The following is a 461373-nucleotide window of genomic DNA, read 5'->3' as shown; positions in this document are numbered from 1 at the left end:
AGATATGTAAGATGTGGACAATTCGCCAATGGACTCAGGTCTAGGTCGGAAAGTGGATTTGAATGAAGGTAGAGGTCTGTCAGAGTCGAACATGACGCGAGCGGACTCAGGTCTATGGTGTCCAATTCGTTGGACGATAATTTCAGGTATTTCAGGTTTGGACACTGCGCCAGCGGGGAGAGATCAATTGTATTCAGTTCGTTTCCCGACAGATCGATCCTCTTCAGGGCCTTGCACGAGGCGAGGGGGCGCAAGTCGATCTCCATCAACTCGTTGTTGCCAAGGTGGAGCAGCGTGAAGTCCGGCTTGTCTGCAAAGATGCTCAGATCAATGCTCTTCAGGCCCGTTCCCCAGAGGTTCACGTGATAGAGGTGAGGGCAATGGGCCAAGGGCGAGAGATCCAGCCCCTTAAAGGGATTTGACATCAGGAGCAGGGTCGAGATCTTTGGGAACTCGGGCAACGCACTCAGGTCGAGGTCTTCCAGTTGGTTGTCGTACAGGGCAATGGTCTCAAGGTTCGGACACGTGGCCAAGGGCGCGAGGTCGATGTGTCGCAGCTTGCACAGGCCTAGGTCAAGATCGTTGAGGCTGGTGCTGGTACCCAGGGGACTCAGGTCGAGCTCCTCAAAGGGATTGCCCCCAAGTGCCAGTCGCTGCAGGTTTGGGCACTGTGCCAGTGGGGTCAGGTCGAGCTCCGTAAACTGATTGGCGTAGAGGTAGAGGCGTTCAAGGCTCTGACAGTGGGCCAGTGGGGTCAGGTCCAAGTGCTTTAACTTGGTCACTGCGATCTTGAGTTCCTTCAGACTCTGGCACTGTGCCAGTGGGGTCAGGTCGAGGCGTGTGAACTTGTTCTCGGACAGGTCGAGCTTTTGCAGGCTCTTGCATTGTGCCAGTGGGGTCAGGTCTACCTCCGTTAACTTGTTCTCGGACAGGTCGAGCCTCATCAGATGCTTACAGTGGGCAAGGGGGGCCAGGTCCACCTCCTTCAGGTGGTTCCCATTCAGAAAAGCGTGGGTCAGGTTCTCTACCGCCACGAGCGGACTCAGGTCCACGGACACCGCTTTCTCTTCGTCCAGTCGCAACTCACTCCCCACAGGCCCATAACCACCGATCATTCCGATCTCGCTGCGCACCCTGACCTCTAACTGTCTGTTCTCGCCCTTCGTCGTCACATACGGCACGTATACAACTTCTTCATCCATCGACCGGCCAACTCCTCTGTCTTTCAGCCAACGATACTTCCTCCCCTTGATACCTGTCGTACATATTTAAACTCCTTCAAGACTTGGACAGACCACCAAGACCACGTATTAGACCAACACAACTGTACTCAGACTCGTCACACCTCTCTCGCCGTGTGAATCGAGCACGTCCTCTTCGGCCTGCCTATGACAGGTTCCGATGTGAAGTTCGGCATGACCGACGGCCAGAAACGGCGGCCGCAGACCAAGACATACATCCCCATCGACGCAGAGTGGCTCTTTGATGCACCCAAAGAATGGATGATCAGGTTCGTCCAGGGCCTCGCCGATGGCGACGGCAGCGTCTCTCTCAAGAACGCACACTGTACGATCACCTCCCTCGCCAACCCGGACTTCATCCAGCGCATTCTTGCCAAGGTGAATCTAAATGCAAAGGTCTACGGTCTTAATGTGACTGTTCGTGGAAATGACCAGATCGTGGCTGCTGAACAACTGCCCTTCTTTTGGGGTACAACCGCGAAACGCGAGAAACTCGCCTTGCTGGTCGAGTGGTTGAAAAAGCCTCCGCCTCCTGAGAAGAAGAGGTACACACGAGAGGAACTCGAAGTCTTATCTGAGGCGATCACTTGGGAGTGGTCGATTGAAACGACCAACAATGCGATCTATGCAGCGACTTGCAAAGAGAATCGGGGTACGGGCTGGTATCGGTCGCCGACCGGCCTCATCCATAAACTGAGGAGGATGCGAGAAGCGCGCATAGAACTCCTGCGAGAGGTCTTAGAAGAGGCGCAGCAGCGACACTGGTCCCAGAAAATGGTCAGTCGAACAGTTCGGGACGTTTCTAAGGAGCGACTGGGGTATATCTGGGAACCGCAAGAGGCGGACATCGAGCGTGAGAAAGGTATCATGAATAAAGAGAGGAATGACGAGGACTAACTGCAATTAAGTCTATGACTGGGGTGACGCCTGCATAGTGCGCCACTCGAGGTGGGCACGAAGCTTCGTCCCTCGGAATCCTCTAAGAAACGGCGGCCAGCCCCCCTTTCGATACCGGGCATCCGCTACCACTCGCACGTATTCGTCAATGCGAATTCTCTCAAGGTGCTTGCACTGAAAGAGTGGGGTAATGTCCACCTCTTCAAACTTGTTAGCATAGAGCTGGAGGTTCCCCAAATTTGGACACATAGCCAACGGTGAGAGGTCGATGCTCCTCAGCTTGTTCCCGATGAGATAGAGGCCCTTTAACTCGTGGCACTGGGCTAATGGGGTCAGGTCAATGTGTTCCAAGGGCGTTCCCCCAATGGCCAGATGCATGAGATGGGGACAGTTCGCCAGTGGACTCAGATTGATGTGGGTAAGCGGATTGGCGAACAGACTCAGCTGTGCTAAATTAGTACACGAGGCGAGCGGACTCAGGTCCACCTCCGTCACCTCGTTCTTTGATAGGTCAAGTTCTTTCAGGGTCGGACACTGCGCCAGCGGCGTGAGGTCGATCTCCGTCAACTCATTCTTTGACAGGGAAAGTTTCTCCAAGGCCTTGCACGAGGCCAGTGGCGTGAGGTCGATCTCCGTCAACTCGTTGGAGTCTAGGAGAAGCCATGAGAGGTCTTGCTTGTCCGCAAAGATGCTCAGGTCGATGCTCTTCAGTCCTGTGTCCTTGAGGTTTACGTAGGAGAGGTGAGGGCAACGGGCCAAGGGCGAGAGGTCCAGCTCTTTAAAGGGATTGAATCCCAAGGGCAAGGAGTCGAGCCGGGGGAACTCGGGGAGGGCACTCAGGTCGAGGGCCTCCAGTTGGTTCTCATACAGGATAACACTCTCGAGGGTCGGACATGTGGCCAGTGGGGCGAGATCGACATGTCGTAGCTTACACATCCCTAGATTAATGACCTGGAGGCTGGTACTGGCACCCAGTGGACTCAGGTCGATCTCCTCAAGGGGATTGTCTATAAGTCGCACTCGATGCAGGTTGGGACATTGTGCCAGTGGCGTCAGGTCTAACTCCTTGAACTGGTTGACGGACAGGTCGAGATACTCAAGGTTCTGGCACTGTGCCAGTGGGGTCAGGTCCAAGTGCTTTAATGTGGTCCCTGCAATCTTGAGTTCCTTCAGACTCCGGCACTGTGCCAGTGGGGTCAGGTCTAACTCCTTGAACTGGTTGACGGACAGGTTGAGCATCTTTAGGGCCGTACATTGCGCCAGTGGCGTCAGGTCCAAGTGCCGTAACTTGTTATCGGACAGGTCGAGTAGCTTCAGGGCCTTGCACGAGGCCAGTGGGGTCAGGTCCACCTCTGTCAGTTTGTTCCCCTCGAGAGAGAACTCGTAGAGGTTCGGACACTGCGCCAGTGGGGTCAGGTCGATCTGTTCCAGCTTGTTTTCTGCAATGTAGACGTGCGTGAGATTCGGAAGGGCCTCCACCGGACTCAGGTCGATGGCCACCATTCCCTCTCTCCAAAGTGAGATCCTGGCCCCTGCTGGAGGAATCCCCCCAATCGGCTCGATCTCCCGGTCCGGATCAAGACCTATACGCCGCGTTTCCCCGTTCTTCAGCACATACTTCACGTACACCAGTCTATCAGTCTTGGCCACCATCAGGTCACCTTCTCTCAGCCAACGATACTTCCTCCCCTTGCTACCTGTCCACCATATTTAAACTCCTTCAAGACTTGGACCAGCCATCATAAGACCAGCGTACTTGAGCAGCCCAACACACTATCAGATGATTCCCCTCTTTTGCGCCCTGTGATCTCTTCGTGGTTCATTGCAATGACAGACGATTCGAACGGTCGATAAGGTCCTTGCGGCCCTCAGCTTACAAGGTCGGACTGGAACGTCATCGGATAGACTGCCTACTCAGCAGTTTCAGAACGTATAGTGCTCACCTGTCCCCACATATAAGTTAAAATAGAACTCACGGATTATTAGTCTGGAGCGACTCTGCCAGCCTTGCAAGGTCTGCCTGTTTCTCCTGCGCCATAAAAAAGAGCGGGAGCTGTGCCGCAAGGATAATAGCACTAGGCCGATCAATGACGACTTTGCCGCCACGGACTGCCGATTGGATACCCAACTTGTCCAAGACTGCACTGATAAGTTCCGGCCCCGCCTGGGTCTTGATCACGACCACACGCTCATCAAAAGAAACCATCCCGCCACCATCGGCCAGTCCTTGGATGAACTTGACCTGCATAGCAGAGGGCATATTCAAGATCCAGTCCGGAGCAGGCGAATTGGTTGCCCGGGGCTGTTCACTACGCGCAGTGGTGTTGTCTGTTTTTTCGGGTCCGCCACGGTCTGTCTCCACCTTAAGACTACACAGTTTAACAGGTGCAGATAATTGTTAAAAACATCACTTAAAGCATAGTGAGAGCAATCCTGACAGAAGCGGGACAAACAATCAACGGCGAGCATTTAATTGGTGCGAACAATATCAATGATGGCCTGACAGAGATATTATCCTTTGGCAAACATCGAATACATCCAACTCGTGATGGTGTTCTTGATTTCGGGAGAATAAGGATACTTTAGATGTGATGCAATCTCCATAGCTAGAGAATGAAATGTGTCCACTATCGCAAAGAGCGCATCTCTTATACCATCTTTACTGTAGGACGCGAAAGTATTCATCAGCCCACGGGAAGCGTTAGGATGCGCCCACTCTTCCAAGAAACGTCCACGAAACCATGTTTCATGATCTTCTCCATAGAGAGTCTTAGCGTGCCATTCGATCATACGACACATCAGCCGTTGCATATAGCAATTTAGACTAGTTATACTCCACCATAATTCCCCACGGAACAGATGTTTTGCCGTATAGACAGCATGATACAGAAAGTCGTTAATGACATTGAAGAATTCTTCTTCTGTTGGCAGGGACGAGGGCAGAAGTGGTGACTCGAAGGTAGAGAGAACAGTGTTCAGCTGATCTGCTATACCATCATTGTCAAGAAGTACACGAAAGCCACGGCGAAACACTCCCACGATCTGATCGGCCATCTCCAGTGCCATCTCACCATTCAGGAGCTGCTGTACTCGCATTCTGAATTTGACCATCGGAATAATAGAGAAGTCCACATCGAGCATATTGTCAAAGAGCACGCGGCGTTCCATTTCAGCTTCCACTGCTGTAGGCTCCAGAAACGTCAGTAATGGCCTTCCAAAAGTACCGAGCCACTCAGAACTTGCAATATAGCGTTGTGGGTCAGTCGTTATGAGCAGAACATCCAAATCGGCCCATTCATCGGCCGGATGATCAATTCGTGCTCTGGAACCAACAATAATGACAGCACGAATATCCGGAATTGCTCTTGCCCAAGTGGCGAGTTTCTTTACCAATTGATTATAGGATTCAGGTGTATCGGTCAAATCAATATGGCCCCTTTGGATTCTAAATAGATAAACTCAGACACTTTAACATATAGGTAGAACAGTTGAATCATTTGCTCGTGCCCTTGCTCATGAGCCGGATTATCCGAGATCCCGTCATGAGAAATGGTCACATCTCTAATATACGATTAAGAGTACAGAAATACAATCAAGAGTACAGAGTTGCAGCAGAACGTCAATATTTCACGATTCCTTTTTAAAGAAGGCCGAAGTAGAGGCCATTGACTACGGTATAGGATCAATTGCAGGAGGCTCTTCTGCACGATTCTATATACAAGCATGAAAATACACTCTTGCGTTCCAGTCTACGGAGATGTCCTTATTGGACGTTGAAAAGATAGAACGGATATAATGAGACCTCAAAGAAGTTCAGATCATGATGAAGGAGTCCACAATGAGTGCAGAAACGTTCTTTCAGCGCGTGATGACAACACTCGATGCCATTGAACATACGTCACCTGATGTGTTAGACTATGTTGAGCTCCGAATTGCTATCGGCAAGCTCCGTGAGGAGAGCGCCCACGAAGACCGTCCTCTCTCACCCGATCAGGACCGCATACTGCGGCAACGAGCGGTTGCTATCCTGAATAACGATAATGGACGGATAGTGCTGGATCTCGCTGCGATCATTGCAAATGGCGGAGCCTCGGCAGCAGAATTCAACATGGACACCTCACTGACTATCGATTACTGGCACACAAGAGCAGACCGCCCGCACCCCTTTGAGATTGTCGCCTCAATACTCGCGGAGGCGGGAGTGTTCGAGGAAGGAGAGACCCCGCTCTACTACGATCGAGGCCGTCTGGGAATACGCTCCAATTCGGCGAGGAAGGGCGCATTGATCATCACCAACCGCCGGCTCATCTCTGTAGGCTTCTTCAGCGGTTTTATGGGTCGCAGCTTTAGGATCTGTTATGACGACTGGGAGAGAAAACCGTGGGTCTCCTCACTGGACTACATCTATCTGGATCGGATCATAGATGTCGCCCCAAGAAAGCGTGAGATACATATCCGATACCATACAAAATATACAATAATTGAAGAAAAGACGATTGGTGCGGGGCTGTACCTCTTCAGATTTAGACCTCCAGACCCAGAAGAGATCATCGAGGAAGATGTGGACATGCACGTCTCACTTGACGATATGAAGGGCTATGAGGCTCCAGCCGACTTTAGTGTTCCACCGGACTACATCCGAAAGCGACAAGAAGAGTTCCTCAAGAGGATCATAGAGGCCCAATCATTGTAAGGCGCACTCTGCAATTTCGGCTCCTGAAAGCCAGCCCAGATCATGGTGAGAAAACTGTGAGAGGAGGGAGTACCAATTTCTCAAATTGGATGAGTGGTCTGCGACTGGAGAAATCAGAAGAGAGGGGAGATCTGCCTATGTCCAATCACGGTCATGCGCTCATAGAGAGAGGTCTCCGGAATCGTGAAAAACGGTGGACGGTCAATCATCTAAGGGCCGCAATAAACGTGTGGGATTATTTTGTATCCCCTGTATGATATCGATTTGGTTGTCTTGTGCAAAGGCACGCGCCTCATCACTTACATTGAGCGCAACCATTAGAACTCTATCAGGTTGAATCTTATAAGATACGCGAATAGTAATTTGTCTAAGATGGTTCCTTGGGGATGCCAAACTCTTTTCTGGGCGGACTGCACAAAGAAACACCATCCTTGTACGTCATACAGGGGGAAGGTTGAATCGATATGGCATGCCCCATAGAGAGATCATGCTCGAAATGCGTGTATCAAGAATTATGTGCTGGATGTCTAGGCGACTCGTGTGTTTACGTTCGGACAGCTAGGGGCGCTGTCGATCGTTCACAGGCAAAATGCCTTTTTTGTAAGTCAAAACGAATTGACAAATCGTGTCCCATTATCAATCGACCACCACCTACGAAGTTCAAAGAGATCGAGCCAAGAATGCTTGACAAGTTCGTCCAAGAGTATCAGTATTTTTTGAACAGAACCAATGAACAACCACCCGAGCCCAAGTGGCCATTATTTATTCCCGAAGTATCGGATATAACTGAGACCTCCGCAAGACTCATCGTTCGACCAGAAGAGGGAGATTGGAATATCGACCGATGGGACTTTGTTGCATGGGATATGACGGGAAACTTATTTGATAAGGCGGAAGGTGCACCATGGACCCGAGAGCCCGGCGTATATAATGAGGATACATGGAGGGACTTCATCAATGGTCAAAAGAACAGAGTCAAGTACATGATTCTCGTGGATCGTCTCCCCGATTATGTAGCAATCCAGACTCCGCCAACCACGGCAATGCTTGCCCACCTTGATCGCTTAGCCTCGTTTTATACATCACTCATGGTTGATGACCAAGATGATGCTCCAAAACTATGGATAATGAGCCACGGTTATCCAAGTTATATTGACTGGCCACCTGCATGGCACTGGAATCTAGGAATTAGAATGCTCTCCAGTCTCGCTGCATACTTGTACTCCCATCGGGAAGATCTCTTTGGGGCAGATGAAGATACGCTCTTTTCAGATGGAAGCGCAAAAATTGGAATTCGTGCAAAAATCCCCTTTGTCGAATGGCAAGAAGAGAAGAGAGTTCTCTGGAGCCCGTTTGAGAATGACGATGATGGCCTTGATGAATTCCACTGGTTTGACTGGCCAGGACTGATACCATTCGTCCCAGGTGCGGATACTCATCAGCTTAAATGGTTCGCCCAAAAATTAACACAGATGGGATTCACGACCGTGGCCCTTGATGCTATGAATACCATTGCTCATGAGGACTTTAGAGGCCTCCCCTTAGCAATCAGAACGGTACTCGATGCGGGCGCGAAACATGTGTTTGTCTATGGACCATGGCCATTGCACGCTCCTCGTAAATACATCCCCACAAAACACGTGACATACATTCCTCATGCGACTCATCTCGACATGGTGAACACACCACCACGATTTTGGCACAAAAAGTCCGCAAAGAAAGAGAAGAGAAGCCGTCTTCCAGACTACAGAACCACACCGCTTTCGCAGGTCGCACATAATCCGACTGTAGAGATCTGTGATTGCCCAGCCTGTAGAGCAGCCATTACTCATGAGACCAGACCTCAAGGGATTTGGAAACTAGGCCATCTACTCCATGCAGCACGAGAATTGATCGAGGAGGCCGAAGGATCAAACGACGACAACTTGGAAAAATCTACAGATACAATTCTGCGCTACCAAGGACCATCGTACACAGTCTTTCGAAGATGTTTGCATTATCCACCAATTGAAAACCGACCAGACCTAGGACGGATCGCGTACAGAATGGTCTTTGATGAGACCTCTTTCAACGTAGTGTTCGATGATGATCTTGTAGTCCCCGCTTACAATATTCACTGGTCATGGTGGGAGAGTGGGAAGATGTGGGCATGGGGATTCCCGACACTGGAGGAGTAGTCCATGTCTGGGGGCAGGGATCTATCAACTATCCATATCCCTTAGAGAAAATAGAAGAGGAACTCTAAATGAGTCCCTCAGATCGTGTACCTGTGCCGATCGATAAATTCCTTCCGCTTCGAACTATTCCATGACGAGAGACTTTGGACGTAACCGGTGATCCTGCTAAACACGTCACACCCGACATAGCCGCAGCGGGGGCACTGGATATTCTCGAGATCGGCGATGGAAGAGAGGGAAGTGCTACGCCAATCGATACCTGCCTGATAGAAGCACTTGGGGCAGGAGAGGATGTCCTTGGTAAAGGCCCAGTAGCTGTTGAGAGTACGGGTAGCGATCATCTTAGTGAGGGCCCATATGGCGTCGGGATCGGGGTTAGCCTCACCGAGATAGATGTGGGTGAGAGCACCGCCGTCAAGGTATGGATGGAACATACCCTCCTTCTTGATCCGTTCACTAAGCGGGATTGCGGCTGCAACGTCAAGGGTCGTAGAGTTAGTATAGTAGACCTCAGTGGGGCCAGAGCCCTTGAGGTACTTTCGGATACCGGGATAGGCCTTCCAGTCCTTTTTGGCAAGACGGCCAGCAGCACTCTCAGCAGGGGTACGTGTGACCCCGAAGTGGAGACCGGTCTCCTTAGCGAATTCCTGTGCCCGTTCTTTGACGTACTTGAGGACACGGATCCCGAACTTGGCACCCTCCCGCTCATGGAGATGAGAGCCAGTCATGATCTCGACCATCTCTTCGAAACCGACAGTCCCAATGAGGAACTCACGAGTGCTCATATCGACGAGCGGATCGCCATTGGGTTTGGGTTGGGTATAGAATGGGACGCTGCCGCTGGCAATGAGCTTGTCCATCAATCGTTTCTTCTCGAGGATGACCTCCTTAGATAGTTGGAGGTATTCATCGAGTTTGGAGAAGAACCGCTCCTCATCAGAACGACCGATCCACGCAGCACGACCAAAGTTCGGGGTGACCATCTGAGAGGCACCAAAGACCATGTTACCAGTCCTGAACTCTTCAAGTTCCTCCTCAGTACTGGCCGTCCACAAGTGGGAGCAGCAACTGCTACAACCAGCCTCAATGGAGGATCTCCAGTTCAAATAATTCTCAAAGTAGGGTGAGCCGAACTTGGCGGTCAGCTCGGCCACAAGCCTCCAGGATTCATCGTATTCAGGTTTCATGAACTCCTTGCGAAGAACGATGTTAGGCTTGGGGAAATTGAAGGCCTTCCCCTTTGCATCACCCTGGATCATGACTTCCATGAAGGCATTAAAGAAGAGGTTCGCCTCATAGTCGAAATCCTCGTAGTTCAGTCCAGACTTGGTAGTTCCACCGGGTAGGACTGCGGGAACGTCCCTCATGATCTTTGGAATCCCGGGAGTCAAATCGATGCTTGAGAAGATGACCTGACCACCTCGTGCAACGTACTGCTGAGTCAGAGTATAGACAAGCTGCTGGGCGGCCTGCTTGATCTCAGCATAGGACTTGCCACGAAGGAACGGAGCAATGAAAGTGTTGAAGTAGAAATAACCCTGCCCACCAGCAAAACTGCTCTGTGCAGCAGCAAGCCAGATAGCAGCATGATTAATGGCCACCTGAAGATGTCGTGCAGGACCTGCCGCAGAGGAGTGAAGGCCACCAAGACCATCAGGAGCAATACCAAGGAGAAAGATCTGGCGCAAGTCCCACGTGGCACAGTAATCGCGCGTAGAGAAATACTCACGGTCCTTGATGTAGATGTCCCCACGAAGATGGGCGTCTGCAAGATGTGGTGGAATCGTGAGGAACGTGTGTTGCTCCATCACCTGATCGTGAACAAGTTTCGAGATGGTCTCGGGATTACGCATGAGATTCGCATTTGAGGTGTGGTGTCCCGGATTGCTGATGATCTGATCAAGGTCATACATTGGAACTCCGACACGTGTGTACCGTATGCGTTCGTGTTCAAACCCAAGTTCTGCAAGGACACTATTGCACATCTCACGGATAAGTGGACCAGAGAGAAACTTGATTCCCGAGGCCACAATTCGATCCATCACGGTTCCAGCGATGAGCTGCGCATTGGCCCTGCTGAGTCCAGCCTCAAGAACAAGGCTGTCAACTATGCGAACTGCACTGAATTTTTCCATTGTACCCCGAGTTGTGCGGACACGGGGAAGGCGTTTCTCTCTCTGGAGAAGCGTGACTCCATCAATAGGGTCGGTGGTTCTGATCTCTGTCATATTCATACCTCAATTGCTGAGCGAATCCCCTCATGTGTAGGGACTTCACCGCTGTACAGGAGTCTTAGAGCACCATCATGTTCCACGATAATAGTCGGCGTGGATGCCACAAACACCTGTTCCTCAAGTAGGCGGAATTCAAAATCAGGATCCATGTTGTTAAGATCCACAATCTCAACCTTGACAGGTGTGTTAGATAGTGCCTCCTGGACTATCATTTTAGCAGCAGGACAATTTGGACAGTTTTCCTGAGTAACAACATATACAGTAGGCACTATCTTTCTCTCCCGGCGGTCTTTTCTCTTCCCTGCCCGACTAACGGGCTTTTGCAATTTGTACTTAGTTGGATAAAAGGATTCGTAAGGACGCGAATCGGTGCATAGTGGAAGAATTCTCCAACAGATTGGCTATTATGATATGTTAACTTGCCGCTCTCTTCATTTTCCGACAAGTGAGAACAATGACCGAAAAGCCAATCATTCAAACATTTTTGCAATGGCAATAGCAACACTCACTAGATGTGTTACCGATTCTTATAATTACCACGAAAATCCTGCTGCCACGAGAGAATTACAAGAGACAACGACCTGTAGAGGTTGAGAGGAAGACCAAAATGCCAGTGTATGTGCGCGCGAAGACACCAGTGGACGGATGGATCAGGATCATTAGAAAGATCATGAACGATGGAATGGTACGAGTCGATGAGCGCGGGATCGAGACAAAGTGGGTAGATAATGCAGTCATACACATTCAGGAACCTCGAAGAGATCGCGTGTCCGAGAAGTACCCGTTTAGTGAAACAGTCCTCAAGGAGAAATATGCCACACAACTCCTCTCACCTGACAAGATGGGGTTTGATTATACCTATGGCGAGCGACTAAATGCATGGGGGCCAGAACAGGTAAATCAGATCGAATATTGCATCACCAAACTCAGAGACTCACCGAACTCTCGCCGTGCAGTTGCCACCACATGGGACCCACGTATCGATACAACTACCGATGAGGTCCCCTGTCTCAATCACTTTGTCTTTATGGTGAGAGAGGAACAACTCGATCTCTCGGTAATGATACGATCAAATGACATGTATGGCGCATGGCTGGCTAATGTATATGGCCTCACAGAACTACTCCATCATGTTGCAATACAGACAGGGATCGATGAGGGAAGGATAACTACGCTCTCAGTAAACGCTCACATCTACGCCCATGACTGGGACAAGGCACGAGAGGTATAAAGACAACCAAAGCCGTGTAATTCAAATAGTATTGTATTCTCAAATCAACAAGAAGTTTCACAAAGAAACCTGATACTGCGGGCGGGTACCCACCGATGACTATCGACAATATAGACAAAGAGATAATATCGATCCTTCTCAAAGATGGAAGGAAGAGTTTGTCCGAGATTGGGAACAAACTTGGAATGTCACACGTTGCCGTCAGTAAACGACTCGACAAGATGATCAATGAGAATATTCTACGTGTGACTGCTGGTGTGAACGCCGAAAAGCTGGACATCAAGATCCTCTTCATGGGCATAGAGACCGAGTCCAGTGAGGTGGCGGATCGCATCCTCAAGAAATATAGAGATTGCCCGCGGTTACTCGTTCTCTCCCCTGTGACTGGAAGATACAATCTATTTGCGGTGATGGTCGTTGAGGACACATGGAGCCTCGAGTCAGTGGTAGGAACGTGCAGTATGCGAACAGAACCGGGTGTCAGAAAATCTGAGAGCTGGTTTGGAAATGCTCCGCTCGTCCCCGAGTTCTTACCAGTCGATCTCGCACCCGCACACAAGAAAGATGACACCACACCATGTGGGCGGAAATGTTACGAGTGCAGCAGATACGAGATGGGCAAGTGTGTGGGGTGCCCACCGACCAAAGAATACAATGGTCTTCTCTGGGCATCACCAAAGACCCAACCGAAGCGCCAGAGAAAGAGCAAGAGTTAACTCTCAATAGGTCATTAGACTTCTTGAGAACAATGAGCGACATATTCATCCACTCAAAGGCCGTCGTTGATGATGGAGCCCAGATCGGAGATGGGACAAAGGTCTGGCACTTTGCCCATGTTCGAGGAAGCGCGAAGATAGGCAAGAACTGCATTATCGGAAAAGATGTCTATATTGATGCAGATGTCGTCATCGGCGATCGTGTAAAGATACAGAATGGGGTCTCCGTATATCACGGAGTGACCATTGAAGATGATGTATTCTGTGGTCCTCACATGACCTTTACAAATGATATGTATCCGCGAGCGTTCTCCGAGACCTGGGAAGTTGCAAAGACCCTTGTCAAGAAGGGTGCCTCAATAGGTGCTCATGCGACCATTGTCTGTGATACCGTGCTTGGGGAATACTGTCTGGTCGGTAGTGGCTCAGTGGTCACAAAAGATGTTCCTGCACATGGTCTCGTTGCCGGCAACCCCGCAAGACTGATCGGATTCGTGTGCAAGTGCGGGCACCCACTTCGTGAGATCGTGACCCAAGACGACGAGGTTGTCATCATGAAGTGCTCTTCCTGTGGAGAAGAAACCAAGATCCCAAAGAGCGACTATGAAAAGGTTGGGTAGTTGTTGTCAAGGCTCTACAAGAAGTTCGTAAATGAGCGAGTTGCGGGGCTAATTGATGAAGCAGAGAGAATTAGAAATTGCACGATTATTGCCCATATTGATCACGGTAAGACCACTCTTGCTGACTCGCTGATTGCGGCCTCAGGCCTCCTCTCGGAGGAGGTGGCGGCCAGAGCAAGACTTCTTGATTATGACCTTATTGAACAAGAACGTGGCATCACGATCAAGGCCTCGAACATCACACTCCTCCATAAATGGAGGGGAAAAGACATAGTAGTTCATCTGATCGACACACCGGGACATATTGACTTCTCCAGTCATGTCACACGAGGCTTACGGCTTACTGATGGCGCACTGATCGTCGTGGATGTGATCGAGGGGATCATGGTACAGACGGAGACCGTCACAAGACAGGCCATGCAGGAGCTTGTCAGGCCAACACTATTTGTCAATAAAGTGGATCGGTTGATCACTGAACGACGACTTGGAACGAAAAAAGTGGCAGACGAGATCACTAAACTGGTCCGCGAGTTTAACACGATGCTGGGCAAATATCTTGATGATGATAGACTGGAAGAATGGGAGGTCTCGTTCAAGAAGGGGTCTCTCGTTATAGGCTCTGCACTTGACAAATGGGGCATCGGACTCGAAACCCTGAAGGCCCACGCTGGTGGAAGTGAGAGTCCATCTGATCTTGCACGAGCATTCGTTTCGATCTTGGAGGACTGTGTAAAGGCGTATGATGAAGAGCAAGAGGAGCTTTTACAGAAGAGATATCCGCTTGCCCCAGTTGTCCTTGATGCACTTGTGACTACAACACCCGACCCAATTCGGGCACAGGGATATAGAGTCCCTCAATTCTGGAGAGGACACGAAAACACACAATTCGTCAAATCCCTCATGACCTGTGATAAGAACGGGCATTGCGTCATCATCATTGCGGATGTCAGACCAGACAGACATGCAGGAACCGTTGCCACCGGACGTGTTCTATCGGGAAGACTTGAGAGAGCTCGGCCACTTCGAAATCTCCGTTCAGAAAATGTAGACAAGACATTGCAGGTGGGAATCACAATGTCCCGAAGTCGTATTGCGCTTCCTGTCGTTCCCTGTGGAAATATTGCCTTTCTCACCGGACTACAAGATGTCGCCATAGGAGACACCTTAGTCGATGCAGAGTCCAAAGAGGGGTGGCCAATGACTGACCTCCAGTATCCCACTGAGGCTGTTGTCACCTATACCATTGAACCCAAGAGGCTAAGTGAACTGTCCTCTATAAAGGAACCAATTATGCAGTTTGTGGCGACAGATCCGGCACTGGAGTTCACAGTCAATCCGGAGACTGGCGAGATGCTTCTATCAGGGGCGGGGGAACTTCATGTTGAGATCGCTATCGAAAAGCTTGCGAGACAGGGGATAGAAGTCCGCCTAGGAGAACCAATGGTGTTATTCAAAGAGCAGATGACACACAATGGTACGGAGATCACAAGTGGAGCGGAGGACACTAGTCAATTCACTGTGCGGGCTGAACTCACTGTTGATAATGCGCCACCCACGAAAGACATTCTTATTGCAGACGCCAGTGCAGGAAACTATCTCATTGACGACTCTAAGACGATCGGTCCACATATTGACGGGTTCGAATGGGTCCGAGAGGCATTTACAACGCTTATGCGTAGTGGACCGGTCGCAGGGGAGAGGATGCGACGAGTCACTCTGAGGATTCTCAAGACGCACCTCTATAGCGAGAAACCAGAAACAACCTGGAGGGATGTGACACAACCGCTCTTGCAGGCTGCGAGAGAGAGTGTCATAAGTGGAGACCCTGTTCTCATGGAGCCATGGATACAGCTTGAGATCACAGCACCGGAAGAACATGTGGGGGTCATCTCATCGATCCTCGCGCGGAGAAAGGGGCATGTGCTTCAGATAGACTCGGAACGGTCCTTATACAAAGTTCAAGCGGAGATACCTGTACGAGAATCTTTTGGACTGGCAAGGGAATTGCGAACAGCAACATCGGGCTGGGCAACGTGGGGTGCAAGACCGGGAGAGTACAGACCAGTGGGGCAGCGCGAATGATGACTATCGCCGCAGATAGTAACGCTGATTCATCTCTGACCCTAGAAACGTGAGAATGCGACGCTCAACAAGAGCAACACGATCCATCATGCGAATCGAACGGGAGATGTTAGAGAAGACTGCATTTAGATATGGATGCGTCTTCACATCTTCGCGCTCGACCATCTGAAGATAGGCGGTCGTGATTTTTACAAGGCCAAGCCAATCTTGAGTCAACATGAAACTGAAAGGCTCTGTAAAGTCGGTTCCAATAAGAATGTCATCATCGGTGACATTAACAGTCATAGCATAGCGCCCTTGGAGAGCACGTGTGAATCGAAACAGAACGATCGAGAGCGTTACTGCCGTTGCTTTAATGAACTCAACTGATTCATCAAATTCACATTCCACGGAGTCTACTGCGCGTAACTCGGTCGCCGCACGATATAATTTCTCGGCGAGCGTCGGATAGTCTTTGTTTGTGTAGAAGGAATGCAATGCGTCAGCCAAGGAAAACTGGCCCTTCCAATATTGCGCTAATATCGGATCGGCGGCAATAACAGCATCGGTCACAGGATTGTGAAGAGCGACAGGAATTCCCGAATTCAACACATCATGATTCATTTTAGATGTGGAGAGAGCAGAGAGAAGATGTGCAACATCATGCAGCTGATGTCCTGATTGAATCGTCTCCTGAGCCACTCTCTGAAGTGTCTCCCAAGATCTTTGGAGATAAGGTACGACCATCTTTGCGCCTACAACAAAGGTCTCGCCATCATGGACCTGCGTCACATCCAACATCTTCATGACTTCTTCGAGAAGACCCAGAAGACGCGAGGGAATTGCCACTTCATGCCTATGGGTCATCCACATGATGTCATAGATTGTTATAGAGGTCTCGACCATTGCCCGTTGATCGGTGAACAAGAGGGGGATGTATTGTAAAAGAGCGTCACGCAATAGAGCTAACGTAGTATCATCAATAGCCTCGTTCGTTCTTAGAAGGGACAGCCCAAGTCCAACCTTACAACTGATAATATCCAGCGAGTTTACCAGATCCTCTTTGAGAAGATCTTCACGCATAGAGAGAGCATTCTTGAGAGCCTTAGTACCTTGATCCCAGAATTCATCGGATTCAGAGGTGAGACAAATCCACCCTATCGTTGCATTGCACCACGCCCTCTCAACACGGCTATCACGATCACGAACATCAGTCTCATTGAGAAGCGAAGATGCCTGATTAAGATAGTCAATTGCACGATGGATACTATCATAGTCGCCCAGCAGACCATATGCGAATCCAATTCCGGCCAGAGTCTTGAAGAGAAGAAGTGATTGATCGAGAGTACGCGGCTCAATGGCCTCTACTACCTCAAGAGCGGACTTGTACCGGGTGATGGCCTCATCGACTCCCTCACGCCAACCAGTGCTGAGAATGTTCGAGGCGATCGTGACATAGGCGGCACCCAATTGTTCGATGGAGAGAAGACTCTTGTCAACAGCATCAGAATAGAGCGCAATAGCACGATCACCAAGGGCTCGTGCAGTCATATAGGGGATCGTGTCGTCACGGGTCTCATTTATGCTCAGTTGCAACATGAGCGCAGCAAGATGCTCATGGTTGTCAGCAGCCGTTGCGGCCTCTATCTGAGGGTTGAGGAGTCTTCGACACTCATCGTACATTCCAAGCTCTGTCAATACGGCTGCCTCATCAAGAGTGAGCTCGAATTCAAAGTCCGAGAGATTCATCTCCCGTGCGATTATCAGAAGCTGATTGAGAAGCGCCTCGGCACACTCGAACATACCTGCATCCAGTAAGAGCGCGGTCAAATAATGGACCTCGTGAACAGCCACTAGTGTTGAGGCCTCATGTTTCCGCGTATAGATCGCATCTAAGGTCAGAAGGGTCTCATCTGAGAGAAAGGGGAGAAGTGGGCGAAGGTTGATTTCAAGAGCAGTACCCATCGATTGCGAGAGCTCGCTCAATATGTCTAGCAAGTTTGGTATTGCTTGGACATCAGGGAGAAGCTCAGCCTCATTACGTCTGAAAGAATTGGTATATCTGGTCTCGAGAAGCATGAGCATCTTTGGGAGATCACGACGCTCATCAAATGAGAGGCGGACTGTCAATTCCGTCAGCTTTGTACTGGCAAGAGAGGGCCTTCGAAGAAGGATCTCTTCAATGGCACGAGCCACCTCATATGCTAGTTCTACTTCCTCGGGATGATCACGTGCGATGCTTTGAAGAGCGGAGAGCCCATCATCTAGGGAAACTGACGCACAGAGAATATCTCTCAAGATACTTTGAATCTGCGATACCAATTCGACCATCCCGCAGTCAAACCCGACAGCCTATTGTTAATAGATGTGATGGTAGTCACACTCATTCGATTACAAACTCCATCCAAGTTCGTGTGGTCTCAGTACCACGCATCCGTTCCATTCGGACATAGTGCTTTGGGATGGGAGGAGCATCCTCGACCTTGAATCGTAGGACCGCATCAGCAAGATACGAGAATGTTGCATAGGTCTTCTCATCATGAACGCCCTCTTCAAGTACATACATAATGCTATGGGAACTCTGAGTCACTCTACCACTGAGTCGCTGGACAGCACGCGGCATAGAAGCCGGGGTGGAATGGAGAATCAACGTTGACAGACTATCGATTACCACTCGCGCCACGACCAAGTTGTCTAAAACTTCAGAGAGGACTATACCTAGCTCGCTAATATCATCGACCTTTGTGAGAGAACGAGCATTGCTTGTCTTTGGTGCACCCATACGTTCAGAGTAACCATCAATGAAGACGAATTGCCCTGCACGCTCGTACTCGTCAATATTCCAACCATGCCGAGCCATATCGTTTCTTATGACACGAGGAGAAACATCTGTCGTCACAAAGACTGCCGGAAACCCCAACTCGAGACCTTCCGCAAGGTATGCCTCTGCATAGGTGGTCTTTCCCGAACCAATTGGCCCAACTAGCATTATTGAAACTTGGGTCAATTGACCAAATTGCACAAGGTCGCCAATCATGGGATGCGCTTTTAATGGATGAGGCGTTTCCGAATCTTGTGTATGCTCGGACATCAATTATTCCTCAGTGGTTTGTTATTGTTTAGGTGCCTGGTGAGATCTCGCCCGGCCAGACTCGAATCCCCTCGTCAGTGATACGCATTGAATGGATTCGCGAACTGTGCTTAGAGCCTCTAAGCTTCAAGACTTCAATCGATCGGGAACGAGAAGTGTCACTAATCTTTTCATTATACAGAACGATCACTCCAGACGCGAGAAAGGCTTCAATATCAAACACTCCGAAACCAGTATCCTGTGCAGGAATCTCACTCGTCAATAAGAGCGTGCAACCCGCACGAGTTATATTCGCGCACATCTTGAAGATTTCTTCACGCAAGATGTCGCGGCTCTTGAACTTGTAAGCCAGAATTGAGATAGTATCGATGACCACCCGTTGAGCATTGATCCGCTTCACATGATGCATGATAATTGCTTCAAGCCCGGACAGGTCAAAACTTGGGTATTCCTCAATGTTTACAGAGGTCGTCCGTGCAGGCGAAAGATCAACAATAGCCAACTTGCCAGACTTCTCCAGCTTCTCAAGGTCCATACCAAAGCGCATCATGTTTCGTTTGATAAGGCGAGGCGGTTCCTCCAGAGTGATGAGTACACCGGGCTCGTCATAGTCGACAACACCACGGTATAGAAACTGTGTTGCCAAGATACTCTTTCCTGTACCAGCCTTTCCGGCCACAAGGATAGTATCACCTTTTGGAAAGCCTCCTTCAATTAGCTCATCAAGACCAGGGACGCCTGTCTTGACTCGTTCAATTTTGTATTGACTCATTTTCAGTTCAACTCCTCATTCCCATTTTGAAGCCTAATATCATCTTGAGTATCGTCTCAGGTTCGGGAATTCCTGTCACGGACATTCCCCCAATAATGATCGTAGGTAGTGCAAACACTCCAAACTCTTCAGCTCTCTCTGGCTCATGGGTTATATTGTATGTCGTGATCTTAAACATCTCAGGACCAAAATCCTCAATTGTTTCGCGTAGTATCTGTTCAGCACGTGAACAAAAGGCACATGTGTCAGACTTGAAGAAGACGATTTCTACAAGATTCGAGTCATTTTCCTCTTCAGACATACTATCTTCCTCGTCCGTCAAGTGCCCATTCTCCTTAGGTTGGGGATTACTCTTTGACCACCGTGTCACTTGAATCTTGTCACTCTATTTTAATAATCGCCGGATCTTAGTCGCTGCCTTTCCTAATGCGCGCGAGTGATAACGCACATTATTTGGCATGATTGCTGCAAGTATAAGTGGCTGACTGCCTGCCGGGGAGATCTTACGGAACACCGCCTTACCAGCAGAACATCTTACTGAGATGTCACGAAGCTCTCCAAGACCAAGTTCTTTTCTCATTCGTTCCGCTGTCGCTGCAATATATCCAGACATTGCAGCAACGACCTCCCGATTGGTGGTCGGATTTGCCGCGGATGCCATCAGCAAGCCGTCGTCTCTGGCAAGTATTGAGGCGGTATATCCGCCCTCCTGATTCATGTCTTCAAGTATTCCTGCAAGGGCTGCATAATCGGGGCGTTTCATTGCAACTTCATCTCTCACTGATGACCATATCTCAGTTTGCGCATTCTCTTATTAAATCATGCGCGCGCATGCCCAAATATCATAAACACTACTTGCGGACAATGGTTTTAAGGCGCATTGTCAGAGGAAAGTGTGAGGTTGTGAAGTACTTGCCGTCAGAGTACCGATTCAAAGTGGTAATGCTGGGAGATGGAGCCGTGGGCAAGACTGCATTAACCATGAGGTTCACAGAGGACTACTTTGAGTCTGATTACAAACGAACCATTGGTAGTGATTTTGCTATCAAAAGAATAGATGTGCCAAGCAGAGATGCAACCGTGACAGTACAGGTCTGGGATCTGGCAGGTCAGCAGCGATTTGAAGTGGTTCGCCAATCATTTTATCGTGGTGCACGAGGCGGACTGCTGGTCTATGATGTCACACGAAGAAGGACCTTCATAAATCTCGACAGGTGGAGGAAAGAGGCGTTCGACAGCCTCAATCGAGAGATCCCGCTCATTGTCGTCGCCAACAAGATAGATCTCAAGGACAGTAGAATAGTATCGGCCGAAGAGGGAGAGGAATATGCACGGAAAATAGACTCGATCTATGTCGAGTCAAGTGCATTAACTGGACATAATGTCGAGGAATCTTTTGTCAAGCTCTGTGAGATAATGATCGATTCGGTGACAACGAAGCCGTAATGATGAGAGGCCTATGCACCACGGGGTTTCCCTTTCAGGAGGCCTAGACCCTTTCGACATTGCCATAGGGCATAGAAAACACGCTTATCTCGAAGGACCTCAGGATCGTATTGTGACTTGAGTGCCTCATACTTTTGAATCAGTTCATCACGACGAGAATGATCCGTGTCTGATTGTATCTCTGCAAGCAACGCATTGAAGGGAGCAAGAATTGAGCCAAGCTCGTTCACTTCCCAACGGACTATAGCACCAGTACCATCAGCCGTTATGAAAGAGTGCGTGTTAGGAAGCCATTCCAGACCATCCACCTCACTGAATGTGGTACTCTCACCCGCACGTGTATAATCGTCCAGTTTCCAGATGAAGAGGTCTTTGTCACTGGAGCCGGATGCAAGATATTTGGAATCGGAGCTAAAGGCCACAGTCCTGACCTCTGCCGAATGACCCATGAGCTTTTTCTGTTTGGCAAGGGACTTTCCCGTCGCGTCCCAGATCACAATACTGAGATCGGACGAGCCCGATGCAAGAAGAGATCCATCAGATGAGAAATGAATTGAGTGCACAGCAGTACGATGTTCCTGAATCCAATCGATCTGTTCACCAGAGTTCGGGTCCCAGACGCCAATCGCTCCATCAACTCCTGCCGAGATAATGCGATTGCCCAAGGGGTCCCACTCGCACCCGACCACATACAGAGAGTGACCCTTGAGATGATGGAGGCTCTGAAGATTATCAACATCCCAGACCATGAGCGTGGTGTCCCCACTACCTGACACGAACTTATCCCCATCAGGTGAGAACGATAGACTAAGAATCGGATAAGAATGACCCTCCAATGTTGCCAGACGCTCACCAGTCTTGATGTCCCAGATCTTGATGAGCCGATCTACACCACCAGTCACTACAATATCGCCACGTGGACTAAAGGCAATAGAAGTGCAGAGGAAATCATCCTGGATCTTCTGAACCTCAGTACCATTTTCTACATCAAAGAAGCGAATGCTTCGATCCTGCATTGCTGCGGCAATCATTCTACCGACTCGATTCATTGCAAAGCGCCGAGTGATCTCTGAACCATGAGAAGCCTGTGGTCGTAGAATCTTTGGTTTTAGAAAGAGGGATAATTCCTCTGATGCCATAATAGTCACTCCTGCAAACTCACTTGATGAGCCAGATTTTTGGCTCTAAAAGTCTTATGAATAGAGACTTTGCGCCGTTCAAGGCCCATGAAAAGACTATGCGAGCCCTCCAGCCTCGAGAATCTTGATTGCAAGCTCAAGAAATGCGGCCTCTACATTCTGGCCAGTCTTTGCAGAGGTCTCAAGAAAGGATGTATGAACCCCCTCGCGTGCCTGAAGGTCTTTAGCGAATTTCTGCCCCTCTGCTGTCGTGACAATACTCTGTTTCATTGCAGGATTGTCTTGGAACTGCTCTCGGAGATCAATCTTGTTACCGATCACAACTATAGGAATCTTCTTGCCAGCATTACCCCAGCACTCGTTTATCCAATTTCGCAGATTCTCGAAAGAAGATCGTTCAACAGTGGAGTACACCGCCAATGCACCCTGAGCGCCTTTGTAAAATGTGGATCGTACATTCTTGAAATGTTCTTGACCTGCCAAGTCCCATATCTGAATGCTGACCTCATGGCCCCCTTCCAGAGACATCTTCTTGACGGCAAAATCCGCGCCAATCGTGATCATGTAGGATGCCCGAAAGTTCTCACCCATATATGATCGCCTCAGGCTCGTCTTGCCAACAGAACCATCGCCCATGAGAACGACCTTGAATAGTGCAGTTACCATATTGTGACCACCAAATGAATTGTCTTAGCGCTCAGCACCATGTCCAATACTTCGATGCAACGAATTGGTCTTGTGAAGTGTGTAGAATGCTCAATATGAAACTTCCGTGTTCAACGCCCAATATGAAACTTCCGTGTCTAAGTAGTTTCGGGGAACAGTCTAGGCGCAGTATATCCATTTGAGAGGGGAAAGACCAATAGAAAAGACCAGATTTCTCTACACTCAAGCTTCATTATTGACCCGTATTGATTGTTGGTGTCTTGAATGGGCCGGACCGTCAGAACCTTTCGTGAAGCGATTGATATAGAGGCACAACGTTGGAGCCACTTCAAACGCACTCTACGCCCAGAGGAACGGGAGATACTAGAACAATTGTTCGATAGCGCACGATCGAGAGGAGATGCAGGAACTATGATGCCCACTCGTACCACAGAGATCGTTCTTGTGTCCGCGATGATAGACCTCCTTCGTTCACTAAAAGATATAGAGTCCCGACTGACTCGACTAGAAAATAGGATGGTGGGGCAGACAGACTGATGCGACTCAGCGGGTGGTTGTTGGACGCAAGCATCGACTGCAACAATGATGATGGTCTCACGCTCTGGATAAAAGAGAATAGAACGACTAGAGGACGTGCCTACAAGAGATTCAATCCCTCGCTATACATGAGCATCGACGATCAAGTGGATCGAACGCTAAAGGACATTGCACGAAGCATAGAAGAACACCCGCTGGTCACGCGAACGGCTATCGAACAAAAATTCGTCAGCGTCTACGACGATGAGCGTACGCAAGTCATTCGCGTCTTTACAACACCATGTGCATTTCGCCGGGTGGCAAGAGACCTTGAGCGCATCCCCCACGCCACAGTATACCATGCAGATATTGATCCAGTCCAGCAGTTTTTCATCGAGGAGGAAGTCTTCCCATTTGAACGAATAGAGGCCGAGCTCGATGAGAGAGAACAGATCATTCAGGTGAGAGGTCTTGATGATCGAGAGGCTGTCGAATATGAGACCCCACTGCTTGACGAGATCCGGTTAGAGGTCGTTATTCGCACAGACCGAATATTCCCACAATTGAACGACCCAGTCCAGAGAGTAGATATTTACCATAACGGAAAACTGATCCGCATTGAGGACAATGATGAGCGGAGCATTCTCCAAGAACTTCAGAAGACCATCGACGAGTTAGATCCGGACATTATAGTCACTGACGGTGGTGACGAGTTCTTGTTCCAGTATCTTACGCGCCGTGCCAAGGTTAATGGTCTTAAGCTCGTCTTTTCCCGAGATGGTTCCCCATTGCAGGTGTTTGAGAGAGAGCCTACCTCATTTTGGCAGTATAATCAGGTCGTATATAGAGCCGGCAATCAGGTCATGTTCAAGGGGAGAATTCACATCGATCGGGCAGAGAGCCTCTACTACTCACCGACGGGACTTGAGGGGATCATCGAGGGCTGCCGTCTTGCATTTGTGTCACCACAGAGGACAGCTCGAATGTCAATTGGAAGCGTGAACGCCGCAGTACAATACTATACAGCATTCAAGATGGGAATCCTGATCCCTCCGATTAAGAAGAATCCCGAGTTTCTCAAGACCGTCAGCGACCTCAGGATTATCGACAGAGGTGGACTGATCTTCCAACCGGCACCGGGCATTTACGAGAATGTTGCAGAGTGCGACTTCTCATCAATGTATCCAACGCTCATGGTCAACCACAACATCAGTCCTGAGACGATCTGTTTCCGTAAATCGTGTGAGTTCAATGAGAGGTTTTGCAGAGAGATCCCGGGATTGCCATTTCGCATCTGCGACAGAAAGAGGGGAATCGTAGCCAAGGCGCTGGAGATCGTCGTGAAGAAACGGAACGGATTCAAGAAGATGATACAAGAGGGGCATGATCCCAGAAAGTATAGACTCATGCAGAACACGCTGAAAGGCGTCTTGGTATCATGCTTTGGGTATCTCGGCTTCAAGAACGCCAGATTTGGAAGAGTCGAAGCCCACACCGCAGTCACAGCCTTCGCCAGAGAGACACTGCTAAGGACTCGTGAGATAGGAGAAGAGATGGGCCTTGAGGCGATTCACGGAATTGTTGATTCGCTCTGGGTAAGATCACCTCGTGGTATAGATTATGAATTAGTCCAAAAATTTTGCAGACGGGTTACTGAGGAGGTGGGAATTGAGATGTCGCTCAAGGGATTTTACAGGTGGCTGGTGATTCCCTCATCCCGCTTGCATCCAACAATTGCGCCACTTAACAGGTACTATGGAGTCTTCCTTAATGGCTCGATAAAGACACGGGGGATCGAGACCCGAAGACGGGACACATGCGCATATGTGAGTGATTGCCAACAGGAGATAATCAAGATACTGGCGCTGGCGGCTGACAAGTCGGAGTTCATCGGATTGATACCAGAGGCACAGGCAGTATGTAAAGAGTATATTCAAAGATTGTATGAGGGAGATGTAGACTATCGAGACCTCATCTTACATGCACGATTAACACGTGATCCTGACGAATACCGTACTACTTCGCGAGCTGCACTTGCCGCCCGTCAACTGAAAAAAGCAGGTAGAGAACTTCACGCTGGACAGAGCGTCCGATACATACTTGTACATTCCGACTCGAAGATTCCGGAACAACGTGTAAGAGCTCTCGAATTGGTGGATCAGAATGTGCACTACGATCATGGTGCATACGCGCTATTGTGCCGCCGTGCTTTCGAGAATCTGATCCCATTTCAATATCTGAATACCATAGTGGAGAGCAGTCAATGGTAATGAGTACGAATCATTCCGTGACCGCATAGGCTTGGAGAGCAATACGAGGTTTGATCTCACGAACAGGGATACCAGTCTCAGCAGAAACCTTAACCAAGTCATCGGCCTCCGGCTTGATATTGATGATTTCACCATTTGGTCCACGCGAGATCTTGACCCGCACCATGTATTCCTTATCGTCCACCTCCAAGCGGCAGACTATGACCTCACGAGATGCTTTTAATCGGCTCCAATTGGTATACCGAACACCCAGTGTTCCTAGATGACGGACCATTATCTCGGCGACTTTCGTAAGATTTTCTTCGGTTGTAATGACCTTGACAACATAACATGGGCGATTCTTTTTACCATAGGCCGGAATCATGACGACATCATAGGCATTGCCCTCTTTCAACAGGGCATCAAAGATCGTACCGATGGCTTCACCATCAACATCGTCCACATTGGCCTCAATAACAATCACATTATCTGTGTCCCAACCTTGCTGCATGACGATAGCCTCTGAGGGGGGGTGTGAGTGTGGTTGCGCAGCTTGTGTATGCGGTGTCTGGGTCTTGATTGGCGTAGATTCTGTGGGGGTCTCTGCGGTAAAAACAGGAGGAATGGTCTGTGGGGTTCCAACAAGAATTCTCATTCTATTTGGGACCTCTCCCAAGTCACGTGATCCGTAACCAACACCGGAGCGGATAACATCGAACCCATCAGTCGAGTCCACAAACTCATTTACTAATGAGACCAAGATTGCCGCACCTGTTGGAGTAAGAACCTCTGTCTTTGCATCTCCAGTGATGAATGGCACTTCATGAGATACAAGAAGCTCAGCAACAGCAGGAACAGGCACTTCCATCTCACCATGCTCGATCTGAATCGTACCGCTTCCAACAGCAACAGGGGTAGAGAGAAAGCGAGTCTTACTCATCAGTCCGGCCTTTTCGAGAAGATATGCAGTTCCTACAATGTCCAGAACTGTATCGACTGAACCGGTTTCATGAAGATGTAATTTTTCAACGGGCATGTCATGAGCCCGTGATTCGGCCTCCATGATCTCCTGAAGGGCCTTCAGTGCAAAAGTGGTAGATTGCTTAGAGAGTTCCAGCTCTTCAGAGACTCCAGTAATGATCTCTCTGAGAGATTCGGGAGAGAGCCTGAGCCCTTGATCATGAGTGATCTTTATTGTCCGGCCATCCTCGACTTTATCGACATGCACGCGGATAGTAGGATCGTAGATGAGCAGGCTTGCTGCAACAGGGACCAAGGCATTATCATCATCGAGTAGATCAATGAGAGCCGAGAGAAACATATCACCTGAGGCGCCAGCGGTCATCACGTCGAGGAGAACCGTTTTCTCATTCATTTGTACATCTCCACAGAAGTATTGCAAATGCGGTTAATGTCCCTTTTTTGTCTTTTCAAATGGTAACAGAGATAGACACAAGAGAGAGAGGAGGAGGCCGTCTTAAATAGCTATTTCTTGTGCGGGCGCCACTGGTCAAAGATCGCCATATATAGACATTCATCAGGACTGATCCACATCTCAGATGAGGAGAAGGACGCATCCACCATTTCTGCGGGAGGATCTTTGATGAGGGCTGCGGGTATTGACTCGCTTGACTCCCCCATGACAGCCGTACACGCAGATGCCAGATTATCAGCAACTGCACGACGTGTCACACGCAATACATTCCCGAAGAGGTCCTTATGCCCTCGTTCATCTACAACTGGTCTGAAACCTGCGACCCCCAGCGCCATTCCAATGGTCCCCAGTCGTAAGGGTTGCGTGCGACTGTCGATGACAATCACACCGATCTTTTTACCAAGACGAGAGTATATCTCTTGACGTAGACGCTCGGCACTTGCTCGTGAGTCTTTGGGGAGAAGAGAGGCATAACCGGGTGGCACGTTAGACTTGTCAACACCTGCATTAGCCATCAGGGTATTGTCTTTGATGGTGAGCATGATATGAGAGACCCCACCAAGGATCTCATCGGCCTCTCGAACGACCAGCTCGGCCACTTCTGGAACAATATCGTATTTCTCTGCAAGTTCTCGGGCCTTGGGGGAAACCTCAACGTCCTCAAGTCGGACGATCTGACCCTCAGTGGTTCCAAGAGGGGTCTCGGCAACACCAAGGATATCACCATCTTCGATCTCGTATCCGGTCTTCGATAGACCTTCAAGAAGAACATCGATAAAATCGTCATCTGGTTGAATGATTCGGGTCTTGATCGGAATGACAAGCATTAGAGTGGCCTCAACAGGACGACAAGGCAATGCTAGTTAAAGACTACGAAGCAGTCAATGCTCATCGGATTGTTGATCTCTTCGTTGCAGTTTCATCCGTGATGCCATGACACAACCCTCCCCACGCCTGCCACCCATCGGATTCCGGGGGGTGCCTAGAGAGTTCATACACCTTGCTGCCACGCCAGCACCCATAGCAAGCCCATCCTCTGCAAAGAGAAGATCGTGAGAGGCCGTCCATAATTCTCCATTGTCGAGATGGAGCGCATTCGCAATGATTCGCGGTTTTGCGCCTGAAGTTATTGCACGCCCGGTGAGACCGAGAGAGGTCTCTGGAAAGATCAGGCCCTCAGACTCCGCAATCGCCACAAGACGCTGAACAATATTGGATTGGACATGGTCAATCACTGAGATAAGCATAGGGAGACCTTCGGTCTCGTATATCTCCTGACCAAGGCGTCGTAGTTGTTCAAGTCCTGAACCGTTCGTTCCAGCATCCACACCGATCAAGGCGACACCGGATTCCGCGGCGGCGCGTGTATTGACTGGGACTGTACCATAACGGGAGACCCCATCCGGAACGTGGGCCACTCGAATTATCTTGTCGAGTACGTCTAACCAATGATCTGCAATATCCAATAGGCGATAGCGTTTTGGGAGTTTGACCTCGATCACACTGCCCATCTTGGCATCTACAAGATCGGTCCCACGAATAATAGCATCGGGGATCGCTCCGCCCAGACCGGCAAAAGAACCGACGGTCTTAGCATAGGGACTTCCATTGTCAGTGATACGTCCTGCAAGAGTCGTTCCAAAATCAAGCGTCATCACAGGATTCCGAAAGTCAATTGTTGTAGACTTTGCAGCACCCTTTAGACCGGCTGTGACAAGCTCGCCCTCCATCTCATTGGCCACTATCTCAGTGTTTGAGGGCGGAAGAGATCCTGCAACGGCACCATCAAAGTAGACCTTCTTTAGCCATGTGTATTGACGAATGCCCGGAGGAAGATTTGCAGGAGAGATCGAGGCCGTCATCTTTCGAGGTGGGATTCCTGCAGCAAGGCAGCCCTCGGCCAAGGCTTTCACCATCTCACCCACATCCTCAGGGTGTGCGAAGCCTGCCGTCACACCTGTAGATCGCACAACAAAATGGATGTCCTCGTTTATGTCTAGATGGACCTTCCCGACAGCAGCAAGAAGAACATCACGCACCAGCTCAGCCACCGATTCGCGGGTCAAGTCGATCCCCACGAGAGTGCTACCAAAGACAGACTCATCATCCCGCGGAGGACGAACGGTCTTGGTCAGACGCACCTCTTTGGCAATCTCAAACATCTCACCTGTCTTAAGATTGGTCGAAACTATGATGCATTTGGTCGTCGTATTCCCCAATTCGACAGAGGCAACCGTATAGAACGGCCCCCGACGAAGAGAGGAGATACTCATGCTCTTGGGTCTCACGATACGGAAGGTCACACTCTTTGTCTCCAGAGATCTACACTAGCCGGCTGAAGGGGTGGTTCTCAGAGGGCTCGATCCCTAATTCAGTATTTGCAAATTCCCCCATGAATACATTGCCCATAGCGACTACTGGAAAGACCAAGTCCGCATTCTTGATTGGTCCATAGAGAACATAGTCTGCACCCATCATGAGAACAAGAAGACTGGAGGAAACATCACAGGTCTTGTACGCAGCCTTGTCTTGTTTCTTATACTCGCGAAGCCAAGGCCATGAGACCGGAGCATTATGAACACCAGACCCAGTAGGAAGCCCATAGGTAGCCTTTGCAACAAAGATGAAACCAATAGACGATCCTGCGCCCGAGCCAATGGCAGTGGTTGCTGTATCAAGAAGTGGCTTGGAGATACCTAGGTCTTCGACAATAGGTAACAGACCACGTTCAAGATCGAGCCCACCCTCATCAAGCACCTTTCGCCTGCCAGCAATTGATGTGTCCTGTGGATTGAATGCCAAGACAATAGCCGAGTCCGGGGTCACTTCTGATAATGCCTCCAGTTCATCAGCAGTGGCTGAGATGTTTAACGAGTTATAGATCACATTGTCTAATAGGCCAATCTCCTCAGAATATCTGAGACCTGCAACCCGCACCTCGGCTGTTGTGGAATCAATGATGATCGGCGCATCGGTGACATCAGCGACAAATTCGAGATACTTGAGAAGCGCCTCAGAACTTGAGGCGACCACCTGAACAATCGTAGGATTACCAGTGATCTCAGCTAGCTCGTCCTGTCTATTTATGAGGCTCTCCGCGGTCTTACGATCAAAGACTCCATGAACGGCATCTTCAACGATCTTATCGCCTTCGTAGAATATCGACCCCGCAAGGACTGTCGGGTTCTCTCCAGGAGATCCCCCAATTCGGACATCACCAATAGTATAGACGACCTGTTCTTTCTCAAACGCAAACATCATTGTACCTCCTTTCCAAGCAAAATAGTCCCAGACTCATCGGACAAGATCTCAATAATCACATGATTCGGAGGCAGAGAGACCACTGCCGAAGTTGCGCCTCCTCCAAGTTCTGAAGTAGCAGGGTCTAGCGCAAGACCATATTCCGGGAGAACAAAGATATCCCCACTTGATATTCGTGGGCCGGAACTCCGCGTATCATGGGTGAACTCGATCCAGAAGGGGTCTTCAAAGAACGGCTCAACATCTTTCTCATGAAGCTGCGAAGCGATCTCTGCAATCCGTGTGGGATCGGATACGTTCATCATGTCGATAAGCTCAACCTGTGACCTGAAACGTTCAACCGCCTCTATTGGAATATTTTCAATATATGGAATAGCCCCCTCAGCCTCGATGATCTTCCGTGTAGATGGATCAACCCCATTCTTGTGAAGACTTCGAAGAGAAGTCCCAGTTCTATGACCGGGAATCTCAGGGCCAGCCAGAATGAAATAGCGAATGTGTGGATTGGATATGACATTGATAAGCACACGTTCAATTCCAATATTCTCGGTCTTGCATGTGCCTATAATTGCGTATTCAGTAGGCACGTCAAACTTTTTCCCCAAGGTGCATATGGCGACTGAATCAGAGGGGTTTCCAATCTCGTAGTCACCGGGAGCGGGAGGCCACTTACGACCATCAGATTCACTCAAGCTATAGCCTCCTATTCTTCTGTTTTCGGTTCGAAGAGTTCGAGCTCTTTACCCAGAGCATGACTTGCCTCAGCAGCTGCAGAGGCCAGAGCATTTCCGATCAGGGCCACTGCCGTGAATACCTCTCTTGTCCGAACCATGGAACCATACATGATCGCATCTGTGGCCAGAATCTGCGCAGCCACAGTCGCCGCCACAATAGAGGCAAGATGAGGGCTCTCGTCATTAAAGCCCTCCTGCTTGAGAAACCTCCATGCGGATGGAGCGTTATGCGGTCCAAGACAGGTAGGCAGACCTAGCTCGGACTTGATCGCAAGAGTTGTACGATACTCAAGACCATACCCTGCGCCCACTGGAAGTGTGGCCGGGTCCACCAACATTCTCTCAATGCCAAGGGCCTCAGCCTCAGACACCATACTCTTGACGGTCTCCATTCGATCTGGCAGTGATGTGGCCCGTGGCGACCAGCCTAGAACTACGGCCGCGTTGATATTGCTCTGACTGAGCAACTCTTTCTCTTGTTCCTTCATTGAGAGATTGATAGAATTATAGATCGCCCGATCCGCAAGGCCTGCTTCATCACAGTACTCGATACCACGGACACGGGCCTTTGCACTTGTGGACTCGAACATGAAGGGGCCTTCGAAATTATCAGCGACCCAAGACAGATGGCGCTCCATGGCAGTGGGGGTTCGACCGTAGGCTTGAATGATCATAGGATGGCCAGTCGTTTCGACCATCAGGTGAGCCATATCGATCCACTCTTGTGCCAAGGCAGTATTGAACCTGCCCTCCTTCATGTCCTCCACAATAGGTTGCCCCTTGAAGAAGAGACCCCCAACCAGAACTGTTGGGTTCTCTCCGGGCTGTCCACCAAGACGAATGCCATCAATATCAACTACCTGCTGTTCCTTCTTGAATATGAACACGCTATCACCTCATCATTCAGGACGCGGGAATAATCCGGCCCGCTCAACGAGATCGGAAACCTTGTCTTCCCAACCCACGGCCATAATGTGGATTCCACTGACCCCATCGATCGTACGTAGCGCCTCGATGGTCTCAAGAGCAATCAGGAGTCCCTCGTTTCTGACGGCCTCCTGTTTTTCATTTCCGGTCAGACCAGTTCCTGCTCGTTCAAGACGGGTAATAATCTCTTCGGGAACCACGATACCGGGAATCCTATTGTTCATGAATCGAGCCATTTTGGGACCTTTTAGAGGGATGACCCCCGCCAAGACATGAACATCAAGACGACGTACTCCGTTCATAAACTCCTCAAAGCGGGAGAGATCATAGATGGCCTGTGTCTGAAAGAACTTCGCGCCAGAGTCGCGTTTCTTCTCAACACGCCAGACCTGAAGTTCCAGCGGGTCAGCATAGGGATTGAAGGTCGCTCCAAGAAAGAATTCCGGAACGCCCTCAAGCTCTTGGCCTGCAAGATCGGTCCCATCCATGAGGCCTCGGGCAATCTGAAGGGCCTGAATCGAATCAAAGTCGAAGACCACCTTTGCATGAGGATGTGTCCCATGTCGAGGGTGATCCCCTGTGATGAAGAGCACGTTTCTGATTCCTAATGCATACGCACCATATAGAGAACTTTGCAAAAGAATGCGATTCCGATCTCGTGCCGAAACTTGCATGACCGGCTCAGCGCCAGACTGAAGCACAAAATGTGAACAGACCATGCTATCCATGGAGGGAATTCCACGAACATTGTCAGTGATGTTAATGGCATCGCAGTGTTTTTTCAATTGATTTATTTTTGTTGTCAAAAGACTGCTGTCAGAACCATGAGGAGGCCCGACTTCAGAAGTTACAACAAATTCGCCATTTTCAAGTAATCTCTGTAATTTAGTGAGTGTTTACACCTCTCTGTCTACATCTGTTGACTACCTTGGCCGATTGATGTTAGCCTATATCTGTTTTGATTCCAACCATGGGCAAATGAGCAAGTCAATTGAAAATCGGCCAAAGAATATAGTTCATACTTCATCAAATACTACAGAATTAACCGATAGAGATGATTCAGTCTGTCATCAGTAGACTCACTTGTTGCAGGTCAGACCATAGTTTCTACATGCTCAATCTTCCGAGGTCGATGAGTCAGACTCCAATCGCGCAGACCCCACATCTTACGAATATTGGATAACTTTCCGAGTGCTTTCAGACGGTCATAGATCAATTGCCAGGCGCAGTCTTGGTCGGGATTGACTGCACACTTTCCGTTCATGGAACCACCACACGGTCCGTTCAGCAACCCCTTTGCACATCGCGTGATCGGACATATACCTCCTGTGAGATGAAGCACACAGTCCCCGCACATGGAGCATCGCTCATAATGGTGGAACCGTTCAGGAGTGGATCCTAAAAACTCCGAATTCGTGGCTGGAAAGGCCTCCTTTGACGGGATCATCTCTGTGACCATTTGCGCTCCAACTCCACAGGCTTGAATAAGGAACACATCAGCATCTTCAAGCATATCCATTTTGTCAGCGATTGTGCGGCGTAGTGCGTGACCGTCACACATTCCACCCTCCACAAAGACGTAACCAAGGACTGTCTTCCCATGTGAGGTCAAAAGATCATCCATGTCTTCGAGTTGAAGATAGCCGCCCACATCACACATCTGGGCACAGCCACTATCACCAAAGAGAACTATCTTCTGGTAACCTTCTAACATCTGAAGGATCTCTTCTACGGGTTTCAGTTCCATCGCAATCATTGAAACGACCACCATGCCGGGCAGAATATGATTGCCTGATAAATCACCACGTACAACGCAATGGTCACTCGAGTCGATGAAGAGAACCAACAGGGAGCGTCTTGAAAAGACGTTGAGCAGCATCCTCTGGTAGATCAGCCTCTATCTTGATAGTGTCTTCCTCGTATTTTTCCGAATACACAAGACCGTTATCATGAATCCACGAGAGAAGCGACATGCTCTCGTCACCATAGGGGAGACTAAGAGAATATCGCGAGAGTTGAGGAAGATGCATCTCAACAGCATCAAGCAGTGCGTCCAAGTTCTCCCCGGTCTTAGCGGAGATCGGAACAACCTCGCCTACAAGTTCCGAGACCGCATCAATGCGAGCGGGCAGCTCTGAATTGTCAATGCGATCGATTTTGTTCAATGCGGCAATCATCGGAATCCCATTGACCCCGATCTCGCGGAATGTATCAAGACAGGTATTGGTCTTGCGAAGGATCTCATCAAGTGAATCAGACCCATCGATAACAACGACGATGACATCGGCTCCACCAATCTCCATGAGGGTGGTATTGAACGCTTTGAGAAGTGACGAGGGAAGGTCGCTGATGAATCCGACCGAGTCGTTGAGGATCACACGCCGATCTAATGCGGTCATTGTCGCAGCCTTAGTGCTCAGTGTGGTGAACAGTTGGTCCGCCACCTCTACTGTGGAACCGGTCAGAGCACGATGGAGTGTACTCTTACCAGCATTGGTATAACCTGCAAGGGCCACTTCCAGAAATCCCTCAGCGGAACGTCGCTTTCTCTTGAGTTCCTGAGCTTGGGATATCTTCTCTAGTTTGGCACGAATATTAGCAATCCTGCGCCTGATCTCCATGACACGAAGGTTGAGTAGATCCTCTCCGGCTCCGATCTGCTCACCGACGGGACGGGCGCCAGTATGTTCTTTTTGAAGACGCATTCGTAACTGATGCCTGATGAATGGAAGTTCATACTGAAGGCGCGCCTCATCAATCTGGAGCTTTGCTTGGAGCGTTCGAGCCTGTCGATCAAAGATCTCTAGAATGATCTGTGTACGGTCACGTACCTCGACATCCCAGGTCTCCATGAGGCGATACATCTGACTGGACTTGAGAAAAGGTGAGAACAACACAACATCTGGCTCGTTAATCTCAAGCCACGTCTTGATTTCTTCAACCTTCCCGGAGGAGATCGCGTACCTTGTAGAGGGATATCCGATGATGTCAAAGGTATCAAGTACTGTATATCCTGCACTCTCTGCTAGGGCCGTGAACTCATCCAACAGATTGGGGTCGAATGATCGGCGAAGTTGTACGAGTAGTGCAGTCTGAGAAGTCATCACCTACTCCAAGATGCATACTATCTTAAGGTGTTCGATATGGAATGGTTGAAATTGTTTAGAGCCGATTTTACGAGCCCTGCGAGGAGTGACCAATGAATAATTTCGAGATACGAGCGAAAGATGGACTCAGCCGCATTGGGATGTTCAAGACAAGACATGGTACTGTGACAACACCATTGCTCATGCCAGTGGTACATCCGGGCAAGTCGGAGATTCGCCCCAGGGAGCTGGTCGAGGAGTTCCAGTTTCAGATGGTCATAACAAACTCGTACATTATCAACCGACAGAAACGATTTCGAAGTGTTGCCGAATCGGAGGGAATTCATACCCTCCTTGATTTTGAAGGCCCCATAATGACCGACTCAGGAACGTTCCAGATGTACTTTCACGACTTACCAGAGGGAGAGATCGACCCCCTTGAGATCGTTCGGTTTCAGAGAGACATTGGATCGGATATCGGAACCATCCTCGATGTGTTCTCATCACCCGATGCTGGACGCGAACAAGTCGAGAGAGATGTGGAGGTTTCATTAGAGCGGGCAAAGATCTCAGTAGCCGAAAAAGGAGAGATGTACCTAGCAGGTACTGTGCAGGGAGGCATCTATCCGGACCTGAGAGAACATTCGTCACAGATTCTCGCCGATCTTGACTTTGACGTTCATCCAATAGGTGGTGTCGTGCCCATGATGGAACAGTACCGCTATGCGGATGTCGTCAGGGCGGCTCTTGCAGCAAAGAGGTATCTTCCACCGGATCGACCAGTCCATCTCTTTGGTTGCGGACATCCGATGTTTCTCGCACTCGCAGCCGCATTGGGTTCCGACTTCTTTGACTCTGCATCGTACGCAAAATTCGCAGAAGATGATAGAATGATGCTGACCACAGGGACAGTACATCTGCATCAGTTGCGGGAGTTGCCATGTGATTGCCCTGTATGCAGTAGTACAACAGCAGACGATCTCAAGCAGATGAAGGCCGCAGAACGCCATAGAGCATTGATGAGGCATAATCTCTATGTGACTGCCGCTGAGATGCGCCGGGTCAGACAGGCGATACTTGATGGCAAGCTCTTGGATCTTGTGGCTGAACGAGCACGAGCCCATCCCAGTCTGTATGAGGCATTTCACACTCTGCTCGACAATGTAGGGTTGCTCGAACAGGCACATCCGGTAGGAGGCAACGCATCGATATTCTATACAGGCCCTGAAACCGTACGCACCGTCCCGTTCTACAGATTTCACATGCGCATGATCAAATCATACCCATACAAAAAGACGAGATCTCTGGTATTAATCCCTCACATAGCAGACAGACCTTTCGCAGAAACCACACCGACCATTGTTGATGCAATCCGAAAAACTTCCTCGGAAAGAGCATTGCTTGCCTTTGTGACCCCATTTGGGATTGTCCCGTGGGAGCTAGAACACATCCACCCGGTCCAGCAGACGATCTTCCCTCAACGAATTGATGCGGATACGATGGCGATTGTAGAACAGAGAGTCGAAGAGTTCATTCACGAGTTGAAGGTAAAGGAAGTCTTCTGGTTCAATCGAACCACACCGACCAATCGGCTCTCCGAGATCGTAAAAAAATCACTTCCAGTCCAGATCTTGGACAGCGCATCAGCCATCATTGAAGAAATTGCCACTGAAGACAAACATGTGGAACTATGGACAAAAAGAAAACTGAGAGCTGTAATGGCATTCCAATGGAATGTCGATTCATCACTTCTTCCTGAGAACATACGTATTGAGGTCTCGAAAGGGACTGGGAAGATTCGCTATGTCAAACGGGGAGAAGAAGTGCTATTCACGATGGTCCCCACTACAGGACTCCTTGCACCCACTGTTGCAGGAGGACTGTTACTTGAGAGAATGAGGCTCCCTACCAGATATCAAGTAAAGATGCACTCCGATGCCGTCGAGTTCATCATAGCGGGCAAGTCTGCACTTGCTAAGTTTGTGATCGAGGCGGATTCAGAATTACGTGCAGGGGAAGAGGTCATTGTGCAGGATCCGGACGGAAACCTCATTGCAGTAGGTCGCGCTGTCTTGAATGGGCAAGAGATGCTGAGATTCCAGAGGGGCGTTGCAGTCAATATTAGACATTCGAAGAAGCTGTAGAGGGGGAGGGCGCCGTGAACAACGGATGCCCTGGAACCTTCCGCAGTGCTTCAACACCACCAGTTGGTAGGACCATGACCTCTGGCCGTGGAGCATACAGGGTTATGGGATCACCAGCCTTTACAGGGGCTGTGGGCCCAAGTAGAGCTTGTGCGTGAATACCTCCAACCTCGAAGTAGACCTCGGTAGCACTACCAACATAAATTGTCCGGGTCACAGTGCCTGCAATCTCATTATCGCGTGGATCTGTACGCTCAAGATGAAGCGACTCTGGTCGCATTGCACACTTTACGGTCTCACCAGTTTCAAAGGGATAACCATCTATCGTAGCCTTTCCGGCGATCATCTGGTCATTCGGGATTTGCACCTGAATATAGTCATCAACAGATTTTACAACACCGTTAATGAACGTACATCGGCCAATAAAGTCGGCGACAAATATTGTCTGAGGATTCTGATAGATCTCACGTGGAGTTCCGAATTGTTGGACATAACCATGATCTATGACCGCCACTTTATCAGAGATACTTAGAGCCTCTTGTTGGTCATGAGTCACATAGACGGTTGTGATTGAGAGTTCTTTCTGAATTCGAATAATCTCCTCACGCATCTCCACACGAAGCTTGGCATCAAGATTTGAGAGTGGCTCATCGAGGAGCAAGACATCAGGCTCTATAACCAGAGCACGCGCAAGAGCAACACGCTGCTGCTGTCCACCAGAGAGCTGATGAATATGGCGCTCACCGAGTCCACCCAAACGGACAAGTTCCAATGCCTCATTAACACGACGAGCAATTGCATCCTTGGTATATTTCATCCCATTGATACGCTTGAGACGAAGACCATAGGCCACATTCTCGTACACGGTCATATGAGGCCAGAGAGCATAGTTCTGAAAACACATTCCCGTATTTCGTTTATGTGGTGGAAGATTGGTCACGTCCCGATCATCAAAGTAGATCCTACCCGAGTCGGGTTGATAGAATCCCGCAATGAGTCGCAGAAGTGTTGTCTTCCCACAGCCCGAGGGACCAAGGAGCGTGGAGAGCTCGCCCTCATGAAGGGTCATGTTCACCTGATCCGTGGCAACGATTTCTCCGAAAGTCTTTCGTAGATTTTCAAGTCTAATCTCTACCATTTTGTCACCTCATATGCCTGTTATGGCCGAAGACCTAGAGCCCAGAATCTTGTTCGTGAGCGTGATAACTATCATCTGTAGCACCATCATTAATACACCAAGACACGCGGCATTAAAGTAGCCGCCGTACTGTCCCGTAGCGTTCAACACCTCATTCGTCCAGAATGTCATAGGGGCTTGATCATGCCCTACGCTGCCTAGAATAAGACTCGTACTCACCTCACTCACCGAATAGACAAATGAGAGCAATGAGCCTGCCAGTACGCTGACCCCAATGAGCGGCAACGTGATCTTAGCAAAGGTCTGATTCTTGCTTGCGCCAAGATTCATGGAGGCCTCTTCCAAGACTACTGGAGTGGACAAGAGACCTGCATACGCAGCCCGTACCGTAAATGGAAACTTCCTCACCGTATAGGACATCGTAATGAGGAAGGCGGGCCCCCCTGGTGGGAAGAATGGCGTGTTGTAAAACAATGTGAAGTATCCAGTTGCAATGACAATCCCTGGCAGCGCAATGGGGGAGGTCACGAGCAAATCGAGCGCCGTTTTTCCAGGTAGATCCCGTCGTGCAATCAAATACGCGGCACTCGTCCCCAATAACACAATGATCACAGTAGCAATTGCACCATATAGCAACGTCAGATTGATCGACTGAGCCACATCCTCATATGCCCACAACACGGAATAATTGTCTAACGTCCATGCTTCGGGTAATATGGCATCTGTAGACCAGTGATGTGCAAATGACAGAATAATGACGCTAATCTGTGGGATCAATGCAAGAAACAGGGAGGGAATCAAGACAGCATAGAGCAGAATTGTAGCAGGAAGGGAGAGTCGGCGGGTCCGGGGATTCCACTGGCCACCCTTAGAGCCTGACTCGTATGAACGAAGAGAGGCGTATTTACGGATGACAAGGAAACCAATGAGTGCAAACACAAGAAGGATCAGTCCAACTGCTGGACCCTTTGGATCAATGCTGCCGGATTGAGTTGCAATGCTCGAGAAGACTTGATAGGCGAGGGTCTTCTGAGCCTGTAGATCATCATAATAGACAATGGGGGTACCAAGGTCCTCGATACTCAGAATAAATGTCAGAATGGCACCAGCCTGTATCCCCGGCATGGCCAGAGGAAGCGTGACACTTCTGAAGAGCTTGAAACCAGTGGCACCGAGATTCTCGGCCTGCTCCTCAAGTGAGGGATCGATGCTCATGAAGGAGGAGTAGGCATTAAGGTAGACCAGTGAGAAGAACGACAGGGACTGGATAAATATGATCGCAGCAAGACCATGAAGTTCTACTCTAAATGGCATCCAATGTAATGTTGTATAAAATAGATTATTGAAAAAGCCACGCGCCCCAAGAAAACGCTTGATGCCAATTGCTCCAATAAATGGGGTGGCTAGAATGGGGAAGATAAGAACGGTACGGACAATAGACTTGCCCGGAAAATCATATCGAGCAATGATAAATGCAAAGAAGACGCCCAAAATGACCGAGAACATTGTGACCACGATGGCCACATAGATCGAGTTGATGACAGCACCATAGTCCCATCCTTGGATGACTAAGAGATCACCTGCAAAGAGGACTGTACGAGTGTCAGTATAGGTTATCCACTCGCCAGTATCAGGATTATACTGCCATGGCCAAAAGTTAGTATCAGTAAAGAGCCGGGTAAAATGTTCCAGTGTAAAGGCGCCAGTTGATGTATCGATAAAGGACGTGTATACCACACTGATCAGTGGGGCAAGCAGAAAAAGAGAGAAGACGCCGAGCACAGCAATCAGCTGAACTGTAGAGAGCATGTCAAGCTCTCGACGCATCTTGCTACCAGCAGCACGGATAGAGTCTGCAGGATGCCTGAAGAACTCCGTGATGCCAGAGGCAGTCTTCTTAATGCCACTTGTTATTGCCCGCCCAAGACGCTTAAAGAGAGATACAATACGCCGTGGAAATCCCAACAGTGCGTATTTGATGTCATCCTGGAGTCGGGCCGGGATAAGTTCAGGTTCACTTTGCTGTGTCTCGGCTGTAGTCATAGCAATTCCTCACTGATTGTTAGAGGATCTATGGCAACAGAGCCTGAATCTGATTATACACATCAATATACTGTGCCTTAGCGGCCGCAGTCCATCGAGATTGTATCTCAGATTTGAAGGTCGCATCATAGATCATATCGTGATTGATAGCAGTTGCATAGGCGATGGTAAAGGCCTCGTCCTGATTTGTCTTCGGATCTTTGACAGTCACAGGTGCGCCCATAAGATTTGCATAGTACTCGAGCTGAGAGGCATTGATATGACCGTCTTTGAATGCATTGACAATGGCACTCCAGCAGGTCACTAGCTCAGTATGAGCGTCTGTAAATACCGACTCAAAGTAGTGTATGAAGGCTGAGTTGATTGATAGGGAGAGTGTATCGTTGAATTCAATTCCAGTTGTCTTGACCGTATTGTTGAAAGTAGCATACATCTTTGCATAGCCCTCAGTACTCTTCGCAAGTGCAGTATCAAAGGTCTCTCGCATCACAGGCATCCTCATGATGTTCGGATTAAGCCAGAGAGCCTGTGCTTCAGGAGTGAGTACCCAATCAACAAATGCCTCAGCCATCGCCTGATGCGGAGTGGTCTTCGCAATTGCAATGGGATCACCATTCACAATGGTCTGGCCTTCTGGCAAGATGTACTCACAATCAGGATTCTTTGTCTGAGTGACGTAACCGTAGAAGTCAATTGACATCGAGATACCAACTTGGCCAGTCTCAGCAGCAGTCTGGGTCTCGACTGAACCGAGGAAGATCTTGGCACTCCCAGCCATCCGAGCAATATTAGCCCAACCTGTCTCCCATCCAAGACCCTGAGTGATGATCTCATAGATCCTTGTATTGGAGGTGGTATCAGGTGCATTGCCCATTGCAATTGTCGGGATTGTGGGCAAAAGGCTCCCATAGGTTGCATTGGCCAGATCAGTCCACTTGTGAGGAACTGGAAGACTGTAATCGTCCAAAAATTGGTGATTAACGGTAAAACCAAAGGAGGAGATTGCCGCAGCAATCCAGACGAGATCACTGTCACCGTTAATCCGTTTCATGTTTGCGCCTGCAAGTGTATCATTGACTCGCGCAGCCGCAGCCGCCATTCTGGTGCTGGTAAGTGGGAGAAGGAGATCATCACGCATGAGTTGATCAAAGAGCGTAGGTCCACCACCCCAACAGACATCGACCTGGTTAGCATTGATCAGGTCGTCCCAAAATTCTCCAGAGGGAGTCTTCCATTTGACATCGGTGATACTGAGATTCTTTGCATAGTCAGATGCTAAGAACGCATTTTCAAAAACACCATGAATCGCAACATCATGACGTGTGAGAATAGTAAGTGTGTTACCCTCTTCTGTTGTTGTCGTGCCAGTGGTAGTGGTGGTACCCGGATTGAGCAGCAGAAATCCGGCAATACCGCTACCAACTATGACCACAATTACAACTACAGCAATGAGTATTGTCTTCGTGTTTCGCGCAGATTCGAATTCACTCATTCCAAACGCCTCTTGCTCTATTTAGGCCGCAGGTCCCATCTGAGGTAGATGGCCTATTATCGTGTCTAACTTATGGAACCAAGCGAGGTAATTAAGGTTATCCAAAATTAGGAAAATTCAGTGCAAGCATTCTGAAAGCGTCACGTCTTCGACAAGAACAGGCGGTATGATTGGCAGGAAGATAATTAACGATAAATACAAATGAAAAGGAGGAGTTTGCGCCTCTCTCGAAAAGGTTTTATCATGCAATAATGACAAATTGTCTTATCCTCTTTCCACATATAAAACCGGAGGACGCAGAAGACATGAACTCTACAATAAAAGCTAGAAGAGTATTTGCCGTCTTGATTATGGCTGCTATGCTCTTACCTCTTTTCGTAGGTCCAACGCCGGTTGCTGCACAGACGAGTGCGAAGAAGATCGTCTTCGACTACTCTCACGGTCAGTACAGTTCCAAGCTCTGGAACACGACCGATCTGCAGTTGGCGAACAACCTCACCGCCTTGGGTTATGAGGTTGTATGGGCTTATGGAGGAATAAATAACACAATCCTTTCAGATGCGGTAGGCTTAGTCCTTGGCTCCATCTATGGAGATACAAATGGCTATCTCGCGTCGGAAGTCACTGCTATCGCTAACTGGTTCAATGCAGGTGGTAAGTTCCTATGGGTCGGCTACGATTCCGACTACAGTGGAGCATATATCAACGACAACATGACCCAGATCCTTGAAGCAGTTGGTTCTCACGTATATGGTGAACCGACATCCATTGAGGATGCATACTCCAATTGTGGTGCTGGCTATCGTCCAGTTGCAAATGGCACGAGCAATGACCCCTTCGTGGCGGACATTGTGGCCGGTACAACAAAGGTCCTCATGCATGGTCCAACCCTCCTATACGGAAGCAACAGCTCAACCCCCGCAGAGAACACCAAGCCTATCGACTTAGAAACAGGCTCGATTGCAAACGTATATCCTCTTCTCTATTATGGTGCTAGTGCAACCATCGCTGACCATGACCTGACCTATCCATACGCTCACGAAGATGGTGACAAGGGCGCATTCGTTGCTGCAACCCTTGAAATCAAGGCGGGCGATAATGGCGATGGCGTCATCATAGTTTCCGGTGCATCACCATATGGCGACTACCAGCCGATGTGCTCATGGGAGTACAAGGACGTCGCTCTTAACGGAGATGTCTTTGTCAAGCAGGCCATCGACTTTGGCATTGATTATGCAATGAATCCCCCAGCACCAGCCCCAGCACCCTTGGACATGACTCTTGTTCTTGGTGCGGTAGGTGTGGTCATTGTTGTGATCATTGTCGTTGCTGTCCTAAAGAAGAAGTAATTTAAAATAGAAGTAGACCAGTGAATGGTCTGCTTCTCTCTTTTCTTTTTATATAACATCACATATTGCATTTGGGTAGTATAATGCATCTTAATTTTACTAGTAAGCCTTATTTTAACTGAATACAGATAACCGAATCGGTGAGTATGACGACTCGCACGACCAATGTGATTGCACTAACACTAATTCTCATGATAATCATACCAATACCTTTGTCATTTGTAAGGCCACAGACATATTCTTCGAGTCCTGAGAAGGATATGTCGACCGTTGCAGACTTCACATCAGCCAAAATATTATTTGATGAGAGCCATGAGGCCAATGGTAGCGCACTATGGGCCCCCGGCAATGCATCAATATTCAGCTGGATGCTCGGAGTCAACGGATATAATTCATCAACCAATTTTGACCAAGCACTTGATTCGGGAATTTTGAACAATTATGACATTCTTGTATTATTCTTCCCCATGAAGGATCTCACTCAGAACGAGATAGACGCAGTTCATACTTTTGTCAATAATGGGGGAGGCCTACTAATCGTGGGTGTGGACACAGGAAACGGCTGGAAATTCACATCAGATCGATTAAACCCCATCGCTCAGACATATGGGATCTCATTCAACAGTGAGCAGCTGAGAGGTTCCACAACTGATCTGGCCACCCACAATATAACCCATGGTGTCTCATCCCTTATGGTCGATGCAGATCAACTGTGGTCGTGCTCATTAACGCTCACAGGTTCAGCTGAACCTATCGCCACTCTGGATAGTAAACCAATTGTGGCTTCTGCCAAAAGTGGTTCTGGACGGGTTGTTGCAGTTGCCACTCCTGCACCATTTCTTATGTATAGAAAAGGAGCATCAGGACATGGACAAGATCATTTTCAGTTCAGTCTCAATGTCATTGACTGGCTAGCGGGAAATAATCCAAGGACAGCTAATGTCCCAGAGATTGCCACAATTATTGTCGGAGATGGGCCTGCCGTCAATGCAAGCGAGTATCAAACGTTTGTTGGACTCTATCACGATCATACCACACACAGTGACGGACACAATACTGTCGAAGAGATGGTAGAGGCCGGATTGAATAAAGGCCTTGATTTTATGGTCTTGACCGACCACTCCTATAACAAGCCTGCACCTATAGGGGGAATGACTGGAGGACTGGCTGCGCGAAAACTGGTTGAGAAATACGGAATCGATATCAAACAGATACCAGGGGCCGAACTCTCTTCGGTGAAACATACGACGGGATTCCCACTCAAGAGCAATATCTTTACACTGGACCAGCAGGAGGCTATCGATGGAATCCATGCCCAAGGAGCGTTTGCCACATTCTGCCATCCAACTATTGATCCAAGCTATGCACCGGTGTATGAGGCGTTTGATACATACGGGTTTGATGCAATAGAGGTCGACAACATGGGCTTTTTCTATGGGGCAGGAGAAGATGGATTGTATAGACGCTACTTAGGCGCCAGTGACGGACATAGTGCTCTCTATGTGGGACAGATGCTTAATGCAGTGTTCGTCCGGAACCCCACCGGGCCTAATGGGCGCATCAATGATTCGGATATTGTCGATGCAGCCCTCAACAAACGAGTTGTGATTCTGGATCGCGATAATAATCTCATCTATGGTCAGAGGGTCTGGGTGGATAGATTCCTCAATCTTACAGCCGAGGCTAAACAAGCCCTAGCAGATGCGAATGCCAAAATAGAGGCACTTGTGTCAAACGGAGCAAAGATAGGCCTCTCCCAGATGTACTTGAATGACGCCCAGATTGCTCTTGATAGCTGGAATCCCGCACGAGCCTTGAAACTTATTTGTAACGCAACGGCTCAGCTGACTCTCGGGATTGATCTGTCAGTAGATATTCCGACAGTGGCTGACCCGAACGAGTCCATTCCCTTCGATATCACCGTCGGTAACAACCATAGTTATCCAATCTCTGTCAACACGAGTGTATATGCTATTAGCTCGTTGACAATCGATAAGGCCAATCTTGTGATCTCTGTACCAGCAGAAGGCACAAGTACGGGGTCACGGGACGCCTCGGTAGACTCGGAGGGCTTTGTCAGTTATTGGCTCAATATTCAGTCATTTAACACAACGGCATACCTAATGCCAGTTCTGCTAAAACGTAGAGCTGCCATTGATAATGTCACATGGTCCATCAAAGAGAGATCTTCAGGATATTCTGCGACCATAATGTGGATGATAGATTCTGCATCCCGGCGGCAGATATACAATGGCTGGATCTATTATGATGATGGAAACGGCGTTACCAAGACCAAAATGGAGAAGAATTTCAACTGGTACGAGTTTACTCTAGGGCCGTATACCGAACCCACTAATGTGACATTCCACATAGAGATGACTGACATCGCAGGAAATACGTTCACATTATCAGAACGTACAATTACAGTTGGTCCAGTGGATACGACTTCACCAACTGGCATTGCCATTCCATTAGACACTACTACTATAGTACTTCTTACCGCAGGAATTGGTATTGTCGTGGTAGTAATTGTCGGCATTGTGATTAAAAAGCGAGAATAATCAATCGCTTCTTGGAGGGGGTATCGGACGGTTTCCTCCTCCAAATCCTCTTTTTTAAACGGCATTAGGCCCAAGAACTACTATACTAGACCAGACGGAGTATAATCGGTTGACAGATGGCCAAAACAGACAGCGAGCGTCCATTTATCGAGCGGTTTGACGATAATTCAATTCTGCCAAAATTGATAAGCAAATTTTCGATATTATTAGGCGATTGATAAAGGTGTGAAGAGATGGTAGACACGATCGATCTGGGAATGGGAGATGAAGAGATAGAACGCGATATATTGAGATCTTTTGGATGGGCAATTGTCGAGTTCGAGGAAACCCTCTATCACAAATACCTCATGATGTCAGCGCCACACTCACTACTATCGCAAGAACAATTCAACAAATTTTTAAAAAATATGCAGGCGAAAGGGTATATTGCACCCCTAAGTCTTTTGGGATCAAAGGCATGGAAGAAGCTGGTAGTCGAGGATGATATCGAAGATACACTAAGACCTAGACGGATCCGTATTGCGACCGAACAGGAGGCAAGACCAACTCCGGCACGTCCAAGAGGATTTGTCGTAAGCGAGTCGCATATCATTGCCAGTGACATCCTTCATACTATCGAGAACAAGCTCTTCCCGGGACAACCTCGAAATCCCCGAATGGAAGAACGCATGAAAAAACATGTTTCGGAGATGAGGCGGGCACTGACACAATCGAGGAACGACTTTTTGGATTATCTGAAGAAACAGGCCCCGACCCTGAAGAAACCAATGGAGCTGATTCTCAGCTCAAAGGGCGAGAATCTTTTGCTTGTGAGCCTTCGCCTGATCGAGTCGGGGGCAATAGAACATTAGTAGGATCTATGGACCAAGAAATTAGACAGATCCAACAGAAAATCTCGATATGTGGAATTGAGTGCTGGTTCAGTGGTCTGCAGAGCATCTTGACCCTCGGCCAATAACTCTTCCATCATTTTGTGAGTGGAATCGAGAGCCCCGGTTTCACGGAATATGTCACGGACCTGATTCACTTCTTCCTCTGTGATGTCAGTCTTCCCAAGAAGAGAGTCAAGGGTCTTCCGTTGTGAGGCATCAGCAAGCCGGTAGGCCTCAATAACAAGAAGGGTCTTCTTGCCCTCACGGATATCACCCTCAGTGGATTTTCCTGTCACTGCTTCATCACCAAAGGAGCCAAGAATATCATCCTGCGCTTGGAAGGCCTGTCCTACGCGAATACCAAATTTAGAGAGAGCATCCTTTTGCGAATCGGTTCCGCGTGCCAGTGTAGCCCCGATCAGTAGTGACTTTTCCATCAAGACTGCGGTCTTTAAACGGGTCATCTCAAGATAGAGCTCAGCAGTCACACTTTCATCGTTGACCATATTCATCTCAAGAAGCACCCCATCAGCAAGCTCTTGGTAGGCCTGTTGATACAGGGAGAGGCAGGGATATCCAAGATTGGGGGGCAACTCGGAGGCACTGATGATCATTCCACCAAAGTTGAGCAGTGAATCGCCACCAAGAACTGCCATGGCCATTCCAAAATCCGCAGCCTTGGTCTCGTCATCAACAGCATGCTTCTTGAACCACTCACGATAGAGGGCGTGAAATGTCGGACCACCTCTACGAATCTCATCGTGATCAATGAGGTCATCGTGTAGCAGAGATCCGTTGTGCAACATTTCCACAGAACAGGACGCGCGATAGAGGTATTTTAGATCGACCTCTTCACGGATAGCCTTGAATGCGGACACGACTAAGATGGGGCGCAGACGCTTCCCACCTCGTATGAGATATTCGCGAAGATTTCCGTAATAGAGTTCATGCACAGGACTAAGCGCGCGTGCACGCTCCATCAGCAGTTGCAAATACTCCTCTAATGCTTTGTTTACCTCAGCAATCTCTTTTTTCATCAGAGCCTTGAATTCTGTCACACTAAGACCTCTTTCACGATATACACCGCAGCCTCTAGGTGCCAGATTATTAGACTTTCGGCCTAGAATATATCTTCTGAGCAGACATTCACTACACAAACGGCTGACGCAAGATGTGCGTGATAATAGTGGTTCTTCAAAAGGTCATAGTGCCATGCAATACAGGAACTCCAGTACCGCTCACTTTCACCTGAGTGATCTCATGCGAGTCGCCCACTACTTCAACGAATATCTTCCCGGGGCGATCCATGAAATGGCCCTGCTCGATCACTATACTTGTGACGGGGATAGTGACATCAAACATCCCGTATTTGATCATGTACGCACCCATACTGCCAGCACCCGAGCCTGTGACAGGATCTTCGTTTATCCCCAAGAACGGTGCAAAGTGACGCACATGTACATCAGAGGTTGGTTCCAGAGTCTCGCGGGTAAACACTTGAATCGAGACCCAATCAGAACCTGCCTGTAACTCGTTAAGACGCTCCCAGTCAGGATGAATACGTTCAAGCGCACGAAGGGTACTGACTGGAACCATGAGCTGGGGGGTCCCGGTGTTCACCGTCTGTACCGGATGTGGGGACATAATATCTGCTAGAGAGAGACCCAGTGCCTCCGCAATCTCCTTCGGATCATAGGTCTCCATGAATTGAGGGGTGGGATGAGTGATCTGCACTTCGTGGAGCATAGAGGATTCATTTTTGACAACTTCAACCTCAAGCACTCCGGCCAGCGTCTCGACCGTAAACATATTCACGTCTTGGACTATATCGATGAGTCCTTCATACGCCAATGCGGAAAACCCCGCTACGGTAAGGTGGCCAGAGAAGGACATCTCACCAGTGGGAGTCATATACTGGAACTTGAAATCGGCCACTTTGGAGTTGTGTATAAAAAGGGTCTGTCCAGTGATGATCTCACGTGCTATCGCTTCAATATCACGGTCACGGAGCTTGTCTGCATCCAAGACCACTACAGCAGGATTTCCGCCGAAGGGCCGATCCGTGTACGCATCCACCTGAACAACTTTGATCTCAGTTCGATGTCTCATCGCAATTCAACTCGCAAGGAGTTTAGTCGTGGCGACTAATTAAGAATACCACTCAGGACAAAGAGGCATGAACAGATTAAGAAACAGATGGAAAGGTGGCGGGAACGTGGGTAATCGTGGTAGGAGGGGGGAGTTTCGTAATTGAGGGCATGTAACGAAAAACTAGCCCACGCACCCGCCATTATGTCATATATTAATAGCTTCAATCCTACTTAAGGATAGCGCAGCTCGTAATATTCCAAAAAAAGACAGCCTTTTTGAAAAATAAACAATTATAGAACCGTTGGTTCTGTGAAAAAAGAGGAGGGGAGTCCCCAATGATTGTTGGGGACCACATCTAGATTCATTCTGCAGTGAAGGGTTTCGTGAGACTATCTTCTTCCACAGGCGATGGTCTGTGACGAGCCCGCCACTCTTCAATAGGAATAGCAAACTTCGCCTCGACCTTGGACCTGTGAATTGTATTCATTGTGCAGAACGGAATGATTCTACCATCTGGGACAGAGTAGTTAATATCACAGTGCTGTACACGTTCAAGATCAAGATTGTAAGGATCTTGGAAGTGCATCATTCCGACCATGATCACTCGTTTCATGAACTTCGCAAGTGAGTCATAGTCCCCACGTGAGAGAAATGCGTTCAAGAGGTCTTTGATGAGACCCTTGCGCTTGATATGTCGGACTCCAGCAGCAAGCTTTGCCTTGGCACGTGTACTTGCACCCTTCTTCTCATCTGCGAAAAGATTAGCGATCTCGATCATGAGATTGAGGAATTTATCGACCTCTATAAGGTTCGTGATCGGTTCATAGGTACCATCCTCGTTGAGCCAGATGAAAGTAGCCATCCCACAAGCAAAGTGTGAGCTGAGTTCGAGCTGTGGAGAACCTTTCATAAGTCCTATCGCCCGTCCGACTGGCATCATCGCAGGCACTGGGTACCAGGCGGTCGATGGAATCGCGCCATTGGTCTGTTCCTCAATCAGATGGATACAGTCAGGAATTGTGATTCGCATCTCTTTGCGCGCAGAATAGTCAATCCGCCCAGTGATACTGACTGGCTGGAAGTTGACAGAGCGAACTACATCAGCATTCTCGATTGCGAACTCGATGATCTTTCCAAGTTGATCGTCATTTACACCACGAACAACTGTTGGGACAAGAACAATAGAATCAAGTCCAGCCTGCCGACAGTTCTCAATTGCTTTCTGCTTGATTGGAAACAGGTTAGAACCTCGTGCGGTAATGTATGGCTCAGGAGTCACACCATCGAACTGCATATAGACTGTAGAGAGGCCAGCCTCTTTGAGTTCCTTAGCATAATCGAGGCTCTTTGCAAGCCGAATGGCATTACTTGCGATCTGAACGTGTCTAAAGCCAATCTCTTTGGCCCAGCGGATGTATTGTGGCAAGTATTTGCTCACCGTAGGCTCACCACCAGCAAATTGCAAAGCGGGAGCAGGAACCGGGAGATTGCTCCGCAGATTCCTCATCATCTCAATTACTTCTTCAGGAGTTGGTTCATAGACCTTTCCTGATTCTGCGGCATGAGCAAAACAGATTGGACAACGCAGATTACAACGGTTTGTAATATCCATCAATGCCAGTGCGGTATGCGACTTGTGCTCGGGGCATTGACCGCAATCATTAGGACAGCCGTTCACTGTCTCGGTACGGGGATTATCAAGTCCAACAGTCTTGTACCAATACTTTTGGGCTCTGCGCCACATGTCGGCATCGCCCCAGTAAACATCAACAAACTCACCATGCTTCTCACAAGTCTTTCGGTACATTACTTTCCCGTCTTCCTCATACACTTCAGCATCAATCACATGTACAACATCATCAATCATGAGACAGTCAGGACATATTGACTGAGTAGTGTAAGGCAACTTATGAGGAGTATGAAGTTCAACGTGATAGCGTGAGATCGGCTTCCCACCCGTAGTATGTGTGACAGGTTCAGCCGGAACGGGATCAAGTTTAATCTCTTTAATTTCCATAGTTTAACACTCCGAAACCATCTATGGTGCCACCACTGAAAAGAGTGGTATTCAGTCGATAGGCACTGCCAATCACATATAACCTTTGTCCGATGTTTCAGAGTATGAAATTAAGACTGCGTCCCATCCATTGTTAAGACAAATAGGCGTTCGAAGCCTCCACGTTCTTCTCTCTTCTTCAGTCGGAGCTGTTCAATCGCTTTAAGGTCAACACCACGTTGCTCCAATATGGCATAGATCACCTCAAGAACATCGGCTATCTCCACAAGATCTCCAGATGATCGAAACTCAACAGCCTCTTCTACCAACTTTTCCCGCAAAAGAGAGTCGGCTTCACTGGACTGGGCAATGCGAACAATTGGCGTATCCCCATTGGATCGAATAATGTCCGGGATGAGATCCCGGACGAGCTTCTCATATGACACGTTGAGCACCAGGGTTATTTGAGAAGAACCTGTGCGACCTCGATCTGAGGGCGCGCCACCTCAATAAACTCGTTGACAGCGGCCCGCACATCATCAGGTATAGAATCGGTCCACGGGTCAGAGGCCCCACGATCGACTCCATCCTTCATATCCTCAAATTTGAGCATGCGGACATTCATCTCTCCATCAATGGACAGTGTTCCAAGCCATTGCCCATCTTTGATCACTTCATAGAGGGGCCAGAACGGCTCCAGTTCTTTTGGTACCACCGCACTCCAATAGAAGCTCATTCCATTAAATTGACCAGGCTGCCCGAGACCTACCGTGTAAGTGTCCATAGTAGCGTTCGCAGCAACAAGACGATAGAGAATACCGATTCGGCAGTTGAGACACTGATTGAACTCCAATCCGTCACCGGAAGGATTGACATAAGAGATACCATTTTTCTCAATATTGTCATCATTACAGAGCGGACAGAGGCTCATACCCCATCGGACCTCAACATAATTTTCGAGGACTTTTTCGAGCAATCGCTGCCGTGCACCCTCATATGCGGTTCGAATGACCTCTACACCCTCAGAGGCCATCTTGGCATGAATTATACGCCACACAGCAAGTAGATCTTGCCATAGGACTTGAAGAACAATATCAAACAACTTGTCCAGAGGTCTCTCTTCCAATGCGCTCATCGAGTTTCACCTATCTCTGAACTAGCACTACATCACAATTAAGTCTTCACCGAACGACGGAATCGGTTAATTAGGTCTAGCCTAATGCTTTTAAGAGAGTGAATATTTCGCATGACCGAGACCAAAGGTGAGACAGGATGGATCACGAAATTCACGAGACCCCACAATAATCAAAATACTCTGTCAGAGAAGATAGTCTCACCAAGTGCCCAAAAGAAGGGGCTAACTAATTATTATCAATTTAGCAAGGAGAGTAAGAGGTTTCTATAATGAGTCCACTGGCAAAGAGGTATCAACCACAGTCTGTCGAACAAGAAGTACTCGACTATTGGAAGAAGAAGGACATCTACACAAAGACCGTTAAGTTCAGAGAGAACGGACCACGATGGAATTTCTTAGAGGGGCCACCCACAACAAATGGGTTCATGCATGTAGGACACGCCCGCGGACGTGCCATGAAAGACGCCCAGATCAGATACATGACCATGCGCGGATTCAATGTATGGCGTCGTGGCGGCTGGGATATGCAAGGGCTACCAGTTGAACTTGAGGTCGAACGCAAGGAAGGCATTGCGGACAAGGGTGAAATCGAGGCAACAATAGGGCTGGACCTCTTTGTGAAGAAATGCAAAAATCTTGTGGACTTTTATCTCGAAAGGTGGGTGAATGACTCCATAAGATTGGGGTTATGGCTCGACTATCCCACGGCATATCAGACTCGAAGAGATGACTATATCGAGCATGTATGGCACTTCCTAAAATTGGCGAATGAGAAGGGCCTATTGAGTCGAGGCTATCGAGTCACACCAACCTGCCCACGGTGTGTCACGGCGCTATCCTCTCATGAGGTCTCTCAAGGATATAAGACCAAAGAAGATCCATCTATCTATGTCAAGTTCAAACTAGTAGATCGTGAAGACGAATACCTTGTCATCTGGACGACAACACCATTTACACTCCTATCTAACGAGATGGTCTCAGTCCATCCAGACTACACCTATGTCGAAGTACAGGTCGGAGATGAGTATTGGTGGTTAGTAGAGGATCTTGTCCAGACGGTGATGACAAAGGCAGGAATTACGGACTACAAAGAGGTCAAGAAACTCAAGGGTACAAAGATGCTTGGTTGGAAGTACGAACATCCCTTCAAGGATGAGGTCCCGTGGCACCAAGAGCATGATGAGAAGTTTATGCATGCAGTAGTCACAGGAAAACATGTCACAATTGAAGATGGTACAGGCCTCGTTCATACTGCCCCAGGTTTTGGTCCTGAAGACTTTGAGATGGGGAAGGAATACGATGTGCCTGTATTATGCCCGGTAACGAATAGAGGTATCTTCACTGAAGAAGTTCCTATGTTCGAGGGCAAATACGTGTTTGATGTCAATGCAGACGTTCCAAAGATGCTTGAAGAGAAGGGACTGTTAGTCCATCAAGAGACGATCGTCCACGAATATCCACACTGTTGGCGCTGCGATACTCCGCTCATCTATCTGGCTGACAAATCACAGTGGTTCCTCAAGATGAAGGGAGTACGTGAACGTCTTGTCGAGAAGAACAAAGATATCGATTGGACCCCAGAATGGGCCGGAAGCGGGCGATTCGGTGACTGGCTTGCCAATGCCGATGACTGGTGCATATCGCGCTCTCGTGTCTGGGGATCACCACTCCCCGTTTGGGTCTGCCCTGATTGTGGTCACGAGATAGTCGTCGGATCACGTGACGAACTGAAGGAGTTGGCCACAGAATTTCCAAAAGACTTTGAGATGCATAGACCATGGGTGGATCGTGTCGTTATCAAGTGTGAGAAATGTGGGGCGGAGATGAAACGAGAACCGTTTGTCTTGGACTGCTGGCTTGATTCGGGAATGGCACACAGTGCCTCTGTAGACTATCTGCGACAGCCTGAACTCTTCAAGGAATTATTCCCATACGATTTCATCACTGAGGCGGTGGACCAGTCCAGAGGATGGTTTTACAGTCTACTCTATACATCTGTAGTCATGCATAACAAGGCGCCATTCAAAGCATGTGTCAGTCAGGGCCACGTCCTTGACGAGGATGGCGGCAAGATGAGCAAGTCCAAAGGAAATGTTGTATGGGCGGAGGATGCCTTCAAAAGTATCGGAGCCGACCCATTCAGAATATATATGCTAAGCCGATCGGCCCCGTGGACAAGAACGAACTATAGTCCAAAAGAGATCGAACTCACAAGAAGGAATCTCGATATCCTCTGGAACGTTGTGATGTTTGCAGACACATACATGTCCCTTGATGATTTCAAGTATGATGAAAAACGAATGCGCAAGAATCTTGCCAAGGCGGACATCGAGGACAGATGGCTATTGTCACGGGTACAGAGTGTTGTTAAGAGATTCCATGAACAGATGGGATCATACCTGTATCATCATGCAAGCCGAGCCCTGCTCGAGTTCATGAACGAGGACTTGAGCAGAATCTATCTTCCGCTTGTCAAAAAACGTGTCTGGCTAGAGAGCGAGAACCCACGTAAGATCATGGCATATGATGTCATGTACTACACTCTACAGACACTCCTACGCTGCCTCAATGTCTTCACACCATTCCTGTGTGAAAAGTTGCATCTTGACTTCCTCGCATCATATCGGGACGATCTTCCAGAGTCGATCAACATGACCGACATGCCGGAGGTCGATAAGAAGCTCCTTGACACAGAACTTGAGGCAACATTCGATGTGCTTGAGGAGTTGCGAAGCGCTGCAAGCAATGCACGCAACAAGAAGGGGGTCAAGCTACGGCATCCTGTGGCAAAGGTCATGTTAGTTCCTGCATCACCAGAGGTAGCTAAACGTGCGGAGAGCCTGAAACATATCCTCCTCAACGACTTAAACACTCGTGCCTTCGAGATAGTCGATAGTGATGTGATGGATGGGTATGCCAGTCTGACAATCAAGCCCAACTTCAAGGCCCTTGGCCCCAGAGTGAAGGGCAAGATGAAGGCACTTGTTGCAGTATTGCAAAAGGCTGACGCAGCAGAACTAAGAACTAAGCTGGAGAAGGGCAAGGCAACAGTTGAGGTCGACGGCGAAACAATAGAGCTTCAGCCCGGAGACCTTGAGTTCGAAGAAACACTCCCTGATCATCTTAGCTCCGCTGAGAGCAGGATAGGCCGTGTCTTTGTAGACGTGACCAGAACAAAAGAACTCGAAGCGGAAGGACTCGTCCGGGATATCACGCGGAGAGTACAGGTCATGCGTAAAGAACTTGACCTGAGTGTTGAACAGAATATCGAGATCACTATCAAGTTCTCCGACCAAGATTCGCTTGAATTGACAGAGATGAACAAAGACTATCTTGCCACAGAAACCCGAGCCAAGAGCGTCAATCTTGTGGGCCCGAAGGCCAGACCAAAGTGGAAGCCCTTCAAATACGTCAAGGAATGGGAGATTGACGACCTCAAGATAAAGGTAGGAATGTCGCCAGTATAGAATAGGTGACCTATCCAAGTAATGTCTTGATCAGTTCGAGGAAAAAGTCGGCAGTCAGCCGAATCGAGCTGATCGAAACCCATTCATTTGGCCCATGCAGGTTGTTGCCATCAGGACCAAAGTCGAAGAGCTGAATCCGCGGATCGGCAAAGTATCTAGAATCTGATGCCCCGAAACCTTCAACGAGGCGAACGGGAATTCCAACCTTTTCGAGAGCCAACTTCGCAGAACGGACAAGATTAGAATCAACATCACAGTCCACATAGCCCACGCCATTGCTGACTGTAATTGACTCCAGCAGATCCCATCCATTGAGAACTGACTTGAATGCCTCACGTATCGAGCCGCCATCATTTGTCATGGCACGGATGTCGCAATACAACTCCCAGACCCCATCCTTCTCGGAGAGCAGATTGGGACAGATGGTCGTTCCTTTGTCTGATGGCCTTGTTGGAAAAGGAACACGGGTGAGTGCCAGAAGAGAGCGCATGAGGTACGTGAGCGTGGCATCATATTCGGTCTCAGCAGCCGATGCGTCAGGATGGACTATATCAAGTTCGACCCAATCGGGAATGACATTGGACTTGACAAAGCTACCACGCAATCCTGCAACAAGTACCTCAGGATGCAGGTCAAGATACTTGGAGGCCGCAAGCATGCAGTGGCGATCCACACCGAGCCGGATGTATGCAGAGTGACGCGACTCCGTTCCAAAGATCTCGGTCTCAAAACGGATGGTCTCAATGGTACCATGAATCCTCTCAAGTTGACGCTTGGCCCTCACAAAGGCGGGAAGGGCGTTTCGTCGCCGATGGATGACCTGCTGATGAATACCATCAGCAATTACCACATAATCAGGAAGGAGATCCCATTCCTCCAACTGCTTACGTAAGAACGCTGCCCCATGGCGGCCACCTACTTCTTCGTCACCGGTGGCGGCGATCATGACCGTACAATCCGGATTCGTGGCGGCCACTTGTTCTGCAAGATGCAACAGGACAACAACATTCCCCTTATCATCACAGGTGCCTCGTCCATAGGCACGATCCCCGTCAAGACGCAGTGTGAACGGATCAGACTGCCAGCCATCACCCGGTGGCACCACATCGAAATGGGCAAGGAAGAGGATCTTGAACTTACCAGTGCCACGCTTTGCAAAGGCGGTATAGACACCCTCAGACTCTAACAGTTGAGTCTTAAACCCAAGAGCATCGAGAACGGAGAGAATGAAAGTGGGGCATTCCTTAGTGGGCCTCTTGTTCTCAGGAAGATTACTCACAGTATCAATGGCAATAAGACGGGTGAGAAGTTCTACTGTATCAAGCGACATCTTGCATCAAACAACTGGTGCCCTACTAAATAAAAAACACTTTGACATGAGCAGAAAAAAGAGAGGAGTTGAGTGACGCCTGAGCGCCACTCCAAATTCCGATTAGTTTCGTTTGTAGATCCAGCGCTGCCAAGAACCAAGATTAGGCATCTCATCAGGCATGCCCTTGCGCTTGCGGATCTCAAGGATCTTCTCTTCCTGAAGGGAGGACGGCAATGGCTCAAAGCCTCTGAATTGGTATCCAAAGAAGCTTCGACCAGCGGTAGCGCTACGGAACTCGTCTGCAATGCCAATCGTCTCAGCAGTGGGGAGGGTTCCCTTCACAGTCACACTGTCACCCTCGGTCTCGATCGTGATGATCTGGCCACGGTGAGCAGTCAGGACTTTGATCACGGCACCCTGAGTGTCAGTAGGTGTCTTGATGTCCACGTTGAGAACTGGCTCATAGAGCGCCGGGCGACCAGTCAGGAAGCCCATGTTGAGTCCAGCACTGGTCATGGTAGCAATCTCATTGTATCCTGTGTGAGCAGGGTCTGTGTGGACAGTTGCATCAGTGATGACTGCCTTGATACCCATTACAGGTTCATGCGCCAATGGACCGGACTCGATAAACTCACGGAATACTGTCTGAACGTAAGAGAAGATACGGTCAAATCTCTGAACACCGCTCATTGCATCAACAAGAATTGACGACTCGTAGATGTCGAGAATCTTTCGTGCCTCTTTTGCGTCCCAACCAGCCTCATCACGCAGAACCTGAGCCCGCTCACGCGAGTTCTGTTCAGCAGTGATCTTCCGTTTGCGGATAAGTTCCACCGTCTTCTCATCAAGAGGTTCGAGATACATCTTGATGCGGTTATGACCATTTGGAGATTTAGTATGGAACTCATCACCACGCTGAGACATCTTCTCACGATAGACGATGATTGGTTCTGAGACCTTAATCTTGACCTGTTCATCAATTCGCTTGGTCAGAATCTCAATCTGAAGTGGGTCTATCCCATCAAGCCGATATTCGCCTGACTCCTTGTCGTGAACAAAACGGGCAGTTGGGTCGGCCATAATCCATTTCGACACGACCTCACCAAGTTTTGCAATATCCTGTGGGTCAATAGGTCGTATACTACGGCTGACCACTGGTTCACTGACATATTCAATGGCCTCAAAGCCGGGCATATCAGAACCAGCCTCAACAAAGGACTCGCCTGAGGGACACATGAATCCAAAGACCGAGAAGAGGTTACCAGCAGGAATCTCGTCCATATCAAGAATGTCTGTAATCTCCTGCACTCCAAGGCGACGTACTCGTGCGTTCTGACGCATATTGACAAGGCGAATCTCTTGACCAGACTTGAGCGTACCAGAGAAGACACGTCCAATGAGTGTTGGGCGCTTGCTCTTGGGGTCAATGTAAATCTTAGTGATCATTCCTAGCAAGGGACCATTGGGATCACAGCTCATCAATGCCTTACCTGCGGGACTATCAAGATCACCATTCCAGATCCGTGGAATCTTGAGTTTCTGTGCCTCTCGAGGATTAGGCAGATGGTAGACAATCATCTCGAGCAATGCATCGTCAAGAGGTAGGTTCTCTCGGAGCCACTTCTCATCGCCCTCAGCGTACTTCTCGAAGACAACAGTTGGCTTGATCCCCTTCTTCTGCAGGGTCTTCATTGTAAAGGCCCAACCAGTCTTTGCACTACCAATAGCAACCGAGCCCTGCTCGAAACTGACTCGCCACTCCTTACCAAGACCTTCTGGAGCGACCTTCTTGATCAGCTCATTGACCTTTGCAATAATGATGTCAATTCGCTCGTACACTTTCTTTGGAGGCAACTTCAATTCGTTGATGAGCCTATCCACCTTGTTAATGAACAGAACCGGACGACAGGCCTCGCCTCCAACAGCCAAGCGGATGTTAGTCTCAGTCTGGGTCATGACCCCTTCAAGGGCGTCAACCAGTAGAATCACACCATCGCTGGCTCGAAGCGCCCGTGAAACCTCACCTGTGAAAGAGAGGTGTCCCGGAGTGTCTGACAGTTGTACGAGATATTCTTCACCATCAATCTCGAAGTTCAGCAGTACAACTGAAGTGAAGATAGTGATACCGCGCTCCTGCTCTTCATCGTCTGAGTCTGTTGCAACTGCCACTCCTGCTGCTGCATCGCTCATCAGTCCTGCGCGCCGAAGCAGATAGTCAGCGGTCGTGCTCTTTCCATGATCGATATGAGCCGCTATTGAGATGACGCGCTTGTGTTCATAATCATCTGATTTAATGAGTTTCCGGATAGAATCGGGGTCTTTGACTTTGACCAATTACTTTCACCTAGATTTATCGTAGCATGTCCCCAAGACACGAGGTATCTAATAGAACTCGGTTGGGGCGCCGATAGACCAATCGGCCGCTCTGTCGGACGACAAGGCTGTTGGCATAAAAGATTATCGTCAGAGGACTTATTTCGTGGCCACAACTACCATTCTACCAGATGTTGCAGTATAAGGCATCCGAGGTAGCTTGTTCTGCCCGTAAAACTCGATATTCTTGAAGCCAGTTTCAGTGAGCATAGTCCGTATCTCGAGAGCAGTATAGAGCCGGATATCATTATTTGATAGAGCATCTTCATTTGCCAAGACGACTCGTCCATCCTCAATATCGATGAATGTTGCAGGTCGCCCACGCAACACACCTGATGGCGCATCAATCACATGAGGCTCGCTAAGCAGATATCCCCCTTCTAATTTAGTCCATGTCTTTTGAAACCGCGGTAGGTTATACGGATTCATCAAATCGATAAGGAGCTTTCCACCATCAACAAGAGACTCATATGCACGCTTGAGAACATGTTGATTCTCTTCATGATTGAAGAAACCAAAGCTGTGACTGAGGATAACTATTCCTTTGAACCGCTGAGTGAATTCTACTTCTCGCATATCACCTGTGAAAAAGTCGATATCTAGACTCTCTTCCTTTGCACGTTTAGAGGCAGCATGAATCAGGCTACTTGCGATATCGAAAGCGGAAACCTTCATCCCCTTCTTTGCAAAAATAATACTCTGATCCCCTGCACCACAGGCAATGTCAAGAATCTCGTCACCGGATTTCAGCCCAAGCGTTTCGATACAGAAGTCAACGATCAGTTCGTCATATTCCTGAATCCCGGGTATTGAACGGCGGTGCTTGACCCGAAAGATCTCGGCCCAGAAATCATCCCAGCCGCGCTCAACGATCTCCATATCTTAGATTCACCAAATGCAATCCACAGCCCTTGAATATGAACATTGTCATGACCAAATTTCATATCAGAAATTATAGAGGATATGATGTGAGAACGCGGGGAAGGGAGATGACCCATATCCTGTTTATCTCCGCCGGGAGGGACGCAGACTCAGCAACAGGAAACTCCATCACGAGTAGCTGATATGGGTCTATCTCTCTTATGAATAGGAATGCATATTTGCCTATAAATCCACCGACTGCAACCTAAAAAGTGAAACCATTCCGAAAATCGAAAAGCAGGTATAATGCTCTAGATGATTTAGTAACGAATCATAAATATCCTTAGATGAAATGTTATAATATAGTGCTTTAATTTCGTCAATAGAGCGATTAGACAGGGATAAGGAAAAGGCGCGAAAAACAGGAGCGTTGGTACGTGTGGTCAGCATGAGAGGATCATGCACCAGTCCAATAAACAATGGAGAATGAATGGTAGCCCCGCCAGGACTCGAACCTGGGTCCAGCGGGCCAGAACCGCTGATGATGGACCGCTACACCACGGGGCTACATGTGATAAGATATTACAGGCAAGAGCGAAGTCGTTCACTTGGATTAATTACCTTTTCGATTGATGAGTATGTACCATGAGCGAACAGTTAAGTGCCAGATTCCACGTTCTGAATATGTGGACATCATGCCTCTTTGGAATGAGCTCACGCATAAGAAATTTCTAATGGCAGCCAGCAAGACAGAGGTCGTCGTCATGGTGACCGGCTCTCTTGAAGCGCACGGAGATCATCTGCCTCTTGGAACAGATACGATGATGCCAGAATATTTGGCCCAGAAGGTGGCTCAGGAGACCAATGCACTTGTTCTGCCAGCACTTCCTATTGGAAATAGTTGGACATTTACGACCTTTGAGGGAACCCTCTCTCTTAAGGCGCACACCATAATTGATCTGTATACGGACATTATGGAGAGCGTCTTCGCTCACGGGTTCAAGTACCTCATTGTTCTCAATGGGCATGGGGGAAATGTCAGTGCAATCCAGTTGGCTGCTCAAAGGGCCACGCAACAAGGAGAGAGAGTGGTCATCCTTGTCAACTGGTGGATTGATCTGGGCAAGGCCGCTCGTGAAGAAGTTCTCGAGACCTACGAAGGCCATGCGGCTGAAGATGAAACCTCAGAAGTGATGTATGTCAGACCAGAGCTTGTTGACATGAGTTCTGTGATGGCAGCTCGTACTGATACCAGATTTCGTATTATCTCAGGTGCGTATCGAGAAGAACTCTATCAATCAGCAATCTGGGGCGACCCGCGTACGGCCACACCCGAGAAAGGAAAGCGCATCGTCGATGAAGCAGTAGAGGAACTCATTGAGTTGATTCATGAGTTGGAGAAGGGAAAACTGCCGCTCAGTCACTAGATACCAACCTTAAAGATGAGCGCATCTCGAAGCACACGCTGAAACATACGGAGAAGATTCTTTCCCTGTGTGGCAATAGTTTCAAAGGTGGGGTATCCTTGAACCTCCAACACTTTAATCATATAGTCGACTGGAAGCGCATTAGGGAGATCTCGCTTATTGAGAGCAACAATGATAGGCATAGTTGATACACGGTCTGTGCCAAGTGCGATCCGTAGCTCCTGAATAGAGGCTATGTTTTCCTGCATAGCTTCAGGACGAGAATCGGCCATAAAGATGACACCATCGGCTCCTCGAAGCACGGTGATGCGATTCTTTGCATGCCTCCGCTGTCCCGCCACTGTAAAGACATCAAAGACTATGTTCTCGCATGCTGTGACAGGAATGAAGTCAAAGAAAGTGGTACGCCCGAGTTCATCAGCAATCTCGACAATCCGACCTTTTGAGAGAGAACGAACATTGGCGAAAAGCCAACGAAGAGCAGTAGTCTTACCTGAGAGAGAAGGACCATAAAACACGATTTTGATATGGATACGCCCGAGCTCATCACGTTTCAATACATGACCGGGAACAATCTCATCAGTACGTTGACGTTCGATTTTAGCCTCTCGAGCAAGGGTTGTTGTGCGTTCGACATCAATGGTAGCAGATGTGGCAGAGGCAACAAAAGTTTCCATAGGTGGAGGTACACGTTCAGAGGAAGACTCTGCGTCAGGAACAGAAGACGTACTGATTGAAGAAGAGGACAATTCTTTAGCACGTGAGCTGGACTCGTCGAGCCGCTCTGGCTCTTTTTTCTTTTTCAGGCGACCAAACAATCCTCGGAGCTTAGGCAATCCTCTCTCCCTATAGACCGAGCACTACACCAGACTTAAACTTTAGGGGGACAGCCTTCTCGTGAAAGTTTATCTTGTTGAGGCGATAGAATCCACACATGCCAGCCGAACTGATCAGTCATGCGTTCATTAGAGAGAATTTCCCAACTCTTTCACAAATGACCTATCTCAATAATGCATCCACAGGAATCCCCCCTGCAAAGACAGTCGAGGCAATGAAGATGTATCTGGAGGGACGGGTCACAGCCACAGGGACCTTTGATGAAACCCTAATGGTATTCAAGAATATCAGAGAGAGCTTGGCAAAGCTCCTAGGAGGATCGATTGAGAACTATGGGACGGTGACAAGCACGTCAGACGGTCTCAATACCGCAGCGCATGCCATTGACTATCCCAAGGAATCAAATATTGTGATAAGCGACCTCGAATTCCCGTCAAACTATATCCCCTGGCAGAATGCTAGTAAATGGTATGATGTGGATCTAAGAGTGGCAAAAGCGACGGATGGTGCCGTACCCACAGAGGCCTATCTGGATCTGATCGATGAGAACACACGGATAGTGTCGGTCAGTCTTGTTCAGTTCGGAACAGGATATCGCTCTGATGTGAAAGCATTAGCTGATGCAGTCCACGAGGTCAATGGGATACTCGTTGTGGATATAATTCAGGCTGCTGGTTGGGCAGACATCGATCTTGTAAAAATGGATGCGGACTTTGCAGCGGCACAGGCTGCCAAGTGGTTGATCGGGCCTATTGGAGCAGGATTCGTCTATGCCAATAAACGGGCACTTGAACTGATGAGACCACGATTTCTAGGATGGTGGGGTGTCAAGAACATAACGGAATATGGCTATGCTGAACGAGAACTCCTCGATGATGCTCAAAAGTTCCAAGTGGGTTCGTTAGCACTGGTGGCCCATGTAGGATTTCTAGAGTCACTAAAGACCTTACTTCAGATTCCACATAAGAAGAGAGAACAAGCGGCACTCTTTCTTGCCCACTATTTACAAGAACGACTTGACGAGATAGGAGTAGAGTACTATCAGTTTGGCCCCGAACATGAGTCACCAATTGTCTCGTGTGTACCTTCAAATGTTGAAGAGATCCAGAAGCGACTTACCGAGAAACAGATTCACTGCTCTGTCAGAAACGGCAGACTGAGAGTGTCGCCGCACTTCTATAACACAACCGAGGATATTGACAGATTGATAGAGGTGCTGAGGGGTTAGCACTGTGTTTGAGAGAATCATAGGTCCAATATATTTCAGGACCAGCATGAGCTTTGATAGCAATATCGTCTTCATCGATACCGAGGAGTTCAAGATACTCGTGGATACTGGTACTGGAAGGAATGCGGACCAAATAGACAGAGAACTTCAGCAGGTTGGCTGTTCCTTCAAAGATATCACCGACATCATCCTGACCCATAGCCACATTGATCATATCGGAGGAGTCCCATCGATACTACAACATGGAGACCCACACATATACCTACACCAAAAAGAAGCCGACATGATCAACTCAGGCGACATGACGCTGACATTAGGTGCCTCATTTGGAGTTGACCTGCCGCCCCTCAAGATCGATATGCCCATGAAGGAAGGGGATGTTCTTGACTTTGGAGAGGTCAAGTTGAAGGTCCTTCATACGCCGGGCCATTCTATTGGGAGTGTGTGCCTCCAAGAAGAAAGACTTGGAGTTCTGCTTACTGGGGACACAATGTTTCCAGGAGGCAGTTTTGGCAGGGTAGACTTTCCAACGGGAAGCATGAAACAATTGGTCGCCTCACTCAAACGAATCTCCGATCTCGACTTTGAGATCGCACTTGCAGGTCATATGCAGGCAATAATTGGTAATGCCAAACAGGCCGCTCAACTCTCATACAGAATGGCTAAGGGAATGATGTACTGAGAACTAGTTGGTGACTGCTAGCACATGAACAAGATCTTCCACAGAGACGAAATCTGATGATAGAGCAGCAGTACCGACCTTCTTGGCCTCAAGTGCCTTGACCAGCGCATAGACTGTTTCGCTCACGGGTAAAGAGATCCCCAATTCACGAGCGATCTCAATTACTGCACCAGTGATATAGTCGATCTCTGTACGTTTACTTGCAAGAATGTCTTGGAGCATTGAGTTGAGATTTGCACCAGTTGCCTTTGCAGTCCCAAGCGTATAGCGAATAGGATCGTCAGTCGTCAGGGTCACACCAAGTGCGTCCACTACGGACATGGTCTCATTGATGAGACTGATCACAAGACCGCGTAACATCTTATTTTGGTAGATCTCCCCATTGGTCAATCCGGTCAGTGCGCCAACGGGATTGATTCCACAATTGACGAGCGTCTTGGTCCACACCACGCCATCCATATTCTCAGAACTTCGCGCATGGAAACCAGCAGCCTTGATAATGGCCACGACTGATTCTACTAATGCACGGTTCTCATCATGATGCGAACCAATCTCGGTGATACCAGTACCAGTGATATGAACATGTCCGGGTTCAACCAATTGCGCACCCATGCAAGTCGTAGCGCGCAGCACCCGTTGTGTACCAAGATCCTGCTCTACCAGTCTTTCGGTACCAAGACCATTTTGCAACACGACGAGCGCAGCACCATTATCGACAAGATGGCGGACCGCCCGCGCGGCTGCAACCGTGTCGTACGACTTGGTTGTGATGAACACGAAATCAGCATGGTCTATATTCGTAGGATCATCAATTGCCTTAGGATGTGCAGTATGATCACCCAGCACACCTGATATGACAAGACCTGAAGAACGAATACGACTCACGTGAGGAGGTCGTCCAACAAGGGTGACATCAATGCCAGAGAGACTGAGTAGGCCACCATAGAGACTACCGATGGCTCCTGCACCCATTATTACCACATGCATAGTTATTGACCTCCTGTTGTAAGAGAGCCCTTCGTCAGAGCCTCAGCGATGGTCAGTGATTGTTCTTGAAGATGAGTGAGAATCAGTGTAATCGCCTCACGTAGATTCTGTGAATTATCAAACGCGGATATCATTGCTGTTAGTTCATCTTTTGTGGAGTCCTTTAGCTCACGAGCGAACTCGACCATTAGTGGGAGTGCGCGCACAATATTATCGACAATAGTAATGTGTGAAAAGAGTGCGGTCCGGCTCATGGGATTCAGGTCAATGGTGACCACTCTCTTACCTATACGACGCAATGCCTCAGTACGATCGCCATCCTCAAGAGGGACAAGTACCAGATCCGCCTTGGCAATCCCGTCAGGATCGACCTTGCGCCGGTTACTACTCAACTCGGGAATAGTGGTGGATGGCCGATCAGCAGTCCCAAGTATCGTATCTGCGCCTGCTTCCCGCAGCGCCGTCAATATAGCATCTTCTCGTTCCTTACGGTAATAGAACAGATTGATCTCCAATGGGGCTCCGGTGAGTTGTGATAGTTCTACAAGCTCCGTGGGCACAAGCGAACAGGCATTCCCGTTTACACTGATGACAGGATGTTCGGCCAGAAGCATCGCCGCAACAGCAGTTCGTGCTGCGATCCGTGCGTTCTCGGTCGTCCTCTCCCCAATGAGATAATCAAAGGCCTCTCCGCGACCATGGGCAAGAAGCCCGGCTGTAGCAACTACATTCTGGTGGAAACCCTCGATCAGTCGGTGTCTGATATCAAGGGATACCTTGCGGGGATGATCGGGGGGAACCTCAATATCGCTAATTTAGACCAAGCCTCCACCATGTTCTGCAATAGATGTCACAAGTATCTCAGAGTCAGCCCAATGCCTTGAGAGAATTTTATGAACACGAACAACATCCGGTTCATCACAAAATGTAAAGACCGAATCCCCAAGCATGACCATACTGGCCTTATCAAAGCCTGCATGCCACAGGTCGTTCAGTGCCGCATGGACCCGTGAGGTCATGAGACCGCTAGCTGTTGCGAACTCTTTTGAGTAGGCAATTAAGGACTCCAGAGAGGGATTGTCTATCAACCGTGAGATGAGTTGATCCCCTGTTGTATTAATGCTCTCGCGTGCGGTAGAGCTAGTCAGGATCTCCTTCGTCTGAATACCAGGACGACCAGCCAGTACTACATGTTCACCGTTGGGCGGAGGCAAATGAATCACCCTACCAACACCGGGAGCACCAGGTCGGCAACGGACTTCTACCCCACCAACAGTCTGGGCGATCACATCACCGAGACCTGTATGGTTTTTCACCTCTGCTCTATGAGCATATTGACCAGCGGTCTCCAGTGACATATTCACATCAAGCAGTCGGCCTAATGCAATAGCGGTGCCCAGCGAACCCGCACCGGATGCGCCAAAACCAACACCGATGGGCAGGTCTGAGATGTGGGTCACACTCACCCGCCAATGTTCATCATAGTCAGCCAACATATCGCGCACCACGGTTTCTGTCACTGGAGCATCAATCACCTGATTGTTGTAGGTAACAACAACATCCGTACTAGTAGCCTCTTCGAGAAGGACTTTAGTGATCGTCCCTGCCTGAATGGAGAACCCAGCACCCAGAGACCCACATCGCAATGGATCCTCGCATTCATCGAAGATCCTGAAAATACCTGTAATATGTCCAGGTACAAAGGCCTGTGCCTCATTCGTGTAGATTCTCAAGGTGCATTCCAAGTAAGTGAAGAGAACTAAGGGTATATAGACTTTAACTATACAACATGAAGATAGTATATACATGTATATAGCGATACCGAATATTAGTCATTGCCGATCGGAACAAGACTGACATACCCTTTCTCACGTGGATCGTTAGTGGGAGGCGCGGGATAGGCCCAACGCGCATCAATGTCACGACCACTGAGATCGTAGACCTTGAAACTTCCTGACGACCAAGTAAGAGGACTGAATCCAAGAAGAAGAGTCTGAGTCCGCCAGCTTGTGACAACCAGATGTCTACTGAGGCCACTTGTAGGAGCGACAAGAAAAGCATTAGATAGTTCCATCAGTAGAGATGTACTGATACGATAGAAGAAGCTGTAGGTCTTTCTGTGCTCTTCAGCACCCTGAGTACGCAGGTCATTAAGGTATCGCAGAACGGTCTCATCATGAAGGCCCGGATCGAGAACATCTGCAAGTTCTTCAACATCAACCGTGACTGCGTTCTCAAAGTAATAGGCAAGTGGAAATTCGGTAATGTGAAAGAGAAGGAACTTTTCCTTCGAGATGGTTTTATAGAGGTGTGAGAAGATAGCCTGCTTGGAGTACAGTTCGTCAGCAGAGATCTTTGTCGGCTCGAAGTTCTTAGCCTCACTCGAGATGACCAGACGAAACATGTCATCGAGCATGTCACCATCATAACCCATGCGGACTACATGGTAAGGGGAGACACGTTCTTCAATATGACCACTGACTGAGAGGAACTCGTCAAAATCCCTTTTGAAAGTATCAAACTCGTTATCGTTATCCAAGACGAATAGTGACTGGACAGGGGTGTTGAGTTCAGAGATTACACTGGCATAGGCTTTGAAGCGTGCTCGCTTCTCAGGTGAATACTGTTCTAGTACCGATTGCCAGTCAACAGGAAGGTTGGCCAAATTTCCACACCCACCATATCCAAGGATCGCGATGCCCTGCGAAGTGAGGACTCCTCCGAAGTAGTCAAGTTCAATGAATTCATTGACTGTTCACGTGGGCATCAATTGCAGTGCATGATGGCAAAACCTCTTCCGCTCATATATGCCTTTCCCAAACTCAAACTCTGCTGAAATAGCGGTCAAAGTCACCAATGAGAGGGCACCATCAATACAGGAGAGAACTATATAGTATAAAGCCACAAATATTCTTTTTTCTGAGCGCGCGGTCTCTTTATCAGGGAATAATGTAGAGAACTGCTGGGATTGCTGATGGAACATACATCCAAGTTGATAATTGGAAGCAAGAGCAAAATCCTTGATGGGAAAAAAATAGCACTGTGCGTCACTGGAAGCGTAGCTGCTGTCGAATCGGTAGCACTTGCACGAGCCCTCATGCGACACGGAGCTGAGGTCTATCCGATCATGAGCAATAGCGCACAGAAAATCATCCATCCGTATGCTCTTGAATGGGCCACAGGGAACCCGGTGGTCACGGAGCTGACCGGACAGATAGAGCATGTGACGCTTGCTGGAAAGCACGCAGACCACGTTGATCTTGTGCTCGTTGCCCCATCCACTGCCAATACGATCGGAAAGGTGGCCAATGGCATTGACGACACACCGGTGACCACGACCCTCTCATCAGCGATCGGTGCAGGGATACCAGTCATCATTGTTCCTGCCATGCACAAATCAATGTACGAACACCCTGCCGTCTTGGACAACCTACAAAAACTCCAACAGCTCAATGTCCGCATAATCAATCCGCGAATGGAGGAGGCAAAGGCCAAGATTCCCGATGTGAATACAATAGTGGATTATGTACTTGCAACATTGGGGCCGAACGATCTTGTGGGAAAACACTTTGTCGTGACAGCAGGTCCTACTCGGGGATGGATTGATCGAGTACGATTCATCACAAACCCTTCATCGGGAAAGATGGGGATTGCAATTACAAAGGAGATTCTACTCAGAGGAGGAACCGTCACCCTCATCTTAGGGCCAACATGCCTCACCCCCCCGACTCTAGCTGAGACAGTACATGTAGAAACCTCCAAGGAGATGCTTGATGCAGTCATAGCCGCACTGGACCGAGTCAGAGTGGATGCATTGATCTCCGCTGCGGCAATTCTTGACTTTACGCCTGCGCAGACAGAAGATCGAAAGAGACCCTCAGGAGAGAAGTACTCGATTGAGCTGGTGCCTACTGAAAAGGTGATAGACGCTGCCAGACATCATCAGAAAGATCTCTTCATTGTCGGATTCAAAGTGGAGTCAGGAGTGACTGATGAGGAGCTTGTAGAGAGAGCCCGGAAAAAGATAGATGCAAAGATCTGCAACCTCGTAATAGGGAATGACGCACAACGATCAGGAGTGGCCTTTGGTACTGACACTAACGAGGTCCTCATCGTGGGAGAGAAGGGGCTCATTGAGAAGATTCCGCTTGCACCAAAGAGTGAGATCGCAAGACGTGTGGTAAATACAATAGTAGAGAGATTGAAAGAGCATCAGCACTAGTCAGATGTCTACAGGATTTCTACTAGAGTCTCTGCCATCCGCTTCATATCAACAAAGATGAGACCAAGCTGTGCTTCAGCCCTTGCTAGGACAAGCAATAGAGCTGTATCACCCACTGCTGTGAGAAGCGTATACCCACGATCACCCTTGACATAGATTTCCTGAAGAGTACCACGATTGAGTTCACTTGTGGCCTTTTCTCCAAGTGATAACATTGCAGCACTAATTGCAGCGACTCGCCCCTCTTCGCTCTCTGGAAGAGCTGAGGCAATCATCAGTCCATCAATTGATACAAGAGCGGCACCCTCAACACCCGGCACGGTGTCAAAGTCCCGGATTGCTGCATTGATTCGTTCGACACGACTCGACATTACTAGAACCCTCTTGGAGTAATGATTAGTCGTTTTGCGATGCTATAAAATCTTGTTGTCATTTAGGGTCTAATCTATAGCTAAATTGCGCATTTCACACTCCAAAATAGTCTTTGAGATCGCGTTCGCGTTCTTTCTTCTCACGTTCTTTCCTTAAACGCTCGGCCTCCTCTTTTGAGATAGGACGGGAAGAGGAAACAAATCCTGAGGTGCGGCGCGGCTTAGGCTTTTTCGGACGCCTGAGTTCGAAGAGGGGCTCACCGAGTTTACGTTTCCTGTATACATACAATCCCACGAAGAGTGCAAAGACTCCACCCACGACACCAATGGCCAACCATGGAGAGGGACGGATATAGACAAACTTTGGAAGAAATGCAGTAAGTGTATCATATCCGGTCTTAGATGCATAAACCTCCAGACAGAAGATACCTTGGTGCTGATTGGTCCAGTCGGATGATATGGCAATGGTGTAGATACCAGATCCTTCCTCATGGATCATGGTCGATACATCAGTATCATTGATCAGGACACGAAGAGTCGCACCAGAGAGCCCATGACCACGACCATCATCGAGATAGAGAGTGATGGTAAAGTGATCGCCACCCCAGATCACATATTCGCTCAGGGTTATCTTTTCAAGTATGATGGATGGTTGGCTACTCCAAGATACTACATTCTCAATAAATGAGTCACGCAATGAGGTGGAAGGATTAATTGTGGTCAATGCCACCTTACCAAATCCAATTGTGGAAGCGATGAGCACGGGATCACCGGAGGGTGACTCGGCTAATACTGTGAAGTTTGCCCAGAATCGTGTGAACATCCCACTGTAAGAAAGCCCGGTTGACAATACATTCGGAACTGATACTAGTGGATGGCCCGGATCAAGAATTGTGACATTTTGACTGGTCGATGTTGAATTATAGGTCACAGACCACGGGAGCCAAGTAATTGAAGAGGTCACCCCCAATGCAACGAGTGTGCCGCCACTCGTGACAAAGGAACTTAATGCGTCACGGTTTTGTGCGAGAAGAGTAGAAAATGAACTAATAGTGCCGGGTTCAATAATGACCGTCCGGCGGAGGCTTATGAACCGGACAAACTCTGAAAAGTTAGCGGCATTGTAAAAATCAAAACTGATCGCATTATGTTCTAATGCTGTGGGAAGATAGTCGGTCGAGCCCAATGCGGCAACATCGGGAAGACCATGGCTGGGAACATGACCATTGATGGACAGTGTGTTGGGATTGAGAGCAGTCACTCGTGGTGTAGAGCCAGGCTCGTAGAGATGGACACCGGGATCACCATAGAGTATGTGTTGGTTCGCATAATCGCGTGGGTCACCACTGGGGAATGGATCAGTATAGTCAGTAGATATTGTTGACAGAGCGTGACTGAGTGCGTACCCAGTATCTGTTCCCTCTGTCAGACTCTTCATCACGAGAAGGGAGAGCATCGCCGCTGGCTGGAAATAGACTGTCCTAGGAGATGCCATGACTGCAACTGCACCATGTTCCATCATCATACTAGGAAGACGTGTCCCCCCTAGAAGACATGCCGTTATGATTACGATTGGCGACCCGATATCTCCGATGGCCGCTTCAAGGTTCTCGGTGCTCTCGATACGATGGTGGGTACTCTCCTCTTCATAGAGAACAGGATTAACAAGATGATCCCCATTAGCATCACGGGCTGTTGAGGTCTCCATACCATAAGGTGCATCAATGTCGCGGAGAGAGAAGAGACCAGCGCCATCAGGTCGATCAGGGGGGTCGGTGGGATACCGGGTAAGACTACCATGGGTACTAAAGGTCCAGAGCGCAACCTGAGATGCTATAGTCGAGAAGACCTCCTGATATCCAATGTGAGTCTCCACATTGAACCCCGCGTCCTCCATCATGCTGGTGGAATTCTCGTACTGATCAACAATATAGTAATCGAAATTATTGTCCACAAATCCAGCATCTTCAGTATAGGCGTACATAGAGACAAGCGCATCATCAGCGGAATCAGCAACACGGAACAGGAATCTATGAAGTGCGGCCCGTGTGACCATTGTCGAGGCCAATGCCGCGGTCTTGGCGGGAATGCGTCCCGGTGCGAAATGGGACTGGATAGATCTATCAAAACTCGGTTTGATCTCATCCACTGAGGCAAGAACCACTACTGATTGCGGCGCGGTTGCATTGTAGGCACCACGATCATCCAAAAAGGTCTCAAAGCTGCTCGCAGTATGTTGCATAGTATAACGGTTGGGGATTCGCTCATCATACCATCCGTTTTCTGTGCGAGTAGTATAACGACTGGTCACGTAGATATCAATCTCGGGACCAATGAGATAAGGAGCCCATGTCGCCTCCGCATATGATGTCAGTTGATTGTTGTCCCCACACAGAGAGAATACAGGCGCCCCATGGACAGCACCGGAATAGGCAGCTGGAGCAAAGAGCTCGTCGCCATTACCATGAGGGACCGTGACGACAACATCATGGCTCTTCGAGAGAGCTTGGATCCACTGGGACACAAGTTTGTAATTGTTGAGGTTATTGACAAAGGAGAACGCATCTAATGCAGAGGTAAGACTTGAAGTATGCAGTGATGCCGGATCAACAAGAAAACTGGTAGTGACACCAAGATGATCGATAGCCCACTGGGTCACTTCAGGAATTGAATCGGGAGTGACATAGAGAAGAGGCGCATTGAGAAGGGAGGCAAGAACTGCTCCATTCGCAGCTGACTCCAAATACGGTGTTACTTCAGGGGAGATCGTGGTAACGTCCCAGACCATCTCCACACCGTTATGCTCAGAGGTCGCATTCATCCAAGACACTATTGCAGTCCACGTACCCTCCATGGGATACGGAACATGCACACTCTCAAAACCCGGATTGGCAATTATACTTCCGGCTGGCGCCCAAGCTCCAAGCCTACCAGTCGGATCAATCAGTGCAACATTGAGATCAGTGGCGCTATTGTCCCAGCTGACATTTAGGGACAGGGACTTGGCATTCGCAGGGACGACGACGGTTTCGGTATGACCTGGATGATAGATGAGTGATCCAGTGACGGTCACGGGTGAGCTAACACTTGCCTCGGGGAAAAGGGTCAGTTTCCATTCTCCGGCATTAGTATTTGGAAGCCAGAACTTGAGGGGGACGGGGCTGCTAACATAGGAAGAGAAACGCTCTTGATAGGTCTGGCTCCGAACTGAATAATCAACAATGTGACCCTGTGGATCTGTGAGGATATGCGTAAAATAGAGTGACGAACTTGGCCAGTCAAAAGACCCCTCGATCCAACCAGTTCCAGCAGGTGGCGTAAAGTTGAGTGTGACTGGATTAGTCGAACTCACAGTCACGGTCTTACTTTCAATTTGCATCGGGTCGTTCTGGAAGGAAAAAGAGGAGCTACCCGTCAAGGACGAAGGAGAAGTTATAGCCAATCTCGAAAGCGCAAATACCGCAATGTCGGAGGACTGCCAGTCTGACACCGCCAGCATTGCTGCAACCTCATCAGGGTCCTTGCTAGGAATATATGGAAAGACCGAAGTGCCCAGAGTCTTACGAAAATCCGCAACACGAGAGGACGGAACATCGCCGATTATGCGCAGCTGTTTGGTCCCACCATCGGGTCCAAGATATTCTGCCCAGTCTTCAAGCAACCACTTTTCGGATTGCGAACCATCACTCAAGATGAGAGGAGAGAGGTACTGAGTACTGCCATCATAGAACACTGCGGAGGGAACTGCGGCCATGTATGAGAACTCGTCGAGATAGGAGGCCGGATCAGAGGCTACTACTGTGACCATTTGAAGAGGGGTCTGATTTGCCGCGGGAATCCCCGAGATCAGTGGTGTCCCCATCGTACTGCGTGAGAGATCATCGTTATTGTGGTAACCAGCAATCATCATTGTCTGAGAGAGAATGACAAATACGAGAAGTATACTAGTGGTCATGGCAATAGAGGGTTTCATTCCGTGGCACTCCTTCCTAGGGGAATAATCCCAATGTCCACCCTATTCAAATAGAGTTTTCCACGATGAAGGTGCCAGCTAGCCAGCCGGCCAATCAGTCAGTCGGCCGCGAAGACCACCGAGTTGTCAATGCAAAAGATCATACATCGGTGATCCCGAGCAAGTCCTCATCAAACTCATCATCATCATCGGTCATGGTCTCTTCTGGCAGGTTGTCAATGATATCATCAACCCGTTTTCTGAGACGCCGACGTGTCGCCTTAGGAATGTCCCAGAGCTTGCTCTCGGCACGTTCTACAACCTCACGGGCAACATCAAGAATTTCAGCACGGACATACTGCTCTGCGGCTTCGACAAAGTATTCGGCCGCCTTCTTTTGATTATTGCCGACTTCAGCAATATCACCTAGAAGAGAATAGATGTCTGCGATCCCTGCGGCATCGTCCAACTCCTGATAAATCTTGAGAGCCTTCTTGAACATCTTTTCAGCATTCACCCAGTCTTCACGTTCGGCATAGGCGTTACCAATGTCAACGATCGTGCTCACAACACCCTGCTGATTGCCAAGAGTCTTGTACGCCCTTTGTGCTTTCTTGAAGAGATCAAGAGCCTCGTCAAATTCTCCTTGCCCAAGCTTAGCAAGTGCAAGTGCATAGAGTGCATCCGCCGAACCCTCATTGTTTGAGGCACTCTTGAAGAGATTCACTGCCTCTTCACAGGTCTTGACTGCCTCATCCCACTTCTCTAGATTGATCTGTGCCAGGCCGATATTATACAATGCATCACCCACGCCAGCTCCGTCCTCAAGCTGTCGATAGAGATCAAGTGATGTTTCAAAGGCATGTAGAGCCTCTTCGTACTCAGCCACTGACATATAGACATTACCAGCAGCATTGAACAACTTAGCTGCCTCAGACAGTTCGCCAGCCTCTTTGGCGGCCGTTGCATGCTCCAACAGTTCTGTGGGATCGAGGTCAACCATTTCATTTTCGGACATAGCACTCACCTCAGTATGGTGCAGAGGCAATGTGGCTGGCTTTTGATTCTTTCTACTTGACCTCATGTACGCCTCATGAGAAGAGTTGGATTCTCCATGAGCGGCTTGACATCATCAAAGACTGTAAATTGTTCATCACCCAGCTGGACTTCCAATAGCTTTCGAAGCTCGAATCGTCGAAGATAGCCAACTGCCTGTGCGCGATCCATGTTGAGATCGTCCATTAACCTCTTGAGACCATCGCGTTTTCCACTATACTCTGCAAATTTGACAAAGACCGAGCTCCATTGCATCATTGCCAAATAGAGCAATGTGCGCAGCATATTATCCACATTATGACCAGTCTCGGCCGAGCATGGGATGACCGGAACGCCTGCCAGAAATCGCATATCCGCCCGCATCTTGTCAACAGCACGAGCCTCGTCAAGATCTTGCTTATTTGCTGCAACAACACATGGCACTCCCGGGAGGAAAAATGCAATCTCTCTAAAGAACAACTTTGCACGGGCATCTGATTCCTTATCTGCCGAGTCAACAACAAAGATGATGCCATCAGCACCCTCGCTCAAAATCTTGCGCATTGTACGAAAACGCAAGAGACCCGGGGTACCAAAAAGGAATACACTCATCCCGTCAACATTGGCAACTCCATGATCCATTGCAATGGTCGTACCGTTCCTCTCAATATTAATGCATGCACCCTCTGTGATATTGTGAATCAACAGACTCTTCCCAGCAGCATAAGGTCCCGTTACAACTATCTTCATTCGCCTGCACCTGCATTGCTGCACTATGTTTAGTTACTCTTGCTAATCCATCCAGTGTTAAATGATTTGCCCTTGTATAGTTCATGAATCATCTTCGCCCCAAAAATTGCGTCGAAAAGAAACTCGTCAACTTCAAATGCAAGAAGTTAAATCGTCAAATAGCGTATATTATAACAAGATATCGTCATAAGGCGAAGTTATGTGGCTGAAATACAGACCTCTGAACAGGAATTTAGACTGTTTCACGATCTTGGCGAAGAAGAAAAAGAAGTGCTTCGTAAATTCATCGATCCAGAGATAGACCTGACTCCATTGAGAGGCATTGACGAACTCATTAACCGGATATACCATCTCCTCAAACAATAGCCTCGTGCCAGCAGACAGAAGAGAATCAGGCAATCAGAGAGAGACCGTCCGCTTGCGGCGGAAATCCTCAACCATCCGGCCAACTGGTTTAAGATAGTTTCACGGGAACTCGGTCTCAATATACTCTACATCATCGGCAAGTCGTGCATGAGGTGATCCAGTAGTAGGAACAACCTCTCCAATAGGCCAACAGGGTAGACCATCTTCGGCCAAGAGATCTACAAACTGACCCACACGGTCCTTTGGCAGAAATACCAGCATACCCCCGGCAGTTTCAGCGCCAAATCCTTCAGACAGGCGATGACCGAAGAAACGCGCCAATTCAAGCGTTCCACGGATGACAGGGACTCGGTGAATGAGAATATCCACTTCGCTGAGCACAGCAACATTTGTTGCATGGCCCAGTAGACCGAATCCTGTGACATCGGTGGCCGCATCGACACCCACCGAACGCATTGCCTCAGCGACCTCTAAGTTACTGTGGGTCATAATTCGAACCGAAACCTCTTGCATCCAGCGAAGTTCGGACTCATCAAAGCGCGCAAGTAACGCATCCCTCTTTTCGTTCTGGAGATCACGATAGGAACGCATTGCTGGTTGAATCCCTAACGGCTTTGTGAGAAGAACGGCGTCACCGGGACGAGCTCCTGATGAATGAATGAGATGACGAGGATGCGTCACACCCAAACATATTCCACCAAGAACGGGACAGGGGTTAGTTATCGTTTGACCGCCAGTGATGCCTACACCAAAGACTTTCATGAAATCGTTCATTCCCTTCAACACACCGACAATGATGTCTTGCGGCATGTCTTTCGGAAAGGCAAGAAAGGCCTGAAGGGACACAATGTTAGTGACGCCCATTGCAAAGAGATCATTGGTGGCATTGCAAGCCACAATCTTACCTTGTATGTAGGGATCGTCATATATCGGTGTGAAGACATCAACATTTTCAACAACGGCCATGTTGTCATTGATGATACGAACCATTGCATCATCCCCGATATCGCCATGGCGCGAGGCATCTGGTGGCAATAGACCCGCAGCCTGAAGAAGGCGTGTGAGATCATCCTGCTTGACCTTGCAGCTTCAGCCGTGTGTTGTGACCATTGCAGTGAGCCTTACATTCGGCACCTGGTAATCTACCTCCCTTTCAGTTGTGAGAGCTCTGACGAGCTCGACGAGGGACGGGTCATAAGCCTTATAGCAATTATGACACTATAGCGCTTGGCTTAATCAGGATGTGAAGCGTGTGGAAATCAAAAAGATTGACGACAACATCTACGAGATCCCCAAGGGTACGCAAGAATGTATGAGGGTCCCAGTCAGAATCTACGCATCAGATGCGCTCATCAAAAAGATGGGACAGGATGCAACATTCCAACAGGGAACGAACGTTGCCTGCCTCCCCGGGATTTACACGCGGAGCATTATTTTACCAGATGGCCATCAAGGATACGGATTTCCAATTGGTGGGGTTGCAGCCACCGATTACGAAGAGGGAGTGATCTCACCAGGTGGTGTGGGATACGATATCAATTGTGGAGTCCGAGTCATGAGGACCAATCTCGATGTCGATGATATCCGCCCGAAGATCCACGAACTCATTGATCAGTTATTCACCGACGTTCCAACCGGAGTTGGTCGGACTGGCAAGATCAATCTGCAAGGCAATCGTGGCGTGGACGAGGTACTCCGATCCGGAGCAAAATGGGCAATAGAGCAAGGCCTGGGTTGGGAGTCGGATCTGGAACACACAGAGGCGGGAGGAAATCTACAATTTGCGGATCCAACAAAGGTCTCGGCTCAGGCAAAGGCGCGCGGGCGTGGCCAGGTCGGCACACTTGGGTCTGGTAACCATTTTCTAGAGATCCAGATGGTAGACGAAATCTATGACGAGAGAGCAGCAAAGGCAATGGGTCTTGACCATGTGGGACAGGTCACAGTAATGATCCATAGCGGCTCGCGAGGATTAGGGCATCAAGTCTGTAGTGATTACATCAAGGTCATGACACAGGCCATGAGAAAGTACAGAGTAGAAGTCCCAGATAGAGAACTATGCAGTACTCCAACCACCTCTCCCGAAGGACAAGATTATCTGGCTGCAATGAGTGCTGCAGCGAACTTTGCGTGGGCCAACAGACAGGCAATGATGCACTGGGCCCGAGAAGTGTTCGGAAAGGTGTATGGCCAATCTCCAGAAGATCTTGATATGCAACTGATTTATGATGTAGCTCACAATATGGGCAAGGTCGAGGAACACACTATAGATGGCAAACGTAGAAAGGTCGTAGTTCATAGAAAAGGAGCCACAAGGGCATTCCCACCCAATCATCCTGAGACCCCGGCCAAGTACAAGCATATTGGACAACCAGTCCTAATTCCGGGAACTATGGGTACCGCCTCATACATCTTGGTGGGCAATGAGAAGTCTATGGAACTCTCCTTTGGTTCAACAGCTCATGGTGCTGGAAGATTCATGAGCCGAAGAAAGGCCAAATCAATCTATCACGGTCGCGAAGTCCAAAGAAAGCTTGCAGGTGAAGGAATTATTGTGAAATCTCCAAAAGCAATCGGTATTGCTGAAGAAGCTCCTGGCGCTTACAAGGACGTTGACGAGGTAGTCAAGGTCTCAGACTCGGTGGGGATCGCAACGAAGGTCGTACGACTACGGCCCATCGGGGTCATCAAGGGATAAAAGAGCAGCATCGAAATCTCGTTGTTGTGATGCGAGATCGGAGATGACAACACCAATACCCAGTAGGATGACACTAAACCATACTATTGTGATTGGCCGAGGAGTCTCCTGCAAAAACACTGCTGCAAGAAGTGTAGCGCCTACAGGCTCACCAAGAACTGCCGATGAGACCACATGTGCAGGTACGATCGTGAGAAGATAGTTATTCACAGAGTGCCCGAGTGCTGTAGGGAATACTGCAAGAGCAATAAAGATCACAATCTCGGTCGGTTCGAGAACAACTATACTGAGTCCTGCAACAAGACATATCATTAATGTACAGAATGCAGCGGTCAGATAGACTATAGATGTGTATACTGTGATCGGGAGACCTATTGCATAGCGCCTGCCACCAATAAAATAAATCGCAAGAAACAGTGCTGAGAGGAGCGCAAGGAGATCACCTTGAAGAGCTCCAAATCCGGACTGCACAAGATCGCTCCATGCAAGGAATATAGCCCCGGAAACAGCAATGATAATCCCGATCCACGAACGCCGCCTGAGAGATTCACCAAGAAGTAGTGTGGAGAGAACACCAGTGAGAATAGGAGAGGTATTAACAAGAACGACACTGGCGGCCACCGTTGTCATAAACAGTGAGGTAAACCATGTTGAGAAGTGAAGTGAGAGAACCACACCAATAAAGATCAGCCACTTCCAGTTATCATGCAACAAGTCAGAAGAATATGTTCTGTGATCTCCACGAGCAAGTCCAATACCGCCCATCACAGCGGCCCCAAGAAGAGTCCGCCAAAAGACGATGACAAGTGGTGGAGAGGTGCTAAATCGGATCAGAATACTGGCACTTGAAACCATAGACACTGACAAGAGCAGTAAGAGAACAACACGTAGATTTACACCAGTACGTAACTGGGTTGAGAGCATTGGGATCATTCCTCAACTTGAAAATAGTAACCGCACTTCACACAGTGGAGGCCTACCTCATCAACCTCTGCAACTTGGGATTCACACTTTTCACATCTCTTTACCAAGAGCGCATCAAGATGCATTCTGGAGAGAATTGCGCGAACCTCATCAAGCGAAGAGTAATCAAATAGTACAGTACCATCGGCACCTTGAACCATATATGAGAGCGTGGAAGCTCGTGAGTCCCGGAAGAGCAGAACTGGGATCATATGCTCAATTGCCAGCATGATCTCCATTCCCACCCCCAATGAGGGATTACTGACCTCAGCCACCAGAAAGTTACTTAGACGAACAGCAGCAACATCACGAGCATAAATCCTCTTAGGGGAATCACGGGGTAGGAATTGCGGGGCAAACACCTCAATACCAACAGATTCCAGTGTTTCCACAACAATCCTATAAAAATCGTCTTTACGTAAATCATCGTGGATGATAGGCCCTGAGAGATATGCCTTTGTCATTACGTCCACTGCCTCTTGAGAGAGTTCCGTCTATTTTTGTGAACCACCCCTATTGAGCAGCGCGGTTATCTCAGGAAGAGTTCCATCATCTGGGACCTCCTCAAGCTTTCCCGAACGCCCAAGTGATAACTGCATCTTCCCCTGCCATTCCTTGGCCCAACCATTTGTGATCTTAATCACTTTTCCAGCCGAGAGATTGTTGGCCTCTCCAAAACCCCAAAGACTTAGGATGGCCGTACCAGTTTCATCACCGACCAAGACTTCTGTCAATTGTGTCTTACGCCCGGAACGTGTGCTCATCATTCGTGGAGGTGCTACAGAGATAATTCTGACAGTCAACTCTTCAACATTCTTACCTATTTCAACATCTGACATTTTCACTTGAAACGCCTCTGAACATCAATTACAGTTCTACGTATCAGTGTTACGAAAAGCACGAACAGCAACCGACTCAATCGCCATCTGAGTCAATTATCCGTTTTATATGTTCAATAGTCTCACTATCGACCTCATCGGGGCTTTCGGCGTCAGCTGTATCATCCTCATCTTCCGAGACCTCACGCAGAATGTCATTTAGCTTGTCATCAAGAGATCCCAGAATCTTGTCCAGATCGGTTGCCTCCTCTTCTTTAATTTCAGGAGACGGAACGTCACTCATTTCACTCTCATCAACTGTTATATCATCGGAGTCTAGAATCTGTAGTATCTCATCAGACACTTGAGTGGCCTCATGTGATTCATCAACAACATCTTCAGCAGCAGCAGTCCTGTCAGAGATGAGCACATCAGCAATTCCTTGGGCCAATTCGTCAGGGGCCGAAGTAGATGGTTCTTCCAATCCGCCAGCATCTTTACTGGGAGAGGACTCAACAGAAGGTTCACTGGCAACGGCAGGGGTTGTAGAATCGGTCACAACCTCAGGTTGCTCTTCCTCGACAGTTGCAGATGCCTCCCCGGGTTCTTCAGAGTCGTCCTCAATGACCTCTTCAACAATTTCGACGATTTCGTAATCTTCGCCGTCCTCTATAATGTGACCGTCTTCATCAACAAGTACTTCTTCAACAATCTCAATGGTCTCATAATCATCAATTTCAATATCTTCGTCATCAACTAAGATAGCATCTTCATCTTCTTCAACTTCATCTGATTCTTCAGCAGCCATGCTTCCAAGATGTTCCATCTTAGATGCTGCACTGGCGGCCTCATTACTGAACCGTAGAAGTTCCGACGCGGGCAGGTCGGGAAGTGCAATTCCGACATATTGCGCAGCAGCGTTCATCAGAATCCGGAGCATCTCATCACGACGCTCTTTGTCGATAGCCACCATCGGATACGTGGGTACTCCGAGGATCTTTTGAACGACCTCGGGCTTCATTGCATTAGGCAAATCTTGCTTATTTGCCAAAGCAAAAACGGGGACCTTCGGAGCGTCACGCCGGATGAGTTTGAGAATATCTTTACTGATCAGTATGTTTCGCAAGGAAGAGTCACAGACCAAGAAGATAACATCAGCACCATGAAAATAGAATTTCCAGAGGTTCCGGAAACGCTCTTGTCCTGCAAAGTCCCAGAGGACCAAGGAGTAATTTCCAAAGCGTATGTTCTCAACGGTTTCAAGGTTAAGTGCAATCGTTGGAACGTACTGAGTTGGCGGTGTATCACCAAGGAGCAGATGGAGTGTGGTTGTCTTTCCCACACCACCTTCACCTACTAAGGCAATCTTCAGACGTGTGATAATGGATGGCTCAATAAGGGAGACATACTCATCTATCGTCTTTTCTAATCCAACTTTCTTAATGCGTTTTTTAAGTGCAGATGCGGCTTTGCTCATGCGCTCAAAAATAGCAGATTCGTCTTCTTGAGCATCAGTAACGAACACAAGAAGATAATCAGGAAGAACGGTCCACCCATGATACTTGTGATCTCCAATGACAAGTGGGATTTCTTGAATCGTCGCATCTGACTTTTTCAGATCGGCCCTTGTTGTAACAAATTCTTCTAGATCCTTCAAATCAACAGTAATTGGCCAATATTGAGTTGTTGCAAGTATCTCATTAGTTGATTCGCGGACTAGAAAGGTATTGTGTATCAAGAGGGCCACCTTAGAAATACTGTCAGAATACTCTTGATTCATCCCCTAATTAATCATTTATGTACGGTATTCTCGAGAAACTGACGAGGTTATTAGAGGACAATAGAAAGAAAATAGATGAGGCTGTTTGATGATACATAACGAGAATATCTCTATAGAGACAGGATATCAAGATATGTATGATGATATGGCAAAGTTGTACAATGCCGTAAGTGGTTGGGATAATCCGGATCATGCCGATTTAGACGGGGAGTTCTTTAGGAATAGTTATCATCACCTTAGACTTGATCTCAAAGAAAATGTGATCACAGCCCGAACTATTGATGGTATGTTGATTGGAATTGCTACATGGCGCCCTGAGAGGTCTAATCCGGAAGAGGCATACATTACCGGAATGGTTCATCCCGAGTTCCGAGAGAGAGGTATAGGCACTAAACTGCTTGGGGAACTTGAACGTCTATCAAGTAAAAACGCAATCAAAATCATGACCTGTAATATCCCATCGTATCAGGAATACAGTATATCATTCATTGCACATAGAGGATTCAAACGCATAAGCGAATGGCTCAAGCTCTCTCACCCCGACCTGAGCAGAATAAAAAGACCTGACACCGTTGAAGGCTTTACTCTGAGAGAGATGAAGAACACAGACGCCAAAATTTGGGCGGATATGCAGAATCTGATATTTCATGGGAATTATCAATATCAGGATGCATCAGAGGCCGACTTTACAACTATAAGAAATAGACCCGATTATGATCCAGAGCTCTTTCTCTTGGGACTTGTAGACGGAAGACCTGCGGCATATTGCCTTGGCCTGGTGTTTGCACCGTCAACAGAAGATCAAAAACGTCGTGTACTAATACAGGGAATAGGAGTACTTCCGGAATACCGTGGCCATGGGTTTGGGAAGACTATCCTTGAAGAAGTACTTTGGCGAGCATACAAAAAAGGAATTGAAATTTCCGAACTTGTGGTAAATGAGTCTGCAATGCCCGCTCGTAAAATGTATGAGTCAATCGGATATGAGGAACACTATGGAAGAATCTGGTACTCCAAAGATCTAAGCAGAGAGGAAGCCTCTCAGTTGTTCAAGAATAAAGAGTAGGTAAGGAAGCGGGGTCCGCTAAAAGCGAACCTTCCGCATCCGCAGGTCACGTGGACCAGCTCTCAGCCAAGACACGCGCAAAACTCAGTATGCGCAAGTATTGCAAGGGGACCAATGCTAGAAACTCAGTGTAGGGACCAAGTTAGATATGCGAGTTTCCGACGGGGAGTTCGCGTATCTTGCCAGTGAGCCCTTGTGAAACTCAACTTAATGAGTCTACGTGTCTTCAGATTACAAAACCCCATATGAACATTACTTGTCCAGTATATTGGCTCAAATAATAGGTATCGCACCTGAACTGGAAGACGATTCAGCAGGAGGTGCGATTTTTCGAGGGGGATATGACCTATCGTGGGAAATTGTCTCTTAAAAGACGAAGATGATGCTCGACCATCTGTCGTGCCCGTGTATCTTCGGGATTCTTCTCCAGATCTGTCACTAGTGTCTGGAGGAAGTACTCGGGGAAGAACAGACGGACTCGAATATCATTGAGCAAGAAGAGCCACTTATCGTATTCACCAGATGGCCCCTTTCTACGCTTCTCAGTAATGACACGATACTTCTTGAGCGTCTGAATGGCCGTACGAAGGTCTTTTGGAGGAATACTGAGTGAAGCCTCAAGTTCGGCCACATTGACGGGCCGACGACGCAACTCGTTAAGAATATCATAACAGTCAGGATCTGCAAGTACCTCTGCAATTGCCACAGTATCATCTGGAGTCTTTTGCCATTCTGTGAGGAACTCTAGGACCTCTGACTTGTATTCGGCTGCCAGTTCTGGGTCAAGCATTGAACTTGCGGCCTCCATCGCCATGAGTGGAGGTGCTCGAAAGATCTCTAGGTCCTTGATCATAAAGACGCAAGTTCGCCCTATCTCATCAACCCATTCAGTCTTGACAATGCCCAGTTCTTCAAATGGCGCAATGACCGAATCAACACTCACACTCGGGAGACCTGTCACCATCTTTAGCCACTCTTCAAGGTCTTCCTTGGAAACGCCACCTCTCCATAATTTTGGAAACACTGCGCGGGTGATCTCATCAGCAAACAGACGGGCCAGACGACTCTCATCTGTCATACCGGCAAGACGAATAATTCGGCGATATGTGTTTTCAAGTTCTTCTTGAATCTCGGAGTCAGTCATCGACACAACTGCACTCGTCAGATGCGACACGACCGACGTAATTGCACCCTCATAGGCTTTAGGATCTTCAGATGTAGAGAGGAGCAAAGACACACAGTATTGTTCCTCTTCGCGAACTACACCAGTATAATAGGAGGCAACATTATACTCTTCACCGCCGATTCTGACACTTAGTGAAGCAAAACCCGCTGTTGCATCACCCATAGCATGAGAAGTGAATATTCGCATAATCTCAGTATTAAGATCTTCTCGATAATAATCGGCGAAATCCGCAGGGACCTTTGCTTTAAGAACAGCGCCGATTTTGGAATCCCAATCAATTAATAGCAAGGCAACAGGCATTGTTTCGGTCTCCAAAATACCATCAAAGGTGGCTAATCTGATAGTTTTCACAACCCCCTTCCGTCACGTGACTAAAAAACCTTGTCACATCTTTCATCGCCTAAAATTGCCCTCTGGAGCGCGTTTGCGTGCTATCTCCTTCAGAATTCGGAAGAGAATTTCTTCCACTACCGTTTCCAATGGGCGAGTGGCATCAATGAGAACAAAGTGACCAATATCTTGTGCAATCATCTCAAGATACGCCTGACGCACTTGTTGCAAACGTTCCTTGATCTCGAATTGCAAATTCCTAGTATCGTGACGGTTCCCCAATCGTTCAAGTCCTACTTCAACAGGAATATCTAAAATAAATACAATATCGGGTTCAGGTGCATGGATCACTTCACGGTTTCGCCGCAATATCTCAGACCAGTGTAACCCCGTACTTGTGCTCTGATAAGCCCCTGAGGCGAAAAAGTATCTATCGAGGAGGATCACCTTTCCTGATCTCAATGCTGGAAGAATCTTATTCTGTACGTGCCATTCTCTGTCTTTGAGAAAGAGGTCAAGCTCCTCTTGCGGGGTCAACTCCCCGCGTGGTGAACGTTCACGGATCTCTTGCCCCCATGGGCTCTCACTTGTCGGTTCTCGCAGTCGCAAGACATCATAGCCACGATTGCGAAGCTGTTCTTCCAAATGCTCGGTAGCAACAGTCTTACCAGCACCATCGATTCCTTCCAAGACAAAGAGAAAACCAGTCCAGTTCTTCCTCTCGTTTTCGCTCACCGGAAAATACGCCTCAGCATGTGGTATGTTCGTCATCTAGGTCCGTGTTTTAGATGTGTCGGCCGCGCAGAACTGAGAGCAAACCTTAAATCTCGAACTTAGTGGGATAGGTTAACCTGTCCTATACGGAGAAGTTGGTTGCTGTGAGTAAGACTATTGCAATCGCGCTGATCATCTCGACGTTTCTATTGGCCACTCCACCTGTGACCAGTGGAACTGAGACAGTTCAGATTGCTACTGGGGTCTCAGTCATACTGGACTTTGGTAATGGCACAGTTCTTACATTCGAAGAGATTACTGCTGACACTGTCTATAACGCTACAAGAGAGGTCACGTCAGTAGAGGCGGACTGGTATGGAGATCTTGTATTCGTCACAAGCATAGCAGGAGTTGCCAACGATCCATCTAGAGGTCTGTGGTGGCAATACTGGGTAGACGGAATTCTTGGCCCGGTCGCTGCCAACAAATACAATCTTGAAAATGGGAACGTTGTCGAATGGCGGCTCTCACCTCAGAATACAACCACAAAGACAACTCCGATGACAGAATCAGAAACAGATTCGTCATTAGTCATAGGAACGACAATGACGGCTGCGCTTGGAATCGGCTTTTTGATAGTCCTTTCCATCAGGAGGAGAACGTTATGAACATCAACTACAGACTTGGATTTGTAATCACGCTATTACTCGCAATGGGAGTCACACAGGTGAACGCCCTCATGTCATTTAATCCCGTGATTCTAAATGGGCATGAGAAACAGACTACAATCTCGTGGAACATCACAGATTGCCCGGACATGCCCTTTGCGTGGGGATGGACAGATGAAGGAAAGTGGTTGGCCGAACCGGGAGATGCAATGACCTTTGCCATCAATCGTACACACACGGATGTTGAAGGGGAATTGCATTTAGGCAACTTTTCCATCTATGCAAATGATACAGACATAGCTAGGGAACTTGTCTTAGGCGTCTGGGGGAAGACCCACTTCTTTCCGGGGCTTGTTATTGAGGTCAATGATACAAGTATTGCAGATCTCAATGCGACCGCATACGCCTCAGCAGCTCATGTAAAGGGAAATTATCTTAATGGGACAATGAAGTCAAGTTACAAGAGCATGACTGTGATTGCTGGAACGTTCCAATGCATTGTCTTTGAATACGAACAGGATCCATCAGCATATGGAGAGCCGCAGAAGACCACTCTGGCGTATGATCTTGATACAGGAATACTAGTGTGGGCAAACACAAGCTACTCTTTTGGAACTCCGTATATTCTGACCGTAGAACTCAGTCAGATAACCACAACAGCTGAGCCACTCAGCCCGTTAGTGGTCGCTGGAGCATCAGCGGGAGCTATTGTGATTCTGCTGATCATTGTCATTGCTGTAAAGAAACGCTAATCGCGAAGGTGCGTAACATGAAGTCCTACAATGCAGGAGAGTCAATTCAACCTAGCAAGAGGGTGTCCCTAATTGCGATCATGACCGCTCTTGCACTTGTAGGCAACTATGCATTGGTCGCAGTTCCAAATGTCGAACTGGGATCAACTATTTTATTTTTCACAGGGTACATCTTCGGATTCCAGATCGCGCTTCCTTGTGTGTTATTGATGGCATTAATATTTGGCTCAATAAATCCATGGGGCGCATTCATTCCTCAGATCTGGTTCTCCCAAGTTATCGGCTGGACATACATTGTCTTTGCGGCACACCTTCTTAGACCAAAGACGGTCGGGGAAGATTCTGTGTCAACACTCACCCTCATGGTCACTGGGGCATTCGTTACATTGATCTTTGACCTGATTACAAACATTGGATTCTCAGTCACGTTCAACATACCCTTTTTGCTAGCAATGATTGGGGGCACTCCATTCATGGTCGTGCACGTCATCTCAAATGGGCTTCTCTTTGGTCTGGTGATTCCAAGACTCGAGCATGGGGTCATTCTTCAGTTTATAGATCAGATCTGGAACCGACAGGGGGTTCTAGAACTTAAGACCGAAGAATAAAAAGCACAGTCGAAGTCACATTAGAGAGAGGTTATCACTGTGGCGACATGGAAAAAAATTATTGAAACACTGGCACAACCAGCAGATGGAAGGGTTCCTCCAGTCTTCAAACCGTACCATGTTGCCGTCGTACTTGTCATGATCGGCCGCCAACAGCCCTTAGGACGCTATGAGATGTGCCAGAACATATCGATAGGCGAGGGGAGTGTACGCACGCTACTGAAACGACTGACCGAGGGAGGTCTTATTACAGCTGAGGGGCGCCGTGGTCAACGTCTGACCAAGAGAGGAAATGAGATATTCGAGGCAATGATCAGAGATATTCCATTGGGACTCTTTCTCGATCTTGGAGACCTCACTGTCTACAAATACGACTATGCCAATCTTGTCAGGGGGAGAGCGTCGAAGGTAAGTGATGGGATTCATCAACGTGATGAGGCCATTATCCAAGGAGGGAGAGGTAAAGCAGGAGCCACCACACTCGTAATGAGAGGAGGCCTCTTGACCATGCCTCCGGATGATTTCAATATTCTATTATCAAACGAAAAGGAGACCCTTCTGATATTAGAGAGCCTTCGGCCAAAAGACAGTGATGTCATTGTCATTGGATCATCTGACGACCAAAATCTTGCCAGAGAGGTCTCCATGGCCGCAGTAATGACTTTGTTTGAAGATGAGTAGAATGCAATCGGATCTCTTTGGGAACATCCCCGAAATCGTGATCGATGTGCACGAATTAAAGGGGAAGCGACAAAACTCGGTTAAGCATCTCATGGCCATGTTGGACAAGGAAAGCATCAAATATGTTGTAGAACAGATCCCAATCGGGGATATTCTTGGTCCAGAGGGGGTGGCAATCGAGAGAAAGACCGTCAGCGATCTCGTCAACACATTAAAGGGAAGCTCGACAGGCGCACCACGCCTGACAAGACAGATTGAAGGTCTCTTGGTCTATGAGCGGCCATACCTGCTCATAGAAAACATCCTCTCAATTCGAAGAGATCCTGTAAAAGGCTGCATTTACGTGCCATTCAAAACAACCCAGACAAAAGGCAGGCCATACGTCGTCACCATGGAAACCGTCAACTACATTCACCCCTCCTCTCTGGATGCACTGATCGAGTCCATAAGAGAACAGGGGATTGAGGTGATTGAAGGCTACAACGCTTTACATTCTGCGGGACTGCTGTTCAACGTTCTGTTCCCAAGGGATGAGAAATCACATCCGAAGGGCAAACGCCTGCCAGTCATCCGTACACGAAAGAGTAGAGATAATTTTTCTGAGGAGCAAGAGTTCTTCATTGCTGGAATCACAGGGATCAATGTGGTCCGTGCAAGAAGCCTACTGAAAAAATTCGGTGGCCCCATAGAAGTTATCACTCGCACTGACGAGTGGACAGAAATCCCCGGCATAGGTCCAAAGACCGTGAGTACTGCACGAAAGATGCTCTATTCCAAGTATGTTGCTCCCGAAACTGAAGAATCAGACTAAAATGACCACCTCGATAGTTTTAAAAGAATGAACTATTCTATGACCAGAGAATACTTTATGATGGTGAAACCTCATGGGTGAGATTCGTGTTGCAATTGCAGGACTTGGGAATTGTGCCTCTGCACTTATCCAAGGAGTGCATTATTATAGAGATGCAAAGACTGACGAAGAAGTCCCAGGTCTGATGCATGTTGATTTTGGTGGATACTTCCCAAAGGACCTGAAATTCGTCGCGGCCTTTGAGGTGAACAAACACAAGATAGGAAAAGATATCGCAGACGCGATATGGATTGAGCCTAACAAGTGTTGGAAATTTGCTCCTGATGTTCCAAAGACCGGAGCTAAGGTTTTGCCAGGACCTATCTCAGACGGCGTAGCACCTCATATGAGAGAGTCGTTCTACACATACGATGAGAGTGAGATTGAACCAGTCGATGTGGCCGAAGAACTCAGGCGCACGAAGGCAGATGTTCTCATCAATTATCTTCCTGTTGGCAGTCGAGAGGGATCCCGGATATATGCACAGGCGGCACTAGATGCGGGTATTGCATTCATCAATGCGATTCCGGAGTTCATTGTCTCCGACCCCACCAGTGAATATGCCCGCGAGTTCGCAAAGAGAGGCATCCCATGTGCAGGGGATGATGTCAAGAGCCAACTGGGTGCAACTATTCTTCACAGAGTCCTTGCCCAACTGTACGATAAACGTGGACTGATCATCGAGAATACATATCAGCTCAATATTGGTGGCAATACAGACTTTGAGAATATGCAGGTGGAAGAGCGGCTCAAGACAAAGAGAGTCAGTAAGACTGAGGCAGTCACCAGTTGCGTAGACTATGAGCTCCCCACCAAAATTGGCCCGAGCGACTATGTACCATTCCTCGGTGACAACAAAGTCTGTTACATCAGTATGCGTGCCAAGGCATTTGGGGATCTCCCATTAGACCTTAGTCTGAAACTCTCAGTCCAAGACTCACCGAATAGCGGTGGAGTAATCATCGATGTTGTCAGAGCCGTCAAGATCGCCCTTGACCGTGGTATTGGCGGAGAACTCTCAAGCATCAGTTCGTACAGCTTCAAACATCCACGCTATCAGATTGATGACTTTGAGGCCAGAAAGAGAGTAGACGAATTTATTGAAGGAAAACGTGAGCGCTAGTCTGCTCGTATGATAAAAAAAGGACCTGCACGGCTAAGTGCAGGTTTCTCTTATTTTTACAATTCGGTAAAGCCTTTGACAGTTGACTCGTCAAGCTTCTGCAAGACTTCAACAAGAAGATCAACGGCAGCCTCAACATCGCTGAGATCAAGTATTGAGTGATGCGAGTGAATATGTCGAGTGGGTATACCAATAAAGAGTGAGGGCGCACCCATTCCGGTGAGATGGATAATTCCCGCATCAGTCCCACCTGCTTTCAAAAAGGCAGGTTGATGACGAATATTCTTGTCCTCTGCAATACTCAGAACAAAGTTTCTTAGACGTGGATTTGGGATCATTGAGCCATCACCGGCCGAGATGGAAACCCCTTTACCCATCTTTTGCACAAGACCCTCTGCGCCAGGAACATCTCCGGAGATATCAACATCCAGTGAGAACCCAACATCAGGCAGAATCTTTTGGGCGGCTGTTCGAGCTCCTCTGAGACCGACCTCTTCTTGGACTGTAGATACAAAGTAGACAGTATTGGGCAACGAGATACCTTGCTCAGAGATCCTTCGGAGAGCCTCTAGAGCTATAAAGACACCAACTCGATCATCAAATGCCTTTGATACAGCCACCGTCACATTACGTTCTACCGTCTCAGACTTTTCGTCCTTCGGGTCCTTCTTCTCTTTTCGGATACGCTCCATAGTCCTGAACGTGGCATAGGGGACGGCTGGATCACCAACACGAATTCCTAGCTCTTTGACCTCCTCTTCCGAGCTGCAACCTATATCGATGTACATCTTGTCCTTGGTGACAACCTTGTTCCGCATCTCTGCTGGAAGGATGTGCGGTGGGGGAGCACCGATCACGCCAATGACTTTTTTATCGCTTTTAGAGGGGCGAATTAGAACCTCCTGTGTCAAAAGTGTTTGATCCCACCAACCACCCAGTTGATGGAAACGAAGGAAACCGTTCTTGTCGATATCGGTTATCACAAAGCCAACCTCATCTGCATGCCCTGCGAGCATTATTTTGGGACCAGCATTGCCCTTGCGGAAGATGACTGAGCCTAGGCGATCATAGGTCACCTCATCAGCAAATTTGGATCCATAGTCACGAACCAGTGTCTGGATCTCATGTTCATGACCACTTGGACCAAAAGCATTACACAGTGTTTCTAAAAACTTTAAATCTAATTTATTATCGGACATATTAATCCCCAATTGCTATGAAGAATTATAGTAGGTGCTGCACCAACATCACCCAATAAGCATACCGAATTATGCTGTTAAGAGCCTCAGGAGGCCATAGTTCAATTACTGATTGCTTCACGAGCCAACAAATGGAATGCCTCTTCGACATTTGTTCCTGTCAGTGCACTTGTTTCAAGATAGCCTTGTAATCCATACTCTTGCACGAACTGTTGACCCATCTCTGTAGTAATGACGCGCTCGGCCTCGAGATCGACCTTGTTTGCAAGAAGAATAATGGGGATTCGAGCCCCTAATGCATTCTCGGTCTCATCGATCCATTTAGAGAGTTCTACAAAAGTGCTCTTTCGTGTGACATCAAAGACAAGCAGAGCTCCTTTCGCACCTTTGTAATAACTGGTACGAATGAAATCAAACCGTTCTTGACCAGCAAGATCCCAGACAAGTAGCTTGACCGTCACATCTTTCCCATTCGAATCTTGCACTGTAACAGTCTTTACTGCAAACTGCGAACCAATGGTGACAATATATTGTTCCGTAAATTTTTGTGTTAGAAAGCGATTGACAAGAGCAGTCTTCCCGCTCCCCCCTGCACCAATCATGACAACCTTGCGCATAAGATCAAATGTTTCAGACACAGTGTCACCTCGTAATGGTTCTGGTATCTAATGTATATCGTGGAGAATAGTCCCTACATAGTTAATGACTAGTCTAGGACTTTGCGGGAATATGGTGTATTAAGCCTTTTTCACATCAAGTCATTCATAAGAGCGGCGCCAATTTGCTGTAAACTTCGAAGATATTATAATAGGCAGGGCGGAAAACCGCATGCCGGGAGATAGTTAAGATGCGACTCATAACCGTAAAAATGAGCGAGCTCTACGTCAATGGAATCGACAAGCTCGTCGAGATGGGACATTACCCTTCACGTAGTGAGGTCATTCGGGTTGCCATTCGTGATCTGTTAATGCGGGAGCTATGGATTGATGGCATTCCACCATTTGCACACAGTGAACAAGAGAGTGGCTAAAACGGAGATTTTAAGAAAACATAGCCACAAGACACATTAAGCAACAGTTGACCCTCAAACATGCCATCACTATTTGGAGGAAACGACATCCTTGAATTTTAGGATTCTCTTCAAGGGATTTAGACTTGCATTTCGAGCAAAAAAGCGAGTTACGGCGTTCATCATCATCTATGCAGTCCTTTTTGTTGCTGTTGGGAAGGGTCTCCAAGAGGCTCTCACAACGAGCGGTGCCGAATGGCCTTGGTTGATGATGGCATTCATTGTGGCCACTGTATATGCGATACTAATCAGTCAGTTTAGAGCGCGCGATATCGCCATTCTAAAATGTGTATCTTGGGGAAACTCGGAGATTCTACTCCTACTAATAGGAGAGGTCATCATAGTGGCTGCTGTTGCATGTATTGTCGTGGTCGAACTCGCCATAGAGATTCTGGGAATAGTTGCCTATATGCAGACGGACTTTGGTGTTCTTACCCAAGTACAACAACTAGTTGTTGTTGAACCTTTGGCAATGGCATGGACATTATTCTACATTATCGTACTACAGCTTCCGGGTCTTGCCTTAGCAAGATGGAGAGCTATGAAGATTCCGCCAATGAAGGCACTTAGGGAGGAGTAAACATGGCAAATCCAATAATCCAGGCTCAAGACGTCAACAAAGAATACGGACGCGGAAAAAAGACCGTTGCCGCCTTGAAAGATGTAGACTTAGAGATCAGACCGGGCGAGTTTGTGGCAGTTGTTGGGCCCTCTGGTTGTGGTAAGTCAACACTTCTTCATGTGCTCTCAGGTCTCGAGGCCCCCACCTCAGGTAGGGTATTACTTGATGGCGTGGATGTGACCCTTATCAGTGAACGTGATATGCCAAAGCTTAGAGCTCAAAAAATCGGGTTCGTCTTTCAGGCATTTTTGCTCATTGAAGACCTCACTGCATACGAGAATGTGGAAGCGGTCCTGTGGCCAAGTAAAGAATTGACCAAGGAAAAACAGGAGGCAATGACCCTCGAAGTTCTTCGAGAGGTCGATATGCTTGAACGCAAAGATCATTTCCCGCGACAGATGAGCGGGGGCGAACAACAACGTGTCGCCATTGCACGCGCTCTTGTGAACAATCCGCCAGTCCTCTTCTGCGATGAACCAACTGGGAATCTAGACTCGAAGACGGGCGACAATATCATGAAGATCATTGCCAAGCTCAACAAAGAGCGCGGAATGACGGTGGTACTTGTCACGCACAACGAGGATCTTGTCAAATTTGCCAAACGCGTTCTGCGAATGAAAGACGGCAGAATCACTTCAGACAAATAGCCACATGGCGATCACTGCAGCTGGGTCAACCAGTCTGCAAAGGAGAAGAACCAACTATGCCAACAGGTGATTGCCAAGCTCGTCAGCAATTGGCTGAAGACATGGCCTCGGAAGGACATAATTCGGAGGCCATGGACCTCTTTATTGATGCGGCTATGTGCTGGAGAAGATGGGAATCTTTTGCAAAGGTCGCAGGATGTCTTGAACGTGCGTATGAACATGGTATGCTGGCTCACAGATACTTCGAGGCTGCAGAGGCCATGAAACAGGCCAGCCTTGCATGGACAAAACAGGGAGAACATGAAAAGTTCGAGATCGACTGCCAAATCGCATCTGAGGCATATATCATGGCAGCAGAGGAGGATCATAATCCGCGCTATTTCGTGGATGGAGCATTTTGCGCCATTCTAGGGGGCGATATCGATATGGCGCGACACTTAATTCACGCAGCCGCTGAGACGACCCGAGGTGAGGCAAAGGAGATGATCAATCTTGCACTCATGCTGAGTGAGTATCAATTTGGAGATGCAGACATGTATATTGAGGCTGCAGTGACTCGGATCATGGACAGGGAGGGCATGAAAGAGGTACATCAGCTGTTCAAGTTGGCATTCCTTGGCTTTGTGAGAACAATACTTGAATCGGAAGTTGCAATATCACTGAGAAGTCTCTCAGATAGTACAGGACTACCTGAAAAGAAGATTGAGAAGCTCATCAAAGAGGGAATTGACGAAGGAATAGTTCCAGGGTCATTTGATCCCGAGACCCAAGAGATCGTTGTGGACCCAGACAGGACAGATATATCCACATTAGCTCGAAGAAAACGACCAATTTTAAGTAGAGACCTCAAAGATCCCGGTGCATGGACCATCGACTCAGAAGATTAATTCGGTAAACTATTTCAAGTGCTATGAGAATAGCATTTTAATGGGAAGAACTGGAATAAAAGGCCAACCTAAAGATAGCGGAAAACGTTTTTAGTACCTTTCTTTCATTCTCAGATATAACAGGTGGTTCTTGATGTCGAATGGTCCTAGATGGATGCAATGCCCCGTCTGTAAAGAAACTATAAGCTGGGAGATACCAAAGGATGCATTGAAAGATGTAGAGAGATTCCCAGCAGCGATTGTAATCAAGCATCACGACCACTATTTGGTTTGTTACGTCGATAGCCATAACCAGCTAGCAGACACGGAGATCGCATCCGTTTTCATTGAGGCGGGGTCGAAATAATCAAACTACATTTTTGGTCGAAGGTCATTATCAAGAGCCCATTCAAGCACCCTTGCAGCCTCTACGCTAGACATGTTCCAAGTCTTTAGTTTTGTGACGAGTTCAGCAATTCCTGTCACCCAATCGACAAGGACCTTACGAATTCTATGCCGAATACTTGAATCAGCCACTTCGTTCTGTAGCGGAAGAAGCTTGTCAACAAGACTCTGTGACAGAATGAGAATGGTCTCAAGACGCGCAAGCCATTCTTCACGGGGCAGGCCATTTAGGGTCTGGGCCACTGCGAGATGATAGTCATATTGGGTGGTATAATATCGTAGGCGCCAACTGAGGATCTCAATAAGCAGAACACGATATGCATTACTAGGGGCGGTCTTCATAAGGAGAGAGATGAACTTCCCAAACATCTCATCAGCAGATTGACTGGCATCGTAGTAGAGTGCCATAGCCTGCTGAAATTCTTGCGAGTAGAGGGACTTGTCAGCCTCATCCGTTGCGTTCTTGAATCGTTCAAGTATTGCCTTTGTGGAGTTTCGTTCGGCCATCTCTGTGACAACTCCCACTTGAATTGACCAATCAGGTCAAAGTGTTGATCGTAACTTCAAGTACAGCGTTCTGCTCTCGTAACCAGTTCACAAACTCATCAATCCTATCTCCATACACATCCTCAAAGAAGCCTTCCCAGAAACAAGCATCATCAATTGGACAGAAACCTGTAGAATGGACCATGCTCATACCGAGGGCTTTCAACTTTTGAAGTACACTTCGCGCAGCATCTGAGAAGTCGCTACTGGAGAAGGATGCATGGATCTGAATGACACGAGGCCCTTTAAGGGGGATCACACGAATGAATTTGCTGGCCGTGCCTATGAGGAGAACTTTGTTTTCGGCGCCGATCCCCAAGACCTGTTCAAGACCCTTGAGGTGGATAGCGCCGTCTTTGATTGTTGAAACCTTGGCTGTTGTAAGGGATTTCAATCTTTACCACCCGTAAAGTTCGTCGAGGATGCAAACACCATTAGGGGTCACAGTATAGGCCCCATCATGACCTAAAATCAATCCGAGAGTTCTAAGGAGCTCTAGCTTAATAGTTATGCAGGTCATACTGAAGGAGGTAAACTGTTTGATCTCATCAATGTCGGCACAACCTTGATCTATCAGAGCTAGTATTTGAAGGCCTATACTACCCACTAGATACTTGATTGTCGTGAGTTCGAACTGTTGTTGTTGTGGGGGGTCAATATGCTTTTTCATCACAATGTAGACCAGTATTTTATGAACTAAAAGCTGTCTACGACGTATGGGACACATAATCAATCTATAGAGGCGGAGGATTCCTTGTCTTGTAGGTGTCGGTGGCATTGGTCCAGTCAATGAACTCCGCTGAGGGGGGCATCTCGCGATAGAGACTCTTTCGGCTCGCTTCCAGATAAGAGGGATCCACTCCACCCATCGTTGCCATGGTCATGAGCTGATGATCCGCTTCAATTGCTGCTTGTTCGATTGGCGATAACCATTCATGCCATGATAATGAGCGGAGAAGATGATGATCAACAACGACTATAGGTATGGACGTGACCAGGCGTCGGAGATTACGGGCTGCATTCCCCATATGCTCTCGAAGCCTATCAAGATAGGTCGGGGGGCCACCAACAATAACAAGATCGGGTTTGAGGGAGAGAATATAATCGGTTGTGGATGTGCTTATCGGCCCCTGAACATCGGGGGCAAAGATGAATCGAAACCCCTGATATGTGACGGTTGTGATGAGCACGAACCCTAACCGCGTCCCCTCTGGGCCATGTGGCACTGGTGACGAATAGACTACCTGGGTGTCATCAAAATCGAACGATCGGCCGTCAGCATAGATGATCTCCTTAGCGACTCCACGAAGGTCTTTTTCAAAATAATAACCTCTCCGCCTCTGAGAGGCATTAATGTGATCACGATAGTCCTTTGCAAGAATTTGCTTGTCGGCAAACATTGCTCTCAGGTCTTCAAGTGAACCGAACGTGTATCGAAAGTCCGTAAACCGGGGTCGTACATGATCATAGTGATAGTGTGATATCGAGAGGATATCAGCAGCTTTGGCCTCAACATGGATTCGATCAAGGGTCTCACGCAATCTTCGATATTCTAAGGGATGAGGCTCCAGACGATATCTACGAGCCAGTGCAGCAGAGGGATCAAAGAGAATTCGAACATTAGGTGTAGAGAGTCGTACACAGAGAGATCTCACACCCATACTCTCTGCGCCAATTGGAGTGATAATGATGTCGCCGATCTTCAACAGGATGTCACCCGGTAATAGTTAAGGTCGTAAACTCCATGTCTATGTACCAGCTCGGCCTCATAAAGTCCACATTTAGCAGGCTGAAGAAAACTATCAAACATGTACCAATCCGAGGGGAGAAAGTGACTCCGTTTTTGACGTATTTCATCAAGTTCAAAGAGCGCGAGATGACCCTCCCTATGTTCTGACCGGAACTCGTCAATTCTTGCGTGCCCGACAAATATCATGAAATGGCGCAGCAGAGAACCGGTCTCATCGATCAGTCGCTCTGAAACAACTCCTCGATACGAGTAATCACGAACCTCAGATGCTCCGGTCTCCTCTTTTACCTCACGTATGGCTGCTGAGGCAATATGTTCACCGGCACCGATCTTTCCTCCAACTAGACTCCAGAGGTTCTCGTATGGTGGATTGTGGCGCTGTAGGAACAGATACTTCCCACGACACTCTAGAATTGTGATTGCAATAGGTAGTATATCTGGCACTCTATCAGACCTCGTACATTGGCCTAGACAACAAGTATGAAGGAGGTATGTGACTTAAATCATCTTAAAGACCAGTATTCATAGCGCGAGATGTGATTGCGGAGTACGACCAAAGAATGAGAGACTTAGATGAAAAAATCCGAACCGCCATTCTTCAAAAGATCAGCCCCACAGAAGAGGAGATAGCGAAGCAACAGAGAGTCATAGAGATATTGCGACAGGCACTCATCAAAGAGGCTGAAAAGACCGGGAGAGATTACAGGTTCATTGAAGCACAGGGATCTACGGGACCAAAGCAGACTCAGCTACGTGGGGCCTCGGATATTGATCTCTTTGTAGGTCTAAGTCCGGATCGTGCCAGTCAGCCAAAGACTGTGAGCGCTGAACGTAATCGGGAATTGTCAGCCTTTTTTGACGACATAGTGGACTCGTGGTTTCGACCCGCTGCAGAGGGTATTGGCGCTAAGGAGGTCATGAAGGCATATTCGCAGCACCCTTATCTCTCCCTCGTAATGAACGGGCTGGATGTCGATATAATCGGCTGCTTTGATTTATCCAAGGAGTATCTTGCAGAACAGGGCCCAATCACAGCGGTTGACCGAACAGTTCACCATACTAAATATGTTGCCAGCCGTCTGACCGACAGACTTCGTGATGACATTCGAATCCTGAAATCATTTGTGCGGGCAAGCCATGCATATGGAGATGCTTGCGCCGTAGGCCAGATGGGCGTCACAGGGTATGCCATTGAATTATTGGTCCTATCTGAGAACGGGATTGACAGAGCAATTGATAGATTACTCCAACTGAAGACCATGCCTGTAGACCCACTCCATCGGTCCGAAGAGGAACTGCGGAAGATCCCGGGGTTTCGTGATGACTATGTTATCATTGTCGATCCGACAGATACACAAAGAAATGTGGCTTCAAGCTTTTCACCTCGCGCGGTTCAGTGGATCGTGAAGAGGCTCTCACACCTGAGGGAGCTTGATAGAGAAGAGAACAGTGACGAGATCATTGATCTCTTTCTCGAGAGCCCGATTCCAACTTCCAAGCTACCTGACTGGTTACAACCGCACTGCATCAGTAGGAGCTTTCGAGTGGATGGGACTGCACACTACACACTATATCGAGACAAACTGTATCGACTGGTCAGGCGTATAGCATCCACTTTGCGACAGGAAACTACTGGAGAAACAAGATTTGGAGATGTCTTGTGGGAGATTTATTTTGAGGGCGAGATCTTCTCGGTGGGGTTCATAGTTGAATATCCATCAATCAATGAGTCCTTCCTGCGACGAGGGCCGCCCACCAGATTGGAACAGGCTGCTGAGAAATTCAAGAACAGCCATCCCGACTTGATCGAGCAAGATGGTCACCTATGGGCAGTCATCACCCGGCGATGGACTAATGCAAGAGAACTGATTGATCATCTTGTGAAGAACATCGAGGCAGAGGGGTTCGAGAGATCATCCGACCCAGGTCCGGTTCCTGCAAGAGTACTCAACACGCTCTACCGCTACATCATGCGTATCGAACAGGATTTCCCTCTCTCCAAGAGGCAAGAGTATAAGGAAGCCCTACGAACTCTTGATTGGTGAGTCCTTTGCCGTGGTCTGATATTGCGCTTGTGACACATCCCGGGTCATCCGAACATGTAATGCCTTTTCCAAAGCCGCACTTGGAGTCTTTTGAAACCCCTCTTAGAGTGCAACTGGCAAGACGACTCCTTAAGGAGCATGGTATACTGAAGCTCGTACAAAAAGAGAATGCACGCTTGGCAGCAATCAGTGACGTACGCCGTGTCCATTCTGAATACCTCATTGATCTGACACAGATAATGTCTGATCTTGGAAGTGGTGAGATCGGCGATGCTGCATATGCAAGCCCGGTCGTATATCGATCCGCACTTCTTGCAGCAGGAGGCGCGATACGAGCCGCAGAGCTAGTCGTCACGAAGAAAACAAGACACGCATTCTCATTAATGAGGCCTCCGGGACACCATGCATCAACATCCACAGCAATGGGCCTATGTTATTTTAACAACCTTGCCATTGCAATCCGGCGATTGCAGAAAAAGCACGAGATAACCAAGGTCTCGATTATTGATTTTGATGACCACTTTGGGAATGGCACCGCGGAGATCTTCTACAGTGACCCGAATGTACAGTACATCTCGATCCATGAGTATGATTATGAGAACTACGGAATGGGGCACTATGCCGAAACTGGTGCTTCAGAGGGGGCCGGAACAAACACCAACATTCCACTGGTGGACAATGCCTCTGACAACACGTATCGCCAAGTCATCGATAGAATCATTGTACCAGCAGTGACAGCATTTCAACCAGAGATCATTGCAGTGTCCGCGGGATTCGATGCGCACTATGCAGATCCAGTGGGCAATATGAATATCGATAGTTCCACCTTCTGGTACTTTGGGGATCGTATCCGCAGACTCGTGGAAGACCTTGGGGCAAGAGGCTCGTTTTGGGTTCTCGAAGGTGGATACAATCTGTTTGTGCTGGGATTGTCAATAGAGGCAAGTCTGAGGGGTCTTGCGGGAGAAGAGATGCCCAGACTTGAGGATCAGATTCCACGTGAGCCGATGAAAGCAATAGAGAACGCTAATGAACAGGTCATAGACCAAGTCCTTGATATCATGGATCAATATTGGTCTAAGTGGTAACAGCTCATCTAGCCACAAGGTTTTAAGGACAGAGGAGAAGGCGCCAGTAAGACACAGTTCTGGTGGACAAAATTGGGTAAAAAACGAAAATCAGGCGGCCGAGCCAAGGGCGGTTCAGGTCGATCCGGAATGGTTCAATGTTCCAAGTGTGGAAGAATGGTACCTGCTGATAAAGCAAAGAAGTACACTCGACGAGTATCAACAGTTGATCCACAACTCGCTCGTGAACTTCGTGCGCAGGGCAGCTATATTCATACGCGTAGGGTCACAGAATACTATTGTATTTCTTGCGCGGTTCACACAGGCAAGGTGCAGATAAGAAGCGCTGCCGATAGGAGAACCAAGCCTCGCCGCTAATTCCAACTTCACGATGTCAGACCAGAAAAAGGTACTGAAGAGCATTCGAACCTCACCTTAGAGGACACGCCAAATGGCACCTACCAGACTGCTACAGTTCATTCAGTTGCTACCAAAAGTTCCGGCGGATGGTGATTTCTTACTCAAGGACCTCCCGGGATCAGGAGGACGAGTCGATCTTCTATGTAGAGATCTCGCGGCATGCTTTGACTGGGGGCCTGAGAGCTGGCCAAAGGACGGTCTGGAACTGCTGGCTGTGATAGCAAACAAGATTGTGCTGATTTTTAGAGATCCAAAAGAGAAACTGCCAGTGGGTGAGCGAGCTTGGGCGGAGGTCATTCAACAATCATTGAGAGGAAACCCTCCATCATACATCACTATTGAAGAGTCCTCAATTGAACAGATTGTGGGAGAGATAATTGATCGCCCGGATTCGAAGATATGGGTCTTGGACGAGGGCGGTGACCCATTATCCGAGAAAAGGCTGTGGGAGTGTCATACTCAGAACAGTTTTATGCTCGGAGACCATGTGGGCTTTGATTCGCGTGCGCAGATGGCCATTAGAAAATTTGATGTACCACGAGTATCCCTCGGAGCGACAAGTTATCTAAGCAGCCACTGCATTGTAAACGTGATCTCAGCATCCGAAAGGGAGTCATAACAAATGCCTGATGAGGCACCGAGCGTGGAAAAGGACAAACCAAAGGCCATTGGGAGACTTGTTGACAAGCTAACAAAGGAGATGCTGTGGATCTATATTCTCAGGCTTCTTCAAGAGCGACCACATTATGGCTATGAACTGAAAGAGCTTGTCAGCAAGAGGTTTGGATTTGCACCAGCCACCGTCAGTGGATATGCGATCATCTATCGACTGATCAAAGATGGCCTGATAGAAGAGCAACACGAGGATGGGTCGCCACGAAAATACTATGGGATCACTGACCGAGGGAGAAGGGCTATGCACGAGGCAAAAATGTTTCTCGTGACCACGATGGAAAAGGTCTTCGACCTCACTGAATAGACGAGCGACTAAGAGCTCGACTATTTGTATGATACCCCTTCGAGGATCGCATCTTTCCGTGCTTTCACAGTCCGGAAATCGATCGGAGCATACCTGTCAGCTTGCTCGATAAAGATACTGGCCACGCTTGAGGCGAGAGCTGTACTATCAGTGATTCGTTCTTCGTGGATAACACCATATGTCAGTCCTGCAACAAATGCGGCACCCGTCCAACATCGCCAAGCATTTTCAATAGGGTATGCAGGTACACTGATGAAGTCGGTCCCATCATAGAGGATGCTCCCGTTACTGCCATCGGTCACTATGCTTGTGGTCGCGCCCCATTCGACGAGCAACTCCGCTGCAATGTGAGGATCGGACGCCCCAACTAGTGCGTCACCTTCTTTGATGTTTATTGAGACTATATCAACAGACTTGAGAAATCGAACAAGATCGCCACGCTCTGGCGAGAGAGGAATCGCTTCATCTTGCCGAAGTCTGAAGAGGCCGGGATCCCAAAGGATTGTACCTGTGCTTGAGGATGCGATCCATTCGGCTAATTCGGGATCGATCTCATCTCCGAATGGTGCGAGAACAATGGCCTTGGCCGTCAGGAATTCCTCTGGAAAATTACGAATCGATATTCGTTCATCAGAGACCGCTATTCTGACAGAAACACCATCTGGGGTAGGAACGCTGACTTCTCTGTAAGCTTGGCTATCAACAAAATAGTGCTCCGGTATAGTATAACGGTCAAGATCTGCGATAAGATGCTCACGCCACATAGGGGGGACATTTCCAGCAAGGACCATATCAAGGACGCCAAGACGCGCTGCAATAGAGGCTGCTACCACACTTGGCCCAAGGACTATTTCTCCGGGAAGATGGCCCTCTTTAATGAGGGATACGGGATTACCAATGACCAGTAGATCATACATCGTGCGTATCTTCCTGTTGTGTACCAAGTATGATTTTGCGGGCGTAGGCAAGTCGTTGAGCAACGGTGATATGAGAGAGTATTGCGACTATGACCACAAGCAGGGTGAGTATGTTTGTGATCTGAAGACCAACAAAAAACTGCCAGACCATCGGAGGCAAGAATGCAAGCATGTCAGCCCATAGATTGGTAGGCCATAATGCAAGGAGAAGGATTCCTGTAAACTGAAGGATCAGTTTCTCCTGTCGTTCAGCAACTCCCACGGTACAGCTCTCCATACCTCCAACAGACTCAGCCTTTGCACGAGTAAAGCTAGCCATGAGCATACCAAACAAGGCAACGAAGCCCCAGAACCATGGAATGAAAGTGTCACCAGCAGTATAGGGCCACCATGGAATAGCGACAGCACCTACAGGTCCTGCCATGAGACCCAACATGAAAAAGAACTCTGCATATCTGTCGAGTGTGTGATCAAGAGTGGCCCCAAACTTTGAGCCGAGATTTGCAGCTCGTGCAACAGCCCCATCAAACATGTCCAGGACAACTGTGAAGACCATTACGGCAAAGCCAACGAGAAGATCGCCGATGTAAAAGAAGTAAGCACTGATGATTGCTACAATAAGCGTGAGCACTGTAATCGCATTTGGCGTAATCCCGGTTCGCGCAAGAGCGCGGCCTATAGGCATCATGACTTTTTGATATTTTTCCCGTAGGCGACCAAGCATAATTATCACATGTCCTGACCTCAGGGGCCGCCTCCGTCGGTCAAGGTGGCTCTAATAAAGGTAGTGAGAGGCCATTGAAGGCCCCTCATGTCTATTCCAACACGCTTGCGATTCGTTTTCGGACCCAGTCCAACCCAAGAAGGTTAAGAAATGGGCCAAGCCGAGGACCGGATTTGCGTGAGATGAGAATTCGATAGAGAACAATAAAGGCACGCTTATCTTTTAGGCCCACGCCCTTAGCGGTCTCGAAGACAATTGTCTGAATCTCCTCGTCGCTCAGTTCGGTTTGTTCAAGTCGCTCAAGCAGACCTTTGAGGAAGTCCTTATCCTTGTCAGTGAGCGTCTGACGAATCTCTGGCGGAACTGTTGGTGGGATAGAAACACGATCACGTGCAGTTCCATATTCTTGCACCCAGTTACGGGCCATTCGAAGGCGACGCTCGATATGATACATGGACTCCTCCGAGACCTCGGACAGAGAGAACTGCTTCTTGAGAGCCGCTACACAGTTTGCAATGACAACATCATGTCCAAGAATCTCATCAAGCTGTGACATGACGACTGCATATTTGAACGGCAATTTAGGAACGTACTCGTCATTAACGGGCTTTGGCTCACACAATGGATACAACAGCTTGGCCAGTTTTTTGGACTCCTCGTTCACATCTTCGAGATCGTAGTATATCCGTTCAAAACGGTCATACTGGTCTACAAAGTCGGGAATCCGATCCGGCTGTATATTGATGGTACGTGAGATGTCGGTCTTGAGCATCAGGAACCTGTACAGTTCTGGCGGCGCAATATCTAACCAGACCTTAGGACTGAACACAATACCTTCAGAGGTGGCCATGTCTCTGCCGCCGATTTGAACCCATTCATATGGGACTTTAACCGGCCCTTCCCATCCGAAGACTCTCCGTGAGACCTCAAGACCAGTATCGTATGAACCACCCTTGACGGCATGATCTTTCCCTGCGGGCTCGCACGTCACATTGAAGATGTGCCATTTGACAGGCCAATCAATACGCCAAGTCAGCTTGATTCGAAGCTCACTCAAAGGACGCTTGTCCTCAAGACCACAGTAGTGACACTTGAATGAGACCTCATCCGTATCAGGGTCATAGGATAGGATTCTATTAGGTTGGATAGATCCCTTTTTCCCTGCTTGCAGACGACCACACTTGGGGCATATTACCGAACCCGGATACCATTGCTTCATTGACTCGACATACTCTGCACGTTGCTCGGGACTAAAGTCGCGTGCGACAAACTCGATCATGATCTCTCGAATGACCTCTGTGTTCCGCAGGCATAATCGGATCTCTTCCACCATCTCGGGCATCTTGTAGATCTCAGAGGTCCAGACTATCTCAGGGTCAAGGCCATATTCGGGGAGCGCACGGATGAGTTCGTTTCCCCAGTGGGCCCCAAAACTCGAACAGCACCCAAACTCATCTGGCACATCGGAATAGGGGACTCCCGCCCAATCATCAAGCGAGAGTGAGATGCCAGGGGGAAAAGACCGTACGGGGTCATAGTCATCAATGATGAACATTGTACGTGCCTTCTTACCCATATCGAGAAGTTTCCGCTTAATGACATCCGAGATGATCAGTTCCCGTAGGAAACCAATGTGTATGCTTCCACTCGGACTCTTACCAGCTGAGAGCAGGTATTCATCAACATCGCGTTCAAGGACTCGGTCCAAGACATCTTGGATCCAGTGTATGGAAATCTCCTCTTCTTGGGGTATTTCAGGCATCTTTACACCTCAAACCTCGAACACAGCCAATATCTTAAGAGGATTACCTTCAGACTTGAAACTCTGAGACTCGGAATTCCATTTTACTGGAAAAGAGGAGATACACAGGGAGGGCTGCAAGGACTGTTACGATTACCAGTGCACCGATCATCAGACCAAATGATACTGGCAGATACAATAGCCCGGGTATTGCTGCTTCTGGAACCAGTGCATACAGACTGAGAAGAATCGCTACAAATATTCCGGGAATGCCAGCAGTGAACCCAGTACTGAGACCCTCAGCAATTATGGTCTTCGCAAGGAAGGAAGGTTTAGCACCTATGGAACGCATGATGACATAGTCGCGGAACCTACTGAACACAGACACCAAGAGATAATTCATCAATGCAACAAACGCACTGAGAAGCGCCATGACAGAGAGAGGCTGGAGCAGATACCAGATCGCGTTGAGGGTTGCAATATTCGAGTCAAGAAGATACTGCTGGGCAAAGACCTGCAGACCATAATTCTGAGCAACCTGTGCGATCTGTGCGATCGTATCATTGGTATAGTAGTCCAGCTGAACAAGGACAAGATTTGGCAGAGATACCTTCCAGAGCGATTTCATGGTCTCAAGGTCCATTAGAGCAACAAGCCCATCATTCGCAATATCAAAAGCAATCCCACGAATATCAAGAGATGCCCCCTGTAATTGAAGAGTCTGCACCAAAGGATCATCATAGGCTGTTGTTGCAAGCATTCCGCCAATCCATGCCTGATTTGTCGCATTAATTGGATCGCCTTCAAAGTACCAGTCCGAGAGCGTATGCGTCCAGTCAATTCCCATGACCAGAGCACTTGCATCACGGTCCTGACCGATCCGTTCCCACTGCTCAAGAGTTGGATTCCATACTATGGCGGGCCCCTCATGAATAGTGGTCTCTTCGATAAGGCGTTCTTCAATATGGCTTATGGCGGGTATTGCCTGAAGGTCGTCAAGAAGATCAGAGGGGATGAGGTTGCTTGCATTAACAAGTGTCTGGTTAGCAAGATGGCCGTTCCCTAAGGTGTATGCAGCCTCATAACTGTTCAAGACTTGAGAGGACCCTATGGCCACAATATTAGTACCCATAGAACGGCTGATGTATGAACTTGTTGTGGTCTGAACGACCCCTCCTCCAATCCAGAGTACAGATGCAAGCGTGATACTCAGAAATAGAGAGAGAAGAGTTCGGCGAGACCCTTTAATCCTGCGTCCAGTCGCCTTTGTAGCAATCTTAAAGGAGAGTCCAAATGAGTCAAGATAGCCAACCTTGCGCACGCGAGTCCCCAAGACGGGATTCAATGTAGTGAGCGGCAACTCATGAACAGCATCATAGATTGGTTTTTGGGCTGCAAAATATCCGACAAAGAGGTAGAGGAATGCCAGAAATGCAACAGGAAGGATGGGAAATACTCCAGCAAATTGAAGATTGGGTATTACAGTGGAGAGCCAGAGCATTCCGGCAAAATAGAGAAGGGTGCCGATACTCGTGCCCAAGACGACACTTGCTAGTAAGAGAATGACCGCTTGTGCCATAAAATGATCATAGACAGTATCGATCATGGTTCCGATGGCCTTCATGAGTCCAATGTCCTTACGACGGCTTACCATCTCAAGAGAGATCATGCTGGAGAAGATAACTACTCCGAGGACCATGACCAGTAACAGGATAGCCCCAATAAAGGTTTCAAAGAAAATACTGAGAGAATGCATGAAGTTTGCTGAAGTGATATAGAACGTCACATCAAGAAGCGTATTGGCGAATAGAAACAAGAACATGGTAAAGGCAACAACAATGGTCATGCCTGTGATCATAATAGCGGTCTTGAAGGGGCGACGCTTCAAGTCGGTAGATGCATAGTCCTGTCGCTCATTCAACCTCACTCAGCACTCCATCAACCATATGAAAACGCCGTACACCATCGAGTTGAATGATCTTATCATCGTGCGTCATTACAATCACGGTCTTTCCCCGACCATTCAGTTCCACAAGATACTTTCTGACAATATCTGCACTTGTGTCGTCAAGATTCGCAGTAGGCTCATCAGCCAAGATCAGTGGAGGATCGTTTGCCATGGCTCGGGCAATCGCAACGCGCTGCTGTTCCCCCGAACTCAACTGCCATGGCAGATGATGTTGCCTATCAGCAAGACTGACCTGTGTTAAGAGATTCAAAGCCTGAGCCTCAATGTCCTTTATCGGCTTGTCCGAAAGTTGCATGGGGAACATTATGTTCTCAAGCGCGGTCAGAGTCGAGATGAGATTGTAGCTCTGAAAGATAAAGCCAGTATATGTCAGACGAAATGTTGCCCTAAATGACTCATCGTAATCATTGATCGGAACATCCATTAAGATTACACGACCAGAGGTAGTATAATCGAGAGCCCCTATCACATTAAGGAGTGTGGTCTTTCCGGCCCCACTGGGACCATCTACGACAACAAACTCGCCAGGAGCAACATCCAGAGAAACTCCATTAAGTGCCTTTACGGTTTGATCCCTAATGGTAAACTCCCGATGGACATCAACAAGACGAACCGCATATGTGACTTCTTCTGATTCATCAACATCATCTTCGGTCAACAGACCAATATCGTAATCCGAGTCATTGACTATATCATCAGGCATGGCAACATTCAACCTTGACCAGGGCCATTCATCACACGGATGAAAACATCTTCGGGTTTCTAAAAAGACTGCTGAAATTAGCAAGATAAGCTTACAGTTACAGTCACTATTGTACTATTGACATCCTAAGATACACCAAGCTCACCTAATGCGGACAGAGCATAGTCGGTGAGAGTAAGAGGTCGTTCGCGTCCAAAGACCGGGATGATCTTTAAAAATCCCGAGTCAATAAGAGCCGTTGCATAGTATGAGATCAGACTCTTGTCAATCGAGAGCATTCGACTCAGGTGCGCCTGTGTGACCCGGCCATTTGCTTTGCACTCATCAATAATTGCATGAATGGTTGGATTCCTGAGAAGAGCAGCAAGCTGCATCACCTGCGGATTCGAAGAGAAATCCGCCATGAAAAAGTGCTTACTATTACCGTTGCGAATGGAAACTACTACACCCGCCTGTTCGAGATTCTTTAGATGATACTGAAGGGCACCCATTGCACAACCAACATTGCGTAAGAGTTCCCGTAGATGAATACCGGGATTCTCCGAGATTTCGTTGACGATACGACACCGAAGTGAAGTCTGCTTTTCAGACCGTTTCTCTACAGCAACCGTCCCCAAGACAAGAGGAATTCCTGATAGAGCCATGGAATGGAATCCAGTAGTACCCCCTTGTACAACAGCCATAGTTCCGATGCCTAGGCTCATGCCAAAGGTTTCTACAGGATTAGAGAGGGAGCCCGAGAAAGAAAGATCCTGAATGATCAATGCATTGTGACCTAATTGGTCCTCGATTGTCAGTACTGCTAGTAACCCGGTCATGGCCAATACAAGAGATACTAGCACGACTGCTCGACGCATTGACATCACCATTATCTTCAGTTGAGCTTAATTAAGGGCTCTGTTGGAGGAATGTCTGTACTATCAGTTTCCACCGCCTTTGGCAGGATAACTGAGTTTCAATTGAAAACGGCATACATCAGCACCAGTGGACATACATTCCTGCTCAACGACTTCAAGGGTTGCGTATTCGATTCTATTGAAATCTGTAAGATACTCGAGAATGGCCTCGATGAAACCCTTGAGAAAATAGCATGATGGCTCTTCGCTCTGTACTCCGGCTGCATAGGGGTTATCGTGAATCTCGAGAATTGCCTCTTCATCTAGCCAGAGCTTGTAAAGCTTCTCGATTTTTACATCACCAAAGGGTATGATCAGTGTTGAGAGAGCAGTCTTGATGAACTCAACAATACCCTTGAAATCACCAGGAGGTTTCTGCTTACCAATCTTAAAGTACTCCTTCTGGGCCTCAAGACCCGCAAGTCTACCTGCACTGTAATAGAGATCCCTCACACGATCCGGGAACATAACAGCAATCCTATTTCCAATCTTTGACCATGTCTTGGCGAAAAATGCACGCATGAGTTCGCGCTCTTTAAGTTTCCCTTGCCACCAAGGGATTATCTCTGGCTCTTTTGTCACGAACGGTTTCCTCCAGTATATGCAATCTGTAAATGCAATCTGCAAGGCGCGTTAAGTGCTTTGCTGTGGTCTATTATTTATGACAGACGAACATTCCATGAACAAGCTGCGCCGCCTGTTGCTTTACAGGTCTCCTCAAAGACTTTGGCCTCGACGCCCTTGTACTCCAGAATTGCCTGAAGTATACCACTGAAGACCTCACAATACCCAAAACCGCGCATTCCTTCAAGATTCACATCCTGACACCATACACACGATGTGTCTGTCACACGAACAGAACCTCTGGCAGATTCCATGTCAATCTCAGAGGGCTTGCGATCAAAAAGGGTCTTGTATACAGTCTCGATAAGCTTGGCCACATCCTCGCGGGTCATGATCGTGTCTTTAGTCTTATCTACTATCTCAGTGGTGAGATAGATTTGCTCAGCCATACTTCTACCAAGATCCCTGAGACGCTCATTAGCCTCTTCGATATTATTGGTTTCTGCAAGGATCTTGTCAACTAGTTGACCATAGATACTCAATAATAGTGGATTCTCTATCCTTGCCATGTCATTGACCTCTCAGTAGGGAATATACAAATCAGATCTTTTTCCCGACCATTTTCATTCCGTATCTGCGATATTTTGCAAGCACTTGAATGACTCTCGGAACGGGAACCTTCACCGTTTCTGCTATATCTTCGGTGGTCCGGGTCCCATCACATAGTTCAACAATCGAACGATGCTCAGAATCGACTTTAGACATATCACCCTCGTACTTGGGACATTTAACGAACCGTCCACCTATGCCAGTCTTAGCCTCACCTTCAAGGGTGTCGGCCAAAGGAAGCTCAAGTATTCGCTTCGATGCTGCCCACTTGAGAAGATCAATAACACGCTCAGTGGGTTGAAACATCGACTCGGCAATTGCACTGACCGTCAGTTTACCATCCACAAGCATCAGAACGTCAAACCCAAAATTGCGATAGGCACGTTTCATCTCAGAGTACAGATCAGAGTCCAGTGAGAGAGCTGTTGAGAAAGCCTCGCCCTTCTTTGGCACGGTTGACAGAGTAACAAGAAAATCGGATGGTGTCAACTCACGAACTGGCTCAGGCTCGGGAACAGGTGCAGTCTCGGTCACGGGTGTTGCTTCAGTGGAGGCGGCCTGCATTCCAATCTCTTCTAGGACTTCAAGATTTGACTCAGAGGCCTCTTCAAACTCCTCGGGAGGAGGCGGTAGTTCAACACCTTCCAACATACGCAAGACGTTCTTAGTTTTTGCAATTGCAAGACCAAGCTGAAGTTCAGGGACATACAACACTGTCAAGATCCAGTTCTCATCGACTGGCGCTAGTACGACTAGACCCATATCTGTGTCAATGGTCATTAACCGCAGATCGCTCTTGTACAAGCCAATGCTCTCTTTAACACGAGGGAATAGGTCATCCGGAAATGAAAAGCTCACAAAAGGCCTACCCTGTTTTGTCATTAGAGAGTAACCTATGACTTGATCATCAAATCTTAGTTTTGATAGTGCTCGTTCTAGGTCGCCACTAGCCATGTTAAATCACCTTACAGTCCCAGAGATATGCTTGGTCTATCATCTACAATTATATGAAACTCAAAGTGTTCTGAAAAGCGTTGTGGTGATATTGTACAGACCATCATATACAACTTTTGATAAGAGAATACTAGCCTCTGCAATAGCATCCGCCTAAACAGACCATACGAACCAATAGGAAATCATAAAGAGCATTGCTAATGCTGCACGAGATAGAAACAACATCATCACTAGGACAAGTGCGACTGATGAAGAATATCACGGGTGCCATTGTGGCCATTATTTTGACGACCATTACGATGCATATGATGGTTCATTTGAGCCTCACACAATATTCTAGTTTACCCGTGTTGATCGCATTTCTGCTTTCGGCGAGTTCCACGCTGATTCAGATCGGGCCGGTTTCCGAGATGATCACATCAGTAGTAGTATACCTTCCAATATGGCTCATTGCAGGACTGGCTCTTGGACCGCTCTCAGAGCCGGGGTGGAATACTGTACGTTCCAGTATCTGGTTAGGCACGATACTGGCAATCGTTGCCACCAGTTCGATATTATTCACCACTCCATCATTCTGGAATCAACCTGATAGAAACCTTCAGTTGCTATTTATCTTCACGACCAGCCTCCTTTTGGCTCAGAGCTCCCTACTCACAGCAATACCAGTTGCAATCGTATTGAAACAGGCACGCACACATGCCGATCCCCCGATTCCAGAAAAGATTGAAACTATATGCAGTTGTGGTGCAGTGTATAGATCAAGACCGCTGATCTGTTCGGCGTGCGGCAAGCCACTAGGCGACCTGTCAGAGATCACGCCTATCGATCACGCATAATGGCCCCGCCGATAAGACCACCTATTGCTGCTGCAATTCCGGGATAGAGTGCACCCTCTAAGACAAACTGAAGGATAAGCATAGATTCTCCGCCAAATAACGCCATAAAATCAACAGTCCCAATGAAGAACACAAGAAGCCAGATGAGAAAGGCGCCAATCACAACGGACAACACAGCAGCAAGAATACCAGGGACAATATCTCGTGCAAGAAGCCCAGCAATAAGCCCACCAACACCCCAGGCCAGAAACATGAGGATGGTGGATCCCTGCGCACCAAAACCTAGTTGCATTCCAAGGAACGGAGGATAGAGGACAGTTCCGACTATAGCGAGCTTGAACTCCAGATCCGGACGGTTGATAAAATCTGCAACGATTGCGGGATTTATGAGGTCCTCATGAATAGAGCCTCCAAACATCAAGATAAGAAAAGTAAAGACAAAAGCAATTAGCAGACCGACGAACGTTCCAAGGACCTGTCCCATGTTGTTACCTCCAATATGCAAAGTTCACATTCGTGTTGTATTAGTACCATTTATACATATGTACCAAATCCGTATTTGAGTTTGGCCTTTCTCCAATGGCAATGCAACAAAGTTGATAATGTGGAGCGAAAATCATTCTTTTAGACGGATGGTCCAAGTGCAGGCCGAATCCCCTAATGCCTTACATGATTCTTGATACGCCTCGGCATTAAAGCCTCTGAGATCCATGACAGCTTGAAAGACGCCGCTAATAAGATTGCAATATTGCAGACCGGGCATATCAGTAATCTCCACGCCCTCGCAGAGAACACAGTGCTCATCTGTGAAGCGTACAACAGTACCATCCTCACTGATGTCAATACGAGTGAACGGCTGACCCGAATTGACTTTGTAGGCCAGTTGCAACGTTGATGAGAACTCAGCGAAGGTTCCAGCATGCTTGCCTATCTTATCCGCATATTCCATGAGGAGATCTTCGCCGACCTTGAAGCCTATGGCCTTCATCTTTTCGTTGATCTCATCCACAGTATCACTCGTCTGAATCAATATGTTCATCAGTTCGCGATACGTTGCCTGAAACAGTGGTTTCGCAACTTTTTCTATTTTTAAAGCCCATGCGAGCTTTCCTTTGACACCCAAGAGTTGTGCCTCCTATTTTTTCAATATTTTATCGGTCTTAACAAATTTGAGAGACTTCCCTTTGTAGGGGAGTGTCGCCTGAAGTGCCTCAAAGTACTTGATCCCAAGAATATCAGCAACCTCGTTAAGCGTGCGTGTGCCATCACATAGTTCGAGGACAGGTCGGTGCTGTTTCTTCACCTTGTCAAGGTCACCATCGAATAGCGGGACCTCGATTATCTTACGTGCCCCAGTCGCCTGTTCCTCGGGGCATTCAACATCCACTATGCGTCGAGATACACACCACCGAACTACGTTGATGATGTCATCCACCGGACGATCTAATGCATCAGATATCTTGTAGACCGTACGTTGTTCGTCAACCATGAGAAGGATGTCCATACCAACCATTGCATATTTTCGTAGTTCTTGATTCAGTTGCGAGTCCATGGTCATGGCACTGGTAAATCGTGGCCCCCGTAAGACAACACAACCATGTTGAACACGAATTGTTTCAAGGGGAATAGTTTCATCAGGGATACTCGGTGGAGTAGGTTCTACTGCAACCTCATCTGCTGGCACCTCAGACGGAGGTTCTTTTGCCTCCGACGGGGATGGCTGAGGGGGTGGAGGGAGATCCACCTGCATCAAAAGACGAATGACATCACTTGTTTTCTGAAGCGCAATTCCAAGAGAAGACTCTGCAAATAACACTGCAAGAATCCAATCAGGATTTATGCGCCCAAGAACAACAACGCCATGCTCGCTCATGACATTCATCATCTTTAACGAGGTGGAGTGAATTTTGAGTACACCTTTGATCTGAGGAATGACCGAATCGGGAATCGAAAAGGAGAGGAAGAGCTGACCATCGTTGGTGATTAATGTATAACCTACGACAGATTCATCGAACTTCAATTTGCTAAGAGCACGATCGATATCCATCTAAGGGGACCTCTCCCATGATTGCCTAATATTTTCCAATACGCAATCGACCTTAAGTAAGTTATTACAGACGATTTACACGAGGAGATGACCGAAGAAACTTCTCGATATCCTGTGGAGAGGGATGTAGAGCTTGGGGGTTTGTCACATAGAGCGCTCCCACCGCATTTGCCAAGATAAGTCGATCCTCGGACGTGACACCTAATAGTAGTCCAAAAACATCTCCAGCATTCCACGCATCACCGGCACCACAAGTGACTACAGGAGTGACCACAAAAGTGGGGACAACCACCTTGTCAGTTGCTTGTATGCTTGCAGCAAACAGAGGCGTATGGAGATCGACCTGAACACTAGTTGACTCCGCGATCACTTGCGCCGAGTCTAACCAGTCCCCTGGTCGGGTACTATAGACAATCTCACCAGTACGACCCTCCACAACATGAGCGATGCGTTGCGCCTCATTTTCATTGACACTAAGGACATCGACTAATTCCTTACGGAGCACAGTACCAACCAGTGAGTTTAGGATCTGAGGCCTACTCGACGGATCGCCAATGTCAAGAAATGTGAGCGCCTCAGAGTTTTGTCGCACCAACGAAAATACATCATGGGCAGTCTTAGCCGGGTCATTATTATGATTTAGACAGAGGAGAGCCACAAGACCTGATTGCCGAATTGCCTCAACATCATCCTCGCTAAGGTCATCAACGGTAAAGTCTGCAACAGACCCACTATCACTGATCATTAGATTGACTCTGCGCCCCTGATACTCGGTCTCAATGGATACAGTTGAGGAGAGGTCTCCAGTAGTATGAACATGAGAGAGGTCTAGAGCTGGATCAACAAGTGTCTGTAAGAGCAAGCGACCTTGCACACTGGTCTTAACGACCAATACTGGATGGGCACCCAACCTCAAGAGTGCAGAGGCGGTATTTACAGAGTTTCCACCCCTCTTGATCATATGACGTGTACCAATCAGATTGCCCCCACCCTGATGGGCGAGTTGCTCAAGCCCTCTGATGAGGTCATCGAACGTACCACCAATAACAAAATGATCCACAAAAAAATCAGGCATGATAACGGGTCGTGGAAGATTGGGAGGGTCTCGGAGGATGGCAAGTAGGTCATGCCAGTCCACGAGAAGGCCTCCCAGAACAACACACAGAAATGCCGGAGATTATGCTGCGGTAGATGTTCCAGGACCACTACCACCAGAGTGGAGATCTTGGAGAATCTTGACATTCTCTGGGTGTACACTCTTCCTGCGAACATCAACGGGATATCCGGCCCGTCGTGCATCTCGTACTGTGAGTCCTGCCTTTTCGAGCTCACCCTTACTGTAACCCCGGCCGGGTCGCCACTTGGCATTCTCAGGCGACTTGACCATAGGAATGTCTACTACGTCAACCATAGATATCACCGGGTTAAAGAATGACTGTATTTTTCTTATTAGATTTTCGAGAGAGCCAAAGTCAATTACGTGTTGCCACCAATGATGAGATTCATAAGTGAATAGAATAGCAACCAATTCAGTGAAGCAAGATGAAAGCTGAAAAGGTCAAGGCTGAGTTTTCCAATCTTGAAACACATATGGGATCATTTAGAGGATCAAGCTTCAAAATGAAGTGCGATGTGACCTATGAAGACTCGTTACTCGTCCTTACAGATGGGAAGAAGATCGTAAGACTTCATGCTAGAAATATTGGAAACGCTGCACTCGAGAAAAAGGCGTTCCGGGTTTCAGCCATGAATTTTGAGATTCAAGAGGGAGAAGAAGAGCCAAGCGTGGTCAGTGGGTCGATCAGAATAGAGGTCGGAAAAGACGCAGAAGACTGGTATCGTACTGTGTGGGGATAGATCACTACGTCACACGTTAGATATTGACAAAAGAGCAGACTTAAAATAGGACTACTGCGGCGATTCTGCGCACCCCTGTGCGGAGTACTGTGCCATGTCTGAGAAGATAAACTATGTCGCATTCCAGTTCAGCGACCTGCTGGGCAGAATGAAGACAATGATTGTTCCCTGTAACCCTGCGGAAACTCTTGAAGAGATCAAGACGGATGCAATTATGAAAAATGGGACCAGTGTGGATGGGAGCTCCATCACAGGTCTCGCTCAGGTTGAAGCATCGGATCTAAGATTACGGCCTGACCCTGATACGCTTGTCGAACTTCCATTCTTCAGTCAACGAGTCGCAGCAGCCATGTGTTTTGTCCAGAAGAGGATTGATGCTGATTCTGAAGAGTATCATGCTCTAGATGGAAGAGGGGTCTTACGGAAGGCCCATCAAAAGCTCATGCCAGAATCGTATTCACTCAGAATCAAGACCGAACCTGAGTTTTACTTTATTACAACAGAAGGCGACACCTTTGACAAGGGGCAATATGCAGACATCTATCCTGATGCAGCAGGCCAGGACACATTACTAGAGATAGGATCAGCCATCCAAAAGATGGGAGTACAACTAAGAGTATTGCACCACGAAGTTGGAGAGGCACAATACGAAATCGAACTCGCTTTTGATGATTGCCGCTCCATAGCTGACAACATTCTTCGCTTCAAGAATATCGCCCGCGATATTGCACAAGAGAACGGTCATGATGTGACATTCATGCCAAAACCATTTGAGGGATTTGCAGGAAATGGGCTTCACTGCCACATCCAGCTCTGGGATGGGAAAAAGAACCTATTCGGTGGTGACGAACCCGGTAAACTTTCGGAGACTGCACTACACTTTCTAGCAGGACTCCTTGAACATGCACCAGCAATCACTGCAATTGCAAACCCAACCATTAACTCATACAAACGCCTTGTGCCGTATCAAGAGGCCCCCGTCTACATATGTTGGGGCTACAGAAACAGAACCGCCCTAATCCGAATCCCACTCTTTTCGGATCCACAAAAGGCTGCAATGGAGTTTCGTTCTCCAGACCCAATGACCAACCCATACCTGCTATTCACAAGTTTCATTGCGGCGGGGATGGATGGCATCAAACGCAAGCTCATGCCTCATGAAGATCTAAAGGGCGATGCCTTCGAGATGTCCATTGATAAACTCAAGGAACTAGAAATCTCCACACTACCAGAAAATCTCTATGATGCCCTTATCGAACTCAATAAGGATGAGGTGATCAAAGAGGCTCTTGGCCCTGCTCTCGTGGATGCGTACATCGACTTAAAATTCGATGAGTGGGATGACTACATAAACAACAAAGTCACCGACTGGGAATGGCAAAAATACTCGGGAGCCTAGTTTTCTGCAAAATAGATCTCAAGACGATCAAATGCCTCGTCCACAGCCTCGGGGGTGAGGGGGCCTATCGAGATCCGGATGTGGCCCTCTCCTGCCGCCCCGAAGACACTTCCGGGAAGGAGAAAGGTCGAGGTCTTTCGTAAGAGATCAATGGCAAGTTCACGGGAATTCGCACAATCACGCACCCGAGGGAAGAGATAGAATGTGCCCGCGGTTCGTGTGACTTCCAACTGGTCGATATCGTCTATGCGTGCATATGCCAGATCTCGGAGAAGAGCAAGACGTTCTAACTCGAAATCCACATACTCTGTCCCATTTCTAAGAACTTCTAATGCAAGCATCTGCCCCGCGGTTGGAGCACAGATAGTGACCGTATCTTGAATCTTCATGTACTCTTTGATGTAGTTGGGGCTACCAACAATGAACCCGACACGCCATCCGGCCATTCCAAGATCTTTTGAGAAACTTCCGAGAGTTATAACATGCTCTTCAGCATCTCGTCGCGAGCGTGGACTATAATGAGTAGCACCATCAAAGATCAACCGCGCATAGGTCTCATCAGAGATGAGCATAATGTCATGTTCTATACATAGGTCTACGACTTCATTGATTAGGTCTTCCTCGTAGACGGCACCTGTGGGATTGTTAGGTGTGATCAATACAATGGCCTTTGTCCGTGTATCGATGGCCTGACGAATACCATCAACATCAATCTGAAAACCGGATCCTACGGCTACGGGTCGCTCTTGACCTCCTGCCATCTGAATCGCCATAATGGAATTGAAGTAGTAAGGATCGGGAACTATCACATTATCACCGGGCTCTACCAGAGTCATGACAATGCCAGCAAATGCTTGGTTCGCACCAGCGGTTATGACAAGCTCATCATGAGGATCAGCATCTATTCCATGAACTCGTCGCATATAGAGCGCCAGTTCCTCACGTAGTTCCAGTATCCCCTGATCTGGGGAGTATCCATGCAAAGAAGGATTCCATACCTGCTCACCAAGGACCTTCAGAGCCTCCTTTGGAGGTATATATCCCGATGTACCTTGGCCCAAGTTGAGAAAGTCTGGTGAAGCAATATAATCTCGTGCGAGCTCCATCAGCTCAACGATGGGAGGGGGCATGATCTTGTGCGTGCGAAATCTCATTAGAATCAATAGTAGTGATGCACACGAAGCCTTACAAACTCACCGTTAATTGACTACGACTCAATGTTAATATCGGACTAAATGCATACCACTGAGATGGGCGTATCAAAATGGAAGAACAAAGTTCCAGTGTCTTAGGATATCCCGAAGCGAAGGTAGTCCAAACAAAAACTATTGATCTCGACAATCCCCTACTTGTGTGCTGCTTCCCCAGTGCAGGTGTTGTCGGGATAATGGCTGCCAATACCATCATTGAGCAATTTGAGATGACCGAGATTGCGCATGTGCGATCGAGGTACATTCCGTCCGCCGCGATTTTTATGGATGGCAGGCTGAGACACCCATTTCGCATCTATGGTCACGAGAAACGTAACCTGATTGTGGTCACGACCGAGTTACCAGTTGCGGAAAACGGAATGTATGCTGTCAGCTCGGCCATTCTTGATTGGGCTGCACAGATAGGTGTGAAGGAAACCGTTATTCTTGATGGCATTCCAGTCCAAGGCCTCCCAAAGGACCGTAAGGTTCTCTATGCGGCTGAGGAGGAGAAGATCGCAGAACTCTCAAAGGACTCGCAACTTGAGATGTTCAAAAAAGGTCTCATAACAGGAATTGCGGGGTCCATTCTCTCAGAGACCTTATGCAGGGATATGGTAGGTTTCGCGCTTCTGACACCAGCAATAGCGGTCATTCCTGATCCAGAGGGCGCCGTGCAACTCCTTGAAGCACTCAACCGGCTATATGCATTCAACATTGATGTCAGTGAACTTGTTGAGAGTGCAGATCAAATCCGCAAGAAGATGGAAGAGATGGCCCAACAGGTACAAGGTATGAAACGCCCGGCCGTAGGACCCTCAACACCAAGCTATGAGGGAATGTACGGATAAAAGAAGGAATCAAGAAACACCACTATAACAAACAGGTAACAGAAAAATCTTCCATGAAATAAAATTCCAAAGAGAGAGCCTGCGTCGGAGGCTAATTGCTTGCTTCCGACACGACTCGTATTTTATTTAATCTATGCAGAAGTCATAGGCTTCCTTGGCACCTTTCGCATTCTTCTCGCCAACCTTGCCAGGCCATTTCTCCATGATCACCTTTTGAACGGTCTCAAGTTTGACCAAGCCAGTAGCCTTAGCAAAGGCACCAAGCATAGTAGTATTAACAACAGGGAGACCAGCAACAAGAAGGCCATGTTTGAGGGCAATCCCAGTTCCATCATAAGTATAGACATGACCACGCTCGAAATGAAATTCGTCAGGGCGTTTGTGAGTATTGATGATGATCTTCCCATCATCTTTGAGACCCTCAGTGACATCAATGAGGTCAACAATTCCTGGGTCTAATACTGCAACAATATCGGGTTCGTAGATCTGGCTCCGGACATTGATTTCCCGGTCTGAGATTCTTGTGAAGGCCTTTACAGGTGCCCCGCGACGTTCTGCACCAAAGTAGGGGAACGCTTGTACACCTTTGTATCCGTCATAATAGGCGGCCTTAGCCAACAGCTCTGCGGAGGTCACTCCGCCTTGTCCACCTCTGCCGTGCCATCGGATTTCAATAACTGGCATTATTAGGACTCCTAGTCAATTGACCAGTTTGGTCAATTGCAACACGCATATCATGATGTAAAACCTTTTCGTTGCGTCTAAGAAAGTGACGGTATATTTAACCAGATCACGTATCTTGTTTCAATGCTGTGACTACACCTTGAGCCGAATTGGCGGCCTGTTGCAATCCCACACCAGATCCAGCAGTATCAGTCCCCACAATATAGAAACCCTTGATAGGAGTTCGGGGGCCAGGACGGTCAAGGTCGGTCTGCCCGGGGATGAGCGCGGCACGAGTAGCATACGAGGTCTGTGGATGCTCCATCTCAATATGATCCAACACGTCACCATGATACTTCTCAAAACCATGGCTCTTCATGATCTCAACATGTTCTTGGAGGCTCTTTCCTTCCAAGGCCATCATGGCAATCGCCACCAATTCTTTTCCTTCAGGAGCGCAAGATGGGTCAAAACTTGAGACTGATACGATCCAGCGATTTGGATTGGGATGGACTATGACACGCGACTTGCGATCGCCAATGACTACCTCATCAAGTCCTAACCAGAGAGTGACACCACGAGTAACACGCATGTGGCTCCATCGCTCAAAGAAGTCATGAACATGAGTGTTATCAGACTGGATGATAGAAGGCATGGACCAGAGAGGAATATTACTGACAACACGATTATGAGCAAGATCAACACCACCAGCGGTGACTCCGACGACATGACCATCTCGCTCAGTAATTTTCTCAACAGGTGTGTTCAAGAGGTAGTCGCCATTGATCTGATCGACCACTTTTTGCACCAATGCCTCCATCCCACCAACAACATACCCTTCATCGTATTCGGAAGAGCCAAAGAGCAGTTTCTTGATGGTTGTGAGTTTAGAGGTCTCTTTGTCGGTGTCTTTGAGTGTTCGGAGCGCTTCATATGCAGAGGCCTCATCAACCCCCACCCCAGCAGCCATATAGATCGCACTCTGCATGACATCAAGCATCGGCTGGTAAAGAGCATTCTTTTGCCGCATGAATTCTAGAAATGTAATATCCTTGTACTTTTTCATCTCTTCAAGCTTCATGGTCTTTATCTTCGCGCCGATCTTGGCCAGCCCAAGACGCCCACGCATACCGGTGAGTGGCCATCGAAGAGTCTGCCCAACACTTGTGGGAATAGTGCCCACACGATCATGAACCCTGAAGAACCATCCATCATGAAGGATAAATTCAGGAGGCTGCGGGAGATAGGTCCGCATAAATTGAGTGAAGGCCCCCCGAGTGACGCGAGTGATGACATGAAGACCATGATCTACGCGATAGCCATCGACCCAGTATCCATACCAGACACCTCCAAGGCGATCACCCTTCTCAATGATGAGAACACGCTTTCCCTCTGCCGAGAGGGCCAGAGAGGTGAGAAGCCCACCAGCGCCACCGCCTGCGACTAGTACGTCATAGTCAGAAGGATCAACTCGATCGATGAAGATTTCGTGCATGGCCACAACCTACCTGACACGCTCTAGTTTGTTCTTAAGCATAGCGACATGGAATAACTGACAGGAGATCATAGTATGTCAACAGGCCGTCCGAGATTTGCGGACTCGTATGCGGCGTCCACAATATTATGAGCAGTGATCGCATCCAAAAAACTTGGGGTCGGTTGCTGATTGTGTTTAATCGCATTTAGAAATGCATAGCTCAATGCTGCATACCTCTCAGTCCCCACCGCGGTCAATGCTTCAAGAGCATCGGCTGAAAGACCCGTGCCATCGAGACCGAGCTGACGAAGAAGCGCATGATTAGCCTTTTCCGCGCTCACCTTGATAGGTGGAGAATCCTGAAGTTGATATTCAAGAAATCGCTGTCCCGACTCTAATCGAATCCCAATGTAGCCCTTCTCGTAGAAGAGCTCGATATAGCGTTCATTAGGTCGCTCAACCCAATGCCAGATCGAGTCAATAGTACTGATCGCTCCATTCTTGTGGTGAAGACTCAGCGAGGCCATGTCTTCGACCTCACGCCCTGCATAGAAACCTACACGAGCATACACATCACTGACCTTACCCAGCAACCAGACCAGCAGATCCACATCATGGATACTATGCTCGATGAGGGTTCCACCACCGGCTATTGATTTGTCCCCACGCCATCGAGAATAATAAATATAATCTACGGGAAATCGTTGATCATCGCGTATGTGAACAAGCATAGGATTGCCAAAATCATGCTGTTTCAGCAGCTCTCGCGCATAGAGCAGATACTGATCATACCGAAGGACTAGATCAACACCCGCATGGACTCCAGCATCCTGAGTCACAGCCAACATATCTCGTGCTTGAGGACAACTATGAGCCAGTGGTTTTTCACAAAAGACGGATTTGCCAGCACGCGCCGCAGCCTTCACAATATCCGGATGGCGATTGGTGGGAGTACAGACATAGACTATATCGACATTATCATCGGTAATAAGATTAGCATAATCGGTATATGTTGTTGGGACCTCAAATAACTCAGCAGCGGATTTCAAAGACTGCTTGTCCGTATCGCAGAGCGCTACAAGATCAACATCAACAAGTCCAGCAGCAATAAGAGAAGAAATCCCGATGAGGTGAGTTCTCCCAATGTTACCAGTCCCTATTAGACCCAAGCCAGTTCGATTTTCGCTTCCGCTCAATTGGGGCTCCCTTGCCTGTGGGTATGTTATCAACGAAATGGTATTTTAGTGTATTGAGCCTAAGAACTTGTTCTGGGAATAATAACAATAATATATTGCTGCTGTCAGAGAATTACAATAGAACATATAATCTGTGAAAATAACACTCTCCTGAAACTCGTGTCAATCTTTTTTCAGTAATCATACCTATCAAAAGAAAACCTATTGACCAAGCAAAATCCCACAAACTCAAAGTATTGATGCTTGTGCGAATATATCAGAATATTAGTTCGCGGTTTATTATTTTTTCTCGTGTAATCAGCCCACATTCAATTGCCATCACAAATCAGTGATAATGACTACAACAATCAATAAACATCAACATTGCATCTGTAACATGCATTTCATCTGCTGTATATACCAATATTTGACTCGTAATTACCAGTATTTGAACTCATGTAATTCAATAATACGCGAAGATTTCCACGTACTAATCATTTATACCTCACACGTGTAGGAAAATAGCAAGTAAAATGATCCATACCACCATCTGCAACAGAAACAGTCCAAGAGGTAGTGGTAATGACCCAACTCGTTGTTGCATGCCATCTGGCTGTTCTAGTTGCTCTTCAAGGTCAGTAAGAATATACCTTGACATCCCATGTCCCATACTGTAGCGTGAGATTATCTGTTCCGATGAAAGACTCCTGATCCGTTTACTAGTGCGAATATACCAATTTTCCATAATAGCAAGACCAGCAGAAAATAACAGACCGACAAGCGATACTAACAACATTACAGAAAATCCATCAGGCCCAGAAACATCCGTGATTCCGATCCTGAGAACAACAACCACAGATGTGATTAGAGCAACAACCAATGGAACAGTCGCAGCTGGAATTCCAATTCGTGATCTCTCAAGAGGAATAAGAGCAGCTCTCGTGATATTTTTACTCTGTTCAGGACCACTCTGTTCGGTCTGGGCCAGCATCAACACGGCGGTACCGCCCCATATAGCGACTTTATTGCGTAGTGCAAGCCACTTTAAGACAACAGCAAATATACACAATTCCAGAAAGACTACCAAGAGACCAAACACGGTCGTAGTTCCACTCGGATCAATAATGGCAAGAACAATGACCCCTACACTGTGCAGGAGCACTAGTTGTGCAATTAGTACCATGTACCAACTATCTACTGGAAGTGCCAACCGAATTTGTTCTTGGTTAGTAGGGGTCATTAGTCTTGCACCTCATAATAGTCTAGGTCAAATATGTATATACGGTAATGATTACAAAGTCTACTATACTTACAGCAAATAGGGCTGCTGATGCCGCAAAAGCTGCTCGAATCCACGGCTGCCCGACTGATGCAGAGCAACCAACAAGAGCTGCAACTCGTCCAGCCGCCAGACCAAGAAGGTATGCGCCACCAGGCAATGCACCGCCTATTATCCGTTGGATTGCCAAACCTGCAAGAACATTTACAAGCGGTGAAACAACCGCAAGAAATGCTGCAAGATTTTGATAGATAGACTGAAGCAGGTAAAATAATGTTGTTGATATAATTGTAATTGCAGCTACAATTGTAACAATCATAAGTGGACTATAATTGAGCTCGGCTACTGCTTGAGGCAATTTTGCTTCAGCATAAAGGAAATAGATTCCTGTAAATAGAACCATTAATCCTGCCTTGACTGCTATCCACCACGCTGGCATAGTGCCAAGAAACTGCGGCAACACAAATCCCGCAATAATATCGGAAAACCGATTTGCCATATCATGTAAAATTGCTTGTGTTGGCTTAAGAAGAAGAACCGCAAACATTCCGCCAAGTGACGCATCAATGGCCCCATTGACTCCGACTGCCTGTGATATCGACACATATTGGTTAATCTTAGCCGAATCACATGCCAATACGATATCTTTCCCTGGAGTCATCCGAGTCCGACTGCTGAACGCTTGCCAACTGAGCATCTGCGAACCTGCTAGAATACCGTCCTCAGAACCATGTGACACCCACACAACTCTTCCAAGCGTCCGATAGATGGTCAGAGCATACTCCAAAGAACCGTATTCCACAACCTGCACAGACGGATCATTTGCCGTAATAGTCCGGACAGCAGTACTCACTGCACTATCGTGGTGCATGACCACCACAACGTCCGAAACCACAGGTGCCGAGAGCGGCATAACCCACAATGGTGACAACACTGCAATCACAAGCAGCGCAGTCCTCAGTTTCAAAAAATCACGTCTATGACGACCGACCGACCGACCTAGATCAACTCGTGTATCATATACACGAATAACTAGCCCCATTTCTCTTATGAGAATTCCTTCCTCTAACAATTGATAGACAAAATACGTATAAACTTTGCTGATTTGCGAGCCAATACTTTAGAAAATTCTTGTTCTTCATGGATATAAGGATAAACAACTGATAATAAATAACAGGTGATAGCGTACCAACGTTTCATAATAGGCACGTAAATGGTCACGTTATATAAAAATAATAGCGCCGGAAAAGATTGGACATAATGAATATCAGCAACGATTATCAATGAGTCATGTTGTAAAATCGAACATCGCAGAGCCGCTGCGAGGAGGTTCATCTACTGACAACACTCCAAGACGTACTCAACCTTGCAAGGAGTCAACTCGAAAAGGGAGATCGTAAGACAGCAGCAAAGCTCTTCGTAAAAGCGGCTGAAACACTAGAAAAACACAAGAGATACGAACGAGCAGCCAAGATCTATGAAGAGGCCGCATTAGTATACAGAGATGCGTACATGGCATCGGAGTGCTTTGACATTCTAGAAAAAGCAATGGTCATGCTGATCAGAGTAGAACAGAATGGTCAGACAAGAAAAGAGATTGTAAGAATTAACGAGCTTGCCGGAACAATTGCTGAAGAAGCGAAGGAATACAAGAAAGCCGCTGAGTACTTCTTTAGAGCGGCCGACTTTGAAAAGGACACAGATAAGAGAAACGTATTGATAGTCAAAGCAGCAGATGCACTTGAGAATGAAGCCGACTCGCGAGAGATGGAAGGCAAATATTCCGAAACGGTTCGGATTTTGAAAAAGGTCGGGCGTCTATACAATTCGACCGACAACCGAGAACTTGGCAAGAGGATTTTGCAGCGAGCAATTCGTATAGCAAAGAAGTGGGCAGATGAGTCAAAGTCCCAACAGAACTTTGAAGAGGCTGCTACAGCTCTTGCTGAAGCTGCTCAAATACTGCAAGAGGAAGGGAACAATGCAGAGGCAACCCGCTTGCTCATGGAAGCTGCAAGTCTATATGAACAGGCAGGGCAATTCGAAAAGGCGGGTAACACATATGATGCGGCTCAGGAAATATACGATAAGGAGCGTTTGACTACTGCGAGAAAGAAGGCAATGATTAAGGCCTCCGAGGCGTATATGCAGATGGAGGGCCCCGCCGAGGTGGTTGCCCCACTACTTGTCAAGGCGGGGAAAATGTTTGTTGATGTCCAAAGTCCGATAAAGGCACGTTGGGCATTCAAGCGGGCTGCTGAACTGTTCGAGAACTTGGCCAGAAAGGCACAGTCGGAGGGAGATATGGATACTGCAAACAGGTATCTTCGATTTCAGGCAATGTGTCTAAAGAACTGGGGCGACAACGATGCTGCAACTGGGGTCTACAGTGAAGTCATAGATCATTATCGGGATCAGGCAACCCTTAGAGAAAAAGAAGGGGAAATAGAGAACCAAGCCATTGCATTAGAGGAGGCATCAGCAGTACTCTATGAAGCAGGTTCAGATGACGAGGCACGAGCACTACTTGAACAGGCAATCGAACTCTATATCCAAATGGCTGAAGATGAGACTGATGCAGATAATATTGACGAGGCGTCACGCCTATACAGTAAAGCCGCAGAGGCTGCACGAAATATGGGAGACATGGAGCGAAGTTCATCATTCCACTGGGTGGCTTGTGAAAAGGCAGTAATAACTGCTGAGAAGTATGAAGAGTCAGGAATCGCAGAACTGGCCACGATTTGGTACAGAACGGCTGGAAAAGAGGCCCTTCTGACAGATGAAGAGGACTTGACGGGGAGAGCGATTGATCTCCTGAGGCACTCACTTACGGGATTCAAAAACATGAACGAGCCAAAGGAAGCATTTGAGGATCTATTCACAATATTCAATGCATTATGGAATCGTACCCCTAATGGGTCTGAGGAGATAGATAAGGTTCTTAGAGAGATGCAAGAAGTTGCATTGACCACAGGCGAGGAATATATGAACGTAATAGTTTCGATACTAAGGCATCTCTATAGATCCGAGACTCTTGAGGCTCAACAGACACTCCAAGATAATGAAAAGATACTTGGTGACAAGACTAAAATCTTACATGACCTAATTGAGGCGCAAAAGAGATACTATCGTGCAGTCGCGGAATAGGTAGAGGCACGTCGTCAATCGTGAGTTGGATCTGACGGCTATATTAGGAGGATGACTGTATCATGGCGGTACATCATGAGAAGATCAAGTTCCAGACAAAAGGTCACTGTGACATGATAGATATCACTGGCCAAGTTGACAGAGTGATCAGTAACAGTGAGATTCGAAATGGTATCTGTACAGTCTTTTGTGTGGGATCGACAGGAGCAGTGACCACCATCGAGTATGAAGGAGGACTCCTCAAGGACTTTCCAGAAGCGATGGAGAGGATTGCACCAAGAGATGCGGTCTATGAACACCACCTTAGATGGGGGGATGGTAATGGACACTCTCATGTGCGAGCATCGGTGGTTGGCCCTAGTCTTACTATACCAATAGAGGAAGGCCGTCTAACTCTGGGGACATGGCAACAGATCGTCTTCGTGGACTTTGATGTGCGACCGCGTAGCAGAGCGATACACGTGACGGTTCTTGGTGAATAGTCACAATTCCTATTCGTGCTTTAGTTCCCAGATCATATCCGGTTCGGCCAAAGGAGAGGCGGAGACATCACGCATCCGAAGTGCCATATAGTGAACTCGCATTGCGCGCCTTAGTTTGAACAGTTGGAACGGCGTATCCCACCCGGGAGAACTGTCTCGATATCCGAACTCGTCAAGTAACTCACGAATGGTGTTAAGTTCCTGACGCACTTGCGCCTTCACATCTTCGATCTCACGATTAATAGTCAGTCCCACTTCTGCCATGTCTAATCACATGACAGTATGAATCTACATAGAACATAACATATGGTATTACCTACGAAATACTGTGGAATATTTCAAGTCCAGTGTCAAAGAGGTCTGCTCTTCAGTGCAGTACGTCGCATCTGCGTTCCACAGATAGGACATAGAAGATCGGGTGGTGCAGTCGACTTGATATGTTTGCAAGAAGGACATCGATACCCCCAAGTGATCTTACGTTTCAGGCGACCAGAGGGATCCACGACCTTGAGATCAAGAGCAAGTGCAGTATTAAGAAGAGCTAGGTCCTTCGAGACCACAATTGCCGGAAGACCATTCTGCTGTCGGGTCAGGGCCAGTGCAAGTAGACTCGTGTCCACCTCAGAGAGAACTCGGCGGTCTCCTGTGATCGCCCCGGCCTTTTTGACCGATACAATTGTTCGTGGATCGTAACTCTCCACCCTCAAGCGACCTGTGGACAAGAGAAAATCAATACGTTGCTTGCTCGGACGATTTCTGACTTCTTGTACGATCTCGTCTGTCGTCACAAATTTCGCATCGGGATTTTTGTCCACCCACTTCGTAAACAAGACCCCGGCATCAACGACAAAGATCGCCCCCATGTATACCACCTAGAGCGTACGTGGCACAAGACGGGTGTTGAGTCGATCAAAGTAATTGTCATAGAGACGAATGAATCGTGTGACTGTGTCAGACTTGCGGAGCCAGACCATACTTCCCGGTTCCACCTCCCAGCGGGTCTGTCCATCAATGACAGCAAGTGCTCCAGCACCAGGTTTAGTCAGTTCCAGTTCAAGCATACTAGAATCGGGGATGACCAGCGACTTCAGTTCGAAGCGAGGCGGACAGACTGGCACAAAGATAAGACCGTGCACATTAGGGGTCAAGATAGACCCGCCAGCGGCCAGTGCATAGGCGGTGGATCCACAGGGCGTAGAGAGCATTGCGCCATCCGCCCGACCGTAGTCAACCTTAGTGCCATCAATATAGACTTGGAAGGTCAACAGTCTTCCGGGTAATCGAGAGGTCACATATACCTCATTCAGAGCATCATCAAAACGGAGATCTCCGACTCCTGAAGAGATATTGACACAGCGTTCAATAATGCAGTTCCCATCTATGACCTGCCTGAGCGCATCCAGCGCATCGGTTGTACTACTCTCTGTGAGAAACCCGACAGTCCCACGATTGATGCAAAAGAGAGGGGTCTCCCGATCACGTAGCAGGCTGAGCGTATGAAGGATCGTGCCGTCGCCACCTATTGTCACTACAAAGTCAACATCAAAGTCTTCAATCAGGGTAGGGATAGCTCCGCGCTGGGCCACATTACAAGAACCGGGATCAACTAACACCTCAAGCCCCGCAGATGTGAGAAAATCTGTGACCTTAGCAGCCACGTGCTCCATATCGACCCGTCCGGGCTTGCAGACAAGTCCGACTCGCCGTCGGTCTGTCAGAATCTTTGGTTTCTCTTCTATCATATGACGGCACACCACTCAAATCAGGTACAGGATTGCATTTTACTCTTGCCACATGACCAGTGACTGAGGACCATAAGGTATATGAGAGAGGCCTCTAGAGCCAATTCACACTTGGTATCAGTTGGTGAAACGTATTGAGTATCCGGAAGACCGAAGCGAAGACCCTAAAACCGGGGAGCTATTTTCTGATTGATGGAGAGCCTTGCCGAGTAGTATCGATTGAGAAGTCGAAGCCGGGCAAGCACGGAGCCGCAAAGGCCAATATTGTTGCAATAGGCTTCTTTGATGGTCGTAAACGTAACACGATCATGCCAGCAGATAGAATGGTCGATGTTCCGGTCATAGACAAGAGAAGTGCGACAATTATTGCCGACATGGGAGAAACCTACCAGCTGATGGATGCTGAAACATACGAGACCTACGAAGTTCCCAAACCAACAGACGATGAGATCGCATCAAAATGCGCCCTCAACGCAGAAGTCGAAGTATGGGACCTAATGGGACGGAAGATCATTACCCGGGTCAAGTCATAATATATTTCGCGCCATGCCCACAACTCTAATCTGTGGGCAATGCTATCATATTGTAGTGCGATTTAGATGAGTGTGGATGTTAGTTGACCGCAGAGGATAGAATAGATGCACGAGATCTTGCAATCATCAAGATTCTTAGGGAGAACGCCCGGACCTCTCTCAGAAAAATAGGAGAACGAGTCAAGCTGGGAGCAAGTTCGGTACGCAAGAGAATCAACAGACTTCACGAGATTGGAGTCATAAAACGTTTCACTATTGAGGTGGACTACCGCAGGATAGGCTATGAAATACATGTCCTCGTCATGATCAGAGCAAAACCAGGTTCATCTGAATCACTCTATCAAACCCTCTCCAGTTACGAGGAGGTCTCGGAAATATTTTGGACTGCTGGGCCTGCAAACTTTGTGTGCATTGTTCGAGTCAAGAATATGACTGAGTTATCCAAGTTTATGTCAGCAAGTATTGAAAGCTTGGATAGTGTTGAAAAAGTAGATACTATTTTCCTCATGCCACGACCCGAAGGCATAGCATCAAAATAATAGAAAAATGGAATAAAGAATGGTGCGGAGGGCGAGATTTGAACTCGCGAACTCCTACAAGACGAGGATCTGAACCTCGCGCCTTTGACCTGGCTTGGCAACCTCCGCTTGATCATCATGCCGTTGGTCGATAGTTGGACTGTTCGTGGCTGTAGGGCCCAGTCCACCTACCATTGATAGTAGGCACATCCGTGAACTATAGGTTCACACCATGATTGGAACAACCTTGGACGACTCCAGACGGATTTATTTAAACTATTACAGTTCACCTATCCAAGATTGGCCACATGCATTGTTGCAGTTTACAACCTTTTAACCATAACGGACAACACCAGTCAAACAGTCTAGACCTTTCATCTTCTTTTTGAGGCAGGACCAATCCCCCATGAGTGTGACTAGTTCTGGACGGTCAAACGCCTCTTCCACAGGGCCATCATAGACAAGCATTCCATTATCCATTATCGCAATAGAATCCGCCCAATTCTCGATAAAGATGCGATTGTGTGTGGTAAACATGACACTGGCACCATCTGCGCGCAGCTGATTTATGATGTCAATCATAGACTCGACCATTGGGAAGTCAAGACCCGTAAATGGTTCATCTAACAGTAACACTTTGGGGCGCATTGCTACAATTCCAGCAAGTGCAACACGTTTGGCCTGCCCATGACTTAGTTTGTTCACAGAGCGCTCGAGAAAATCCTTCATGCCGACAACATCAAGAGCCCATTCGACACGATGCCGGATCTCCTCTTCGCTCAGTCCCAAATTTTTCGGGCCAAATGCCACATCTTCCCATACGGTTGGGGCAAAGAGCTGATCAGAGGGATTCTGAAAGAGAAAACCAACTTGTTGTCTGATTACCCACAGGTTCTCCTGCACTACGGGAGTTCCAAGAACACGAATCTTTCCGGAGGTGGGTCTCAATAGACCCAAGATAAGCCGAAATAAGGTGGTCTTTCCAGAACCGTTGAGCCCTACGAGAACCTTCTGCTCTCCGTTCATTAATGAGAGAGAGATATCGCGAAGGGCAAACTTCGGATACCTGAAATTTACTTTCTCTAATTCTATAGCGGGCTCCATGATAGTATCACTCCTAAGATTTGAAACAGAAGACATTGTACTGTAAAGATGATGAGGGCAAGTATTGAAAGAAGGAGAAGATCAGCACGGCGAAATCCGTGAGCTCTATGATCGACGGAGGCACCAAAACCACGCAGGGCCATAGCCTCATAGACAGCTATACTCCGGTCAAAGGCCCGGTCTATAGTAGAACCAACTAAATAGCCAAGCGACGTGATTTTTTCTCTCCGAGAGGCACAGTGATAACCACGCAAGATCTGAGCCTCCTGCATCCGAAACCTCTCCTCCAAAAAGAGGGGGATATACCGTAACATCACCATTAGTGAACCGATCAAGACCGAGGGCACATGCAGTGTTCGAAGAGCATCAGTAAAGTCGGCCAGCGTCATATGCGAGAGAGTCACTAGAAAGAGCAGCAGAAGCCCCATCATCCTGAGCCCAAGCAGAAGCCCCATGGTGATCCCCTCAGCATAGATGTTGAGAGAACCAAAGGGAGTCACAAGTGTAGTGACTACAGTAGAACCATACAGAAAGGGCTCGAGAAAGATCCAAAATAGAATGACAAACTCAAAGCGAGCTGCAAGAGATAGCACCACTCTCCAACGAGTCCTCACAAGAGAACCGCCGATGAATATGAAGAGAAGTAGTGTTGCAACAATAGTGGGGGAGCCTTGGACAGATATGAGCGCACCAGTGACTACCGCCGCCACAAGCATTGCAGCAGGCGAAAAGACCGATGCTTGTATTTGTCCCTCGGCAAACGGGAGGAGAAACTTACTCATCTGTCCAAGCTCCATTACATTTCAGTAGACTCAATTCATAGTGATGGTTTCGGTAGGCATTATGCGCTCTGGCGAGAGAGGACCTTGAAGCACAACATACCGATAACCAATACAATCACGACGCCGATGATTCCGGTTATAGCCTCTATGATTGGGCCCTCTCCCAAAAAGGTCCAGATCCCCTCGAAGCCACCCGAGGGCTCGGGCGCGCCAGCAAAGACGAACAGTGCCCATTCAAAGCCATCGGGATTGCTTGAAGCAAGACCAGCTAGAATCACCACAGCAAGAATCACAATCACAACGACTACAACAGGAAGTACAAATTTAGTGAGTTCATCTTTCTCCATTCTTAGACCTCCTATTCCGCAGGCTTTGCCCATGGTGCCTCAGTCACACTTGCCATCTCCGAGACCTCGCTTCCGGTCAAAAATGAGATGACCTGTGGATGCGCCTTCACAAAGTACAGCAGTATGACAAAGGTCAGAATCGCCTCACCAATCCCGATCAGTGCATGAATGCCAGTGATTGCGACCAGACCGGCCACTCCGAAGCCGGGTACTGTCTGCAATTCAAGACCAAGAATCATCGCTGCAACAACGACCGTGATGTAGGATGCGACCGATGCACCAATGAGAACCGCATTCTTCTCGCTCATCTTCTTTTTGAGAGCCTTGAACAATACTATCGCTAGGAACCAGCCAAAGAAACTGGAAAAGACGCCCATATTGAACAGATTGATGCCGTAGGTCAGCATTCCGCCATCACCGTATAATGCCTGCACAAAGAGCACAAGGGCAATGACCAAGATACCCGCCCAAGGCCCGAGCATCACCGCAATCAGTGTTGTCCCAACGAGATGCCCACTCGAGGGGGGCACTGGAAAGTTGACATACTGTGCTGCGAAGATCACAGCCGCTAAGACCCCAAGGTAGGGTACTGTCCGCTCGTCGAATTTTTTGTTCAGCTGCCGAACGGATATGACAATCATACTACCGCTCACAATCCACATCAGGATCTGCAGCCATAATGGAAATACGCCATCAGGTACATGCAAAGTTAGTTACTCCAAGTGTTCGTCAAGTCGGGCCAAACCAAAGCTACTTAAGAGTGTTACTTATTGTAAATTTGTGCTACGATTACAACACGGTTGTGTCACTAGTAACCTACCGCGAGAGAAAATGCAATGACCGAACAAGAGAGTAAAGACCTGAAGAGATTTGGAGTCTCCATCCCGGAAGATCTTTTGGAACGTTTTGACGAGATTGTACGTGCTCGTGGATATGTTGGGCGATCCGAGGCGATCAGAGATGCTATGAGAGTGTTCATTAATCAGTGCGAGTGGGAGTCCAAACAAGAGGGACATCTTGCGACACTGAACATAGTGTACAATCACCAGCCCAGACTGATGGCCGAGCTGATCCGGGTCCAGCATAGCTCAAAGGCACATGTGATCTCGACCGTTCATGTCCACCTGACACATAGTCATTGCTTTGAAGCACTCACTATTCGTGGAGATAGAAAGGACATCGAAGACCTCGCAAATAAAATTGAGGGGCTCACAGGTATAGAGTATGCACGGCTATTTACATTCTCACTGCCGGATGATGATCACGAGATTGATCACCATCACTATTAAGCAGCAAGTGAGAACATGTAGAATACAGCGGATTACTAAGATCACATAATTGCGAATTATGAGGGCTTGCAGAATCAAAGCGCCATGAAAATCTTAGTAGCGGAAAATTATTAAAGCCATCAACAATGTGCCACAATCAGCAATGGCCCGAGTGGGGTAGTGGCTGGTCCACATCGGAAGATGAAGGACCCACTTGAACCTTGGAGACTGTGGATCTCTAGCGGCGGGTTCGATTCCCGCCTCGGGCCCCATCTCTTCTCTATTTCTGATCAGACAGGCAGCAGTACTTGACTATAGAGAGAACGAGCCATCAAGATCCGCTCCATGCCACAATGATTTAAACTGTTAGTAGTTCGTACTGCGCTCGAAGGTAACTACGGAGTCGAGTCGATGCTTGAAGAACATGGCACGAGCAGAGATGAGGTCCTGAGAAGACTGGACCAATTGTTAGAGGCGGATTCCACCTATAGCAGCGGACATCCTGTTGCTTCAATGTCCACAATTCCACATAGCCTTGGGACCGAGGTCTTTGCGAGGACACTTGAAAAAAATGCTGGACGCCTGCACACATTTCAAGGATCAGCACACGTCGAGAGAGAAGTCCTAGAGATGATTGGGGATCTGCTCAATCTGGAGTCTCAAGCATTCGGCACGACCACATCTGGAGGGACTGAATCAAATATCCTTGCCATACTGGCCTATCGAGAGAGAGCCAAGAAAAAAACCAAGACCCCGGAGATAATAGCACCAAAGACAGCTCATTCGTCAGTAGATAAGGCGGGATGGTTACTTGGCGTGAAGGTCAAGAGAACACGGGTCGACAAGGAGTTCAAGGCGATTCCGAGAGCGATTGAGAAAAAGATCAACGAGAATACTATTGGAATCGTTCTGACGGCTGGAACGACCTACTTGGGCCAAATTGACCCGATTGAACAAGTGGCAGAGATAGCAAGGGATCACAAGATACCGTTGCATATTGATGCGGCATTTGGCGGGTTCGTCATCCCATTTCTGAATGAGATTGGCCGTGGCAAGTTTCGATTCGCATTTGAGGTCAATGGAGTCACAAGTGTCAGTGTGGATCCACACAAGATGGGCCTTGCCCCGATCCCAGCAGGAACAATTCTCTTTCGTGACAAGAAGTATGTCAAGGTCATCACGAATACTGTGCCATATCTTAGGGGCGCAAGTTCGACACAGATATCCATTCTGGGAACTAGACCCGCAGCATCAATTCTTGCAACATGGGCCGTCATGAGACATCTTGGCCGAGAGGGATATCGAGAGATAGTACGAGGCTGCATGGAGCAGACAGATCATATCATGGAGCGAGTGAGGCACAATCCAATGCTACAAGCGGCAATTGAGCCAATCATGAACATAGTGGGGATTGAGAGCAGAGAGGTGCCTGTGAGTACGATCATTGACTTGATGGAAAAGAGAGGCTGGCGAATGGCCGCCTCACCATTACCTCCCACAATGAGAATTGTAGTCATGCCACATGTCACACGTGGCTCGATTAATGCATTCTTCAACGACCTAGATGACGTCTCTACGACCATTCCGCCATGAACTCACTTCTTGGGGCGTTTCAGTGAATCGACCTCATCCTCAAGTTCTTCTACACGTTTCCAAAGATCCATCAATGCTGCGACGAGCACAGACACCAAATACCCGTACCGAACGGCATAACCCCCAGAGGTAGGGCGAACAAGGAGGCCCAGTTCCTCCAGTCGTCGAGCAGCATTGGTAATTGATTGCTTGGAGAGGGTCTCCTCGCCTGGAAGAGCTTCAATCATGTCACGGATCTCTTTTGGTGCCGCGACAGGACCTACAATGTTTTCTAAGAGCGCATGAAGAACAATAGTCCCAGTTCTCATTCTCGGGCTGGCTAATTTCGAGAATGCTACATCCATATCAGGTCGCATGAGAGGTCAACCGAACCGAGTACACGTAATTCAAATGAAAAACCTTTGTACTCGTCCTCTTGTTTCGAAGAACACCGTCGCCACGACACCATCAAAATTACACGTGTACTAGATGCGCAGTGTAGCTGCACAACCGTAACCACAATAAGGAAGTGAAAGTCCAACACGGTGTGAAATGCAGTGAACTCGGACTTTGATAGAGTGATCTTTGTGCCAGTCATCCATACCGATGCGGAGAGCGTTCAGAGGGTCAGAAACACCATTCGAGAGCACAGACCAGATGTTGTGGCTGTTGAACTTGACAGACAACGCTATGAACTCATGCTCAATCCACCAGAGGAACAGGCAAGTGTAGAGGCAATTCCAACAGGGGACATGGTTCAGAACCTGATGCAACAATTTGCGCTTCTCGAAAAGAACTTGGGGGATATGGTTGGTTCCGATGCCGGCGCAGAGATGATGGCCGCTATCGAGGAGGGAAAGGCAATAGGAGCAAAGACGGCTCTCATCGATCGACCAATTCAGGTCACCATGCAGGCACTCATGCAAGTCCCACTTGATGAACTATACCGAATGGCGGGAATGATTCCTGAACTGACCGATGACGAGGAAGGAGAGGATGCTACCGAGATCATGGAGTCCCTCAAAGAAGAAGAAGGGGTCTCTGAGATCATGAGCCAGTTCCGTAAAGAGTTCCCAAATATCAGTAGAGCGCTGATTGACGAGCGGGATGAGTATATTGCACGCGCTCTCAAGACTATCTTAGGAGATGTGGATGGCAAGATTGTTGCCGTCTTGGGCGCTGGTCACATTGAGGGAGTCAAGAAACGTCTTCGGACGTTACTTCAGCAAGAGTCAGCAAGTTAGAGGTCTAGTGCTTTCACCAAGTCATCTATTCCGTCACCAGTCTTTCCACTCACTTTCACAACTGGAATCTTGGCATCAACTTCACGAATATCACGAACAAGTGCATCAACATCGAACTCAAGTGCCTCAGCAAGATCTACCTTATTGATGACGACCATGTCAGACCGTTTAATCGTCAAGGGATGCTTACGAATCATGTAGGGGCCTTCGGTAATGCTCACCACCACTATCTTCTTGTCAACACCAAGCGGATATCCGGCAGGGCAAATCAGATTTCCAACATTTTCGATGAACACCAGACTATACTTTGAGAGATCGACTTCTTTTAGTGCAACTCGCACCATACGCGCATCGAGATGACACGCCGTTCCCGTATTGATCTGTACAGTGTCTACACCATGAGAGGCCACACGATCAGCATCAATTGTCGTTGCAAGGTCGCCAGCCACCATGAGAATATTATATTTCGAAGAGAGCCGTTCACAGAGTGCCTCAATTAACTGTGTCTTTCCAGTTCCGACAGATCCCATGATGTCGATAGCTTTGATACCATGTTCCTTGAAGATGGACGCATTGATAGATGCGGCCTCTTCATTCGCACCAAATAGGTCTTTTCTCACATCAATCGTTATTGCCTTGTCGGTCAAAATAGAATGGCCTCCGATTTCGGAGAGCTAACATTTCGCTTTCAAGCTTTGGGGTGAGGGCATCAGTGCGAAAACATCAGTCCTGAGGCCACTTACTCAAAAGAAAACTTCGTGTTGCCTCGTACCAATCATCCAATTGCTTTAGTATGCGTTCCTTGACCTCTTCGGTCGAGACCGCTCTGTACACGTAATAGTAACCGCCACGCGGGAAAGTTCGCGCCTCTCGTACCACAAGACCCTTGTCATGCAGTTTGCTCAAGACACGCTGCACTGTGGTTCTATCACGATGAACAAGTGTGCGGATCTCCTCCACAGTCTTTTCACCAGTGAGAAGGGCAAAATAAGTATCAACTTCTGTTGTCTTGAGTCCACACGCACAGCAGAGAAAGTCGGATGGACTCTCGAAACCACGTGAAAAGATTCCATCCAAAGGATCATAAGTTGTCATTTTCAGCCGCGTATGTGTAAGTGATTAACACCTATAAGAGTTGTGCAATGGAATCGCACACTCGATATTACAGCCTTTGAAAAGAGGATATGTCCTACAACACATGGGTGCAATACACATGGTATTTCGACCATCAGAACATGATCCACGAACTCACGATAGTTCAGAAAAAGACCTTCTATTTTCACGAGAAGACAACAGAAGGGAGCATGAGTGGATACAAGAATTTGAGAGGGACTTCTCAAAAGCACCAACAATGACTCTCTCCTCGGACCGAATAGGACCATTAGGAACCCGTCATGAAGACCCACCTCATGAGAGAGAGACCAAGGCTGGTCCATGGATCGCACCCGAGCGTGGTGCCACGCACCTGAGACCAATTAATCTCGCACCCCTTAAAGGAGTACTCGAGTCCGACCCAATGCGATCAAAGATCCTACGTGTTCTTATAGAAGATGGTGGCTGGGTCACCACAACGGATCTGCTCAAGGTGGCCAGACAGGTACGACCAATCATGGGCGCTGTGACAATTGGCACAATCTTAAGCGGACTGAATGAACTAGTGTCGGCCAGACTAATCCTAAGTCGAAGCTCACTTGGTTCTGGAATAGATTGGGCTGAGTGGCGTATTAATCCGGATTGGCTTGATCCCACAAGACACCTTCTGCAGATGTTAACACGTGCACGCATAAGGGAGGCCCAACGTTCCGAGTCGAGTTGATTTACTCATTATTGAGTAGTATCAGACCAATGAGTAGAGTTATAAGGGCGTTCAGCAGGCAACGCCTCATGCAAGACCAGAGTTATGATCAAGACCAAATTGAGAGAGAAGAAGAACTAGAGCTTCAAGAAGTATCTAAAGAGAGCGAGTATACCAAGAAGTTTGCAATAGTGGCGGTATTTGCAGCTTTGTCCATTGCGATTGCACCTGTGGCGACATTTCTTCCACGCCTGAACTGGGGGATCGCACTCTTCGACCCAGTCTCTTTAGTATGGATAGCAGCATTTCTAGTTGGAGGCCCGTATGTGGGAATCGCCACTGCACTCGTGGGTACTGTAGGATTAGGGTTTACGGATCCGACTGGTGTGGGACCGCTATTCAAACTATTAGCGACATTACCACTGATCATTATTCCCTCAATCTACACTCAACTGAAACTGAAGGGAGCGTTTCAGAAGGGACACCTTCTCTCTAAGACATCCGTGTACATTTCGTTGATGGTGGTTGCGTACATTATTAGAATCGTGATCATGATACCCACGAACCTTGTACTAGTACCACTGTTCTTTCACGTGAACGATGCCACATGGATAATCAACTATACCATCCTACTAAACACGGTCCAACATCTATGGGATGTACTGGTCCCGTTCATCATTGTCCATAAGACTCCATTGTTCAAAGACTTTAGACTCTGGTAAAAATCGATGAGAGAACTCTTCACTCACAATTGAGTTAAATACACAAGAGGCACACATTGCATACCATAACTGCAAGGAGTATTTCCCATGGTACGGCGTTGTGCCTTTTGTGGCAGCCCAGTTCCTGCTGATGCTACTGTTTGTCCAGTCTGCAAAGAGACCATTGCAGAGGAACGGTTGGAACGACTACTTCCAATGCTCAAGCGACCTGAGGCACCAGATGTACGCATGATGGGGCCACTTGAACGGTTATGGGGCGTGATCAGAAGACCAGCTCCAACCTATAGGGATATAGGACATAAACCAGACGCCGCGGGACCACTAATTATCATAATTCTCAATGCATTGATCATTACTGGATACTATCTCTCAATTGCATCCAAGATGTACGTTCCAGTCAATGTCAATGGCACGATAGTTGACACGAGTGTATTATCAACATCGGATAGTATGCCATTTTATGCAGGGGCGTTGGCCTCGATCGTGACGAACATACTCCTGGGGATGGTGTTTTTGATCCTCGGAACGGGATTTGCACATCTCGCCTTCAAGATCACTGGTGGTACTGGAGGCAAGATGAAGACCCTATCTATAGTAGGGTATAGTATATTCCCAGTGGTACTCTTTAGATTGGCGGCACTTGTTGTACTTCTGGCAATACCAGGATCGTTTAACGTGAGCAATCCAGGAACTTGGGCAGCCATAGTAATGGCAATACATAGTTCAGGATTCTGGATTATGTTAGATTATGCAACAGCAGCGTCCTTTGCATGGGTCGGATTCCTCCTTATATTTGGTATTAGAGAGGCGCACGATACTTCGACCGAATGGGCATTTCTTGTCTCACTTGCGTGTATGATTGTGCTGATGTGGACATTTTGGCAGGTGCATTGACGCCCCACATCCGTGACGACAAGAGGCGTTCTCTGGTAGCAATCACAATCAACGATTACTTGTATATTGTACCTCTGTGTCCAATCCTTAGAATCACAATCGTATCGTGATCAATATCAAAAATGACACGATATTCCCCAATTCTGAATCTTTACATTCCAAGTTTCGGGTGAATTAGTTTTCTGGTATAAAACAGAGGCTCTTGTGCATAATCTTTGATTGCGGCAGCAATCCGTCTTCTTGTTGCAATATCCAACTTCTTCAAGTCTTTGAGTGCCCTACGAGTGAGAAGAATCTTATACATCAAAGGCTTCCTCGAATGATTTCACTCGCCCCTCCCGATAATCCTGTCTTGCCTCTTCAACTGATTGGAGATACGTGTCACTCGAAAGACCAGAGAGATCTTCTAATGTGTCCCTGAAAACGTCTGAGATAAGGGTGCGTAGCTCCTCTACTGTAAGATCCTTGACCTTTGTGAGCAAGCTAAATGCCTCCTCTCTATCTCTCATCGTTTCAAGAAAAACTTTGCCTTCATCGATGCTCAATCTGATGCTTCTTATGACAACACGGTAATCACTTGATACTAGCGTTTATTTAATATAAATAAACCTCTTTTTTGAAGCCCATGCACTATTGCTAGTGGTCGAGTGCCCGCCACACCTGCACCATTAAGTGGGATTCTCAATGAAACATTGATTGTAAGTGGGGCGATCTTGGTCAGTAGGTTCATAGTCAGCCCACTAGCGGCGGTGGACAATAGATACCTCACCATCATGGTTAAGGTCATTCGTGAGATGTGGTCGGGAGTATGTAAGATCCTATCCCCAGTGTCCATACATGCCCAAGTGTTCTGTGGCAGTTGGCAACTCTATATCTCTAGAAGATGAGTCCATAGAGTGGAATTATTACGAATGCAATAAGACCCACAAGTGCCCCCACCTTATCCAGAGTGCTACCGATGAGTAATGCCTTCTTATTGGATGGATCCTTGAGCGGGGCAAACGCAGCACCTAAGACCACTGCCATTCCAAGAACGAGAAGAGGCCAGAGATTCCAGCTCGCAAAACCCAGATACCAGATGAGAAAGTAGCAGACGACTCCGATAAGATTGAACACAAATGACACTGCGGCTGCTGCCTTATACCCGTAGACACGCGCAATCGTGCGGACATTACGCAGTGCGTCACCCTCGACATCCTCTGCGCCCTTGATAGTTTCACGTGCCTGAAGGATCATAAAAGCAGTGATGAAGAATAACCATGAGGGGAGAGGGATGAAATAGAAATTGATTAGTTCACCATAGACAAAAGAACCGTAGATAACACCAAACGCAAAAGAGAACGCAACAAGAAAGTTCCCGGCGAGTCCAAGTTCTTTGACCTTTGAGGCATAGGCATACCCGACAATAAGAAACACCATAACAACAAGAGATCCATAGATTCCATTTAGAGCCGCAAAGATCACGCCCAGTGCGCTCAGAAAGACTACATATGCCCAAGCCTGACGAATACTCATCCGTCCACTCGGAAGTGCTCGGTGAGGCCGGTTAATCTTGTCAATCTCGATGTCGAAAATATCATTGACAATATTTCCACCCCCGGCCACAAAGAAGTAGGTGATATAACCAAAGAGAAAGTTTAGCCAATAGTCATGGATCGTACCTATTGGATTCATGCGGTAGGCAATCGCAATGCCTGCAATGACGGTGAGACCACCAATAATACAATTCTGGGGTCTCAATATGGATATGAACGCCTTTGGGTCAGTCCGTCGTTGTGTCGGTGGTTGTTCTTCAGACACTATCATCGCCTCATTATACCTCGGACGGATACGTCATTAAAGACTTCCGACAATCAGAGACCAACCTAAAGTATTATTCAGGAGAGAGTCCCAGATAGACGAACGTGAGAAACCATGACCTTTGAAGATATGGACAGGGAAACTCTCCTCAAACTCATAGATGCCTATGCTAAAGCCTGGCAGGCAATGGACGGCGCTTACTTTCTCTCACTTGAGAAAAAGTATGGCATGGATGTAGCAATGGAAATGGATCGTGAGGCATGGAGGATTTTTTCTCCCATCGAGGCCAAACGGATCATGCGTGAGTTCAACATCCCTGAAGGCGGTGGTCTCAAGGCACTGGAAAAGGCATTGGGATACAGAGTCTATGCTGCACTCAACACACAGTCTACCGAGTGGGATGGTGAGAACAAGCTCATATTCACGATGAACTCGTGCCGGGTTCAGGTGGCACGAAAGAGAAAGGGCCTTCCGGACTTCCCATGCAAATCGGTAGGGATCATTGAGTATACCGAGTTTGCCAAGACTATTGACCCACGGATAAAGACGCGATGTCGATTCTGCCCACCTGATGAACACCCCGATGACGCATATTGCTCATGGGAGTTTACTTTGGAGGAATGATACTGGGCGCTGTCAGATTTGGACCAGCTGGATACCCAGCCGAAGCAAAGGGGAAGATCGAGCATGTCTTCTCGATTTTAAAGGAACTTGGCCTCAATGTGCTCGAGTATGCAGCCGTTAGAGGACTTCGTATGAGTGAGGAGCGTTCTCAACAGATCCGTGAGCATTCCGAGAGAGCGGGGGTGATGATGACCATGCACGGAGCATATTACATCAGCCTAGCCTCAAAAAACCCTGAGACGCGAGAGAAGTCCAAGCTGCGTTTGATCAATGGATTGCACTGGGCTCCTAAGATGGGTGTGAAGAGAATTGTATTTCACCCGGGAGGCTATGGCGGTCTCAGTAAAGAGGATGCCTTTAAAGTCGTGAGAGATGCACTTCAGGAAGTCTGGGCAAAGAGCGATCGGAGTCCGAAAGAAGTCGTGTTGGCTCCGGAGATCGCAGGGAAACTGAGCATGTTTGGGTCTCAGGAGGAGATCATTGGGTTATGCCAACAGGTTGAGGGGTGTATCCCGACCATAGATTGGGCGCATCTATATGCACGGACACAGGGGGGCATAAATGACCGCGATAGCTTCCTTGAAGTACTCAACAGATTCGAAGAGGGTCTTGGAGACCTCTTTACCAAGAATATGCATTTTCATATCAGTGGAATCACATATACCGAAGCTGGAGAAAAGGCCCATCGACCATTAGGGGAAGAATGGGGTCCTGACATCCTGCCACTACTTGAGATCGTTCAAGAAGTTGGATACAAGCCCACGTTTATATCCGAAACTCCTGAGCCAGTAAAAGGGGCGCTCTATGCAAAGTTCCTGTTCGAGGGACTGGAGAACAGAGAAGAATGACAGAATACATGTTTGTCCTAGGAAAGAATTGGGTTCTCTCCATTGCGGAACTCATAGTCTGCCTTGAGAATCGTGGTCTTGACGTAAAGATTGTGGATCACTCTAGGACAGTTGTTGTTGCAGACATCGATCAGGAGTTGGACAACGAGTCTATTGCAGAGATACAGACCGCTCTTGGTGGGGCATACAAGATCGGGCGCACCATCATGGTCCTTAATCGAGAACTTGTCCAACATGCATATCCCAGAAGGGGGTCTTACAAGAAAAGAGATCGGGACCTATTCCTCAAATGTCCATGGCTGAACATAGTCTGGCCAAAGCCAAGAGCCAAACGAATCTCATTTGGAGTCAGCGCGTACCCCCTGTCGAATAGGGATACGATAGACCTGACCAGATTGATCAAGAACCTCAGTGAGGCAATGAAACATCGCCTGCTTGAGGCCGGAGCCCGAAAGGCAGCATACTATCTCTATGCTGAACCGGATAGACGAGATCCAGATAGACCGACCACTGCATTATGGCCACAGACGATTGCAAAACATAACCTGTTACATCCACCTAATGCGGAGATTCTCATCGGTGTGATGGACTCCAAGGTCTATATCGGCCACACCCTAACGGTCTATGATTCACAGCTACAACAATACAGGGACGAGGCCAGACCATATGTCACAAATGAGATCAGTACAAGCCCGAAGATCTGCAGGACACTTCTGAATTTTGCAGGAGTGAAGGAAGGTGATGTCGTGCTTGATCCCTTCTGTGGGACCGGAACGCTTCTCATGGAGGCCGCACTCCAAGGGATACGAGTCCGAGGAGTAGACATAGATCCAGATACAGTGCAAGGTGCCCGAACTAATCTCCGATGGTTGGGTCACGAACTGGATGAGCGTATCGACTTTGAGATCGCTCGTGGTGACGCACGTCAAGTCCATGAGATATTCACAGAGACCGTAGATGGTATTGCAACAGAACCACATCTAGGCCCAGTCTACCTTGGCAAACCAGATCTTCAATCTGCAAGAGCAACCATGAAAGAGTTGACTGAGTTGTACAATGACGCTCTCAAAAGCATGGTGAAAATACTCAGAGCTGACGGAAGAATCGCAATGACTCTGCCAGTGATCAATTCCACGGACGGATCGATTCGAATGGATACCCGCCCACTCCTGAAAGGAACAGGCCTTGTGATCTACAGGTTTTTCCCAAAAGATGTCATTCGACCTGTCTTGAATAAGAGTAAAGACTTAGCCTTACGGCCCGGACGCGAACGAATTCCAGAGAGAAAGCGGGGCCAGGTCGTTCAGCGAGACATTATTGTTGTGGGCCGCGGCTAAGACTAAAAGAGATACCGTATGACATCATCAAGGATCGCATAGGTCTGAAGGCGTCGTAGATCCCCTTTGACGTAAGGCATCACATGGTTGAGAAGGACAGAATGGTATTTTCGTTTATCGATAGTAGTGCGAACACAGTTGGCGACGGTCTTGAAGAGCTCCTCTAAGGCCTCTCGTAATGTCTTGTAGGGAATGTCATGATTGATTATGTCAATATCGAGAACCTCAATTCCTGCACCGTCAATAGGGACTGTTGCAAGAAAGGGGTATTTTTCGATTAATGGTTCTATCTCTTTCTTGAGCGTCTTTACAAGTTGCTTTCGTGTCTTACTGTCAATATCCATACGCATTAGATTGCGAAAGATGTGATTATGTACCTCAAGACAGTCCATAGACTTTCCAGTGAGTAGGCTATCATCAGTGACCTCATACTGTGCAACGAGCTCATCAAGGAATTTTCCAAATGCCGCAAAGGTCTGCGGATGTCCATGCCATTTCTGTAGGACCTGCCCGAGATCTTCACCTTCTGGAATCATTCGTTTCATGAATTCCTCAAGTGCGTAATCAAGGAGAAAACGCATGTGACCGATCCGTGCAGCCTTGCTGACGATCATCACGAACAACAGATGCTCGTTTCCGACCCACACATAACGGGAGCTCTCTGTATCAATAGTCTTGAGCGCTTCATTGGACGCACGGTCTATGAACGTGTGAGTGGCCGAGAGAAATGGTGCAATGAGATCCATATCCACATCCGTCTCTTCGTAGGCTCGGGCCACAAGGTTTCGGCCAGTATCGCGTTCAATCACCCATATACCCAGAATCGATCGACGATTGGTCAATGCCTAGATTGCTCCTCTATGTTGATTATCTATTCGATATAAGATAAGCTCTATGTGTATGCACTGAACGATAGTCATTCCGATTATTCTATGCTCAAGACTGCTTCGGCTAAGGCAGTTACTTGAGAATGGCCCCCTCTGACCTCGACAACTACTGTGAGATCACGCATGACCAATTTGATGAACAAAATGGGCCCAGTTGATGCCTCTTCTATCTCAATATGAATACGTTCGAACGTCATATCAATACAATACGGCCCCTGTGGATCGTGAACCTCAAGTGATAACGAGTCCTGTTGCAACCGAACACGACATTCCCCAAGAGAAGTCCACGCATCATCACGGAACAAGCGACACTGTACTAAAACATCGGCGAGCAGCACTTCTTCAACCGCACCTAAAATTTTGAAATAGAGCCGGGGACAGGGAATGAACCCTGTCCTCGAAGTTTGTTGTTGCCTTCGACTTCACATCGTGGAGATCCCCAGACGATCAACCATCTCCTTGTACCGATTTCTGACAGTGACCTCAGTCACTCTTGCGGTACGAGCGATTTCAAGCTGAGTTCGCCGAGAGCCTGTCAAGATGCTCGCCACATAAATGGCAGCAGCAGCCATGCCCTTGGGATCTTTTCCAATCGTGAGCCGTTCTGCTCGTGCTTTTTCAAGGATGTCAATTGCTTTCTTCTTGGTCTCACCAGGAAGATTCAGTTCAGTTCCAAACCGATGGACAAACTCGATGGGATTGCTGTGTGGAATCTTGAGATTGAGATATCTCAAAATCAGGCGTACACATAGGCTGAGCTCTTTTCGAGTGATATGAATTTGCTCAACAATCTCCTCAAGAGGTCGTGGGACCTGATGTACGCGGCATGCAAGGTACAGTGAGGCAGCAACCATACCAAGAATTGTGCGCCCCCTAGTCAATCGCTTTCGGAGTGCCTTTCTGTATATCACAGCAGAGGTCTCTCGAATTGAATAGGGAATGCTGAGTTGTGAACTAATTCTGTGAAGCTCCGTCATCGCAACTGCAAGGTTGCGTTTATCAGAGGAGTGAACCTTTGTACGTATCTGCCACTTTCGTAGGCGGTGAATCTGTGCGCGTCGTGTTGATGAGAGCTTTCGCCCTGCTGCATCCACGTTTTGCCGACCAATTATTGTCGTGAGCCCCTGATCGAATTTACTCCAATCAGCGGGACCTCCTACACGCTGGCGAGCGTTTTGTTCGTCAGCGGTAAAGGCCCTCCATTCAGGCCCCATATCAATAGAATGGTCAGAAAGAACGAGTCCACAATTTGCACAAATGACCTCCCCACGGGTGGAATCGATATACACGTCAGTTGAGGAACACGCAGAACAGACGTATTTTGGTGTGCCAAGGCCACTCTCCCTGTGAGTCCGGGTCTTTTCTTGTCTGCTGGCCAGTCCAATCATCTCCCTTCAGGCCCTCTCTGTGAGGGACCTGCGGTCAGAGTCGTCAATGAACCAATGCTTGAGTATCCCCCATGGCGTGTGGGAGAGCACTCGGCGACGCGGACGGAAGGGATTATTCTCTATTTAGAGAACAATTAACATCTACAAGCAACAAACATATATAATGGTTTGCACGGTTTCTCAAATTCTTCATTGATTAAAAATAACACTATAAGTATATACATCGCTTAGTCGGATGCGCGCGACGCGATATGAGAGAGGAGAACTATCGCGGGATTTATGAGTCAATAGAGGGGGGTCTCATTGAAACAGGTGAATGAATGCAATGGAGAACCCATGGATTTACTGTGAAGATCTGGCTGTAAATATGATATCAGAAGTCGCTAATGTTGATACTGAGACGGTCAAACAGTTCATCGAGATCCCACCAGACCCACAGCTTGGCGATGTGGCGACAACGATCTCATTTCAACTAGCAAAGCAACTCAGAAAGAGCCCGGCAATAATTGCCAATGATCTCGTGCAGCAACTGAGAGAACAAATACAGAAGTATCCACTCATTCGCACTGTTGAAGCAAAGGGGCCATACATCAATATCTTCTTTGAACCGGGCGAGATGGCCAAGATAGTACTAGACACAGTCCGAGAGAGAAAAGAGAGCTATGGGCGAACCGGTGAAAATGCTGGAAGACGCGCAATGATAGAATTTCCAGCGGTCAATCCATCAAAACCGTGGCATATAGGTCATGCACGGAATGCAATCCTTGGAGATACACTGTCAAATGTACTTGAGGCCACGGGCTATGATGTCATCAGGATAGACTACATCAATGATCTGGGACTCCAAATCGCTCAACTGATTTGGAAGCTTATGCAAGATTCGGAGGAGCCCAAGAAAGGAGAGAAATATGATCATTTTTTGGGTCGTCTCTATGTTGATGTTCAGAAGGCGTTTGAAGACGAGAATGTTGAGAGACAGGTCAGAGAGATCGGCCAGCAATTAGAAGACCCCAACTCGGAAGCATTCAAACTCGGAACCAAAATGGTCACAGAATGTGTCAAGTCACAGAACAAGACCGCATATGAGTTGGAGATCTACCATCATTACCAAATCTGGGAGAGTTCAATTGCTCACAGTGGATTATTAGAGAGAGCACGTAAGATGATGCTTCAGTGCGACAGCATCTTCAAGATGAAAGAGGGGGAGAAGGCAGGCTGCATCGTAGCAAAGCTTGACGACCTTGATGAGTTCAAAGGTATGAAGGATCCGTATAAGGTGCTCTTCAGGTCAGATGGTACTCGAACGTATACAGGTGCAGATGTCGCATTTCAGATGTGGAAGCACAGGATCATAGAAGACCCATTTCATTATACGGAGTTTGAAACCCAACCTAATGGAGAGGTCGTCTATAGGTCATCCCTTAAAGGGAAGAAACACGATCTCGGAAAGATCGATGATGTGTTCAATGTGATCGCTGCTGCTCAGGCACACCCTCAACGGCTGATCTACAATATTCTCGACCTTCTTGGATACAAAAAGGCCAGCAAGAACTCTCATCATGTGGCATATGAATTCGTAGGCCTTGAGGAAGCCGGCTTTTCTGGACGGAAAGGCACATGGATTGGCTACACGACTGACGATGTACTGGATAGGGCCCGTGAACTGGCCACTGAAGAGGTCAAGAAACGCAATCCGGATGCAGATGACGAGTTTGTCGAGAAAGTTGCTACCCAAGTCGCAGTTGGAGCACTGCGATACTTCATGCTTAATGCCTCACCAGATAGAAAGATCACGTTTCGGTGGTCAGAGGCTCTCGACTTTGATGGCGATGCAGGACCATATCTACAATACTCTCATGCACGTGCCCAGAGGATCTTAGAAAAAGCAGGAGTTGACAATGGTAATCCGAATCTTGCCATCCTTACCGCACCTCAGGAGTATGCACTCATCAAGGCCATCGGTAGATTTCCGAATGAGGTTCTTGAGATTGTAAGAGGGCTTAATAGACAACCGCGTGGAACCACATTCAGTTCGAACAGGTTGACGACCTATGGCTTCGAGCTTGGTACGCTGTTCAGCAAGTTCTATGACAACTGCCCCGTATTGAAGGCGGATGGCGATCTACGGGCAGCCCGACTTGAACTTGTTCGAGCCTTCAAGCAGACTATGGCCAATTGCCTCAGGCTCTTAGGCATTCCAGTCGTTAACCGGATGTGATGGTAGCAGACTCGATGACAATGGATGGCGTGATCACGCGGGATGTACGTCGCACATCGCTGCCAATTAGCATCACACGCTTGAGAAGGTCGCGCATATTGATACCAATTAGTGTGTTCTTTACAGGGTATTGAATCGCACCATTCTCGAAGTAGAACCCTTCCATCACCATAGCACTCAAATCACCAGTGGTCATGTTGGGCCGGTCCCCAGTATTGCGACAGATAATACCACGACCGACTTCGGCAATGAGATCATCAAGAGTGCCTCGTCCGGGTTGGACTATGAAATTGGTTGTGCCAATATTCGGAATACCAGAATAGGAGGCACGTACTGCGTTAGCAGTGTTCTCCACACCATCCTTCTGTGCCGTGTAAGAGTTGTGAAGCAGATTCTTGAGAACACCCGCCTCTAAGACGGGAGTCTTCCGCGAGGGAACACCCTCTGCATCGAAGGGACGAGACCCTGTACTGCCCTCCAAGAGCGCGTCATCGATGATCGTCAAATCGGGGGAGGCAATACTGTCACCTATCGCATCACTGATGTACGATCGTCCAAACTGAACCTCCTCTGCATTTACAGCTCCGGCAAAACCACTACCGATAATCGTAGAAACCGCAGTCGGTAAGAGGATGACAGGAAGCGTCCCGCTCTCGACCGTCTTTGCTCCAAGAAGAGAGAGGGTCATCTCTGCTGCTGTTGACCCAACCTTTTCTGGATGAAGGTCCTTCAATGCACAAGATAACTCATAATCATAACTTGAGGTCTGCTCACCATCCACTTTGATAGTGGGTATGGAATAGATCACTCCGGTAGTCCCTTGGCTCAAGGCATCAACACCAAGAGTGTTTGCAATGGCCACGACCCCAGAAACAACCTCTAGTTCAGCCTCAATCGCATGTTGTTTGCCATCTAGTTTGGCCTGGGTGGACTCAAGCAGAGTCGAAACAATCTCAGCAGCCACATCAGGACCAACTTCTGCCATTTCTTTGTCATATAGCCCCTTGATTGTAGGATAGGAGCCTGTGACACTTGGTAGGCTCACAAAGTCGGGATCGGGAACTGATACCTTTGCAAGAGAGATGGCATCACGGACGGCTGCGACTATATCATCATGATCGATGGTGGTCACATAGGCGAATCCCACACGCCCATCTACAACACAGCGGATCCCACAACCTGCATCCCGCATCTCCGATGCGCTCTTGATCGAGTTGTTTTCCACATCAATCGAGAAAGACCGGGAGATCCCAACATAGGCCTCGGCCTGTTGAGCACCAAGTTCCTCTGCTTTTTTGACTGCGAACTCTGCGGCATTCTGTGCATCCTGCTTCATCTTACATACCTCCTACTGGGATCTCACGGACCCGTGCATGTGGCCCACCGCTCATATCTGGAACGTACTGTCCATTCTTACCACAGGTTCCAGCATCCAATTCAAAGTCTTTGCCCACAGCATCGACCTTTGAGAGAACTTCAAGAATCTGACCCGCCAACGAAACATCACGAACCATCTGACCAATCTCTCCATTTTCAATCAAGAAACCATGTGATGCCTGAAACATGAACTGCCCCTTAGCAGGATCAGTATATCCATAATTGAATTTGCACAGGAGGATTCCGTGCTTTGTGTCTTCAAACATTTCTTCAACACCCCAATCACCTCGCTCCATGAAAGTATTGCTCATCCGGGGGATTGGAAAGTGCGAAAAGGTCTGCGATCGGGCTGCACCATTAGGCTCCATTCCAAGTCGTGAGGCGGTCTCAAGACTGTGAAGAATCTCAGTCAGAACTCCATTTTTGACAAGGTGTCGCTTTCGTGTTCTCGTGCCTTCCCAATCGTACTCGAAAGATCCTCGAAGACCGGGTAGTGTGGGATCGTCGCTGATATTAAGAAAATCAGGGCCCACCGACTTTCCGATCAACTCTTCGAGAACAGTGGTATGGGCAGGCCAATTATCAGCCTCGCAAGCATGACCAAATGCCTCGTGAACCATGACGCCATTGAGAACCGGATCCATGATCACATCATAGACGCCACCCTTAGCCGCAACTGATGCAAGTAGGTCAATTGCATGCTTGGCGGCAGAGGCCCCAATATTCTGCGCGTCATCCTTCTCCATCATCTCAAAACCCCCTCGCACACCAACTGACTTGAAAGCACGTTGTCTATTGCCGCCCTCTTTTGCTGTGGGAATTGAAATTATTCGCGGGAGAGCATTTTCCATGTAGACCGAGGTCCCAAGAGAATTGACAATGTAGAGTTCGGTCCATACATCACCATAGACCGTTCGTGTATTGGATATGCGGGCATCAAACGCTCTAGCCTGTGAGTCAATCTGTTTCACAAAGGCCATCTTTTCTTCCATGGATACATCATGAAAGGGACGTTTAACATCAAGGTGCACCTTAGCAGTAAAGGAGGGCCCATCAATCTCGAATTTTTCCATCACCTTGCTCTTGGTGGCCAAGGCAAGCCGTGCCACGGATTCACCAGTGGCCCGCATTCCAGCAGGAGAGAGATCAGTAGTCTGGGCGAAAGCCCACGCACCATCAATAAAGGCGCGAATTCCAGCGCCTTTTAATCGCGCAGCTGTAGTTCGACGAGTTACACCATCACTCATCTCAATTGTGGTCATGATCGTGTTTTCGACTCGAACATCAGCAAAGGATGCCCCAGCATTCAATGCTGCTTCAATGGCCATTTGTGCGAGATCTTCCATGAAAATCGCCTGACAGACAAAAAAAATGAGCCTATAACTACTTTGAGGTCTGGTGCAGAAACCGAGTAACTAACACCCATGTAATACATGGGTCTTTCTTAGCAAATGACAGAGGTATAATTGGAGCCTAGTCCGGAGGCGGACAGTTGAACGTGGAAAATCAACCATCCCCCAACTCTTGTGAATCATGCCACAGTGGCAATGCAACGCATCTATGTGAGGACTGCGGGGCAGTATTATGTTCAGACTGTCTAGATCATCGGACGACTGAGTACTACTTCTGTAGCGACTGCCATCATAAATTGGGGCCAGTCACACCAGGGCAACCTCGACCTGAGAAATGCCCAGAGTGCGGGTCTGAAAATTTGAGTATCGGAAAGCGGACAGTGGACATCTGCCCAAAGTGCCGCTCGACACGATTGATCCCTATTGAAGAGAAACGGAGAGAGCTTGCACAAGAGCTGAGACACACAATCATGATGCTGCAATATGGGCACTCCAAGCTGCGCGAGTTTGTCAGGAACCTTACTGATGCACGTCAGACACTGGTCTCGTTGCGAATGGCCAAGTTTCTCCATTACAAGTGGCTTGAAGAACAGATCGAGGCCATCCAAGACGAGTTGCCAGCTCTGAAGAACAGGATTGTGAAACAGGCCGAGATCGTCGCCCGCCAGATGGCTGCTGAAACCAAGGGTCTCATGGACTATCCGTCATGGACGGCACAGGAGTTTCCGTTCATCACTGGTGTCACAAATCGAATGACAGAATTGGGAACTCAATACAGGCGTCATGTTGATGACACACTCGAAGAAGTCAACAAGAAACTACGAGATCTTCGCAAGCACATTGAGGGTCTCGACTACTATAAGCGCCAGTTCGCAGGGTTCGGGGAACTTGTTGAACTTGATGTCGGAGAACTTCCAGTCTGTGCCTTCCCGGAGATTCGGGTGACGGGTAGTGATTTTCTCAAGCATGATAAGGCCTCAGGAACTCTGTACGTGACAAATCGACGACTCATCTTTATTGCTACAACAGGGACTTTCAGGAAAAAGACCGAGGTAATCTTCCAATTCCCATTACTGTATCTCAACGGGTTTGAGGAGGATGGCCGATTCCGAAAACGTCTGGTCCTCAAGTTCAAACAGGGCGTTCTAAAGATCTCATGTAGTGAACAGACACAGAGAGTCCTTCCGGATTATATCGAGATTGCAAGGAAGTTCGACAGGTATATTCAGACCGATATGCAGAGAGTACGAAAGATCCAGGCCTGCGATGTGAACGCAAGTGACGCCCGTCTTAGAATCGACGAACTTGTATATCAACTGCTGTCGAACAACCACTACTCAACACCACAACCTGAACTCCGTTCGCCTCCAAGAAGGTACTCATCTGATTGGTCACGCCCCCAAACAGATCACCAGTATAGTCCAAGTATGTCCCCCCGTTATGATAGTTTTAGGGACGAACTGGAGGACATTATCGGAAGGGCAAACACATGGCGCTATGGGCCAGCTACTGCACCACAGGATGCAGAGGCCATACACATGAACCAGACCATTAGGGATATTGAGAACGATATTCGTGAGACCGTTCAACTGCTCCGGACGGGTATGATCGTACCCAGCGACTTTGTGCGTAGGTATAGAAGCCTCATGCGCGAACAATACAAGATCCGTCGGCTACATAATCACTATGAGGACAGGAGAAGATCCTTCAGGTGGTAGACGGTTATTTTCCGAGTTCCTCTTCAAGAGCGCGAATCTCGTCCTCCAATTTATCGCTCTCACTGATGACCACATGTGTTGGCGAAACCGCCGTAGCAACACCAGCCTCGGCATCAATCTCTGCCATGGCTGCTGTAAGATCTTCAGAACTGACACGACTATCGCTTGTTACTTCAAAGGCCTCACCGACAATTCCGCTCTCGATCTCAAACTCTTCCAACCTGCGTGAGATCTCGTCTAGATGATCTATCACCTTGGGGGTCTCAGTCGCATCACCCAGCATCTTCATAATCTCTGCGACCTGACCTACTGCCATACTGACCTTTGCAGTCGTCTGAGCCCGTTGAACATGAGAGATAATACGAAGGATACGCAACCGCGTCTTGTCAAGGACTAGAGTGGAGCGACGCAACCGAACCATTTCAGTGGCATACATCTGATACGCCTCACGGTTGCTGGTCTTGCGCGCCTTGACCGCACGTGCCTTAGCATCACGGGCTTCTTTCTCCATCTTATTACGCTCACGTTCTAGCTGACGAACAAGTATCCTGAGCCGGCTGAGCATCTCAGACACGTCGGGCTTTTTTCGCCCCCATGTGAAGGCCTTTCTTATGGAACCCAAAGAATCTCACCAAAACACTCTTTTCATAAATAACTCAGTGTCTCATCGTTTAAATCTTCGTAGCTCTCGGTCTGAGTGAAGACCACTTAGACTAGAAAGAGTGAAGTTCATTACTGTTTCCTGTTGAGAGTAAGTGATCACGATGGCAGATAGATTGGATAAAGGGGTCAAGGCACTTCTTGATAAAGCAATTGACCTTGATAAGAGGGGAATGACAAAAGAGGCCTGTCAGTATTATCTGAAGGCCAGTAAAGTTCTCATCAAAATGTCTAATGCAGCAGCATTACCATCATTACGAGACCTATATTTCAAACGCGCCCAAGAGTGCGTAGATAGGGTTCGCCATCTATCGGGCATCGAAAAGAGAGATAGTCCCTCAATTGGACTTGTCAGACCCACCCCTATCGAACCCGAGAGCGAAACTGAAGCGGATGCTGATAAGGGAACACCCAGTGCGGAGACCATAGAGGTTGATGAGGAGACCAAGAAGCTTCAAGAGATGATGTCTGACACTATTGTGACAGAAGTCCCCGATGTGCGTATGGATGATGTGGCAGGACTTGAAGATGCCAAACAAGCAATTCAAGATGCGATCATTGCACCAATGAAGCATCCGGAACTGTTCAAGGGGCGAGTGCGACAGCCCTGGAGAGGGATATTGTTCTATGGCCCCGCAGGGTGCGGTAAGACATTGATCGCGCGTGCAGTTGCATCTGAAATCAAGGCAACCTTCTTCAACGTGTCTGCTGCAAACATCGTCAGCAAGTGGCTAGGCGAGTCAGAGAGGCTCGTCCATACATTGTTTGAATTGGCCCGGAAAAATCAGCCTGCGATTGTGTTCATTGATGAGATCGATTCCATTGGTGGCGCCAGATCAGGTGATGATGTGGGTGGCGAGCGTAGAATGAAGACTCAATTACTCACCGAACTCCAAGGCCTTGCCAGTAGTCCGGATGAACGGATTACTGTAATTGGCGCCACAAACCTTCCTTGGGAGATCGACTTTGCTCTACGTTCTCGCTTTGAGAAACGGATACATGTACCTCTCCCGGACAAGATCGCACGGAAGAGCATTTTTGAGATCCACATGACAGATATTGAAATTGGTGCAAACGTCGATTACGATGAGCTTGCGGATCTCACAGCAGGATACAGTGGCCGCGATATCAGTATCGTATGTCGAGAGGCCTCAATGGAACCAATCCGTGATCTCCAAAGAAGTGGAAGACTTGATGATGATAAGGAGATCTTGGATGTAAGACCAGTCGAGCGCGGAGACTTTCTACGAGCCATCAGTAACACACGACCAGCAACATCTCCTGAGAACGTCAGAAAATACATCGAATGGGCGGAGGCGACCTAAGTCGTGAGCGTTCGAGAACGCAAACGTGAAGCCGAATCAAAGAAGACCAAAAAGCAGAGCTCTGAGACCTCACCTAAGAGAATCACTCCAACAGTCGTATCTCGACCACCGATCGACACGGAACCAGATACCATGTTAGAGGAGCTAGAGGCAACTGTAACTAGCACGCAATCAGCAACTACAACAACAGCAGATCCCATTGCACCCGCAATCCATGAGACCGAGATGAGACCTCAGATACCATTCCCATCATGGGGCGGACCTGAAGAGAGCGAATGGATGTATCAGATACCACCAAGAGAAGATGACGCTGAGATGTGGACCGAAGAGTGGGCGGACTATCTTCTCACATGGGCCGAAGCGACAAGCACCCATGTGTTCTCAGTGGCAACGTTCATCAAGGAGACCCCGTTCAAATTTCTACTCAATAAGACTGAGGCATTCAAGCGCATTGCGAGCCTACTTGTGGACAAAGACATGGCCAAGTGGGTGGACAAGAAACGAAAACAACTCCGGGTCTACTGGCGACCACTTGAGGACTGGGTGGACATAATCTACGAATGGGCACTGTCAACAGGAAATGTACGAATCGATGTTAAGTCCCTAATCATTCAAGAGAGCCATCAATCTTTTGCAACACTGCCCGAGAAGGATCTGTATAAAATAATGGAGATGCTGATCGAGAGGGGCATGGCCAAGTGGGTGGATAAAAAGAAGGGCGCCATTGTCATATCGATCTGATGACCAATGCTGAATCATTCTTTGGTCTCAGTACTACTTCGAAGCCCGGGAAAGTAATACCGGCCACCAGTACTAAACTTCATGTCAACAACAGCCATTCCTGCCTCGACAAGGCTGGAGAGAACGCGGCGCGCATGATCCTCGGACCACTTGAGGGCCATCATCACTTCTTCAAGTGTGACATAGCCCTTGCTGGCGGCAAGATTGATGACATCGGCCTGATCGCGTCGTAGTTCAAGAGGGCGAAGCTCTACAATCTTCACTCCACCTTTGAGTGTTCGGATACCAGGGATTAGCCCGGCACGAGATACACGGTTGACAGCCTCGATCACATCATTGTAACTGACAGATTTAAGCTCTGGCAGACGGCGGACGACCTCAATAATGAGTTCTGCAAGACCCATGAGACCCTTGTTAGAATTAGCCGTTGCCACATCAAGCACGGCCAGTCCAATATAGTCATAGTATTCGTCCTCGGTCAGACCTTGGAGATTCCGAGTCTGGAGAGGAGTTATACCGATCATCCGAGCTGCCTCAGGAAACTCATCAATGATTCGCTCTTCTGCAAGGAAACCGTTGACATCAATACCCATTCGTTTCATTTCATCCATGTGTTGCTGAACATCTTGGAGGAGAGTCTGAGATTCCTGCTGGAAGGATCTGATGTTAATCGCGCCCAGATCGTAAAGACGCTTGAGCTGGTCTAAAGTGGCAATTGATGCGAAAAGCTCTGATTGGTAAACATCACTCATTTCGAAAATCCCTCGGGTCTAGGGTCAACTGCGATGTAAATATTCCCCCGATTATCTCTTTAAGAGCAAGTGTTACGTAGATGGGAACAGGATCACAGACATTGCTCGACCTGCGAGAGGCGTGCCATCCCAGATACAAAGTTCCTATGGTGTAATTCTATCACGGTCTCGTGGAAGAAGTGCTGCCTCACGTATATTCTCCAGACCGAGGACCTGCATGGTCAGACGTTCCACACCCAATCCAAGTCCTCCATGAGGAGGCGCTCCATACTTGAATGGATCAAGATAGAATGTGAAGTGGTCCGGATTGAAGCCTTTTGCCTTGAATCGTTCTACAAGGAGGTCATAGAGATGAATACGTTGGCCACCAGTGGTGATCTCCATACCCTTGTATGTGAGATCAAAGCTCTCGGTCATCCCCTCATCTGTAAGGCTTGGCATAGTATAGGCTGGACGCAACTCAAGAGGATAATGCGTGATGAATACAAGGTCGGTCCCATATTTCTCAGGGAAGATCTCGCCAAGCAGCCGTTCACTCTCAGGATCAAGATCATCATTGATTGAGAGCTCTTTACCCTCTGAGTTCAGCAGGTCAATGGCCTCGACATACTTGATTCTGGGGAAGGGAACTGAGGGTATCTTAAAATCAACTCCAAGGAGCTCAAGTTCACGGAAACGAGTCTCTGAGGTCTTCTTGAATGCATAGTGAAGCATCTGCTCCTCCATCGCCATGACTTCCTCAACATCACTGATCCATGCCATCTCAAAGTCAAAGGAGGTATACTCGTTGATGTGTCGCCGCGTGTTGTGTTTCTCTGCACGAAATACGGGGGCGATCTCGAAGACCCGACCAAACCCGGCAAGGAGCATCAATTGTTTGTAAAATTGCGGGCTCTGTGCAAGAAACGCCTTGCGGTCAAAGTAGGCAATCTCGAAGAGGTTTGCACCACCCTCAGTAGCCTCGGCAACAATCTTGGGAGTATGAATCTCCACAAAGTCATTTGTCTCAAGAAATTCACGAGAGAAGCGAATGAGAGAATGTTGTATGCGAAAGATTGCATTCACGGTGGGCTTGCGAAGGTCTAGAATACGGTTATTCAGTCGTGTATCCAGCTCAATCGAAACCTTCCCCTCGACCACATCAATAGGAAGAGGCTCAGCAGTGTTGAGTATCTTGATCTTTGTGGGGAGTATTTCAACTCCAGCCTTTGCCTGCTTGGACTCAACGACATTCCCGGTCACAGCAACAACGGTCTCGGGGTGGAGGCGCCCTGATGCCTCAAACACATCTTCTGTCACTTTCTTTTGAGGAATCACAACTTGGATGATACCACCCTCATCTCGGAGGATCAGGAACTTGATCTTCCCCTTATCGCGGAGAATATGGACCCAGCCCATTAGCGTCACTTCTTGGCCTGCAAGGTGTGGGGTGATATCACTAGAGAGGTGTGTCCGCTTAGTTCCATCAATAGGCTCGACGCCTGCTCGTGCATAGTAATCCATTGGTCAATGCCTCAATTGAGCGTTGAGAAGTTGCAAGTCATTGTCATTATGAGGCTTTTGGCGCGGCTGAAAAACAGCATATCCACTACTAAGGTCGTCTGTGGCAAGAACACCACTTCTTGCCTCTGCCGTGACTCGCGTCAGGCAAGATCAATCTGTTGCATCTGGTTAGAAGGGGGCATCAAGCAGCTCATAGACTACCATCCGCGAGTCCTCATCATGAACATCGTCTCGGATAAGACCGAGATCCTTTAACCGACTAAGGCCGTAATTGACGGTTCGAGGCGGCAGAAAGGTCTCGTCAATCAGTTCCTGACGTGACATCTTTCGTCGCGCCTTAAGCAAAACATAGAGAAACTTTGCGGATGGAGGCAGAGCTAAGAATGAGCGTCTGGCAAACATGATTCCCCCAGTGTATTGTCGCCATGATCCATTCGTACCTCCGTTTTTGTGATGAGAGAACAGATAATTTTGGATTGATAAGCATATTGTTGCGCACCTGTTATTTTTGGAACGCAACGGAATTTTTCGAGGAAAATAGTATAAATAGAACGGAACACAACTTTCCTAAAGGTCATCTTCATCAATGAAAATGACTGTTGGAGTGATAGAAATGGCATCCGACACCACAAAAGTCGCTAACATTCTCATATTGTTAGGTGGAATTTTCTGCCTACTCTACGGGATATTAACCATTATTGGCGCCCCATTTGCATTGCTTCCTGGTCTCAACATAGGAGGCGCATTGGGAGGTCTAATAATTGGAATTATCCAGATCATCTTGGCCCTTGTCACTTTGGCAACAAGTGGAGTTGTCAAGATTCCTGCACTTAAGTTGGAAAAGAATTGGGTAATCATCCTCATTTTGGGGATTATTATGTACGTATTTGCAGCAGGTCTACCAGGAATTCTGGTAATCATCGGTGCAATTCTGCTCCTTTTATAAAATAAAAGCCAATTGCCCCCACCACCATAATGGGGGGGCAACTTTTCATTTTTTCGTGGCAAAACAGATCTAATTGGATACGGCCTTGATCGCACGATCCAATCGATCTATGGCATCATCAATCTGCTCATTTGTGATCACATAGCTCGGGGTGAATCGGATAGCATTTTGGCCAGCACCGAGAATCCAAAGATGCTCCTTGGCAACAAGATGCTTGATGATCTGATCACGCAGTTTTGGAGCCTTTGCCTTGCTCTTCTTGTCCTTGACGATCTCAAGACCGACCATGAGGCCCAAACCGCGAGCATCACCCACAATCTCGTGTTTCTCGACCAGTTCTTTTAGCCTCTTCAGCAAGTATGCACCATGCTCTGCATTCTTCTTGAGAAAGTCCTTGTCCTCGATCTGCTTCAGAATCCAAAGGGCCAGAAGAGACATCTTGGGCTCGGCAGAGAAGGTTTCAGAGTGACGTGAGGGGCCTGTGAACATAGGAGCAGGACCTATTGAGGCGCCAAGTGGATAGCCACCCCCTAGTGCCTTAGCCATGGACACATAATCGGGGACAACGCCATGATGTTCCATTGCACACCACTTGCCTGTCCGGCCCATTCCGGCCTGTACTTCGTCAGACATGAAGTAACCACCGAACTCTTTGGTGACCTTGTAGATACCCTGAACTGCCTTGGATGGAGGAACTATGATTCCACCCTCACCACAGATCGGTTCCATCACTGTAGCCGCAATATCGTTCCCTTCCACTTCAAGTGCGTAACGAAGAGCCTCAACACACTCAAGATTACAGCTCTCTTCATCTTGACCGTAGGGACAGCGATAGCAGTAAGGATAGAACACACGAACCACATCAACGCCTTGTGGGTAGCCAGTCTTGTGTTTGGAATTAGAAGCGGTCAGTGATAGAGCATATCCGGTACGCCCGTGAAAGGCCGGACGAAATGCCACGAACCGATGTTTGCCAGACAGATCTATTGCTGATTTCATACAGCCCTCGACTGCGCGACCACCAGAGGTTGTGAACACAACCCTCTTTTTATGGTCGCCGGGGATGATAGATGCGATCTTCTCGGCAAGTAGTGTCTGTGGAATTGCATCAAAGTCCATACCAGGAAGTTCCCGAATCACATCATTGATCTTATTCTCAAACTCCAGAAGCGGTTTGTAGCGGATGCCCAGAGCCCTCACCGCGACACCGCCAGTCATGTCGAGATATTCCGTGCCCTCAACATCATAGATCGTTAGACCCTCACCACGGGTGTGATCCAAGCAACCATACACATCCCGATCCTGGGTTGTCAAAGCCAGCGATTTTGCTGCACGCTTCTTCCAGTAGTCATTAGTCATTGTCTTGGGAGTGACATCGTCAAAACCAAGATCTTTGAATATGTCCAAATGTCTGTCGTCCATCGAGGTGACCATCCAGATAGGCAATCAATCTCAAGACCGCCACCACCAAGCCCCCATTATCTAATTATCGATGCAGGCCACTTCTATATCAAACACATCCGAGAAGATAGATGCAGACTCGATGTGGCATACTGAAGCAGAACCAGTAACAATGAATAGTGCTAACACAACTCGCCGAAAGGATAATGAGAAAAAGTAATGGCCGACAACACAGTGGTATGCGGCCATCGAAGAGATGTATTAACTTTTCATGATTATCAAAAGACCTGCTATGAGAAACATCAGCCCAGCAAGCATTCCGATGTTCATCAGCCATGAGAGAATATCAAAACTGAGACCCCGACCAACAATAAAGATGGAAACGAGTCCGAAAATGGCAAGAAGCAATCCACTTCGCTGTACTTTCCAATAGATGAATCCACATGCATCAAGGGCCAATATTGCCATGAGAATTAGGGCAATGCCAAATACCACATTGATGACAGAGGCAAAATCGCCTCCGATGGCACCATTGATTCCGCCAATGATCATCTGGAGAGCAAAGAGAAAAAGAATGATCGAGCCAAGAACTGTGTATCCCTGCGCTGCGCCTTCAGCCTTGCAACCCATTAGTATCTCATCCTAGTAAGGGGAGGTTCCACCTTACCAAGTCACAGAGTACTATACACCCATCTTATAGCTTTTGGCTCATAGAGCGAAATACGAACGTAATACACGATATTGTATTGTGAGAACAGCAGAGAAAGGTACAGTAGCTAATTAGTAGAGGTGGCAATAACGCGATACGAGAGCTATGGTCGTAGAGAGAACGAGCGGCCCGTTCGACTTGAAAAGACTGAAGGTGTTGTGGTCATTGAGGGTCGGGCATATCCGGCAAAGGAAGTTGTCGCTGCCCTGGCCCAGAGCGGTTATGCAGAGATAAGAACCGAAGGAGATGCTCTCGTCCTAGGAAGAAAGAGGATCACACCGATCTTCAAATCACGTCAAGAACGTGCTCTTGCGTCATTATGCCATGGGAGTCTAGCATATTGCTGCCCACTATCCAAGAGGTGTCCTGAGCGAGATAGAGCACTCGAAGTCTTGGGTCTGACTCCTGAAGACTATGAACGAATGAAGATGCGAGCACATCACGATTTCCTTGAGATGGCAAAGGGGATTCCACATTCAAGGGATACCTGGGGTCTCGAAGAGATTCCTCGACGCGCCGCAAACCGCCCTGCAATTGATACGGGTTATGGCAGTGACGATTATCGAATGGACTTTGATAGACTTGAGGAGAGTCTCCGACAATCGGATAGAAGACATAGGAGTTCTACACGATCGGGATGGGGCGGCACCAAATCGGAAACACCATTGGGCGGAACAATATTATCAGGCGGGAAACCCTCGACAGCAGATCATCCGCAAATCCCTTCGGCCAGAAACAGCACTGTAATGACAGAGATTACTGGAGGAGCAACGGGAGCAAGCAACAGATCAGCAGGAATTTGTACATTACCCCCCAGTGAGAATGTAGAGGGACTTGGCTCACTCTTTCGCCAAGGAGAACTATCACCCTTTATTGATGAACCTAAGACGAAAGAAAAAGGTGAGCGCCGCGGATTCTGTTTCTCATGTGGACGCACAATCAGTCTTGATACAAGACGATGCCCCTACTGCGGTGCAATTCAGTAGAGGCATCACTAGTACTACATGGAACCAAGAGCGCTCTCGCGTCGAGCCGCATAGTCGTCCGGGAAGTGGAAACTGAACGAGATCCGATCGATCTCTGCATCCTTGGCAATTCTGCGCAGCTCGTCCACACGGTCAGGAACGTTCATCCCCCATCTATAGAGGGTCACATTACCTCCACGTCGCTTGAACTCCTTGACGAAATAGAGGGCCTCAAGAAGATCCTCATAATCTTTTGAGCCGGGGCTTGGAAGTATCGGGGTCCATGGATAGAGGTTAATGAGAATGTTGCCGGTGATGTCAAAGATCTTTGAGTAGTCAAGACCAGTCTCGGCCCGTGCACCATCGGTCAATCCTTTTTGCGGATCGACAGGAAACTCGATCGTGAGCTTGAGCGGTGTCTCACGTTCGAGCATGTCATCGGTCTCACGAGCTGCTGCCTTCAATTGTGTAATGCCTTGGCTCACTTTCTCAACTCGCCAGTTATGCCAAGCCTCATGATGCTCGGGGTTCTCGGTTAGAAATGCATAGGTCAGACGATGTGGCTCCTGCCCGACCATTGGGGCAAACTCGTTCTTGCATCGTTCGCAAAAACAGAAGCCATCTTGAATAAACCCTGCACCAAAGACTATAATCTCATCAATATTGTGGCTCCCCAACTCTTTGACGATCTCGGCACCATATTGCCAGAACTCTTCACGATTGGGGCAGACCTGATATTGCACAGCCTGACCCTTCGCATTAATGGTCTGATATTTTGGGTCCTTAGCGAACCATTTGTCAGTGTAAAAGTCCATTGCCACAGCAGATTTGATCTTCAACTTACCAAGGAGCGTGATCCACTCCTCGAACATTTCATTATGTTCACTCTCTACAGGAGCCGTTCGACTCGCATAGGTGGCATATCCACTGGCACGTTTTGCCACAATACCGACATCGTGCATATACGAACCGTATACGGAAACGAATTCCCGTGCTGAAGGCCCAATATCTTCAGGTGTCAGGATGAGAAGCGGCTCTTTACCAAAGAACTCTCGGAAATCGATCTTGGCCATTTTTAACAACCCCGTCGTAAGCGGACAAGCAACTGCAAGCCGTTTTGTGCAATAGGCGTGATGTATGCTATAAGACTTTCTTGCCGAGACTAACTTGCAATCAGATGAATTGATCAAGTGTCGTGAAGCCAAGAAGCTCGTCAAAGTCGATCCCAACAGCATCAAGGACCTGACCAAAGACCGACCGGAGTGTATCCACATACTTGTCCGTGTCGATCCAATATGCCTTGCCCCTTGCCATCTGAACTGGGAGAACACCAGCCTCGTCCTTTGTCTTGATATATTCGATCAACTGCCCAGACTGAATGTCGTATCCTGCGTCCCTGAGCATCTTGGCTGCACGAACATGTTGCGGCATAGTTGAGCCATAATTCTCAATGGGTTTCGTCATCTGCACGCGGAACGCAAGGTCCTCGGGGGAGTATGGTTCGGTCTTGCCTTCGAGCCGATCCAACACATGATTGACAATCTCTCGAATCTCCTCCTTTGCCGCCTCGAACCCCTCAACATTATCCACTTTGCTTAGGACATCAAGCATCTTACGGAAAGCCTCCTGCACAAAGTCAGGAGTGTTTCGCTTTTTGCCACTGAGACCTTTCACCTCAACATGCCCGGACTTGTATACACCTATGTAGTTCTTCTTTCTGTCAGATAAGGCAACATACTTGAATGTCTTTTCCACCTCAAGATCAATCCCAAGTACTTCCTGAGACCAGCGGACAAGTTCTTCCTGTTGCTCCTTTGATGGATTATCAAGAAACACGGAGTCAGTGTCCCCGTAAAGCACCCGCACGCCCATGGACTCGGCTTTCTTCTTGGTCTGGAGGATAGCATGGCGACCAAATGCGGTGACGCTCTCCGCAGCTGGCATGCAGAATAATTCGAAATGTTGGGCACCGGTCACACCATAGGACGCATTGACGAACACCTTCAGAGCCTTCTCAACAACCGTGTACCAACCGCGTGTTCGTTCATCAAGGGACTTGTCCTTACTCAACCGCTTGAACCATCGAACCCGCGTATCCCGGAAAAAGCCAATGGTCTGGCTGATCATCCCACGATGCTTTTTGCACACCCAATGTTCGGTCTCGGGAACACGGTTATCCGTTGCAAGACGACATTCCTCATGGGGACAATCAACGGTCTCATAGCTGATGTTGTGTTGCTTCATGATGGTGGGATACAGACTTGCAAAGTCAAGGACACAGGTATTGAAATGAACTCCGGGAACAGGCTCGATAACGATCGCCCCTTTGAACCGCTTATCTTTGATCATAGCAGTTGTCTGAGCTGCATCCCCTTTTGCAGTAGCAATATCGATTTGACGCGGGATCAATGCCTTACGAGAACGGTGTTCCTGTCGAAAGAGTGATTGGATCCAAGAAGAGATACCTTGCCGTGTGACATCCTCCATGCTCAATCGGGAGATACGCATCAAGAGCACCATCAGGCGCAAGAGGAGGTTATCATTGAAGGTCGTGATTTGAAGGGTGATATTTGCGTCAAGCCAACAATAGTGTGCTAACTCAAAATAGGGCAGATCGGCAATCTCAGTACTACGTTCTAGTTTTCCGAAACCGAGGAGCCCCTGTGCAATTGAATCGAGATTGGTCCGTTCATACGCACCAGATAGTGCGTATAGTCGGATAGACGCATTCTTGAGGAATTTGTAGAGGTCTACATGCACACCAGTCTGTAGAAGGGCAACATCCCGACCTAGATAGATCGGACACTGGCGCTTGAGATCAATTCCAAGTTTGCTAGAGCGATGATAGAGATAATTAAAATCAAAGGCGTCACCCACAAAGGTCAGAACGATTGGATACTCTTCGATCTTCTTGAAGGCATCAAGAAGCATCTGTTTCTCATCATCATAGAAAATCAGGCGTAATTGCTTTGGATAATCAGGACCCCTCGTGCCCTCAGGGTGACCCTTTCGCTTTAGGACCAGACAGACATTGTACCCCTCATTATCAGAGAGTCCTATTGCAGTAACAGGGTACGGTGCAGTATTGGCATCAGGGACACGATTGGCCATAGGAGAATAGACTTCAATGTCCAAAGCTATTCGTTTGATGTCTGGGACTTCTGTAAAGAACATTGGAGCATAGAGGTCAACGATTCGTTCCAGTTCAGGATCATCACCCAGAGTCTCACGAAACTTCTCAAGGACCGATTCATTTAGATCAGGAGGGCAAGGGAGTAAGGCGCCATTCTCTATTCGATACATCATTCCGGGAACTATGTTGCTATCGTAAGTGTAACAGTTCCTATAGCGAATATTTGCCTCCCACGCGTGATTGACCGTCACTGTAGGGGCACTAGGGTCTCCGCTCCGTTCTCGCATGGTCAAGAGCTCTCGTATCGAGTCCCGAGTACCACCGATCGCAAGTGGGTTGTTTGCAATGACCTTGGTCATGGTCACAGGTCGATCATGAAGAAGGTCTTGGAGCTGGACGGTCTCGGTCCTGACAAAACCGCGATTCTGTTTCACCTTGTACTCTGCGGCCTGAGGCGGGAGGTCCGTATAACAATAGGGTTGATGGTTGGTGTTGTCAAACCAGAATACGGTGTCCTCGGTATCAGGACGGTAGAGTCGCACCATGGCCTTGTTCTTTTGGCCATTGTAATCAATAGATAGTACAAAGGAGGGAGGAAGATTTTGTGGGGTGACACGCTTAGAGACCCAGTAATCGGATTGCGGTGCAATCTCTTCGTTCTCAATAGAAGACTCAGATGGCGTCTCAGACTCGACATCCTCTTCGTCTTCATCCGCAGGTTCATCGTTATTTATGATGACAACAGTAGATGTTGGTTCAACGGGATCGGAACCAAAATCTGGGGGAGGATCATTGGTCTCTTGAACCTGCTGTTCGCTCTGCATGGGTGGCTCCTCAGACGAGCCAAAGAAATCATCAAGACTTGCCTGCCCTTGATCCGGATTATCATTTTTCTTTGCCATGCGACTCGACTTCTTCTTTGCGATTCAGCTTGATAAGCACTTCCCACAATGAAGCATTGATTAACCATGAACGCAATTGAGGACATATGACCGATAGCAGTATTACAAAGACGGGGCGCACAATTGTTGCGCGACTGATGCCGGGCGAGGATATTCTCAAGAGCCTAGAGAGACTTGTGCTTGAACATAATATCAGAGGCGGCCAGCTTCAGCTTATTGGTGCTGTGGCACGGGCTCATCTGGGTTATTTTGATAGGGAGAAGAATCAGTACGTTGATTTCACTGTCGAGGAGGATCTCGAGGTCGTATCATGCATGGGAAATATCTCACGCCTTGCAGAGGGGACACCAGTTGTTCATGCGCATATGGTCGTTGCAGATAGAACAGGGCGAACATACGGAGGCCATCTCTTGAAGGGAACCGAGGTGTCGGTCACTATTGAGATCGTCATAAACGAGTTTCAGGACGAGATCCGAAGGGCGTTAGACAAGACCTCAGGACTTAACCTCATCAAGCTATAGTCGTCGAGCACCATACCAATGGAAAGCTCTATGACTCTCCAATCAGGCGGGCGAGACGATCCAAGTCTTCACGAGAGGCCATCTCCTCTCGATAGTTCTTTGGAAATTGAAAACGGAACTCATCATCTTGGTTCCTAGGAATGATGTGCATATGAAGATGAGGAACTTCTTGACCCGCCCCGGTACCGTTAGCGATAACGTTTAGGACTCCATCGGGTTTGAAGGCCGCATTCACTTTCTGAGTCAGTTCCGCCAGCCTCCGGCCAAGATGAGCCACGACCTCCGGATCCACATCGAACATGTTGGTGTAGTGCTTCTTGGGGATTAAGAGGCAATGCCCAGTCTTCACAGGAAAGACATCCATAAAGGCCATACACACATCGTCTTCAAAGATTACAGAAGCGGGAATCTCACCCCGTACAATCTTGCAAAAGATACAATCCTCTGGTTCGCTCATGAGTCAAGAAATAGTACTGCTCGAAGATAAATAGTTGGCTCTGCTCACAACGTCGTCGGAAGTCTCATTAGAGCAGGAACATATTGAAAACAACGTCAAAAGCAGGTGAACCATGATGAGCGGCAGGACAAGACGCATCTTTTTTGATCAGACTCAGAATGAACGTGGCAGGCTGGATTCAACGTATGCACAGCTGGCAGATCTCTTGAAAGAGAACGGTTTCAGACCGGAAACGTACAAGGAGTACATGATTCTACCACGAAAATTGAAAGAGGCAGATGCGATCGTATTTGGCTGCCCTAATAGCTCAAAATTACGGCCCTCGGAGATTGATACGATCAAGAAGTATGTTAAGAATGGAGGAGGACTCATGCTTCTCGCCCTATCAGGAGGGGACCGAGGTCTCATGAACAACATGAGCCAGATATCCAAAGACTTTGGTATTGCCTTCGAGAACACTGCCGTCAAGGACACACGAAATAATGCGGGTGTCCCCACAATGCCGATAATCAGGGACCTTGCAAGTCACCCGATTACAGAGGGAGTATCAGAACTTCTCATCCCTGCATCATGCACGCTAAGAACATCAGGGGATGTCACGGTCATTGCAAAGACATCAGATGTTGCAGATCCAGCAGGTCAGCCAATAGTGGCTATTGCAGAATATGGGAGGGGCCGAATCATATGCGTGGGGAGCTATGAGATATTCCGTAGTGGAGGAATGAAGAATGAGGGTAACAAGCAATTTGCCATGAACGCCTTCAGATGGCTCTGTGGGGCGGAAGCAACAGTCAGACCAAGTGAAGTGGCCAAGACACCGGGGAAGACTATCACATCACCAGCTCCATCCACATTCGACCAAACATTCGTGAAAGACATGGAGAACACCATTAAGAGGCTCATCGATATGGTCTTTGACCTGCAGAAGGATATGGAGACCCTCTCAAAGAGCGTCGCCCACATCGATGAGAACATAGAGAGCTTGAGAGACCAGTTCCAGACCTTTGCTGAAAAGACCCAAGAGCAGCTTGGGCTGGTCATTCCCACAAGACAGTTCAAGAGCCCTGAAGAGAACAAGATCGACTCAATCAAATCAGACATTCGCTCGCTTAACAAGGAGCTGGACTCGGTCAAACAACTACGCGATCACATTGAACAGAAGCACTCGTCAGGAGCAATGCCACGTGAAACCTATGAGGAACAGACTGCGAAACTTGATGAGCGAATCAAGAGCTTGGAGAAACATATCAAGAAGAAACAGAAGGAGCTGGACAAGCTTCAGGCCGCAACTACGGAGTAGAAGTACTGCGCAATCGAGGAATCCGCGTATAGACAACTCTAGTGAGTCTAGTCCAAATCATGGCAATATGCCTGTGCAATAAGTAGGCAGCAAACATACCACATAGAATTAGGATGTAGAGATTTCTAGGGGCGAAGAGGATCACAAGTGACCAGAGTAAGGGAACGACTATCATTAGCAGGCTCACACGAACAGGACCGGTCTGAATGGAACACATTCGGGATAGCGAGAGAATTGAGAGGAAGGGAATAATTGCGACGAGATAATATTTGTAGATGCCACGTGGTGACCAGATATGGATCCATAACAGCAGGAGGAACATCAGATAGAACAGTCGCCTCCAGTATTCCCTTAAGTTACAATCATCCTTGACCTCAATGAGCATCAGTACAAGGAAAATGCCCATACCAATTATCATAGCAAGCGCTGAGTACGTAATAAAATCAATAAATGCACGCAACCACATAGGCGCATTAAAGACGATAAAGGGAATGACCATAGTCACAGGAAGTGTAAATTCAGAGGGGACCGTCAGATCTTCGAGCTTGGTAATTCCCGGTCTGACAAAAATATAGTAGAGATAATTTGATGGTTCAAGAATGTAGGGCATTGAGAGGACTAGTGCATAGACAATAATGATGGCAACAATGCGGAGGAAACCCTTCCCATCTATTGCATCACCAGGGGGTCGCTCACCATCCGGTAAATCGGCAGATGCAGGGTCGGGAGCGCGTTTGAGCAACACTACAAGCAAGGGGAGACCGAAGAACATCGCAATTTGTTTGAAAAAGACAGCAGTGACAATGGCAAAAGCGCCTCCGATACGATGGTTCCTCATTAATAAATAAAACCCGAGCATTGAAAAAAATACGAAGGGCGCGGGATTGAGCCATTGGTATGCGGTATAATACAGCACCATAGGATTGAAGAGATAGCCGAGAGCTGCGATGACGCCTACAAGGGGTTGATCAGACAGGTAGCGGGCCATACCATATATCGGTATTGCTGTCAGATAGCCGAAGATAGTCAGAAGCAAGCCAATGCCATATGGTTGGATAGGGAGCAGACGCCCGATGACACACAGATAAAGATACAATGGTGGGAAAAAATAAGGGGTTTGATAGGTCTCGCTTCCAAAAGTCACCTGATTGAACTGGTCCGTATAGGGAGCTAATCCACGCAGAAACTGATCAGCCCAGTCAACATAGTAATAATCATAGTCCACCCAACCCTCAAAATTGAAGTTCACAGTATAGCCAAAAATAGGAAGCGCCCCTGAACCGTTCCATACCCCTCTGAACGGAGCAGTTCCTGCAAAGCTCATCGCGGCACGCCAGAAGACCAACCCCCAGATCAGAGCGCCTCCGATCATTATCATGATGAACAAGAAGTGCTCACGACCAATATGGATAAGCCGCTCTCTAATATCGGTCGGAGAAATCATCAACACTCCTCCTGAACATCACTCCATGGAGAGAATCTTGAGATACGAGAGATGACCTCGGAGAGCCTCGTACTGTGGATGGTAATACGGTCTCGCAGAGCCTGAGATACCCACCGAAGAGGCGATGTGAGAACAACCCAGAAGCCACCAATGAAATCAGCAATAGCATACCCGATCATGATGAGGATGACCCCAACAAGATAGACGTTCCTATTAGGTATGACAATGAGCAGGCTCAGCGCAAGAGGCAGAAGGAGCATGATAGGGGAAAAGTCCACATGATCATCTTTGCTTGTGACCATTCGTCCCGAAGAAAAGATCGAGAAGAATGGGGCGAAGAGGGTGAAATAATACTTGTACACTCCACGCGGGCCTGTAAGGTGCACCCATAACATCATCATCATGGTGAGAAAGAGTAGACGACGGAAATAATGGGTACTGCTACTTTTGTGATTGGGTCCGATGACCATCATCCCAACAAAGAAGACTACGCCCAGTGTTATCAAAAAGTATGATGTGACAAGAAAATCAAGGAACTCAGCCAGTTCGGGAAGACCAGCCACTACGGGAAGCACTTGTATTCGCATTGTCCCACCATAGGGAGGAGGCTTGGTAAAAGATTCTAGTGGGAATGCCCCGCCAGCCAACCCCATGAACTTCAACATATCGGGCTGGGTCAGAAGAAAGGGGAGAAGGATGGGGCCTGCATAACATAGAACAAGGATCACACTCAGGACAAACTGGAATAGACGATGGACGATAACTTTTCTTTTGTCAGGCTCATCGGAATCAGGGGTTCGGTCAAAGGGTGCATATGGCCCCAAGAGTAAGTAAATCACCAAGGGAAGTCCTAGAAACCATGCCATCTGCTTAAACAACGCGGCTGTGACAATGAGGAGCGTGCCAATATGACGATGACCACGCACTATGAAAAAGAACCCTGCAAAGAAGAAAAAGATGAAAGGGGAGGTATTGAGCCATATGAAGTCAATATGATAGAGAACATTAGGACTCAACAGGTATGTGAGCGCAGCTGCTTCTCCAATATGTTTGTTGTGAGATAAGGTCTTGGCGATACCATAGGTGGGAAACACGGTCAGATATCCGAAGATCGCAAGGAGCAGACCAATCCCCCAATAACCATCAAGATTCAAGGCGATCCCAGCCGCGTAAAGGATGGCATAGAGTGGAGGGAAGATGTACAGACCATTTGAGTTGGTGATCCCATCTAGTTCGATCTGTCCAAACTCTTCGGTGTAGGGCATGACCCCCCTGAGAAAGTTATTGCCCCAATGAACATAAAAAAATGAATAATCAGAATAACCCTCGAACTGATACGTGATCGTAAAGCCCCAGAATTGATAATCGCCCGTACCCAACCATGCGCATCGGCCATTCCATGCCGAAGAGTCAAGATAGTCTGTAAGAGCCGCTTGGAATACACTGGCCCAGATATACAGACCTACAGTCAAGATTATGAGAAAGATCCCATACTCTCGAATGAAGTGTAGTATGCCTCGTCCAAGGCGGCGGAGAAACATGACCCCACCCTAATAGTGGAGGCACTTATACCTAACGACTAATTCATCATTACTAGTCACTGGCACGCCGGAGCGTTGCAGTACTTGCCTTACCGCTCTTTTCAACATCAATGACAGAGACATCATCCCACTCTGAGACATCCGTATGTGTGATGAGAAATATCTGGTCGAAGCCTCGATCATTTGTGAGATTGCGAACCACTGATGCACGACGCTCTTTGTCAAGTCCGGCAAGAGGCTCATCAAGAAGAACACTTCTGACACGAGGTGAGATGGCGGGGCTATCTTTCAGTGGGCGAATACTGCTCATGGTCCGACTGATACCGAGCCGTAATGCAAGGCTCACAGCCGTGCGGTCACCAAAGCTGAGTTGCTCCTTGCTCTTGATGAGATTGTCACGGATATCTTTGATCTTGAGGGCCAATCCCGAACCGGACCGACCTCGGGCCTTGGTAGGAACCAGATCTATCTGAGTGTATTGCCCATTTGTGAATTCTGTGATGTATCGGTCCGTTGCGGTCTGGATGATACCAACCAGGCGCTTCTGGAAGACCCAGTCTGCAACAAAACCCTTGATGAGATTACGACGAATATATTGAGCGTGAGCATGGAGGTCATTGAGGGAATCCATCTCCGCACGCAACTGGGTCATGGCCACGATCTTGCGTTCGAGTTCCTCGACCTTTTGCTGCTGCTCTTTCATATCCTCAGTTATCCGCTCGAGCCGCTCCTCAATGGACTCAATCTTGGTCTTATAGGTGGCCGATAGCCTCTTGAACTCCGAGGCCGAAGCGACACTGTGTTTCTTGAGAAGATCACTGATGTCCTCAACACCTAACTGTTTGTACAGGTCGCGAATCTCATCTTTCAGGTGATCATGCGTTTCTCGTATCGGTTCGATCTGGCCATCACGGCTCTTCGCACGCTCAAGTGCTTCAATAGCCGAACGAAGAGAGGTGATACGTTTACGTTTGGTCTTAATCTCCTCACGTAGTTCTCTCGATTTGGTTTCGTAATCTTTGACCTGCTTCTTGCCATCTTCAATTGTTCCGCGGTATCCAGAGAGAATCTGGTCGCGTTCATCGATCGTAAGTGGCTTGGAGCAAGTGGGACAACGAAGAGAGTCGCCCGAGCCATCCGAAACCGTACTGAGCAGCTTGATCTTTTGTTCAAGGTCACGGTTAATGCCCTTAATGGCTCCGGCCTCAGTATTGAGGCGGTCAACCTCATCCTCAGCCGCAGCGATCTCTTTTTCGAGAGAGTCAACTTGCTTTACAAGAACTCTATGGCGTTCGTCGATTAGCTCTGCATCATCGACCGGAAGACCCGCCGTCTTCAGATCATTTTGCTTTTCAGATCGTGCACGTTTCAGTCTATCAGCGACTCGCTCCAGCTCACGGATGGCAGCATCGATCTTATCGACAAGTTTCAAGTCAGGCAGGCCAGCTAATTGTTTCTTCAGTCTGCCCAACTCTTTTGCCTTGTCTTTCTTTTCCTGTTTCAGCCCCTCTGTTCGCGTGATCGCCTCATCCTTCTGAGTCTGAAGAATCTCCGGCCGAGTGAAGTCAGCCTCGAGGGCCTTGACTCTACTCACCAAGTCTGACTCCAGATGCTCCAGTTGCTTCTCCGTGTCTTGCAAAATCTCGATATTGTAGACGTTGATCAATAGTTCACGAAGCTCGGAGGGCGGAGCCACAGCAATGCGTGCTACTTCACCCTGCCTGACAAGAAGCGTGTTAAGTGCCTGATCGAGTTCGAGATGAAGTATCTCATTGATCTGGCTCTCAACAGTTCGAGTCTTATCAGCTATCCTCTGCCAGCCCTTATCGCTATACCTGTAGAGTACCACTTTGGTCTTGTCAGCATGATCGTAGGAGCGGTCAATCTTGTATCTGACACCTGCAATCTCAAATACTACTTGAACTCGACAAAACGTGGATGTGGAGTTGACAAGATCTTCATTGGTCAATGTGACTGCCGATGACCCCCAGATTGCCCAGAGAATCGCCTCAAAGATAGAGGATTTTCCTGTCGAGTTCGGGCCACGTATTAGAATGAGACCTTCGGGTAACTCGCCGTCCTCGGGCAGGACGAGATCCTTGAAAGGCTTGAAGTTTTGAATCTCAATACGGATAATCTTCATACCTCTTCCTCCTCCAGAGTGTCAAGGGATAATTTTTCGCCCGTCCGCGACACCGCGATTCTAAGAGCTCGCACAGCAAGGCGAGTCAATTGGTCAACATCGTACTTTTCATCAATAGGAATCGTCTCGAGATACTTTTTGAAATCGGTCTCAGGATCCTCGATAAGATATTCTGATTCAATCGCAATGTGCGCCTGTTCATCCCATTCTGCACCAGTAAGCCGAAAGCTCCAGACAAACTGAGCAATATTGTATCCGGATCCCTCACGCAAGACCTCCGACCGTAGAGCCTCTAGCTCCATGGTCAGTTCTAATGTTCTGATACTGGGCGCATCACCAGTGAGAATTAAGCGGACCCGGGCGGCGGTCTCATCGTTCCACTCGCTCATAAGATCATGAGAAGTGAGCCAGTCACGGACTCTATTGACGGCAGTGCTTGGTGTATCTTTGGACGATAGCTCCACCTGCTCATTAAAGACAGGGCGCTTGAAGTCTAACAGTTGAGGGGTGACAACAGGGTCCACGCCATGCTCGATCTCTACTAACAAAAATCCCTTCTTCAGATTAGACTCATCAAATCGCCATCGCTCTGGAGACCCTGCATACCATGCGTTCTTAGCCAGTTTACCCATTCGATGATCGTGACCGAGTGCGATATAGTCGTAGGGATGAGAGAGTATCCCGTGATACAGACTTCTGTCCAGTTCCATTCCATGTGCAACCGCGATTGAGGGTCGAGCAGAGTCAGGCTGTTGATGATCAGTAATCCACTCTTCAAACTGGGGGAGATAATCAGCAGACTCCAACACCGCCCGATCGATGTAGGGAAAACAAAAGACATCAAACTCATCAAAGGAGAACTTGAGGGGAGTACCCTCACGAAGAGCACGTTTCATGTCAACTAGAGTTGCAACCTTAAGACCGGGGACCGAGATTCGTAGGAGATCAAGAAGACTGACATCACGGTTGCGATAGACTCCGTGGTTGCCATCTATGACAAGAACAGGAATTCCTGTTCGAGATATGAAGTCATTCAGGACAGTAATGGCGGTCTCTTGGGCCACGACCGGAGGCTGTGAGTGATTTCGATCAGTGGGGGTATCATACAAATCGCCTGAGTGAATGACCAGATCGACAGGAGGGTCTAGAGCGGCGATCTTGTCGAACAGTTCTCTGAATCGCTCATAGAAATCATTCTCAAGAAGACGAATTCGGTTCTCCACACCCCAGATGTTATGCCGTACACCCTCACGCGGGCTAGAACCCAGATGTGTGTCGGAGATATGAGCAATTCGTATGGTCATTGTTTGAGTTCCACCTCAGGAATTAATACAGGAATCATATGTTATGAACTTCTTTCTTACGTGCATTCTTTTTCTTATAGTGATGCATATCGCGTTCAAAGATGTCATCGAAGAGGGGGATTCGGACAGGGAGAGGCATATCCCTGTAAGAGGCCGTGATCATTGCCTCACCTCGTGACATGACCCTAAACTCCTGCTCAAAGCCACTGATGTTGACACTCGCATTATCTATGCTGGATTGAATCTCACGCTCATTCCCTAATCTGAGATTGATCTGCGTATTTGTCTGTGAGAGAATGACATTATCGAGAACACTGACCTGCTGGCTCACTACAAGAAGACCAATACCGAACTTTCGGCCTTGGCGAGAGATATCTTTGAAGACAGATCGACCCTTCATCAGCTCCGGATTTAATATTGAAGGAGCCTCCTCGACCGTTATGAGGATGGCGGGCAATTCACGTGGCGACTTGACCGGAGTGGTACCTTGTGTACCTCCATGGCCATAGAACCCGTGTGCCTTCTGCTTGATCTTTGAATAGAATGGATGGGGCAGTCTCGCCTGTGCCTGTGTATCAAGATTACCAAGTGTTCCGCTACTCTTCAGGGCTCTACGCATATCCGAGAGCGTACGGGTCACAATCGTGGTCAGTAAGAACTGCTCCATATCGCTCATGAGACTCGTGTTCACAACAAGGACACGACCAGTCTCCATCGCGGTATAGATATCAGGAAGAATAGAGACCCCCTTGTCAATGAATATCGATGAACGCTCTAAGAATCTGAGCCGTCGTTGAACTGCATGAAGGGTACCTGCGGGTGCAGGACTCATAGACTCGTCCATTGCAAGAATATCCGAGACCCACGTCTCGTGACTGGTTGAATAGACGGTGTCGATGAGTGCAGACATCTGTGGAGAGAAGTCCATGATAGAATAAAGATCACGGGGCTGGATTTCGGTCCAGAGGATGCGGATCTCTTTCGTGTATCGCTTTATCTCGCGGGGTGTTGCATTCTTGTGAGTTGTGAGATAATAACAGTCACCGATCACTCGTTTCCGTGTGTCATCATCCATGGCATCCACGATACTTTGAATCCCGTATGTGTCAACACCCTTTGCAAACTCATCATGTGGATCGATACAGAACGCTGAGACCGTCGTGCCCTCACTAGAACCCCGCTGAACAGCCATATTGTTGTCCATAAGCGATTTTATCAGCACCATCATGAGGTTACTCTTACCCGAGCCAGTCGCCCCGAAAATGGCAACATGCATGGGAAGAAACTCAGAGGGTATGTGGACAGGCACATCAAGAGCCTCCTCACCTACTTGAAGGTCCCCGATATAGATCTCGCCAGTAATCTGATCGCCAAGAATCTCTGACACGAATGCATCCACCTTACCAGGTTCTGCACGATAGACCTCCGCAAGATGAGCGGGTAGACGACGTGGAGCCTTGAACACCCATTTTTTCGCCTTAAAATCATAGTCCGCATAGCCCAGCATTCGGCCACCCACTGAGAGAAGCATATTATGTTCGATGTCCGAGAGATATGCATCCTGCTCAACAACAAGGGTACCAGCAATGCCATCCATCCGATCGATATTCCGGATATAGTTCTGAAGCTCTAGAACCCTGAAGAGAAAGATGCTCTCATGATTATCCCGTGATGAATAGATGAGGAAGACCTCACCAATACTCACATCACGGTTATCACACATGATCTCAAGAGCGGTCTGATTACCAGAACTCACTCGTCCAAATAACTTACCGAGTTTGGTCTTGTCAATATTACTCATTTCACAACTCTCCTTATACATTGTAATCAGAACGTTGACTGGTCGAATCGCGTCCCTTGAAGCCCACCTCTGGAAGGGTAGTTCGTGCAATATCACGGGCAATTTTAAGATCCTTATAGGTAAGAACACATTTCTCATGAGCAAGTGCGAGAGGAACAGGATATCCATACCAGCGAGCATCGCGCGAGATAAACTCAAGGTCACGGAAGAGAGCCTGTTCGTTCTCCCGAAGCTTGACAGAATCTTCGTCATAGATATGCTCTTCCCACCATACAATATCAAAGTCGATTCTAGATGGCCGATTGTCCTGCGAGAAACTGAACAGATAGGGAATAGCCAACTTCGGGGGGATATAGGTCCGATCTTCATAGATTCGTAAACGGGAACCGCTCTTGCCACCAGCCGGAAGCCGGCAGAACCATTTCTTGTAACCGCCAAAGGTCTCTTTGGCGAGCTCCGCAATTTGGTGGGCAAATGGAACGGTATGCTCTTTGCTAATTGCACAAATAATGGTCCCCTGTTCACGCGCAGTCTTGCAGAGTTCACGAAGAATGAAGCCGCTTGGCATAGAAGGATAGCCACGAGAATAATGAATGAATGTGGATAGAGCCCCATCGATGAGTAGGTATCGTGGTGTCAGATCGCTTCCCAAAAGTCGTCGCGCAGCAGAATACTCGAAGACTTTTCGTAACTCGTCATGGATCGCGTCGTTGGTCAAAGATTGACCTCGTGTAATTAACGAGTCCATGGACGAGAGATCCTTAACATAGGGCCTATAGTCTGTGTCTTTGAGATCTTCAAGGGACGAAACAACTCTACCCAATTGGTCCTCAAAGAATGGAAGAACAATCTTGTGTATGTCCTTGACAGGATAGATTTTTCCTAGTGACTCAGCCATCTTCTTACGTGCATCGTCTCGCTCCCCCGTGTGCCAATGCATATCGATAACAGGCTGTCGCGTCTCATATATTTTTATTAATTCGACCGAGTCTACTGAGTGAAGAAGACGCCCATCGGCTGTACCAGTATTCAAAACAATTGTCGCACTTGTGAGCAGGTGCACCTTAGCATCATCAAATCTCATGAAGAGGGAGCTCCCCGAACCATCGATGCCCGCTACAAGAAAATCATCAAATCGCGCATCTTTGCTATAGGTATCAATTGCGGCAAGGAGATCACGCTTGATGCGTTCCGCGTCCTGCCTGAAAGATTTGGTCTCCTCCCTTTTTTGGTGGTTCCTTATGTCCTTAAAGACATACTTGACCAGATTACGGAATTCTTTCTCCAGAATACGCTCAATCATAGACCTGCCCTCGATGATTATAGGACGCTACCTCTTATTATCTGAGGGCATTTAAAAACTCGACACTCGTGCTTATCGAGTAGTCAATTCCTATACAGTTTGGCGCCAGAAGATTTTCATATATTATACGGTTCTATTTTAATAGATAATACAGAGAGTATAATTATATAAAAGGAGAAAAGCGCCGTTGCTATTCACGCCCAATTATCTTATTAAGTCATCAAGTCCTCATTGAGAGTAAGCAAGTATTCTGGCTCAGAGGGAACCAAGCCCGGATAAAGGGATGTGATTCATTGCTGAAGATCACGTACTTTGGACATACAACATTCCTGCTAGAAGCAGGAGAAAACACGGTCCTGTTGAATCCAGGAATATGGGATGGCACGCCAGTTGTGCCTGATGATATTAATGTCAGGCTCATCATAGCGACACACCATCTTGATGATGCACTTGGAAATGCAACTGCAATTGCAGAGCAGTCCAAGGCATGGATTCTTGGAAATGAGATCACCATCGAGAAGGTCAAATCACAGGGAGGCAAGCCGTGGCTCTTGCATGTTCTGAAATCCGATACACCATATGAGATTCCAGGATTTAAGGTGACAGCGCACCCACTCAAACGTGCGATTCCAGACACAGGGGAGAAGATCGAGAACCTCGGTCTATACATAGAGATGGGGAAGATGCGCGTCGCATATCTCGGTGATGCGATGGTGCGGGGACCTTTCGGTCAATTTGAGACCGACATCTTAATCGCGCCAGTCAGCGGAGAGGGCGTATTTCCTGTGAAAGATGCTGTGAGCCTCTGCATCGATGCAAAGCCCAAAGTCGGGATTGCAATGCGATGGACCTCAGAGGAGCAGACAGCCAAGTTCTCAAAGTACGTTGATCAGTTTGCACGAGAGTGCACACCAGTCGTGATGAAACCCAATCAGACATTGTCGGCTGAATGGTCTGCGGGATATGAGTTTCGATTCACACTCTCTTGAACCCAGGCATGATCCAGCAAGCCAGAAGTCACCCGGGAGGGTGAAGATCACAGGTAGGTGAGGCCAGTTGAGCGAGGAAAAAAGAGTCGTAATAGACCTTGAAGAGTCTGAAAAGACACAGATCGGTGAACTGAGCGAGACCCTGTCAGCAAGCTGCACAGGAGTCCTCAGTGTCAACAATGTGTCGGAACGAAGCAGAATCTGGAATGTGAGGGTCCTGTTAGGAGAATCTCGTGATGGAACAAACATTTCGGAAGATACCCTAAACGCCGGAGAGATCGAGGCTGGCGGAAAATGGGAATACGATTACACCATGGACATCGAAGCACCACTTCTCACTGTCAAAGAGATCTTCGACACGTGCGGAGATATTGCCACTGAGGAGCCGCACTGGGCGTATGCACATGGCAAGACAAATCCGGTAAAGATCACAATCACTCTCAAGAACGAGACCGATGGACAGATCGACGAGATAGTCCTAAACAAGACGATTCCCCCAGAAGTGAACGATGTCACCTTTGAGTCAGTGGGGGTCGGGAATGCAGAATATGATGATGGCACACGTCAGGTGGTCTGGAAAGACTTCATCATCTATCCACATGAAGAGGCAACTCTGGTGATCAAGGGTACCACCAATATGGAAGACACCGAGATTGTCAACGGTGGAGAGATAGTCGTGACGTACAGAGCACAGGATCAACAGAGGTCATCACTCGATCCTGATATGACTGCTCTGACAGAGTTCCTTACTGGAGTGGACACCGCAGAAACTTCACCGAACCATTGGGAGTGCACCTTGGAGTGCAGTAATGAGAGCGATCTTGTTGTACGCATTGACAAGGCGGAGGTGTACCTTGCTCCAGAAGACGGCGGTGAGAAGATCAAGAAGATAGATGAGGCACCCGCAATCGAACTCAAGCCGGGTGAGGAATGGAGTGCTAAATTTGAGATCGATAGTAAGAGCCCGCCAAAGGTAACGCAAGAAGTCATCTACACACCCGTACGAACAGTCACCAAACGAGTATTGGGAACTGTAGAGAAGGTGCCACAGAGCATTCCGGTCTACAAGATCACATACACAAAGGAGTTTGATCCTCCAGAAGTGAGCAGCTTTGACAAGACCCCGGTCGAAGTCAACATAGAGGTCAAGAATGCAGGTACTGCCCGACTCAATGAGATCACTGTAGTCGATCATCTACCTGATGATGTAATGCCACCAAAGGCGGAACACATCTCTGTCTGGATTGCAGGACAAGAGTATACTGGCGAGTACGAGTTCGTGATAGATCCGGATGATCAAAATCCCGAGACCACTCATACCCTCACGTTCAAGTTCAAGGACTTGAAGGACTCTGTTGGTGAACTCGAGCCCGGTCAGAGCATCAAGATCAATTATGCAATCATGGCATGGAAAAGCAGACCGGAGAAAGAGTATCCGAGCCCAATTCACTGTGAGGCCAACATCTATCCTGCGGGAACCATCACGGATGTGGAGAGCCCAGAGGATGGCCACAAAATCGGTATTGTCTACAAGAAACGACGCCTCACTGCAAAGAAGGCAATTAATCGCGGGAGTAATCCTGGTGAGTATGTGGTCATGCTAGCCGTGGAGAACCGTGGTGAGGTCACAGTCGAGAACGTCGTCGTCTCAGACTGGATTCCACAGGGATTTGAGTTTGTATCGTGTGATCCTGCCGATGATGCACCTCGACTGGATACAGTAGATGACGGGACCAACATGGTCTGGGTATGGCCACGAATGAATCCCGAAGACAAAAAGAAGCTCAATGTGACCGTCAGAGGCGAGGGCGAATACGAACGCCGTGAACCAGAGGTCACATCTGACTAGGGCACGCCTACAAATTCATCCTCCCAAGGAGAAGGGGAATCTTCCCCTTCTCTATCGCCCCACACCTAATTCTTGCTCACATCTCACGTTCAAGTTCGGATATTTCTTTTCTAGTAGCCTCAAGCTCGGCATCGATTGCCTCCAGAGGCACATACTCAGGATCGTCTTCTGAGGGGTGAGTGTCGAGATTGAACCAGACCTTGAATCCCTTAAGCGCAATATGAAGTGCATTAGCGATTTCAATAATAGCACCGCCAAGATCCTTCTCAGTCATATCGCTCTGTTGATGCTCGTACACGAAATCATAGGCACCTCGAACCGGGGTGAATCCTAGTTCCAGTAATTTCTGAATGACTTTTGCCGGAGAGGCCCCTTCACTATAAAACCATATACTGACACGTGTGATGTACTTCATCATAGACCACCATCAATAGATGATGACCCCACTGCCAGTTCCCGTTTAAGAGTTTCCTAGTATAGAGCTGTGTGCAAAGGCAATAAGCAAGATTGTAAGAGGTCAGATCACTTCAACGATGTGTGAAAGTCGCAGAGTGAACCAATCAATAAATGATGCGCACACACAGATATGAAAGATGTTTCACCAAGCAATACAATCTTGCGTCTATTTAGGCCGTCGTTTACGAAGTCGCTCTCGCCGTTGTATCTTTTTCTGGCGGTCAGTCCATCCAAGGTATATTAGTGGAAGAGCGATAACACTAAGAACAGCAATACCGGGAGCCATTGTGCGTATGATTCCAACGAAATCAATGTTAATCGCAGGTAACACGAAGGGTGATCCTTGCGTTGTTGTAGTACCAAAATGTTCCTTGATGTAGTTGATATACCACTGATTGACAGAATACTTGGCATACAGTTCTATAGAATACATTTCATCCAGTCGTTGAAGAGAATTAAGTAGATCTAGAGTGTGTACTGCCGCACGAGCCCACTCGAAACGTTCATCATCATAATTAGCACCAGGATACGGTAAAAATTCTCCGCGCATACTCGATTGACAGGAGAGAATCCATGTTATTGCCTTCTCGATATCAATTCTGTCTTCGGTTCCGAGTAGGGTAAGAGACCAGATTATTCGTTCAGTGTCAACGGGTGTTCCACCAGGAACACAACCTGTAGCATTATCCCAACTGGCAAGCAAAAAATTGGTGGTGTCATTTATCCGAAATAGATCGGTCCTGCCTAGGGCCTTTAGTGAGAGCAACCCTAATGGAACATAATTGTAACTACTATCATATTCAGTGGCAGGGGCATATGCAAAGCCCCCATCTGTTTTGTAACAACGTTCAACATAATCTAGAGCAGCAGTTGTATCGATTAGGTCTAAACGTCCAAGACGAGCAAGAGTATCAAGTGCAAAGCAAGTATAAAGTAAATTGGGTTCTGGTTTTGGACTAATTGTAAACGCATCAACGATAAAGCCACCACTTGAGCCCTGTAGACTGGCAACATACTGTGCAATGATATTAGTATCGAGGCTTATATTCAACAGGGGGTATATCTTAATTGCATCATTACACGCGAACACACTAGAAGAATCCACTGTTGAGTCTAGGACGAGTCCATAATAGGGATTGGTCTTGTTACGTACAACTAGAGCATTCAAGAGCTTGATACATCCGGACCAATTGAAATTAGTAGTTGCATTAAGAGTATGCAGTGTTTCAAAGAAGGGGACAAATTCACCCAAGCCTGGATAGGTCCCTAATCGAGGATCAGGAGGGGTTGCTCTCAAGTAACTATGAAAGTACCCGAGATCACTATACCAGTCATCACTGTACGTATCATAGAGCGCAAATGTATAATTAATAATTGCCTCTCTGCGTGTCAGTGCATATGATGTGGGGCTGAATGGTGTTCGTAAGGACACCTGAACCTGACTAAAAGATAAAGGGCGAGGCATTATAATTATTATTAACAAAACCAAGAGGATTGCATGTGAAGTAAAAGATTGAGAACGTTTCATACCGATCATCACCATATCATAAAAAAACAGGAGGGGGAACCCCTCCTAACATACTGTCACAACAGGTCTCGAACTGCTACCGCCACCGCCACCAGTACCATACGTCCAGCTGAGCCCGGGAACTGCAACACCGTCATCCAACATTACCCAGCCTTTGAGAGCATCTCGAAGACCTGCCAATGCTGTTTCCCAAAGCAACACATTGCTAAATTCAGCCACTAGACCAGCAATAAATACACTACCAACACCACTTGCACCAAGACCAATAATGAGTGCAGCAACTGTACCTATGCTTGTTCCAGTTAGGATAGGCAGAGCAGCTAGACAGGCATTGAGCACATCCCGAACATGTTGATAGGAGCGACCCGCAGAGATTCCACCTGTAGTGGCATATGCAATATGATATTTCCAGAATTTTTGACTAAGGATAGTAGCTGCTAGAATATCAACAGGTCCCTTGAAGCCCAAGATAGTATAGACATTCGTCTTATCAAAAATGGCTTGGGCCAGTCTGTTATTTATTGCACCATTGCTTGACGATCCCATACTATAGCATGCACTTAGATACAGTAATTGGCAACGACCATTAATCGTGCCCCATTTTTTAATCTCTTGGACAGAGAAATCTTGATCTCCATGCATTCTCACCGCAGGATACTTTATTATGGTTGTTTCCCCATTAGGTAATGTTTCGATTTTTGAATCGATGTACCCATGTGAAGCCACATGCACGCGTTCTTTTGAATTCAAGTACGATTTGAGTGTTGCTAGGGTCGCATAGCTCCCTTTAGCGACACTAATCGTCAATGGAGTTTCCCCATATTGTTGGAGATTCCGATCATTCTGCTCATCAAAGACACCCTTGACAGAGTTCATTTCCTTGTAAAGATCTCCAGACGAATCATAGCTCATTAATCCCAAGGGATGTTTACTGACCGATAGCGTACGAAAAGCCGCAACACGGGCATTATCCATTATTCTCTGTTGTGTCGTTGCTGCTTCAACAAAAACAAAGGTTGAAACCAAGAACGACAAGACAACAAGAGGAATTGCAACATAAATCGAAAATACTTTGGTTCTCGATTGAGATGTTAACATTTTTTTTTCCCCTTTCCCCCATATGTGTGCTTATGAATTAAGCACAATTCAACTACCGATTGAATTGTATATAAATTTGCTGAGAGAATAGGAGCTGTGTGAAAAGTCCACTCGGATAGATCGTTTATGTCAGCATAGGTTCTGAAGAGTCTTGGATTCGGACACAAAATATTGTTCATACGTTTCATAATCACTATAATACTGACTTTTCACACAGAGCCGAGAGAATAATTATTTATCACTATGCGAAATATTTGAGCTAACACCAAATTGTATGTATGTATCTTTCCGAAATTTGAGGATATAATCAAGTTTCAACATGCCGTGCCAGTCCATTTCGAGCAATCGACAACAGGATGAGTGCATTGAGGATCAAAGATGCAACAAATATGAGTTGAGGGCTTCCGAGCGCGAACAACACACCACCGATGAAAGGACCAATTGATGCAAGTGCCATGACAAAGAACCAGAAGATTGCCAAGAACTTAGAGGTCCCATCACGTGGAAGACTCTTGCGGATCATTGTCATTAATAGAAGCCACCAGAGACCATCGTTCACATACTTCAAGACAATGCCTATGAATACAGTTGTAAATACCGATCCTAGACCCGGAAAGATGGATTCCGCCCCGGTAATGATTGATTGTGGTGCCCAAGTTGGAAGGAATGGGGCGATGAGAATGAGTGTCGTAGAGATAGGCATGAGGCTATATACCATTAAGGACGCTCGTTTGAGACCACGTGTATCAGCAAGGCGTCCCACTTTGAGTAGTAGTGGAACCGAGATCAGCAGAGTGGCAATCAAAATAGTTCCGATTCCAGGGATAGAAATTCCCAGATACTCATTTGCATAGAGCAGGGCTCCGAATTTGAACAGACCATCATTAATTGCATCCAAGATCACAATGATGATAGCACCAGGAAGTGTTGTGATGAGGAGGCGAAAGGCCTTCCAGTTCTCGTGGATGAAATCACGCGAGATACTAACTGTTCGTGTTCGCTGTTGAGGCGGACTCGGTGTGAGCCAATATGCACGAACTATTGTGCTTGCAAGTAGACATAGACCACCCACAAGCATAAGTATGCGATAGCCCGCTCCAAAACCGCTTGTCGCTACGAGCACGTTGAAGGCCAAGAGCATAGCAACTCCAGTGACCCTGCCTGCTTTAAACAGAGAGAGAGCAAGCCCACTATGTTCCCGAGGCACATTATCCATGATATAGGCGGATGAACCACTCTTCACCAAGTTCATAGATGAATAGATGAGCAGCGCCAGGACAATGATGGCGGGATGGATGAACAGTGCTGAAAGGAGAAAGAACATAGAAGCAAACAACATGGCAATGGTTGCAAGTAGTTTACGATCTGCCACATCTCCAATGTATCCGCCAACTATCCTTGAAGAGGCGGCTATAATCATATTGATTCCGCTTAGCGCGCCAATGACCACAAAACTCCAACCAAGGTCTCGAAGGTACAGATTATAGAAGAGCATCAATGAGTCGAATGCATAAAATATCCAAGTTGTGATGAGAAATAGAGTATAACTATGCCAAGAGAAGATCACCGAGAGAGCCTCACGGGTTGATGGTCGTGTCTTCTCGGGGGTCTGTACCATCTGTTCTTCAGTCTGAGTAACGGTCAAGAAATTACCTTCAATTGAAACCTGTACGGAGTTGGATTCCGCCATATTCCAACTATGTCTCAGAGTATTTATTCCCGTAATTAATTGGATTCGAGCATCCAGAATTATTATCGGTCGTGGACGATGAGGGCGAGATCTTCGTGGGCAAGTGCGTGCTCCCACTCAGCACGACAATCACAGGTGATTCCTTCCAAGTCCCTACTATCCTGTGTCAGAGAGAACTTGCGGATTGCCGAAACAAGTGCCTTATCGCATTTGCCACAATTATGCGTTCCACGCTGTTTTCCAGCAGCCACAGGATCACAGAGGATGATGACATTTGCAGGAATCGCTCTGCGCGCTTGATGCAAGACCTGTACAACGGTCCAAAGCCATGGAGGACGATACTGCCCATTTTTCCAGAGACGCTCTACAAGAGTATACCGCTGAATATCAATGGGATTGACCGAGATCGTTGTGACCCCAAGGCGAGCAGCAGTACTCATTGTGTCAAGTGCATCAAACAAAGCATCGCGCTCGGTGAGAAATGGAGCTTTGACGAGAACATAGGCGCGTGTGCCGATACCATAGCGTCGGGCAATCATCACACTGCGCTCAAAATCATCAAGTGTGAACCCTTTATTGATACACATCAGTCGGACTGTGTCATTGCTGCTCTCTAGACCAATTCCGATCTCGACATCTCGATCCCCGAGAATCTCGTGTATCTCCGACATCACCTCTTCGGTCACATACTCTGGTCGAGATTCAAGGACGACTTGAGTCACACGATCATCTGCGGCAAGAAGCAAGAGAATCTTCTGGCGAGCCTCGGGATGAACCTCGGCCGGATCGAGAAAACTTCCGCTGGTATAGATCTTCACAGAGAGAGGAGCAGTGGCGTCTGCTACTTTCGTCATAGCGGTCTCGAACTGAGTCATCAGGTCCTCTGTGGAAACATGCTCGCTCGTACCATCAAGAAGATAGGAACACATAGTGCAACCACCAAGAGGACTGCGTGCATATGAGCAACCAATTGTGGAGAGGACAATAGAGATGGCAGTACCTGTATCATAACCGATGCGGGCTGTAGTGACCCATGATGCTGCGGGACGTTTTGGGTCGCGCTTGCGTCTTTGATCAATTGAGGTACCACGAGACCTCAGAGAGAACCGTTGAATATGAGCAGCAAAATCGGTGAGTTCTTCCTTCAATGCATCACTTCCTCCTATGTCGGATTGAGACCGCCCGGCCATTAGTAAAATCGCACATCTCACGACCTGACATCTCACTTCGCCCCACACCAACGACCTCATCACTCTGATTCAAAACGATGACCTCATCACCGGGGCGTATCTGCAAGTCAGCGTCTGTCACAGCCACTGCAAAGAGAGAACCTCCTTTGAGGACCTCTCCATCAAAGCGAACCCAGTAGTTCCCGTGTTCTGCAAGTCGGCGTCCACCCTCAAGAGTGAGTGACAACAGTCCGCTCTCTGCAATAAAAGAGGCAAGCTGTTCGCCATGGTCTCGACAAATGACTGTTCGATAGAGCTTGCCGGTCACACGTGAACCCTTGGGAACAAGAATATCTCCAGCACCAGCCCCGAACTGAAAATCAGCAGTTGCACGCAGAGTCTCCTCCAGCAACTGTGGGCGCCCACCCTTCAGATCAAGGGTTTCGCGCATGTCACCAAGGGTATCTGCAAGAGCGGCTAGGGCCTCTCGGGAGGTTGCAGATCCCTCTTGAACTGTGTAGATAATGGTCTGCGCAATCTGGTCTTGAGCTGCCTGAACAACCTCGGCATAGCCGCCAGTCATATGTGCGACAACCACAGCATCTGTGGGAAACTTCTTCATATGTGCTATAAGCGCCTCAGCAGCAATATGAATCTCTTCCGCATCCCAGACACCAGTCACTGGAATGTCATAGTTTGCCACGGGATAGACACGCTCAAGCTCACGAGGAATGACTCCAAGAGGAGAGGTGATGATGGTCTCTGCGATCGTGCGTCGAGCAGGACCAAGACTGTTCTCAATTATCTCAATGAACTTTCTGTGCGAACGCGAATCCGAGTACGGTTTCCGTGCCGAACAGGGCAATAATAACACGAGACGTTTGTTTGGAGGTGGCGTGTACCGCTCGACAAGTCGATTTCGCCAGCGTTTGATGGCTGGCGCATTGTAGGACTCGGGACCGATCAATGGAACGCCCTCAGAACCAGTAGTTGGTGTGAACTCTTCAACAAAATCAAAGTTTGATGCGTCTATACGTCTGAGAAAAGCAGTCATTGCAGGGGAGGTATGAGTGAGCGATTCTATTAACCATCTCAATTTACCGTGCTCGCTGGCCTGAATCGCCTCTGAGAGAACTGTACGATAGACTTCAAGATTATGTGCCATCAGAACCGAATAGAGAGGAATCTCAGGAGAAGCATTGCGACAGGCATAGCAACTACAGTAGCGCGCCTCATCCAAAGAAGAGGTAATTGCTTCAGAACCCATGCGCCAGAGCCGTTGATGAGCAAGAGCTGCAGCCTCGGCGTAACTCACATCAAGCATATCAAATCCAAGATAGTACAGAACAGGAATGAGAGAGGGTTCAATCCGTCCAGTTGCTATGGTCAACCAATTGCGAGGGAGCTGACTCCGGAGCAACACGGCTTGAAGATCACGTGGCCCAAGAGAACCATCCAAATGAAAGACGGCTGCATGGATACCGAATTCTTGACTGGCCGTGATGACTTCCTGAAGATCGTTTGAGGTGGTGGATGACGGCACATGAATTGCGAAATGTTCCCCATCGATCCCCCACTCACGGATACGTGCTAACTGAGCCTTGAGAACGAGATGCGCAGCTTCGGCATCCAGACCATCAATTCCGGTTAATGTTGGAGCGATGATCAGGGCCGTATTACTGGAGAGCACTGGTGAAGGGGTCTCGATCAGAGATGGAATAACGAGTATAAAGGGATCAGTAGGAGGTATCTCGTCACGGGTCAGAGTCACATAATGGATATTGACAGGGGGCATTGTGGGGGCGGCAACAAACAGGGGAGTGGACAGGGAGAGCCCATCTCGTTTCCAAATACATTGTCGAGCGGGACCATCATGCCCACGCTTAATCATCAGGGTTCCCATTAAAGTCATCTCCAATTATACAAGTGGCTCGTACCCAACGTGATCATTGGGTTCAATATTGGTCTTTACACCTTTCAAGATCTGCTGGATACTATCCAGTGCGCCGAGTTTGAAGAGTGGCTGATTATTATTACCACATTGATACGAGTAGGTACAGAGCGGACACCCGTCAACGGTCTTGCATTCGCACTTAGACAAGATAGTTTCGGCACGGGCAAATGCCTCAGGAAGACGTGAGTAGAGAAGCCGTGATGCCCCATTGCCACCCGGACTCCCATCATAGACAAAGATCACACCCGAATCGCCCATTGAGACGCCTCCTATCTCGCGCGTGCCACCGCCAGTCAACATATCGCTTGACTCGATGAGCACATGTTCAAGGGCATGAAATGCGCCACCATATAGTTCTGTGATACCCATCACGGGACCTTCGAGTTCGTTCTTACCGCCATTAAGGTATCTTGAGACGGCCGAGTCCGGGCGGGGGGCTCGAAATACGAGACCACGAGTCTTGTATTTGTATACGAGCAGCCCCCCATGCAGATCCTCCTTTGACACAACCTCACCAGTTCCAGTCTTCTTCTTCACATACCCGGTCACGGTCTGAACCATTTCAAGTGTGCAATATAGGACTTTCATGCCAAGAACCTGACGAGTCTCATGAACCTCGATAATACGGGGCATAGTGAAGTAGAGTGGTTTTGTATAGTAAAGATTGTCAGATTGTGGAACGACCCGCGCGCGACCAAGACCTTGACGGTACCTGAACTCGACAGAGAGATAGCTCTTGCCACCGTGAAGATAGATCGCCCCGGGATGAAGCTCCTGTGCAGCCATGGGCATACTGCGAGAGCCTAACATCTTACGTTCCCAGAATATTTCGACAGTGTCGCCAATACCTCGAATGCTATAGCCTCGCCATTTTTTACGAGCCTCATTCGCATCGACAATCCGGACATTACCGGTCTCACCAATTGAGATGATCCCGTCTTCCTCTAGGGTCTCAAAGATTTTGTGCTGTCGGGGGAACATTGAGGTGTTGAGCTTGCCCGTCATGGCTGCTGCAATAAGCTGGTAATATCCCACAACTTCATTCTCAGGTTCCATGTATGCTGCATCGATATCGGTGAAATACTTGTCAGGTTTGTAGCGATAGAAGGACGAGATGGGATCTTTCTCACGAAGCGCCAACACGGCTACACTCTCTTGGCCCTTCCGGCCAGCCCGACCGACTCGCTGGGTGAGCCGTGTGATTGACACAATCATACTCACCACACAATCAAGGTCGCCTATGTCAATTCCAAGCTCTAGGGTCGGAGTAGATACTATCACCGGAAGGTCACCGGAGCGAAAGGCATTCTCTACATTTGTTCGATACTTTCGTGAGAGACCTGCACGGTGGACCATCGACTTGATTCCTTGCTGTTGGAGAAGCACATTAAGTAGCTCCGCCTCGGTGTGAGTGTTCCCAAAGACTAGTGTCTTGAAACCTCCACGGAGCAGAACCCTGACAATGTCCGTAATCATACTGTACTTGCTTCGGTTACCGGGATAATACATCATAAAATGAACTGGTCCACGTCGTGCCTTATCCGACTCTATTAGATGCACATCACTATCAAAGAGCAGGTCTGCAAACTCTTTTGGATTAGACACTGTAGCAGACGCACCAATTTTTTGAAGCGATCCGGTCTCCATTTCGAGCCTCTTGAGAATGTAGTAGACATTGCTTCCCATTGAACCAGTGTATAGATGAATCTCATCGAGAACAACTATCTTTACGGTCCTGAGTAAGGGAACCAACCTTGATCGATTCCATCCAAGATGATAATGCAAGACATCGGGATTGGTCAGAAGAATATCAGGGGGACGTTCATAGAGGCGCTGGCGTTGAGCTTGAGTCACGTCACCATCAAAAATTCCAACCGTGAGATTGGCACTAGTGCACAGAGCATTGATCTTCTCAAACTGATCCCTCGCAAGTGCCTTTGTGGGATAGATAAGGAGAGCACGAACCCCTGGATTCATGAATGACTCGTGAATTGTCTTTACTAAGGTGGTCATAATGGGGAGAATGAATGCCTCAGTCTTCCCCTGGCCAGTAGGCGCAGCTATTACAACATCAGTCCCAGCAAGGATCTTGTTGAATGCTTCTTCTTGGAATTTGTAAAGACGCACAATACCCTTGGATTTGAGAGCCTCACGAAGTCGTGGAGAAACCTGAAGTTCATCAAGAGCGGCGCCATAATCCGCATCTGTTGCGGGAAGGTATTTGTAACGAACAAGATAGTCACGTCCAGCTTTGACAAGAGCCTTCACAGCCGCAGGAAGAGAACTATAGTCACCACCACCATCCTCGACCTTTTGCTTGATGTCGCTGACGGCTTCCACTCGCATGAAGGGTCTTGTCTTTTTCTTTCGGCTTCGCTTTGAAGTGGATGAGTGCTGACTTCCTGTAGAACTTGGAGGGAGACCGCTCAACTTACCGGAAGTAATTGTCTCTGTAAAGGCATCATACACATCAAAAAGGGTCAACGAACGACCTTGTAAGGTCACTTCCACATTACAATTGTGGCAACAAGCGGTCCAGATATCACCTTCTTTATAGATGTCAAGCTTTGAACCGCATTTAGCACAGTGTAGCACAGGCATTGAAAGCCACCAAGTCCATGAGCACTAGCTCCGGTATCGCGCAACTTATCAAGGTTTACTACGGGGAAGGATTCCCGTTGAGGACGGAAACCTGCAGTTTTCTTCTGAATAACGTGCCGAAGTCTGCCCTCGAAAAGGTTACATATCGTAAGCCTTTTTAACGGTTGTGCGCGAGTCCTACACAACCGCCTGTTCAATGTGACGGGAGATGAAAACAATGGTTGAAGAAATCAGTGCTGACGAACTGGATAAAATAGTTTCAGAGAACAAGGTAGTATTTGTAGACTGCCACGCCGTATGGTGTCATCCATGTAAGATACTTACCCCAATCCTTGAGGGACTTCATGAGAAGTATTCCGATCAGGGTCTTAAGGTTGTTAAGCTAGATGTTGACCATAATCGAGAATTCAGCGCTATGAACCAAATCACTGGAGTACCGAGTGTGCTTGTATACAGTGGGGGCAAGCGTGTGGTCTTTGACGATGGTAGCGGCAGAAAGATGGACAAGCTCGTTGGAGTAATGCCCGAAGAGATTTACACTCAAATCATCGAGAGCCTACTGGCCGATGAGGCTGCATAATAACAAACACGGCCCGTGGGAGCCAATCCCACACATTCTCTTTTTCAATACATTTATGCGTAATGAACACTCCAAGCTGATAGGAGATGCGTAGTTATGACTATGGATGTTAATCCTGAGGTACTCGATGAAATCACTAAGACAACAAAGATCGTCTTTGTTGATACTTGGGCTGAATGGTGTGCACCGTGTCGGGCCCTTGCACCAATCCTTGAAGAGCTTGATCAAAAATACGCAGATAACAAAGATGTCACCTTTCTAAAATTGAATGTTGACAATCATCGAAGTTTTGCAGTGAAGAATAACATCAATGCAATCCCATGTGTACTTGTCTTTTATAATGGACGACCAGCATCTTTCAAAATGCCAAACCCCATGATGGACGAGAAAGATGAGACCGATAGGATCATTGGTCTACGTCCAGCCGAGGTCTATGAGGAAGTGGTCGAACAACTCCTACAAAAGGAGTAGTCTATTAATCACATGACGATTTATTAGCCGACCATGCAGATGGTAAGGGGAGGAGTGGTAAAATGCCAATACTGCCTTTCGGTGACGTTATTCCCAAAATCGATAAGACTGCTTACATAAGTTCACAGGCCACAATCATTGGAAATGTAGAGATAGGCCCAAAGGCAAATGTCTGGCCGGGTGCGGTAATCAGAGGTGATGAAGCATCGGTCAGAATTGGTGAGAGCTCGTGTATTCAAGACAGTGTGGTCATTCACGCTCATTCGAGCGACAATCCAACAATCATTGGCAACATGACCGTCATAGGCACCGCATCGGTCATTCATGGTGCATATCTTGGAGATTCTGTTGTCATTGGTGATGGATGTGTCATATATGATGGGGCGACTCTTGGAGAAGGCGTCATGCTTGCACCCGGTTCTATCATCCCCGCAAACGTTGTTGTACCCCCACGCAGTCTGAATTCAGGGGCGCCCGCCTCACAGATTCGAGACCTCACACGTGAAGAAGTAGAGATCCATACTGATCGAGCCGAAACCATTGCAAAGGTATTCCAAAAACTACGAAGATGGCAAATCATGCCATAAAATCTAGAGGGTCTCACGGGAGAGAGTGGTCAGGTTCTCGATTCCCTCATCGGTCACAAAGATCACATCAGCCATCTTTACAACACCCACACTATGTGTAAAACATACTGGACGCAACGATAAGACGAGGCCTTCTCGCACGCCGCTTGTGCTAGATGGATCAATAAAGGGTGGCTCGTGAAGATCAAGACCTATTGAATTGCCTAGAGGTAGTAAGACATCGCATAGTGATCCTTGTGCCTTTATGGAGGCAAGAGATTGTGTCGCAATCTTGCCAAGATCGGATCCCGGTACTATGTTCTGCTCCAAGTGGTCAAGAAGAGTAGAGGCCATTGTGAACAACCCGCGCTGTGAACTGGTGGGAGTACCCAACAGTATTGTTCGAGCGATCTCTGCAAAATAACCTGAGAAGCTCACTGTAATGTCAATGACCACAGTACTCTCATTTGCCAATCGCCCAATTCCGGGTTTTGCAAATGGATGCCTACCATGCTCACCAGCCAAGACTGCTGCACGAATACCTCTTAGTTGGCCCCCAGCCCCGCGCATTGCGGACTCGATCTCAAGTGATATCTCAATCTCGGTTTTACCAACATCTACAATCTCAAGGGCTGTACGAATACCAATCTCTGCAACCTTGGCCGCATGTCGAATTGCTTCTAGTTCGGCTGCATCCTTGATCTGACGAAGACGCCAAAGCATCTGAGAAAAATCTGTAAAAGCTGCCTCGGGGAGAAGCGATTTGAGACCCTCGAATTCACGTATTGAGAGCCAGTTTTGCTCGAGGCCAATGTTACTAGAAGCAAGACCAAGTTCGCTGACTGCTGCTACAATCTCAGGCCAGAAGTCAGAACCTTGTGGGAAATTCCAGTCATTGAATTCGTGGCATGTGTAAGTTCGGATCTTGGCCATAATCGGGTCATGATTCAATGCAGTAGACTGTGACTCTGCAAGAATAAGAACAGGCATTTCATCAAGAGGTACAACACAGGCCAAAGGAATCTCATCGCTCAGCCGGTCATACCCTGTGAGATATTGAACATTTGAGGGACGGGTGATGATAAGGCCATCTAAGCCTTCGTGCTGCATGGCCCTATGAATTCGATCGAGTCGTTGAGATGTGAACTGCATATTGTGCAACTCAAGGGAATAGTTGTCGGATATAAGATGCTAAAGCAACAAAGTATCGTTTTTTACAACGCATTTAAGCATCTCGAAGTGTCACTACTATCTAGGACCTTTCAAAAAGTGCATTAGAAATGGCTGCAAAAGGTTACTTTCACTCTATACTACACAATCACATGACATTCATTACATTATCAAAATACCTCGGTGAGCGATTGCAGACAGTTAATCGTCCTGTAAACTGAGATTTGCCTAGGTATGCTCAGAAACCTCTAAGAAAACACTTCAAGCGAAGTGATACGTATGTCCCACTCTAACAATGATTGCTTTTCAGGTCAGTCCGTCTTTTGAGAGAGATAGATAATTCCAGCAAATATGCCAAATATTCCCGCTAAAAGTGACGGACTAACAAGCGCTATTGCTTCAGCATCGCCCAGGTCATATGAAAGAAAATCGGCATAGAGATATGCAATGACGAGAATTAATATACCGATCACGCATCCACATTGAGGCGCAGAGTCAGTAAATTGGCCCGTACGTTCTGAAACTACCACATGATCCCCACCAATATCATATTCACCAAGGTACCTATAGACCGGCAGTTTCACTCCAGTTGCCGCACATTTAGCACCATAAAACATGATGAGCGAAAATAGGGCCGCAATAAAAGTACTGACCACATCCTCATATACTGCCAAAATCACAGCTGTCTGGATCAACAGCATAAGGCCTGAGAATACAAAGAAGTAAGCACTTAATTTTGAACCAGCCATTCCTATACTCCCTGCACGTTTATTTTGTGGCGAAAGGAAGAATATCCTGATCGGCAAGGAGAAGAAACGCAGTTCGAAGATATCATGGAAATTAGAGAAAGTAGTGGCAGGCACTTTAATGACTATTGCAAGATTCATGAAAAGACAAGACGCCTCAATCTCTTGCAAGTCAGCAATTTTCTCCTTTATCATATTTCTTTATAAATATTTATGTTTATCAATTTTATATTATATGATTCAAAACTTGATTTCAAAACTACCTATAATCATAATACGAAAATAATATAATTTACCTCGCACTACTACAAGCCACTGACCAATGTTTGGTGCAATTCGGTCCCTTGGCAGTCATATTCAAAATGCATCTAGTAGAAATCTTAGTATATAATGTGGGCACATTATCAGTGGTAAAATAAGAATATTAGTTACCGAATCTTCTCTGGCAAAAGTCCTAGCCTTATTAGGAGATTTGACGACACGACTAGAGAAACCATAGGTAGTGCTCCAATAATCGATATAATTAGTTAGTCAGTCGGTCAAGATGCGCGAACTTTCAAATCGGGCACGACTTTCGATGCGTCTAATAATTGGCTCGGCTCTAGACCATGATCAATTGGCCAAACAACAACACAGACGTCAGAGGAGGACTGTAGAAATGAGAATAAGAGAAGTAGTGGCGGGACCGCCCAGATTTGAACTGGGGAAAACCAACTCCGCAGGCTGGCGCCTTATCCAAGCTAGACTACGGCCCCGTTTTTCGTTTGTTAACATTTGGCTTATAGACTCTTCGCTATAGAACAGCTTGAGCCTGTGCCACACATGAGAAAAGTACGAAAAACAGCCATACTATTCGGGGGGATACGCAAATCATAGTGTCAGCCTGTCAACGAGGAATAAAGGCGAAAGATGATTGTATCTACGGCGCATCAGAAACTGGTTCAACTATGGCGCGCCCATCCTGTTTTGTGATTCGCAAAACATAATCTGTTGTCTGAATAATGAAACTCTCACCATCATCAAGGCTATCTAGAACCTTACGCCCAAGAGGACCGTTTAGATACTGAGTGAAACGTTGAACCAATACATCCGAGGAAGATATGTCCTTTAAGAGACTCAATGTTCATAACCTCGGTATTAATTCGGGTCCAACCATTATAAACTCCACAAAAGTAAGTGGCGGGACCGCCCGGATTTGAACCGGGGATACCCAGCTCCGGAGGCTGGTGCCTTATCCAAGCTAGACTACGATCCCACCTCTTCTGCCCTCAGAGTTTCTTTAAAGATTTGCTCTTTGTCTGTCAATCAGTACAAGAAGCTGGAACACAAAAACGACGACTATTCAATTCCGAAGCATTTCTTGATTTATCAGCCACCAAGCACCACGTTTTCCACGGGTCAAGCCCTTCTCAAGAGTGAGGATAGGAACACCAAGAAATTCCTCTGCTCGCTTATTGAGGCCATCAATTCGATCAAGAACTGTCCGACGCTTGCTTACGCTTCCAAGAAGTGCCTCTGCAAGCTCAGGGGTGGTAGCACCCTCATGTTGTACAAAATACCGGAGCAATCGTCGATCGAGATCATCGCGACATACCTTATGAAGTGCGACATCATTTAGAAACTGCAAGAGAGTCTCAGGTGAGTGAAGATTCTCAAGTTGTTCAACTCGTGCTTTTAGGCGCTCCAGTTCTGCCGCAAGATCCATGACAATAGGGGGGAGCTCACGATCAAGACGCCAGAGAATTGCATCACGGATGAATCTTTGACGGCCGCCACGACCTACCAATGCGTCTATTCGTTCAATAACATTGGTTTCCAGAGTGACCCTGATGGATTGTATGCTATCCTTCTTGGCAGACAGTTTACATCGCTCCTCAATATCAAGTAGACATATGACAACAAGAGTGCTGCCACTTAGAAAAGCATTCCTAAGTCCCAATAAGAGATTCCAGTGATGAGATCCAATCACATCATTACAGTCAAGAGTCAATATCGATATGTTCATCACAAGGAAGGAGATCAGTGAGATGATAAGAGAGAGAATGTGCTGATGAGCGTCACAGTTATAACGACATAGGCTTGTGCGATTGTGACCGTATCACGGAGTTGAACATCTTGAATAAGGAAAAGGCCCTCAAACGAGAATTGACGCGGTTACGAAAGCGACAGAATGCATCCGCCATCGACTTCAGAAGGATGCGAAGGCTCCGCAAGGCTAGGGCACAATTTTGGCTTTTACAGAAGAGAAAAGGAGTATCCACCGCTCCAGAAAAAGAGGTCTCCAAGAAGGAGAAGAAAAAGAAGAAAGTCAAGGAGCCAGAACTCGAAGAGATCACAGAACCAGAACTTGAACGCATTGACGAGAGTGAGATTGACGAGTTATATTCACTTGACGACGAAGATGTGGTAGAAGAAGAGGAGCCAGAGGCCGACAAAGAATAGACGCTCTTAGTTGGCATCTATGATTTATCCATGGAAAGACTTACCTAATAGAGGATACTCCGTTAGGGATAGGAACAGAGGTAGAAAGAGGTGCCAATGATGACCACACTAAGAGAACTGATCAAATATCTCAGGGGAATCGCACCACGAGAATATACTGTTGGAGGGTTTGAGAACCGGGTGGAGATAGGGCCCCAGACCGAAACAGAACAGGGCAAGACCACCATCAAACGCATTCTTGTAGCGACCTATCCCTCATCAAAAGTCGTGACCAAGGCATCACAGGATAAGGCCAATCTGCTCATCACACATAGACCACTCTTTCAATGGGCAGTGGACCGTATTGGAGGCAATGACCTACTTCGATTAAGGATCCTTGCGAAAAATTACATCTCCACATACATCATGGGCAGCTCGTGGATTGCCGCCAAGAATGGTCTATCGGACGCACTCGTAGAAACCCTTGGATTAAGAGATCAGGGAGAATTCTATGTAAGTGGGGACTATACTACGAGAGTCCCACTTGGTAGAATATGCAAGACCAACGAGAAGATGATACATTCCAAGTTCGCTAACTATATCGTTGGAAAACTGGCACAGGATCGATTGATATTCACGGGTGATCTCGATGCAGTTGTAGAGGACGTTCTCGTCACACCAGGCACACTATTGGACATGCCAGAGATTCTCGAAGCGAAACGCAATGATATCTTCACCATTGTGACAGGGGAACTCACTCCGGACATCAGAATTTTGGCGCATGAGGAGGGCATCAATGTGTTTGAGGTAGGAGCCTTTGTGACCGAAGAGCCAGGGATGCGAAGACTGAGAAATTATCTTGCCCTTGAATACCCTGAACTCAAGATAGAGTTTGTACCAACCGAACCCGTGACTAAGATCCTCAAACATTATGGTGAGTCCCTGTCCTAGGCAGTAGGAGGCTTTCGGATCAGGACCACATTCTTGTTTCGAGGAACACCAACATGCTTTGCAACCGTATCGCATTTTGTTCGCATCACGTGGACAACAGGACAGGTTGGATCGAACTCTGTCAGGGACTCGTAATTACCCATTCCCTTTGCCACGATGAGCTGCGCAGAGAAGAAGGCATCTAGAAACTCCTTTGAGTTGCGTTCCGGATTCACGCCGATTGCGGGCGCACCAGTATCACGGACCTCATCAGCATAATTTGCAAGACCGACCTCTTCAGCATCGTCCATTGTTGCATCATTAAGTACAGGTCCACCCTTCACATAGGCGATAACTCGGGGGCCAAGCCGGCGAATCTCGGAGATCAGTACGATATCCAGAACGATCTCGCCAGCATTATCCATCAGATAGAGAACTTCATCAGCATTCCGACATAACTCTCGAAATTCATCGACCTGATCGATTGCAAGATCGTGTTCCACCCGATCAAGAATGCCACGAAGCTCATCCAGACCAAAATGACGACCGGAAACATCGAACTCAATTGCGTTAGCGGCTGCTGCAATCAATGCGGCACGGCGAAAGCGAGCGGCATCATCACCGGACTCTTCTACTATACGGAGAAGATCAGGAAGGAGCTCCAGAGCAATACGATTGGACTGACGCTTTAGATCCGCATAGGGATCTTTTCCGGTCATGCGTTGGACAAGAAGATCACGATCTGTGCCGATATGACTTGGAACCGAGTCCGCTGTGAGATTATCTGCAAGGAACCGAGTCATTGCAGTTATCACATCCATTTGAAGCTCGGGATCATCAGTAGCAAGTTTGACCTGATTGACTGCTCGTTGAAGCAGACAGTGCGCACACTCGATTGAGACCTTCATAGATATCGCCGTGCCAATGCGAATTCTTTCTAATAAAAAAGCACTTGAACGGGCACTCACTCACTAATGACGGATCGGCTCAGCAAGAGCCTTGAGAACGTCAACAGGTTTGTCCGACTTTGCCACTGCCGAGGCAAGAAGAACACCCTGAGCTCCAAGGCCTAGTGCGGACTTGACATCATCTCCGGAGGAAATACCTGCACCACAGAGGATCGCCACATCCTTGTTCACCTTTCGTATCTGTTCAACAGTACCAGAGATGATCTCGGGCTGTGCCTGTGACACGGAGATCCCTGTTCCAATCAGTTCGGGAGGTTCCACTGCTACAGCAGAGGGCTGTAATGATGCAGCCGCAACACTGACCAGAGGATTATTTGTACAGACAATAGTATAGAGCCCAAGATCCTCAGCCTTTCGTATTGCAGCCTCGATGTCTGCAAGCTGCATACGATGTTCGGAGTGATTCAGGAGTGTCCCGGAGCAACCAGCCTCAATGAGGGTTTCCCCAAGTACATGCCCCGTGTATCGACCGGGCTCACCCGGATCCATGTGCTGTGCAAAGACAGGAATATCTACAGCGCTACTCACACGATAGAGATCAGGGGTCTGTGGTGCCACAACAATCGATACACCATACTCTTTTGCAACGGTCTCGCAATGCCGTGCTAGTGTGACAGCCCTCTCACCAGTGGCTTGAGGGTACGTCTTGAAGTTTATAGCTATGACGGGAAGCTCAATCTTGACCATCATTTTCGCCTCAGAATAGTTGCTCCGCTAAGCAACCTGTAGGGTCGCTGGCAACTGTGCCAGCCTATTAAGCTTGCTGTAGTGAGAAACGTTACTTTATCGAACAGCACCCACTAACAGCTTGAGAACAGGAACACGAGCATATCCACGACGATTCAGATCTGAAATGGACTTGCGAAGCTCAATCTTGACATATTTGCCGGGCTCCGAATTACGATAGTACTGCATGTATATTCGCGAGAACTCTTCGAATGTCGGGGCATTAAGCAACTCGCTTACCACATCATCAGATACGCGGATAAAAACATCCTCATCGGGAACTGCGCCAGTCCCATATTCAAGTGGGCCATTAGAGGCCTTCTTGATCCATGTACGTTCGCCACTAGCCATGAGCTCGATTGAGAACTCATCTGGTCCCTCGATTGTGGACGCAATGGGGGACTCCTCAAGTAGATATTTCAGCCGACGCGGGAGAGAATCGTGATAAGGAATCGTTTCGGCTCGACGGACTCGTTCTACAGCAGGTTCTCCTGATTCCTCTGCGGGAGCCTCAGCGTCTTCCATAGCCTCCGCGGGAGCCTCGATTTCTTCTGTGGCCTCAGTAGGTGGTTCCTCTGTCATCTCAGCTTCAGTCGACTCTGCTGTTTCTTCTTCTTTTTCTTCGTCACTCTTTTTGCGTCCAAATAATCTGCGCATGACCATTAGTATTCAGCTCCTCGTTGGAGTATAGCATTGGTTCATAGGGTACTTTCCACAAATATGGTAGTGCCCCACAGGTCATAAACAGGTGCACATGTAAAAAAAGGTAATTGGATTGTATCTACTCCGAGGCCGCCTCGCCTGACTGGACGATCTTCTCTAATTGCATAAGCAGAGGGGAACCGTTTTTCTTGTGTTTTCCCCAAAGCTCGTCCACAAGAAGGTCTCGAATAGCAATGCGAATGACCTCAGACCTATTAGGATACATTGCCTGTTGAATCAGTTTATCCATGCCATCAATATAAGACTCAGGTAAACAAATTGTGACAACCTTCATTCTAACCGAGAGAATATGAAACAAAGTAACTAATGAATCAGTGTCATTCCCAGATGACAATGGGCGTATTACTCACTCGTAGTCATACTTAACTTGCCTCGTACAGAGAAACTCACGTGCAGCCTCCTGCTGCCAGAGGTGACAATACTAATGGGAAAAGGAAAATCAAAGACTGGAAAGGTTCGTGCCAGTCATATCCTTGTCGAGAAGCATAGCCAAGCGCTTGAGGTCATTCGCAAGATCGCAGAGGGCGCGGATTTCAAAGAGATGGCACGTCAGTATAGTTCGTGTCCGTCAAAGAAGAAAGGTGGCGACCTTGGGTGGTTCACACGGGGCCAGATGGTACCTGAGTTTGAGAGAGCAGTATATGCACTCAATGTTGGCCAGATGACTAACGAGCCTGTAAAGACCAAGTTCGGATATCATGTCATCAAACGAACTGGCTAGTTCTGCTTTTTGAAAAATAGAGAAGAGAAGCGGGATCATTCCCGCTTCATCGACTATTCTGCCGAGTCTGAATTATCAGCACTCTTTCCAGTTGGTACGATCTCCTTTTCGGAGAAGCGGGTCTCTAATTTCTTGAGAACACCAGGAAGTGTTGTGTACTCCATTGATTCCTCATCAAGCCTGTGAGGCATGAAGGGACCGTGCCTGCGCAGGTAGTCTGCTGCTTCCATTGCTCTCTTACGGGATATGTCAAAAGCAACATCTTCGAACATATCAACGGGACCAAGCAATGTACCATTACTGACTTGGAATCCTAGAGCAATAACACGTGGGGGACCATCAAATCGAGTACAACGAGAGTCCTTCAGACCAACTGGCATCAGTGGCCCAATGTGGGATCCACGCATCCAACCAGCAACAAGATGAGGTAGAGTAAATGCCTCTAAGACCTCACCCATTGCAGGCAGGCCTGAATGAGCACGTACGATTGCAACAGGATCGTCCTTACCAATGTATTTGCCTGCGACCTGATAGAGCTTGTCGGTACTCACCGACGCCGCAACAAGTCCATCACGCCTGTAGATTTTCTTGATAGTGTATCTACCAGTACTACCCATCAGAGCGAGCAGATCATACATCTCTTCGGGACAGTCCAATGACACATAATGTGGGGTTGCTTTCTTAATGTCCTGAATGACAAAGGTAAATCCCTGATGCAAGTTCGGGTCGATGACAAGCCCTGCAGTGTTAAAGGGGTCTGCAAAGACCTTGAACAACGGGTAGTTGTATGCACCGGGTTCTGTCTTGTCAGCCATGAAGACAACAAAGGGTTCTGATTTTCGTTCCTCAATCGTCATCTCAGCAGAGCCGGGGCCCATCCCTCTAACATTTCCACTAAAGGTGTCTGAGAGAATATCCTGTCCTGCTGCATAGATCTTTTTCTCGCGACCTAGCTTTGCGCCCTCGTTGAAAATATCCCATGCAAGCGTGTGAACCTCTTCATTATTCTCACCCTTATGATGAGTCATGATGAGTTCAAGATCATCACCCGCATTGGCAACATGAAAGTCTTTTATGATGCCTTTTTGCACGCCCTCCTTGAGCCGCTTGCGAGCAAGCTCCATCAAGAAGTCTGGCACAATGACATGGCCCGCCAACGAACCGATGTCCGCCTTGATGACGCTAATTGTGGTTTCAACCATTTTTAACGTACTCCTGATTATCGATAATCATGTGAATGTAGGATTTCATCCTCACCGTGATTCCGACGGGGCCAACGTTCCTTTTAGCCATGTCGGAGTGACCATCACGTGAAGGCCCATGTCTGGCAGGTATTCTACATACATATAACAGTTTGGAATGAATCAAATTTGGGCCGTTTAGATTCAGTTTGTAAGTAGTTACAGTAGACTGGCTACATGTGGGAGATCACATACCGCTCTTGCTGCCAAGAATCACTGCCAAATTTGAACCATAGAAGACACATCTATATTCGATACGAAAGGAACAAATCAAGTTACAACATAGAATGTGATTGGTGACAAACAATGAACGATGGCAAGATCTCAGCAACGCGCCCCGAAACAGAAGACAGGAAACAATACCACCTTGAAGTCAAGGTAGGTGAGGTGGCACAGACGGTCCTGCTCCCAGGTGATCCGAAGCGCGTGAGAAAGATAAGTTCGTATTGGGATGACTGGCAAGAGGTGGCGGAGCATCGCCAATTTGTCACTCATACCGGAAAATATAGAGGAGCCGAGATATCCGCATGTTCAACAGGAATTGGGGGTCCCGGAACTGCAATCGTTGTGGAAGAGCTTGCCAATGTTGGTGCCCGTAACTTTATCCGGGTGGGATCAACTGCCACTCTCAAGGAAGATATTGATCTGGGTGACATGATAATCTCTACAGCGGCTGTAAGGTTAGAGGGGACAAGTCACCAGTATGTCAGACCGGAATATCCAGCCTCGGCATCCTACGAGATCGTCCTTGCGCTTATTGAGGCGGCCGAGTCCCTTGGTTTTACATATCATCTGGGGATATCGGCATCTACAGACTCCTTCTACCTTGGTCAATCTCGGCCCGGATTTGGAGGATACACTCAGAGCATGAGCGAGACCCTCATCAGAGATCTCACCAAGGCAAATGTTGTAAATTTCGAGATGGAGGCTGCGACCCTCTTTACACTTGGGAACATATACGGTCTCAGAACCGGAGCTGTCTGTGCAGTCTATGCTAACAGAGTACGGGACGAGTTTGCAGTACGTGGAGAGGATGATGTCATCAAGTGCGGTAACGAGGCCGTCAAGATCCTCTCAGAAATGGACGAGGAACGTACAAGGTCACACAAGCAGTACTGGCACCGCGGACTCACCTGATCAACATCATTTGCCAATATAGTAGTACTCGCCAGACGCTTTCTGTTGCGAATCCAGCTGAGAACCCTCTTTATTGACACGCGGTCGTCCGCTCTGAGGGTCTCGACGGAATGTCACACCCATGTCTTTCAGGAACGTGTTCATCCCGCGTCGAAGCGTCATGACTGAGGAGGCGATACCCTTCTTGCCGGGTGTCCCACTGAAGACGACCATACTGTCAGAGAGATAGTCGGCCATCAGGATGGAGTGCTCGACCACAAATGCAGTCTTTTGACCGCCTTGGATTATTCTTCGAATGGCTCGCGAGGCTGCAAGACGTTGTTCAATGTCAAGAAATGCAGAGGGCTCGTCGAATAGATATATGTCTGCCTCTTGGGCAAGACACGCTGCAATTGCGGCACGTTGCATCTCCCCACCGCTCAGGTCTGTGATCGTATGATCCATCAGTTTCTCGAGGCCCAGTCTTCGAATAACAGTGGTCTTGAAGTCAGCAGTATCAATAGTGCTGCTGCCCTGTTCACGCAGGTACATCCGCAGAGTGCCCGGATATTCCTGCTCGATATATTGTGGCTTGTATGCGACCTTAAGTTCCAGACCACCGACAGTCTTGGCGGGAACCTCACCCTCATCAGGTTCGATGACTCCAGCAAGCATCTTGACGAACGTGGTCTTGCCGATTCCGTTAGGGCCGAGGATTCCAACAATCTGGCCACGCTTGACACGGCCACCCTTGACCGTGAGCTCGAAGTCTTCAAACCGTTTGACCATAGTCCCATATTCGAGAAGGGTCTCCGAGCCGGCAAAGGTCTCATCTTCGGTGGTCATTCCCTTGAAGGATATGGAAGTGTCACGGAATCTCATGTTCTCGTCAGGAATGAACCCGTCAAGGAATATATTGATACCAACACGAGTACTGTGAGGGTTGGATACAATACCATAGACCCCAGGTTCACCATAGAACATACAGACCAGATCGGACACATAATCAAGAATGGAGAGGTCGTGCTCGACCACAATAACGGTCTTGCCGAGGTCAGAGAGCTGACGGATGGCACGTGCGACGCGAAGTCGCTCACGGACATCAAGATATGCAGTGGGCTCGTCAAAGAAATAGAAATCACCCTCGCGCACTATTGCAGCAGTAATGGCCACTCGCTGAAGTTCGCCACCACTCAGAAACTTGATGGGGCGATCCCAGATCTCACTCAGGTTCATGTCGTCTTTGAGTTCCTTTAATCGACCTGAGGAATCGGCTGCCTCTAAAAGTTCGCTAATGGGTTTGTCAGCAATGCTCTTGATCTTGGGCAGGTCCGTAATTGACTGTGGTTTGTGCACTGCTATGAGAGCACCATTCTGTATCTTCTCGAAAAAGGGTTGAAGTTCAGAGCCACGATACTCGACTATGATTTCGGCCCAGTCAGGAGGATCTTCAACACGCCCAAGATTTGGCATCAGTTCGCCTGCAAGAATGCGTATAGCAGTGGTCTTGCCAACACCGTTTGGACCGATGAGACCTAACACTTGACCCTCTTTCGGGGTTGGGAGACGGAAGAGCTGGAAACCATTTACACCGTATCGATGGCTTGTATCAGACTCGAGTTTCTCCGGCAGATTGACAATGCTGATGACATGATACGGACATTTTCGTACACATATACCCTCACCTGAACAGAGCTCTTCTACAATGACGGGAGGCTTGTCAGGCCCTTCAGGAAAGATCACGGTCTCGTCACCAGTCCGTACTCGAGGACAGAATCGTTGACACTCGTGTGTACAATCCTTCGGGCGACAGCGTTGTCTGTCAATGACTGCAATTCGCATAAGGTCTCACCTGCCGAGATTGAGATGAGACCCGGCTTACGCTTTATAGCACTTTGGCTTGGGAATGAAAATAGGCCTCGTAATTGCCTCTTAGTTCGATAAACACTCAGGCGGTGACTACTTGGAAAACCTTTTGAGCAGAACAACGGTGGTCCTTATAGATGAACTATGAAGAACCTTATTGACCGCCTCTTGGAAAATGTCGGTACTGGCCAGTTACGGAAGGGAGCACTCACTCAGCCCAGTGACCTCATGACTGCGGTCAGAAAAATTCACGAGCGCACTTTTTACAAACTCACAGGAAAGAGACCTCTGCCCTCATCAATTGATATACGAACCTCAACAGTACCTGATAGTGAGACCTTCAACAATCTATCACCACTGCGAAGACTTGTACGAAGAGGACTATAGCCGCCTCTGCCTCGACGCACTTGACTTCAGTCAAGGCTGATGATCTCTTAACTGCTGTACATACACCAACTCGGGCCGATCAAATCTGGTCCTATGACTATACTAATGTGCAAGTATGTTCTCAGTTTGATAGGAGCAGGTCGTGTTGAGCCCATTCGTATGTAACCATGATGGCAGTTGCGAAGAGGCGCGTCTATGCTGTCTTGAGACAGAGATGACACTCACACGCAAGGACGCGGAACGAATTGATGCATTAGGATATTCACGTGAGGACTACATGGTCAGAACAAAGGACGGTTTTTGCGAACTGAGAAATATAGACGGCCATTGTTACTTCTATGATCCTGCGACCAAACTGTGCAAGATCTATGATGCTCGTCCTGAGGGGTGCCGATACTATCCTGTTGTATACCATATAAGAAAACGGAAATGTGTTGTTGATCAAGACTGTCCGTCCAGGGAGACCATGACCCGTGACGAGGTCAGGAAAATATGTAATAAGGTCAGGCGACTCGTTGAAACACTCATCAGGGAGGCCAGATTTGGTGAGAGACCGTGCTGATCTGCATACCCACTCACATTTTTCCGATGGCATCAACTCACCAACAGAGATAGTGAAGTTGGCCACAGAACGGGGACTTGCAGGAATTGCACTCACCGACCACGACACACTGCGGGGATTAACAGAATTTCTTCAATGTGATGCACCACCAACTCTGCGTAGAGTGCCCGGTATTGAGATCAGTACCGAGTCGGAGGGAGGTGAGGCGCACCTACTTGGATACTTTGTGACACCTGATGACCATGCAATTGCAGAAGAGTTGGAACGCTTTAGAAAGAGAAGAAGAAACAGATTTCTAAAAATGGTGAAACGCCTTGATGAATTAGGAATCACTATTGATCCCGTGCGTGTGAAACAGATCATGGACACAATCCAAGTCCCAGGGCGACCACATCTTGCACGATTGCTTGTAGAAGAGGGAGTTGTGAAAGATACCGACGAGGCATTTGAGATCTACCTGGCAGAGGGAAGACCTGCATATGTCTGGCGCCAACTAATAGAATTACATGACGGGATTCGCCTTCTTCGTTCAGTCGGAGCTGTCCCAGTTCTTGCCCACCCGCTCACTATTAAGATAGCAGACCTGCATGCCTTTCTCAGCGATCTGAAACAGACAGGGCTTGCGGGTATCGAGGTGGAATACCATTATTCAACTACCAGGTCGCAAATAGACACGAATGTGATCAGAGAGACTGCAAAGGGACTGGGTCTCATCATGACAGGAGGAAGTGACTATCATGGAGATCAGTCGCATTCCCCGCTTGGAGCAGTCACCGTATCAAGTGATGTCATAGATCAATTACAGAGGGAGGCCAAAGATTCATAGGAGGAAGAACCACGACTGATAGATTCATTGTCGATGCAATGCTTGGCCGGCTCACTCCATGGTTGCGCTTAACTGGCAATGACACTCTGTATTCTGTCGAGTATGATGATGACACCCTACTGGAACTCGCAGAAAAGGAGGACCGGGCGCTACTCACCTCGGATGCGGAATTATATCAGCGCGCACAAGATCGAGGAATCAGGTCGATGCTCGTCCGTGGTGATGTTGACACAGAGGTGGCCACCGTGTTTCGTACGTTCAAGATACCACCACTGATTGATCCGAACCAGTCACGATGCTCTAAATGTAATGGAGAACTGCGACACATCATCGGTTCAGAAAAGACACAGATCAAGGGACTGGTTCACGAACAGACCTACGAGTACTATGACGAGTTCTGGTTGTGTACTAATTGCCACAGCGTCTTCTTTCAGGGCGGCCACTGGCAAAATATGCTTGATTATATGAAACGTATTGCAGAGATGATCAGCTCATCTGAAGTGAGTGAGGAATAGCATTCAGTCGCTGTCAATCTCCCGGACGGAGATGTCAAACTCGAAGGGGATACAATCCTTCATTGTTCGATAGAGGTGACAATATTCTGTCATCAACTCGGCACATCGCTTGCCAACATCCAGTTCATCTTGCCCCACAACGATCTCACCCTTCACCTTGATTCCTGCGATCATGTACCCCTGACCGTCAAATTTCACATCAGTTGTCCCTTCCAGATGCAGTGAGATGAGTTCCATCTCGAACCTTCGTTGAAAATCAAGAAATGTGTCATTTAGACAGCCAAGCACAGCAGTTGTAAAGGTCTCATCAGGACAGAGACCGTCACCATTACCACCATAGGTCTTTGGGGTATCAAGTTTGAGCTTGTGCCCATCACCTGTTGTTGCTAAGGCACCAGTTGCCCCATCCCAGTCGGTCTGCGAGCGATACTGTTGAAATTCTGGATATTTCGTCTTTAACCGCATTTTTGTTCACGAATGGTGGCGAGTAGAGTACAATTAAGAACTTGTGGTGAGGCTATGCCTTCAGGAAGTAATTTAAACGGAATGAAGAGGAAACACCGCGAGTGAGGCCATTGACTCGAAGAATGAAGGCTGCCCTGTATTATGGAATAGGTGATGTCAGATACGAGGAGACCGATGTTCCAGAGATCGGACCCGGAGAGCTTCTCATTAAAGTGGGTACTGCACTCACGTGCGGCACCGACATCAAGACGTACAAGAGAGGCCATCCTCTACTGATCAAACAGACACCAGCCCCTTTTGGTCACGAGTATGCCGGAATAGTTGAGGAAGTGGGGGCGGGAGTGGATAGATTTGAACCGGGGATGCGAGTGGTCGCTACAAACTCTGCACCCTGTGGACACTGTTTCTATTGCAAACGGGGACGCCCTAACCTCTGCCCCAGTCTCAAGAACAATCTGGTCAACGGTGCATTCGCAGAGTATATTCGAGTCCCAGCCCCAGTAGTTGAATGGAATACCCATCCGATCCCGGACTCGCTCTCGTTCAGAGATGCAGCCCTCACAGAACCTCTTGCCTGTGTAGTTCATGGTATTCAAGAAGCGGGAATCGAACTGGGGGACACGGTCGGCATAATTGGTGCGGGGCCCATCGGACAGATGATGATCATGCTGGCCAAGAAGGCCGGAGCCTCAACAGTCATTGTCTCAGATCTCGCAGAGCTGAGAAGAGAGATGGCATCCCGTGCTGGAGCTGATGTAGTCATTGATCCTATGAAAGAAGACCCAGTGCAACGTGTAAAGGATGAGACGATGGGGTATGGAGCGGATGTGGTAATCGAAGCAGTCGGACTCCCCGCCACATGGGAACAGGCAGTTCAGATGACACGTGACGCAGGTACTACTGTTCTCTTTGGAGGCGCAGCATCAGGTACAAAGTTTGAGGTGGATACTGTCAGGTTTCATTACGGCCAGCTCACTCTCAAGGGCGTATTTCATCTCACTCCAAAGCATGTAGAACAGGCGTTAAAACTGATCATTGCAGGTGACATCGATCCGGATATATTGATATCGCACGAGATGCCTCTGTCGAAGATCAATCAGGCTCTTGAGATGATGGCGAAGGGCGAGAGCATGAAGATCGCCATCAAGCCATGAGATGGATGCTGTTGTCATGGATGAGATGCGGCGACGTAGAAAATTACGAATGCATGAGAACGAGATCGCGCTCTTGGATCTCTTCGCCCATCTTGATAAGAAATATCCCGACCTGCTCATCGTTGTCGAGGGGCATCGTGACGAGATGTTTCTAAGAAATGCAGGAGTAGAGGCGGACATCATTCGAATTCACTCAGGAAAGCGAATTGCAGATGTTGTGAAACAGATTGTTGACGAGGCTCATAACGGAAAAGAGACACTAATTCTAACGGATTTCGATGAGGAGGGAGTAGCACTTGCGTATCGCATTGAAAGGCTTCTTGAAAAGGAGCATATTATCACTCTGAGACGGCTAAGAAACCATATTGGCGCACTGATGGGAAATCTTCGATGTATTGAGGAGATGGTCTCAATATTAAAAAAGGAAGAGTGGCGAGAGCGGGAGTAAAAGAACTCCGCCACGCGCTTTAGATGGTTGAGCCACAATTGGGACAGATATAGCTCCCCGGTGGGATCTCATGACCACAGACACGACAGGTACGTACCTGCTTTGTTCTAAGTGTGTCAACAATCTCGCCAGTCTGAGGCTCAAGTATGAATCGTCCGTCTTCAAAGCTTATCCGAAACTCTGTCGGATTGCCGGCCATCTCTAGAAGGTCGATAGGCATGGGTAATCGATAGTTGTTATCGAGTTTTACAACACGGGTACGACCAAGTGTGTCGAGATCGATTCCCGTCTGGTGAAAGCCGGAGATGATACCATCGCGGATCTCAATAGTGACATCAGCCTTTGAGGCGACCTGCTGACTATGAGTCACGATGAAGAACGAAGTGCCAAGTGTCTCATTAAGTTCTTGGAAAAGATCAAGGATTCGTTCTGCGGTCTCAGGATCCAGATCTCCTGTCGGTTCGTCACAGAGAACGAGACCCTTACTCTCAGTATCAATGAGGTTGACAAGGGCACTGGCAATAGCTACACGTGATCGCTCACCACCGCTCAGGGTCGTGGCCTTGTTTCGCTTGCGTTCCTCAAGACCGACCAGTTTGATGAGACGATCAACCCGCTCCTTTCGGACATGACGCGGAACACCCGCAATTCGTGCAGCAAGCTCGACGTTTTGCCACGCATTGAGATGCGGGAGCAAGTTGTTGACCTGAAAGACAAAACCAATGAAGTTGCGTCGTGCCTCAGTCAATACGCGCTCAGAGAGTTTTGTGATATCTGTCTGTAGATTAGCCCAGTACACCTTTCCGACCGTGGCCTTTGTGATACCACCAATGATGTTGGTCAGCGTGGTCTTGCCAGAGCCGCTTGGCCCGACAACACACATGATCTTACCCTCAAGAATTTGGAGGGACACACCACTCAATGCAACAACTTCTAGCTCTGAGGTCTTGTAGATCTTGTACACGTTATCAACACTGATAACTACATCATCAGGGAAGTCACTATAGAAGTCGATTTGATCAGCAGTTGTCATCGGACCCACAAACACCTCCGATTGGTTCGAATTGATAAGGTTATTGAGCTGCGCATCAATACATTGAACCTCCCTTACAGATTCCTCAATGCAGTTGCTGGATTGACATTTCCTGCTCGACGAGCTGGAATGTAGCAACTTCCAATCATCACTACGCTCTCCAAGAGAATCAGTACGGTCATCATCAATATGGGCAGGGAGAGAACTTCAGAGAGGATCGGTGCGAACGGCGAGATCCCGAAAGTGAGAATACTCATAGCATATCCGAAGAAGAGCCCAAGAATGACACTGATTGCAATAGAAGCAATGACAGTCCCAGCAAACTCACCAAATACCATTGAAACCACCTGACGCTTTGTCCCTCCTAGAGCCCTGAATATGGCATATTCCATTTTACGCTCCATCACTGCAGACCCTAGAAAGAGCGCAATGGCTGAGAGACCCATAGCGGCACAGAGTAGAAATGCAATAAGCGCGAGTCCGTCGATTCCTGACATGAAGAGATAGATCGCATATGATTCTGTGGCGAGATCGAAAGTGGCTGGCGCATACACATCCATCTCACCCAAATTCTCGATCGCGGATACAGTTTTGGTCATGTTGGCGTAACTGACCGTGCTGGCCAAGAACAATCGGGCATTTGTCAAATGTACTTGATTATACAATAGATCGAGATTGACAAGAGCAAAGCCTTCACCGACTATCTGGAACCCTAGCAGACTGCCGAATGAGGTTCCCGACATATCTGCTGTTGATGCCATTCCAAAGCCCGGTGCACTTTGCATAATACCAACGACCTCAAGGTCGATGGGCATATAATAGGTCTCAGTGGCAATAGAAACAGTGAGCAAGTCACCAACCGTCTTGTTCCAGAGCTGAGCATAATAATCACTGATAACAATCCCGTTTGGAGTGGCTGCAAGTGCAGCAAGGACCGTCTGGGGATCGCCACTCACAAAGCTCTCAGGTACAAAGTTCCCAACTTGAGCATATTCCAGAGGGTTAACACCTTCCACAAAGAACTTGTTTGAGCCCACTGTGGCCCATGATTCAATGACTGGTGTCACATGATAGATACCGGGCTGATGCAAGATGCTCTGATTAAACGCGACAGGGAAATTATCACACTCCACTCGCACATCTGCACCAATAGAATATTGGATCTCATTATCAAGTGTGGCTGCGAAACTGGTTGACTGAATGAGCATCATAGTAGTTGTTGTGAGCGTCAGGGTCAGAATTACCAAGAGGGGAATGAATTGACCCTTGCGTTTACGCAGACTGCGACTGAGATAGAGTGCCTTCTCACCAAAGAGAAAGTTCGTGCTTCCGGATATCCGCGCGGTGATATGCCGCATTGCACGGGAACCAAGATACGAGGCTGCAAAGAGGATCAGAGTCGCAACAATAATCTCACCAATTGCGACAGGCCCGACTGGCGCAAGAAGCATTGGTAAAGCTAGCAAGAGGGAGAGCAATGCGGTCAGGCCAATCACATTCTTCATGAAGCTCGATTCTTCAGTCTCTTCGTCAGGGAGATTAATGGTTGGCTGACCAACCTCGGATACATCAATCCTCCGAGCGACATGAAGAATATACGAAGCTGGAAGATACATTGAGATAAACCCGGCAATGATAAGTGCCACAGGAGAGAAGGTAAGGGAATCAACATACTTTCCATACAGGACTGGATCGAACTGGAACAACCCCGTAGAAGAGCCAATCAATGGGGCCATGATGTAGGTGAGGACAATGGCCAGGATGAAACCAAAGACTGCTAGAATGATAGACTCCCACATGAACGTTGAAAAGACCTGATTAAATGAGGCGCCCTTCGACCTAAGGGCACTGATCTCTCCTCTTCGTCGAGAGACCGAGGTCTCAGAGGTGAAGACTGTGAGCATCAGGCTCATGATAAGCACGGGGAGCGCAATAACTGTGAGGACCTGGCTCTGAAGATATGTCGCAACTGCAGCATCCAGCTTCCAGATCTCTGAGAGACCTTCGATGTTGATATTCGGATAGGTCTCTTCCATCTGTTCTTTCACGGACTCTAGGTTTTCACCGATACGGTCCGCTCCTGCTGCAAGAAGAGCTGTTGAAGAACCCTTGACAAATGCGACTGGATCAAAAAAGCCTCGGTTCAGTACCTCATCCATCAGACCTGCAATATCAGATTGCAACATCATTATCGAATCATCAATACCAAGGACTGGCTCCTGATACAGACTCATGGGATCCCAATTCTTTCGGGACATCGAAGGGAAGGCCTTGGCCACAAGCGAGCGCCGAGTGTTCGGTGTATAGATACCAGCGATGATGTAGTTATAATAATTGACAGCCCCGAGCTGATCAGGGCTGGCCGGATCATCCCCACGATCACCATAGCGTAGCAGATCAAAATCTATTGAATCGCCAATCTTGAGCGTGATATTATGAACTTGATATGTGTAATTCACGAATTGCTGTGAGACTAGTACCTGATGCCGCGCGAGAGTTGTAGAACCAGCGAAATCAAGATAGTGTGTCCAATTTGCTATCACTTCATTGGTCACAAGCAGTATTCGCATATCTTTGATATGATCACGATAATTTAGACCAAGACGACTATAGGAGGTCCACTTGGGTATGGACCCGCCCTGTAGAATCCCGATAGTCGAGGGGACTACTTGGATGCCACTGATAAACGCATTTGCCTCCAAAAAGGTCACGGCGGAGGCCATTCGAGAAGAGGCATAATTCTGACCGGATATCGGGGTCATGGTGAGTTGATACGGAGAATTCGCAAAATAGTCCGTTACAACAATAGAGGTCCCCGTATTCGTCCATACGAATACAGTAGTGGGAAGAGCAATCCCAATAGCTAGTACCAGCGCAATGCCTGCATTTCGGACAGGATAGTTTCGAAGAGAGCCCAATGCATAAGAGATGGCCCAGAAGGGGTTACCCTTGAGCGTCGTGTGTCCTTGTGTATCAGCCATTTTTCTCCCTCACAAGTTTCTAAGTACAATTGCAGGATCTGTCTTTGATGCCTCACGTGCAGGAATGTAGGAACCGATGACCATTAGGATCAGCTCAAAGCCAATCACGAGCGTCAGAAAACCAATAGGAAAGACCATGACGGGAGCCAGTAGTCTCGCGAATGGGCTCATGGCAAATACGATCACACTCATGACAAAACCGAAGATTGCACCTAGTACCAGACTCAATGTCAATGAGGCAAGTACTATGCCAGTGAACTCGGACAAGACAGTGCGAATGACCTGACCTTTCGAAGCACCTACGGCTCGAAGAATTGCATAGTCACGTTTACGTTCTCGTACGATGGAACCTAGGAAGAGTGTAAGTGAAAAGACACTCAAAAGCATCGACATCGCAAATCCAATCGAGAAGAGACCTTCCACAGTACTGAGAAACAAAGCAGTGGCAAAGGACTGATGCGATAAATCGAATTTCTCAGGAGTAGTTGCTGAAACCCCTGGAAGATCATTAAGAGCACGCAAGAGCAGGTCTTGATCCGTGATACACACAAGATCGGCTAAGAAGAGCCGTGCAGTGGTTATGCCAGTCTGCTCAGAGATATAATTGATATTCGTGATCGCAAAACCTGCGAGCTTGGCCTGAAAACCGAATGCCGCACCAACCCGCGAGGAGGGAATGTCTTCGGCAGAAGCATAGCCAAAACCTGGTGCACTGTGAACAATACCCACAATCTTGAAGGTCACATCTGACCCAGCAAGCCGACCGCTCACAAAGAGGGTGATACTGTCACCGACTGTCTTATTCCAACGGTCTGCATGGTATTGACTGAGAAGTATACCATTAGGTGTAGTAACAAGACGCGCAAGAACTTCAGTGGGATCATCACCATTGAAGCTGCTCGTATCGAAATGGCCTATTTTTGCATATTCCGTAGGATCCACAGCCTCAATTGAGATACGTTCCGTACCTATTGACCCATGAGTCTGAATAACAGCCATTGCGTCATTGACACCGGGATATGATTCAATGGTCTCATTGAATGTAAGAGGCATAGAAGTTGAACTGACACGCAGGTCAGCGCCAACAGCATAACTGATCTCCTGCTGAAGATCAACTCGATATGTTTCAGCTTGAACAGAGAAGGCCACGGTTGATGAGAGAGTGAGGGCGAGAATGACCATCAGTGGTACAATTCGACCCTTGCGCATTCGAAGATTACCCGCTGCGATCTGCCCCTTCTCACCAAGAATGAATGAGATCTTTGCGGTTAGCCGCGCAAAGGCCCGACGAAAGACATGAGATGCGTTATGGGCAAGGAAGAACCATGCGGCGGTTCCAAGGCCCAACTCCAAGGTCAATAGCATAGGATCTGCTGGGAGAAAGATTGCAGAGCCCACGACCATTGATAAAAGAACGATAGAGATGCCCAATGTGAATCCGCGTGCCTCACCCTGATCACTGACAGGCTCAGCAGACTCTACCATGAGCATACCGATTTCTGCACGAGTTGCCTTTCGGGCAGAGTTTATGATGAAGAGAAGGGGTGGGACGATACAAAAGAGGATCGAATAGATGATTGCTTCGGGCTTGATCACCGTATGAGCCAAATAGAAATTGTAAGTGTCCCAGTTGAATTTCAGAAACGATACCGCTGAAGGAATGAGAGCCGAAAAGACAATGCTGAGAAGAATCCCGAGAATGACACTCACAATGGCCATCACGATGGCCTCAGTAATGAAGATCGCATAGATTTGTGATGAACTGGCACCCTTCGAACGTAGTGCTGAGACTTCCCCGGTCCGGGCGGACATGAAGGTGTCAGCAGCAAATACGGACAAGAATAGAGCAAGAATGAACAGAGGCATGTTCAATGAGATCAAAGGCATGGTATTGACATAGGTATCAACAATGCCTTGTAGATACAGAATCTCGTAGAGCCCCTTGACCTCCACAGCATATTCCTGCTCTAAGCGAGATTTGAGTGTGAGAAGATGATCCGCCATTTGATCAGGACCAGCAGACACAAGACCCGTAGCAGAACCACGGACAAAGACCTGCTTGTCAAAGAATCCATTATCGGTTATTGTAGAGAGATCCACCGAGTCGGAGCGGATCATGATACTGTCCCGTATACCGAGAACTGGCGTGTCATAAGTGACATAATCATAATTCGAACGCATGAGCGAGGGGAATCCTTCCTCTTCCAGTGACCCGTATCCCTTGATTTCATAAATTCCTGCGATCGTGAGGTCTTTTACACTAATACGTCCCAAGTCCCCAATCGCGCCTACTTGCGCAGTCGGAGCCTTGGTGAGGAGCTCAACATCAAATGTCGAATTAAGGGTCAAGACCATTCCAAATACGTCATGGACATAATCGATAAACTGTACAGAAACGAGAGCCTCACCGGGTTGAAGAGTAAATCGACCCTCCACATTAAAGTCCCTCTCAGCTATGTCAAGGAACTCATTATTCACAAAGATCACTTGGCAATCCTTCATGCCCGCACTGTAGATAGGTTCGTCCAACCCATAGAGCGTATCGTCAGGCAGTTCTGAACCATATACAAGCCCGATTGTAGAGTTGAGACTATAGGTAGAATCAATGTAACTGCTCTGTTGGAGATACTGTTCCGCCTGTGTCAAGGCCGCGGAATCAACATTCGGCCCCTCCACTAGCATCTGAAAAGCGTTCTGATCAAAATAATTACTGACACTCACCTGGATACCAGTGTCACCCCAGATAAGAACCGAGCCTACAAGAGAAACACCGAGGCTCAATGTGATTGCCAGACTCAACGATCTAAATGGGAACGATTTCATTGAGGTAAAGGCGTATGATAATGCATACAGCCTATTGCCACGTGCCAGTTTAGGTTTCGCGCGGGCCAAGGTCTCACCCCTCTGTAGTTGCGCCCTCTTCAATATCAACGCCACTTGATTTGAAAAAGTGGCTTACAAGTTCTTCTACAAGTTTTCCATCGCGTAATAGGAGAATCTTATCGGCCATACGAGCGACCTCGGGGTCATGCGTGACAACAATGACTGCACGATTATGTTCTTTGGCCAAGTCGCGCATGAGCTTGATAATCTCCCCACCAGTCTTGTGATCCAGATCCCCGGTCGGTTCATCACATAGGAGTATGACTGGGTCATTAGCCAGAGCACGAGCAAGAGCAACCCTCGAACGCATTCCGCCAGACAACTCATGAGGCATATGATGGGCCCTATTATCAACCCCAACTGCTGCAAGGAGTTCCATCGCACGAGTATAGCGAGTCTTTTCTCTGACCTCATTGAGAAGCATTGGCACCATCACATTCTCCAAGGCAGAAAAGACTGGAAGTAGATGCTGATCCTGAAAGAGAATGCCAATCTTGTCACGGCGCATGGCCGACATCTGTTCATCATCAAGTGCCGATATATCGATTCCATCCACGAATATCTGCCCACCTGTTGGCCTGTCAAGACCACCAATTAGGTTCAGAAGTGTCGTCTTTCCGGAACCTGAGGCACCAACGATGGCAATGAACTCACCCTTTCGTACTTTGAGATCCGTACCTCTGAGAACGTGAATGACCCGAGAACCATCTTGAAACTCTCGACGTACATCACGACATTCAACGGCAATGTCAGTATCTGTATCTTCCAAGGGCTGTCTCTCCTGTCCGTTCAACCGAGGCTTACCGATTTTTAAGGTTCCTACTGGAGCAACACTCACACTACAATCAATAGAGACGACAAGAAATGACACAATCCAGAGTATTTTCAGTTGCCGGATTTTCAAATACAGGAAAGACAACACTAGTATCATTGCTTGTTCGGGAACTAAGAGAAAGAGGATACTCGATCATGACCGTCAAGCATACAAAACACCGTGTCGCACCTCCTGAAGGAAGTGATACCCGAAGACACTTGGATGCTGGTGCGGATTCCTCCGTCTTGCTTGGCGAGAAGGTCACCACCGTCACTTGGAAGCGACCTCTGTCACTTGACGAACTATTACGTACCATGTCCTATGATCTTGTGATAGTCGAGGGAATGAAGACATCAAATCTGCCAAAGATTTGGTGTTTGGACAGAGAAGAAAAAGGGCCTCCTGAAAATGTGGAGAACATAGTGGCCACATTCACTATTTTTGACAAGGCAATGTATCACGACGAGAGACTACCAGTGTACACATCGAACGATCATGTGATCCTTGCGGATCTTGTCATACGTGAGGCTATAGAAGCGAATAACATCGACAAATCATGGCGTACTTCAAAAGCTTAATCAAGTGCTCACAGTGGTGCAGGGTACATGAAGCGAGGACGAGTCGCCCTGATATTCGTGGCGTTTTACATGATTGCTTTTGCAATGTCAACCCCTCTACTCAATAGTGAAGACTCGACAGGACCTCGCAATCTGAGGCCAGCGCCAAACTATCTCATTCCCAGTGCAACTATTGATGTAAATTCGCAGTGTACCAGCATATTTGATGCGGTCAGTGTCACAAATATTCAGAACATAGTAAAGACACTCTCACAGAACTATCCGAATCGGCTTTGGTACAATCTGGACAAGAGACCCACAGATGCATTACAGGGGGCGTGGGAATACATTGATGGGCAGATGCGTTCCGCGACCAATGGAAAGGTCTCATTCGAACACTGGAGCGATGACAAGACCTTAGTGGGGCGGCTTGAAGGATCAGCCACTAATATCGCACCGATTCTTGTAGTAGGAACAATCGCATCTCGTTATAGCCCCGGAGCCAACGGATACGGTGCCTCAGCAGCAGCAGTGATTGAGACTGCGCGAATTATCTCGCAATATAATCTGACCAACCCGGTCATATTCGTTCTTACTAACACAATTACAGGAGCCTATGGCACTGGTAGTACTGGAAATGCAGGATTTCGGAGCGTTCTGAATCAGCTCATTGAAAATGGCCAAGTCCCGGCCGCCATCTTCTGGTATTCGTACCTGTTATACAGAATGCCCGATCTAACAACTAAAGAACATATTACTATGATCTCGACGTACAATACGAGCTTCTATAGTACGCAGGACTTTGTTGCAGATATTGCACTTCGTGCTTCAGTTTTCTCGGGTCGTAAATGGCTGGCCAAGAGCATCGGAGCCACGGGTGACTGGATGCGAACAGGCAGCTATGATGGCGTACAGCAGGGAATTCCCAGCTATGTGATTGAACAACTCTATGCATATCCCACCCCATCAATGGAATACGATGTGTGGAATCATCCAAATTATGACTATGACCAAGCCGCCGAAGCCATAGGAGTTGTGTCATCACTTGTCTGGTTGATGGGCAATGTCGGAAAAGGCTCTGAACTCTCGTTCTCAGGGGGAATATCCCTCCCGAAGGGATATACCAAGAACAGAACAATGCCATTGAGTGGCCTTACGACTGTGACTGTTGACATCCAGTGGACCGGGAACACAACCGTAAAAGGATATATCACATCCCCAGATGGTAAGATTCTGACAGTTAGTCAATCTTCAACCAATACGCTCACATTATCATACTCGATCAAGACGAGAGGGTTCTACCGATTCTTTACAGAGAACCTCGGGGACAATGTGGCAGTCATCAGCTACTCGTTTCATCAGTCCCAAGACTTCGATGGGGACTCACTTGACGATTTAACAGAGTATAGTTTTCATTCGGATGCCATCGCACCGGACACGGACGCAGATGGACTTCCGGATCGTGATGAATACACGTTAGGAACGGATCCCAGAAATGTGGACACTGATGGGGACGGAGCAATTGATGGTATAGAGGTACAGATAGGAAGCGATCCTAGATTAGTCGATTCTGATGGCGACACATTAACGGATGGATATGAGATCGAGCATGGACTGGACCCCACCCGAGCTGATACTGACCGTGACGGCTTGGATGACAACGTGGAGATAGATATGGGACTTAACCCATTAAATCCCGACTCGGATGGTGATGGACTGATAGATTCGCTCGAGATTGAAGCGGGAACTCTACCAGACGATCCAGACACCGATAATGACGGGTTGAGTGACCTCTTTGAGGTTCTCAATGGCCTTAATCCACTTGTGAATGATACTGATCATGATGGTCTAACTGATAAATTCGAGGTCGATAATGGCCTCTTACCCTTCAGCAATGATACAGATTCAGACTTTATCCCAGACGCGATAGACTGGAACCCAAAAGTTCACTGGATATATGACTCCCCAATAATTGGGTTGGGGATTACGCTCTTAGTTGTGGGAATCTGGTTAGCACGAAAGAGAAAGGCGTACTTGGCAATGGAAGTTGAAGAATAGGAGGGTATCTGATGAACAAAGTCCAATCAAAACTGTCAACAATAGCACACACAATCGCAAAGACAAGACGCATCACATTAGCACTGATAGTACTCGCCTATATCGTAATGACTCCGATCATGTCAGGAAATGCAACAATCCCTACGTCACAGGACATCAGGGCCAACTTGGACAGCCACAATACCCTCTCCGATGATTCGACCATGAATATCACTGACATATGGCAGCAGGTATGGGATTCGATTTCGGAGGACACTATTCATGATCTGACAGAGAACCTCTCTGTCGGGTTTCCCCAGAGAATCTGGCATGCCTCTAATAATACTCCCACACCAAATTTGGTTGGCGCGTGGAATTGGGCCAATAATACATTGAAGAGCTTGACCGCAGGACAACTTCAGTTCCAGCAGACGACCGAGTATAAGGTTCTCTATGCTGTCAAAGAAGGAATTGGAACGGCTCCAAGAGAGGCCATTGTTCTGTCGGGGATCATCGATAGCGAAAATTGCCCCGGCGCAAATGATGTGGGAGTGAGTGTAGCAGCAGTTCTTGAGAGCGCTCGTGTACTTCGGAACTTCTCTCTATACTGCGATGTGTATTTTGTTCTAACAAATCAAGGTCGAGGACAAGTTGATTATGATTACAGTGCAGGCGCATTTATAGATGACCTCATCAACAATGGTGTGAAGATCATTGCCAACATAGCCTATGATCGCCTCTTATTCTATAGATCAGGATATCCGGGTGGCCACAACATCCACTTACGATCGCTCCTTGATACAGACATTTACCAGATGAATAATTGGATTCCAGATCTCATGATCTCCTTCTCGGACAATTATGGCACAGGAAGAATCCAAAAGGTCCCAGATACTGGATATTCAGGACACTCGATAGTCTATCAGATGTGGCAAAGAAATATTCCTGCTGTGTTTACTACTCAAGGATACTACTATGATCCAGCGAGCGGCGGCACTAACGATAAGATATCATACATGTACTATGACTTTTCACAACCAAAGGAGGCGGTTGGTGGCGCTCTTGGAGCGGTGGTGTTCATAGGTGGAATCGGGGGAGGCAGGACCATTTTACAATCCACCCAGAACAATCTTGATCCCTCACAGAGCATTGGAGCCGATATGGTGATCTCCATTAATGCGTTCATCAACGTCACCATCACATGGCAAAATCACACGACCATTCAAGCATCGATCATAGACCGTGATACAAGCGAGATCGTCTATCAACGAACTGAAAATGACAACTTGATGTATCTCAAGTATCTGTCAACAAAACAGGGACGCTATGAGGTAATCGTCACAAACATGGGGATTAATGGCACCCAGATGTCAATGAACGTGACCTATCTGAATGATGGTGACGGCGATGGATACTCGGATGATTTCGAGGTGGCAAATGGGCTAAACCCATATCTTCGTGACACCGACCAAGATGGATTAGATGATAACATTGAACTCGAAATAGGTAGTGACCCACTAGTTAATGACTCCGATCACGATGGTGCATCAGATTACGATGAGTACATCTGGGGGTCTAGCAGAACACTACAGGATACTGATGGGGACAATATCACTGATGGTATGGAGGCCAAGTTGGGAACCTCACCCATCATGGTCGATACGGATCAAGACGGCATAAGCGACTACGAAGAGATCTATGTATACCATTCCAACCCTCTCTCAAAGGACTCTGACTCAGACGGCCTTGATGATGCATTTGAGATTACCTCGGGACTCAATCCACTCTCGAAAGACACCGATGGTGACTCGCTCACGGATCTGTTTGAGATAATCAATCATCTCAACCCGTTGTCAAATGATACAGACAATGATGGGTGGACAGATGCGTACGAGGTGCATCACTGTATGATCCCAACAGTGGCAGACAGCGATGGTGACATGATACCTGACGCATGGGACTGGGATCCACAACAACATTGGATCAATGTGTTTGCGCCAGTGTCAGTCATTAGTACGGTCACTCTGCTCGGTATCTATGCATGGCTAAAACGTAGAAAATATGCAAGAATCTCCGAAGATTGAAAACATAGCGGAATATCTTATTATAGCCTCTTGCCAATCTCAGTCGCAGAATGAGAGAGATTACTGTCAAGGAATTTAACCTAAAGGACACACTTGAATGTGGGCAGACATTCTGTTGGAACAAACACGACAACGGCTATATTAATGCTGATGTGGGTCAGATCGCCTATCTCGAACAACAGGGGAATACACTGTTATACGACACTTCCGAGTCGGATGTGGACATAGTTCGAATGTTGCGTCTGAATGATCCAATTGACCAGATTCAGACTTCAATCGATAAGGATGAGTTCATGCATGCAAGTATCCAATTTGCACTGGGTCTACGCATCGTTGCGGATCCGTTCTTTCCTTGCCTGATCACGTTTCTATGCTCGATACAAAAGAACATTCCAGCCATTCAGACCGTCATTCAGAAGATTCGAAAACGGTGGGGGCCCTCCTACGAGTTTAGAGGGCATGTCTACTATGGTATGCCAGAGCCTGAAACCATTGCAAAAGTGCCATCAAGCGAATTAAGAGAAGTGGGACTCGGCTGGCGCGCAGACTTCATCAATCGTGCGGCACAGGCCATTGTCAAAGGGGAGATCGATGAGGCGTATCTAAGGCGCACATCCTATGAGGAGGCACATGCAACTCTGAAGAGTCTCCATGGTGTGGGAGATAAGGTGGCTGATTGCGTCAGTCTTTTCTCATTGGGCCACCTTGAAGCATTTCCCATCGACACTTGGATCGAGCGTGTCATTCAATCTAAGTACAACTTCTTCACAGACACTGGCAACTCCTACGCTAAAAAATCAAGAGCTGCACGAGAATACTTTGGGAGATATGCAGGCTACGCGCAAGAATACCTGTACTACTATTCTCGAAACAATCAGCAGTGGAACACGACTCGATCTTAGAAGTTCTGCTTCTTCGAGCGTTTCTTTCCGTACCAATTCCGACTGGTTATCTTATGAGCAAGTTCCCATGCACGGGTCTCATAGAATTGCAAGGGATGAAGCACATATTCACAGAGTGGATCAAAGACCGAACCAAGGTAGACCGGGCAGAGTCCATTACCCTGTAACTTTCTACATCCTGGAGCGGTATATCCATCACGGGTAGAGGATGCACCTCTCCGAGCTCCAGCTATATGTTCGACCTGATAACGTGCAAGATCCTGAACAAAATCGGGAGCGGCCTTGAAAACACCCATGACCTCTGATGTGCTCATCCCAATGTTGAGAAGAAAGGCTGCAAGTGCGAATCGTGCCTCATGTGGAAGATTCTTTCCAGCCATTGCATCTGCATACATCTGCGCAATGCAGGGAGGAAACGCATTAGTCGAGGAGGCAGTGATCTTCAACGGCTCGGTCATTCGTACCTTTGTTCCCAACTCGCTCTCAATTCTCTGTACTGCTTCTGTGAGCCGTGCTGGAAGAAGGTCGGGGATCTCAATATGAGAATCAAGGATGAGTTGTTTGAATTTGCCTGAGATGAGTCGATCAAGTTCGGAGCGTCGTACAGGAACCCAGCCATTACCAAGTGGGCGGTTGACGAGTTTCCAAGAGGCCTGATGAAACTCAGGAGCCACTTCTAGAAAGTTCTCGAATCTGATCTTCAATTCATAGAGATTAAGCGGCTTGGGTAACCGTGTACGCTCACTCAGAGTACCAGCCGATTGTACATCCCATCCGAGTGAGGTCGTACTCAGATGAATAATAAATGAAGAGTCCTCACGGGAGAGGTAACGATTGACTGCCTTTGATTCTGCCTCTGCCTGATATTCCTTCAGCCGCGGGTTCCCAATCTTTTCTACGATCAGCCGAGCAGTATTGTAGATAAGAAAGTCACGGGGATCATGGGAGTCCACAATCTTGATCGCGTCCTGCTCAAGTGCTGTTAGCACACGGGCCTCAGCTGATGATACAATATACTCGTTCGCAGGGTGGTCTAACAGACTGATGAGAGCACGTATGTCGCGGGCTTGACGTTGTGCCGCCTGCCGTGCTTCTATAGAGAAGGGATATCGTAAGTAGTGATATTCTGAGATCAATCAACGACCTCCGTTCATAGGGCAAGTATTCTGCCTAATATGTTGGACTATAATCATCCACACCACGATTGTAGAACTTTTTACCACACGAAACACACTTGAATACCTCAACTCCATGAGCAATGGCCCAACGATCATATAGACGGACAACATGTGTACTGTTGCACTTGGGGCAATGTACCGTATCCTCGTTGAATGCCCATGGTGAACGATTTCTGTCGCTCGTGAATATCACCTCAATGTTCTACGTCACGCTTCAACACATGAGACTCATCAGATCACATGTGACGATTATTCTCTAGGCCTGTAGACTCTAGTATTCTAATAATATCATCAATGCTATATCGGCACATATGAGCATACCTACGTTATGTATCGACCATGGCGTTCCCATCGCTGGTGCTGACAACCGTTCCCAAGAGAATCGTTCTAAGTGATATGAGTTCAAATGCAACGGACAAAGATAGTGATTTGAGGAACTCTCGCGCCCGGCCTATCATCTCGTCACGGCGTCCATCTTTCAGCCAACCGAAATACATTGACGCCAAACACAGCCAACGAAACAGTCCCATACCACATCCGTAGTCAATGACACGCCCTACCGAGCCCGGCTCACGAGTTCCTCATACATTTTCCAGAACGCCTTCTCACAATACAGGTTATAGAGAACAGCCTGCTCCGAAACAAGAGATCAATCAGTCCAACAAGCGACACGATGCAGATCATCAATCACATTCAATGGCGGCCTAGAATCAGATCCGCTCGTAACAAGAGGTGGAGAAACTCACCAAGGCTCTGCCGGAGAATCTCCGGGTCACTGTAGAGCTGACGTAGTTGAGCGCGTCTGTCCTCAAGAGAAGGATTGTTCTTCTCATTTATCAGCTTGTACGCAGCATTAGGCCGTTCAACCCAGCGACAGAGTTCGGCAAATTCGGCATTGAGGAATAAGACAACGGGAGTCTTACGTTTCCCATTTACTTTGAACAGCTGATGGAACCGGGCATTCTTGTCACTGTCAAGTATACGTAGATGTACCTTTGAACCAATTGAGGCAATACGTGCAAGCACTGGAAAGTTGCCTGCTGTATCGTTACAACGATCGGTTCCAATGACCAGTATATGGACGTCGTTCTGAATGCTTTGAATAAGCTCGCTCTCCTCATCACTAATCATAAGATCGTTGAAGCGAGCCTTCATGAGCTCGACATTCTCACGTGCGCTCTCAAGGAACTTCTCATAGGGTATTGCTTGGTCCCACTCGGCATTATATAACATAGTTCCACCACTTTAGAAGCTAAGAACTCTTTGGGATACTTGATTTAAGACAATAAAAGCATATCTCGAAGAGCCATTTTTGATAGTTTCAAGTAAGATCGCATAAAATTCACCATTACGCTGACTAAGTCACTTATATCAACAGAACACGTCTGACAAGTATGACCGAAGTAACGAGTGTCGCATGCTGTGGTCTAATATGCACAGATTGCCTCGCTTACAAAGCTACAAAGACGGATGATGACGACCTGCGAGAAGAATTGGCCAAGAAGTGGTCAACAAAAGAACTTGTACTATCACCTCAAGACATTGATTGCGACGGCTGCAGGGGAGGCATGGGAAATCTTATGAAGTACTGTCAGACCTGTGAAGTAAGAAACTGTGCTATTGGGCGCGGTGTCGATAACTGTGCACAGTGCGAGGATTACATCTGCGACAAACTTGAACAAGTGTTCGGTTTTGTCGGAGAAGAGGCCAAGGCGCGACTGGAAAAGATTAGAGCTACGTTATAGAAGACATGAGTAGTTTCGGCCACCTGTTGTGCTTATCAGAGCATACAACATAGCGAATATCAGGCAGATTGCAATGAAGCGCTCTGGTATTGCGGACCTAAGACTTCATCCCGGAAAAGCACCACACTGGCTTGTTAAACGAATGATCCCTATGGCCAGTGCAATCTGCGAGTTCATTGCTGACGAGTTTGGGCCAAAGGAGATACTGCGCCGACTGGCGGATCCCGTCTACTTTCAGGCGCTATCAAATGTACTTGGCTATGATTGGGACAGCTCGGGATCCACTACTGTTACTTGCGGGATCCTGAAGACGGTCCTTGATTTCGAGACGCATGGAGTAGTGGCTGCTGGGGGAAAAGGAATCGCCTCACGTAAGACACCTGAACAGTTACGGGCTCTCGAAGATTATGGACTGGATGGCAATCACCTCGTCGAGATTAGCAGAATGACTGCCAAAATCGATAACGCAGCAATTCAGGACGGCTATCATCTCTATCAACATGTCTTCTTTGTGGACACACAGGAGAACTGGACAGTGGTCCAGCAGGGAATGAATAGCATCAGTGGTGATGCACGAAGGTATCACTGGAGTTCAGATAAGGTAACAAGCTTCGTAGAAGAACCACACTCGGGCATGGTATCCGGTGAAATCACAGACTCTGCTCTTGACATGACCGCAGAATCGTCGGAGGACTGTAGAAAGGTCTCGATCGATCTTGTAAAAGAAGAACCACTAAGAATTCGTAGAATGTTTGAGAGCATCAAGCCGTATGGTCAGACCACACTTCTTCATTGGATAGAAGAATCTTCCGAGATCAAACAACTTCCAGCCTACAAGGTGTTACCAAAGAGAATGGACTGGAATGCTGTCAGGAGAGCGTACGAGCGCCAACCAACAGACTATGAAGAACTTGTCGGAATTCAAGGTATTGGCCCCGCAACAATTCGTGGCCTCTCACTGATATCAGAGATGATCTATGGTACACCGCCATCATGGGCAGATCCCGTCAGAATGACCTTTGCATTTGGAGGAAAAGATGGTGTGCCGTTCCCAGTTCCAAGAAAAGAATATGATGAGGCAATCGAGTTCATGGAACAGGCACTCCAAGATGCGAAACTTGGTCGACGTGATAGAGTTGTTGCGCTGAAGCGACTCCGTAAGTTCGCTCCACCAATCATCCATGACACGTGATCAGAGGTGCACTATTTTTTCTTCTTCTGCTTTTTACGACGCAACTCGAACCGGTCGCTAAAAGTCCGGGTCATTTTTTCTTTTTCCCGCCTCTTACGATCCGCCCGTTTGATCTTCCCACAGCTTATCCTGACAGCACGGGCGATTGGGGCAATCCGCTCCACTTCGTCTTTGCGGCCCTTTTGTTTGAATAAGCGAATGGCGTGCTCCCAAGCATCATATGCCTCACAAAATCTTCCAATCTCTACACAGGTGGTTGCATACGCATCCCAGACCTCAGGCCAGTTCTTTTCAAGCTTGACCAGCCGCATCCATGTCTTTCGTGCCTTATCATATTCTTTGAGACCCATGAACGAGAGGGCGAGATTCATCAATGCAAGCTTGTAGCGGGAATTGAGATCGACCGCCCGGCGAAAATGAATGACTGCTTCTTTGAGGTCACCGGACTTGTAAGCGACTGTACCAAGAGCATTCTCGATGGAAGCATCCTCTGGCTTCAGTTTTGCAGCTCGCTTTAATGCTTTTGCGGCAGGACGGTATCGCTCTGCACGAAGATTAATCTCTCCAAGTACTCGCCAAGTCTCAGGGTCATCAGGAGCCAATTCCGTTGCGCGCTTTGCTGATGCAAGTGCGTCATTCCATCGTTCCAATAGAGAGAGAGCTATTGCACGGCGGACAAGGGCTGGAACAAAATCTGGCTTGATCTCAAGAGAATGATCATAATCCGAGATGCTCTCTTTAGCCCGCCCCAGCTCGACCAGAGCATCACCCATTCGAAGATAGAGATGCTCATCATCATCGACGGACTTTGCGATCTCCTGTAAACACTCCAGCTCTTCAACAGGTCGCCCTAGAGTCTTTAGAGTTGCAGCCTTGAACTGTAAAACCCGAACATTTCCCGGGGTGATCTCAAGGGCCTTGTTGAAAGCATGAAGGGCATCTTTTGCCTTATGTGGGCCAAGCGACAACAGGACGATGCCACGGTTGAGATGTGCAGGTGCCAGATGTGGATCCAGACGAATTGCGCGGTCAAGGCTTCGAAGTGCCTCACCATATGATTCCATCTGGGCAAGAACCACACCCTTCGCGTTCCAAGCCTCCGCATCATCGGGATTGTCTTTGAGATGTGCTTCAATCGAGCGAAGTGTTTCATCGGATGATGTCATCAGAACCAGTCTTGTCTCAAAGGGTGACCTAAAAAGGCTTGAGATAACCGGAGGTTCGTATCATTGACAATATGAAACAATAGTACCGAACTCTATGATCTCACGCCTCCAAAATAGTCATCATGCACAGCTTGGATAGCGGTCTTCATGTCTTCACTTCGTACAATGAAGTAGTAAGCCACCTCAGAAGCCCCAGCTGCAAACATCTCAACATTGACTCCCTTTCGAGCGACCGCTGAGAATACCCGTGCTGCAAGTCCATGCGTGGTGAGAAGACCCTCCCCAACAACCGCGATCAGTGCCACATCATCTCGAATCTCGATCCTCTCAATGACACCCCCAACCTGATCACTCAGAACCTCCTGACTCCGCATAATGTCTTTGGTGTCAATAAGGAGGTTGATACAGGTCTGTGCCGTTATCACGGAATAGATGTTGATATTGACATTAGCAAGAGCTCGACCAATATCACCGATAATACCAGGCTGATGACCCACACCGACACCATGGATACGGAGAACTGAGAGGTTACTGCTACAGGTCACACTCTTGACGATATCATCTCGCGGATCGCAATCCGATTGAATTATTGTGACAGGCCCTGATGGGGAATATACATTCTTTACAATGATGGGAATATCTGTACCTATGAGTGGTTCAACTGTCCGAGGATGCAGTAGTCGAGCCCCAAAATAGGACAACTCGGCAGCCTCACGATACGAGAGAAACTCGATACTGCGGGCATCGGGAATCAACTGGGGATCAGCAGTCATAAAGCCATTCACATCCTTCCATATCTCCACCGTATCAGCATCAAGAACCTGTGCGATCACAGCTGCACTATAGTCTGAGCCATTTCTACCAAAAGAAGAGATTCGCCCATCATGACTACGCCCAAAGAAACCAGTGACAACTGGTATAACTCCTTCTCGCAATAACGGGACCACACTGTGCTGAAGGTTCTCTTTTACCGCGATCAAGTCGGCTGTAGCATTATAACACGAATCATCTGTGATAATCCCAATCTCATCAGACTCAAGTGACCTTGCTGGCACATCTCGAAGGTTAAGAGCAGCGGTCAACAGGATTGCTGAGAATCGCTCACCCTGCGAGAGAACCAGTAGATGCACAACATCACTCAACTCACCAGTATAGGAGATCCCATAGAGAAGTCGCTCAAGACGACCAAGGCGTACTTCGAGAAGATCTATGGTCTCGTCACAGAGCCTCTTATCCTCAAGTATCTGCCGCGCAATCCCGACATGTATGTTACGCATTGTCGTCACAGTATCCTGAATACTAGTCTCATCTTGAAGGGCCAGACGCGCCGCCTCTTCGAGCATATTCGTGACACCAAATACTGCGGAGACGACCACAGCAGGCACACCTTCTTTTAGAGCAGTAGTAATGATCTCCGAGACCCGCACGAACGAGTCAGCATCACATAGACAACCACCACCAAACTTCATTACTCTCATGAGACCACCTCTTTCTTTGGAAGATACCCACGCGCAACCGTATACTCTGCATTTAGCACAGAGGCCCCAGCAGCACCCCGAATGGTGTTATGCACAAGAAGGAAGAAGCTCAGGAGTCCATCCTTCTCGCGGATACGCCCTATCTTTACGCTCATTCCGTGATCTTGCGCAGTGAGTGAGAGGTCTCGAACTGGTTGTGGGCGGTCCGGTCCGTCTAATACAACGACTGGCTGCTGTGGAGCAGTGGGCAGGTCTAGTCTTTGCGGAGGTCCCGAGAATGAGGCAAATGCCTGCTGAACGCGATCGACTGTCACGGGATCATCGAGCGCAACAACTACACTCTCGAGATGCCCATTCATTACAGGTACCCTTGCACAGGAAGCATTGATACGAAAGTCAGCATAGCGTATGTGGTCATCCTGTAATTCGCCGAGTATCTTTCGTGACTCGGTCTCGATCTTAAGTTCCTCCTTCGGAATATATGGGATCACATTACCAAGGATGTCCATAGAGGCCACTCCGGACCGACCAGCCCCTGAGAGAGCCTGATAGGTAGTCACAATGACACTGCGAATACCAAATTGCTGTAGTGGTCGCAGACCAAAGACCAGTCCAGACGTTGAACAGTTGGAATTTGTGACTATGAATCCTGCATCACCATATTGTTGATACTTGATAAGCTCCAAGTGTTCGGGATTGATCTCGGGAATCAGAATGGGAACAGTATCTCTCATCCTGTGATATCCTGCATTGGTAAAGACCGGAAGACCTGAACTTGCAAGCTCGTGCTCGACAGGCCCGGCCACCTCACTCGGAAGCGCACTAAAGACCAGATCGACACCCGCATCTGCTATCAGATCCGGATCGGTCTCAATTACCTGAAGGTGCCGAACAGACTCGGAGAGATCGCTTGCCATTAACCAATCCACGATAGAACCATACTCGTTCCCGGATGAATGCGAAGAGGCGGTCAGCAGTGCAACTTCAAAGAGAGGATGTTCTTGGAGGATTCGAACAAACTGCTGCCCAACAAGCCCGGTGGCACCAAGTATGCAGACCCTAAGCCGACTCAATAACAACACCCTCCTACTTTTGCTATAAGATTTTCATCGACCTGAACACTCACCAGACGAGGCAGCGACCCGCCAATGCCAATCAGTTCCCCGATGACGACCATCGCACCTCTCACTCCTTTGATCAATACCTGTCGAATCTTGGACTCAACATGACCACCATCTCTCGTCGTCACAACATTTCCAAGAGCAGTGGCAGCGGCATCAGCAAGAAATACATCATCGGCAAATACAGTAGATGCATCGGTCCCACCAAAACTCAGAGATGGCCCAACTGTAGCTGAAGAGGTACAGAGGCCAAGTAGTCTGTGAGTGACATCTATGTGCAGACCCAGATTGCGAACACCTCTTCGACCAGTATAGATACCTGCAACAATTGGATGATCAAGGAACATTGCAATGTCCCCACCATTGTCGAAGACAACATGGGACGCCCCCTTTTCAACAAGGGCCTCAATCACAGTCTGAGCGATCGCTCCTGCAACAGTAGCCATTGGGCCTACACCAACTTCTCGGGACGCCTCGGCCATTCGCTTCACAATCACAGGTGCATCCTCTTCGATCTCTAAGGGTTCCAAGCTGCTCCAGAACCACGGATGGTCACGAATATACTGACGGATCTCAAGACGAGCCCGCCGCACTATTGCCTCAGCAGGAACAAAATACTGCGCTTCTGCTGTCATGAGAGCAATGGTCTCTCCAATCTGAATTAATCGACGTTTCACGAAACATCACCTCACTCCCTCAGAGATATTGCCCCATGAGGGCATATGTCACGGCACGTCCCGCATTCCACACAACGGAAGGGATCGTCCGTGATGCGCCACTCATCGTCTCTTTGGAATACTCCGGCGGGACAGTACATCACACATAGTCCACAATGGACACACCGACTCTCATCACGGAATACATACTGCCCCTCAGGAACAACATGCGGCGTACGGGGATATGCCGAAACGGTTGGTTCCCTCTGTGGCATCATCCTCATGGTCCCAGTCGCCGCAAGACGCTCAACAGGTGAGGTCAGAGTAAACTCCCCCTTGCGTATTTGTGACTTGAGCAGATCAGCAACCCGTTGCGCCATCATGAAGCTGGACATCGGCGCGGTCTTGACCTCACGCCCATCGAGCTCGATACGCCCTGATTTGAGTTCGGCATAACTCACTTGTTTTAGAGATGGGCGATCTTCTGAGGGAACGCTGTAGTCATAGACACCGGTGATGATATCAGAATCGGAAACGCCTGTACTCTTTACAATGTCCTCATTGAGAATGGGTATCGGGACACCCACTCCAACATAGAGGGACACACCATACTTTGTCAGAGTCACACCACGAACGTACTCCGGTGACATCTGCTTCAGATCGCCTCGGACCATCAATGTGCTGAAGCCATTGTCAGGATTGTGTTGTGTTCCACTCCCGATGATGTAGCCCTGGGCCCCACCTAGAAATATCCGTGTCCCAATCCCTATTGTCCGAAACTGAGGGTCATTAATGAGCGGGGAGAGCTCTCCGGCCCCTGAAAAAGTGGCATTCTCAAAATGTGGTAGCAACTTCCCCATGTAGGTATACAATGTGCGATCAGAGGAATTTGTCGCAACACTATAACGCTCGTATGCGTTTCGTGGATTTAGCATGACCGCCTGATTGAGATCGTCTATAGTGATCTCGGTCGAGATCTCCCGTCGAGGATAGCAGTCGGTCCCATAGGCCTCTGCACGCAAATGAATGGGGCGACCCCGAATCAAGTCCTCAATGACATGTCCACCACCATAAGCCATGCCAAGAGTCTCGGAGAGCTGCCCTGCACCAAGATATGCATCCACTGCGGCAACAGCAGTATATGCCTCTACATCATTCAACCATACCCTAGACATCTTGATCGGAGGCTCAGAATGCCCAAAGTTCAACCACACTCCTGATGAACACATGGCCCCAAAAGTACCAGTCGTGACAACATCGACCTCTCGAACCGCTTCGGCAGGACTCTTTTCTTTGAGCAAGGCGGCCATTTCGGATGCGGTGATAACACTCACACTTCCATCCTCTATCCGCTCATTGATCTCATCTACTGTCTTCTCGTACTTGGTCATTCTTTTACCTCCCTTACCGTTCTTAGAGTCGTCTATGCTGGCCCAGAGAAGTTTAATAAAAAACTAAGAAGAGAGCCAACCATGCCACCGAATCTTCCATGAAGTGAGAGAAGTGAACTCATCGTCGCGTGGTGTACTCCCATGAACCTCAGATCTCTCCCGTCGGTGAGGCCGACTGGCTCGTTCCTCTCCCTATGGACATCTATGGAATCTTCGACTCATTGGTTGGCAAGATGGTGCCGCCAATCAGGGGGTTATAAAATTTCGCAACTCAGTAACGACATAAGAGCGCGTTAGACTTATCGGAAGAGATTTCGTTGTGAGCCATGGACAATAAGGCCACTACAGCGGTGATACGATCATGAGACCACCTCTCGACGAACCAGTCAGAATACAATGCGGAAACGACGAATACCAATTTCAAGTGGGAGATAGATTCTACCTCCAGTATCATCGTCATGGCTCGGTGGGAGAGGATGCTGAGATCATCGTAGAGAATGACGGTATCATTTCTGTCGAAAAGAAGGAGTCCGAATATCTACATCCTGAGAGAATGAAACCAGGAATGACTGGCGGTGACGCCGAACATGTCAGATGGTTCTTCAGGGCGGCTTCACCCGGAACAACTAAGATCATTGTACGCAAGCTCTTCCGTTTTGAGATCGAGGACGAGTGCTCGATGAAAATAGTCATTGTATGACCAATCCAGAATCTGCCGATTGAAACGATGATCACAATCATGTCGGTTCACAATCCACTCGGTCTCAAGACCGGACGCTCCAATAAAATCGCAGGCACCAGAGTGATATAGTGTGCCTTCGGAATATCTATATGCAGGCGTCATTCCAAATCGCCCATCCTAGCATGGACATTCACATGCGCGAGGTAGTCAAAATGCACTTTGAAGAGTCTGAAGATGAGCGAATGTTTCGCGATGCTGTTCGTGAATTCGCACAGAAATATGTCGCTCCGGCTTGGCAAGATTATGATAAAAACCATGAGATCCCCAGAGATCTCATTAAGAAAATGGCAGAGATGAACCTCTGGGCACCTACTGTCTCTGAGGAGTACGGCGGCGCGGGCATCTCTATGACCATGGCCTGTATCGCTGCTGAGGAACTGGCACGGGCAGACCTCTCTATCGCTCTCCCCGTCATGTACCTCGTCGAGGCATCATGGGCTTTCATCTTTGACCGCTATGGCACTCATGAGGCAAAGTCAGAGATCCTCCCACGGGTCACCAGCGGCGACCTCTTCTTCGGTATCGCCACCACTGAACCCACCGGCGGCTCCGATCTCGTCAACTCCACCAAGACCATCATCAAACCCAAGGGCGATAACTTCGTCGTTAATGGTGAGAAAGTCTATATCTCTGGTGTTAGAGAGTCCGAAAAGTACGGCGGCGTCTACTTCACCATCGGTAAGGAAGATCCTAAAGGCGATCATAAGTCCTTCACCGCTTTCATCACTCCCCTCAATATGGGCGACGGCCTTCACCCAAGTATCACCACCACCCTCTTCGAGGACATGGGGCGGATGGGCGTTTCAACCGGCGGCTTTAATATCGAAGATATGGAGATTCCAAAGCATTATATCATCGGAGAGCGCGGAAGAGGCTTTATCATGGCGATGCAGGGCTTTTCGAGCGCTCGCGTACTCATTGGAGCCACGTGCTTGGGCGCAGCCGAGGGCGCGTTTAGCATAGGCGTTGATTACGTGAAGCAACGTAAGCAATTTGGTCGCCCTCTAGCAGCCTTTGAAGGGATCATGTTCGAAGGAGTTGACTCGTGGATGGCACTTGAGGCGGACAAGCTCTTAGTATACAAGGCCGCACGGCTGATGGACAGGTATTACATGGAGGGCGACAAGACGGTCACCCCGCTTGACATCGCCAAGTACACAGCACTTGCAAAATACAAGGCCCCACACGATGCCCTTGACATTATCACCCGAGCAATGACCTGGCACGGAGCCTTCGGGTACACCAAGGAGTGCCCACTTGAGGCATCATATAGAGGCGTCCGATCCTACACGGTCGGCGCTGAAGGTGGAGCCCACATTCAAAAAATCGTCATGGGCAGGGAAATTTTTGGGCGAGAATATCTCCCCTACCGCCAGAAGGGCCAGTTCGATTAATTTGTTAATGAAGAGAGGACGAACGCCTCTCTTCCCCGCTTCTTTTTATTAAAAACGAGCTGGTCTTCGCGGGAGAGCAAGGCAACACCGTGAGGCAAACAGACCAGATCACAGAATTGTTTCGCCAGTTAAGGGGAACATACTCATTGCAGGGAAAGGACTTGCCCTCATATATTGCAGATCTATTTCTTCACTCCACAATTGTTACTTCGTATAGAATGGACAGGAAAGTATCGCACAAGTTGAGGGGGAAATGCGCCTCCGATCTCACAGAGGTGCATTTTCGTAGGCATTTTTCCCGCATACGGGGCATTTCCGAGGCGGGGCCTCACCTATAGTGACTTTGAAGAGACACCCGTTTGATGCACACTCGACCCAGTAGAATTCGTCGGAGAGCGGCGCCTCAAATTCTGCGAAGAAATCGGTCACTGTATCCATAAGTTTGAAGCCGTCCTTCTTGAGCTGCTCAAAATAGGCCTTTTGCACTCTGAGCGCATGGAGAACATCATCAATACTATGGATCTCATAATACTCGTCACTGCCGCGAATAATATCCGTCATATACTTGAAGTTGAACCGTAGAGGCCTACAGACCAAACAGGGACACTCATCGCGGTTCAGCCCGCTATTGGAACACGTCTCCTTACTCATTTTGACTCTCACTCCTGCATTGTTGACAAAAATCAGGTTGCTGCGTCCCAATGGGCAATTCTAAGATATTCCCACAGTTTTTACATCGGCCCCAATAGAACCCCTCGCGCTTTATTGGACGAAGTTCAAGGTAGTCAATTGAATCGCCATCCTGAGCCGTAAAGCCCAGTTCCTTCAACCTGATGAAGTAGTCGATCTCCGACTGGATCAAATCAATTATGTCATCGATTGTCTTACAGCCCGCTTCAAGCCCGATAAACTTGAATCTGTGAATAATAGGATTGCAATCCAAGCACCCACATTCAAAAACAGGCAATCCCGTATTAGGGCAACTCGGTTCAAACATTATCCGGCACCACAATAAATAGTGTATAACTTCAGTATTTAGGTTAAACGAATTTGTACGATAGAGTCCCCTCAATCAGTGGCGAGCTGTCAAAAGTTTCGCTTTTCGTCGCATCTAGAACTGTGTAAAAAGCTCGTAGTTGGAAATTAGGCTAGAGAGAGCGGACAGCAAAAAGTTTTGGAGCCGGACACAACATAGTGCAATAGATCGTATGCTTGTTTGCTCAATGAATTATAACAGATCCCATAATGAGATCTTAGAGATGCACTAAACACACATGGCATATTCTACACTTCTGAGAATATGCGGTCTCAGCTCCGGCTTCAATGCCTCCTCAAGTACGAGATCCACTTTGTAACCGAATAGATCCTCGAGGAAAAACTTGAGTTCCATATAATTGTCAAAAGACTTCATTCCCTTTTCAAATTGCACGAGGACATCTATGTCACTTCGTTCCTGCTGCTCGCCCCGGACATATGATCCAAAAACACCGATCTTTCGTACACCAAATTTTCTGATAGGATCCATATTCGTTTCAATCATTTTCAGGATGGCCGCCTTGGTCAACATTCTGGGATTCTCCCGTCATTCAATGATGAGCGTTTTACGTAACATTTCGGATGGAGGATTGTTCTGTAAGATCCTACACTCAATGATCTCTATAATATGACGGGTTTTTATATAATTTCGCCAGCGACGCGCACAGCCGATCATTCCGATACCTGCAGGTAAAACGTTTCATGTTGTTAAGTATCAGCAGATTAACGTCCATAAAGACAAGAACCCATAGAATAGGAAGATGCAGATAGACTTTCTATGAAAGGCAAACGGATTAGCATTCAGTACAAGCCCAATAATATATATCCATACATACATATGTATGAATGACTGAAAATGGCGCGCAATATAGCTGTGTCGGAAGATGTATACCGGGAACTAAGGGCACTCAAACGGGAAGGAGAAAGTTTCAGCGATGTACTTCGTCGGCTATTACGTAGACGGAGCAGATTGACAGATTTGGCAGGTTCAATGATGCTCTCTTCAGACGAGTGGGCAAAAATGAGAGAGATAAAAGAAAAACAGACCGAACTTGATGAGGCTAGGACGAAACATCTATTGGAAGAAATGAGTGAGGTATAGTACGTGCCGTTTTTTGATACCAATTTCATTATAGATCTAACAAGAGGGGATCAAGGAGCAATCCGTATTGCAAAAGATGTCGATTTGAGGGATGAAATCAAAGTAATATCAGTAGTGTCAGTTCACGAATATCTCAGGGGGATTTACTACAAATTTTCAGAGTCAAGGAAACTTGATGATAAGTTAAAAAGGGCACTCTCAACTCTTGGATATTTTGATCAGGTGCCAATTAGTGTTGAGATAGCAAGACGTGCAGCAGAAATTGATGCAATTCTAATAAAGAAAGGAAGAATAATACCACTTGCTGATGTGTACATTGGAACCAGTGCGCTACACTATGGACTTCCATTAGTCACGCGTGACAGGCACTTTGACCAATTCCCGAGCCTTCAACTCATAACTTACTGATTTGTCAATCCCTTGCAGGAGAATACATTCGGTCAACTCTCTCCACCGCAGGTGTGCGATCACATGGACCGGACCGCCCTAAAAATGCGATATAATAGGAGATCAAAACCGTATTGGGACTGCTGTTGACTCGCTGGATAATACACGCGGATATGGACGCATTCTTTGCCTCTGTAGAACAATATCGAAACCATCCCGAACTGATCGGGCGTCCAGTCTGCGTAGGCCATGATCCCAAGAACGGATATGGGAGAGGCGTCGTGCGTGCAGCATCATACGAGGCGCGGGCCAAGGGAATTCGTTCGGGAATGCCAGTGTCACAGGCATATCGTCTCTGCCCAGAGGCTGTGTTCGTGCAAGGTTCCTTTGAAGACTATGTGATCGCATCTGGCGAGTTCATGGAGGTACTACGTGAGTTTGCGGATGGGGACCGAGTCAGAAGAGCGAGCATCGATGAGGCATACATCGAGGTGACGGAGAGAGTTGATCGGTACGACAATGTGGAGTCTCTTGCAAGAGAACTCCAAAATGCAATAGATAGACGAACAGGACTGCCTTGTTCGATCGGGGCGGCTCCCAACATGTCTGTTGCCAAAGTGGCGACTGGTATGCACAAGCCCCGCGGCATCACCGTGGTCGGACCGAATCCTCACGACATCGAGAAATTCTTAGAGCCGCTCCCAGTTCGTGCCATCAATGGAGTAGGACCAAAAACAGCAGAGCGACTTGCATCATATGGCATCGAGACCCTAGGACAGATCCAGCGTATGTCTATCAACGAGCTTTGGCCGATCATGGGCCGATCAAGTCATTGGTTACTCTCAAGAGCCAGAGGCATAGATGAGCGGCCTCTCATAGATAACGGCCCAAGAGTACGAAAATCCATCTCGAAAGATAGAACGTTCATGGAAGATATTGATCCTGATGACGTGCCCTACCTGTACGATGCACTCTCCCAGATGTGTAGAAGAATTGGGGAGAAGCTCACGAAAAAGAGCCTTCGGTTTCGAACTGTGACCGTGAAGATCCGGTATAGCGATTATACCACAGTACAGCGAAGCAAGAGCATCCCTGTGGAGTCTGATGATTCAACAACGATTGAAAAGATTGCTAAGAGCATCTTTGACAGGGACCGTGATTCTAAGAAGCCTATTCGATTACTGGGGATCAAGGTCTCGGGGCTTCGTGAGGCCTCAGAACAGACATGCCTTGCTGAGTTCCTATGAGCGTCCATCATCTATGCAGTTTAACAGCGGAATTAATAGTACTGCAATAAGACCGTGTCTAGTGCTGCTGCTAGGTAGACTTCGGATGTTGTACTCGGGAATATAAAATAAAAACAATGTGAGAGAATCACAATGCATGAGTTTACCTCTCACATGAACACGAATGCCTCCGATACTATGGAATTCCATAAGGATCCCCTTAAGGGAGGCATTGTAAGGTACAGTCAGTTCATGAACTAACGTTGCTTTTCGTGCTCGTACGTTTCCCAGCTCTTCGCTGCTGACTCGTGACCTCGTGACCTGAGTTCGGACAGAGTGTGTCCACGAATTGCAGAACTCTTGAGCTGATTTTCCTTACGCGACTCGAATGAACTGGCAATCTCTTTTGCAACATCGTAGGGAGCACCAGCCTTCACAGAACTTACAACGATCTTTTCGGGCATGAATGCCTCCAAGCTACCGTTTCTCTTCTTTACCTGCATTTTTATTCACCATTTAGCTGAACAAAAAAGTATTAACGCGAAAGCACATAAACGTTCGTTAATGACGTAAAAGCTCGAAATGTGAAGGGAATGTGTATATGTATGAGAGATATACTGCAAAATGATTTATCATAAAACATGCAACTATTGTATATTGCGTCCATCATCACAATCCATGTCGTATCTGAGGAGGCTGGTGATTATCGATGAACCGAATTGTGAAGATATGTGTCTACTTGCTGATCACTCTGTTTGGAATCGTTGAACTCATCTATGGAGGCCTTGGCGCAGCCATATATGGACTTGGAGGAATCATTCCTGAATCAGGACTCCCTGTAATAGTCCCACTTATCGTCGGAACAGTTCTCACACTCTTTGGCCTGTTCATGTTGGTCAATACAATTAGACTGAGCACTATGCAGCGCAAGGTCGTGGAGGTTGCCTCTGCATACAAGGAGATCACTATTGAAGAGATGGCACGCCAGTCAGGCTTGACCATTCCCAATGCCAGATCGGCCCTTCAACGAGCTATTGCCGATGGTGAATTGAGAGGCCGTATCGAGGGAAACACCTTCATCCGTGAGAAGGAGGGACCGAAGGAGGTCGTCAAGATTGAACGCGAAGTCATGGTCACAAGGAAGGCGCCAGAAAAGTGCTATACTTGTGGTGCTGCGCTCAATCCACAGGATGTAGAGTGGGTGGGGCCGGATCAGATCAGATGTCCTCATTGTGGCGCCATCATGAATGTCACTACTGAACGCGTATAGATGAAGTGTTGGCAAAGACGCCGATGTCGCACATCTCAAGTAGACGCGAACCTCATCCAATATTGAGCTGATAGGTCAGTTAGTCCCATATAGGCAAAACTTATTGTCAGCCGACTGACCATGCCTATAGAAGACCATATTTTTCCTTCAGCGACTGCATCGGCTGCTCAATCATCCAGTGTTTATCAGAACGCCAACGCTTTCGATCCGCATCGAAGTTATCAGGGTAGAACCAATACAATCGACTATGGTTTCGAACCGTGTCCATCGTAAACACCTGAAGTTCCGGAAGGAATTTCCATAAGGTATAGAAGAGCTTGTGCTCGTGAGAGGGAGGCATTCGCCCCCACAAGAGAACACCATGTTCCTCCAGTAAATCAATCGAGATGGGGAAGGGGGGTGCGGTCTCAAGAGAAAAGGCATTGAACAATTTATTGCGAATGGAATCTTCCGCATGAGGGCAAAAGAACATCTTTGTAGAAGTGACATCAAAACGAGAACGGTCAATTTGTGCCCTAACGGACTCGATATAATTCTGAGTCAATGCTATTACTTTCCTACTGACGGAACTCTGGGACAGAGAGAGTTTCTTTTGAAGATGTGTCTGGTTTACGTTTGCATTGGCCGTTAGTTCTTGAAGGATCCTAAGATCCACAGGGGTGAGGAGGGGGATCTCAGACGCCGTGAAAGATGATAGTTCTTCTCTGTCCGATACTGTGGAAATATCATGTGACCATTCTGTCCAGTCATAGTCCCAAGTCATGGTCATGGAATCAAAGAGCTCAAGATTTGTCTTTGTCGAGGTACGGAAACTCGTACCTCTTCGAGCATCTACAATCTCGCACATATCCAGTTTACATAGGCCTTCAAGAAATCTTTGAAGATTATCGCGTCCATCTGGAGGGATGTCAAACTGGGCAAAGAGACCAGTGTAGGGACCATAGGTTCGAGACCTATAGTGGGTATAGGGGTGCACATCACATGCTACTTCCAAGACCTCGATACTGCGTTCTGTTTTGGCTCGTAACAAGACAATATACCGTTCGAGTCCGAGCTTGTCAGGGTTGAACACTGCCACAGGATCTGAGAGAACCTGTGCGTCCCTCAGTTGCTGGAGATGCCGGTTTGCGGTAATCCAACTGACTCCTGTCTTCTTGGCCAACTCCTGAATTGATATCGTTGGATTAAGTTCGATGATCTGTAAGAGCTTCAAATCGATTTGCGAGAGTGATATACTCAGTCCACCTCCTTGATAGGCCACTTACGTAGGCATTTTACACTTTGCCATGTTAATGGCAATAAATTCACTATGCCTCGACTTCAAGTGCTCCACAGGGATCAGCATCTCCGGAGCCACCAGGAGGATCAAAGACATATTGAACCTGACCACTCGCAACTCCACCAGTGTACAGAATGACGTCCACTGAGAATGTGTAATTACCAGACTCGGTGGCATGATCATAGAAATACATCGTGCAATGCAGATCTGAGAGGCGGGTGTTAATCGTGTATCCATACAGATAGGAAGTACCTGAAGGCAATGTCAGAGAAGGATAGATATCAAAGTTGTAACGCTGCGCGCCATCAAGATGAATGTCGAAGTATGCGATAACATCGTCTTCATAGCCGTCGTCATCAGCATCCGTATAAAATGCATCAAGTACATGAACTGTCACAGTAGCCTGATCATTACTACTCTGAATCGTCACTCTACCTGCCGATGCAGGAACGACCATCTGTAGTCCCCCGATCATAAAGGCCATCAAAAGGAGTGCCCAAAAGATGGTACGTCTTATCATAAGTATCACTACTCACAGTGCAGCATGATATATAAATTGTTCGAGCTGAAATTATAGAGTTTACCCAATAAAAGGACCGCAGACAGCAAGCTGCCTGCGACGTTTTAGATGTATATTAGACTGTGTATGAATCCGTGGTTTCCGTATTAAGAGAAGAATCATAGGTGTAATTGCTCTTTGTGACATCAATAACAGTGACTGTATGAGTCCCGGATTCAACATCAGTCTGAGAGAAAGCAGCAACACCATTACTATCGGTCGTTGCAACAAGACTGACAACGGTACCATCGGGATGAGTCCAATCAATTGAAACCTCGGCACCTGACACCACATCACCATTGGTGTCGACAATAGTAACGTAGCATGTAAGGTCAGTGCGTGGATAGCGGCCATGAATGTTTGTTTCATCCCAGCTGATGCCTTGAACGTACATTACAGCAGAGGATTCATCATCCGAGGAAACACCAGCAGCTGTTGATGCTTGGTAGATAATCTTGCCAATCGAAGTTGCGCCAAGCTGCATCACTTCAACGTTCCAGAGATAAAGCTGGTCGGTTGTTCCCTCAACAGTTATGCCATGATGCACAGTGCAAATCTTGTTGTCAAAACTATAGACAATCTCTTCAAGGAATTCTTGATAATGATCGCCAACATTTTGACCTTCGTAACCACTGGTCCGACCAGTACGATCAGCACCCATATTAGAATATTGGGCGCACCACAGAGTTTCATCATGTGCACTATTGTTGATCAATGAAACAGCAATGTCAGGTCGTATGGCATCGAATTCGTATTCATAGGCCTCCCATGCACGTGTCGTTGCCTTCTCATGACAACTGTGATAACTCATCCGGTAGTTGTAGTTTCCAACTCTACCACTATACTCCTCATGTTCTTTGCCAGAATCAGAGGCGTCATCGTCAGTATGCATCGGATTGAGAACATCTGCAAGATAGTGAGTCAGCATCCCCATAGCCTTACGAGCATTTGATGTATAATCAGAACTAGAGGGCATACCGATATCGACCCACAGTGTCAAGTTGCCAACGACCCAGTCATAGCAAGTCTGTACAGCATCTGGAGCACCCCTATCAGGAGAACCTCCGCGATAACCGTAATCTCCGAAGTCATAGTTATGATTTGTCCAATCTTGGAGAACCATGTCAGGCACTTCAGTATAGTAGAGGTACTCAGACATGTCCTCCTCAATCCAGCTCACAAGTCCCGGAAAGTTCTCCTTAACATAGATCATCCCATACTTGGCAAACTGATCATGCGTCCCATAGTCCGGGTCATCTTCGTTAGTACTCTTGCCGCCATTACTCCAAGCCTGTGCATCAAGAATGTGCAACTGTAACAGGAGGAGAGTGGCAACAACCACAATCAGAATCGCTCTTCGTTTCATCACAATTCCGTCTCGCCAATATATTTGGGTAAAGTCTATAGTTTCCTACTGATAAGTTTATAGTTCACCCAACATTTATTAGGGGCGGCGCAAACCAAGGGTCAACCCGTCAAGAACGATGGGACTCGTACCACATGCAGGTGAGAAAAAATTTGAAAACTAAAGCCTTGGCTGGCATGATGCTACTGTTCTTTGCGATAGCATCTCTCCCAGTAGCCACTTTCACAGTGACCACTGTGTCTGACGGCTTCACACTCTATGGTCCGCCCAGCTGGTTAGGTGGAGGCGGAGACGATACAACATATCCATGGCAGGATGACGATCCCGAGACCCCATGGGGAATCGAGAGAGTCTTCAATGGAAACTACGACGGCGATCAAGTGACCACTTCGGTCCAAGTTGCAATCTTGGACACTGGCATTGATCTTGACCACCCAGACCTTGCTCCCAACATTGCATGGACCGTAGATGCAACAGGTGGTAACAGCGTCGATGACAAGAATGGCCATGGCACACATGTCGCAGGCACTATTGGTGCAATCCGTGACAACAACGGTGTTGTTGGAATGTATGCGAATGTGCAGATCTACGCCATCAAGGTCCTCGGAAACGGAGGCCGTGGTGACTGGACCGACCTTGCCACTGGAATCATGTATGCATGTCAGGGCCCTGACGGTGTTGAGGGAACGGCAGATGACGCAGATGTCATCAGCATGAGCCTTGGTGGCTCATCAGCTCCAGAAGAGGTGCATGATGCGATCATTCATGCTTATGATCTGGGAATTGTAATTGTTGCAGCCGCCGGGAATGAGGGCGACGGAGATCCGTCAACTGAGGAGATCTCTTACCCCGCAGCCTATGCTGAAGTCATTGCAGTTGGTGCAACTGACAAAGACGATTCAATAGCCTCCTTCTCTAACACTGGTTCGTACCTTGAGGTTGCTGCCCCAGGTGTCGATATCTATTCCACCTACAAGAATGGTGGGTATGACACCCTGTCAGGCACTTCCATGGCCTGCCCACATGTAGCAGGGCTGGTGGCACTTATCATTGCAATTAATGGAAAGATGCCAGTCGGTACTTTTGACGACACTGACACCAGCACCATCCGCGGCTACTTGCATAGCACAGCACTGGATCTTGGCCCATCCGGGTGGGACCCCGCCTACGGATACGGTCTGATTCAACGCTAAAAATAAACACCCACTCAGGATGGAAGAGGTCGCGTTCGGCCTCTTTCATCCAACCTGCTTTTTTGTGACACAATGTATTTCAGTGAGAAAATATAACACGAACTGGGTAGTAAAATGGAAAGTGTAAAACAGTACCTCTGGTTTCTCTTTGGTATACTGGCCATTCTTATCATTGTAGGAGTGACCCTCCTGTACATGCCCATTGCAGCGATCTCACAACAGCTTCACGAACCGATCACACTGGCAACTTCTCTTGATCTGAGCATACCACTCGTCCCATCTGCGATCATCATCTATTGGTATGTGTTCTATGCATTCATCTTTTTCAGCTGGCTCTATTTGTCCTTTGCACAGAGAGAATACCGAAATGCTTTGGTCACTGCCTTTGTCGTCATCAGCTTTGTCGCATACGCTATCTATCTACTCATGCCAGTACAGGGACCAGAGCGAGCCGTCACGGGGACTGACTTTTTCTCAACACAGATCCAACTGCTATACAATACAGATACGCATGTGAACTGTTTCCCAAGTCTACACGGATCATACTCACTACTATCGGCATACGGGCTTTGGAGAGCAAAGAAAGAGTATGGGTATATTGCATGGCCAACCGCTATTGCCGTTCAGGTCTCGACCCTCTTCGTACGACAACACTGGATCGCCGACCAGTTGGCTGCTGCACTCATTACGCTGGTCATCGCGTATTTGATCTTTGACAAGCTCAAGTACACTAGAGTGGAAAGAAACACTACAGAGGTTCCTGACATCAAACCTTGGAAGATTGTGCTTCTGCTGGCCATTGCAATCATGTTCATGATACTCTACGTCTACACATTTGCTCTGTGACAGCCGAAAAGGTTTCGGTTCAAACACAAGCTAGCCTGATAGAGCGGCACTACTTCCGGAGGCAAATTGCCATACGATTATAAGGTTGACAGGAAGCAGAATTTTCGGGATGAGCATTGACAAAAGAGAAGATCGTAAAGATCCGAGATATAAGACCTGGAGAACCCTGTACCATTCGGGGATGGGTCTACAGAAAGAGAATTCAGAAAAAGGCATCATTCATTGTGATCCGTGATGAGACCGGAATCATTCAGTGTGTGCATCATCCCAATCAGAATCCACAGGTCGAGATTCCCGAGAATCTCGGCGTTGAGGCATCAGTTATAGTCACTGGTGTTGCAAGGGAGGACTCCCGAGCGCCCGGTGGGATAGAACTTGAGATCACAGGATTCGAACTTGTTGGTCCATCACATATGTTCCCAATTACTAAAGACCAGTCAATTGAGATGCTTCTTGATCTACGGCATCTGTGGCTTCGAAGCAGGAAGCAGACGCAGGCCATGCAGATCAAGGCTGAGGCCGTACGAGCTGCACGAGAATGGTTCTTCAAGAACAAATTCACCGAAACGTTCCCACCCATCTTGGTAGGTGGTGCCTGTGAGGGTGGCTCGACACTCTTCAAGCTCAAGTATTTTGACAAGCAGGCATATCTCAGCCAGAGCGCGCAGCTCTATCTCGAGGCGCTCATATTTTCGTTAGGCAATGTGTATTCGATCACTCCATCGTTTCGGGCGGAAAAATCACGGACAGTACGACATCTCACAGAGTACTGGCATATCGAGGCGGAATGCCCATACATGGGGCTTGATGAGATTTTGCAGGTACAGGAGCAGCTCTTCTCGCACATCTGTAAGACCGTTGCCAAGAAACAACCGGAGGCTCTTGAGGCACTTGGTCGGGACCCGAAGTTTCTGGCAAGCATCAAGGCACCATTCAAGAAGATCACGTATGAAGAGGCAGTTGACATCGTCCATAATTATGATATCAAGATGGAGATGGGTACCGACTTTGGAACAGAGGCAGAAAAAGCACTCTCATTGCATTTTGACAAACCGTTCTTTATCTACCGGTATCCAGAAAAGATCAAACCGTTCTACGTGAAGCGAGACCCCGATTATCCGGGCTATGTACTCTCGGCAGACCTTGTGGCTCCTGAAGGATATGGAGAGATGACCACCGGGGGGGCGCGAGAGGAGAACCTTGAGAGCATTGTCGAACGGATCAAGAATGAAGGCTTCAATCCTGATGACTATGGATGGTATCTTGACCTGCGTCGGTATGGCTCCGTCCCCCATGCAGGATTCGGTCTTGGCACTGAACGCTTGATCTGGTGGATGCTAAAACTCGAACATATCAGAGATGCTTGTGCGTTCCCACGTGTGCTTAATCGGGTCACACCATAGGCACGACTCACTTACTTTGACGATGTGATCTCATCAGGTAGGCAATCGATCAGTCGCCTGATGAGGTTGCTAAAACTCTCGCCAGGCTTTTTCATCTTCATTAGTTGATCGTAAATGTCGTCAGCCACAACAATTTGTTTCGCCATCTGTATCACAGTTTAACATTCAGTCATCACGTATCAACATTGCTAGAGATATAACTGAGATATAGAATGAACAAACAACACCTTCAATTTGCAAGTTATAGGCGACCATAGATTGGGAAACCAATCAAAACTTGAAACCTCGTTTCAAAATTGTTGATTTTAGAAAAGCATACAAGTCTAAATTGACATACTGCTACTAGTGGCTGGTGACTGTAGATGCCGACGACCAGATTCGATATACAAGATGACCTTGAAGAAGTACAAGCACGGCTTTATCGCGCTACCGGAACTATGCTAACAAGGAAAGAGATCAAGGCGATAATTTCCAAAATTGGATCAGAGCAATATGACTTGATATATCAAGCGATTAAATCGAGAGAGAAACCTCTTGATGATGTGATTGTGGAGAAGGTTCTGTCTTTATCTGAAGACCTAGGTCGGGGTAGCGATGACCTCTCCGAAAGAATCGATGAAATAACATATGGATAACTTCGAGATGACCAAACATATGTATGCAAATCGCTATAGATTATATTTTAGATGGAATATTATAACCCGACGGTATTGTGAAGCCTACAGTCACTCGCGACCGCACATAATCACTTCATCTAAATACATATCTTCAAAGATCAACCATGAGAAGATATGGAGATTTGGCCGGTTCTAAGTGTTCTTGGAATGTTCCTATCAATTCCAATCCTCTTCAAGTCGTATGAACACGAGAACCTGAGAGCAAGATTCGGTCAGGAGAGAGGCGATCAGTTAGCCGAGAGATTGGGACTGATCTCAGGTTATCTCTATTTTGGATTTTGGATCATGCAATGGTTGGTCCCACAGGAGCCGTTCAATCTAGGAATAGTACAGGGAATCATATTGGTTCTACCATTATGTGGACTTGTCACGCTCTCAATTCCAATAGATCATCTCATCATTGGTGTATTGTGTATTGCCCCCGGAGCTTGGTTAGGCATAGTAGGAGTACGTCGAGTCACGCTTCGTGTTGCCGAACGCCATCGACCAGAGAAGATTGTGTCTAATGGAATCTACGCACATGTGAGGCATCCACAGTATCTAAGGGGAATACTTTCTCATCTGGGAATGACCTTTTTTCTCTCGGCGCTCGGATCTCTTCTTCTCACACCGATAGTGATCATCATCAATTATATCATTGCCAGAAAAGAAGAGATAGAACTTGTTCGGGAATTTGGAGAAGAGTATGAGGAGTATAGACGACAGGTACCGATGTTTTTACCTAGATTATAGTGTTAAATAAAAAGAAATAAGGGCCGTCCATGAGGACGACCTGCGTATACTATTTTCGTCTGGTAACTATGATTCCCACAATAACAAGGACCCCGACAATTATTGCGGATAGCAACAAAGGCTGATTTGTCAGCAGATCAGTCAATGGATTCATTGATGTCGCTCCAGTGGATGTTGTGGTTGTTCCTCCAGTCGTAGTAGCAGTAGTCGTTGTGGTTGTGGTATAGCCGTCCGGAGTCCAACCAGCAAGCATCGCGACCATCCACCAGAAAGCCTTTCCCTTTTGTTCGCAGCTTGAATAGGTGGTATGGGCATCCTCACTCCCATGAAAATCAGGATGCTCTATCGGTATTGTATATGTGACGTCATCCACCGTATATTCATAGGTGGCCTGTTCACCATTACTCCAAGAGTCCAAGTCTGCAAAATCAAAGAGGACTTTATTATGTGACTTGCAATAGTTACGGATCTGCTCATTTCGTAAGTAACGATTGTAACCCTCCGCACTTCCAGTCTGAGCATTTCCAGTCATATAAATGAAAGTCACTCCTGGATGAGTGGACTCGAAAGAACTCATAGTATCGAGATACTCTTGGACCTGCTCTTCAGAGTATGAGTTGAGTTGAGTACACCAAGACCACATTGAAAAATTCAGGGCTGGATGATTATTCAATGTATTATGGGTCATTGTCTGACCAGACTCGCCTTGCCAATACAGATCGGGAGTGATGTAGGTATGGCCATCATTGCCATCATACATACAAAGAGCACCCTCCTCTGTAGGAAGCGAATTGCTTTCAAGAGCAAACGAGAATGTCGCATTAGCAGACTCAATCCGTTCAAGGCCAACAGTGATTTGACCACCATGACTAGTATGTGCATAGTGAAACTTGACATGAGCCTGTGCGGCATCAATATACTGACCCGGAATGCGATTAATGTCAATATTATTGTGATTTATGATCAGACCACCGACCCAAGCCCTTGTAGTGATACTATGCTCGATAGCTGGCACGGCATGACCAAATTGAACACTGCCCAACAGTATTAACAAAAGAGACATAATTAGTATAGTTTTGGCGGCGACGCGTTTCATAATAACGTGACTCCAAAGTTGATAGCAATCGCAATAAAAGAGAACTCATTAACTTTTCCGGTTCCGTTTCACCACTCATTCAAGCCTTTAGAAATGATACGAACATAAACTTCTTTTGCGAACACCGAGTCCGAAGAACAATAAATGGCCGCCGTTCATAATAGTGAATCCCGACCTAGGAGATATGACATATGTCACAGAGAGTGACAGGCCAACTGACAAAAAGGCAACTTCAAGAACTCAGAAGATTAGAACTTGTAAAACATGAATTAGATAAACTTCGCAAGAAAGGGATTGATGCGGACATACCAATATGCCCGGTTTGCAAGAGCCCACGACTTGTTCTAATCACCTCATACTATGATCTCGGATACCTTGGTTCGTTACAACCAGCATACTATTGCATCGACTGTGGCTGGTATGGACGAACTCTCACCATAATGACAAATCGTCCTGAGAATGATGCGATTCTTGAGGACATGAAAGAGGCCTTTGGAGATGACACGGCGATGGTGGATGCCACTGCTACATGCGATGTCGAAGAAACGGATGCTGAAAGTAAGCGAAACCGTTTCACTAACTATACATACTGATCAGGACACCTCAACACGATGTAGTTCGAATACGACAGGATTATTCGCATCGGGACAAGCGTGTGTGACACTACATTGATCATCAAGCCAGGGAAATCGTGCATTGAACATCATGGCAAAAGCCTTGGGAAGAAGCGAATAGAGCGCGCTTATGCACACCTTGCCGTCAATACCAGACTCGGTGATGGTAAATTCGTCCCCCACTCTGTAGCCCATTGCACAGGTACCATTTTGGCTAATGATTTTACATCGGATGGTTCATGATTTATCACGTATACACTCTGTGGATGTCATGGTATCGTTATGTCTACCAGTGATAAAAAATATCACGTACCATCGGGAGGTCGTCGAACATCAGTAGATGGGGTGGGATCGTTGAGACATGCACTATCGGATGCAAGCGAATCACTCACTTGTAGACCGCCGTCGATGTCGGCTGGAAATTCACCAGCTCGCCGTAATCCTTCGCTAGCCGCAATAGGACCAATGATTTGTAGAAGCATCGTAGTGATGATCACTACATTCAAGATGAGCAACCCGGCCTGAGCTGCACCAACAGCCCCAAATTTTTCTTCAACGATAAGGGAGAGCCCAACAGCAACGCCAGCCTGCGACATAAGGCAAAAGCCCAGAAATCTGGACGTGAGCAGGGGAGTCTTTGTAATGCGGGCTCCAGTATAGGCACCTACGTATTTTGCCAGTGAGCGGCCTCCCACGTAGAGAAGGGCAATGACAATGACCGTGATGTTAAGGGCCTGTGACAAGTTTATGGATGCACCTACAATTACGAAAAAGAGCATAACTACTGGGGACATAATGACTTTGAGTGTATGACAGACGGGCTCCTTTTTCGAATCAACATAGTTCCCAACGATAAATCCAAAGACCATGCATGCAAGGATAGCGCTCAAGTGTAACCATGTCATAAGTCCCACAAGGAGTATGATCAACCCAAGTTCGAACTCGAGGAGCTTGCTTCTATTCGGCTCGCGATTGATAAAATAGACCATGCCAGCACCAAAGAGACCCCCAACAACACCGGAGAGCCCAAGATCAAGAAGTGTTACGAATAGCGCCTCACCTATAGTCGAGGTACCAGCATAGGCGATGGCCGCGAATGAGATGGAGATATTTGCCAATAAAATAGCAATGACATCATCCAGTGCCAGAACAAACATCAGGGTCTCAGTCAGATTCCCCTTTGCATTGCGTTCCCAGATGACCATAACCGTGGAGGCGGGATCTGTTGCACTGGCCAAGGCACCAAAGACGATTGCAACAATAATATTATTTAAAACAAGATTGGTAAGGAAAGCCACGACAACAAATGTGAGAATTGATTCAAAAATGAGAATGGTCCCCATCTGACGAAGCCGACCTCGAAAGACATCTTTTCTGATCTCGAGCCCAATATTATACCCAATGAGTCCAAGAGCGAGATCCACTATTGGAAACATGGCCCCACGGATTTCATCATTCAAAATACCAAGACCACCAAGAAGGAGACCTGCAAGCATAAAACCGAGGATTTGAGGGACTCCTGCACGCTTCATGGCAATAGCACCTGCGAAGGCCAGTACTATCCCTAGACCGATTATCAACAGTGGCTCTGATGAGGTTGGCTCAAAGATGGGGATCTGCATTCGAATACCACCAGATTTTGTATTGATATGCGATTGAAGAAACATCTCGCTTTTGAACGTGTTGATTAGATTATCTACTTGCTAAGGAAAGGTACAAGATAAGGCGCTATACGAAGAAATATTTTGAACTACAACAAGAATCGAAGGATATATCTAGTAGAAGATTGATTGCCGAATGTAGTCTATTCTTAAACCAACAATAGATCAGACACAGCTGCAGGCTGAGAAAAACAAATTACGAGATCGAATCAACTCCCACATTTATCGACTTGAGAGGAGCTAGGCACTTCAATCGAATCTTCAATACAGATTATTGGAAATTCACCAGCTCGCCGTAATCCCTCACTAGCAGCAATAGGTCCGATTATCTGTAAAATCATGGTTGTCATGATTACAACATTCAAAATCAACAGACCTGCCTCTGCCGCCCCTCCAGCCCCAAAACTATTTTCAACTACAAGTGAGAGTCCCACAGCAATTCCCGCCTGCGACATAAGACAATAGCCAAGATATTTGGAGGTAAGTTCGGGTGCTTTTGTGAGCCGAGCTCCCGTATAAGCACCAACATATTTTGCGATTGAACGACCACCAACATAGAGGAATGCAAGAACTAGGACTGTGATATTGAATGCCTGACTGAAATTAATTGAACCACCAACAATCACAAAGAATAGCATAACGACTGGGGACATGACTATCTTTAAGGTATAACAGATAGGCTCTTTCTGTTTGTTCACGTAGTTCCCAACTACAAAACCAAAGACCATACAGGCAAGTATTGCGCTCAGATGCAGCCAAATCATACAACCGATTAGAAGAATGATTAGACCCAGTTCGAACTCGAGCAGATCACGACGCTCACGCTCTCGATCAATTGAGAATACAAGTACTGCTCCAAAGACAGCACCAAAGATACTGGATACACCAAGATTGAGGAGGGTAGAAAGAATAGCCTCAATGAAGGTCGTTGCCCCTGAATATGTGAGTGCAACAAAAGAGATCGATATGTTGGCAAGTAGAATTGCCACAACATCATCCAGTGCCAGAACGAACATCAGGGTCTCAGTCAGATTCCCCTTTGTATTCTTCTCCCAGATGACCATGACCGTGGAGGCGGGATCTGTTGCACTGGCCAAGGCACCAAAGACGATTGCGATGAGAATATTATGCAGAACCAGATTGGTAAGAAACGAGACCACCACAAACGTGAGAATTGACTCGAAGATGAGAATAGTCCCCATCTGACGTGTCTTGCCGCTGAACACATCCTTTCTGATTTCGAGTCCAATATTGTAGCCAATAAGGCCTAGCGCAAGATCCACAACTGGAAACATGGCCTCACGAACTTCGTCATTTAGAATACCGAAACTACCAAGAAAGAGACCTGCAAGCATAAAACCAAGGATTTGGGGCACACCTGCACGCTTCATTACTATGGCTCCGACAAAAGCCAGAACAATTCCGAGTCCGATGATCAAAAGAGGCTCTGATGAAGAAGGCTCAAAGATGGGGATCTGCATGTATCAGTAAACCACCATTTGCGTCAGTTTGCGTGCATATGATTATAATTCAAAACGGACATTTGAATGTGGTGTTTTGTGGGCCACCAATCTAGAGAAGTCCTAGCGTGCACAACTGTTGCAGAGATCACAGAGAAAACAAAAACCACAGTGAGGACGGACCGCTTTGCAGACCGAACGCCCATGCCGAACCAGATTGTGGTTAAAAGAGAAGATGCAACTTGGAGGGAGTAGTTCCTCAAGAAGCGCATGAGCCTTCAGGAGCGAGGTCTTCGGAGGAATAAGACCTAACCGCGTTGAGATACGATAAACGTGTGTATCAACTGGAAGCGCAGGCCGATGGAATGAGAAGAGAAGAACGATCGCTGCCGTCTTTGGGCCAACACCGTGAAGCGAGGTCAACCAAGCCTTTGCTTCATCAAGAGGCATCTCTTCAAGAAGTGATAGATCAAGACTACCAACACGTTGCCGGATCTCATCGAGAGCAGCAACAATTCTGTGGGCCTTGACATTAAAGGATCCTGATGAACGGATCGCCTCGGCAATAGCCCGCTCCCCAGCATCCAACATCTGCTCCCAAGTGGCGAATCTCTGTTTCAGGCTATGAAATGCCCGATCGGCATTTACATCGGTTGTGTTTTGGCTTAATATCGTGAGGACAAGCTCATCAATTGGAGGCAATCGTCGTGACGAGATGGCCGTACCATAGTGCGCTTCAAGACGCTCACAGACTTTCGAGGCCAGCTGTTTGGCATCTATTTTATCGCGCATGATATGACATGATCCACAGGCACAATAAATGTCACGGGAAGAGGCACCATATCACTGCCACAGTAGAAACATTATTTGCAGGGCGAAGATAAGTTTGTACGACCAACCATGAAAGTATTAATTGTTTTTGAGAGCACCACTGGTCGTACAAAGGCAATGGCCGAGGCCATCTGCAAGGGAGTACAAGAGGCAGGGGGCGAATGTGAAATGATTCGGGCCAGAGAGTTCACAACAGTAGATAGAGTATGTGCTTTTGCTTTAGGAACTTCCACTCGTATGAAACGACCATTACCGAAGACAAGACAGATCCTTGCAGAGCTGGAACCGCTCAATGGACTACCTGTGACTGCATTTGGATCATATGGCTGGAGTGGTGAGGCTCCAGAGATCGTAGCAACCAAGTTGCGTGAGCTGGGTGGCAAATTTGTGGGGGAACGGCCACTTAGAGTCAAAGAACATCCACGCGAGAATGATATCGAGTCATGCATAAAATTGGGAGAGGAACTCGCAAGCCAATGCAAATGAGACCTAAAAGACCAGATGGAGTGAGAGAAAAACGATGGGCTATATTCAACGATTGACATCATATCCATTAAGACATAGGCGCCTTTTTGTCGGATTTCTTACGGCCGCAGGAATAGGGACTATTTTCAATGTGATGACTCCAAAGGTGCTCTCGGCAATTATTGATGATGTCATACCTACTGGCAACTTCACTCTGCTAGTCGCCTATGCCGGGCTCTATTTGGGCCTCTTGGCATTCTTCATGATATTTGACATTCTTGGCAGGTATGGTGCGGTCCTATCTGCGCAACAGGCCATCTATGAGCTAAGAAAAGATCTCTACGAGTCCTTGATGGACAAGGACCTGACCTTTTTCGACATGAATGAGAGTGGCCAACTGATCGCTCGTGTGACGACCGATGTGACGACCATGAGGGAGTTTTTGGTCTGGGGATACCGTGTCATCTTCATTGGAATTGCAACATTAATCGGGACGTACGTCATGATGTGGTCGATCAGCCCAACTCTGACGGTCTACATGTTCGGGGCACTCCCGATAATTGCTTTATTCGGAGTGGCCTTTGCAAAACATGTACGACCAGTCTTCTATCGATCACGAGAGAAATACGGGGAACTGAGTTCCGTCTTGGCTGAAAATATTGTAGGGATCAAGGTAGTCAAATCATATTCTGCAAGTAAACGGGAGAGCCAGAGAGTCGAACACCATAATGAGGAGTTTCGACGAATCGTAACCAGAGCATACAGATTGGCCGCGCTCTACCAACCTCTCCTGCCTGCACTCTTGGGAGTTGTCACGGGTGCACTCATCTACTTTGGTGGAAATGCCGTCATTAAGGGTACGCTCACGGACGGAGAGTTCGTGGCCTTCGTGGCGTTGATTGGCATGCTCATCCTACCAGCCAGATTCCTAAGCTGGGGGATTGGGATGTATCAGAGAGCATCGGCAGCAGGAGAGAGAACATTCTTCATTCTGGATCATAAAGACATGATAGTTGACGCACCAGACGCAATCGAGACCGATAACATCGAGGGGACCGTAGAGTTTGATGAGGTCTCATTTGGATATAATGAGGACAAGGCGATTCTGAACAATGTGTCATTTAAAGTGCAAGCGGGTCAGGTAGTAGCTTTGCTTGGAGGTACAGGTTCAGGAAAGAGTAGTCTTGTCAATCTTATTCCAAGGCTGTATGATGTTACTGGTGGACGTGTCCTCGTAGATGGCATAGATGTTCGATCATACAAAATCAGAGACCTTCGTAAGAACATCGCAATGGTTCATCAAGAGCCATTCCTCTTCTCGACCACGGTGAGAGAGAATATTGCATTTGCGAAACCGGAGGCCTCAGATGAGGAGGTAGAGCAAGCAGCACGAGCTGCGATGATTCATGACTTCATTACTACGCTCCCAGAGGGATATGATTCGATCGTGGGGGAACGGGGTGTATCTCTGAGTGGAGGCCAGCGACAGAGAATAGCAATTGCAAGGGCGATTCTTGCGGACCCCCGCATCTTGATTCTTGATGACTCAACAAGTTCAGTTGATGCCAAGACCGAGTTGATGATCCAACAAGCACTCGAAAACCTCATTCATAATAGAACTACATTCATTATCACCCACAGAATGAGCACAATACGAAATGCGGATCTCATTGTAGTCATGGAACGGGGAAAAGTTGTAGAGATCGGCTCACATGAGGAACTGATCGCTCTTGGAGGCATTTACGCAGACATCCACAATACTCTCTCGAGTATGGAACTGACAGCGAAGCAAGACATAGAGCAACAGGAGAGAGCAGCATGAGTAAATCATTAGACAGACAGGATGATCCAGATGCACGTACTTATGATTACACCGATAGTCAACTGATGGGGCGAATGGTAAAGTACTTGCTCGTCTATCGAGCAGCATTTGCGGCTGTGGCCATTCTTGTCATCCTTAACATTGCAGTAAGCATTGTGGCCCCATTTGTCTTAAGGCACGCAATCGATGTAGACTTTCTAAGCGGTGATCTTTACGCACTGGCCCAGACTGCATTGTTCTATATGGTTCTACAAATCATCATGTGGCTGACTGGCTATGGCATGAACTATGTTATGGCAGGGATGGGACAAAGAGCGATCTTCAACATCCGGCAAGACCTCTACAGGCGCCTTCAGATAATGTCCCAAGACTTCTATGACAAGTCCGCCAGCGGTCGTGTCATCAGCCGATTGACAAACGATATTGATAGAATGGCCGAACTACTGAATGGAGGCCTCATCAGTACTTTCGCGCAGATATTCATTGTAGTTGCAATTAGCATCGTAATCTTTACAGTTGATGCTCAACTCGCAGTGATCACACTGACCGTGATTCCAATTCTACTTGCATCTACGGTATACTTCAGAAAGCGACTCAAGGAAGCATATCGTCAGACGAGAAAGACAATCTCTGCTGTCACCTCCAATCTGGCGGAGAGTATCTCTGGAGCCAAAGTCACCAAGAGCTTCACCAGAGAGTCCGAGAACATTGCTCAGTTTGATGAGGTAATCACCATTGACTATCATGCCAATGTTGAGGCGGGAAAGGCTCAAGCCACCTTCTTTCCGGTAATCCGGTTCATCAGTGGAATCGGAATCTTCCTCATCCTCTTAGCAGGCGGAGCAAGACTGATGGATGGCACTCTGACCCTTGGTACCTTAGTGCTATTCATACGCTTTACGGAGCAGTTCTTCAGACCCATTCTTGTCATCGCCAACTTCTACACCAATGTACAGAGCGCCTTTGCAGGAGCTGAACGTGTATTCAATGTGATTGATACACAACCAAGTGTAATAGATGCTCCTGATGCAATTGAACTGAGAAACGTAAAGGGACATATTCGATTCCGTGACGTGACGTTTGGATATCGTCCCGACACACCGATTTTGGAGAACTTCAACCTCGAGATTCAGCCGGGCGAAACCATCGCACTTGTTGGTGACACAGGGGCGGGGAAGACGACCGTGGTCAGCCTGCTGAATAGGTTCTATGATGTGCAGAGGGGCTCGATAGAGATTGATGGAATTGATATCAGATCTGTGAAACAAGAGTCGCTCCACTCTACTATTGGGCTTGTCCTGCAAGAGCCATTTCTCTTCATGGGAACTGTCAGAGACAACATTAGATATGGCAGGCCCGAGGCAACTGACGAGGAGGTCTTGAGTGCTATCAAGGCGATTGGGGCGTTGCCAATCATTGAGGGTCTCCACGATGGCCTTGATACTCAAGTAGGTGAACGCGGTGGACGACTCTCAGAGGGGGAACGACAATTGATCAGTTTTGCCCGCGCCCTACTTGCGGATCCGCGAATCCTTGTATTGGACGAGGCAACAAGCTCAGTGGATGTGTATACGGAATATGCCATTCAGAAAGGCATGCAATCATTGCTCAAGGGGCGAACATCAATCGTTATTGCACACAGATTATCAACCATTGTTAGGGCTGACAGGATTCTTGTGCTTGAAGCGGGAAAAATAGTAGAAGAGGGGACACATGCCGAGCTGATGACCAGCGGCGGCAAGTATCACTCACTCTATAGTCTTCAACTACAACCAAGATCAGTTCAGACAACCCAGTCTGGATCCCAGTCATGAGTTGCACGATGCCAGTCGAATCGGGGAGTATACCTTGGAGGCATATGTGGAGGACAACAGTCCGAAACAGAGTCGTCCCAATCGTCCCAGGGCTCAGGAACACCAACATCGATGATGTGCTCATGATGCGGGTGGTCATGCCGAGATCGTAAGAGACCAAAGACGCGCCCACGTTTCCCATACACGCGGAGCCGATTCTTTCGCACTTCAATGAGTGTGTCATCACTGACAACATAGGTGCGATCACGATAGACAAGAACAAGTTTGTCATTGCTCACAACAAGAACCAGACTCGAATTGGTCAGAGTATGGCCAATGAGGACTCTACCATGGCCTGAGGGAATCCCTGCCTTCTTGAGCTTTGCATCTTTCAGAATATCTCCTGCTTTTTCAAGAAAGTTCGCTGCACTCTCAAATCCATTTGTGCGGAGATCATCGTCACTCGCCTCACGAGATGCCTCCTCAATGTCAAGGTCTCCGAGAAGAAGCTGACAGCCTTCAAGATCATCAGTGACAGATTCACCTACAGCTCCAGCGGCGGTCTCAGCAATGGCATCAACTGCAAAATGAGCAGCCCCAGCAAAGATAATTCCGACGACCTCATCGGCCCTGAGAACTCGTGTCCAGAGAGAGCCGGGTTGTAACTCCACAACTGCCTTCTCCGTTGATATTGGTTGACATGAGCGAGTGGTCACCATAATGGACTTGTCAATTTGGAGATTCATTTACCAGACATCCTCCTCATCAGATTCGGGTGATAGTTCAAATTCATCGTCCTCGCTAAGATCTTCATCAGGCATATCCTCATCCTCAACAGGCGCATCGCCATCTACGATCTCTTCTTCGTCTTCAGATAATATGGCGCTCAGTTCATGTTCGACCTGACTGGTCAACCACTGAGCTAAACGGTATGCCAACCGTCCAGATACCGTAATATAGTACGTTCCTCGAACCGCTCCCTTGACCACATATCCCGCCTCGATAAGAGGAGAGAGATGATGTGTTAATGAGCTCCCGGTCTTTCCAATATAGGACTCGATATCATTGAACGTCTTCGCACCGTCCTTGAGATAATCAAGGATCCGAAGACGCTCCACATTTCCCAAGGGGCTAAGAATGCGTGCTATCCGATCAGGAGGAATGGACTCCACTTTTTTTAGTCGCTTAGCCCTACTCTTGATTCGACTCTTGGATATTTCTCGTCGCATGGAGGGACCACGAATACGAAGATCAATCGGTTTAATGCTGGACATTGCTACACGGATTTGCTCTCCAAGACCACTCATCATATCTTCGAGACTCTCTGCTAAGGACTCGAGATCTATTATTGTAGGCTGGCGACCATGCGGATGATGCTCACGGCCTCGTGGTAATCGTGGGAGAGAGGGCCTAGGAGGGTATCGCTCATGGGGGGGTCGTGGAGAAGGGCCATGGCGAGGACCCTCAGGCGGTGGTCGTGGTGCACTATCGCGTCGCTTACGCACAGACTCCGCACGGATCTTACGCAATTCTTCTTTCTCTCTACGAATCTCATCAAGTTCTTCACGTAATGCCTCTTTGAGTTCACGAATCTCTGCTAGTTCGTGCTTCAATGCATCTTTATCATCATTCATTTTTGTACCTCATGTATGATTATAAATGTACATTTCTACAGTTTCTTATAAATCTTCGGTATTTGTACAGTTTAAAGCGCGAACTAATTACAAAGAGGAACAAAAGAAAAAGAGAAGATGACCTGCCAACAGATTGGGCAGGTCAGTAGAAACTAAAACTATCGTTCAGCCTTGAGCTTCTTAATCTCTTCAATGATCGCAGGCACGACCTCGAACAGGTCACCCACAATACCAAAGTCTGCAATCTCGAAGATGGGGGCCTCTGGATCCTTGTTCACCGCAACAATAATGTCCGAACTGGACATCCCAGCCAGATGCTGTATTGCTCCAGAGATTCCTAAGGCAAAGTAGAGCTTTGGAGAAATGGTACGACCAGATTGACCGACCTGTTGGGAGGGAGGAAGCCAACCAGCATCTACTATAGGGCGAGAACCTCCAACGGCAGCATCAAGAAGCTGAGCCAGTTGTCGTGGCAGATCAAGGTTGGATGGGTCCTTAATACCACGTCCACTACAGACTACAATGTCCGCCTCTTCAACAGGTTTCATACCCTCAACGACCTCACGAACCGAATCGAGTACTTTCGTACGAACCTGAAGAGGACTGACTTTGATATCGACCTTTTCAATCTCACCGGTACGAGAGGGATCGGGGTCTGTTGGCTTGAAGACATTAGGCCGGACTGTTGCCATCTGCGGGCGAGTATATGGACAGAGAATCTCGGCCATGATGTTACCACCGAAGGCGGGGCGTGTCTGGACAAGCTGACGCTCTTCATCAATATCAAGACCAGTACAGTCAGCGGTCAGGCCAAGATGTAACCGAGCAGAGACACGAGGCGCAAGGTCACGACCATTGTTAGTCGCACCAAACAACACGACGGCGGGTTTGCGTGGTGCAATAAGAGAGGTCATTGCGATTGTATAAGCATCAGTTGAATAGTGCTCAAAGATCTTGTCATCAACCACAAGGACCTTGTCAGCACCCTGATGAATGAGACCCTCGGCCAGTCCTTCGATCTCATGGCCGATCAGAACCGCAACAAGATGTTCACCCAGTTTGTCAGCCAGTACTCGCCCTTGGCTGATCAACTCACGGGCCACACTGCGAAGACGCCCCTCATGGGTCTCGCAGAAGACCCAGACATCCTTGTACTCTGCAAGGGCCTCTTTGTCAACAGTCTTGCGTTCAATAGTTATGGCATCGACCGGACAGACCTCCTCACAAGAGCCACAGAGAACACATTTGTCAAGATCGAACTTGACCTTGTTGCCATCTTTCTCAATAGCACCAAAATTACAGACCTTAATACAGAGCATGCAGCCAGTGCATGTATCACGATCGTATAGAAGCCCCATTTTTAGATCGCCCCCTTCTGTGCAAGGAATTCAACCAGCTTCTTGGCTGCTTCCTGTGGACTCACGTCTTCAAGTTTCACTCCACTCTTACGTTTGGGTGGTGGGAATATACTACGGACAGTGGTAGGAGAGCCTTTGAGACCAATAGCATCTTCAGGTACTCCCAAAGTTGCTGCATCAACAACCTCGAAGGGCTTCTTCTTGGCCTTCATCAGGCCCATGATATTTGGTAGTCGCGGCTCGTTTAGGCCCTTGGTCGCAGTGATGAGAACGGGCAGCTTTGCTTTCACAACGTCATATCCTTCATCGGTCTCACGATGGGCAATCACGAACTTCTCATCCTCAGTGACTTCGAGATGGCGCACATAACAGATTTGAGGGAGCCCAAGAAGCTCAGCAATCTCGGGGCCGACCTGTGCAGTATCACCATCAATCGCCTGCTTCCCGCAGATGACAAGATCGTATTCCATCTTCTTGATCTGTGCTGCCAATGTGTATGCAGTGGCCCAGGTGTCAGCCCCTGCAAAGGCACGGTCCGTAAGATGGATTGCCTTGTCACCACCCATGGCAAGGGCCTTGTAGAGGGCATCCTTGGCCTGAGGGGGACCCATTGTAATAATTGTCACTTCGCCGCCAAATTTTTCCTTAAGCTGGATGGCTGCCTCGACAGCATACTCGTCAAACGGATTGAGTATACTGGGCACACCATCCCGAATCAGTGTTCCAGTCTCGGGGTCGACTTTGACCTCAGCGACCTCCGGCACTTGCTTCACGGGCACAATGATTTTCATAGGACTCACTTCCAGGGAAGGGATATCAACGAAGATTCGAATCCCTGCACCGTATTAATAAGCACTATGGAAATAGCCTGTTGTGAGAAGAACTTACATCTCGTAATCTCAATAGCGAAAGATTAAACCGTCAATAATGCAAACACTACACAACGCTTTTATTCAGGCGAGAATGGTAATTGAATCAGATACCATCAAAACTGAAGGCAGTTGATTTTCATGGGCAAAGAGAAACTTATTGGTGCGCTTCTGTTCATCGCAGCGCTGCTAGCAGCCATTTACTACACGTGGGGTCTGGTTCTCCTCCAGCTCCCGTTCACAAAGGATGGTCTTGTTGCATGGGTTAATGCGACATTTCCGCAGGGTACACCCCTTAATCAAATCTTCAATCCAGATCCAATGTTTTTAATCATCCTTCCAGTCTGGGCTGCAGCGGTTCTCATCTGTATTATTGCAATGTGGATTGGCTGGACAATGCTGACCACACCAGCACCAGAACCACTTGAAGACTTTGACTTCGACGAGGAAGCAGTTGAAGACAAGGAAGAAGAGAAGAAGGAAGAGTAATCTTTTCCGGACTCGATTCTGGACAACAGGGAGAATGGAGAGAAGGGGGTTCCTTTTCTCCATCACTTCATTATCTTATTTTTTACCGTATTATTGTTGGGATTACTCTAGGTGTTGTATCGCCTGTTTGATGAGTTCGACTCCTTTCTGACAGAGTGAAGTAGCAGTTGACTCGTCCTGTGCCTCAGCGAAACATCGCCATAGTGGTTCAGTCCCAGAGGGACGCATGAGAACCCAGCCTTCCTTGAAGATGAGCTTGACTCCATCAAGCGTGATGCGCTCCTGATCCTTGGTCAAAGAGAGAAGCTCTCCAAGAATTACGTCTTTCTTGTCTGGGGGAACAGGGACTTTTTCTTTTACACTATAATAGACAGGAAGCTCCCTCACAAGTTGGGAGAGACCCTTGTTCTCAGTGGCCATGATCTCAACAATTTGGGCTGCGGTCATTGCACCGTCACGTACTGCCTGATGGGGGGGATAAAAGACTCCTCCGTTCTCTTCACCACCAAGAGCTGCTCCGATTTCGACCACTCGATGTGAGACAACTACGCTTCCGACCATTGTCCAGTCAAGTTTGGCACCAGCATTCTTTGCAACGTCTTCGATCAGACGACCACTGCTGACGGGAGTCACAAGAACTGAACCGGGGGTCCGGGCCAATATACGTGAGGCAATAATTGCAAAGGATTGGTCGCCCCACAGAATCTGACCGTCTTCGTCTACAAAGGTAGCGCGATCAGCATCACCATCATGAGCGATTCCAAGGTCGGCACCAATAGATCGCACAGTTTCGCTGAGCCTCACCAAATTAGTAGGGGTCGGTTCTGGAAGACGCCCAGGAAAGGCACCATCAAGCTGGCAATTGAGAGAGATGACCTTACAACCAAGTTCTCGAAGAAGAAGAGGTGTGACAAGTGAGCCGACACTATTTGCACCATCTATCACAACACGCAGATTCCGTTTCTTGATCGCATCAACATTGACATGGGTCTTTATCGCATCAATATACTGTCTAATTGCACCGTCTTCATAGGAAACCGTACCAACCTCATTCCAGTTGGCAAGCCTGAATTGCTTTGAGAAGTAGGTCTCTTCAATCTGCGCCTCAACCTCACGGGTCACCTCTATACCATCGGCACCCATTACTTTTACACCATTAAATTCAGGGGGATTATGTGAGGCTGTGATCATAACACCTGAGACACAGTTCAAACGGGGGACCATAAATTGCAAGCAGGGGGTAGGTGCCAGCCCAATATCTACAACGGAACAACCTGTGGAGAGAAGGCCTGCTACCATAGCGTCACGATACATCTCACCACCCAATCGAACGTCCCGTGCCAATGCGACCTTTCCGAGGCCAAGCACCGTTCCTACAGCACGACCAAGTTGTACAACCATGTCGAGCGTGAGACCGTCATTGATAGTGCCTCGGACACCATTTGTGCCAAATAACTTGCCCATATTCGTTTCACCTGTCTTAGTGTGAAAGGGTGCAGAAGCCTATTCACTTAAGAGTATGGCCGATGCTGCACAGAAACGACTGACAATGCCTCTATTCCGAAGACAAAGTAAAGAATACAAGCTGGCCGCGGGCCTACTTCTTGAAGGCAATGCCAAGGATGCCATACCACTCCTTCGAGAGGTCTTGAAGAAAGACCCAGACAACAGTAATGCAATGGTCACACTTGCCGTTGCGTTGCTGGAGATTCAAGAGAACCCGGTCATCACTAGCCCAGAAACCGAAGAGGCATTCCAACTGCTTGATCGAGCCGCTCAAATAGCTCCCAAAGATCCTGTCCCACTATTCAATAGAGGGGTCTGCTATAGGAAGCTGGGGATGCGTGAGGAGGCCCTAGATAGTTTTCATGCGGCACTTGAGATTCGAAAACGACTACCCCTTGCGCTATTGCACATTGCAGAGATCAATTATGAACTTGAGAACTGGGATACCGCAATCGAATATGCACGTCTGGCAGTGATTCGAGACCCTGCACTCTCACGGACCATGCCTTGGGTACGTGATGCTCTCGAAAAGGCAGGCAAGCTTGAGAAAAAGGGAACAGACATTCAAAAACCAAAATCACGTGCACGCGATTGGTAAAGGCCATGTCGTTAACCTTAAATTGGGACCGCTTTGCTCTTGGAGTGTTACGAATTGGTCATGACCAACTCCGTATAACATCTCAGGTGATTACATGTCCACAAAGAGAGAGCCCATGTATAGAGGCTACACACTCAATGAACTTGTCAAGATGAATATGGACTCCTTGATCGAGCTGCTTCCGTCACACAGACGACGTACTCTCAAGAGAGGCCTGCCACCAAGACACAAGAAACTCCTTATGAAACTCCGTGCAGCGCGCAAGGCCCAACGCAAAGGTAAGGATGTGGTCGTGAAAACCCACTGCCGAGACATGGTCATTCTCCCTGAGATGGTAGACCTCACCATTGCGGTTCATAATGGAAAAGACTTTGTCCGCGTCAAGATTCTGCCTCAGATGATCGGACATGTTCTTGGGGAAATGAGCAGCCCAATGAAACCAGTAAGACACGGTAACCCGGGTATCGGTGCAACCAAGTCTTCACAATATGTACCACTGAAATGATCAAGGGGATACCTCCCCTTTATCCTATTTTATCATTATCATTATTTGCACAATAGTGAAGAGTATCGAATCACGTAGAACAGGTTCAGACTGCCAGTTTTCGAATTGCCAGCAGATCTTCAAGGAAGAGCAGTCCAAATATTAGATCACCAGTCACTATGAGCACAAGAAGCAGTGAGGCTTGGCTCAAAAGGAAATAAGAGACCCCGATAACAAACACCCAGACCTTCTCGAAAATTGAGATCTGTATAAGGCCATGATTCTTTTTCATATCACAACTGATCAGATAGAAGCCGATACCAAAGGCAAAGACAAGTCCCATGAACTCATCAAACCAGAGCAGCGTGGGGGGAATAGTATCCCCTGCAAGGGAGAAGTAATGGATATCAATTCGTGGTAGGATCAAGAACGTGACTGCCAGTATCCAATTCCAAATTGCAGCAATAAGATACATAGACCGATGATATTGATCGCGGTTCATAGAGAATACCCAACAAACATCAGTACTGAACAACAATAATAATGATTTGTAAAAGATAGAAAATATTGGACGGAGCATTTTGAAACTCCCGTCCGAAAATAGATTCAATCAATGTTAGCAAGAATGAAACATGCAAGATATTATGAGATCTTAGACACTTCTTCTGCTGTAAAGATCCTATCTTTTTGAAGCAGAGTGCCCACAACTCGGACACGATCACCAACATTCAAGTCGTCCCAGTGAGTATGGGCACTGATCTTTACCTTGAGCCTATGATGATTATCGGTCTCAACTCCAATGAAACCATATTTCAGATCACCAAGCACGGCAATATCACGAGAAGTTATTGTTCCAACAAGTGATTCAGACATTATATTCACCAGTACGTTAGCTTATTCGAAGAGTGTATAAACAAAACTATTCGGTAGCTTTTATGAAAACTAAAAAGAATCAGAAACAATAATCTTCAATCCAAATATGCAGGACTCTATTCAAAAGAGGAAACTGAACAGATCTATCATCAAAGTGCAATCTGTTTATTCTTGGCGGTCTCGAGGTTGGCCTTTGCAATCTCGAAATCTGGATCCAATTCGAGTGCTCGATGGTAGAGTTCAATTGCCCGTTTAATCTCGCCTTTTTCACGATAAATAACACCAAGATTATTCCACCCGCGCGGATCTTCTGGGACAAGAGCAGTGTATTCTTCGATCATAGGAATGGCTGCCTGCCAACGTTCGATCATCCAGAGACTTGTAGCACATCTGAATAGAATCCGGGGTTGCTCCCACTTTACTGCCAGACTGGAACGATAGAAGGTGAGTGCACCCTCATAATTTTCCCGCTCGTAACAGAGATCCCCAACCGTATTCATGGCATAGACGCTCTCGGAATGAATCTCCAGAGCCATATTTAGACTGATGATTGCCGCATCGAGCTGATCTTTTCGGGCCTGGCAGATTCCGCGAAGCTCCCAAGCCTCATACTGCTCTTCGTCCAAATCAAGAATCTTCTTGGTGACTGAGAGAACAGTAGTACAGTCGCTGAGTCGGAAGGCTGCTTTCGCAAGCACAAGCATAGTATCTGAATCATCACCACCAAGATCTGCATATTTCTTCAGTGCCTTTCGTGCTGCGCGGTATTGCTCCTGCGAGAACTCAAAGATACCTAGACGTTGCCAGAGTTGTGCATCATGCGGATCAAGTTCTACAGCCTTCTCAAAACACGAACGTGCCTCGTCGGGGGATCCGTTGTCTTGGAGAAGCGAACCTAGAAGATGCCAAGCCTCAGCAAAAGTAGGGGCGATCTTAACAGCAGTACGGAGAGAGTCAATTGCGGCATGAGGCTCATTAAACTCAAGATAATGCATCGCCTTGTTGTAATATGATTGTGCATCTAACAATGTTGTTGACTCATTCAATGCGGTGACCTCAGAAGCGGGAGATATATGAAAGCGAAGTTCTCTTTAAAGAAGATGTGGAAGGTTTCCGCTTTTGAATCCTACTTGTGTGAACAGATAAACTGTCAGAGTTATAGGAGGAGGCATGTCGTAATACGAGATTGCCCATCCATCCGAACATGTCTTATTAACAGGTCGTAATATAACCTATTGAACATATGGTTGTAAAACTTGATGAAAAGGGACCGTGCCTTTTTTGGACGTGACATTAAAAATACAAGACAGTGATACATTCGAACAGAAATGCGCGTTATGCAGCTGTGTTGCGGTCTACTTTACCAAGACATGTGCGTTTTGCGATCTGGCATATGACATGGTTGCAGAGATGTTCCGGAAATATGGAGTTCCCGAAGCAGTAATTTCTAAAATCGATGTAGAACAAGGTTGCTCATGTGGCTGTGCGAACCATGTACAAGGTGCACCTACTATTCGAATCTGCAACGAGACTCTTGTTGGAATTCCCGACGAGGATCTGCTACATGATGCAGTACTCCGAATTTTGATGAAAGAGTGTTTTCGAGGCTAACGAGTAGTCTATACATCAAGATGAATGGTTTCCCAGCGAACACGCCCTGCTTCAACAGCATCTTTAATTTTCTTCTCAGTTCGGCTTAGTCGCGCTGCGCCAGTCTTCACATCCGCAAGGACTACTGTAATCGGTTCATCAGTATGGCCTTCTTTGACGCGGGTATAACCATCAAAAATCACGTAGTCAATTGGAGCCCCTAGAAAACGGGCATCAGCAGGATCATACTTGAAAATGTCATGGAGCAATGGTACAATCTGTTCTGCAATCTTTCCCTTGATAACTCTCCTACTACGGTCAGCAACATCACGCCGGAGCTTGCCTTCTTGTTCAGCCCAGAGCTGCCTGAACTCGGCCTCAACAACAGAGATTCTATGCCTGAGATGCGCGTTCATTGCAAAGTAGACAATGAATGCAACAAGAAGACCAATTCCGAGACCAATTAGAAGATCTTCGAATGCCATACCAATCTATTGGTATTAAGGGATTTAAGCACGGGTATCACACAAAAAAGAAGAGGGGAGAGAATCCCCTCATTTGACATAAAATGGTGTACCCAGATTGTCCAGCATTATTGGACAGCTGTCCGGCTGTTCAGCTATGACAAATGGTCTTGCATACCAGAAGGCATCTTGCAGATTGTCGTATGGGCCATTCAAAAGTCCTTGATCACCAAAGTAGTAGAAGAACAGTGTATTCTCTAGAGTGCTGTAGTCCCAACCATACTGATCGGCTTCTGCAGCTGCGATATAGAGAGATCCACTCTGGGTCTCATATGACTGATCAAACATACCTCCACTGTGACAACTACAATAGACAGCTGCAAAGTGTGTGGACTCAAGCTCTGAAAACCTACTGGCCATGTACGAGTCTGTCACTGCAACGAGATCATAGGACACTATACATTCATCATAACCATCCGATTCGATGTCAGTGTCCCAAGTCCCATCTTCAACACGGGAGCCATGTCCTGAGAAGAAGAATACCACATCAGAGTTCGCATCCTCATTGGTGATGAGCCAATCGAGCAATAATACAATATTATCTGCGGTTCCAGCATCATTGAGAGCAATGGCATAATTGTAACCGTAGCCTTCAAGAATCTGGGCCATCTCTAATGCATCTTTATCAGGATCCCAAAGGTCGTTCGTTGATCCTTCATAATCAGAGATTCCAATGATAACCGCCCATCTGTTGGCAGTGCCTGTGTGATATACAATCTCGGTGGGGGTGGTTGTCGGAGGACCACCACCGCCACCACCATAACCTCCCCTCATGATTATCCGATTGTCAACTGCTGTTGCAAGCGATGGCATTAGGAGAGCAAAGGTGATGCCCAACAAGATTACGGCCGATATTGTCCGTTTCATATTCTCTCACTCCAGTCGGAAACGATTTCCGATATATACGAGAATTTTAAACTGACTTAAAAATGTATATGAAAAGTTAGAATCAAGTACACTTATATAGCGCGTGAAAAAAGTAGCATATGGTGAGACCGCTGAATAGAGCCAAGAGTATGGTCATACTGGGGGTCCTGATGGTCATCACACTCCTCCCTCTCGTAAATGCAGCACCAACACGAGTTTTGACCAGTGAATCGCAATCCGTGTATATCTCTAATGCATACTATGACGATCTTGATGGGGACACGTATTTTGACGACATTAAGATCCTTGTTGAATTTGCATTTACCGATAGTGAGCCCACAAGAATCGACATTAGTCTCTGGGTGACATTACCATCTGGTACAACATACTCATTCAGAGTGAGCGTGCATAAACCGCCTTCATCCTCAACACTTCAAATTGATTGTATTGATATGGCATACGAGTGCGGCTGGTATCAGATTCAGATGCTTGCATCAATAGTGAACAGAAGCGGTGGGAAAGTCCTCATTTCGGACATATTCTCGTTCGATCCACCAACAGGTGGAGGTCCGGGCCTGCCAACTATAAGTGCATACTTTTGAATAAGAGGGCTGTGCACAAGTGAATCAAGAGATGCTTGAGCTTCTATTCAAACTTCAAGAGATGCCGATGGCCCCCGCCAAGAAGATAGCCGAGGAGATAGGAAAGTCAACACCCACAGTGATAACATGGCTTGCCAAGCTTGCTGAGGATCGCGTCTATTTAGGAGTCAAGCCATATCTTAGAGCACATAGATTGGGGCTGGAACTATATGATTATCTTCTCGAGATCAAGTCCTACAAGGATCTCATCAAGATCGAGAAGTTCTGTGAGGAACACCCATACACCGCATATCGATCACGGGTATTCGGTGGAGAACATAGAGGGATGCTTGTACAGTTTAGACAACCTCCTGAAACGCTCATTCATCTTGAGAGTGCCTTTGAGAGAATGAGAGAGAAAGGCATTGTGCAATCCGTAAGGGAACTCCCAACTCTACAGGAGATTTATGGCTCAATACACACACGACCTCAACTTGGAGCATGGGATCCTGAACGGATGACTTGGAACTTTGACTGGGAACGCTGGTGGTCTCAAGAACCTCAGAGAGAGCAAGATCGATCTGCTACTCGGCCTAAGAAGAATGAGGTGGCCACAGAGCATTTTGAGATCGATCATCTCGATGCAAAGATCCTTCAAGAACTGACTGATAATGCTCGCCAAAAAAATATCGACATCATCAAGAAGATCGGACTCAACCCGAGAGAGGGCAGTATCCAACAGAAGATATCGAAACGGATTCTTCGGTTACAGGAGGTCATTGACTCATTCCGGGTATTCATCAACTGGACACATTTTGATGTCTATAATACACCAATGCTCATCGTGAAGGCCGAACGCACAAAGACCGAGCGGCTGATAGCCAAACTACAGGAGGGAACATTCCCATTCTCATCAAGCATCCGACAAATCCCGGATGGTTTTGTGTGGTATGCGCGTCTCCCCTCTGCGCACTTTTCTGAATTGCTGTCATTCATCTGGCAACTCGCAAAGGACTATGAGCTGTTGATCATAGACTACAAGCACTCTCAGACGTACGGTCTATGGGCTGAGACATTTGATGCACAAACTGGCGATTGGAAGACTGACGAGAAATTCTGCCTTGAACAACCGCTGAAGAGTATTGGGCTCTGATCACACATCTGATGCGTTCATATCAAGATTAATCTCTACAGGATTGCAACCTTTGGCACTGATAGTCCGGGTAATTTAAATGAATAATAAGGTCCTGCTTTGTGTTGCAATCTTTCTCGTAATATCCACAGTAAGTCCATTGCAGTCTGTACCAGACAGAGGCAACAGGTCATACCAGCTCGCACAGACAGGAGAGGAGATCGTTGCATTCTCACACAACGTCTTGCTCTCAACAGACGATACACGATATGCACACCATGTCGAGGTGACAATGGCACTCGGAAACCCCGATGAGATATACATAGGTTGGAAAAATTCAGAAACACATAATGGAGGAGGCGCCTCAGTAAGCTGGGTCAGAAGCGCGGATAGTGGTAGAACATGGAGCAAACCTGTGGATATGAGGGATTTTGGAAGCGAGAACACACGACAATCAGACCCATGGATGGTATGGCGTGATGGAGTCATATATTATGCATACTTGGAATATGGGACCTACTCGAGTTTTTCACAGATAACGTTGGCAAAGAGCGAAGATAATGGTACAACATGGGATCTTGCCTGCGCATCATATGGAGCATATTTTGCGGATAAGGAAACTATGGCAATCTCAAAGAATGGAACAATCTATATTGCATATGATGACGTTGATATGTCCAACAACGGAAATGTCACAGTCAAGCTCTCCAAATCAACAAATGACGGGGGATGTTCTTTGATGTTGCAAATATCTCCGACTCTGCAGAGGCTGGCCACGTCGGGCCGTACTTGGCAATCGACAACGATGGAGTTGTGTATGTGGCATGGACATATTTCGTGGGTTGCGGACAGTGAGTATGGAAACATTCTGTTCGATCGCAGTCAGGATGGCGGAGCCAGCTTTGGGAATGATACTATTGTAAATACTGATGGTAAATACGCACGGTTTAGAAACGTCGATAACCATCCCAGTAGAGTGACCTTGCCAGTACTACGGTTTGACGAGCATGGCAGACTCTATCTACTCTGGGCCGACACGTATCCCGACACAGAAACATTTGACGTATATCTTCGATATTCTGACGATAAGGGCATGACGTGGAGCGATAGAATCAGAGTCAACGATAGGACCAGTGGAGATCAATGGAACCCCGAGTTAGCAATTGACAAGACCGGAAACTTGCATATTGCATACTATAGTCAAGAGGGGGCATACTATCGCCCAGTCTATAGAAGAGTATCATTTACAGGAACCAATAGAACTACGCCTCAATTCGGAGCGGAGATTCCGATAGCCAGCGAACACACTTCAAATGTATTTTCAAGGCCGGGAGAATATTTGGGCATCCAAGTCGACGATAGTAATCGTGTACATGTCGCCTGGGCAGATGGGCGAAATAACGAGATGGACGTGTTCTATGCGTATGGCATGACCACCGTATCAAACACCACATCAGTGACAACTACAACTACTACCACAAACACTACAACAGTTCCCACAGAGAATCCAGACTCCACATGGTTGGCGGTACTTGTAATCACAACCTCCATTGTCATTGTCATTGCCATAGTCATCTATCTCAGACATAGGAGATAGTTGGATACTGAATCTCTTGTGATCAATGGGGATCTATAGGAGTGACCTGCAACACCATTCCGTCTCGACTGACCACACGCACTCGTGAACCAGCAGGTATCTCAATATCCTTAGAACGTGCGTGCCAGATCTCAGCACCGAGACGGATATGCCCCTCAGAAGGAGTGATCGTAGAGATCGCCTCACCAATCATTTCAGTGACATCATAGTTTCGTGGCTCGTCATTAAGGGCTGTATAGAGAAGGCGATACTTGACTGCAATTAGGATGATGAAACCCACTACCAGAATTAGAGCAAGTGGAACAAAGTAGATTGGAAGAAGCCAATAGATAATAGCTAGAGCAATAACTAAGATTACGAAATCGTCCAAATTGATTACAACGAACTTTAGTCCTGGTGATAGTTTGGCCATTTCGAAATTCACCTAGTAGATGATAAAAGAATAACGTGAACAGTGAAAAGCTTTTGTAAACGAGAACGACCAGTTGCACCAGTCGCGCAGTTAATATCGTTGGTCAAAGTCGAAATCTGGGGCCAAACTGTGAAGACAGAGACTATCCAATTCATGGCGGGTGCAGCGGTTCTATCGGCGTTCACATACATTCCCATCCTTGCGCGGGATCATCTTGGTGTGGATGAATTCTATGTCACACTTCTTGTCGGCACGTATGCAGCAGCGTCGTTCATCTCAAGTTACATCTTTGGCCGTGCGGGGGATATCTATGGTAGACGGATAGTTCTCAGATTAGGTCTCCTTCTCTCTGGAGCCACATTCGGGCTGTTATGGTTTGCAACAAACCCGGTCTTGCTCTTTATCATCAGAATATCAAATGGCTTCTCGGTCGGCATATATCCCGGAGCACTGGCTGCATATGCTCACGACTCTAAGATGAAGATGGGGCACTTTGCCACGTTTGGAAGCATGGGCTGGGGAATTGGAACCATAATCGCAGGTGTTGCAGCAGGTTTCAATATTCACTATGCCTTTGCGATCTCGAGTCTCTTTTTCATGCTGGCGTTTGGCAGTGCGTTGACGCTACCTAAAGTTCACCGAGTCAAAGTTCCCGTGCCATTATTTCCGGTCGAAACATTCAAACGAAATGCGGCAATCTATGCTGCGGTCTTCATAAGACACAGCAGCGCTTTTGCAATATGGACACTGTGGCCGCTCTTTCTTGCAGACTTGGGAGGGGATCTTATAATGATCGGCATTGTACAAGCGGCGAACTCTGTGTCCCAAGTAGTATTCATGGCAACAGTCACAGATCGTATGGCCTGCAAGAAGCTGGTCACTCTTGGTCTCATTGGGAGCGCAGTCACATTCTTCTGGTTCACATTGGCCAGAAATATATTCGAAATAATTCCCTCACAAATCCTGCTTGGAGCATCATGGGCATTCCTCTATGTTGGTGCTCTCAAATACGTGACCGAGCGAAATATTGAGAAGTCAACCGCCTCCGGTCTGCTCTCATCAGTTCTATCAATAGCAGGTGTCTTTGGCCCCATCTATGCAACAGTGTTGTATGCGCTCTGGCCGGATTACCATCCGATCATGTATTTTGCAGTCATAATGTCATTCCTTGCACTTGTGCTATTTCGTGTGGCAAGTCGTGGCAAAGAAACAGTATCGGTCCCCAATAATATAGATGAGACCCCTACTATGTCTTAAGCCGGGCTTGGACAAGCCAGAAGGTCAGTTCATTATCATCGTGCCCTGAAACAGTAGGAGCGACCTCGATTATATCAAACCGTGGAGCAAATAGTTCGAGTATCTCCTGTTTTGTGAACGCATAAGGTTGAGTGACAGGAGGGGGGTCACGCGGGCCACGGATGATCCCAACATATATTCCGCCTTCGTGAAGAAGTAAGGCAACCCGATCTATGTAGCGGGAGCGCATCAGAGGGGGAAGTGTCTGCAGAAATGAGCGCTCAAAGACAATATCGAATTTGCCGGTGAGAGAATTGAGACCGTATATGACCTCAGCCTGAATGACATTTAGCGAGAGGCCCAGATCCCGAGCCCGTCTTCGTAGTGCTTCTACAGCTGAAGGGGAGATGTCAGAGGTTGTGACATCATATCCTTTCGAGGCGAGATAGAGCGCATTATCACCACGACCCGGGCCCGGCTCGAACACGGATCCAAGAGGTAATTTCTTTTGTTCGACAAGATCTACAAGCGCTGGATGTGGCTGGCCAATATCCCAAGGAGCGATCCCACGGAGATAGCTGGTTTCGTTTGCTAATTGACTGACACACAGATAATGTGCGAATCCTTTGGTCCCAATTATATCAAGGGCCCAACCAAGAATAGGAATACCTGGATCATGGTCGGTAAATGGCTTCCCACATATCACGCATGTCGGGTTGTCGTTAACCATAAGCATCCGCAGCATAGGGACTTGTTTATACCTTATCAGTAAATACGGGAATACACTCCTCAATAGACCCCTCAAGTCGAAGTGAGGCAATAGCAGACTCGTATGCCCTAAAGACATCAGTCTTTGTGATGAATCCTAACATCTTGTGTGGATTGCTGGGGTCGAGTACTACTGCATGGCCTTCCAGTTGTTTCATCATCGCATGAAGTACCTCATCCATAGTAGTGTCAAGATTAACAGTGAGAAACTTCTGCATCATAAGGTTACGTACTTTGAGAGGATTGCCTTCCGAATCATATCGTTTCTCCAAGTCCTCTGCAATAACGGTGCCAACAAGATTACCATCTGAATCCACAACTGGGAACTTGGTGTGATGCGTCTTATTCAATACGCGAAGAGCATCATCAGCGGTCATATCCGGGGAGAGAACCACAGGCTCACGAGTCATGATCTGCTTCACAGTAATACTGCGAAGAGCATCGATATAGAGGCCACGTTTGAGGTTGATACCACGCATCCGGAGTTTTTCGGTATAGATACTCTCAGGCATGATTGTAACAGCAAGCATATAGGAGCTAGCGACTGCAATCATCAGGGGGAGAATGAGATTATAATCACCAGTCATCTCCATGGTCATGACGATACAAGTAACTGGAACATGAGCTGCACCTGCAAACATGGCTGCCATCCCAACCAAGGCATAAGCCATGGGATGCAGAGCAATATCGGGAGCGATCATATTAAAGATAATACCAAAAGCACCGCCGATTCCTGCACCCATGAACAGGGTGGGTGCGAAGACACCGCCTGAACCACCTGAACCAATGGAAAAGGCTGTGGCGAACATCTTGAGAAATCCAAAGGTGATTAGTGCCAAGAATGGAACTGATCCTATTAATGCGGCATTAATGAATGCGTAACCACTCCCCATCACTGCTGGAACATACGCAGAGTTAGTGGTAAAGATGCCAGAATACTTGAAATTCCATTCTAAGACAACAACCCATGCACCCAAGAGACCAATCCCCAGACCACCAAGGGCGGGCTTGAAATAATCAGATGTTCTAAGATGGGTAAAGAATTCCTCAAAGACATAGAGGATCTTGACCCAGACCTTGCTGATCACCCCGAACATCAGGCCCATAATGAAATAGAAGATTAATTCTGAGTAGCTAGTCAGTGTTAGAGAGGGAGCACTGAGCGAAGAGGCGTCAGGACCAAAGAACCCATTCACAATGGCAACACCAATGACAGATGCAAGAATGACAGGAATTACGGAAACGCCTGACAACTCACCAACGAGGACTTCGAGACCAAATAGGGCACCACCAAGAGGTGCTGTGAAGATTGAGGCAATACCTGATGCGAGTCCACAGACCACTAACGTTCGAGTATCACGGCGACCAAGTTTGAACAGTTGGGCAAGACTTGATCCAGTACCTGAACCTATCTGAGCAATCGGGCCTTCACGCCCACAGGACCCACCTGAGCCAATAGTAAAAGCAGAGGCAATGGTCTTAATGATGGGAACACGCGGACGTATTTTGCCGCCTTCTAGAACATAGGATTCCATTACTTCAGGAACCCCATGGCCACTGGCCTCGGGGGCGAACCTAGTTGTGAGAAATCCACTAAATAGAGAGCCAATTACCGGAACGATAATCCAGCCTATTATGCCGATATAATCAGGAATAATGGAAAAGGCAACAGAGAGCCAGTACACGGCAAGCCGAAATACTACAGCCACGGCTCCAGAAACTGCACCAGTAAGAGCTGCTAGCGCATTTAGTACAAGATTCTGCTCGGAACGAATGCTTTTGATTTTGAGTCTTAGTGAATCAACTCGGTCGCGTGTCATTTTGGATAACGCCGTTATCACCATCGGAGGCTTCCGCTTCTTAAGTATAGTGCAATGGAAAAATATTATAAATAGTAAGAAACGCTAATAAAAAAAGAATAGACTGGGACCGTAGTCCCAGCTCAAGAGAATCACACTTGGGTTTCAACAATTGCCTCATGATGAGCCTCGCCAGTTCGAACTCCAACCATGAGTAGTAGAGCAATCACAAAGAAGCTAATGGATACCGGAAACAGATACGCGATGGAGGTCAGATCAAAGAGGATTCCGGAGATCAATGGCCCACAAATCGCAGCCGACATACTTGCCAAATAGTAGAGTCCAGTACCAGCACCAAGACGCTCTTGGCCAAGCATCTGCCAGACCATGACGATGGAGTTCACATTAACCATTGCCCAACCGATACCTGCAACAGCAAGCACCAGAATGATAGTGATATAGTCGGTAACAAACCAGAGAGCCGTCAGTGATCCAATCATAATGACAAGACCCGCAACAATAGTGTTCTTTCGCCCCACCCTCACCGCAATAGCACCCGCAGGCACTGCAAAGACGACAAAGGAGATCGCAATCCCATTCAGTAGAAATGAGGCATCAGCAGTCAAAAAGCCAAGGACCTCGTTTCCATATTTGGTGAACCAAGTCTCTATAGCATTGTATCCAAAGAACCACATCAGAATGGCTCCGAGAAGCGCAATGGCGGACTTGTCCTCTGCAAAAGAAACCTGCTTGATTGCCTCCATGATGCCAATCTCACCAGATTTGGAATCAGGAGGGGGGATCTCTGGTTCTTTGACTGCAACGAAGAGTACAATCAGAGAAACAACCATGATAATGCTGGTCGTCAAGAAGGTCAATACTGGACCTGACTGTTGTGCAGTAACACCAAGGAATGCACCAATCACCGGATCGTGTATCTTGTAGATTCGAGAGGCCACCAAGAAGGCAAAGATAGCACCAATGCCGCCCATTAGATTGATCACACCATTCGCTTTGGTCCGATGTTCCGAGGGAACAAGATCAGGCATAAGTGCCACGACTGGTGCGCGATAGAATGCCATGGCAATGTTGAAGATCGTGATCATTGCAAACATAAGCCAGAAGCTTCCCAAGGCCCAACCATAAGATATGAGCGTAAAGAAGGCTGCGGCGACAGGAATCCCCGCCATGATATAGGGCATTCGCCGCCCCCAACGAGTTCTCGTCTTGTCAGAATGGGCTCCAATCCAAGGTTGCATAAACAATGCGAAGATATTATCCAGAACCATAATTGCGCCAATAATGGTATTCTGTAAATCGCCCACAATAAAAGTAGGGAGAAAGTCGGCCGGCAGATAGCTGTTGTAAACACTCCAGCTCACACCAGTGGTGAAAAATCCAAGACCGATCGCAAAGACGTAGAGCCAATTCATCCGTGAGGGGACGTACTGCTCAGTTTCAGTTTTAGGTTCAGATGCATTTGCACCTGTATCATCATCAGAAGCATATTCATCAGATGCCATAAATGGTCAGCTCCATTTGATATATGGAATATGATGTTACAAACCACCTTAAGAGCATGATGAATTTTGAACATTACAAAGGAAAAATTGGCAATACAATACCTAGTTAATAGTCGATTGTGGACTTGTTTGAACGATAAAACACGACAAAGGTGGAACTACAGGAGAAAGAAATGTCACCTGAAGTTCAGGTGACCTCCCATGCCAATACCTCAGCAATAGAAAGGGAGGGGGAGTTCCCACGATCGTTGCCATCATAAGAGGCACGCTCGAAATATCCCCCTCGCTCAGGTAAATCCCACATATAGTATCACCGACGGAAATAGGTGTGTGCTATTGCTTGCGCTGAGATCACCATCTTAGGAGTGTTGTTGTATTTTGGTTTATTATTTCGACTATTCATAATTATCACCTTCTAAATGAATACAGGCAAGAGAATGCCTTTGCCTGGACAATCTCTGGGGATTCATAGTTGCGACGAGGCCGATTATGACGACTGCTATGTCGAATCATCGAGACCACCTCACCATCCGATCAATACTATTAAATTCGTCAAATGGCTCAATTGGTAGTTCTTTTCGATCATGTCTAAGAGTAAGAATCTCGCGCACCATGTTAATCACCAGATGGTTTGTATATCAAACTATAACTTCTACCATAGTTGTTAATCAAATCCATATAAAGGTTTGTTTGACACACTATTTTTGGTCGATGGGGTTGTTTCATATACTATAAACGTATTTTTATATGGGGGGAGGGGTATGAAACAGTGACTATGACCGCCTCAATAACGAACCAACCTGAAGATATTGACAGGTTGACAGACACATTAAGAGAGATAGAACTGACTGCTGAGGGACGCACGCCCCAGAAGGAATTGGTCTTTGTGACCAATGAAGAGATAATTCAGACCTTGGAAGACCCAGTACGTCTTGCAATCCTCAAGACCATGAAAAAAGGCGTACAGGACATCATCACCACTCGTATGAGAGATGATGAAACTGGTGATCTCATTATACGGCAACGTGAGGTCAAACGGCATGCGCTCTCAGTAATAGAAATCGTGAAATTATCTGCAATGGATGATGAACTTGAGGCCGTCACAAAGAATCAGGTATATCATCATCTACCGAGATTGATTGAGGCAGGACTGATCATCAAATATGGAACGGTGACAACGGGAAAACGAACGACGGACTATTATCGAAGAACTGCAAAGGGATTCGTCATAGCAACAACACCAAGACTCACAGGTGCACGTCTCTTAAAGGGGCGAGTCAAGCAAGCAATAGACCGGTTGAACGATGTCTTCGGATATAATTTTTCAGAGGATGAAAAAAAGAGATTATCCGAGCTTGTAGTCAAAGCATGGACAATTGAATCAGCGGGCAGGGAAACAATTGCCAAAATGATCAAGGGAGATGTTGTAGATAGTGATGTCCTTGACCTCTACGAATTCTTGCTCAATGTCCACGCAACAGGCATAGACAAATGGATTGAAACCCAAAAACAGATTCGGGCCATTTTGTTTCCTGAGAAATAGAGTGAATAGTATTCCGACATCTTGTGGTTTGGCCAATTGAAACCGAGTAATCATTATCAGGAACTCGATTATATGGCGCAGACATTTGTGGCGGTCTCTATAACGCCATCAAGCGATTTCAATTTATCCACAACGAAACGACTCATCTCATCGTTATCCTTGAACTCGGCCTTTACGATCATATCATACGCCCCAAAGATGATATGAACTTGTTTTGTCTCTGCAAAAGACTTGACCTTTTCAAGAACACCCCTTGTAGAGTCCGTGCGAACCTTGAGCATGATAAAAGCAACAACGGCCATAGTAGATCCCTCATAATATAATTGGGCTCTCCGACTATCTAAATCTACTGCCATTTTGATTTATTGAGAATCATTGATAAGTTACAGAGAATCATGTTGACCTACAGACGGCCAACATTGAATCATCACATATGAAAAAAAGGCAGTCTATACACTATCACGAAGGTCAAAAGCGGTCTTAGCAAGATCAATCTGCGCAAGTTCTGGATCCGCATCGGGAGTTGCCCATGCCACTAGCCAAGTCCCGGCTGTTACAAGGCTCATGAGGAGATGGCCTTTTTTCTTGTCGGCTGTGGCTACAAAGGAGGTCTCATCCAAGTATACACGATGATACTCGACCTTATTCACTCTGATTTTTTCGGGTGCGGTCTTCAGAACAGATGAGAGAGATTCTGCTTCATCTACAAGATCCCAGTTCGAGGTCTGCCATGCAACTGTGGATCCTTTGATAACAGCAAATGCCTGAATCTTCGGATTAGCAGTATACAAGGCGTTCCAGGCTTGACCGATTGGATCTTCCATTAGCATCCCTCAAAAATAAAATATCGAGGCCGGATAGGGGTAGAAAATCATATGGCCCCTCATCCTGCCCCATATGTATAGATGTGTTTAGATTTTGCCCTTGAGCTTCTTTGCCGCGCGGTCAACGTCCACATAGATTTGATCAGGACGCGCACTTGGGTCCGCCCATGCAACAACGAACTTGTCACCCTCAATCTTAGCCAGAACAAGTGTACCGTTTCCAGCCACACTGCGAGCCACAAGACTTTCAGGTGTCACTCGAATTGTGCTGTACTTCACTTGATTCTGTACCACAGATGTGGCGCCCTTCACGACTGCAGAACCAAGTCCTGGTGCATCAGCAGTTAGATCCCAGTTACTACTTTGCCAGAGAACCTGACCTGACGTGGTAATAACGCCAAAGGCCTGGATCAGTTGTCCAGAGTCATTATATGCTTGTGTATATGCGTCCATTACTGGATCAGACATTGAAATTCACCCCGTTGGAATTACTCGTTAAATCCTTACTATGTATTCAGAACGTTACCCGATTTAAGTAAATCTCAGTGGGCCTCTCGCCAATCTGAATTTACAGATTAAGGCACACTAAAATGGGTAGGGTCACATGAAAAAGGCATGGAAAAAACCGCCATCTGGGAAAAACAGTCCCGCATATTCATACGTGTTCTTGTGAGACCCAACTCCAGGTCAAAACGATTTATTGAAGAGATCACAGATACTCACATCAGTATCAATCTTCGAGGGCCTGCCAGAGAAGGGAAGGCCAATACGGAACTCGTGAAAAGACTTGCAAAGATCATAGGAATATCAACGTCGCACATCATGATTGTCACGGGACACAAGTCAAGAGAAAAGATACTTGCGATCGAGGGACCATCAGTCCAAGAGATCATTGAAACGTTGAGATTGTAATAAGAACGAGGCCAGATTTGTGCCAAACCTATAAAAGATGGGCCGCTCCAGCACTCTTTCGCACGTTCGGATGAACAAGCTATCTCTCGCCGAAGCCACACACCGTTGACATCACCCGGAGACCGCCCCCTTGCTTAAAGACCGTAGATCAACTCGAACAACATTGGCAGGTCTATTTGGTGCGGGGTTGTTCTATGTCTTTGTGGTCATGTGTGAGGGCCGCTGGTACGATCCAAGTGTTATCTCAGCAGGGATAATAGAGGGCACTCTTCTAATCGCATCTCTGAGACACGAACGGGTGACAAAGAGAGATTTGGGAGTGAGTGGCCTATTCATCATACTATTTCTTGGAACAAGTCTTGGTGTGGGCGTCTTTACTGAAATGACCATAATGGGTATCAGCGGAATCATAATCTATCTTGGTGCATTGGTAGAACCCAAGTTCCCATTAACAAAGAGAGCAATAGTCACAGGGATTGGTGTGGGTATTGTGATGACATTTTTGGGCATCTATCTTGCTCTCAAATTGGGAATGGTGTACTTTGTGGGAGCCGAGATGCTCGGAGCATTAGTTCTGGGTGCTAAGGGGGAATACACCAAGGAAGAGAACACAATAGTCGTAGCAATAGCGAATGGGGCATCTATGATATCTATTGGCGTACTCATTACATTTCCGGCAATAGAGATTTTCGCACCAGATGTGGCGGCAAGTCTAATCACGTATCCATTTATCGTCTTTGTGACTGGAACAAGTGCGATCTTTGGACTATTGCTACTTGCACCCTTTAGAGAACAGTTTGAGAGAGAACCGTGGCCACAAGTTAAACCTCAAGCCGAGTGCATAATATCAATGGGGCTTGACAAGGATGCCAAGAAGGATGTAGCAGAAGGAGTGTTGATATCAGCAGCATGGGTCGGTGCGGCAAAAGTAGCCGAGGCGTCAACTGGAGAATCACTCTCAACATTCCCGTACATGATTAAGTCGACTATCCCATCTGCTGCCGCAATCCCAAATTGGATAGGGATGAGCAATTCACCGCTTATCGCCGCAATTGGATACTTTGTGGGATGGAAACGAACGCTCACGCTTATTTTAGGGAGCCTTATGACACTGATGATCTGGATCTTTTTGGAGGGCGCTCAACCAATCTCGTATAGTGCACATCTTCACAGACCCGAGATACTCTATCTTGCGTTAGGAATCTTTGCAACAGTCATCGCAGGAGATTTTGCAACCAGTAGAAAAGATGATTCGCTGACCTACGATCGGTTTGAACAGATGTTCATCGAACGCACTAAAAACCAACAACAGGATTTGTCGCTCATAATAGATTGGCCTCATAAGGTTTCAGAAGAACCACGATTATTGCGTGTCAAGGAGGAACTCTTCTCATTACAGACGTTTAAGGAGGACTTCCGACAACTTATAGAGAATCCGCGAGAGTTCCTGCGAGCCAGAAATGGTCAAGTCCCAGTATGGGTTGCCCTCGTATCAATAATCCTGTTCATGATCATTGGTACAGTAGTCTTTTTCGTACTACGACCATTTGCCGGATTGGAGATTCACTGGCTTCTGTTCATACTGGGATCGCCATTAGCATTGGTTTCGGCATATTTCACAGCACGGGCAATCAGCGAAACGGGAATGCTTGCTGGATACATTTCAGATATTATAGCGATTCCAGCAATATTATTCTTCAGAACCACATTCCAAGCTGTCACTACGTTCATGTCCATGTTGGGAGCACTTCAGGATGCTGCCGTCGCGTTACTTGTACATCTGAAACTCGGAAAACTCACAGGGGTTCGAGGAAGAGATATCTTCAAAGCCGTATTTTTAGGAATGATGCTGGGAACGTTCGTTGGCTCGTTAATGACATATATGGTCTATTCCACATATCATTTTGGTACTGCCGAGTTCCCTGCACCAGCAGCCCAGCTTTTTGGATTTCTTGTGCTAAGTCTTCAGGGGCTTGGGCATCTCATGTTACCAGGCATGGACAGCCCCATCTTTCAGGGAGTGCATCCGATTATTCAGTTCGTGTACCTGCTATCGTTTGGAGTGATCGGGTATCTAGTTGGTCGGGAAGTTCACAAACGTGGGTCAAGTCCCATCAGTCTGGTCGTGGGCCTGCTGATACCCCCTGCAACATCAGTAACCATGCTCATCGGCGCATTTATTGACTACCAACAAAAGAAGAAATCCGGGGAAACAATAGATATGTATCCCGATCGAATCGAGAGCGCAGAGATGCAACAGGATAGGACAAGTCGAATTCTTAGCGGGATTGTTGCAGGTGAGGCAATAGTGACGGTTGTCTGGGTAATCTGGAACGTAATCATGCTACTGCTATGATAAAGACGCTACCTCTTCACCTAACAGTTGTAGAAAACGAGGAAAGTCTTCTCGTTTCATACTACCTCCACAAGCAGCTGGATGACCACCACCTTGAGCATCATTGAGGAGGGGGAGAATTTTGTTCAGAGCACGATTCAGATTGATTGTCGAATTTCGACGCCTGATAGACATATCGATCTCGTCATCAGATGAGCGAGCACTGATCCCTATTGGTGAGCCTGTTGCATAGGCTGCGAATTTTGCGCTTTTCCCACGATAACCGTGGACAGGCATATCAAGGACATAACCGACAGGCCCCATCTTGCGTGCATGCGTCTGTACATATCTAAATACCTCATGCTCTACACGCGTTGCCTTCATAGCAAGCGTCACGATGTTGTTCATAGCACTTGGTTCAATTCCCAACGTGAGCTCCCAAGTGAGATCTTTTGACTCCCTGCGATAATCAATTTCTTGAAGAGCTTGAACAAGTAGTGCCGCCTCAAGATAGAGCGTTCGTTTATCAAAGTCTTCGAAATGTTCCCTTGTAAAAGGAGTGTCATCACAGTAGTCGGCAACTGCGCCATATAGAGCTAGCCTGAGAGCATGCTCTGGTAGTCTGTCCTTAAACTTTCGATACATCAGTTCAGCAGCACAGGGACCAATCTGATGGAACAGATCTACTCGTTTCGCCAGCTTTCGCTTGTATTTTGCTTCCATAGGATGATGGTCGGTCCAATGAATCACAGTGTCATCAGGAAACCGTGACAATGCTCTAAGAATGTCATCAAAATGAGCGGTGTTCAGAGCAATATCACTGATAGAAACTACATCGGGCCGATCTTTAGCGACCCGATAGAGATCTGTATGAATCTGAGAGGGCTTTGTGAAATAGAGATAGGACCCCGGGAAAGCCAACAGACCAATGGCACCGGAGGTGATTCCATCAACATCACCATGTGTGAGAACAAAAGACTTCATTCATCTCACTTCCGAGTTCATGACTTGTAGATTTCATCTAATGCGCGATCCCATTCATCTTCTTCGGCATCCGGCTTTCGTTTGCGTTTTCTCCAACGTTTGAATCGCTCGCGTCGAGCACGTTCAAGTTCTCGCATCTTACGCTCCAATTCCTTTCTGCGTTTCCGGAGACTTCGTTTTTCCTCACGGCTCAATTTGGGCTCGTCTTCCAACCTTTCTTGTGACAACCAAGTTATCATGGCCGCTGCAAAGGCAAAGGTGAGCAATACTGGCACTAGAAAGAGCACAACAATCTCAGGTTGCTGTAGCTCTACACTGTTACGAATTCCGGGAGGGAGATTAAGGAGATTCATGAGAAATGCAGGATTTAGAAGGAAAAAGGACACTGCCACCACACTGAGAAACCGGATGACAGACCCAATGATTGTAGAACTGATCACATAAGCTGAAGAGGGAGTAGCAGCTTTGGCGGTGAGCTCGTCACGAGCAGAGGAATCTGTTGCAAGTAATTCATCTACATAGATATTCAGACGCCGTACATCACTAATCGCATCTAGATTTTCAAGCGCCTTGTGACTACCGATGATTTTTCGTTCGATGACCTCACGTAAGAATGAAAATGCAGTTGCGCCAGTTGTTCGACTCATTGTTGAAGAGGACGTTCGCTCCCCACGCTCTATAGCGTCTTGGCGGCGGGTGGCTGACCGCAAAGCTAACAGTTGCTTCTTCAATGTTTCTTCCCGGTCTTCAACGGGTTTCCCTACGGAGTAGCTGTAAATCATTTGGTAACTGAATTCGAGATATGCAAATGACACGATTGCCAAGATCTGCATACCGGACGCGAGAAAGGTGAGAAAATCACCAGAGGGAGGGGAGCCACCATAAATGGGCAAATCTCGAAAGGCGGCCACAATAAGAATTGCTTGAATGGAGAGAAAGGCACCTCCAACGAACTTGTGTTCCATTCGAAATAGAGATTGCAAAAACATCGCAATACCAATTCCTGCAAAGAGAAAATACAGAAATGTAAAGGTGTCATCCCATAACTGAAAAGCTAAATCAAAGATCTGTGTCGAAAACACTTGAAATACTTGATAGACATCAGTAAGAGGACCATGGGAACCGTATGGTTGGAGATACCAGAAGTGGAGTGCCATTGAGTTATAGAGACCTACAACCAAGCTATTGGCCATATGCCCTCCCAGTACTATACTGGCTATACCATTCACCACGATAATGGTCACAAAGAACAATATGAGGGAGAGAACACGAAAGACGGTCACAATGAAAGTGTAGGGAGAGGCCCAGTCCCAATAACCCGATAACTGGTTATAGACAATCCAGCACATATAGACAAAAGTTGTGGTGGATAGAATACGCAGAATCCATGTGACTATCTTCAATGTAGTGCAACCCCCCTTTGCTTTGCCAAATTGTACTGCTTAATGATCACAGGCAGGAAGTCTTCTGGGCCGACATTTACAACATCAATACCAAAACGTGATAGGGCTCGTGCGATCTTACTACGACGCTCCCAGAGCTCCTCCTGAACAGCCTCAGCAAGAACACGTTCTACTGGACCAAACTGCCCTACAGGCGCCTCGAACCAAGGACCAAACGGGCTGATAATTTGGGCCTTATGCCCGTTTGCAATAACCCGTTTCATTGCAGTCAGCAGTGGCCCCGGGCTCTCCTCCAAATCGGTGAGAAAAATGAATAGAGTACGCTTTGTGAGCTGTCGGGTGACATACTCCACTGCCTCTGGAAAATTACTCCAGCCTATTGGTTCAGCAAGGGCCAATGATTCCAATACTTCAAACATATGGTTAGGCTTTAGACTTGGCGGGACAAATGTATGCACTTTATCGGAGAATACACAGGTTCCAACAAGATCTTTTCGTTCAATTCCCATATAGGAGAGAAGAACAGCAGCACGAATTGCATATTCTAATTTGGTGTTTTCAGGATAGCCATTACCCATACTACCTGACGTATCAATCATACACACGATCTGAATATTCTTCTCCATCTCGAACTGTTTAACAATCATCTTACCACGACGAGCACTTGCCTTCCAATCAATGAGCCGAAAAGCATCTCCAGGAACATAATCACGGAACCCTGCAAAGTCCGTGCCCATACCAACTGTCTTTGTTCTGTGAGCTCCAAACATGAGACCAAGCTGCCTCTGCTTGCCAAGTGACTCCATTCTGCGTACATCTTTCCAAGTAGGATATACGAGAATCTCAGTACGTGCCTTTAGAGTTCGTTTGTAGTAGTGTAGACCCAGACGATCGCGCATAATGACCTCTGTAGGGCCAATATAGTATCGACCACGCATTCGCGCTTGCAAGATATAGGAGAAGGTAATACTACTTCCAGGTTCGATTCGCGATGCTATAAAGTTCTCACCAATGGCCAATATCCAAGTCTCGGGATATTGATCCCAGATTTCAATGAAGTCGAAATGCCTGTGAGATACATTCTTGATTGTGACACGGACCCGTAGAAAATCACCAGAAAAGACCTTTCCCTTGTCTATCTGGCGCTCCACTTCAATCCCCGAGAGGTTTGCAGTAAGTGCAAAAAGAGGTAATGTAACAACGAGACCGACCAATAGATATACCCCTATCATAGTGAGATAGAAGTTCATGTAGGCGAATCCACTTGTCAGTAAAAGAACGCCACCGAACAGAACCACAAAGCCTCTCTTAGTAATCACAGCATATCGTCTCCAGTGAACAGTATGTGACCGATAGAGTCTATCGGGGACAGTCGATTTCACCTAGTATCTTGGACACGACACGTTCTACAGTCATTCCCTCGAGCTCAGCCTCGGGTTTAAGTAATAACCGATGGTTGAGAGTCTGAATTGCGAGCTTTCGTACATCCTCGGGAATGACGTAATCACGCCCTTGCATGGCTGCACGTGCCTTTGATGCACTCATAAGTACGAGGGAGGCCCGAGGGGAACCACCAAGAAGAATTTGAGGGTCATTTCGGGTGCGAACAATGAGGTCTCGAATGTAAGTGATGATGTCATCATCGATGTATACCTTTTTACAGGTGTTTTGCATCCGAACAATGGTTTCCGGATCCGCTAGAACCCGCAGGTCAGTTGCCTCACCAATATGTTTACGTCTGATGACTTCTGCCTCCTCACTCTTAGTAGGATAATCAAGAATCAGACGGAACATGAACCGATCAAGCTGTGCCTCAGGCAGGGGGTAGGTGCCTTCTTGCTCCACAGGGTTTTGAGTGGCAATGATCAGAAACGGTTCAGGTAACTTTCGTGTCACACCCTCAATTGAGACCTGACGTTCTTCCATCACCTCGAGCAGTGCACTCTGAGATTTAGGGGGACATCTGTTGATCTCATCTGCAAGCACCAGATTGGCAAATACTGGACCTTTCCTGAACCAGAATTCGCCACTGCGCTGATTGAAAACATTACTACCAAGAATGTCCGCAGGGAGTGTGTCCACGGTGAGTTGTATACGTTTGAACTGGCATCCCAAAATGGACGCAAAAGTCCGAGCCATGTACGTCTTTGCAAGACCCGGAACACCTTCAAGCACAACATGACCATTGGACAACATTGCAATCAGACAGTCCCGTAGGATGTCCGTCTTGCCAACGATCACTCGTTGGACCTCACGGATGATCTCGGTTGTCAAACTGTGGACCTCATCAATGCTTAATGCATCGACAGAACCACCGCCCATTGTGTCAGTCTCGTCTAAAGTCATATCTATTACCTCACTTTTTTGTAGCGATAAGTTTGTTCTGTATATTGCGCATGAAGAAGAACAAATCCATCATCTCATTCTCATGAATTTTCATGGCGGGATTTGCTGCTATCTTCTCGATACGCGTTATCGTCTTAAAGAAATCATTTCGTTTCAATTTCGGATCTTTTGCTTTGAGAAGATCCCATACTTTTTGTGAATCATACTCGGCCCATAGATACTTTCGTTTCATATCGCGCCGCAATTTACGATATAACATCTTAATTACACGGGCATAATTGCCCTCAGTCCTGTAATAGGCCATACGCTCACTGAAATATGTCTGCCCCCGACGCAAGAACACCTCTGAAACCGCTTTTACCTCGGGTTTCTTCATATCTGGCAGGTATTTCTTTATTCCCACAACCGTAACAAAAGGATAAAGGAATGATACAAATGGGAGCGTCGACAGCCAGATAACTCGACTAAGATATAATCCAAAGAAGAATTCGGGTGCGTACCATGGCACTGCAAGTAGATTTTCGCAGAAAACAATTGTCTGATTCTGCTCTCCATGAGTAGCCCAATTAATCACATTATGAGCAAATTGACGATTATCACCACGATTAATCATATCATTTGTAAAGATACTTGGGTCACTTATCGCAACAATGCGACCCCCACGCGAACCATCACCAACCAGCCCTCCAAGATCTAGAGCCCCAACCACTGGCAGGGAACCATTCCATTCACCATCATCAGGATACGGATTGGGGTCGGTAATATTTCGATCGCACCATGATCGTTCGGAGGTCCATGCTATACCTGCCAGACCCAATGCCGAACGCGGATTGATTGCAGTGGCCCAATTTAGATGCAGACTGGAAACACCAACGGTCAAGGCACCACCATCAAGTCCGGGACGAAAATCGGTGATGATAGGAAGCTTCGGGCTCTTGTCGTACGAGTTCAGATCGAGAAGAACACCACCGGTATAAGAGAGAATACCATGAACTGGAACGGGAGCATGCTCGGTGACCTGACCGGAAATCAAAGTATTAAGCAATGCAAAGGAGGCATTCGCAGTCCCAAAATCATCGGCTATCACAACGCTGCCGCCATTCATTAAATGATCAAAGATGACAAATATTGCATCAATAGAGAAGTCACGAACGGGACCCGTGATGACAAGAACAGCATTGCCCTCATATCGTGTGACAACACTCATCGACGATTGAATGGCAACAGGTGTATAGCCCATAGATTCTATGTCTTCTCTGAACGTACTCAATCCATTCCAGCCCTGATTATAGATGCTGAAGTCCTGAGGATAGACATCGGGAACATTCGACACATTTGAAACGAACAGCATCCCGACTGGAATCCAAGAAAGGGCGAATAAAACAATCCAGAGAGCCTTCTTCGGATTCATCATAGTTCCTTACACTCCAATCGGATCAGTCGGTTGTTCCAACATCTAAACGCGGATAGAGATCGGTAAAGATACGGACTGCTTCTTCATACTGACCTCGTGTGATCTCATGCTGTGAGAACCGTGCCTCTTCATAGATATTCACAAACTGATCAATAGCAGTAGCATCAAGAGGCAATGACTTGAGTACCCGGTCAAGATATTCACGAGCCGTTTCAGAATTGAGACGCTCTGTGCCCGTTTTCAATCCACACATCTGCTCAAAGGTACGATATGCAAGAGTCACTGCAGCATCATACTTTCCGGCATCTGCAAGCTTCTTGATGTTGCGAAGCTTACTTGGAATGTCCACACCACCCACTCGTTTAGAGGGATGGAAGAAACCTCTGACGAAGTAAAGATACAGCAGAACCGCGATAACTGCACCTGCCAGAGCAGTAATTGGAATTAACAAATCACCTAGTTGCATATTACCACCTGTATTAGCTTGAACTTGGATCGTAAATCTTGAAACTGAAATAGGATTCGTTTCAGTTGGAACTTCAATAGAAACCTCATAGATACCCACAACCGTTCGAGGAGCTATCACTACTGAGAAAGAACCATCATCACCTGTTGTTGCTGTGTAAGTGGTCCCATTTACAGCTATCGTGAGCCTACGTCCAACAATAGGAATTGCATTTGGCGAGTCGTCAGTGAGTTGTCCACTAATGACGAGTTGTGATCCCGCCACCTGAACTGTTTCAACAGAGGATGTGAAGACCACTTGAGTGAAGATATGAATAGGTACCTCCCCTTCAGCAGTTGAGCCATCAATATATGAAGACTCGATACCATCGAATTCCGCACTCACAACATAATAGCCACTTGCTGAAATGGATGACGGAACTTGAAACTCAATAACCACCCATGCGCCAGAATCAATATTCTCAGTTGAGAGAAGGGAATTATTGAGATAGACGCGCACTACCCCAGCAATTAAATTGCCATCGGAATCTGTGAGCCGAATACTGACGCTGAAATTCTCACCAGTTGTGACCGTATATGTATGATCTACGTAGACAGACAATATACTCTGTAATTTCACCGTCACATCCCATGTGCCCACAGCCCCACTCAACTCGTAGTAGAAATTGGTCACGTTCACGCTGAATGTATGCGGGCCAAGAGGAAGATCACTCGGAACCGAATAGGTGAGTACAAAGGCCCCTTGACTAAGTGTAGTTGTAGTCACACTAGTGGGAGCACCATCGACTAATAGGACAAGCGGTACATCTTGGACTGGCCCATGTGTATTAGTCACAGTCCCGTTCACAATTAGTTGATCACCACGATAGACGACGGTCACTCTTTGCGGATTAAGCGTGATCGTGACAAGATTGTAAATCTCGATAGAATCACTGGCTTCTGCGGACTCAAAAGAGGCATCAGGACGCACAAATTGAATTGTAAAGGTTATGACCCCAACTGAGTTATCCCAAGGAACTGTAAATGTGAAATCATAATCACCATCGGTATCTGTGGCCACAGAGTCAACTTGGCTCCCGGACCAGAGGAGGGCTATTGTATATCCCACCATGGCCGAACCAGTACCGTTCCCCCAGTGCAGCGAGCCACCCAGATTGATTGTGTCACCCACATACGCTGAGTCATCAAAATACGTGAGAGTCAAATTAACAGGGATTGGCAGAATCTCAATAGTCACTGTTTCCGAATCACTGCCGACAATATACGAGCTTGAGGGAGTACAAGATGCCCAAACGGTCGTAAAGCCAGTAGTTGTTGAAGCATCAATAGTGAAAATATACTCGAAGGACCCATCAGGTTGTGTAAGGACCTGACTAATAAAGAGCGGACTCAAGCCATCACTCAGATGATCCCAATAGAGGCTCACAGCTGCACCACTGTACGGTGAACCATTGCTCAGATAGAGCGTTCCAGAGATATTGAGATGATCACTCAGGTAGGCGGGATTATTCGGATTCACAAACAACGTCCATACGAGTGTGATTGCACTAATATTAAGGGTAATCGAGTCTGTTGAGTCAGCGATCCAGTTATCAGGAGAATAAAACGCCACCGAGAGTGTGTGTAGACCGGGGGATGTACTTTCTGGAATCATCCACGAGATCGAGAAAGAGCCATCAGTAAGTGTGACTGTTGAATCAACAGGAGTTCCATCAAAGAGAAGGGTGATAGTGGCGGATGGTAGGGGGACATCTGGTGCTGGCTCGGTATAATAGAGCCCGCCACTGAGATCTACCCAGTCTGTGACATAGTAATCTGTTCTCCCACCAGTAGTATTGTATCCAATAATGGCTGTGACCCATTGTTCCAAAGTTATAGCAATGTGAGCTGATGAATTGGCGTTGTACAGACGGGAACCTGAAAATTCACCATAACTAGTGATACCAGTCCATACTGTATGCTCCTGGAAACCAGTAAAAACAAAATTCATCCAACCAGTACTGTTTGTGGTCTCTGAATGTAATGTATAAAGAGAACCATTGTTCCATCGAATGAGGATTGTTTCTCCTTGTATATCAGTACCATTGTCGAAGTAGAGATGGACTGAGAAAAAGATTGATTCGTTCAGTTTTGCGGTAGTAGGACTTGCAGTGAAATCAATATTGACATCATATCGCATTGCAGTCACAGTGAATGGGCTACTCTCTGCATCGGCAGTCAGTGGATCAGTGCTAGAGTAGTTTGCCTTGAAAGTGTAATCACCTGCGCCCTGACTGAGTGTAAATGTGTACACATATTGATAATCGCCATTAGAGTCGGTCTGTGACTGGCCCAAGTAGGTCCAAGTACTTCCTTCAAGAAGATAGATGCGCACCCATTTCCCAGTCAACTCAGGCGATCCGCCCTGATGCGCTAGATTCCCTGTCAACACGACCGAATTATCAAGATATACTGCCGCAGGACCAGTAAGTGATAGTTGAAGTGGATAGAGAATCAGATCCACATCAACCCCAGGAGAAGAGGATGCATCATCCCAGAGCTGTTGAGTGCTTGTATACGTTGCCCAGATCGTGATTGTGGTCGTACTGTCTTTAGTTGGAGAACAGTTGTAATAGAAATTATAATAACCCGTAGAGTTTGTCACATAACCAGAATATGTCAGGAGAGTTCCGTTACTCAATTGCATATGTATCGTAATTGACTCACCTACTATTGCAGTACCATTGTGCTGAAATGTCAATCGACCCGAGACCCATATGGTCTCATTGAGATGGTATGATGTTGAATTAGTCTGGGTTGTGAGTGAGAGCCTATACAGAATTATTGTTGCAGTCCTATTTGCAGAGATAGCATCAGTCCATAATGGATCAGTACTGGTATACTGAGCCCAGATGTAGATCGCTCCAAGAGCATCATCAAGCGTCAAATTATATTGGAATGAATAAGCGCCAGTCGCATCGGTGTATTTTGTGAAGTTCATAAGTTTGGTTGCATTCCTATAATATATCGTGACCATTGCCCCACCAAGCGGATTGCCATTATGCTGAAAGGTCAATGTCCCCGAAACAGTAATGGATTCGTCTTGATGATATTCCGCGGCATCAAGAGTAGCAGTCAAATCGACTTGGAACAATTGCACAGTAAGCGTGCCAAGAGTAGCTGAAGCATCAGAGTGCAATCGAGTCCATGATGTGAAGGATACGCTCACATCAACAGTACCAACATCATCTTTGGATGGAGAGAAGTTGTAATAGAAATCGTAGCGTCCTTGACTATCTGTCAGTAGTGTGTAATAATACGTATCGGTGGCATTTGTCCATGATAAGACCACTTGCCGACCGACGATAGGACTGCCATTCTCAAAAGTAAGAGATCCCCAGATATGAGCGGTCTCATTAAGGTGGTATACGGTAGAATTAGAGGTGATATTCAGATGGGTGGTATAGTTTGTAATAGTCAGTAATCGAATATCGGAAACATCATCCGCAAAGGCAGCCCAAGGTGATACAAACTCGGCCCAGCAACTGATGGTTCCAAACTCGTGATTAAGAGGAATTGTATATGAGTACGTGTAGATACCAGTGGCCGCACTTGTTAAGACCACTGATAGATTATAGGTACTTGTACTATTTTGCCACCAAATAGTGACGGGAGCATTTCCGAGAAGTGATCCTTGATCCGGCACAGACACGGTTCCCGAGAATGTTACTAATTCAGCAGGATGCGCGGGAGACGGGGAAACGGAAATCGTCACATCGGTAGCCCACTTCTCCACGGTGATTGAGAGAGTGGGAGAGGTGGCACCCTCATAGGAGGGAGAACTGGATACATACTCTGACCAATAATCAACTGATCCAAAATAAGCATCTGTGACCGTATAATTAAACTCGTAATAGCCGTTGGCATCAGTAGTCGCTGTGCCGATTTTAACAGCACCACTTCCGGTGTCCCAATAGATATCAACATCCTGCCCAACCAGACCAGACCCATTAAGCTGATCAGTGAGATACCCGAATATTGTAATCTTTTCATAAGGATGGACTACATCAGGATCTTTTGGAGTAGAATCGATAGTCAGTGAAGCTGCCTTAAGTTGGACTTCCACATCGACCGTATTGCTCCAGTTTCCTGCAATACCTGTATAGGAGGAAGTCCAGTTTGCCTGAGCTGGAAAAGTTCCCAGAGGCTGTGCAACAGGAATGATATAATCATAGCTAAAGCCACCAGTGCTGTTTGTGGTCACATCTGTTATCCATGTACTGTCGAAGAAGATCCCAATGGTCTCGCCTACCAGAATGGTCCCATTTCGTAGCTCGCAAATACCGTCATAATGCAGGGTACCCCCACGAGCCACTGGAGAAGGCGTCGCTGTGAGCGTAAGCGCAATGTTACCTTGTAAGTCGACAGTCGAATTATCAGCGGATCGGGCGGGTAATAAGATAGGAATGCCCTGAGAATTGTACTCACCAAGATATTCCGACCATACCTCATGTGTTCCAACAGTCATTCGAACATGATCTGAGGGGTCTAGAGGAATGTCCAGTTCATACGAACCATCCGATTGAATGGTCGCATTACCCATGAAGTAGTCGTCCCACATGATACGAATCTGGTCATTATTTAGGGTCGTGCCATCTACAGGATCACCACCCACGGTCATGACCCCATGAACGTGCAAGATGTCATCCCAATAGGCAACATAGTCGTCTAGACCTAGGCTAAGATCCACATCATATGTTTCACTGAGAGTAAATTGTGGGGAGGAGGGGCCATTCGGAGAATAAGGATTAGGTTGTGCCACAACGTACACGTATGTAAAGTTCTCAACCTGTTCTGTGGGGCCCTGAAAGATAGCAGAGATATTATGGAGACCAGGTGTCGCATCGTCAGGATAGGCATATGTCAGATTTGCCAAGGGTAGGAAAGTACCCTGCTCAATGATGGCGGTCCCCATCAAGTGATTGTCGGTGTTATCGCGGAAAGTGATCTGCTGCCCTGAAACTGGGACACCACCAGATAATAACAGGGCACTGATCACAAAATCATCACCAGTGACCACCCAGCCCTGAGGAGTGTTTGCCCAAGTATATAGCTTGAGTTCACCCGGCGTGTTCATGGGAATCTCGGTCCCGGAGCCAGAGGGCAGTGGTAGTGGCAATATCTGTACCCATTCACCAGTTGTGCTGGATGTTGGAATATAGACCTCCGCCCAGAAGGTCATATGCAGGACCTTTAGGGCCCTATAGCCACCAAGATCATCACCAACTGCAAATCCTGCAACATACCTAGCAGGAATACCAAGATGTCTCATGAACACACAATACGAGCTGGCAAAATCCATCGGCAGTCCACCACCACGTTCGAGGAACCAATCGGTCGTTTCTCGACCTTCCTCGGGGCGGATATTATATTCAGAGGCATTCATTATCAGTTTGAACTTGGTCTGGAAATAGGTTGCCACTGTTGTTGCTGTCTGAAATGCGGTCGCTGAAGAGTCTTCAAATTGTGAGATGTTATCGATTACGCGCTGTGTAAAGTCAATACCATCCAGAGTGGAGGGCCCATACATGGCCCAGATGTCTGGGGGTGAGCTATCACCACGTAGAGAGTTATCTGCTATTGACGAGAGATCCTGACTTCTGAACGTGAGATCATATGCGACTAAAACATGCTCCCCAGTGGGGGCTGAGAGAAGTGGACGGAACTGTACAACGCCAAGCGCGTCAAGAGATAGATCGTAATTCAACAGACGGGAGGGAGTATCAACTTGAAAATGGCCATCCTCGATCTGGCCAGTCACAAAAGAGTCTTGGATAATGAGCGCATCTGGAAATAATGTGGGCAGTCGAACCGCTCCAACATTTGGGCCCGCTGTAACATTCAGGTAGACGGTGTAAATCGTATTGCCTAGTGCCTCAGCCTCTGAGCGGGTTATCAGGTTTAGAGTCACATTACTCATTGCCGCATCAGTCTTCTGCCAAGATGAACCTGTATATTCGTCGTAAGCATCATAACGCCACAACTGAACCGGCTCTGTGGGTGACTCGATAAACATAACGTCATTAAGATGCTCTAGAAGATCATCGGGTAATGTCTGATTGAGAGGGAGTTGATTATAGTCCATGTTATCAAACCAATTAGTAGACGAACCGCCCCAGTTGATGTTGTAGGGCCATGGAACTACATCGCTGTACCGCTCATGGGGGATCTCAGTCCTAACGTTCCCCGTCTGAATCTGAAAGAAGACGACCGTACCCCACATAAGCATCGCAATAACAGCAACTGTACCAAGAATTGTAGTCAAACCCATCTTACGCCTTGGAGTTATTGTGGCGGCTGTCATATTAGGTTCACACTCGTCTACGTAAATAGCAGGCTATTAGGTGCGGCCGAGTAAGTACCTTCTTCACTTGTGTTAAAAGGATTAAAGCGTTTCCCGTAGGGAATCTATCGAAAAAGCGAAAATCGAATAATTATGGTCAAAATTACATGAGTGGATAGGTGATCTCATTGACACAGATGACTGAGAGCGAAAAGTTACTTGATGCATATGTCAGAGGCATTTTTGCGGGATACAAAAAGGGGGCACATACCTACGATCATACGTTACGAGTCTACATGATGTCACTACAGATCGGAAATGAACTTGATGCCAATCTACGTGTATTAGGAGCGGCTGCACTTCTACATGACATCGGCCGCGTGAGAGAAACTGAGACTGGAATATCGCACTCGATCCTCTCAGGTCAGATGGCACGTCCTGCACTCCGACAGGCAGGATATTCAGAAGAGGAGATCACCCAGATAATTGAAGCAATCCGGACTCACAGGTTCAGTGAGGGACTCACCCCAACCACTCTTGAGGGTCACATCCTCAGCGATGCCGACAAACTTGATGCAATGGGAGCAGTAGGAGTCTACAGAGCGATTGCTCAATCAGTGAGAGATGGAAGGGATATGGAAGGATTTCTTCACCATGCCGATGAAAAACTATTGAAATTAGCAAATCTGATTCACACCCAACCTGCTAAACGAATGGCACACCAGCGACATCAGATTCTACAGTCGTTCGTCGAACAGCTGAGAGAAGAGATCTCTCTGGAGGAAGGTCTTACTTCTCAATGATAAGCTCCAAGTACGACTTGCGAATCATCGTAACAGGATCGAGATGCAACATACGTGCAATCTCGAAGAGATGATCACGAACAGCGGGGATAGCATCTTTGGAAGCCGTAATTGACTCTAATTCGACAAAGGTTCCTAGGCCCTCGACTACATCAACACAGACCTCGACATCGTTCATGTGATAGATAGTCCGTGTCTTTCGAACAACAGCCACATCACGAAAACCAAGGTGCTCGATGATAGCAATGAGTCCGTTCTTATCAGAGATTATAGAATTGATCTCAACTCGTGTCTTAGAGAGAGGGTCTAGCTTTGGCCCCTTATAGGTCAGTTCAATGCGAGCGATCCCTTCACCTTGCAGAGCAGAAGGAGGCTCGGTTCGTACATGACGAAGGCGAAGTGCCTCATCGGTCTCGGCAAAATCACGACAGGGATGGTTAAAATAGTGATCCTCGTGATGTTCGATCCGTTCTGGCTGAAGCCCCAAGTTGGTCAGCATTGTGGTAATATTGTGGGTATGCACGGGAATCTTAATTTCAACCTCAAAGGAGTCGTTCATGGCCATCAGTAAGGCAATAGTACCCCTCTTTGAATATTAGTAATTGTGTGTGATTCCAAAAGCCACATATCCTATCTTGCGGTGATAATGTTTCCCCGAGGTATAAACTTGCCAGTATACAGTAAGATACAGTGTTCCCGATGCGGTAAGACATACGATTCCCACAGGGTTCCAGCCAATGATGCATGTGGAGGAAGAATAGAATTTTACCTTGATATCGAAGCGCTAAAGGAAAGGGTGACACGCAAGAGTCTCGACAGTCAAAAGGTGGGGCTCAGGAGATACATTGAGTTCTTACCACTCGAGGATGCTACCACGATCACAACCCTTGGAGAGGGAGGAACACCGTTACTACAAAGCAATAGATTGGCCGAAACCCTGGGTTTGCAGAGTCTATATCTCAAAAATGAGACCGTCAATCCAACAGGATCGTTTAAGGACAGACCGATCAGTGTAGGAGTAAACAGAGCGTTTGCGGACGGATCCCATACTGTTGTCTCTGCCTCCTCGGGAAACGCGGCTTCCGCAATGGCCGCCTATGCTGCAAGGATGGGATTGAGAGCAGTAGTACTGGTACCCGAAGACATACCACGCGGAAAACTAACACATATACAAGCTCTTGGGGCACTTGTGTTTAGAGTTAGAGCAATTGAAACCGGAATAGATCCAACGACTCAGTTGCTATGGAAACTAAACGAATTGGAGGGGTGGACGCCAGTTCCATCATTTGGACCATTCAATGGATTTCAATTTGAAGGGACAAAGACCTTGGGATATGAGATAGTAGAACAACTTGAGTGGGACGTGCCGGACTGGATCCTGTTCCCAACGGGTAGCGGTGGACTGATGGCCGGAACCATGAAGGGATTGCTGGAACTCTACGAGATAGGCCTCATTGATAGACTACCACGACCAGTAATTGTCCAGCCTAAAGGATGCGCTCCAATTGTGCGAGCGTACACTCAGTCATCTGACAAGATCAAACCATGGGGAGAACCTCATACAAGTTGTGGAGGTCTCGCAGACCCGATACCGTGGGACGGAGATGCAGCTTTGAAATATCTCTATCAGGCCAACGGTACAGCGATCGCGGTCTCAGATGAGGACACTACGAAATGGCTGCTCAGACTGGCAAAGACAGAGGGGATTTTTGCGGAACCTAGTGGGGCCGCAGGATTAGCGGGACTTGAGATCCTCGTAAAACAGGGAGTTATTGACAGACAGGATACTGTGGTCGTTCCTATCACAGGAAGCGGATTTAAGGATCTTGAGTTTGCAAGAAGTCAACTTCCGGAAACACCCGTTATCAACCCAACTATAGACGATCTCAAATTGGATCTGACAACTGGAGGCAACTCAACTGATTGAAGAACAATTACGAAAATTCATGAATGAGGCAATTGCAGAGGCGAAACGTGGACTTGAGGAGGGAGGAATCCCAATTGGTGCAGTATTGGTCATTGATAACAAAATAGTAGGGAGAGGCCACAACCAACGGGTTCAAAGGGGCAGTGCAATTCTACACGCTGAGATGGATTGCCTTGAGAATGCCGGACGCCTTACTGCTGAACAATACAAGAAGGCAACCCTGTTTTCAACACTGTCACCATGTGACATGTGTAGTGGAGCTGTCCTGCTATACGGAATCCCGCATGTGGTCGTTGGAGAAGATACGAACTTTCAAGGTCAAACAGAGTATCTTCGAAAAAGAGGTGTGAAAGTGACGATCCTTCAAGATCCCACATGCATCGAGATGATGAGCAAATTCATCAAAGAAAATCCTTCGTTGTGGAACGAGGACATTGGTGAGTGAACAGGAATGGGCAAGAAACAGGTACGCGAGCATGCAAAAATTCTCGCAAAGAAATACGGGTATCTTCCATACATGATCGAGAGATACATTACACTTTGGGGAGAAGAGGAGACACTTCAGTTCTTGGATGCATGTGAACGTCCAGTACGTACAGCCATTCGTATCAACACATTGAAAGCAGATATCAAAGATGTAGTTGAACGCCTTGAGGAAAAAGGTGTCAGATTAGAACAGATCCCATGGATTCCGGAGGGGTTCTGGGCGGATTTTGGGGAGATGTCCCCAGGTGCACTGACTGAACACATGTTGGGCGAATACTACATCCAGGGGACACCATCTATGACTGCCACGCGGGTCTTGGATCCGCAACCGGACGAGATCATCATGGATCTTGCAGCGGCACCCGGAGGAAAAACAACACACATTGCCCAGCTCCAACAGAACAGGGGAATCATTATAGCTATCGAACAGGACAGATTAAGAATAGGAAGTCTAGAGAGCAATATTTACAGATGCGGTGTGACCAACGCAATTGTTCTTCGTGGTGATGCTCGGAAAATAAAACCGATTGGAATCACACCAGATAGAATCTTACTTGATGCACCATGCTCAGGAGAGGGTCTCATTCCATTAGATCATTCAAGAAAGACCAGCAAGACAATGCCGGATATCCGATTCTGTGCAACTGTTGAGGACGAACTTCTGCATACAGCTGTTGATGCCTTAGCACCAGGGGGAACAATGGTCTATGCGACTTGCTCTATTGCCCCTGAAGAGAATGAATACATCGTTGACGGGATCCTTCACCGCCACCCAGAAATGAAGATAGTGCCAATCGATCTCGAATTCGGCAGTCCGGGAATCACCAGTCCCTACGGAATCCAAATGAACAAATCACTGGCATTAGCTCGTAGATTTCTGCCACACTTGCATGGCACAGAGGGCTTTTTCATCTGCAAGATGACCAAGGAGGCATAGCGATGATTCCGGAGTTAGTCGAGCCAATCATTTGGACAGAGATAAAGACCCAGATTGATGATGACTTTGGAAAGGGAGTCACTCAGAAGATTCTGGGGGACATGGTTCCAGTCATGCTGAAACGTGGAGAGACTCGGTCATTCTATCTCATACCGGGAGAGTGGCTACGCTCAATAAATATGGAATTTGAAGGTTTTACAGTATCATCACTAGGCATATGGATGGGAGATATGTCAGATGGTCGATTTAGACTGAGTATAGCAATCCTTGAGGACATTGCAAGATACACTAACAGAGTCCTAGTGGTCTCAAAACGCGGTGCCGAATCTTTCACCTATGGTCGTAGCATCCTACGAGAGTCAGTTGTGTCAATATCGCCAGGATTGAAACGGCGTCAGCGGGTCATCGTAAGAGACACACAGGGAAACTGTATTGGTCTAGGCGCACTCTCCGTTGACGCTGCACGAATCGATCGATTGGGACCTGAGAAACTCGTTGCCAAGAATCTTGTAGATATTGGGTGGTATATTCGCAGACTTGGCTAGACGAACATATCTGTTGAACGATCATCAGACTCAATTGACTTGCGCATCTTCTCCAGACGCTCAATCTCCTTGCTCTCTTCAAGCAACTGATCAACGCTGGCATCTAGACCATATACACTGTTTATCTTTTGCAACATGGTTGCAGCAGAACGTGGATCAGGACGGCCGCGTGTGGCATAAGTCAAAAGTCCAAGACCGGGATAATCACGCATCTCCAGCTCTGCAAGCAGAAGAGCTAATGGCCCTGCAACGAATAGACCTTCCTCAAGAAGAGGGATAGACCACTTGTCCAAACGATCTTTGTATGCTGTTGTCGGAACACAGCGCATGTCCTCATCATCCTCCTTAAAGCTGGCATCCAGACCACCAAGCAGGAGAATCTCTTCAAACTTGTTTTCAACAATCCATCGGGCAATACGATCAATAAATTGCCACTGTTCGGACTGATGTGGTTGAAACCGTGGCACGAGAAAGATGAAGTTCTCGTATGAATACAGTTCAAAGGGGAGAACCAGTTTTTCATTCTCCATTGATACAAACAGAGGAAGCATATCTGTCTTGATGAAACCGACTCTACGGGCGTCTAATGCACGTGTGAGATGTGCAGTGCTCAGAAACCCGACCTCACCAAGTCCATGAAAACCACAGATAAAGGTCGAACCCGGAGGAATCTTAAAACCGTCTTTCAGAATAATCTCAAATCCTGAGTCTTTAGTTGCTACGAAAGCCATTTCGCTCAGACCTCTATATCGACGAGCTTGACCAGTATTCTAAGAACTCGCCAATATTATCGGAAACTAAATCCCTTTTGTACTTGTATATGCGTCTACGTAATAATCACTTGATTGGAAAAACACAAACAACTCACACCAGGGCATTGTATAATTGGTACAAAAGACTATTAGGCGTTAAGCTAACCATAGTTAGCTTGGAGATAGGAATGAGCACGCTAGCGGAACTCGAATACGAACAGGTATCCCCACGCCTTCTAGAGATTCTTCGCAGACAGGGATATACAGCTCTGACAGAGTTTCAAAAGAGTGCATTGGAGGGTGGCTTGTTCCGCGGGAAGAGCCAATTGCTTGTGACTTATGATTATGACGAGGCCTATGATATCGCCGAGTTTGCAGTACTCAACACACTGGCCATGGATATCAGAGCTCGGGGGATTATCCTCTGTCCCAACCCACATCTTGTTGAAAAACGGTTACGTGCCGTGAAACCTATATGTCATAAATTAGGAATTGAAACAACATTAATCGCACGACGGAAGACAGCAACTCGTGCAGAGTGGGAGAGAGGACGACTCATCATTGCATCGTTCAAATCATTCACTATAGCATTACGCAGCCATCCCGAAATTCTAGAGGGAGTCCAGAGCGTTCTTGTAGAACGACTTGATCTAATAGGAGACCCTTGGATTGGGGCACGTCTTGAGAATGCTCTTGTGACCATGAAGATTCATTCTCCAAATCCTCAATTCATTGCAATTCTCCCACAAGTGGCTGATCTGGATGATTTGAGCAGGTGGCTCGATGCAGAGATAGTAGAGGATAGAATATCTAGAGTCAGACGCATATTTAGTGTGAAAGCCTTTGAGAGTATTAACGAGTCCATTATAGATCTTACAGAGTTTGCTCAGTATAAACAGGGCCAGATAATGATTCTTTGCTCAAACATCAACACATGTGAGAGAATAGCACTCCAACTCGCAGGCCTGAGCGAAGAACCAGGACCAAGCTTAGATCTGAGAATCATGCCAGAAAAACAAGATGATCTTCGAAGTATTGCACACATCATCAGTCAAACATTCCCAGAAAGCAACCTCACAGAAAAATTAACGAGTACCTTACAAAGAGGGATAGGCTTTCTCCATGAAGGGGTTCCAAGGTCTCAGAGAAGAGAGATCTCGCTTGCTTGGGAGGAGGAGAGAATTCCTGTTCTGATCATGCCCATAAGATTTGCAATTGCGAGCGGCCTCAGAGCATCATTGGTCTTCGTGATAGGAGTCTTCATGCAGAACCTAGGCAGCGATCTATCTGATGATGAAGAACTGACTATGCTCACAGAATGGCAACTCTCAGAGGTCTTGTACTCGGCAGGACGGAGCGGTGCAGATACAGAAGGTTTTGGAATTGTGGTCGTAGATAACGAGTCCGAACGCCAAAGAGTGTTAGGGAAATTCTTTGTGAGAGGTGAGGAGGGGATCTTGCCTCAACTGGGAGAAGTCGATAGCTCGATGGACGACCCTGAGAATGCACAGGATCTCATTCTGAGCCAGATGTGCCAAGGTGAGGAACCTGCTGACTCCCCCTTTGCCATACTTGGCCATACCTATTGGGCTGAGAGCAACCGAGTCACAAATATTCAACAACAGACGGAGGCAGGAGGAGAAGTGCGTGCTGAAACCCTTATTACTCTCAGAGCTACCAACTCCACTATCAAGCGTGCAAAAGCGATTCCTGATTCTTCGGTCAAGCTCGTTTCGGTCACACCCACAAAGATCGAGGGGTTAGTCCATAGTGGTACGCGTGAGCTATGGCATTATGTTGCACTAAAGGCAGATGAAGGAGTTTCCTGTTCTTGCGAGTCATGGAAGTATCAGGGAATAAGTAAGCATAGACTTTGTAAACATCTGGTGAAGTTTGCAACATTTGCACTCCGCGAAGAGGAGACCAAGCCCTATGCAGCATCGGTAATTCAACAGGCTCTACGAGGGCTGGGACTTCTTGACGAACTTGAACGGGCAGGCCTCATAAGAAGAGAACGTGGAACGACCCGTTGTACTAGACTTGGAAGAGATGTGGTGATGTTAGGAGTCCCTGTTGCTGATGCAAAACGAGTACTGAACGCAATTAGGAAGCAGAGAAGCGGTCTCAAGAAGATACTCAGCGACATTGCAGCAGCACGTACAGGGATACCTCAGGAGATCATCGAGCACGTGATAGAGCATCTCCCAGCCGAGGATTTTGCAGACCTCATCACTAGGGACGACCTGCCCGGCCTAGTTGAGAATGTGATTGAGGAGGTCCAATACATCAATACAATTCTACTTCGTTTAATGAGCAAGGAGGCAAGGCAAGGTCTCAGTCGAGAGGCTCTATCACTCCACAACAATTTGATGAAATTATTAGAGTCACACAATATGTGAGTGGCTTCTCAATCTTTTTTAGGGAGTGTCAAGTGCGGGGCGCATGAAGACCCCACAGGCCATAGGTGGATCACAATGAAACTATTTGAACATGAAGCGAAGGATGTGTTTCGCGCCTTCAAGATGCCGACCCCACCTGGCGGGGTTGCCAAGACTCCTGAAGAAGCAAAAGAACGCGCTAAGGAGATTGGCAAACCAGTCGTTGTCAAGGCACAGGTGCTCTCGGGAAAGAGAGGAAAGGCAGGAGGAGTCAAGTTTGCAGTTACTCCTGATGAGGCTGCAGAAGTCGCTAAACAGATCCTTGCAATGAGGATCAATGACCTGCCAGTTGAGGCAGTTCTTGTAGAAGAGAAACTCGATATCGCACAGGAGATCTATGCAGGAATCACTATTGATCGCAATGAACGCAAGTATGTTGTGATTGGTAGTGCAGCAGGTGGCATGTCCATTGAAGAGCTAGCTGAGACCCAACCGGAGAAGATCATCAAGAGACATGTAGAGCCACATCTCGGATTTCAGAGCTATGAGGCCCGTGAAATGGCGATTGCGATGGGCTTCAAGGGAAAACAGATCTCCAAGCTTGCAGGATTCTTTGTCAAGCTCTGGAATATTGTAGAGGCGTATGACGTGGAGCTGACCGAAATCAACCCACTTATCCTGACAAAAGATGGGCGATTCTTAGCGGCTGACGCACGACTCAATATCGATGATAATGCCTTATACAGACACAAGGACTTGATTGAGAAATTAAAGAGGGCGCCCGTGGAACAGAATGAACGCGAGCGTCGTGCCACAGAAGAGGGAATGGCGTATGTTGAACTTGATGGCGACATCGCGTGCATCTGTAACGGTGCAGGACTGACTATGGCAACTCTTGATGCAGTATCACTACATGGTGGTAAGGCAAGCACATTTCTGGACCTTGGCGGTGGTGCCGACGCCGAACGTGTATCTCAGGGAATTGAGATCGCTCTGATGTATCCCAAGGTCAAGGCCATCCTGATCAACATCATGGGTGGAATCACTCGGTGCGATGAGGTCGCAAAAGGGATTGTGACTGCCCGTAAGGAAAAGGGAATCAATGTACCGATGGTCATCAGAATGGTCGGAACGAATGAGGAAGAGGGCCAGAAGATTCTCAATGACGCAGGAATTCCATTCCTCAGTACAATGGAGGAGGCTGCCTCAAAGGTGGTCGAACTCGTGAAGGAGGTCTCATAGATGGCGGTACTTGTAGACAAAGACACTCGTATAATAGTCCAAGGAATTACTGGATCACAGGGAACATTTCACTCCGCGGCCATGCTTGAGTATGGCACCAAGATTGTTGCGGGAGTCACTCCGGGAAAGGGTGGTGCTGAGGTCAATGGACTTCCCGTCTATGATAGCGTTAGAGAGGCGAAGGAAGCTCATGATGCGACCGCCTCAGTTATCTTTGTACCAGCCCCATTTGCTGGAGATGCAGCACTAGAGGCCATCGCGGCTGATCTCAACCCTGTTGTGATCATCACAGAACATGTACCCGTAAAAGATGAAATCCAGGTCATCCATGCAGCAGCAAGGAAAGGCATCACCATAATCGGCCCCAATACACCAGGAATCATCACCCCAAGCGCAAAACAGAAACTGGGCATCATGCCAGGTCATGTCTTTGCGGATGGCCCTGCCGCACTCATGTCACGAAGCGGTACTCTCACCTATGAGATCGCCGCCGGAATGACGAATGCAGGCATCGGCATAACAACAGCCATCGGCCTCGGTGGAGACCCTTGTGTAGGACTCACCACGGTTGAAGCGGTTCAGATCTTCGAGAAAGACCCACACACCAAGGCAATGGTCTTGGTAGGTGAGATTGGTGGCGATGCTGAAGAACGTGCAGCAGCCTACATCAAGGAACATGTGGACATTCCTGTCGTCGGTTTCATTGCGGGCAGGACCGCACCACCAGGTAAGAGAATGGGACATGCGGGAGCCATCATCAGTGGAAGCTCAGGTACCGCTGCTGCCAAGATAAAGGCGCTCAATGATGCAGGCGTCCGTGTTGCTGACAGACCTAGCGACATCCCACGACTGCTCAAGGAGATGTTATAGTATCTAATAGGTCTCGGCCGGGCGTGTCGCAACGATAGTTTTTTAACACGACCCGGCTGGGATTCCAGAGCGGATTCAATGAACACGCATTCCCGCTGTATCTTAAAGAGGTCAATAATATGCCAGTTGCGGATATCGAGAAAAGAAGACTCGCACAGCACTATTTGCTCTACAAGTCAGTATGCCGATACTGCGGTGCCACAAATCCGCTTAAAGCAAAGAAATGCAGAAAATGCAAGACAAAAGACCTCAGGCCAAAGAGACGTTCAAAGAAGTGATCGATATATTCACGTTTTAAAGCGTCTATATCTAGTCGTACGAGCGTGTGTGTGTTTCGTTTCATAATTTGTTAATTAATAGTCATATATTATATTTTACAACTGATGGACGGGACTTTTTGATTTTTTGCAAAAACTTATGAATACAACCGCCCATGAATAAGACAGGTGCATTATGAGGCGTAAAATCATTTTGCCGTAATGACAGAGAAACAGTAAATCGCTGTTTAATGACGTGTAGATCATCTAACAACAATGCACTCTAAACGGACAACAAGATTACGCCTCAAGCAACCTATACACAATACAACAAGAGGACGGTGCTAATTAATTAAATGCCATTTGAAGATGCTGAATCAAGCAGTGCCAAAACCACAATTGGAGTTGGATTGATTGGTAGCATTATTACAATTTCTATGAACATTGTCAATCCGCTCGTTATGATTGCATTAATGGCCAATGGCCCACCACAGGATTTCATGACGAGCTTGGCAATAATAACAATATTATTTGCGATAGTAGCGACTATTACCAATATTTTACTGGGTATTGGTTTCTATGGACTCTCACAAAGGTATCAACAAATACTATTCGCAATTGGGGGGATCATACTCGCATTTAGCGTACTAGTAGTTCTTTTCACTTCAATGATGATCCCACTCGTGGGATATGGCATATTGATAATTAATGATGTAGTGGGGATCATAGTAGCGCTGATCTTGTTTGTTCCGCTCATGTACATCAGAGAGAGAAGCGCATCGTCAAATGCCACTCTGCTCGCTGCCATAGGATTTCTACTTTCTATCGTCGGGTATATATCCCACTGGTTTGTTGGCGGGCCAGAAGGGATGATAAGCCCAATGTTCGTTATTACAGCGCCAATCGCCTTATTTTCTCAAGTCACCATATTGCTGTTCTTTTATACAGAGTGGAGAAAACTACCAAGCGGAGCATCGGATTTGCCTGACACATGGTAGACCATACCAGAAACGGAAAAGTACAATAGAGCCGAGTGGGGAGTGTCAGCAGACAATCTCCACTTGTGCTCTCGCACCAGTGGAATGGCCAAGATAAAAATGTACATTCAACGATATCTTTATCTTTGTGGCCATTTCCAACGCCTTTGAATGGGCCGGTGATCTAGTTGGCTATGATGCCGCCTTCACACGGCGGAAATCGAGAGTTCAAACAGTTCAGGACTGAACCTTGCTGGAGCAAGTCTCTCCCGGCCCACCATCATCCCCATAAATAATCAAAATAGGGGCCAAATCAATGCCGAAACAGATCTACGATACCGAAAAGTTCCTCGAGATGTCTGAGGATGCAGTGGAATGCCGCGTGAAGAGAGGCAGTGATAAGGTCAAACTAAAGCTTCGAACGAAGCGCTATCTCTACACGCTGATAGTTGACCCACAAGAGGCAGAAACGATCCTTCAACGCATCAAGTGCCAAGTTGTTGAGGCCCGACCTACAAAGGAAGAGGCTTAGACCTCAAAGGACTCATCAACTTCAGGCACCACTGCTTTTCGCCCATGTTCTTGGAGTTTCTCAGCAAGAACATCACACGATTCTGATTCCCCGTGTACAATATAGAAGAGGGGATCACCAGGAATTTTGAGAAGATGACTCAACAACCCCTCTGAGTCAGAATGACTACTGAGATGGTGATAGAACACATCAGCCTCGACCTTGAAGGTTCTCTTTCCAACCGTCACCTTATGATGCGCAAGAAGCTCGGCACCAGGGGTCCCAGGTATCTGAAAGCTTACCAAGACAATTGAGTTTCGAGGATTGTCATGGACCATCTTGAAGTAGAGGTGAGATGCACCACCCTTCAACATTCCCGCAGGTGAGATAATGATACCACCATTACGTACAGCGCGAACCCTATCGCGGTGTTCTTGAATAACTTGAACTCGCTGAACAGCCCGCTCAAAAGTATGAGGGGACATTATGTATTCGGGGTGACGGGTCAAAATGTCATTGACCTTTCGTGCCATGCCGTCCACATAGACTGGATATTTCTTTGTCAAGCCGTATCGCTCAAGAATGCACATGATCTCTTGGCTTCGGCCGACTGCAAATGCGGGAATCAACACTGTCCCATCGCGTTCCATGGTCAGCTCAATCGTATGGACAAGATCTTGCTCAATCTTCTCACGAGGCGGATTAATTCTGCGAGCGTAGGTGCTCTCCGTGATAACAACATCATGTTTTGGAAGATTATTTCGAGCACCAGGATTCAGCTGTGACTCGATTGCATTAAAGTCACCAGTAAATAATATACGCTTGCCATCGACCCGTAACGACACCATTGCACTGCCAGGGATATGGCCTGCATTGAATAGAGTCATCTCGAAAGAGCGACCTAAGGGAACCGTTTCCTCGTATCTCGTTGCCTCGCACTGTTTTCGAACCAGACTAATGTCGGTCCGCGCAAAGGGCATTCGGCCATGTGATATATTGTACATATCACGAATCAAAAGGACAGAGAGATCTCGAGTTGCGGGCGTACAAAAGAGCGAGAGATCAGGGTCCTCAGTCAAAATTCGGGGGATACCACCAGAGTGATCCAAATGGGCATGAGTAAGAGCAATGCCCTGAAGACCTTCAGTAGATATCATTCGTGGGAAAGAGGGAGGATCTTGAAACTTGGTCCCATAATCAACTAAGAAACTCTCATTTTCGTGTTCAACTAAGAAGCCGGACCGGCCAATCTCGCGGCAAGATCCTAAGAAGGTCAATTGTGTCATTCGGTCAACATCCAATGTTCGCAGGTCGAGGGAATAAGAAAAGCTTTGTGAAAGGAACACATAATGAGGTAATAGTGATACATTCATTCCAAAAATCAAGCATAGAGGTATTCAAAAGCGAAATCAATATATGATGCGCAAACCAATGAAATATCCACATCACTAGGGAGAGAGAACTGGTGACGGAGGAGAAACTTGGGAGCCATGCCGAAGGCTCTAACGCTGAGTCGACCATCCTAGTCGGTTCTAAAAATGTCATGTCGTATGTCTTGGCATGCAAGACATTGTTCGATAAAGGTGCTCAAGAGGTCGTTATTCGAGCACGTGGACGCCTCATCAGTCGTGCGGTCGACGTCGCTGAGATTACAAGGAACAGATTCATGCCAGATCTCATCGTAAAAGACATTACAATTGGAACAACAACTGTGCAGACCGACAAGGGGAGCGAACTCAACGTTTCAACTATCGACATAGTGCTCGCCAGACAGTAAAATCAGTGATAACAGAACTTTCATATGTCCCTCGCTACAGGGAGCCTGTCAGTGGACACTCATTGAAACGAGGGTTACTGTATGAAGTTACCCGTGTGTATTATTGATTTGGAGTCAGATTTCCTTTGCCCGAGCTGTCAAGATAAGCTTGATCGCGGGCGAATTGATCAGTTTGATATAGAGTTCTCTAAATGGATTCTGGAACGGGCAAAAGAATATCTCGACCTTGATAAGTTGAACCTGCTACGTGCCATTCGTATTGAAAATCGTCTTATACTTGTGGTAAAGAAGAGCCGTGATATTCTTCTTGCAAATACCGAGTTAATGGAGGAAATGAAGGAAAAATTCGGAGAGGTCTTGATTCTTGAGGGACCTGCCAAATTACGAACTATTGTACGGAAACTCATCGCACCTGCTATTGAAGTCGGTATAAACAGCCTCTATCTTCCAGATGGATTTAGAGAGAGCATTGTAATGCTGAGAAGCGAGGATAGGGGGCGCATTCCATATTCGAAAGAAGAACTTCGAGAAATTGTTTCGGCCGTAACCGGAGAGAGTGTTATTTTCGAATACCAAGACGAACGCGAGGAAAAGAAACGTGAAGATGTTCCAGACGTTCTTGAAGATCGACTAAGGGGACTATCAAAACGTCGATAAAATGAGAACTCTCAACCGCACCTATATGCGATTGATAGGATGGTTCTTCATTATTTCTCTCATGACGACTGTGGCATAAGATCCTTTACGCAGAGAGAAGCTTGCAACAAGATCGTTCTCCACACAGTCCAAAGACAAGTCAAGAGGACGAATAGAGATGAGATGCAGTCCACCAGCAGAGTCCAACGCCCGACTCCGAGGATTCCGGAAATCCATGAGTGAGATATTTTCTTCTTTGAGAAGGTCAAGTAATAGATCAGTCTGCCATGAGGGAGGTATTTTCGTCGAGTAGCCCGGAACTGGTGCAGCAAGACCGTAATGGCCAGCACTTACTTCCTTACGGTATTCATCGATAGTTCGCTCGGTGACAAAAATCCAAGAGTCCCGACCAGTGTGAGGCGAATCAAGCTGGATTAGAAAGTCACCCACTTCAGGTACTGTTATCGGTTCACCTTTAGCTGCACGTCTGCTTATCAAACGGTTAAACAAGTAGGATTGATAGGCATGAACGAATAGAGTCTGCACACGTACAGGAATTTGCGCAAAGGCCTTTTTGTAATCATGGGGGGTCTTGATCAACTGACGCAGAACAACACGCTCGTAACGCAAATCTTCTGGGAATTGAGAGATGATCTCATCGGTCGGAATCAATTCTTCGGCCAATCGAACACGAGCCTCGGTAAGAGGCGCAGGATCATATTCACTACGTGTCGTCAAGATTATTCGAACTGCATTCTCAAAATCATCTTTGAGCAACGCTTTACCCACGAGATGTGTGTAGGGGCGAATTACACCAAATCGCTGGACACCAAAATAATTCAACAGAGGAGTGGCACCAATTTTCTGCATCAGATCATGTGCAAGTTCACAATCAACATCAGCATCTCGCAAACGAATAGTGAAGCGATTGCCCCAGAGATCGCCGATTTGAACTGAACGCCGCGTGTATTGAGGGTCACGAATATTGATTCTTGCAAGCCTTAGATCAAGCAGCCTCTCAATTGATTGAGAAGGCACAGACATCGCCTGAACTGTGATAGCACGTTTATCTTTGAGACCTGCATAGGACACATATTTGTGAGGGATTCGTAGCTCAGCAGCGAGAATTGTTGCAACATCCATTGTAGAGAGGCCAATCTTCTGAACGACAAAGGTCGCAAATCTCAATCGCTTCCCACTTGGCGGAGAGAGCGATTCTTCGGAAGACTGACGCTGCCAAGGTTGTACGTGAAGCACTTCTCTCTCAGGCGTGATCTCTTCAACAATAAAGTCTTCATAACGCTGCTTAATCCGCCCACCAATACCATCAAAATCGGTGGAATAGTACTCTATTCCAAACTGCTGTTCAAGCGGATGTGCTTCTCGCATAATCAGACCTCATAAGAGTTTGAGACTGCCTGTCACCTTGTCGATCAACTCTCCCTGTGCAGGACCTATGCCGATGACAGTCATGGTCCCAGGAGATAGTTCTGTCAATCCGGCATCCCGAATGAGAGCATGGGGTATTCGATGAACGACTGCAAGCCTCCTGAGCTCCAGCAGTTCCTCCTCAGATCCCACCTTGACTGCGACCTTTTTCTGGCCCTCCCGTAGCCAAGCACGCCACACATCCTGATGCGTGACACGTGTGCGTTCAGCAGCACTGACTGCACCATGGGCCACCTGCACAGCGATCTTGCCTTTACTCATCCCAAGATCGGTACGAACTGCTATGACTTGCTTGTATCGGAACTGAGGGCCGCTCATCAATTGTTCACATCCGTAGTATCTGTCAGACCAGCTAATGCCAGAGATAATAAGGTATACCATTTGTCATCAAGATGGGAACCACCTTGAGTCCGGACATTGCGATAATCGGTGCAGGCCCAGCAGGGCTTCTTGCAGCACGAGAAGCTGCACTTCAGGGGGTTGATGTTCTGGTATTAGAGGAACATGAAGAGGTGGGAGTTCCTGATCATTGCGCAGGGCTATTGAGTGTCACAGGTCTTGCATCATTGGGATTGAAACCGCCAAGCCATGTGATACAGAATCATGTCAGGGGAGCTGTGATTTACGCCCCTTCAGGTCACTCGATTCATATCGAGAGAGGAAAACGAGAGGCACTTGTTATCGATAGACGGGCGTTTGATCGATGGTTGGCAGAGAGAGCGATCAATTCGGGTGTTGAGGTTCGAACAGGAGTCAGGGTCACAGAGGTAATCCATAAGCAATATGTTGAGGGAGTCCGGATAGGCAAGGATCGAACCGATCTAAAAGCATCAGTAGTAATAGACGGTGAAGGTAGCCGATGTGTCATATCAAAGAGTGTTGGATTACCGGGAGTCCCACGGAAAAGCATGAGACCTGCTTACCAGTTTGAGGTAAGAGGAACAAATATTCATGAAGACCTCGTAGAGATGTTTTATGGCAATCAGATTGCACCAGGATTTTTTGCATGGATCATCCCCTTAGGGGAGGGGCGGGCGAGAGTCGGGCTTGCAGCACGGGATAGATCAAAAATACGGCTTCAGGCGGCGATGAAACATCATCCAATTATTAGAGAACGGCTTCAAGATGCCACAATTGAACGGGGATTTGGAGGAATCGTACTTGTCGGATTGCCTGTCAAACGAACATACACAACAGGTCTCATGGTTGTTGGTGACGCCGCAGGAATGGTGAAAGCAACAACGGGAGGAGGTGTGATAATAGGAGGGGCAATCGCACAGATCGCAGGGGTGGTTGGAGCAGAGGCTCTCAAGAGAGAAGATGTGTCGCAACAGATGCTCGAAAAGTATGAGCGCGCATGGCAGGCACGTTATTCACGGGACCTCAAGGCAATGTATCTGACTCAACAAGTCATAGGGGCTCTCAGCGATAAGGGGCTTGATCTATTAATCAGTAATGCTGCTGAATTAGGACTGCTTGATACGGTCAAGAGAGCGGGAGACATGGATATGCAGGGAGAAGTCATCCTAAAACTGCTAAGAAGGCCTGCAACGGCCCTTGCGGGTCTCAATGTCATCCGTCATCTCAATCTTATTCACCTGTGAACATGTTTTTAGGCGGTGGGCAAATCGAATCTTTGAGGCCCGCTTATGTCTTCAGACCAATCACACAATGTTGTTGAGACCGCCAGAAAGATAATTGAAGATGGGCCAGTATGCGATCGCTGCCTTGGCCGCCAATTCGGATGGCTTAGTACCAGTAGCTCAAACTTGGAACGAGGAAGATCAATCAAACTTCTGCTCTCAATGCAGGCGGATTATGACATCAAATCTGGAAACGTGGACCAAGGAAAGAGTCTGATAGCCCTCCTAGCAAGTAATGGGATGTTTGAACCTGCGGAAAAGCTTGCTGAAAAGAATGCAATTACGTTCGACCATAAAACGGAGTGTCGGCTTTGCTCAATAGACGGTACAAGTGTCTTTGAGAGAATTCCAAATATAGTTGAGCGCGCAATAGAAAAGATTCGGGATATTGAGTACAATAACATTCTGATAGGATGCAAGGTGGATCCAAGGCTTGTAGATGTGGAAGATGAATTACGAGCCAAGTTCAATATTCTATATGGAGAGTCACTCAAATCCGACTTTAATCGAGAACTTGGAAAACAAATACTTGCACGCATAGGAAAAGATGTCGAGTTTAAGCGCCCAGATCTGGTGATCGGGTACAATATGGCCAAAGATAGTATTTGGCTTCAGATCAGCCCAATTTTCATCTACGGGAGATATCGCAAACTAAAGAGAGGAATACCACAGAGCAGATGGGACTGCAAGGCATGCCACGGCAAAGGTTGTGAACTCTGTGGATGGACAGGACGAAAATATCCGGACTCTATTTCTGAGTACATAGGCATCCCCATGAAAGAAGCAGCAAAGGGCACCAAGTTCAAACTCCATGCAGCGGGGCGAGAAGACATCGATGTGCTTATGCTGGGAGAAGGCAGGCCGTTTGTTGTAGAGGTCTCAGAACCGAAGATCCGCACGTTGGATCTTGATGCCTTAGCACGCGAGGTAAACGAACGCGCAGAGGGAAAGGTAGAGATCCATTTACTCAAGATGACAAGAAGAGAAGTGAGTCAGCTTCTCCAAGAACGTGCATCTCAGAATGTAAAAGAGTATGAGGCATTGATCAGAACAGATGAACCAGTTGACGAGAACACACTCCGACAGCTAGAAGAAAAGTTCAGAGATATCACAATTGAACAACGCACCCCTACAAGAGTAGCTCATCGACGTGCCGATAAAATCCGTATCAAACGCATATACGAGGTACGATTAGAAAAAATCGATGAGACGACGATCAAGGGGAACTTTCGAGTACAAGGAGGAACGTATGTCAAGGAACTGGTATCGGGTGATGAGGGCCGGACACGCCCATCTATTACAGAACTATTAGGCTCAAAAGCCGTATGTATAGAACTTAATGTCACGGCCATCTACGAGGTAGAACCAGACCATAATCCTTAAGTGGCCACCCAAGTGGTCATGCTGGAACTCGTCTATGTCATAGTATAGACAATTGACGGCTCACAGACAACATAGAGATGAACTGCCATGGTCAAAAAGAGTCATGGATACCGCGCAAGAACACGAAGTTTGATGTCCAAAAAGGTTCGGAAACGTGGCATCAGCCCATTGAGCACGGTCCTACGAGACTATGAAGTTGGCCAGCGTGTCGATATTGTTATTGATCCAGCATTCCACAAGGGCATGCCACACAAGAGATACCATGGCCGAACTGGGGTTGTCGTGGGCAAGAGAGGTAGAGGCATTGTTATCAATGTCACTCTGGGTAAAGCAGTCAAAGAACTGATTATCAGACCAGAACACCTTCGTCCAAGTAGGGGCTGAGGGATTCAAATGCCAAAAGAGATCGTTAGTCAAGAGGAGATACCCCTCCCTCAAGTGAAGAAGATACTCAGTAAGCGATCAAAAGAGGGAGACCTGTCATTTCAACAGTCAATAACATTGGAACACGCAGCTGCTTTTTCGAAGATGGCGCCAGCAGTAGCAGCAAAGCTCGTCACTCGACTGATGACCAAGTTTGAGTTGAACCGGGGCATTGCTGTGCAGATCGTAAATATCGCGCCAACTACCGAAGAAGAGCTTAAGGTCATTCTTGGATCACAGGCGAGCAAATTCTCAGATGAAAAGATCATCGAGATCATTGATATGGTCATGAAGGCCCGCTCTTGATGTAGTGACTGCCTGATTCAATGCGAGTGGTGATGCGCCACCCGATTAGTTTTTATCACGAGTATGTGATGTTCTACTTAATGTGGTCTAGAAGAAAGTGGAGAATGACAGGATGGATGGAACTCAACGACGCATGCACGAGAGTCACGCATATATCCTCGCAGTCATTCCGCCGAAGGTATATTTGAGAGATACAAGGCCACGTGGGATTACAGTCGCTCAAGCTGTAGGTGAGTCGTATTTTACACTCCTAGAGGTCGTACCAAATCGAGGAGCCAATCTGAGACCTCACGAACGAGTATCACTTGACAGATCAGCACGGAACAGGATTGAACGTGTGAGCCGTAGACTAAGATATGAAGATCTTACTCCAGAAAGCACTGCTGAATTGCCGTTAGTAGTTGAGATGATAGTCACCAAACATGAGAGCAAGTTCGTTCAATTCTTTAACGAGGCCCCACCGATAACAACCCGTAAACACTCACTTCAATTATTGCCAGGCATTGGCCAAACGCTGATGTGGGCTTTACTCGAGGAGAGGAAAAAGGAACCATTCAGGAATTTTGAGGACATCTCTGATCGCACCAAACTTCAAAATCCCAAGAAGGTAGTCACTGCAAGAATCATTCAGGAACTGCAGGGCGATGTTAAACGATGGCTGTTTGTGAGACCACCCCCTCAAGAAGAGGAACGAATTGAAAGAACCAGATATAGGTGATGACTCTGTCGTGGCATGATACCACACGCATGCTAGAGTCCTATGGTTTCATACCCAAGAAAAGGAGAGGACAGACCTTCCTTGTGGATTCACGTGTTGCAAAAAGCATTGTCGAGGCTGCAAAGGTCACAAACAAAGATCACGTTCTTGAGATTGGAGGTGGCGTGGGAGCCCTCACAGAATGGTTGGCGCCCAGAGCGGGTCGGCTAACAGTCATTGAGATAGAGCCAGTACTTGTACAAATTCTCCGAAAGCGTTTTGGTGACCATGAGAATGTTGAGATCATCAAAGGGGATGCACTTACAGTACCACTCCCCAGCGTGAACAAGGTTGTTGCAAATCTCCCGTACAGCATATCTTCGGAGATCACGTTTAGGTTGATTCGCGAAGTGGAGTTTGAGTATGCCATTCTGATGTTTCAGAAAGAGTTCGCAGACCGATTATTTGCAGTCCTAGGAACGCAGACCTACTCGCGCCTCTCAATCGATGTCCAATACAAGATGGTCGTAGAAAAGCTCTTGGAGGTTCCTGCCAGCAGATTCTATCCAAGGCCAGCGGTGGACTCGATTGTAGTAAGAATGAAACGAAGAACCGAGGGGCCTTTTGCAAAGGATGAACAAGTATTCTACTGGATGGTTCATGGAATCTATGCGTATCCAAATAAAATCCTTAGAAAGGCATTACGTATCTGGTTCAAAAACATGGGAGCGGAGAAACCTCTTGTAGAAACGCTCATCAAAACATGTGGAGATGTAGTTGATGGCTCCGAACGTCTTCGGGCGCTATCAATGGAGGTGCTTGTGCATCTTGCCGATTGCATTCTAGAACTTGTGGAGAAGAAACAATTACCAGATCCACGAGATGATGACAAATGAAACAGGTTGTGACAAAGATCACGGCGCCTGAGGGGGTCTATCCACCATCAGAAGACACCTTTCTATTAGCGGATGCCATAGATTTAACTTCAGATGATTCTTTTTTGGAAGTCGGATGCGGAAGTGGATATATTGCAATTAATGCGTCAATGATCACACACAATGCGATTGCAATTGATGTGCTTCTAGATGCTGCACGCACCACCAAGAAAAATGCACAGGCGAACGGAATTGATCATCTCACGATTCTTCAGAGCCACCTCTTGTCTGGACTTGGTACGAGTGCCAAATTTTCAGTCATAGCATTTAATCCACCATACCTTCCACAAGATGAAGAACGATCCGATTTGGACGGGGCCTTGATTGGTGGCGATACTGGTGTCGAGATAACTGAGGAGTTTATTTGCCAAGCTGTTCCGCATCTTGCAGAGGACGGGTCGCTGTATATAGTGGTTTCAACCTTATCTCACGTCGATCGTATTGAGATGCTTATGCGTGCAATGGGCTTAGAGGTGTCAGTCATTAAGACACAGAGGTTGTTTTACGAAGAGGTTCGAGTCATAAAGGGGACCAAGGGGCACAAGGAAACGGTTTTATGATAGCTCGAATGAGGAGCGAGAGACTGGAGCCGATAAGGTGTATCGCTAATGTCTGAAAAAGAGGAAAAAAGAGAGACCACGCCCAAAAAGAAGACCACAAAGAAGACTGAAACAAAAGTCAAGAAAGGAAGTCTAGTCTATGTGGATTATGTGGGCAGAGTAAAAGAAGACAATGAGATATTTGACCTGACGATTGAAGAGGTCGCAAAGAAAGAGGGGGTCTACAATGAACGAGGCAGATACGAACCCATGCTCGTGGCGGTAGGTCATAATTGGCTCCTTGAGGCGATTGAAGAAGAACTCGAGGGTATGAAGGTGGGAGAGAGCAAGCATATTGAAGTCCCACCAGAGAGAGCGGCTGGTCCGCGAGATCCCAGTAAGATCAAACTATTTCCAAAGACCAAGATATTGAAGATGGGAATCCGACCAATAAAAGGCGAACGCGTCAAGATAGGAAATGATGAGGGAGTCATCACGCTAGTCACAGGAAGGAAGGTCAGAGTTGACTTTAACAGTCGTCTTGCTGGAAAGACTCTCGTCTTTGACATCACGGTCAAAGGAATAGTGAGCGATACAAAAGAGAAGATCATGGCCATAGTCAAGCGGCGCATTCCAGGAATCCCCGATGAGATGTTCAATGTTTCTAAATCAAAGGGCATTGTCACGGTTGAGATGCCCGAATTGACTCGATATATAGAAGGGGTACAGTATGCTGAGATTGGCATTGCGTCGGACATCATTAAGATAATGGACGATGTAAACGAGGTCAAACTTGTGGTGGTCTACAAACGGAAAGAAGAAACACCACCAGCACCAACCGAGTAGACAATGAAAAATCGATAATTCATTCCCTATGAAAAACCTTTTAATATCGAGGCCGTGAGATGTCATTGTCACTAGTTCTCCTAGACACTGCTAAATTCCTAGGGAGTTACTCAACATGGAACGTAACATGCAGCCCCCTGCTGAATTGAAGACTGGAACGACCACAGTAGGTATGATTGCCAAAGACTGTGTAGTTCTCGCCAGCGATCAGAGAGCAACCATGGGATACCTAATCGCAAACAAATCGGCTCAGAAGATCTACAAAATCACCAACAGTATTGGGGCCACGATTGCCGGCTCAGTTGCTGATGCACAGGCAATCATGGAACTTCTACGGGCTGAGTCAAAGTTGTACGAGATCCAGCGTGGACGACCCATGAGGGTAAAGGCTCTAACTCGGCTCTTGGCGAACATCATGTTCCAAGCAAGGGGAGGATATATGTTGCAGTGTCTTGTAGGAGGATTTGATGATGCAGGTCCGCAGGTGTTCTATACCGACTTTATTGGGTCGGTCTTGCCGGACAAATTTACAGCCACTGGATCGGGATCGCCTGTTGCACTTGGTGTTCTTGAAGCTGGATACAAAGATAACTTGACTAAAAACAAAGCAATCGAGCTTGCAGTGAGAGCAATAGCTTCGGCCATTGAACGTGATGCTGCTACTGGTAACTCAATCCTTGTCAGTGTGATTGACAAGGACGGCTATCAAGCAATCGACAAGGACACAATAATGAAGATCTGGAAGAGTCAATAGAGATCCAGATACCTTCGTCCCCCAGCAATGGCGAGAGATTCCGAGACCACGGGATATGAAACCATTGATAGAATAAGAGGGGCTTGCTCCCTTCGAATGAGAGAAGTGACTCCAGATGAATTCGAATTCTGAAAATGAATATGAGGATATTAGAGAAGTGGTGATGAAAGCACTTCCAAGGTCGGCTGCAATTAGCTCCGTGGAGTACGAGGGACCGGAAATCGCAATTTATTCCAAGGCCCCCAAGATTCTTCTCGATGATGGTGATGCAATTAAGGCCCTAGCAAGAAAGATGAGAAAGCGGCTTGTTGTCAGATCTGCTCCAGAGGTAAGACTTCCATTTGAGGAAACTGAAAAGACCGTTCGCGAACTGGTCCCACCCGATGCGGAAATCACATCAATTGATTTTGATACGTCACGTGGCGAGGTAATTATAGAAGCACAAAAACCGGGGTTAGTCATTGGAAGGAGTGGCGCCACTCTAAGAGAGATCACCCGACAGACGTTCTGGAGACCTAATGTACAACGGACCCCACCTATTGAGAGCAAGCTTATCAAACAGATCAGATACATCATTCAGAGCGAGGCTGAAACCCGAAACAAAGTGTTCAGAGAGATTGGAAAACGCATTCACAGACAGCCCATCCTCAATAATGGATGGATTCGCCTGACGGCATTAGGAGGCTTTCGAGAGGTCGGCCGCGAGGCGATGTTCCTTCAGACCTCCGACAGCAATATTCTCATCGACTGTGGAGTCAATGTAGGAGCCCCAAGCAGAGCATTTCCACGATTGGATATGCCTGAGTTCAATATTGATGAACTCGATGCGGTCATTGTAAGTCACGCACATCTTGATCATTCAGGGATGGTCCCATTCCTCTTCAAGTATGGATACCGTGGCCCAGTATACATGACACATCCAACACTCCACCTCTCAACACTTCTTCAATTGGACTACCTAGATGTTGCTGAGCGAGAGGGCAAGCTTCGACCGTACAGAGATCGAGATGTCAAAGAGGCAATCTTACACACCATTCCCCTTGGATACGGTGAGGTCACAGATATTGCACCTGATGTACGATTGACCCTACATAATGCAGGTCATATTCTTGGGTCTGCAATAATTCATCTGCATATTGGTGATGGACAGTATAATCTCGCATATACAGGCGACTTCAAATTTGGCAGAACTCGACTCCTTGAGCCAGCCACCTTCACATTCCCCCGGCTGGAAACTCTCATTATCGAGAGCACCTATGGGCATCCTACTGACAAGATGCCACCAAGACAAGAGGTCGAGAAAAAGTTTGCAACAATAATCAAGAAAGTCATCGAGCGTGGAGGAAAAGTCCTCATTCCTGTACTGGCTGTCGGACGTGCTCAAGAGATCATGCTGGTCATAGAAGATCTCGTTTCCAAGAAACGCATTCCAAAAGTCCCTGTATTCATTGAGGGAATGATCGCACAGGCCACGGCCATCCATACCACCCACCCCGAAGCATTAAGCAAGAAAATCAGAGAGATGATCTTCCATCAAGGAATCAACCCATTCTTGAATGAGATATTCGTGCAGGTTGACAACCCCGAACAACGCGAAGAGATAGTCAATGGTGAACCCTGTATAATCATGGCCACCTCAGGCATGCTTGCAGGAGGACCAAGTGTCGAGTACTTCAAACTATTAGCAACGAATGAGAAAAACGCACTCATCTTTGTCAGCTATCAGGGTGAAGGGACTTTAGGCCGACGGATTCAGAAGGGATGGAAAGAGGTCCAAATGTACAATCGGGAAGGAAAAATGACGGTCATTCCTGTGCATATGCAGATAGAGACCGTTGAGGGATTCTCAGGCCACTCCGATAGAAAACAGATCCTCAACTACGTCAAACGAGTCAGCCCTGTACCTGAACGCATTCTGACATGCCATGGTGAGGCATCCAAGTGTCTGAATCTTGCCTCTACGATCCATAAAGCGCTCAATGTTGATACAAAGGCGCTGATGGTCACAGAAACTATCAAGTTGAGATAACATCAGAAGCGCACGAATGAGGGTGTGACGATTAGACACTTCTCATTGACCATGGCAATGTCAGCGTTGTATCCTCGTGTTTCACCACGGATTCGCTCAATTATCCGTTTCAGTTCGAGATACGATTGCTCTTGCCCATTATTCAGCTGCGTGATGTCAAGCAAGACAATGTTCCCATTACGAATCTCATTGACCACAAAGGGAACATCCTCAAGGGATTGTAACGATTTTGAGCGGATAAAGATCTGATCAAGTTCGGCAAGACGCCGGGTCTCACGCACAGGATCAGACTGTGGTAATTGCAAGGCGGGAGAGAAGACACCTAATGATGCATGTGGGGATATAGGTGGTGTCTGTATTTCGCGTGGACTCTCATCATCCGTCTTTCGCTTGAATAACCGCACTTTCATCTACCTCGTAGTACGAATAAATCGGTCTCATGAAAAGAAAAGAGCGAGTAATACAGACTCCCAGTGGAATCACCTATAAGTGACAAAAGCTCGGTATTTACGAGTGGCCTTCAAGATGACCAAGCCGGGAAGTGTAGATAATCTAAGGGCACGTCTGAAAGCCCTAAGCAACCGTTATGCAGTAGATATTCTAAAAGCACTCAGTCCACAAGAGGGCGATATAGTTCCAACGCTTGGATGGGAGGGAATAGTTGATAGAGTCTTGGAAAACCAGGGATTTCCAAAACCAACGACCATCATCGAGGGGGAACGTACTCAGGAACAGCAACAGTATGAAACCCGAAAAAAGCAAATCTCTACTGGAGGAACACTTTACGAGAGCATGGAAAAACTCGTCAACACGGGTTTTGTAAAAGCAATGGGCGAGAAGGGAAAGAAACGAAGAAAGTACATGATCACACATGATGGCAGACTTGCTCTTGCGGCCGCCGAGCTGATTCTCGGTCCTACTCCAAAAGATACAGAGATGGGGCGAGCGGCAAAAATCCTTCTTAGATACAAAAACTTTGTACGACTGCTTCCCGCACAAGCCAAATTCCTCAACGAAGTGAAAGATGTTGAAGGTAATTTGATATTACAAATGCCTCCGGGATCTGGCAAGACCTTCATTGGAATGATGATAATTCTCACTCGTCTCCAGAAGGGCACCAAGTGTTTGTACCTGACACCATTAATTTCGATTAGTAGGCAATTTATCACAGAGTACAAGGATCTGCTTCAACAACTTGGATACTCAGTAGTAAGATACGACGCACATTCTGATGCGTCGGATGAGATGCTAGAAGAAGCTGATCTCATCGTTGGAATCTATGAATCAGTCCTGACTGCATCCATCAGAAGAGAGAACTGGTTAAAGAAAATCGGATTGACTGTTGTTGATGAACTTACAGAACTTGGAGGCGCTACTAGCAAACCGACCTCACGTAAGTTAGGAGACGATAGGAGCTGCAGGTTGGATCTACTCATTACATGGTTGAAGAATCGCTCACAGATAATAACCCTCTCCTCAAGGTTTGGGGACACGGACACTGTTGCAAAGTGGTTGAAAGCAGAGGTCTTTCGCCCTAGTGTACGACTCGTCCCTGATGAGTATGTTGTTGTCCCAGATGGGGAAAACGTCCGAATCACAAGTGCTGATGGAACCCATCACTTTCTGAGCTCAAAAAAGAGCAGGCTTGACGCAATTCATGAATATATGGGGGACTACTCCAGAAAGGCATTACTAGTCGTAGTTGGAAGTAGAGAGAATGCAGAACATTATGCAAGACGGATTGCAGAGTCATATCCACGACCCATTGACGAAAAAGTCATTGATCGAATAATTGGGTCTGGCGAACAGTTGCCTGCTGCCTCACGACTAAGACAACTACTCAAACAGGGTGTAGCATTTCATCATGCAGGACTAAAGACCGATTTGAGGGGGCGACTGGAACACGAACTCAAATTGGGTAACGTCCACTGTGTTGTTTCAACTACTGGGATTGCATCTGGCACCAGTTTTCCATTTGATGCGGTAGCAATAATGTTTGGACGCGGATTACAGGCTTTTGTGAATAGGGCACGGTATCTTCAGATCGCCGGGCGCATCGGTGAATATTATCTTGCAGAACATGGAGGACAGGTGTTTATTGCACTTCCAAAAGAGTCCTCTGATGACGGAGATGTAAGTGAGATCGCCCAAGAACTATTGCACAATCCCCTAGAACCATTGTGTCCCGGCCCTGTCGACCCATATCTGATGTGCTCGGTCCTTACTAAAGAGATTATCACCCATCGAAGAATAGATCAAGAAAAAGTCACTAGCCAACTTCACCAGCTTATTCAGAAGACACTTAGAGGAACTGTTAATCAAGACTATAAAGACAGTGCTCGCGAGCAGGTTGCACGTATTTACAAGTGGATGTGTTCTTCAGGAATCCTAACCTCTGATAATGCGGGGGTCTATGTCAGTAAGGACGCCAAAAATGCAATCCTCGGTGGAATGAACCCATTAGACTACATCTCAATACGAGACCTACTACTAGACGACTCACTACCTGATGAAGACGATCTTGTGGAGATTCTATTGAAGTTTAGACTAGTTCAGTCGAGCCGTCCCCGGACCGTCATACCTACAAAAATCGAGATGGACGTGGCCAATTTAGAGGATCTTAATGACTGGTATCGTGAACAGGTACCCAAGAGGCTCACTGTCAAGAGAGAGGTCATTCGAGGATGGATTAACGAGAAACCTATCAAAGATTTGATCGAGCAGGCTATAGAAAGGGGGATTGAAGGCAACGATAGAGCAAGGCGGTGGATCGGTCTAGATGAAGGGGACATGACCACAATGGTAGACTGGGCGGCGGATATTTCAACAAATATTGCAGACTATCTCAAAAGGGGAGGCAGGAAAAAACGCGCCAAATTATTTCAGATATTTAGTAAACGACTTCGTTATGGTCTCAAAGAGGATGCGGCGACGACGAATCTCATGACTCTAGAAATCCCAACTAGTAAGGGAAGATCCCGACACTTTTCCCGCACAGAGATTAGAACATTAATTGATAATGGATACACATCCATAGAGGCCATAGTCAAAAAGGACATTGATTCATCCAAACGCAAACCTGCGAGAAAACGGTTTGCTGAGAACTCTGGCCTTGATCAAGAGTATGCAATAGAAGTATACAAGGCGGCTTTGCAATATATTCGGTCTCAAGCTATTAAGGAATCATAACGAAGAAGATCACTTTGTAAATTCCCAGATGTTATCTCCGATATGATGCTTGGAATAGATGACCTTCCCACCTGATACTGCACGCATCTCATCTGAGCTCATCACAGCAATACCAAGTGCCAGGGGCTTTCCATGGCGTTCATCTACAACTGCAACAACAGAACCCTGCTGTATACCATCAGATACAGCTGTGACACCGGGGCGCATCACATCCGCGCCATTGACAACGTATTTCACTGCACCCATATCCACTGTGACCTCAGGAAGTGTGATGTAACCTTCTAGGACAGCCCTTAGAGACGGAAACATCGTACCCTCGATCTCAAAAAAGAGAATTTCGCCATTAAGCAAAAAAATCGTGGAGCCATCTTCAAGTGTACCAGCCTCTATACGTGCGTCATCAGGCAAATGCACTGGGGCACCTATCAACTGCTCTATTTTTTTGATCTCTGCTTTCTGCTGCTTTCTCTTCAGAAGATGTCGGTTCTTGATACGTTCAATCTTTGGCATTGCAAAATTGCTTAAGAGATGTTCCTTTTGAAACCTCCGAACTAGCATATCGACATCTTCAAAGAAGGAAACAATAAGATTCCTCATCGTCATCTTTTTAAGCCCTCCAAAGAGGGTAGCGCGCGCATCGTGTGAGCGTATCTCACGATCACTTCTAATGATGGTGACCCTTGTGAATACTAGTAGACCTATGGAAATATTGCAGAAATCTGTCGGCTCACAAATACTTGTTGAAATCAAGGGTCGAAGAAAACTCAGAGGCCGATTACGTGGATACGACCAACATCTGAACCTCATCATCGAGGACGCAGATGAGATCACTCGTGATTCGGAGAACGGAACCGAGTCTGTCGCCCAAGTCAACACGGTCATAGTGAGAGGCGATAATGTAGTACTCGTATCGCCACCGCCAAAGAGCACCGCACAGGAGTAGAACTATAATGGGAAAAGGCACCCCCTCAAAAGGAAAGAAGAATAATCCACACCATATCAGATGCAGGAGATGCGGTAGAAGAGCATACCATGTACGCCAGAAAAAATGTGCGGCCTGTGGCTATGGTGCCTCCAGTCGACTTAGATCTTACAAGTGGGCTCATAAGAAGGTCAATGGCGTTAGAGTACGGTAATTTTTTACCAAAAATCAAAGTGGTTTCGGCGTGGAAAAGCCCAGACGCATTATTACTACAGGAATAAGTGGGGAACATATCGAGAAATTAGGCGTGGAACTAGCAAAAGGAGCCTTATTGCAAGCCTGTTGAAAAATATGATAGCCACATACTGTTTACAGTTTATAGTGTAAAAATTCGCAGTTTTGACCAATAGATATAAAAAGCAGTTGGTCATTCCTGCAATAACAGTCTGATCGCTTCAGACTGGTTCGCGTGGTGTATTCTAGATGAGAAAAACGAAATTCTTGTCGGTACTCTTTCTATTTGCATTAGTTGCAGTGGCACTGCCCATTGTTGGGACAGTAAATGCATTTGCAACTAGCAGCAACGTGGGAGAGTTAGCACAAGTCACTGGACCCACAGGTGGGGAACAGGCATTTGATCTCCAGCCGTTCACTACCGAGTCCTATGTTCTTGAGTCGGCACATAACTATGCCAATAACTACGATAACACATGGACTATAACAAAGACTGGTGCGACTCAAATTCGAGTTCACTTCACTAGAATAGATGTGGAATACGGATATGACTACGTCTATGTCTATGATGCTAACAATGCACAGCTACACAAACTCACAGGCTCGTACTCTTCAGGTGGTTGGACCCAATGGAGCACTGGAAGCAGCATCAAGGTGCGCCTTGTTACAGACTACTCTGTCACACGATGGGGCTTTGCCATCGATCAGATTGAGTATGAGGGCGGTGGCGGAGGTGGCGGTGGCGGCGACCATGTACTTCAGAGTGGTGTCGCAGCTACAAGCTCTTTGTCTGCAACTGGAGCTACTGAAACTTGGACCATCCAAGTTGACGCTAATGCTAACAACATGCACACCGTTCTGACCTGTGGAAACGCAGACTTCGATGTCTATGGCAAGCTTGGTGCAGCACCTACAACTAGCACATACGATTGGCGTGGCTATACTTATGGCGGCGAGGACGTAAACTTTGCCAACCCTGGTGCAGGAACATGGTATATCATGGTCCGGTCATACAGCGGTTCTGGATCATACTCATTGACTGTCACCATCTCCTATAACGGCGGTGGCGGAGGTGGCGGAGATGCTGAGAAGATCGCAGTGTTCTTCTGGGCTTCCGATGCCGGAACACAGCAAGTAATCAATGAGTACAAGAGTGTTCTACAAAACGAGGGGTACACCAAGTTCTTCGAATTCAAGGACACTACTAATTTCAGAAACGACTTCAACCAAGTTGCAAACTACGAGGACGCTAATGACATAGTGTTCTTCTATCTCTTCGGCCATGGTAGTAATGACGGCTATCACTCAAGCACCGCATTTGCGCCTCAGAGCAGCGTCGTTAGATCCGACGAGTTTCGATCAATGCTGGATACTCTGGACAGCACCAAGGTAGGTCTTCTCATTTCATCCTGTCACTCTGGTGATTGGGCGGATGACATGAGAGGCAGCCATTATCTGGCAATCTCGTCTTCTGATGAAACCCACAACTCTTGGGCGGTCACGACCATTCCAGGTGAGGAGAGGTTTGCTAACTACTTCTGGAACTATGTCAGCCAAGGCTATGATGCAGCAACAGCATACCAAAAAGCAGCGGCTGATCTACCACAGTCTGGAAGCTATGTCCAGAATCCGAAGATCTGCAATGAATGTTCCTACAACTTTTTCGCATAAGTGACTCGAGCTCTAGACACGGCCCATAATCTTAGTTTCATGGTCTGTGTCGCTTCTCTTTTTTTACTGCAAGAATACTTATGAAAACCGAATCCATGCCGTAATTCTTTTAACCATGCCACCAGTATACCGAATCGCAAACAAATGGGCCGGTAGATCAGCCCGGTACATGGTGATAATCTCATCTCATCTGTGAGATTGATGAGAAACGCTTTTGCATACCATGCGGGAAAGATCGCCTCCTTGGCATGGAGGAGGTCGCGAGTTCAAATCTCGCCCGGTCCACCATTAATTACTTCCCAGAGTCAGAGTTAGGATCTGACACCTGCGTTCTACCAGAAATTTAACAGTCAGAACTAGTGTAATTCCAATCAATATGCAGATACCAACTTTTGAACCACCTCAACAGACAGTGAGCCTAGAGGAACTACGGGGCGACCGTCTAATCCTTGATGTAGGAGCTGGGGGCGAAGGGATTGTCGCCCGACTTGGGAGGAGCCGAGTCTGTGCTGTAGATATTCGGATGGATGAGATTCGGGAGGCGCGAATCCATGATCCACCATCTCAATGGCTTGTTGCTGATGGGAGAGATCTTTGTTTTGCCGATAATACCTTTGACATGGTGACATTCTGGTTCTCGTTAGGATATTTTAGGACTGCTGAGAATAAGACACGAGCAATTAGAGAGGCATATAGAGTGCTTCAGAATGGGGGTATTCTGTCCATCAAGGCGGCTCAGATCACTTGTGAAGAAGAGAGGTTCATTTTCCGTGTATTGTATACCTTTCCTGATGGAACACTCTCAAGCGTAGGATATGGTGTAAGAGGGAATCAAGAACAGACCATGAAAAGCATGAGAGAATTGATTGAGGACACAGGATTCGAATGCAAAAGTTGTAAGGATCATGGCCACTGGTTTGAGATCATCGCAGTAAAATAGTATGTTGTCTAATGATTCCAAAACCTTAAAGAGCAGACCGAGTTTTGAGCAGCCAACCAAAGGCCAGGATGATTGACATGAGCCTAGCAGTATGGTGGCGACGCGGTAGTAAACCCGGACTTGTAATCATATTCATCGGTATCGCAGGATTGGTACAGATCCCAATCCTATGGCATGCACAGACATACGTCAAGGTCCTTAGTGCAGAGCTTCAACTCGTTGTCGCATTGGGAGCCATGGCAGTGCTCGCAGGAGCGTATGTCCTAATGGCTGAAGCCATGTATCGTTGGGCAAATATCATGTCTAAGAGAAAGGTACGCAGACGCCAAAGGGCGCAATCCAACTGGCAGACCAAGCTCTCGACCTTTGCACGGAAAACACAAGATATGCCTGCATTTGTTGGGGTGGCACTACTCACAGCAGTGTTTCTCATGTTCTACTTTATCCCGTTTGGAATTGCAGACATCACACAACAACCATCATGGTTGGCTACTCTCGCATTCCTCGACTCACTCTATATCTATCCTATTGCAGTGAACATAGCCGCAGCACTCACAGCAATTATTGCAAGCTATGTCAACTACAAGATCAGATAACATAACACAGATGAGAGTAAAGTTCCACTATATTTATATCTCAATCCAAATCGGTGATGGCTACTGACACATTAACTCAGCCGCGGTAGATCAGCCCGGGATACCGGAGCATTTGCTCTGCGACGGGAGAGATCGCTCGACTGAAGATCGAGTTGTCGTGCGTTCAAATCGCACCCGCGGCACCACACTCTGATGGATATTTTGTTTTTGAAACGCCAAGTCCATAAGACCATTTGATACCATGATTAAATCTACTACAAATTCACAACACTGCTTCGTCAGAAAGACCATCGGACGAGTCTGTTTCCCACAGCCGTGAAGCATTCTTCATTATAAATATAAAATCGGTAACTGAAAAAGCGAATCCAAAGAAGAGCGCCACTAGAGTAAATGGAGAACCAATAATTCCAAGCAAAGACGCAAATAACGCAGGATTCAGACTAAAAATATACAATAATATAACAAAACCGAATGGATTTCCAATCCGTTTACGATGTAGGAAATAATTGTACAAGACAAAGACAAGTCCAAAGTCAACAGGGATCAACAAGAGCAAAATCCATGAGAGATTTGTGCTTATGGGAATATCAGAAAATAGACGCGACATGAGATATAAAAGAATAAATAGATAAAATAGAAGGATAATTCCAAAAATCCGGATTTTCTTTAGAGGCACAGCATGACTCATTATGTGGAACTCCCAATTCTGGGAGAAAATAAGACAATAAATACATATCTCTTGAAATCTGCGATTATTTTAAAGAATAATAAAGGGAGGAAAATACTCCTCCGATCAATCTACAATGAGTCATGCCACCATAATCCACGCCCCTCACGAAAATACCATGACACCTTCAAGATATCAACAATAGTTTGCCAGATGTGCACCATGACAACGATCACAATGGCGCTGGTCCACACACCAAATGCCAGTTGTTGTGACCATGGATTCTCAGTAAAGACCGCAGCCAAGTCGATTACAATCCAATGCCCATTTTCAAAGCCGTAGACACATGCCACAGGGAAGACGTTGACAAGAAGAATTGCAACAATCACACAGGAAATGTTTGCAAGCATCTCAAGAATCAGTATCACATTATTCTCACCAAAGCGATAATAGAAAATGTCCACAAAAGCTGAAAACAATGAAACACCAGCAATTATCAGGAAAAAGGGAAGGAAATCCTCAGAAAAAAGGACAGAAACGAACGGAAGCAATAGAATTATCGGAACGCTAAATCCCATGATAGCATCAATGATAACTTCCTTGCGTGGCTTTTTCCGCAATGCATCTGCACCAATACCAATAAACCGTTCAAAAAACGTGCGTTCTGCTACTGAACGGCGCAAATCAATAACATCTAGACGCTCAACTATAATGAGAGACAATCCAAAACCGATGATGATGATAAGCGAGACCAAGAGAGATCCACTAAAGAACATAGTTACTTCAGGGAATGCGTATGAGGCAATTGTCCATCCTGCTGCAATGGCGAAACCGATACCTGCAAACATGACCGATAGAACTACAAACGGACGGACATACTCCACAGGAATAGGACCGATCTTCTCACCAGATCCTGCGTACTCGCTCGCTACTGCTTTGGGATCCCCCATATGCTCTACGGATAATAGCGCCGATCCTTCAGTCACAGAACCATCCCCCAGCCGTTCTGCCTCTTGGATCAAATGCGTTCTGAGTTCTACAATATATGATTCATCAACCATTGGTAGATACGACCTGACTCGATCAAGATAATCATCGATTGCCTTCATTGCTCTGTTGTTATTCATGTTGACACCTCCTCAATGACGGCTGCCATCCCCTCGGACATCTCAGACCAAATTCGACACATTTCACTTAAAGCAGCACGGCCATCATCCGTTAGTGTATAGTATTTCTTAGGTTTGGCCGGATCATCGTAGTCCCATTCTGCATTCAAAAGATCTCTTTTCTCCATGCGTCGCAATAATGGATACACCGTCCCCTGCTCAAGCGCAAGAAAAGGTGCCTTTTCGCCAAGACTCTTCACAAGCTCATAGCCATACGCTCTGCTACGAGCCAATAGTGCCATTATTGCCAAGGTGACAGCTCCTCGCTTAATCTCCTTAGTCCATCGCACAATCTCATCCTGTACGTGTTTCGACATTGTTAACAGACCTTGCTATGCGTTATTCTGTAGTATATAATGCATTATACTGTATATCATACAGTAGTATGTGATATATAAGGTTTGCGGCCACCAGAGATATTTATGGCATTGGAACGATTCTCAATGAGGCAATCTGCATGAAGAAAGACCAGATCACAGTCAAGGTCAAATTGATACACCCCGATGCAAAGGTGCCGACAAGAGCGAGAGCAGGGGATGTTGCCTTTGATCTCTATTCGTCAGTTGAATATACACTGCAGCCAGGAGAGCGATTTGCAGTTCCAACAGGAATCAGTATTGAGATTCCTGAGGGGTATGAGGGAGAAGTCCGACCCAGAAGTGGCCTTGCAATCAAGCATGGCATAACTGTTCTCAACTCACCAGGAACTATTGACAGTGGCTATCGTGGAGAGGTCAAGTCGATCTTGATCAATCTTGGGACTGATCCGTTCGTCATCGAGAAAGGCATGAGGATCAGTCAGCTTGCCATTAGACCCGTTCCGAATGTTCAGATGGTAGAGACAGATACCCTCTCTGAAACTGAGAGAGGCGAAAGAGGATTTGGAAGTACAGGAATGTAAAGTCACCAAGGATCACTGACAAGGTGCAAAGCAAATGGATCCATCATCTCAGCAAAAGGTGGACGAACAAAAATGTGAATCTTCTCACCACTCTTAAGAACAGGTGGAAAGTTCATGTATCGTATGATCGATAACAGTGTCCTCACTGCCTCAAAGGACCAACCAGTAATATCAATCTCGGAGATACCGGTGTCTAAAGCAGCACGGATAGTCTTTCCAAAGAGAAATTCATCATAGTCTTGCACTATTGGAGCAAGTCGATACATCTCATCTACGGGAGATTCGTCCACATTTACATCCCCAAATACGTTTACTAGTTCCCTTTAGATGCCCCTATTAAAGGTCATCGGAAAAATTGCATACTCACGTTGTAATCGCGACCAATAATGTTTACAAGTAGTAAACTTTTTAATCCTGCAACAGGTTTCAGACCTTGGCGAGCCGCTACTGGCTGCCAATCCATTGGGCCGGTGGTCTAGCCCGGCTATGATCCCGCATTGACAGTGCGGGGATCGCTGGTTCAAAAGCATCGAACTCTGGTTCATGCTGAACAAATCCGGCCCGGCCCACCATTTTTGAAACATTCTATAATGCCAGAGAATTGATTTTTTCACTCAATAGAACATACCACTACGCAGAGGATACTTCTTTTGAAAGAGATCCCGAGCTGATTCTGACAGTTGGTGTGTGATGGATGCGATAGTAGAATCAAGAGTTACAAGATCAGGACGAGTAAAGACAGGACCACTTAGAATGTGATCAATATTCTTACTCTCGACTTCGGAGGGATGGAGCGGCTCCCGCTTTAGAATATCACGTGCCTGTTCCATTGCCAGTGAGTCACCATGAAGTGCCTTGACCAGATTACCAAGATCTGTATTAGATAGGCCACGCAGCCCAAAATCCGGTGCGGATCTGAGATGGGAGATACTCTCAGGGGGAGTACGTAGCTCCATGCCGACTCCCGTGAATTCAGTGGGATTTAGATCAATAAGGCGTAATTGAAATGTAGAATGTGGTCCGAGGACAAGCAGATCTCCAGTCGGTGTATTGAGAACATGCCAGCCTCTTGGCTCCTGAGAATATTGTTTCATAATGCGCTCAATGATTTCTTCGGCCGGTTCTATTTCATTCGCCTTGGTCATGTGATAGTGAAGAACGTAAATCCAGATTAGCCTATTGGTGAGTCACGTGGGCATGAACGTGCTTGTACTACTGCATACGTGTGCTTAGCGCCAAATTCATGGTCGAACCGACAATACTTCACCAAGCGGAGCATCAGTCTCGACTGTGCCTCGAACAATGGGGGTCTCTGACTCAAGACCACTAATCAACTGGGATAGTAAAAGATCAATCTCAGTAGTCTGCTCCTCCCAACCACGAGATGGATCGTAGAGGTCATTGTAGTCGAGCGTATACTTGAATGTAAGAGGTATCCCGCGGATAGGAACACCCACAGCCACCAGCGTCACCCGCCGTAGACGCTTATGATCGTCAATAAACGGCCCACGGAAATACTCCGGTGCATAGGTAACGAGCGCTGCTGCTCTGGCATATCTTCTGAAGTCTTCAATACTCTCAAGACTTACAGGAGGAATGTAAACACTTGTTTCCGGTTTCACGTTTCTCACCAATTCACTGTCTTTCTTTGCTACCCTCCCACCCCTTCGTTTCCAATGGAACACGGAGAGGATTTGGGGCGCCGCAAGGCATTCCTGCCCGCGCACATACAGTATATACTAAACTACATATAAACATATTGGTTCTTTTATTCATTTCGAGTTATATTTGATAAAAGTAAGCTAATTGGAACACGTGTTCTAAATACAAATGGCGCGAAATGAAAAGAGAGATAGGAAGATATTGATCAAAAAAAAGAGTGACACAAGGAGAGTTCTAGAAGGTCTCACATACGTTACGAATACGCACGATTTGCTCAGCCTTTACATGAGCAAAATAGTGAAACAATCTACTGATGACTTCGGAACGGGCACGGGCTGCAATAGACAGGAAGAATGTATAGGCCTTGAGCTCCTGATCCAGAGCTTTGTTACAGACGAACAGACGAGGGTCGGTCTCAGCACGAGCAAGATCGAAAGGAGTAGGATCTGGTGTTTCTTCACCAGAGAGATGGCCTGCGAGTTCAACGGCCTCGACAATACCGCGAGCCATCATATCCTCAATCTTGCTGGCTAATTCCTCCTCTGACTCGGCAAGCAGGGTCAGAAGGGCTTTCACGGTGGTTGTCTGAGCGACCTTTGACGCATCAGTATAGAACTTGTAGTGATTAAGTGTAGTTGCAAGGGCCAATCTAAGCATATGTTGGACTGGACTAACATCCTCTCTCATAGTTGAGAGTAGTACATCCATCAGTCAAATGACTTTCGCTGATGTATTCGTATCAGCAATTAAGATATTTACAAATAATGTCGTACTCGCGGTCATTCATCAGGTCCTTTAGAAGTGGCAGCCCCTCATCAACGAATTTTATGACCGAATGAAGATGCAGACCAGCCTCACGCGCTTTGGCGTCTGCACCCTGCTGACGATCGATGAGTACCGCAATATCGTCGCATTGTACATTACTCAGCCCTCGTGCCTTTACCTCAGCCAGTACCTGTGCACGTGCAACCAGTTTACTCTCAAGACCTGTCACAAGATCGTCAACAAGACAGAGGACATCACCATCCTCGAGAATACCCTCAACAAGGGAGTGCTGACCATATTCTTTTAGAGCCTGAGTAAGGTCGTCCTCAGTCCGTACTCCTGTTAATTTACGAGTGTGAACGGCTGGAAGGCCGGACTCCAGAGAAATGGCGGTAGCAATTGGTATCCCAGCAAAAGCAATGCCGACTAATTTGTTGACATTTGGGATCTCCTCACGAATCAGTGTAGTCATAGCTTGAGCAACCTTTCGCAGCGTTTCGGGAAACGAACTGATGAGGCGTAGTTGAATATAGAACGGACTCCATTTGCCGGAGTGTAGTGTCCAACCATCAGGTCGATCTCGTACGGAGGTAAGAAGCATACGACCATAATAGATGTCACGAATGATATCTTGCTTGAGGGAGGTCCTGATAGACATGAGTAATAGCCTCATTGAGAGGCAATAATTTGAAACACAAGAAGATTGCTATGAACAGCCGCAGTCATAAGGAATCGAACTAATAGAGAACAACATGGTCGAAGAGTCAATCTACTGGCTTCTTGAATCAGCAGGACCGATCATCAGATTCAGGACTATCGTAGACCTGCTTCAATCGCAGGACGTAGGACAGGTTGCCTATGCACTTGATCAGTTACACAGCTCACCTATTGTAAAGACCTGGCTAAATCGTCTAGAACAAGGATTCAAAACAAGTGTGATCTGGTCACAGCAACCAACATCTTTCGGCAATGTCATGGGGAAGTTGGTTCAGATAGGTATGAGAGCCGGACTGCAGCCATTCGATTCGCTGTGTCTTCCAGCACGTGCATGGCTGACTGATGCAATTGAGCGTGACGAGAGAATTCGTGTGACCAAGTCAATGATGGTGGTTGTCAATCATCTCTCACTGGCGGGATATGCCCAGACACGCTACGTGGACAAGATTCTGAGGTATAGACTGAACCTGCTCTATGATCGGAGACCAGGTAAGGTAGATGACAGTTCATTAGCGCTCTCCGCGACATGGTTGGATATTGTGGGAATATTTCATTCCCAACCGATATTGAGTGAACCAGAATGGAGATCCAAGGCAGAGGCCATACTGGAGGACGTTATCAGCGGGCAGACCAGACTCCTGTTGCCAGTACCAGAGATACAGCCACAGACACTCGTCTTGATAGAAACACTTGCAAGATCGCATGTGATCAGAGAGAGTAAATGGTTCAAGACCTTGCTGGATAATGTAGAGAAGTACAGGACTGAGTACGGTCGCTATAGATTCCCCGAGCCCGCCTTGCCAGAAAAGCAAGAGGGCATGTGGATTGACGGAGCATACATGGCATTTGATGATCGTTCACATGAACCGAATGCACTTGAATACGAGTCGACTTTCCGAGCTCTACAAATAAAACAGATCATTAGGAACGCTCCTTAGTAGTGCCTCTAAAGAGAAGTCGCAGAGGTGCATGGCGCTCTATTACGAAGAGAACGAGCGGCAGTGTGAGAGTAGTTGCAAGGAGCAGACGAATCGGCCAGACCGCAATGGCACTAACATCACCATCACCAAGAGCGAGCCCCACAAGAAACACTACTAGAGGGGAGAGATAGAAGACCAATGGATGAAGTTCGTAGACAACTTGGGAATGCTTTCCAAAGAGCGTCATCAACCGATCCAAACAACCACTGTAATATGTGATAATCTGTGAGAGAGAAATGCACATGATTGATCCAAGAAGACCAGCTATCATGTATAGCCAAATGCTGATACCAGTATTATCTACCGCCAAATCAGTGAAACCGTTAATTGTTGAGATGACTAAGAATGTAGGAACACTCAACAAGATGACGATCACGTTCCTTCTGGGGGAAAAGATAACATCCAAACGATCCTTACGGACAAGGCGTATCTCATTGCCTAGGAACATATAGGCGGCAGCGATAAGAATGGCATTTAGATGCCATGGAACAAGAGCCGATCCAAATAGGGACTTGATCCACCAGGCAAGAAGAGAAAGAAGAATAAGCCATAGAAGTCGAACGGGCCGGGCAATTCTCGCAGAGAGCTTATCGAGTACCGCAAAGACCACCAATCCAAAGAAGAGGACGGGGAGAAACCATAGATGTGAAGAGGACATTGGCGGACCGCTCCCATAGAGAAACCAGAAGACAAGTTGTGAGGGAGTGAGGTAGGTCTCAATATATGGTGCCATGGGAATAAACAGAATAATGACTAATGCGTAGAGCAACACGTAGGGGATGAGCAGCTGCCGTCCTCGTACTACAAATAAACGACGCAATTGCTCCCGATATTTTTCATTATGGTACGTGAAACCAGTCACGACAAAGAAGAGTTGTATGGCAAATGCACTAAGATGCGTAGTAATCACGTTCACCATAGGAATCATGGAATGGACAATCATTACTGCGATTATCCCGAGACCTTTCGTGCCATCAATCCAACGAAAACGTGATACAGATTCTACGTTCATTATCCTGTTAGCCTCTTTGCGTATCGCGTCACTTCGGCAAACTTTTTAACGATACTCGTAGCGCTCATTCCGTAGAACTGCGTTCATTATGGTCTTGGACCATATCAACAATGTTCACAATTGCAAGCGCCCGTTGTCTAGGGGCTATGATGGATCCCTGCCAATACCTTAGGAACTTCTTAAGGTCAGCAGAACGGATCCGGCCCGGGTTCGAGACCCTGCATGAATACCATGCAGAGCGATACTCCCGGCGGGCGCACCACTTATTCTCACAAACAATGACTGATTCATCAGACCTGAACTTGAATGACATAATAAAGATTGCAAAAGAGCGGAACCACTATGTCTTGAAAACGGAGAGGGCTGGTGATCAAGACGAGGCGGACTCGACCCACGCAAATTTACGCTGTAGGATTCGGGAATACACTTTACGCCAATCATAATCGACACGTTGGCACCACGAGTAAACGACTTTTGGATGAATATATGACTTGAGAGAAGTTCCAAGATTCCAAGTGCGACTTGATTTAGCAAGCGCCAAATCGGTCTCTATTTTTTGCTTGGCCAGTTTTGCTTTTTGTAGACGGGTCTTAGCACGTTCAACAGCCTGCTGTGCACGAGCGATACGTTCAGCAGAGGCTGCATGAAAATCCTTCAGTGCTTTGCGCTTTGATTCCAGTGAGGCCTTACTATTTTCATACCGTTGGCGTGCCTTGGCCAGTGACTTCACAGCCGCATCATACCGTTCTTTGGCACGAACCACACGTTCTTGGGCATCTGAAAGACGTTCCTTCTTAGATCGAGAAGCCTTACGAGAACTCTCACGTATCTGACGGCGCTGCTCACGTGCTCGGTCCCATGCGAGCTTGGCATTGTCACGTTTTTGGCGCCATGTTTCGACAGAGGACTTGTATTTTTCTACAAGACCCTTCTGCTTCTCGATTGCGGCTTTACGTGAATCTAGAGAAAATCGCTCTTTCTTTCTGCGGGCGGTGAGCTTCTTCTTAGCCTCAGCAACCCCTTGTTCGGCCTTCTTGATCTTAGCAGCCGCTTTACTGATTCGTTCCTTATACCGGGCCTCAGTCTTGGGCCAGCCTTTCGGTGCCTGTTTGGTGTGGTTCATGACCCTTGCGACTTCTAGGTTTGCCCTCTTCACCGCAGCCTTCTTGAGAAAGTCAGGATCGGGTTTTTTAACTCGACTCTGGGCAAGATGTTCCTTCATAGTTGATGTTGCATGAAAAGTTCGGAAGACCTTGGCAGTAAGTCCAGGTACAACCTGACTGAGAAATTTGTTTACATGAGAACTACCGATTTTGGAGAAGATCTGGGCAACCTTTTTCGGGTCAGCCTTGCTTGAACCACCACCTCGGCCCCGAAAGGAGTTTAGCCGCTCCTGAGCATTAGTATACAACTCCTGAAAGACCTGTAGTACTTCAGGAGGCATCTCTAACTCTTTGTGCCACGGAACACTATCCTTCCCTAAGAAATCAAACACAACAGAGTTTCTCTTTATAGTGAGATGCTCCACACGAAGAGTGGTTGCTCCAACAGTGTCGGCCTCGTCGGAGTCCTTTTCGTCACCGACACGCATGCACAGTCTATCTATGAGATAGCAGGCTGCGGCAATCTCCCGAGTACGGGGATTATCAGATTGAAGGCCATCCATAATGTGCTGCCGGATGATGTCAATCTGTTTACCGAGCTTGAGGGCCTTATTGAACTTCTGAGATTCTCGTGCCTGCTTGATAGGAGTACTGTCATGCAGCCAGATGTATTTGGTCTTCCCGGTTAACTTGTCAGTCCATTTGGCAATCCACATGCAGTCAGATGCCCAGATGATCTCCTTCCAATTTCCAGGGGGAACATCTGCATCAGGTGACAAATTCAGCGTGATGCCCTCAGCACGTGCACCTTGCTTCCAGCGGCCTCGGAGTGGATGCGTACCACGTCCCATGAAGATACCCGAGGGTTCAGTCATGTAGGTGGCCAATTCCATTCGTTCACCATCAACAATCGCATAGCCATATTGTTCTTTGAGCCGTTCACGCTCGGCTTTTCGACTCTCTCGTGCTGCCTTCTTCTCTTCTTTAGTCATGGCCTCTTTTGCTGCACGCTCAGCCTCAACGACTTCAATGACCGAAGAGAAATCAACTTCATCAACACTAAGAGGTGGATCAATGTTTAGTGCGGCGCTAAAGTCAATCATGAAGTTCTTAGCAAAGACCGGATCTTCTACATATGGCGTGCCTAATTTTTTGACCCAAGCAACTGCCATTTCTTCTTGTAGCTGGTCCAAAACAATCTTTTGACCACGGGCGACAATCTCCAGACCACGCGGAGAAGGTGGTTGAACAACAAGAATGCCATTATGCTTGAGTGACTTCATGGTTTTCCCGCCGGGATGTGAATCATATGGTACTACTGGATGCCATTGCACATCTTAAAACACGCAAAAAGTGCAAGAACAAAAGCATTGTGTTCATGCCATTATAAGTGGTGATGCCAAAGCTTTCGGATGACTGATAAGAAACAAGAAGTGGTGCGGCCGTCGGGAAACTCGCTCCGCACAGAATTTATGCGGAGAATCGAACCCGAGCCACAGGCTTGGAAGGCCTGCATCCTAACCCCTAGACAACGGCCGCTATAGGACGCATCCAATTTTAGAATCGGATCTCCTATGGAAGAGGTAGGCAAGAGATGCTCTCGATGCTGTAGATTTAAGCATATTGATAGTTGTGCGATTTCCCATACCGCGCCTCAATGTCACACTATGTGAAACGAGAGGATCCCAGTTTCAATCGATAAGAATAGAGCCATAATATCTCTGAACAGACATGCCAGGTCATCATGGTTTCAGAATCAAGGGACACAGCCTTATCGAACAAAGTGGCGATTGAAGGATCGACATCACCATGAGGAAAGGCACCTACTCCGAAGATAACAGGTAGTGACGGGTCTATTGGAAAGTGATCAACAAGATCGTGTAAGGTTGTGGGAGTACCATTCTCGGATGCAAGAAAGACCTGAGCATCAGTATGTTCCGCCTTGAGGGAGGTAAGTAATTCAGGAAGCGTAAGATCGATTATACGAAGCAATGGCTCGCCAGTAGGCGGAACTCTGCCAACAGTGAGGAGCTGTTCGAGAAGGCCAATAAAACGATCATAATGACGGGGAAGACGCACATCAGGCCGAATCTCAATGATACGACCGTCCTGAAGATGTAAATGGATGGTGAGAAGTCCGGCCTTACAGAGGGGGGTCTCAAGAAGGCCCATAAGAGTCAGGAAAGCAATATCGGGTCGGCCCCTTCGCTCCTGATCCGGCAGGTGGACCATTGCCTGCCCATGGCGACTCTGATCAAGAAGAACCGTATTGGGCCGTTTCTTTCGACGAGAACAATATTGTTGAATTGGTTTTAGTGACCGGATTTCAGCGGGGATCACTTCAATAGCAGAGTCTAGAAGAATCATATGGAGCATGGTAAGTCCCTTCTATAATTATGTAAACAGTATTAAGACTTTGACCACTGAGCACATTGAACAGAAACTGAGGAACGAATGGATGCCAGCAAGGAGAAAACCAAAAATCAATACTAAGAAGCTTGCTCGCGAAAGAGTAGATATTCTTTGGAAGCTGGCACAGGCAAAAGCAAAAGAGAATCCGGAATTGGCACGCCAACAAGTGGCAACAGCACGACGCATCTCTAGAAAAGTGAGAAAGAGCCTTCCAAGAGAGATCGGAAGGCGTGTATGTAGAAGATGTGGAACTGTCTTGATTCCGGGGCACAATTGCCGAGTACGTGTGAGACATAATCGAGCAACACATGTTACTGTCACCTGCCTCACATGTGGTGCAATTCGGAGATTTCCGGTCAGAAGACAACGTTAATCAAGCAATTGTTCAAGATTGCATGACAGCCATGACAGACAAGCGGAAGCCCGACACAGAAAAAATTGGCAGTACTTGGCAAGAGAGCGCAATGATGCAGATCGGTAAGGCGGGTCTCACTGACGGAATCGTCAAAGAGGCAAAGCGTCTTCTCAAGAAGCACAGATACATCAAGGTTCGCGCCCTCCGTACTTCAACGGACGAGCACTATAAACGAACTCTGTTTGAAGAACTCTGCCAACGTACTGGAGCTGAACTCGCGGGAGTACGAGGCAACACAGCAGTGATCTACAGGTTACGATAAGATAAAAACAGGTCTCAACGATAATCTTTTATGCGGACTCTAGGTTGCGAGTCCAGCCTTCTGAGGTGGGCTGCCTGCCCAGTTAATGTGCGGTGCCCTCGCTCAATAAAAATGGTGACTGACAAATGCCCACGATCTATGATATACCGGCCAACATTCTCATTCGCCGACTCGCTCAGGAGCTGAAGACCCGTAAGGAGATTCAACCGCCTGAATGGGCCTCTTATGTGAAGACAGGTGCTCATAAAGAGAGAGCGCCAGATGATACCGAGTGGTGGTACACCAGAAGTGCCAGCATTCTTAGAAAGATCTACTTGAGAGGACCGATTGGTACACAGAGGTTACGCGTTGAATACGGTGGCCGAAAGAGACGAGGTACTAAACCAAACAGGTTTCAAAAAGGCAGTGGCGCAATTGTCAGGAATATTCTGCAACAACTAGAACGAGCAGGATTCGTAAAGCGTAGAGGCAATAAGGGTCGAGAACTTACAGATATCGGCAGGTCGTTTATGGACAAGCTGGCATCAATGATCAAACAAGAACTCGAGAAGGCTATTCCGGAATTAAGTAGGTACTGATCCACAAAGTGGTGAACAAAGTGAGTGAAGATGAGCTTGAGGCCATTCGTCAGCGAAAGATTGCGGCTCTTAAAGAGCAAGCACTTCACCAGCAGGCGGCTGAGCAGAGAGCTGCTGAGATAGATGCACAAAAAGAGGCAATACTCAGACAAATTCTCACTCCAGAGGCACGAGCTCGTCTGACAAACGTCAGAATGGTGAAACCACAATTTGCCGAACAGATCGAACTCCAGCTTATCCAGCTGGCTAGTGCAGGCAGACTCAGAGAAAAAGTCACAGACGAACAATTAAAGAAACTCTTGCAACAGATTGCAGGAAAAGAACGTGAACCAAAAATCACATTCAGATGAACGTGTTAGCTGCACGAGGTGAAGATATGGCAAGAAATAAGCCGTTGGCGAAAAAATTGAGGCTGGCCAAGGCCCTAAAGAGTAACAACAGCGTTCCCACATGGGTTGTCATGAAATCAGGTGGGAAACTGAGAAGAACACCCGCGCAGCGGAACTGGCGCGAGACAAAACTGAAGCGGTAGCCTGGTGAAAAGAAATGACTCCCGAAGAATCAACAGAAACGGAAGAGCTGGAAGAACTCCCTGAGACAGAGGAGATAGAGGCTGAAGAGTCGCCCACAGAAGAGAAGAAGACTGAGGCCACTAAAGCTCCCGCAGAAGCGCCAGAGGAAGAGGAAGAAGAGGAAGAGATCGTCGAAGAACGGATCTATACTGTTCCACTGCGCAAGGCATACTGGACCGGAAGCAGACTCCGTAGAGCAAAACGAGCTGTACGGATTCTCAAAGAGTTTGTCGAGCGACACATGAAGCCGGAGGAACTCAACATCCATCCAGATGTCAATGAGAGAATTTGGTCTCGCGGGATTCAGAAACCGCCTCGCCGTATTCGCATCAGGGTGACCAAGAATACAGATAACCTCGTGCGAGTATATCTAGCGGAGGGATAGCCTACGCCAATCGCCCGTACGGACTTCGAGGGCGATTCGAATGTTGGCGCTTTTGCGATCGCCACTGACCGATTCGTGTTCGTCTCCCCAAACATGTCTGAGAAGTCATTAGGGATAATCAGAGACACGTTTCTAGACCTCCCACTGATACAATCTACTGTGGCAACATTAGATGCCGTCGGAATAATGGCATGCGCCAACTCTCACGGAATTATTCTCCCGTATACAGTATCTGATGAGGAACTGGCCACACTCAAGAGGGAGGCTGAGAATATTATAGTCGACTGGATTGACAGCAAGATGACTGCGCTTGGCAATATTGTTTTGGCAAATGACAATGGCGCAATTTGCCATCCAGATTTCGACAAGGCTGCACAACGCAAAATAGCGGATGTGCTAGATGTAGAAGTTGTGCCAGGAACCGTGGCCAGACTGCCTATTGTGGGATCGAACACGATAGCAACGGCCAATGGGGCGGTGGCACATCCATTGACAACTACAGAAGAACTGGAACTTGTAACAGAGCTGTTAAAAGTGGATGTAGAGATGGGGACTGTGAACAGAGGCAGTCCGTACATCCATCTGGGAATTGTGGCCAATAGTGAAGGGATGATTGCGGGCTCTGAGACCACAGGTGTTGAGCTAGCAAACATCTCACAGGCCTTAGGATTCGTCTAAAGAGGTGAATAGTATGAGTGCAAAAGTGTGGCGCGTATCTGGCGAGTATTTCAAACTAAAGAGAAAATTCGCGTTCAGTAAAGAACTGGTATCTATGAACAAAGAACGAGCAAGAGAGAGAGTTCTCTCAGAGCTTGGTAGCCAACACAGAGTCAAGCGAAGAGATATCAGGATCAAAGATATCAAAGAGATCAAACCTGAAGAAGCGCACAGTTTAGAATTGCGAAGATTACTTGGAGTGGAGAGCACCCAATAATGACAGAAGAGCAGCAGAGGGCTTTTCAACAACTCTCGGCGGAGCAACAATTTGTCACTTCGAATATCGACCTTATCCGTCAACAGATGGATATCACACGAGCATACTTGCATGATATGCAGATGGGACTAAGAACGTTAGATGAACTCAAGAGCCATCAGGCCGACGAGGAAGTCCTCATGAGCATAGGTGGAGGAATGCTTGTTACAGCAAAGCTTGTTAAACCGGGGAAGGTCATAAGGGATGCAGGAAGCGGTGTCAAGATCGAGGCGACCATAGACCAAGCAATAGAACGATCAAAAGAACTGATTGCGACCCTTGAGAGCCAGTATCAGAATCTTGAGAGAGAACTGGAGAAGCTCACTGCACACGCAACTAATCTGGACACTCAACTTAGAGACTTGCTCGCGAAAGTTCAGCCCAGGAAGTGATTTCGTGTTCGACAAGATGCGAACTGCACTTGATTCTGCAATCACAAAGGCCACGACTAAAGAGCTTAATGAGAAGAATCTCGCCGATGCCGTCTGGGAGCTGCAGATGGTATTGATACAAAATGATGTGGCTGTGGAAGTGGCTGAACGCATCTGCAATCTCACAAAACAGAGGATACTGGGAACCAGAACGGGGCGTTTCGAGAATCTAGTCAAACTCTTCAAGAACGCAATTTATGAGGCAATTCTTGAGGTACTCACTCCTGAGAGACCGGTCGATATTCTTGAGTTTGTCCAGCAGAAGAAAGCACAGGGCGAACCGGCCATTCTTATGTTTGTGGGGGTCAATGGTACAGGAAAGACAACAACCCTTGCAAAGATGACGTATCTGCTCAAAAATAATGGATTCTCGGTCGTGATAGCAGCAGCTGATACATACCGTGCAGGAAGCATCGAACAGATCGAGACCCATGCCCAGAGGTTAGGGGTCAGAGTGATAAAACAAGACTATGGAGCAGATGCGGCTGCTGTGGCATATGATGCAGTGGCTCATGCCAGAGCAAAAAGAATCAATGTAGTACTCATTGATACTGCTGGAAGAATGCAGAACAACAAGAACCTCTTGGCCGAGATGGCAAAGATAGCAAGAGTGACAGAACCGGATTTGAAGATCTTTGTAGGCGATGCGCTGGCCGGAAATGATGTTCTGTCTCAAGTCCAAGAATTTCATAAAGCCATTCAGATCGACGGGGCAATTTTGACAAAGGTTGATGCTGACCCATCAGGAGGCGCTGCCCTATCAATCGCCTTTGTGACCGGCAGCCCAATTGTGTATGTAGGAATTGGCCAAGAATATCCGGATCTTAGACCATTCGATTCTGAGTGGTTTGCCCAGCGATTGGTTGGTGGAATGTGATTCACTGGTCCCATGGTCAATTTTATTACAAGGCTCACAGGTGCAAAGCAACAAGCCTTCACATGGAGAGGTAATGAAATTGAGCCTTAAAGGAAGAAACTTCATAGATTTATCCCATTTTGAGAGATACGAGCTGCGTAGAATTCTGAATACAGGTCATGATCTCAAACGCAAACAGATGCGTGGTGAGCCTCATGAAATACTTCGAGGAAAGAGCCTCGCTATGATCTTCATGAAGTCATCCACCCGGACAAGAGTATCGTTTGAGGTGGGAATGACACAACTTGGTGGTCATGCATTGTATTTACAACCAAGTGGAACACAGCTCGGACGTGGTGAGACCGTTGGCGATACTGCACAGGTCTTGAGCAGATATTGTGATGCAATCATGGCTCGCGTCTATGGTCATGACGATATTGTCGAACTTGCCAAACACGCCACCGTTCCTGTTATCAATGGCCTATCAGACTTTTTGCACCCCTGTCAGATCATGGCCGACATGATGACAATCGAGGAACATAAAGGTCATCTTGAAGGCTTAAAGATTGCATATGTTGGCGACTCTAACAACGTCAGCAATTCAATCATGCAGGGCTGCACCATCATGGGAATGGATGTGACAATCGGATCACCCAAGGGATATACACCATCAGAAGATATAATGAAACGCGCAACTGAATTAAGTGAGAAATACGATACAACCCTAGAGGTCGTCACTGATCCCTTTGAGGCTGTAAAGAATGCAGATGTGATCTACACTGACACGTTCTTCAGCATGGGACAAGAACGCTCAGAGGCAAAGGAAGCAGCACTGATGCCATTCCAAGTCAATCAAGCACTTGTCGATGCAGCAAAACGGGATGTTATCGTCATGCACTGTCTTCCGGCCCATAGAAACGAAGAAATAACCGATGAGGTCATGGATGGGCCCCATAGTGTTGTATTCGATGAGGCGGAAAACCGACTTCATGCACAAAAGGCCATTTTGGCATTATTAATGTGAGAGGAAAAATATGTCTGTGGAGGTCTACTCAATCGGCAAAATCAATATCGACGTATGCTTAAGAGTAGACCAACTTCCCAGACAAGAGGGCCATTGGACGACCAATGAGGGATGTATTTCCGCAGGGGGGTCTGCTGCGAATTTCGCTTCACAGATGGCGCGGTTGGGAGTAAAGACAGGTCTCATTAGTTGTGTGGGAAATGATATCCACGGACAAAATATGCTCCGGGATTTCTCCAAGGTGGGAGTTGATACAAGCAACATTCTTGTTCTTGAGAACCAGCCAACGGGAGTTTTTGTCACGATCTCGGATAGAACGGGAAAACAGATGGTGATAGCACAACCGGGGGCGAATCGATTCGTTGAGAAACATATCCTCGATGAAACAATTTTGGGCAAGGCTACAGTGATACATATGACAAGTGGGTTCCCAATGATGGCCAAACAGGCTGCTGAAATCACGACTAGGAATGGAATCATCTTTTCATATGATCCAGGTCACAATGCAGAAAATATGAGATTCGGAGAGATCTTACCCCATACGGATCTTCTGTTTGTAAACGAGAGGGAGCTCAAGACCTATCTAGGTCTCGAACCAAAAGAAGCGCAACTTAGAGCGTTTGCAAAGACGTTTCCAGGCATTCTCATTGTCAAATTGGGAGAGAAAGGTGCAATTGCGACCGATGGCTTTGAATACTGTAAATCACAGGCGTTTCCAGTAAACGTGGTTGACACAATTGGAGCGGGAGACTCTTTTGCCGCAGGTTTCATAACAGCATGGTCGCGGTCAGAAAGAATAGAACAGGCACTTCATATGGCCAATAGTGTTGCAGCACTCACGATTCAGAAACGTGGAGCACAAAATGGCCAACCGACCCTTGATGAAGCCGCATCACTTCTGGCCAAGCATAATGTGTCAATTAACTTGATACTCAGAACGTTTAGACCAAAGAAACATAGGCGCAAGTGAGTAGGACCACATAATACGTGGGTAGTATTCCATTTTTTGTTAATACAATACAGTAGTGAGAATGATACTAGAAGGTGTAAATAATGCATCCACTCCTAGAAGAGGTTCTAAGCAGTCCGTCAGGTGGAAGAAAAGACATTCATACCAGTAGACTATCCCGTCGCGGAAGCAAAAGGGAAACTACTGATGAAGAGTTGGCAGATCTACTTCATTCAGTTACTGCAAGAATCCTTGTAGTTGGCGTAGGAGGCGCTGGAAATAATGCCATCACAAGACTGATGGAAGTGGGCGTTGAAGGCGCAGAAACCCTTGCTGCAAATACCGATGCACAGGATCTCTATTATTGCAATGCTCATCACAAGTTACTTCTAGGACGAGAGAGATGTGGCGGTTTAGGAGCTGGGAATAACCCCGATGTGGGGCAGGCTGCCGCCTTGGAGACCTATGATATGATAAAGGAGTCCGTTCAGGCGGATCTTGTATTCATAACTGCGGGAATGGGAGGAGGTACTGGAACTGGTGCCGCCCCATTAATAGCAAAGGCCGCAAAAGAGAATGGAGCTCTCACAGTAGCGATTGTCTGTCTTCCCTTTGAAGTTGAAGGGAGCACACGAAAGAAAAACGCAACTCGTGGACTTAGTGATCTCATGGAACATGTTGACACACTCATTGCGATCCCTAATGAAAAACTTCTAGAGATTGCACCGGATCTTGCCCTTTCTGAGGCATTCATGGTCGCTGATGAGGTATTGGTACGTGCGGTCAAAGGAATTGCCGAATTGATCTCGCGACCAGGGCTGGTGAATCTTGATTTTGCAGATGTCAGAACTACAATGCGAAATGGTGGAGTTTCGATAATTGCACTGGGTGAGGGACAGGGCGAGGACAGAGCTGAAGAGGCTGTATACAATGCACTTCAGAACCCGCTCATCGACGTATCTATTGAGAATGCACGTAATATTCTCATAAACGTCAGTGGCAGTGCAGACCTTCAGCTTGCTGAGGCCAAGAGGGTTGTAGAGCTTGTCACAGAACAGGTCAATCCTAATGCAGAAGTGATCTACGGTGCATTGATAGTCCCAGATCTCGAGGACAGATTACGAGTGACCATCATTGCGTCAGGAGTGAACTCACCATATATCTTCGATTCCGGATCGGAGCCAGTACGACCTCTGGCCGATGACTTTGAGGACGACCTGGGTCTTGCGAAAATCTGATCTGATAGCCATTTGACCACGCAGGAAGCATTAAAAGCCAACCACGGAAGAATTCATACAGGCCTGTAGTTAGTTGACCAAGCCGCAGGCAGGAATGAGCAGCTATGGGAATCAGCCAGTTCGTGAATGATAGTAGAAGAATCCTCAAGTTGGCAACAAAGCCCTCCAAAAAAGAGATGTGGATGAACACAAAGGTCAGCATTCTGGCAATGTTTCTTGTAGGAATGCTTAGTTACCTCATCCAAGTTCTCATGACCATTATCACAGGCAATTGGGTTGGCACATAATTCTCAATGGCATCATTGAGTTTAATTAAACGAGGCACTCAAAATGGCTCCTAAAACAAGTATATTTGCAGTTCGAACTACAATTGGACAAGAGAGAAGCGTGACTGATTTGATCACCACAGCAGTGGTCGGAGAGCCTGATATTTGGGAGTGCCCATGGTGCAAGGAACAATTCACTTCAGAAGTGCTCACGAAAGAACATATGAAAAAATGTCCGAAAAAGAAAAAGTCTGGTGAGCCAAAGCTTGTTTCTCGCAACCTCTTAATCGGACGTGTAAAAGCGATTCTCGTACCTGAAACCCTCCGAGGGTATGTATTCATCGAGACCGAAGAGTATCGTGATGTGGAGATTGCCATCTCAGGAGTACCCCATGTACGCGGTAGAGTTGGTGGCAAAGTCTCCCTAGATGAGATTGACAAATATCTCATACCTAAACCAGCAGCAGAAGGAATAGCTGTCACCGATATCGTGGAGATCATCTCAGGTCCATTCAAAGGTGAACGCGCCAAGGTCACACGAGTGGATTCCGCAAAAGAAGAACTCATTGTGGAACTTATTGATAGCCCTCATACAATCCCAATGCGAATCCATGCGGATTTCGTCAAATTGGTTGAAAAAACAGTACATGAAAGGAAAGAGGAGCCTTCTGGCGAGGGTGCAACAGAGGAAGAGGAAATAGAAGACGAAGACTCATTCTGGGCACGCAAGGATTAGACAAGAATTATTCAAATCTACTAATCATTTCCGTCACTCCGCAATCCTTAAAACAAGACTCCCAGTGGGCTGCTCAAGTCCCTTAATTTGACATAGACGCAGAGACGTTGTGTCAGGGGTGCAGAAAGATGATAGAGTATGCAGTAGATATTGCTGGACTTGATACTACTTCTGTCCTGCGAGTCGACAACATTGGTAGCGTTGCGTACGTACCAAGGGAACTGCATCAGGAGTCGTGATTGTTTTGGGTGACAAAATAACCGTAGAAGCTCTAGTTGAAGGTGGCAAGGCCTCTGGAGGCCCACCGATTGGCCCTGCACTGGGCCCAACAGGAGTGAACATATTTCAGGTCGTCACTAAGATCAATGAGGTGACCCAGCCCTATACCGGACTGAAAGTACCAGTCAAAATAATTGTAGACCAAGAAACAAAGTCATTCGAGGTCGAAGTCGGTGTTCCACCGACAAGCGCACTCATCCTAAAAGAGGTGGGAGCTGCAAAGGGGTCAGGGACACCAAATACGGATTACGTTGGTAATTTGACGATCGACCAGCTAAAGAATGTAGCAAAAGCCAAGGAGTCAGAGCTGTCAGCGCTCGATATGAAGAGCGCAGTAATGATCATCTCAGGAACTTGCGTTTCGATGGGAGTCACTATTGAGGGGAAACCCGCAAAGGAGTTCCAAACAGAGGTTCGTCAGGGCACATGGGATGAACAGCTCGCAGAGCCACTGAGGGAGGAATGAAGCAATGTCGTTCAATATTGACAAGATTGAAGCCGCAGTGGCAGAGGCTAGGGCAAAAGGAAAGGAACGAGGTATTAAGTTTGAACAGAGCTTTGACCTTGCAGTCAACTTCAGAAAGAGAGAAGTAGACGTATCCAAACCCGAGAACCGGCTCAACCAAGAAGTGATTCTCCCTCATGCACTCTATCCACCAGCAAAGGTCTGTGCATTTGGAGATGGAGAATTCGCAGAAAAGGCAAAGGCTGCTGGAGCCGAAAAGGTGGTCTCGAAAGAAGAAATTCCCAAATTGGCCGAGGAAAAGAAAACGCGCAAGGCATTAGCAAAGGCATATGATTTCTTCATTGCCTCTATCGATTCAATGCCACTCGTTGGTAGATACCTTGGGCAGGTACTTGGTTCAAGGGGCAAGATGCCAAAGCCATTCCCACCTCAAGCCAATCTGGAGCCCATCGTGAATCAATATCATCGCACTGTCCGAGTTCGAATGCGGAACACCCCGACCTTCCATGTGAAGGTGGGTCATGAGCGTATGTCAGATCGTGAAATCGCAGAGAATGTGACTGCAATCCTCGGATTTGTTGATGGAAAGGGACAGCTGGACAAGATTGGGAATCTTGTAATCAAGACGACCATGGGGCCATCGGTCAAGGTGACCTCGTGGAGGTGATTCTAATGGCAATCCAAGAACGCCATGTACCACAATGGAAGATAGCGGAGGTCCAGAATCTCGTTGATTCTATCAAGAAGAGTAAGATGATAGGTCTCGTCAACGTAGAGGGAGTTGGTGCCAAACAGCTTGACAATATCAGAAAGAGCTTGCGAGGCAGCGCGACCATACGAATGGCAAGAAACACTCTGATGATCAGAGCACTCAAAGCGGCCAAAGTCAAGGGTCTCGATGAACTTGTGAATCATGTAAGAGGACCTGTCGCCTTTATCTTCAGTGACCAAGATCCTTTCATTTTAGGCAAATTCCTTAGTGAGAACAAGACTTCGGCCCCAGCAAAGGGAGGCCAAGTGTCGCCAAAGGACATTATCATTCCTGCGATGAACACGGGTGTCGCACCTGGTCCGTTCATCAGCGAATTGGCGGCATTGAAGATCCCATCACGGGTCAAGGGTGGAGTGATCCATGTTACTGAGGAAACTGTTGCCGTCAAGGCGGGAGATGTCATCTCCAATGCGATGGCACAGATGCTTGCAAGACTTGGAATAGAACCAATGGAACTCCAACTGAAACTGGTAGCGGCTTACACGGACGGTTCTGTACTTACAGGTGAGAGCCTTGATGTTGACTTGGAGAAATTATTCCAACAGGTCATCATGGGACACCAGTATGCGATCAATTTGTCCATTAACAGTGGATACCCGACTACTGAGACCATCCCACTGATCATCGCCAAGGCAGACATGGAGGCAAGAACCCTTGCTCTCAATATTGACTTCTTTGAACCGGACCTATTGGCCCAGTTCCTAAGCAAGGCAAATGCAGAGGCACTTGCTCTCTCATCCGTGCTGGCTGAAAAGAATCCAGACGCAATACCCTCTGAAGTCCTGAGTCAGGTTCAGGCACAAGCGGCCAGTGCTGTTGCAGCATCCACAAGTGAGTCCGCAACAGAAGAAAAAGAACCTGAAAAGGAAGAAGAGGATGAAGACGATGCTGTAGCAGGCCTCGGTGGCCTGTTCGGATAATCAAAAAGAGGTAACAAAAATGGAATATGTATATTCGGCCCTTCTGCTCCACAAGGCAGGTAAGGAGATTGACGAAAAGAACATGGAGGCCGTTCTCACCGCAGCAGGCGTTAAGGCGGACAAGGGTAGGATCAAAGCCCTACTCGCTGCCCTCGAGGGCGTTGATATTGATGAAGCCCTAAAGAGCGCAGTGGCTATGCCTATGGCAGCCGCTCCTGCTGCTGGTGCAGGCGCCACCGAGGCAGCTCCTGGAGCCTCTGAGGAAAAGAAGGAAGAAGAAGAAGAAGAAAAGGAAGAAGAGTTCACAGCTGGGCTTGGTAGTCTGTTTGGATAAACGAGCTGGGCGAACTTCTTCAAAAGCTCCTATGTGTTCAGAGCGAGTGGGCTGAACCCTGCTCGCTCCTCAACATTATTTTTTCTCATTTCGACTGCTACACACTCGTTAATGCAAATATAATTCGGAGATATATGCCACGCGGAAAACTTTATGTCTGCACAGCTTGGCACTAGAGTCAAGGGCCCGTTGCCTAGTCTGGACCCGGGAAAGAAACACTTGCCTGGGAGAAGAATAGGGCGCTAGCCTTCTATGGATTCATGCTATGTATGAGTTCGTTGACAGTTAGAGGTCGCCGGTTCAAATCCGGCCGGGCCCGCCACTTAATTTTCGAAGATCATCGTACGAGAGAGCCAATCAGGCAATGGATAATCGAGCCGTGACTCTACATCTGCAACATCACGCAATTGCCCACCGGCCTTTATTCGAGCAGCGCGCTTGGCGCCGATACCAGGGATACATCGCCATTGCGAGAGACTTGCCGTATTAGTTTTGAAGGGAAACGGAAGCACTGTGACAGACCGGGGGCCATGATCTACAACGAATACATCGGTCATAGTATAACTGGTTCCATCGGAGGGCATATGACAGAGTAGTGGATAGGAAGCAAGTGGCCTAAGCAATAATGCATTACCATCTTGTTGTTCCACAAATGCGGAGTGAATAATGGTTCCATGTGGCGCAACTCGGCGAAGCATTTCGAGATCGATTTTTTCTCGTATCTCAGACTTGTGTCGAAAGAATTGGTGGCGTTTCAGGCGGGTTCGATGGTGTGTTCCAAGGCGAGTGCCACCAAATCCAATCACCTGACGGATGTTGATCCGTCGCACCAGTAAATCCTCTTCAAGTAGAGTCTCAAGAAAAGTCATATTGTATTCCAGGGTCCGTGCGCTCTCACCGGGGAGACCGTAAAGAAGGTTAATGCCGGGGAGAAGATGAGGCAACTCCCAAGGAGGGGCGCTTCGTCCCACCTCATTAATGACTTTAACAGCAGTAATAGCCTCCTCCATATTGACTTTCAAGTTATTCCGTCGAATGACCTCTGGATCCAGTGATTCGATACCAAAGGCTGCAACATCACCGGTTGTATGATATTTGATTATGCTTTTTGCAACCTGACGACTCTCATCAGGATGGTGAGCGATGGTACCAGGATTTACGTTGTCAATATGCAAGACACGTAAATCAGGTGCAACCTTGCGAATCTTTGAGAACAACTCTTCAATCTGTGCAGGTACAGGGGTGGGAAACTCTTCCTCACCGATCTCCGAGGAGCCGAAAGTAAAGAGATCAGCCTGTCGCCCAACACGAAATGCCCGGACCCCAAGATCATATAGAATTTCGATTTCATGTACAATGTCATTGATACTACGCATCTGAGGCAATCCATAAGCTGGTTCCACACAGAAAGAACAACCACCAGTTACGAACCGTGGGCACCCACGATAGGTTTCGATCTCGCAGAGGATGTAGCCACGTTCTATCCCGGGATATTGTCTTACAATCTCGGCACCGCGTTGAATGTAGGGTTCAATCTCACTTGGATCAGTGCGTCTGAAACCCAAATCAACAGAAGAAAAATCATCGGACTGAATCGCTTGGGCGATGACCAGTTCAGAGTCGCCGTGCACAATATAGTCAAATGGTGGTGACAATACATCGGATGTGAGGGAGACCTTGCCACCCTCGCGACCAACTCCAAAACGGCCCCATGGACCAACTAACACCTTAGGAATAGACGATAGACGCGGCTCTGAAAAGAGCTCTTTGGCCTCTCGAACTGAGATAGGTGTGCCTCCGATGTATTTACCGGGAACTATCATTCCCGCAATGAGAAGTACAGCATCGGCAGTGGCCCAGATTCGCCATGCTCTCTCGAAGCTCTCGCGGACTTGATCGATGGTCTGGTAGACAATCTCAGCCTGTGGTGCATGGCTCCAAATAGCACCAGCAATATACCGGGGATAGATGCTCACATATGGGGGCACTCCCAGACATGTGGGCTCGTCCACATAGCCATCTACCAAGACAATACGCTTCAGTCATTTCCACTCCATGAAACTATCATAACCAGTAGCAGGAATCGGAACTGGACCATCGGGACTTTGCCAAGTGACACCTGTACCCTCAACAACACGGCCTATGGCACGTAAGCCAAAAACCCCACTCTTGGCGATCTCCTGTGCCGTAGACCACTTGTCTTGTGGAATTGTTAGAACAAGAGCAAACTCCTCCCCGCCTGTTAAAACCAATGATAGGAGATCCAGGCCATGCTTCTTCGCAAACTGGCTGACACCACCAGCTATTGGAAGCTTGTCAAGCTCGAAAGCAACACCGCTTAGCTCGGCCATCGTGTTTAGTGTGATGCCAAGACCATCACTACTATCCATGGATGAGGTCACCGCATGCGCACGAACAAGATTTTGAACAAGGGTGTAATCGATAACAGGTTTGAAGGCCGCAATTGTGGCACGCTGCGCAAGAGATCCGTCCACGTTAATTCCTTTAAGCAGCATCTGAAAGGCCACAGCGGTCAGTCCAAAAAGACCACTAACGGCAATGACATCCCCAACTTGTGCACCGCCACGCGCCACGATCTCGTCGGGGTGGGCGACACCCATGCCCACTCCAGTCAATACAACATCCATTGCGGTTCCAGTGTCCCCTCCAATGAAGGCAATCGAATTTTTGATACAATATTGTGAAAAGCCTCTGATAATCTCTTGTGCCAATTGTTGATCATACTCAGGGGGGACCGAAAGGGAAAGCATCATAGCCGTTGGGGTCACACCCTTAGCAACTATATCGCTCATGGTCATGACAGCCAGTTTTCGTCCCATCTGTGCATCCGTCATTCCAGGTAGCCGATCTGTGGAGGCCACGAAAGTATCAACATTGATCACTACATGTCGATGTTCATCAATAGGGAAGTCAGATGCATCATCATTCCATGGCAATCGAGAGCCAGGCAACCTGCTGACTAGCCCGGAGATCATCCGCAAGAATTGTCGTTCACCAAACTCGTTAGTCTTCATTGCACTTCAGCATTGCATTGTGTAGGACCATCATAAAGTTTTATAACTCACCCCAAGCCACTTACGCCGAAAGAGAGCCTCGGTGGCCTAGTGGTTAAGGCGTCTGCCTCGTAAGCAGAAAACCGCGGGTTCGAATCCTTTGTGGATTACACATCAGGCGAAATTCCCGCCCGGGGCTCCAACTCATTCTATTCGTACTGTAAATTCATCTCGTAGGTTGTGCAGACTTGCATAACATTAAGTACAGAATTTACCATGAAATTAAAGACATGAGGTGAAAGAAATGAAAAAACGTAAGAAAAAAGACAAGAAAGGCGCACGCACGAAACCACTCCCCCCTTTTGAGTGGTTTGCAGCAGCAACCAGATAATACGGCCATAGGCCAAAGCGGAACGATGGTAGTATTACGTCTACCATCAGAATCCGCAATACTTGTTTTACAGCCAAATACAAACCAAGATCACCAGATTGAAAGAGGAGCATATTCTATGCTGCTTGAAGTAATGACTTACCACTGACGCAGATCTGAGAGGAACAAGTCCGAAAAGATAAAAAGCCTAACGTGAGCGACTAATACACGGCGCCGGAACAATGCGGAGGTTGCCAAGCCAGGTCAAAGGCGCCAGGTTGAGGGCCTGGTTCAGTAGTGATTCGCGAGTTCAAATCTCGCCCTCCGCACCATTTGGACCTTCTTCTGCAATGAGCATCTTGGCTTCGGGCAATCATATTTCTACAGGATAAACTCCCATCTGAATGAAAAGGCAATGTATAATTACCAATATGTGTGAGCTAGGTCGTGTACTCACAGGTGGATACAGAGCATGACCTTGAAAATAGGAATCGTTGGAACCGGTAATATGGGTCGGATTCATGCACGCGTTTTAAACAATCAACGTTCGCTTGCAGCCGTCGCCGATTTAGATGCCGTTCGAGCTAGGGCCATTGCAGACATTTACGGAGTCCGAGCCTTTGATAATATAGAGTCCATGCTTGATGAGATGAACCTTGATGGGATTATCATATCCACTCCAACATCAACTCATGCATCAATCGCAAAGATGATCGCTGAAAAGTATGATGTGAAAGGAATCCTTATCGAAAAACCTCTGGCCAGCACGTACAAAGATGCAAAACATGTAGCTGAATTACTAAAGAGAAAAAACATCAAAGCAATTGTATCGCACTCTGAAATCTATAACCCCGTTGTTGACAGAGCACTTTCATTAATTCATGATGGCGCTGTAGGCGATATCAGAACGGTCATTCATGATCGAAGGGGTTTTGTTCCACCTAAACGAATTCCATCATTAGGAGACATCTTTGAAGACATCGGGGTCCACGATTTTGACATTATGGCAAGGGTCAGCAGTGGATCTGCTACACTCTATGCTCAGTGTATCACCGAACAAGGGGTCTACAATTCAGCCACTGTCATTGTTAAATTTAAGAGCGGAAAGGCACATGTGTTCCATCTCTCACGACAATATGTTGGACGAAAACGATCGATGGACGTTTCAGGTACAAAAGGAACACTCTCAATTGATCTCTTTGGACAGATAATCAAGGTGCAAGATTTGGACAAAGCACCATCAGCAGATAGTCGGACCATTAACTTGCCCGAGCGAGGCGCAACAATCAAGGTCTACGGCGAACCAGTCGGAGAGGTCATCAGCGATTTTATCAAAATAATAGAAACAGATAGCCAACCACGTGTTAGTTTAGACGACGGTGTTGCTGCCCTAAAGGTCGTTGAGGCCGCAAGAGAGAGTGCAAAGTTGGGACGAATCGTTGATGTGGAAATTCAAGCGCGAGGCTGAGGGCGCCCAAGAAGATGCGTTCGCTCAGCCCCAATGATCTCCACAGGTAGATGTATACCCACCTCAACGTCTTCGGATATTATTACTGGAACGTAGGAGTCAGTACGAGCAAGAACGCCACCACGCGAAGCGTGATCGGTTGTCAGGACCAATCCAGACCACCCGAGCCATGCTTGATGGTTCTGTAAGACCAGATCGTGAACCAAGAGGGAGAGTCGGCGACTGCGTTGTTTCTTGAGAGAGGTATCTACTTTATTCTTGGCCTTCGAGGCGCTTGTCCCGGGACGATCTCCATACTTGGATATATTGACAATCTGGGGGTGGGTCTGCCTAATGACCTCAATAGTTGCCTCAAAATCAGCATCGGTTTCGCCAGGAAAACCAACAATGATATCTGTTGCAATAGAGGCCTCTGGAAATCTCTTGCGAATAGTCTCGACCACCATAATCCATTCTTCAACAGTATATCTACGGCGCATGGAACGTAGTATGCTGTTACTACCAGATTGAACAGGAATGTGAAAGAACTTGAAGAAGTGGTTTGAGCTCATGATATCAAGTAATTGCGATAATGAATCAAGTATCAAGTTGGGATTAAACATACCCAGTCTGAAACGATGCTCCCCTGGAATTGTATCAAGCCGTGCCAAGAGATTCACAAGGGTCTCACCAGAATCATGACCAAAGGCACCCGCATCCTGCGCAGTAAGCCGAATCTCACGATAACCATTATGCACCGAGCGAAGAGCGACCTGAAAAATCTCGTCAATAGAATAACTACGTACAACACTCCGCGCCAAACGAACCGCACAATAAGCGCAGTTTCCAAGACAGCCCTCACAGATGGGGATGGTACAGATTACACTGTTGGGAGGACCCTCAAAATACTGTAATTTAGAGGACATATCAGACGTGAGATGCAAGATCCCACGCTGCCCTTCAAGGACTTGCAATACTATTGGCCCGAGGGAATCAATAGATTGTGGCCCAAGGATAGCAGCAAAATTGGGAATTGCTGCCTTAACTCGTGATAATGATATCTTTGGAAGACAGCCTGTCACAATGACAGGAACACCACATTTGGACAATTCACTTAGCCGAAAGATGATTCTGTCTTCGGTAGGTTCTTTGACACCACACGTATTGACGATGGCAACATCAGCCTCCTCAAGACAATCCACCCGTTCTGCACCCATTTGATGAAGACGACCAACCATCATGTCCGAGTCTGCAGCATTAAGTGCACATCCATAGGTTTCAAGATAAAATCTCACAGTAAGAGTCACCTACCGCCCTGTACATGAGGCAGTATTGAAACCTCATCGCCATCGTGCACTATAATATTCATTCCGCCAAGTGTATTCACATCGTGCTTGTTCAGCATGATAATAAAATTACCACTCACATGAGACCCATTCATCAGTAAATCACGAAGTGGCGGCCCGAACTTATCAATGACATGCATAATCACATCATGAACAGTGGCACCAGCGTTTACATCAATAAGGATCTCACTAGACTCGCAGACCCTACGTACTGGGCCAAAACATTTGAATAGAATTTGCAAGACGTGGACCTCCGCTACAATTTATCTTCCTGCATCCGCAGTACCAGTTCTTCTACAAGGGCCTCAACCGTTTCGATGATAGCATCTATGTCTGATTGCGTTGCATCATTGATGTGTATCCCAACGGTAGTAATGACCGACACGCCTAATTTTCGGGCCAGCTGCTCTGCGACTCGACCAGAGAGGACGTAATCCTTGTGTCCCGGCTGTGACACGGTGCTCACACTTACAGTATCGGTTATACGAAATGGACTTTTCGAAACAGAGGCTACTGAGACCGAACCGACATGGGGGACATCACCGCCATAAATAGTCACAAGTAAATCGCTGCCAATCCATCGTGACTCGATATTGATGAGATGTGGTCCCGCCCGTCGTTCGAGTTTCATAAAGGAATACCTCAGTTCGATCCAATCGGTCAGTCAGTGCCCTGATCTTTTTCGTTATACATTCTCCATGACAGTGTCAGTGTACTTGGATGTGCGGCCTTGTATTCGTCCAACAGAGGCAAGGCTGTGCGTGTCGGCGCATGTGTGACAATGTCTGGTGATGTATGAGCCTCATCAGACACCTGTTTCATTGCGGCTATGAACAGATCAAGCTCGCGTTTTGATTCGGACTCGGTAGGCTCAATCATGAGAGCCTCATCTACAATCAAAGGGAAGTAGACAGTTGGAGCATGTATACCAAGATCAAGAAGACGCTTTGCAACGTTCATAGCAGTGACTCCAGTGTCCTCTTTGAGGCCCGAGGCCGAGATCACGCACTCATGCATTCGGGGATCATCTTGGGAATAGGGCAATGAGAAGCCCGGAATCTGTTTGACATGATGCGCAACATAATTGGCATGCAAGACAGCAAGCTCGGAGGATCGTCTGAGACCAGTGGCCCCAAGTGCATAGATGTATGCATATGCACGAACAAGCACCCCAAAGTTCCCATAGAATCCATGCACTTTACCAATGGAGCGGGGACGATCATAATCGAGATCAAAAGAACCATCATCTACACGAACAATCCGCGGAATTGGGAGAAAATCTTCTAGTTCGCTCTTGACACCGACAGGCCCCGCACCGGGACCTCCACCGCCATGTGGGGTCGAAAAGGTCTTGTGAAGATTCACATGGACAACATCAAAGCCCATATCACCGGGACGAACGATTCCCATGATAGCATTCAGATTAGCCCCATCATAATAGACCAGACCTCCTGCATCATGGACAATACCAGTCACTTCCTCAATGTTCTTTTCAAAGACGCCAATGGTGTTTGGATTGGTGAGCATCAATCCTGCAGTCTTTGGGCCTGCTGCCTCTTTGAGCGCATCAAGATCAACGAGACCTTCATCATTAGAGGGGATCACAACAACTCGATAGCCAGCCATTGTTGCAGAGGCGGGATTAGTACCATGTGCTGCATCAGGAATGAGCATCTCATTGCGTGTATCCCATTCTTTGGTCACCTGACGATGATACTCGCGCATAAGCATGACCCCAGTGAATTCGCCATGGGCGCCGGCTGAGGGCTGAAGGGTCACAGCATCCATCCCAGTGATCTCTGCGATCCAACGCTCAAGTTCCCACATTAATTCAAGTGCACCTTGAGCAGTCTTAGGATCTTGATGCGGGTGAAGCCATGCAAATTCCGGCATCTCGGCAACCACTTCGTCGATCAGTGGGTTGTATTTCATTGTGCAGCTGCCCAGTGGATAAGTACCAACTGTAACTGCATAATTCATCTGTGAGAGCCGTGTAAAATGACGCACAATCTGCTGTTCAGGAACATCAGGAAGATTGGGAGGAGCCTTACGATGGAGAGCTGACGGAATTATAGAATCAAGATCTCCAACTGACTCTTTTATTTTCAAGTCAACGGGGGGAATCGTGTGGCCCACTGTTCCAGGGAGGGCCAGCTCGAAAATTAGAGGCTCGGCCCATCGTGCTTGATGAAACTTGCCCATTTATGCGACACCTCCAGTAATGACCGCCTCGACAGCGGCAATCATTTTGCCGATTGTTGCGCGATCATGAAGTTCGGTCACTGAGAACAACATGCTCTCCCCAAAGTCGGGAAAGTCTTTTGATAGGCACTTGCCACCATGAATACCCTGTGCCAGTAGGCCTTCATGGACCTCTTGTGCCGTGATGCCCTCGAATTGAACTACAAAGTTTTTCCAGATAGGACCACCAATTGCGGGAGAGGTCACACCTTGGATTTTGCCAAGTTCTTTTGCAGCATAGTTGGATTTGAACGCAATTGACTCAGCAATGGCGCGTATTCCGGTAGCACCTATAGTAGAGAGATAGATCGCCGCGCGGACCGCCATTAATGCCTGATTTGAGCAAATGTTACTCGTTGCCCGCTCTCGGCGAATGTGCTGCTCACGTGCACTTAGCGTGAGAACAAAGCCACGTTCATGAGGCTCTTCAATGGTAGTAGTTAGTCCAACAAGCCGACCCGGCATCTGATAAATCAATTTTCGGTCATTTCTACACGCAAAGACACCCAATAATGGTCCTCCGTAAGACATCGGGTTCCCAAGTGATTGCCCCTCGGCTATTGCAATATCGGCATTATAATCACCAGGCGGACGCATGATACCTAATGATAGAACATCGACCCCAGCCACAAGAAGTGCATCATTATCATGTACAATGGAGGAGATTTCATCAAGTTGGGTTTCGAAGAATCCAAGAGGGCTTGGCGACTCCACATATACACCCGCAACTGTAGAATCTAGCTTGGACTTCAAGTCCTCAACAGACATGAGACCTGTATGAGAATCATAATCAATCACATCTATTTTGATTCCAGCAGGGGAAGTATATGTTTCAAGAACCTGCTTATAGGTGGGATTGATAGTACCAGGAACAAGAAACCTGTTCCGGCGTCGTTTGACACGTATCACCATACGTGCCGCCTCCCCTAATGAGGTTGAGAGATCGTAGAGACTGCTATTGACCACATCCATTTGAAGAACTTCGGCCATGAGGCTTTGATACTCGAACAGGGTCTGCAACATACCTTGACTAATCTCTGGTTGATAACTTGTGTATGCTGTTACAAACTCCGAACGCCCTCCCAGCGAGGATACCGTGGCGGGGATATAATGAGGAGCAACACTTCCACCAAGAAAAGAAGGCGTATCAAGCAAAGTTGAGTTATTTTTTGCCAGCTTTTGCAGACGGGCCAACACCTCATGTTCACTATGTGGTGTAGGCAGATTCAAGTCTCGATTCAACCGGAACTGTTTGGGTATATTGGTAAACAGATCTTCAAGAGATTTAAGGCCCATTGACCGTAGCATTTCATCTTCGTTCTCCGGGGTTGTCGGAAGGTAGGGATGTCTTAACGTCATGACCAACATCACCAGCCATTATTGGCGATATAGAGGTAAACAGGCTGTCTCAGATAGCCTTTCGCTTATGCACAACCTGCGTATCCAGAGCCACTAAGAATCATTTTTAAATCCAACAGGAATAGCAACGAATACCTCTCGGAGACAAGAAAGAATGAAGAAATGGCTCATGGAGATTATTGCATGTCCTGACCCCGACTGCAAGAGCAGCCTGCAGTTGGAGATCTTCGATTCACATACCGAGGAGATTGATGGAAAAGAACAGGAAGAGATCGATGAAGCGCTCATCACGTGTCCCAAGTGTGGACGATGGTATCCGGTCATTGACGGGATTGCATGCATGTTGCCTGACAATCTTCGGATGACCAGAAAGCAGCATACTGAAGAAACACACTTTCTCGAGCGTTGGAAAAATCGAATTCCGAAGGGAATATTAGAGAAAGGTAAGCCTTTTGGCCTTGCTGAACCTCAATAGATGAAATATAGCCCCGTGGTGTAGTGGTCCAGCATAGCGGGTTTTGGCCTCGCTGACCCAGGTTCGAATCCTGGCGGGGCTACCACTCTTTTTGCAGATGTGAGCGTGGTATGCAGCAGAAGATACCTGCTGGAAATCTTACTCAGAGGTGCGCTCTTTGATGCTGGGGATTTCAGCATCTTCGGCAATATGCGTTCTAAATAGACGCTTGACTTGGGAGAGAACCAGACGTTCACCATTTACAAGTACATCAACTGCAACATGATCTTTCAGGCCAGTAGTAGATATTTTCTTCTGCAACACTGCTTGGACTTGGAAGACTCCAGCCGGATTATCCATTGCAACAGTGATTCTTAGAGGAATATCATCACCCGGTTCCAAAACCACATCATTAATTGCAAGGGCGCTAACTGAGTGAATATCCACTTTCCCCTTCTGATAAGGGATAATCGTCCGACCTTTGGTCATATCGCAGCCATCACCTAATTTGGTCATGCCAGCTTCAAAGGTCAAGCACATTGTATCATCATCATGCGCATAGATACCATGGAGTGCAAAGGACAGTATATCCGTGGCCTTACCAGGATTGTCATAGAGATCAGCCAGTTTTGATTCAAGAATGGGTCGTGCAAGTTGAACTGCTGCTTGAGGGTGCTCTTTACGATGGATGACCATACCAATGTCATGGAGGTATGTTGAGGCAAGAACAACCATTCGCGAATCGTCAATATCACCAATCCCCTCGGCAACAACATTGGGGATAAACGATTTCTCAAGAATTTCAAATGCCTTCAGCGCATTCCATGTTGCCACCTCTGCATGGATAGGACCATGATCAGTATAGCCGAGTCGTGAAACCGCCATTCTATTAGCAGTGCGGAGATATGATTGGACTCGTGGTGAGTTCTTTAGATATTGATACATCTCCATAGCCTTTGTTCCTGGCTGCAATAGATCCAGAACCTGTATTTTCGACCTGTCAAAAACAATTTTGGTGTTCATCATATTTCACCAACAAGAGACATAAACGAGGTGAAGAATAGGAGATAAGCATTATGGAATAAACCAATAAAAAGAGAAGTGAGCGGAGGAGATCCTCCGCAGTAGTCAAAGAATTATTGATACTAAATTTCGCCAGCTTCTTCTTGAAGGCTCAGAAGAATACGGTCTATCGCGGTCACTGACTGCTTGACGGTCTTGAGATACTCTTGACGTGTTTTCTCAAATGCGCCACGACTGATCTTCTGTTTCTTCTTTCGAATGAGCAATTGACGGAGCCCGGCTTTTGCACCTTCCATCCGTTCCTCTTGGAGCTCGAGCTGGCCTACGACATCACGATATCGGGATCCATATGTGATGAGCTGCCCCTTTAGAGTAGCAAGCTTTGTGTCAAGCTCTGCAAGCTGCGATTTAATGTCACGTTCGCGTTTCATGAACTCGCGCTTGGAAACTTTGCCTCTTTTACGTGAGGACTCAAGTTTGTCAAGATCGAGGTTCAACGCAGTCTTCTTGGAGTACAATTTCGCGAATTCGCTCAGCAGCTCTGGTGGTGCGCCACTCTGATACACTGTGGAACCGGTTTCTGCAGAAATACCTTCTTCACCCTCTGCAACCATCTTGACCTTTCTAATTGAAACATATGCAGCTGCAACAAGGCCGAGAATTAGAGCAATTGCTAATGGGCGGGCCATGATTGCAGGAGTCAATTGATAGAGGAGAGTAAGTTGGGGTGTGTTTTCCTGCGTCGTATTATATACCGTGTATCTCAAGGTCGCATCAAAGACTCCATAGAGAAGCCTATACCCATCAGAGGGGCGAAGAGGATTGACTCCAATAGGCACAACTACATCAATTGTATGGCACGTGACTAAAATCTCATCTGTGGTCGCCATTGGGATGGTAAGGAGTTCGCCGTCACCAGTCTGCGTCTGATACTCAGGGAGATATAGGTTAAAGTCCACACTGAATGTATACTTGTAACCTGGCCAGAACCCGCGATCGCCAAATCTATCGCCTTTGAGATTTATTCGTTGATTAAGGGTTTCATTCCAGTCATGCTCTTGAGGCATCGACCCCGCGAGAATTCCAACATCATCATAGATTTTGATGTTAGTCGCATATGCAGGGAATTTGAAACTAATGTCGAGTTCCTTAGAGGGGCCTATATTTTCAATGTGAATTGTTTCCTTATAGTGCAACCAGCCCCACGGATCAACTGTGACTTGTGTAGTTCGAGTGGCTACAAGCAATGGTGTGACTGAACTCAAGACAATATCGAAAGTATCTATGGTCATAGGCGCAATATTGTAGTATACACCCTCTGGATTGACACCACTGTGCAGGGAATCACCGCTGCGAAGCGCCATGGAAACAGCAAGTCTCTTGATGATATATGGAAGAACAGGGGCCTTAAGGAATTTGAATTTGTAGAGGTTATTATCAAAGTCGGTAATTATGTGCAAGGAGTGGAGGTACATAGTGACAGTAAACTCGTATCTGTCACCGGGTTCTACAGGAGTGGAGAGAATGACCCGCCAATGTAACATTCCATTATTCGCGGGAAGTTCTACAATTTCCAGTGGGTTCTCTGATGAATCAGACGCCTCTACGGAGAGGAAATTAGATGTGTATTCACAGGGGAGATAAAACTCAATTGCAGATATTGGTACTGCATTAGAGTTGTCAATGACGAATGCATCTGTAATCTTGGTAGTATGATACATCAATGTGGCAATTGTTCGACTGACTGAAACCGATGCACCCATTATTGGGATATAGGGGATAGTCACTGTAATGTTAAACGAAACCACAGTCGTCGAATTGGATCCGTCAGTCGCATTGAACCATATAACATGCTGAGAACCAGACTCGTATTCGGAAACATCAAGCGTGTATTCCCAAAAATCAGTCTTAAAATTATAATGAAGACTGGTCCAACTCTCATTATCAAGCCGAAATCCGGCCTTGCGAACAATAGTATCATCGCTAGCATTTAGTTGTAGAGTCACAAGCCACTCAAGTGTACCATTTTCCTTTGGTGTGACGGGATCAATTATCGGGGCGGTATCAGGAGTAAATCCAACAAGCAATGGATGTGCCCAATCTGTGTGACTGTTTGGTAGAGTAGTTAAATCATCAGTAGCCCCAACTAAAATCACAAAGGGATAACGAAGGGTCGTTGAGTTCAAAAGTGGAATGTCATCGGAATCGGTACTATTCAGTCGAATAAAGTATTCAATCTGTGTGATAGTACCTGTGTCACTGGCATTTGCTGCAATAATTCTGCTCTGGTTTCCATCAGTAGCATGATCAAGCGTCTTGATGCCGTGTGCATCGGCATAAACAATCTGACTGCTATCAGCAGGATTGTCAGAACTGGGGCCGATCTGCTCCACTGTGACCACAAACTCGAGATCTTCACCATACATGTGGCTACCTTCGGGATAACCGAATTCGGCAGGAATGATGAAGTGTTTTGTCTCGCCCACACGCATTCCTAATAGTGCGTCCTTGTACATATCAAGCAATGATTCCTTGTAGAGAGGAGTGTCAGAAGTGCCATCGGGAGCATAACCTTCCTCAAGTTGTGTACCATTACGTGCATAAAGAGTATAGTGCACCCGTATAACTGAGGTATTAACTACTCGGGGGTAGGTTTCATGTGGGGTCCCAGGGGCACAGCCAAGAACAACATCTGCATTGGTGATACCCTCAACGGTATAGTTCTCACCAGGATGCTTCCATGCGAGGCCAACCCAGCCAGATGTCTGTGCTTCAAGTCCCACAAAGAGAACCGAAGAATTATGCTCCATAAATACGGTGACCCCAGTTGTAGAATCTGTAAAGTTGTAAGCATATTCGGTGGGATCGATAATACCATCCGCATAGCCATAGTGCGTGTCCACATACGGAATAGACACATTGACGTCTGATGCTGCAAGTGATCTCGAAGGCTCTCTAATTGCCGTTGTCGCCGTTGATAGCATACCATTTGGGTCTGATGATACAGACGCCATCATAAGGCCATTGACAACGAACATAGTCAATAATGCAAGAGTCATAATTCGTCTACGCAGATGGTTCAACATGTATCACCCTGATGCAATACGTTGGTTTCTCTAAAGTAGAGTATGGATTGTACTGCAAACGCTGCGCCCCAGCATTCAGGGCAGTTAAAATAGTTTCGGAGGATTAAGGGCTGTACTGGTCAGGCGTCGCTCCGAAACTATAAAATGACACGACGTTATCCGAGTGGCCCGGAGTGAGCCAAGATTGTTGTTGATCATTGCAACAGGGATCATTGCATTCATTATTGTATTATTGACAATGCCGAACACCATTAAAATGCTCAAGGAAAAGGGGATCACTGGCACCGATGTCCATAAGATAGAGAAGCCGGAAGTCGCAAAAGGCGCGGGATTTGTGGTGCTCTTCGCAATCGTCACATCGTTACTAATCATAATCGGAGCAACAACACTTGGAAATGGAAGCGTTAATCCGGGGTTACTGGCCGCACTAGTGTCCATTCTGATGGCTGGACTTATCGGTCAGCTTGATGACGACTTTGACTTTAGAAATAGAACAAAGATCATCTTACCACTAATTGCATCTATCCCAATGGCGGCAATGCAAGTGGGAACCTCAACAATGAGCATTCCGTTCATAGGTACGATTAATCTGGGGATTATTTACCCCTTAGTTGTGATTCCACTCCTGATGACATTCATCATTGATTCTACAAACATGTATGGTGGTATGAATGGTCTTGAATCAGGACTGGCGGCAATCAATTCATCTGCGATAATTCTCTTTGTGCTGTTCTCACCATTTTTCTCGCATGAGAGTATGTCATCGACCAATTTCGATGCAGGAATCATTGCAGGAGCACTACTTGGTGCCACTCTGGCATTTTTAATATTCAACAAGTTCCCTGCAAGAGTACTTCCCGGTGATGTGGGGAGATTACCGATTGGAGCAACAATTGCGGCCGCGTTGATACTTGGAAACATGGACAGAATGGCAATCATTCTCTATTTCCCATTCGGGATCAACTTTATCCTGTTCATCATCTACAAATTATACGTTAAGAGAACAGGCATCGAATATCAAAAATTTGCAACCCCTCGTGAGGATGGAACGCTATCGGTAGTGGGGCCGTTCACCATGTATTGGGTCTTACCGCATTTCATGCGAATTGATGAGAAACGAAATGTTCGTCTACTGTGGTTAATTCAGGCAATAGTTGCGTATGGCGCCGTGGCTGTATTGTTGATAGGCATACCACTTGGCATAGGCTGGATCTAATGTAACTTCGCAGGCAAATATTGATCCACTACAAAATCAATCCCATGCCTGCTAAAGGCCTGTTGCTCGGCCTTTTGACGAAGTTGGCGAAAGGCACGAATTTGCGCCTGACATTCATCATCGGAATATCGAGGGTCGCGTGCCAGCTCATCTAAACGACGAAGATCAGCATCGTTCATAGGTTCGGTCGGAAGACCATACTTTGTGATATCAGAGGGTGTGACACCAATCCATTGAGCGTCAGGTACAGTCAATCCTTCAACATGAGCTGCATTAGCACTGCCGGAGATTATCACCCGGGCAATATGCATCCCCCAAGGATCACCATCAGTAAATATGAAAACAGGCAATTTGAGAGAGTCGTGAAGACGCCGCATTAATCGCCGGGTAGAGCGGGGTGCCTGTCCACCCAAATGTACAAGTATGGCGTGAAACTTCTTCCATGCATTGGTCTCAATCAAACGTGAGAACATACCCCCCGATTCGACTGCAAGTATTATTCTTGCATCAGTATGAATGGGATCGGCTGTCACCAATGCCGGACCTATAGGAAGACCATCAGGACTAATTGTCAGATCAATCTCTCGACCCTGATAACCTGCAACGGTATAACGCATGATCACAGGACCATAGATAGAAGAATGCTCCTCAGGAAAGATACCGAAGTCTTCACGAGCCAGACCAACTACACATTCTAAATCAGCAACTATTCGATCCGATTCCGCTTGGTCTTTGAAGGATATTCCAAATGCCTCACTTGAATAGTAAAGGTCACGAAGAGAACTTGTGCGCCCGGACTTGAGAAGTTTCTTTGCATATGAGGCAACCCATAGAAGCTGCGTAAAGCTTCGTATGTGGCGGAGATTACTCGAGTCTCGTACAGATGTAGCTGGGCCTAGAACAAATTGATTCTTCTCTGTATCAAAAACAATGTTCGAGGTACCTCTATCAGGCAGTTCAATCTTGGGAAAAGTGTCCTGTTGAATCTTTGAGATTATATTGACCCCAAGGCTTCGGAGGCGTTCAATTGCAGTATCACGTTCACTCATCGTCATTCACCTCGAAGAGGGATCGAACCAATGGATCAATGGAGGGAGGGGTGCATTCTGCAAGTTCGGCACCAAAACGCACAACCAATTGAAACATTCGTTCAAACTCGCGCCGTTTCCGCAGGTCGCGAGAGGCCAACCTATGTTTACGAGAATGACGACCCATCTTACGTCCAAGCTCTCGGAAGAGTGCCAGCGTCGCCACCTCTATCTCGGGAATATGCGCGATCGATTGTTTACCAGCTGCTCGATACGGTATTCGCGTCGAACACAAGTGAATAAACAAAATTGGAGGCCCAAGATCAAAGATTCCATAACGATTCCAAGAGACCTGCTTCAGAACCTTGGTGAGAAGATCGTCCCCTGCATCGTATAACAGCGGAACACGATTAGCAAAACGAACCAGATCAGGAACATCATTGGCACTACGATGAGTGGAGGCAATAATGAGCGCCCCTTCGATAATGAAGGGATTTCCAGACCATTCCAAAGGCCCCTTTGTAGAGTAAACGATCTGTTGCGGAGTAACAAGACCATTAAGCGCAGCAATAAAATGATCCTTACCAATGGGGCTGAGACAGGCACTATCGGGCCGAGTAAAACCATCAAAGTTCCGTAGGGTGCTGCTAAGGGTGACCAATTCGTCTCGTGTTAGTGAATGAGCTAATCGTCTTGGATCCAGACCTATGAAACGCAAAATTCGTCCAGCAGTACGAATACCCACCTGTTGGAATGAGCGTATTAGGAACTCGTTCAAAGTTAGATCACTACTTCTCATGACCAGACGCTTCAAGAATTCCACATCAGCAGCACGAGGGTGAGGCAGTACAGAAGAGGGGGGCCGAGGAAGTTTATTGACCCATGGGCCCACAGTCAATGGAGGATCGTCTTCGATCTGTAAGACCAATTTTGCATGGGGCGATCCTATAGATGTAAGTTTGATGTAGTCAATAATGCGTTCTTTGGAGCGGCGCAAATCGGCCTTTAGATCAATTGAAACAGTCGTCCCAGAGGTGGGCCTATCAAGGGCGATAGACTCGTCCACAACTGGTCGATTCGACTCGATATCAATGAACACCTTGAAAGAGCGACCGCCGGATAGACCCTGCTGTGTATGAATGCGAGTTGGCCTGTTAGTAGTCATTTGCCCATAGAGGACTGCCATTGTCACACCGAGCCCAAAGGTGCCGCGACGCTGTCTAATGTCATATTTACTCCCGTAGAGAACTCGACCAAAGGATTCCGGCACATTTGCAGCAGGGATTCCAATGCCGTTATCTGAAACCATCACTCTGTAAATACCAATATCAATGCGCGAGATTGTGATGTGCACCAGTGGAGCAACGGATATCTCTTCACAGGCATCAAGACTGTTTTCTACTAGTTCGCGTACTGTAGAAAAGAGCGCCTGAGTGGGATTTCCGAATCCCGCCATCTGACGATTTCTGTAGAAGAACTCTGCGGGAGAGATGCTGCTAAATTTGTCCGAGTCCCGGTGTGCCATTGCAGACCAAATATCCTAATTGTATAGAAGTATTAGAGTCGGCGTATTATTGAACATCAGAGTCCCAAAGCTCTAGACGCATCCTATTGATCTCACGGCGCATTCGCTCAAGATAACGATAGACGGCATTATGAGGGGCGCCATCTATCAACATTTGAACAGCACGTTGAGCATAGTCAAGCCCAGGGTCAGAACCTATGAGAGAAACGGTACGACCATAGATGGAGATCTTAGTATCAGTAATTTCCTCAATGACACGGCGAGTACGCCCATGCTCCCCAATAATACGACCCGCAACCCGACGAATTTGCGAAGGGGATGTACCAACAAGCTCTCGTAAAGAGATGACAAGCAACCGTGCGTCCTCATCTATGAGAGATAAAGCATTGTGAGGGCTAAAACCGCGACCAATAGCACGTACGATATCGCGAGCCTTCCAGATCAGAATGGGGTCCTCAGGATCGGGAGACCCAGTGATAGAGACCACACCCTCCGCAGTAATTTCTAGTTGGACATTAGTCAGTTTTTCAATCCGCTTTTTGACACGTCCATTATGACCAATAATCACGCCGACCCGATCAACAGGCACACGCACAATCTCTTGCATTGACATCATTATTCACCTGAGAGAATGTAATCAAATATCGTCCGGGGATCCTCTGTTTCAACACCAAGCTTCTGGAAGTAGGCCGTAATGTTTTGAATATCACGATATAGATACAAACGGGCCTTATCATGCTCCATCAAGACCGATTGTGATACATCAATAAAGATAGGCTCGCCCAACCACAGTATGTTATAGGCACTCAAATCCGCATGCACTAAGTTCGCCTTACGAACACCCATCTCAATCATATCGATAATCTTGTTGAATACTTCAGAAGGATCAGAGAGCCGTACATCCTTTAGCAGAGGGGCCGGAAGGCCAGTCTCAAGGTCGCCTATGAATTCCATCACGACAATATTACGTGCTATATCGATCGGGCGCGGGACGCGTATCCCTGCTTCGTGGTAACGCAATAAATTCTTGAACTCTTTCAGGGCCCACAGTGGTATAAGAGACCGTGATTTTCGCTTGACATGCTGGAATCGCGGATCGCTCAAAATATATTCCAGCATATAGTCAGACTCGGCGGTTGTGACTCTGTAGATCTTCACTGCAACAGGAGCACCATCAGAATCTATGCCATAGTAGACATTTGCCTCTTTTCCGGTGCTTATTGCACCATGAAGCGCAGAGAGCACACCACGATTGAGTAGCTTGTAGAGAGTCTTAAGGGTGGCTGTATCAATTACACCCTCGACTACTTTGAACTCGTCTGAATCATGCCGACGCTTTAGCTTGCGCCGTTCAAATTCGGATTCGATTCGCTTTCGTTTTGTCTCTACTCGCTTCATGAAATAGCACCTTCACTATCACAGAAATTCGTCTGCACGAATTAATAGATGTGTATTTAGAAAAAGGCTCTGATGTTCAAAACGTCTTGAGAACACCATGGCGTTGAAGCCAATCGACCTCATTGTTACGGTATCGCCATACTACATCGCATTTTTCATCCGTCTGGAAGTCCCATGGAACAATGAGAACTAGGTCACCAATACGCAACCAGATTCGTTTCTTGAACTTCCCGATGATTCGTCCAATTCTAATCTCACCATCTTCGCAGCGGACACGGACCCTATCATGTCCTAGCATCTGAATAATAAAAGCGAACATCTCGCCATCATCACGATTAGGAGTACGTACTCGAACTGGTGCATCTGGATTGGGTGTGGGTCTTCTACCTCGTGCCAAAATAATCCTCCGTGTAAATTAAGTCTAAATTAAAGGCCTATAGAGAAGAACTCTCGGCACAACCATTTAAGCGTATTGAAAGGTAAAATCATTCGTCTATGAATTCTTGTGGTGGTAAGAAAAATAGTTTCCCTTCATATGGAAATGCCCGTACTGTGTCACCCACTTGCACAGATGAGAGAGATTCAGTCGCCTCAACTTCAATGGTCTCGAATGTGACCGAGTCCATCAGGTGATAAGGCTGATTGTAGCCTTTTGCGATAACACTGAATTCACGAAAATCGCTCGCAGAGCCCAGATATTGAATAGTCCGCCATTTGGCACTACGTGGACCCACCGTAAATCTAGACTGCTCGACCAGATCAAAACAGCTCACCCCACCCTTACCAAGAGAGAGAATCCAACAGGGATGGTCTGAAACGCTAATGAAGTCACCCTGATGATACCGTGGCAATCGTAAGAGAATGGTCACACGGTATTTTCGTTTGCCACCGCGGTCTTGAGTGACAAGCTTGTAATTCTCTTTACGCTCCGCAAGAAATAGTGACTCAAGTTCATCAGCAATTTTACGAGAGAGATGCTCCGAACCTATTTGGAAGTCGATTCCATATTTGGTACGGGAGGTTCCTGTGACGAAAGCCTTGACATCCTTGCCATATTCCGCAATTGTTCGTTGCGTGACGATTTCAACAATCTGATCGACTTCTTCATCCGTCATGGAACGTCCATCTGCACGTATCTGTAAGATTGATTCGTAGTATCCCCCACTCATCATACCACAAGTGTCACAGGTGGCATAGTGAAGCCGTATCTCTAGAGGTAATCGTTCGGTATGAACAGGCAAATCCGGGTGGGATCTGCCAGTGGCCTCAATCTCCGTTATGAGAACCCGGTCCAGACGATTAAGTACTGTGAGACCGACCTCAATATGTGGATTACTTAGATGTACTTCCCGCGATAGAAGAACATCGATTTGCCGATCAAGCATATCGTCAGCATTAGATGGCCGGGGAACAAGTGAATGCCACCCACCAGCAACCTTTACTGCACCACACCGGCGACAGATCAACAATGTGAGCGGAGTATCAACTGCCATAAGGGGATGTGCCTTTGCATAGCAGTCAGCACAGAGACCATCGATAACAGCCTCTGCACCGCAAACGTAGCACGGTGCGGTCATCACAATCGGCAGCCCTGAGAAGGCTTTACTTAAAACAACTTGCAAATGTGACAAGAAATCGCACAACAGAATCTATTTGTGTAGGCAAACATGGAATAACTTATGCCTCGTGGAAAACGCTGGAGACGAGTCTCCCAAGAACCTTCTGTCCAGGTCTTCAAGCCAGCAGGAATCCCTGCAAATGTCTTGGAAGAGATACTGATCACCGTTGACGAGTTCGAGGCAATACGGTTAGCGGATTATGAAGGTATGAGTCAACGCGATGCCAGTACAGTGATGAATGTGAGCCAACCAACCTTTAACAGAATTCTTTCTTCGGCACGAGGCAAGATCGCGCGGGGACTTGTTCAGGGTTGTGTTCTTCGTATCGAGGGAGGAAAGTACCTTCTTTCTGATGGCAGCGGGATGCTTGTCTGCCAAGACTGCGGAGCGGTCATTGATCCTAATGCAGAAAATACTCACACATGTCCAAATTGTGGATCCAAGCGGATACGTTGGCTACGTTGGGACGATGACAAGGAAGAACAAAAAGACACTAAATGATGCGGTTACAGACGCACCCATTGAGCATGAGGATGACCATCTATATAGATGACTGCATTTTTGTGGACGATTCCTGCATCTATTGCTGCTTGCACTGTGACTTTGCCAATCATGTTAACAATAGTGGCACGATTGATATGAGTCATGCACGTGGACACATCCACCAAGTCGCCACCATAGAATTCCTCACTGACTGTAAATTTGATGCTGCCCTGGGTCAGGGTCTTACCTAACAGGTCCTCATCACAGATCGCAACAACATAGTGTTCTATGGTCTCACGGACGCGCATATACACAGAGGTCATGTTGTTCACGCAACTATATTGGACGAATAGATGTTCGAGCCCCACAGGCGGAACAATTCAGATAGTATACATTACTATGCTTGACAATTGCTGTGTCAGGTCTACCACAGACTGGGCAGATGACATATGCCTCAATGTAGCGATTAAGTACCTCATTGACGATCTCTGCCGGAAATTTTCCGTTGAATACGGCCGTACTGCCCTCGAAAGTGCCTGCTGTTGCAAGTTGACCAGCCACAAACTTCAGGACTTCTTTACCAGGTCGATTGAGAATGTTGACGATCTCCTGGAAATTTTGCCAAATACTTCTATTGCCCTGAACCATGATCTGCACCTTGGGAACTTGAAAGCGTTCCCCAGATCTCTTGAATGCATCCTCTGGCACTTGGGACCTTGCACGTTCAAGCAGCTTCTCGTATTCGTCCATACAAATCTTCCACCATAGTTTGCTATTGAAGCTTCTGTTCTAACACCTAAAGACACCGATTGGATCCTCAATAATAGAGCCGTCCTCTAAAAGGTCAAGAAGACGATGGGTAAGCTCTTTCTTCTGAAATCCTTTTTCGACAAAATAGGACAACACCTCTTCGCTAGAAACAGGGGCATCCTTTGATTTAATAAATTGAAGAATCTGTTGTCTTAAAGGAGCAGTAGAAGAGATCTTCTCAGAAGTGGGCGGTGGTGCGGGTGTATCTGGCTCGGCTGAGGGGGTCGCCACAACAAGACCGCTATCAGATGACATGTCACCTGTTTCACTACCGGATGACTCGATTCCAGGAACACCGCTCCGCTGAAGTAGTGTCCGCAATCGTTCAAGTTTATGCAGAGTTAGTATATTTGAGTCATCTACGGATCGAATAATCTCAGGAGCGATATATCGTTCACCTTCATACTCGCGGATCTTTCCGATGATCAACACAAAACTGCCCTGCGCAATTGAGCTGAGGGCCTGAGCATCACCACCCCAACCCTTTGATCTAATCGTACCTGAACCATCATCAAGTGTTATACTTGAAAACCCTTCAGACGAGTATTGCCCAACAACAAATCCAATCAGGGCAACTCGGCGCATCTCCACACCATAAGGAGATATCACTCGTGGGCCGTCTTCTTTATCAAAAGTTCCATTGATAATATCGGAGACCTCACAACGAATGGCAGTCATTCTTTTTTTCATCGGGCGAAACACCAGCTCATAACAACTACGTGAGTAGTCTCAAGACTGATTCCATGCTCAGGCTATAAAGACTCTTCTAATAAGCAGAAACTACGATACGGTAACCATAATGATTCGTAAAGAATCTACTCGAAGAAATCGGTCAGAGAACTCTGCTTTGAAGATTCTGCCAACTCCTCTAGACGCGCACCAAGTCTGTCGAGGGCTGCTGTAATTCGGCTCTCGCTGAAATCGTGTTCAGTACAAAGAATCGCCCGAATATCATCAGGAGAGGGGTCATGCCATTCTAGATGAGGGAGTTCTATAGACGGGGGATTGAGGAATATCTCACGAATCTCTTCAAGTGGAAAGTCCATCGCAATACCCTTCTCTTTCTGTATTGTTTCAAGATTACCGTATTGTTTGATTAGTTTGAGAGCAGTCTTTGGACCGATTCCTGGCACTTTATTATTATAATCGGTCCCAATAAGAATGGCAATATCAATCAGTTGTTCTCGCGTGATACCCAATAAACGTAGATTGATTGAGAGATCGATAAGTTCGGGATAGATTATCTTGTAGGACTTGGAACGTGATCGTTTTCGCCTGCCAGATACGGAGAGATTACGGATCATTCGAGGGCAATTATAGAGTAGTGAATCATTATCTTGACTTGCACTCGCCCATACAAGATCTTTACGCGTCATCTCTGCTGCTAATGCCTCTCCCTCGGAGGGGGCCTGAATAACAGGAATGCCCATGGCGGTGAGAAGACTCTTACTCTCGTCAATCATATCGGAGGTCAATCGTGAACTTTTACGAGCCGCTTTTTGTGCGTCTTCTAAACGGCCCTCTTCTAGAGCACGTTCCCATTCCTCCTGGGCGGCAACTCGAATGCTTCGTCTACGATCTTGTTCAGCGGACTTGAGTTTGGGAGATTTGCCATCAAAGACATAGACTAGACGGATACCATTCTCTATCAAATTCAGATTTCGATAGAACAGTCCACTAAGGTGACTTGTGACACGTCCTTTTCGATCTTGGAGGGGGGTGCCATCAGGCTGGCGAATTGTGGAGAGAAACTGGTACAGTGTATTGAACGCATCCACGGCAATAGCCTTCCCACTCAAGTCTTGAAGAGAGATTACTTCCGCCTTGATTATATCGCCAAGTTTGGTTCCCACGGTATCAGCTCCCGGCAGGTATAGAATGAACAAGTCCTATATCAATTGAGTGCCGCATTATTCGGTCACCTTCGGTAGGCTTATAAGATTCTCACCTCAGGGAGGCAAAGAACCAGTCAGAAAAAGGACTATCTGGTGAATTCCTTGTCGTCGATGAAAGCAATCCGATGCACCTCTTGTCATAGGTCAATATCACCTCAAGAGGATAGTGTAAAATTTGAATGTCCCAACTGTGGTGCATTCACCATCCGTAGATGTGAAACATGCAGAAGATTTTCTGTCAAATATGTATGCCCCAACTGTGGTTTTGAAGGACCTTAGAACGTGGAGTGAAAACTAATGGCCAGAGTAGTCATGACGTTGAAAATTATGCCTGAAGACGTAGATGTAAATCTAGAAGACCTACGTGAGAGAATCAAGGAGAGCATTCCTGAGGGAACTGATGTTCGCGCAACAGAAATTGTGCCAATTGCTTTTGGCCTCAAGGCTTTAAGAATGAATGTTGCCCGAGAGGAATCGATGGGTGGCCCAGACGACATCGAAAAGGCAATTATGGCCCTTGAGGGTGTCGCACAAGTAGAGGTCGAAATGGTCTCACGAATGTAAAAGTAGTCGAAAATTCAGTCCAATCATTACTCTGGAGAAATACAATATTCTCCGATAAGGGTCTGAAACCTTGAGATTGGCGCGAAATGAATAAGACTATAATTAATTTGACAATAGAGATAAACTCATTAACTGACCTTTCGAGAGGCACATAGAACAAAAGGTATGCCTGAACTACAGTCATTCCTGTTTCTGACGGGCCAAGATATACTTGGAGGATGCACAAACAATGGTCGAAATTGAATTAAAAGTTGCAGAGGCCGAACACAGAGATATTGGCCGATTTATAATTAGAATCGATGCAAAATCCATGGAAAAACTGGGAATTCGCACAGGCGATATTGTTGAGATCAAAGGGAAAAAAACAACAGCCGCAATTGCATGGCCCGCATACCAAGGGGACAAGGGCAGAGAGATCATTCGTATGGATGGTCGCATCCGAAGGAATGCAGGAGTCAGCCTCGGGGACAAGGTAGTAGTGTCACGTGCCAATGAGGAAACTGCACGAAGCGTCACACTTGCACCAACGTCGGTCCCAATTCGACCAGAACCCAGATTTGAGGAGTTTGTAAAGCGCAAGCTTCTGAACTGCCCAGTAACTACTGGGGACATCGTATACATTCCAATATTAGGCAGAGCAATCCAATTCAAAGTCACAGAGGTCAAACCTGCTGGAACGGTTGTAGTGCACAATGTTACAATCTTAGCCATCTCCGAGAAACCGACAGGGGAAATTAATGGAACCTCGCAGGTCACTTACGAGGAGATCGGAGGACTCTCGGAACCAATTCAGAGAATACGCGAGATGGTAGAACTCCCAATGCGCCATCCGGAGATCTTCAAGCGTCTTGGAATAGACCCTCCACGAGGACTCATTCTACATGGCCCACCTGGTACAGGAAAGACATTACTTGCAAAGGCTGTAGCAAGCGAATCAGAGGCCAATTTCATTCACATTAACGGCCCCGAGATCATGTCCAAGTTCTATGGAGAGTCCGAGCAAAAACTCCGGAAGATTTTCGAGGATGCGGAGGAGAATGCACCAAGTATCATATTCATTGACGAACTCGATGCCATTGCACCAAAACGTGAAGATGTGCAAGGTGAGGTAGAACGTCGTGTTGTTGCTCAACTCTTGGCTACAATGGATGGTCTCAAGTCAAGAGGCCAGGTCGTCGTGATAGGAGCAACTAACAGGGTCAATGCACTTGATCCGGCATTACGAAGGCCCGGAAGATTTGATAGAGAGATAGAGATTGGCGTTCCTGACGAGATGGGTCGGCTTGAGATATTGCAGATACACTCACGAGAGATGCCACTGACTTCTGAGGGCGAATTGACAGTTGACTTGACACGCTTGGCCAAGGTCACACATGGCTTTGTGGGTGCAGATTTGCAGGCGTTATGCCGTGAAGCGGCCATGAAGGCACTGCGAAGATATCTTCCAGAGATAGACCTGGATCAAGATGAGATACCTCAAGTGGTATTAGATAAACTCGAGGTCAACGCCTCAGATTTTGAGAACGCCCTACGCGAGATTCAGCCATCAGCGGTTCGCGAGGTCTTTATTGAGGTACCGAATGTGCACTGGTCAGACATTGGCGGTCTTCAAGAGGCTAAACAGGAACTTGTTGAGGTCGTTGAATGGCCACTAAAGAAACCAGAGGCATTCCGCAGGATAGGGATCACACCCCCAAAGGGTGTGCTAATATTCGGACCTCCTGGATGTGGAAAGACACTCCTTGCAAGGGCGGTTGCTACTGAGAGCGAGGCCAACTTCATCAGTGTAAAGGGCCCCGAACTTCTCTCAAAATGGGTCGGAGAGAGCGAGAAGGCGATTCGAGAAATCTTCAGAAAAGCGCGAACTGCCGCACCAGCAGTAATATTCTTTGACGAACTCGATGCGATTGCGCCCAAACGCGGAGGGCGAGATGGGGATGGCCATGTCACTGAGAGGGTCATCAGTCAACTGCTCACTGAGATGGATGGCTTAGAATCGATGAAGGATATCCTAGTCATTGCTGCAACAAATAGACCCGATCTAATTGATGTTGCCCTACTACGTACAGGTCGTTTTGACAGGTTCGTCTATGTCAAGGCACCAGATCCTGAAGGCCGGAGAGAGATATTCCAGATTTATCTCAAGAACATGCCACTGGATGATGACGTGGACGTAGATAGATTAGTTGCCGAAACCGAATTATTTGTTGGAGGCGACATTGAGGCATTATGCCGTGAGGCGGGAATGCGTGCCCTCAGAGAAGACATGAACATAGACAAAGTATCATGGCGTCATTTCGAGGCGGCGCTCAAAGCGATTCATTCATCGGTATCACCTCAGGATCTCGAACACTATGAACGATTGAATGTAGAACTACGCAAGACGACAATTGTAGCAACTACAGATCAATCCAGTTACTACTCGTAAAGGAGGAATATTTGTTGAGTACATGGAATGCAATGCCTCTCAAGAATGTGATTATGACTGTCTTACAAAAGAGGCACGGTGTCATTTTAGATGATGAACTTGAGAGAGCTCTAAAGAAGATCGTGGGGCGACAACCAGCACCATCAGAATTGAACACCGCACTTATGCAATTAGAGATCAATGGCTTGATACATGTCAGCCAGATAACAAAGACCAAACGAAGAATTGAAACTATCACAGAGGCCCACGAGTTTCTGGCCGTAGATGAAGACTAAGTTGAAGGTCGACAGGATGGCGGGGAAGAAAGTACTTGCTGCCGGAAAGTTCGACATACTGCATCTGGGACATATTGCATACTTGGAACAGGCACGGGAACTTGCAGGAGCCGATGGGGAATTAGTAGTAGTCATCGCAAGAGACGATACAATTGTACGAGAACGTGGAGCACCTCCTGTCTTCCCACAAGAACAACGAAGAAGACTCGTTGAATCTCTGAAGACCGTTACACGGGCGGTCATTGGATACGAAACCCAAGATAGAGCTCGTATTGTGGAAGTGCTACAGCCGGACGTAATTGCACTTGGATATGATCAGGAAACTGATGTTGAGAGACTTCAACAACAACTCGATAAGAGAGGGCTTGCTGTCAAAATTGTTCGACTCGAAAAGCGTGATGCGGATGGACTCTCTTCATCCACACGCATCCGCAAACGAATTATTGAGTATTACAAGGCAAATGGCACCACAAGATGATCAGATGATCAATTCACCTCGCGCCTCCGCCTCGAGATACATCTGAGCTTTTCGCTCCCGCCGTTCAAACTCTTTCTTCCAGATGAAATAAGAAACACCAGTCACTACCACCATAAGGGTCAGGCCCAAGAGCGTATACCATCCTGATGTGAAGTGTGTCATAAAATCAACAAGGGGGCCGCTAATGAAATAGGGCCAATTACAGGTCACTCCAAACCAATAGACCAGACCCACGATAGTAATCTCTTTGAGATATCCAATAGCCTGTTCATCATCGTCAAATAGAAAGATGAGGGATCCTAGCCAGAAGAGGTACCAAGGCATGACCCAGCGAAATACAAAGAGAATGCCTGGAAGAAGATAAAGATAGAGCGGTTTTAGAAGGAGAATCTTATCCTTAATTGTTGCAGTCAGAAACTCTGTCTTCTTAGGCAAGTAAAGTGGAAGGGTATGCAACATAAAAGCGATGTATATCATAATGGGAATAAATCCAGGGGGCCAGAAATATGTCTGAAGGGGATCAGTCCCAAGGATAGGACTTGCTAGACCTAATCCCGGATACATAGGATTGACTATGTAACTGCTGTAGTCTGAAGTGTTTAGAAAATGTTTGATAAGAGAGTCGAAGTTTGCACCCAATAATGTGAAGGGGATAATTGTGAGAAGCAATGACGCAAAGAACCACACAGCAGCTACAGGAGCCTCGATAAGCATTAGTGGAAAGACGATAGCAGGGTAAATCTTCGTCTGAACCGCAAGACCTAATGCAAACATAGACTTACCGCGTTGCCCTTCTTGGCGGAGGACTAATGCCATTAATAGAAGCGTGTCGACTATAGGTTCTAATTTTCCACCTCCGGCAGACATAATCAGACCATAGACGAAATAGCCACCAAAAAACATTCGCGCCCATTGAACTTTGTATATCTTGTCACCAAGAAGAATTGCAATCAATACAAGATTGAGATTGAATGTCAATACCAGTAGAAAGTTCAGCCACAGAGGTTGAAGACCGTTAACCCCTGGAAACAACCATACTGCTATTGCGAAGAAGATAAGACCAAAGACTGGATACTCGTATTTAATATTCCCAAGATAAGAGGGGAGGGTATGCTGTCCATCGTTGAAGCCCCACTCTGGAGGGAGTGATTCTACAAGCTCCTGATCAGTCATGTCATAGACTTTGAACCCATAAATCCAGAAGGCCTCACCATACATCTCGTTTCTATTACGGTCACGCTCAATAACAAACATATTTGCTATCGGAATTGCAACCATAGAGATAACCAGACTCAGAACAAGGTAGCGACGCATCTCATAAATCTTAAACGAGATTGCACTTAGCATATAGCAAGACCACCTTTCGACGTAGGAGCGTTCTAGAGAGAACGCCCATTGGGGAGTAATTAAGGTTTTGTCAAAACTGAGAAGCCTAGCTCAAATATGTAGGACATGGCCAGAGATCACATTCAAGACAATTGATACATAGAGAAGGATTTACGGCGATCTTACCATCATCTGCAATGTATAATGCATTTTGCTTACATTGCGGAATACAAGAGCCACAGGCTTGACAAAATAGAGCACGCCGCATAGCTCGCTCGAACGGGGATCTATAACGCTCAACTGTCTTCTCATCAGGTCCACGTATTACCACCGATCCTGAACTGAAGAGAGTAATACTTACTGGGCCGGATTCAACGCGTAAAGCCCCAAGTTCCTCTGACGATTTTACGGAACCAAAGATTGGCAATAACTGCTTGACTCGATCAAAATCGACTCCGGAAGTGAATTGCCCCTCCAGACTATAACCAGACGCGACACAGGGAGAAACCCCTTTTACGATATCAAGCCGGAATTCTTGAGAACTGGTCGCGCGATCGCTCTTCAGAGCAAGCCCAAGACCTTTAGCAAGTTCCTGCTGTCCTTTAGGGAGATGCTTCCATCGCCAAAAACCAAGATCCGCCCATTCTTGGGGGAACCCATATCGGTCTGCCCATTTTAGAAGAGTTGTCCGCCAACGGGAATATAGCTCAGGATGTGTTGTCTTAAGTTGCTCAAGTTCTGCAAGAGGAGATGAAGGACACAGATAGCAACCCATGCGATGATAGCCTTTTGTATACAGAGGATTAAATGTGGTCTTTTCTCGAAAGATATACAACCATACCTCAAGGGCATTCCATCGTTGAATAGGATTTGCAGATATCTGACCAGGTACCCAAGGGTTGGATGTGACACGCGGTTCGATTGAGCGTTGAAATGATTCCAATCGACGCTGCCCCATGAAGGAGAGAGTAGCACCGCCCATTTTCTCTGCAATTGCTGTTGCAGCAGGACCAAGTTTCAGTACCTTACAACACCATCTGAAATCACGAGCTGGTGGGCCGAATACTTCCACCGACTCCCAGAACTGGTCCCCTGCACGTTCGCCGATGATGTCGGCCCCATGCTCTTTTGCGAATTCATGAACATGAGCTACAGTCTCAGGCAATTCGAGACCCGTATCCATGAAGAAGAGAGGCGGACTGTGACCGAGAGCCTTCTCAACAAGAAGATACGTCACAAGAGAGTCCTTCCCACCGCTAAATCCAACTACAACAGGAAGCTTGCGGTCGTATGTGATCTTCTTGATGAACTGGATGGCCTCCTGCTCAATCGCCAGAATATCCTGTTCGTTCGCCCGTACAACATCGTCCCAGCTAGCAGTCTGTGCATTGATATGTGACCCTTCAGAGTCGTCAAACTCCCGTATCTTAACGGCAAACCCACGATGCTCAAGAGCCATAGCCTCACCGCTCATGCGTGCCATCCCCACTCCAATGACTCTGCCCATAGAGTCGAGAAGCATGACATCGTCACCGACCTCAATCTCGGAGTCGCACCCAACTATTCCGGGCACCATAAGATTTGCGCCACCCTTGAGATAGGGTATCGCATCATCCGAACATGAGACCCACTTTCTCCGGCTGAACTTTGAGATCCTGCGACCTCCCTCCAACGAGAGAACAAACTTGTAACGCCTATCAGGGATCTCAAAACGAAGGCGACCAAGAATATATCCATCGACTATGACTTCATACATTGCATCCAAAGATGAGACCTTGTTCAGTACGATGGGCTTGTCAGAAGGGAATACAGAGGAACCAACACCTTCTCCAAACTGATCGTCAACCGTATCAATGACGCGACGGAGATGACCCTCCATTGCGGGGAAAGGATCCCCCGGAGGAGAGATCGACACCCGGCGAGGTAATTCTCCACAGACACTACATGGGGTGTTCTCAAAACGAGGCGCATTACAATGATCACACCAGTACAGACGAATCTTAGTCAGATAAGGTGCATGGCCTCTTCGGAATTTTCGTCTCTTCTTGCGTGTCAGTAAAAGCAACCCCAGTATCGATTGTATTATTCGTGGAAACCAGCCAAGATTTGGATACCTTTACTTGCACCAATCCTTGTTGCTCCTGCACTGATCATTGCAAGTGCATCCTCAAAGGTGCGAATTCCACCAGCTGCCTTGATACCAAGACGCCCACCCACGGTCTCATGCATAATTTTGACATCATCTACAGACGCACCACGTGGACCAAACCCTGTTGATGTCTTTACGAAGTGAGCACCTGCATCTTCACAGATCTTGCAGGCTTGTACAATCTCATCGGTAGTGAGATACCCGGTCTCAAGAATGACCTTAACGGTATGACCAGATGCACCTTCTACTACCGCAGCAATGTCAGATCGTACTGCTTCAAAATCACCCGACTTGAAGGCACCAATATTCAGCACCATATCGATCTCAGCGGCACCATTCTTGACTGCTGCACGGGTCTCACAGACCTTAGCATCAGTTATCATGGCACCTAAGGGGAAACCAATAACACTGCACACCTTAACCTCTGTACCTTTTAGGGCCTCGGCTGCAATGGCAACATTATGGCTATTAACACAGACAGCTCCAAATTTGTGTGCCACAGCCTCGGAACAAAGACTACGAATTCGCTCTTCAGTAGCATCGGGTTTGAGTTCCGTATGATCAATCATTTGTGCCAATTTGGTAACAGTTAGCTCCATTCGTGATGCACCAATGCACCGAACATGAGAGCACTATTAACCGCTTCGAAAGCGACGCGAATCATGGGCCCCCAAGATAACTGCGAATATCATCGAGCACTTCCTTTTGAAGACGAATAACATCGTGCACTTCGATCTCTTCCGCATCTTTGACTTCAGAATTGAGCTGAATCACAGTGCCAACGGTCTCCACTTTTGAAAAGTCTACGGGAAATTCGACCTCAGCGCCCTTGACTATAAGTTCTGATCGAGTTGGATGCAGACCAATTCGAATGCTACGGACAATTCCTATTCGACGGGCTCGGCTGTCAAGGACCTCTTTACCCAGAAGTCTTCCGGGCATACTCAGTTCATACAGTTCAGCCTCGATGCTGGGTAACGCCTCTTTAGTTGTCATTGTCACTTGCTCCTGATATTGAATTCCACATCCAACTTTTTACCCTGAGTATTACGTGATACCTATACAAACAGTAATGTTCTGCCAGCGATAAAGCCAAGCGAATACATGAAATCTGGTAGATGAAATAGGAACGTCAACCAACTATATGGTGAACTTGTATAGAAATCATAAAGAACACATCTGAGGCGTGGTCAAGTGACTAAAGTGTCATACATCAAACAAGCTCTGATCAAAAAACAGGCCATTGAATTCAGAAAGTATCAGGTAAATATAGCAAAGACCGCCGCGCAAAAAGACACTCTAGTCATTCTGAGCACAGGGTTAGGCAAGACGGTAATAGCAGCACTAGTTGCCGCATATAGAATTGACAAGTACCCTGACAGTAAGATTCTGTTTTTGGCGCCATCAAGACCCTTAGTGGATCAACAAGCACGGTTTATGAGACGTGTACTTGATATTCCCGAAGAGAAGATCGTCTGCCTGACCGGTCAGGACAGCCCCTCAGATCGATGTGATATCTGGAAACAAAGCACGGTCATTGCAATGACCCCACAGGCACTTCAAAATGATCTCATTCAGGGAAGGTATGACCTGCATGATGTATCACTCATAGTATTCGACGAGGCACATAGGGGAGTTGGGAACTATGCCTATACGTTTGTTGCAGAGATGTATGAAAAACATGGTCAACACAGACGCGCTCTGGGGCTGACTGCATCACCAGGACACGATGCGGAACAGGTAAAGACGGTATGTGAAAACCTTAGGCTTGACAATATTGAGATCCGTGACACCAATAGTCCAGATGTGCGGGAATATATCGTATCTATCGACAGCGATGTCAGATACATCACCTTACCATCAGAGATAGAGGTGCTACGGGACATTCTTTACGATCTACTCAACGTCTACATAGCCCCACTGAAAAACTATGGATACTCGCTCTCTAACCCGCGAAGATTGAGTAAGAGAGAGATACTTGACCTGCAAGGTTCGATTCGCAGAGAGATTGGAACATTTACCAAACCACCTAAACATCTATTCATAATGATCAGAAATCTCACTGCTGCTCTAAGAGTCAATGGGCTTCTCGAGTTTGTCGGCACTCAAGGACTTGCCCCAACATTGCGGTATATTCAGGGTATGTACGAGGAGATCAGGAACAAACGGAGTTCAAAAGGTGTAAAGGATCTGATCACTCGTTCCGAGTTTAAGCAGTTTGAGAACCTACTTCAGGCACTGATTGCAAAGGGGCATAGACACCCCAAGGCGGACATGATTCTCGAAATTGTGAGCGAGCAATTATCTGTAGATAAAGACTCCAGGATACTGGTCTTCACGAGGTTTCGTGACACTGCAATTGAGATCGCAGATATTTTGGGGCAACTGGACGAGGCCCGTGTCAGCAGGTTTGTCGGACAGAGTTCCCGAAGTTTAGATAAGGGCTTTAGTCAAAAACAACAAGTCCAGGTTCTCGAGGGCTTTAGGAACAACGAGTTCAATGTTCTTGTGGCAACTCAAGTCGGAGAAGAGGGCCTCGATATCCCCGAGTGCAATCTTGTCGTTTTTTATGACTGTGTTCCATCAATCGTACCATATATTCAAAGACGCGGAAGAACAGGGCGTCACGCTCCGGGACGTGTCATCATTTTTGTGGCGAGGGGGACTCATGACGAGTTTTACCATTGGAGTGTAATTAGTAAATTAAAACGAATGGCATCAACTTTGAGGGAGGTGGAAGACACCATGGACGAGACTCAAACAAATCTTGAGGATTTTGTGGAGGAGGAAGAAGAGAAAGAAGAGACTACCGAGACCAAAGCTACTAGACACACTTCACCACGAGCCTCTTCCGAGGGGCGTGTGCGATTGATTGTGGACTCGCGTGAGCTGCCTACAGGGGTGGCACGAGAACTTGCACGACTAGATATAGAGATCTCAGGAGAGACCCTTGAGATTGGAGATTATGTTGCCTCAGAGGATGTTGCAATAGAGAGAAAGGAGGCCAATGATTTCATCCAATCGTTAATTGATGGTCGCCTCTTTACCCAGCTGAGTGCATTACGTGCGGCATATAGAAGACCAGTCCTGATCATTGAGGGGGAGCAGATCATTGGGCTGCGAGCAGTGAATCCGGCCGCAATATATGGTGCATTAGCGTCAATAGCGATTCGCCTGCAGATCCCAATTTTATGGTCTAGGAACTTTGAGGAGACTGCACAATTGCTATACCGAATAGCAGTGATTGAACAGCGAGAGGAGAAAAAGACTCTCAGGACAAGGTCTGGGGAGAGAAAGGCAAGTGATGCACAGACACTAGAATATATTCTGTCAGGATTTCCAGGGGTGGACACGGTAATATCACGTGCACTACTTGAGGAGTTTGGAACCCTCGAACAGATCTTTAACACGGATGAAAAAGAGTTGAAGAGAGTGAGAGGCGTAGGGCCAAAGATTGCAAGTGCCATTAAACGTCTATTACGAACGAAATATCCCACTCATCAAAATTGATAGGTCAATAAACCTCTGGATTCTTCCCGGCCCCCTTTCGGTACGCCTCTCGAATCTGGTCTGTAACCCTTCTACTAATAGCCCAATAGCGTTCATAGTCTTCATTGTGTAAATGTATCACACTCAGAAGGCGCCTGAGGGCGATATACACCTCTGGATCAAGGATTGGAACACTGCGCAGAGTGCTTTCAGCATGACGCCGACCCTTTCGCCAGAGCTTGTCCCATTCAACATATTGTTCGGTCAGCTCTTTGAGCCGAGGTTCTTCTGGAATCGCAAAGCCAAGCTGCTTCATGACTGAAACAATATTGTAGGCCATTGCAATATCCGCTGCTCTTCGTTCAGGAATGCCTGTAAGATGTTCGGTTGCAATAAAGATACTCTCAGCCGTTGCGCGCCACAGCTTCTGCATTATGTGTGTATCACCATTACCAGCAGGCTCGTAACCGTCCTGTCTGATAAGACCAGCACGCTCAAGTTCCTTGAGATGATAGCGTACGGTCTGCGGTTTGATCTCCTTATCAGGATCCTTACGTGAGAGAAACTCTACTATCTCAGATGTAGACATGCGTCTTGCCTTTAGAGCATGAAGGATACGTCGTCTGTTTTCATCGGCTAATGCCTTGAATGCAGAGATTGCTTCCTCGCCTGTTAAGATCTTGAGAGAGTCCATCCCACTATCACCCGTCATGCAGGACGCGCCATCAGTTATCTTCCCATGAAGGTGTAGCACATCAGATGTTTTGTCAGTTTCTGAGTGGGAAGAGTGACGGTGGCGTCGTTCAACGGTTTCCATTTGCCTTCCTCATGCAGGGATGTAAATGTACTGCCGCATATCCTGAAGACAGGGTACTCGTTTGATCAGTTTCTTTTTCAACAGTTTTCTAAGTGCGTATCTAACAGTCCGTGGAGCAAATGACACCTTATCCAAGAGTTGTTTGGGGGTGACACCGTCTTTTCCACTACTTCGCAGAATATCAAGTACAATCATCTGACTCTTGGTTAGTTTCATGTCCTTAAGTTCTTCCTTAAGTTCTGCATCGGTCATCATTTTTATCGAATCTCCATTATCTAATTAGGTCATAGATTGATTAAGTATGCATCAATGTTACGACACAAGTCACTATAATACCCAAGTAGTATATTAATGTATCGCAGGCTTGATAATTGTATCGCGGTCTGCCACCGCGATATATTAGCCCGTGGTGTTTGGCGCGCTTGCCAAGAGCCCTGAACGCCATCAAATCTATATTCACGGCGTCAGATGAAATCAGGAGCAAAAATGAAGGCCGCAATACTCGCTGCTGGCTATTCTACAAGAATGGCACCATTGTCAGCAAACATGCCAAAACACCTCCTCCCGGTGGCAGGTCAACCACTAATCTTTCATACCCTCCGAGCGCTACGTGAAGCAGGTATCGAAGAAACTCTGATCATCACAGGATACAGAGAGGAGGATCTTAGAAGGGGAATTAACGAGCATGACTGGACCCCCATGAAAATAGAGTACATTACGCAGACAGAACGTAAGGGGACCGCTCATGCTGCTGCTCTTGCAAAGGAATTTGCAGGGAATGATGAAATTCTTCTAATGAATGGGGATGTAATGATGGGTGCTGGCGAATTCACGAATCTCATCGCCTGTCACTCCAAGAGCGGATTACACATGACTATGGCGGTAATATACAAAGAGGACCCAACTTCATACGGGGTTGTTGTGGCAGATCAAAAAAGCAAGGCCACTGACCTCGTTGAGAAACCGCCAAAGGAGAGCATCCCAAGTAATCTAGTTAATGCGGGAATATACATTGCTGGACCAAAACTCTGGGAGGCCATTGCAAAGACGGGGCTTTCATCTCGTGGGGAGTATGAGATCACCGACTCCATTAAGATGCTCATCAACCAAGGGCAGGTCAATGTATACAAGATACAGACTTGGTGGATTGATGTAGGACGACCGTGGGATCTACTGACTGCAAACGAACAGATTCTAAAAGATGCAGTACGCCGGATAGAGGGGACAGTCGAAGAAGGAGCGACTATCAAAGGGAACGTTATTGTCGATCCAAGTGCAATCATTAGAAGTGGGGCATATATTATGGGACCTGCATTCATTGGTCCCGAGTGTGTGGTGGGACCAAACTGCTTCATTAGACCATATACATATCTCGAACGCAAGGTCAAGGTCGGTAATGCTGTAGAGATCAAAAATTCAATCATTATGCAGGGAACAAATGTGGGCCATCTCTCGTATGTCGGAGATAGTATAATTGGTAGACACTCCAATTTCGGGGCGGGGACGATCACAGCCAATCTACGTCATGATAACAAGTCAGTAAAGGTAACAGTCAAGGGGAAACGTATGGATTCCGGTAGACGAAAGATGGGGGCAATAATCGGGGATGATGTCAAGACGGGAATTGGTACGTCAATAGGTCCCGGTGTGGTCATTCATCAGGGAGCCAGAACAGGAATCGGCGTGATCGTTGATAGGGATATCCCAGCCCATACACTGGTCATAGCCGAACAACCAAAACAGAGTATCAGTCTGAAGTCATAAAGAGGGACAGATTTCTTGCAAGAAGAATTTCAAGAACACAATGCGTACCTCAAGGACTCTAGGAACGTCGATGTACTCTTCGGAATGTGTTATCCTTCAACATATCGAGCGGGGATGACGGGTCTTGCAACGCACCTTTTTTATTCAGCACTGAATTTGAGATCGGATACGTCATGTGAGAGATACTTTAGGTATGACACAAGATCGCCCGTCCATTCAGTCGAGTCCGGTCGCCCACTTCGATCAAACCACATTATTGGGTTCACACTTACTTACGAGAACGACATTTTGCATCTTGTCCAGATGTTAGAGATGGGAGAGATTCCAATCTGGAATACAGCTCGAACTGAAAAAGACCCGATAGTGATCGTAGGAGGACCCGCAATAAGCGGAAATCCGGAACCCTATAGGGACTTTGTTGACGCATTTGCAATTGGAGAGGGGGACTTTGTAATTCATGGAATCATTGAGGCTGCAAAAAGCTCTAATACTCGCAGAGAGACAATTTCGCGGTTAGCCACAATACCCTCTGTTTATGTACCAACAATAGAGCAGGGAATCATTAAGAGAAGCATAATTAGGGACATTGATGATCTATTCCATCCCACACAACAAGTGGTGCCCATAGTCCCAGATGGGGATAGACGCGAGCCAGTTTTTGGAAAGGCGTTATTAGTTGAGGTCACACGAGGCTGTAAACACTCATGCAAATTTTGTCTGATTGGACATATCTCACGTCCTGGAAGAACAAGATCGCTGGAAAGCGTGAAGAATATCATTATCGAAGGAATCCAGAAGACACCAGTACGAAAGGTCGCACTCATTGGATCCTCAGTAGGAGACATGGATGAGTTAGAAGACCTCATGGCATGGATGGAAAAAAAAGAACTAGAGTTTTCTGTACCATCTCTGAGGGCAGATAGAATCACCAAGAACACCTTGAAGCTATTAGCAAAGGTGGGGCAACGTACACTGACATTTGCCCCCGAGACCGGATCAGAAGAGCTGAGGCGATCTCTCGGGAAGGGCCTTAGTGATGAGCATATTGAGAGAGCCGCAGCAATGGCAACTGAGGCAGGTATGCGAGCAATCAAATTATACTTCATCGTGGGACTACCCGGTGAAACGGAAGAGGATGTAAAGAGTATTGGGACAATGGTCCGACGTATCTCTGACATATCAGGACTCAAAGTCACCGTAAGCGCCAACCCATTTATTCCAAAGGCGCATACAAGATTCGAGCGAGAACCACAACTGCCCATTTCAGAGATTCGGCGGAGGCTAAGGATCGTCGAAAAGGACTTGCGTAACATCCCTCACTCCACGATAGAGTCATTAGACCCAAGATTTGCAAGAATACAGGCCGCATTATCATTGGGCGACCGATCTCTCTCAAAGGTCATATGGAAAGCCGCACAATATGGAGGGCTTGGTGGGTGGAGGCGTGGAGAAAAGGAAACAGGGATTGAATTCTTCAATCTGGCCAACAATGGGGAGAGACTTCAAGACACACTACCTTGGTCATTTATAAGATAAGGACTTGAGTGGCCAACAGGAGATATATTATAAGGCATAATTTGGAAGAAACTAGTAAGAACGACCCGTGACTATTGAGAGTACGCGGTCAGCCGGTGGTCCTCATGGAAAGAAAGGACTTCGAGAAAGCATTTCCCGCACTCAGTGATGAGATGGCGACTGGCGAAACAAAGACGTATAGAATTGCCGGAGTTCGTCAAGAAATGAACGAGTCAAGGTCTCCTGGAGAGAAAGAAACATACCTACCAGATGTGGTCGACTACATACGCCGTTGTGATACTGTTTCTCAGGCTGTTGAGATTATTGAGTACTTGCTTAAACGAGGGGAGCTTACCAAGTCCCAAGCATCGTCTATCAAGAGACAACTCAAATCAGAAGGCCTTAGAAGCTTCGGCGCCAAAAAGGAACGTGACTACTATCTTCATCACGGCATTGGAGAATGATTACGAATATACAATGAATAGCCGCCAGTCACATCATTAGAGGTTCCAAGAAACTTCATAGTGAATTGCTTATGCCACTCTGTAGAGTTCAGGGAGAAGTGTATCTGTATACTCCCTGATCCCGAGCCCAAGAGATTGTAGATGGATCACACCGTTTGAGTTCTCGTTCGGGAAACTCGCTTAGTAGTGCCCAACCAAGGTCAAGGGTCTCCTCGAAGGACCTATCCTCATGCTCACCTTGATTAATGAATTTATGTTCAAAGCGGTTAGCAAAGTTGAGATATTTTTGATCGCGTTCTGTGAGAGCCTCTGAACCAACCACTGCAACAAGATCTCGCAGGTCGCGCCCCTCAGAATAGGCATAGTACAGCTGGGCCTGGACTTCTTTGTGATCGAATCGAGTCATATCCTTACCAATACCTTCCTTCATCAACCGGCTGAGGGAAGGACCGGGATCGATGGGGGGGTAAATACCCGCGCGATGCAGACTACGACTGAGGATAATCTGCCCCTCAGTAATGTATCCTGATAGATCGGGAATTGGATGAGTCATGTCATCTTGAGGCATGGAGAGAATTGGCATCTGAGTGATAGTACCCTTACGTCCATGTATTCGTCCTGCTCGTTCATATATCATACTTAGATCGGTATAGAGATAACCGGGATAACCACGACGACCGGGAACCTCGGACCTGGCCGCACTGATCTCACGCAGAGCTTCAGCATAGTTGGTCATGTCGGACAGAAGAACAAGTACGTGCATATCGGACTCATAGGCAAGGTATTCAGCAGCTGTTAGTGCTGCACGAGGTGTGATGATACGCTCAATAGCAGGATCATCAGCCAGATTTAGAAATAGAGCGGTATGTTCCAGCGCACCTGTTTCTTCAAATGATTTGATGAAATACTGAGCCTCTGTTGCCGTGATGCCCATAGCCGCAAAGACTATTGCAAAGTCGGACTCTTCTCCGGGGATCTTGGCCTGACGAACAATCTGTGCTGCAATTCTATTATGAGGCAGACCAGAACCAGAAAAGATTGGTAGCTTTTGGCCTCGTACCAAAGTGTTTAGACCATCAATCACTGAGAGACCTGTTTGAATGGGTTGGCGCGGATATTGTCGCGCGTAGGGATTAATAGGAGAACCATAGATATCCCAGTGGTCCTCAGCAGTAAGAGGAGGACCATCATCCAGCGGATCACCAGAGCCATCAAGAACTCTTCCAAGAATTTCGGTAGATACTGGAAGCTTCAGGGTCTCACCAGTAAAACGTACTGCCGTAAAAGTTGTGTCAAGACCACTAGTTCCCTCAAAGACCTGAATTACAGCCTTCCCACGCCCAGTCTCAAGAACCGTGCCTGTAAGGAGTTTACCCGAGGGAGTACGGATTCTGACCACTTCATTATATGCGACATTATGTGTGTTTTCCACTACGAGGAGCGGGCCACTTACATCGGAAACTGTTCGATAAGTGATTGATGTTTCCTTGCTCATATCGAGTCCGCCTACGGCAGGGTTCGGCCGCAGGAGTGGGTCGGGCATTTCAGTTTTAAGAATTCCCCTATGAGCCAAAATGATTGGCGAAGAGAAGACCTATAGAAATGGTTGAGTATACATGAAGACACAAACACATAGAAGAATGATACCTCGCACGATAAGTGAAGTACCACGTTCAGTCATTTCGGATGAGGGCTGAGTGAAACGCATAATCGCACCACCAAGTATACAGATTGCTCCAACCAGATCTGCAAAGGCCAGTAACAAGAACATGAGGTCGCCATCGTTCATCCCGATCAAGTCCATCAGCATGACATCTCCATCAGCCAAAATGGCAGCTGCCATAGGAGATCCTGTGGCAAGACTTGCAAATACGGGACCAACAAAAAACGCAATGATTCCGAAGCTGACTAGAACCTTTGCCATCGAGTCATGAAGAGTCGTTGCATATACAATGAAACCAAGTACAATGAAGATAAAATACAGGCGAACAATGAATATGTACAAGACATGAAGAGCCGCACCCATACTATCAAGAAGCCCTTGAAGTGGTCCAGCACTAATAGGATTCGTCACCTGTTGTAGGAGAAGTTGTAGTACTTGATTACCGGATAACCCCATCTCTATTCATAAGGTATGTATTGAGAGGAGGATTTAATGACCACTCAATTCCAACTCCGCCTTGATAATCTGAAGGTCTTGACGTATGATATCGGCAGTCTTTGGAAAACGTAATGCCGCTGCTGGATGGTAGGTCATAAAGAATTTCTGCTCTTCTGTCTCATAGAAGCGTCCATGCGCCTCAGAGAGCCGCCACGGACCAATAACAGCAGAGATTGCCACGCCCCCAACAAGCATAACAATCGCAGGACGAATCGCCTCGATCTGGCGAAAGAGATAGGGGATACATGATGCAATCTCGCCTTGTCGAGGAGTACGATTTTTCGGTGGCCTGCATTTCATGACTGAAGTGATAAAAATCTCATCACGAGAAATCCCAATTTCTGAGAGAAGTGTGGTCAAGAGCTCCCCGGATCGGCCAACAAAAGGTCTACCAGTTTCGTCTTCACGTGCTCCAGGAGCCTCGCCGACTATCATCAGGCGAGCAGTAGGGGATCCTTCTCCAGGCACTGTATGAAGACGAGTCTCGTGCAGTGGACAGTTGGTGCACTGCGCAATTTCGGAGCGAATGGCATCTAGCTGTGAGATCACCATAATTATCAACTGAGAGTCATAGCCGCTTGTAATAAACTCAGAGGCCTACTCAGACATTCAAGGAATTATTCCATAGCATGAGAAACAACGCCAGCCGCTGCCAGTTCTTCTGAGAGAGCTTGAAACTCATGCTCCATTTTCTCCTCGATGGCATCCATTGTCGAGTCATAGCTATCCCATGGTGCAATCTTCATCCGTGCAATATTATCCAAGACGCTAAATTCAAGGATACGCCGCACACTGGCACCTACATCAACTATTTCAGACATCTTGCGTGCGAAGTTGATAATAATTCGAAGCATTCGGTATGTCTTCCCAATAGGACAATAGGTATCGATCTCGTGTAAGGCGCTCTGGGTGAGGAAGTCTTCCTTGATGATTCGTGCTGCCTCCAAGGTTGCCCGTTCTGATTCGGGTAGGGCGTCAGGCCCAACCAACTGGACGATCTCTCTAAGTTCTTGATCCTTCTGTAGAATTGCCATTGCGGCCTTTACCAATTCAGGCCAGTCGGGCCCAAGATGCTCTTTATGCCACTCTTCAAGTGTACTATGATAGAGTGAATAACTTGTCAGTGTATTAATTGCGGGGAAGAATCGTCTAGCGGCCAAATCTTTGTCTAATGCCCAAAAGACCTTGACAATACGTAAAGTTGCCTGAGTAACTGGCTCCGAAAAGTCACCACCGGGAGGCGATACCGCTCCACAGATGGTGATTGACCCAAATCGTTTGTCAGACCCTAGTGTTTCCATACGCCCCCCGCGTTCATAGAATTGAGCAAGGCGTGAACCAAGATAAGCCGGATAACCCTCCTCCGAAGGTAACTGTCCAAGACGACCTGAGATCTCTCGCAAGGCCTCAGCCCATCTAGATGTAGAATCGGCCATCAGTGCCACATCATAACCCTGATCCCTGAAATATTCAGCAATGGTCACTGCAACATAGATAGAGGCCTCTCGTGCTGCAACAGGCATATTCGAGGTGTTTGCGATAAGAACGGTACGTTCCATTAGTGGACGTCCAGTCCGTGGATCTTTCAGGTGCGGCCACTCTTCAAGTGCCTCGGTCATCTCATTGCCTCGTTCGCCGCAGCCCACATATACAACAACCTGAGCATCAGCCCATTTAGCAAATTGATGGAGGGTAACAGTTTTCCCAGTCCCGAATCCTCCAGGAATCGCACCAGTGCCCCCTTTTGCCTGAGGCATGAACGTATCAATAACTCGTTGCCCGGTGATAAGAGGAGTGTCCATGGGTGCTCGTGTTTTGTAGGTTCTGCCTATACGAACTGGGGTCTTCTGCAGCATAATGACATCATAAATGTCACCACGAGCATCCTTGACCTTACAGATTGTATCGACAATAGTATATTCCCCCTCGGGGACTATTTCAACTATCTCCCCTTCAACATTGTGAGGGATTAAAATCTTGGAAGTGATAATACCAGTTTCGGGAACCTCACCGATGATGTCACCAGGTAAGACCGTGTCGCCCTCTTTTTTGGTGGGTTTAAACAGCCATTTCTTTTCTTTATCAAGACCCTCAACTGTAAGACCACGAGTGATAAAATCTCCAGACAACTCTTTTAGTTCTGGAAGTGGTCGCTGAATGCCATCATAAATGGACCCGAGTAGGCCAGGACCAAGCTCAACAGAGAGAGGGCTGCCAGTAGCAATAACGGGCTCACCCGGGGCAACTCCGGAGGTTTCCTCGTATACTTGAACTGTAAACTCGTCTTCCGAAACTTCGATGACTTCTCCGATGAGTTTCTCGTCACCGACTCGGACAACTTCATACATTTGCACACCCGGAATCCCACTACATCGGACTACAGGCCCGGCAATACTCTCAATCCGTCCAATATGTTCGGTCATGTGTTCATCCACCAATGATGGTCTATTAGATATTAATTTCAATTCCAACTGCGCGACGGACAAGTTCTTTGAGAATGGTCTCATAAGCACCAGTAGATCCGCTTCGATCAGGAATAAGAATGATGACAGGAATTGGTGCCTCAGAGAAATCGAGAATGGTATCTTCAATGGTCTTTGCCAGCGGTTCGGTGATAAGAATAAGACCCATTGAGGGATCACTGAAATAAGACTGAAGGGCTTGTCTGGTCTCTGAGGGATTTTGAGGCACTGTACTCTCAGTCACCCCAGCCATTCTAAAGCCAATAACCGTGTCCCGGTCACCAATTACCGCGATTTTGTCACTTACCATTGGGAGAGTCCACACAGCAGTTGTAGTCTGGCTCTTGCTCAGGTGCTTGACTAAAAAGCATTTGGAATTGGTCTAAATGCATGAGCATCTCATCGTTCAATGAATTGACGTATGATCTCAACTTCGTCTATCATAGTCCAGCAATACAAGCACTTGAGTTTCATAGGTTTGCGAGAGACCACTTGATACTTTGGCAGAATAGGCTCACGTTCCTTATTTGTGATGCACCGGGGATTAGGACATGTCACAATATTGGTCAATTGATCAGGAAGCTCAACACGACGTTTGTCAATGACCTGTGAGTCACGAATCTTGTTGATCGTTGCATCAGGAGCAACAAGTGCAATACGTGCCACTTCAGAGTCTTCGAGAAAGCGGTCTTCAATCTTAACAATGTCCTTACTGCCAATCCGTGAACTAGAAATGTTCATGGCGAGAGTGACGACACTGCCCTCTTTTCCGGTTATGCCAAGGATCTTGAGAACCTCAAGGGCATGTCCCGCCCGAATATGATCGATGACCGTGCCATTATGGATTTTGACAATCCGAATATTTCCAATCTTGTCATCAGTCAAGCTACAGCACCACAATCATGTAAAGTCAATGAGCCTATTATATGAACCAAATTTGCTCTGCTGCTGGCGGCCCCATAGTCCAATTTATCACTTCCGCAATAACTCATAAGGGAGCTGTGTGAAAAGTCCACAGACATAGATCGTTCAAGTCAGAATGGATCCCGAAACGTTTTGGATTCGATCGCAAAATGGTGTTCATACATCTCATGATCACTATTTCACTGACTTTTCACACAGAGCCACTCATAAGAGAAGGTTGATATGTGTAACATGACGATTCTGCTACAAGACATGGTGAAGAACATTGGTCCTTGAAGGTCTGGGAAAAGCGCTAAATTCTGCGCTCAAGAAATTGTTTGGTGCAAGTGTTATTGATGAGGATCTTGTAAAAGAGCTCGTACGCGATATTCAGCGCGCTCTACTCCAAGCAGATGTTGATGTCAATCTCGTAATGGCAATTACTAAGCGGGTTCAAGAACAAGCCCTTGCAGAGAATCTTCCGCGAGGGATTTCCAGAAGGGAACATATCATCCGTGTGGTATGGGATTCACTAGCATATTTTTTGGGAGAGAAACCAGTCCCATTGACCATTCACCCGGGCAAGCCCAATGTCATTATGTTAGTAGGAATTCAAGGTTCGGGTAAAACAACATCCATTGGAAAGCTTGCAAGATATTATCAGAAGAGAGGTATCAAGACGGGAGTAATCTGTGCGGACAACTTTCGCCCAGGGGCGTATAATCAGCTCAAGCAGCTCGCCGAAAAATCGAACATACCGTTCTATGGTGATGAGAAGGAGAAAAACGCAGTCAAACTTGCTAAACGCGGCGTTTCAGAGATGAAAAAGAAGGGTATCGAACTGATCTTAGTAGATACCTCTGGACGCCATAGAGAGGAAACAGGTCTCATCAAAGAGATGCGGGATATTGCAAAGGCAATCAAGCCTCAAGAGATTATTCTGGTAATCGATGGTACACTCGGGCAACAGGCAGGCTCACAGGCAGCAGCGTTCAAGAAAGCCACCAATGTTGGATCAATAATAGTGACCAAACTTGATGGCGGGGCAAAAGGTGGCGGTGCCCTATCCGCAGTAGCAGCAACGGGAGCGCCGATCAAATTCATCGGCGTAGGTGAAGGAATGGACGCTTTTGAGCCATTCAATCCCACGAAATTTGCAGGCCGCTTGCTGGGTATGTCCGACATCAAGGGTCTCATTGAAAAGGTGAAAGAGGCCCAGATAGAATTTGACGAGGACGCAGCAAAGCGACTCATGAAGGGGCAATTTACTCTGACAGATATGATGGCGCAGCTACGACAACTGAAAAAGATGGGGCCAATGGGAAAAGTCATGGAGATGTTAGGGCTCAAATATAAACTTCCGGAAGACGTTGCCCAGCTTCAAGAAGAGAACTTACGCAAGTTCGAAATCATAATGAATTCCATGACCAAGGAAGAATTGGATAACCCAAAAATCCTGAAAGCGTCGAGACTCAGACGCATAGCAAAAGGATCCGGCACTACTACACAGGATGTCCGTGAACTTCTCAAACAGTATGAACAGATGAAGAAGATGATGAAGTCCTTTGGGAAACAGAGGAGAGGCAGGAGAGGTGGAGGATTTCCAGCAGTCCCAGGCCTTCCAGGAATGTAAGCCAATATGATTCATTGATGATGTTGATGTGGATCACATGGGAATAACTAGAAAATTTGTTGTGACGCTTCGGGAGATCACCATCACACGGCAGTCTGTAAAAAATGGAACAAATCCACCTCAGGTCGTAAGTATTTGCAGGAGCATCAATGTGGCTCTTTTCCTTTCAGGGAATCTAAGACACGACGCAGAGATAGACATTGTATCCGGAACGGCAGACGACCTGAACGTGATAGCCTTTCGCGGGGACAAGATTCGTAGAGTATCTCCCGACGAACGCTCAATCTCATTCTTCTTGTTAAAAGCGATCACGATTCTCGATGAGTTGCAGGTTGGAGAACAACGAATCATGGATAATGGGATCGTAGTCAAGAAGACGAATTTAGATGTGCTGGCTGACAGATGGAGAAAAGAAACCCTACACATTGCATACCCACGGGACCAGACCACACCTATAATGCTCAGAAACGCCGAAGGCATTTTTCTGTATGATATTGACGAAGTACTAGATATAGAACGTTGGCCTGATGCAAAGAGGCTTTATAGATACCATAATCCTGAACGGTTTATCATTGAAGTAAATCGAGTTTCCGATCTGATAGTATGTCACTGAGGAAACCTTGATAATAATAGCAGTCTAGAATAACTTAATGCGGCCCCGAGTGTGAATGCTCTTGCCAACAAACGTAACTCCTGAGTTTGACAAGCAGCGACAGATATACGAGGATACAGAAGACCTCGAACAGAGGATAGTAGAACTTCAGAAACTTTTGGCGCTTGCTCCTAATCATAAGGGAGCCGAACGTATGATTGGCGATTACCGAAAGAAGCTCGCCAAACTTCGTGCCGAATTGGAGAAGAGAAGGGAACAGGAGAGAGCTCGTAAGAGTAGCAGCTCGGATGAGGGAGTGGTCCGCAAAGAAGGGGCTGGACAGGTCTGCCTAATCGGTGTGACCAACTCTGGAAAATCGACCATCATCGATACTGTCACAAATGCGGATGTCACCATTGGGGATTACCCGTTCACCACACCAGTCCCGACTCCAGCCATGCTCACATACGAGGACATCAATATTCAGCTCGTAGAACTGCCAGGCCTATTTGAGGGGAGTTATGACTCAGGTATAGGACGACAATCTCTTGCAGTTGCACGAAATACTGATCTTATAGCAATCATAATCGATCTCTCCCAAGATATTGAATTTCAGATGAAGACAATATTAGGAGAATTGGACAGAGCAAGAATTCGATTGAATAGGGAGAAGAGTGCGGTCCGTGTTGAAAGAACAGGATTGGGAGGCCTGATGATTTATGGAGTTCAAAATTTTGAGGGCACACGTGAAGAAGTCATAGAATTCCTTCAGCGACGTAAGATTACTAATATTATCGTCCGATTTCAGAAACCAGCTACGTTCCAACAACTCATCGACGCGCTGGATGCAAGTGTTGCATTTGTTCGCGCCATGGTAATTGCTACAAAGGGAGATGTGCCCGGATCAAAAGAGCGGTTTGAGGAATTAAAGAGTAAATATGGAGATAGATTTGACATCATTCCGATCAGTGCATTAAAGGGCGAGAATATCGATGAGATGAAGCATTCGCTCTTCAAACATTTAGATATTCTACGAATCTACACGAAAATCCCGGGTCGAAAGGCGGAGAAGAAACCAATAGTCCTTCCCGAAGGCGCAATTGTAGAAGATGCAGCCGCAAAGGTTCATCGTGAGCTTTTCATAAAACGATTCAGAGCCGCTGTCATCTACCGCGAAACAGATAAAATAAAACGCCGACAAGTAGGTCTCAACTACCCATTACGGGATGGGGATGTTCTCCAACTGATGCATTCATAGAGGCGAAAGATGTGCCAAGGGGAATTCCTAGGCTTGTTGTTGTACTAGTAGAGCCCGAGAGCCCCGGGAATGTTGGATTCGTGGCACGTGTTCTTGCAAATTTTGGGGTGTCCGAATTACGAATAGTAGGTCCGGATGTTCGTGATGAAGATTATGCGATCATGTTCGCCGTTCATGCAAAGACTATTCTTGAGTCTTCAGAGATTCACACATCATTGGAATCCGCCATCAAGGATACAGATAGTGCGTGGGCTGCAACAGCTCGATATGGTGGTTATAATAGTGTGTCAAGGGCACTTGTGCCTCTACCTGAACTTCCGAATCCGACCTTGTATGGAAGGGTTGCTCTTGTCTTTGGGCGCGAAAGTGCAGGTCTCACTAATGAGGAGATTGCTCAGTGTGACCTATCATTCACAATCCCTGTGTCTGAACAATATAGTAGTATGAATCTCAGTCACGCTGTGGCAGTCACATTGTATAGTCTTTTTGAGAGATACAATGTTGCAGATAGCAGTACTCCTCGCCCAATACAGGTTCCATCAACTAAAGAGGAACGAGAGCAAGTATGCAAGTTCTTTGATGAGATAGTTGATGAACTCCCTCTGAAAGACTTTCGAAGACCGATTGCAAAACAGGTCTTCCGCAATATAATGGGAAGAGCGTATATGACGGGTAGAGAGGTCGCTACAATGACAGGCACCACCCGTAAAATACGCAACTGTATCAAAGGCTGCGCAGGAAAGTATCAGGCAACACCATAACCAAGACGACGCCTAAGCTCGGGGTCTATCTTGTCGAAGACGATCTTGCAGGGTGTTGGGAATTTGGGTGCAGCCTTCTTTAGCGCCTCGCGTGCAGCTCCAATGTGCTCCCTATTGACACGGATCGTGATAAGAGGCTGGCCAGGCCGGACTCGTGCGGCTGAACCAATGACCTTTCCCCATGCCTTACGCATACCATCTTGAACACGGTCTGCACCAGCACCGGAAATCATCTTGTTTTCTCGAAGGTAGTGATATGGCTTGACACGGATCCGTAGATGGTAATTCTTTCGTGTCACTTTCTTGGTCATATGACGGTTAGAAGCAATACGCGCCGCTTCTAGAGCCTGATGCCTAATCTGACATCTCTCGAGACCAATCAAAGACAGTTCGATTTCGAAATCACCACGTGTGTTCCCCATATCAAAGCTAACAATTCGACTGGCAGGCTGCCTGTGAATATACTTTTTACGAACGAATGGAGGTCTGTCACAGAATCGATAACAGTGTCCTGGTCGTTTTCCCATTTTTATTCACCATTCTCTAGATTGGTCTCAGTCCAAGAGCGGCTGAATTCAGGGTCATGCTTTGGGCTTCTAATAAAAGCATTATGGCGTGGCTATCAAGTTGGTGATGCACGCATCTGAAGGGCACCTAACACAAGCAATGGGAAAATAATAGTCACATCACCAATCACTGTAGCGAACTTTGCCTCCTCCTGCATTTTTTGCCACGAAACCCCTTCAACAAGAGGAGCTCCACTAAGACTGCCGCCCTCTGGTCGATCAAGAGTGATCTGTACTGCATAATCCAGACCACCACGTAGAATCGTACTGCCCATGGTGAAATGCTTTGTGAGACCTCCACCTAGCATAATAGCACCAGTCTTTTTCGCCTCGTTCACAATACCTGATAATATCCTAAGGTCCTTGACAAAATCAAGGGTGACATTAGTGACCGTGCTGTAAGTGAACAGATGGAATCCCAACATTGAATCCATGAGGCCAGGAGAGAAGATGGGAACCCCATGATGCGCGGCCTGATAGATGAACGATTCATGATCATCTAATGTGGCTCCGAGTCTCTGAAGAAATTCACTTGGACCGAGTTGCGTTCGATCTTGTACCGCTAGACCATCAAGAAAGTCGTAGATCTTTTTCTCAAAGACCTCAAAGTCCTCTTCTCGTGTAAAGATATCGGCTATTCGTCCCATTCCCTGATGTCTGAGCGTCTGATCACTTGTCCCGGGTGGAAGCTGATAGTGTCTGCCGCCGTAGGCCTCCAGTAGGTCGTGCACAATATTCGCACCACTTGTCACAATGACATCAATAAGTTCCTTCTCCACAAGTTGACTGACTATTTTTCTGATTCCCCCAGGCACAAGTGGACCCGACATGGATAGATAGGTCATGCAAGTAGGATCGTCAAACATCCGAGAAACTATTGTCGCCGCACGTCCAAGTCGTCCTGCACCGAGCACACCAACATCACTCATAGCACGTAGAAGGTCAGATAGATCGTTCACTTTCGCAGGATCAATATGTTCCACTCGATGCAAGAGTATCACCAAAATAGGCCAAGAACGTAGTGTGATAAACGATTCTATAATGGAGAATAAGAGAAGGTGCGCGAGCCCAGGTCGTTTCCGGGAGGGCATGACCGTGTCCCGCGCTAGCTAGAATAGAACACGTATGATGGAATGATAACACTAATCGATTCAGTATTCCTATGCATGGGTGTTGTTTTGAGAGAACTATTAGCATATGGAGGGATCACCGAAAGTAATTAAGCCGGAGTGAGCACAAGATGAATAAAGACAACAGCATCTGAAAACACATGCAAGTTGGAATGGATTTCACCAGTTCAATCGTAATAGCCGTTGCATTTGGAGCTCAAGTCATTTGGACATTTATAATCAGACGTGGTCAAGCCGCATATGTAAGGGACCTCTACCATTTTAGGTATCCGTCAACAAAATTTTCACGTTATTACCATTGGAGAATGTCTTCGCAGATTGTGACAATTGTAGAGGCCCTACTAGTGAATGGAATATCACTGGGAGCAGTCATATACTTCGGGATTTTGACTCTTGGTTTCTATGCGTTCCGCGAGATTTCATGGCTAATCTTGGTGATGGTGGGATTTTCAATAATAACCTTAGTTCAAATCATTCAGAGATCACGTAAAATGTATCGTATTGAGAAAACAACCATTCAAAACATAGAACAATCCGCGGATAAAATTGCAGAAGCAAGATCAATTGTGGAACGATACATAAGAGCCGGAGAATTCACCAAAGTCAGTGTCTGGTTAGCACTATTTCGAGTGGCACAGGTTCAGAATAGTGTAGGATGGGCCATTCGAGATGTGCTTCTTGAAAAACGGGACACGTTTCATACCACTGATAAAGCCGGAGAAGGCCCCATAGGCACATCAGATAATCAGACAGGCCCATCAATTGAGTAGAGTATCATCAATTACGTTCATGTAGCAAGTCTTAAATGGAGTCTCGAAGGCGTGAACGAGAACTCAAACTGCGAGGAATCCCGAATGTCCACAAGCGATGTGATAAAAGGACGACGAGGCGTAGTTTCAAGCTACCGTAGAGGAAAACATCTGATACACACAAACCAAGTCATATTGGTCATCGATGGAATTGAAACTCGAAAACAGGCTGCTACACTCATTGGTCGTAAGGTCAAATGGGTATCTGAAACAGGTCGGGAGTTCCTTGGTAAGGTATTAGGCCTTCATGGAAATAGTGGCGCAGTACGTGCTAAATTCCGCACCAATCTTCCGGGTCAAGCCATTGGCACTCCAGTGGTCATTGAATAGATCAACTTCGAGCCTCAGTGTCAACTTTTATCAACAATAATTCTTAGAGTTATATGGCTCCGATGATGCGAATGGCTATCCGAGGGTGTACTCGCCCAACGACGATTCATAGTTAAACTGAGGGGCCAACTTATTAAGGTCCCACTAGGAACGTGACCTCGGTGCTCAACTGGTTCTTCTATTACGTGGTATATCTAGCAGCAGGTGTGACTCTCAAACTTGGAGATGATCTACTTGATGAGTTGAATAGACCAAGATTGGCATGGATCCCACTCTTACTTGCAGGGGTTTCTTTCGGGATTTTAATGACGCAGACTGAATGGGACCTCGTGCTAATGACGGCAATCATTTTAGCTGTAATAGCATCAGGGAAAGTAAATAGGCCTCAATTTTTCATCGGGTTCGTCATGATTGGAGGGATCTTATGGTATGTGGGAATCCCACAGATCACTAACTGGTTCGTGTGGGTCACGATCCTTGTGACGCTGATGGTTGGTGCAGCTCTAGATGAATGGGGAAATGACAGAACCGAACGATTCTCGAAAGGCATGATGAATACGTTCTTTGAGTACAGATTTACCCTCAAATTGTCAGCACTTGTACTGGGAATGTTCTGGCGCGAATTCATTCCCACAGCGATTGGACTCTGGCTGTTCGATATAGGATATGAGTTGACAAGAAAGGCGGTCACATTTGTTCTCGAACATGACGATAGGCAAGACTACAACACACATCAAGAAAGGCTGGATTCAGATCGTGGTGCTTAGCCTCTTGGACGCCCTGTTCACTGATGTAGGCAATGCCATTGACTCCTGCGCGTACAGCATAGAGATCCGTGTCGATTTTATGTTGCCCAAGAGGACGTGCACAACCAAGAAGCAACGGAATATCAGGAAGGCCCAAACGGGCCGCAAGAAGAACGCGTCCTATTGATTCGGGCGAAGGCGGTGGCAAATTCTCCATGGGGGTATGCCGAAGAGGGCTTAATGCGATAATCACTACAGCTTCAGGAGAGAATTCCGAGACCATCTGAAGAGCCTCAATCTCACCTCGGACTTGACCATAATAGAGCCCGACCATTATGTGAGGAACTATAGGAACCCCAGATTCTTTCAGGAGAGATAGCGAGACCCTCATCTTATGTGGGCCATCTTCAATATGATATATTTCTCGTGACACAACCTCATCTCCGATCACATCCAACATTGCTGCATCAACTTCGGCCTGCGCCAGCATCTCCGCAGTTTCTTGTCTCACAAGACCAGTATGTACTACCACCTCTAATCCGAGCTTCTGCTTTGCATATTTTATTGCCTCACCAAAACGTAATAGAGGAACATGCCCGGCTGCGTCAGAACCACCACTAATCAGAACTCCGTCCCCACCAGCCGCCTTTGCACGTTCGAGCCGCCGTATCATTTGCTCAGGACTTGTGGTAGATTCCATTCCCACAAGAAGCCGACTCTTACAATGCTCACACATGAGAGAACAAGAGGTACCGGTCACGCTTAGAGAGATGAAGTTTTCAGTATTGCTTTGCTTATGTGAGGGAATATTGTGAGGATAGGAGGTTGGGCCGTAACAGTAAAAATTGCGACCAAAGTTATGCTTGCGGACGCTGAACCCCTTCCGCAAGAATTCGTCCAATTCGGTTGCTGGAATTTCAAGTAGATGCATCCCATCTGAGAGAATGTCAAATGTCAATGTACGACCTCACATAGCGGGGAGGGGTTCATCATATTATAATTATGATGTTGCCACATGAGAAGCTACATAACGGGGTAAAGTCCGATGAACTCAGTCGCATGCATACAACCTGAAGGTGATACGTTGCCAACTGAACCGAGCCAAAAAGAAATTGATGTGTTCTTCAACGCAAGAAGCATTGCGATTTATGGCGCATCTGCTACACAAAATAGTGTAGGGCAGGCAATACTTCAGAATTTTATCAAACCACAATACACAGGAAAAGTCTTTGCTGTCAACCCAAAATATTCTCAGGTACTTGGTGTTCCCTGTTATCCATCACTTCAAGATATTCCTGACGAGGTGGATATGGTTGTTGTCGCAGTTCCTGCAAGAATAACACCAAGAGTCTTTGAAGATATTGCAGCCAAGGGCGTAAAAGCTGCCATTGTCATTTCAGGAGGCTTTTCCGAAACTGGGCCACGTGGCGCCGAACTTGAAGACTTGATTGTCGATATAGGACAGAAAAATGGAATTCGTATCATCGGACCAAATTGTGTCGGAGTGATAGACACCCACAGCAATATCGACACATTCTTTCTTCCGGAATATAGATGTGGACGCCCAAAGGCCAGCAATGTTGCAAACATTTCGCTCGTGTCTCAATCGGGAGCCTTTGCAGCAGCAATCTCTGACTGGACATCAGAACTCGGTATGGGAATTAGTAAGATAATCAGTCTCGGCAACAAATGCGACGTTGACGATGATGATCTGCTGCGGTATCTCGCAAATGATGAATCTACACAAGTCATATGTTTCTATACAGAGGGCTACGATCCTGGCAAGGGCCGTGTATTCTTTAATACTGCCAAAGAGGTCACACCGCATAAGCCCGTTATTGTCGTCAAGTCGGGACGCGGAAAACGAGCAAAGGAGGCGGCCAGCTCACACACCGGATCTCTTGCGGGCTCGGATCAGGTAGTTGATGCCGCATATAGACAAGCCGGAGTCATCAGAGCAGATAACTTTGAACATATGTTTGATATGGCAAAAGCCCTAGCAATGCAACCCCCAGCAAAGGGAGATCGAGTCCTAGTTGTGACTAATGGTGGGGGACTTGGAGTTATGACAACTGACGCGCTCGAGTCGGTTGAATTGGCCATACCACATCCTTCACAGGAGCTAAAGGAAACGCTCAAGACACGATTGCCCGGTTATTGTGCTATTGGCAACCCGGTAGATGTTGTGGGTGACTCTGATGCCAGTCGTTATGATATTGTCTTTGATGAAGCGCTAAAGAGCGGTGAGTACGATATTGTCCTTGTTGGAATGCTCCTGCAGACACCAACATTAGGCATGGACATCACCAATGTCATAGCAAACTATCAGCGTCAATCAAACATTCCATTCATCACCGTGGCAATGGGCGGAGCATTTACAACCAAAGCGGGTGAGATCATGGAACTGATGGGAGTTCCCACCTATGCTACAGGAGAGAAGGCAGCAGTAGCTGCGAAGGCGCTTGCCCGATATGGAGAAATAAAATACGGGAGTAAATTCACAAAGACAATTGCTGACAAGCCATAAATAGGATTGATGTTTCTGAACGAAGTGAGAGAGGCCTGAAAAGATGAAAGTTGCAAAGAAGATATTCGAAACGGCTCGGAATGAAGGTCGAACGTTTGTGTTAGAGAATGAGGCCAAGGATATCATGAAGGAATATGGAATTCCAATCCCACCTTATGATACTGCGACTACTGCAGACGAGGCCGTAGAAAAAGCAAAGAAGATAGGGTTCCCAGTCGTGCTGAAGATCCTGTCTAAAGACATCCTTCACAAGTCTGATGCAGGCGGAGTCAAGATTAATCTTAAAGACGAGCAATCTATAAGAGAGGCTTTTAACGAGATAATGGAAAATGCAAGAAAATACGGTGCGAGAGAGAATATCGAGGTGGACTTGAGCAGAGGTGTGTTCATCTCAAACTTTGCAGAAATGGGTACAGAGATTATTGTTGGTGTGACACGAGACCCACAATTTGGGCATGCATTAATGTTCGGTCTTGGTGGAATCTTTGTTGAGGTTCTCAAGGATGTCACCTTTAGACTCATTCCGCTCACCGAGAATGATGCCAGAGAAATGATAGGCGAGATCAAGGCTGCAAAGATCCTTGAGGGTGTACGTGGGCAACCACCACGCGATGTGGATGCGCTTGTTGACGTCATCATGGGCGTTTCGAAGATGATTGATGAGAATCCTGAGATTCGTGAGTTGGACTGTAACCCGACGTTTGTATACGAAAAAGGGAAGGGTGCCCTTGTGGTGGATGCACGTATCCTAATTGACGAGTAGATAGAGATCAGGCACGTTGCGACAAGAGACGGCCGAGTAGTACTAGGCCTTTCTTCAAGTCGTGATCATCAAGCTCATCATCCGTATTAGAAGCCGCTAATGAGAGGAATAGCAACAGAGAGGTTAGACGCGGTACTAATTTAGAGTAGGCAAGAAGGAAATCCTTCTTTTGAGCGTCGGCAATGAGGGTTTCAATCCGTTGCATTATGAGGTCAAGACGCTCAATAAAATCTTGATGAGAGGGGAGACGCTCTAGCAATGCAGTGACATACTTGTTATCGTGAAAGAAGCTTGGTGCAACATTAACTGGTGCAAGAAGATCCAAAGACCGAAGAATCATAATGGCATACTCTTGAGCCTCCACTCGATCGATCTTGTCTAGAGCCGCACGGAGCTGCACCAAAAAACGTAGGGAGTTGGTAAGGATCAACCTATAGGAGTTTGCGCATCGCCCACGTACAACTGGAGTGTGCTCGAATTCTAAAAGCGCTGCGGGAGACGACTCCAACTGCTTTTCAAAACCGGGCGAGAGTACAACTGATGCAATCCGTCCTAAGAGAGGATTACGAGCTATTCTACGAACAGCCTCGAGCGCACGGAAGTCGATTGGCGGAGTATAGAAGAGAACGATTCGTAGAATGTCGTATGCGATTTCAAAATCGGATTCAGTCGTTGTTGTCTGTCCTTGGTTCTTACAGGAGCTTGCACATAATAGGACCCAGCTTGAGGTCATTGCATCTCGAAGAATGGTACGCTCTTCAGCTCCGCCGACTTCGTGTTCGGAAAGAAAAGAATCAAATCGCTCAGTCGCCGAATTAATACGGCCCAATGTGGCACCGCCCAGTCGAATCTGTGCTAAAGACTTGATGAAGTCACGCGGATCTCGTGATGCAGGTCTAATGATGAATCCCGGTTGGTCACGTGTCATCTGCCACCATTTGTTGGTAGATGTAAAATAATCTAGTAGATCAATAGCTGCGGGTAAATCCGAGATCTCAACGTCTCGACGCCCTTCCAAAAATGCAATCAATCTACACATCAATGCCAAGAAACGTGACAAGTGCATGGACATGTTCTGCCCGGCAAAATGAAAATCGGAGAATTTACTGGCCGTCCTAGTTATCTGTTTAACCACATCTTTAGGTAGACGCACATTCGCCAGACCCTTATAGACATCAAGTGGTGTTCGTGCCAAGTCGTACAATCTCCCAATTAGTAGACAATCATCTTACAGGGAATTAACCGCCAGATTGAGCCCTCAATTTGAACTTAAAAACCAAAGTGTCACATGAGAAGAGGACTATGAACCAAAACGACGTGATCGCCGTTCATATGATCGTAAAGCGCGCCAAATATCTATTCGTCGCACAGCTGGCCAGTAAATCTGAGCAAAATAGAGCTCAGAATATGCGGATTGCCATAGAAGGAATCCGGAGAGACGCTCCTCACCAGAGGTACGAATGATAAGATCGGGATCGGGGAGACCGTGTGTATAGAGATGCTTTTCGATAAGGGTCTCATTGATATCAGAGGGATTTACTTCCCCTGTACGAGCCTTTTCAGCGATAGCACGTACAGCATCAACAAGTTCGGTTCGCCCAGAATATCCAATTGCCACGTTAAGGATATGATCATTGTAGTGTGCCGTTGCCTCTTCTGCCAATCGAATCGCATCACGAACCTCAGCCGGAAGTAGATCAACACGGCCTATAGCCTGCACCTTGACACGGTGCTTGTGCACATCGGGATTTTCAATCACATCTGCAAACTTGTCTTTTGCGATGGCCATGATCTCTGAAACTTCATCTCGACTGCGTTGAAAATTCTCCATTGAAAATGCATAGAGTGTACAGACTTTCACTCCAGCCTCCCAGAGAATTCGGAGGACTTCCATGACCTTTTGCGCACCTAGCCGATGTCCATACCAAGGTACATCAAGACCGTGCTCACGGGCATATCTCCGATTCCCATCAAGGATAATTCCCACATGACGTGGCGCTCGCTCTTTGTTCAATTGCCTATAGAGAACATATTCGTATAGACGATACATGGGGCCCGTGATATTCAAATTTGCCACACCCAGTGAGGCCTATCTACCATTTTACCTATTAGACTTTGGTCATGGCAAACGAGAGAGGCCAGATTAGATCATTGATGCAACCTTTTCAGCAGCACGCTTCATGTCAAGGAACACTAGACCAATTTTTGCAGAGGCAGTTGTAGAAACGGTAAGACATGCATTCAGCCCAGCCTGTACGACCAGTACCCAACCATCTACACCCTTTACGTTAACCTGTTCTAATTCGCCTTTCCCGAGTTCGACTGATGCCTTTTCACCAAGAGTCAACATAGCAGCGGTTATTGCGGCGAGCTTTGCCTCATCAACGTCAGCGGGCAGTGCAGACACAATAGGAAGACCTTCCACACTCACAATTGCTGCCGCTTCAATCTCAGGTATGTTACCCTGTAATTCGTTTAACACGCTTTCAAGTGTTTCTCCACGAGTTTCACTCATAATGCTCACCCAATTGCTACTTGTACAGTCGCTTCAAGATTACCTCTCTTGCTATAGCTTGGAATGCTCTCTTAACTCCTACGCCTTGAACTGCAATTGTTTCGTAGATAGGAACATTACCGCCAAGCCCTAATAAATCCAACATTTCATCACGTGACATCCTATTAGGTAGATCACGTTTGTTAAGCATGACAACAATCGGTATTTCTCGACCTAATGCATCTCCAAGAAACATCTTCAATTCTTCAAAGCTCTCAACATTTTCTTCTCGTTGATCGGGTGAAGAATCGGCCACGAACAGAATACCATCCGCGCCCTGCAAAACCACTTTTCGTTGATGACGATGACGCTTCTGACCAGCCACTGTAAAGACATCAAAAAGAACTCGACCACCAGCGCTCATAGGAACATAGTCAAAGAACAGTGTCCGATTGGTTTCGTCCTCAATTGCAGTGAACTCACCTTTTTGAAGACCTTCCACTTTACCATAGAGCCATCGCAATGCTGTAGTCTTTCCACCCAGACTTGGCCCGTAAAAGACCAACTTAAGATGGATACGACCCTTATCGTCTTTTCTCACGCTAACACCTCATTGGAACATCTTGGCCAAAATCGCATTGTTTTGGCAATTTACTCTGGTCAGTTCTTGAAGCAGACCCATCTCGTGGCCTCACACATGTAGATGCGCCAGTCATCACATGCTCAACACAAGTCTATGCTATAAGACTTGAGTCTCACATGTTGACTCTGTTAGAAGGGTAGTCTCATAAAAGCCTTTGTCCGTTGTCCAAAGTCCCATCATAATACACGATGAACATCTAGAACTGTATGATCGAGTGCGTACTCTCACACACGCTCCAGCTCAGCAAGTGCAGACTTGAGATCCTCTTCATCCAATTCCTTGTCCTTTGAAGGCGCCATTGGTTCTACTGCCAGGAACTTGTCTAATTCCTCGGCTATCTGTGAACCCTGTTTCTTCATGACAAGCCGGATCAGACCTATGTTAACTTGAGCCTCTGATACGACGCATAAAACACCCTTGCCGCAAGCAGAAGCAAAAATCTTACCCTCTGAGAATTCAGAGGTGACAATCTCAAGATCACCGATTTGTAGATTCTTTCCTTGTTCCTCGCTTGCACAGAATACTGCACTTGCAATTGCGCCAATGCTATCCACATCAACTGCAAAGTATGCAAGACGCGATACATGTGCAATTGTAAGACCCGTCTTATCGACGAGAATCACACGTCGAATGCCTCGATCTTGTCTGATGATATCGGTGAGGATCTTGTCGAAAACCTTAGGATCGCTCATGAAACATACCCCTTCAAGTTGTACTCTTGAGGACTACTAAGATTAGGCCCTCTTTCACGTCAGGTGCGATATTGATTTGACCCTTAGTGGTGTCAAGAGTTAGGAATGACAACGACCCCTCTCGAAGTTCGCGTACTGCCTCTAGGGCCTTTCCAACGAGAGAGGTGACAATAGCAGCAACTATCTCAGTAGTCTCGGGATCAAGGTCGCTACTCAAGGGAAGTCCTTCCATATTAGTAACAACAATACCACGTACTCCCTCTTGTGATTTGAGCCGTGATAAAATCGTTTGAAGCTTCTCTTGGCTTACCAATCGTTGATCCCCTGCTATAGTTTATGTCAGTATTTTCTCCCCCACGCAGGGCTATTTTAGACTTGTGGCAATGTCCACAATAAAAGGTACATATTTTGCGCATTTTGAGCTCTACGGGGAAGGAGAGATCTATTTGGATTTGCTCTTCTTCTTACTTTTCTTGAAGAGCTCCTTAGAAGTACGCCGTTTCTGTTTATATCGCGCAGTGAATGCAGCATCTGCAACACGGGCTTGAGCCGCAGGAGGTGCCATTTCCAGTTCTTCCTCGATTTTACCCATCTCCGCTTCTTCTTCGGAGAGAACCAAGTCAACTTCTTCCAGATCTCGACGAACTGCCTCGGGTGCAGATTTGGCGCGCTTTTTCAGTGCCGCTCGAAATGTCGTAATGATATCTCGGCCCTCTTTGCTTGAACCATCAAAAGATGCCTCTCCTGCTTTTTGGGTTACAAAAGTGGCACTGACAGTAGGATCCATTTCCGATATCAACTCAGACTCGTCATGCGCTACTGGTAAAGTTGTTGTCATTGCCCTAACACGCCTTGCTCCATCAGCATCAGTATATTCGACCTGTACTTGGATAGGAACCTCATCGGCCTCAAGCGTCCCTTCAGGGGCGACCTCAATACAGATCTCGTGATCACTGCTAACAGACCCAATCTTTGTGGCTTGCTTCTTTTTCAAGAGGTCAGAGGCTACGCGCGAGAGACCAGAGGCATCGCGGATGGTCACACCAGAGGGAGTAATTATTCTGATTTCTACATCATGACCAAGTAGTTCGGTACCAGCTAATTCGGACATACTCAAATCTAGCTCATTCGGAGTGACATAATACATCTGCCCATTAGTTGTATCTGGGAGAATTCCAAGTGTCTTCATCTCAAGCCCAGATGATGAAGCGATTCCAACAACATCCACAGTCGTACCAACTTCGAAAAACTGCTTAGCTATACTCAAGTAAAACTCCTTTGGAGGGATTGCTTGGAATCCTTCAAATGAGCCGATGCCAAGATTTGCCAATCCATCAGTCAATAAGACGATACGACTTACATGGTGATGTTTGGCTATAACGTATGCAAAGACCATAGCAGGGCCAAGAGCTGTGATACCTCGTGCAGAGAGCGATTTGATATATCTCTTGATAGAGGGAGCATTGGGTCCAACAGCCATGAGTTTGATGGCATCCACAAGTTGCTCTGCATTCGAAACTATTGTGTTAAAATTAAAGAAAGAATCGGACGGAAGTTCAAGTATAGTGCCACTGCCGATATTACGATATCTGACTGAAGACTCGAACTCGATCAGGCCAAACACGGTATCTGGAGAGTTGGCAACCAGACTATCTACTGATGATGTAAGACTACGCTTAACGGCGGCAAGCGAAGCCCCACTCATAGAACCGGACAGATCGAGAACGGCCAAGAAAGAATTTCCTGTGTATGGATGAACTGATGTGTCAGTGGACGTATCCGGTGGAGAACTAAGAACAATATCTGCATCATCTCCCGCAAGAAGAACTTCGCCCTCAATAATATTCAAAGTCCCACAGAAGGGGCAGATGAAATGCTTCCCAGTTGCCTCATCATCTATGATCTGAGAGGGGTCTGTCAGATATGCATTACATTTGAAACATGCAATAGGTTTCCCAACAATAGTTGAAGCGCCACGTTCTAAGTCACGAAACTCAACTCGAAGAACGTAGGGAATGTCTTTTGCCATTGATGAGGACTTGGGAAATCTCTTTGATGACGGTTTAAAAAGCGGCATGCGTAATCAGAGGGTATTTTCAGCCAACACTATTAAATGAATCGTGCAGAAGACAAAATAGAGAATCACTACACATAGAGTATTATCGTGTCATAACGGTAAACGGTGACATATATATAACAGGATAGTCGTTTGAATAATAACATCGTTTATTGCGGAAGCCCGGAGGACTGGCGAAATGGTTGATAAAGCAAAAATTGAAAATATTGTGGCCGAAGTAATGGCGGCAAACGCAGATATTCAGGGAATCGTCGTATGTGATGCAAAAGGGAAGGTAATTTTTGGACATACTGTGACTGAAGATGTGAATCAGACGGAAGTGGCAAAGCTTGCAGTCAAGATCGCCGGAAACTCCGCACAGCTCGTTTCAGGTCTAGAACAAGGAGGACTCAAGGAGGTCACAATCGCTTCAGAAAAAGGCCTAGTTGTGATTCTTGGGGATGTAGAAATGGTTCTTGCAGGCATTGCAGGAGAAACTGCAAGAGAAGCTATGGGTCTTATCAGAATAGCTCTGAGAAGAGCATTGCTTAATATGGTAGGCGACTAGGTATATGTGAGAGAGACCTTTTTCTACAGTACCGCGTCATTCACAAAATGTGATATGTCAATATTGTCTGTATATTACATTGGTATTACCAAGTGTATTTAGTGGGCAGTATCACCCACATATAGACGCAAACATAGAACAAGTGAAACATCGATTTCGGGCGGGACCGTGACGTGGTATACATAGACAAACTCGTCTGTAAAGGATTCAAATCATTCGGGCGAGATACTGTTACTATCAAGCTCGATCCTGGATTTACATGCATAGTCGGTCCCAATGGCTCAGGCAAATCAAATGTCATCGATGCACTACTCTTTGTATTGGGGCAGCTTAGTGCAAAGACCCTCCGAGCCAGTGTCTTTTCAGACCTGCTCTATTCTCCGCCTAAACCAGGAATGCCTCCGAAGGCAAAATCGGCAGTCGTTCAACTCCACTTCAACAACAAAGATAGAAAATTGGCTGTTGATGCGGATAAGGTAGTCATTGAGAGAGAACTTGATGAAACAGGCAAGTCAGTCTGTCGAGTAAATGGACGGGTCGTGACAAGATCGGCAGTCCTAGATCTACTTGGGAGTATTGGGGTGGATCCTAACGGCTACAACCTTGTATTACAAGGCGAGATCGCCCAGATGGTCAAAGTCAGTCCAAATGATAGACGCAAACTAATCGAGGAGATCGCAGGAATCTCAGCATACGATGAACAGAAAGAACGAGCCCTGAAGAAACTCTCAGAGAGCGAGGCTAATCTCTCCAAAGTAGATACTCAACTCCAAGAGAGACGACGGCATCTAGAGAAGCTTGAAGAAGAAAGAGAAGATGCAATGCGATATACAAACATCCAAAATCAGATGAAGACCATCAAAATCGACATCATTGCATGGAAGATAATCAAATCACAGAATCGAATTGAAACGATTAGTGAGACCCTGACCGAACGTGCTGAAGAAGCCGAGAGATTAAGACGTGAACTTGACGAACTCGAAGAGAAGAGCAAGGATGTTGAGGAGGAGATAGAGTCAATCGACCAAGAGATTGATCGTATTACTGGTGGCGACTCTAGTAGAATCTCCGAACAATTAGGGGTGGTCTCTGCAGCGGTAGGCCATGTGCAAAGTGATCTCGAACGTGCGAGAGAGGATCACGAAGCGAAGATTCGAGAATTGGATGAACTCGTTGAAGCGCAGAAGTCGGTAAAAGACCAAATCAAGAGGAACAATGAGTCCATCCAAGAACATACTGCTCGTTTAGAAGAGACAGAGACAGAATTACAAAAGGTAGAACAACAGATTACAATGCTTCAGGAGAGCCTAGACAAAGAACAAGACAATTACTATGAACTGCAGAGAAGATTGCAGACCCTCAACAGTGAGATGATCTCTCTTGATGAGAGCGTTTCGGAGATACGTTCCTCAATTAAGAGTGATGAGAGAGAACTCGGAATCGCCTATGAAGAAATGAGCGATGCCGAAGAGAGTCTCGTGAAGACAAGGGAGCAACTCGAAAAACTCAGAATAGATGTTCCCAGAGAACGAGAGAAGTTACAGCAGAATAGAGAACTTGAGGCATCCAAACGCCTGGAGGTTGAGGATATAGACAGGCAATTGTCAACTTTACAAGAAGAGATCAGCGAGTCTGAGGGAATCGTCAGGGCAACAAGAGATGAACTCATCAAGATGCAAGCCAGACGAGACGCCCTAAAGGAGGCTGAAGAGGCATTTCTCCGACGAAAGAGGGCGGTGGCGAGAGTCCTTAAAATGAGGGACACAGGAGAGGTCGAGGGCATCTATGGAACTGTTGCGGAACTTGGTACAATCGACCCTGAATATGCTGTAGCACTTGAGATTGCTGGCGGTAATCGACTTACTCATATTGTTGTTGAGGACGAAGATGTCGCTACTCGCTGTATTGAGATACTGAAACGCGACCATGCAGGACGAGCGACATTCATACCACTAAATCGGATCAAGACGAGATCACCTGGACACATCCCTGATGATGAGAGAGTTATAGGCTATGCAATGGATCTTGTAACATTCAATCCAAAAGTTCAGGCCGCTTTCGAATTTGTATTTTCTAATACTATCGTGACTGAAGACTTTAGCACCGCCAAGAAAATGGGCTTTAAGGGATGGCGTGCGGTGTCTCTTGAAGGCGACCTTGTTGAGAGATCCGGACTGATTAGTGGAGGGCATTACCAACGAGGATCGGCGGGCCTCTCTCTAAAAATTGAAGACAAGAGCCCCGAGATAAGAGAAAAGCTACAAGGGCTTGAGGAGATTCTCGAGAGCCTGATCGCAAAACGCCAAGAACTTCTAAAATCCAAAAAACAGTTGGAACGAGAGATCCAAGATTTATCAAAGGTAAACTACCGATCAGGAATTCAGCTCGAGAATCACGAAGAAACCCTGAAAAACTTGGAGATGAAAGAGAAGCAACTCCAAAGAAAGGTTGAGTCTGCAACGATCCAGATTAAGGCACTTGAGAGCCAGATCACGGATCTACGCAAGAGAGATGAGGAGTTTACCGAAAAGAGAGAGAGAATTCGTGCTGAGAGAGATGAGTGCAATGAGCAATTAGCCACATCTAAAGCATCTCAGATTTCGCAAGATATTCGCAACCTTACTGGCGTAGCAGAACATCTAAAGAAAAAGAGGGATGATATTCAAAAAGAGATTTCTGCTCTGAGAGTCGCCTTAGATGAGAGACTAAAGCCAAAGGCCGATGAGATTGAACTACGTATCCAAGCACTCTCAGCAGTTATCCCCAGTCTTGAGGCGGAGGTCAGACAGCTAGAAACACATCTTGCCAGTAAGGAACAAGAGGCCGAAGTTCTCCGTGAACGGAGAGAGAAAATAGAGGAAACTGTGAAAGATCACCGTGTCCGCCAGATACATTTGAAGGAGGAGGCACGCAATATACGATTCCGTCACGAGGAGATCCGAGATGCCCAGACTTCAAATGAAAAGGCAGTATATAGACTACAGTCAGAACAGTCAAGATTACAGAACGAGATCATAGCATCGCTTGCTGAATTAAAACAGATGGCCGATGCTGATGATGAACTTGCCAAACGCGACAAGATGAGAGAATTGACATACAAAGAGATAGAAGACCTCGAAGAAAAACTCAGAGCGTTAAACCGTGAATTAGAGGCAATGGGTCCTGTCAACCTGAAAGCACTTACAGACTATGACGCGGAAAAAGAACGATATGAAGAAATTGTTGAAAAGAAGACAAAACTGGAGGAGGAACATAAAGAGATACTCAAGTTCATGGAAGAACTTGAGAGAGAGAAGACTCAGAAGTTCCTTCAGGTCTATAATGAGATAGCAGATAATTTCTCAAAGGTCTTCGCCAAACTCTCCCCGGGTGGAGAGGCAAGCCTGATGTTGGAAAACCCCGAGCATCCACTTATGGGGGGAATCACCGTACGATCAAAACCACGTGGGAAGGACATCGTCTCCCTTGATGCAATGAGTGGTGGGGAGAAGACCTTAACAGGGCTGGCCCTCATCTTTGCAATTCAATTACACAGCCCTGCTAGCTTCTATGTCTTTGATGAGATTGATGCGGCACTTGATGATGTAAATGCTCATAATGTTGCTCTACTTATTTCTGAAATGTCAAAGTCATCGCAGTTCATTGTTGTGTCACTTCGAGATGTCACCGTGAGAAAGGCGGATCGCTTGGTGGGTGTGACAAATCAAGACGGGATCTCACGGATTGTTGCTGTAGATTTAGAGGAGGTGGCGGGGGCTGCATGAACGATGACGAACAGCATCCATTCTGGATAGAACCACCGTATATTCTCCTCACTGATGTGCTTCAGCTCGATAAGATCGAACCATGGAATGTTGATGTGGGTAAACTAGTATCAGGATTCCTTCAAGAGATGCGGCAGATGGGCGATATCGATTTCCGGATTTCGGGCAACGCGCTCTATTCGGCCTCAGTCATATTCATGAAAAAGACTCGTGACTTGGTTGAGCTGGGGATTTTACCACCAGATGAGGACGACGACGAGGAAGAAGACTTCGAGATACCGCTCATACGACCCCCGTTCCGACTTGCTAACAGACGTGTTACACTTCAAGAACTTCTTGTTGCAATGGACAAAGTCTTGACTAAAGGAGTGAGACGACGACCAGTTCCTGTGAAACGACGCACAAGGTCATCGGTAGATCCAGTATCATTCAAGATGGACGCCACTAGGGCTGATGTTGAAGAAACAATTACTGAGGTGTACCAGGATCTCACGGACATCCTGAAGATTGGACAGGTCGTAAAATTCACAGACATTCTTGTTGAACCGTCACGCCGTGAGGTCGTCAGAATTCTATTTGCTCTACTGCATCTCTTCGCCAGAGCTTATGTGGATCTCTGGATGGATGATGATAACGTGATTTGGATAAAACTACTTGAACCTCCGCAAGACGATGAGGAAGAGGAAACGACAGTAGAAGTTACCACAAGTGGGTGATGCAAGTGGAGGAGGACATGCTAACGTTAGAAGCCGCCCTATACGTGGCCGGGAGACCATTGACAATTGAGGAACTTGCCGAGATTATAGGCAAGGCGGTCTCAACAACTCAGAAGCTTCTGAAGGATCTTGAGTTTGAATATCATAAGAGGGAGGGCGCATTAGAGGTTGTAGAACTTCCAAGAAGTCGATACGTTCTCCAGTTAAGACCCGAACTGACACCGCGTGTGGGCAAATTGATTCCGGGAGGATTGCTCTCCTTTGCAACACTCCAGACATTGGTATTCATCGCACTAAAACAACCAATTCTCCAATCAGAACTCGTGACACAGAGAGGCACTCACGTGTACGAACATGTCAAAGAACTCTCTGAGAAAAAGTTCATCGAGTCCACACCGGAGGGGCGTTCAAAATTACTTCGCACTACAACACTATTCGCAGACTATTTTGGCCTCGATCATGATACAATCCGATTAAAGGCGCAACTGAAACACAAGGTGAAACAAATTCTACAACAGCAGAAAGAAGCTGAAGAGAGAAGCCAAAGCCAATACTAGCAGACTCGTGGTACAGGTTCACCAAGGGGGACCTGCACAAGCTTTCGACCCCCAACAGCCGTACGTAATACTACACGGGGATCACCGGATGTGACCGTACCAATTACAGTTGCATCATGCGTAGACTTGTGTTGCTGCAAAGCCTCAATGATATCATCGGTCATGGTAGAGTCAACGACCATGACAACGCGTCCCTCACTGCTCATATGTAGAGGATTCAGGCCAAGAATTTCGCAGAGCGATTGAACTGCGGGTCGAAGAGGGATTTGTGACTCAACAAGTTCAAACTCGACCTGCGACTTTGAGGCAATCTCATTCAACGCAACTGCTGTACCGCCACGTGTCGGATCCTTCATCGCGTGAACTCCTCCAACATCGAGAGCTGAACGAATTGGCTCCCATAAAGGTGCAACATCACTTGTAAGAGAGGTCTCAAACTTTAGACCTTCCCGGTGAGCCAATAATGTGACTCCATGATCACCAATAGGACCCGTAACAATGATGTCGTCACCGGGCTGTGCACCCGAATCGGTTATGGGCTTGTCAAGATATACACGGCCAATACCTGTAGTAGACATCACTAGACCATCAATAGTCCCACGAGGCATCACCTTGGTATCACCTGCAATCATGGCAACTCCAAGAGGCTCGATGACACTATTGAGAGAATGAAGAATGGTCTGTAGATCTTCGATCTCAAAGCCCTCCTCTACAATCACAGTATTAGTCATCGCAATCGGTTGAGCGCCCATTGCCGCCAAGTCATTTATCGTACCACAGGCTGTAAGTTTGCCGATGTCACCACCGGGGAAAAAGAGAGGCTGCACAGTATGTGCATCAGTACATACTATGAATCTGCCATCAGGGTCAAGACTCGCACCATCATCCATCGCCTCAAGACCTACAGGACCAGTCTTTGTAAGTCCAAAAGAGGGAATGATAATCTCCTCAATCAAGCGCTGCATAATCTTACCGCCTGCGCCATGAGCGGTCTCAATCCGGGCCATGGAAATTCACCTTGATAGATGAGATGCATCTCCATGGACTATTTGAACGAGTCGTTTGTGGAAGCAAATCACAAAACGGTCGCTAAGCAACATTTAAAACGACTCTGCCAAGAGCCACAGTGACCCAATCCAATCAAGAGGTAGTCAAATATGGGTGTCTGGCACAGAAAATCAAAACGTGTGTTTACCGGAGCGCGACTTAAAAAATTCAGAAGCAAGAGAAAGTACGAAATGGGAAGAACTCCTACAGAAACACTCATTGGAAAATACAAGCTCCTCCGGATAGACAGCAAGGGTGCTAAAAAGAAGACGCCAGCCCTCAGAATCAAATATGTCAATGTCACAGATCTGAAAAAGAATCAGGCGTTTCGGGCAGAGGTCTTGGATGTGGAAAAGAATCCCGCAAATATGGACTATCAACGACGGAAGGTCATCACACGAGGCACAATCATCAAGACATCAAAGGGTCGAGCCCGTGTAACGAGTAGACCAGGTCAAGATGGCGTACTTAACGCCGTGCTCATCTAATTTTGCCTATAGATTGCCGTACTCAGTCAGAGTCGGCAATTTCGGCCTCTATATCTGTAATAACGAACTCTTTACCTCCAGTAATCTCTGTGGCTGCACTTCCACACTTTGGACATTTCATTGGAGCAAAGATTGCAATCTCTGGTGGAAGCGTGGGATCGGGTTGAGTCTCGCCCTCAAAACCGCACTCACTGCATCTGAGACGCCCCCGAATCGTATGGAGTTTCAGTTCAGCACCTTCGAGAATAGTATTCTTAGAGGCGATCTCGAAATTAAATATTAACTGTTCGAACACAAGAAACGTGAACTCTCCAACATCAACGTTTACCCGCATTACTCGTGTAGCATTATGTTCTTCTGCTGCTTGCAGAGCTGTTTCAACAATCGACATCGCTGCGGAGAATTCATGCATAGTAAACTCGCTCCAATAAAAGACGATGAAATTGTAGTTATGATGATTTTGATGAGAACATAAAGGAATCATGTAAAAATCATGAGACCAAGATTACGGTCCATAAGTTAAGAAAAAGAGGGGGAAACGGCCTTGAGATCAAGGCCGTGCTCCAAAAACCAGCTACGACTCGGAGTCACCTTTTCGGTAGGACTCGGCCAAGAGATCAGGCAGATAGCGGGTCTCAATATCGGTCTCCTTCAGAGCATCTTTGATCTGTATCGTACAGAAGGGACACTCAGTAGTGACCATGTCTGCTCCTGTAGCCTCGATGTATTTCCTCTTGGAATCGGCAACTTTCATGGAGAGATCACGGTATCCGGCACGAAGGCCACCACCAGCGCCGCAGCACCGATTTTTGTAGGGGTCATCAATGTACTCTACACCGGGTATCATCTGCAATAGCTCTAGTGGCTGCTCGATAACACCCTGGCCCCGGCCAAGGTGACATGGTTCGTGGTACGTGATTTTGAGATCGATTTTGCCTTTGGGTTTGACAATATTGTCAAGACCAATTACATCAACAAGATACTCTGCAAGATCATAGACCTTGAATTTAGGAGCCTCACCGCGATCGTCATAGATCATTGGGGGATGGTCTTCACGGAGTGTCTTTCCGCAACCAGCACATGCCACAACAACCGTATCAAGATTGTATTTCTCCATAGTGTCTTCGAAGATCTTTGTGACTCTTCGGGCCGCGTCAAGTGCAACATCAAGAGCACCAGTACGAAATGCTGGACTGGCACAGCACCACTGTTCCTTAGGAACGATCACATCAACCCCGTTACGGTTCAGAACCTCAATCAGTGAACGTCCTGTCTCCTGCATTCGAAAGTCGATCAGGCAACCAGTAAAGAACGCAACACGACCACGTGGATTCTCTACAAGAAATTCCTCACTCTCAATGCTCTTCAGTAATGGCACGCTCTTTTCGGCAACTGAACGCCCTGTTTTCTTAATCGCATCAACAAAACCCTGCTGCCCCGAAGAAAGCTCGTATCCTGCTTCGACCGCCTTTGCTCTGAGAAGCTCTACTGCAAGACTTGGAATCTTAATCTGCTTTGGACAGATATCCTCACACATCTTACAGGTAGTACAGTAATACACAGATTCCTCGAGGGCCATAGTGACACGATCTTCTACGTCACGCGGGTCCAACTCAAGTCGTGCGAGCTGCCGGATGATCATGGGGCCTGCGTAGTCCCAAGTCTCCTGTACAATAGGACAATTAGAGAGACACGCGCTACACTCTATACACTTGCGAAGCTCACGTAGTATCTCAATGTCAGGTTGATGTATTATTTCGGGTCGTTCCGCGGGTTTATCGCGTTCCACATAAGGTCGAATACGTTTTAATCGGTCTAGTGTGCGGGTCATGTCAGTTACAAGATCCTTAATGACAGGCATCTTCTCCATGGGTTGAAGCACAAGAACCTCATCTGGATTGACCTTAGTTCGACAGGCAAGTCGAGCGGTCAGATTTACTCGAACTGCACATGCACCACATTGCCCACCTCGGCATTCCCAACGGAAGGCAAGGCTCGAGTCATATTTGTCTTGAATGTAAAGGAGAGTATCAAGAACAGTCATACCAGGCTCGTACTCGACCTCGAATTCTTGAAAATACGGTGCGTCATCAATATCAGGGTTATATCGCTCAATACGAGCCGTGAATGTTTTCTTTGCCATGTAACATCATCTCCATCTACGGTGGGGGTATTCGCGTTATCACCAAGTCCTGCTTTCTTAGTTCCATTTCCCCGTTCTTCCCCTTTCTGATGACAATATTGTAATTACCATCATCATTAGGGTCAGCATCCGTACGAAAGTGCGCACCACGGCTCCCTTTGCGTATGAAAGCGGCTTCGGCCACCATACGTGCAGTAATCACCATATGTGCAAATTCAATTGCTTGATGCCAGCCGGGATTGAATCTACGAATCGGTATATCAACCTTGATTTTGGGGACAACTTCTTTCTCAATGCGCCGAAGCTCTTTGACAGCGTACTCGATGTCTTTATCATTTCTGAATATCTGGACACGTTTCCACATCAAGGATTTGAGTTCTTCACGAGCGACGGAGGGAGGAATACCATCCTTTCGCTCAAGCATTCCCTGAAGACGTTCGAACTCGCGGTTGACCTCATCCCTGTCAAAACCAGGCAGTTCATGTTCTAATGCATATTTGGCTGCATTTCCACCAGCAAGTGCTCCAAACACTTGAGTGTCAGCAAGAGCATTTCCACCAAGACGGTTTCCGCCATGAACCCCGCCAGTGCACTCACCCGCTGCGAACAGACCAGGAATGGTTGATTGAGCGTTAGTATCTATTTTCACCCCACCCATAAAGTGATGCGCAGTAGGTGAAACTTGCATTGGTTCCTCGCGGATATCAACTCCAGCATCACCAAATTGTTCAATCATGCTCTCAAGTCGAAATTCGATGATTGAACGGGGGAGATGGGCGATACTGAGATAGACACCACCATCAGGAGTACCACGACCTTCAACAACCTCGGTCATGATTGAACGAGCCACTTGATCACGACCCGCCAGCTCCATCACTTGTGGATAGTACTTGTTCATGAAGCGTTCACCACGATTGTTCAGGAGGATACCTCCCTCACCACGTACCGCCTCAGTCACAAGTCGGCCTCTTGCAGACTCGGGTTTCACCATTCCAGTGGGATGGAACTGAACCATTTCCATATCAATGAGATCGCAGCCCGCCTCATAGGCCATGGCATACCCATCACCAACATCAAGCTGAGCATTACTAGTGACTTCGTATATTCGGCCAGCACCGCCAGTTGCCATGACGACGGATTTCGCTCTAAAGACAAGGTAGTCACCATGTTTCATGTCGATGGCCGTGACACCCGCAATACGGCCATCATGAACGAGGAAGCGTGTGGCAAAGACCTCATCATAGACGCGAACAGAACTGCTACGAATAGCCTCGACCAATGTGACCATAATTTCAGATCCTGTTCTGTCAGAAGCGTAGGCTGTACGACGATAGGTCTGTTTACCGAATGGGCGCTGGGCAATCTTTCCTTCGGGGGTCCGATCAAAGACTGCTCCCATTTCTTCAAGGTCGTATACACGTGTCGGTGCATCAGTCACAAGAATCTCAACAAGTTCTTGATTATTGAGATAGTTGCCACCCACGATTGTGTCCTTGAAGTGAACATCAGGGTTGTCATCGGGATCCACATTCCCAATAGCAACATTATATCCACCCTCGGCCATAGACGTATGAGCCTTGCCGAGGAGCTCTTTACTAATTACTATAACGTCAGTATTATGCTTTGCCGCCTCGATTGCAGCACGGCAGCCAGCACCGCCCGCACCAACAACGAGGACGTCGCAGACGATGGTCTTGTAATCCAACTGCAGTCCTCCGATTGAATATGTTCCTCAATCGTTGCCACCCGCAACTTCATCGGGTTTAAAGTTGTTACTGTTCAGGGAATTAGCACAACCGTAATTGAAATGCGGGCCTAAACAGACGTTCATCATCAAATTCGCCAATTGGCGCCAAACCAACCACGAATTGTATTCGTCGCGTCAATCAATATATTGAAATCCTGTTAGAATACTAACATGAACAAAACCACCACCGAGGGGTTAGGTCTGAAGATCGGGGACATCTTGCTCGGATTTGCCATTATTATATTAATACTGGTGTTGCTAGTTGGTATCTCAATTCAGGCACCAACTGCATTAGGATCCTAAAAGAAGAGGCACTGGCAGGTTCCACACCTGCCAGACCACAATTGGAGTGAGTAGTGACAATTAGGAGTGTATGCCAATCTTAGCATATACTTCATCTTTCTTGGCTGCAACCTTCTTGTCCATCTCGTCATGTAGACTATTCCCGTGAGAGTCCATAGTCACAAGTAGAGGCCCGAACTCTTCAGCAGTAATTACCCAGAGCGCCTCAGGCATCCCGAGATCTTGCCACTCATATGCACGTACTTCTTTGAGACCTTTAGCTGCAAGTGCACCACATCCGCCAGTAAAGCTACAGTAGACAGCCCCAACTTCCTTGAGGGCTGCAAGGGTCTTTGGCCCCATGCCACCTTTACCAATGATAATGCGTGCCTTATACTTCCTAAGAAACTCGTCCTCAAAGAGTTCCATACGAATGCTTGTGGTAGGACCAGCAGAAACGATCTCCCACTTGCCATTCTTTTGCCATGCAACAGGCCCAACATGATAGACAACACTACCCTCAAAATCGACAGGCGGTTGTTTACCTTCGTCAAAGAGTTCTAAGGCCCGTTGATGAGCCTCATCACGAGCGGTATATACATGCTCTCCGGAAACATAGACGATATCGCCAACTTTGAGTTTGCGAGCATCCTCTTCGGAGATAGGGGTCGTGAAATGATACTCCGCCATTTTACTCATCCTCCAGTGGGTGTGTCAAATATTGCACATCTAGATCCTTCGAGATGATGGCTGTACTGCGTCGTGCCGCCCAGCATTGTACCGCCACTCCAACAGGCAGACTAGCTGGATGCCTCATGGCATAATCGACCTTTACGGCCAACACTGTTGTGTCCCCACCAAGTCCCATCGGACCGATTCCTGCCGCGTTGATTGCCTCCTTAATCTCCCTCTCAATCTCTGCCACTTCCGGCTCAGGGTGATGATCATCCAGTGGGCGCATCAACTGCTGCTTTGCAATCTTGATAGCAATATCAGCCCCGCCTCCGATACCAACCCCAATTATGTTGGGAGCACACGCCTTACCCATGTAACTCAATGCATTATCAACGACCATCTTCTTAACGCCAGTCAATCCGACACCGGGCTTTAGCATTCCCACAATAGAAGCATTCTCACTGCCACCACCCTTTGGGAAGGCTGTGATCTCAAGAGAGTCACCTGGCACAATATCCCAGTTGATCCAGGGTATTTTTTTACCGACGTTATTGCCAGAGTTCCCTCCGACAATGGGATTCACAGCATTGGGCCTAAGGGGGATTTCTGCTGTTGCCTTGACTACAGCCTTGGTCAGAGCATCACGAATCTCACCCAAATAGGGGAAATTTTCACCGGCCGTCACATAAAAAATCATGATTCCAGTGTCCTGACACATCGGGATACCACTACGGGCGATCTCGATGTTCTTTAGAATGGCCTCGAACTGTGTCTTGGCGGTTGCATTTGTTTCACGTTCGTATGCTTCACGTAGGGCCTTCTCTACATCTGAAGGCAAAACAGTCGACGATTTACGAAGCAAACGAACTGTAGTGTCCTGTATGACTTGAGCAGGGTCTTTCATCATGATTAGCCTCTGCAAACATTAGCGGGGCACATCACCCCGCTCACAGTAAAGACACCAACAAGAGAGCTTAATCTGTCTTGCTGTTTGACTCCAAACATGAAGATGACTATAAGGTAGCAGGCGAATAGAAATAGTAGAACTATCCGTGAATACTAAGCGAGGCCATATAATTTGCCGATCGAGATGTCGCTGCCACATATACTGTCATTTTTGACCGTCGTCATTGCTCTTATTCCATTTAGTATTCTTGACCTAAGATACAGGCGTGTGTCAAACAGATATACCATGGCCAGTATAGTGGTCGGTTGTATGCTCATTACCTTGACGGGACAAATTTTCATAGAACTGTGGATTCATCTCTTTGCAATCGTTCTAATGTTGTGGTTTGTCCTAGTGCTATATAGAATAGGATCTTTAGGAGGAGCTGATGTCAAGATCCTACTATTCGTAAGCATCACCAGTCCGGGGCTCGTATTTGTGGTATGGGACGACTTCATAATAGAAGGATTAGTGGGAACAGGAATGATGGTCGTTCTGATACTGATTCTCGCATCAACATATTCCCGGACAAAGAGATCAACACAACATGATCGGACGCCATTAGTTCCATTTATGCTCATAGCATATCTTTGCATCCAGATGCTATCACTACTGCTCTAGAGACCCTATCAATTGATCGGAGAAGTAGTTTGCCTTTTCGGTTTCAGACTGGTCATTTTTCAACTGCGCCTACATGAAATCCATCGGCCTCTATGAAAAACTGGTGCCAGTTCATCGAATGCGACGAATATTGCAACTTCCATACTAGAAGACTTCTATGAAATGAACCACGGGTTTCATTAATACGAAACAGAATAAGGCCCTGCGGAACAAATTGCCCCTCAGGAATACGATTCGTAGGATCAGACATTCCCGACTCGGAGAGGAGAAGAGATGTCAGACCCAGTTCATTCAATAATGCACTTAGTCGAAAGACTTCAGTTCTGACTTCAAGTGGATCAGTAAAACGCAGGCCAAGACCATACAAGCTATCGATGACCAAACGTTTGGCGTTGATCTCTTTTGTTGTGATATAGATCTCTTCGGCCAAATTTGCCATATCAAAACCTCGCCGAAGAGCATGACTTTCAGAGGTGGGTAATCCCGCCTTGTTTGACGCGGCGTCAATTATCACAAGTCCCTTGCTCGCTTCAGCCAATTCGATATCCCATCCGAAACTTACAGCTGCGCGTCGAATATCAGCAGGACGAGTCTCGAGAGTCACCAGAATTCCGGGCTCTTCAAATTGAATGGCTCCAGCATAGAGATATTGGAGACCAAAAATGGACTTTCCAGAACCATGAGGCCCAACTATCATAGTCACACTGCCGGGAACTAAACCACCATCAACGAGATTATCGAATCCAGGAATGCCCGTTCTGACTCGACTCATTGGTCATCACCACCCAATATCTCTCCACCAGTCAATTCCCCACCCTTGGTGATAGTATGAATAAGAGTCGTTCCAACATTCGAAACATCAGGACGTTTACGTAACTCCTCGACCTGCTGCTGTAAAGATGAATCGTCCTCTGCCAACATAAGAGCATAGATTGTCATGGGCTCTTCACTTATCGCGACCCAACAAAAGTCAGAGCGCATACCAAGTTCTTCCGCAAAGCTTTGCGTACGTTCCAGACTGATCTCAGGCAGTATGTGACCTCCAATCTGAATTTTCAGAAGAGCTGAAACGGTGAAACCAAGCGCAGGTGGATTCACAAGAGCACTAAACCTTGTGATTACTCCGGCCTTGAGAAGTCGACGAGTACGAAAATGCACTGTTGTATCAGGTTGATCAAGTTCTTTTGCAATCTTAGTAAATGGAAGACGAGCGTCACGCTGTAAAATACGGATTATTTTTTTATCGAGCTCATCCATATCAGGGACATCCTTGTCGAGAAAGTAGTATGCAGCCTGAGTATTCGAAACCTATTAAGAGTTGCGTGATTCGCAACGGTTGCACGAGCGAGGTTGTGATGTTCACAATGCTCTCAGAGGCCTTACAATGGTAGTGGAGTGTATATTGAGAGTGGTGCAACAAAGCCATAGATGAGGGTCCAGAGTAGCAACCACAAGAGAAGGTATGAGAATATCCCATCCTTGATCAGATTTGTACGGCCTCCAAGATCAGCAGGATCGATTTCTAGAAGATAGACAATAACATAGAGTGATAGTACATACACCAGAAAACCGAACATCACACCACGAATGCCAGCAAATGCAGTACCATAGAGACCACAGACAATCGAGCTGATTAACGCAAAGAACATCTTGACATAGAATGACTGATCTTTTGGCTTATCTTGCCATCTCTTGAATAGCGTCTTGAAGAAGCTCTTAAGTGGCCCCATATTTCTTCACCAGTGAACAGTTCATTATGGTCGTCAATCGCTTACGTTATAAAAGACTCGGTCATCAAAAAAGTGACAATGAAAGATACGATGAGCAATATCGACATCCGAATGATTCTTCCCGAGATCAAAGAGACGGCACAGGGTGCGTTTATCAAGAATGTATACCAGTATGGTCCAGTATTTGTGCTCAAAATATACAAGCCGGGAGGCGGCACCACCCAATTATTAATCGAACCAGGACGGAGAATTCATCTAACCGAATACCGAAGGGCTGCTCCACGGAATCCGCCAAAGTTCATTTCTGTGTTGAGAAAATACCTTCGTGAGAAAAAGATTGTAAAAATCAAGCAGCATGATCTTGACAGGATCATCACTCTTGAGATAGAAGATGGCGACGATAGGTACAAGGTCGTCACAGAACTTTTTGGCGCCGGAAATATTCTACTTTTAGACACTGAAGATAGAATATTTGTTGCCCAGCGTTACAAAAAAATGAGAGATCGAGATATAGTCCCAAAGGCAATCTATCAGTTTCCGCCGCCACGAGGCGTGGATATCTTTGACATCGATGCAGATAAACTACCTGAGATTATTGCGGATTCGCATTCAAATGTTGTCAGGACGCTCGCCAGCAGGCTCAATCTAGATGCACTCAGTTGTGAAGAGATCTGTGCTCTTGCAGAGGTTGCACCCACAGCAAAAGTGTCTGAACTTGATTCTAGTTCATTTGTGGATCTTGTTGAAGGCGTTAGAAAATTCAGCACACGTCTTCAAGGAGGAGTTGAGAAACCACGTATCGTATTTGAAGAAGAGTCAGAAGATGAGGAACCCGATAATCTTGCATTTGTCCCATTTGATTTTGAGATGTTCAAAGACTACCCTGCACAGATATATGAAACATTTAGCCAGACCATTGACGAATATTATGGGGTGAGTGAGGCCGAACTAGAGCCGGATGAAAAGGAGGATTTGTTGGCCAAAGAACGGAGAAAACTTCTCAGAATCATAGAAAAACAACAGGAAGGAATTTCGTCCCTTGAACGGAAAGCTGAGGAGTCAAGAATAATTGGCGAGACCATCTATGCCAATTTTCAGATAGTTCAGGAGGTTTTACAGACCATTACACAAGCCAGAACCAGCGGACTGTCATGGGACGAGATCATCTCACGAATTGAAGAGGGGAAAAAATCAGGTAATACAACTGCACAGATTATCAAAAAGATAATTCCATCTCAAGCTCAAATAGTAGTGGATTTGCGCGGAGTTGAGGTAAGATTAGATATACGACTTAGTGCTCAAGATAATGGCTCAAGACTGTATGAATTAGCAAAGAAAGCAGAGAAGAAAGTCAAGGGCGCCATGAAACAAATCGAGAAGACTAAAGCGAAGCTGGAGAAGCTTGATTCCGTCGAGATCAAACAGACTATCACAAGGCCAGTTAAACGAAGAAAGAGAAAATGGTTTGAGAAGTTCAGATGGTTCCGTTCTTCAGAGGGGTTTTTGATCTTGGGAGGGCGTGATGCAAAGACCAACGAACAGCTGGCAAAACGTCACCTAGGCCCAAATGACATCTTTCTGCATGCGGCATTACACGGCGCCCCCTACACAGTCATCAAGGTTCCAGAAGAACCACCTGGAGAACAGACCATAAAAGAGGCAGCTCAATTTGCGGTGACGTACTCACGTGCATGGCAAGATGGCCTCTCAGCAGGTGATGCGTATTGGGTCAATCCCGAACAAGTCAGCTTTACACCACCATCAGGAGAATATCTTCCGACTGGTGCAGTCATGATCTATGGCACAAAGAACTATGTCAAGTCTGTGCCTGTTGAACTAGCGGTAGGGATCATTATTGAAGAGGGGGAGACAATGCCAATGGCGGGCCCGCCTTCAGCAATATCAGCCCATACTGATTATTTAGTACAGGTGGCCCCGGGAAACATCAAGAAGGGGAAGCTTGTAAAAGAAATCATCACCGCTCTGGTCAGAAAAGCCCCTGAAACAGTACGACCGAATATCTTGGAAATACCACAAGAGGATATGATGCGTGTGCTCCCGTCAGGAGATGGAAAAATCATCAGTCATGAATAGAAGTGCGCCTCTTTATGACAACTCGACAAGGTTTTTAATCACACAACGGAGTTTTAATATTAGGGGAAACCCCTTCAATGTCTTGGGGCCCCATGCAATCTCTAATCGATAGAGGTCTATATGATGTCGAATCCTTCTCACAATATGTCTGTCAGGGACATAATGGCTGTAAATGTAATCACCATTACACCGGATGCCACTGCACTAGATGCCGCAAAAGTGATGGCAAAGATGGATATCGGGTCGGTCATAATCGTCGATAAACAACGTGCTGTAGGAATTATCACCGAAGCAGACATTGTAAGACGTGTGATTGCAAAGGAAGCAGACCCAAAAACAACCCAAGCCAGAGAGATCATGTCGTCCCCATTGATACATGTCACTCCAGACACAGCATTAACAGATACAATGAGAGTAATGGCAAGAAGTGGCATACGACGGGTTATTGTTCTCAAAAACGACTCACTCGCAGGAATAATCACATCAAGAGATATTTTGAAATGGTCCCCTGAACTAATCGATGTTCTTTCCGAATCACTTCGATTGAAAGGCGAACCCACACCAAGACCACTCTCAGAGGAAGAAGAAGATGAGCTTGTGGCATATGGGGGAATTTGTGATATCTGTGGTGAATACTCCACAGATCTAGTCTTGGAGAATGGTAAATATGTCTGCGAGGCCTGCCGCCAGTAGAGCGGACAAGAAGTAGAGAAAATACAGTTAACAACCAATAGGAGGTACCAAGTTGAAAGTCAGTCAGATTATGGTAGAACCAGTTACAATAGATAAAGACCAACGTCTATCTTATGCAATGGAATTACTGGACAGAAAACGTGTTGATAGATTAATAGTGACCGAGAATGACGAAGTAAGAGGAATTTTGACCTATGCGGATATTGCAGATCGCCTCGGGGTCAGTAAAGTAGTAGCGGTTTCCATCGGAAGATTACATGTTTCATCTGCTATGTCAGATATGGTGATCACAGTCACCCCTGACGACGAGGTCGATGAAGTTGCCAATTTAATGGTCGAGAGAGGAATGAGCGGCTGCCCTGTAGTAGATGATGAGAAGGGCCTAGTAGGAGTAGTGACTAAAAGAGAATTACTCCCACTCATGACCAAGTTTAAGGACATTGGAGTAAAAGACTTGATGACCTCAGAGAATATTCTCATTGTCAACCCCGTAGAACGCCTCATTAAAGCAAGATCAGATTTATTGACATCAGGATTTTCAGGCATGCCAGTTGTGGATGGGCAACGAGTGCTAGGTCTTCTTACTGAGAAGATGATTGCTACAGCGATGGCCAAGTTCAGTGTCGAGGTGCCGGATAAGCATCGGGCCAACCAGATACGACAACTGAGAGTAGTAGATGCCATGTTGCAACAACCACCACTTATTCCAGCTGATGCCACAATTGCTGATGCTGCTCAAATAATGCTTGACACAACCGTCAATACAGTCCCAGTGGTTGAAGAAGGAAACAAGCTGGTCGGAATCATCAGTACAACGGACATCGCAAAGTTTGTTGCCAACAAGTTTAGATTGCCAAACAATGAATGAGGAGGAAGAGAATACTCCTCTTCATACTCTTGGCCGTGATTCGAATTGGGTGTTGATCTTTTATTAAAAAATGGATTAGTGATTCAGCAGGGAACACCTGTCATCCGATCCGTAGGAATTACTGGCAGAAAAATACAGGGAATCTATCAGAGCGGTCTAGAACCAACGGCACAAGAGAGTATAGACTGTAAGGGCCAATACATATTGCCAGGCATGATAGACATTCATGTTCATATGAGGGATCTAAATCAGACCGCCAAGGAGGACTACGAGAGCGGGTCTCGTGCTGCAGCTGCAGGAGGAGTCACCACAGTCGTGGATATGCCGAACTCAAGACCACCAGTACTAGACAGAGATGTGCTGCAAGAAAAGATCGAACGAGCAAGAAGCATGAACATAGTCAACATAGGATTTTATGCAGGAGTTCCGGAAGACGCCACATCATTCGATTCGGAAATGGTCTCAGATATTTTGGGTGTTAAGGTCTATCCTCACGCGCCGCTCACGAACACCATATATAATTCAAGCCGAATCAAAGAGTGCTTGGAGATATCTCACAGATTTAGTATCCCATTATTAGTGCACCCCGACGTACCAAACGACTCGACAGAACCTAAGACAATAGAGGAGTTTATGAAACTACATAATTGCACCAAGGAGGCTCTTGCGGTTCAACGCGTTGTAGATGCCATTCACCAGGTCGGGGGAACACTTCATGTATGCCACATAAGCTGTGCCACAGCAGCGGAGATTGTGAGCAAGGAGAAAACACAGATTCCCATAACAGGAGAGGTCACTCCACATCATCTCTTTCTCAACAAGGAGATGTTTGATTTTTCTGACGGAACTGCAAAGATGCTTCCACCTCTCAGAGACCCAACGAATACAAAGAGGCTATGGACCTTTTTACTTCAAGACAATGGAATAGATACGATTGGCTCGGATCATGCACCACATACAATGAGTGAGAAAAAAGAGGCATTTTTGAAAGCATCTTCAGGAATACCGGGACTTGAGACCTCGGTACCCTTGCTACTTACAGCAGTCTTTGAAGGAAAATTACCTTGGGAAACGTATCTGAGAGCATGCTGCCAGCGACCCACAGAGATAGTTGGAATACAGGGGAAAGGCCAACTGAAACCGGGATTTGACGCAGATATTGTTGTTGTCGCGCAAGAAGAATACAAGATAGAGGGAAGTAGATTCTTCTCAAAGGCAAAGGTCACTCCGTTTGAGGGTACCCTTGTGAGAGCACGACCAGTCATAACGATTACAGAGGGGACTATTGTCTATAGAGATGGAGATATCTCCGTAGACCCGGGAACGGTGGGTACTGTTCCAGTACGAAACCATTAACTCGTTTGAGGTCAATAATTGAGTGAGGTTGACTAGGTCATGGGATTCGTATATTCAGATAAAGACGGAATTTTGCTTGTAAAGCTGGCAAGAAGAACTGTTGATGCTTTTGTCACCAAACAGATCAAGGTAGAGATTCCTGCCGATATGCCATCTCATTTGATGAAAATGTCGGGAGTCTTTGTGACCCTTAATATTTTAGTCAACAATCATGTGGATTTGAGAGGCTGCATAGGAAGACCATATCCGACACAACCGCTTGCGGAGGCCACAAGGGATTCCGCCATTGATGCTGCCGTCCACGACCCAAGATTTAGCCCAGTAAGACCAAATGAGCTTGATTCTATTGTTGTGGAATTGAGTGTATTAACCCCACCTGAGAAGCTGAACTATGAACGACCAGAGGAACTCTTGGAACTGGTAGAGATTGGGAGAGATGGTCTCATTGTATCAAAAGGGCTATGGCGTGGGCTATTACTACCTCAGGTCCCTGTAGAATGGGGATGGGACACCAAGGAATTCTTAGAGCATACCTGCAATAAAGCCGGACTGCCAGCGAATGCGTGGAAGGATCCAGACACAGAGTTTATGGCATTTCAGGCGGAGATATTTGGTGAGACCGAACCACATGGAGAGGTCATCAGAAATCCAACACATCAACGAGTAGTATAATTTGGAGAGGAAAAAGATGCTACCACCAGAAGCAATCGACGCACTCAAAGCATACATCAGTGAGGATGTACGATCAGGGGACATTACCACCTCAGTATTAGGACCACTTAATGCTGAAGCAATTGCGACTATTTTTGTGGGATCGCAGACTATTCTTGCAGGTGTGGAAGAGGCCATTGCTATAGCAAAATTGTATGGCCTCACATATGAACAGCTACTATTTGAGGGGAATTGGGTTTCTCCGGGAGAGGCCGTACTTCGTATCACTGGACCTGCAAGAACGCTTCTGGTGATAGAACGAGTCATTCTCAACATAATGATGCGTATGAGCGGCATTGCAACCAAGACCTACAAGATGTTGGCCACTGCACATCGTGCCAATCCAAAAGTCAGAGTTGCAGCCACAAGAAAGACCACGCCGGGCTTCAGATTCTTTGAGAAACGAGCCGTGCAAGTGGGAGGCGGAGATCGCCACCGTTATGCACTCGATGACATGGTTCTCATCAAGAACAATCATATCGCGGCGGTCGGAAGTGTAGCGCAGGCGGTCCGTGCTGCAAAGGAACAGGTCTCGTTCTCAAAGAAAGTTTCTTGCGAAGTAAGATCGCTCGAAGAGGCAATTGAGGCAATCGAGGCGGGAGCTGACATCATACTTCTTGACAACTTCACACCAGAAGAGTTGGCAGAAGTTGTTCAGAGCCTTATTGAAAAGGGACTACGTAACAAGGTCATTCTTGAAGCCTCGGGGGGAATTGATGAAGACAATATCCTCCAATATGCTCAGAGTGGAGTTGACGTGATCTCCTCGGGAGCTCTGACCCACTCTTACGAGTCATCGGATTTTAAGATGCGACTGTCTTTAATATAATTAAACACGAGAATGAGTTGTGGTGCCCCGGCCGGGATTTGAACCCGGGTCATAGGATCGAAAGTCCTAGATGCTGGGCCGGACTACACTACCGGGGCTGTCAAAGTATGTTCTTCAATAGAGAACCACTTGAAAGGCACAAATGTGACGGGTTATTAACATTGCGCAGGGGGCCATGTTTAGAGAACAAGTTCAAGAGCCTCATCGTGGTCCTCCTTCGTATCAGTAGATTGTGAAGAACGGAGGGATTGGTGGGCATTGCTAACAGAACAACCTTCAGCTATTGCTTGAAGAAGAAACGAACGAAGATCACTCCGGTCAGGGAGTCCATTCAGTTCATGATTCTTGTAGACAAGAGTGGGAATCATCACAATGCCAAACACTTCAGCAAAATTAGTATAATAATCAATATTAATCTCACAGACAACTGGTGGATGCAAAAATCTCTTGGATTCCTCTTCGATCATGACCTTGACTGTATTACACCATGTACAGTGGTCCGAGGTGAATAGTAGTATCAGAGGGCATTGCTCCGTATCAGTTTTTACTTAGTCGTGGCGCCTCAATTTAAAGACCAATAATGTAAATACCAAATCATACTGAAATCTACCAAATGTATCACAAAAGTAACGCAGTCTTCGCAAGGTTAATATCACACTCACAATCAGTAAGGCACGAGCGAGCAAGTATCTTACAGTCTACTGTACGATTCACAGGGCCCGTAGCTCAGCTTGGTAGAGCGGCAGGCTCATAACCTGTTTGCCTTGCCATTATGGCGGGCAGGGAAACGGCCAGGGGTTCAAGTCCCCTCGGGCCCACTCTTTCTCAAAAGTCGAATCAGAAAGGTCTTATGCGTGAGGTCGAACTCGGAGGGAAGGCGAGTGTCTTGCAGATTCTGAGCGAAACAATAACTCTGGGGCTCTGGGCCAGTCTATTAGCAGGTAGCGCCACGGGCTTAGGAACAATCCCGGTCTTGTTTAATCGCGATTTTTCAAGAAAGGATCTTGATGTCATGCTCGGATTTGCAGGAGGTGTCATGCTTGCCGCTTCGGCATTCAGCCTTCTTGTACCAGCACTATCACATCCACTCGGTGGCGTCTGGGTAGTGGCCATTGGTTTCATCTGCGGCGGACTCTTTGTCCATCTTATAGACAGATACGTCCCTCATGAACATCTAATGAAAGGCCCGGAGGGCCCAAGTTCTACAATGTCAAGAACATGGCTACTGGTAATAGCCATCACCATCCATAATTTTCCGGAGGGCCTTGCGGTCGGTGTTGCATTTGGATCTGAGACCATTGGAACAGGTATGGCAATTGCTATTGCGATTGGTTTGCAAAACATTCCAGAGGGACTGGCAGTAGCGGCTCCTCTCGTCAGACAAGGCTACTCACGAAAAAAAGCAGCAGGAATAGGACTACTAACGGGACTGGTCGAACCGATAGGTGGAGCCGTTGGTGTTTCAGTGGTCACAATCGCTCAATTCCTTCTTCCCTATGGTCTGGCATTTGCAGCAGGCGCAATGATCTTTGTTGTCAGTGACGAGATGATTCCAGAGAGCCATAGTGGTGGCTTTGAGCGATATGCGACTATGGGTCTTATGATCGGTTTTTTGGTCATGATGATTTTAGACAACCTTTTCGGTTAGAGCCAACCACGTCAAAAGAAGTCTAGCGCAGCGCAACGTTAATATTGCATTCAAAAAACACACCTGATGGGCCGCCGTGGCTCAGTCGGTAGAGCGACAGCCTGTTAAGTTGTAATGCATTGCTTTACGCGATGCATGGCGACTGGTCGGAGGTTCGAGATGTGCGATAACTTCGATTGCACACGAAGACCCTCCCGGCGGCGCCATTTTATTCTTATTCTGCCTTGATTATTTCAAGTATATGTACAGACCGATAAGGCTGAAAAGGCGATAATACACAAAATGCTTCATGTCGCCGTACGATCATGAAAAGATTCCGATATCCGTCTGGTGTCCACTGATCCCACTAGACGAGTACGATCGTTTGAAGCAATATGAGAGGCATCTTGGAAGGATCAGCCAAGCGTACGATGACTGGTTGGCGTCTATGAGAGGCAAACCCTTCATTGGTACCGATTTAGGAGTCCTTCTTGACAGAATACGAATGTTGATGATCAATATTGGAGTAGCATGCGCTGATGATAGGCAGCTTGCAGAGACCTTTCAGTCAATTTTATCGAGCCGTCTCCGAAAAACGGCTCTCAAAATAGTTAAGACCCTCCCTGATGATAAAAGCAACCCACATATTAAACGCATACTCAAAAGATTCTTCGAAGAACTACGATTTACACGAGATATATCCCCATACGAAGAAATGGAGAAGGCTGTACAAGCGGATATGATGACTAACAAGGGGTCTAATCCAATATCAGGGATTCTCAGCAAGATACTTGCATTATTTCAGTCGCAACATAAAGAGAGTCAACCTCTCTCAGGGGAAGAACTTATTGAAAAGGCGCTAGTAGATAGTTCGAATGTGATGAAACGAATCTACATCAAGCTACTCAGTCCTGACCCTTGGGGGAACAATCTGCATTCATAAAGCATCAGCGATTCACACGAATCATTTTATCGCCCAGCCTCTGAAAAGACAATGTTGTTTCTTTAACGACATGCCAATCAGTGATGTATAGGGTCACATCAATCTGTGTTCCAGAAACCTCAAGCTCGATAAAGCTGGCGGCTTTCCGACCGCCCCGTCCACCAGTTGCGCCGGTAATAGTCCCAGGATTGATGAAGAGCCTATCGCGATGTAGATCGATAGAGGGAACATGTGTGTGGCCATGTACTGCCACATCAACATCAATGTTGAGAAGTATCTCCCATAACTGATCGAGGTTCCCACGTGGACGTAGTTGCGTCCCATGCAGAAGCAGAAAGTTTAGGTCCTCGATACGCACCTCATGATGAAATTCGTAATGAGAGCCAAAATCCATATTCCCCTGAACTATGTAACACTGTGGAAGAGGAGGCATAATTTCGCGCATCTCGGACTCTTCAACAAGGTCTCCTGTGACAAGAGCAAGATCGTAGGTGGTCGCGGCTATCCGACGAGCGAACGTATCAGGTATAGAATCCCTGCGAGTTGGGACATGAAGGTCTCCAAACACCAAGATCCGCTGCATTCTCATTCACCAATCACTTTCGCATAGTGGACAGGTTTTCAAGAATTTTCAGATAGACCTCTTTCTTTGGCCCTTTAGCAAGCTTGGACAACCGCTCAACAATTAGCTCGGGTGTGCTTCGAGCCAAATATCCAAACCTTGGAGTACGATCAACTATTAGTTCCAAATCCTCATTGAGACCCCTTGCCTCAATTCCATCGATGCGAACTGGAACTTTTGTGACTTCGGCAATTTCACGTGCAAGATGACTGCATATGACCGTGACACTGCGTTCGTCCTTATGAAGCATCTCCAGTAGGCCAGCAATTACATTTGCTGCACTTCCAGGCTCCGTGATGGCCTCGATTTCATCAAAGAGTGCAAGTTTAGATTTAGCAGAAACCGCAATATCGGCAAATTGACGCAGTGTTGTCTCAAAGGCACCAGCACTCACCATACCTCGACTCTTGTAGAAAAAGTAAATCTCTTCAAAAGGTCGCAAGTACGCCTTCTGAGCAGGAACTGGAAAACCAGCCTGGGCCAATGTCACTATTTGAGCAATCGTCTGAATTGTAGTAGTCTTACCACCACTATTTGCGCCTGAGAGGATTGCACAGTTCTCATTGTTGGTCCCATCGGGTTTGAAAGGTGTAGCACCTATACAATAATTGATGGGCTGCACCTGACCATGTTTCCCTTTGAGCATACTATGAACAAGAAAGACATTCCGAGCTCCAACAATCCCTATGCCAGAATAATCCAGCGAGATGTCCGGCGTATGCAGATCGTATGCCTGAGCAAAAAGACCAACAGTCAGAAAGAGATCAAACTCAAGAAGGGTCTGAACAGCTTGAGAAACTGTATTTTTCAAAGCATCAAGTTCGCGAGCCGTCTTTTTCATCAGACGAAACTGTTTCTCAGCAAACATACGACGAAGACGATCTTCGAGGGCGTTAATTTGCGTGGGAATCATCTTCACAGGGAGAGCAATCTCTTCACTGATGATACCTGTGGCCCAATCCGCCTCCCGCAGAGTCAATCCGAGCATCTTGACCAGCTTATCCTCGGCCTCTTGGACTGTGGTGGAGAAGGTCTCAACGATTTCTGCTGGGAGCATGTTACGTAATGCATCGCTCTCGGATCCATCAATATCAGCGGACTGAAGGATTGTGATAATTTGCTGGCCACCAAGTTTTACCTCGCTCTTTGCAATACGAGCCGTGATCTCATTATTTAGCCACGACTCTACCTCTGCAACAGCAGTTGGAAAGATCTTGACGGCTGCCCGTAGTCGATCAATCTCGGAGTCGATACCTGCCGCAATATTACCCGATTCGTCGAGGTTCTTCAAGGCCTCGCTCACACGAGTTAGATGTTCGAGATCAATCTTCTCAACGAACTTGCTAACAGAACCATTTAGGGGGAGCGATTGGAAGACCTCCGCAAGCTTGCAAGCAGCATCGATAACACGATAGTTACGAGAATAGAAACCAACTGTTCTCTCAGGAAGTATATCATCAATGCTCCAATCCTTCCCAAGTATCTCTACATTGTCAAACATTTCAAGCGATTCGTCATAGACCCCTAGAGGGGATATGTACAGGACCAAGTCAAATCCCTTAGCATAATCAACCCCACTCTCGCCTTCGGAGAGAACATATACAGGGCACCAACGATCCACTCCACTCGAAATAAGCTTGTCAAAGACCTTTTCGTCGTTAGTGATAATGACTCGGCCGTCTATTCGGCGAGGCTGTGCTTTTCTATAGAGTCCTCGAACGTGAGAGAGATGCTTTCGCAGTGCAGCTCGTTGATCCTCAGTCAAGTTTCGCGCCATTTCGGCAGCGTCTGCAAAATAGCGCTGCCTCTCAAGAATCACATCAAGCTTCTCCGGAGGAAGTGGAAAGTATAGCACCAGCTTGTCCCGGGTATAGCTGGTATTGGCATATTCTCGCATTATGTCGAGAACTGACTCGTATATCTTGCGAGCATCTTGGCTTCGAAGAAGCATATTCGCACTGGCACCAAATTGGGCCTCAAAGGCGCCCTTGACAATATTCACAGCCTGTTTGTTTCCAAGACCGGGTACTGCTGAAACAAGGTCTACTCGTGAGTCCAAGATCACCTTGAGCGCAACCGCCTCGTTACCGAAGTGATCAATGAGCGCTTTTCGTACCTTATCACCAACACCCGGAATGTCAGAGAGACATGTTATGCTCAATCCAAGGTTCCCCTTTCATCTCAGTGGTCTCTCCTCACAGACGAAACCCTAAAAACGTTGACTCTTGGTCACACCGAGCTAAAAGTCGGTTAGTAGCCACGGCGCAAATCAACAATATTCTCAGGAGTCTCTCCATGAATAAACCGCAAGACATTCTTTGCCACGAAGACTATCTGATCATTGACGATAGACTCCGAGTATGCAGCTCTATGCGGGGAGATGATCACATTATTGAGTTCATGGAAAGGAAAGCGAGACGGCCAACAACGGTTGTCATCACGGCTCTGTGGATAGATCCACCAGACATCAAGAGCAGCACCTGCAATCTGTTTCTCTTTCAATGCAGTAAACAAAGCCTCTTCGTTGACAATCTCTCCACGGGACACATTGACTAATAATGCAGTGGGCTTCATCCATGAGAGAAACTCCGCACTGACAAGGCCCCTACTCTCATTAGTGAGGGGCAACGTCAGAATAATGAAATCCGCCTCTCGAACAAGTGGCTCTATTTCAATGAACTTGACAACATCAGACGCGATCCCAGGAAATTTAGTAGTACCGCTTCGGGTCGCGGCTATGATCTTAACATCAAATGCTTGAAGGCGCCGAGCGACCTGCATCCCAATGTTGCCAAGACCTATAATCAGACACTTTTTGCCGCGTATCTCAATATTTGGTCTCGGGCCGCCATATCGATAAGTCCAATCGCCGGTACGAAAGGTCCGATCATTTACAACAATATTCTTCGCAAGTGCAAAAAGTAACGTGATCGTATATTCAGCAACCTCTTCTGCATTCAGGTGCGCATTACAGACAATGATATCTCCTCGTTGTAGTACTGCATCACGGTCTATCTTGTCTACACCAGCTCCAAAGGTCTGAATCATCCGAAGACCATGTGCCTTTAGGATGTATTCGCGGGGAACACTCCCCGAGAGTATAGCCACTGCATCGGGATGCTTGAGCAAGGATTCTACATCTCGATCTGTCTGTACTGCGATTGCTTCATCACCTAATATCTCTTGTATTGCATCAACTACATCAGACTTGTAAGGAACAAGGACTTTCGGCCGCATGAGTCTCACCAAGATACTACTCGATATTTAACCAACAGTCCGGAAAAGAAGTTGTGGTCGGGGCGACTGTTCGCCGCCCCTCTCTGAAACTAGTAGGATCTTGCAACGTAGACAATATTCTGAGCCTTTTTCCCACAGACAACACAGACGCCTTCGGGGGTCTCCTCAACATCAATACGAGTACCACGGACATCGCCACCTGTCTGCGCCTTCAATTCATCCGCACAGCCGAGTCCCTCCATCTCTGTTGTGCAGAAGGGGACACGTGCGATCTTCCCTCGATCCATAGCGTCTCGAATCTCGCCGATACTGTTTGCATCAACAACAAGCCCCTCAAACTTGGCCTCGGCCTGTTCACGCAAGGTCTTGTCGATATCAGCCCCAAGATCTTTGATGCTTGTCACTATCGAGTCAAGTGAAACATTCTGCTTCTTCAATGTGTCACGCCTGAACAGAACTACTGTCTTCTTGCTCACTTCACGCCCACCAATCTCCACTCGAATGGGAACACCCTTCATCTCCCAGAAGTTAAACTTCCAACCCGGAGTTGCATCTGTAGCATCAAAATGTACACGTAGCCCGGCATCACGAAGCGTCTGTTCCACATTCTTGCAGTACTCAAGGACTACCTGCTCATTATCGCCCTTGAAGATGGGGACAATAACGACTTGATAGGGCGCAAGGGCGAAGGGCAACCTGAGACCCTTGTCATCACCATGAACCGATATTAGGGCACCATATATTCGTGAGACCGCAGGCCCATAACAGGTCTGGTAAGCATACACCATCTCGTTATTCTCATCGACGTATTTGATGTCAAAGGCCTTTGCAAAATGATCCCCGAGATCATGAGTGGACGGAAGCTGGATGACCTTCCCATCAGGCATTAGAGTATCAGCCGCATAGGTATTCACACCACCAGGAAACTTGTCCCACTGTGTCCGCTGAAATACCATGACAGGAATCCCAAACTTGTCGGTCACCACTTCCTTTGTGGTCTCAAGATCTTCTTTGACCTGAGCCAATCCGTCTTCGTGCGTAGCAAAGACATTATGGCTCTCAATCCAGAGAAACTCACGCCCTCTCAAGAAGGGGCGGGTGCTCTTCACTTCAGATCTGAAGACCGAGCATCGTTGATATCGCTTCAGTGGCAAATCACGCCAACTTCGAACCCAGAGTGAGTACATTGGATAGATTGCGGTCTCACTTGTGGGTCTCAATGCCAATTTTTCTTCGAGTTCTTCACCAGAACCGATTTCACTGATCCAGAATACTTGGGGAGTAAACCCTTCAACATGTTCGGCCTCTTTTGTCAAGTTGCTCTCAGGAATGACTGTAGGAAACAACATTGGGAGGTGACCCTTTCGCTGGAGAGCCTCTTCATAGAGATCGAACATGATGTTCATGGTCATCACACTCCAAGGGAGAAAAGGAGTGAAGCCCTTGACTCCGTATCGGATGTCCGCCAGTTCAGCCACTTTACAGATTTCTCCGAACCACTCGGGAAAATTCTGTTCCTTGCTAATGTCAAAGATGGCCTTCTTGCTGTCTTTCTGTTTATCACTGGTCATTCTAGTTAAAACCTCCAAAACAATTAGTAGACGGTGAACTGGCTAGGACCCTCGCTAGAAGTCTACTCGTAAAATGGAACGCATTCACCTAGCATAAGCATTCACCACACGTTTTTTCAGGAGTTGCTTATTTAAATCCTACCGTAGCGTTAGGAAACTAAACACCGCCATCTGCGGACAGATACGGGCTCAGCGTTTGAGTGTGACCTTGCCAATAGCCCGCATCCTCTCATCCAAGCCATAGCGCTTTATCAATTCAACTACTCCCGGAGGAACCAGAGGCTGCCATTCGCCACCTTCTCGAATAAGATCACGCACATGTTTGCCCGAGTGGGTGTCACGACTCAATAGGTGGGTCTCACCCACTTCAAAACCAGCATCGATGAAAAGCTTGCGCACAAGAGGATTATGGGTATAGGCCTTCTCAAAATAGGGAACAAAACTTTTGAGATGTGCAACCCAGAGTGGGTGGATGTGGATATCCGGAACGGGTACTATATCAATTCGATCGAGAGGAAGACCCTCATCGAGTAATGCCCTCTTGATGAGCATGATCCGTTCACCACCACTAAATGGATTATCAGGTGTGTGTGAGTATTGAGCACTCCCAACTGCAATCACAAGTTCTTCACCTGAATCTATAATCTGCTTGATTGTAGAGAGATGGCCATTGTGAATTGGCTGAAATCGACCAACAAATACTGCACGCATTTCTGCTCGATATGTATACAGCGAGAATGCTTGATAAGGCTTCTCAAATATCGTTAAGCAACGGGATTATCTTGACTGAAGATAATAAGAACCTCAGTCAAGAAGCAGTGCTCGGCGGTAGTCTACTATGATTGAGATTGATGGCTCATATGGAGAAGGCGGCGGCCAGATTTTACGCACAGCGGTATCGTTGTCAGCATTTACTCTTAAAACAGTCAGAATCTATAATATTCGATCAGGCCGCCCGAAACCGGGCCTCAAACGGCAACATATAGCGGGAATCGAACTTACCGGACATCTTGTCAATGCGGAAATATCCGGCCTTCACGAAGGAAGCACCGAGGTCATATTTCAGCCACGTGAACGAAGGGGTGGACTATTCAAATACGACATAAGAACAGCCGGGGCCATCTCGTTAGTGCTTCAAGCGGTCCTTCCTGCGGCAATTTTGGCCCCTGATAAGATCACTCTTCAAATTAAGGGAGGGACTGATGTGTCATGGAGCCCGCCAATCGATTATATGAGAGAGGTGTTTATCCCGGCAATCACTCGCCTAGGAGCACAGGTGACGATCAAACAACTTAGACGAGGGCATTATCCAAGAGGCGGAGGGGAAGTCACCTGTGAAGTGAATCCTGTAGACAGGATAACGCCATTCAAAGAGAATACCTTTGGAGAGATAGAATATGTAAGGGGCATCTCTCATTGCGTAAGACTTCCCGCACATGTTGCAGAACGACAGGCCAAAGCAGCTGAGAGCACTCTTAGAGCAAGAGGGTTTGAGCCGATCAAAATTGAAGTTGAGCATTATCCCAAAGAGAATGATCCTCACCGTGGACCTGGAAGTGGTATTGTCCTGTGGGCCGAATCAGATAGAGGAAATCGGATAGGCGCGGATGCTCTTGGTACGCGAGGAAAGAGTGCAGAATCAGTTGGGAAAGAGGCGGCAAACAATCTATCACAACAGATTAAGACAGGTATGCCAGTGGACGCACATCTAGCAGACATGCTAGTACCATATTTGGCACTGGCACCAGGAGAGAGCAAAATTGGTGTGACCGAGATAACATCGCATCTTGAAACTAATATTTGGGTCACCGAGAGGTTCTTGAGAATAAAGACACGCCTTACAAGGAACAATGATGGCTCAGGCACTCTTGTCATTAGTAATCAGGCATCAGGGAGTATCCGATGAAACAGAGGCCACCGGTTCTTCGCCTTCTTCGGAGTCATCAAAGTCGATCTCATCCAGAGCCAAGTGGATCAGATTCTCAACACCCTTTCCGTCTAATGCAATGACCTCTACTGCATCGGGAACTTTCACACGGGCCTCATCCAGCCGTTCTGGTGGCGTGATATCCACTTTGTTGAAGACTGGAAAGAGCGGATTAAGCGGGAACATCCGCTGAACTTCATGATACAGATTGATCTGCTCATCCATACTCCAACCACAGGCCTCAGAGGGGTCAAACATGAAGATAATAACATGAGCAAGATACTTGAGAGCTGCAATGGCTGCGCGTTCGATATCATTACGCTCACTCATCGGGCGATCAAGAATACCAGGCGTATCTACTACCTGAACACGTTTGTCGCCCACAAAGAGGTGACCCACAATCACATTCTTGGTTGTAAATGGATAATATGCAATCTCCGGTTCGGCGGTGGAAACCGCTCGCACAAAGGTGGATTTCCCAACATTTGGAAAACCAGCGCAGACAATTGTGGGGGTATTAGGGCTAATTCCAGGCAATTTGGAGAGAGTCATCTTGGCCTCTATAATTGTATCAAAGTTCTTGGCCGTCGCGCGTAAGAGTGATGCAATACGGCCCTTGGCTGCACTTCGAGACCGCTTGATCTGGCGGTAGTCTTCAGATAGTTTCATTGCCTCAATGTGATTATTCGTGATACTGTCAATTGGCCCGATACAATTATAGACTGCACCCAATGCCTGCTTCAGCTTGTCGATACCAATAAGGAGCCGAGTAAGTTCAAAGTAGAACGGATGAACATGATCAAGAGATGGAAATTCCTCCACTGCCTCTTTAATCTTAATCTTGACTTGGCGAGTAAATTCTTGTAGCCGTGCAATCTCTCGAATACGGACCCGCTCAAGTTTAGGGATCATGCGCGAGCTCTTCATGCTCAACCGTTTCGAACGTGAGTGGGCATATTCAATAATTTCCTCTGCCCGCATTATTGTCGGTAGATTTGCAAATGGATTGAGCCAGCGCATTTTTTACCAAGCCTCATTTGAATAATACGATTATGAGCCATCTTGTAGTGCTATGTAAAGTTTTTAAAAAGGACGGAATGACCTTATTCTGAGAACCTTATTAAAATGGAGGCCGAACTCATGTCATTTCCTACAGGAGCAACAGTTGTCGGAATCAAATGTAAAGATGGAGCAATAGTCGCTACAGACTCACTCATCAGTTGGGGAACATTCATTCTCAGCGAAGAAGGAGTAAAGGCCTTCAAACTCACGGATCGAATTGTTCTTGCCTCCGCAGGATTGTCGTCGGACTATCAGATGCTTGTCAATAGACTCCGAGCACAGATCAAATTGTATGAACTTCATGAAAAGAAACCGATCAGTGTAAAGACGCTCTCAAAGATGGTTGCTAATACATTGTATGCTCAAAGAATGGCACCACTCTACGTTCAGACTGTGATTGTGGGCGTAGATGAACAGGGGTCAGGCCTATACACACTTGATATGGGAGGATCATTGATTCCAGACAATTATACTGCGACAGGAACCGGAGTTCAGACTGCTTATGGTGTATTAGAGAGAGAGTACAAAGAGGGTCTCACTGTTGCTGCAGCTGAAAAGATTGCGATAGCAGCAGTACAGGCAGGAATCGCCAGAGATGCACAGTCCGGTGGAAAGATCCACCTTATGATCGTCACAGCTGATGGTGTCACCGAAAAGACGATCAATTAGATGAAAGCGAGTGCGTGAAGTGGAAGTCAGAACATTACTCTTCAGATTCCACCAGCAGTCTCGATACAGCATAGCGGCTCTCACAGGTGCAATCGAAATAGATCAAAGGCTCGAGGAATTAGAAATCCATGCCCCTCTTGAACTCTCTGATACATTAATTGCAGACTCACTTGAGAAGGGAGATGTAATAATTGCACACTCGGTGATGAGTACTCAGCTTAAACGAGTTATAGATGAGTGCAAACATATTCGAGATATCTTTGGAAAGAGAGTTCTTCTCGTAGCTGGTGGGCCACACGCAAGTGCAAGACCAAGAGAACTTCTGAAAATAGGATTTGACTATGTAGTAATTGGTGAGGGAGAGAGAACATTCCCCGAGCTGCTCTACCGTCTTATGAATGGAAAAGACCCATCAGGAATAGACGGGCTGGTCACCGAAACAACGACCAACATTCCCAGTCCAAGTGAGAGAGAGAGGATTATTCTTGACGAATTCCCACCTTTTGCACTGAAACACAACCTTCTAGGACCTATAGAGGTCACAAGAGGCTGCCCATTTAGATGCAAATTTTGCAGTACGCCATTTCTCTCAGGAGGAATAGTACGCCATCGATCTATAGAGAACATCGTGCATTGGTTAAACCGTGCGGTGAACGAGAGAGGCTTCAAACGTACATGGTTTCTCTCACCAAATGCTCTGAGTTATGGTGGGAGGGGTGGAAGAGCAGAACCTGAGAGACTGGAAAAATTACTTCAGAGAACGACAGCAATAGAGGGCCTTGAAGAAGTATTTTTTGGGGCATTTCCGTCAGAGGTCAGACCCGAGTTTGTCAGTAACAATATACTTCGTATGATGAGAGAATACGTTGCAAATCACACACTTCAGATTGGAATTCAATCTGGGAGCGACCGAGTTTTAGAGATCAGTAACCGGCATCATTCTGTTGAAGATGGCCTTAATGCTGCAAACATAGCACTTGCCAATGGATTTACACCGCATGTTGACATGATCTTTGGACTTCCCGGAGAAACAATTGCTGATAGACAGGCCAGCCTGAAGCTCTGTTATCAGCTGATAGATATGGGGGCAAAAATCCATGCGCATGTCTTCATGCCGCTTCCCGGAAGCGTTTTTGAAAATGAGAAACCAGGCATTCTTGATCAGGAAACCAGACGGCAATTAGGTGATTTAGCAAGACGCCATTTATTGACAGGATCGTGGAGTCACCAAGAACTACTTGGAAAAGAACTTGCAAGTAAAGAGGACATGTCTAAACGCTGATAAGACGCAACACAATGGACTAAATGAGGTAACCTTGACACGCACAATGCCGATTAAACTCAGAAGCAAGCTCGAGCGACAGGGCTATCATTTGTTAGGGGAGAGAGGCGCATTCAAGGCATGCCAATGGCAACACAAGAGCTTGCTTGAGGGCAAAGTATGCTACAAACAACGGTTCTATGGCATAGAGTCACATCGATGCCTCCAGATGACCCCTGTAGTCGATAAGTGTACGCAGCAATGTAGATTTTGCTGGCGTGTCACTCCGGCAGACATTGGGATTAGATGGGACCAGCTAACTGTCACCAGAGAGGAGGTCATGGAACCAGCAGATCTACTTGATGCAACATTAATGGCCAATCTAAGGTCGCTTGGGGGATACAATCCACAGATACGACCAGAGGTATCAAAACAAAAGTATGATGAGGCCCGTGATCCAAAACATGTAGCAATATCACTGGCAGGTGAACCAACCCTCTACCCCATGCTAAGTGAGTTCATCGAGGAAATACACAGCAGAGGGATGACATCATTTCTTGTGACGAATGGCACCCAACCACAGGTCTTGAAAGATTTGACACCACCAACACAGTTGTACATAACACTTGCAGCTCCAACAGAGGACATCTATCGAAGACTTTGTCATCCTATGCGAAAGGGGCAATGGCAACAGCTCATGCAATCGGAGGAATTGCTCAGGTCACTGTCATGTAGAACCGCAAACCGCCTCACAATGGTTCAGGGATATAATATGCATCATGCACGGGAATATGCCAAGATCATTCTCACAGGTGAACCCGATTTTATTGAGGTAAAAGGGTATATGCATATAGGCTCCTCAAGAAGGCGTCTTAGTCAAGAGAATGCACCGTCTCATAGAGAGGTAAGAGGATTCGCTGAAAAAATAGCAGCACTCACAGGCTACTATATTAAAGACGAACAGATTGAGAGCCGAGTAGTATTATTGTCGCGAAGCAAACATGTAGAGATGATAAAATAAAACAGGCGATTAGAATGGGACTGGGTGAAATATTAGAAGAAGTACGTAAAGAGATAGAAACAGATGATGCGATCAGAGAGGCTGTTCTTCCAAGGGCCCGAGAGGCTGTAAGGAAATGCGGATCCTCTATCAAGGAGTCTCATCGAGGGAATTTCGAACGTGCGGAACAATTACTAAAAGAGGCACATTCGATTATCAGTGAGGCAATTACTCAACTTGAAGGAAGCGACTATCTTTCTAAATCAAGGGTCTTTGATACTGCGTATCAGGAACTTGCAGAGGCTGCAAACGTTCTCTCATTGCTTCGCGATGGCAAATTTACTGAGCCTCAAATCTATGCAATTCCTTCACGGTCATATCTGACAGGATTGGCGGATACAATTGGGGAATTGCGACGGGCGATTCTGAATCGTATTCGTTCTGACGATCTTGATAGTGCTGAAAATTTGCTCACGTACATGGAAGATATCTTTGATGAACTACATGGTTTTGACTTTCCTAATGCATTAATCCCAGACCTGCGTAGGAAGTGTGATGTTGGCAGAGGATTAATTGAGAGGACAAGAGGGGATCTGACAATGGCACTACACCAGACAAAGCTTGCTAAACAACTTCAACGATTCGATGAGAGACTGACGGAGTGAATATGATGGTTTCACCTGAGATGTGGTTCACATTATTTGCAATAGCAAGAAAAGGAGCCCTTCATAGAAGTAAGATAATGACCACTCGTGAGCTGGGAGAGATCTTAGGGGTCAGTCAACAAACCGCTTCCAGAAGAATTTCCGATTGTGTAAACTCTGGTTATATAAGCAGGATTCACGCGGCCAATGGAATGATCCTGCGCCTCACAGAACTTGGTCGAAAAGAACTCAAAAGTGTATACGATGATCTTGAGACAGCATTCACCTTGCATACTGAAGATTTGGTAATCATCGAGGGAATTGTGACAACAGGAATTGGTGAGGGGGCATATTATGTGGATATCTACGCCGAGAGATTCGAAGAGGCTCTGGGCTTCAAACCATATCCCGGAACTCTAAATGTAAAGGTCATTGATGACGAGTCCCGAAAGGCCGTTAATGCAATGCGTAGAAGCCCACCACTGGTAGTCACAGGATTTCAATTTGAGGGGAGAACCTTTGGGGATGTCACCTGTTACAGAGTTAAAGTAAATGATCAGGTCGATGCCGCCGTAGTTGTAGCTCAGAGAACTCATCACACACCAGACATTCTTGAGATAATTGCCCCGGTCAATCTACGTGAAGACTATGGTCTGTCAGATGGCTCTGAAGTGACCTTGACTGTAATTCCACTTCATCGCGCATAAACACAATCGACAAAACTCTGGAATATGCGGTGTCAACAACAAATACCGAAACAGTTCCAATCGCGGAAAATAGATGATTTATGCTGAGTGACAATAGTACTCAAAGATAGTCTCCAAACTTGCCAGTCAGTGGTACAAAGGCAACACCACCCCAACGATGGCGATGTATATTTGAGTCCAAATCTTTCTCAAGAATCATGAGTTCTTGATAGAAACCCGGAAACCCCTCAGGGATAAGCATGATACCACCCGGTGTAAGCTGTTCAATTAATGGTGGTGGAGTCTTTGGCGCTGCCGCAGTCACAAGGATTCTATCAAAGGGCGACTCTGCAGGTAGGCCGAGTCCACCATCACCATGAAGCAATGTGACACGATCAAGATATCCTGCGCGCTCAAGGTTGCTTCGAGCAAAATCGACGAGCGATTCAACAATCTCAAGTGTATAGACATGACCAGGTGCCTGAGAACCTGTAGGCGCAATGATTTCCGCACATAATGCTGCGTGATAACCAGAACCAGCACCCACCTCAAGAATACGATGACCTTCAGCCAATTTCAGCTGTTCACACATGATTGCACACATGTGAGGGGCTGAAATCGTCTGCCCATTCAATATCGGAAGGGGTGTATCACGATATGCGGAACGCCGAAGATCAGGGCGCACAAACTCTTCACGTGGAACCATCCGAAACGCACGTTCTACAGAAGAACTCCGAATATATCCCATGCTTTTGAGATGGTGGATCAGCCGTTCCTTTTCTTCGTCAAGTGCGTGGTCGTTCATGCGTATCATTGAAGCAATTGGAGGAGGATTGATAAAAGCGTTGAGTGCCACGTTAAGGACATGGAACAAATAGAATTCCAAGCCAGAGGCCATAGGAATATTCGGGGGACTCATAAGACAACAATTGAGATCACACGAGAAACCTCACTAACACCACAAGGCGACTGCATCATAGGAGTTGGAGCCACACTTGCACTAAGGGATATACCTAGAACAATCACAACTATTGCAAGCGAACCCAGCACAATCATTAGACTCGAGCTTGATGTCAACGGACTGAAAGAAACTATAGAAGGGCAAGGTGGTAAGGGACTAGTTTATACCAATCCAATTTGCATGGTAGCACGCAAAAGTAGCTATGTATGTGGGAGAACTCTGATGATCAATGCGGATCGAGCGGCAATTGATCTCGATAGAGAATTTATCGAGACTCTAAGAGACCCAAATATCATCATTCAGTGTAAGATCATATTTACTCAATAATGATGTCAATGACCATCTGATATTCGTACGGGGCACTATCACGCACTCGCCGTATAGCAGGAACATCCCGTATCTCTCGACCCGACCTGGAAACAAGGCCCTCTATTTTTTCACGAATGGTCCGTTCGGGGTCTTCCCCCCCAATAAAATCGTAATAGTGTATCACACCGCCCGATTTTACTGCGCGACATGCTGCTGAAACAAAATTAGCCGCTCCAGAAGGGTGGTTCATGATCACACGGTCTACATTGTAGTGGAGATTTTCTTGAACATATTCCATTGCATCCCCGACTACAGGTTCGATGGTCCCAACGAGCTGGTTGAGGGCCATACTCTTACGTAGTAGAGCAATAGCGTCAGGGTTGATATCGACTGCAATCACATGAGCGGGTTTAATACGCGCAATATGTAGAGCAAACGGACCAACTCCTGTGAACATATCTAGGACGGTCTCATTGTCTTTGACCTGTGTTGCAATACGGTGATGTTCCTCTAGTAACCGAGGACTAAAGTATGCGCGGGCCAAATCAACGACTATCCGACAACCATATTCTGTATGGATCGTATGAGTCTTGGGCTCCCCTGAGAGAACATCATACTCGCGTGTGCGTATCAGACCTGTAATGGCCCCACGCTTTGCTAGAACGGTTGCGAAGTTAGGATGGACTTGATGAAATGCACGACCAATCTCAGATTTGAATGAGTCAAGTTCCTCGGGGATTTCCAATACTGCAATGTCACCAATCAGATCATAGGCTCGTGGAATAAGTTCGATTTGTTCGGGAGCAAGAATACCATCTAATGCTTCAGCTAAAGTCCTAGGACCTGAATGAATAGGAGCAAACTCACAAAGACCAGTTTCCACCTCGATTTCAAGAAGTGCTTGTAATTCCTCAGCGGCGACCTCATGACTAAGAGGGAGAAAGAGTAATCCATTCTCATTTCGAATCTTGAAATCCACATCAAGCAGTCCTGCTGCAAGAAGCCGTTTTCGAACCTTTTCGCCAAGCGGAATTGGGATACATACATAGGGTCTCGTGAATGACATCAATACGAGAGAGTAGTGGGATACTCTATGACTGTTGCGATTCGGTATATACTATGTCAAGTGTAAAAATTCCTGGCCAACTCCGTTTTTGGTACCAATCATAAGTTGATACTCACAGAGATCAAGATCGTCTGTTTTGGAGATTTGTTGAAGACTCCCGGTGATACTGACCTGATCACCTGTACGAACCACCCCCCGAAATGCCCCATTATAGATCATTACACGTGTCACACGACGCCCATTGATCTCGGGAACTGGCTCAGACTCGCCAGATATGATTGATGGGAGAAACAGGCCAAACGTGTTATCGTCCACCTGCATTCGTGTAGTTATGGGATGAGAAACGACTGTACGGTAAGATTCAGAACCATACGGAATAGGGGTCTCATCTGGTCGCAGGATTGGCATAGGTGTGATTCGAAAACGGTCGTAGCAGATGGTTCGGCGTCGTTGAAACATACGACTGATATCGGATACCTCAAGTGAGGGAATTCGTTCATGCAATCGCTCGGAGGAGAGAGCCCAGTCAGAAGCAGTGCATAACCGAAAATCAGGATGATCTGTAAGTGTTTCAAATTCGTTTTGAAGACGCCATGCATTTCGCAGGCCATACACGTTGATGTTCACATCTGACAATCTGGGCGAGTGCGCACGCCAAGATATACTTCCGGTTACTCCAAGATCGGCAATGTCTATTCCAAGATGATCATGTATTGCCTCAGCCACTAACTTGACAGTCCCTTCCAATGAGTCCGAGGGGCCATACTCCATAATCTCCCGTAACCGGTCTTCTGGTGAGAAATAGTACGCAATCTCATTCATTGGAACCTCAGGAAGCACAGTCCCGAGATGTGGATCATGCACCAGATAATGCTCAGGAAGCTCGGCAATTCCGGTCAATACAGATGCCACACCACCAGTGAATACACGCCGATATCGTTGGCCACCTGACACCCAGTTCCCGTTTGGATCTGGCACGTATTTCAGATAAGATATAACTCGTTGAAATGGCTGAATATGTCCAACTGTAACAAAGATTCTCTTCATGTTGTCCTGAAAGACATCACGATCCCGAAGACGCGCCGGTAACCTTTCCAAGTCCAACGTTGGTACTCCTTTTAAGTCTCAAAATGAACATCAGGAAGAAAAGAACATAGTCATAATCAGTCATTCGTCTGCCAATAGGAACACAGATACTCTACGGTTCATCAACACAGACACAGGGGGACTTTCCACATCGAGAACAGACATTGTTGTATTTAGACAGTAGAGCAGAACCAAGGTCAATGTCAAGCAAATTGGCAAGTGAACAGAGCCACGCAAAGACATCAGCAGCCTCACCGACAAGTTCGGTCCGAGAGGCCTTAGACATGATAGCATCGCTCAGCTCGGCCAGCTCTTGAAAGGTACGAAGGATCGTGCGGTCAATCCCACGCGCCTTATCACGCTCAAAGTAGATTCGCCTCATCATATCCTGAGCGTCTTTGATCTCCATAAATTAGCCTCCATGGGAGTAGGGGGCAAAGTCAAATGCCCCCTATCAAAATCATAGAAATCTGAGATGCTTGTAAGCGGGGGTCTCAGTGTCATAGGCGTAGTGAACATGCTGATAGTCCTTCCGGAATTCAGCAACATCCGCAGCGACCTTTTTCACATCTTCCTCTTTCATGACAACCCTGGTCATGAACTCAGCAATTGTATCCATCTCAGACTCGTTCATTCCAAGACGGGTCATCTCACTAACACCAAGGCGAATCCCACCAGGTGCAAGATAATTACGACCTCTCTTCTTGTCCCAAGGAAGCAGATTCCTGTTGATGATAATGTTGGCTTTTTCGAGCTCTTCTTCAACTCTGCGCCCATCTTTCATGGGGGACTCGGAAACATCAACAAGGATCTGGTGCGAGCGAGTGAATCCCTTATCGGCTGCAATGACATGCCAACCACGTTCATGCAATGCCTGGCCTAGTGCTCGGGCATTCTTGAGAATCTGTTCGGTATAATCTTCACCGAACTCTATCATCTCTGCAAGTGCAACAGCCAGACCTGCCACATTGTGAAGGTGATGGTTACTCAAGAGACCGGGGAAGGCGGCCTTCTTAATTGCAGGCGCGAACTCCTCTTTTGAGAGGACAATACCATGTTGTGGGCCGGGCATGGTCTTGTGCGTGCTTGCAGTCATGACCTCTGCGCCCTCTCTCAAAGGATCCTGAAACTTGTTAGCAGCAATGAGTCCTGAAACATGGGCTGAATCATAGCCAATATGCATTCCGTATTCGTCGGCGATCTCACGGAACTCTTTTACCGGATGGGGGAATAGAAATACACTGCCACCGAAGAGCAGAAACTTTACTTCTTTCCCATCATCGAACAGAGAACGAATCTTCTTGATACTTGCATCAATATCGATGTTGAAGGTCTCCTCATCAAACACGTAGTTCTGAACCTTGTGACCTCGGACTGCTCCTGCGGTCCCTCCAAGATTCCCTCGTGCGTGAGAGATATGACCACCATGAGCAATGGACAGTGCCATCATTCGATCAGTGGGTTTCATGAAAGCAGTGTACATGATCAAGTTGGCAACAACACCCGATACAGGTCGTACATCTGCAAACTCAGCCCTGAAGAGCTTCTTCGCAAGGTCCATGGTGATGAACTCTACCTCATCAATGTACGTGCACCCTGCATAGACACGTTCACCAGGCCAGCCTTCTGCATACCGATCACGAAAATCAGAGACAATGGCAGATCGGACGGCGGGAGATGAGATGTTCTCAGATGCAATGAGATTGATCGTCTTTTGCATCCATTCATCATGTTGCTCAAGAAGCCCAAACACTTTATCATACAATTCTTTATGGTCGCTCACATTTGACACTCCCAGTTACTGGGCTATCGACACGACCTCCGCTATGTCCATCTTCGTTATATGAGTTATGTCATCACTGCATCAGTCGATGGAGAGTTGCAAACAGACCATGGACTGGAAAATATCATACGACAGCGAACAAATAGGACATGCCACATTGCTACAGCAAACAGCATTCTATCGTTCAAATGCTGCACTCTTGCGGTACTACAAAGATAGATGCACCGAATGAATTATCCCTTCTGAACCTCGACCTTCTTCAGTCGCAGGCCTTTGCCCTGAATTGTGTAACCGCATTCTTTACACTTGTACTTCAGTACCGTCTTCTTTGTGGTCTTTGCAAATCGTTTCTGGATAGGCTTCGGGAATGATCCGTATCCACGAGTCTTACGTGCCATCCGTCGTGCACCCTGAGCCATTGAGCGGTCCTTTCCCTTCTTGTATACACTTACCGTGTGAACGGTATATCCCCTGCACTTCGGACAGTATTTGTTGACCGTACTGCTCATCTTCATTGTTATTCACCACTTAGGGGCGCTCTCTCCGACTTGTTTCGCCTTATAATCCTTCGGGATTAGCTCATCATCCGGAAGCCTGTCGGCATCCCCTGTGAGAGATAAATCAACATGGGGGAAATCCCTGACACAAGTCATCTGGGCCTCATTGATGGCGATATGTTCTTTGAACACACATCATTAGCAGATGAATCGCAGCATTCGTCTTAAGACATATGTTACGGTTGTGTTCCTAAAACGGATACAATGTGAGAGTCATACAGATTATATCAGTACTCGCACTACACGAACAGTGTGTCGCTTCAGAGAATGGCAATTAGTGCTCTCTTATTGATCATTGTGTTGAACAGCTTCAGTTCATATGCTGCTGCTTGCACGATATTTTCGGCCTCAAACGGGGAAACAACACTTGTTGCAAATAATGAAGACTGGAGCCACACTAACTTTAGCATCCTTTTTTATCCAAAGAACAGCCAAGGTCACGGCTATGCTGCGTTTACGCACTCTGAGCATTTTGAAGACATCCGTACAGGAATGAATGATCAAGGTGTGTTCATAGGTAGTACGTTGGTTCCCCCCTCCAACGTGACGCCAGATCCAGATATACCGTATCTGAATCGGGATTTGTTTAGGTATGTTCTCCGAACTTGCGCCTCTGTCAACGATTCGATTGATCTGTTCATGCAATACAATATCGCGGACGTGTGGGAGTGGCAAATCCTTGTGGCTGATAGGTTTGGTGAGTCCGTCGTGATCGTCGCTGGGCCGGATAAAACTATACAATATATCCGGAAAAATGCAACATACCAACTAATCACAAACGGAAATATCGCCTATCCTGAACTCGGACAGAGCAGTTCCTCTGTACAGAGATATCATCAGGCAAAGGTGCTGTTGGAACAGATAGGATCCAACATCACTATTGCTAACGCGCGGGATGTACTGGATGCTGCCCGGTCGGTCTATACTGCGTTCTCTTGCGTTTACGATCTTGTGAATCGTGACCTCTATGTCTACTTCAACCACAATTTCTCAAAAGAAGTAGTGCTCCATCTTGATAATGAACTTAAGAAAGGTTGGCATTCATTCGTCTTGCGTGATCTTTTCCGCTCAACTACTACCACAAACCTCACTGAAACCTTATCACTCACTGTTACAGAAACTTCAACATAGCAGGCGGGCTCGGCATCAATCATTCTACCAATGATTGTGGCATTCTCTATCCTTCTCTTCGCCCTCGTCGGTCTCCTTACCATCTTCCGCAAATCTCAGAAATCCCAATCGTAATCTTAGACCACCATTGTGGGACGAGCGTTTCACCTATGTTATGGTTTCATAGATAAAATATGACCCCATACGGTCGCTGCAACCAAAATCGCCGCGAATACGACCACAATCGTCGGACTGACCTTTATCCCGGGTGTTTCATCTTCGAAGAATCTAACCAGCCCGGCGCCACCACTTGGAAGGCGTCCCGAATCACCAGATTTACCCTTTCTTTTTTTAGCAGTCTTAGGCAACGATTTTCATCTCCAAATTACAGGAAGTATCTGACGAAGCATACGACAAATACAAACCGAAGTCTACTATTAACAGTTAAAATCCTTTCTAAATTCATGGCTATGTCCCACTCGCGCAAGCAGGAAAGAGTAAGGATCAAAGAACGATGATAGATTCATAGAGAGGCAGGGAGTCGGCAGTGTGGATCATGAACGTTGGCAGTCGGGGCAAATGCCTCTGATCTCAAAAGTCTGAGAGGTTATTTTGAAACCGGTCTTAGACTCAATATCAGAGGCCAGCGTAGAAAGAGGAGGGGCCTCAAAATCTTCGATTTTGCCACAGCGTTCGCATATGAGATTGATATGAGGGCGAGTCTCGGGATCATAGTGGGTAGTTCCATCGCCATCAACAAACTCAGAGGCGAGGCCAATCTCTTCGAACAGATGGAGAGTCTTATAGACTGTAGCAAGACTGATAGAAGGATCGGATTGGATGGCATAGGAGTGAACATCAGCAACGGTGGGATGAGAGCGGGACTTCCACATGGCCTCATAGATGATAATTCTCTGGGGGGTGGCGCGTTTACCAGTCTTTCTGATGCGGTCGGCGATTTCATGTCTTGACGATATCATGGCAGTGTCACATAATCATAAGGCTAAATAAAACTATTCTTAGTTACAATTGAAGAGTAATAGATAACAATACTTAAATAAGAATGATTATTCATTATGTTAACTCCCTCTAGAAAGAGATCCGACAGGGAGATCAGAAACAAGGTGAGAAATATGGAAACGCAAGAGATGGAAAAGCGGATGCTTCTAATTGGTGAAAAAGTACCTGATTTTGAAACAAACACTACACATGGTCACATCAAATTTTCAGAGTGGGCTAAGGGCAGCTGGGTGATTTTATTCTCCCATCCGGCAGACTTCACACCTGTATGCACGACCGAATTTATGGCCTTCGCAGATATTTTTGACGAGTTGAAAAAGCGTAATGTGAAATTGATAGGCCTCAGTATCGACAGCATTTATTCACACATTGCATGGACACGAGCGATCAAGGAGAAGCTTGGAAAAGAGATACCATTCCCGATCATTGAAGATCTGAGCATGAACGTTGCCAAAAAGTATGGCATGATACATCCGGCACAGAGTTCCACAGCGGCAGTGCGTGCGGTCTTCTTCATCGATCCGGAATTCAAGCTTCGAGCACTCATCTACTATCCGCTCAGCAACGGCCGGAACATGGCGGAGATACTTCGGGCCATTGATGCATTCCAGACCTCAGACAAGCATGGCGTGGCGACCCCTGCCAATTGGCAACCGGGCGATGATGTGATCGTACCACCTCCGGGCACGGTCGATGAGGCCAAGAAACGTCTTGAAGAGGGCTATGATTGCGCAGACTGGTTCTTCTGTAAGAAGAAGATCTAGACGCGAAGAAGATCAATACTGACAAGCAACAGACTGAACTAAGTATAGTGTGGGCGATTATTTGTATCCCATACTATTACGTCTATTTTTATTATAATTCGGGATGTAAAGAGGATATACCATAGTTTTACTCAGTAGAGTTTCAGCTCTACGGCAGTAAAAAATGGCGGGCTCGGCGGGATTTGAACCCGCGACCAGACCTCTGTCCGTCGAAGTGAGCGGACATACAAGTTAAGAGCCTGTCGCTGTAGGTGACCTTCGCACAAGGCGAGATGTCTATACCTGGCTTAGCCACGAGCCCATTTGAACACAATCAGGAAGTGACCGAATGACTCAGCCTCAGAGTTGCAATATAATGATTTTGGTGTTGCGCAAAAAAAGAATGATCGTATCTACAACACGAATCGCACAAATCACTCGAATTGAATAAGATATACGGGCATACCGTCTGCAATACAGGAAACTCGAAATAAAATGAATACAGCAATATATTCACCTTCAGTTAAGAGAGCTGTAGAGATAGAGTTATAATACAACACCAATCTGAGAGAGAAAGACCCACCGGTGGGCCTCTTTCTCTTTGTAGAGGCATGACTGACGAGTATAATAACAGCGGTGATAGTGTTGACCAAAAAGGAAATAGTAGAACAGCCTAACTCTCGATTTCTCAAGGTGAAGTGTCTGGACTGCGAGAATGAACAGATCATCTTCGGCCACGCATCGACTGTAGTAAAATGCCTTAAGTGTGGGAAAGTCCTAGCACGACCCGCAGGCGGTAAGGCACAGCTCGAACCTACAGCACGAATAATCGAAGAGCTGTTGTGATCGCAACTGACGACGACTTAAGTGATGGAGATAAACCAAGATGGTCCGGAAACGTGCAGAATGGCCTCAGCCAGACGAATACGTCGTGGCTGTAGCAACAAAGGTGGCGCCTTATGGAGCATATGTCACCCTTCCAGAGTATGGGGACAAAGAGGGCTTCATTCACATCTCGGAGATAAGCAGCACGTGGGTAAGGAACATCAGGAATCATATTCACGAGGGTGCAAGAGTCATTGCCAAGGTATTACAGGTAGATGCCCAAAAACGACACATTGATTGTTCGTTGCGAAGAGTCTCAACAGAAGCAAAGAGAAAGAAGAACAACGAATGGAAAAGATCACAGAAGGCAGAAAAACTACTCGAGTTTATCGCCAAAGACAACAATATGTCTTTAGAAGAGGCGTACGAAAAGGTCGGGTGGCCACTAGAAGATACCTTTGGCGAACTCTATAGGGGTCTGGAAAAAGCAGCTGATGGAGGCATGGAAGCCCTAGCAGATGTGGATATTCCAAAAGACCTCAAAGAACAGCTCGTCGAGCTGGCAAAAGCCCGGATTGAAATTCCCTCAGT

At 47.2% G+C, this 461373-nt stretch carries 466 protein-coding genes, 19 tRNA genes and 1 pseudogene (2 of these 486 running past the window's edge); 220 read left to right on the top strand and 266 right to left on the bottom strand.

What is annotated here, in order from left to right:
• Positions 1–1202: the 5' portion of a leucine-rich repeat protein gene (locus K9W43_02735; GenBank protein ID MCF2136131.1), read on the bottom strand. Its footprint begins 358 nt before the window's first position; 1202 of the gene's 1560 nt are visible here — the first part of the coding sequence; it begins with the start codon at positions 1200–1202; its stop codon lies off the left edge, out of view.
• A gap of 213 nt (positions 1203–1415) precedes the next feature.
• Between K9W43_02735 and K9W43_02730 the strand changes: the two genes are divergently transcribed.
• The gene (locus K9W43_02730) at positions 1416–2138 is read left to right on the top strand and encodes an LAGLIDADG family homing endonuclease (GenBank protein MCF2136130.1); all 723 of its coding nucleotides are present in this window, start codon (positions 1416–1418) and stop codon (positions 2136–2138) included.
• 12 nt (positions 2139–2150) lie between these two features.
• Here K9W43_02730 and K9W43_02725 read toward each other — a convergent pair whose 3' ends face one another.
• The 3 genes from K9W43_02725 to K9W43_02715 all read right to left on the bottom strand — a co-directional run bounded on the left by K9W43_02725 (position 2151) and on the right by K9W43_02715 (position 5531).
• Entirely contained in the window at positions 2151–3791 is a 1641-nt protein-coding gene (locus K9W43_02725) for a leucine-rich repeat protein (protein MCF2136129.1), read from the bottom strand.
• A gap of 319 nt (positions 3792–4110) precedes the next feature.
• Positions 4111–4500 carry a hypothetical protein gene (locus K9W43_02720; GenBank protein MCF2136128.1) on the bottom strand — a complete coding sequence of 130 codons (390 nt, stop codon included), beginning with the start codon at positions 4498–4500 and terminating at the stop codon, positions 4111–4113.
• A 149-nt stretch (positions 4501–4649) separates the two neighbouring features.
• The gene (locus tag K9W43_02715) at positions 4650–5531 is read right to left on the bottom strand and encodes an aminoglycoside 6-adenylyltransferase (protein ID MCF2136127.1); all 882 of its coding nucleotides are present in this window, start codon (positions 5529–5531) and stop codon (positions 4650–4652) included.
• A 445-nt stretch (positions 5532–5976) separates the two neighbouring features.
• On the opposite strand from K9W43_02715, the gene K9W43_02710 reads away from it, so the two are divergent.
• Entirely contained in the window at positions 5977–6831 is an 855-nt protein-coding gene (locus K9W43_02710; GenBank protein ID MCF2136126.1) for a hypothetical protein, read from the top strand.
• Positions 6832–7511: 680 nt separating this feature from the next.
• Positions 7512–9008, top strand: coding sequence for a hypothetical protein (locus K9W43_02705; protein MCF2136125.1), 1497 nt, complete (start codon positions 7512–7514; stop codon positions 9006–9008).
• Positions 9009–9085: 77 nt separating this feature from the next.
• Here K9W43_02705 and nrdD read toward each other — a convergent pair whose 3' ends face one another.
• Both nrdD and K9W43_02695 read right to left on the bottom strand, forming a co-directional pair.
• Positions 9086–11236 (bottom strand): anaerobic ribonucleoside-triphosphate reductase, encoded by a 2151-nt coding sequence (gene nrdD / locus K9W43_02700; GenBank protein MCF2136124.1) that lies wholly within the window; start codon positions 11234–11236, stop codon positions 9086–9088.
• Positions 11237–11238: 2 nt separating this feature from the next.
• Positions 11239–11511 carry a thioredoxin family protein gene (locus tag K9W43_02695; GenBank protein MCF2136123.1) on the bottom strand — a complete coding sequence of 91 codons (273 nt, stop codon included), beginning with the start codon at positions 11509–11511 and terminating at the stop codon, positions 11239–11241.
• Between the two features lie 338 nt (positions 11512–11849).
• Here K9W43_02695 and K9W43_02690 point away from each other — a divergent pair, with 338 nt between their 5' ends.
• The 4 genes from K9W43_02690 (at position 11850) to K9W43_02675 (ending at position 15891) form a co-directional block, all read left to right on the top strand.
• Positions 11850–12473 (top strand): thymidylate synthase, encoded by a 624-nt coding sequence (locus tag K9W43_02690; GenBank protein ID MCF2136122.1) that lies wholly within the window; start codon positions 11850–11852, stop codon positions 12471–12473.
• 95 nt (positions 12474–12568) lie between these two features.
• Positions 12569–13189 carry an Lrp/AsnC family transcriptional regulator gene (locus K9W43_02685; protein MCF2136121.1) on the top strand — a complete coding sequence of 207 codons (621 nt, stop codon included), beginning with the start codon at positions 12569–12571 and terminating at the stop codon, positions 13187–13189.
• A 32-nt stretch (positions 13190–13221) separates the two neighbouring features.
• Positions 13222–13809, top strand: a complete 588-nt coding sequence (locus tag K9W43_02680; protein MCF2136120.1) for an N-acetyltransferase — start codon at positions 13222–13224, stop codon at positions 13807–13809.
• A gap of 3 nt (positions 13810–13812) precedes the next feature.
• Positions 13813–15891 (top strand): GTP-binding protein, encoded by a 2079-nt coding sequence (locus K9W43_02675; GenBank protein MCF2136119.1) that lies wholly within the window; start codon positions 13813–13815, stop codon positions 15889–15891.
• Between the two features lie 3 nt (positions 15892–15894).
• On the opposite strand, the gene K9W43_02670 is transcribed toward K9W43_02675, so the two are convergent.
• The 5 genes from K9W43_02670 to K9W43_02650 form a co-directional block, all read right to left on the bottom strand.
• Complete coding sequence (locus tag K9W43_02670; GenBank protein MCF2136118.1) at positions 15895–18192, bottom strand: hypothetical protein; 2298 nt, start codon at positions 18190–18192, stop codon at positions 15895–15897.
• A 61-nt stretch (positions 18193–18253) separates the two neighbouring features.
• Positions 18254–18961: a hypothetical protein gene (locus K9W43_02665; protein MCF2136117.1), complete on the bottom strand. Its 708-nt coding sequence runs from the start codon at positions 18959–18961 to the stop codon at positions 18254–18256.
• Positions 18962–18989: 28 nt separating this feature from the next.
• The gene (locus K9W43_02660) at positions 18990–19733 is read right to left on the bottom strand and encodes an AAA family ATPase (protein ID MCF2136116.1); all 744 of its coding nucleotides are present in this window, start codon (positions 19731–19733) and stop codon (positions 18990–18992) included.
• 7 nt (positions 19734–19740) lie between these two features.
• Positions 19741–20055 (bottom strand): thioredoxin family protein, encoded by a 315-nt coding sequence (locus tag K9W43_02655; protein ID MCF2136115.1) that lies wholly within the window; start codon positions 20053–20055, stop codon positions 19741–19743.
• A gap of 63 nt (positions 20056–20118) precedes the next feature.
• Positions 20119–20514 carry a roadblock/LC7 domain-containing protein gene (locus tag K9W43_02650; GenBank protein MCF2136114.1) on the bottom strand — a complete coding sequence of 132 codons (396 nt, stop codon included), beginning with the start codon at positions 20512–20514 and terminating at the stop codon, positions 20119–20121.
• 131 nt (positions 20515–20645) lie between these two features.
• Here K9W43_02650 and K9W43_02645 point away from each other — a divergent pair, with 131 nt between their 5' ends.
• Positions 20646–21179, top strand: coding sequence for a GTP-binding protein (locus K9W43_02645; GenBank protein MCF2136113.1), 534 nt, complete (start codon positions 20646–20648; stop codon positions 21177–21179).
• Between the two features lie 11 nt (positions 21180–21190).
• Here the strand turns inward: K9W43_02645 and K9W43_02640 are convergent, their stop codons facing one another.
• Both K9W43_02640 and K9W43_02635 read right to left on the bottom strand, forming a co-directional pair.
• A complete protein-coding gene (locus K9W43_02640; protein MCF2136112.1) occupies positions 21191–22318 on the bottom strand; it encodes a WD40 repeat domain-containing protein in 1128 nt (375 codons plus the stop codon).
• A gap of 96 nt (positions 22319–22414) precedes the next feature.
• Complete coding sequence (locus tag K9W43_02635) at positions 22415–22984, bottom strand: GTP-binding protein (GenBank protein ID MCF2136111.1); 570 nt, start codon at positions 22982–22984, stop codon at positions 22415–22417.
• A 264-nt stretch (positions 22985–23248) separates the two neighbouring features.
• On the opposite strand from K9W43_02635, the gene K9W43_02630 reads away from it, so the two are divergent.
• Entirely contained in the window at positions 23249–23521 is a 273-nt protein-coding gene (locus K9W43_02630; protein ID MCF2136110.1) for a DUF3086 domain-containing protein, read from the top strand.
• Positions 23522–23541: 20 nt separating this feature from the next.
• On the top strand, positions 23542–25770 hold the full coding sequence (locus tag K9W43_02625) for a hypothetical protein (GenBank protein MCF2136109.1): 2229 nt from the start codon (positions 23542–23544) through the stop codon (positions 25768–25770).
• A 10-nt stretch (positions 25771–25780) separates the two neighbouring features.
• Here the strand turns inward: K9W43_02625 and larC are convergent, their stop codons facing one another.
• The 9 genes and pseudogenes from larC to hflX all read right to left on the bottom strand — a co-directional run bounded on the left by larC (position 25781) and on the right by hflX (position 35210).
• Entirely contained in the window at positions 25781–27124 is a 1344-nt protein-coding gene (larC, locus tag K9W43_02620) for a nickel pincer cofactor biosynthesis protein LarC (protein ID MCF2136108.1), read from the bottom strand.
• 110 nt (positions 27125–27234) lie between these two features.
• Positions 27235–28011 (bottom strand): coenzyme F420-0:L-glutamate ligase, encoded by a 777-nt coding sequence (gene cofE, locus K9W43_02615; GenBank protein ID MCF2136107.1) that lies wholly within the window; start codon positions 28009–28011, stop codon positions 27235–27237.
• Between the two features lie 54 nt (positions 28012–28065).
• The gene (locus tag K9W43_02610; protein ID MCF2136106.1) at positions 28066–29487 is read right to left on the bottom strand and encodes a methanogenesis marker 14 protein; all 1422 of its coding nucleotides are present in this window, start codon (positions 29485–29487) and stop codon (positions 28066–28068) included.
• 19 nt (positions 29488–29506) lie between these two features.
• Entirely contained in the window at positions 29507–30445 is a 939-nt protein-coding gene (gene mtrH / locus K9W43_02605) for a tetrahydromethanopterin S-methyltransferase subunit H (GenBank protein MCF2136105.1), read from the bottom strand.
• Complete coding sequence (locus K9W43_02600) at positions 30442–31137, bottom strand: tetrahydromethanopterin S-methyltransferase subunit A (protein ID MCF2136104.1); 696 nt, start codon at positions 31135–31137, stop codon at positions 30442–30444. Before K9W43_02600 ends, mtrH begins: the two co-directional genes overlap by 4 nt.
• Positions 31138–31148: 11 nt before the next feature.
• Positions 31149–32066 (bottom strand): hypothetical protein, encoded by a 918-nt coding sequence (locus K9W43_02595; GenBank protein MCF2136103.1) that lies wholly within the window; start codon positions 32064–32066, stop codon positions 31149–31151.
• A gap of 12 nt (positions 32067–32078) precedes the next feature.
• Positions 32079–32993, bottom strand: a pseudogene (locus K9W43_02590) (methylenetetrahydrofolate reductase).
• A 206-nt stretch (positions 32994–33199) separates the two neighbouring features.
• The gene (locus tag K9W43_02585; protein ID MCF2136102.1) at positions 33200–33862 is read right to left on the bottom strand and encodes a methylenetetrahydrofolate reductase C-terminal domain-containing protein; all 663 of its coding nucleotides are present in this window, start codon (positions 33860–33862) and stop codon (positions 33200–33202) included.
• A 64-nt stretch (positions 33863–33926) separates the two neighbouring features.
• Positions 33927–35210 carry a GTPase HflX gene (hflX, locus tag K9W43_02580; GenBank protein MCF2136101.1) on the bottom strand — a complete coding sequence of 428 codons (1284 nt, stop codon included), beginning with the start codon at positions 35208–35210 and terminating at the stop codon, positions 33927–33929.
• Between the two features lie 95 nt (positions 35211–35305).
• Between hflX and tgtA the strand changes: the two genes are divergently transcribed.
• Positions 35306–37336: a tRNA guanosine(15) transglycosylase TgtA gene (gene tgtA, locus K9W43_02575; protein MCF2136100.1), complete on the top strand. Its 2031-nt coding sequence runs from the start codon at positions 35306–35308 to the stop codon at positions 37334–37336.
• On the opposite strand, the gene K9W43_02570 is transcribed toward tgtA, so the two are convergent.
• The 3 genes from K9W43_02570 to K9W43_02560 are packed head-to-tail and all read right to left on the bottom strand — an operon-like array spanning position 37314 to position 42009.
• On the bottom strand, positions 37314–38474 hold the full coding sequence (locus K9W43_02570) for an ABC transporter ATP-binding protein (protein ID MCF2136099.1): 1161 nt from the start codon (positions 38472–38474) through the stop codon (positions 37314–37316). The two genes, tgtA and K9W43_02570, sit on opposite strands and share 23 nt — an antisense overlap.
• A gap of 9 nt (positions 38475–38483) precedes the next feature.
• On the bottom strand, positions 38484–40517 hold the full coding sequence (locus K9W43_02565) for an iron ABC transporter permease (protein ID MCF2136098.1): 2034 nt from the start codon (positions 40515–40517) through the stop codon (positions 38484–38486).
• Positions 40518–40545: 28 nt separating this feature from the next.
• Positions 40546–42009: an ABC transporter substrate-binding protein gene (locus K9W43_02560; protein MCF2136097.1), complete on the bottom strand. Its 1464-nt coding sequence runs from the start codon at positions 42007–42009 to the stop codon at positions 40546–40548.
• Between the two features lie 305 nt (positions 42010–42314).
• Between K9W43_02560 and K9W43_02555 the strand changes: the two genes are divergently transcribed.
• The 3 genes from K9W43_02555 (at position 42315) to K9W43_02545 (ending at position 46770) form a co-directional block, all read left to right on the top strand.
• Positions 42315–43358, top strand: coding sequence for a hypothetical protein (locus tag K9W43_02555; protein MCF2136096.1), 1044 nt, complete (start codon positions 42315–42317; stop codon positions 43356–43358).
• 260 nt (positions 43359–43618) lie between these two features.
• Positions 43619–45919 carry a hypothetical protein gene (locus K9W43_02550; GenBank protein MCF2136095.1) on the top strand — a complete coding sequence of 767 codons (2301 nt, stop codon included), beginning with the start codon at positions 43619–43621 and terminating at the stop codon, positions 45917–45919.
• A gap of 233 nt (positions 45920–46152) precedes the next feature.
• Positions 46153–46770, top strand: coding sequence for a hypothetical protein (locus K9W43_02545; protein MCF2136094.1), 618 nt, complete (start codon positions 46153–46155; stop codon positions 46768–46770).
• Here the strand turns inward: K9W43_02545 and K9W43_02540 are convergent.
• From K9W43_02540 to K9W43_02520, 5 genes are all read right to left on the bottom strand, one after another.
• Positions 46767–47849 (bottom strand): polyprenyl synthetase family protein, encoded by a 1083-nt coding sequence (locus K9W43_02540; GenBank protein ID MCF2136093.1) that lies wholly within the window; start codon positions 47847–47849, stop codon positions 46767–46769. The genes K9W43_02545 and K9W43_02540 overlap by 4 nt on opposite strands.
• Positions 47850–47985: 136 nt before the next feature.
• Complete coding sequence (locus tag K9W43_02535) at positions 47986–48900, bottom strand: PhzF family phenazine biosynthesis protein (protein MCF2136092.1); 915 nt, start codon at positions 48898–48900, stop codon at positions 47986–47988.
• A gap of 343 nt (positions 48901–49243) precedes the next feature.
• The gene (locus tag K9W43_02530; GenBank protein MCF2136091.1) at positions 49244–50899 is read right to left on the bottom strand and encodes a radical SAM protein; all 1656 of its coding nucleotides are present in this window, start codon (positions 50897–50899) and stop codon (positions 49244–49246) included.
• A gap of 110 nt (positions 50900–51009) precedes the next feature.
• Complete coding sequence (locus K9W43_02525; GenBank protein ID MCF2136090.1) at positions 51010–51324, bottom strand: nucleoside triphosphate pyrophosphohydrolase; 315 nt, start codon at positions 51322–51324, stop codon at positions 51010–51012.
• Between the two features lie 14 nt (positions 51325–51338).
• Complete coding sequence (locus tag K9W43_02520) at positions 51339–52013, bottom strand: hypothetical protein (protein ID MCF2136089.1); 675 nt, start codon at positions 52011–52013, stop codon at positions 51339–51341.
• Positions 52014–52282: 269 nt separating this feature from the next.
• Here K9W43_02520 and ileS point away from each other — a divergent pair, with 269 nt between their 5' ends.
• Positions 52283–55480 carry an isoleucine--tRNA ligase gene (gene ileS, locus K9W43_02515; GenBank protein MCF2136088.1) on the top strand — a complete coding sequence of 1066 codons (3198 nt, stop codon included), beginning with the start codon at positions 52283–52285 and terminating at the stop codon, positions 55478–55480.
• Between the two features lie 10 nt (positions 55481–55490).
• Here ileS and K9W43_02510 read toward each other — a convergent pair whose 3' ends face one another.
• From K9W43_02510 to K9W43_02495, 4 genes are all read right to left on the bottom strand, one after another.
• Positions 55491–56810: a M20/M25/M40 family metallo-hydrolase gene (locus K9W43_02510; GenBank protein ID MCF2136087.1), complete on the bottom strand. Its 1320-nt coding sequence runs from the start codon at positions 56808–56810 to the stop codon at positions 55491–55493.
• A gap of 102 nt (positions 56811–56912) precedes the next feature.
• Positions 56913–59126, bottom strand: coding sequence for a GTP-binding protein (locus tag K9W43_02505; GenBank protein MCF2136086.1), 2214 nt, complete (start codon positions 59124–59126; stop codon positions 56913–56915).
• Between the two features lie 138 nt (positions 59127–59264).
• A complete protein-coding gene (locus K9W43_02500; protein MCF2136085.1) occupies positions 59265–60044 on the bottom strand; it encodes a class I SAM-dependent methyltransferase in 780 nt (259 codons plus the stop codon).
• 473 nt (positions 60045–60517) lie between these two features.
• Positions 60518–60593 (bottom strand) — tRNA-Gln (locus tag K9W43_02495).
• A 128-nt stretch (positions 60594–60721) separates the two neighbouring features.
• Here K9W43_02495 and K9W43_02490 point away from each other — a divergent pair.
• Complete coding sequence (locus K9W43_02490) at positions 60722–61453, top strand: creatininase family protein (protein ID MCF2136084.1); 732 nt, start codon at positions 60722–60724, stop codon at positions 61451–61453.
• Here K9W43_02490 and K9W43_02485 read toward each other — a convergent pair.
• A complete protein-coding gene (locus tag K9W43_02485) occupies positions 61450–62289 on the bottom strand; it encodes a GTPase domain-containing protein (protein ID MCF2136083.1) in 840 nt (279 codons plus the stop codon). The two genes, K9W43_02490 and K9W43_02485, sit on opposite strands and share 4 nt — an antisense overlap.
• Positions 62290–62387: 98 nt before the next feature.
• Between K9W43_02485 and K9W43_02480 the strand changes: the two genes are divergently transcribed.
• Together K9W43_02480 and K9W43_02475 are read left to right on the top strand one after the other, a co-directional pair.
• A complete protein-coding gene (locus K9W43_02480; protein MCF2136082.1) occupies positions 62388–63518 on the top strand; it encodes an aminotransferase class V-fold PLP-dependent enzyme in 1131 nt (376 codons plus the stop codon).
• A 4-nt stretch (positions 63519–63522) separates the two neighbouring features.
• Positions 63523–64200 (top strand): MBL fold metallo-hydrolase, encoded by a 678-nt coding sequence (locus K9W43_02475; protein MCF2136081.1) that lies wholly within the window; start codon positions 63523–63525, stop codon positions 64198–64200.
• Positions 64201–64203: 3 nt separating this feature from the next.
• Here K9W43_02475 and K9W43_02470 read toward each other — a convergent pair whose 3' ends face one another.
• From K9W43_02470 to K9W43_02455, 4 genes are all read right to left on the bottom strand, one after another.
• Positions 64204–65187 carry a 2-dehydropantoate 2-reductase gene (locus K9W43_02470; GenBank protein ID MCF2136080.1) on the bottom strand — a complete coding sequence of 328 codons (984 nt, stop codon included), beginning with the start codon at positions 65185–65187 and terminating at the stop codon, positions 64204–64206.
• 2 nt (positions 65188–65189) lie between these two features.
• Positions 65190–65993, bottom strand: a complete 804-nt coding sequence (locus K9W43_02465) for a phosphopantothenate/pantothenate synthetase (protein MCF2136079.1) — start codon at positions 65991–65993, stop codon at positions 65190–65192.
• Between the two features lie 9 nt (positions 65994–66002).
• The gene (locus K9W43_02460) at positions 66003–66920 is read right to left on the bottom strand and encodes a hypothetical protein (GenBank protein MCF2136078.1); all 918 of its coding nucleotides are present in this window, start codon (positions 66918–66920) and stop codon (positions 66003–66005) included.
• A 95-nt stretch (positions 66921–67015) separates the two neighbouring features.
• On the bottom strand, positions 67016–67852 hold the full coding sequence (locus K9W43_02455; GenBank protein MCF2136077.1) for a hypothetical protein: 837 nt from the start codon (positions 67850–67852) through the stop codon (positions 67016–67018).
• A gap of 309 nt (positions 67853–68161) precedes the next feature.
• On the opposite strand from K9W43_02455, the gene coaBC reads away from it, so the two are divergent.
• Positions 68162–69409 (top strand): bifunctional phosphopantothenoylcysteine decarboxylase/phosphopantothenate--cysteine ligase CoaBC, encoded by a 1248-nt coding sequence (gene coaBC / locus K9W43_02450; protein ID MCF2136076.1) that lies wholly within the window; start codon positions 68162–68164, stop codon positions 69407–69409.
• Between the two features lie 8 nt (positions 69410–69417).
• Here the strand turns inward: coaBC and K9W43_02445 are convergent, their stop codons facing one another.
• The 4 genes from K9W43_02445 to K9W43_02430 all read right to left on the bottom strand — a co-directional run bounded on the left by K9W43_02445 (position 69418) and on the right by K9W43_02430 (position 75517).
• Positions 69418–69780: a roadblock/LC7 domain-containing protein gene (locus K9W43_02445; GenBank protein MCF2136075.1), complete on the bottom strand. Its 363-nt coding sequence runs from the start codon at positions 69778–69780 to the stop codon at positions 69418–69420.
• A gap of 94 nt (positions 69781–69874) precedes the next feature.
• On the bottom strand, positions 69875–73753 hold the full coding sequence (locus tag K9W43_02440) for a C25 family cysteine peptidase (protein ID MCF2136074.1): 3879 nt from the start codon (positions 73751–73753) through the stop codon (positions 69875–69877).
• Between the two features lie 139 nt (positions 73754–73892).
• Positions 73893–74750 (bottom strand): tetratricopeptide repeat protein, encoded by an 858-nt coding sequence (locus K9W43_02435; GenBank protein ID MCF2136073.1) that lies wholly within the window; start codon positions 74748–74750, stop codon positions 73893–73895.
• Positions 74751–74812: 62 nt separating this feature from the next.
• Complete coding sequence (locus K9W43_02430; protein MCF2136072.1) at positions 74813–75517, bottom strand: GTP-binding protein; 705 nt, start codon at positions 75515–75517, stop codon at positions 74813–74815.
• 201 nt (positions 75518–75718) lie between these two features.
• Here K9W43_02430 and K9W43_02425 point away from each other — a divergent pair, with 201 nt between their 5' ends.
• The gene (locus K9W43_02425) at positions 75719–75883 is read left to right on the top strand and encodes a hypothetical protein (GenBank protein MCF2136071.1); all 165 of its coding nucleotides are present in this window, start codon (positions 75719–75721) and stop codon (positions 75881–75883) included.
• Positions 75884–75982: 99 nt separating this feature from the next.
• Here the strand turns inward: K9W43_02425 and selD are convergent, their stop codons facing one another.
• Complete coding sequence (gene selD / locus K9W43_02420) at positions 75983–76918, bottom strand: selenide, water dikinase SelD (GenBank protein ID MCF2136070.1); 936 nt, start codon at positions 76916–76918, stop codon at positions 75983–75985.
• Positions 76919–77195: 277 nt separating this feature from the next.
• Here selD and K9W43_02415 point away from each other — a divergent pair, with 277 nt between their 5' ends.
• The gene (locus K9W43_02415) at positions 77196–78581 is read left to right on the top strand and encodes an RtcB family protein (protein MCF2136069.1); all 1386 of its coding nucleotides are present in this window, start codon (positions 77196–77198) and stop codon (positions 78579–78581) included.
• On the opposite strand, the gene K9W43_02410 is transcribed toward K9W43_02415, so the two are convergent.
• From K9W43_02410 to K9W43_02395, 4 genes are all read right to left on the bottom strand, one after another.
• Positions 78552–79505, bottom strand: coding sequence for a DMT family transporter (locus tag K9W43_02410; protein MCF2136068.1), 954 nt, complete (start codon positions 79503–79505; stop codon positions 78552–78554). The two genes, K9W43_02415 and K9W43_02410, sit on opposite strands and share 30 nt — an antisense overlap.
• A 5-nt stretch (positions 79506–79510) precedes the next feature.
• Positions 79511–80008, bottom strand: coding sequence for a nucleoside 2-deoxyribosyltransferase (locus K9W43_02405; GenBank protein ID MCF2136067.1), 498 nt, complete (start codon positions 80006–80008; stop codon positions 79511–79513).
• A 30-nt stretch (positions 80009–80038) separates the two neighbouring features.
• A complete protein-coding gene (locus K9W43_02400) occupies positions 80039–80383 on the bottom strand; it encodes a hypothetical protein (protein MCF2136066.1) in 345 nt (114 codons plus the stop codon).
• 76 nt (positions 80384–80459) lie between these two features.
• The gene (locus K9W43_02395; GenBank protein ID MCF2136065.1) at positions 80460–82100 is read right to left on the bottom strand and encodes a GTP-binding protein; all 1641 of its coding nucleotides are present in this window, start codon (positions 82098–82100) and stop codon (positions 80460–80462) included.
• 130 nt (positions 82101–82230) lie between these two features.
• Between K9W43_02395 and K9W43_02390 the strand changes: the two genes are divergently transcribed.
• Positions 82231–83208 carry a GNAT family N-acetyltransferase gene (locus tag K9W43_02390; GenBank protein ID MCF2136064.1) on the top strand — a complete coding sequence of 326 codons (978 nt, stop codon included), beginning with the start codon at positions 82231–82233 and terminating at the stop codon, positions 83206–83208.
• Between the two features lie 346 nt (positions 83209–83554).
• On the opposite strand, the gene K9W43_02385 is transcribed toward K9W43_02390, so the two are convergent.
• Together K9W43_02385 and tmk are read right to left on the bottom strand one after the other, a co-directional pair.
• On the bottom strand, positions 83555–84745 hold the full coding sequence (locus tag K9W43_02385; protein ID MCF2136063.1) for a hypothetical protein: 1191 nt from the start codon (positions 84743–84745) through the stop codon (positions 83555–83557).
• A 42-nt stretch (positions 84746–84787) separates the two neighbouring features.
• Positions 84788–85459, bottom strand: a complete 672-nt coding sequence (gene tmk, locus K9W43_02380) for a dTMP kinase (GenBank protein MCF2136062.1) — start codon at positions 85457–85459, stop codon at positions 84788–84790.
• A 143-nt stretch (positions 85460–85602) separates the two neighbouring features.
• Between tmk and K9W43_02375 the strand changes: the two genes are divergently transcribed.
• From K9W43_02375 to K9W43_02350, 6 genes are all read left to right on the top strand, one after another.
• Positions 85603–86106: a DUF4430 domain-containing protein gene (locus tag K9W43_02375; protein ID MCF2136061.1), complete on the top strand. Its 504-nt coding sequence runs from the start codon at positions 85603–85605 to the stop codon at positions 86104–86106.
• Positions 86103–86858, top strand: a complete 756-nt coding sequence (locus K9W43_02370; protein MCF2136060.1) for a hypothetical protein — start codon at positions 86103–86105, stop codon at positions 86856–86858. Before K9W43_02375 ends, K9W43_02370 begins: the two co-directional genes overlap by 4 nt.
• A 17-nt stretch (positions 86859–86875) precedes the next feature.
• Positions 86876–87466, top strand: a complete 591-nt coding sequence (locus K9W43_02365; protein ID MCF2136059.1) for a hypothetical protein — start codon at positions 86876–86878, stop codon at positions 87464–87466.
• Positions 87467–87505: 39 nt separating this feature from the next.
• Positions 87506–88147 (top strand): hypothetical protein, encoded by a 642-nt coding sequence (locus K9W43_02360; protein ID MCF2136058.1) that lies wholly within the window; start codon positions 87506–87508, stop codon positions 88145–88147.
• A complete protein-coding gene (locus tag K9W43_02355; protein MCF2136057.1) occupies positions 88140–88958 on the top strand; it encodes a hypothetical protein in 819 nt (272 codons plus the stop codon). Before K9W43_02360 ends, K9W43_02355 begins: the two co-directional genes overlap by 8 nt.
• 73 nt (positions 88959–89031) lie before the next feature.
• Complete coding sequence (locus K9W43_02350) at positions 89032–90120, top strand: inositol-3-phosphate synthase (protein MCF2136056.1); 1089 nt, start codon at positions 89032–89034, stop codon at positions 90118–90120.
• Positions 90121–90176: 56 nt separating this feature from the next.
• On the opposite strand, the gene K9W43_02345 is transcribed toward K9W43_02350, so the two are convergent.
• Positions 90177–91319: a M42 family metallopeptidase gene (locus K9W43_02345; GenBank protein MCF2136055.1), complete on the bottom strand. Its 1143-nt coding sequence runs from the start codon at positions 91317–91319 to the stop codon at positions 90177–90179.
• Between the two features lie 101 nt (positions 91320–91420).
• Entirely contained in the window at positions 91421–91957 is a 537-nt protein-coding gene (locus K9W43_02340) for a GTP-binding protein (GenBank protein MCF2136054.1), read from the bottom strand.
• Between the two features lie 209 nt (positions 91958–92166).
• Here K9W43_02340 and K9W43_02335 point away from each other — a divergent pair, with 209 nt between their 5' ends.
• The 5 genes from K9W43_02335 (at position 92167) to K9W43_02315 (ending at position 94890) form a co-directional block, all read left to right on the top strand.
• The gene (locus K9W43_02335; GenBank protein ID MCF2136053.1) at positions 92167–92349 is read left to right on the top strand and encodes a ribbon-helix-helix domain-containing protein; all 183 of its coding nucleotides are present in this window, start codon (positions 92167–92169) and stop codon (positions 92347–92349) included.
• 91 nt (positions 92350–92440) lie between these two features.
• Positions 92441–92968 carry a hypothetical protein gene (locus tag K9W43_02330; GenBank protein ID MCF2136052.1) on the top strand — a complete coding sequence of 176 codons (528 nt, stop codon included), beginning with the start codon at positions 92441–92443 and terminating at the stop codon, positions 92966–92968.
• Between the two features lie 2 nt (positions 92969–92970).
• Positions 92971–93657: an ABC transporter ATP-binding protein gene (locus tag K9W43_02325; protein MCF2136051.1), complete on the top strand. Its 687-nt coding sequence runs from the start codon at positions 92971–92973 to the stop codon at positions 93655–93657.
• 56 nt (positions 93658–93713) lie between these two features.
• Positions 93714–94544, top strand: a complete 831-nt coding sequence (locus K9W43_02320; protein ID MCF2136050.1) for a hypothetical protein — start codon at positions 93714–93716, stop codon at positions 94542–94544.
• 133 nt (positions 94545–94677) lie between these two features.
• Positions 94678–94890 (top strand): hypothetical protein, encoded by a 213-nt coding sequence (locus K9W43_02315; protein MCF2136049.1) that lies wholly within the window; start codon positions 94678–94680, stop codon positions 94888–94890.
• A 5-nt stretch (positions 94891–94895) separates the two neighbouring features.
• On the opposite strand, the gene K9W43_02310 is transcribed toward K9W43_02315, so the two are convergent.
• From K9W43_02310 to K9W43_02290, 5 genes are all read right to left on the bottom strand, one after another.
• The gene (locus K9W43_02310) at positions 94896–95435 is read right to left on the bottom strand and encodes a hypothetical protein (GenBank protein ID MCF2136048.1); all 540 of its coding nucleotides are present in this window, start codon (positions 95433–95435) and stop codon (positions 94896–94898) included.
• A 31-nt stretch (positions 95436–95466) separates the two neighbouring features.
• Entirely contained in the window at positions 95467–95868 is a 402-nt protein-coding gene (locus K9W43_02305) for a hypothetical protein (GenBank protein MCF2136047.1), read from the bottom strand.
• A 3-nt stretch (positions 95869–95871) separates the two neighbouring features.
• Complete coding sequence (locus tag K9W43_02300; protein MCF2136046.1) at positions 95872–96147, bottom strand: hypothetical protein; 276 nt, start codon at positions 96145–96147, stop codon at positions 95872–95874.
• A 61-nt stretch (positions 96148–96208) separates the two neighbouring features.
• On the bottom strand, positions 96209–97180 hold the full coding sequence (locus tag K9W43_02295; protein ID MCF2136045.1) for a hypothetical protein: 972 nt from the start codon (positions 97178–97180) through the stop codon (positions 96209–96211).
• Positions 97177–97668: an NUDIX domain-containing protein gene (locus K9W43_02290; protein ID MCF2136044.1), complete on the bottom strand. Its 492-nt coding sequence runs from the start codon at positions 97666–97668 to the stop codon at positions 97177–97179. Before K9W43_02290 ends, K9W43_02295 begins: the two co-directional genes overlap by 4 nt.
• A 116-nt stretch (positions 97669–97784) precedes the next feature.
• Here K9W43_02290 and K9W43_02285 point away from each other — a divergent pair, with 116 nt between their 5' ends.
• From K9W43_02285 to K9W43_02265, 5 genes are all read left to right on the top strand, one after another.
• Positions 97785–99269: a hypothetical protein gene (locus K9W43_02285; GenBank protein ID MCF2136043.1), complete on the top strand. Its 1485-nt coding sequence runs from the start codon at positions 97785–97787 to the stop codon at positions 99267–99269.
• A gap of 5 nt (positions 99270–99274) precedes the next feature.
• Complete coding sequence (locus tag K9W43_02280; GenBank protein ID MCF2136042.1) at positions 99275–100357, top strand: histone deacetylase family protein; 1083 nt, start codon at positions 99275–99277, stop codon at positions 100355–100357.
• A 72-nt stretch (positions 100358–100429) separates the two neighbouring features.
• Entirely contained in the window at positions 100430–100714 is a 285-nt protein-coding gene (locus tag K9W43_02275; protein ID MCF2136041.1) for a 30S ribosomal protein S26e, read from the top strand.
• A gap of 73 nt (positions 100715–100787) precedes the next feature.
• On the top strand, positions 100788–101375 hold the full coding sequence (locus tag K9W43_02270; GenBank protein MCF2136040.1) for a hypothetical protein: 588 nt from the start codon (positions 100788–100790) through the stop codon (positions 101373–101375).
• 3 nt (positions 101376–101378) lie between these two features.
• Entirely contained in the window at positions 101379–101735 is a 357-nt protein-coding gene (locus K9W43_02265; protein ID MCF2136039.1) for a PadR family transcriptional regulator, read from the top strand.
• Positions 101736–101755: 20 nt separating this feature from the next.
• Here the strand turns inward: K9W43_02265 and K9W43_02260 are convergent, their stop codons facing one another.
• From K9W43_02260 to K9W43_02220, 9 genes are all read right to left on the bottom strand, one after another.
• The gene (locus tag K9W43_02260) at positions 101756–102652 is read right to left on the bottom strand and encodes a PfkB family carbohydrate kinase (protein MCF2136038.1); all 897 of its coding nucleotides are present in this window, start codon (positions 102650–102652) and stop codon (positions 101756–101758) included.
• Positions 102645–103340: a CDP-alcohol phosphatidyltransferase family protein gene (locus K9W43_02255; protein ID MCF2136037.1), complete on the bottom strand. Its 696-nt coding sequence runs from the start codon at positions 103338–103340 to the stop codon at positions 102645–102647. The genes K9W43_02260 and K9W43_02255 overlap by 8 nt, the downstream gene beginning before the upstream one ends.
• 127 nt (positions 103341–103467) lie before the next feature.
• Entirely contained in the window at positions 103468–105138 is a 1671-nt protein-coding gene (gene lysS / locus K9W43_02250) for a lysine--tRNA ligase (protein MCF2136036.1), read from the bottom strand.
• A gap of 49 nt (positions 105139–105187) precedes the next feature.
• Complete coding sequence (locus tag K9W43_02245; GenBank protein ID MCF2136035.1) at positions 105188–107038, bottom strand: ABC transporter permease; 1851 nt, start codon at positions 107036–107038, stop codon at positions 105188–105190.
• Positions 107031–107789, bottom strand: coding sequence for an ABC transporter ATP-binding protein (locus tag K9W43_02240; protein MCF2136034.1), 759 nt, complete (start codon positions 107787–107789; stop codon positions 107031–107033). The genes K9W43_02245 and K9W43_02240 overlap by 8 nt, the downstream gene beginning before the upstream one ends.
• Positions 107790–107914: 125 nt before the next feature.
• Entirely contained in the window at positions 107915–108652 is a 738-nt protein-coding gene (locus K9W43_02235) for a winged helix-turn-helix transcriptional regulator (protein ID MCF2136033.1), read from the bottom strand.
• Positions 108653–108709: 57 nt separating this feature from the next.
• Complete coding sequence (locus K9W43_02230; GenBank protein ID MCF2136032.1) at positions 108710–109267, bottom strand: 4-vinyl reductase; 558 nt, start codon at positions 109265–109267, stop codon at positions 108710–108712.
• A gap of 77 nt (positions 109268–109344) precedes the next feature.
• Positions 109345–109818 (bottom strand): hypothetical protein, encoded by a 474-nt coding sequence (locus tag K9W43_02225; protein MCF2136031.1) that lies wholly within the window; start codon positions 109816–109818, stop codon positions 109345–109347.
• Between the two features lie 31 nt (positions 109819–109849).
• Positions 109850–110812, bottom strand: coding sequence for a hypothetical protein (locus tag K9W43_02220; GenBank protein ID MCF2136030.1), 963 nt, complete (start codon positions 110810–110812; stop codon positions 109850–109852).
• 200 nt (positions 110813–111012) lie between these two features.
• On the opposite strand from K9W43_02220, the gene K9W43_02215 reads away from it, so the two are divergent.
• Positions 111013–111648 carry a hypothetical protein gene (locus tag K9W43_02215; protein MCF2136029.1) on the top strand — a complete coding sequence of 212 codons (636 nt, stop codon included), beginning with the start codon at positions 111013–111015 and terminating at the stop codon, positions 111646–111648.
• On the opposite strand, the gene K9W43_02210 is transcribed toward K9W43_02215, so the two are convergent.
• The 5 genes from K9W43_02210 to K9W43_02190 all read right to left on the bottom strand — a co-directional run bounded on the left by K9W43_02210 (position 111632) and on the right by K9W43_02190 (position 115115).
• Entirely contained in the window at positions 111632–112132 is a 501-nt protein-coding gene (locus K9W43_02210) for a hypothetical protein (protein MCF2136028.1), read from the bottom strand. The genes K9W43_02215 and K9W43_02210 overlap by 17 nt on opposite strands.
• A gap of 132 nt (positions 112133–112264) precedes the next feature.
• Entirely contained in the window at positions 112265–112771 is a 507-nt protein-coding gene (locus tag K9W43_02205) for a hypothetical protein (protein ID MCF2136027.1), read from the bottom strand.
• A gap of 12 nt (positions 112772–112783) precedes the next feature.
• Positions 112784–113695: a hypothetical protein gene (locus K9W43_02200; GenBank protein MCF2136026.1), complete on the bottom strand. Its 912-nt coding sequence runs from the start codon at positions 113693–113695 to the stop codon at positions 112784–112786.
• 64 nt (positions 113696–113759) lie between these two features.
• A complete protein-coding gene (locus K9W43_02195) occupies positions 113760–114833 on the bottom strand; it encodes a carbohydrate kinase family protein (GenBank protein ID MCF2136025.1) in 1074 nt (357 codons plus the stop codon).
• Between the two features lie 39 nt (positions 114834–114872).
• On the bottom strand, positions 114873–115115 hold the full coding sequence (locus K9W43_02190) for a ribosomal protein L13e (protein ID MCF2136024.1): 243 nt from the start codon (positions 115113–115115) through the stop codon (positions 114873–114875).
• A gap of 122 nt (positions 115116–115237) precedes the next feature.
• Between K9W43_02190 and K9W43_02185 the strand changes: the two genes are divergently transcribed.
• Positions 115238–115552: a hypothetical protein gene (locus tag K9W43_02185; protein MCF2136023.1), complete on the top strand. Its 315-nt coding sequence runs from the start codon at positions 115238–115240 to the stop codon at positions 115550–115552.
• Positions 115553–115646: 94 nt separating this feature from the next.
• On the top strand, positions 115647–116951 hold the full coding sequence (locus tag K9W43_02180) for a glutamine synthetase family protein (GenBank protein MCF2136022.1): 1305 nt from the start codon (positions 115647–115649) through the stop codon (positions 116949–116951).
• On the opposite strand, the gene K9W43_02175 is transcribed toward K9W43_02180, so the two are convergent.
• On the bottom strand, positions 116948–118105 hold the full coding sequence (locus tag K9W43_02175; GenBank protein MCF2136021.1) for a pyridoxal phosphate-dependent aminotransferase: 1158 nt from the start codon (positions 118103–118105) through the stop codon (positions 116948–116950). The two genes, K9W43_02180 and K9W43_02175, sit on opposite strands and share 4 nt — an antisense overlap.
• A 110-nt stretch (positions 118106–118215) precedes the next feature.
• Here K9W43_02175 and K9W43_02170 point away from each other — a divergent pair, with 110 nt between their 5' ends.
• Entirely contained in the window at positions 118216–118992 is a 777-nt protein-coding gene (locus K9W43_02170; GenBank protein ID MCF2136020.1) for a PAC2 family protein, read from the top strand.
• A gap of 126 nt (positions 118993–119118) precedes the next feature.
• On the opposite strand, the gene K9W43_02165 is transcribed toward K9W43_02170, so the two are convergent.
• The 5 genes from K9W43_02165 to K9W43_02145 all read right to left on the bottom strand — a co-directional run bounded on the left by K9W43_02165 (position 119119) and on the right by K9W43_02145 (position 124628).
• The gene (locus K9W43_02165; protein MCF2136019.1) at positions 119119–119676 is read right to left on the bottom strand and encodes a pyruvate ferredoxin oxidoreductase subunit gamma; all 558 of its coding nucleotides are present in this window, start codon (positions 119674–119676) and stop codon (positions 119119–119121) included.
• Positions 119677–119782: 106 nt separating this feature from the next.
• Complete coding sequence (locus K9W43_02160; GenBank protein ID MCF2136018.1) at positions 119783–121150, bottom strand: FAD-dependent oxidoreductase; 1368 nt, start codon at positions 121148–121150, stop codon at positions 119783–119785.
• A gap of 68 nt (positions 121151–121218) precedes the next feature.
• Positions 121219–122328 (bottom strand): Gfo/Idh/MocA family oxidoreductase, encoded by a 1110-nt coding sequence (locus K9W43_02155; protein MCF2136017.1) that lies wholly within the window; start codon positions 122326–122328, stop codon positions 121219–121221.
• Between the two features lie 484 nt (positions 122329–122812).
• Positions 122813–123547, bottom strand: coding sequence for a hypothetical protein (locus K9W43_02150; protein MCF2136016.1), 735 nt, complete (start codon positions 123545–123547; stop codon positions 122813–122815).
• Between the two features lie 22 nt (positions 123548–123569).
• Positions 123570–124628 carry a hypothetical protein gene (locus tag K9W43_02145; GenBank protein ID MCF2136015.1) on the bottom strand — a complete coding sequence of 353 codons (1059 nt, stop codon included), beginning with the start codon at positions 124626–124628 and terminating at the stop codon, positions 123570–123572.
• 296 nt (positions 124629–124924) lie between these two features.
• On the opposite strand from K9W43_02145, the gene K9W43_02140 reads away from it, so the two are divergent.
• Both K9W43_02140 and K9W43_02135 read left to right on the top strand, forming a co-directional pair.
• Positions 124925–126736 carry a hypothetical protein gene (locus K9W43_02140; GenBank protein MCF2136014.1) on the top strand — a complete coding sequence of 604 codons (1812 nt, stop codon included), beginning with the start codon at positions 124925–124927 and terminating at the stop codon, positions 126734–126736.
• Between the two features lie 62 nt (positions 126737–126798).
• Positions 126799–127218 carry a secondary thiamine-phosphate synthase enzyme YjbQ gene (locus tag K9W43_02135; protein MCF2136013.1) on the top strand — a complete coding sequence of 140 codons (420 nt, stop codon included), beginning with the start codon at positions 126799–126801 and terminating at the stop codon, positions 127216–127218.
• Between the two features lie 9 nt (positions 127219–127227).
• Here the strand turns inward: K9W43_02135 and K9W43_02130 are convergent, their stop codons facing one another.
• The 3 genes from K9W43_02130 to K9W43_02120 form a co-directional block, all read right to left on the bottom strand.
• Positions 127228–127482: a hypothetical protein gene (locus K9W43_02130; GenBank protein ID MCF2136012.1), complete on the bottom strand. Its 255-nt coding sequence runs from the start codon at positions 127480–127482 to the stop codon at positions 127228–127230.
• A gap of 86 nt (positions 127483–127568) precedes the next feature.
• Complete coding sequence (locus K9W43_02125; protein ID MCF2136011.1) at positions 127569–128081, bottom strand: hypothetical protein; 513 nt, start codon at positions 128079–128081, stop codon at positions 127569–127571.
• Between the two features lie 9 nt (positions 128082–128090).
• Complete coding sequence (locus K9W43_02120) at positions 128091–128960, bottom strand: NAD(+)/NADH kinase (protein ID MCF2136010.1); 870 nt, start codon at positions 128958–128960, stop codon at positions 128091–128093.
• A gap of 134 nt (positions 128961–129094) precedes the next feature.
• Between K9W43_02120 and K9W43_02115 the strand changes: the two genes are divergently transcribed.
• Both K9W43_02115 and K9W43_02110 read left to right on the top strand, forming a co-directional pair.
• Positions 129095–129493 (top strand): translation initiation factor IF-5A, encoded by a 399-nt coding sequence (locus K9W43_02115; protein ID MCF2136009.1) that lies wholly within the window; start codon positions 129095–129097, stop codon positions 129491–129493.
• 83 nt (positions 129494–129576) lie between these two features.
• Positions 129577–130032 (top strand): Lrp/AsnC family transcriptional regulator, encoded by a 456-nt coding sequence (locus K9W43_02110; GenBank protein MCF2136008.1) that lies wholly within the window; start codon positions 129577–129579, stop codon positions 130030–130032.
• A 20-nt stretch (positions 130033–130052) separates the two neighbouring features.
• Here the strand turns inward: K9W43_02110 and K9W43_02105 are convergent.
• The 5 genes from K9W43_02105 to K9W43_02085 all read right to left on the bottom strand — a co-directional run bounded on the left by K9W43_02105 (position 130053) and on the right by K9W43_02085 (position 132951).
• A tRNA-Leu gene (locus K9W43_02105) sits at positions 130053–130140 on the bottom strand.
• A gap of 204 nt (positions 130141–130344) precedes the next feature.
• Positions 130345–131115, bottom strand: coding sequence for an energy-coupling factor ABC transporter ATP-binding protein (locus K9W43_02100; GenBank protein MCF2136007.1), 771 nt, complete (start codon positions 131113–131115; stop codon positions 130345–130347).
• Positions 131100–131897 carry an energy-coupling factor transporter transmembrane protein EcfT gene (locus K9W43_02095; protein MCF2136006.1) on the bottom strand — a complete coding sequence of 266 codons (798 nt, stop codon included), beginning with the start codon at positions 131895–131897 and terminating at the stop codon, positions 131100–131102. The genes K9W43_02100 and K9W43_02095 overlap by 16 nt, the downstream gene beginning before the upstream one ends.
• A gap of 59 nt (positions 131898–131956) precedes the next feature.
• The gene (locus tag K9W43_02090) at positions 131957–132244 is read right to left on the bottom strand and encodes a hypothetical protein (protein MCF2136005.1); all 288 of its coding nucleotides are present in this window, start codon (positions 132242–132244) and stop codon (positions 131957–131959) included.
• 11 nt (positions 132245–132255) lie between these two features.
• Positions 132256–132951, bottom strand: coding sequence for an energy-coupling factor ABC transporter permease (locus tag K9W43_02085; GenBank protein ID MCF2136004.1), 696 nt, complete (start codon positions 132949–132951; stop codon positions 132256–132258).
• Between the two features lie 129 nt (positions 132952–133080).
• Here K9W43_02085 and nikR point away from each other — a divergent pair, with 129 nt between their 5' ends.
• From nikR to mfnA, 3 genes are all read left to right on the top strand, one after another.
• Positions 133081–133533, top strand: coding sequence for a nickel-responsive transcriptional regulator NikR (gene nikR, locus K9W43_02080; protein ID MCF2136003.1), 453 nt, complete (start codon positions 133081–133083; stop codon positions 133531–133533).
• 145 nt (positions 133534–133678) lie between these two features.
• Positions 133679–133784 (top strand) — tRNA-His (locus K9W43_02075).
• Positions 133785–133923: 139 nt separating this feature from the next.
• Positions 133924–135105, top strand: coding sequence for a tyrosine decarboxylase MfnA (mfnA, locus tag K9W43_02070; protein ID MCF2136002.1), 1182 nt, complete (start codon positions 133924–133926; stop codon positions 135103–135105).
• A 2-nt stretch (positions 135106–135107) separates the two neighbouring features.
• On the opposite strand, the gene K9W43_02065 is transcribed toward mfnA, so the two are convergent.
• Complete coding sequence (locus K9W43_02065) at positions 135108–135461, bottom strand: MarR family transcriptional regulator (GenBank protein MCF2136001.1); 354 nt, start codon at positions 135459–135461, stop codon at positions 135108–135110.
• Between the two features lie 180 nt (positions 135462–135641).
• On the opposite strand from K9W43_02065, the gene K9W43_02060 reads away from it, so the two are divergent.
• Positions 135642–136328 (top strand): TraB domain-containing protein, encoded by a 687-nt coding sequence (locus tag K9W43_02060; protein ID MCF2136000.1) that lies wholly within the window; start codon positions 135642–135644, stop codon positions 136326–136328.
• Here K9W43_02060 and hypB read toward each other — a convergent pair.
• Together hypB and K9W43_02050 are read right to left on the bottom strand one after the other, a co-directional pair.
• Positions 136325–136975: a hydrogenase nickel incorporation protein HypB gene (gene hypB / locus K9W43_02055; protein ID MCF2135999.1), complete on the bottom strand. Its 651-nt coding sequence runs from the start codon at positions 136973–136975 to the stop codon at positions 136325–136327. The genes K9W43_02060 and hypB overlap by 4 nt on opposite strands.
• A 76-nt stretch (positions 136976–137051) precedes the next feature.
• On the bottom strand, positions 137052–137423 hold the full coding sequence (locus K9W43_02050; GenBank protein MCF2135998.1) for a hypothetical protein: 372 nt from the start codon (positions 137421–137423) through the stop codon (positions 137052–137054).
• 118 nt (positions 137424–137541) lie between these two features.
• Here K9W43_02050 and K9W43_02045 point away from each other — a divergent pair, with 118 nt between their 5' ends.
• The 3 genes from K9W43_02045 (at position 137542) to K9W43_02035 (ending at position 139739) form a co-directional block, all read left to right on the top strand.
• Positions 137542–138144 carry a hypothetical protein gene (locus K9W43_02045; GenBank protein MCF2135997.1) on the top strand — a complete coding sequence of 201 codons (603 nt, stop codon included), beginning with the start codon at positions 137542–137544 and terminating at the stop codon, positions 138142–138144.
• Between the two features lie 29 nt (positions 138145–138173).
• Complete coding sequence (locus tag K9W43_02040) at positions 138174–138845, top strand: hypothetical protein (GenBank protein ID MCF2135996.1); 672 nt, start codon at positions 138174–138176, stop codon at positions 138843–138845.
• Between the two features lie 87 nt (positions 138846–138932).
• Complete coding sequence (locus K9W43_02035; GenBank protein ID MCF2135995.1) at positions 138933–139739, top strand: YIP1 family protein; 807 nt, start codon at positions 138933–138935, stop codon at positions 139737–139739.
• Between the two features lie 55 nt (positions 139740–139794).
• Here the strand turns inward: K9W43_02035 and K9W43_02030 are convergent, their stop codons facing one another.
• From K9W43_02030 to K9W43_02020, 3 genes are read right to left on the bottom strand one after another with little or no spacing between them, the layout of a single operon-like run.
• Positions 139795–139881 (bottom strand): type II toxin-antitoxin system RelE/ParE family toxin, encoded by an 87-nt coding sequence (locus K9W43_02030; protein MCF2135994.1) that lies wholly within the window; start codon positions 139879–139881, stop codon positions 139795–139797.
• Between the two features lie 9 nt (positions 139882–139890).
• Entirely contained in the window at positions 139891–140043 is a 153-nt protein-coding gene (locus K9W43_02025) for a hypothetical protein (GenBank protein ID MCF2135993.1), read from the bottom strand.
• The gene (locus K9W43_02020; GenBank protein MCF2135992.1) at positions 140036–140284 is read right to left on the bottom strand and encodes a hypothetical protein; all 249 of its coding nucleotides are present in this window, start codon (positions 140282–140284) and stop codon (positions 140036–140038) included. Before K9W43_02020 ends, K9W43_02025 begins: the two co-directional genes overlap by 8 nt.
• 102 nt (positions 140285–140386) lie before the next feature.
• Here K9W43_02020 and K9W43_02015 point away from each other — a divergent pair, with 102 nt between their 5' ends.
• Complete coding sequence (locus K9W43_02015) at positions 140387–140626, top strand: hypothetical protein (protein MCF2135991.1); 240 nt, start codon at positions 140387–140389, stop codon at positions 140624–140626.
• On the opposite strand, the gene K9W43_02010 is transcribed toward K9W43_02015, so the two are convergent.
• Positions 140616–141539 (bottom strand): geranylgeranylglycerol-phosphate geranylgeranyltransferase, encoded by a 924-nt coding sequence (locus K9W43_02010; protein MCF2135990.1) that lies wholly within the window; start codon positions 141537–141539, stop codon positions 140616–140618. The two genes, K9W43_02015 and K9W43_02010, sit on opposite strands and share 11 nt — an antisense overlap.
• Before the next feature lie 114 nt (positions 141540–141653).
• Between K9W43_02010 and K9W43_02005 the strand changes: the two genes are divergently transcribed.
• Genes K9W43_02005 through K9W43_01995 form a run of 3 tightly spaced genes read left to right on the top strand, consistent with a single transcriptional unit; the run spans position 141654 to position 144348 of the window.
• Positions 141654–142163, top strand: a complete 510-nt coding sequence (locus K9W43_02005; GenBank protein MCF2135989.1) for a DUF6125 family protein — start codon at positions 141654–141656, stop codon at positions 142161–142163.
• Entirely contained in the window at positions 142139–143011 is an 873-nt protein-coding gene (locus K9W43_02000; protein MCF2135988.1) for a TIM barrel protein, read from the top strand. The genes K9W43_02005 and K9W43_02000 overlap by 25 nt, the downstream gene beginning before the upstream one ends.
• Positions 143008–144348 carry a methyltransferase domain-containing protein gene (locus tag K9W43_01995; protein ID MCF2135987.1) on the top strand — a complete coding sequence of 447 codons (1341 nt, stop codon included), beginning with the start codon at positions 143008–143010 and terminating at the stop codon, positions 144346–144348. The genes K9W43_02000 and K9W43_01995 overlap by 4 nt, the downstream gene beginning before the upstream one ends.
• A 2-nt stretch (positions 144349–144350) precedes the next feature.
• On the opposite strand, the gene K9W43_01990 is transcribed toward K9W43_01995, so the two are convergent.
• The 3 genes from K9W43_01990 to K9W43_01980 all read right to left on the bottom strand — a co-directional run bounded on the left by K9W43_01990 (position 144351) and on the right by K9W43_01980 (position 146623).
• Entirely contained in the window at positions 144351–145190 is an 840-nt protein-coding gene (locus K9W43_01990; GenBank protein MCF2135986.1) for a hypothetical protein, read from the bottom strand.
• Between the two features lie 83 nt (positions 145191–145273).
• Positions 145274–145573 carry a hypothetical protein gene (locus tag K9W43_01985; protein ID MCF2135985.1) on the bottom strand — a complete coding sequence of 100 codons (300 nt, stop codon included), beginning with the start codon at positions 145571–145573 and terminating at the stop codon, positions 145274–145276.
• Positions 145574–145657: 84 nt separating this feature from the next.
• Positions 145658–146623 (bottom strand): transcription initiation factor IIB, encoded by a 966-nt coding sequence (locus tag K9W43_01980; GenBank protein ID MCF2135984.1) that lies wholly within the window; start codon positions 146621–146623, stop codon positions 145658–145660.
• Positions 146624–146948: 325 nt separating this feature from the next.
• Between K9W43_01980 and K9W43_01975 the strand changes: the two genes are divergently transcribed.
• A complete protein-coding gene (locus K9W43_01975) occupies positions 146949–148841 on the top strand; it encodes an arginine--tRNA ligase (protein MCF2135983.1) in 1893 nt (630 codons plus the stop codon).
• Here the strand turns inward: K9W43_01975 and K9W43_01970 are convergent.
• Positions 148828–150177, bottom strand: coding sequence for a TldD/PmbA family protein (locus K9W43_01970; GenBank protein ID MCF2135982.1), 1350 nt, complete (start codon positions 150175–150177; stop codon positions 148828–148830). The two genes, K9W43_01975 and K9W43_01970, sit on opposite strands and share 14 nt — an antisense overlap.
• A 1-nt stretch (position 150178) precedes the next feature.
• Entirely contained in the window at positions 150179–151564 is a 1386-nt protein-coding gene (locus K9W43_01965) for a TldD/PmbA family protein (GenBank protein ID MCF2135981.1), read from the bottom strand.
• A 365-nt stretch (positions 151565–151929) separates the two neighbouring features.
• Here K9W43_01965 and K9W43_01960 point away from each other — a divergent pair, with 365 nt between their 5' ends.
• Positions 151930–153288 carry a hypothetical protein gene (locus K9W43_01960; protein MCF2135980.1) on the top strand — a complete coding sequence of 453 codons (1359 nt, stop codon included), beginning with the start codon at positions 151930–151932 and terminating at the stop codon, positions 153286–153288.
• 4 nt (positions 153289–153292) lie between these two features.
• Here K9W43_01960 and K9W43_01955 read toward each other — a convergent pair whose 3' ends face one another.
• A complete protein-coding gene (locus K9W43_01955; GenBank protein MCF2135979.1) occupies positions 153293–153910 on the bottom strand; it encodes an SNF7 family protein in 618 nt (205 codons plus the stop codon).
• A 142-nt stretch (positions 153911–154052) separates the two neighbouring features.
• On the opposite strand from K9W43_01955, the gene K9W43_01950 reads away from it, so the two are divergent.
• Both K9W43_01950 and K9W43_01945 read left to right on the top strand, forming a co-directional pair.
• Positions 154053–155273 (top strand): AAA family ATPase, encoded by a 1221-nt coding sequence (locus K9W43_01950; GenBank protein MCF2135978.1) that lies wholly within the window; start codon positions 154053–154055, stop codon positions 155271–155273.
• Between the two features lie 3 nt (positions 155274–155276).
• Positions 155277–156014 (top strand): vacuolar protein-sorting-associated protein 25, encoded by a 738-nt coding sequence (locus K9W43_01945; GenBank protein MCF2135977.1) that lies wholly within the window; start codon positions 155277–155279, stop codon positions 156012–156014.
• Between the two features lie 14 nt (positions 156015–156028).
• Here K9W43_01945 and K9W43_01940 read toward each other — a convergent pair whose 3' ends face one another.
• The 3 genes from K9W43_01940 to K9W43_01930 form a co-directional block, all read right to left on the bottom strand.
• A complete protein-coding gene (locus tag K9W43_01940) occupies positions 156029–156766 on the bottom strand; it encodes an EAP30/Vps36 family vacuolar-sorting protein (protein ID MCF2135976.1) in 738 nt (245 codons plus the stop codon).
• 144 nt (positions 156767–156910) lie between these two features.
• Positions 156911–158269 (bottom strand): aspartate--tRNA(Asn) ligase, encoded by a 1359-nt coding sequence (aspS, locus tag K9W43_01935; GenBank protein MCF2135975.1) that lies wholly within the window; start codon positions 158267–158269, stop codon positions 156911–156913.
• Positions 158270–158437: 168 nt separating this feature from the next.
• Entirely contained in the window at positions 158438–158671 is a 234-nt protein-coding gene (locus K9W43_01930; GenBank protein MCF2135974.1) for a MarR family transcriptional regulator, read from the bottom strand.
• Between the two features lie 211 nt (positions 158672–158882).
• Here K9W43_01930 and K9W43_01925 point away from each other — a divergent pair, with 211 nt between their 5' ends.
• The gene (locus tag K9W43_01925) at positions 158883–159215 is read left to right on the top strand and encodes a hypothetical protein (GenBank protein ID MCF2135973.1); all 333 of its coding nucleotides are present in this window, start codon (positions 158883–158885) and stop codon (positions 159213–159215) included.
• Between the two features lie 69 nt (positions 159216–159284).
• Here the strand turns inward: K9W43_01925 and K9W43_01920 are convergent, their stop codons facing one another.
• Together K9W43_01920 and K9W43_01915 are read right to left on the bottom strand one after the other, a co-directional pair.
• The gene (locus K9W43_01920; GenBank protein MCF2135972.1) at positions 159285–160637 is read right to left on the bottom strand and encodes an aspartate aminotransferase family protein; all 1353 of its coding nucleotides are present in this window, start codon (positions 160635–160637) and stop codon (positions 159285–159287) included.
• A gap of 240 nt (positions 160638–160877) precedes the next feature.
• Entirely contained in the window at positions 160878–161246 is a 369-nt protein-coding gene (locus tag K9W43_01915; protein MCF2135971.1) for a hypothetical protein, read from the bottom strand.
• A gap of 159 nt (positions 161247–161405) precedes the next feature.
• Between K9W43_01915 and K9W43_01910 the strand changes: the two genes are divergently transcribed.
• Positions 161406–162311 carry a hypothetical protein gene (locus K9W43_01910; GenBank protein ID MCF2135970.1) on the top strand — a complete coding sequence of 302 codons (906 nt, stop codon included), beginning with the start codon at positions 161406–161408 and terminating at the stop codon, positions 162309–162311.
• 14 nt (positions 162312–162325) lie between these two features.
• On the opposite strand, the gene K9W43_01905 is transcribed toward K9W43_01910, so the two are convergent.
• Together K9W43_01905 and K9W43_01900 are read right to left on the bottom strand one after the other, a co-directional pair.
• Positions 162326–163363 (bottom strand): hypothetical protein, encoded by a 1038-nt coding sequence (locus tag K9W43_01905; protein MCF2135969.1) that lies wholly within the window; start codon positions 163361–163363, stop codon positions 162326–162328.
• 100 nt (positions 163364–163463) lie between these two features.
• Positions 163464–166325: a DNA-directed DNA polymerase I gene (locus K9W43_01900; protein ID MCF2135968.1), complete on the bottom strand. Its 2862-nt coding sequence runs from the start codon at positions 166323–166325 to the stop codon at positions 163464–163466.
• Between the two features lie 86 nt (positions 166326–166411).
• Here K9W43_01900 and K9W43_01895 point away from each other — a divergent pair, with 86 nt between their 5' ends.
• Positions 166412–166846, top strand: coding sequence for a DNA-binding protein (locus tag K9W43_01895; GenBank protein ID MCF2135967.1), 435 nt, complete (start codon positions 166412–166414; stop codon positions 166844–166846).
• Between the two features lie 28 nt (positions 166847–166874).
• Here K9W43_01895 and K9W43_01890 read toward each other — a convergent pair whose 3' ends face one another.
• Positions 166875–167303, bottom strand: a complete 429-nt coding sequence (locus tag K9W43_01890) for an HIT family protein (protein MCF2135966.1) — start codon at positions 167301–167303, stop codon at positions 166875–166877.
• A 112-nt stretch (positions 167304–167415) separates the two neighbouring features.
• Here K9W43_01890 and K9W43_01885 point away from each other — a divergent pair, with 112 nt between their 5' ends.
• Positions 167416–168603, top strand: a complete 1188-nt coding sequence (locus K9W43_01885; protein ID MCF2135965.1) for a hypothetical protein — start codon at positions 167416–167418, stop codon at positions 168601–168603.
• Here K9W43_01885 and K9W43_01880 read toward each other — a convergent pair.
• The 6 genes from K9W43_01880 to K9W43_01855 are packed head-to-tail and all read right to left on the bottom strand — an operon-like array spanning position 168593 to position 178139.
• A complete protein-coding gene (locus K9W43_01880) occupies positions 168593–170047 on the bottom strand; it encodes a hypothetical protein (protein MCF2135964.1) in 1455 nt (484 codons plus the stop codon). The genes K9W43_01885 and K9W43_01880 overlap by 11 nt on opposite strands.
• Positions 170047–171588, bottom strand: a complete 1542-nt coding sequence (locus K9W43_01875; protein ID MCF2135963.1) for a hypothetical protein — start codon at positions 171586–171588, stop codon at positions 170047–170049. Before K9W43_01875 ends, K9W43_01880 begins: the two co-directional genes overlap by 1 nt.
• 52 nt (positions 171589–171640) lie before the next feature.
• On the bottom strand, positions 171641–173731 hold the full coding sequence (locus tag K9W43_01870) for an AAA family ATPase (protein MCF2135962.1): 2091 nt from the start codon (positions 173729–173731) through the stop codon (positions 171641–171643).
• Entirely contained in the window at positions 173728–175035 is a 1308-nt protein-coding gene (locus K9W43_01865; GenBank protein MCF2135961.1) for a metallophosphoesterase, read from the bottom strand. Before K9W43_01865 ends, K9W43_01870 begins: the two co-directional genes overlap by 4 nt.
• A 34-nt stretch (positions 175036–175069) precedes the next feature.
• Positions 175070–176836, bottom strand: a complete 1767-nt coding sequence (locus tag K9W43_01860) for an ATP-binding protein (protein MCF2135960.1) — start codon at positions 176834–176836, stop codon at positions 175070–175072.
• A 13-nt stretch (positions 176837–176849) separates the two neighbouring features.
• On the bottom strand, positions 176850–178139 hold the full coding sequence (locus tag K9W43_01855) for a hypothetical protein (protein ID MCF2135959.1): 1290 nt from the start codon (positions 178137–178139) through the stop codon (positions 176850–176852).
• 293 nt (positions 178140–178432) lie between these two features.
• Here K9W43_01855 and K9W43_01850 point away from each other — a divergent pair, with 293 nt between their 5' ends.
• Complete coding sequence (locus tag K9W43_01850; GenBank protein ID MCF2135958.1) at positions 178433–179128, top strand: MBL fold metallo-hydrolase; 696 nt, start codon at positions 178433–178435, stop codon at positions 179126–179128.
• A 67-nt stretch (positions 179129–179195) separates the two neighbouring features.
• Positions 179196–180977, top strand: a complete 1782-nt coding sequence (locus tag K9W43_01845) for a DUF11 domain-containing protein (protein ID MCF2135957.1) — start codon at positions 179196–179198, stop codon at positions 180975–180977.
• A gap of 76 nt (positions 180978–181053) precedes the next feature.
• On the opposite strand, the gene K9W43_01840 is transcribed toward K9W43_01845, so the two are convergent.
• The 7 genes from K9W43_01840 to K9W43_01810 form a co-directional block, all read right to left on the bottom strand.
• Positions 181054–181395 (bottom strand): hypothetical protein, encoded by a 342-nt coding sequence (locus K9W43_01840; GenBank protein MCF2135956.1) that lies wholly within the window; start codon positions 181393–181395, stop codon positions 181054–181056.
• A 204-nt stretch (positions 181396–181599) separates the two neighbouring features.
• Positions 181600–182865, bottom strand: coding sequence for a hypothetical protein (locus K9W43_01835; GenBank protein ID MCF2135955.1), 1266 nt, complete (start codon positions 182863–182865; stop codon positions 181600–181602).
• A gap of 141 nt (positions 182866–183006) precedes the next feature.
• Positions 183007–184059 carry a hypothetical protein gene (locus K9W43_01830; GenBank protein MCF2135954.1) on the bottom strand — a complete coding sequence of 351 codons (1053 nt, stop codon included), beginning with the start codon at positions 184057–184059 and terminating at the stop codon, positions 183007–183009.
• Between the two features lie 307 nt (positions 184060–184366).
• A complete protein-coding gene (locus K9W43_01825) occupies positions 184367–185704 on the bottom strand; it encodes an MFS transporter (GenBank protein MCF2135953.1) in 1338 nt (445 codons plus the stop codon).
• 107 nt (positions 185705–185811) lie between these two features.
• Positions 185812–186897, bottom strand: a complete 1086-nt coding sequence (locus K9W43_01820) for an archaeosine biosynthesis radical SAM protein RaSEA (GenBank protein ID MCF2135952.1) — start codon at positions 186895–186897, stop codon at positions 185812–185814.
• 4 nt (positions 186898–186901) lie between these two features.
• Positions 186902–188821, bottom strand: a complete 1920-nt coding sequence (locus K9W43_01815) for a DUF5591 domain-containing protein (GenBank protein MCF2135951.1) — start codon at positions 188819–188821, stop codon at positions 186902–186904.
• Positions 188822–188836: 15 nt separating this feature from the next.
• Positions 188837–191473, bottom strand: a complete 2637-nt coding sequence (locus K9W43_01810; protein MCF2135950.1) for a DEAD/DEAH box helicase — start codon at positions 191471–191473, stop codon at positions 188837–188839.
• Between the two features lie 217 nt (positions 191474–191690).
• Between K9W43_01810 and K9W43_01805 the strand changes: the two genes are divergently transcribed.
• The 3 genes from K9W43_01805 to K9W43_01795 all read left to right on the top strand — a co-directional run bounded on the left by K9W43_01805 (position 191691) and on the right by K9W43_01795 (position 193111).
• The gene (locus tag K9W43_01805; protein MCF2135949.1) at positions 191691–192053 is read left to right on the top strand and encodes a thioredoxin family protein; all 363 of its coding nucleotides are present in this window, start codon (positions 191691–191693) and stop codon (positions 192051–192053) included.
• A 96-nt stretch (positions 192054–192149) separates the two neighbouring features.
• Positions 192150–192524 (top strand): thioredoxin family protein, encoded by a 375-nt coding sequence (locus tag K9W43_01800; GenBank protein ID MCF2135948.1) that lies wholly within the window; start codon positions 192150–192152, stop codon positions 192522–192524.
• Between the two features lie 62 nt (positions 192525–192586).
• Complete coding sequence (locus K9W43_01795) at positions 192587–193111, top strand: gamma carbonic anhydrase family protein (GenBank protein ID MCF2135947.1); 525 nt, start codon at positions 192587–192589, stop codon at positions 193109–193111.
• Positions 193112–193114: 3 nt separating this feature from the next.
• Here the strand turns inward: K9W43_01795 and K9W43_01790 are convergent, their stop codons facing one another.
• From K9W43_01790 to K9W43_01765, 6 genes are all read right to left on the bottom strand, one after another.
• Positions 193115–194242 (bottom strand): Xaa-Pro peptidase family protein, encoded by a 1128-nt coding sequence (locus tag K9W43_01790; protein ID MCF2135946.1) that lies wholly within the window; start codon positions 194240–194242, stop codon positions 193115–193117.
• 329 nt (positions 194243–194571) lie between these two features.
• Positions 194572–195177, bottom strand: coding sequence for a hypothetical protein (locus K9W43_01785; protein MCF2135945.1), 606 nt, complete (start codon positions 195175–195177; stop codon positions 194572–194574).
• A gap of 506 nt (positions 195178–195683) precedes the next feature.
• Positions 195684–195761: transfer RNA gene (locus K9W43_01780), tRNA-Arg, on the bottom strand.
• Between the two features lie 164 nt (positions 195762–195925).
• The gene (locus K9W43_01775; GenBank protein MCF2135944.1) at positions 195926–196126 is read right to left on the bottom strand and encodes a hypothetical protein; all 201 of its coding nucleotides are present in this window, start codon (positions 196124–196126) and stop codon (positions 195926–195928) included.
• Between the two features lie 57 nt (positions 196127–196183).
• Positions 196184–196261: transfer RNA gene (locus tag K9W43_01770), tRNA-Arg, on the bottom strand.
• 87 nt (positions 196262–196348) lie between these two features.
• Positions 196349–196996: a hypothetical protein gene (locus K9W43_01765; GenBank protein MCF2135943.1), complete on the bottom strand. Its 648-nt coding sequence runs from the start codon at positions 196994–196996 to the stop codon at positions 196349–196351.
• A 125-nt stretch (positions 196997–197121) separates the two neighbouring features.
• Between K9W43_01765 and K9W43_01760 the strand changes: the two genes are divergently transcribed.
• Positions 197122–197448 carry a hypothetical protein gene (locus tag K9W43_01760; protein MCF2135942.1) on the top strand — a complete coding sequence of 109 codons (327 nt, stop codon included), beginning with the start codon at positions 197122–197124 and terminating at the stop codon, positions 197446–197448.
• Between the two features lie 96 nt (positions 197449–197544).
• Positions 197545–198378: a Nif3-like dinuclear metal center hexameric protein gene (locus K9W43_01755; protein ID MCF2135941.1), complete on the top strand. Its 834-nt coding sequence runs from the start codon at positions 197545–197547 to the stop codon at positions 198376–198378.
• Here the strand turns inward: K9W43_01755 and K9W43_01750 are convergent.
• The 4 genes from K9W43_01750 to K9W43_01735 form a co-directional block, all read right to left on the bottom strand.
• Entirely contained in the window at positions 198375–199265 is an 891-nt protein-coding gene (locus K9W43_01750) for an ARMT1-like domain-containing protein (protein MCF2135940.1), read from the bottom strand. The two genes, K9W43_01755 and K9W43_01750, sit on opposite strands and share 4 nt — an antisense overlap.
• A gap of 63 nt (positions 199266–199328) precedes the next feature.
• Positions 199329–200012 carry a triose-phosphate isomerase gene (gene tpiA / locus K9W43_01745; GenBank protein MCF2135939.1) on the bottom strand — a complete coding sequence of 228 codons (684 nt, stop codon included), beginning with the start codon at positions 200010–200012 and terminating at the stop codon, positions 199329–199331.
• Between the two features lie 96 nt (positions 200013–200108).
• Complete coding sequence (locus K9W43_01740; GenBank protein MCF2135938.1) at positions 200109–200714, bottom strand: hypothetical protein; 606 nt, start codon at positions 200712–200714, stop codon at positions 200109–200111.
• Positions 200715–200832: 118 nt separating this feature from the next.
• Positions 200833–201048: a ribbon-helix-helix domain-containing protein gene (locus tag K9W43_01735; protein MCF2135937.1), complete on the bottom strand. Its 216-nt coding sequence runs from the start codon at positions 201046–201048 to the stop codon at positions 200833–200835.
• 150 nt (positions 201049–201198) lie between these two features.
• Between K9W43_01735 and K9W43_01730 the strand changes: the two genes are divergently transcribed.
• Positions 201199–201495, top strand: coding sequence for a peptidyl-prolyl cis-trans isomerase (locus K9W43_01730; protein ID MCF2135936.1), 297 nt, complete (start codon positions 201199–201201; stop codon positions 201493–201495).
• A gap of 53 nt (positions 201496–201548) precedes the next feature.
• Here K9W43_01730 and K9W43_01725 read toward each other — a convergent pair whose 3' ends face one another.
• Positions 201549–202697 (bottom strand): fructose-1,6-bisphosphatase, encoded by a 1149-nt coding sequence (locus tag K9W43_01725; protein MCF2135935.1) that lies wholly within the window; start codon positions 202695–202697, stop codon positions 201549–201551.
• 345 nt (positions 202698–203042) lie between these two features.
• On the opposite strand from K9W43_01725, the gene udp reads away from it, so the two are divergent.
• The gene (gene udp / locus K9W43_01720) at positions 203043–203873 is read left to right on the top strand and encodes a uridine phosphorylase (GenBank protein ID MCF2135934.1); all 831 of its coding nucleotides are present in this window, start codon (positions 203043–203045) and stop codon (positions 203871–203873) included.
• Positions 203874–203879: 6 nt separating this feature from the next.
• Here udp and K9W43_01715 read toward each other — a convergent pair whose 3' ends face one another.
• On the bottom strand, positions 203880–205694 hold the full coding sequence (locus K9W43_01715) for a ribosome biogenesis/translation initiation ATPase RLI (protein ID MCF2135933.1): 1815 nt from the start codon (positions 205692–205694) through the stop codon (positions 203880–203882).
• A gap of 168 nt (positions 205695–205862) precedes the next feature.
• On the opposite strand from K9W43_01715, the gene K9W43_01710 reads away from it, so the two are divergent.
• From K9W43_01710 to K9W43_01695, 4 genes are all read left to right on the top strand, one after another.
• Entirely contained in the window at positions 205863–206105 is a 243-nt protein-coding gene (locus K9W43_01710; GenBank protein ID MCF2135932.1) for a hypothetical protein, read from the top strand.
• Between the two features lie 142 nt (positions 206106–206247).
• Positions 206248–206667 (top strand): YkgJ family cysteine cluster protein, encoded by a 420-nt coding sequence (locus tag K9W43_01705; GenBank protein ID MCF2135931.1) that lies wholly within the window; start codon positions 206248–206250, stop codon positions 206665–206667.
• Positions 206651–207493, top strand: coding sequence for a PHP domain-containing protein (locus tag K9W43_01700; GenBank protein MCF2135930.1), 843 nt, complete (start codon positions 206651–206653; stop codon positions 207491–207493). Before K9W43_01705 ends, K9W43_01700 begins: the two co-directional genes overlap by 17 nt.
• Positions 207490–208008 (top strand): Mut7-C RNAse domain-containing protein, encoded by a 519-nt coding sequence (locus K9W43_01695; protein MCF2135929.1) that lies wholly within the window; start codon positions 207490–207492, stop codon positions 208006–208008. The genes K9W43_01700 and K9W43_01695 overlap by 4 nt, the downstream gene beginning before the upstream one ends.
• A gap of 3 nt (positions 208009–208011) precedes the next feature.
• Here the strand turns inward: K9W43_01695 and K9W43_01690 are convergent, their stop codons facing one another.
• Positions 208012–208473: an OsmC family protein gene (locus K9W43_01690; GenBank protein ID MCF2135928.1), complete on the bottom strand. Its 462-nt coding sequence runs from the start codon at positions 208471–208473 to the stop codon at positions 208012–208014.
• A gap of 101 nt (positions 208474–208574) precedes the next feature.
• On the opposite strand from K9W43_01690, the gene K9W43_01685 reads away from it, so the two are divergent.
• Both K9W43_01685 and K9W43_01680 read left to right on the top strand, forming a co-directional pair.
• Positions 208575–209627 carry a zinc-binding dehydrogenase gene (locus tag K9W43_01685; GenBank protein ID MCF2135927.1) on the top strand — a complete coding sequence of 351 codons (1053 nt, stop codon included), beginning with the start codon at positions 208575–208577 and terminating at the stop codon, positions 209625–209627.
• Positions 209628–209643: 16 nt separating this feature from the next.
• Complete coding sequence (locus K9W43_01680) at positions 209644–210075, top strand: hypothetical protein (protein MCF2135926.1); 432 nt, start codon at positions 209644–209646, stop codon at positions 210073–210075.
• A 19-nt stretch (positions 210076–210094) separates the two neighbouring features.
• On the opposite strand, the gene K9W43_01675 is transcribed toward K9W43_01680, so the two are convergent.
• The 4 genes from K9W43_01675 to K9W43_01660 form a co-directional block, all read right to left on the bottom strand.
• The gene (locus tag K9W43_01675) at positions 210095–211108 is read right to left on the bottom strand and encodes an ATP-binding cassette domain-containing protein (GenBank protein MCF2135925.1); all 1014 of its coding nucleotides are present in this window, start codon (positions 211106–211108) and stop codon (positions 210095–210097) included.
• A gap of 74 nt (positions 211109–211182) precedes the next feature.
• On the bottom strand, positions 211183–214089 hold the full coding sequence (locus tag K9W43_01670) for an FtsX-like permease family protein (GenBank protein MCF2135924.1): 2907 nt from the start codon (positions 214087–214089) through the stop codon (positions 211183–211185).
• 9 nt (positions 214090–214098) lie between these two features.
• The gene (locus K9W43_01665; protein MCF2135923.1) at positions 214099–217014 is read right to left on the bottom strand and encodes an FtsX-like permease family protein; all 2916 of its coding nucleotides are present in this window, start codon (positions 217012–217014) and stop codon (positions 214099–214101) included.
• On the bottom strand, positions 216986–217741 hold the full coding sequence (locus tag K9W43_01660; protein MCF2135922.1) for an ABC transporter ATP-binding protein: 756 nt from the start codon (positions 217739–217741) through the stop codon (positions 216986–216988). The genes K9W43_01665 and K9W43_01660 overlap by 29 nt, the downstream gene beginning before the upstream one ends.
• A gap of 95 nt (positions 217742–217836) precedes the next feature.
• Here K9W43_01660 and mobB point away from each other — a divergent pair, with 95 nt between their 5' ends.
• From mobB to K9W43_01640, 4 genes are read left to right on the top strand one after another with little or no spacing between them, the layout of a single operon-like run.
• Complete coding sequence (gene mobB, locus K9W43_01655; GenBank protein MCF2135921.1) at positions 217837–218364, top strand: molybdopterin-guanine dinucleotide biosynthesis protein B; 528 nt, start codon at positions 217837–217839, stop codon at positions 218362–218364.
• A gap of 27 nt (positions 218365–218391) precedes the next feature.
• Complete coding sequence (locus K9W43_01650; protein MCF2135920.1) at positions 218392–220401, top strand: hypothetical protein; 2010 nt, start codon at positions 218392–218394, stop codon at positions 220399–220401.
• An 11-nt stretch (positions 220402–220412) separates the two neighbouring features.
• Entirely contained in the window at positions 220413–222464 is a 2052-nt protein-coding gene (locus K9W43_01645; GenBank protein ID MCF2135919.1) for a hypothetical protein, read from the top strand.
• Positions 222465–222514: 50 nt separating this feature from the next.
• Entirely contained in the window at positions 222515–223366 is an 852-nt protein-coding gene (locus K9W43_01640) for a hypothetical protein (GenBank protein MCF2135918.1), read from the top strand.
• Here the strand turns inward: K9W43_01640 and K9W43_01635 are convergent.
• The 3 genes from K9W43_01635 to K9W43_01625 all read right to left on the bottom strand — a co-directional run bounded on the left by K9W43_01635 (position 223363) and on the right by K9W43_01625 (position 225777).
• Positions 223363–224502 (bottom strand): hypothetical protein, encoded by a 1140-nt coding sequence (locus K9W43_01635; protein ID MCF2135917.1) that lies wholly within the window; start codon positions 224500–224502, stop codon positions 223363–223365. The genes K9W43_01640 and K9W43_01635 overlap by 4 nt on opposite strands.
• A 368-nt stretch (positions 224503–224870) precedes the next feature.
• Positions 224871–225050 carry a hypothetical protein gene (locus K9W43_01630; GenBank protein MCF2135916.1) on the bottom strand — a complete coding sequence of 60 codons (180 nt, stop codon included), beginning with the start codon at positions 225048–225050 and terminating at the stop codon, positions 224871–224873.
• A gap of 187 nt (positions 225051–225237) precedes the next feature.
• On the bottom strand, positions 225238–225777 hold the full coding sequence (locus K9W43_01625) for a thioredoxin family protein (GenBank protein ID MCF2135915.1): 540 nt from the start codon (positions 225775–225777) through the stop codon (positions 225238–225240).
• 161 nt (positions 225778–225938) lie between these two features.
• Here K9W43_01625 and K9W43_01620 point away from each other — a divergent pair, with 161 nt between their 5' ends.
• The gene (locus K9W43_01620) at positions 225939–226289 is read left to right on the top strand and encodes a DUF3795 domain-containing protein (GenBank protein ID MCF2135914.1); all 351 of its coding nucleotides are present in this window, start codon (positions 225939–225941) and stop codon (positions 226287–226289) included.
• Between the two features lie 73 nt (positions 226290–226362).
• Positions 226363–227481, top strand: coding sequence for a DUF763 domain-containing protein (locus tag K9W43_01615; protein MCF2135913.1), 1119 nt, complete (start codon positions 226363–226365; stop codon positions 227479–227481).
• Between the two features lie 11 nt (positions 227482–227492).
• Here K9W43_01615 and K9W43_01610 read toward each other — a convergent pair whose 3' ends face one another.
• The 5 genes from K9W43_01610 to K9W43_01590 all read right to left on the bottom strand — a co-directional run bounded on the left by K9W43_01610 (position 227493) and on the right by K9W43_01590 (position 233293).
• Positions 227493–228647, bottom strand: coding sequence for a tetratricopeptide repeat protein (locus K9W43_01610; protein MCF2135912.1), 1155 nt, complete (start codon positions 228645–228647; stop codon positions 227493–227495).
• Between the two features lie 92 nt (positions 228648–228739).
• Positions 228740–230125 carry an aspartate kinase gene (locus tag K9W43_01605; GenBank protein ID MCF2135911.1) on the bottom strand — a complete coding sequence of 462 codons (1386 nt, stop codon included), beginning with the start codon at positions 230123–230125 and terminating at the stop codon, positions 228740–228742.
• Complete coding sequence (asd, locus tag K9W43_01600) at positions 230122–231204, bottom strand: aspartate-semialdehyde dehydrogenase (GenBank protein ID MCF2135910.1); 1083 nt, start codon at positions 231202–231204, stop codon at positions 230122–230124. The genes K9W43_01605 and asd overlap by 4 nt, the downstream gene beginning before the upstream one ends.
• Positions 231195–231923 carry a UPF0280 family protein gene (locus K9W43_01595; GenBank protein MCF2135909.1) on the bottom strand — a complete coding sequence of 243 codons (729 nt, stop codon included), beginning with the start codon at positions 231921–231923 and terminating at the stop codon, positions 231195–231197. The genes asd and K9W43_01595 overlap by 10 nt, the downstream gene beginning before the upstream one ends.
• A gap of 11 nt (positions 231924–231934) precedes the next feature.
• Positions 231935–233293, bottom strand: coding sequence for a 4Fe-4S binding protein (locus tag K9W43_01590; GenBank protein ID MCF2135908.1), 1359 nt, complete (start codon positions 233291–233293; stop codon positions 231935–231937).
• A gap of 361 nt (positions 233294–233654) precedes the next feature.
• Here K9W43_01590 and K9W43_01585 point away from each other — a divergent pair, with 361 nt between their 5' ends.
• Positions 233655–233993 (top strand): protease inhibitor I42 family protein, encoded by a 339-nt coding sequence (locus tag K9W43_01585; GenBank protein ID MCF2135907.1) that lies wholly within the window; start codon positions 233655–233657, stop codon positions 233991–233993.
• A gap of 194 nt (positions 233994–234187) precedes the next feature.
• Positions 234188–235429 carry an acyl-CoA dehydrogenase family protein gene (locus tag K9W43_01580; GenBank protein ID MCF2135906.1) on the top strand — a complete coding sequence of 414 codons (1242 nt, stop codon included), beginning with the start codon at positions 234188–234190 and terminating at the stop codon, positions 235427–235429.
• A gap of 267 nt (positions 235430–235696) precedes the next feature.
• Here K9W43_01580 and K9W43_01575 read toward each other — a convergent pair whose 3' ends face one another.
• From K9W43_01575 to K9W43_01565, 3 genes are all read right to left on the bottom strand, one after another.
• Entirely contained in the window at positions 235697–236080 is a 384-nt protein-coding gene (locus K9W43_01575) for a hypothetical protein (protein ID MCF2135905.1), read from the bottom strand.
• Entirely contained in the window at positions 236073–236426 is a 354-nt protein-coding gene (locus K9W43_01570) for a hypothetical protein (GenBank protein MCF2135904.1), read from the bottom strand. Before K9W43_01570 ends, K9W43_01575 begins: the two co-directional genes overlap by 8 nt.
• Positions 236427–236693: 267 nt before the next feature.
• Positions 236694–236996 (bottom strand): nucleotidyltransferase family protein, encoded by a 303-nt coding sequence (locus tag K9W43_01565; GenBank protein ID MCF2135903.1) that lies wholly within the window; start codon positions 236994–236996, stop codon positions 236694–236696.
• A 324-nt stretch (positions 236997–237320) separates the two neighbouring features.
• On the opposite strand from K9W43_01565, the gene K9W43_01560 reads away from it, so the two are divergent.
• The 3 genes from K9W43_01560 to dinB all read left to right on the top strand — a co-directional run bounded on the left by K9W43_01560 (position 237321) and on the right by dinB (position 239200).
• Positions 237321–237566, top strand: a complete 246-nt coding sequence (locus K9W43_01560; protein MCF2135902.1) for an antitoxin VapB family protein — start codon at positions 237321–237323, stop codon at positions 237564–237566.
• A 3-nt stretch (positions 237567–237569) separates the two neighbouring features.
• The gene (locus tag K9W43_01555) at positions 237570–237974 is read left to right on the top strand and encodes a type II toxin-antitoxin system VapC family toxin (protein ID MCF2135901.1); all 405 of its coding nucleotides are present in this window, start codon (positions 237570–237572) and stop codon (positions 237972–237974) included.
• 113 nt (positions 237975–238087) lie between these two features.
• Entirely contained in the window at positions 238088–239200 is a 1113-nt protein-coding gene (gene dinB / locus K9W43_01550; protein ID MCF2135900.1) for a DNA polymerase IV, read from the top strand.
• A 236-nt stretch (positions 239201–239436) separates the two neighbouring features.
• Here dinB and K9W43_01545 read toward each other — a convergent pair whose 3' ends face one another.
• Entirely contained in the window at positions 239437–239682 is a 246-nt protein-coding gene (locus K9W43_01545; protein MCF2135899.1) for an ATPase, read from the bottom strand.
• A 206-nt stretch (positions 239683–239888) separates the two neighbouring features.
• Here K9W43_01545 and K9W43_01540 point away from each other — a divergent pair, with 206 nt between their 5' ends.
• On the top strand, positions 239889–240449 hold the full coding sequence (locus K9W43_01540) for a PCI domain-containing protein (protein ID MCF2135898.1): 561 nt from the start codon (positions 239889–239891) through the stop codon (positions 240447–240449).
• A gap of 124 nt (positions 240450–240573) precedes the next feature.
• Here the strand turns inward: K9W43_01540 and K9W43_01535 are convergent, their stop codons facing one another.
• The 3 genes from K9W43_01535 to K9W43_01525 all read right to left on the bottom strand — a co-directional run bounded on the left by K9W43_01535 (position 240574) and on the right by K9W43_01525 (position 243656).
• Entirely contained in the window at positions 240574–241710 is a 1137-nt protein-coding gene (locus K9W43_01535) for an Lrp/AsnC family transcriptional regulator (protein MCF2135897.1), read from the bottom strand.
• Between the two features lie 46 nt (positions 241711–241756).
• Positions 241757–242248 (bottom strand): hypothetical protein, encoded by a 492-nt coding sequence (locus K9W43_01530; protein MCF2135896.1) that lies wholly within the window; start codon positions 242246–242248, stop codon positions 241757–241759.
• Positions 242249–242363: 115 nt separating this feature from the next.
• Positions 242364–243656: an Ig-like domain-containing protein gene (locus K9W43_01525; protein MCF2135895.1), complete on the bottom strand. Its 1293-nt coding sequence runs from the start codon at positions 243654–243656 to the stop codon at positions 242364–242366.
• Between the two features lie 149 nt (positions 243657–243805).
• Here K9W43_01525 and K9W43_01520 point away from each other — a divergent pair, with 149 nt between their 5' ends.
• The 3 genes from K9W43_01520 (at position 243806) to asnS (ending at position 247095) form a co-directional block, all read left to right on the top strand.
• Positions 243806–244846, top strand: coding sequence for a S8 family peptidase (locus tag K9W43_01520; GenBank protein MCF2135894.1), 1041 nt, complete (start codon positions 243806–243808; stop codon positions 244844–244846).
• 114 nt (positions 244847–244960) lie between these two features.
• The gene (locus tag K9W43_01515; protein ID MCF2135893.1) at positions 244961–245692 is read left to right on the top strand and encodes a phosphatase PAP2 family protein; all 732 of its coding nucleotides are present in this window, start codon (positions 244961–244963) and stop codon (positions 245690–245692) included.
• Between the two features lie 116 nt (positions 245693–245808).
• Positions 245809–247095, top strand: a complete 1287-nt coding sequence (gene asnS / locus K9W43_01510) for an asparagine--tRNA ligase (GenBank protein ID MCF2135892.1) — start codon at positions 245809–245811, stop codon at positions 247093–247095.
• Between the two features lie 11 nt (positions 247096–247106).
• On the opposite strand, the gene K9W43_01505 is transcribed toward asnS, so the two are convergent.
• Positions 247107–247241: an antitoxin VapB family protein gene (locus K9W43_01505; protein MCF2135891.1), complete on the bottom strand. Its 135-nt coding sequence runs from the start codon at positions 247239–247241 to the stop codon at positions 247107–247109.
• 216 nt (positions 247242–247457) lie between these two features.
• Here K9W43_01505 and K9W43_01500 point away from each other — a divergent pair, with 216 nt between their 5' ends.
• On the top strand, positions 247458–247730 hold the full coding sequence (locus K9W43_01500; protein MCF2135890.1) for a hypothetical protein: 273 nt from the start codon (positions 247458–247460) through the stop codon (positions 247728–247730).
• 156 nt (positions 247731–247886) lie between these two features.
• Positions 247887–248504, top strand: a complete 618-nt coding sequence (locus K9W43_01495) for an isoprenylcysteine carboxylmethyltransferase family protein (protein MCF2135889.1) — start codon at positions 247887–247889, stop codon at positions 248502–248504.
• Positions 248505–248553: 49 nt separating this feature from the next.
• On the opposite strand, the gene K9W43_01490 is transcribed toward K9W43_01495, so the two are convergent.
• On the bottom strand, positions 248554–249546 hold the full coding sequence (locus K9W43_01490) for a hypothetical protein (GenBank protein ID MCF2135888.1): 993 nt from the start codon (positions 249544–249546) through the stop codon (positions 248554–248556).
• A gap of 245 nt (positions 249547–249791) precedes the next feature.
• Between K9W43_01490 and K9W43_01485 the strand changes: the two genes are divergently transcribed.
• Positions 249792–250193: a hypothetical protein gene (locus tag K9W43_01485; protein MCF2135887.1), complete on the top strand. Its 402-nt coding sequence runs from the start codon at positions 249792–249794 to the stop codon at positions 250191–250193.
• Here K9W43_01485 and K9W43_01480 read toward each other — a convergent pair whose 3' ends face one another.
• From K9W43_01480 to K9W43_01465, 4 genes are all read right to left on the bottom strand, one after another.
• Positions 250194–250433, bottom strand: coding sequence for a TIGR04076 family protein (locus K9W43_01480; protein MCF2135886.1), 240 nt, complete (start codon positions 250431–250433; stop codon positions 250194–250196).
• 86 nt (positions 250434–250519) lie between these two features.
• A complete protein-coding gene (locus K9W43_01475) occupies positions 250520–251836 on the bottom strand; it encodes a cation:proton antiporter (protein MCF2135885.1) in 1317 nt (438 codons plus the stop codon).
• Between the two features lie 248 nt (positions 251837–252084).
• Positions 252085–253356: a cation:proton antiporter gene (locus K9W43_01470; GenBank protein MCF2135884.1), complete on the bottom strand. Its 1272-nt coding sequence runs from the start codon at positions 253354–253356 to the stop codon at positions 252085–252087.
• A 102-nt stretch (positions 253357–253458) separates the two neighbouring features.
• Positions 253459–254127, bottom strand: coding sequence for an endonuclease III (locus K9W43_01465; GenBank protein MCF2135883.1), 669 nt, complete (start codon positions 254125–254127; stop codon positions 253459–253461).
• Between the two features lie 108 nt (positions 254128–254235).
• Between K9W43_01465 and K9W43_01460 the strand changes: the two genes are divergently transcribed.
• From K9W43_01460 to K9W43_01450, 3 genes are read left to right on the top strand one after another with little or no spacing between them, the layout of a single operon-like run.
• The gene (locus K9W43_01460) at positions 254236–254652 is read left to right on the top strand and encodes a flavodoxin domain-containing protein (GenBank protein MCF2135882.1); all 417 of its coding nucleotides are present in this window, start codon (positions 254236–254238) and stop codon (positions 254650–254652) included.
• Between the two features lie 34 nt (positions 254653–254686).
• Complete coding sequence (locus K9W43_01455; GenBank protein MCF2135881.1) at positions 254687–256453, top strand: ABC transporter ATP-binding protein/permease; 1767 nt, start codon at positions 254687–254689, stop codon at positions 256451–256453.
• Positions 256450–258267 carry an ABC transporter ATP-binding protein/permease gene (locus K9W43_01450; GenBank protein MCF2135880.1) on the top strand — a complete coding sequence of 606 codons (1818 nt, stop codon included), beginning with the start codon at positions 256450–256452 and terminating at the stop codon, positions 258265–258267. The genes K9W43_01455 and K9W43_01450 overlap by 4 nt, the downstream gene beginning before the upstream one ends.
• Here K9W43_01450 and K9W43_01445 read toward each other — a convergent pair.
• The 4 genes from K9W43_01445 to K9W43_01430 form a co-directional block, all read right to left on the bottom strand.
• Complete coding sequence (locus K9W43_01445; GenBank protein ID MCF2135879.1) at positions 258237–258992, bottom strand: hypothetical protein; 756 nt, start codon at positions 258990–258992, stop codon at positions 258237–258239. The genes K9W43_01450 and K9W43_01445 overlap by 31 nt on opposite strands.
• Positions 258993–259880: an ArsR family transcriptional regulator gene (locus K9W43_01440; protein MCF2135878.1), complete on the bottom strand. Its 888-nt coding sequence runs from the start codon at positions 259878–259880 to the stop codon at positions 258993–258995.
• Between the two features lie 158 nt (positions 259881–260038).
• Positions 260039–261238: an electron transfer flavoprotein subunit alpha gene (locus K9W43_01435; GenBank protein MCF2135877.1), complete on the bottom strand. Its 1200-nt coding sequence runs from the start codon at positions 261236–261238 to the stop codon at positions 260039–260041.
• Between the two features lie 2 nt (positions 261239–261240).
• Positions 261241–262029, bottom strand: a complete 789-nt coding sequence (locus K9W43_01430) for an electron transfer flavoprotein subunit beta/FixA family protein (GenBank protein MCF2135876.1) — start codon at positions 262027–262029, stop codon at positions 261241–261243.
• A gap of 219 nt (positions 262030–262248) precedes the next feature.
• Here K9W43_01430 and K9W43_01425 point away from each other — a divergent pair, with 219 nt between their 5' ends.
• Entirely contained in the window at positions 262249–262596 is a 348-nt protein-coding gene (locus K9W43_01425; GenBank protein MCF2135875.1) for a hypothetical protein, read from the top strand.
• Positions 262597–262698: 102 nt separating this feature from the next.
• On the opposite strand, the gene glmM is transcribed toward K9W43_01425, so the two are convergent.
• Entirely contained in the window at positions 262699–264060 is a 1362-nt protein-coding gene (gene glmM, locus K9W43_01420; protein ID MCF2135874.1) for a phosphoglucosamine mutase, read from the bottom strand.
• A gap of 55 nt (positions 264061–264115) precedes the next feature.
• Here glmM and K9W43_01415 point away from each other — a divergent pair, with 55 nt between their 5' ends.
• Both K9W43_01415 and K9W43_01410 read left to right on the top strand, forming a co-directional pair.
• Positions 264116–264700: a tetratricopeptide repeat protein gene (locus tag K9W43_01415; GenBank protein MCF2135873.1), complete on the top strand. Its 585-nt coding sequence runs from the start codon at positions 264116–264118 to the stop codon at positions 264698–264700.
• 94 nt (positions 264701–264794) lie between these two features.
• Complete coding sequence (locus K9W43_01410; protein MCF2135872.1) at positions 264795–265205, top strand: 30S ribosomal protein S19; 411 nt, start codon at positions 264795–264797, stop codon at positions 265203–265205.
• Between the two features lie 85 nt (positions 265206–265290).
• Here the strand turns inward: K9W43_01410 and K9W43_01405 are convergent, their stop codons facing one another.
• The 3 genes from K9W43_01405 to K9W43_01395 all read right to left on the bottom strand — a co-directional run bounded on the left by K9W43_01405 (position 265291) and on the right by K9W43_01395 (position 267103).
• Positions 265291–265686 (bottom strand): hypothetical protein, encoded by a 396-nt coding sequence (locus K9W43_01405; GenBank protein ID MCF2135871.1) that lies wholly within the window; start codon positions 265684–265686, stop codon positions 265291–265293.
• Positions 265687–265826: 140 nt separating this feature from the next.
• Entirely contained in the window at positions 265827–266057 is a 231-nt protein-coding gene (locus K9W43_01400) for a hypothetical protein (protein ID MCF2135870.1), read from the bottom strand.
• Positions 266058–266206: 149 nt separating this feature from the next.
• Positions 266207–267103, bottom strand: a complete 897-nt coding sequence (locus K9W43_01395) for a tetratricopeptide repeat protein (GenBank protein ID MCF2135869.1) — start codon at positions 267101–267103, stop codon at positions 266207–266209.
• Positions 267104–267344: 241 nt separating this feature from the next.
• Here K9W43_01395 and K9W43_01390 point away from each other — a divergent pair, with 241 nt between their 5' ends.
• Positions 267345–267668, top strand: a complete 324-nt coding sequence (locus K9W43_01390; GenBank protein MCF2135868.1) for a hypothetical protein — start codon at positions 267345–267347, stop codon at positions 267666–267668.
• 8 nt (positions 267669–267676) lie between these two features.
• Here the strand turns inward: K9W43_01390 and K9W43_01385 are convergent, their stop codons facing one another.
• Both K9W43_01385 and K9W43_01380 read right to left on the bottom strand, forming a co-directional pair.
• Entirely contained in the window at positions 267677–268132 is a 456-nt protein-coding gene (locus K9W43_01385) for an endonuclease (GenBank protein MCF2135867.1), read from the bottom strand.
• 69 nt (positions 268133–268201) lie between these two features.
• A complete protein-coding gene (locus K9W43_01380; protein MCF2135866.1) occupies positions 268202–269038 on the bottom strand; it encodes a caspase family protein in 837 nt (278 codons plus the stop codon).
• A 170-nt stretch (positions 269039–269208) separates the two neighbouring features.
• Here K9W43_01380 and K9W43_01375 point away from each other — a divergent pair, with 170 nt between their 5' ends.
• From K9W43_01375 to K9W43_01365, 3 genes are all read left to right on the top strand, one after another.
• The gene (locus K9W43_01375; GenBank protein ID MCF2135865.1) at positions 269209–269640 is read left to right on the top strand and encodes a hypothetical protein; all 432 of its coding nucleotides are present in this window, start codon (positions 269209–269211) and stop codon (positions 269638–269640) included.
• A 19-nt stretch (positions 269641–269659) separates the two neighbouring features.
• Positions 269660–270772, top strand: a complete 1113-nt coding sequence (locus K9W43_01370) for a hypothetical protein (protein MCF2135864.1) — start codon at positions 269660–269662, stop codon at positions 270770–270772.
• A 139-nt stretch (positions 270773–270911) separates the two neighbouring features.
• Positions 270912–272348 carry a glycoside hydrolase gene (locus K9W43_01365; GenBank protein ID MCF2135863.1) on the top strand — a complete coding sequence of 479 codons (1437 nt, stop codon included), beginning with the start codon at positions 270912–270914 and terminating at the stop codon, positions 272346–272348.
• A 22-nt stretch (positions 272349–272370) separates the two neighbouring features.
• Here the strand turns inward: K9W43_01365 and K9W43_01360 are convergent, their stop codons facing one another.
• Complete coding sequence (locus K9W43_01360; GenBank protein ID MCF2135862.1) at positions 272371–272760, bottom strand: NfeD family protein; 390 nt, start codon at positions 272758–272760, stop codon at positions 272371–272373.
• 129 nt (positions 272761–272889) lie between these two features.
• Here K9W43_01360 and K9W43_01355 point away from each other — a divergent pair, with 129 nt between their 5' ends.
• Positions 272890–274017 carry an MFS transporter gene (locus tag K9W43_01355; GenBank protein MCF2135861.1) on the top strand — a complete coding sequence of 376 codons (1128 nt, stop codon included), beginning with the start codon at positions 272890–272892 and terminating at the stop codon, positions 274015–274017.
• Here K9W43_01355 and K9W43_01350 read toward each other — a convergent pair.
• The 3 genes from K9W43_01350 to K9W43_01340 all read right to left on the bottom strand — a co-directional run bounded on the left by K9W43_01350 (position 274007) and on the right by K9W43_01340 (position 278086).
• Positions 274007–274741, bottom strand: coding sequence for a TPMT family class I SAM-dependent methyltransferase (locus tag K9W43_01350; protein MCF2135860.1), 735 nt, complete (start codon positions 274739–274741; stop codon positions 274007–274009). The two genes, K9W43_01355 and K9W43_01350, sit on opposite strands and share 11 nt — an antisense overlap.
• Before the next feature lie 10 nt (positions 274742–274751).
• Positions 274752–276584, bottom strand: coding sequence for a chloride channel protein (locus K9W43_01345; GenBank protein MCF2135859.1), 1833 nt, complete (start codon positions 276582–276584; stop codon positions 274752–274754).
• 131 nt (positions 276585–276715) lie between these two features.
• The gene (locus K9W43_01340; GenBank protein ID MCF2135858.1) at positions 276716–278086 is read right to left on the bottom strand and encodes an MFS transporter; all 1371 of its coding nucleotides are present in this window, start codon (positions 278084–278086) and stop codon (positions 276716–276718) included.
• A gap of 769 nt (positions 278087–278855) precedes the next feature.
• Here K9W43_01340 and K9W43_01335 point away from each other — a divergent pair.
• Entirely contained in the window at positions 278856–279629 is a 774-nt protein-coding gene (locus K9W43_01335; protein ID MCF2135857.1) for a hypothetical protein, read from the top strand.
• A 68-nt stretch (positions 279630–279697) separates the two neighbouring features.
• Here the strand turns inward: K9W43_01335 and K9W43_01330 are convergent, their stop codons facing one another.
• The 3 genes from K9W43_01330 to K9W43_01320 all read right to left on the bottom strand — a co-directional run bounded on the left by K9W43_01330 (position 279698) and on the right by K9W43_01320 (position 280921).
• A complete protein-coding gene (locus K9W43_01330; GenBank protein ID MCF2135856.1) occupies positions 279698–279931 on the bottom strand; it encodes an Lrp/AsnC ligand binding domain-containing protein in 234 nt (77 codons plus the stop codon).
• A 147-nt stretch (positions 279932–280078) separates the two neighbouring features.
• Positions 280079–280453, bottom strand: a complete 375-nt coding sequence (locus K9W43_01325; GenBank protein MCF2135855.1) for a hypothetical protein — start codon at positions 280451–280453, stop codon at positions 280079–280081.
• A gap of 87 nt (positions 280454–280540) precedes the next feature.
• A complete protein-coding gene (locus K9W43_01320) occupies positions 280541–280921 on the bottom strand; it encodes a hypothetical protein (GenBank protein ID MCF2135854.1) in 381 nt (126 codons plus the stop codon).
• A gap of 147 nt (positions 280922–281068) precedes the next feature.
• On the opposite strand from K9W43_01320, the gene K9W43_01315 reads away from it, so the two are divergent.
• Positions 281069–281365: a DUF167 domain-containing protein gene (locus K9W43_01315; GenBank protein ID MCF2135853.1), complete on the top strand. Its 297-nt coding sequence runs from the start codon at positions 281069–281071 to the stop codon at positions 281363–281365.
• A 130-nt stretch (positions 281366–281495) separates the two neighbouring features.
• Positions 281496–283721: an OPT/YSL family transporter gene (locus K9W43_01310; protein ID MCF2135852.1), complete on the top strand. Its 2226-nt coding sequence runs from the start codon at positions 281496–281498 to the stop codon at positions 283719–283721.
• On the opposite strand, the gene K9W43_01305 is transcribed toward K9W43_01310, so the two are convergent.
• The 6 genes from K9W43_01305 to K9W43_01280 are packed head-to-tail and all read right to left on the bottom strand — an operon-like array spanning position 283716 to position 296655.
• Entirely contained in the window at positions 283716–284684 is a 969-nt protein-coding gene (locus tag K9W43_01305) for a hypothetical protein (GenBank protein ID MCF2135851.1), read from the bottom strand. The two genes, K9W43_01310 and K9W43_01305, sit on opposite strands and share 6 nt — an antisense overlap.
• Before the next feature lie 17 nt (positions 284685–284701).
• The gene (locus K9W43_01300; protein ID MCF2135850.1) at positions 284702–286087 is read right to left on the bottom strand and encodes a hypothetical protein; all 1386 of its coding nucleotides are present in this window, start codon (positions 286085–286087) and stop codon (positions 284702–284704) included.
• Positions 286084–287406 carry a DUF58 domain-containing protein gene (locus K9W43_01295; GenBank protein ID MCF2135849.1) on the bottom strand — a complete coding sequence of 441 codons (1323 nt, stop codon included), beginning with the start codon at positions 287404–287406 and terminating at the stop codon, positions 286084–286086. Before K9W43_01295 ends, K9W43_01300 begins: the two co-directional genes overlap by 4 nt.
• A 40-nt stretch (positions 287407–287446) precedes the next feature.
• Positions 287447–288409, bottom strand: a complete 963-nt coding sequence (locus tag K9W43_01290; GenBank protein MCF2135848.1) for a MoxR family ATPase — start codon at positions 288407–288409, stop codon at positions 287447–287449.
• Positions 288410–288443: 34 nt separating this feature from the next.
• Positions 288444–289847, bottom strand: a complete 1404-nt coding sequence (locus tag K9W43_01285) for a hypothetical protein (protein ID MCF2135847.1) — start codon at positions 289845–289847, stop codon at positions 288444–288446.
• Positions 289848–289869: 22 nt separating this feature from the next.
• Positions 289870–296655 (bottom strand): DUF4129 domain-containing protein, encoded by a 6786-nt coding sequence (locus tag K9W43_01280; protein MCF2135846.1) that lies wholly within the window; start codon positions 296653–296655, stop codon positions 289870–289872.
• Positions 296656–296831: 176 nt separating this feature from the next.
• Here K9W43_01280 and K9W43_01275 point away from each other — a divergent pair, with 176 nt between their 5' ends.
• A complete protein-coding gene (locus K9W43_01275; protein MCF2135845.1) occupies positions 296832–297437 on the top strand; it encodes an HD domain-containing protein in 606 nt (201 codons plus the stop codon).
• On the opposite strand, the gene cyaB is transcribed toward K9W43_01275, so the two are convergent.
• Positions 297424–297996: a class IV adenylate cyclase gene (cyaB, locus tag K9W43_01270; protein ID MCF2135844.1), complete on the bottom strand. Its 573-nt coding sequence runs from the start codon at positions 297994–297996 to the stop codon at positions 297424–297426. The genes K9W43_01275 and cyaB overlap by 14 nt on opposite strands.
• A 108-nt stretch (positions 297997–298104) precedes the next feature.
• Between cyaB and K9W43_01265 the strand changes: the two genes are divergently transcribed.
• From K9W43_01265 to K9W43_01250, 4 genes are read left to right on the top strand one after another with little or no spacing between them, the layout of a single operon-like run.
• Positions 298105–299364, top strand: coding sequence for a threonine synthase (locus K9W43_01265; protein MCF2135843.1), 1260 nt, complete (start codon positions 298105–298107; stop codon positions 299362–299364).
• A gap of 19 nt (positions 299365–299383) precedes the next feature.
• A complete protein-coding gene (locus K9W43_01260; GenBank protein MCF2135842.1) occupies positions 299384–299809 on the top strand; it encodes a nucleoside deaminase in 426 nt (141 codons plus the stop codon).
• Between the two features lie 6 nt (positions 299810–299815).
• Complete coding sequence (locus K9W43_01255) at positions 299816–300787, top strand: RsmB/NOP family class I SAM-dependent RNA methyltransferase (protein MCF2135841.1); 972 nt, start codon at positions 299816–299818, stop codon at positions 300785–300787.
• Between the two features lie 2 nt (positions 300788–300789).
• Positions 300790–301332, top strand: coding sequence for a hypothetical protein (locus tag K9W43_01250; GenBank protein ID MCF2135840.1), 543 nt, complete (start codon positions 300790–300792; stop codon positions 301330–301332).
• On the opposite strand, the gene K9W43_01245 is transcribed toward K9W43_01250, so the two are convergent.
• Positions 301329–302063: a PAC2 family protein gene (locus K9W43_01245; GenBank protein ID MCF2135839.1), complete on the bottom strand. Its 735-nt coding sequence runs from the start codon at positions 302061–302063 to the stop codon at positions 301329–301331. The two genes, K9W43_01250 and K9W43_01245, sit on opposite strands and share 4 nt — an antisense overlap.
• Positions 302064–302272: 209 nt before the next feature.
• Between K9W43_01245 and K9W43_01240 the strand changes: the two genes are divergently transcribed.
• The 7 genes from K9W43_01240 (at position 302273) to K9W43_01210 (ending at position 308340) form a co-directional block, all read left to right on the top strand.
• Positions 302273–304483: a hypothetical protein gene (locus tag K9W43_01240; protein ID MCF2135838.1), complete on the top strand. Its 2211-nt coding sequence runs from the start codon at positions 302273–302275 to the stop codon at positions 304481–304483.
• 75 nt (positions 304484–304558) lie between these two features.
• Positions 304559–305704: an ADP-forming succinate--CoA ligase subunit beta gene (gene sucC / locus K9W43_01235; GenBank protein ID MCF2135837.1), complete on the top strand. Its 1146-nt coding sequence runs from the start codon at positions 304559–304561 to the stop codon at positions 305702–305704.
• Complete coding sequence (gene sucD / locus K9W43_01230) at positions 305705–306574, top strand: succinate--CoA ligase subunit alpha (protein ID MCF2135836.1); 870 nt, start codon at positions 305705–305707, stop codon at positions 306572–306574.
• 119 nt (positions 306575–306693) lie between these two features.
• The gene (locus K9W43_01225) at positions 306694–306852 is read left to right on the top strand and encodes a 50S ribosomal protein L40e (GenBank protein MCF2135835.1); all 159 of its coding nucleotides are present in this window, start codon (positions 306694–306696) and stop codon (positions 306850–306852) included.
• Positions 306853–307187: 335 nt separating this feature from the next.
• Positions 307188–307829, top strand: coding sequence for a hypothetical protein (locus K9W43_01220; GenBank protein ID MCF2135834.1), 642 nt, complete (start codon positions 307188–307190; stop codon positions 307827–307829).
• A gap of 152 nt (positions 307830–307981) precedes the next feature.
• Positions 307982–308088, top strand: a tRNA-Val gene (locus K9W43_01215).
• Between the two features lie 36 nt (positions 308089–308124).
• On the top strand, positions 308125–308340 hold the full coding sequence (locus K9W43_01210) for a 60S ribosomal protein L38 (protein ID MCF2135833.1): 216 nt from the start codon (positions 308125–308127) through the stop codon (positions 308338–308340).
• Here K9W43_01210 and K9W43_01205 read toward each other — a convergent pair.
• The gene (locus tag K9W43_01205) at positions 308337–309605 is read right to left on the bottom strand and encodes an MBL fold metallo-hydrolase (protein MCF2135832.1); all 1269 of its coding nucleotides are present in this window, start codon (positions 309603–309605) and stop codon (positions 308337–308339) included. The two genes, K9W43_01210 and K9W43_01205, sit on opposite strands and share 4 nt — an antisense overlap.
• Before the next feature lie 179 nt (positions 309606–309784).
• On the opposite strand from K9W43_01205, the gene albA reads away from it, so the two are divergent.
• Both albA and K9W43_01195 read left to right on the top strand, forming a co-directional pair.
• Positions 309785–310096, top strand: a complete 312-nt coding sequence (gene albA / locus K9W43_01200; protein MCF2135831.1) for a DNA-binding protein Alba — start codon at positions 309785–309787, stop codon at positions 310094–310096.
• A gap of 81 nt (positions 310097–310177) precedes the next feature.
• Positions 310178–310753 (top strand): hypothetical protein, encoded by a 576-nt coding sequence (locus tag K9W43_01195; GenBank protein MCF2135830.1) that lies wholly within the window; start codon positions 310178–310180, stop codon positions 310751–310753.
• A gap of 21 nt (positions 310754–310774) precedes the next feature.
• On the opposite strand, the gene truD is transcribed toward K9W43_01195, so the two are convergent.
• Both truD and pth2 read right to left on the bottom strand, forming a co-directional pair.
• A complete protein-coding gene (gene truD / locus K9W43_01190) occupies positions 310775–312121 on the bottom strand; it encodes a tRNA pseudouridine(13) synthase TruD (protein ID MCF2135829.1) in 1347 nt (448 codons plus the stop codon).
• A gap of 9 nt (positions 312122–312130) precedes the next feature.
• Entirely contained in the window at positions 312131–312499 is a 369-nt protein-coding gene (gene pth2, locus K9W43_01185; protein ID MCF2135828.1) for a peptidyl-tRNA hydrolase Pth2, read from the bottom strand.
• Between the two features lie 86 nt (positions 312500–312585).
• Between pth2 and K9W43_01180 the strand changes: the two genes are divergently transcribed.
• The 10 genes from K9W43_01180 (at position 312586) to K9W43_01135 (ending at position 321736) form a co-directional block, all read left to right on the top strand.
• Entirely contained in the window at positions 312586–313785 is a 1200-nt protein-coding gene (locus K9W43_01180) for an NAD(P)/FAD-dependent oxidoreductase (protein ID MCF2135827.1), read from the top strand.
• 45 nt (positions 313786–313830) lie between these two features.
• Positions 313831–315207, top strand: a complete 1377-nt coding sequence (locus K9W43_01175; GenBank protein MCF2135826.1) for a tRNA pseudouridine(54/55) synthase Pus10 — start codon at positions 313831–313833, stop codon at positions 315205–315207.
• An 87-nt stretch (positions 315208–315294) separates the two neighbouring features.
• Positions 315295–315591 (top strand): 50S ribosomal protein L21e, encoded by a 297-nt coding sequence (locus tag K9W43_01170; protein MCF2135825.1) that lies wholly within the window; start codon positions 315295–315297, stop codon positions 315589–315591.
• 9 nt (positions 315592–315600) lie between these two features.
• Positions 315601–315936 carry an RNA polymerase Rpb4 family protein gene (locus K9W43_01165; GenBank protein MCF2135824.1) on the top strand — a complete coding sequence of 112 codons (336 nt, stop codon included), beginning with the start codon at positions 315601–315603 and terminating at the stop codon, positions 315934–315936.
• Between the two features lie 112 nt (positions 315937–316048).
• Positions 316049–316654, top strand: coding sequence for a DUF655 domain-containing protein (locus K9W43_01160; protein ID MCF2135823.1), 606 nt, complete (start codon positions 316049–316051; stop codon positions 316652–316654).
• Positions 316654–317529: a 16S rRNA (adenine(1518)-N(6)/adenine(1519)-N(6))-dimethyltransferase RsmA gene (rsmA, locus tag K9W43_01155; GenBank protein MCF2135822.1), complete on the top strand. Its 876-nt coding sequence runs from the start codon at positions 316654–316656 to the stop codon at positions 317527–317529. Before K9W43_01160 ends, rsmA begins: the two co-directional genes overlap by 1 nt.
• Positions 317526–318128, top strand: a complete 603-nt coding sequence (locus K9W43_01150; protein ID MCF2135821.1) for a methyltransferase — start codon at positions 317526–317528, stop codon at positions 318126–318128. The genes rsmA and K9W43_01150 overlap by 4 nt, the downstream gene beginning before the upstream one ends.
• 48 nt (positions 318129–318176) lie before the next feature.
• A complete protein-coding gene (locus tag K9W43_01145; protein MCF2135820.1) occupies positions 318177–318953 on the top strand; it encodes an FKBP-type peptidyl-prolyl cis-trans isomerase in 777 nt (258 codons plus the stop codon).
• Between the two features lie 115 nt (positions 318954–319068).
• Positions 319069–319707 carry an archaeal proteasome endopeptidase complex subunit beta gene (gene psmB / locus K9W43_01140; protein MCF2135819.1) on the top strand — a complete coding sequence of 213 codons (639 nt, stop codon included), beginning with the start codon at positions 319069–319071 and terminating at the stop codon, positions 319705–319707.
• A gap of 115 nt (positions 319708–319822) precedes the next feature.
• The gene (locus K9W43_01135; protein MCF2135818.1) at positions 319823–321736 is read left to right on the top strand and encodes a beta-CASP ribonuclease aCPSF1; all 1914 of its coding nucleotides are present in this window, start codon (positions 319823–319825) and stop codon (positions 321734–321736) included.
• 2 nt (positions 321737–321738) lie between these two features.
• On the opposite strand, the gene sepF is transcribed toward K9W43_01135, so the two are convergent.
• Positions 321739–322140, bottom strand: coding sequence for a cell division protein SepF (sepF, locus tag K9W43_01130; protein ID MCF2135817.1), 402 nt, complete (start codon positions 322138–322140; stop codon positions 321739–321741).
• 121 nt (positions 322141–322261) lie between these two features.
• On the opposite strand from sepF, the gene K9W43_01125 reads away from it, so the two are divergent.
• On the top strand, positions 322262–324925 hold the full coding sequence (locus K9W43_01125) for a DEAD/DEAH box helicase (GenBank protein MCF2135816.1): 2664 nt from the start codon (positions 322262–322264) through the stop codon (positions 324923–324925).
• A gap of 9 nt (positions 324926–324934) precedes the next feature.
• On the opposite strand, the gene K9W43_01120 is transcribed toward K9W43_01125, so the two are convergent.
• Positions 324935–325528, bottom strand: a complete 594-nt coding sequence (locus K9W43_01120; GenBank protein MCF2135815.1) for an RNA-binding protein — start codon at positions 325526–325528, stop codon at positions 324935–324937.
• A gap of 97 nt (positions 325529–325625) precedes the next feature.
• On the opposite strand from K9W43_01120, the gene K9W43_01115 reads away from it, so the two are divergent.
• From K9W43_01115 to K9W43_01085, 7 genes are all read left to right on the top strand, one after another.
• Positions 325626–325868 carry an RNA-binding protein gene (locus K9W43_01115; GenBank protein ID MCF2135814.1) on the top strand — a complete coding sequence of 81 codons (243 nt, stop codon included), beginning with the start codon at positions 325626–325628 and terminating at the stop codon, positions 325866–325868.
• A gap of 7 nt (positions 325869–325875) precedes the next feature.
• Positions 325876–326061, top strand: a complete 186-nt coding sequence (locus K9W43_01110; GenBank protein ID MCF2135813.1) for a 50S ribosomal protein L37e — start codon at positions 325876–325878, stop codon at positions 326059–326061.
• 269 nt (positions 326062–326330) lie between these two features.
• On the top strand, positions 326331–327752 hold the full coding sequence (locus K9W43_01105) for a pre-peptidase C-terminal domain-containing protein (protein ID MCF2135812.1): 1422 nt from the start codon (positions 326331–326333) through the stop codon (positions 327750–327752).
• A 146-nt stretch (positions 327753–327898) separates the two neighbouring features.
• Positions 327899–328040: transfer RNA gene (locus K9W43_01100), tRNA-Ala, on the top strand.
• An 88-nt stretch (positions 328041–328128) separates the two neighbouring features.
• Positions 328129–328692, top strand: a complete 564-nt coding sequence (locus K9W43_01095) for a class I SAM-dependent methyltransferase (protein ID MCF2135811.1) — start codon at positions 328129–328131, stop codon at positions 328690–328692.
• A 77-nt stretch (positions 328693–328769) separates the two neighbouring features.
• The gene (locus K9W43_01090) at positions 328770–329288 is read left to right on the top strand and encodes a hypothetical protein (GenBank protein MCF2135810.1); all 519 of its coding nucleotides are present in this window, start codon (positions 328770–328772) and stop codon (positions 329286–329288) included.
• A 79-nt stretch (positions 329289–329367) separates the two neighbouring features.
• Positions 329368–329473, top strand: a tRNA-Phe gene (locus K9W43_01085).
• Positions 329474–329550: 77 nt separating this feature from the next.
• Here the strand turns inward: K9W43_01085 and K9W43_01080 are convergent.
• The 3 genes from K9W43_01080 to K9W43_01070 all read right to left on the bottom strand — a co-directional run bounded on the left by K9W43_01080 (position 329551) and on the right by K9W43_01070 (position 331438).
• Complete coding sequence (locus tag K9W43_01080) at positions 329551–329976, bottom strand: hypothetical protein (protein MCF2135809.1); 426 nt, start codon at positions 329974–329976, stop codon at positions 329551–329553.
• Positions 329977–330086: 110 nt separating this feature from the next.
• Complete coding sequence (locus K9W43_01075) at positions 330087–331082, bottom strand: hypothetical protein (protein ID MCF2135808.1); 996 nt, start codon at positions 331080–331082, stop codon at positions 330087–330089.
• Positions 331079–331438 (bottom strand): PadR family transcriptional regulator, encoded by a 360-nt coding sequence (locus K9W43_01070; protein ID MCF2135807.1) that lies wholly within the window; start codon positions 331436–331438, stop codon positions 331079–331081. Before K9W43_01070 ends, K9W43_01075 begins: the two co-directional genes overlap by 4 nt.
• 140 nt (positions 331439–331578) lie before the next feature.
• Between K9W43_01070 and dut the strand changes: the two genes are divergently transcribed.
• Positions 331579–332022, top strand: coding sequence for a dUTP diphosphatase (gene dut, locus K9W43_01065; protein ID MCF2135806.1), 444 nt, complete (start codon positions 331579–331581; stop codon positions 332020–332022).
• A 2-nt stretch (positions 332023–332024) separates the two neighbouring features.
• Here dut and K9W43_01060 read toward each other — a convergent pair whose 3' ends face one another.
• On the bottom strand, positions 332025–332312 hold the full coding sequence (locus K9W43_01060) for a hypothetical protein (protein ID MCF2135805.1): 288 nt from the start codon (positions 332310–332312) through the stop codon (positions 332025–332027).
• Between the two features lie 174 nt (positions 332313–332486).
• Here K9W43_01060 and K9W43_01055 point away from each other — a divergent pair.
• A tRNA-Val gene (locus tag K9W43_01055) sits at positions 332487–332594 on the top strand.
• A gap of 42 nt (positions 332595–332636) precedes the next feature.
• Here the strand turns inward: K9W43_01055 and K9W43_01050 are convergent.
• From K9W43_01050 to K9W43_01035, 4 genes are all read right to left on the bottom strand, one after another.
• Positions 332637–333167, bottom strand: a complete 531-nt coding sequence (locus K9W43_01050; protein ID MCF2135804.1) for a hypothetical protein — start codon at positions 333165–333167, stop codon at positions 332637–332639.
• A 96-nt stretch (positions 333168–333263) separates the two neighbouring features.
• A complete protein-coding gene (locus K9W43_01045) occupies positions 333264–333644 on the bottom strand; it encodes a hypothetical protein (GenBank protein MCF2135803.1) in 381 nt (126 codons plus the stop codon).
• 274 nt (positions 333645–333918) lie between these two features.
• On the bottom strand, positions 333919–334371 hold the full coding sequence (locus K9W43_01040) for a hypothetical protein (GenBank protein ID MCF2135802.1): 453 nt from the start codon (positions 334369–334371) through the stop codon (positions 333919–333921).
• Between the two features lie 52 nt (positions 334372–334423).
• Positions 334424–335107 (bottom strand): hypothetical protein, encoded by a 684-nt coding sequence (locus K9W43_01035; protein MCF2135801.1) that lies wholly within the window; start codon positions 335105–335107, stop codon positions 334424–334426.
• Between the two features lie 94 nt (positions 335108–335201).
• On the opposite strand from K9W43_01035, the gene K9W43_01030 reads away from it, so the two are divergent.
• Positions 335202–336104, top strand: coding sequence for a hypothetical protein (locus K9W43_01030; GenBank protein ID MCF2135800.1), 903 nt, complete (start codon positions 335202–335204; stop codon positions 336102–336104).
• Here K9W43_01030 and K9W43_01025 read toward each other — a convergent pair.
• Positions 336088–337158 carry an acyltransferase gene (locus K9W43_01025; protein MCF2135799.1) on the bottom strand — a complete coding sequence of 357 codons (1071 nt, stop codon included), beginning with the start codon at positions 337156–337158 and terminating at the stop codon, positions 336088–336090. The two genes, K9W43_01030 and K9W43_01025, sit on opposite strands and share 17 nt — an antisense overlap.
• 126 nt (positions 337159–337284) lie before the next feature.
• On the opposite strand from K9W43_01025, the gene K9W43_01020 reads away from it, so the two are divergent.
• A tRNA-Gly gene (locus K9W43_01020) sits at positions 337285–337420 on the top strand.
• A gap of 108 nt (positions 337421–337528) precedes the next feature.
• Here the strand turns inward: K9W43_01020 and K9W43_01015 are convergent.
• From K9W43_01015 to K9W43_01005, 3 genes are all read right to left on the bottom strand, one after another.
• Positions 337529–339544, bottom strand: a complete 2016-nt coding sequence (locus K9W43_01015; protein MCF2135798.1) for a DNA topoisomerase I — start codon at positions 339542–339544, stop codon at positions 337529–337531.
• A 151-nt stretch (positions 339545–339695) separates the two neighbouring features.
• A tRNA-Gly gene (locus K9W43_01010) sits at positions 339696–339800 on the bottom strand.
• A gap of 126 nt (positions 339801–339926) precedes the next feature.
• A complete protein-coding gene (locus tag K9W43_01005) occupies positions 339927–340637 on the bottom strand; it encodes a hypothetical protein (GenBank protein ID MCF2135797.1) in 711 nt (236 codons plus the stop codon).
• 82 nt (positions 340638–340719) lie between these two features.
• On the opposite strand from K9W43_01005, the gene K9W43_01000 reads away from it, so the two are divergent.
• The 20 genes from K9W43_01000 to K9W43_00905 all read left to right on the top strand — a co-directional run bounded on the left by K9W43_01000 (position 340720) and on the right by K9W43_00905 (position 352451).
• Complete coding sequence (locus K9W43_01000; GenBank protein ID MCF2135796.1) at positions 340720–341046, top strand: hypothetical protein; 327 nt, start codon at positions 340720–340722, stop codon at positions 341044–341046.
• A 31-nt stretch (positions 341047–341077) separates the two neighbouring features.
• On the top strand, positions 341078–341350 hold the full coding sequence (locus K9W43_00995; GenBank protein ID MCF2135795.1) for a YhbY family RNA-binding protein: 273 nt from the start codon (positions 341078–341080) through the stop codon (positions 341348–341350).
• Positions 341351–341475: 125 nt separating this feature from the next.
• Complete coding sequence (locus tag K9W43_00990) at positions 341476–341928, top strand: 30S ribosomal protein S19e (GenBank protein ID MCF2135794.1); 453 nt, start codon at positions 341476–341478, stop codon at positions 341926–341928.
• 11 nt (positions 341929–341939) lie between these two features.
• Positions 341940–342278, top strand: coding sequence for a DNA-binding protein (locus K9W43_00985; GenBank protein ID MCF2135793.1), 339 nt, complete (start codon positions 341940–341942; stop codon positions 342276–342278).
• Between the two features lie 26 nt (positions 342279–342304).
• Positions 342305–342460: a 50S ribosomal protein L39e gene (locus K9W43_00980; GenBank protein ID MCF2135792.1), complete on the top strand. Its 156-nt coding sequence runs from the start codon at positions 342305–342307 to the stop codon at positions 342458–342460.
• 14 nt (positions 342461–342474) lie between these two features.
• Complete coding sequence (locus K9W43_00975; GenBank protein MCF2135791.1) at positions 342475–342885, top strand: 60S ribosomal protein L31; 411 nt, start codon at positions 342475–342477, stop codon at positions 342883–342885.
• 9 nt (positions 342886–342894) lie between these two features.
• Positions 342895–343563 (top strand): translation initiation factor IF-6, encoded by a 669-nt coding sequence (locus K9W43_00970; protein ID MCF2135790.1) that lies wholly within the window; start codon positions 342895–342897, stop codon positions 343561–343563.
• Between the two features lie 13 nt (positions 343564–343576).
• On the top strand, positions 343577–343819 hold the full coding sequence (locus tag K9W43_00965; protein MCF2135789.1) for a 50S ribosomal protein L18a: 243 nt from the start codon (positions 343577–343579) through the stop codon (positions 343817–343819).
• A complete protein-coding gene (gene pfdA / locus K9W43_00960) occupies positions 343819–344250 on the top strand; it encodes a prefoldin subunit alpha (protein MCF2135788.1) in 432 nt (143 codons plus the stop codon). Before K9W43_00965 ends, pfdA begins: the two co-directional genes overlap by 1 nt.
• Positions 344251–344266: 16 nt before the next feature.
• Positions 344267–345166: a signal recognition particle-docking protein FtsY gene (gene ftsY / locus K9W43_00955; GenBank protein ID MCF2135787.1), complete on the top strand. Its 900-nt coding sequence runs from the start codon at positions 344267–344269 to the stop codon at positions 345164–345166.
• 73 nt (positions 345167–345239) lie between these two features.
• Positions 345240–346169, top strand: coding sequence for an ornithine carbamoyltransferase (argF, locus tag K9W43_00950; GenBank protein MCF2135786.1), 930 nt, complete (start codon positions 345240–345242; stop codon positions 346167–346169).
• Between the two features lie 10 nt (positions 346170–346179).
• Positions 346180–347139 carry a carbohydrate kinase family protein gene (locus K9W43_00945; GenBank protein ID MCF2135785.1) on the top strand — a complete coding sequence of 320 codons (960 nt, stop codon included), beginning with the start codon at positions 346180–346182 and terminating at the stop codon, positions 347137–347139.
• Positions 347140–347222: 83 nt separating this feature from the next.
• A complete protein-coding gene (gene ftsZ / locus K9W43_00940) occupies positions 347223–348356 on the top strand; it encodes a cell division protein FtsZ (protein MCF2135784.1) in 1134 nt (377 codons plus the stop codon).
• 104 nt (positions 348357–348460) lie between these two features.
• Positions 348461–348643: a protein translocase SEC61 complex subunit gamma gene (locus tag K9W43_00935; protein MCF2135783.1), complete on the top strand. Its 183-nt coding sequence runs from the start codon at positions 348461–348463 to the stop codon at positions 348641–348643.
• Positions 348644–348686: 43 nt separating this feature from the next.
• Positions 348687–349358: a transcription elongation factor Spt5 gene (locus tag K9W43_00930; GenBank protein MCF2135782.1), complete on the top strand. Its 672-nt coding sequence runs from the start codon at positions 348687–348689 to the stop codon at positions 349356–349358.
• A gap of 244 nt (positions 349359–349602) precedes the next feature.
• Positions 349603–350103, top strand: a complete 501-nt coding sequence (locus K9W43_00925; protein MCF2135781.1) for a 50S ribosomal protein L11 — start codon at positions 349603–349605, stop codon at positions 350101–350103.
• Positions 350104–350107: 4 nt separating this feature from the next.
• Positions 350108–350770 (top strand): 50S ribosomal protein L1, encoded by a 663-nt coding sequence (locus K9W43_00920; GenBank protein MCF2135780.1) that lies wholly within the window; start codon positions 350108–350110, stop codon positions 350768–350770.
• 5 nt (positions 350771–350775) lie between these two features.
• Positions 350776–351795, top strand: a complete 1020-nt coding sequence (locus K9W43_00915; protein ID MCF2135779.1) for a 50S ribosomal protein L10 — start codon at positions 350776–350778, stop codon at positions 351793–351795.
• A gap of 19 nt (positions 351796–351814) precedes the next feature.
• Positions 351815–352129, top strand: a complete 315-nt coding sequence (gene rpl12p / locus K9W43_00910; GenBank protein MCF2135778.1) for a 50S ribosomal protein P1 — start codon at positions 351815–351817, stop codon at positions 352127–352129.
• A gap of 182 nt (positions 352130–352311) precedes the next feature.
• Positions 352312–352451: transfer RNA gene (locus K9W43_00905), tRNA-Arg, on the top strand.
• 1 nt (position 352452) lies between these two features.
• Here the strand turns inward: K9W43_00905 and K9W43_00900 are convergent.
• Both K9W43_00900 and thiL read right to left on the bottom strand, forming a co-directional pair.
• Positions 352453–354156, bottom strand: a complete 1704-nt coding sequence (locus K9W43_00900; protein MCF2135777.1) for a radical SAM protein — start codon at positions 354154–354156, stop codon at positions 352453–352455.
• Positions 354157–354171: 15 nt separating this feature from the next.
• A complete protein-coding gene (thiL, locus tag K9W43_00895) occupies positions 354172–355164 on the bottom strand; it encodes a thiamine-phosphate kinase (protein ID MCF2135776.1) in 993 nt (330 codons plus the stop codon).
• 76 nt (positions 355165–355240) lie between these two features.
• Between thiL and K9W43_00890 the strand changes: the two genes are divergently transcribed.
• From K9W43_00890 to K9W43_00880, 3 genes are all read left to right on the top strand, one after another.
• Positions 355241–355345 (top strand) — tRNA-Thr (locus K9W43_00890).
• Between the two features lie 412 nt (positions 355346–355757).
• Positions 355758–355845, top strand: a tRNA-Leu gene (locus K9W43_00885).
• Between the two features lie 140 nt (positions 355846–355985).
• The gene (locus K9W43_00880) at positions 355986–356981 is read left to right on the top strand and encodes a Gfo/Idh/MocA family oxidoreductase (protein ID MCF2135775.1); all 996 of its coding nucleotides are present in this window, start codon (positions 355986–355988) and stop codon (positions 356979–356981) included.
• Here K9W43_00880 and K9W43_00875 read toward each other — a convergent pair.
• Genes K9W43_00875 through gcvPA form a run of 5 tightly spaced genes read right to left on the bottom strand, consistent with a single transcriptional unit; the run spans position 356966 to position 361906 of the window.
• Entirely contained in the window at positions 356966–358255 is a 1290-nt protein-coding gene (locus K9W43_00875; GenBank protein ID MCF2135774.1) for a tRNA (N(6)-L-threonylcarbamoyladenosine(37)-C(2))-methylthiotransferase, read from the bottom strand. The genes K9W43_00880 and K9W43_00875 overlap by 16 nt on opposite strands.
• An 8-nt stretch (positions 358256–358263) precedes the next feature.
• Entirely contained in the window at positions 358264–358548 is a 285-nt protein-coding gene (locus K9W43_00870; GenBank protein ID MCF2135773.1) for a MoaD/ThiS family protein, read from the bottom strand.
• Between the two features lie 14 nt (positions 358549–358562).
• Positions 358563–358937: a hypothetical protein gene (locus K9W43_00865; protein ID MCF2135772.1), complete on the bottom strand. Its 375-nt coding sequence runs from the start codon at positions 358935–358937 to the stop codon at positions 358563–358565.
• A gap of 29 nt (positions 358938–358966) precedes the next feature.
• A complete protein-coding gene (gene gcvPB / locus K9W43_00860; GenBank protein ID MCF2135771.1) occupies positions 358967–360508 on the bottom strand; it encodes an aminomethyl-transferring glycine dehydrogenase subunit GcvPB in 1542 nt (513 codons plus the stop codon).
• Positions 360509–361906: an aminomethyl-transferring glycine dehydrogenase subunit GcvPA gene (gcvPA, locus tag K9W43_00855; protein MCF2135770.1), complete on the bottom strand. Its 1398-nt coding sequence runs from the start codon at positions 361904–361906 to the stop codon at positions 360509–360511.
• 154 nt (positions 361907–362060) lie between these two features.
• On the opposite strand from gcvPA, the gene K9W43_00850 reads away from it, so the two are divergent.
• Entirely contained in the window at positions 362061–362381 is a 321-nt protein-coding gene (locus K9W43_00850) for a hypothetical protein (GenBank protein MCF2135769.1), read from the top strand.
• Between the two features lie 9 nt (positions 362382–362390).
• Positions 362391–362466: transfer RNA gene (locus K9W43_00845), tRNA-Gln, on the top strand.
• A gap of 53 nt (positions 362467–362519) precedes the next feature.
• Here K9W43_00845 and K9W43_00840 read toward each other — a convergent pair.
• On the bottom strand, positions 362520–363386 hold the full coding sequence (locus tag K9W43_00840; GenBank protein MCF2135768.1) for a hypothetical protein: 867 nt from the start codon (positions 363384–363386) through the stop codon (positions 362520–362522).
• A 119-nt stretch (positions 363387–363505) separates the two neighbouring features.
• The gene (locus K9W43_00835) at positions 363506–366442 is read right to left on the bottom strand and encodes an FKBP-type peptidyl-prolyl cis-trans isomerase (protein ID MCF2135767.1); all 2937 of its coding nucleotides are present in this window, start codon (positions 366440–366442) and stop codon (positions 363506–363508) included.
• Between the two features lie 211 nt (positions 366443–366653).
• Between K9W43_00835 and K9W43_00830 the strand changes: the two genes are divergently transcribed.
• Positions 366654–367685, top strand: a complete 1032-nt coding sequence (locus K9W43_00830; GenBank protein ID MCF2135766.1) for a hypothetical protein — start codon at positions 366654–366656, stop codon at positions 367683–367685.
• Here the strand turns inward: K9W43_00830 and K9W43_00825 are convergent.
• The 6 genes from K9W43_00825 to K9W43_00800 all read right to left on the bottom strand — a co-directional run bounded on the left by K9W43_00825 (position 367682) and on the right by K9W43_00800 (position 373213).
• Complete coding sequence (locus tag K9W43_00825) at positions 367682–368734, bottom strand: DNA topoisomerase IV subunit A (protein MCF2135765.1); 1053 nt, start codon at positions 368732–368734, stop codon at positions 367682–367684. The two genes, K9W43_00830 and K9W43_00825, sit on opposite strands and share 4 nt — an antisense overlap.
• The gene (locus tag K9W43_00820; protein MCF2135764.1) at positions 368727–370238 is read right to left on the bottom strand and encodes a DNA topoisomerase VI subunit B; all 1512 of its coding nucleotides are present in this window, start codon (positions 370236–370238) and stop codon (positions 368727–368729) included. Before K9W43_00820 ends, K9W43_00825 begins: the two co-directional genes overlap by 8 nt.
• Positions 370239–370284: 46 nt before the next feature.
• On the bottom strand, positions 370285–370854 hold the full coding sequence (locus K9W43_00815) for a KH domain-containing protein (GenBank protein MCF2135763.1): 570 nt from the start codon (positions 370852–370854) through the stop codon (positions 370285–370287).
• The gene (locus tag K9W43_00810) at positions 370854–371636 is read right to left on the bottom strand and encodes a serine protein kinase RIO (protein ID MCF2135762.1); all 783 of its coding nucleotides are present in this window, start codon (positions 371634–371636) and stop codon (positions 370854–370856) included. Before K9W43_00810 ends, K9W43_00815 begins: the two co-directional genes overlap by 1 nt.
• A 76-nt stretch (positions 371637–371712) precedes the next feature.
• The gene (gene eif1A, locus K9W43_00805; GenBank protein ID MCF2135761.1) at positions 371713–372033 is read right to left on the bottom strand and encodes a translation initiation factor eIF-1A; all 321 of its coding nucleotides are present in this window, start codon (positions 372031–372033) and stop codon (positions 371713–371715) included.
• A gap of 88 nt (positions 372034–372121) precedes the next feature.
• Positions 372122–373213, bottom strand: a complete 1092-nt coding sequence (locus K9W43_00800; protein MCF2135760.1) for a hypothetical protein — start codon at positions 373211–373213, stop codon at positions 372122–372124.
• Between the two features lie 102 nt (positions 373214–373315).
• Here K9W43_00800 and K9W43_00795 point away from each other — a divergent pair, with 102 nt between their 5' ends.
• Positions 373316–373756: a DUF134 domain-containing protein gene (locus K9W43_00795; protein ID MCF2135759.1), complete on the top strand. Its 441-nt coding sequence runs from the start codon at positions 373316–373318 to the stop codon at positions 373754–373756.
• 5 nt (positions 373757–373761) lie between these two features.
• On the opposite strand, the gene K9W43_00790 is transcribed toward K9W43_00795, so the two are convergent.
• The 4 genes from K9W43_00790 to fen all read right to left on the bottom strand — a co-directional run bounded on the left by K9W43_00790 (position 373762) and on the right by fen (position 376401).
• The gene (locus tag K9W43_00790; protein ID MCF2135758.1) at positions 373762–374061 is read right to left on the bottom strand and encodes a DUF424 family protein; all 300 of its coding nucleotides are present in this window, start codon (positions 374059–374061) and stop codon (positions 373762–373764) included.
• 13 nt (positions 374062–374074) lie between these two features.
• A complete protein-coding gene (locus tag K9W43_00785) occupies positions 374075–374488 on the bottom strand; it encodes a translation initiation factor IF-2 subunit beta (protein ID MCF2135757.1) in 414 nt (137 codons plus the stop codon).
• Positions 374489–374527: 39 nt separating this feature from the next.
• Entirely contained in the window at positions 374528–375238 is a 711-nt protein-coding gene (locus K9W43_00780) for a hypothetical protein (protein ID MCF2135756.1), read from the bottom strand.
• Positions 375239–375363: 125 nt separating this feature from the next.
• Positions 375364–376401, bottom strand: a complete 1038-nt coding sequence (fen, locus tag K9W43_00775; GenBank protein MCF2135755.1) for a flap endonuclease-1 — start codon at positions 376399–376401, stop codon at positions 375364–375366.
• A gap of 153 nt (positions 376402–376554) precedes the next feature.
• On the opposite strand from fen, the gene K9W43_00770 reads away from it, so the two are divergent.
• From K9W43_00770 to K9W43_00750, 5 genes are all read left to right on the top strand, one after another.
• Positions 376555–376722, top strand: a complete 168-nt coding sequence (locus K9W43_00770; GenBank protein MCF2135754.1) for a zinc finger domain-containing protein — start codon at positions 376555–376557, stop codon at positions 376720–376722.
• An 18-nt stretch (positions 376723–376740) separates the two neighbouring features.
• Entirely contained in the window at positions 376741–377007 is a 267-nt protein-coding gene (locus K9W43_00765; protein ID MCF2135753.1) for an elongation factor 1-beta, read from the top strand.
• A gap of 229 nt (positions 377008–377236) precedes the next feature.
• On the top strand, positions 377237–379435 hold the full coding sequence (locus K9W43_00760) for a CDC48 family AAA ATPase (GenBank protein MCF2135752.1): 2199 nt from the start codon (positions 377237–377239) through the stop codon (positions 379433–379435).
• Positions 379436–379449: 14 nt separating this feature from the next.
• Positions 379450–379710, top strand: a complete 261-nt coding sequence (locus K9W43_00755) for a hypothetical protein (protein MCF2135751.1) — start codon at positions 379450–379452, stop codon at positions 379708–379710.
• 1 nt (position 379711) lies between these two features.
• The gene (locus K9W43_00750; GenBank protein MCF2135750.1) at positions 379712–380188 is read left to right on the top strand and encodes an FAD synthase; all 477 of its coding nucleotides are present in this window, start codon (positions 379712–379714) and stop codon (positions 380186–380188) included.
• Here K9W43_00750 and K9W43_00745 read toward each other — a convergent pair whose 3' ends face one another.
• The 4 genes from K9W43_00745 to K9W43_00730 all read right to left on the bottom strand — a co-directional run bounded on the left by K9W43_00745 (position 380189) and on the right by K9W43_00730 (position 384659).
• Positions 380189–381535: a hypothetical protein gene (locus K9W43_00745; protein MCF2135749.1), complete on the bottom strand. Its 1347-nt coding sequence runs from the start codon at positions 381533–381535 to the stop codon at positions 380189–380191.
• An 85-nt stretch (positions 381536–381620) separates the two neighbouring features.
• On the bottom strand, positions 381621–383579 hold the full coding sequence (locus tag K9W43_00740; GenBank protein MCF2135748.1) for a phosphoadenosine phosphosulfate reductase family protein: 1959 nt from the start codon (positions 383577–383579) through the stop codon (positions 381621–381623).
• A 17-nt stretch (positions 383580–383596) separates the two neighbouring features.
• Positions 383597–384262, bottom strand: a complete 666-nt coding sequence (gene deoC, locus K9W43_00735; GenBank protein MCF2135747.1) for a deoxyribose-phosphate aldolase — start codon at positions 384260–384262, stop codon at positions 383597–383599.
• A gap of 61 nt (positions 384263–384323) precedes the next feature.
• Complete coding sequence (locus K9W43_00730; protein ID MCF2135746.1) at positions 384324–384659, bottom strand: hypothetical protein; 336 nt, start codon at positions 384657–384659, stop codon at positions 384324–384326.
• A gap of 198 nt (positions 384660–384857) precedes the next feature.
• Here K9W43_00730 and K9W43_00725 point away from each other — a divergent pair, with 198 nt between their 5' ends.
• Positions 384858–387173: a DEAD/DEAH box helicase gene (locus K9W43_00725; GenBank protein MCF2135745.1), complete on the top strand. Its 2316-nt coding sequence runs from the start codon at positions 384858–384860 to the stop codon at positions 387171–387173.
• A gap of 4 nt (positions 387174–387177) precedes the next feature.
• Here the strand turns inward: K9W43_00725 and K9W43_00720 are convergent, their stop codons facing one another.
• The gene (locus K9W43_00720; protein ID MCF2135744.1) at positions 387178–387969 is read right to left on the bottom strand and encodes a helix-turn-helix domain-containing protein; all 792 of its coding nucleotides are present in this window, start codon (positions 387967–387969) and stop codon (positions 387178–387180) included.
• 9 nt (positions 387970–387978) lie between these two features.
• Positions 387979–388224, bottom strand: coding sequence for a MarR family transcriptional regulator (locus K9W43_00715; protein ID MCF2135743.1), 246 nt, complete (start codon positions 388222–388224; stop codon positions 387979–387981).
• 213 nt (positions 388225–388437) lie between these two features.
• On the opposite strand from K9W43_00715, the gene K9W43_00710 reads away from it, so the two are divergent.
• The 3 genes from K9W43_00710 to K9W43_00700 all read left to right on the top strand — a co-directional run bounded on the left by K9W43_00710 (position 388438) and on the right by K9W43_00700 (position 391712).
• Positions 388438–389733, top strand: coding sequence for an NTP transferase domain-containing protein (locus tag K9W43_00710; protein ID MCF2135742.1), 1296 nt, complete (start codon positions 388438–388440; stop codon positions 389731–389733).
• Between the two features lie 15 nt (positions 389734–389748).
• Positions 389749–391269 carry a B12-binding domain-containing radical SAM protein gene (locus K9W43_00705; GenBank protein MCF2135741.1) on the top strand — a complete coding sequence of 507 codons (1521 nt, stop codon included), beginning with the start codon at positions 389749–389751 and terminating at the stop codon, positions 391267–391269.
• 104 nt (positions 391270–391373) lie between these two features.
• Positions 391374–391712: a DUF2095 family protein gene (locus K9W43_00700; protein MCF2135740.1), complete on the top strand. Its 339-nt coding sequence runs from the start codon at positions 391374–391376 to the stop codon at positions 391710–391712.
• 88 nt (positions 391713–391800) lie between these two features.
• Here the strand turns inward: K9W43_00700 and K9W43_00695 are convergent, their stop codons facing one another.
• The 6 genes from K9W43_00695 to pyrI form a co-directional block, all read right to left on the bottom strand.
• Positions 391801–393207 (bottom strand): V-type ATP synthase subunit B, encoded by a 1407-nt coding sequence (locus K9W43_00695; GenBank protein ID MCF2135739.1) that lies wholly within the window; start codon positions 393205–393207, stop codon positions 391801–391803.
• A 99-nt stretch (positions 393208–393306) separates the two neighbouring features.
• Positions 393307–393831 (bottom strand): hypothetical protein, encoded by a 525-nt coding sequence (locus tag K9W43_00690; GenBank protein MCF2135738.1) that lies wholly within the window; start codon positions 393829–393831, stop codon positions 393307–393309.
• A 33-nt stretch (positions 393832–393864) separates the two neighbouring features.
• A complete protein-coding gene (locus K9W43_00685; GenBank protein MCF2135737.1) occupies positions 393865–394425 on the bottom strand; it encodes a uracil-DNA glycosylase in 561 nt (186 codons plus the stop codon).
• A 65-nt stretch (positions 394426–394490) separates the two neighbouring features.
• Positions 394491–396296, bottom strand: a complete 1806-nt coding sequence (locus tag K9W43_00680) for a V-type ATP synthase subunit A (GenBank protein ID MCF2135736.1) — start codon at positions 396294–396296, stop codon at positions 394491–394493.
• 25 nt (positions 396297–396321) lie between these two features.
• On the bottom strand, positions 396322–396645 hold the full coding sequence (locus K9W43_00675; GenBank protein MCF2135735.1) for a V-type ATP synthase subunit F: 324 nt from the start codon (positions 396643–396645) through the stop codon (positions 396322–396324).
• Positions 396646–396734: 89 nt separating this feature from the next.
• Positions 396735–397220: an aspartate carbamoyltransferase regulatory subunit gene (pyrI, locus tag K9W43_00670; protein MCF2135734.1), complete on the bottom strand. Its 486-nt coding sequence runs from the start codon at positions 397218–397220 to the stop codon at positions 396735–396737.
• A gap of 304 nt (positions 397221–397524) precedes the next feature.
• Between pyrI and K9W43_00665 the strand changes: the two genes are divergently transcribed.
• The 4 genes from K9W43_00665 (at position 397525) to K9W43_00650 (ending at position 401482) form a co-directional block, all read left to right on the top strand.
• Positions 397525–398871 (top strand): signal recognition particle protein Srp54, encoded by a 1347-nt coding sequence (locus K9W43_00665; GenBank protein MCF2135733.1) that lies wholly within the window; start codon positions 397525–397527, stop codon positions 398869–398871.
• A 37-nt stretch (positions 398872–398908) separates the two neighbouring features.
• A complete protein-coding gene (locus tag K9W43_00660) occupies positions 398909–399484 on the top strand; it encodes a hypothetical protein (protein ID MCF2135732.1) in 576 nt (191 codons plus the stop codon).
• A 61-nt stretch (positions 399485–399545) separates the two neighbouring features.
• Entirely contained in the window at positions 399546–400721 is a 1176-nt protein-coding gene (locus K9W43_00655) for a 50S ribosome-binding GTPase (GenBank protein ID MCF2135731.1), read from the top strand.
• 11 nt (positions 400722–400732) lie between these two features.
• The gene (locus K9W43_00650; GenBank protein ID MCF2135730.1) at positions 400733–401482 is read left to right on the top strand and encodes an RNA methyltransferase; all 750 of its coding nucleotides are present in this window, start codon (positions 400733–400735) and stop codon (positions 401480–401482) included.
• On the opposite strand, the gene K9W43_00645 is transcribed toward K9W43_00650, so the two are convergent.
• Together K9W43_00645 and K9W43_00640 are read right to left on the bottom strand one after the other, a co-directional pair.
• Entirely contained in the window at positions 401467–402009 is a 543-nt protein-coding gene (locus K9W43_00645; protein ID MCF2135729.1) for a 50S ribosomal protein L16, read from the bottom strand. The genes K9W43_00650 and K9W43_00645 overlap by 16 nt on opposite strands.
• Positions 402010–402104: 95 nt before the next feature.
• Positions 402105–403031, bottom strand: a complete 927-nt coding sequence (locus K9W43_00640) for a deoxyhypusine synthase (protein MCF2135728.1) — start codon at positions 403029–403031, stop codon at positions 402105–402107.
• A gap of 452 nt (positions 403032–403483) precedes the next feature.
• Between K9W43_00640 and K9W43_00635 the strand changes: the two genes are divergently transcribed.
• From K9W43_00635 to K9W43_00625, 3 genes are all read left to right on the top strand, one after another.
• Positions 403484–403948 carry a hypothetical protein gene (locus K9W43_00635; GenBank protein ID MCF2135727.1) on the top strand — a complete coding sequence of 155 codons (465 nt, stop codon included), beginning with the start codon at positions 403484–403486 and terminating at the stop codon, positions 403946–403948.
• An 84-nt stretch (positions 403949–404032) separates the two neighbouring features.
• Positions 404033–404317, top strand: coding sequence for a 50S ribosomal protein L35ae (locus tag K9W43_00630; protein ID MCF2135726.1), 285 nt, complete (start codon positions 404033–404035; stop codon positions 404315–404317).
• Between the two features lie 185 nt (positions 404318–404502).
• Positions 404503–405084, top strand: coding sequence for a hypothetical protein (locus K9W43_00625; GenBank protein MCF2135725.1), 582 nt, complete (start codon positions 404503–404505; stop codon positions 405082–405084).
• On the opposite strand, the gene K9W43_00620 is transcribed toward K9W43_00625, so the two are convergent.
• Positions 405005–406021, bottom strand: a complete 1017-nt coding sequence (locus K9W43_00620) for a radical SAM protein (protein ID MCF2135724.1) — start codon at positions 406019–406021, stop codon at positions 405005–405007. The two genes, K9W43_00625 and K9W43_00620, sit on opposite strands and share 80 nt — an antisense overlap.
• A gap of 126 nt (positions 406022–406147) precedes the next feature.
• Between K9W43_00620 and K9W43_00615 the strand changes: the two genes are divergently transcribed.
• Together K9W43_00615 and K9W43_00610 are read left to right on the top strand one after the other, a co-directional pair.
• Positions 406148–407590, top strand: coding sequence for a CoA-binding protein (locus tag K9W43_00615; GenBank protein ID MCF2135723.1), 1443 nt, complete (start codon positions 406148–406150; stop codon positions 407588–407590).
• Between the two features lie 43 nt (positions 407591–407633).
• Positions 407634–408353, top strand: coding sequence for an acetate--CoA ligase family protein (locus K9W43_00610; GenBank protein MCF2135722.1), 720 nt, complete (start codon positions 407634–407636; stop codon positions 408351–408353).
• A 7-nt stretch (positions 408354–408360) separates the two neighbouring features.
• Here K9W43_00610 and K9W43_00605 read toward each other — a convergent pair whose 3' ends face one another.
• From K9W43_00605 to K9W43_00575, 7 genes are all read right to left on the bottom strand, one after another.
• On the bottom strand, positions 408361–409548 hold the full coding sequence (locus tag K9W43_00605) for a hypothetical protein (GenBank protein MCF2135721.1): 1188 nt from the start codon (positions 409546–409548) through the stop codon (positions 408361–408363).
• A gap of 105 nt (positions 409549–409653) precedes the next feature.
• Positions 409654–410421 (bottom strand): di-trans,poly-cis-decaprenylcistransferase, encoded by a 768-nt coding sequence (gene uppS / locus K9W43_00600; GenBank protein ID MCF2135720.1) that lies wholly within the window; start codon positions 410419–410421, stop codon positions 409654–409656.
• Between the two features lie 75 nt (positions 410422–410496).
• A complete protein-coding gene (locus K9W43_00595) occupies positions 410497–410868 on the bottom strand; it encodes a roadblock/LC7 domain-containing protein (protein ID MCF2135719.1) in 372 nt (123 codons plus the stop codon).
• A 16-nt stretch (positions 410869–410884) separates the two neighbouring features.
• Positions 410885–411448: a gliding-motility protein MglA gene (locus K9W43_00590; protein ID MCF2135718.1), complete on the bottom strand. Its 564-nt coding sequence runs from the start codon at positions 411446–411448 to the stop codon at positions 410885–410887.
• A gap of 266 nt (positions 411449–411714) precedes the next feature.
• Complete coding sequence (locus K9W43_00585; protein ID MCF2135717.1) at positions 411715–412182, bottom strand: roadblock/LC7 domain-containing protein; 468 nt, start codon at positions 412180–412182, stop codon at positions 411715–411717.
• Between the two features lie 13 nt (positions 412183–412195).
• Positions 412196–412495, bottom strand: coding sequence for a roadblock/LC7 domain-containing protein (locus tag K9W43_00580; protein MCF2135716.1), 300 nt, complete (start codon positions 412493–412495; stop codon positions 412196–412198).
• Between the two features lie 129 nt (positions 412496–412624).
• The gene (locus K9W43_00575; GenBank protein MCF2135715.1) at positions 412625–414259 is read right to left on the bottom strand and encodes a hypothetical protein; all 1635 of its coding nucleotides are present in this window, start codon (positions 414257–414259) and stop codon (positions 412625–412627) included.
• Between the two features lie 178 nt (positions 414260–414437).
• Between K9W43_00575 and K9W43_00570 the strand changes: the two genes are divergently transcribed.
• From K9W43_00570 to scpB, 4 genes are all read left to right on the top strand, one after another.
• On the top strand, positions 414438–414806 hold the full coding sequence (locus K9W43_00570; protein ID MCF2135714.1) for a roadblock/LC7 domain-containing protein: 369 nt from the start codon (positions 414438–414440) through the stop codon (positions 414804–414806).
• Between the two features lie 173 nt (positions 414807–414979).
• Positions 414980–418570 (top strand): chromosome segregation protein SMC, encoded by a 3591-nt coding sequence (gene smc, locus K9W43_00565; GenBank protein ID MCF2135713.1) that lies wholly within the window; start codon positions 414980–414982, stop codon positions 418568–418570.
• Complete coding sequence (locus K9W43_00560) at positions 418567–419286, top strand: hypothetical protein (GenBank protein MCF2135712.1); 720 nt, start codon at positions 418567–418569, stop codon at positions 419284–419286. The genes smc and K9W43_00560 overlap by 4 nt, the downstream gene beginning before the upstream one ends.
• Before the next feature lie 17 nt (positions 419287–419303).
• Entirely contained in the window at positions 419304–419843 is a 540-nt protein-coding gene (gene scpB / locus K9W43_00555; protein MCF2135711.1) for an SMC-Scp complex subunit ScpB, read from the top strand.
• Here scpB and hypE read toward each other — a convergent pair.
• Positions 419840–420850, bottom strand: a complete 1011-nt coding sequence (gene hypE / locus K9W43_00550; GenBank protein ID MCF2135710.1) for a hydrogenase expression/formation protein HypE — start codon at positions 420848–420850, stop codon at positions 419840–419842. The two genes, scpB and hypE, sit on opposite strands and share 4 nt — an antisense overlap.
• A 150-nt stretch (positions 420851–421000) precedes the next feature.
• On the opposite strand from hypE, the gene K9W43_00545 reads away from it, so the two are divergent.
• A complete protein-coding gene (locus K9W43_00545; GenBank protein MCF2135709.1) occupies positions 421001–421378 on the top strand; it encodes a 30S ribosomal protein S8e in 378 nt (125 codons plus the stop codon).
• Between the two features lie 22 nt (positions 421379–421400).
• Here the strand turns inward: K9W43_00545 and hypA are convergent, their stop codons facing one another.
• The 5 genes from hypA to K9W43_00520 form a co-directional block, all read right to left on the bottom strand.
• Positions 421401–421790 carry a hydrogenase maturation nickel metallochaperone HypA gene (gene hypA / locus K9W43_00540; protein MCF2135708.1) on the bottom strand — a complete coding sequence of 130 codons (390 nt, stop codon included), beginning with the start codon at positions 421788–421790 and terminating at the stop codon, positions 421401–421403.
• 162 nt (positions 421791–421952) lie between these two features.
• Entirely contained in the window at positions 421953–423521 is a 1569-nt protein-coding gene (locus K9W43_00535; GenBank protein MCF2135707.1) for a succinate dehydrogenase/fumarate reductase iron-sulfur subunit, read from the bottom strand.
• Positions 423522–423537: 16 nt separating this feature from the next.
• A complete protein-coding gene (locus tag K9W43_00530) occupies positions 423538–425226 on the bottom strand; it encodes an FAD-binding protein (protein MCF2135706.1) in 1689 nt (562 codons plus the stop codon).
• A gap of 405 nt (positions 425227–425631) precedes the next feature.
• A complete protein-coding gene (locus K9W43_00525) occupies positions 425632–426240 on the bottom strand; it encodes a FumA C-terminus/TtdB family hydratase beta subunit (protein ID MCF2135705.1) in 609 nt (202 codons plus the stop codon).
• Position 426241: 1 nt separating this feature from the next.
• Complete coding sequence (locus K9W43_00520) at positions 426242–427129, bottom strand: fumarate hydratase (protein MCF2135704.1); 888 nt, start codon at positions 427127–427129, stop codon at positions 426242–426244.
• A 186-nt stretch (positions 427130–427315) separates the two neighbouring features.
• Between K9W43_00520 and K9W43_00515 the strand changes: the two genes are divergently transcribed.
• Positions 427316–427792 carry a prepilin peptidase gene (locus tag K9W43_00515; protein ID MCF2135703.1) on the top strand — a complete coding sequence of 159 codons (477 nt, stop codon included), beginning with the start codon at positions 427316–427318 and terminating at the stop codon, positions 427790–427792.
• Positions 427793–427844: 52 nt separating this feature from the next.
• Here the strand turns inward: K9W43_00515 and K9W43_00510 are convergent, their stop codons facing one another.
• From K9W43_00510 to K9W43_00500, 3 genes are all read right to left on the bottom strand, one after another.
• Positions 427845–428564, bottom strand: coding sequence for a hypothetical protein (locus K9W43_00510; protein ID MCF2135702.1), 720 nt, complete (start codon positions 428562–428564; stop codon positions 427845–427847).
• Positions 428561–429049 (bottom strand): AsnC family transcriptional regulator, encoded by a 489-nt coding sequence (locus K9W43_00505; protein MCF2135701.1) that lies wholly within the window; start codon positions 429047–429049, stop codon positions 428561–428563. Before K9W43_00505 ends, K9W43_00510 begins: the two co-directional genes overlap by 4 nt.
• A 122-nt stretch (positions 429050–429171) precedes the next feature.
• Positions 429172–429522 (bottom strand): hypothetical protein, encoded by a 351-nt coding sequence (locus K9W43_00500; GenBank protein ID MCF2135700.1) that lies wholly within the window; start codon positions 429520–429522, stop codon positions 429172–429174.
• 78 nt (positions 429523–429600) lie between these two features.
• On the opposite strand from K9W43_00500, the gene K9W43_00495 reads away from it, so the two are divergent.
• The 6 genes from K9W43_00495 (at position 429601) to nadC (ending at position 436073) form a co-directional block, all read left to right on the top strand.
• A complete protein-coding gene (locus tag K9W43_00495) occupies positions 429601–431616 on the top strand; it encodes an NFACT RNA binding domain-containing protein (protein MCF2135699.1) in 2016 nt (671 codons plus the stop codon).
• A 144-nt stretch (positions 431617–431760) separates the two neighbouring features.
• Complete coding sequence (locus K9W43_00490; GenBank protein MCF2135698.1) at positions 431761–432309, top strand: CBS domain-containing protein; 549 nt, start codon at positions 431761–431763, stop codon at positions 432307–432309.
• 52 nt (positions 432310–432361) lie between these two features.
• Positions 432362–433177 (top strand): CBS domain-containing protein, encoded by an 816-nt coding sequence (locus K9W43_00485; protein MCF2135697.1) that lies wholly within the window; start codon positions 432362–432364, stop codon positions 433175–433177.
• Between the two features lie 78 nt (positions 433178–433255).
• The gene (locus K9W43_00480; protein ID MCF2135696.1) at positions 433256–434533 is read left to right on the top strand and encodes a dihydroorotase family protein; all 1278 of its coding nucleotides are present in this window, start codon (positions 433256–433258) and stop codon (positions 434531–434533) included.
• A 39-nt stretch (positions 434534–434572) separates the two neighbouring features.
• Positions 434573–435205, top strand: a complete 633-nt coding sequence (locus K9W43_00475) for a TIGR00296 family protein (protein MCF2135695.1) — start codon at positions 434573–434575, stop codon at positions 435203–435205.
• A 16-nt stretch (positions 435206–435221) separates the two neighbouring features.
• Complete coding sequence (gene nadC / locus K9W43_00470; GenBank protein MCF2135694.1) at positions 435222–436073, top strand: carboxylating nicotinate-nucleotide diphosphorylase; 852 nt, start codon at positions 435222–435224, stop codon at positions 436071–436073.
• Between the two features lie 20 nt (positions 436074–436093).
• Here the strand turns inward: nadC and K9W43_00465 are convergent.
• Together K9W43_00465 and K9W43_00460 are read right to left on the bottom strand one after the other, a co-directional pair.
• Positions 436094–436171, bottom strand: a tRNA-Glu gene (locus tag K9W43_00465).
• Positions 436172–436252: 81 nt separating this feature from the next.
• The gene (locus K9W43_00460; GenBank protein ID MCF2135693.1) at positions 436253–436591 is read right to left on the bottom strand and encodes a hypothetical protein; all 339 of its coding nucleotides are present in this window, start codon (positions 436589–436591) and stop codon (positions 436253–436255) included.
• A 197-nt stretch (positions 436592–436788) separates the two neighbouring features.
• On the opposite strand from K9W43_00460, the gene K9W43_00455 reads away from it, so the two are divergent.
• From K9W43_00455 to K9W43_00440, 4 genes are all read left to right on the top strand, one after another.
• Positions 436789–436891 (top strand) — tRNA-Ile (locus K9W43_00455).
• Positions 436892–436923: 32 nt separating this feature from the next.
• A complete protein-coding gene (locus K9W43_00450) occupies positions 436924–437721 on the top strand; it encodes a ZIP family metal transporter (GenBank protein ID MCF2135692.1) in 798 nt (265 codons plus the stop codon).
• 70 nt (positions 437722–437791) lie between these two features.
• Positions 437792–437927: transfer RNA gene (locus K9W43_00445), tRNA-Asn, on the top strand.
• An 83-nt stretch (positions 437928–438010) separates the two neighbouring features.
• The gene (locus tag K9W43_00440; GenBank protein ID MCF2135691.1) at positions 438011–438643 is read left to right on the top strand and encodes a hypothetical protein; all 633 of its coding nucleotides are present in this window, start codon (positions 438011–438013) and stop codon (positions 438641–438643) included.
• A 4-nt stretch (positions 438644–438647) separates the two neighbouring features.
• Here K9W43_00440 and K9W43_00435 read toward each other — a convergent pair whose 3' ends face one another.
• From K9W43_00435 to K9W43_00415, 5 genes are all read right to left on the bottom strand, one after another.
• A complete protein-coding gene (locus tag K9W43_00435) occupies positions 438648–439226 on the bottom strand; it encodes a YfcE family phosphodiesterase (GenBank protein ID MCF2135690.1) in 579 nt (192 codons plus the stop codon).
• Between the two features lie 13 nt (positions 439227–439239).
• Complete coding sequence (locus K9W43_00430; GenBank protein ID MCF2135689.1) at positions 439240–441426, bottom strand: hypothetical protein; 2187 nt, start codon at positions 441424–441426, stop codon at positions 439240–439242.
• A gap of 89 nt (positions 441427–441515) precedes the next feature.
• The gene (locus K9W43_00425; GenBank protein ID MCF2135688.1) at positions 441516–442502 is read right to left on the bottom strand and encodes a 2-hydroxyacid dehydrogenase; all 987 of its coding nucleotides are present in this window, start codon (positions 442500–442502) and stop codon (positions 441516–441518) included.
• A gap of 89 nt (positions 442503–442591) precedes the next feature.
• The gene (gene proS, locus K9W43_00420; GenBank protein MCF2135687.1) at positions 442592–444073 is read right to left on the bottom strand and encodes a proline--tRNA ligase; all 1482 of its coding nucleotides are present in this window, start codon (positions 444071–444073) and stop codon (positions 442592–442594) included.
• Between the two features lie 189 nt (positions 444074–444262).
• Positions 444263–444784, bottom strand: coding sequence for a nicotinamide-nucleotide adenylyltransferase (locus K9W43_00415; protein ID MCF2135686.1), 522 nt, complete (start codon positions 444782–444784; stop codon positions 444263–444265).
• Positions 444785–444911: 127 nt separating this feature from the next.
• Here K9W43_00415 and K9W43_00410 point away from each other — a divergent pair, with 127 nt between their 5' ends.
• Entirely contained in the window at positions 444912–445979 is a 1068-nt protein-coding gene (locus K9W43_00410; GenBank protein MCF2135685.1) for an RNA 3'-terminal phosphate cyclase, read from the top strand.
• Here the strand turns inward: K9W43_00410 and K9W43_00405 are convergent.
• Entirely contained in the window at positions 445962–447020 is a 1059-nt protein-coding gene (locus tag K9W43_00405) for a 50S ribosome-binding GTPase (protein ID MCF2135684.1), read from the bottom strand. The two genes, K9W43_00410 and K9W43_00405, sit on opposite strands and share 18 nt — an antisense overlap.
• Positions 447021–447140: 120 nt before the next feature.
• On the opposite strand from K9W43_00405, the gene K9W43_00400 reads away from it, so the two are divergent.
• The 5 genes from K9W43_00400 to K9W43_00380 are packed head-to-tail and all read left to right on the top strand — an operon-like array spanning position 447141 to position 451343.
• Entirely contained in the window at positions 447141–447731 is a 591-nt protein-coding gene (locus K9W43_00400; GenBank protein MCF2135683.1) for a proteasome subunit beta, read from the top strand.
• A gap of 10 nt (positions 447732–447741) precedes the next feature.
• Complete coding sequence (locus K9W43_00395) at positions 447742–449013, top strand: TIGR04013 family B12-binding domain/radical SAM domain-containing protein (protein MCF2135682.1); 1272 nt, start codon at positions 447742–447744, stop codon at positions 449011–449013.
• A gap of 34 nt (positions 449014–449047) precedes the next feature.
• The gene (gene twy1, locus K9W43_00390; protein MCF2135681.1) at positions 449048–450013 is read left to right on the top strand and encodes a 4-demethylwyosine synthase TYW1; all 966 of its coding nucleotides are present in this window, start codon (positions 449048–449050) and stop codon (positions 450011–450013) included.
• Between the two features lie 14 nt (positions 450014–450027).
• Positions 450028–450657 (top strand): haloacid dehalogenase, encoded by a 630-nt coding sequence (locus K9W43_00385; protein MCF2135680.1) that lies wholly within the window; start codon positions 450028–450030, stop codon positions 450655–450657.
• A 2-nt stretch (positions 450658–450659) separates the two neighbouring features.
• Positions 450660–451343: a CTP-dependent riboflavin kinase gene (locus K9W43_00380; protein MCF2135679.1), complete on the top strand. Its 684-nt coding sequence runs from the start codon at positions 450660–450662 to the stop codon at positions 451341–451343.
• A gap of 100 nt (positions 451344–451443) precedes the next feature.
• On the opposite strand, the gene K9W43_00375 is transcribed toward K9W43_00380, so the two are convergent.
• Positions 451444–452127 carry a protein-L-isoaspartate(D-aspartate) O-methyltransferase gene (locus K9W43_00375; GenBank protein MCF2135678.1) on the bottom strand — a complete coding sequence of 228 codons (684 nt, stop codon included), beginning with the start codon at positions 452125–452127 and terminating at the stop codon, positions 451444–451446.
• Between the two features lie 60 nt (positions 452128–452187).
• Between K9W43_00375 and K9W43_00370 the strand changes: the two genes are divergently transcribed.
• Positions 452188–452610: a DUF371 domain-containing protein gene (locus K9W43_00370; protein MCF2135677.1), complete on the top strand. Its 423-nt coding sequence runs from the start codon at positions 452188–452190 to the stop codon at positions 452608–452610.
• On the opposite strand, the gene K9W43_00365 is transcribed toward K9W43_00370, so the two are convergent.
• The 5 genes from K9W43_00365 to K9W43_00345 form a co-directional block, all read right to left on the bottom strand.
• Entirely contained in the window at positions 452600–453658 is a 1059-nt protein-coding gene (locus tag K9W43_00365) for a class I SAM-dependent methyltransferase family protein (protein ID MCF2135676.1), read from the bottom strand. The genes K9W43_00370 and K9W43_00365 overlap by 11 nt on opposite strands.
• A gap of 51 nt (positions 453659–453709) precedes the next feature.
• Positions 453710–454762 (bottom strand): hypothetical protein, encoded by a 1053-nt coding sequence (locus K9W43_00360; protein MCF2135675.1) that lies wholly within the window; start codon positions 454760–454762, stop codon positions 453710–453712.
• Between the two features lie 94 nt (positions 454763–454856).
• The gene (locus K9W43_00355; GenBank protein ID MCF2135674.1) at positions 454857–455153 is read right to left on the bottom strand and encodes a nucleotide pyrophosphohydrolase; all 297 of its coding nucleotides are present in this window, start codon (positions 455151–455153) and stop codon (positions 454857–454859) included.
• Positions 455154–455204: 51 nt separating this feature from the next.
• Complete coding sequence (locus K9W43_00350) at positions 455205–456536, bottom strand: serine hydroxymethyltransferase (GenBank protein MCF2135673.1); 1332 nt, start codon at positions 456534–456536, stop codon at positions 455205–455207.
• Positions 456537–456760: 224 nt separating this feature from the next.
• A complete protein-coding gene (locus tag K9W43_00345; GenBank protein ID MCF2135672.1) occupies positions 456761–457042 on the bottom strand; it encodes a 50S ribosomal protein L44e in 282 nt (93 codons plus the stop codon).
• A gap of 294 nt (positions 457043–457336) precedes the next feature.
• Between K9W43_00345 and K9W43_00340 the strand changes: the two genes are divergently transcribed.
• On the top strand, positions 457337–458215 hold the full coding sequence (locus tag K9W43_00340; GenBank protein ID MCF2135671.1) for a carcinine hydrolase/isopenicillin-N N-acyltransferase family protein: 879 nt from the start codon (positions 457337–457339) through the stop codon (positions 458213–458215).
• Between the two features lie 152 nt (positions 458216–458367).
• Here the strand turns inward: K9W43_00340 and K9W43_00335 are convergent, their stop codons facing one another.
• Together K9W43_00335 and K9W43_00330 are read right to left on the bottom strand one after the other, a co-directional pair.
• Positions 458368–458562 (bottom strand): preprotein translocase subunit Sec61beta, encoded by a 195-nt coding sequence (locus tag K9W43_00335; GenBank protein ID MCF2135670.1) that lies wholly within the window; start codon positions 458560–458562, stop codon positions 458368–458370.
• A 186-nt stretch (positions 458563–458748) separates the two neighbouring features.
• Positions 458749–459174, bottom strand: a complete 426-nt coding sequence (locus tag K9W43_00330) for a transcriptional repressor (GenBank protein ID MCF2135669.1) — start codon at positions 459172–459174, stop codon at positions 458749–458751.
• Between the two features lie 153 nt (positions 459175–459327).
• On the opposite strand from K9W43_00330, the gene K9W43_00325 reads away from it, so the two are divergent.
• Positions 459328–459978, top strand: a complete 651-nt coding sequence (locus K9W43_00325) for a peroxiredoxin (GenBank protein MCF2135668.1) — start codon at positions 459328–459330, stop codon at positions 459976–459978.
• A 164-nt stretch (positions 459979–460142) separates the two neighbouring features.
• Here K9W43_00325 and K9W43_00320 read toward each other — a convergent pair.
• Positions 460143–460279: transfer RNA gene (locus K9W43_00320), tRNA-Lys, on the bottom strand.
• A 320-nt stretch (positions 460280–460599) separates the two neighbouring features.
• Here K9W43_00320 and K9W43_00315 point away from each other — a divergent pair.
• Together K9W43_00315 and K9W43_00310 are read left to right on the top strand one after the other, a co-directional pair.
• Positions 460600–460803 (top strand): 30S ribosomal protein S27e, encoded by a 204-nt coding sequence (locus K9W43_00315; protein ID MCF2135667.1) that lies wholly within the window; start codon positions 460600–460602, stop codon positions 460801–460803.
• Positions 460804–460843: 40 nt separating this feature from the next.
• Positions 460844–461373: the 5' portion of a translation initiation factor IF-2 subunit alpha gene (locus K9W43_00310; protein MCF2135666.1), read on the top strand. Its footprint extends 265 nt past the window's final position; only the first 530 of its 795 coding nucleotides appear in the window; it begins with the start codon at positions 460844–460846; its stop codon lies off the right edge, out of view.

The sequence above is a fragment of the Candidatus Thorarchaeota archaeon genome (assembly GCA_021498125.1).
Lineage (GTDB): Archaea > Asgardarchaeota > Thorarchaeia > Thorarchaeales > Thorarchaeaceae > B65-G9.
Note: the sequence above shows the minus strand (reverse complement) of the source record. Positions and strands in the feature narration are given on the sequence as shown.

Bases quoted from the DNA above. Each gene is read 5' to 3' on its own strand.
- K9W43_02730 (MCF2136130.1), top strand. From the start codon at position 1,416: ATGACCGACGGCCAGAAACGGCGGCCGCAGACCAAGACATACATCCCC.
- K9W43_02725 (MCF2136129.1), bottom strand. From the start codon at position 3,791: ATGGTGGCCAAGACTGATAGACTGGTGTACGTGAAGTATGTGCTGAAG.
- K9W43_02710 (MCF2136126.1), top strand. From the start codon at position 5,977: ATGAGTGCAGAAACGTTCTTTCAGCGCGTGATGACAACACTCGATGCC.
- K9W43_02705 (MCF2136125.1), top strand. From the start codon at position 7,512: ATGCTTGACAAGTTCGTCCAAGAGTATCAGTATTTTTTGAACAGAACC.
- nrdD (MCF2136124.1), bottom strand. From the start codon at position 11,236: ATGACAGAGATCAGAACCACCGACCCTATTGATGGAGTCACGCTTCTC.
- K9W43_02690 (MCF2136122.1), top strand. From the start codon at position 11,850: ATGCCAGTGTATGTGCGCGCGAAGACACCAGTGGACGGATGGATCAGG.
- K9W43_02685 (MCF2136121.1), top strand. From the start codon at position 12,569: ATGACTATCGACAATATAGACAAAGAGATAATATCGATCCTTCTCAAA.
- K9W43_02680 (MCF2136120.1), top strand. From the start codon at position 13,222: ATGAGCGACATATTCATCCACTCAAAGGCCGTCGTTGATGATGGAGCC.
- K9W43_02665 (MCF2136117.1), bottom strand. From the start codon at position 18,961: ATGTCCGAGCATACACAAGATTCGGAAACGCCTCATCCATTAAAAGCG.
- K9W43_02660 (MCF2136116.1), bottom strand. From the start codon at position 19,733: ATGAGTCAATACAAAATTGAACGAGTCAAGACAGGCGTCCCTGGTCTT.
- K9W43_02640 (MCF2136112.1), bottom strand. From the start codon at position 22,318: ATGGCATCAGAGGAATTATCCCTCTTTCTAAAACCAAAGATTCTACGA.
- K9W43_02635 (MCF2136111.1), bottom strand. From the start codon at position 22,984: ATGGTAACTGCACTATTCAAGGTCGTTCTCATGGGCGATGGTTCTGTT.
- K9W43_02630 (MCF2136110.1), top strand. From the start codon at position 23,249: ATGGGCCGGACCGTCAGAACCTTTCGTGAAGCGATTGATATAGAGGCA.
- larC (MCF2136108.1), bottom strand. From the start codon at position 27,124: ATGAATGAGAAAACGGTTCTCCTCGACGTGATGACCGCTGGCGCCTCA.
- cofE (MCF2136107.1), bottom strand. From the start codon at position 28,011: ATGCTTGTCATTCCGATCAAGACCCGAATCATTCAACCAGATGACGAT.
- mtrH (MCF2136105.1), bottom strand. From the start codon at position 30,445: ATGATGTTTGCGTTTGAGAAAGAACAGGTCGTCTATACTATTGGTGAT.
- K9W43_02585 (MCF2136102.1), bottom strand. From the start codon at position 33,862: ATGATTGCGATGGAACTGAAACCCGTAGAAGAGATCCTTCAGATGTTA.
- hflX (MCF2136101.1), bottom strand. From the start codon at position 35,210: ATGACTTCTCAGACTGCACTACTCGTACAACTTCGCCGATCATTCGAC.
- tgtA (MCF2136100.1), top strand. From the start codon at position 35,306: ATGAATAATTTCGAGATACGAGCGAAAGATGGACTCAGCCGCATTGGG.
- K9W43_02570 (MCF2136099.1), bottom strand. From the start codon at position 38,474: ATGGTAGAGATTAGACTTGAAAATCTACGAAAGACTTTCGGAGAAATC.
- K9W43_02565 (MCF2136098.1), bottom strand. From the start codon at position 40,517: ATGACTACAGCCGAGACACAGCAAAGTGAACCTGAACTTATCCCGGCC.
- K9W43_02560 (MCF2136097.1), bottom strand. From the start codon at position 42,009: ATGAGTGAATTCGAATCTGCGCGAAACACGAAGACAATACTCATTGCT.
- K9W43_02555 (MCF2136096.1), top strand. From the start codon at position 42,315: ATGAACTCTACAATAAAAGCTAGAAGAGTATTTGCCGTCTTGATTATG.
- K9W43_02550 (MCF2136095.1), top strand. From the start codon at position 43,619: ATGTCGACCGTTGCAGACTTCACATCAGCCAAAATATTATTTGATGAG.
- K9W43_02545 (MCF2136094.1), top strand. From the start codon at position 46,153: ATGGTAGACACGATCGATCTGGGAATGGGAGATGAAGAGATAGAACGC.
- K9W43_02535 (MCF2136092.1), bottom strand. From the start codon at position 48,900: ATGAGACATCGAACTGAGATCAAAGTTGTTCAGGTGGATGCGTACACG.
- K9W43_02530 (MCF2136091.1), bottom strand. From the start codon at position 50,899: ATGGAAATTAAAGAGATTAAACTTGATCCCGTTCCGGCTGAACCTGTC.
- K9W43_02520 (MCF2136089.1), bottom strand. From the start codon at position 52,013: ATGAGCGCATTGGAAGAGAGACCTCTGGACAAGTTGTTTGATATTGTT.
- ileS (MCF2136088.1), top strand. From the start codon at position 52,283: ATGAGTCCACTGGCAAAGAGGTATCAACCACAGTCTGTCGAACAAGAA.
- K9W43_02510 (MCF2136087.1), bottom strand. From the start codon at position 56,810: ATGTCGCTTGATACAGTAGAACTTCTCACCCGTCTTATTGCCATTGAT.
- K9W43_02500 (MCF2136085.1), bottom strand. From the start codon at position 60,044: ATGGAGATCGTTGAGCGCGGCTGGGATGATTTCTGGGCCGAGATCTTT.
- K9W43_02490 (MCF2136084.1), top strand. From the start codon at position 60,722: ATGCCTCTTTGGAATGAGCTCACGCATAAGAAATTTCTAATGGCAGCC.
- K9W43_02480 (MCF2136082.1), top strand. From the start codon at position 62,388: ATGCCAGCCGAACTGATCAGTCATGCGTTCATTAGAGAGAATTTCCCA.
- K9W43_02470 (MCF2136080.1), bottom strand. From the start codon at position 65,187: ATGCATGTGGTAATAATGGGTGCAGGAGCCATCGGTAGTCTCTATGGT.
- coaBC (MCF2136076.1), top strand. From the start codon at position 68,162: ATGGAACATACATCCAAGTTGATAATTGGAAGCAAGAGCAAAATCCTT.
- K9W43_02445 (MCF2136075.1), bottom strand. From the start codon at position 69,780: ATGTCGAGTCGTGTCGAACGAATCAATGCAGCAATCCGGGACTTTGAC.
- K9W43_02440 (MCF2136074.1), bottom strand. From the start codon at position 73,753: ATGAAACCCTCTATTGCCATGACCACTAGTATACTTCTCGTATTTGTC.
- K9W43_02435 (MCF2136073.1), bottom strand. From the start codon at position 74,750: ATGTCCGAAAATGAAATGGTTGACCTCGATCCCACAGAACTGTTGGAG.
- K9W43_02430 (MCF2136072.1), bottom strand. From the start codon at position 75,517: ATGAAGATAGTTGTAACGGGACCTTATGCTGCTGGGAAGAGTCTGTTG.
- K9W43_02415 (MCF2136069.1), top strand. From the start codon at position 77,196: ATGAGGGTCCCAGTCAGAATCTACGCATCAGATGCGCTCATCAAAAAG.
- K9W43_02410 (MCF2136068.1), bottom strand. From the start codon at position 79,505: ATGCTCTCAACCCAGTTACGTACTGGTGTAAATCTACGTGTTGTTCTC.
- K9W43_02405 (MCF2136067.1), bottom strand. From the start codon at position 80,008: ATGACAAAGGCATATCTCTCAGGGCCTATCATCCACGATGATTTACGT.
- K9W43_02400 (MCF2136066.1), bottom strand. From the start codon at position 80,383: ATGTCAGATGTTGAAATAGGTAAGAATGTTGAAGAGTTGACTGTCAGA.
- K9W43_02390 (MCF2136064.1), top strand. From the start codon at position 82,231: ATGATACATAACGAGAATATCTCTATAGAGACAGGATATCAAGATATG.
- K9W43_02370 (MCF2136060.1), top strand. From the start codon at position 86,103: ATGAACATCAACTACAGACTTGGATTTGTAATCACGCTATTACTCGCA.
- K9W43_02365 (MCF2136059.1), top strand. From the start codon at position 86,876: ATGAAGTCCTACAATGCAGGAGAGTCAATTCAACCTAGCAAGAGGGTG.
- K9W43_02355 (MCF2136057.1), top strand. From the start codon at position 88,140: ATGAGTAGAATGCAATCGGATCTCTTTGGGAACATCCCCGAAATCGTG.
- K9W43_02350 (MCF2136056.1), top strand. From the start codon at position 89,032: ATGGGTGAGATTCGTGTTGCAATTGCAGGACTTGGGAATTGTGCCTCT.
- K9W43_02345 (MCF2136055.1), bottom strand. From the start codon at position 91,319: ATGTCCGATAATAAATTAGATTTAAAGTTTTTAGAAACACTGTGTAAT.
- K9W43_02335 (MCF2136053.1), top strand. From the start codon at position 92,167: ATGCGACTCATAACCGTAAAAATGAGCGAGCTCTACGTCAATGGAATC.
- K9W43_02325 (MCF2136051.1), top strand. From the start codon at position 92,971: ATGGCAAATCCAATAATCCAGGCTCAAGACGTCAACAAAGAATACGGA.
- K9W43_02320 (MCF2136050.1), top strand. From the start codon at position 93,714: ATGCCAACAGGTGATTGCCAAGCTCGTCAGCAATTGGCTGAAGACATG.
- K9W43_02315 (MCF2136049.1), top strand. From the start codon at position 94,678: ATGTCGAATGGTCCTAGATGGATGCAATGCCCCGTCTGTAAAGAAACT.
- K9W43_02310 (MCF2136048.1), bottom strand. From the start codon at position 95,435: ATGGCCGAACGAAACTCCACAAAGGCAATACTTGAACGATTCAAGAAC.
- K9W43_02285 (MCF2136043.1), top strand. From the start codon at position 97,785: ATGAGAGACTTAGATGAAAAAATCCGAACCGCCATTCTTCAAAAGATC.
- K9W43_02270 (MCF2136040.1), top strand. From the start codon at position 100,788: ATGGCACCTACCAGACTGCTACAGTTCATTCAGTTGCTACCAAAAGTT.
- K9W43_02265 (MCF2136039.1), top strand. From the start codon at position 101,379: ATGCCTGATGAGGCACCGAGCGTGGAAAAGGACAAACCAAAGGCCATT.
- K9W43_02260 (MCF2136038.1), bottom strand. From the start codon at position 102,652: ATGTATGATCTACTGGTCATTGGTAATCCCGTATCCCTCATTAAAGAG.
- K9W43_02255 (MCF2136037.1), bottom strand. From the start codon at position 103,340: ATGATGCCTATAGGCCGCGCTCTTGCGCGAACCGGGATTACGCCAAAT.
- lysS (MCF2136036.1), bottom strand. From the start codon at position 105,138: ATGCCTGAAATACCCCAAGAAGAGGAGATTTCCATACACTGGATCCAA.
- K9W43_02240 (MCF2136034.1), bottom strand. From the start codon at position 107,789: ATGCCTGATGATATAGTCAATGACTCGGATTACGATATTGGTCTGTTG.
- K9W43_02235 (MCF2136033.1), bottom strand. From the start codon at position 108,652: ATGTCAATGCGTCGAGCAGTCGTGCTAGTATCTCTTGTATTGGCCATG.
- K9W43_02225 (MCF2136031.1), bottom strand. From the start codon at position 109,818: ATGGCAAGGATAGAGAATCCACTATTATTGAGTATCTATGGTCAACTA.
- K9W43_02220 (MCF2136030.1), bottom strand. From the start codon at position 110,812: ATGGCTAGTGGCGACCTAGAACGAGCACTATCAAAACTAAGATTTGAT.
- K9W43_02215 (MCF2136029.1), top strand. From the start codon at position 111,013: ATGCTGCACGAGATAGAAACAACATCATCACTAGGACAAGTGCGACTG.
- K9W43_02210 (MCF2136028.1), bottom strand. From the start codon at position 112,132: ATGGGACAGGTCCTTGGAACGTTCGTCGGTCTGCTAATTGCTTTTGTC.
- K9W43_02200 (MCF2136026.1), bottom strand. From the start codon at position 113,695: ATGGATATCGATCGTGCTCTTAGCAAATTGAAGTTCGATGAATCTGTC.
- K9W43_02185 (MCF2136023.1), top strand. From the start codon at position 115,238: ATGAAAGCTGAAAAGGTCAAGGCTGAGTTTTCCAATCTTGAAACACAT.
- K9W43_02180 (MCF2136022.1), top strand. From the start codon at position 115,647: ATGTCTGAGAAGATAAACTATGTCGCATTCCAGTTCAGCGACCTGCTG.
- K9W43_02175 (MCF2136021.1), bottom strand. From the start codon at position 118,105: ATGAGATTTCGCACGCACAAGATCATGCCCCCTCCCATCGTTGAGCTG.
- K9W43_02170 (MCF2136020.1), top strand. From the start codon at position 118,216: ATGGAAGAACAAAGTTCCAGTGTCTTAGGATATCCCGAAGCGAAGGTA.
- K9W43_02165 (MCF2136019.1), bottom strand. From the start codon at position 119,676: ATGCCAGTTATTGAAATCCGATGGCACGGCAGAGGTGGACAAGGCGGA.
- K9W43_02160 (MCF2136018.1), bottom strand. From the start codon at position 121,150: ATGCACGAAATCTTCATCGATCGAGTTGATCCTTCTGACTATGACGTA.
- K9W43_02150 (MCF2136016.1), bottom strand. From the start codon at position 123,547: ATGACCCCTACTAACCAAGAACAAATTCGGTTGGCACTTCCAGTAGAT.
- K9W43_02145 (MCF2136015.1), bottom strand. From the start codon at position 124,628: ATGGGGCTAGTTATTCGTGTATATGATACACGAGTTGATCTAGGTCGG.
- K9W43_02135 (MCF2136013.1), top strand. From the start codon at position 126,799: ATGGCGGTACATCATGAGAAGATCAAGTTCCAGACAAAAGGTCACTGT.
- K9W43_02130 (MCF2136012.1), bottom strand. From the start codon at position 127,482: ATGGCAGAAGTGGGACTGACTATTAATCGTGAGATCGAAGATGTGAAG.
- K9W43_02125 (MCF2136011.1), bottom strand. From the start codon at position 128,081: ATGGGGGCGATCTTTGTCGTTGATGCCGGGGTCTTGTTTACGAAGTGG.
- K9W43_02120 (MCF2136010.1), bottom strand. From the start codon at position 128,960: ATGATAGAAGAGAAACCAAAGATTCTGACAGACCGACGGCGAGTCGGA.
- K9W43_02100 (MCF2136007.1), bottom strand. From the start codon at position 131,115: ATGGAGCCCGCTATAGAATTAGAGAAAGTAAATTTCAGGTATCCGAAG.
- K9W43_02095 (MCF2136006.1), bottom strand. From the start codon at position 131,897: ATGAGTAAGTTTCTCCTCCCGTTTGCCGAGGGACAAATACAAGCATCG.
- K9W43_02090 (MCF2136005.1), bottom strand. From the start codon at position 132,244: ATGGAGAAAGATGAACTCACTAAATTTGTACTTCCTGTTGTAGTCGTT.
- nikR (MCF2136003.1), top strand. From the start codon at position 133,081: ATGACCGAACAAGAGAGTAAAGACCTGAAGAGATTTGGAGTCTCCATC.
- mfnA (MCF2136002.1), top strand. From the start codon at position 133,924: ATGCTTGAAGAACATGGCACGAGCAGAGATGAGGTCCTGAGAAGACTG.
- K9W43_02065 (MCF2136001.1), bottom strand. From the start codon at position 135,461: ATGCGACCTGATATGGATGTAGCATTCTCGAAATTAGCCAGCCCGAGA.
- K9W43_02050 (MCF2135998.1), bottom strand. From the start codon at position 137,423: ATGACAACTTATGATCCTTTGGATGGAATCTTTTCACGTGGTTTCGAG.
- K9W43_02045 (MCF2135997.1), top strand. From the start codon at position 137,542: ATGGTATTTCGACCATCAGAACATGATCCACGAACTCACGATAGTTCA.
- K9W43_02040 (MCF2135996.1), top strand. From the start codon at position 138,174: ATGAGTAGAGTTATAAGGGCGTTCAGCAGGCAACGCCTCATGCAAGAC.
- K9W43_02035 (MCF2135995.1), top strand. From the start codon at position 138,933: ATGGTACGGCGTTGTGCCTTTTGTGGCAGCCCAGTTCCTGCTGATGCT.
- K9W43_02025 (MCF2135993.1), bottom strand. From the start codon at position 140,043: ATGTATAAGATTCTTCTCACTCGTAGGGCACTCAAAGACTTGAAGAAG.
- K9W43_02005 (MCF2135989.1), top strand. From the start codon at position 141,654: ATGACCTTTGAAGATATGGACAGGGAAACTCTCCTCAAACTCATAGAT.
- K9W43_02000 (MCF2135988.1), top strand. From the start codon at position 142,139: ATGGGAGTTTACTTTGGAGGAATGATACTGGGCGCTGTCAGATTTGGA.
- K9W43_01995 (MCF2135987.1), top strand. From the start codon at position 143,008: ATGACAGAATACATGTTTGTCCTAGGAAAGAATTGGGTTCTCTCCATT.
- K9W43_01980 (MCF2135984.1), bottom strand. From the start codon at position 146,623: ATGATTGGACTGGCCAGCAGACAAGAAAAGACCCGGACTCACAGGGAG.
- K9W43_01975 (MCF2135983.1), top strand. From the start codon at position 146,949: ATGGAGAACCCATGGATTTACTGTGAAGATCTGGCTGTAAATATGATA.
- K9W43_01970 (MCF2135982.1), bottom strand. From the start codon at position 150,177: ATGAAGCAGGATGCACAGAATGCCGCAGAGTTCGCAGTCAAAAAAGCA.
- K9W43_01965 (MCF2135981.1), bottom strand. From the start codon at position 151,564: ATGGAAGATCTCGCACAAATGGCCATTGAAGCAGCATTGAATGCTGGG.
- K9W43_01950 (MCF2135978.1), top strand. From the start codon at position 154,053: ATGGCAGATAGATTGGATAAAGGGGTCAAGGCACTTCTTGATAAAGCA.
- K9W43_01940 (MCF2135976.1), bottom strand. From the start codon at position 156,766: ATGAGTGATGTTTACCAATCAGAGCTTTTCGCATCAATTGCCACTTTA.
- aspS (MCF2135975.1), bottom strand. From the start codon at position 158,269: ATGGATTACTATGCACGAGCAGGCGTCGAGCCTATTGATGGAACTAAG.
- K9W43_01930 (MCF2135974.1), bottom strand. From the start codon at position 158,671: ATGTTTGCCAGACGCTCATTCTTAGCTCTGCCTCCATCCGCAAAGTTT.
- K9W43_01925 (MCF2135973.1), top strand. From the start codon at position 158,883: ATGGCATCCGACACCACAAAAGTCGCTAACATTCTCATATTGTTAGGT.
- K9W43_01920 (MCF2135972.1), bottom strand. From the start codon at position 160,637: ATGGACGACAGACATTTGGACATATTCAAAGATCTTGGTTTTGACGAT.
- K9W43_01915 (MCF2135971.1), bottom strand. From the start codon at position 161,246: ATGGGTTGCAAGGCTGAAGGCGCAGCGCAGGGATACACAGTTCTTGGC.
- K9W43_01905 (MCF2135969.1), bottom strand. From the start codon at position 163,363: ATGGCCAAGATCGATTTCCGAGAGTTCTTTGGTAAAGAGCCGCTTCTC.
- K9W43_01900 (MCF2135968.1), bottom strand. From the start codon at position 166,325: ATGGCAAAGAAAAATGATAATCCGGATCAAGGGCAGGCAAGTCTTGAT.
- K9W43_01895 (MCF2135967.1), top strand. From the start codon at position 166,412: ATGACCGATAGCAGTATTACAAAGACGGGGCGCACAATTGTTGCGCGA.
- K9W43_01890 (MCF2135966.1), bottom strand. From the start codon at position 167,303: ATGAGCGAACCAGAGGATTGTATCTTTTGCAAGATTGTACGGGGTGAG.
- K9W43_01885 (MCF2135965.1), top strand. From the start codon at position 167,416: ATGATGAGCGGCAGGACAAGACGCATCTTTTTTGATCAGACTCAGAAT.
- K9W43_01880 (MCF2135964.1), bottom strand. From the start codon at position 170,047: ATGATTTCTCCGACCGATATTAGAGAGCGGCTTATCCATATTGGTCGT.
- K9W43_01875 (MCF2135963.1), bottom strand. From the start codon at position 171,588: ATGTTTCTCCGCCGCCTTGGACGAGGCATACTACACTTCATTCGAGAG.
- K9W43_01870 (MCF2135962.1), bottom strand. From the start codon at position 173,731: ATGAAGATTATCCGTATTGAGATTCAAAACTTCAAGCCTTTCAAGGAT.
- K9W43_01865 (MCF2135961.1), bottom strand. From the start codon at position 175,035: ATGACCATACGAATTGCTCATATCTCCGACACACATCTGGGTTCTAGC.
- K9W43_01860 (MCF2135960.1), bottom strand. From the start codon at position 176,836: ATGAGTAATATTGACAAGACCAAACTCGGTAAGTTATTTGGACGAGTG.
- K9W43_01855 (MCF2135959.1), bottom strand. From the start codon at position 178,139: ATGATTGAGCGTATTCTGGAGAAAGAATTCCGTAATCTGGTCAAGTAT.
- K9W43_01840 (MCF2135956.1), bottom strand. From the start codon at position 181,395: ATGATGAAGTACATCACACGTGTCAGTATATGGTTTTATAGTGAAGGG.
- K9W43_01830 (MCF2135954.1), bottom strand. From the start codon at position 184,059: ATGTTAACATCTCAATCGAGAACCAAAGTATTTTCGATTTATGTTGCA.
- K9W43_01815 (MCF2135951.1), bottom strand. From the start codon at position 188,821: ATGGGAACCCTGATGATTAAGCGTGGGCATGATGGTCCCGCTCGACAA.
- K9W43_01810 (MCF2135950.1), bottom strand. From the start codon at position 191,473: ATGCCTGTGCTACACTGTGCTAAATGCGGTTCAAAGCTTGACATCTAT.
- K9W43_01805 (MCF2135949.1), top strand. From the start codon at position 191,691: ATGGTTGAAGAAATCAGTGCTGACGAACTGGATAAAATAGTTTCAGAG.
- K9W43_01800 (MCF2135948.1), top strand. From the start codon at position 192,150: ATGACTATGGATGTTAATCCTGAGGTACTCGATGAAATCACTAAGACA.
- K9W43_01795 (MCF2135947.1), top strand. From the start codon at position 192,587: ATGCCAATACTGCCTTTCGGTGACGTTATTCCCAAAATCGATAAGACT.
- K9W43_01790 (MCF2135946.1), bottom strand. From the start codon at position 194,242: ATGCAGTTCACATCTCAACGACTCGATCGAATTCATAGGGCCATGCAG.
- K9W43_01755 (MCF2135941.1), top strand. From the start codon at position 197,545: ATGATGACCACACTAAGAGAACTGATCAAATATCTCAGGGGAATCGCA.
- K9W43_01750 (MCF2135940.1), bottom strand. From the start codon at position 199,265: ATGAAGGTCTCAATCGAGTGTGCGCACTGTCTGCTTCAACGAGCAGTC.
- tpiA (MCF2135939.1), bottom strand. From the start codon at position 200,012: ATGGTCAAGATTGAGCTTCCCGTCATAGCTATAAACTTCAAGACGTAC.
- K9W43_01740 (MCF2135938.1), bottom strand. From the start codon at position 200,714: ATGGTCATGCGCAGATTATTTGGACGCAAAAAGAGTGACGAAGAAAAA.
- K9W43_01735 (MCF2135937.1), bottom strand. From the start codon at position 201,048: ATGAAGGTTGTCACAATTTGTTTACCTGAGTCTTATATTGATGGCATG.
- K9W43_01730 (MCF2135936.1), top strand. From the start codon at position 201,199: ATGGGAAAAGGAAAATCAAAGACTGGAAAGGTTCGTGCCAGTCATATC.
- K9W43_01725 (MCF2135935.1), bottom strand. From the start codon at position 202,697: ATGGTTGAAACCACAATTAGCGTCATCAAGGCGGACATCGGTTCGTTG.
- udp (MCF2135934.1), top strand. From the start codon at position 203,043: ATGAACGATGGCAAGATCTCAGCAACGCGCCCCGAAACAGAAGACAGG.
- K9W43_01715 (MCF2135933.1), bottom strand. From the start codon at position 205,694: ATGCGAATTGCAGTCATTGACAGACAACGCTGTCGCCCGAAGGATTGT.
- K9W43_01710 (MCF2135932.1), top strand. From the start codon at position 205,863: ATGAAGAACCTTATTGACCGCCTCTTGGAAAATGTCGGTACTGGCCAG.
- K9W43_01690 (MCF2135928.1), bottom strand. From the start codon at position 208,473: ATGCGGTTAAAGACGAAATATCCAGAATTTCAACAGTATCGCTCGCAG.
- K9W43_01680 (MCF2135926.1), top strand. From the start codon at position 209,644: ATGGATGAGATGCGGCGACGTAGAAAATTACGAATGCATGAGAACGAG.
- K9W43_01675 (MCF2135925.1), bottom strand. From the start codon at position 211,108: ATGACAACTGCTGATCAAATCGACTTCTATAGTGACTTCCCTGATGAT.
- K9W43_01670 (MCF2135924.1), bottom strand. From the start codon at position 214,089: ATGGCTGATACACAAGGACACACGACGCTCAAGGGTAACCCCTTCTGG.
- mobB (MCF2135921.1), top strand. From the start codon at position 217,837: ATGACACAATCCAGAGTATTTTCAGTTGCCGGATTTTCAAATACAGGA.
- K9W43_01650 (MCF2135920.1), top strand. From the start codon at position 218,392: ATGAAGCGAGGACGAGTCGCCCTGATATTCGTGGCGTTTTACATGATT.
- K9W43_01645 (MCF2135919.1), top strand. From the start codon at position 220,413: ATGAACAAAGTCCAATCAAAACTGTCAACAATAGCACACACAATCGCA.
- K9W43_01640 (MCF2135918.1), top strand. From the start codon at position 222,515: ATGAGAGAGATTACTGTCAAGGAATTTAACCTAAAGGACACACTTGAA.
- K9W43_01625 (MCF2135915.1), bottom strand. From the start codon at position 225,777: ATGTTATATAATGCCGAGTGGGACCAAGCAATACCCTATGAGAAGTTC.
- K9W43_01620 (MCF2135914.1), top strand. From the start codon at position 225,939: ATGACCGAAGTAACGAGTGTCGCATGCTGTGGTCTAATATGCACAGAT.
- K9W43_01615 (MCF2135913.1), top strand. From the start codon at position 226,363: ATGAAGCGCTCTGGTATTGCGGACCTAAGACTTCATCCCGGAAAAGCA.
- K9W43_01610 (MCF2135912.1), bottom strand. From the start codon at position 228,647: ATGACATCATCCGATGAAACACTTCGCTCGATTGAAGCACATCTCAAA.
- K9W43_01605 (MCF2135911.1), bottom strand. From the start codon at position 230,125: ATGAGAGTAATGAAGTTTGGTGGTGGTTGTCTATGTGATGCTGACTCG.
- K9W43_01590 (MCF2135908.1), bottom strand. From the start codon at position 233,293: ATGACCAAGTACGAGAAGACAGTAGATGAGATCAATGAGCGGATAGAG.
- K9W43_01585 (MCF2135907.1), top strand. From the start codon at position 233,655: ATGAGACCACCTCTCGACGAACCAGTCAGAATACAATGCGGAAACGAC.
- K9W43_01580 (MCF2135906.1), top strand. From the start codon at position 234,188: ATGCACTTTGAAGAGTCTGAAGATGAGCGAATGTTTCGCGATGCTGTT.
- K9W43_01575 (MCF2135905.1), bottom strand. From the start codon at position 236,080: ATGAGTAAGGAGACGTGTTCCAATAGCGGGCTGAACCGCGATGAGTGT.
- K9W43_01570 (MCF2135904.1), bottom strand. From the start codon at position 236,426: ATGTTTGAACCGAGTTGCCCTAATACGGGATTGCCTGTTTTTGAATGT.
- K9W43_01565 (MCF2135903.1), bottom strand. From the start codon at position 236,996: ATGTTGACCAAGGCGGCCATCCTGAAAATGATTGAAACGAATATGGAT.
- K9W43_01560 (MCF2135902.1), top strand. From the start codon at position 237,321: ATGGCGCGCAATATAGCTGTGTCGGAAGATGTATACCGGGAACTAAGG.
- K9W43_01545 (MCF2135899.1), bottom strand. From the start codon at position 239,682: ATGCAGGTAAAGAAGAGAAACGGTAGCTTGGAGGCATTCATGCCCGAA.
- K9W43_01540 (MCF2135898.1), top strand. From the start codon at position 239,889: ATGAACCGAATTGTGAAGATATGTGTCTACTTGCTGATCACTCTGTTT.
- K9W43_01530 (MCF2135896.1), bottom strand. From the start codon at position 242,248: ATGATAAGACGTACCATCTTTTGGGCACTCCTTTTGATGGCCTTTATG.
- K9W43_01515 (MCF2135893.1), top strand. From the start codon at position 244,961: ATGGAAAGTGTAAAACAGTACCTCTGGTTTCTCTTTGGTATACTGGCC.
- K9W43_01505 (MCF2135891.1), bottom strand. From the start codon at position 247,241: ATGGCGAAACAAATTGTTGTGGCTGACGACATTTACGATCAACTAATG.
- K9W43_01500 (MCF2135890.1), top strand. From the start codon at position 247,458: ATGCCGACGACCAGATTCGATATACAAGATGACCTTGAAGAAGTACAA.
- K9W43_01495 (MCF2135889.1), top strand. From the start codon at position 247,887: ATGGAGATTTGGCCGGTTCTAAGTGTTCTTGGAATGTTCCTATCAATT.
- K9W43_01485 (MCF2135887.1), top strand. From the start codon at position 249,792: ATGTCACAGAGAGTGACAGGCCAACTGACAAAAAGGCAACTTCAAGAA.
- K9W43_01475 (MCF2135885.1), bottom strand. From the start codon at position 251,836: ATGCAGATCCCCATCTTTGAGCCAACCTCATCAGAGCCACTGTTGATA.
- K9W43_01470 (MCF2135884.1), bottom strand. From the start codon at position 253,356: ATGCAGATCCCCATCTTTGAGCCTTCTTCATCAGAGCCTCTTTTGATC.
- K9W43_01465 (MCF2135883.1), bottom strand. From the start codon at position 254,127: ATGCGCGATAAAATAGATGCCAAACAGCTGGCCTCGAAAGTCTGTGAG.
- K9W43_01460 (MCF2135882.1), top strand. From the start codon at position 254,236: ATGAAAGTATTAATTGTTTTTGAGAGCACCACTGGTCGTACAAAGGCA.
- K9W43_01455 (MCF2135881.1), top strand. From the start codon at position 254,687: ATGGGCTATATTCAACGATTGACATCATATCCATTAAGACATAGGCGC.
- K9W43_01450 (MCF2135880.1), top strand. From the start codon at position 256,450: ATGAGTAAATCATTAGACAGACAGGATGATCCAGATGCACGTACTTAT.
- K9W43_01445 (MCF2135879.1), bottom strand. From the start codon at position 258,992: ATGAATCTCCAAATTGACAAGTCCATTATGGTGACCACTCGCTCATGT.
- K9W43_01440 (MCF2135878.1), bottom strand. From the start codon at position 259,880: ATGAATGATGATAAAGATGCATTGAAGCACGAACTAGCAGAGATTCGT.
- K9W43_01435 (MCF2135877.1), bottom strand. From the start codon at position 261,238: ATGGGGCTTCTATACGATCGTGATACATGCACTGGCTGCATGCTCTGT.
- K9W43_01430 (MCF2135876.1), bottom strand. From the start codon at position 262,029: ATGAAAATCATTGTGCCCGTGAAGCAAGTGCCGGAGGTCGCTGAGGTC.
- K9W43_01425 (MCF2135875.1), top strand. From the start codon at position 262,249: ATGGGCAAAGAGAAACTTATTGGTGCGCTTCTGTTCATCGCAGCGCTG.
- glmM (MCF2135874.1), bottom strand. From the start codon at position 264,060: ATGGGCAAGTTATTTGGCACAAATGGTGTCCGAGGCACTATCAATGAC.
- K9W43_01415 (MCF2135873.1), top strand. From the start codon at position 264,116: ATGGCCGATGCTGCACAGAAACGACTGACAATGCCTCTATTCCGAAGA.
- K9W43_01410 (MCF2135872.1), top strand. From the start codon at position 264,795: ATGTCCACAAAGAGAGAGCCCATGTATAGAGGCTACACACTCAATGAA.
- K9W43_01405 (MCF2135871.1), bottom strand. From the start codon at position 265,686: ATGAACCGCGATCAATATCATCGGTCTATGTATCTTATTGCTGCAATT.
- K9W43_01400 (MCF2135870.1), bottom strand. From the start codon at position 266,057: ATGTCTGAATCACTTGTTGGAACAATAACTTCTCGTGATATTGCCGTG.
- K9W43_01385 (MCF2135867.1), bottom strand. From the start codon at position 268,132: ATGGCATTCGAAGATCTTCTAATTGGTCTCGGAATTGGTCTTCTTGTT.
- K9W43_01380 (MCF2135866.1), bottom strand. From the start codon at position 269,038: ATGAAACGGACAATATCGGCCGTAATCTTGTTGGGCATCACCTTTGCT.
- K9W43_01375 (MCF2135865.1), top strand. From the start codon at position 269,209: ATGGTCATCACACTCCTCCCTCTCGTAAATGCAGCACCAACACGAGTT.
- K9W43_01360 (MCF2135862.1), bottom strand. From the start codon at position 272,760: ATGGCCAAACTATCACCAGGACTAAAGTTCGTTGTAATCAATTTGGAC.
- K9W43_01350 (MCF2135860.1), bottom strand. From the start codon at position 274,741: ATGCTGCGGATGCTTATGGTTAACGACAACCCGACATGCGTGATATGT.
- K9W43_01345 (MCF2135859.1), bottom strand. From the start codon at position 276,584: ATGACACGCGACCGAGTTGATTCACTAAGACTCAAAATCAAAAGCATT.
- K9W43_01340 (MCF2135858.1), bottom strand. From the start codon at position 278,086: ATGGCATCTGATGAATATGCTTCTGATGATGATACAGGTGCAAATGCA.
- K9W43_01330 (MCF2135856.1), bottom strand. From the start codon at position 279,931: ATGGCCGTTGTTGCTTTTATCATGCTCAAGGTTCGCACGGACTCTACA.
- K9W43_01325 (MCF2135855.1), bottom strand. From the start codon at position 280,453: ATGGAAGATCCAATCGGTCAAGCCTGGAACGCCTTGTATACTGCTAAT.
- K9W43_01320 (MCF2135854.1), bottom strand. From the start codon at position 280,921: ATGTCTGATCCAGTAATGGACGCATATACACAAGCATATAATGACTCT.
- K9W43_01315 (MCF2135853.1), top strand. From the start codon at position 281,069: ATGGAAAAAACCGCCATCTGGGAAAAACAGTCCCGCATATTCATACGT.
- K9W43_01305 (MCF2135851.1), bottom strand. From the start codon at position 284,684: ATGAAGTCTTTTGTTCTCACACATGGTGATGTTGATGGAATCACCTCC.
- K9W43_01290 (MCF2135848.1), bottom strand. From the start codon at position 288,409: ATGGGCGGTGGTTCTGTCGATGCATTAAGCATTGATGAGGTCCACAGT.
- K9W43_01285 (MCF2135847.1), bottom strand. From the start codon at position 289,847: ATGATGAATCCGAAGAAGGCTCTCTGGATTGTTTTATTCGCCCTTTCT.
- K9W43_01280 (MCF2135846.1), bottom strand. From the start codon at position 296,655: ATGACAGCCGCCACAATAACTCCAAGGCGTAAGATGGGTTTGACTACA.
- K9W43_01275 (MCF2135845.1), top strand. From the start codon at position 296,832: ATGACTGAGAGCGAAAAGTTACTTGATGCATATGTCAGAGGCATTTTT.
- cyaB (MCF2135844.1), bottom strand. From the start codon at position 297,996: ATGAACGACTCCTTTGAGGTTGAAATTAAGATTCCCGTGCATACCCAC.
- K9W43_01260 (MCF2135842.1), top strand. From the start codon at position 299,384: ATGAATGAGGCAATTGCAGAGGCGAAACGTGGACTTGAGGAGGGAGGA.
- K9W43_01255 (MCF2135841.1), top strand. From the start codon at position 299,816: ATGGGCAAGAAACAGGTACGCGAGCATGCAAAAATTCTCGCAAAGAAA.
- K9W43_01250 (MCF2135840.1), top strand. From the start codon at position 300,790: ATGATTCCGGAGTTAGTCGAGCCAATCATTTGGACAGAGATAAAGACC.
- K9W43_01245 (MCF2135839.1), bottom strand. From the start codon at position 302,063: ATGGCTTTCGTAGCAACTAAAGACTCAGGATTTGAGATTATTCTGAAA.
- K9W43_01240 (MCF2135838.1), top strand. From the start codon at position 302,273: ATGAGCACGCTAGCGGAACTCGAATACGAACAGGTATCCCCACGCCTT.
- sucC (MCF2135837.1), top strand. From the start codon at position 304,559: ATGAAACTATTTGAACATGAAGCGAAGGATGTGTTTCGCGCCTTCAAG.
- sucD (MCF2135836.1), top strand. From the start codon at position 305,705: ATGGCGGTACTTGTAGACAAAGACACTCGTATAATAGTCCAAGGAATT.
- K9W43_01225 (MCF2135835.1), top strand. From the start codon at position 306,694: ATGCCAGTTGCGGATATCGAGAAAAGAAGACTCGCACAGCACTATTTG.
- K9W43_01220 (MCF2135834.1), top strand. From the start codon at position 307,188: ATGCCATTTGAAGATGCTGAATCAAGCAGTGCCAAAACCACAATTGGA.
- K9W43_01210 (MCF2135833.1), top strand. From the start codon at position 308,125: ATGCCGAAACAGATCTACGATACCGAAAAGTTCCTCGAGATGTCTGAG.
- K9W43_01205 (MCF2135832.1), bottom strand. From the start codon at position 309,605: ATGACACAATTGACCTTCTTAGGATCTTGCCGCGAGATTGGCCGGTCC.
- K9W43_01195 (MCF2135830.1), top strand. From the start codon at position 310,178: ATGAAGTTACCCGTGTGTATTATTGATTTGGAGTCAGATTTCCTTTGC.
- truD (MCF2135829.1), bottom strand. From the start codon at position 312,121: ATGCGAGAAGCACATCCGCTTGAACAGCAGTTTGGAATAGAGTACTAT.
- pth2 (MCF2135828.1), bottom strand. From the start codon at position 312,499: ATGAGCGGCCCTCAGTTCCGATACAAGCAAGTCATAGCAGTTCGTACC.
- K9W43_01175 (MCF2135826.1), top strand. From the start codon at position 313,831: ATGTCTTCAGACCAATCACACAATGTTGTTGAGACCGCCAGAAAGATA.
- K9W43_01170 (MCF2135825.1), top strand. From the start codon at position 315,295: ATGGTCAAAAAGAGTCATGGATACCGCGCAAGAACACGAAGTTTGATG.
- K9W43_01165 (MCF2135824.1), top strand. From the start codon at position 315,601: ATGCCAAAAGAGATCGTTAGTCAAGAGGAGATACCCCTCCCTCAAGTG.
- K9W43_01160 (MCF2135823.1), top strand. From the start codon at position 316,049: ATGGATGGAACTCAACGACGCATGCACGAGAGTCACGCATATATCCTC.
- rsmA (MCF2135822.1), top strand. From the start codon at position 316,654: ATGACTCTGTCGTGGCATGATACCACACGCATGCTAGAGTCCTATGGT.
- K9W43_01150 (MCF2135821.1), top strand. From the start codon at position 317,526: ATGAAACAGGTTGTGACAAAGATCACGGCGCCTGAGGGGGTCTATCCA.
- K9W43_01145 (MCF2135820.1), top strand. From the start codon at position 318,177: ATGTCTGAAAAAGAGGAAAAAAGAGAGACCACGCCCAAAAAGAAGACC.
- psmB (MCF2135819.1), top strand. From the start codon at position 319,069: ATGGAACGTAACATGCAGCCCCCTGCTGAATTGAAGACTGGAACGACC.
- K9W43_01135 (MCF2135818.1), top strand. From the start codon at position 319,823: ATGAATTCGAATTCTGAAAATGAATATGAGGATATTAGAGAAGTGGTG.
- K9W43_01125 (MCF2135816.1), top strand. From the start codon at position 322,262: ATGACCAAGCCGGGAAGTGTAGATAATCTAAGGGCACGTCTGAAAGCC.
- K9W43_01120 (MCF2135815.1), bottom strand. From the start codon at position 325,528: ATGACGATGAGGAATCTTATTGTTTCCTTCTTTGAAGATGTCGATATG.
- K9W43_01115 (MCF2135814.1), top strand. From the start codon at position 325,626: ATGGAAATATTGCAGAAATCTGTCGGCTCACAAATACTTGTTGAAATC.
- K9W43_01110 (MCF2135813.1), top strand. From the start codon at position 325,876: ATGGGAAAAGGCACCCCCTCAAAAGGAAAGAAGAATAATCCACACCAT.
- K9W43_01105 (MCF2135812.1), top strand. From the start codon at position 326,331: ATGAGAAAAACGAAATTCTTGTCGGTACTCTTTCTATTTGCATTAGTT.
- K9W43_01095 (MCF2135811.1), top strand. From the start codon at position 328,129: ATGCAGATACCAACTTTTGAACCACCTCAACAGACAGTGAGCCTAGAG.
- K9W43_01090 (MCF2135810.1), top strand. From the start codon at position 328,770: ATGAGCCTAGCAGTATGGTGGCGACGCGGTAGTAAACCCGGACTTGTA.
- K9W43_01080 (MCF2135809.1), bottom strand. From the start codon at position 329,976: ATGAGTCATGCTGTGCCTCTAAAGAAAATCCGGATTTTTGGAATTATC.
- K9W43_01075 (MCF2135808.1), bottom strand. From the start codon at position 331,082: ATGAATAACAACAGAGCAATGAAGGCAATCGATGATTATCTTGATCGA.
- K9W43_01070 (MCF2135807.1), bottom strand. From the start codon at position 331,438: ATGTCGAAACACGTACAGGATGAGATTGTGCGATGGACTAAGGAGATT.
- dut (MCF2135806.1), top strand. From the start codon at position 331,579: ATGAAGAAAGACCAGATCACAGTCAAGGTCAAATTGATACACCCCGAT.
- K9W43_01050 (MCF2135804.1), bottom strand. From the start codon at position 333,167: ATGACCAAGGCGAATGAAATAGAACCGGCCGAAGAAATCATTGAGCGC.
- K9W43_01040 (MCF2135802.1), bottom strand. From the start codon at position 334,371: ATGAGAGAGGATGTTAGTCCAGTCCAACATATGCTTAGATTGGCCCTT.
- K9W43_01035 (MCF2135801.1), bottom strand. From the start codon at position 335,107: ATGTCTATCAGGACCTCCCTCAAGCAAGATATCATTCGTGACATCTAT.
- K9W43_01030 (MCF2135800.1), top strand. From the start codon at position 335,202: ATGGTCGAAGAGTCAATCTACTGGCTTCTTGAATCAGCAGGACCGATC.
- K9W43_01025 (MCF2135799.1), bottom strand. From the start codon at position 337,158: ATGAACGTAGAATCTGTATCACGTTTTCGTTGGATTGATGGCACGAAA.
- K9W43_01015 (MCF2135798.1), bottom strand. From the start codon at position 339,544: ATGAAGTCACTCAAGCATAATGGCATTCTTGTTGTTCAACCACCTTCT.
- K9W43_01005 (MCF2135797.1), bottom strand. From the start codon at position 340,637: ATGCTCCATATGATTCTTCTAGACTCTGCTATTGAAGTGATCCCCGCT.
- K9W43_01000 (MCF2135796.1), top strand. From the start codon at position 340,720: ATGCCAGCAAGGAGAAAACCAAAAATCAATACTAAGAAGCTTGCTCGC.
- K9W43_00995 (MCF2135795.1), top strand. From the start codon at position 341,078: ATGACAGACAAGCGGAAGCCCGACACAGAAAAAATTGGCAGTACTTGG.
- K9W43_00990 (MCF2135794.1), top strand. From the start codon at position 341,476: ATGCCCACGATCTATGATATACCGGCCAACATTCTCATTCGCCGACTC.
- K9W43_00980 (MCF2135792.1), top strand. From the start codon at position 342,305: ATGGCAAGAAATAAGCCGTTGGCGAAAAAATTGAGGCTGGCCAAGGCC.
- K9W43_00975 (MCF2135791.1), top strand. From the start codon at position 342,475: ATGACTCCCGAAGAATCAACAGAAACGGAAGAGCTGGAAGAACTCCCT.
- K9W43_00965 (MCF2135789.1), top strand. From the start codon at position 343,577: ATGAGTGCAAAAGTGTGGCGCGTATCTGGCGAGTATTTCAAACTAAAG.
- pfdA (MCF2135788.1), top strand. From the start codon at position 343,819: ATGACAGAAGAGCAGCAGAGGGCTTTTCAACAACTCTCGGCGGAGCAA.
- ftsY (MCF2135787.1), top strand. From the start codon at position 344,267: ATGCGAACTGCACTTGATTCTGCAATCACAAAGGCCACGACTAAAGAG.
- argF (MCF2135786.1), top strand. From the start codon at position 345,240: ATGAAATTGAGCCTTAAAGGAAGAAACTTCATAGATTTATCCCATTTT.
- K9W43_00945 (MCF2135785.1), top strand. From the start codon at position 346,180: ATGTCTGTGGAGGTCTACTCAATCGGCAAAATCAATATCGACGTATGC.
- ftsZ (MCF2135784.1), top strand. From the start codon at position 347,223: ATGCATCCACTCCTAGAAGAGGTTCTAAGCAGTCCGTCAGGTGGAAGA.
- K9W43_00935 (MCF2135783.1), top strand. From the start codon at position 348,461: ATGGGAATCAGCCAGTTCGTGAATGATAGTAGAAGAATCCTCAAGTTG.
- K9W43_00930 (MCF2135782.1), top strand. From the start codon at position 348,687: ATGGCTCCTAAAACAAGTATATTTGCAGTTCGAACTACAATTGGACAA.
- K9W43_00920 (MCF2135780.1), top strand. From the start codon at position 350,108: ATGTCGTTCAATATTGACAAGATTGAAGCCGCAGTGGCAGAGGCTAGG.
- K9W43_00915 (MCF2135779.1), top strand. From the start codon at position 350,776: ATGGCAATCCAAGAACGCCATGTACCACAATGGAAGATAGCGGAGGTC.
- rpl12p (MCF2135778.1), top strand. From the start codon at position 351,815: ATGGAATATGTATATTCGGCCCTTCTGCTCCACAAGGCAGGTAAGGAG.
- thiL (MCF2135776.1), bottom strand. From the start codon at position 355,164: ATGAAGACTAACGAGTTTGGTGAACGACAATTCTTGCGGATGATCTCC.
- K9W43_00880 (MCF2135775.1), top strand. From the start codon at position 355,986: ATGACCTTGAAAATAGGAATCGTTGGAACCGGTAATATGGGTCGGATT.
- K9W43_00865 (MCF2135772.1), bottom strand. From the start codon at position 358,937: ATGAAACTCGAACGACGGGCGGGACCACATCTCATCAATATCGAGTCA.
- gcvPB (MCF2135771.1), bottom strand. From the start codon at position 360,508: ATGGGCAAGTTTCATCAAGCACGATGGGCCGAGCCTCTAATTTTCGAG.
- gcvPA (MCF2135770.1), bottom strand. From the start codon at position 361,906: ATGACGTTAAGACATCCCTACCTTCCGACAACCCCGGAGAACGAAGAT.
- K9W43_00850 (MCF2135769.1), top strand. From the start codon at position 362,061: ATGAAGAAATGGCTCATGGAGATTATTGCATGTCCTGACCCCGACTGC.
- K9W43_00840 (MCF2135768.1), bottom strand. From the start codon at position 363,386: ATGATGAACACCAAAATTGTTTTTGACAGGTCGAAAATACAGGTTCTG.
- K9W43_00835 (MCF2135767.1), bottom strand. From the start codon at position 366,442: ATGACTCTTGCATTATTGACTATGTTCGTTGTCAATGGCCTTATGATG.
- K9W43_00825 (MCF2135765.1), bottom strand. From the start codon at position 368,734: ATGAGTGAACGTGATACTGCAATTGAACGCCTCCGAAGCCTTGGGGTC.
- K9W43_00820 (MCF2135764.1), bottom strand. From the start codon at position 370,238: ATGGCACACCGGGACTCGGACAAATTTAGCAGCATCTCTCCCGCAGAG.
- K9W43_00815 (MCF2135763.1), bottom strand. From the start codon at position 370,854: ATGATGTCAATGCAAGAGATTGTGCGTGTGCCTGTTGATCGGGTCGGC.
- K9W43_00810 (MCF2135762.1), bottom strand. From the start codon at position 371,636: ATGAAGCGAGTAGAGACAAAACGAAAGCGAATCGAATCCGAATTTGAA.
- K9W43_00800 (MCF2135760.1), bottom strand. From the start codon at position 373,213: ATGACCGCACCGTGCTACGTTTGCGGTGCAGAGGCTGTTATCGATGGT.
- K9W43_00795 (MCF2135759.1), top strand. From the start codon at position 373,316: ATGCCTCGTGGAAAACGCTGGAGACGAGTCTCCCAAGAACCTTCTGTC.
- K9W43_00790 (MCF2135758.1), bottom strand. From the start codon at position 374,061: ATGACCTCTGTGTATATGCGCGTCCGTGAGACCATAGAACACTATGTT.
- K9W43_00785 (MCF2135757.1), bottom strand. From the start codon at position 374,488: ATGGACGAATACGAGAAGCTGCTTGAACGTGCAAGGTCCCAAGTGCCA.
- K9W43_00780 (MCF2135756.1), bottom strand. From the start codon at position 375,238: ATGAAAAAAAGAATGACTGCCATTCGTTGTGAGGTCTCCGATATTATC.
- K9W43_00770 (MCF2135754.1), top strand. From the start codon at position 376,555: ATGAAAGCAATCCGATGCACCTCTTGTCATAGGTCAATATCACCTCAA.
- K9W43_00765 (MCF2135753.1), top strand. From the start codon at position 376,741: ATGGCCAGAGTAGTCATGACGTTGAAAATTATGCCTGAAGACGTAGAT.
- K9W43_00760 (MCF2135752.1), top strand. From the start codon at position 377,237: ATGGTCGAAATTGAATTAAAAGTTGCAGAGGCCGAACACAGAGATATT.
- K9W43_00745 (MCF2135749.1), bottom strand. From the start codon at position 381,535: ATGCTAAGTGCAATCTCGTTTAAGATTTATGAGATGCGTCGCTACCTT.
- deoC (MCF2135747.1), bottom strand. From the start codon at position 384,262: ATGGAGCTAACTGTTACCAAATTGGCACAAATGATTGATCATACGGAA.
- K9W43_00730 (MCF2135746.1), bottom strand. From the start codon at position 384,659: ATGACAACTAAAGAGGCGTTACCCAGCATCGAGGCTGAACTGTATGAA.
- K9W43_00720 (MCF2135744.1), bottom strand. From the start codon at position 387,969: ATGGAAACCGTTGAACGACGCCACCGTCACTCTTCCCACTCAGAAACT.
- K9W43_00715 (MCF2135743.1), bottom strand. From the start codon at position 388,224: ATGATGACCGATGCAGAACTTAAGGAAGAACTTAAGGACATGAAACTA.
- K9W43_00710 (MCF2135742.1), top strand. From the start codon at position 388,438: ATGAAATCAGGAGCAAAAATGAAGGCCGCAATACTCGCTGCTGGCTAT.
- K9W43_00700 (MCF2135740.1), top strand. From the start codon at position 391,374: ATGGAAAGAAAGGACTTCGAGAAAGCATTTCCCGCACTCAGTGATGAG.
- K9W43_00695 (MCF2135739.1), bottom strand. From the start codon at position 393,207: ATGAGCAAGGAAACATCAATCACTTATCGAACAGTTTCCGATGTAAGT.
- K9W43_00690 (MCF2135738.1), bottom strand. From the start codon at position 393,831: ATGGGGTTATCCGGTAATCAAGTACTACAACTTCTCCTACAACAGGTG.
- K9W43_00685 (MCF2135737.1), bottom strand. From the start codon at position 394,425: ATGGTGATCTCACAGCTAGATGCCATTCGCTCCGAAATTGCGCAGTGC.
- K9W43_00680 (MCF2135736.1), bottom strand. From the start codon at position 396,296: ATGACCGAACATATTGGACGGATTGAGAGTATTGCCGGGCCTGTAGTC.
- K9W43_00675 (MCF2135735.1), bottom strand. From the start codon at position 396,645: ATGGTAAGTGACAAAATCGCGGTAATTGGTGACCGGGACACGGTTATT.
- K9W43_00660 (MCF2135732.1), top strand. From the start codon at position 398,909: ATGGGAATAACTAGAAAATTTGTTGTGACGCTTCGGGAGATCACCATC.
- K9W43_00645 (MCF2135729.1), bottom strand. From the start codon at position 402,009: ATGGGAAAACGACCAGGACACTGTTATCGATTCTGTGACAGACCTCCA.
- K9W43_00635 (MCF2135727.1), top strand. From the start codon at position 403,484: ATGTCTTCGCAGATTGTGACAATTGTAGAGGCCCTACTAGTGAATGGA.
- K9W43_00630 (MCF2135726.1), top strand. From the start codon at position 404,033: ATGTCCACAAGCGATGTGATAAAAGGACGACGAGGCGTAGTTTCAAGC.
- K9W43_00610 (MCF2135722.1), top strand. From the start codon at position 407,634: ATGAAAGTTGCAAAGAAGATATTCGAAACGGCTCGGAATGAAGGTCGA.
- K9W43_00595 (MCF2135719.1), bottom strand. From the start codon at position 410,868: ATGAGTGAAACTCGTGGAGAAACACTTGAAAGCGTGTTAAACGAATTA.
- K9W43_00585 (MCF2135717.1), bottom strand. From the start codon at position 412,182: ATGAGCGATCCTAAGGTTTTCGACAAGATCCTCACCGATATCATCAGA.
- K9W43_00575 (MCF2135715.1), bottom strand. From the start codon at position 414,259: ATGCCGCTTTTTAAACCGTCATCAAAGAGATTTCCCAAGTCCTCATCA.
- K9W43_00570 (MCF2135714.1), top strand. From the start codon at position 414,438: ATGGTTGATAAAGCAAAAATTGAAAATATTGTGGCCGAAGTAATGGCG.
- K9W43_00560 (MCF2135712.1), top strand. From the start codon at position 418,567: ATGAACGATGACGAACAGCATCCATTCTGGATAGAACCACCGTATATT.
- scpB (MCF2135711.1), top strand. From the start codon at position 419,304: ATGCTAACGTTAGAAGCCGCCCTATACGTGGCCGGGAGACCATTGACA.
- hypE (MCF2135710.1), bottom strand. From the start codon at position 420,850: ATGGCCCGGATTGAGACCGCTCATGGCGCAGGCGGTAAGATTATGCAG.
- K9W43_00545 (MCF2135709.1), top strand. From the start codon at position 421,001: ATGGGTGTCTGGCACAGAAAATCAAAACGTGTGTTTACCGGAGCGCGA.
- hypA (MCF2135708.1), bottom strand. From the start codon at position 421,790: ATGCATGAATTCTCCGCAGCGATGTCGATTGTTGAAACAGCTCTGCAA.
- K9W43_00535 (MCF2135707.1), bottom strand. From the start codon at position 423,521: ATGGCAAAGAAAACATTCACGGCTCGTATTGAGCGATATAACCCTGAT.
- K9W43_00525 (MCF2135705.1), bottom strand. From the start codon at position 426,240: ATGGCGGAGTATCATTTCACGACCCCTATCTCCGAAGAGGATGCTCGC.
- K9W43_00520 (MCF2135704.1), bottom strand. From the start codon at position 427,129: ATGAAAGACCCTGCTCAAGTCATACAGGACACTACAGTTCGTTTGCTT.
- K9W43_00515 (MCF2135703.1), top strand. From the start codon at position 427,316: ATGTCGCTGCCACATATACTGTCATTTTTGACCGTCGTCATTGCTCTT.
- K9W43_00510 (MCF2135702.1), bottom strand. From the start codon at position 428,564: ATGAGTCGAGTCAGAACGGGCATTCCTGGATTCGATAATCTCGTTGAT.
- K9W43_00505 (MCF2135701.1), bottom strand. From the start codon at position 429,049: ATGGATGAGCTCGATAAAAAAATAATCCGTATTTTACAGCGTGACGCT.
- K9W43_00500 (MCF2135700.1), bottom strand. From the start codon at position 429,522: ATGGGGCCACTTAAGAGCTTCTTCAAGACGCTATTCAAGAGATGGCAA.
- K9W43_00495 (MCF2135699.1), top strand. From the start codon at position 429,601: ATGAAAGATACGATGAGCAATATCGACATCCGAATGATTCTTCCCGAG.
- K9W43_00490 (MCF2135698.1), top strand. From the start codon at position 431,761: ATGTCTGTCAGGGACATAATGGCTGTAAATGTAATCACCATTACACCG.
- K9W43_00475 (MCF2135695.1), top strand. From the start codon at position 434,573: ATGGGATTCGTATATTCAGATAAAGACGGAATTTTGCTTGTAAAGCTG.
- nadC (MCF2135694.1), top strand. From the start codon at position 435,222: ATGCTACCACCAGAAGCAATCGACGCACTCAAAGCATACATCAGTGAG.
- K9W43_00450 (MCF2135692.1), top strand. From the start codon at position 436,924: ATGCGTGAGGTCGAACTCGGAGGGAAGGCGAGTGTCTTGCAGATTCTG.
- K9W43_00440 (MCF2135691.1), top strand. From the start codon at position 438,011: ATGTCGCCGTACGATCATGAAAAGATTCCGATATCCGTCTGGTGTCCA.
- K9W43_00435 (MCF2135690.1), bottom strand. From the start codon at position 439,226: ATGCAGCGGATCTTGGTGTTTGGAGACCTTCATGTCCCAACTCGCAGG.
- K9W43_00425 (MCF2135688.1), bottom strand. From the start codon at position 442,502: ATGCGGCCGAAAGTCCTTGTTCCTTACAAGTCTGATGTAGTTGATGCA.
- proS (MCF2135687.1), bottom strand. From the start codon at position 444,073: ATGACCAGTGATAAACAGAAAGACAGCAAGAAGGCCATCTTTGACATT.
- K9W43_00415 (MCF2135686.1), bottom strand. From the start codon at position 444,784: ATGCGTGCAGTATTTGTTGGTCGATTTCAGCCAATTCACAATGGCCAT.
- K9W43_00410 (MCF2135685.1), top strand. From the start codon at position 444,912: ATGATTGAGATTGATGGCTCATATGGAGAAGGCGGCGGCCAGATTTTA.
- K9W43_00405 (MCF2135684.1), bottom strand. From the start codon at position 447,020: ATGCGCTGGCTCAATCCATTTGCAAATCTACCGACAATAATGCGGGCA.
- K9W43_00400 (MCF2135683.1), top strand. From the start codon at position 447,141: ATGTCATTTCCTACAGGAGCAACAGTTGTCGGAATCAAATGTAAAGAT.
- K9W43_00385 (MCF2135680.1), top strand. From the start codon at position 450,028: ATGGGACTGGGTGAAATATTAGAAGAAGTACGTAAAGAGATAGAAACA.
- K9W43_00380 (MCF2135679.1), top strand. From the start codon at position 450,660: ATGATGGTTTCACCTGAGATGTGGTTCACATTATTTGCAATAGCAAGA.
- K9W43_00375 (MCF2135678.1), bottom strand. From the start codon at position 452,127: ATGAACGACCACGCACTTGACGAAGAAAAGGAACGGCTGATCCACCAT.
- K9W43_00370 (MCF2135677.1), top strand. From the start codon at position 452,188: ATGGAACAAATAGAATTCCAAGCCAGAGGCCATAGGAATATTCGGGGG.
- K9W43_00365 (MCF2135676.1), bottom strand. From the start codon at position 453,658: ATGTCATTCACGAGACCCTATGTATGTATCCCAATTCCGCTTGGCGAA.
- K9W43_00355 (MCF2135674.1), bottom strand. From the start codon at position 455,153: ATGGAGATCAAAGACGCTCAGGATATGATGAGGCGAATCTACTTTGAG.
- K9W43_00345 (MCF2135672.1), bottom strand. From the start codon at position 457,042: ATGAAGATGAGCAGTACGGTCAACAAATACTGTCCGAAGTGCAGGGGA.
- K9W43_00330 (MCF2135669.1), bottom strand. From the start codon at position 459,174: ATGATATCGTCAAGACATGAAATCGCCGACCGCATCAGAAAGACTGGT.
- K9W43_00325 (MCF2135668.1), top strand. From the start codon at position 459,328: ATGGAAACGCAAGAGATGGAAAAGCGGATGCTTCTAATTGGTGAAAAA.